The sequence below is a fragment of the uncultured Shewanella sp. genome (assembly GCF_947491715.1).
GTDB lineage: Bacteria > Pseudomonadota > Gammaproteobacteria > Enterobacterales > Shewanellaceae > Shewanella.
This window is the reverse complement of the sequence record NZ_CANLKR010000001.1, coordinates 115,344-576,716: the sequence shown is the minus strand read 5'-3', so window position 1 is coordinate 576,716 and position 461,373 is coordinate 115,344. Positions and strand designations below refer to the sequence as shown.

The following is a 461,373-nucleotide window of genomic DNA, read 5'->3' as shown; positions in this document are numbered from 1 at the left end:
AGTGTCAAAGCATCACACATATATTATAGATCTTTTCATCCTTGTAATCATTGGTTTTATAGCCTCTGTTATTGAGTATTTCATTTATTATGTCTATCAGCTAGAAATTGTGGCTTACATAGCAGCCATTCAAATTTCTCTAATTGTATGGAAATATAAAATAAAATTCCTCCCTATTTCATATATTTTTTATCGAGACGGAAACAATATATTTTTTTATAAAAGGGGTGATTGGGAAAAAAATTTAGAGTTTGAATCTAATGCCAATGAACATCAAGTCATCTCGGTAAAAAAAATAAAAGATGGAATCAAAATTTACTATAAAAATATAGGCACTTCTAATTTACATTATGATATAGAATTACTTCAATCTGCCTATGGAAAGCATTCCTTATTACAGCTTTTTAGTTTTTTACAATACGATAGAAAATATAAAACTGAGTCTTGGATAATAAGCTATACAAATAAATGTCTAAAATTTCACTTCTGCTTTCTGGGGACCCAATATAAAACCCTCATATATAAACCAAGTATCGTTCCTGTATTTATGAGTTCCATATTAGTTACAACTCTAGCAATATACCTTGTAAATCAGTTTTATGAATTAGATTTATGGTATGCATACTGAAACAATCAATGTATACCTTCCCCCTTCATAACCATCATGACGCCCAACGTGTGTAAGCTTTCAAATGAAAGCTGATAACATTTTATATTTGGATTTATTTGGCATTGATTAAGTGTGTTTGGATTGCATTAATTCAGCTATATCAATTGCTGCCGCAGGCTGTTGTGCAAATACCTCTGTAGCACGCTGTAAACCCATCTGACCTGCATGGATAGCGGAGAATGCCTTAAATTGTTGGGAACAATTTTGGCCCTGGGCGCTCTGCGACTTCAAATGGCATCCTTGCCTAAGTGCCAGCCAAATGTCCTTATTTGTCGCTCATAGCAGCCATTTCATGGTTTTCGCCTTGAAGCCGAAGGCATACAGATGCATTCACACTGATTTGAAAAGCATTAAAGCAATGTGTTTCTTCGAGTTGGGTTTTTAGTTTCAATTCGAATAGCACTACTCAATGCTGCGATAATATTGAATATAAAGTAGAAATATTTCACAATTAACATTCTAACTAAATTTTCAGTTAGAATGTTAAGAAAGAGTTGATTGATAATCATTGTAAACAATGGGTTAGCGGTGTAATCTAGCCTAATGTTCTGTTTTAAAAAAGGAATCAGCATTCTGGAAGATTATCCTGCTGCTGTTGGATAAGCTGTTAGAGTTACCACCCAATATGGAAATTACATTTAATGTCTGAGTCATCAGCTAGTAAAAAAAAAGATATAAATGTTTCTTCGTTAGAAGAATTATTTGAAATATCAAAAGTAGACTTTACAAATTTAGCTATTGGTTATCACGATAATATAAATTTTGAATATGCTTTTCCTGTATCTCCAGATACCTATTTAAAATATGCGAAATCTGATCTGAAAAATGGGGATGATAAAAGTCTTATAAATGCATTGTCTAATGCCAAACGAAGCATTGATTGCCTCGTAGAATCGACATTAAAAAGTCTTAATATCGACTCCAGCTCCACTGACCCAAATTTAATAAATTTTTGCAATGAAGTTTTAGATGAAAGCCAACAAAGAATTGTTCCCAAAAGCTTAAAAGTTTTTTGTGCTCTCGGGCTTGCTCCTTCTATATTAGTATCTGAAGTACGTGCTTTAAGAAATAAAGTAGAGCATGAATATGTTGTACCTTCATTGTCAGATGTAACTAAAGCAATTGAGGTTGCAGATCTTCTATTAAACAATGTTAAGGCGAAAGAGTTATATAGTGCGTGCATTGATATCATAGATTTAAAATCTCAACTTAAGTCTGATAGTAAATATGGAGCTTCCATTACAGGCTTATACTTCAATGAGGTATACCCTAAAAAAGAGAAAGGTATTTGTGAATTTGTTATCGAGCTATATTCTGATAACCGTTACTCTTATAATTTTACAGGTGAAGAGTCTGCATATTTTTATTTTCTTCGAGCAATGTTTATAGCAGCTCATGATGAAGATAATCTCAAAGACACCATAAAAATGTCATTAAATAATATAAATATTAAAACACCTAAAGAGCATGTAAAAATAGTACAGGTGCACAGGTAACTCTAACAAGCGGTTAAATTGTGATTCACCAAAGCCGTCACGCCATTTGCTGCGCAAATCGCCCGCCAGCATTGGCTCACACATTAACCGGGCGTTATAAGTAAGCCAAGAATGAATATCGATGAATTAAAAATACAATTAAGGAATCTCGGCATAACCTCTCAAGCGTATTCTTTAAATGGCGGCCTGCCCAGTGAAAAGTATTGCCTGTCGGAAGAGTCGGGTAAATGGTTTGTCTATTATTCGGAGCGCGGGCAAAGAACTGGTGAAAAGAGCTTCACCAATGAATCCAAGGCGTATGAGTATTTTTTAGGGGAGCTTAAACGTGATCCAACTACTCGCATGTAAAACTTATAACAAGGCCAAGCAAAGTCGCTTGCGCAAAAGACGCTCGGCCTTTGTTGGCAGCGTTATGCGGTTTCACAATGGAGTAAACATGATAGATGGATGATTTCTTAAAGGGTGTTTATATTAGTGAGGTAAAAAAACAGTGTGAGTTTGCTCTTGCAGCAATCAAGTACCTGAACCATGCATTACAACAAACTAATAAAGGTGACTTAGAAAAAGAAGAATCTAATTTCTATCATTCTGAAGTATTTAGACAAATTCATAGTTTTTTAACACATGCTAGTAACGTATCTAGAATTATCTGGCCTCCACAGTTCAGACAAAAAAAGAGAGAAACCGATGAAGAATATGAAAGCCGCTTACAACAGAACGACAAAGTTGTAAGGGGAAGAGTTTTGAAGGGAGAGTATGATTTAGATGATTCAAACCCGTTAAAACAAAGGACATTACGTGATCACTTAGAGCATTACGATGAACGTCTAGATCATTGGAGAAATAATAATACAAATAGAGTTATTGTAAGTGATATCATTGGGCCAGCTAATACAATCGTTGGCCCTGCTAAATTAGGATTAATGCGTTGGTTTGATCCAACCCGAAATGTTTTTAAATTTCGAGGAGAGGAGTTTGATCTTCAAACCATTGCAACGGCTATCAATGCAATTCTTTCAACTTCTCGTACACTAGAAAAGCAGTTGAGAGAAAGGCGGTAGTGTTCGTCATTCTGTGTCATTTCCGTACAATAAATAGTTAAAAACAGGAATGACACATGACTCAGTCTTTTGATTTTGAACAAGCCTTAAAATCTTTACAAGAAGGTAAAAATTTAACTGGTAAAGACAGTATTCTCAGTCCGTTAATTAAACTATTAATAATGGCTGACTATTAATAGTTTATATTGAATATAAAGTAGAAATATTTCACAATTAATTGATATAGTTCAATTTTTAGTTAAATGTTAAAAAGTGATATGCGGACCTCGTAAACACTGCTTCATGTTTTTTTGATCTCTTATTGATAAATAGTTTAGCAAAGGGATTGTTTGTTGTTGAAAAGAGTTGATTGATAATCATTTTACAACAATGGGTTAGCGGTGTAATCTAGCCTAGTGATGTGTTTTAAAAAAGGAATCAGCAGTCTGGAAGATTATCCTGCTGCTGAATAAGCTGTTAGCTACCAGTTTTACCCTATTAATATGGATATAAAATTAGATGAGTACCATAATTGAAAGTTTAGGTGATAAGCCACTTATTGTTGTGGCAATGGCTGTCACGATTGTTTTGAAATTGGTTCTTGATTATGTAAAGTCCAAGTCCAATTCAGAAAAAGTTGAAAAGGCGGAAAAAGCTGCGTTTGAACTTTCAACTTACCCCCTCTCATCTGAAATTAGTCAATTAAAAGATAAGCATGACACTCTAAAGGAAGCCACTAAGCAGGTTAAAAAGGTCGTTGAAGATAATCAAAATGCTTTGGTGATGGGGCGCTTATTTAACTTGTATAGCAAGCAAATTGAGAAATATCAGCAAGAGACAAGAACTAGGGCAAGTTGGTCATTTGTTTTTGCAATTGTTTCGATGTTCCTTGGAATGGGATTTATTTTTTGGGGCGGTGCTTTCATTTTAAATGATACAGGTACTGATAATGTAGTAGCTGGCGCAGCTATATCTGCAATTGGAGGTGGGATTAGTGCATACATTACTAAAACATTTTTAGATGTTCACAAGTTATCACTTACCCAATTAAACAAATATTTTAAACAACCAGTTATAAACGACAATATTTTAATGGCTCAACGTTTAGCTGATGAAGTAGACGATATTGAAGTTAGAAAAGAGTCTTATAAAAATATTATTACAAGTATTACAATGCTTATTGATGCTAACAATAGCGAGAAAAAGTAGCTAGCAAGTACTATAAACATAACAAAAAAGTTACTTATATTCTCTCCATTACACATTATAACCAACAATTTTTGTCCGCTAAAGTGGGCGTTAGGCTTTCGGTCGTACCAGTCATAGTAAGGAGTACCTGTGACAAAAATAACATTCGCAATTAAGTATCATCATGGAGTCGCAACAGATGGTAAGCTCGACATGTATGATGCCGCAGTTTCTTTTCAAGGCTTTGCAAAAGCAATTTCAATTACAACTCATGCTTTATTGAATGATGGTGAGATTAGAAAAACTGGAAATAGAATTGATGGTGCGGAACTATTCTTAAATCCATCCAAAAAAGGTAGCTTTGAGCAATTTGTAACATTAGTAGTTACAAACAAAGAAGCTATTGGGGCTAGTGTTGTAGCTGCTGCTTTTTATGATTTAATTAAATGGACTTGGTCAAAAACACTTGAAATCGCATACGAGCCCGAAACCCCGCATGTTAAAAAGCTTCAAGAAAAAATAGAGCCGTTCATCGGTGAAATGGAAGAAGTTTTAGAAATACCCCTTGAGCAAGCTCATAGACCTATTAAAAAAGATGAAAACGTTGTTATATCATTGAATCGGCCTAGGACAGGTAATGTCATCAGCTTAAACTGTGAAACTCTAAAAAGTGTTTCACTACGAACTGAAAATGAAATAACAGAAAATATTACATGCAACGTTACACGTTACAATATACTGTCGGGCTATGGCCGTATGTATATTGATTCATTAGACAAAACTGTTTCATTTAAAATCAACGAAAATGTTAGCTCTGCTCAAAAACAGTTATTAACTTGGTCCATGCACTTTGCGCAGGAAACCGAGGGTAGCGGAAAGTTGTTAATTGATGCAAAAAGAGTTCTAACAGCTAAAGGTGTCGAAAAGCGATACCTTGTCTCCAATATTAAACAGAAAACCTAAAAGACTGTTAAATAAGGGCATAATTATTTTCGCATTTTTCAGGTTAGTGTATCTAACTAAAATATGATAAATATTATTAAATACAGTATATTATTTGTGCTTCTTATTTTGTAAGAGTACAGCTCTAATGTAACAAACGAGCATGTGCACTTGAACTATGCTTTTAAGGAAATGTATGGACTCAGATTCTTTGCAGTTATGGAATGTTATAGGTACTTGGTTAGCAAGTATTGGTACAGTAAGTGCTGTAGTAACATCGTTATGGCTTGCTAATAGACAAGGAAGAATCCATTTAGGTATTGTTGCTGGACATCGTCAATTAGTCACTAAAGGGTCAAAAACTGTATCTGATTTATGCATGATAAAAATTGTTAATAAAGGAACTCGCCCCGCTAAAATAACAGGAATTGGTTGGGAATGTGGTAGGTTTAAGAAAAAGATTCATTTAATACAAATGTTTGGAACTCCTGACTCTGATCATATTCCGAAAACACTGCAAGAAGGTGAAGAAGGAACTTTTTTAATCCCTTTTCATCTTGAGAATACAGATGAAGATTGGATTACTTCTGTGCCTAAAGCGTTAACTCAGCACTCAGAACATGGAATAAAAAGTTTAAAATTGTGTGTTTCTACATCAGTTGGACAATCATTCAAAGTTAAAGCTGAAAAAGGCTTAAAAAATAGGCTTTCCGAGTCTTTACAAGCTTAAAGGCATAATTGAGACACCCATAATTGTTAAGTGTATGCGCACGATTTAAAGGTTAGGTTCCTATGAAATTTGCACAATATGATGAAGTTAAGTTGATAAAAATTATAAATCAAAAGGTTATGACCAAAAAAGGTTGGGGTTATCGTGATCCTGAAGTTGGTGATATAGCAACAATCATAGAAATATACTCAAATCCCGAGGTGGCATATCACTTAGAATGTAATGATGAAAATGGAGCTACTGCATGGGATTTGATGGTGATCCCAGACGACATTGAATTGAAAACTACTTAACAATCACCTATAGCCTCAATCGTTCATTGAAATCTTTTGGCGCTTCCTTACTTCCCACAAGACAGGCGTCCTCTCTTATTTTATTCGATATAATCCACAACCTTCTTCCAGATCTAGGTCTTCGTTTCAAATGATAAGTGCAACTTTTTCGGTTTTCCTGCGGAAGAATTAATCACATCACCCATAATTCTTTGCTGATGAGAATGCACATAACACACTTCACTTATTAGTCAGTGTGCCGATATAAATATGATGACCTGTCACATACAGCTTTAAAGGAATAAAGATGAGCGCTATTACCCCCTTATATGCAAACATTGATCCCCAACAGATCAATCGAATCCAGTCCTCGCCATCTGATGCTGAAGCGAAACAAGCAAGCACTCAATCGACAGGCAATAGCACAGTGGATCAAATTAAAACCGACGCGACAATGAACCCTAGTATTACAGAAGCTGATCTCATTGCTAATGAAAAATTTATGGCGAAATGGTGGGAATTTCAGCAAAAAGAAAAAAGTTCGGCAGCTGATTTACTCAGTGAAACTCAGCAAGTTTTAGATGACATCGCAAAAGAAAACCCCTCTTTATTAGATAAAGCATTTGATTTTACTTATAAAAATAATGAAATAGAAATCGTGGATCATAACCTGAGTAAAGAAGAGTACCATTATTTAAAAGCAAAGCTTAATGCCAATGAAAAGCTCGTTGAAGCCACGGATTTTCTAAACCTAAGTGCAGCTCGTGAAAATACTCTTAAAAAAAATGATGGAAAAGTATACACAAAAGAAGATATTGAAGGACGTATTCATGTCTTGGATATCATCGAAAAGGCACAAAAAAGAACAGCTGATTTTGAAGCCTTTCTAGATCCTAATATTATCGCAAAACCCTATGATAAAAGAGCAATGTTTCACAAAGAAGTCCATTTAAACGCATTAGATATTCTGAAAAATACCTCAGTAAGTTTTAAATTGACTGTTTAGGTATTCAATCAACAGTTCCACTACACACTAAAATTGCCACATAGGTACAACAAACAAAGAACCTAGAAATAAAAAAACGGAGACACCCATAATTCTTTGCAGGTGAAAATGCACATAACACACTTCACTTATTAGTCAGTGTGCCGATAAAAATATAAGGATTTAGCCAAGGGTCAACATTCATAATCAATCCATTGACCACATTCACTCAATAAACACAAAAGGAAAAATAATGATCCCTTTGAAATCGTTTTCTTTCGTATTGTTACTCCTGTTTCCTTTCACTGCGCTGTCGACTGAACCCAGATCACCGCTCATGCCCCCCTTCGAGCAGACCATCGAAAATACAGTCAAGCGATTTATTGCGGCCTTTAATGCCCATGACAGCCATGCGATGGCAAATCTGGTTACTGATGATATTGAATGGCTCAGTATTTCAAATAAAAAAGTAATGATCGAGGCCAGAGGGAAGCAAGCACTCATAGAGAGCATGAATGCATATTTTAAAGCGTGCCCAACATGCCGCTCTGAACTGACTCACACTATTTCAACAAATCAGCGAGTGAGTGCCGTTGAGGTGGCCCATTGGCAAGGCAAAAATGGCCCCAGCTCACAACAGTCTATGTCAGTCTATGCGTTTTCAAATGGTATGATAAGCCGCGTGTATTATTTTCCTGCTGAGTGAGATGATGAAGACTCTTAGCTTATTCAAGACTGGGTTTCTAGTGTACACTTATTCATTTATACAGAATTGTTTCCACTAAATTAGCTTATTTTTAATAGCCTTAACGGCGTGGCTATGAGACAATCTAATGATGAAAATTTATGCTTATATACACAAAGCCCCAATACGCGTTGTTCGTATTGGGCGACGCCGAGCTTGGATGCGTTTGAAGCGTGATATGTTGTTGATTAAAGAAGCCTTGTCTCAAGAAAAACAAGAAACAAAAGACATGCTCATCATTTATAAGCGATATACTCAAAAACAAGCCACTCATGAAGAAGTTGCTAAAGCCAATAAGCAATTTGCCGACTTGCTCAAAAGTTTAGGGTTAGGTGTGTTTGCCGTACTGCCTTTTGCACCGCTTACGATCCCATTAATTGTCAAACTCGGAAAATGGGTAGGTGTTGATGTATTACCCAGCTCTTTTAACAACCTCGCCGACAAAAGACCCAAAAGAAAACAGCGGCTTCGCCCCCATACTCGACTAGAAGATGAATAGGTTAAATAAAACAGTCTTAAATAGCTCACATAAAAAAGTGCGGGGTATTTCCTAGATCTCAGCAATTAGCTTCCACATTGCCATCGTAAACAAAGGGATCAAGGATAAGATCTGACTTTCGCTCAATAAAGGAATATTGACACTTTATTCATTTCCTTTATTGAGCGCCGGTAAAAGTTTGATTAACTCACCTTTTAAAGGATTGTTACTGCCATTAATCTTGCGCTATGGTATAAATCCATGTGCTTTGGCGAATAGCTAAACGTTTCCTCAAATGTCTCTTCTGCTTGCATATGTGTCTTTTTTATCGGTTTTATTTTATCAATGCTTGCCTCAACTCACTCATCGACTCATCTTCAAGCCCAAGTTCCTGCAAACGTCCAACGAGTTGCAAAAGATAATCACTGTTTCTCCCTAAAGGACCTGAAGCCGTTGCCATAAATTGACTCACTTCCGCCAAAGAAAGTCCTGGTAAATAATTTGAATGAGATTGATTCATTGTGAAGGTTAATGCGGAAACTTTCTCGTTTGACGACAACCAAATATCAACCCAAGTGGGCACATATACCCCTGTCAACATCTCTCTATTCCAAAGAATTTCAAGCTCCTTATTCACTTCCTTTGGCGAAATTTGATAACCAAGGCCTTGGCACTTACCGCCTTGTTCAATCCCTAGCATCAATGCAGGCTGCGCACTGGTTCCTCTGGCTATAACATCACGAATACAAAACTGTCGATGGTAGTCTTTTAACGTACAAGGCTCAACATGTTCAAAGTGAAAAGTGGGGTTCCACATCAAAGAACCATAAGCAAAAATCCACAAGGGTTTATCTTTCAAATAAGAGGATAAGGTTTGCTTTAATAATGTTTGTCGTGTCTCTTCATCGAGTAAATTCAATTCTCCCGAATCGACCCTTTCTTGAAGCCACTCAGGCAATGTCTGAGACGCTAGCTTCTTTCGAGTTAATGCCCACTCCTCTTTTTTCGTCATATCACCTCTCCTTGGTCACTGCTTCCATAAAAACACAGCCTAATATTACTGTTTACATCATTATGTTATTGACGCCACTGTTAACTCACACTATCACTGAACAATATTATTGACTCACAGTTGTCGATGTTCCAAGAAACGTCCCTTTACAATAAGGCGTGCTCCAAACGGTATAAGTCACACCAACAGTATCTAATGTTTGTTCATATAAAGTCATTTTCTCCGACCAAAGTTTTCAGCTCGTCCCCTTGCCACTGACAATGGCCTGCACTAAATCGAAGTACAAATTATCTGTTTTCTCCGTTTTATAAGATAAATATCATATATTCACCCCATTAAGCCCCGTCACTCCTTTTGAGCTGGTAATTTGTTTAATCGTTGTGACAATGACGCTGGGAGTGTATGTTTGACAGTAATCACTATCAACGTTGTCGTTAATTGGCTGCGCATCTTAGCTCCATTTTATGAGGGTATCTATTCAGTATATACGCTAGATTTCAAAGCCAGTTAAAATAACCAACCCGTTCTAAAAGAGACGCCAACAATGACCAACAACATTGAAAAAATCGTGACAGGAATAATATGCAGCGCCATATCAAGTAAATTATCTTTTGACAATTTAGGCATAACACGAAAACGTGCATCAATGGCAAAAATAAGGGTCAATGCCAATAAACTTAACTTAATGAGAATGCCTTTTGATAATGGGTTTGTCGTATCAAACCACAACGAAACATTCGGTAATAACTGGTAGGATAATATTAACCCAGTAATGATCTGAATCACTAAGGCTGGCATCCCCACTTTCTCATAAGCAGACTCAAAAGAAAGCAACTTCTGCGGGGAGCGCTCCCGCAGCACACCAGGTAAAACCACAGCAGATAATACAATGTGTCCTCCAGTCCAAATCGTTGCACATAAAAGATGTATCGCTAACAATATTCCATGCATATTTCCCTCACTATTTTTCATACTGAATGATAATAATCAACTCAATCTAATGAAGGTAAGTAATGACACAAAGACACATATAATACTTTGTTATAGCTCACATAATGAATGAATAGAGCATTGATAGAAGAATAAAATGAGAGGTAGGAAAACTAAAAATATAAGATGAAAGCGCTGACAACGATACAGCAATAGCGCCAAAACGGACTCAGAAACATTAATTCAGTTTACTTTCTTCGATGACTCCATTAACAATACACCTAATGGCCCCAACAATAAGCCCTTAAATAAACTCAAAATGGGCCTGCCCTCTTTTCGACCAATCCGAAGACAATAAACCACAGATGGCAACCATACCAGTAGTAGTAATAGTGCAATCCACATCAGCTTCATCAGCCCCATAGAAATCAGTGTTGTGAGTAATATCTCTCCCATACTTTGCTCCTTAACTCTTTGATACTGTGTTTACCCCCCCCCTCTTTTCTCACAGAAATAGTCAGAAGATAAAGGTACAATCTTTAACCATATAACCTAAAGCTAAAAAAGCAATGACCCAAATAGGTAAAACGACTCAGAAAAAACGCTTCATTATTCTTTCTTGAATAATAAAGTGAAATTTATCACGACATATATAGGTTTTTCATTTTAGAATACTATTTCAACAAATCTTGTTAGACAGAGCTTGGAATAATAGTATGGATCCACTATTAGAAAATATTATTAAAACAGTAGGAAGTGACGCAGCAGTATTATCAAGCAATGAAGCATTAGCCCCCTATCTCAGGGGAACAGAGGGTTTAGACCAATTATACAATAAAAAACGCCACTTATTTGCCATCATTAAGCCAAACAACACACAAATCATTAATGTTATCATTGAATTAGCTAATAAATTATCAAAAGAGAATAAGCCCAGTTTTGTCTTATATCCCATAAGCAGTGGCCGTAATTGGGGCTATAACACAAGCCAACCCGCTGCGATTATTTCGCACGCTATCATTCTCGATTTATCATTACTAAATAACATTAGTCTCAATAAATCACTTGGATTGATCACTATTGAGCCGGGTGTCACTCAAGCACAGCTCAGTCAATTTTTAATGAATGATGGCGATGAATTCATGGTACCCGTAACAGGAGCTGGGCCTGATTGTGCCATCATGAGTAATGCACTCGAGCGGGGATATGGGATCACACCTCATCAAGATCACTTTAGCGCAGTCACAGCATTAAAAGGCATTTGGGGGAACGGTATCCCATACCAATCCGCTGTCAGTGAACTCGACCGCTCCGGTGAAGACAAAGTTGATAAAACCTTCAAATGGGGAGTCGGCCCTTATATGGATGGACTGTTTACTCAATCCAATTTTGGCATCGTAACAGAAATGACGTTGCGACTTGCCTATCGCCGAAAAGGGTTTATCTCTTTTTTTATTCAAGCTAAAAATGACGAACAACTTGAAGTGCTCACTCCACTCATTCATCAAACCTTAAGGGATTACGAAGGGATTGTGGGCTCCATTAACCTAATGGATAAACGCCGTGTACTTTCCATGTTTGCCGATAACCCTAATGGCCCAGACGCACATATCACCCTGTCAGATGAAAACATTACGGTAGCCACTGAACATCTCGATACGCCAGCATGGACAATCGTCGGCAGTCTGTATGGTACCGAAGCTATTGTTAAAGTAGCAAAAAAAGAAATTACTCAATTATTTAAACATACCCGTTGTAAGATGCTTTTTTCAGATAGTTTTCTCATCAAATTAGGCAATAATGTCATCAGCAAATTACCCCCTTTTTTGATCAAAACATCCAATCGCTTATCCGCCACCAAAGCGCAAATTGACTCCTTTAACAAAGGCAAAGAGATTATGCTAGGCCGACCTAATCGTGTGGCGCTCAAACTCGCATATTGGCGAAATAAAAATGCAATAGCCACACAGACATCACATGCAGAGCCGCCTTTATCCCCTGCAAAAGATGGCTGTGGCCTATTATGGTATGCCCCCTTAGTCCCTATGAATGCTATTGCGATGCGAAAATATGTCGACTTTATTAGACATATTTGTCCTAAACACAATATCGAACCTTTTATTACGTTTACTAATTTACGTTACGACTGTATCGATAGCACCATACCCATTGTATTTGATTTGACGAACCCTAAAGCAGTGAGTGATGCTCACAGCTGCTTAAATGAATTAGTCAAAGAAGGGCTTAAACTCGGTTTTGTGCCTTACAGACTCAATATTGATCAGCAAAAATGGCTGCTCGATGGTGCCACCCCCTTTTGGCAAGTGGTCAATCAACTTAAATCCGTTTTAGATCCCCATAATATTATCAGCCGTGGACGTTATAACCCACAGGATCTGGCTTTATTTGTGGTCAATAAAGCCAGTTAATCACAGCAATATTTTGCATGGCTAATTAATGACACTATTAGCCATGCTGATGATAATCACTCTTTAATAATGGATAATTTAGGCCATAGGTTCAGCCATTGTCTAGAACTGACTCTTTTATCAAATATCGCTTTTGAACGTTTAGGGTTATGCGTCACCAATAACTGAAAAAGTGAATCAAACCCAAAAGCTGAAAGACATTCATAAATGCCATTATTGACACGGCGAATAGCTAGGGCCGTTTCTTTTTCAGGCCAGAAACTCATGGCATCAACGATATTTAAATAAGGCCTGTCTCCATTACGAACATGCATTCTTGCCTGATTACGCACTTGCCAGTTAACCTCAGGCATTAACGCAAACAACTTCATTTCATAATCTTTCTCATGATCTTCATTTAACACTGTACTATCGAAATAAATCACATCGATATCATTTAGCAGCGTTGGCACCTTTTTGTCATGTAAATTATCCCAAACTAAATTGCGAACAAAGCCTGCAGCAATATAACCAGAAGATAAATTGAGACTGGCCACACAATCAAGTGCCCTAAGCCTCATGGGATCTTGTTTAATCAGGGCAACAATACGTTCCATCATGTCATCGGTTACCTTCAACAGCGGCTAGTCAAATATATCAACGATTTTACGTGAAGCTTGGTAAAGCTCAATAACGGTTCCATCTATTTCAATAGATAAAATGCCATGGTTATTCAGTGGTACCACTATTTTTCCACGTAGATAGAGATCTTGGCTTAATATATCACCCCGTGATAATTTTTTCTGCCAACCCGGCGGTAAAGGCTTACCTTGTTCTACCTTTTTTTGAAGTCCAGGCGGTAACCCTTTTCCATTTCCCTGATTAGCCATGGCAGAACAAGCTATACTGCTTATGACTAACAGCAATGTCACACTCATGTTTTTCATTTTTATTCCTCTTTAAATTAATAATTCATATCAATGGAATCCGATAAAATCACTCACAGCCGCTTACGCCACAGTTTATCTACACCTTCGTTGCTATCGCCTGCACCACAGCCCCTTTTCCGGTATGAAAAACGCCTTCTATCACTTCACGCTCTAATTCACATAGATGTGAAAAAGCCAATCGGGGTAACTCGGCTCGTAACGTCGACACATTCTGCATGACATCACTATCGCTACCACCGCCAGTGCCATAAGCTAACTGCTCAGGCCGATAGGCTTCAAGCATGAACACCCCTCCTTTTTTCAATCCTTTTTCAACCTTTAAGTATAACCTTTGCCTGATCATTGAAGGTAAAGGGCAAAAAATAGACACGACAGCATCCCAACAGTTTTGCCCTATATCAACATGCGCAAGATCACCATGAATGAAATCCACCGTCACCCCCGCTTTATCAGCAAGCCGCCTTGCTTTATCAATGCCCACCATCGATCCATCAACGGCTGTGACTCGGTAACCTTGTTGGGCTAAAAATACCGCATTCCTCCCCTCTCCTTCAGCAAGACTTAGCACCTCCCCCTTAGGGAGCACTAATCTATTTTCTTTCAAAAAAGTATTAGGTTTTGTTCCATAAACATAATCTTCTCTATCATATCGTTCATCCCACATCATTGACTCCTTAAGATCCACAGAGAGTAACACTTACTCCCTTAACCGAACTTGTTTTCATCTCAAATCAATGCTACTACTTAAAGTCGACTTTAAGTCAAGTTCAACAATAGAGGCGAAATACAATGGATATTGGTGAGGTATCAAAACGCACAAAGCTCCCCCCATCGACTTTGCGCTACTATGAAAAAAAGGGATTAATTACCCCCATCGCACGCCATGGTTTAAGAAGAGTCTATAGTGTGAACATAATAGAAAGATTGGCATTGATCACTCTAGGACGCAATGCGGGCCTGTCACTCAATGAAATATCAAACATGCTATTAAATGATCACATTAAAATAGATAGGCAAATATTAGAAACTAAGGCCAATGAACTCGATAATAAGATTAATGAGATGATAGCAATGCGTGATGGGCTACGTCACGCGGCAGCCTGCACTGCTGAAAATCATTTGGCCTGTCCTAAGTTTCTTCGTTTACTCAAGATTGCAAGTAAGCGGTGGTCTAAGCCAGATCACAAATTAACTGGATGAAAAAATGCTTTACGCTAGGCTTTAATTAATACCATTTGAATAGTGAATCGATATGCGCTCCTCTTTCACCGTACTGAACATCTTCATTTTACTGCTAACGTTAAACATCAACTTAGCTCAAGCCAAGCAAACATCCACAGAAAACAAAGCATCCTCAAATGAACCTGAACTTGATATCACACTATTGAATCGAACAGACAAAAGTTGGGATGGAAAACGGCTGCCTAGCTACCCTAGTGGCCAACCACAAATAACCGTTTTAAAAATAGTGATTCCTCCTAAAGGAAAATTCCCAATACACAAACATCCCTTTATCACCGTTGCCACAATCTTAAAAGGAGAAATAACCTTATACCTAGAAGATGGCAGCCAGCAATTGCGGTTAACATCAGGGGATGTTGATACCGAAGTCGTCAATAACTGGCACTACGCTACTAATGAGGGAACCGTTCCAACCGACATTATCGTATTCTATGCAGGGATCAAAGGTATGCCCGTTTTAATTAAAAAATAATATAAAAGAACCTTATTAATCTTTTCAATAACAAGGTTCTTTTGCCACATTCAAATATCATTGAGTCACGATTAAGAGGATGCTTCTTTCACAAAACGGTCTAGCTCGGCAGCAGAACGAATGATGTAAACCGACTTTGTTGTAGGCAAACTTTCTATCTTCGCCATGAAATCTCGATTCCAAAATTGTGGGCAAAGCCTTAATACTTGATAACTTCGCCAAGTGCCTTTTACCACAGAGCAACCTTGTGGCCAGCCCTTAGGACGAATGAACAATCCTTTTAGAAAACGTTTAGTCACCCACCAATAACTCACTAAATAAGGCAACTCAATATAAATCAAGGTATCAGCAGCCTCCAAACGTTGAAAAAATGACTCCATCAAGCCAAAGCCCTCAATAATCCATGACTCTTTTTCAATAATATTGTCATGTATTTCACGGTATAAAGCCTGATCGATCCTCTCACCATTTTTTTTATATTCGATAATATCCAGTGTATGCAATGGAAGTTGGGTTGCAGACGCCAGTCGTCGACTTAACGTCGATTTACCACTGCCAGGCTTACCTAATATCATGACTTTTTTCATACTGCCTCCTTTCGTTTAATCAACGCCATAAGACAGAAAAAGAAAACCCGCCTTATGGGCGGGTTTGACATCTTTTACACACAACAAAGACCCACCATTCCTATGGAATGATGATAATTCGTGCTTGAACGATTAACGAGCATATTAATCGCAAGCTCAAGCTTGTCGTATTGCATATAAAATGTATCTTCATGATTCCATAATGAGTATAAAACCATGGGGTGTCAATATACTAGTCAATCATAAACCCCGTTAAGGCAAGCAATATAATCAAAAAATTAACAGGAATGTCACCCATTTCTTTCCCAACAGTCCCATGCCTGCTACCCTAATGGCCATTCATTGTTTTAATTTAAGAGCGTAAAATGAACACTTCCTCCACCAATACAGCGGGATCAATGACAACGCCTTTAGTCATTGGCCCTAGCAACACAGCTTCTACTCCCTTAATGATCTTCTCTCCCAGCAACTTTGCTATCTGGATCAAAGAGCAGCCTGTACTCACTCAAAACTGGGTTTCACAACATCATATTGACAAACAGGGTCACTGCCTGATCCCTAATAGTGAAGGTCAAATACACTTAGCCGTATTCGTGACTGAGCAAGCTGACAGTTTCTGGGCGTGCGGCGAACTGGTCAACCAATTACCTCATGGACAATATGCCATTCAAGGAAATCAAGACCAAATTGAAAAGGCGGCTTTGAGTTGGGGACTGGGTGGCTATCGTTTTGAGCGTTATAAGAAAAGTAATAAACCCCTGCCACAATTGGTTGTGCCAAGCGAAGAGATAGCCAGCAAAGCCAACCGCTTTATTCGCGCAACGTCTCTCACCCGTGACTTAATTAACACCCCAGCTGGCGACATGATGCCCCAGGATTTGGCACACACCTTGAGCCAAATGGCCGGTGAATTTGGGGGGCAATTGAGCCAAATTATTGGGGATGATCTGCTTGAGCAGAACTACCCAACTATTCATATGGTGGGTCGCGCCAGTGTCCACGCCCCAAGATTGCTTGACTTTACTTGGGGCGATAACAATGCACCACAAGTGACACTCGTGGGTAAAGGCGTGTGTTTTGACTCAGGAGGACTCGATTTAAAACCCGGTGCTGGCATGCGTTTAATGAAAAAAGACATGGGCGGCGCCGCACACGTCATCGGGCTCGCGCAACTCATCATGGCCCATGAACTCCCTATTCGCTTGCGCGTATTAGTGCCTGCAGTTGAAAACGCTGTCTCGGCCAATGCCTTTAGACCTGGTGATGTTATCACCACCCGCCACGGCATTAGCGTCGAGATAGATAACACCGATGCTGAAGGACGATTAGTCCTGTGTGATGCGCTATCGGAAGCGAATCATGATAAACCCGACATGATCATCGATTTTGCCACCTTAACAGGCGCAATGCGCGTCGCCCTAGGCACAGAATTACCCGGCTTTTTTAGTAATGATGATATGCTTGCAAACGGTATTACTCAATCCGGTTTGCAACATGAAGATCCTGTGTGGCGCATGCCACTGCATCAAGCTTATCAAGATTTACTGAAAAGTGAGGTTGCCGATTTATCCAATTGTGCCACCAGCCCTTTTGGAGGAGCTATCACCGCCGCCTTATACTTACAAGCCTTTGTTGATAAAGATATCACTTGGGCCCATTTTGATGTGATGGCATGGAATAACCGTAAATTACCCGGTCGTCCCATTGGTGGTGAAGCCTTTGGTATTCGTGCGGTATTTGACTATTTACAACAAAAATACGCTTAAAAACAGACACAAAAAAGCCCGAATACATTCGGGCTTCTCTTGACGTTGAAAGGAGAATTTACGCCTCCACGCCTTTACTTCTTAAGAACTCATCATAAGTGCCTTTAAAGTCATTCACCCCTGTTGGCGTCACCTCAAGGATACGCGTCGCTAAAGAGGAGACAAATGCTCTATCGTGACTGACAAACAACAATGTTCCTTCATACATTTCAAGAGCATTATTCAATGATTCAATCGATTCCATATCCATGTGGTTTGTTGGCTCATCCAATAATAAGATATTGGGCTTTTCCATGATGAGTTTTCCAAACAACATGCGACCTTTTTCACCACCGGATAATACCTTCACTGACTTTTTAATATCATCCGATCCAAACAACATACGGCCTAAGATCCCACGAACCGATTGATCATCATCATTGGGTTTACGCCATTGACTCATCCATTCAAACAAGGTCATGTCATTTTCAAAGTCACTTTCATGATCTTGCGCATAATAGCCAATCGCTGAATTTTCTGACCAGTGAATAGTCCCACTATCTTGAGGTAAATCATGGACTAGTGTTCGTAACAAGGTGGTTTTTCCCACACCGTTATCACCCAAAATCGCCACACGCTCACCCACTTCGACCATAAGATCTAAGTTTTTGAACAAGGTTTCATCAAATCCCTTAGTTAAGCCTTCTGTAACAAGTGCATTACGGAATAACTTCTTTTCTTGCTCGAAACGAATAAAAGGATTAACACGGCTTGAGGCTTTAACCTCTTCAATCTTAATTTTATCAATTAACTTCGCACGCGAAGTGGCTTGTTTTGCTTTTGATGCATTAGCAGAAAAACGTGCAACGAAACCTTGAAGCTCCGAAATTTGTGCTTTTTTCTTAGCATTATCAGCCATTAAACGTTCACGTGCTTGGCTTGCCGCCATCATGTATTCGTCATAATTACCAGGAAAAACCCGTAACTCACCGTAATCCAGATCGGCCATATGAGTACAGACAGAGTTTAAGAAATAGCGATCGTGAGAAATAATGACCATGGTACTGTTACGTTGATTTAACATTTCTTGCAACCAGCGGATCGTATCAATATCCAAGTTGTTGGTTGGCTCATCGAGCAGTAGTACATCAGGATCAGAGAACAAGGCCTGAGCCAACAATACACGTAATTTAAAACCTGGGGCAATTTCACTCATCAAGCCAAAGTGCTGTTCAACTGGGATACCCACTCCCATTAATAGCTCACCGGCACGAGATTCTGCGGTGTAACCATCCATTTCGGCAAATTCCATTTCTAAATCAGCAACTTTAATACCTTCTTCTTCGGTCATTTCCGGCAAAGAATAAATGCGGTCACGCTCTTGTTTAACAGCCCATAATTCAGGATATCCCATGATCACAGTATCAACGACATTAAATTCTTCATAGCCAAATTGATTTTGACTCAATTTACCCAAACGCTCATTGACATCTAAAGAAACATTGCCTGAAGTCGGATCTAAATCGCCAGCTAAGATCTTCATGAAGGTTGATTTACCACAACCATTAGCACCAATTAAACCGTAACGGTTTCCACCGCCAAACTTGACTGAGATGTTTTCAAACAGCGGCTTAGAGCCAAACTGCATGGTAATATTTGCTGTAGTGATCAAAGTGACATTCCAAAATTATAATAAATTGAATAAAACAAACATTCCCGTTTACGATGAGTTAAAGATGCAAAGCACACCTACAACTACGCTCAAGCTTATGAAAAGTAACGCTTGAACCAAAACAGGATAAAACCTGGTAAACACCAAAAAGGTCTCACCACGCCTGCATTTTTAAGCGCGGTACTATAGCTTAATTAGGCCTAAATAATCAATGAAAAGCGACTGGGTATGATAATGAGGATCACACTCAACAGTCGCTCTGTTAGCGCTTTTACTGTCAATATCAATCTAATTTCTGACGACGTAAGCGATTTGCATTGGTAACAACAGTCAAAGACGATAGTGCCATCGCACCACCGGCTATCACAGGGCTTAATAACATGCCAGTTAAAGGAAACAGCACTCCAGCGGCTAATGGGATCCCTAACACGTTATAAATAAAGGCGCCAAATAAATTTTGTTTAATATTACGCATACCCGCCTTAGCTAACTTAAACGTGTGAGCTAACGTCATTAACTGATGAGAAAGCAAGGTTAAATCAGCACTCTCGATGGCAATTTCAGTCCCACTTCCGATGGCTATTCCCACATCTGCACTGACAAGTGCAGGGGCATCATTAATTCCATCGCCGACCATAGCAACCACTTCTCCTGCGGCCTGCAGCTGTTTCACATGAGCTTGCTTTTCTTCCGGTAACACTTGTGCCACCACTTCATCAATGCCCACTTCTTTAGCGACCGCTTTAGCCGTTTTTTCATTATCACCGCTCAAAAGAACAACACGCATACCATCAGCCTTTAGCGCAGTAACGGCTTCAATGACGCCCCTATGTAATGGATCGCTGATGGCTATCAAGGCCACTAATTGCCCCGATTTCGCCACATAAATAGGCGTTTTCGCGCCACCGGCCCAAACTGCCGCTAATGTTTCTTGTGTGTCTACGCCTTTGATGTGTAATTTATCCATTAAAGCGCGATTCCCTATTGCATATTCTCCCTTTCCTCCACTTTCAGAGGCAAAACGGCCTACAATGCCCATTCCCTGATAATTGGTAAACACATCAGGTTCAATTAAACCCAGTTTTTCCGCTTTGGCTTTCTCAATGATTGCACTCGCAAGAGGGTGTTCAGAGGCTTGTTCAAGACTGGCAATATGAAGCAGTAACGTCGATTTATCTTCTTCTTTCTCCACTAAAACAAAGTCTGTCACCTTGGGTTTACCTTGGGTAATCGTGCCGGTTTTATCTAACACCACACAACTCACCTTACTGGCTGTTTGCATGGCTTCTCCATTTCGAATAAGCACCCCCATTTTAGCCGCCCGACCGACTGACACCATTATAGACATGGGAGTGGCTAACCCTAATGCACACGGACAGGCAATAATCAACACGCTGGTTAATACCACTAACGCATGAGATAACGCAGGTGCTGGCCCTGCAAAATACCAAATACCCGCACTCAATAGAGCTATCACTATCACAACAGGCACAAAGTAAGCGGATATTTGATCGGTTAAACGGCCAATGGGCATTTTTGAGGTTTGCGCTTGTTGTACCAAGGCGATGATTTTTGCTAATCGTGTATCTTCCACTGCGGATGTCACACGATAAATTAAGCTTCCATTACCATTAACTGTTCCCGCACTAAGGTTATCTCCCACTCCTTTGCTTACGGGTACTGGCTCGCCTGTTAACATTGATTCATTCAATAATGATTGACCTTCAATGACTTCCCCATCTAATGTCACCCGACCACCAGGCTTTAATCGAATGCGATCACCCAGCGCTAATTCACCAATGTCCACTTCTTCATCACCCTTATCCGTCAAGCGAATAGCCGTCGAGACTTGCAGCCCTAATAAACTTTGTACCGCTTCACTGGTTTTCCCTCTCGCTCTTAATTCTAAGGCATGGCCTAAATTAATTAAGCCTAAAATCATGACACTGGCTTCAAAATAAACGTGACGTGTATTCATTGGAAACCATTGAGGCATCAACACCACCAGCATAGAATAAATCCAAGCTGCGCCTGTACCTAATGCAATTAAGCTGTCCATATTGGCACTTTTCGCTTTCAGCGCTCGCCACATTCCTTGGTAAAAGTGTGCCCCTGTTGTTATCATCAATATTAAGGTGAATCCACCAACCACTCCCCAAATGAGTTGTTCTTGAGGGTTACTGACCTGCATTTCCCCACCCAATAACCCCCATAGCATTAATGGGATCCCAACCCCCAAACCAATAAACGCTTGCCACAATTGTTTGCGATAATGTTTCTCTTCTATTACTGATTTGTCCTTGGCCGCTTTTGTTGCATCTAATACTGGTTTACTGGTATAACCAACACTGAGTACAATGGATTTGGCTTTTTCAATGTCAATTTCGTCACTGATGATCACTTGCTTGTCGGCTAAGTTGACTCTAACGCTCACACCTGACTGCGCTTGAAAAGCATTTTCTATTTTAGCAACGCAACTGGCACAACTCATATCGGGCACCGATAGTATAGTGGTTGACATATGGCCTCCTTATTGATGAATAACACTCAATTTATGTTTACGATATCATCAGTGTATTGTCTCCCCTAATGGGAGAGTCAAACTTTTTTTGCTATAGTGTAGACTTCACTTAATCAATAAGAAAAGTCATCATGAAAATAGGTCATGTCGCGAAAACCACGGGATTATCGGTAAAAAGTATTCGGTATTATCATGATATTGGCCTTGTGAAAGGACAACGAGGTACCAATGGCTATCGAGAGTATACTTCCTCACATGTCGACGCATTGTCTTTTGTTCATCATTGTCGCTCATTAGGTTTTACCCTCGATGATTGCCGCGCATTACTTGATTTAAAAATGGATCAATCTCGTCAAGCTAGAGATGTTAAAGCACTCGCTAAGCAGCATTTGACCGCCATTAGCAATAAAATCGCACAACTCACAATACTGGAGGAACAGCTCAGTCATCTTGTGCACGATTGCGAAGGAGGAGAACAACCTAACTGTGCTATTCTAACAGGGCTGAGCCAAGAGATACCGACGACTCAACAGCCCCACCAAAAAACGAAAGAGCCAACCTGACTTAAGGTTGGCTTCTCTTTCATGATGGAAACAGTCTTAGAAAATTACATACCAAAGGTATAACTCATACCAATATTAAATAAATTATTTTGATAGGCCGTTTTCAAGTCATATTCATAACCTTCTGTCGTCGTTAAGACAGATGATTTAATCTCAGGTGCTCGTAAGTGACGGTACTCGCCAAATATACGCATACTCTCACTGGCTTGAAAACCAATCCCCACTATCGCCTGATAAGCAACTGACGTATCTGATTTATTACTCATACTGACCATTTCGGAAGTAGCAGCAGAAGTCTTCAAATAAATACTGTCATCGTATTTTGTTTCCATATCGACTAAGCCCACGCCTAAACCTCCATAGGGGATCCAAGCACTCCCCAATGGGAAATCATGTAATACATTGATACCATACCAATTACCTGACATTTTATTACCTTGAGTAATATCATCAACTTTGTCCATTTCATCACTCAGATACGTAAACTGTAGCTCTGTGCGCCAATTGTTATATTTCAGACCCAGACTCGCTCCAACGTTATAGCCCGCATCATATTCGGTTTTAACACCCACAACACCATTGTCAGGGGTTGAAATTTGCTCAAGCAGATAGCTCGCCCCTCCAGATAAACTCATGTAAAATAATGATTGATTTGCTGGTGGCGGTGGTGGAGTGGGTTTATACTTAGGCACACCATCAAAATAATACGTCAAGCCTAAATTAAATAAAGTGGACTCATAGTAACTCTCAACATCATCTGCAGAACTTCGCGTCCAATTTGTCATTTTACTTGAACCAATATGCCTCACTTCCGCTAACAGGCGCATCTCAGGAATAGGTTGATAAGCAATCCCCAGTGTCGCTTGATAAGCAAAAGCAGTATCAGATCCAGGCTCATTGCTGACAACACCGACAGTTCCCGCCTGAGAGTCACTATATACACTCGTATCACCAAAATCATTGTTCATGGTGATCCCCCCGAGACCAAAGCCAGCATAAGGGATCCAATGTTTACTAATAGGAAAGTCACGCAATACATTGAGTCCGTACCATACACCTTCTTGTTGATTGCCTTGATCAATATCAAACACTTTGTCAATGTCATTATATAAATACGTCATCTGTGCTTCAAAGCGCCATGGTCCCACTTGTTTTCCTAAGCTTATTCCAGCATTAAACCCATAATCATAGGTAACAATGCCCACGCCATTATACGCCTCATCAGCAATACTTCGTTGGGATTCTAAATAACTGGTACCTGCTGATGCAGTGACATAAAATCCATTAGGTACGAAATTTGGCGGTGGAGGTGGTGGAGATTTAGGCCCATGATCATGAGCATCTTCAGCATATAACGAATGGCACATTAGAGAACACGGTAAAATCAAAGCAACAGCTATGCGTTTTTTCATTTCATTCATCCCTATATATTTATTATCAACATCCATCGTTTTACCTAGAGCCTTGAACAATAGTGCCTTGAACAAGTCAGTAAAACACAAAATAAATATAGTGCAGGTTTGAGAAATATCTATCCTGAATTTTAATTTAAATTTTCATTGTTCATTCCTTACTAAGTCATTAATCTTAGTTCTTTTTTATATATTTCTTTTATTTCACTATACCCGTGATATTTAAAGATGCTGGACAATTATTAGTGAATGCTTCAATAATAGATTAACGACTCCAAACGGAATAACAATACGTATCCAAGGACGCTTCATGAAACCACTTCTGACATTTGGCATTGCTGCTATCATTTATGCTTTAACCACACCCATAGCATTTGCCACTTGCCTACCTAACAGCCTCTACATTACTCGCCATGCAGAAAAGCAAGATGAAAAAAACAATCACGATCCCAACCTGTCTGAACAAGGACAAGCACGAGCCCAACGAATCGCAGATATATTAGCTGACGTCAATATTAACCACTTATTTTCCACACCATACAATCGAACGAAACAGACACTGGCTCCACTCAGCCAACATAAAAATCTTGTTATTACCGAATACGATCCAAGAGAGCAGGATACATTCATCCATCAAATAAAAAATAACTATTGTAACCAAACCTTGGTTATTGCAGGACATTCCAATACGGTTCCCAGCATATTGCAAGACTTAGGGATCCATTTTAACGTCAGTCTAGGAAAATATCGTTTTAATTATCAACCGAGTATTATTTTATCTGAGCACGAATTCGGGCAACTTTTTCTTATCCACTTTAACCAAGACACTCCCATCCTTGAAATACTCAGTAGTGACAGTTAATCACTTAAAATTAATGCCGTCTGATCACTTAGACGGCTTAAGAAGCTGAATAACCCATTAACGAAAGTTCCTTCCATGAAAATCCATACATTTCGACTACAATTGCAATGAAGACTCACAGCAGAAGGAAACTGTTATGGCATGCGCAGGCATGGTCGTGATCCTCAATGGTGCCCCATACTCTAGAAAACAAGCTGTTATTGAGCAATTTCAACGACACAGCCACCAACCCTTCTTTACCTTAGGTATGAGAGATTTCTATACCATAATGAGAGCCGAGCCCGAACATCAACCCTTAGGACTCGATGATAAACAAGACAATAACGACTTAACCGCATTACACGCCGCCATTACTGGAATGGCAAAAGGCGGCTGCCATGTCATTGTCGATCATTGTATCACTTATGAAAAATACCTCTCACAATTACAATCTTTTCTTAATGATCTTGATATCACTTGGGTAAACGTCACGCGCAATGAACAAGAGCGAGTCAAAGATGAAAAAGAAACAGGCCCAAGGCCAGAAGGAAGCACTCTTAAAATCGCTCAAGAAATGCTCATGGGAATAGAATATCAACTTGAACTTGATACCAGCGAAAACAGTCCTAAGCAGTGTGCCGATCAAATCACCCAATACCTGCTTGACAGACCATTAAGAGAAAACCCCGCCTCAAGATGGGTACCGTTATCTTTCACCCAAAAAGCAAACACACTAGGTCATATTATTTTAATTGCTGGTACCACCAGCGCAGGAAAAAGTACACTGTGTAAGACACTTCAAAAAAAAATGCAGTCTCCTTGTATTCAATTTGGCATTGATAATGTGGTCACTATGCTCGCCCCAAAATATTTAGGTATTCCCATTACTCCCGAAGAAACCAAACATTTCAAACCTAAACCTGAACAATCACTAGGCTTTTATTTAATCATGCCTGGCCCCAATATCAATAACCCCTATCACTATGCCACAGTACAATTAGGAACACTGGCAAGATTAGCACTGAGTGCACACTTTCATGCCATAAAATTTATCTCTCAATGTGGCATTAATGTAATTTCTGATCAAGTTTTTTCCTTTAAAGATGAATACTTAGAGGCCAAAGCTGTACTGGAAGATTTACCAACTTTTTGGGTGGCGGTTAATGCTGATAACAATACCCTACTCGCCCATGAGAGAAAACGAGGGAATCGCTTTCCTGGGCATACTATTGGATTATTTTTGCAAATGCATAAAGATATCGCCAATGATCTGGAACTCGATAGTGGAAAAATGACACCAGAAGAAGAAGCCGAAGCGATTTTAGAGGCTCTAAAACACAAGTATCCAAAAAGTGATTTTTAGATTAAAGGCTCAAATACAGATAAAAAAGATTAATATTATCGTTATACTGACACTCTTTGCCCCAAATACAAGTTAATTAAATAATATATTACTCATATATGGCAATAAGCACAGTCATCTTGCTTTTAACTGTACTTATTGTCACTTGTATTATTTTCACATCATATCAAAACCCTTAGGCTTCTTGTAATGGCTGATGTTCTTTTATCAATCCAAAATCGGCTAAAATGGCATAAGCACAAGGCAATATCAATAAAATAAGCACAGTGGATGCCAGCATACCAAACACAATTGAGACGACTAAAGGCTGAACAATTTGAGCTTGTAAACTGGTCTCAAGCAGTAAAGGCAATAAGCCTGCTGTTGTGGTGAGAGAGGTTAAAAATATCGCCCTAAAACGTTCTTTGCTGGCAGTAATCGCTGCCTCTTCGACCGTTTCGCCTTGGCCCACATGATGACGGATATATTCCACCAACAAAATCGAGTCATTCACGACAATCCCCGCCAAAGAAATAAACCCCATCATACTTGGCATTGATAAATCATACCCCAGCAAAAGATGACCAAAAATGACACCTATCAATGCCATCGGAATAGCACTCATCACTATCACAGGTTCTATATAACTTCTAAATTGAAAGCTTAAAATCGCAAATAATCCAAAAATACCAATCAAAAACTTAATCGCAAAGCTCTTTCCTGTTTTGGCCGTTTCTTTTGCCGCACCTTCAAGACTCACTCTCACATCAGGAAAGGCTTTATTTAATTCGGGGATTAAGTCTTGACTAAACTGGGCTAACACTTGCTTACCATTGGTCACATTATTATCAACATCCCCTAGAATGGTGATTGCTGGTAAGCCATCAATACGTTGTAAACGCACATAAGTGCGATCAAAACTAAGCTTTGCTATCGCCGATAAAGGAATTTGGGTTCCATCTGCCAACATGATGGGGAAGTTAAGTAAAGTAGAAATATTCCCTGCTTGATCTCGATTTAAGCTCACTTCAATTTCGATGTTTTCAGTCCCCACCTGAACTCTATCAGCGATTTGGCCTAATAATGCACTTCTTAATTGATTGGCGATATCCGTTCCATCAATACCATAAGATTGAGCTGCATCACCTAAGACGATATTAATTTCAGGTTTCCCTAATCTAAGGTTATCCAGTACGCCTGTCACTCCTTTAAACTGATTTAAATATTGCTGAATATACATTGAAGCCTGTTTCATTTCAGGCAAGTTCTCACCTCTTAATCGTATTTCAATGTCACGCCCAGCAGGCCCAAAAGCCGGTTGTTTAAAAATCATTGAAATTGGCGCAGCAACTTCACCGACTTCGAAGCGCCATTGGCTAATAAATTGCCCTATCAGGGTATTTCTTTTTTCAGCCGAGTAAATATCAAGTCTTATTGTCGCAACATGTGCCCCTTTTTCTCCATCATCTGCATTTAAGTTATATTGTGCGGTAATATTTTGCACAAGGCTCTCTTGCTCCTTATTTTTAATGGTGAGCGCTTTTCCAACTTTCTGTGCTTTTGCTACAATCATATTGACTAATGTATTCGTTTCAGCAAGTGACGTACCTGCTGGTAGGATAATACGAGCTTCAGCAACATCTCCATCAAGTTCAGGGAAAGCTGAAAATTTCACCACCCCACCCACCACGAGAGCAATGCTCGACAGAAATAATGCCAGCATTGTACCAATAGTGAAATAACGCCACTTAACAAGAAATGTCACTAAGTTAACTAGCCGATTATTTTTAATATACTCAAAACGCTTTAAAAAGGCCGCTTTCCATTTCCACTTTAAACTGGGATCGTTATCTCCCACTTTTTCTAATGAATGATATAAATGATTAGGTAAAATAAGAAACGCTTCAATTAAACTCACCGTTAATATAATAATCAACACTAAAGGGATCACGGCAAGAACCGTTCCCATTTGTCCATCGAGTCCCAATAAACTGCCAAATATGCAAATTGTTGTTAAGTAAGATGAAAAAACCCCCGGTGCCACTTTCTTAACCCCTTCAATGACGGATTTATCAACACTCATGCCTTTATCTCTTTGAGCAGCAATCGACTCTGCAATCACAATAGCATCATCCATCATAATCCCGATAGCCACTAAAAAAGCAACTAAGGACATCATATTAATGGACAAGCCAAAGAGGCTCATCATATAAAGGCCACCGAAAAATGCGACTGGTAAGCCTGCTGCCACCCAAAATGAATAACGTAAAGAGAAAAACAATAACAATGAGAAAAAAACCAGTAAAATACCTTGCCACGCATTGTTCACCATCATCTTTAATCTATCTTTGATCAAAGATGAAGTGTCGTTTGTTAAGGTGAGTGACACGCCATCGGGTAAATTTTTACTTTCTTGGGCAACAAACCCTTTAACCTTATCTAACACTTTCAGTGCATCATCAGATTTATTTTTACTGATTTTTAAAATAGCCGCAGGCTTATCATTGAATTCAATTTTATCTTCTTCTAATTCAAATCCATCCGTAATCGTTGCAATATCCCCAAGATAAATCGTCCCACCATTTGGTGTTGATTGAATGACGATATTCGCTAATTCATCCGCTGTTACTTTACGCTCATCAAATCGAACGAGAATACTTTTATCTTTTAAATCAATAGTTCCAGCTGGAACTTTAATATTTTGCCGACTGACTTTATCGGCCACTTGTTCGGCCGTCAAACCTAAGCGTCTCATATCAATTTCATTTAATTCAATACGCAGCTGCCTGTCTGAAAAACCTTGAATATCAACTAACCCGATCCCCGCATCCACTTTTAATCGACGTTTGATATCCTCGGCATAGTCTTTCAACTCAGGTCGACTCATATTGGCTGAAATAGCCAAATCAATCACAGGATCGGTCCAATTCGATTCTTCAACGACAGGAGGTTCAATCGATGTAGGAAAATCTTTCACTGCATTAATTTGGGTTTGCACATCAATCAACATGCGACCAACATCAATGCCATTATTCAAATCTAAGGTTAAAGTTCCTACACCTTCTTGTGCATCACATTTAACTTCTTCGATATTATCGAGTCCATCCACAGCATCTTCCATTCTAAGGCACAAACTCTCTTCTACCTCTTTTGGAGAAGCACCAGGATAAACAATCGTTACTGTAATATTTGGGGACTCAAAAACGGGAAAGGTTTCTCTTTTAAGTTGTGTAACACTGGCAATACCTAAAAAAATAAAGGTGAACATTAATAAATTAGCAATGGTAGGATGACGAGCAAAGTAAGCAATCATAATAACTTCTCTCCAACCTTATTGGATGTCCGTAATGCCATACCATTCACCGCAGGCGCAATATCATTCATGATGAGTCGGTCACCCTTTTGAATATTGCCCTCTATTGCGACTTTGTCATCATTTCTAAAAAGGACACTAATAGGTATTATTTTCAATGTGCCATTTGCCTTCATCACATAGATTTGATTCCCTTGTATCGCTTTTTCAGGGACAACATACTGAGATTGCGTTTTCCCTTTAATTATGGCTGTGACAAACATACCTTTACCAAGAGGAGGTTTGTCCGCGATATTGATCTGACTCATATCTTGCTCAATATTGAGATACACACCTATCATGCCACTTTGAGCATCGACTTCTTGAGCAACTCGCTCAACGTTTGCGGGCCAGCTCAGCAACTGATTATTAATATTTAAATTCACTGAAGCAGCCAAATCAACGCCTTTAAAAGAAGGTAAATACCCTTTTTTGGGAATAGCAGGTAAGCTACTTAATAACACCCTCAAATCATCAATTGAAAACTCAGCCATCACTTGAATCGTTCCTAACTCATATGCAACAACCATGGTTTCATTTAATTGAACAAACTGATTATTTTCTATATTCACATCGGCCATACGCGCATCAAAAGGCAAGGTTATTTCCGTATGTTGAAGATCCCGCTCGGCACTTGCTAATTTCGATATTTCTACCTCTAATTGCGCTTCTAATATTCGGCGATCATCAGGTAATAACGTTAATTTATTTTTAATGTCCTGCACTAATTTGAGTTGATTAAAATAATTCTGTTGTTGGTTTTCTAATGCCGATTTGGACAATAAATTTTTTCGATTAAGTTTTTTATTCCTTTCAACCTCATTTTTCACTAAAGTTAACTTATTTTGTTCTATCTCTAAGCTCAACTTTAAGTTTTTTTCATCTAAATTAAGCCGAGTTAACTCAACTTCTGACGCTTTTTTATTGGCTTTAGCTTCTACAACTTTTAATTTATATTCAGTGGGATCAATAGCCAATAGCAAGGTATTTGCGGGCAAGAATCGACCTGAAGCTAACGAAGGATTACGATAAACAATACGACCGCTTACTTGAGAGACCCCACTCCAAGTATGCTCTGGTTCAGTACGACCAAAACCTTTAATTTCTGGCGCAATATTGCTTTTTGATAATGCCACTGTATCCACTAATCGGGCTTTATTTGTTTGAGTGAAAGTATCAGGACGACTTTTTAATAACATCGAAATAATAATGGCCACGACACCTAAGCCGATCCCCAGAAGCAATACTCTTTTTTGACTAAACATCATTTATTCCTCATTCATCATGCCATGGCTCATCAGTGCTGTATTATGCTCAGCAAGTTTCATGAGAAATTCAGCGTTAATATCTATACCTAATTTTGATTGCAATAAATTTGGCATAATAAAAGGAAACACTAATAAACTAATAAAACTGATCCTTGCCAATTGCGCGTCAACATCTTCCCCCAGTAATCCATGACTTTTTAATACCTCAAAGAAAATCATTTCTTGAGGTTTAAATAATTCATCAAATACTGTTAATATTTCTTTATTTTTTTCCGTCTCAGATGTACAAGCTAAACGATAGACGAGTCGTGGAAAGTTAGGATACTGCGCCATCGTTTGATAATACAATGTCATCAGTTTTTTTGGCTGATTAATATCCATATTCTCTTCTATTTTGAAAAAAACTTTTGTGACTGGCTCCATCGTCTCTTTCATCATGGCGATGAACAATCCTAACTTCGACCCAAAATAATACCGTATTAAAGCGGGATCTGCGCCGGCTTTACCTGCAATTTTTCGCACAGATACTGAATCAAACTCTTGATTTATAAATAATTCTCTAGCAGATGAAATTAATGCTTCTCGATGAAAACCATTCTCTTTTGGTCGACCCACTTTACCTTTATTCACACACTTCTCCACATATTCCTTATCTGGAGAATATAGTAAAAAATAATTAATCTTCCATCTACACATTAAATTCCACAAAAATAGACCTTATGTGGAATTTAATGCGTCGTTATCGACTAAAAATATAACAATTTTACATGTAAATAGAGAGAAGTAGCGATAAATAATTTAATATAAGCTAAATTAGGGCAACACAAACCCTTATATTTTTACAAGATAAGAATGATTATCTAAAGAAGTAATAAGTCACAAATAAGGTTCATCTCCCCTTTCATGCAAACAAGCATATTTATCAAAATGAATTAATATCAATCAAGGTATATCGGTATCGAGCAAGATATAACCTTATCCTACTCGCAATTTTTTAATACAGAATGGGTCAATATAATCAGATAATAATTTATTCTTGCATCCAATTAAGTGCACAAATCTTATTTCCAGCAGGATCTCGTAAATAAGCAATATACATTTTTCCCACTGAGCCTTCTCTCACCCCCGGTGGCGCTTCACATTTTACGCCTCCATTTTCCAAACCGGCTTGATGCCATGCCTCTACAGATGCCACATTTTTCGCAGAAAACCCAATAGTACTCCCATTGCCATGGCTGGCGACTTCACCATCGATAGGCAAGGTTAAAGCAAATACACCACTACGAGTAAAATAAAAACAACGCCCTTTCTCGTCAAACACACCAGATTCATACCCTAAAGCGGCAAAAGTGGCATCATAGAAAGCCTTAGATTGATGAATATCTTTTACCCCTAACATGACATGGCTGTACATAAAATCTCCCTATTTGTGTTTTATTATGACCCAGCTTAACATGCGACAGTTCTATGACGCGAACGCAATTGAAAAAATTAACCTCTAAAAATAAAACCTTGTTCACCTTTTTCTCACTGATTCACTCCCCACGATCGCCACTACAGAATGTAAATATTGACATTCATTCCGGTTTACAACCAATAAATGACTCTCTTTTTCAAAACCAATTAAATGTACCTTGCCACCCCTTTCATATAAAAAGTGCATCAACTGGCGATGTGTTTGATAGACTACATATACATCATTACCCGATATTAATACTTGCTGAGGATCAGCATTCAATATCGCGACCTCTCCTTCTAAATAACGCCCAGTGTTTTCAGTAATTCTTAATCCATAATGAGTTTGATCATGCACAAATTGACAATCAACAATTTCAGTTGTCAATGGTCTCTCTTCCACCGCGAGTTCTAGCCAAAGAGACTCCGGACCAGAATGATGACAACCAATAATAGCCAGCGTATCAGTGCGCGCAGGTGGAATATTACTCTCATAACCCAAAGCTAATGCTTCAGGGCTTATCTGTAATAATTTAGCCAATTTAACCCCAGTGACAAAATCCACACCTGAGGTATGTCCATTCTCAAACAAAGATAAGCCCCCCGGACTCAATCCAACTTCTTTGGCCACATATTTAGCCTGATAGCCCAATTGAATGCGCTTTTGCTTAACCCTTTTTCCTAATGCTTGCATGACATTTCCCATAATTATGCACAAATGGCACTTAAAAAATTAAAAGTCATATTAAGCCATTTATATCTCAAAGATTACGACTTCAATATTAATAATAAAAATCAGAAACTTAATAAACAAAAAAAGAATTCACCTTCTTTCCTGTTCTCAAAATACGCATCTTTCTTTAATTTAGTATAAAAAACTTTTTGCTTCTTAAAGCTAACTTATGCTAGTTTACAGCCTAAATTTAGAATAACAAATTTATTATACTAAATTTTTTATGGGGAGAAAAACTCACTTTAAGGGACCCACAGGGAGAGTGCTAAAAAGCCCATAAGCGAGTTTAGAATGGAACATCATTGTGTTACTCAATCGATCTTTCATTCTCATACCAATCCTTTTTGGTATCACTAGGTAGCCGGGGCAAATTGCCCCGCACCTATTAACAGAAGCACACCAAGGATGACAAAAATGAAAATATTGAATTCATACAAACTATCGCCACTCGTCGCTTTAATTAATATTAAAACCTTAGGAAAAGCAGAAAATGCAGTCATCGCCTCTATCGGCTGCGTTATTGTTAATGTCGTCGCATCAAGTATTGTTGATGAGTGTTATATTCGTTGCCAAACAGAACTTCAACCCCATCGTACCACAGATGAAAGTAGCCATAACTTCTGGCAACAACAACGTTTTAATAATCCTGCTGCATGGCAAGAAATATTTGCCCCGAACCTTCCTCGCCGTCCTTTGAAAGGGGCTTTAGAAGATCTCTCTCATTATATAAACCAACAATTTCCAGCAAATAGCATAGTGCAACTCATGGGAAATAACGCAGAATTTGACAATGCCATTCTATCCCAAGCTTACCAACAAGCAGGCATAGTGCCCCCTATATTTGAATATGAAAATCAATCCTTAATCACGATGAGTTGGCTTTCAAAAATGTTGTTTGGTTTTGATCCTCAACACAAACTCCCTTTTGTCGGCACAAAGCACCATGCACTTCATGATGCTCAACATCAGGCAAAAGTCTTATTGGCAATAATGGATAAATTATTCATGTGTACGGCTGATCACCTTGAAGCAGAAATAGCTTAAAATGGGTCCTAATTAAAGATGATATTAAACGAAAAGTTATTCACCAACATGATCAATCTCAATCACTTACTTAATCAGTATCAAATTGCTGCTCAAGATCTTCACCTCGAAGCCACGATTGATGATAAGGTGAAAAAGTTAGCATTGTGCAAAAAAATATTAAATGACATCCCATTATCGATACTGACTATTAAAAGTCATCTCTTAACCACGACAAATACATTAGAGCCTTACTTATTAACTCAGCTTAACCTTATAGAAGCGCATATGGATAAAATTAAACGCTTATTAAAAAATGAATAATGATTATTCACTTGATTTTTTTATCACAAACACCTTCTTTATCATATACACCTTCTTTATCATATACACCAAAGTCTCAGCTTAAATGCCGATAACAGGCTACTTTCTCGACCTTTTATCTCTTGGATAATACTTTTCATGCCAAATCACTTTCAGCCGAAAGCGTTTAATAAATAATAATCCTTGAATCACTGGGTTGTACCCATGCTCTTGTCTAGCCACTGACTTTATCAGGCCTAAGTCATTTAACCTGTACCTTATCAGGCTTATATTATTTTAATCTCCTGTAATTTGTATATTCTATGTCACTAAGGGCTATGCTTTTAAAAATCGTACTAGAGTTTCATCTCTTTACTTACATCACGCTAAAATAGGGATCGCCTCGTCACTCAATTTCAAAAAACAGGTAGCCTAATACAGCTGGGTTTATCATGACGTTATAATTATCACTTTAATCTTCATAAACTTATAGGAAACGGAATATTGCAGTTAATTATATGAATTTAACTTTTACCGTAAAATGGATTGTCGACTTACCCTAACATTGTTATTCCCGCATCAACAATATTAAGACCTCCAGTTGCAATAGAAGCTTCATGATTAGCTAAATAAGTCCCTGCTTTTGTGATCTTAGCTTCTGCTGTATCAACTCGTGCCACAACATCATCTATCACAGTGGTTCGGGTTTGCACATCGGTCAGAGTTTCCTCTATCCTGTTCACCGTTGTACCCAATTGGGTTGTCGTATTAGAGATGCTAGTCACGTTTGTGTCAATCCTATTGTTTATCATAGCAAGACTGTCTGCGATAGCTGTAACTTGAGACAATGTCGCTGTTGTCTCATCCGCAACCACCTCTTCTTTTTCGCCAAAAAGCGCCTGACGCTTAAACGATGTCTCTTTATCCTCAAATTGTACGTGAGTTCGCGAAAAAGTATAACTATTGGCAATCAAGTCTACGGAGTTTTTACTTGCAATCGTCGTATCAAATTTAACCCCAATCGTCAGCCCAACAGAGCTGGCTAATTTCATATTCGTGTATGCACCAATGGTGTTTGACCAAGATGAACCCAATACCAATTTAAAACTATTCTCAGCAACCAGTTGATATCCTAACCCAAAATCTTTCAAAAGATCTGTTTTAGTATTCATTTTCCCTTCAGGTTTATTAATATCAATAGGCTTACTCTTAGGTTTATCAACTGTATTTGTATTGCTATCGCTAGTCGTACTCATTATCATTTACCTCTAAAAGTATTATTGACATATTTTTGTCAACAGACTAAAAATATTCATCTGATATTTAACAAACTTTAAATTAACAAAGAGTTCAAAGCCTTTAAAAAAGAAAACACCAAGCATAGGTTTAATTGATTAAGCTTGGTACACTTACAATCTAATTTTGTTGACTTAAAATGACAAGAATATTTAATACATCATGTAAATACTTTCATGGACAAGAAAAAATAATTAAGTACTTTTAATTAAGTAACTTCAATTCATTCATTAGCATATATAATAACACCCACAAAATAATCGATATTGACATTAATGATAGTCAATACTTTGCTCATTGAATTAGTAACAAAGGGTCAATTAAAACTGACATAGATTTACAAACGGATGAATATAACAAAGAGTAGGAAACTACCCCACTCAATAATAATATCAAAAGTGTTAAAATTGAAATATAGATAAACTCATTCCCCCTACCTCTCTCAATACCATCATTGAGAAAAGCAATCAAAGTAAAAAAGGGGTTCCAAACAAAAGCCACTTGTGAAATGACTTCTAGCGGGTATTTGAAATACCAATAGTGAACGTCCTTCGAGCCTTAACCACTCACTATTGGTGCTTATAGTTTCTCAATTGGTGATTTATTTTAAGAGAATGCCGATAACCTGCAGGATATTTAAATATTATCACTACCGCAGAACATTGAGCGGTCTCTCTTATTATCCAATAATATTAATGCCATTATCTTGGATTTTAGTCGTGCCAGACTCTATTGCGATAGCCAAATCCGCAATATACGTCCCAGCAGTCGCCATTTTCGTTTCAGCAGTATCCATTCGTGCCACTACATCATCAATAGCCGTTGTTTTGGTTTGAACATCTGTCAGTGTTTCACCTATATTAGTGACAGTCGTCCCCAATTTTGTAGCCGTATTCTCGATTCTACTCACTCTTCCTGTAATATCATCACCGACAATATTTACCTTTGTTTGTAAAGCTCTTAACTGAGACAGTGTCGCTTTTGTCTCTTCAGCAGTCACTTCTTTCTTGGTAGCAAACACAGTACTGCGTTTAAAAGACACCTCTTTCTTGCTAAAAGATACTCTCGTTTTTTCTAAACTATAATTATTGCACAAAAGTGAAATACTATTTTTTGAAGCAATTGTCGTATCAAACTTCACACCTATCGTCAAAGAAACTGACGTTCCCAGCTTCATATTGGTATATGCCCCTACGGTATTTGACCAAGATGAACCCATTACAAAAGTATATTTACTATTCACCACCAAATTCAGTCCGAAATTTTTAGTCGTAAACTGCTTTTGTTTATTCATATCACCAGGTGCGTTAACATTATTCTTCGCAGCTTTTTTAGCGTCTTTTTTATCTTGTTTCTTCTTATCCGCTGCAGCTTGATCTGCTGCTGCCTGATCCGCTGCAGCCTGATCCGCTGCGGCTTGATCCGCTGCGGCCTGATCTGCCGCCGCTTGCTCTGCATCAGCCAATTTAGCTTCTAAATAAGCCACTCTTTCTTCTAACGTCTGAGTGTTGTCTGTTGAAGTATCTGTTGATGTATCTATTGTTTCAGCCATTGCATTCCCCAAAGTATTGCTCTCACTAACACCTTAAATCAATGACAAGCTATCAAAATGATATGACAACAAGTCAATCAAACCAATTAAATAATGAAACTCTATACGTCACTGCGCTATTCATTTGGAATCCTGAAACGTTTTTTATTTATAAATGAAGCCCAACAACATTAAACAAAGTTCACAATTAATTTAATGTGATTACTCTAAAACGACAACACTTTTTTGTCTTATTCATTTAAAAAAAGAACAACAATAAAAACAATGACAACACAAAAAAGATAAAAACAATTAAAAATCAACAAAATACAAAAGAACAATGGGAAGAAGTGATTATTTATATAATCAATAAGTTAATGGCTGAATTCACAACTTAATCATTAATAAATATTTATTGTTACACTTTACTTTCATTTACATTGTAATTGATTAAATAATGTAATGCCGTTCTCATAATCGACGTATGTCATATCATCAATGGGTCAATTAAGCATACAGGGGGATGAAATTGCGCAACGCAATGGAAAAGAATCAATATGCCTATGGCACTTCAAGATGTCGAATACAACTGAACAGAGGATTGAATGATCTTAAGCGTATTTTCAGTCTCACAATAAACAAAAAATACCTAAGCCGTTCTGCACAGCTTAGGTAACCTCATTATAATTCATTTATACCAGCAAATTGCTTAATTCACTTTATGTAACTTTCTATCTGTTGAACTCCAATTAAGGTGGTATTTCTCACCTGTCGGAGCATCCACTCTTTCAAAGGTATGAGCGCCGAAAAAGTCTCGTTGTGCTTGCAGTAAATTAGCGGGAACGATGGCACTGCGATAACTGTCGTAATAGGCCAGTGCAGAGCTAATACAAGGCGCAGGAATACCATTTAACACAGCTTGAGACACCGCTTGACGCCAATCATTTTGTTTCTCAGATAATGCGCTGCTAAAAGTGTCCGCCATCAATAGGACTTCTAATTCACTTCCGTTAGCATCTTGATAAGCTTGAGTGATCGATTGTAAAAATGTTGCACGAATAATGCACCCAGCACGCCAAATTTTTGCAATTTGTGCAAAATCAAGCTGCCACTCTTGCTCTTTGCCCATCATGGCCATCAACTGAAAGCCTTGTGCATAACTTGAGACCTTAGCGCAATACAAGGCATTTTCTAATTGCTCAATAAACACATCAGGCTTAGTGTGATCAATGAGTCCTTTCTTGTCTGTATTTGGACCCGATAACAAGGTACTTAACGTCACCCTTTGAGATTTTTGGGTACTTAACGCTCTTGCATAAACCGCTTCTGCAATCGTTGGCGCAGGACAACCAATTTGTAAACTGCTCACCGCCGTCCATAATCCCGTGCCTTTTTGACCCGCTTTATCTAAAATAAGCTCAACAAGTGGTCTTGAGGTGACAGGATCGGCTTGTTTTAAAATATCAGCACTGATTTCCATCAAATAACTGTTCAAACTGCCTTGATTCCAACGCTCAAAAATAGCCGAAATCTCGATAGCAGTTAACCCTAAGCCTTGACTCAATAAATGATACGCCTCGCAAATGAGCTGCATATCAGCATATTCAATGCCATTATGCACCATTTTAACGTAATGACCCGACCCGGCAGGACCAATATAACTGGTACACGCTTCGCCTTCAGTGACCGTTTGCCCTGGTTCCGTTCGCTCTATTGGTAACCCTGTTTTTCCGTCGACCTTGGCCGCAATCGCTTCCCAAATGGGCTGAATTCGCAGCCATGCTTTTTCATCGCCACTGGGCATTAAGGAAGGCCCAAAACGTGCCCCCACTTCCCCACCAGACACCGCACAGCTAAAAAACGTAAATTGATGACGGTACTTTTCCTCCCGTGCAACAGTATCAGTCCATAAACTGTTACCTGTATCAATCACGATATCATCTTGCTCAATACCCGCCTCAATCAGCGCCTGACACACGCCATCAACTGGCCCACCCGCAGGAACAGATAACACTACAATCCGAGGCTTTTCAAGTTCTGCTAACATTTCAGACACGTTATCACAGCCTTTAACACCTAAGGGCCTATTTGGTTCCACTTCCTTTTGAGCTTGCTTAATCAATCCAGTTACTTTTAATGCATCAAGATCAAAAGCAGACACTCGATAGTGATTGTCTGCAATGTTCAATGCTAAATTCTTCCCCATTACCCCTAAGCCAATAACGCCAATATCATAAAACTCGGTTTGCATCTTCATGTGTAATTGATCCCAACGATCGTAATAAAAATCTCAACGAATAATCAGTCATTTCTCCAGAGTATATACCTAAGCCAAACATAAAAGCGAACATTTACTGCTGTCTTAATGCCATAAAGAAAACAATACTATTAAAACATAAAGCACATTAATAACAAATAGATAAAGTAAATAGTAATTTAGAAAAACAAAATAACAACAAGTTTCATTTTATTTTATAAACAATCACACTCTTTAAGTTAATCACGCCTTATGGCAAGGGGGCTTTACATTCATCAATGCTGATAAAAGTTGCCCCAAGCTTTACCTTTACGTAAACTTCATATATCTTGGAATTAACGTGATCCCTAGGGCATTAAGTATGGCCAATAATCAACAGTCAACCATGACTTATTCAATCAGTGATTTATCAAAAGAATTTGATATCACCACTCGCAGTATTCGTTTTTATGAAGATCAAGGCTTACTCAAACCGAAAAGGCGCGGACAAACACGGATATACAGCTTAAAAGATAAAGTCAGATTGAAACTCATTTTAAGGGGTAAACGTTTAGGTTTCTCTCTTGCTGAAACGCGTCGATTATTTGAACTTTACGATGCAGACAAAAACAGCAGTACTCAACTGCATACTATGCTGGATCTTGTTGAAGAGAAAAAGCAAGCATTGCAACAACAAATGGATGATATCAAAGTGGTCTTAATGGAATTGAATTCTGCAGAGCAACAATGCCGCGCAGCCCTAGATCAGCAAGATGCAATGAAGCAATGAAGCAAATTCAACGAGTCACAAAACAATTAATAATAATAAATACAGTATCAGGATAATACAGGTATGAGCCAACTTTACTCTACATTAAACTTCGGTCTCGGCGAAGAGGTTGATATGTTACGCGATGCAATTCAAGGCTTCGCGGCAAATGAAATTGCCCCAATAGCAGAAAAAACCGATGTTGATAACGCTTTCCCAAATGCACTTTGGCCGGTTCTCGGTGAAATGGGATTACTTGGGATCACAGTACCCGAATCGTACGGTGGTGCTAATATGGGGTACTTGGCTCATGTGGTTGCTATGGAAGAAGTGTCACGCGCTTCAGCCTCTATTGGACTAAGTTATGGCGCCCATTCAAATTTATGTGTCAATCAAATAAACCGCAATGGCAATAGCGCTCAAAAAGAAAAGTACTTACCTAAGCTCGTTAGCGGCGAACACATTGGCGCCCTCGCAATGAGTGAGCCAAATGCTGGCTCTGACGTAGTGTCAATGAAACTCCATGCCCGTAAAGAAGGTGACCGTTATATTCTTAACGGTAATAAAATGTGGATCACCAACGGGCCCGATGCTGATACTTATGTGATTTATGCTAAGACAGATTTAGATAAAGGCCCTCATGGGATCACCGCATTTATCGTCGAACGAGGCTATAAAGGTTTCACTCAAGCCCAAAAACTCGACAAGCTGGGAATGCGCGGCTCTAATACCTGTGAGCTCGTATTTGTTGATTGCGAAGTCCCGGAAGAAAATATATTAGGCGGTCTAAATAATGGCGTTAAGGTCCTCATGAGCGGCCTTGATTATGAACGTGTGGTCTTATCGGGTGGCCCACTTGGGATCATGACCGCCTGTATGGATATTGTGGTGCCTTATATTCATGAACGTGAGCAATTTGGCAAATCCATCGGGGAATTTCAATTAGTGCAAGGAAAATTAGCGGATATGTATACAGGTATGAACGCCGCTAAATCCTACGTTTATAATGTTGCTCGCGCATGCGATCGCGGCGAAGCCACTCGAAAGGATGCCGCAGGTGCTATTTTATATGCAGCTGAATTTGCTACTAAAATGGCCCTTGATGCGATTCAACTGTTAGGCGGCAATGGCTATGTCAATGAATATGCCACAGGCCGCTTACTCCGTGACGCAAAATTATACGAAATCGGTGCCGGCACCTCTGAAATAAGACGCATGCTTATTGGGCGAGAGCTTTTTAGCGAATCAAAATAGTGTCCTTAGCATAGCGTACTAACACATAGTTTCGTCGCTCTCAAGACATTCAACTGCATCTGTATACCTGTCATTGGATGTCATTTTTATCAAGTTTATTGAGTCTTCACCTCATTGACTCCTAGTACTAAAAGGATGTAAACCGTGACGCAGATCAACAGCCGCATTAACACTCGCAGTGATGAGTTTAAAGCCAAATATGATGATATGCTTGCGCTAGTGCAAGATCTACAACAAAAATTGGCCGACATAGAAAAAGGGGGTGGCTCCGCAGCTCTTGAACGCCATTTATCGAGAGGCAAGCTTTTACCCCGTCAGCGCCTTGAAAAACTGCTTGATCCCAGCTCCCCTTTTTTAGAACTATCACAATTTGCGGCCTTTAATATGTATGGCGAATCTGTTCCCGCTGCTGGGATCATCGCAGGGATCGGACGTGTCAGCGGTATTGAGTGCATGATAATCGTTAACGATGCGACCGTTAAAGGCGGAACCTATTACCCTATTACCGTAAAGAAACACATTCGCGCGCAAGAAATTGCCGAGCGCTGTCAGCTGCCCTGCCTTTATCTCGTCGACTCCGGCGGCGCAAACTTACCTAGGCAAGACGAAGTCTTTCCCGATAGAGATCATTTTGGACGTATTTTTTATAATCAAGCCCAAATGTCAGCCAAAGGGATCCCACAAATTGCCGTGGTCATGGGATTATGTACCGCAGGCGGCGCTTATGTCCCTGCCATGGCGGACGAGTCCATTATAGTGAAAGAGCAAGGCACCATTTTTCTTGCCGGTCCACCCCTTGTCAAAGCCGCTACAGGCGAGGAAGTGTCAGCCGAGGAACTGGGCGGCGCCGAAGTACACACCAAAATATCCGGTGTCGCCGATCATCTTGCACAAAACGATGAGCATGCGTTAAGCCTTGCCCGTCAAAGTGTGACTCGTTTAAACCGTAATAAACCCATCACGAGTCAATTAAAGCCCACTCGCCCACCACGCTATGACGCAAATGAATTATACGGCATTGTTGGCACCGATCTTAAAAAGCCCTTTGATATCAAAGAAGTCATTGCTCGTATTGTGGATGATTCCGATTTTGATGAATTTAAAGCGAACTATGGCAATACCTTAGTGTGTGGTTTTGCTCACCTTCATGGTTATCCCGTCGGTATTGTGGCCAATAATGGCATATTATTCTCCGAATCGGCCCAAAAAGGCGCTCATTTTATTGAGCTGTGCTGCCAGCGAAAGATCCCACTACTTTTTTTGCAAAACATTACTGGGTTTATGGTCGGCAAAAAATACGAACACGAAGGTATTGCTAAGCATGGCGCTAAAATGGTGACGGCGGTTTCTTGCGCCAATGTGCCCAAATTTACCGTCATTGTCGGCGGCAGTTATGGGGCGGGTAATTATGGTATGTGTGGCCGCGCATTTGATCCCACTATGATGTGGATGTGGCCCAATGCTCGCATCTCAGTCATGGGCGGCGAACAAGCCGCTGGCGTATTAGCCACCGTTCGACGCGATGGTTTAGCCCGCAAAGGCGTTGATTGGTCAACCGAAGAAGAACAAACCTTTAGAGCACCCATTATTGAGCAATATGATAAAGAAGGTCACCCCTATCATGCCAGCGCACGACTTTGGGATGACGGTATTATCGATCCGGCGCAAACCCGTGATGTGGTAGGACTTGCATTATCCGCCGCACTCAACGCGCCTATCGAAGATACCCACTTTGGTGTGTTTCGCATGTAAATGTTCCCTAATGGACCGATCAATTAATTGAGAGAACACCATGAGTACAATACTCGAGTTTAACTTTATCCAATGCCGTGTCTATCAAGGGGTGGGAGAGCTCATTCTTGACCGCACGGAAAAACATAATGCCTTTGACGATGTGATGATCGATGAGATGCTGCAAGCCCTGCACTACTTAAGCAGATCCAATGACTGCCAACTGCTGGTCTTAAAGGCCAAAGGCAAAAACTTCAGTGCAGGAGCCGACTTAGGTTGGATGCGTAAACAAGCCAACATGGATTTTGAGCAAAACCTCAATGATGCCAAACAACTGGCTGAACTCATGTCCATTCTCGATGACTTTCCCAAACCCACACTCGCCTTAGTGCAAGGGGCGGCTTTTGGTGGTGCTCTTGGCCTTATTTGTTGCTGTGATATCGCCATTGCCACCTCTGGAGCACGCTTTTGTCTCAGTGAAGTCAAACTGGGACTCATTCCAGCCGTGATCAGCCCTTATGTGGTCCGTGCCATGGGGGCGAGAAACGCAAGACGTTACATGTTAACAGCGGAAGTCTTTAGCAGTAACACCGCACAAAAATTGCACGTGGTTCACGAAATCAATGACAGTTTAGAGTTGGCTGCCGTACCGATTATGACGGCGCTGAAAAACAATAGTCCACAAGCTATGGCATGGGTTAAAAACTTAGTCAAACACCTTGAAGATGGGCAAATTAACCCAGCCACACACGATTATACCAGTGAACGCATCGCCCGTATTCGCGTCTCCAAAGAAGGTCAAGAGGGACTGAATGCGTTTTTCGATAAACGAGCACCAGACTGGAAAGTGGACACAGATCTACAAGGAAACCCCTAATATGATCATCAAATTACTGATTGCTAATCGCGGCGAAATCGCCTGTCGAATTATACGAACCGCCCAAGAAATGGGCATAGCAACTTATGCGGTCTATTCTGATGCCGACAAACACGCCAAACATGTGGCTCTGGCCGATCACGCCTTTTATTTAGGCGCCAGTGCACCGAGTGAGTCCTATTTAAAAGGCGAGATGATCATCGATATCGCCAAACATCATGATATTGATGCTATTCACCCCGGCTACGGCTTCTTATCTGAAAATGCCGACTTTGCGCGTCAGTGCGAGCAAGCCCAGATCCATTTTGTTGGCCCAAGCAGTGATGCCATCGACGCCATGGGCAGTAAGAGTGCGGCCAAAGCCATTATGGAAAAAGCCAATGTGCCCTTAGTCCCCGGTTACCATGGTGATGAGCAAGGAGATGACAAGCTCATCTTTGAAGCCAATGCCATGGGATACCCGCTACTCATTAAAGCCGCTTTTGGTGGCGGCGGCAAAGGCATGCGCATTGTTGAGAATGAAGCCGAGTTGCTTGATGCCATTCATTCCGCAAGACGGGAAGCCAGCACTGCCTTTGGCAATGATAAATTACTACTGGAACGTTATTTACGCCAACCTCGCCACGTTGAAGTACAAGTCTTTGCCGACAGCCAAGGCGACTGTATTTACCTATCAGACAGAGATTGCTCTATTCAACGTCGGCATCAAAAAGTCATTGAAGAAGCCCCCGCCCCCGGATTAAGCAATACGCTTCGCCAGCAAATGGGGGACGCAGCGGTGGCTGCAGCCAAAGCCATCAATTATCGCGGCGCGGGCACTATCGAATTTTTACTCGATACCGATAACCGTTTTTACTTCATGGAAATGAATACGCGTCTGCAAGTGGAGCACCCCGTCACTGAAATGGTCACCGGACTGGATTTAGTGCAATGGCAACTCGATATTGCAGCCGGCCATCCGCTCCCTCTCAAGCAAGACCAAGTCATTATCACAGGTCATGCTTTTGAAGCGCGTATTTACGCCGAAGATCCTGATAATGATTTTTTACCTGCCAGTGGCACACTAAGCTTTTTAAGAGAGCCAACAGCCGGCCCCCATGTCAGAATTGATTCGGGTATTCGTGAAAAAGATGAGATCAGTACTTTTTATGATCCTATGATAGCCAAACTGATTGTTTGTGACAAAGATCGCCTGCATGCACTGCATCGTCTACATCGCTCATTAACCGATTACCATATTGGCGGACTGACCCACAACATTCCCTTTTTAGCCCGTATCGCCAGCCATAATGCCTTTGTTGACGCTAATTTCAGTACCGACTTTATTGAGCGCTATAATAAAGCCCTATTCACTCCCGACCACAGTGACTCGCTACTGCCATTGGCCTTAGCTGGACTGTATCAAGTGTGCTATCGCAAGCAAATAAACGCCAATCCACAATGTGATGCTCATTCTCCTTGGGGACTCAGCTCAGGCTTTAGGCTCAATCGGGCGCAAACCCATCATGTCAACTTGCTCGATGACAACCATCAAGTCCAAGCGTTAACCTTGCTTGAAACCCACTCAAGCAGTGCAACCTCACCTTGTGTGTATCAATGGCAAACAGAGCAGGGAGAATATCGCTTATCGGGTCAGTTAACCGATAAAACCCTCAACGTTGAAATCAGCCTTGATACTCAGCAAGCCACTACTGATAACAATAGTGAACACTCACAGCAGAGCCCACTACAGACGACTCAACAACTGAGCGTATTAGTGAGTCAAATTGACGATGACTTTACCCTGTTTATGGACGGGCAATCTTTTCATTACCGCGCCATTCAAACCCAAGCAATAGAAGAGGAAGAGAATTTATCCGATAAGCTCAATGCGCCCATGAATGGCACAGTGGTCACTCACTTGGTCAGTCAAGGTGACAGCGTCACTGCCGGACAAGGCTTATTAGTCATGGAAGCCATGAAAATGGAATATACCATTGAAGCCCCCTTTGATGGCATCGTCAGTGCGTTTTATTTTGAGCCCGGTGAACTCGTCAGTGATGGCGCCCAGTTGGTTGATGTTGAAGCCAGTGTTGAAGCTTAAAGGAAAAAGACAACCATGACAGTTCAATCCCTGTTCCCCAAAACAGTCAGTATTTTTGAAGTCGGTGCTCGAGATGGCTTGCAAAATGAGCAAGCCGTCAGTACTCAGAATAAAGTCACTTTGATTGAGCAGTTAGCGCAAGCAGGACTAACGCGAATTGAAGCCGCCAGTTTTGTCTCACCCAAATGGGTACCGCAAATGGCCGACTCATTGGATGTGATGGCCAAGATAACCCGTCACCCTGGTGTGGTTTACAGCGGGCTCACCCCAAATTTACAAGGTCTTGAACGAGCATTGCAGGCCAACGTGGATGAAGTCGCCATCTTCGGCTCCGCCTCTGAAAGCTTTAGTCAGCGCAATATTAATTGCTCCATCGCTGAATCCCTCGAGCGCTTTGCCCCCGTTGTTGCGCAAGCCAAACAGCACAATATTCCCATTCGAGGCTATGTATCTTGTGTGCTGGGTTGCCCTTATGAAGGGGACATTGCACTGGAAAATGTCGTCAAGGTTGCAAAAACACTCCATCAAATGGGCTGCTATGAAATCTCCTTGGGAGACACCATAGGCGTCGGTACACCGATGCAAGCCAAAGCCATGGTTGAGGCAGTGAGTCAAGTCGTGCCTATTAATCAATTGGCCTTACATTTTCATGATACTTATGGCCAAGCGCTAGCCAATATTTTAGCCTGTTTAGAAACAGGCGTGAGTGTCATCGATACCTCAGTAGCAGGACTTGGCGGCTGTCCTTACGCCAAAGGGGCTGCGGGCAATTTAGCCACTGAAGATCTGGTGTATATGCTTCACGGGCTGGGGATTGATACTGGCGTTGATCTTAAACTGCTTGCTCAAGCGGGCCAGCAGATAAGCGCCGTCTTAGGCCGTGAGAATGCCTCAAAAGTCGCCAAGGCAATACTCACATAAATTGATGTAAGAAAATACGGTTAACCGTGATCTTAACGTCAAAAAATGCTATTAATCGAAAGTGATAGCCGCAGGATGAATATCTATACTCACTCGTCATGAGAGTGAAAGCGGCATCATCAATAATCCTAAACCTCACCCTCACAACAAAGAGAGAATAAAAAATGGCGGGACTCAATAAAGTTGTAACCAGCTATGAAGACGCAATGGCGGGTTTGAGCGATAACATGACCATCATGGTGGGTGGTTTTGGCCTATGTGGGATCCCCGAAGGTCTCATTAATCAAATGGTGACAATGAACACCAAAGGATTAACAGCCATTTCCAACAATGCAGGTGTCGATGACTTCGGCTTAGGACTGCTGCTAAAACACAGACAAATCGATACCATGATCGCCTCTTATGTGGGTGAAAATGCCACCTTTGAACGACAAATGTTATCGGGAGAGCTGAATGTGATCCTTACCCCTCAAGGCACATTAGCCGAGAAAATTCGGGCCGGTGGCGCAGGCATTCCCGCCTTTTTCACTGCCACAGGGTATGGCACTCCCATTGCCGAGAATAAAGAAACACGAGAAATCAACGGCCACCATTATGTACTTGAACCTTCACTCACCGCAGACTTTGCGTTAATTAGGGCTTGGAAAGCCGATACCATGGGCAATTTAGTCTTTCGCAAAACCGCTGCCAATTTTAACCCAATGATGGCAACGGCGGGCAAAATCACTGTTGTTGAAGCTGAGCATATTGTTGAGCCCGGAGAGCTGGATCCTGATCATATCCACACGCCAGGTATTTATGTGAACCGTGTTATTCAAGGCACATTTGAAAAACGCATCGAACAACGTACCGTACAATCAACAGTAAAAGCTTCTGCTTAAGTTATCTTAATAGGAATCGATTTATTATGGCATTAACCAGAGAACAAATGGCACAACGTGTGTCGCAAGAGCTCAAAGATGGCTTCTATGTTAACTTAGGGATAGGCATTCCCACCTTAGTGGCAAACTATATTCCAGATGGCATTCAAGTGATGCTGCAATCTGAAAATGGCTTGCTTGGCATGGGCGCATTCCCCACTGAAGATACCATCGATGCTGATTTAATTAATGCGGGCAAGCAGACTGTTACCGCTGTTGATGGGGCCTCTTTTTTCTCCTCTGCCGAGAGCTTTGCCATGATCCGAGGGGGTCATGTGGACTTAACGGTACTGGGCGCCTTTGAGGTGGACGTGCAAGGCTCTATTGCCTCTTGGATGATCCCAGGTAAACTCATTAAAGGCATGGGCGGTGCCATGGATCTGGTGGCAGGCGCCGATAATATTATCGTCACCATGATGCACGCCGACAAAAAAGGCAACTCAAAATTATTGCCCAAATGCGAACTGCCCCTAACCGGATTTGGCTGCATTAAACACGTATTAACAGATTTAGCCTTAATGGATATTAAAGACGGTGCTTTTCATCTTGTGGAGCGTGCCCCTGGTGTGTCCGTTGATGAGATTAAGCAAAAAACCGCTGGCGAGTTAGTGGTGCCTGAGTATGTACCGGAAATGAAACTCTAACCGCCTCTTTGCATTAACAGCTTCAACAAGTAAACCACGACGATTGCCCCTATCTTTGCTTCCAGAATAACAGTGGATATGGGCAACAATTTATTCGTATAGTCTGCCATTTTTTTTCACACTCATTGATACATTTCTACCTATTCCTCAATAAAAAAAGCTTAATTTTTGCCATGTCTTGCATCCACCGACGATTCACGACAGGATATTCTCAAAAAGTCATCAGCTCACATTTCCTTATGAAAAAAACATCACGGCTTGTCCCATCATTATTGAGTGCATTGCTCGCAAGCGCTTTCGTTATACCCGTCACCCTAGCCGCCCCAGCTCAATCGAGCAGTACCACTGATAATATTAGCAACAGTATGAACAACAATAGTCACCCCAATACGACATCAGAAAACATGATCAATAAGCCCCCCAAGAATACTGATAACCTGCTGATTTCGGCTGTCGCTTGGAAACAAACGGCGGCAGAATACAAAGCCCTTTATTACCAAGCTTTTAATATGGCTAAAATGCAAGTGGATTTAGCACTTGCCAAACACAAAGCCGGTGACAAACCCTTAGCCGTGATTTCTGACTTAGATGATACTTTGCTCAATGCCAGCAACTATTGGGGCTATATGATTGCGCACAATAACGCCTTTTTTAACGATCCCATTTGGGATGAATGGGTCCCCAAAAATCGTTATACCGCCACACCCGGTGCGCTGGATTTTGTGACATACTGTCAGTCAAAAGGCGTTGATGTCTTTTATGTCAGTAATCGCGACCAAGGAGACAACACCTATGAGTATGCCAAAGGTAATTTAACCCACTTAGGCTTCCCCTTTGTTGATAAAAAACACCTTATCGTGCAGCGTGATGCCTCCAATAAAGAACCTGCGCAACACAAAATCATGCAAGACTATGATGTGGTGGTCTTGCTTGGAGATAATCTGAATGACTTTCAGCGTAAATATTACAGCCAAAGTGTGGATGAACGTACCCGTTTGATGGAAGAAGATAAAGATTTATTTGGCAGTAAATTTATTCTAATGCCCAACCCCACAGACGGGCATTGGATCCGCGCTATTTTTGGCGAGTCTGAGCCTAAAGACACGCCGAAGAACAGGCAGCGCTTTTTTGATGCGGCGACAAAGTCGGCTTGGAATGGGGAGTAGGCGAGTTGTTAGAGTGACAACTCGTTGGCACCTTGTGATTAAGCGAAGCTTAATAAACGTCGTGGATTTCCATCCACACAGGAGCTTTGTAAATTAAGCTTCGCTTAATGGAAGATCGTGAATTCCCATTCCTTCTTGTAATAAAAAGTGGGATTAGGAGGACTGCTCGTCCTAATGAGATTTTTATCTTTCACCTGCGGTGAACTGGGCCAAAAGGGGATCCACAGCAATCCCCTCTTGGATCACCCTGCTGCCCCGACGAAGTAAAGCGCTTCATGATTAAATTGACAATAATCGCTATTGCCTCATATTCGTCATCCCTGTCTCAACTAAGGCTATTGCGGCATCCATGCCTTAATCACGCGATTTTTGATTTAATCATTTTAGCTACTCCGATGGGGAGATAAAAATAACAGCCACTAGCAAAACAGCGCATTTGTTGATATTGATGCAGGTTATTAAATATTCTTCTTTGATGGGTATTTATCGTCTCCAGCGAAGGCTAAGATCGTGGATTTCTATTCCTTCTTGTAATAAAGAGTAGGGGCAAGGAGGACTGCTCGTCCTAATGATATCCCTATCTAACAGCCAGTTCGACGTTGATATAAACGGATTTATGAATGCCGTGGTAGCAGGGATGCTAAGGAACGGCCGATGTCTCTCGCTCAAAGCTATTACCACTATAATCTTCACCTTGAAGTCGAAGGCATCCAGCCGCATCTACACAGGGTGTTAGGAGCCAAAGAAAAAGTAAAGCCCGTGTGTTTCTTCGAAATATTCCCTTTTTAAAAAACGGTGAGATTGTTCTGTTAATTAAAATGATTTTAGTATCAATGGGTGATGTTTAAATAATATTATTATTTATAATATTCATATAATTAGTATTAATTCCTTACTATTATGAATAAACGAACAGATGCACTTTATAAAGGTTAGGTCTCTTTAACAGGGAGTACTTTTTGCTAGATTTGAACAAAGAAATTAAGGAGCTAAAGAAGTCCTTTAATGAAGGAAACGCATTAACCAGAGTTGTAATGGTTACGAGTTTTATTCTTTCGCTTAGCTCTCTTGCAGAACTGTCTAAAAAAATAGTGGCATGGAAAGGGTTTATATTAAGTGGGTTGGGTTTCTATCGTTCGATAATTGTTGAACCTGTAACTTACCTAACATCGAACATTGGCTTAAGTTATACCGAACTAGAGATTCATGTAGCTACTGTCTCTTCCATTTCCATAGTTATTGGAAAGCGCGTTCAAGTATTGGGTCAAAAAGTAGCTTTTCGAAAAATTAGTGAGAAGTATGGAAACGAAGTTAAGCCAAATCTTACATTTTTTTGGACGTTAGGAATCTTAGCACCAATTGGTATGTGGCTATGGTATGGGCTTGGTAAGCCTACAATCTATACGTGGGGGGTTATATTTGTATCAATGTTTCTACCTCTCTTTATGATTGTACCAAAGATAATCATATCTAAACTTGGTGATTATGAGTTTTTTGAGAAAGGAAGTTTCAGCTATTTTAAGAGCGACTACATCTATATAGCTTCCTTGATCTTAATCATTTGCATATTAGCAGCCATTAATTCTGGGCTTAAATAAAATCAAAATATGCCTGATAAAACCATGCAGCACCAGCTAACGCATCGGCTAATTGAAGCGTTAGTATCTGGGAAATAATGAGTAATTAACTCCTCATATCTAAAGTAAACTGAGATAGAGGTAATATGTGTAGAGAAGAGGTTCATCAATAATCATGTAACATAATGACTTTAAAGGTATATAAAATGAATACTAAAAAAAACTTCCCATTTGTAACAGTTAAAAATAATACTTTACACGATATTGTAATTAGTGGTGATCCTAATTGGGATGACCAAAAACTCCTAATAGATGGAGAAGCCAATAACTATTTTAAATTATTAAAGGAAAAGTCAGTAATATTAAGTGTTGAATGGGATTTTAAACCCGATGAATTAATGATGGGAGTTGATTTCGAAAAATCAAATTATGATGGCAATAATATGGGATTTCTATTACTTGAAATTGGACAAAGTTTAAAGACTGGTTTGTTAGGTATCACTAATTCTTATGAAGATGAACCTAAATGGGCAAATATGGTTACTGAAAATCAATCGCCATTATCATTTACATTGATATTTGAAAACAAAAACAACCAAGACATATGAACACTCCACTATCGTCAATTCCGCTTTAACTTGTTTTAAGCGTAGAAATCTAACCAAGGTCATAACAGGCCTTGGTGATAAATAATAACCAAACTACCAAATTGACTTTGATCAATTTGAAGCATTATTTTTAAAACCTCATGAAAAAGCCCTTGAGTGTTACTACCCTCTGCAAGAGGACCCTATATGTCAGGATTGCTGTCTACCTATCGAGAGTTTATGTATGTGGCATGTAGGCCTGTAATATTGAGGGAAATTGAGCTCATTTCGATGAAATTCCCTATGAAACGCATTATAGTGATTCATATAGCAATTTGATCAAGGAAAAGTTGCTATCAACATAAACATAACAAATTGTTTAAAAAGAAAAAAGAGTTGACTTTTACTCCTTCGTCGTTAATGCTAGCCAAACATTTTATCCTCAATATTGCGGCTTTTTGAAGGAAACATTGTGGAAATCTGGACATTACTTTTCTTTATCCCAGCATGCTTTGCACTCAACATGGCACCGGGGCCGAATAACCTTCTGTCGATGAATAATGCCCGTTGCTACGGCTTCAAATCTGCACTCATCGCTGGCTTGGGTCGAATTACAGCATTCTCGGCAATGATTGCCTTAGCCGCTTCAGGTTTAGCTGTTGTACTATATGCATCTGAAACCTTGTTTTTCACCATCAAACTATTGGGCGCTGCCTACTTACTTTGGATTGCTTTCAATCTATGGCGTTCAACAGCAAGTCCAGTGACTGACATCGATACAACTCAGAATCGTTTCGGTCTAGCTAAGCAGGAATTAATGTTAGCAATCGGTAACCCTAAAGCGATTTTAATCTTTACCGCCTTCTTTCCACAATTTGTGGATGTATCTGCGAGTGTAAATGAACAATTTTTTGTATTGGGTTGTGCGTTTTTATTACTAGAGTTGGCAGCAATATCTATTTATGCCGTATTTGGCCTATATTTGAGGCATTGGTTTGCTAATCCTAAGATGGCAAAGCGGTTTAATAAGGCCTGCGCTATCTTTTTAGCCATGTCCGGAGCCAACCTGCTATTTAGCCGTCAACAGTAATAAAAATCCTGACTTATCACCCAAAGAGGTGACTACGTCACTTCTCTCCTGTTGCTGATTTTTTGTTTTGTATTGATTTTGTTAAAATTAAGTTAACCGACTAATTTAAAGTTACTTTTATAATCATACGCGCTCGACCAAAGGCTGCCATCTTAAGATAGCAGCCTCTCGTACATAGGCTTGTCATTTAATGCTCAACTTTAAATCCTCAACCATTAAGTGATAGTTCAATTAAAATAGTTCAATTAAAAAAGTCATCTTGACTGCACGATTATCCATATCTTTGTAGTCCCCCCTGAGCTCGTGGATAAAATCAACTTCCTGAGCACTGACATCACGATAAAAATCAATGTTTATTCTATAACTACCACCTGCTTTACCTCCCGCAGATGAGCCGCCACCACCATAACCTCCACCACCACTACCACTAGTATTTTGAGGGTAGCCTGCACCTCTTCCTTCATCAAAATAATCGTTAAAATAGTCATTTAGACTTTCATCGAAGTCGCCCGAATTACTCCAACCTGTTTTGGCCCACTTTGTATTATTATCCGTCGAACCGGTGAGGTCATATCTGTTACCTCCACCTTTGCCTCCAATTGATATCCGATTCATTCTCTCAGGATTATTCGCCGCATAATAACCTGTTTGTTTTCCCGTTATACAATCAGTAGACTCATCACACTCCTTAATTTCATCCTTATCAATGACTTCATTGCCCTCACTGGACAAATAATATATCTCTTCATTGGAATAAGATCTGTGTACAAACTCATCCTTTTTCAGATTGTAATCTTGTCCATACGCCTTTTCTGCTATTGTTTGAAAAGCAAAGATCACCGATCCATTTGACCCCTTACTACTAGACGAGGATGAACTCTTGTTGTATTGACCGCCGCCACCACCTGCTGCAATTAGGAGTGTATTATTGTGTTTAGGATTTTGATTGTTCCCCATCCATATCATTGTTGAAGAGCCACCTGCGCCACCAGTTCCTTGTTTTTCAGATTGTGTAGATAGACCATTATCACCATTTAAACCATACAGGATATTAATCACCCCTTCTGGATCTATATTACGGAGAGCTTCTCCATAAGTGACTAGCTCACTATAACCTGCATCGCCACCGTCTTGGTGTGTTAAATTGGCTTCCCAATAATTATCCACCCCTCCTTTTCCCCCTTTCCCTCCCGTTGATTGAACAAATATAGGCATTTGATCAAAGGTATAAGTGCTTGATAATTGATAGTGTCCTAATATATTGTCAACAGAATATTCTAGGTCATCTAAACTCAAGGAGCTTAAGGAAATATCGCACTCAACAGCCCTAAAATTGGGCACTGTTGATATATATACTAAGCGACAAAATATGCCGGATAAACCGGGAATTTGAGCGGTAGTCAGTAGTATTTCCTTTCCATCTTTTTCTGCCCATAGTTCATAGTCTGTCCCTGGCATCGAGCTCACAGCCGTTTGTCGGGCCCAACTACTACCCTGTTTTTGCTGACCTAGGACCAGTTCTCCATGTTTAATGGTCTGGTTATCACTATCTTGTGAAGTTAAATCTATTGTGACATAAGCCGTATCCTGTGAGCTACACCCTCTAGCTTTCATGCTAATTGATATTGGTTTATTATGTTCGTTAAAAAAAGCTTTCTCTCCCAAATTATTGAGACTCGCTATTGTTTTATCTTCATAAATTAAGTTTACTTCACTTTCTTTACCACATTTACCTGAAAAATCGGTTACTTCAAAAGTAAAATCTGACCTTTGCATAGGACTAGGATCGAGATTGACATCAAAATCCCAAACTTTAGTGTTACTCGCCCCGTAACTTATCGACGATAAGCTTAATAGGCTCAAGCAAACAAGCATCAACCTAAAATTTTTGATAAACATACATTTCTCCAATACTAGAAACAACCATTACAAAAGGTCATAAATTAACCACTAATTTAATTTGATGGAGGATATAGATATTACTTTTTCAAAACAAACTAAAAATGTAACTATATATTAATAATTTTTAATAATTCTATGTAACTCAATATCATTTATTAGATAAAGTAAAATAACATCACTTTTTTCAATAGTAACCTTTTTACGGCCCCAAATGGATAATTGGCTGGCCGCTACAAGCCTCTATTTGGACAGTTATTTTAATTCCTTACACATTTATTATTTTAGGATGCAAAGTATTAGCGCATTATTTAAAAAACAAATAATTCATTGCGCTGATTTACTTTAAAATCATAGACCTTATTCAAGGTAGGAGGTACATGAACACAGAACTAAAACAGAAAACAAGACTAAGAGTATGAGTAACCTCAGCAGTAATCCGTTGCTTTCAGCACAAGTATGAATAATGAACAGGCTTACTCGAACGCTGCAATAAGCGACTCAAGTGTGATAGGATTATCATATAGTTGATTTTAAAAGCACATACCCGCATATTTGGGTAATACTTTTTCTCGATTTTACTCTATTTTACATAAGTGCAAAACATCAAGGAATAATAATAATGAAAAACCTAGGAATAGGCGCAGTATTAATGCTGAGTGCAGCTTCTGCAAGTGCTGGTGAGCCGCTCGATATCTGTCTGGTCACGGGAACCCCAGCGAATATAAAGTATGAACAAATTCAGAATATTAAAATAGGCAAAGGCACTTATGGTAGTGTCACTGACATATTACCGGCCTTCGCTGATGAAGCTAATGCCTTAGGAGCAAATGCTGTCGTCAATTATATCGGCTCACAACGTTTTGGTTTTTGGCCTTGGCGTTTTGTTCGCCCAGTCGTCAGAGGTGAGGCAGTCAAGCTGGACTTTGATAACGGTAAAACTTGTGAGGATATAGGTGGAGCAACCGTCAAACGGGTGATTGAAACCAATAAAGAGCCGCACCTGATTTAAAGCCTACACATTATACTAAGGTGATGTGCTAGTCACATCACTCTAATGTTTCAAGTAAGGTATCACTATGTTTATTGTTTCACTCACCTATATCAAACCAATTGAAAAAGTCGACCCCTTTATTTCTGAGCATGTTCATTTTTTAAATGAGCAATATCAATTAGGGCACTTTCAACTCTCGGGCCGAAAAGAGCCTCGTACTGGTGGTGTTATCATTGCTACTGTAAAAGACCGAGCGACATTAGATCAAATATTGACACAAGACCCGTTTCATCGTGAGCATCTAGCAAGTTACGAAGTCACTGAAATCGTGCCGACAAAATCCTCCCAAGCCCTAACGTTCTTGATTGAGTCCTAGACCCATAGCGTGTAGCTCATCCACAAGGTAAAGTAAGGAGCGTAGTTGTAGGAGCAGAAGGCAGCGTATAACAAGCGACTCTCTTAAAAAACATCGATAACGTCAATCGTTTATTTTAAGCTTTTGGCGCTTCCAACAAAAGCAGCGTACCTTAAATAAATAATTATTCCGTCCCATGCCAGTGACCTTTTTTCTAACAAGAATAAATCAATCCTATACTGAGTTAAATAAATAGCACTCTGCCTATTCCTCTACACAAAAATAATTAAGAACATTGAAAATGTTATCAAGAGAACCTTTTTGACACTGTCTCTATCTGAGACAAATCTATTCTAATATGCGGCATAACCACAAGATAAGAAACATTAAACTTGCTTGGATGTTCTGATCTGCCCAAAATCCTTAAGAATGCTCTCTACGGCAAAAAGTGCTAATGCTGCAATGGTTAAACTTGGATTAGCTGCACCAACACTTGGGAAAACGCCAGAGCCGAGTAAAAATAAATTTTGATGATCATGGCTTCGGCTATCAGCATTAACGACAGATGTCTGTGCATCAGTTCCCATCTTATAAGTGCCCATGATATGGCCACTTCCTACATAACCTTCATGATGATGGACCTCACTCACACCTAAAGTATCAAAAATATAATCATGAAATTGTTTTACTTTCACGAGTGCTAAACGTTCATAGTCTCCGATCTGATAACTAATTTCAGGTCTTGGTAATCCAAGCTTATCTAAATGGCCTTGACTCAAGGTAACACGATTATTTTTATTCGGAAGTTGCTCCACTAGCCCGGTTAATCTTAACTGATGTTGTATTCGATTTTTAAGATCCAGTTTCAATTCAGTCCCATAGGAATTTCGATTAATCAATTCAATACTATCAGTATTAGGGGCACCAGTGGGCCACCACCACCCATCGTTACCTATTTCAATTCGAAATGCTGCTCGTTTCGTACGAAAATCCCCATGCCGAGTCGTTTCTATTCCTGAAGTGCTTAGCGGCCCTCTGAAAGGATAAAGCGGCTCTTTGGTTAATGCCCAGCTTAAATATGCTGGATGATCCATCAAATTACGCCCGACTAAGTCACTGCTATTGGCGACGCCATTAGGTGTATATTTTGATTTTGACATAAGCAAGATTTTAGGTGTTTCGATTGCATTTGCAGCTAACACATAGCAACGTCCGAACACTTTATGCTCTTTTCCATGCCAATCTAAATAACGCACAGCCTCTACTTTTTGGTTTGCGTCAACATCAAGACGATGGACAACCGCTTTATCGATGACTTTGACCCCAAGTTTTGTCGCCATGTCAACATGCTGAGTCGCATCATATTTTGCTCCTATTGGACAAATAGGTATACAACTCGCATTTCCTTGACACCAAGATGCCCTCGCTTGTGGAGTCGCTCTTACATCAAGCGAAATCCCATCTATTTTTCGACCCAGTAATGATTTGTGTAACACAGTGTCTAAGTAACTTTGCTTGATTTCTGAAGAAAAATAATCTTTTTTTCGAGGCGATCCTAAATCATATTGACTATTACCAGATACTTTAAGTTCATGCTCAGCCAGTGAATAGAAAGATTCAAGTTCTGAATAATCAAGCGGCCAATCTGCTGCTTGCTGATACTTTGAGTACATCTTAAAATCTTCAGGTAAAAGCCTAAGTGCAGTGCCTAGCCAATGCCAAGTCGATCCCCCGACGACTCTCTCATAAGTACTGGTAAAAGTTTCTCTACCTGCCTGAATATAATACCCATTCGGATTATCTGATGTTGGCCTCGGAGACATAGGATTATCAAAATAAGCAGATTCAGGCGTTTTTAATAATGATGAACGATACTTTTCTACATGTTTTTCTCTACTTGTAATATAAGGACCCGACTCAAGTATAATCACACTTAATCCAGCTTGAGCTAATTTGTATGCAGTAAGGGAACCTGCGACACCAGAGCCTACAATAATCACATCAGCATCAACAGTCTCCATATTCACCTCTTCACATTCGACACAAATAAATACATTAAAGGGGTAAATGCCAACCGAAATCAGGTATACTTTTCGCTGTGACTCCTGCCGCTCTCCATTGCAGAGCATTAACATAGGCGTAAGCCTTTAATACGGGATCAGCTTGCTTATTCTGTAAAAGCCCCGTATACCAAAGAGTGAGAATTTCTTGGCAAACCTTTTGATTTTGTTTCATAAATGTCTCAGCATTATTTGGGTTTAATGGATAACGCCCCTCAAGAAGGATATAATCGTCAAATGATTGTAAGCAGCGCTTTATTTTTTCTTCACCGAAACTTCTTGTTAAATCCATTTGATATGCATTCAGCAGCTTTTCATCTAAGGAATCAAATCCGCATAACCACATAGACAGAGACTCAAAAGTTTGCTTGGAAGAAGTCGGCACAGCAATTGACAATGACGTTAAACCCGAATGTAATAAAACTAGACCAGAAAAAGCGAGAGGGAAATAGGTTAATAAAGTTCGACGTTCAATATTGATCTTCTTCATATTTCAGTTTCAAAATGAATATTACACTCAGTAATCTTAGACTAAAAAACAATGATGAGAAGGAAAATCACCAATTGAGCAAAGCTAGAACGGGCAAAGCTTATGTTCGTCATTCTGTGTCTACACAGTACAGGCTATATATTGCTAAAAAATAGACTACCTTTACTGTAATTGTATTGAATTTCGAGCGCAGGCCATGTTGACACAAGCCAAGCCCCATCAACGAAAAATTCTGTTGCTTTGTAGTGTCGGCGGATTACTTGAATTTTATGATTTTATTATATCGGCCTTATTAGCCGGTTACATTGCGACCATCTTTTTTCCAGTCGATGCGAATATCAATGGACTGCTCGCGGCTTTTGCTACTTTTTCAGTGAGTTATTTCGCCAGACCTCTTGGGGGAATTATTTTTGGCCATTTTGGTGATGTCTACGGACGTAAACATGCTTTTACTGTTTCAGTCCTTATCATGGCAATCGGTACTTTTTGCATTGGATTAATTCCTAGTTATAACAGTATCGGTATTTTTGCTCCGCTGTTACTCGTTGCATGCAAAATGTTACAAGGCTTTTCAATTGGCGGTGAAATTCCGGGAGCAATTACCTATATTAGTGAGTTTTTTCCTAACAAAAAGGGAGTGACCAATGGCATTATTTTTTGTTTTCTGATCAGTGGGATCACAACAGGCTACCTTGTTTTAGGAGGGTTGAAGTATTTCTTTCCCCATGAAAGTATCTTAAATTGGGCATGGAGGATCCCTTTTTTCATTGGTGGCATCTTTGGTATTATAGCCTTTTATTTGAGAAAAAAATTAATTGAAATTCCAGAGTTTCATCCTTATTTAAACCCTCAGCAGCCTTTTCCTTTAATCGAAGTAATTAAAAAGTATTGGCAGATCTCCATTTTAGGGGCTTTATTAACAGGCTTTGGCGCACTCATTATCATTAGTTTATTTACTTTCCTGCCCGTTTATTTAACCAAAATTCTGGGATATACCTCTGATAACCTTATATGGATAAGCGCGCTATTTGTGTTCATATCCGCTTTAAGCTGTATCTTTTTTGGTTGGATATCCGATAAAGTGAACAATAGAGTCTCATTGTTAATATTGCTTATTATCGGCACATGTGTATTCGCTTTCCCTATTTTTTATATTTATATTCATCACTTTATTTTTTACCCTATGGTGTTATTCGTCAGTGCACTGCTTGTTGGGTTATGCTGGGGAAATATCCCTGCTATGTTTGCAGAGTTTTTCCCCCATCAGGTTCGCTATTCCGGTATCGGTTTATCTTATAATCTAGGCTTTGGGATCATAGGAGGGCTTGCACCGCTTATTTTACTCAGTAGTATCAAATGGGGTGAGACGTCAATCGCCCCGGCTTATGTGCTAGTGCTTGCGGCAATCATTATTTTGTTGGCACTGTTAATTTTTAAACATGCCATAAAGCCTAAAAAATAGTAATGCCCATAATATTTTTAAGTTTATAACCATTTAAAGAGGAAAATTATGTTACGTATTGTCATCTCAGTTATCAGTGTGCTCTTGCTTGTTTTAGTCATAGGGTATGGATTACAGCATGAAGAAGCATTCCAAAAAGATACGCCCAATACGTTAGCAGGCACTATTTTAACGGGAGAAGTCACCATTAATCATGGACAGACACTATATGGTCACCCGACATTACATAGCTCCCTTTATAATGTATTCAGTAATGCGACAACATTTTGTGCACTGCCTTTTAAAGGTGCTAAAGTAAATGAGGCTGAAAAAGAGAATGTCAGTGGCCATTATACATATCAAAAAACAGCCCCCATGCAAGCAACATTATGGTTTACACTGGATAACCCTAAACAAAATAAAGGATTAAAATTACGAGTCCTGTTAACCTTTACTCATGAAATGGGTGGAACATTTACGTCTCAATATTATGATGAAAATAATCAACCTGAAAAAGCCACCCAAGAAGGACATTTTCAGCTAAATATGAATACTGGCAATAAAACCTGCCCCTTACCCGATTAAAAATACCGCTTTCCCCCTAAGCTTTACCATTACAGCCTGTTACTCAGCACAGGTAGCACGTCTATCTAAAACTAAATAATTAAGATAAAATAAACGCTATCAATTAAGGATCCAATAATAATTAAGGGAACTCACCTCATGTTAAAAAAATTCATGCTTTTACTCTTGCTTCTCACTAGCGTACCTATTTCTGCCACTTCGGCTTGGTACCTAGGCACGATTAATCGAGTTTGGCCAAATGCACAAGATGGCGGCTTTGTCATTACCTTCAGTGGTAACTCTAGCCTTAGTGATTGTAAACATGGTTATGCTTATTTTTTAACAAGCCAACTCCAGCCTGAAATACTGAAGAACTCATTATCCGTTGCGCTATCTGCTTTCCATGCTGGTTCATCGGTTGGTGTCATTATCGATAAAGCCCTTCATGATGGATCATGCCTTGCAACAGGTATTGATCTGCGCAAGTAATTTGTCACGTCATTAGCCACTCAAAAAATAACCCAATTACCCGTAAAGGATGAGTGGAGAACTGATTTAGCTAAGGTATTTATAATACTTAGCTTTTTTATTTAATGAGTTATAGGGAACGACTTACAAGAGATCCGTTGAAGTCAGTTTCAGCCAGTGATAACTTAATATGCCAATCCCTAGAACTCAACAACTACCGCAAACCTGAATATCGATTAATCACGGCCTCTGTCAACAATAGTGGCGTTAACTGTGCCAATATTGATATTAAATGTTCCATTTTCCAATGACGTGCTTCGGCTTTTTTCGACTCCAATATTTCAAAAGTCAAAAAGGGGTACCAATACCTGCAAGTAACATAATAGAAGGATAGATAACTGAATTAGACATGAAATTTTTGACCTCAGCCTTCTATAATCAGCTTCCTTTGAATCAATAAGGCTCTGCGGATCATTCACACAGAGCCTTGAAATAGTTAGCTCAGAAATAGTTAACTCAACTTATTGCCAAATGGCTTAGCTCAAAGTACTTACTCAAAGTACTAGCTCAATTGCTTGACGATGGCTTCACCCACTGCATGTGCACTGCCAGGATTTTGCCCTGTAATAACTCGACCATCTTCAATAACAAATGCAGCCCAAGGCTGAACTTTATTAAAGCGCGCAGCTTTACGAGTTAAAGCTTCTTCCATTAAGAAAGGAATGTCATTAATAGTGCCATAATCAATTTCTTCTTCACGGGTAAAGCCTGTCACCGATTTTGTAGCCAGCAAGAATTCACCGTTACTGAGTTTGATAGGCAGCAGACCCGCTGGACCATGACATACCGCGGCTAAAATGCCTCCGTTTTCATAATGCTGGGCACTTAATTTAGCAAAATCTTCATTGGTAGCCAGATCCGATAACAAGCCAAATCCTCCTGGATAAAACACAGCATCATAATCGCTAATGTTAACTTGAGATACAGGAAGCGTATTATTCACACGATTTTGAAAGTCCTCATCACCTAATATGTGACTATTAACGTCATCTCCTTCTATGTCAGTACCATAAATTGGCGCTTTCCCACCTTGAATAGAAGCAATGTCATAATCAATGCCTGCCGCTTGTAAAACATGAACAACGTGCGTTAATTCTGGTGAAAAGGTTCCGTTTGCTTGATCTGTTTCGCCTAAAGTTCCGTGATTTGTTACAGGAATTAGTACTTTTTTCATGATAGTGCCTCGTGAATTTATGTATTGAGTGGTTCTTTTCAAACCGTGAAGCTACTATAATGTATTGCAGTATAAGTTTTAATATGCTCAATTGGTCAAACAGTATTGCTATTTAGCAACAATAGAGGCTAGATGAACAGCTTTGATGGAATAATTGAATTTGTGACAGTGGCTGAAACCCACGGCTTTTCAACAGCGGCTAAGCAACTCAACTGCAGCACGAGCCATGTCAGTCGACAGATTGCTCGTTTAGAAGAACGTTTAGGCTGCGCGCTATTTGCCCGTTCGACTCGTTTAGTCACTCTGACAGACAATGGCAGTGCCTATTATCAACACGCTAAAAACCTTGTCATCGGACTTCAGCAAGCCAACGAGCAAGTCAACCTCAAACAAGTTGACCTCAGCGGCACGCTAAAAGTCAGCGCAGCGGGTGGCTTTGCCGAACATTATCTTGCTCCCGCCTTAATGGCCTTTGTTTCCAAGTATCCTCAGCTCAACATCGATTTAGATCTCAATAGCCGTGTGGTGAATTTGTTAGAAGATGGTATCGATTTCGCCATTCGCTATGGTGAATTAACCGATTCTAGTTTAGTTGCTCGGAAACTCGTTAGACGCCCCATGATGGCCGTTGCTAGCAAAGATTATGTGACAGAAAATGGCCTCCCCACACACCCTAACCATCTGAAAAACCATAACTGTATTGTTTCCAATAATGACACGTGGGAATTCAATATGGATGGTAATAAAGTCGGAATAAAAATCAAAGGGCAATGGCGCAGCAATAATGCCAATGTCGTATTAGAAGCATGCAAAAAAGGGCTGGGGATCGCTTACATGCCAAAAAGCACCTTTACAACGGCGATAGAAAGTGATGACGTTATTCCTATACTGGAACCCTTTTGGGGACAAGGTACCAGCAGTTGGATTGTTTATCAAAATAAACGCTTTATGCCATTACGTGTTCGACTGGCTATTGATTTTCTAGTGCAATATTTTGCTGATTGGGATGAGTAGATTGACTCTTGATAAACACAATGTCATCGATTCTGTAATGATGATGGACTGACATCAAACTTAATACATGCAGGTCAAGCGCTGGCCTATTCACCCGATGATTGGATTCAGGCTCAAGGCCTCGTTCTCATTACAGCTGTAGATGCCAACACGAGCCATAAAGAAGATATTTTCATTGTGAGTAGAAGCCCAGCAATCATCGAGAAGTGTATTCAATTAAATTAAGGATGAGAGTAAAAAATCAATAAAAGTGCGGATTTTTAAAGGTTGTGTGGTACTTTTATATAATAGGTTTATCGGTAATGGTTGCGGGGCTGAATCGATGAGTACTTCGATTAACTCCCCGGTTTCGATACTATCTGCAAGCAATAATCTTGGTTGTAGTATAATCCCCCCGCCAGCCATTGCAGCGACTTTTAAAGCTGATCCACTGTTTGAGATCAAACGGGTGTGGGACTTATCAAAGGCCAATGTTTCATGACGTAATATCTGATTAATCTGTACATCACCATAATGAAAACCTAAACAGGAATGAGATAGCAAAGCATCGATAGAGTCGGGGATCCCTGCTTGCTTAAGGTAACTAGGCGATGCACAAAATATCATATCATATTCCCCTAACTGTCGAGCGATTAAGGATGAGTCGGCTAAATTGCCAATGCGGATCACCAAATCGAAAGGATCATGTAAGGGATCGATAACGCCATTATCTAAAATAAGTTCAATATTTATTTGAGAATAGGCTTGTAAAAATTTAGCTAAAATTGGCGCGAGGATTTGATGACCATAAGTCACAGGAGAGTTAATTCTGATCAGACCTTTTGGATCATGATTAAATTGCTGCAAACCGTTTTCTGCTTCTGCAATTTCAGCCAATAAACGCCGACATTCAAAATAATACTGCTCACCACCCTCGGTTAGTGATTGTTTACGAGTCGTTCGATTCAATAATCGCACGCCTAATGCTGCCTCTAATGCATTAATATGTTTCCCCACCATAGTCGCGGTAATGGATAAACGCACTGCGGCCTTTGAAAAGCTCCCTGAGTCCACCACAGCCACTAAGGCCTGCATACTTTTTAATTTATCCATGTTCCCCCTCATATCTTGTTCAACACAGAACAACTGCTTTCAATTAACAACCTATAGTTGGTAAAGTTTAAACCAAAACAGAATTTATTAACTTAAATAGGTGTAATAAAGTCATTAACCTTTTTGACTAACCTAAAATTGAGTAAACAATGTTAAAGCAAGGCCTTTTTATTACTGCAGAGTTACGCGTCAAAGCCGACGCTGATTTACCCGTCGCCATCGATGCCATCCATACTTTTTGTGAAGCAATGGAGAGTGAAACGGGCTGCTCTATGGCCATCGCTTTTCAAGATAAACAAGATCCCTATCGATTCATTTTTTGGGAACGATACGATGATGAAGCCGCATTTGAGCAACATTTTAACGCTAAGCATACTCAAACCTTCATCGAACTGGGTTTGACCGATTTAGTTCAAGCCTTTGAACTTAATAAACTTGTAAAAGGAAACTAAATGATGGTTAAACCACTTAAATGGGGCATACTGGGCACCAGCTTTATTTCAGGTGTCATGGCAGACGCCATTATTGAAGACGGTAAAACAGTAATCCACAGTGTCGCAGGTCGCAATAGCGATACCTTACACGCTTTTTCGAAGCAGTATGACATACCTTATACGTATCAAAATTTTGATGCATTAATCAGTGATGAGGCCGTAGATATCATCTACATCGCTTTACCAAATCATCTACACCACGAATATATTATTAAAGCCTCACAGGCCGGAAAAGCCATTCTATGTGAAAAATCCTTATCCATTGATATGGAAAAAACTCAAGAGGCCATCAAGGCAGTCAAACAACATGATGTCTTTTTTGCAGAAGGGCTCATGTACCTCTGTCACCCTTTTGCCGAAAAAATTAGCCAAGTCATTGATGCAGGTTCAATTGGCCAAATCAAATCCATCTCAGGGCAGTATTGCGCGGCCATTGCAGACTTTGTCAATCCCTTAAGCCATGGCGCACTGTATAATTTAGGCTGCTACCCAGCCTCATTAATGCATCTAATTTTGAAAAAGCACTTTGGTGAAAACATTTTCGACAAGGCCGTGGTAAGCGCCCAAGGCCGACGCGGGCAAGATGGCAATATCAATGAAAGCAGTGCGATATTTCGTTTCAATAATGATGTCATATGTCAATTACATACGGCCGAAAATTACGGCCTACATGCTGCATTTACGGTATTAGGCACAAAAGGCAAACTCGACATTATCTCCAACCCTTGGTTACCGGAGGCAGCAGGTAATCAATTACGTGTTAGCCAGTATGAGCAAACAGAGAAAATCATTGATGTCACCGCCGACGGTAATGCTTTTTTATATCAAGTCAGGCAAGTACGAGAAGCCTTAGAAACGGGTAAGACATCTTTGTGTTTTCCAAGTGTCACTATTGACGATTCTATGCAAATCATGCAAATACTCACTGATTGGGAAACAGCAGCGACATAAGGTGATAGTCAGCACCTGAAGATACATGTTTCCATCGCTCTTAAAAAAACGTCACGCTTGTGGCAAGGTTAAAGAGGGAGTAATCATCCCTCTGAACCTTACACCTTCAATGAATTTGGGTATATGAATGGTACCACCACTTAAAACTGTAATAATACTCCAGTAAAACTATTAATATTTTCTGAATAACTTTGATATAAGAAAGAAAGTATTCTGAACAAAAACATTACTACTCCACTCACAAAAATTAATAACAACTAATTTTTATTGACAAGCTATTAAACAAATGAATGCCAAGTCAATTAGTCATAAAATCAAAGAAGTAACTGGTAAGATGAGATAATTACATTTAAATTGAAATACGATATATGACTGAAAAATAATCATATAGATTAACTAAAAATTAAATATAGTTAATCTTACTGGCGGTCATATGCAAGAACATTTCAAATCTTTGATACATTTTTACTTCGATAATAAAAACCTCACCATAAACAATAATATTGTCACTTTAGCCATCAATGATGAGCTTGAAATCAATATAATTTATATCGAAGAAACATTTTCAATACATATTTCCGCTTATATTTCTACAATCAACGACAATGAACGATTAAGTATTTATGAAAGACTGCTTATAGGGAATTACCTATGCAGTGATTCCGCCGACGGAACCCTTGGTATTTGTCCTGATAAAAAACACATTGTTTACAGTTATAAAATAAATGCATCAATTAACGATTTTGAATTTAAAGATTGCATTAACTCTGTCATTGAAAAAAGCCTAAAGTTCAAGAATTCATTCTCAATTTCTCACTAATATTTTAAACCTTTGCAGCATAAAATATAGGAATAAAACCTCATGCCAACATTATCTCAACTACCTAATTCTCCTAAGTTTCAAGATTTAGTACCTGAATCAATAAAAAACTTCTCAATTAATAATACAACCTCAAGAGAATTAAATTTTGTTTCAACTCATAAAGGTAATGATGTCATTTTACAGGATGTTTCCGAGCAAACAATGTCGCATTTAATGAAAGCTAAAGAAGCCATTATATCCATTAAATATCAAGATGGAATCGAGTTTATTGGCAACCAAAGAGCCCATATTAAATTCACTGAGGGTGAATCGAATATCAATGCTCTTGCCGGTAAAAGAATGCATTATTTTCTTGATTCTGCTAAGGGCACAATAAAGCAAAATGAATATGATAAATTTGGTGAAATTGAACAAGCGGTTTATAGAGCTAAACTCTCTAAAGGATCATTTTGTGGAGATGTGGGCCGCTTACTCTTTGCGAAATTAGCCGCTAAAGAGCACAGTTTGCCCGTACATTTGGCTGCTTGGAGTAATGACCACTCAGTTGTCATCATTGGGGAGTTGGATCCCAAAACCAATAAACCTATGGATGATGCAATTGTTATTGATGCATGGTGCCTACACCCAACACCTGTATTGTATAAAGACTCTTGCTTCCAAGATGTGAAAATTACAAAAACAGCTAAACCGACCACAACACAAGAAGGTCAAGAACTCCAGAAAAAAATGCAAACCTGCCTTAAAGAATCAACTGAAGTCTTTAACAATGAAAATAAAAATAGGTTACTACAGAAACAAGATGCATCTAAATTTCTTACCAAACAATCAATTAACACATATAACAACTCAATAAACAATTTCGATATTAGTAATGAAATACTATTAAGAACGGATAAGCTATGGGATCACCCCTCACCATATAAATCTGGATCAGAAAGCATTCACGTCTATAGAAACACGAGTAATAATATCATGCAGACATTTGATGTTCATGATGAGCAATATCTAAATTCAGTTCAAAATGGTCGTGAATCATTAAACAATACTGATTTAAACAACATACAAACAGGCTTTACCCAAGCATTACTGGATCAAGATGTATCCATCAATGATTTAAAAATCCTCCTTAAAGCAGATCCTAAAGCAATCAATGCGACCAATAATAAAGGTCATAGTCCTATTTATTATGCTCTTAATACCTACTTTGGAAATGAAAAAGCTTTAACCAATGAAGAAACATCACTTTTAAAAGAAAAAATAGATTTAATACTAGAACATAATACTGATACTAGTGATCCTAAGTTGCTTTCTTTAGTCATAGATAGTCAAAACAGAAATAACGATACCTACGAAATATTGACTAAACTTGTTGCTAAAAATACCAAAATAAATACTCCCGATAAAGCGGGATTTACACCATTAACAGAATTATTAAGCTATGGGGACAATACGGATGAAAGAGCATTTAACATTATTGCCTCACACCCAAAAATCAATGTAAACAAGCCAGATGGAAATGGTACATATCCACTCTTTAAAGCACTAGACATTATCCTACAAAATAAAGATATAGGCTTTGAAGATGGTAAAGAAGAAATGTTTAATACACTCGTTAAGCATAACAAAATTAATCTCAATATAACGACCCCATCGACTGATAAAACACCGTTAATGGTGCTTTGCGAAGATGAAAATGCAGATGTAGTAGATCATCTTGCTAAAACAATGATCGATAAAATGTCAGCTCAAGACTTGATCAAGCAAGATAAACAAGGTGAAAGTGCATTAATGAAAGCGGTTGACTCTAAAAACTCCAAAATAGCCGAAATGATAATAAATAAATTATCAGGTAAACAATTAATGCAGCTAGACTCAAAAATGGACTCTGTATTAATAAAAGCCATCAATAATCAAGACCACAAAATTGCGGCATTAATCCTTAAAAAGCTACCAAAAGAGAGCTTAACGAAGCCTAATATCCACGGGGAAACAGCTCTCATGAAGGCAATCAGTTCGGGAAATACAGAAATAGCAAAATTGATCTTAGCAAAGTTATCTACTGATGACTTACTACAGCTCGACTCCCAAAGAAAATCTGTATTAATGTTGGCTATTGAAAATAATAATAATGAGATTGCTAAACTGATCCTCGAGCGGGTGCCATCAATAAGCTTAACAAATATAGATATAAAAAATAATACATCTTTATCTTTGGCGATAAAAAATAATAACGAACCGATATTACAATTGTTACTTAAAAAAGAAGGTGAGCATTTACGAATGCCTCTAACAAGCCTAACAAATAACGAGAGTAAGGTGAAATTAGAGACTTTACTCACTTGGGCTGAAAAACAGGTTGAAAGTCAAAGCTTTTCTGGGAAATTGAGTCGTTTTTTTAGCAAAAAAGAACCATCAACTCCCCTTTCAACTATTTCCCTTAATTTATTAGAACAAATTACTAAGATGCCTTATTTAACACAAAGAACGGTATAACCTCTCCCCATTTAATAACAATAGCCTCTAAAAATGAGGCTATTGTTATCTCTAACATTAATGTAATTGCGTCGCTTTAGCGCCTGTTACGATCGCAGGTTGAGTAAAAGGTTTTACTCCTAAAGTGCGATAGAGATCAGCGGTTTTATAAAAGTGATTACCTTTGACCACCAGCGATATTTTTCGAAGATCACTCATATTTTTGGTTGGATCGCCCTCAACTAAAATGACATCGGCATTCTTACCTTCTTTGATTGAACCAGAAAGATGACCCGCTCCGACTAAATTAGCGGAATTGATACTGGCCATGGCTAAAATATCAAAGGCAGGGATACCTGCTTGCTCATAAAGCTCAAGCTCTCTGTGTAAAGTAAAGCCCGTTAAATTATCAGTGCCGGGCACAATAGGCACTTGATTATCATAAAGCACTTTCACCATGTCGATTAATGCATCAGCACTTTTTTTATACTCAGCTAATGCTGTGCCCTTCACATTCATTGCAGCCCCTTTAAGCTGTCTTGATGCTGCTGGAGGGAGATGATCTATAATGGCTAAGTACTCAGGGTTGGTTTGCCTATCTTCTGCGATTAATAAACTTCTAAAAGTCGACACAGTGGGATCCACAGTCACTCGCTTATCAGCCAACAGCTTTATCAAATCTTTCATTTCAGGGCTGTTTAAATCCATAGCGCCGGCTTTTTCACCAATTAATGAAAACCGTAACTGCTGTCGAGTATCAGCATGAGTCCCTGCCAAGAAGTTCAGAAAAATCATATTAATATGCTGAATTTCATCGTAGCCAGCTTTGACTGCCTGCTCGGCTGTCATAAACGCAGGAATATGACCGCTCACCCGCAAGCCTCTGTTATGCGCCCGCTCTGCTAGAGGTTTCACCCAAGTCGGATCAATAGAGCTGTATAACTTAATTTGAATATAACCGTTATCGGCAAACCAATCGACGGTATTCAATGCTTCTTCTAATGTTTCTACCGATAAACCGGCAGAATATTCACTTTTTTGATCCATAAAACCTGCACGATACACGTGTGGCCCAATGATCTGATTAGTGTTAAATAACGCTTCAATCTCCATAATACTGTCATGATTACTGCCCATATCACGCACACTCGTGACGCCAGCCGCGATATCAAGTAATCCATCATCTTTTGATAAATGCCCATGCATGTCCCAAAGGCCGGGCAATAATGTTTTTCCACTACCATCAACAACTTGCATATTATTTTCTTGTGGAATATGTTTGGCGATTTTCTTGATTTTCCCCTCTTCCAGCAACACGTCGGTTTGCTCAATCAGTTTGCCGCTCTCAACGTCAACGATATTACTGCCCTGAATAAGCAATTGGGAATAAGAATGACTTAATTTATCAGCCATATTTTCAAGATAAGATTTTTCTTCATTTTGCTGGATCTCACTCAAGACTTTCAAGTTTTCAAGACTAAATCCTTGCCGGATCACCCGCATAAATCCCCCCATATTTTGAGCAAATAAACGGCCTTTATCGTCATACCAAGCAAAATCTGGTGTAAAGTCCAATCCACTGAGCGCGTATAAATACACCCGTGCTTTGTTACCATCATGCTCAATCTCTTGTTCATTGAGTATGGTTAATGACGCATGACCACTGGGCAATAATGCCAAGGTTTTAGAAGGCGATGATAATAATGCCCTCACAAATGCCGCATCCGTTGCAATTGAGCTATCGGCAGGAATATAAAAACGAGGCTCATTGACTGCTATGCTCCCCACATCTTTCGCGCTCTCCCATTTAGCCCGATGATTTTTAATGCTAAAAGTCTCATTAATCGCAGAGCCAAAAGGGGATTGCCCCTGAGCTTGAAACCTAATTGGCATACCATTTTTATCTAAGGTCACCGATTCATTAATTTTCAAGCGACGGTTATTCCAGCCCACTTCAATAAAGCCACTGTAATCAAATTCACTTTCTTGGGTAAATACAGCCTTTCCCGCTAGCCCTTTTTCGGTATAAAGTAAATTAGTCACGGAGTCTATTTTTCCCGCGAGTACATTAACGCTCCAACTGCTACTCACTAACATGAGTAACAAGCATAACCAGCCTTTATTGATTTTTCTTATCATTCTCTTCTTCCTTGTATGTGTATTGGAGACGTTAAACAATCGCTCTTTAGTCATCTTCGCCTTCGTGCTTTTTTGTACCACCGTATTGTTCAAACCACCATAAAATATAAGCCACTTTTGTCAGTAAACGAGAGGGCCGTGCAGTAATACTATGACTGGCATTGGGAATACGCACCATCATGGTATCGACTTGTTTCAATTTCAATCCCTGATAGAGTTGTTCTGATTCAGTAATAGGCGTTCGGTGATCTTCTTCACCAGTCAATAGCATGGTAGGAGTTTCCATCTTATCCACATAGCTAATGGGAGAACGTTTCATATAGCTTTCAGGATCATTCCAAGGTTTATCTGCAAACCAATATTGAGCAAAAAAAGGATAAAAATCGGCTGTTAACACAAAACTAAACCAATTAATGACAGGTTTTGCCACCACAGCCGCAGAAAAACGCGTCGTATGACCAATAATCCAAGCGGTTAGCACACCTCCGCCAGAGCCGCCAGTGACAAAAAGACGTTTATCATCAATAAAGCCCTTAGCGATTAATGTATCTACCCCTGTCATTAAGTCATCATAATCTTGACTCGGATAGTTATTATGTATCTTTTGAGCAAACTCAGCACCATAACTTGAACTTCCCCTTGGGTTCATATACAAGACCACATAGCCCGCAGCCGCATAAAGTTGTCCCTCCGCCGAAAAATGTGGCCCATAAGCCGCAGTGGGCCCACCATGGATTTCAAGGATCAGTGGGTATTGTTGACGTTTATCAAAATTTGGCGGATAAAGCACCCAGCCTTGAATAGGCAAATCATCATAGCTTGATTTCACTTCAATAGTATCAAGCTTGGCCAAGGTTTTACCTGCCAGTGCATCTTGATTAAGTTGAGTCAGTACATCGTGTTTACCTTGCTTAATCATGCCTATTTCGGCTGGCATTTGAGGGTTTGATTGAGTAAACACTAAAGTGCCATCATGGGCCACATCAAAATCACCGCCAGAATAAGGACGACCTAAAAAATGATTACCAATATGCTGGGTGATAAGCTTTCGATTTGCCGATAAAGGCTGAAAGCTCACACTGGTATTGCCTTTATCATCATATTGAATATACACACCCGTGCCTTTTGCATTCCACTTAATTGCATCGATATTGCGGTCAAGATCTTGCGTCAGCACACGCACCTTGTCCTCTTTTAACGAACGCACATAAAGCTTGGAATTTTGATAATTCATGCCGTTATCATCAAAGCCTAAATACGCTAAATATTGTCCATTAGGCGACACCTTTGGAAGAACATCCGGCCCGTTTCGATCGGTAATGGCCGTTATTTCTCTTGAGCTCAACACTAAGCGATAAACTTCACTGCGAATAGGTGCTAACACTAAATTATCAAAACGTTGAGCCGAAAAATACATCGACTGCCCATCAGGTGCCCAACTCACCTCCCCTGAATGATCATAATCCTCAGAGGTCAATTGTTGCGCATTACCACCATGAGCTTCAATCATAAAAATATGTTTGAAACCAGGCTGAATATAACCCGCGCCATCTTGTCGATATATCAGCTCATCAATCACTACCGCCTCATCAGCCCAAGTGGCGCCTTTTGGCTTACCCGCAATTTTAACTGGCCTATTAACTTGTTTTGCCACAAACATATTAAAAGCAATAAAACGATTATCAGGCGACCAAGTTAAGTGACTCGGCATTTCATTTAAATGGCTTATCATGGCTATCGCCCCTGTTTTCAGCCATTTTATAAAAATTTGGGGTTGACCCGAGCGAGTTGAAATGAAGGCGAGTTTTTCTTGATCCGGCGACAAGACGGGCGAGAAATCAGCATGAATACCTGATGTTACGGGCAACATTTCTTTGGTTTGAGTGTGTATTGACCAAATGTTCTTAACTTGTTTATCTGTATTGATATCCATTCGATTACGCACAAAATAGACTAACAGGCCATCATGACTTATCGCGAGATCACTAGCATATTCTAGATTGAAGACATCCATGGGATTAAAGTCACTGTCATTATTAACGCTTGCCTGTGCCAATAAAGGAGACAACAAGAATGATAATATTAATAGATAGAATAGTGATAATTGAGCCCATATGGGGCTTTTTATAAAATGAGCTTTTAACACGTTTCATCCTTGTATCAGTTAATTTTATTTTTATAATCCACTTGAAGATGCCAGTTTTTTTAATATCGAACAAGCCAATTTCTTTACTTCACTCAACAAAGAAGTGCAGTGAAAATACCTGAAATTGACTTCCTTCGTGGCATTTAATGACAATGCAATCAAAATAAATATTTTGTAAGTAAACATGTCACCTGACCAATAAAGATGACAAAATGAATCAGTAATTACCGACCTTGTTTACGCCTGATATAAATAATTTTTGTGATCTTAGCGATAACCTCTCCAGCTTCATCTTTAATATACACAATAAGCTCTGGAAGATATTTATCGCCTTTTTCTGTTGCCTGATAAATATTCTGCAATAATGCATCATCGATGACAAAATCACATGACACTCGGCCTTTACCCGGTTTAATAAACTCAATATTAGCGGACTGATCCCACACTTTAAAATCGCGACCAAGAACTTGAATAAGCATCAACATAAACCAAGGATCGGTCATCGAAAATAAATTCCCCCCAAAATGGGTTCCCACATAATTTTGGTTATACCAACGAAGTGGCATAGTCACTGTCAATTGCCGAAAATCTTTGCTGAGCTTTTTGATACTGATCCCAGTAAATAAATAGGGAGGGTACAGATTCATCACCCTTTTAAAAATCCAATTTTGAGAAAGTAACGACTTCATATCACTCTTTTCCTTGTTATTTTTATTGTTATTCCGACAAATAAGATTACCACTTTCTCAATTAAGTCATCAATCTGTACCGAATGAACTAGACTTTAGTACTAGTTGCAAATTGGTGAAAGGGATTTTCATGCACACAATAAGGACTGTCACATTTCATTTTATGATGTTACTCATTTTCATTTCCTATTCCACATTCAGTTTCTCAGCAACAAAAGTCGATGACCTAAACTATGATATTTACCAAAATCAAACAGGCGATCTCTTTTTAAGGATCCCACCTCAATTCATCTTAATTGCTGCTGATATCTCAATCCCACTCAATGTCACCCCCAAGAATGGTATTTTCAGACTCGCTTACAATCGTTCGACCGATAAATGGGCTTTGATTATTTTGAATGAAACCGAATTTAGCAGGCAGTCTTTGTCACCCACATCGGAATATAAAATTGAAATATCGGAGCTTGATGGTGATGGCCACTTAGATCTTCTTATTCGCAGTGAAAGTAGCAGCCAAGATAGCTTTATCATTAAAAGATTGACTCAAACAGCAAAGCTAAGTGTTTACAGTCCATCTCGTAATAATATCGATTTTTCCCAATCCATTACACTCACAACAAAAGATCTCAACGGCGATAATATCGACGATCTTATCGCACTCAATAATGGTGTTTCTGTCACCTATTTAGGTTCACACTCGGGTCAATTGATCAACACCTCAGCTTCTCAAACCTATGCCAACACTGGCAACATCATTCAGTTTAATCAAGGTCAATTCCAAGTCACCGACGCAGGTGCGGCCAATTACACTATGCCACTGACATTACCTCCAGCAACAGCAGGCTTAAGCCCTGACTTAGGCTTGATATACAATAGCCAAGGTGGAGAGAGTATTTTAGGCGTCGGCTGGCATTTAGCTGGATTGTCTGCCATTAACCGATGTGCTAAAAGTATCGCAATTGATGGAAAGATATCCGGTGTCAACTTCGATGAAAATGATGCTTATTGCTACAATGGACAACGGCTGCTGTTAAATACACATTCAAGTAATCAATACCATACAGAAATTGATACGTTTAACACCTTCACCGCCCACCCTGATAAACGAAACCCACAGTATTTCACGCTCAAAACCAAAACCAATGAAACACATTACTTTGGTTTAGCTCCCGTCTTAACCAATGCATCTGATGCTTATATTGAACCCAGTAGGTATACAGAAGGTACTCTTGCTCAAGTGTGGTCCTTAAAAGCGATTATTGACAAACATGGCAATTATATTCGCTATGATTACAATAAAAATATCGCCAAAGGCAGTCACTACTTATCCCGAATTATTTATGGGGGAAACCACCTCTTAGGTAAACCCACCTATAACAGTATTCTATTCCATTATAATAATCTCGATAAAAGTCATGTCAGCTTTACAAATGGTAGTCGCTTAACCCATGACAAAAGACTCAGTAGTATTCAAGTCAAACAAGACAATGACACTTATCGCTCGTACAAATTCACTTGGTTACTGGGCAAACTTCCAGAAGAGCGACGTTATGTCACTGCGATTCAAGAATGTTTCGATCAAAGCTTTCAAATATGTTCACCTAAAACAAGCTTTGACTTTGCGCATGCCACTCATAAATCAATAAACCCGCTTTATCAGAAATGTAACGCAGCCACCAACGGAGCCGTCACTTGTGCAACAGTATCTTATTGTGAGCCAGGTGCAGAAGCTAGCGCTGAAACCTGGTGCCACATTAATTATCGAACAGCTAACTTTAGCCCCTTTGAAACAAGTAGCGCCAATATCAACATTCATGACGATAGCCGCTTTAATACGCAAATACTCGATTTTAATGGTGATGGATATGCCGATATGTTATTTCCTAAAAATAATCAGTGGCATTACTACACCAGTAACTGGGAAGTGAATAAAATCCAATCCAACCTTGCTCCCAGTCGCTTATCAACACAATATTTAAACCAATACCCTATTCAACGCACCTTAAATATCAGCACAGTAGGCAGCAAGACTCAAGCGATTAGCAATGCCAGTTTAGGTAAAAAAGAACATGTCAAAGTCATGGATATAGACGGTGATGGCAAACAAGAGCTCTTGATCCCCATTGAAAATGGCCATTGGCATGCCATCAGTTCCGATCCCAGCACAGGAGAGAGGCGGATCTGCGAAACAGAGCCCGGTACAGAACACATTTGTTTCACTACCCGTGTCAATTATGATTTCACTTACCGTTCATTAGGTATTTCCTCCGCAGAATATGCCAACACACTCATTGCCGATGTTAACGGTGATGGCCTGCAAGATATTGTGTTTAAATCAGGCACCAATCTATATTATTACCAAAACTTAGGGGGGCATTTTTCCTCAGCAAAAAGTATTGTCGTCAACTTCCCTTCTAAAAGTGGAGGAGCGGTTCTGTATCAAACCTATAGCCAATTGAGTAAGTTAGGCAAAAATACGGCAATGGTCGACATTAATGCCGATGGATTAACCGATCTCATCATGACCGTTAAAAAAACCATTTCAAATGATCCCTGCGGTCCTTTCGTGACAGGCTACGCATGCCCTATCGCGCCTACAGCGGAATACAATAGCCAAGCCAGTACTGACTATAATACTTATGCTTTTATCGCTTCCTTTGAAAACAACAAAATAACCTACACGGCAACCAATGGCACCCATTTAGAAAAAGGTCTAAATAATCTCAGTGTCGCCGACTTCAATGGTGATGGACTCACTGACGTCACTTATCAATTACGTCAAATTTGGTATTATCGCTTATCAAAAGGTGATGGCAGTTTTACTTTCCGTAAAGCCTTAACTGGTATTAATGCAACCAATAGCAGTATTTATCATCGACATCAATTTATTGATCTCAATAATGATGGAAGAACCGATGTGTTAGCTGCTACTGCTAACAGAAATTATGATATTTACTTAGCCTCACCCAGCCCACATTCTGAATATATACATTTTGTTAAACGTGGCAGACTTACTACGGGGACAGATACTAATCCCGATATTACATCAATCCGTTTTGCTGATGTTGATGGGGACACCAAAGTTGATTTACTTTATTCTTCTGGGAATACAAATTCTTGGAAATTACATAAAGCCACTCGTGCCAATATTAATGAGCATGTCATAACGCAGATCACTAGCAGCACAGGCATAAAAACTGACATTGCCTATGCCACATTAGGCAGCGGGCTGCCTTTACTCAATATCGAGTCAAGCCAGAAACCTGACGTTAAAGCCAACTATGATTATGACGATGAACCCATAGGCCAAGAGGATGGTCGAGACTTTCTAACACCCATTGCAGGTATGTATTTGGTTTCAGAAACAGCTCAACAAACCAATAAAAACAGTGCCACACTCACTCAATATACATACGGTGGACCACTCGCCCATAAAAAAGGCCGTGGCTTTTTAGGTTTCGAAACCATACAAAGCACCCAACCCGAACAAAAACTCACCTCCATAACGCAATACCACCAACTTCACCCGCTAACAGGCCAAATTAAAAACCAACAACAACGCTATCAAAATTTAACCTTAAAACACACTCAGCACCGCTATACTCGAAGCGTCAGTGCTCAGGGGGGTATACAAGTCAATCCACAGCAAACACAAGAAACGCATTATCACATTGATTTATCATCTAACGGCACGACGCCCACGCATCATCAAAAAGTTGCTGAAACCCTTACCCTTAACAGTTTTGATAATTGGAATAACCTTCTCAGTAATCGAATACTTAAAAAAAGTAATACAGGCCAACTTATTCATGAAAGCCTCACAACTCACCATTATTCAAATGCCGCTCATAATGTGATCACTCCTCAAGCATTAATTTTAACTCATAGCCACCCTCAAGTTGCCTCACCCTCCGGTCAGGCTTTAGATGCAAAAAAATTCGCACTCATTAATACAACTAAAGTAAAAAAAATACGTTACCAGAATACCCATGATGGACAAGTCAGTGCTCAAACGAGGGAAACAAACCTCAGTTATTACCCCAATGGTTTACTCAGAGAATCAAGGGTTAATGGATTAACCTCTGCCTTTTTTTACGATAAGTTTGGTAATAAAGTAGCTCAGCAAGACTATGCTAAGGTCGATAATATTCACTACCAAAAGCGAGCCAATTACTGGTTTTATGATTCTAGAGGTCAGTATATTGCCAGTAAAATGAACTCATTGGGTGAAAAGGAACATTTTCTTTACAACGGCACTTCAGGACATATCGCCACACAAGGCCGTATTGTTAGCCAAACGAGCACAGGGCCTAACAAACTGGCTACCACAGCATTTTTCGATATAGTCGGACGCAGTATTGAGCAACGTTTAGCCGATGGAAATTATACTAAAATTAGCCGAAGCTATTGTGCCGGTTGTGATAAAAACTACATAACAGAAACTCAAACCAGCAGTAATCAACCAGCCAAAATCAGTTACCTCGATCCTTTTGGACGTGAAAGAGAACAAAAGGTAAAAAGCTTTAATGGCAGTTGGGTTGTGACGTCCATGTATTATAACCCTCAAGGATTACGTACACATATTTCAACGCCGCAATTTACCAGTGCATCGTCACATTACCAGCAAACATTTTATGACAATCTAGGCAGAGTCTATAAAAAAGCCATTCCGACTGAATCAAGTACCGTCAGTCGATGGACAAAAATTAATGGCCTTACGACCACCCGTATTGATGAAAAAGGGCAAGCATCCTATTACACCTACAGCCCTGACGGCTTGCTAGTGTCTCTTAAAAATGTGGCAGGGCAATATATTCGTTATTATTACGATGCCTTTAATCAACAAAATAAAGTGACTCTCACAGCAAAAAACCATGCCAATATCAATCAGACACAAGTCATATTATCTCATTTTAATGATTACGGGCAGCTACTGACGACTCAAGATCCCGATAAAGGCTCATGGGCGTATACTTACAACGGTTTTAAAGAAGTCATTGCGCAAACAGACGGGGAAAATCAAGTCAGTCTGTTAGGCTATGATGCAATAGGCAGAAAAATACGACAGGAAAATAATGAGAGCTTATCTTGTTGGTACTACAGTGGTAATAGCCATAATAAAAGTGCGGGGAAAATCAGTAGTCTAAAACAATGGAGCAAAGCCGACACTATACCGATCAATTGCGCAAGTACAGAACCAATAAAATACAGCGAACAATACCACTATGATGACTTTGGTCGTACTCAAAAAATAAACTATGTACTCGATGGAACAAACTATAACATAGTCTATCAATACAATAGTAAAGGCCAATTAAGTCGCCAATACTATCCCAGTAATCATGGGCTCTTCTATGTTAATTTTTACTATAATGCCCAACATTATTTATATTTACAAAAAGATAATAAAGGTCGAGCCTTACGTAAAATTATTGCCACCGATCCCTATGGCAATATCACCGAGCAACACTTTGGTAATGGCACCCAAGAAGTCAAAGGTTTTAACCCTAAAACAGGCCGGCTTTATACTGTCAATGTCAAGCATGGTAACCAGAACATTCATCAACTTAGCTATGGAGAATATGATCAAAAAGGCAATTTAGGTAGCCGCTCACATAGCTACTACCATCAAGGACTCCTTAACCTTGCCTTCAATGAATCTTTTACTTATGACAATTTAAATCGATTAACAAATCGTCAGCTCAGTGTCGGGAAAGGTCACTTATCACCTCATGGGTATTCTGAACAATATCAATATGATGGTTTTGGCAACATCAAAACACGCAAAGGGGAACTCAATGGAAATGCACAGTTGACGTTAGCCAATTATGAATACCAACAAAGTACCAGTACTAACCGTCTCGTTAATGCCCTGGTAGAGGGGCAGCACTATTCAGAATTCACCTATGATAATAATGGTAACATCCTCTCTGATGGTACGAGAGAGTTCAGTTATTATAGCGTGAATAAAATCAAAAAGATCCAGCAAGGCGAGAGCAATAGCCTGTATCACTACACACCTGATCAGAATGTGATGAGCCGGATTGATAAACGCTTCAGAGATGGAAACTTAACAATTCGTAATACTCATTATGTTGGGCAAGTTTATCAAAAAGAACAGCTCATCCTTGATGACACCATAGAGCGCACTCGTCATCGGTATTTCATTAATAACATTGTGATTGAACGAGATCAATTCCCCAGTCAAGCAACACAAGAAGAAGTACACTACCAACACGGGGATCATCAAGGTTCAAATTTAAGCATCACAAATCAATCGGGCCAAGTCACTAAGCAATATTTTTATACTGCATTTGGTCATGCAATGGAAATTGAACATAACAGTCTTATTCACGCTACAAAACCAATTGCTCAAGCATACACAGATCATGAAACTCTCCCCACACTGAATATTATTCAAATGGGTGGCCGAATATATGATCCTATTTTAAGTCGATTTTTACAAGCGGATCCCAGTATTCAATCTCCTCAAAACCTACAAAATTACAACCGATTCAGTTATGTTCTCAATAACCCATTACGCTATACCGATCCCAGTGGATATAACTTCTTTGAAAAAGTTTATAAATTTTTAGGTAAAATTGATGGACGGGAACACTCTCAAAAATATGTTTTTCAGAAAAATCCAACCTTAGCGAATTTTACTCAAACGGCGCTGACCTACATTCCCGTCTTTGGCACTCTCGCATCGGCACATTTTGCCTTTGACCGCGCCTATTATGCATCAGGGAGTTTAAGAGCCGCTTTCAAAGCGGGGATCATTACTTATGTGATGGCACAAGTTAATGGTACACCTGAATTTAGCACCGAGGCTATCGCGCTGCTTGCCATCGACAATATTAACCCTGATGTAGGCCGTGTGGTTAGGACTCTGTATTATGGTATGGATCAACCCGATGAGATTATAGGCAACCTGCAACATGCCTTTGCCACAAAATATGCCGCCAAAGGCGTTGAAAAACTCGCCCATAAAGCGGGGCTGTCTTTGACAGAATTTAATGCCCTTTTAACTGTAAACTCATTTATTGGAGTCAAATTAACGGGCACTCGCGCTCGATGCGATCAAGATTCTTGCAATATTTTTGGCTTTACCACTCGAGAAGATGGTATTAAAGGTATTGTTGGCATTATTTGGGATGTGAATGACACACTATTAGGCTATCAAGGACTGATGGATGCCGTGGGCTACAATGTTGTTCGTCAAGGTTACAAAAAACTCGGTGTCTGTCACAGTTTAGGCGCAATAACCTGTAATAATTTAGCCGCCAAAGGCTTTACCTCAACAGGTGAATTGAATGCACTCCCCTTTGGAAATGCTGCTTACGGCGGCGCAGTAACCAAGTTAGGCACCATGGACTTTATAAATGGTTTTATTGGTGGATTTATCCTCAATTGGAATGCAAGAAGCATAAGCTGCACAAAAGCACCGTGCCATGGCTTTGATGATAATTACAAGGAAAAATAGGCTAAAAAGAAGGCGCCTTATCAAAACTCACCCCTTTTTTATCTTTATCGGACAAAAGGGGAGCGTCACTTAGAGGCCAAGTTATATCAAGGCTTGGATCATTCCAATTGAGGCTCACCTCAGAATCACTGTGATAATAGTTCGTGCATTTGTACACGCATTCTGCAATATCACTCATCACATAAAAACCATGGGCAAAACCTTCAGGGACCCAAAGTTGACGTCTATTTTTTGCAGATAACTCTTGCCCCACCCAATGGCCATATGTGGCGGAGTTTTTCCTCATATCCACTGCCACATCGAATACTTTCCCACTTATCACCCTGATCAATTTCCCTTGAGTTTGCTCAGTTTGATAATGTAAACCTCTAAGCACGCCACGCTGAGATCGCGAATGGTTATCCTGAACAAATTCTCTGTTGGCGACTTGGTCATTAAAAATATCTTGTCGCCAAGTTTCCATAAAAAATCCCCTTTCATCACCAAATAGCGCTGGAATAATCACTTTCACATCTTCAATTTGAGTATTAATCACTTTCATTATTGATACTGACTCTCCATAAACTGCTCTATGACCACAGGCAATGCCTTAGACCAATCTACCATCTCGATACCAAGCTCTCGCTCAATTTTGGTACAATTGAGTGTTGAATTTGCAGGACGATTAACATTCGATGGATAATCTTGACTGGAAATAGGCACTAAACGAGGGGGTTTATCGATTGTTTTTTGTTTATGTGCTTGCTTAAAAATATGCTGAGCAAATTGATACCAAGTCACATAAGGGAAGCCTGAAAAGTGATAAACTCCCCAATTGAGTCTTCCCACTTGCTTAAATTGCATCATGATATGAAGGATAGCATTTGCAAGATCCCCCACATAAGTCGGCCCGCCGTACTGATCATCGACAATACTGAGTTCATCACGATCTCGTCCTAATGTTAGCATAGTGCTCACAAAATTATTGTCTTGAACACTGAATAACCAAGCAGTACGAATGATAATATGCCGAGGGCAAGTGTTAACGATTGCCGCTTCACCCGCTAATTTGCTCTTTCCATAAATACTTTGGGGATTAGGCACATCATTTTCTTTATAAGCATGTTTATTACTGCCATCAAATACATAGTCAGTCGACATATGGATAAGCATTGCCCCTATATCCTTTGACGCTTGAGCTAATAAACACGCCCCCTTATTATTCACATTAAAGGCTATTTCTTTTTCCATTTCTGCTTGCTCAACACAGGTGTAAGCCGCGGCATTAACAATAACATCAGGGCGAGATTGATTAATCCTATTATTAATCGCAAATTTATTGGTGATGTCGCATTCAGGTATTTCGATAACATCAAGATCTGGGCTCTGTTTTAATACCCTAAAAAGGTGGCTCCCTAACTGCCCCTTTTTCCCTACCACTAGCACTAGCACAAGAGCGCCTTATCATTTTCTGTCATATACGATGTCATTGTTAGGGCCTGTTAATCTTTGGTGATGATTTCTGCAGCAGTTTGTGGGTTCTTTATACAAGGCAGAGCTTGTGTGGTGTAGTAATTCTACATAAACAAGTGATAACGCCGTAGAAAGGAGCCACAAACGCTGTCCGTAGGATACGGCTAAACGTGTTTTACTCTTTGTTGGGAGCCCCTTTGTTAAAGAAAGAGGGCTTAGATCACTAGGCGTCATCCCTCCCGTCGCGATTGAAACACGTTTATCTCGGACATAATTTAGCCACCAAAGGTCAACAGGCCCTAGTATACACTGACCCGCTTGCGCTTCTATTCGCTCAATAAAGGAAGATGCATCCCTTAATTTTTCATGGGTTCCCATATCAAACCAACTTACATCTGAGCCCAGTAATTCCACAGTTAATTCACCACGTTCAAGATACATCTGATTAATGGAAGTGATTTCAAGCTCGCCTCTTTTTGATGGCACCACCCTTTTAGCAAATTCAGTAACACGATGATCAAAGCAATATAAACCCGTAATAGCGATATTAGATTTTGATTGTAAAGGCTTCTCTTCAATCTCAATCACTTGGTTAGATTGATCCAGTGTTGCTATTCCATAGTGCTGAGATTCCTCCACCTCATAGCCAAACACAGTCGCCCCCGCGCCCCTTGCAGGACTAAAGTATTTTTTGTGTTTTAAATCATTAAAAAGTGACTGGCCGTAGAAGAAATTGTCACCCAATATTAAACAGACATCATCATCACCGATAAAAGATCCTGCGATAATAAAAGACTCTGCGATCCCTTTAGGCTCTTGTTGAATCGCGTACTCAAGTGATATGCCGAAGCGTTCTCCATCACCCAATAATTGCCGAAATGCTGATGCATCTTTTGGTCGAGTGATCAACAAGACTTCTTTTATTCCTACTTGTACTAAAAAAGATAAGGGATACAGTATCATTGGCTTACCATTAACCAATAATAATTGCTTAGACATAAACTGAGTCAGTGGATAAAGCCGCGTGCCTGCCCCCCCTGCTAAAATAATACCTTTCATCATTAATTCACTGTGCTTTTACTGCAGAACTGTTACTGCATTGATGATTTAGTCTCTGCTCATCCTTATTGATGAAACTAGGGGGGAGTATTATTCAGACTATGACACCAAGCTTGATTGTCCACATACCATTTCACTGTCGATAATAATCCAAGATTAAAATCTGTTGTAGGGTGCCAATCAAGCTCATTTTTTATTTTTGTGATATCGACGGCATACCGCACATCATGGCCCGCCCTATCATCGACATGACAAATTAAATCTCGATAAAATACCAACCCATTAGGCTTATTGGGAGCAAGCTGCTCTAATATGTCACAGATCCTATTGATCAATTCGATATTTGATTTTTCCGTTTCACCACCTATGTTATAGGTTTCACCCACTTTTCCTAGCTGCAAAATACGGTATAACGCCTTGACATGATCAGTCACAAACAGCCAATCTCGCCTTTGTAATCCATTGCCATACACAGGCAAAGGCAGGCCAGCGAGGGCATTAGACACCATTAAGGGAATCAACTTTTCAGGAAATTGATAAGGACCATAATTATTCGAACACTGAGAAATCAACACAGGCAAGCCATAAGTACGATGCCAAGCACGAACCAAATGATCGCTAGCCGCTTTTGATGCCGAATAAGGGCTACTGGGAGCATAGTTAGATGCTTCAGTAAAAGGCGCTGACATTGCATCCAAATCACCATACACTTCATCGGTGGACACATGATGAAAACGAAATAGCCTTTTCTTTTCACCGTCCAACTTCTGCCAATAGTGCTTGCTCACTTCCAGTAAGGTAAAAGTACCCATAATATTGGTTTGCATAAACGCCGCGGGCCCATCAATGGAGCGATCAACATGGCTTTCGGCCGCGAGATGCATTACCGCATCGGGCTGATGAGACTCAAAAATTTCCTTCAATGTGGTTCGATTGCAAATATCGGCTTGAATGAAGCAATAGCGATCATTATCTTCTACTTGTTCAAGCGAACATAAATTCCCCGCATAATTCAACTTATCAACATTGATGACACAATTTCTCGTCTCTTCAATTAAATAGCGGATCAGCTCAGAGCCAATAAAACCTGCACCACCTGTTACTAACACTTTCATTTCTCGACCACTATGCACTCAACTCACATTATCAAAACCCAAATAGAGTTAAGCCCCACCTCTTGTCTCTCAAATAGGCGCTAAGTCTAACGTTATCGAAAGATGAAAGCTATTAGAACACCCCCAAATATTCCAATAGTAGCATGTTGACAATCATCCACAGCACAATAAAAAAGCATAAAAAAACGGCTAGCAATCTATCATTGCTAGCCGTTTAGTTTTTAACAAGAAAAATTAAGAAGCTACTAACTCTAATGGTTTATCATCTATCTGAGTTGAACACCAGACTAAGTCACCTATATTATCTGTTGGATTAAATCCTGTTGGCGCACTTAATAGAATATTCCTAATATCTTGATGTCGTAGTTCATGGCATGCCGAATCTAACTCATCCAATATCTTTGATAAATCCATCCAAGATAAATGAGCTTCATGGGCTGTCATTATGCGTTCATGCTCAGTGCCTGTAACATCATCACCGATGAGCAACTCTTCATATAACTTTTCACCTGGCCTTAAGCCACTAAATTCAATGGATATTTCTCCCTCTGGATTAACATCATTTTTCACTTCATAACCACTGAGTCTTATCATTTTTTCGGCTAAATCGACAATTTTAACCGATGCCCCCATGTCAAGAACAAAGACATCTCCTCCTTTCCCCATCGCCCCAGCTTGAATAACTAATTGTGATGCTTCAGGAATCGTCATAAAAAAGCGCGTTATTTCAGGATGGGTCACAGTAATGGGGCCACCTGTTTTTATTTGTTTGCGAAATAAAGGCACAACAGAGCCTGACGAGCCTAACACATTACCAAAGCGAACCATACAAAAACGGGTTGAATGCGTTTCTTTGGCAAGCGCTTGCAAGCAGAGCTCGGCCATACGCTTGGTTGTCCCCATAATATTTGTCGGACGTACGGCTTTATCTGTTGAAATTAAAACAAAAGTTTCCACTTTCGCTTCAATGGCAGCTCTAGCTGTATATAAGGTACCAAATACATTATTACGGATCCCTTCAACCACATTATGCTCAACCAAAGGGACATGTTTATAGGCTGCAGCATGATAGACTGTTTGAACAGAAAAAGTCTCCATCACAGTCTGTATTCTATTTTTTCCTTGCACAGAGCCTAATATAGGGAAAACATCTATCAACAGATTATGATCACTAATATAACTCGTTAATTCTTTTTCTATTGAATACAATCCAAATTCTGATAATTCATATAAAACTAATTTATTAGGTTTGAGTTTAATAATTTGACGACACAATTCTGATCCAATAGAGCCTCCAGCACCTGTGACCATTACCACTTTATTGTGAATATTGGCCGATAATAAATCCGTTCTTGGTGAGACAGGTTCTCTGCCTAATATATCTTCAATTTCAACTTCTTTAACATCACTATATAACATATTACCATCCACTAAATCTGCTGTCGCCGGAATGGTCAATACTTGAACGGCTAAGGATTCAAGAGACATTAAAATCTCTTTTCGCCTTGTATGGGACACTGTCGGTAAAGCGAGTAACACTTTGGTGGCTGATTTTTGACGTATGAGCTTTCGAATAATAGAGGGCGAATGAACATGAATCCCTTGGATGACACTACCATGAGTTGCTTTATCATCATCAACAAAGGCAAACGGATAATATTCCTTGCTTTGCATTAGAGATGTCACTAATTGTCTGCCACTCACACCCGCACCATAAATAATAACAGGCTCACCTTCTCGCTTCATGCCTGAGCCAACAATGGCTCTAATGGTTAACCGAGAACCACCAACAAAACCTAAAGCAAATACAGCATAAATAATAGGTACCGTTCTGGGTAAACCAAACTCAGCATAATAAGCCATAAAGATAAGGCTCGTCGTCGATATAATCACCCCTAATAAAATAGCCGTTAACGCTTGAAGGCCCATGTATCGTAACACTGCACGGTATAAACCTAGTTTCGCAAAAATTAATACGCTTATAGGACAAACAAGCGTAATCAATAACCAATAATCGACATTAGTAAAAACAGAAAAAGATTCCGTTCTTACCAATAAAGCCAACCAAAATGATAAAAATAAACTCAAAGAGTCTATTGCGGTGCTCACACCTCTTTTTTGCATTCGATTTAACGAAAATAAAATTTGCAAAAAATCCATTTATCGCTCCACGCGCATAAACTAAAAAACTAAAAACTAAAAAACAATTCTTAAACTGCATTCTATTGAAAATAGAATTTAAGTTTTGTTTACTCTATCACCACTTCCCTTACCAAATACTGTCAGTAAGATATATTTAAAGTAATCCCTAATATTTAACATTTCAATCATTTTAGCATCAACCTCTGCCAGCAAAGTTGGTGTCGACATATCAATATTATTAACTTGAGCTAAACCAGTTATACCAGGGCGGACCATATAAATACTTTTATCTTCGCGCGCTATTGTTAATTCTTCTTGATTAAATAAACCTGGACGAGGGCCAACCAAGCTCATATCCCCTTTTAGCACATTCCACAATTGTGGTAGCTCATCAAGCTTAGTCTTACGTAAAAAACCACCAAATGGGGTTATTGAAGCAGTACTCGCCAAATGGCTAGCAACCGATTTGGTATCAACACTCATAGTTCTAAATTTGACTAGAATAAAAGGTTTTCTATTTCGTCCCACACGCTCTTGTTTAAAAATTGGCGCCCCAGTATCAAATAAGCCAATAATATATAATATGACCAAAAATGGAAAAAGCAGCATCAATCCTAAAAAAGAAAAAATACAATCAAAAAATCTTATCACAATAACTCACCTTACTTAATCAATATGCTTCATTGCTTGAACAACATCTTCTAACGGAGTCCAACTTAGCAATCTTTTAGCTTTAGAAGAATCAACTTCCAAATCACCGATAACCTTTTGTAATCTATACTGTTGGCCCAAGAAACCAAATGTTACCTGCAAAAACCATCTTGGTATAGGAAGTTGTAAAGTTTTTTTATTCACACCTTTCCCAATTAAAGATGTAAAAACCCTAGTGGAAATAGGATCGCCATCAGAAATAATGAATACCTCTCCTATCGCTTTTTCATGTTCCAAACAAACCAAAATAAAACTAACTAAGTTGGAAACAGATATAAAACTGCGCTTATTATTAATAAGACCAAATGGTAATAATCGTACCTTTTTAACTATATTAACAAGGCTATTAAAATTACCTCTTGCACCTTTACCATAAACTAAGGGAGGTCTAATAATTACAACTTCTAAACCAGTTTTTTTTGCTATTTCAATTAATCCAATTTCTGCTTCATGCTTTGATTTTGAATAATAATTATAAGGTTTAGGTAAATCTTTCTCACTGAATGGTTCACCAAAAGTAGCCTCACCATTCACACCAATTGTACTTATATATACAAAACGTTTAACTCCAGCATTTGCTGCTTCATTAGCAAGGTGTAATGTACCATGCTTATTTACTTCAAAAAATTCTTCTTCTTGAAAGTTTAGATCATGAGCAATCCCTGCTAAATGAATTACTGCGTCAATACCAAAAAAAGCATCACTCCAGTTTGTTTTAGAGCTGATCTCATTAACTAAAAAAATATCATCAAATTGTTTCTTAGTTGTACCTCTAACAACATGTCGAAACTTGAATTTATCTGAAGATAATAGCTTCGAACCTATAAAACCAGTTCCACCAGTAACAAGAACATGTTTCATTTAATACACAGCCCCTTCTTCATAGACATAATTATTAATGCAAAGAAAAATAATATTACATCCTTAATATTACGCCTACATTTAAATGAATAAAAAGAAAGCTTTAATAAACTAAAAAATGTACTCTCTTTAACAAGTCTAACAGGCTTATCTTTATTACCTATAAAATCCGATTGCAAAAGCAACTTTTTAAAAGCATCTTCAGATAAAACAACTTTAGCTCTTTCATAAATAGCCTTTAGTCCTGTATTAGCACCAACTTCATTAGAATCGTGCTGCCGATATAACATACTGGGATTTTTATCTATATACCACTTAAATCGATTCGTTCTAGCAAAACTATAACAGAACCAATCATGAAGCCATAATAAATCAATTTTACTTTTATTAGAATTTAACTTACTTTTTATTTCATTAGCTAAATTATTTGTTAAAACAAATGTACAACCGGGTCCTGATGACTCAAATAAATAATCATATTTTTTCTGTGGATAACTTTTATTTATTAATTTTTTATCACCATTTTCCCAAAAAGCCAGCACATTACTGGAATAACCATCAGCTTTATTTTTATTCATTTCTTTTATAGATAAACATAGCTTATTTCTAAACCATATATCATCTTGATCTGCAAAAGCTAAGTAATCATATTTAGAAAAATCAACATCTAGAATTAATCTGAAAAAATTCTGCCCTGCACTTCCAAAACTCTTAGTGTACGGTAATAAATATATATTCTGATATTCATTAACATAAGACTCTATTAATGTAAGAGAATTATCCGTTGAAGAGTCTAAACTAATAAAAATATCCAACTCTACTTTTTCTTGCTTTAAAATACTCTCTAACTGCTCATCTAGCCAACGCTCCCCATTATAGGCAGCTAATAATACACAAACTTTAGACATTACACTCACCTAATAGAAAGTTATTCAAGGTATAAGCCTACACCATAAGAATCTTTTTTAGACAATACTGGCTCAGTATTGAAAGGCCAAGTAATACCTAAGTCAGGATCATTCCAAGCAATCGATACTTCAGCTTCAGGATTATAATAATCAGTGCATTTATAAACAAATTCAGCCTCATCACTTGTCACATAGAAACCATGGGCGAACCCCTCAGGCACCCATAATTGACGTTTATTATCACATGACAAATATTCACCCACCCATAAACCAAATGTTGGAGAGCCTTTTCGAATATCAACTGCAACATCAAATACTTCTCCCGATACCACTCGTACTAATTTGCCTTGAGTATTTTCAGTTTGATAGTGCAAACCACGCAAAATTCCTTTTTTTGATTTTGAATGGTTATCTTGTACAAATTGAGTAGGCTTACCTGTTACTAACTCTTCAAACTGTTTTTGATTCCAAGTTTCCATGAAAAATCCCCTTTCATCACCAAAAACTGAAGGTTCTATGATTTTTACATCTGGGATGCTTGTCTCTATAACTTTCATTTTATTTATACTCTTTTAATACCATTATAACGCCACTTTCCAATGCCCTTTTCCAATTGCAGGACTTAATGGCAAAGTTATTAAGTAATTTAGTACAGTCTAACCGTGAATTTTGTGGACGTTTTGCTGGAGTAGGATATTCTGTCGTTGCTATTGATGAAAGTACTGGCTTAATATCGATAACTTTTTGTTCTACAGCATCTGTAAATATTTTATCGGCAAACTTGCACCAGCTAACATGAGGTAAGCCAGAGTAATGATAAATACCATACTCAACACAGTCACCTTGAACAATACGTTTCGCTATTTGAATGAGCGTACTAGCTATGTCACCAGCGTAAGTAGGGCCACCAAATTGATCACCCACTATATTTAACGATTCTCTTTCTTGACCTAATCTCAGCATCGTTTTAACAAAGTTATTGCCATATTCACTAAATACCCAAGCTGTACGTAAGATAATATGACGTTGACAAGCATTAGCAACAGCGATTTCACCAGCAAGTTTACTTTTACCATATACACCTTGTGGCATAGGGAGATCACTTTCTGAATAACTACCTTCTTTATTGCCATCAAAAACATAATCGGTTGAAATATGTAGGATTGCCGCACCGATTCTTTCTGCCGCTTCAGCTAAATACTGCGCCCCATCGCTATTTATATTGAATGCTAAATCTATATCAGTTTCTGCTTTATCCACAGCAGTGTAAGCTGCAGCGTTAATGATAATATCAGGTCTAAAATCCATCACTCTATTGTTAACATCATTAACCTTAGTAATATCTAATTCTTGACTATTTAATGCTAATAACGTAACTTTTTTTTGCTTATAAAGCTGATCTACTAAATACGAGCCAACTTGCCCATTACGTCCTGTAACTAGAACTCTCATGGATACATCTTCCATCAAGAAACCTTCTTCACAACAGGGTTGCTTTCATCCAAAACCAAACTTTGTAAATATTGACCGTAATCATTTTTAAGCATTGGTTTCGAAATGCGTAATAAATCATGATCCGTTAGCCAAGTATTTCTATGAGCAATTTCTTCTAAACAAGCCACTTTCAAACCTTGAACATGTTCTATAGTTTGTACAAAAGAAGAGGCTTCATGCAAGCTTTCATGAGTCCCAGTGTCTAACCAAGCAAAACCGCGCCCTAACAGCTCAACTTTCAAAGAGTTATCTTCCAAATACATTTGGTTAATACTGGTAATTTCTAATTCACCTCTCTCGGATGGTTGCACTTTTCTTGCAAAATCAACGACTCTATTATCATAAAAGTAGAGTCCTGTTACTGCATACTCTGATTTTGGGTGAGATGGCTTCTCCTCTATCGATAATGCCTTCATATTTTCATCAAACTCAACCACGCCAAAACGTTGTGGATCTTTAACTTGATACCCAAAAATAGTTGCACCTTGCTTACGTGAGACCGCTTTTTTTAATGTATGGCTAAAAGATTGACCATAAAAAATATTATCACCCAGCACTAAGCAGACATTATCTTCGCCAATAAAGCTTTCAGCAATAATAAAAGCTTGTGCTAAGCCTTCTGGTTTTTCTTGCACGGCATAGTAAAGTGAGATGCCATAGTCACTACCATCGCCTAAAAGTCGTTTAAAGCTATCATTATCTTCAGGCGTAGTAATAATAAGAATTTCTTTAATCCCAGCTAACATTAACGTTGACAGAGGGTAATAAATCATAGGCTTGTCATAGACAGGCAGCAATTGCTTAGAAACACCACGAGTCAATGGATACAGGCGAGTACCAGAGCCACCCGCTAATACAATCCCTTTCATACTGCTTCCTCACTTTCTGATAAATGATAGCTTTGCTGTTTTACCTTGTTTATTCCTAAGCGTTCACCTGAATAAGACCCATCAAGCACTCGACTCCACCAAGCTTCGTTACTTAAATACCATTCGACTGTCTTTCGTAATCCTGATTCAAACGTCTCAGCTGGTTTCCAACCCAGTTTACACTCTATTTTCGACGCATCGATCGCATAACGCACATCATGACCAGGCCTATCTGTAACAAAAGTAATTAAATCTTCATACTCAACCAATCCATTAGTCTTATTTGGTACTAACTCATCTAATAAGTAACAGATACTTTTCACAACATCAATATTCGCTTTCTCATTGTGCCCCCCTATATTATATGTCTCACCCACTTTACCCTCAGTTAATACTTTATAAAGTGCTGCGGCATGATCATCTACATAGAGCCAGTCGCGTACTTGCATACCACTACCATAAACAGGTAAGGACTTACCTGACAATGCATTTAGTATCGTTAAAGGGATCAATTTTTCAGGGAAGTGATATGGACCATAATTATTTGAGCAATTCGTGACTAATGTTGGTAATCCATAAGTACGCTGCCATGCTCGTACTAAATGATCACTTGAAGCTTTTGATGCTGAATATGGACTACTTGGATCATAAGCCATATCTTCGGTAAATAAGTCATTTGTTCCCTCTAAATCACCATAAACTTCATCGGTAGAAATATGGTGAAAGCGGAAAGCTTGCTGCTTATCCGAGGGTAACTGATCCCAATAATTACGCGTCGCTTCTAATAGTGTATAAGTACCGACAATATTAGTCTCAATAAATGCAGCGGGTCCATCTATTGAGCGATCAACATGACTCTCTGCTGCTAAATGCATTACAGCATCAGGCTGATATAGCTGAAATACCCTATCTAATTCAGAACTATTGCATATATCAACTTTTTCAAAAAAATATCGCTCATCATTTTCTATCTCAGCCAGTGACTCCAAATTTCCAGCATACGTTAATTTATCGATATTAATAACACTATCACTTTTCATCTTAATTATATATCTAACAAGTGCAGATCCAATAAACCCTGCCCCTCCAGTTATTAATACATTCATATTTCAACCTACAAATTTATAAAAACATAATCAATTAAAACCATTAATCACTTATAATATAACCACATCAAAATTTCAACTTACGATAAGCAACTATAGTAAGAATAAATGGAGAAATAAGAATAGTTATCATAATTGTAATTTTAAATAACATTAAATCAGAAAAACCACCTGTCACTCCAATATATGAAAATAGTGAGATAGCGACAATGATTTTCGTAAACTCTAAGTTATTAAATGCAAAATGATTCAATAAAAAAACCAACCAAACATAAGTTAAGCAGAAATTCAATCCCGTTATTACTGGGGATAATATCAACAAAGCCCACCCCCCCATTCCAAATGCTTCTGCAATAAAAAAAGTATTTTTTATTCCTATAGAATCTGGATCAACTCTATTTTCTGAAATCATCATTAAGTCTTTATGATACTGGGGGTAATCAAAGAAATAAGAAGCAAACGGAATACCATGAAAAATATAATTTACATCATACAACCAAATATTAAACTGCTCATATACACCTATCATTTGAGCTACAAATGTTCGTTGAACAAAATAATCAAAAAATAAAGAGATGTTTTCAAGGTATCCATATTGAATCATTACTACTTTATACATCACAAACAGTATAAAAAAAACAAATAAAACAAGCTTTATTACTAACGAAAAACTAACTTTCAATCTATTGAATGTAGCAAAAGATATAATATAAATTAAGAAGACTGATAACAATGGTGCTTTACTTCCTCCCCAACTCGCAATAAAAAATATTAGACAAAATGACATTAATCTTTCAAGCTTTCGTCTATTGTATATTGGACTAGCTAATATACATGTCAATATAGGTATAATAAAAATAAAAAGATGTTTTGCAATTTTAGTTTCTGTATTTCCTGATAAAGAGTACCTTAAACTACTTAGACTTTCATCCGAATAAATAGCTAATGAAAAAGAGTGAGAAACGCCTAAGACAAACCACAAATAAAAAATAGTACTTAAGCAAACCAATATACATAATCTATTAAAAATCAATATATCTTTTTCATTCTTTATATTTTCAATTTGTGAAAACATAAAGTATTTAGGTAGAAATCGAGTAAATAATGCTATAGATAAATAGAACAATAAAATAGAGCATATAACAAGCACTGATATCCAAAAAACACTATCCTGTTGAACTTTAAATGCAACCCAAAAGCTAGATATATTATAATAGTTTAATAACAAACTAGAAGGTACGATATACATAACTAATTGATAAAATATGAAGAACCCAGGATACCCTCCTCTATTTGGCATTATCCCCAGAACAGTTCCTTTTAAGAGGTAGTAGTAAGAAGTAATAAGAAAAAGACATAAAATAAAAATAATGATAAACATGTTGAATACTTATTTGTTCATGCTGTAATAAAATTTAAAACAGCATATGAAAAACAATACTAATTCAAAAAATGAAACAGTGAAATGTATATATAAAAATCCACAAGCCAAAATAATAACAACAAAACATAAAACTACACGCTTTATTTTCACAAGATTAACATTTACACATAGACCATACCTAGTAGTTGCTACATAATTTTAAATATATACTCTCTATTTTTTTAGCATTATCAATATAATCAAAATCTCTTTTCAGCATAATCAAATCATCAGTAGATATTCCATTATCTAAAATGTCGATAATACTATTTTGACTCAATTCAAGCATAGAATCTGGATCATAAACAATGCCTAACCTCCCCTTTTCTATTATCTTAGCAGCACCACCACAGTTTCTATTACATAAAACAGGAAGTCTTGCCGCTAGAAATTCAACTGTCTTTGTCCCCAATAACGTATTACCTATAAGGTTTTCAAAGGCATTTTTATTATCTCTGTAAGGTAAACAACCTAAATCAGCTCTACTCAAAACATCACTTAATTCTAATGTAGTTTTAGTTGATGTTATTTCTATTTCTGAGTTAGATAATTCACCAAAATAACTTCTAATCGATTCATGATTAGAGGTTGTTACTATTAATAATTTTAAATTTCCTAACTGTGATTTAAGGTGTCTATATAATTTTAATAAGCTACTTGAAGTATGCCAAGTTGAATTAGATAAAGCTCCTAAATATAATAAAGTAATAGTATTTTTTTTGATTTTGCCAGTCAAAACCTGTTCTTTTTCTTTACTTATCAAATCAAAATTTGTACTCAAATATATATTTTCAACTTTTTTAGCACCAAGTCTCTCATAATGAGAAAACATCGTATCAGATACAGATATACTTACGTCTGAATTTTTAAGTAACATTTTTTCTATTTCTTTTAAATATAAATAATTGTTATTATTTATATCCCAACCTTTTTTAAGAGCTACTTCTTCAGGCCAAAGCCCTCTACCATCAAAAACTATTTTATAATGATATCCAAATTTTGACTTTAAAGTTAATGCTGCAAAACAGGCATGATATGAGCGACAATGTATAACATCAGGATTAATTAACTTCACTTTAGATTTAAGAATCATACTTGATATTGTATGCATGAATCTAAATGTAACTTTTGTAGAATTGATAAAGTTTTGCGTACAAAAGATAGGAACTATAGAAAAATCAATATTATTTTCTAAAAAAATAGCCCTTATATTCTTAACTTCATTAGAATAATATTTATATTTTTCCCTTAAAAGACCACTATGAACTATAGGTAGACCAGCTATGAAATAAAACTTTGAATTTTCAATTTGTCTAGAAGTTTCTACAAACTGCTCTATAACTTGACTTTTATATATACCATAACTTCTCGGAGTTTCACCCCATGTTAAATATAAAACCTTCATAAATTCCTTAACAAGTTTACAATATGATTGCCGGCATTACCAGTTCCATAAAAATCATCATTTTTTGACTTAAATTCTTTAACACACTCTAATTCTTCACTTATCTTAGATGTATCAGCCCCAACTAAAACATTATATCCAGAGTTAATAAGCTCAACCCATTCAGTCTCTTCTCTTAATGTGATACAGAATTTATTATGAAAATACGCTTCTTTTTGAACTCCACCAGAATCAGTCACTACTAATTTGCAGTTTATTTCTAACCAAACCATTTCCAAGTATCCGACTGGTTCAACAACACACACATTTGCAGGAATAGATATATTAAACTTATTTATTCTATGTAAAGTGCGTGGGTGTAAAGGTAATACAACGTACATAGAGGTACTTGCTAAGCCTCTCAGAATTGAATTAAGAGATTCGACATTATCTGTATTATCTGCCCTATGAATTGTACATAGAACAAACTCATTCACTTTTAGTTTATATGTATCGAACCAGTCAGGTTTTAAACAAATATTCTTATAATATAATGCAGCATCATACATTACATCCCCAACGACAAATATTTTCTCTGCTGAAATTCCCTCACTAATCAGATTTTCCTTAGCTACTGAAGTTGGAGCTAATAAAATATCGGCCATATGGTCTGTTAAAATCCGATTAATTTCTTCAGGCATTTCTTTATTAAAAGAACGTAAACCAGCCTCAATATGAATTACAGGAATATTCATTTTTGCTGCAGCTAATGCCCCAGCTAATGTAGAATTTGTATCACCATATACTAACAAATAATCAGGTGCTTCACTAAATAAAATACTTTCAATTTTCTCAAGTTGCTGACCAGTCATAGCTCCATGGCTCGTTCCTCCAACTTCTAGATTATAAGTGGGTTTTGGAATACGCATTTCTTCAAAAAAAACATCACTCATATTTACATCATAATGTTGACCTGTATGTATTATAATCTCGACTATACCTGAATACTTTTCAAACCATCGAGATACAACCGCAGCTTTAACAAATTGTGGCCTAGCACCTATTACTGTTACAATTTTCATATATCATCCGAATACTAAAAGTACTTATCTATTAAACTTATCTATTAAACTTATCTATTAAACTCAAACTTAATCTATTAAGAATTACTTTTTATTATGTAATATGAAGTAAAAATATTACATATATAGATTATACACATTCCAACAGAATATACATAAAAGGTTTCAATATAGTTTTTATTAAAGCTTGAGTATCCAAAAAACACAGAAAACACGAAAAACACTCTAATTAAGTTTATAATCACATCTATACTCTGCATTTTATATACTGTTGCAACTAATGATAAGGGATTAGCCACTAGTTGACTTATTGATAAAAAAATAAGGGCATTAATAATCAAAGTAATATCTTCCCAACTATCACCTAATACATTTGGTAATAAGTATGATGACAATAAAAAAATAGGGATTAATAAAATGGCAATTATGGATAATTTTTTAAGATTATCTATAAACAACTGTAATATCATTTTATTTTCAGTTAACTGAGAAGCTTTAGCAAAAAAAACCTTTCCAATAGCAGAGCCAATTAAAGCTGTTGGAATAGATGCAATTTTCATAGCTAAATATACTAATGCGGCTATCTTATAATCATAATTAATTGGAATTAATACATATGGTAAGTTCATTGAAAGAGAAACCAATAAACTAGATATTAACCCATATGTGAAAAATGACTTTAAGCGTCTATTTTTTGAAGTAAACCTCTTCCAGGTCATCAACTTCATATTTAGAGCTTTATAGTGATATAGTTTTTTATTAACTCTGAATACAATATATACTTTGGAAATAAAATCAGCCAAGATTAGAGATAATTTACTACTACTAGCAAAAAAAATTAAAATCTGACCAACATTTAAAATAACAGCTTGCAAAAATTTAGACTCTGCATCTAAATTAAATCTATCCACACTGATATTATAGAAAGATAAAGAGTTAAGTGTAAATAACAAGAAAGCTAAAGCAACAATAATAATAACATCAAAAAATGAAATTAAATCTAAGAAATAATTAATGAATATAGAAACACCTGCAATCAAAAAACAAAATATAAATGAATACAAAAGTAACGTAAATGTGTAACTATATCTAATTTTTCTTTCAATTAAAGGAATTGCACGTTCCAACCCTATTCCAATAAATGAAGATAATATAATAGCGTATCCTAACAGGGTTGTGTAATAACCATATTCAGTTGGCTCATATAAATATGTAACTAATGGTAGCAACATTAAGAATATAAGTTGTGCTCCTAATGTACCAGTAATTACAGTTCCAACTGAGGACCAATAGCTGTCTTTATTCAATAAAGAAAACACTTAAATCACCAAGTTATTTAGATATCCATGCATTGGTAAACTTAATACCGATTTAGCTAGTTTCTCTGCTATTGGAAAGTCACCTTCCTGATAACCTAATTCTTTAAAAGCTGTTTGCTGATGCATGCAAGTTGCATAGTAGACCATAGTAGGAATACCTTGTGCTTTGTATTTAGCCATCACTTCCTCACGGTTATCCACAACTAATGTATATTGTGCCCATGAACTTAAATAGCCATTTTTAATTTGTGGAGTCTTATATATATCTGATAGTTCTTGTTCATATTGTATCGCAGCATTATTGCGATTAACTAACTCAGTTGGAAATTCTGCTAATTTTTCTAATAAAATAGCAGCTTGTATGGTATCTAAACGACTGTTCATACCAATTCTGACGTTGTCATATTTATTCTTCCCTTTACCATGAACCCTGTAAGATCTAAGTAATTCAGCATATTGATCATTATCGGTAAAAATTGCCCCACCGTCACCATAACAACCTAATGGTTTAGCGGGAAAAAAGCTAGTTGTTGCAATATCCCCAAAACTTCCTGCTTTTTGTTCATTTCCTTGCTCATCATAGATAGCCCCACCAAAACCTTGTGCTGCATCTTCAATAATTTTTAGATTATATTTATCCGCAATACATTGAAGTGCAGGATAATCGGCAGGTAAACCAAATAAATCAACTGCAATGATAGCTTTAGGGTTTAGCTTACCCTCAGAGATTACTTTTATAATTTGCTTTTCTAAATCTTGTGGACAAAGATTAAACGTATCTTTATTGGAATCGACAAAAACAGGCGTTGCTTTTTCAAATGCAACCGTTTCAGCGGTAGCAAAAAAAGTAAAAGTTGGGCAAAAAACCGCATCACCTTCTGTTACCCCCAGGGCCATCAATGCTAATGTCAATGCATCAGTACCATTAGCACAAGTAATTGTATGCTTGACCCCAACATAATCCGATAGTTTTTGCTCTAATTCTTGTACTTCAGGCCCCATGATATATTTACCATGCTCTAATACGGTCTTTATTCTTGAATCTATTTTTGTCTGTAAATGCTTATATTGTGCAGCTAGATCTATGAATTGCATTGTGTTCACTTTTAAATTTTATTGAGGCATTATGGTTAATACATTTTTATTTAACAAATACTTATCACCTGTGTGTTCACATATTATTTCGGCATGACCGATTAACGGTATGTCAAGTTGCTCACCATATTTGCTGATCCAACCAATTTGTTTAGCAGGTACTCCCACCATTAAAGCAAATGCAGGTACATCTTTATTGATTACAGCTCCCGCACCTATCAATGAATATTCACCAATATTAACACCACAGACTATTGTACAATTAGCTCCTAGAGTTGCACCTTGCTTGACTAATGTGTCACGATATTCCATTTTTCGCTCTATGAAAGATCTAGGATTATAGACATTTGTAAACACCATACTAGGACCACAAAAAACATCATCTTCAATATGCACATTGTCATAAATTGAGACATTATTTTGCACTTTCACATTGCATCCAATCGTGACTTTATTACCTATAAATACGTTCTGGCCTAATGAACATCCTTCTCCAATAACAGCACCAGCACACACATGAGTAAAATGCCATACGCGTGAATTCTTACCAATTTGTGCACCATAATCAACAATGGCACTTTCATGAGCAATATGACCAACCATTAAATTTTTCCCTCTACGAAATGATGTACCTCACTCGGACATCCGATATTTACCTTACCATTTCGAATGACATTCACAGTTTCAACACAATGACGCGCATCTTGGATACCATAACCACGACCTGCAAGAATCTCTTGATAGCTAATTGTATGCAGATCAGTAAAGCCACCTGAAAACTCGATCTCTTGACCATCACAAGTAATTGAACGGTATGTTGGCTGTTTTCCTACAACACTAGTAGGTAAATCATTGGCATCAATAGATAAAAACCAACGTACTCTAGCCTTCTCATATTCTAAATAGCCTGATGCTTTATCATTATTCATAAAGTGCAAATCATTACGCTCTAATTTACCAAAAATAAAATGCAGCATATCGAAAAAATGGACCCCTATATTGGTCGCCACACCAAATGATTTTCGTGGATCGCCTTTCCAACTCTCCATATACCATTTACCTCTAGAAGTTATATAAGTCAGCTCCACTTCATGTTTATCATCGCTATCAGCGGCTCGAACTTTTGCCTTTAAATCCAAGATAGCCTGATGATGACGTAACTGTAATATATTAAAAACCTTCTTCCCAGTTTCTTTTTCTACCAATAACAAATCATTTAATTGTTCAATCGTTGGCACTAATGGTTTTTCACAAATAACATCACAACCCAATCGAAGAGCAGAAGTGATGTGAGAATGATGTAGATAATTAGGCGAGCAAATAGAAACATAATCTAACCTAGTCTCATCGCTACGTTTTAATGAATGAGAAAAATCATAAAAACGTTCAAATTCTGTAAAAAATTCACTATAAGGAGAAATACTATCAATAATTCCAACAGAATCGTTAATATCGTAACATACGCTCAGATTATTATTTGTTTCTTTAATCGCCTTCATATGACGCGGCGCTATATAACCTGAAGCTCCAATTAATGCAAAATTTTTCATTGGGTATTACTCCTTATAATCTAATATCAGCTTCATCTGATCTAAGCACATGCTTTATATCATAAAGTATGTGATTCTCTTTTCCTAAAGAACGTAATTTAGCCTCTCCCATTTTTTTTAATTCTTGGTGATCAACCGCTAATACTATCCCATCATATTTTTTTTCTTCTAGGCTCTGTATTAACTCTATTCCATATTCAGACTTAACCTCATCAGGGTTAGCCCAGCTGTCATAGACATCAACAGACATATTAAAATCTTTCAACTCTTTAATAATATCGATAATTTTTGTATTACGGACATCGGGGCAATCCCCTTTAAAAGTGATCCCTAAAATAAGCACTTTGGCCTCATCGATATGAATCTTTTGGCTAGACAGTTTCTTAACTAATTGCGTTGCGACATATTCTCCCATACCATCATTTATACGACGTCCAGCTAATATGACTTCAGGGCGATATCCAACTTCTTGAGCCTTATGAGTTAAGTAATATGGGTCCACACTAATACAGTGCCCACCAACCAGTCCAGGTTTAAAAGGTAAGAAATTCCATTTAGTTCCAGCAGCCTTTAATACTTGTTCTGTATCTATATCAAGTTTATTAAAAATTTTAGCGAACTCATTTATAATCGCAATATTTAAATCACGTTGAGTATTTTCAATAACCTTAGCTGCCTCAGCAACTTTTATTGAAGCTGCTTTATGTGTTCCAGCAGTGATAATTGTACGATATAACTCATCCACAAAATCAGCAACTTCAGACGTTGATCCTGATGTGATTTTCATTATTTTAGTCAAAGTATTAATCTTATCACCGGGATTAATGCGTTCAGGAGAATAACCTGCAAAGAAATCTCCATTAAATTTTAAGCCAGATTCTTTTTCAATTATGGGTAAACAAACTTCCTCAGTCGCACCTGGATATACTGTTGACTCAAAAACAACGATATCACCTTTAGATATTATTACTCCTAATAAACTCGATGCTTTCTTTAACGGAGTAAGATCAGGGACATTATCATCTGTTATTGGGGTAGGAACTGTAACGATGTAAAAATTACAATTAGTGATATCAGCAACACTAGAAGTGAAATTTAACTGATGAGAAAGAGCTAACTCTCTAGCTGAGCACTCTAACGTTGAATCGATGCCATCTCTTAATTCCGCTATTCGTCCTTCATTTATATCAAAACCAACAGTTTGATACTTTTTTCCGAACTCTACAGCAAGAGGCAGGCCAACATAACCTAACCCAATAATCCCTATTTTTATTTTATCCAGAGAGAAACTCATTTATATATCGCCTAAAATAATTTAATTTTTATCTATAATTGAAAGTAACAGAATCTATCGTTTATTAACTTTATTCATAACTATAAGCATAAACTTCATTGGCATTACGTGCTTTTTGTTCTGTCGCATTGAGCACAAAGCCCTTTACATTAATACCAGCTTGTTCGAAGCGACGATAGGCAATTTCAATTTCTTTGACTGAGCTCACCCCGAAACGAGCCACTAATAATGTGGTGCCCGCTAATGCACCCACAATACTTGGGTCGGTTACAGCTAATACTGGCGGTGTATCAATCAACACTATGTCATATTCTTTAGAAGCCCATGTCACAAAGTCTTCAAATCTTGGGTGCATTAACAGCTCAGACGGATTCGGCGGCACAGGTCCACGAGTAACTAAGTCTAAATTCTCAATTCCCGAAGCTTTGACCACTTCCTTTATTTCAGATTTACCTGATAATAAATCCGATAACCCATTCTCCCACTTGAGATTAAACTGGCGTTGTAAATACCCTTTGCGCATATCCGCATCAACGATCAACACTTTTTGGCCCGTTTTTGCCAGTACTGCCGCAAAATTAACCGACACAAAGGATTTACCTAGACCCGGCGCAGGACCTGAAATCATCACCACATTATTTTTCGCTTCCATCATGGCAAAATGCAAGCTAGTTCTAAGCCCTCGTAGCGCCTCAATGGCTAAATCTGCAGGATTAGTTTCTGCCAAAAGCGCTTCATAGTCTTGATTTTTCTTCTTACGCTTCAGATGAATATCAATTCCCGCTTGCCAATTAGATTTTGGCACACTGGCATACACAGGCAAACCAATTTGTTCAATCTGTTCAGGACTTTCTACGCCTCGATGGAGTGCAGATCTTAACAAAACCAAAGCAACCGCAACCAAAGCACCAAAAAGGGTCGCTAAAAAAATTACCAGCGGTTTTTTAGGCTTAATAGCACGTGTATAAGCTTCTGCTTTGTCTATAATACGCACATTACCAACGGTACTCGCTTTAACTATGCTCAATTCTTGCACACGATTTAATAGTTTCAAATATAACTCTTGATTAACTTCGACATCGCGAGTCATACGCAAAATATCGCGCTGAGCCTTAGGTAATTCTTGAATATTCTTATTCAGTCTTGCTCGCTCATTTAATAAGGTTTCTCTTTTACCCATTAAGGATATATAGGCTGGATGCTCTTTAGTAAAAAGTTGTGATATCTCACTCTCTTTAAAAGTCAACTCATTGAGCTGCTCTTCCAACTTTACCATGACATCTAAGCTTGATTTAGCTTCTAGTCCTAAATCAATAGAGTCATTATCTTCGCGGAACTGATTAAGCACCTCTTCAGCTTCAACGAGCTTGGCTTTTACCAAAGGCAAATGTTGCTGTAAAAAAACAAGACTGTTTTCGGCTTCAGCAGAATTACGTTCCACATTTTGCAGAAAATAATCTTGACTGATATCATTAAGTACATTCTCAATTTGATTGCGATTCTCTCCCGTAAACGAAAGACGTAAAACTCCTGTTTTTTTCCCTTTCTCTGCAACCGACAAATTATCTTGTATCCAAGTAATCGCATCAAGACGAGATTGTTTTTTAAGTGTAAAACTAAATCCAGCACTAGCATTGATATTAGACACAAAAAATTTATATTCATTCTTTTGTGCTAATTCACCTACACGCCCAGACAAAATGTGATTACCGTGATTTCCCTGTAATTCATAAGTACCTATTTCTGGGTTTAAAACAACAAGCTTAAAATAAACATAATCAGTATTTAGATACAAAGATGAAGGTATTTTAAAACGCTTAATGCTTACAGATTCTCTATTGCCTAATATTCTAGAAATGCCTTTACCTATAATAGGAAAATAACCCGGCTCAACTATCGTCGTTAAATTAAGCTTATCAACGGTTTTTCCCAATACCATACGAGACTGTATAACTTCAATTTCAGTACTTGCAGAAGATTCAGTTCCAAACATATCTTCCATATTCCCAAAACCTGACATACCAGAACTTTTCTCTTCGATTTGAATGAGCGCATCCGCTTTATAAATCGGGGTTGCCAATAAAGCATAAGCTAGACCACATAACATTGAAAAGAAGGTGATTGCTATAATCATCCAACGATGATCAATCAAGGCGCCTAATAATTTACTTAAATCAATTTCATCATTAGATTCAGGTAATTTTGTCGGCATGTTTTGAGTCGAGGTCATAATAAAATTAAACTCGCAATAAAATAGAGAAAACAGACAATTATTTTCTTTATGTGTTCAAATAATAAACGTTGATTTCAAAAACGTTCTGGAAAGTTAAATAAATTTTTCACTTATTTTATTTTATCAGCCCATAAATTTGCTGATTTTTCAATGAGTGCATAGGCATGTTCAAATGCTTCTTGGCTGAGTTTGTAAGGGTCAGGAATATCTTGCTGCCCTATCCATTGCCCAAAGAGCATTGTTTTCCCTCGCGCCGCAGGTGAAATACTGGACACCGCATCAATATGCCCTTTTTCCATGACTAAAATCAAATCATACTCTTGACATAATTCAGAAGTTAACTGCCTTGCTTTGTGAGGCGTTAAGTCCACCCCATTTTGTTTCGCAATTTTTATTGCCATACTATCCGCTGGTTTTCTCGATAAGCGACTTTTCTCTGTAGCAATCCCCGCAGAGTCCACTTGTTTAAGAGGCAGCAAATTTTTAAGCAAGTATTCTCCTGAGGGCGAGCGACAAATATTACCTACACACACCACTAAGATTTTATTGAACATAACTTATTTACCTAAAGTTTAAAAATTGGGCTACGACTACCATGTACGAATTCGATTATATGAATTGCTTAAATAACTAACACTTAAAATTGTTGGAAGTAAATTATTCATGACTCGATTCCATCGAGAGATAGGTGCTGTAGTTACATAAACAATGTCATAGGGCTGAATATCAAATGATGTACCAGTCACCATTGCCGTTGCATCAGAAATATCCAGTTGATAAATACTCGCAATAGAAGTAACTGCTTTAACTTCTGCATCATCTTGCTTTAAATCTATATCTAATTGCTTATTGGCTCGAATAACAAACACCCCCGTTGCATTAGACTCGTTCTGTTTTAATCCACCAACCGTGCTCAAGGCTTCCGTCAAGCTCATGCCTGCTCTGTTAATAGTAATTGTTTTAGGTGTTTTCACTTCTCCCATCACAAAGACTTTTTGGCCGTCATTTCTAGGGACATGAATAATATCACCAGCACGTAATAAATGATTCTGAGTAAGATCCCCTTTTTGCATAAGTGCATACAAGGACACTTGAGTCTCTTCACCATTACGGGTCAGAGTGACATTGCGCCAATCTGCATTCGTGGCTAAACCGCCCGCTTGATTGATAGCATCCAATAAAGTTAATGGCACATTGGTAATAGGCTGTTTACCTGGTTGTTTAACCTCGCCTGTCACATAAGTTTTTTGTGAGCGAAAGTTAGCCACATTGACATCCACTTGTGGGCTTTCTATGTATTCAGCCAATCGCTTTGACATTTCATCACGAATCTCAACAACGGTTTTACCTTCGACCGTGACAAAACCGATATAAGGATAATAAATCCGTCCATCTGTGTGAACCCAATTGCCAGACTCTGTGGCGCTTCGATAAGAACCCGCTGGAATAGTTAACTCGGGATGATCCCAAACCGTTACATTAAGAATATCTGCAGGCCCAACTCGATACTGATAGTTTGCAATCTCTTCATCCATACTGGTGTTCACTGCCGCTGTCGGGCTTGGAATTCGATGAGCATTCACAAAGCTGGGTGTTAATTCATAAACATCAACCAATGAATCAAAATCAGCCTCTTCCTTATCCGATGACGCTTCTTTAATAATATTTTTACCCGACGTGCTCAAATGTTGCCCTGGGGTCACACAAGCGGTAATAAAGGCTGACATAAAGCCAATGACGACTAACTTAGAAATTTTATTCATGATTAATATTAAAAACTAATTGAAAACTGATTGAAAACTGAGGTTAGCAAGGTAGAGATGCTAATGAACACCTCAATGAAGTGACATAAAATATAATAACGAACATACTCTTGTCTTTATAATGCCTAACGAATAGAAAATAAGTTAACACCAAGCTGACGGTGGATCATTAAAGTTCCTTTTAATTGATAAAAATAAAATCCAGGCACGCTACCGCCCATGAATTGCGGCCTCCATAATGCCATAAATACTTTAAAATTAGTAAGATATGCTAATCTATTGTATTTTCTAACATCACAATGTTCAGATTTTGCATTACAGAATTGATATCTATCAATTCAAAACCACATAGGAGCTGAAAAAACTCCATGCCCTCATTTTGTTAACATCAAACGAGTTTCAATGCAAAAGCTGTTTATGCTATGTTAAACGCCGCACATAATACACCATTACTGACAGTAAAGTTGATAAAAATGCGTAAATTTACGCATTTTTTGATCTCAAACTTTCAACAGACTACTTTTTAACCAGCAAAAAAAACACATGTGTAAAATACAATCATGTGTCATCTGCTTTTTTACTGGATACATCAGAAGTCTATAACTTTTACCCTTATAAACGTGCTCTGAGGGACTATTTCAATACTCTTTCTAAGATAAGTCTTAAAATAAGACTAAATGAAAGATTTTGCGGTTGAGAGCATAAAGGAGGGAAAAGTATAATGAAATGAGACTAACGTAGTAAACTAGCTATTGTTTGGTTAACACCTAACATCTAAAAATAGTCATCGACGAAAAGAGGGAAAACTCACCTTTAAAAGGTGAGATCACATCAAAGTAAATCATCCATAAACCATAAAAAATAGAGATACTGATTATTCCCAAATAAGCGTTCTAAAATGCTTACGGCAAACGGATTCATATCGCTCGTTCCCACCAATTGCGACTTGCTCTCCTTCACTAATGGGCTTCCCTTCCCCATCAAGCCTCAGCACCATATTCGCTTTTCGGCCGCAATGACAAATGGTTTTAAGCTCAATCAACTTGTCGGCCCAAGCCAATAAATATTGACTGCCCATAAATAACTCCCCCTGAAAGTCTGTTCTTAATCCATAACACAAAACAGGAATATTCAAGTCATCGACAACTTTCGTCAGTTGTTTCACTTGAATTTTAGAAAGAAATTGGCACTCATCCACTAGAATACAATGTAACTTTGCTTTTTTTATCTCATCCATCACGACTGAGAGTAAATCATCATCTTGGCTAAAAACATGCGCATCTGACTCAATGCCTATTCGAGAAGCCACTTTCCCTACTCCATATCGATTATCAATCGATGCCGTCATGACTAAGGTGTTCATCCCCCTTTCCTGATAGTTGTAGGAAGACTGTAAAAGTGACGTCGATTTTCCTGCATTCATTGCAGAATAATAAAAATAAAGTTGTGCCAAACTTTTTATCCTTTATTGTTAAAATACTTCGAAATTTATCCCATAAAAATGCCGTGATCAATCATATGATCACGGCATTAAATGGTCTCTTTCGATTTCACTGCTCAGATCGGCAGAGCATCACTCGTATATCAAACCACTAGTATCGGCCTTGATTCGATTTCATTCTTAATAAAATGACACTCATGACAAACAGTAAGCTGCAAGTAATGAAGCCTATTGTCACCGAGCCGGTAAAACCAAGCACTAAATAGCCCACTAAACTGATCCCCGCTACAATAAGCGCATAAGGTAATTGCGTCATGACATGATCAATATGATGACAGCTTGCCCCTGTGGACGATAAAATAGTGGTATCTGAAATGGGTGAGCAATGATCCCCAAATACGGCGCCTGCTAATACCGCCGCAAGCATAGGTAACATCATAGCGCTGTGACTGCCCATGGCCATATCAGCAGCAATGGGTAACATGATCCCAAAAGTGCCCCAACTGGTTCCCGTAGCAAAAGCCGTTAATCCAGCGAGTACAAATAAAACCGCAGGCAGCATTTCAAAAGGAATATTGCCCGTCGCTAAGCTCGCCATGTATTTACCGGTTTCCAATTGGCCAATGACAGCGGCAATAGTCCAAGCAAACATGAGAATATAAAGTGCGGGGAGCATTGAACGCGCGCCCATACTCATGCCTTTTAGGATCATTTTTTTATCGATGCCTTGCACAATACTCATGACCAAGGTCACGATTAACCCAATAATGGCACCAAAAAATAATGATGAGCCCACATCGGTGTTTTCAAAAGCACCAATAATGTTAAAAGCCAGCCCCTTTTCAGCCAGAACATTCGCTCCACTGCTTACCATAAAATAAAATGTAGCTAATACCAAAACTGAAATAGGTAAAAATAACCCTAATATTTTACCCGTACTCGCTTCAGGTAAATCAGAGACAGCTCCTGGGGGTAATCCTTTCGCTTCATCATATAAATTACCTTTTTGTGCATTGAGCTCATGCTCTCGCATTAAACCGACATCTAAGCCCATTAATGCTACACAAATTAATAATAATAAAGCAAAAATGGCATAAAAGTTCATTGGGATCATTTGTACAAAAACGCTTAAATGCCCCGAATCAGCAAAACCATGAGCCGTTAAGATCCCACCAATGAGGGCGATAATATACGCCCCCCAACTAGATACTGGTGAAATGACGCAAATAGGCGCAGCAGTAGAGTCCAGTAAATAAGCCAGTTTACTACGAGAAACATAATATCTGTCTGTTAATGGCCTAGCGACACTGCCCACAACCAAACTATTAAAATAATCATCGATAAAAACAACACAACCAAGAAAAATCGTCAATAACTTTGCATCTCGTTTATTCCGAATATGCTTTCTTGCCCACTCAGCAAACGCTCTAGCCGATCCACTGACAGTGATTAACGCGGTGATCATGCCAAGTAAGACTAAAAAAGCCAGAATATACAAATTCCAACTGTTAAAGGCACCATCATCCCAAACAAGACTTGTCACTTTCGCGGACAAATACTGCCCCGTACCAACCAAAGAAAAGTCAGTTAAAAGAAGACCACCAATAAGGATCCCCAATCCAAGAGAAAGTAATACGCGGCGAGTGATCATCGCCAACACAACTGCTACCACAGGCGGCAGCAAAGAAAGAGCCGAATCGGCATAGCTTATAATTGTCATTTATCTTCTTCGCTAAATACAAATGGAGGACAACTGAACTGGTGGGGTTTAGTACTTATCCTGTTCTGGTAACGCATTATAGCTGTCATCAATCACATCAACATGAATTTACTCATCATCCTTAACAAGCAACACTATAATAAAAACATCAGTATTTCTGGTTTAAATCGACTCTCTCAACATCATCAAACTCACTGATAGAAATCAAATAAACACCTAATACAACAATGTTATTTTCTGCACTACTTAACCAACCTCAACAACCCACTGTAAATTGACACGCGCCACATAAAAGCACAAGCGGCGAAAGGGAGCGAGCCTTTTGCCACTTTTCGTGATCTCAGTCACATATTGCAGCTGTGTAAAAGTACAATGTTCAATAATGATAAGCAAGTATTGATTTTAATTATACCCTAAACGGCATCCGTCATTTCGGGCACAGCTTCAAAGAGATCGGCCACTAAACCATAATCCGCAACTTGAAAAATTGGCGCTTCAGGATCTTTATTTATAGCCACAATCACTTTTGAATCTTTCATACCTGCCAGATGTTGAATCGCACCCGATATGCCAGCAGCAATGTAAAGATCTGGCGCAACAATTTTGCCCGTTTGTCCCACTTGAAGATCGTTCGGTACAAAACCTGCGTCAACCGCTGCACGTGATGCGCCTATTGCCCCACCAAGCTTATCAGCAAGCGCTTCTAAAATTTTAAAGTTCTCACCACTCCCCATTCCTCGTCCACCAGAAATAATAACACTTGCACTGCCCAACTCAGGTCTCTCTGATTCAGTCAATTGTTGCGACACAAAAGTCACCTCTGGCGCAAAAAGGGTATCGATTGTCACTAAAGATGCGCTTCCATTCATATCAACGGCATCAAACGCACTAGAACGAACCGTAATGACTTTTTGGCTATCTAAACTTTGTACTGTTGCCAACGCATTACCTGCATAAATAGGGCGTACAAAGGTATCTGCAGATATCACGTCAACCACTTCTGACACTTGAGATACATCTAATAAAGCGGCAACACGAGGAAGCACGTCTTTACCCACACTGGATGCTGCACCTATGATCACATCGTAATCCTTGGCCATTTCAGTGATTAATAAAGACATATTTTCGGCTAAATGGTTAGCGTATTCCACCGAGTCAAGATAAATCACTTGCCTTGCATTCGACAGTTTTTGCGCTTCACTGGCAACTTGATGACACTCATGCCCGACCACCAATACATCATATTCATCACCTATCGCTTGAGCGCAGGTCACCACTTTTGCGGTATCAAGTTTCAAACTGACATTATCATGCTCTGCTAATATTAATATTGCCATCAGATCACCTTCGCTTCATTTTTCAATTTTGCAATTAATTCATCCACAGATTTCACTATGACACCCGCACTTCTTTTCGCCGGTGGTGTGACACTTAATATTTTTTGATGCTGTTTTAAAGACACTTCTAATGAATCAGGTGATACCACTTCCAGTGGCTTACGCTTGGCTTTCATAATATTAGGTAATTTGGCATAACGCGGTTCATTGAGACGAAGATCGGAAGTGATAACCGCCGGAAGTGGTAGGGTTAATGTTTGTAGTCCCCCATCAACCTCGCGGGTAACAGTCAACTCATTACCCTCTAACAGCACTTCTGACGCAAATGTTGCTTGAGGCATTTTCCCAAGCGCCGCTAACATTTGCCCTGTTTGATTATTATCCCCATCAATCGACTGTTTACCCAGTATAACGAGCTCAGCCTGCTCTTTTTCTTGAACCGCATGTAATATTTTAGCGATAGAAAGCGGCACTAATTCATCATCGGTTTCAACATGAATAGCTCTATCTGCACCTAAAGCTAATGCAGTACGTAACTGCTCCTGAACAGCTTTAGCACCAATACTGACCACGACCACTTCTTGAGCTTTTCCAGACTCCTTTAGTCGAACCGCTTCTTCAACTGCTATTTCACAAAAAGGGTTTATTGCCATTTTTAAATTCGCGGTATCAACTTGTTGAGTGTCAGTATTCACCCTGACCTTCACATTAGCATCGACGACACGTTTTACTGGTACCAATACTTTCATAAAGCTTCCTTGTACGTCTTTATATTTAATTTGAATCACTATATCCACAGAATGGAATATGACACTGGCTTACTGAAATTTCAAAATGGATATCTTAGTGCCTAAGTGACACCCAATCTTCACCATACTTTACTTCCTGTTGACGTTAACGTCAACTCGATTCAAACGTTCGTTTTTATTTGTGTTTAATTTATATCCACACAAAAGCAACAATTTCGTCAAAAATACATTAAAAAAGCATTTTTTTTATTTAAAAACCAAATAATATTCAATTATTGCAATATTTATTTGATCCAAGGCTAAATAGTTTCTATTATTCGTACTTGAATATAAAAACTTTCTACATTGGATTGGATCTAAATAACTATGAGCGAATTTCTAGATATATTAACACATGGACGTCGATTTAAAGCAGCGGTTAAGGAGTTAAGCCTAGAGCAACTTCAAGAGCTTGCCGAAAAACTTGAGAAAATCATTGAAGAAAAGTCTTCTCAAGCAGAGGCTGATAATCAAGCGCTTGCAGAGCGTAATGCTAAAATCGAAGAAATCCGCAAGCAAATGGAAGCTGTTGGATTATCAGTTGATGATATTGGTGGAGCAGCAGTTAAATCTGCGCCAAAAAAACGCGCACCTCGCCCACCTAAATATAAAATCGATGTGGACGGTGAAGAAATAACATGGACAGGACAAGGTCGCATGCCTACTGTTTTTAAAGCAGAGCTAGACAAAGGTCGTAAAATGGAAGACTTTCTTATTTAAGATTAAGTCCAATCATTTAATAAAAAAAGCTCAGTTTACCTGAGCTTTTTTTATCGATAAATTGATACATTTATTAAAATGTTGTCTTATTTTAATTCAAATTTCTTACCTGCATCTTAAATAAATATTGAAATACAAACCCCTGATTTATAATCACTTTACTTTATCGTCAGACAAGCCTAACACATTATTTTATTTCCCTTTTCACATTTCCACTTTATTCTTTTTTCATAAAAGTTTGAACTATTTCCCAATAATCCAGTCTATAACTTTCTGTCTTTTTTATAGTAAATGATATCGACTATCACTCCCAATATAAACCATAGGCTTAATGAGTTTTAGTCAACCAACATTCATTATTGTTAATATTTATTCGTCTATTATTCATTCGTAGGATAACACCAAAAATATTGCTAATGTTAAATATGAATCTATAACTGTGATGACAAAAGCCTTTTTCATTAAAAATGGTTTAATTTGTATAGCATTAAGTGAATAAATCTTCGTCTAAATAAACTTCAACTACTCTAAGAACCTAATATAGAATGCCTGATGATGGTTTCATTCAATAATCAAAATATCTTCACGATAATTCAATCAAAACCTTAATCTAACAATAATGACTCAATCAAAAATAGTAAAAACTGGCCCATAATTTAACTTTCACTAGACTCGGCACTCATCCACAATAAAGTGATACTTTAATTCAACTCAAGTAAAAAAAAGAAATTGTGTCAGTGAATTTTATGATTACTTCAGTAGTATTCAGCTCAAAAAATGAATGACTATACCCTGAATCTAGACCTAACTCACCTCCTCTATTGACATCAATATAAATCTCCAAGTATCAAGTGTTATAACGATGCCAAATAGATTTTTAAACCTTTTTTCACTCAATGACTTTCTGAATGTCAATTTTGACGCTAAGATGTATATATCTACAAAAAACATGTATTATCTGTGACTTACGATTATTTCAAATTATTACAATATCAATAATATCAATACATTCAACACACTATTCATGTATAATAATTAACCTTTATATTTTAAAATCTGACTAAGGCTCATTCAATATGAAACACCTCCTCTCTCTTTTAATGATTTTACTCCTCAATGCTTGTAACAACAATAATTATACCTTTAATAGTAATCTCAATAGGGAAGCAATAGAAGATTACTTCAAACCATCAGAAGTAACTGTTTATGAAGGAGATAAAGAACCTTTAGGTCAATTTGAATTAAAAGGTTTAGTCAAAGGAGAAGCCTGTCAAACTCAACAAAACGGCGTTCCTGTTACCTTAGCTGACGCAAGAACACTTGCAAGACGTGCCGCCGCTGACAAAAATGCTAATGGCTTAATCATTAAAAATTGTGTACTCATTAATGAGCCTACTCCAGGATGCTTTAGCAGTGCAGTCTGTATTGGACAAGCCATTAAAACATCGACTAACACAGACAACTAGAGCCACAAATTAATGCATTTTACTCATCAAATTGAAGCCCTTGCTTATTGTCATACTCCATATAAACAAAAATTTGGGATCCCACGTCAACCGGGGCTCGTTCCCTCTGCTAAAGGCTATATCACACTTCAGCCCGCTTATAATCAACCTGATACTGTCAGAGGATTAGAACAATATTCGCATTTATGGTTACTGTTTTGCTTCCATGAAAACCTTAAACAAGGCTGGAAACCCACTGTTAGACCTCCCCGTTTAGGTGGAAATGATAAGTTAGGTGTGTTTGCCACGCGCTCGACTTTTAGACCCAATGGCATTGGACAATCTGTTGTAAAGCTTCACAATATCCATCATAAAGCCGGTCAATTGAGTCTCGAAATATCTGGAATGGATTTACTGGATGGCACACCCATCATTGATATTAAACCTTATATTCCTTTTTCTGATAGTATCGTCAGTGCCACGGGTGGATTCGCGCAAGAAGCCCCTCAATTAGTCAAAGTCACCTTTTCAACAGAAGCCAAAGCACAATTACATGAATATAGAGGATACCCAAATTTACAAGTATTAATCGAAGAAGTGCTAGCGCAAGATCCTAGGCCTGCCTATAAAAAAGGCAAAATCGATCTAAAACAATACCACATTACATTGTTTGATTTGGATATTAGCTGGCAAACGAAGGACGAGGCTATCTTAGTCAACCAAATCATACCTTCTAACATGCCAAAATCATCGATGTAATAGCCTATCGTTCTCGTATATTCACACTTAACTCTATATATTAAGATACACATGTCATTTGATTATCAAGCACAACATAAACAAAGATTAGCCTACATGCCTTGGCTCTATTACACTCTTAAACCTAAGCACAAACAATGGGCACTCCCTTGGCAAGCACAAATTCAATCACAACTTTGTGCACTTGAAACCATCACACTCGGTGATAATTGCTTCATTGCCCCCCAAGCTCGCTTATTTGCGGAGCCAGGTCGTGATATCACTATGGGCAATCAATGTATGATAGCCGCAGATAGTTTCATTCATGGCCCTATTAGCCTTGGAAATGAAGTGGCCATTAATCATGGTTGCTCTCTTGATGGCGGACGGGCTGGTATCATCATTGGCGATAAAACACGTATTGCCAATAATGTCACTATTTATGCGTTTAATCATGGGATGAATATTCGACAAAGTATCTATCAACAGAAAGTCAGTTCAGAAGGTATCAATATTGGTGAAGATGTGTGGATTGGAGCACAAGCAGGCATCGTTGATGGTGTCAATATAGGCTCACACAGCGTCATAGGAATGGGAGCCATTGTGACCAAAGATGTTGCCCCTTACGCCATTATGGCTGGTAATCCTGCAAGACAAATTGGTGATAGACGAGATAAACCATAACTTTCTCTCTTTACAGCAAGAATATTTAGCATATTCCTGTATTCATAGGTGACATCAGCAGGCTTAATGATAAAATGTCGCTCAATTACATTCTCAACATGGACATCGGTAATGCGAGTTAGCAAGTACCTACTATCAACAAAAAAAGAAACGCCAGCAGATGCTGAAGTCATTAGTCATCAGCTTATGTTACGTGCAGGCATGATCCGTAAAAATGCATCAGGGCTTTACAGCTGGTTACCAACAGGGCTCAAAGTACTGCGTAAAGTAGAAGCCATTGTTCGTCAAGAAATGAGCAAAGCTGGCGCCATCGAAATATCCATGCCCATGGTACAACCTGCCGATCTTTGGAGTGAAACAGGGCGCTGGGAAAAGTTTGGCCCTGAACTATTACGCTTTCAAGATAGACACAACCGTGATTTCGTTTTAGGTCCGACTCACGAAGAAGTCATTACCGATATTGTGCGTAAAGAAGTCAACTCTTATAAACAATTACCGTTAAATTTGTTTCAAATTCAAACTAAGTTTCGTGATGAAGTCCGTCCCCGTTTTGGTGTTATGCGCTCTCGTGAGTTTTTAATGAAAGATGCATATTCTTTTCACCTCAATCAAGAAACAATGGATGAAACTTATCAGTCCATGTTTACTGCTTACAGTAATATTTTATCTCGCATGGAGCTCTCATTCCGCCCAGTCCTTGCCGATACGGGGTCAATTGGTGGCAGTCTATCACACGAATTTCATGTATTAGCGAATAGTGGTGAGGATTTAATTGCTTATTCGACTGGCAGTGATTACGCGGCGAATATTGAAAAAGCCCAAGCCCCAATGCCGACAGATGAAAGGAAAAAGCCAACTCAGGGGTTAGCAGAACTTGATACGCCCAATGCAAAAACCATTGCCGCACTAGTCGCTGAACATAATATCGCCATCGAACAAACAGTCAAAACCATCATAGTCAAAGGCGCCAATGAGGAAGCCCCTCTTGTCGCGTTAGTGATCCGAGGCGATCATGAACTCAATGAAGTTAAAGCTGAAAAAGTCGATGCTGTTCTTGCGCCACTCACCTTTGCTGAAGAAGCTGACATTCGTGCGGCAATTGGTGCAGGCCCAGGTTCATTAGGCCCAGTCAATTTATCAATGCCCATCATTATCGATCACAGTGTGAATGTAATGAGTGATTTCGTCGCTGGCGCAAACCACGACGGTAAGCACTTCACTGGTATCAATTGGGAGCGAGATTTACCACAAGCCGAAACGGCTGATTTACGTAATATCATAGAGGGTGAAGCGAGTCCTTGTGGGCAAGGCAACATCGCCCTACTTCGTGGCATTGAAGTTGGGCATATTTTCCAGTTAGGTACAAATTACTCTGAATCGATGCATGCTAACGTACTTGATGAAAACGGCAAGTCTAAGCCATTGCTAATGGGATGTTACGGAATAGGAGTCAGCCGCATAGTAGCAGCGGCTATCGAACAAAATCATGATGATCGTGGTATTATCTGGCCTAAAGCTATCGCCCCATTCACTGTGGGAATTCTGCCGATGAACATGCATAAATCTCATCGAGTAAAAGATATGGCTGAAAAACTCTATCAAGATCTCAATGAACTTGGCATAGAAGTGCTATTTGATGATCGTAAAGAGCGCCCTGGTGTTATGTTTGCTGATATGGAACTACTGGGCCTTCCTCATGTGATTGTTATTGGCGACCGTAATATTGACAATGGTGTTTTTGAATACAAGAATCGTCGTACCGGTGAAAAACAAGACATTCCCTTTGAAGACATTATAGACTTCATAAAGTCCGCTTAATCATGCATAACAAAAGCCTTTAATACATAATTAAAGGCTTTTTTCATCTCTTTAATCATATATTACATTCCCATACTCACCTATCATTATCCATTTTTCCATTTTTCCATTTTTCCATTTTTCAAAACCTGCAATTTTAAGTGGTTTGGGTATATACTTTTATTGGCTATAAAACTTAACAAATCATCATTATATTTTATTGGAAAGTTTTAAAATCAATTTATTAAAGTTAAATCCATTAACCTTTTTTCAATTAAAGGATTCTACTATGTCAGACAAAACAGCAGTGGTTTTTGGCGGTGGAGGCGCTAGAGCTGCATATCAAGTCGGTGTATTAAAAGCAATCGTACAATTTTATCCTAGAAGTCATGGTATCCCTTTTAAAGTCTTAAGTGGCACCTCAGCAGGAGGGATCAATGCAACTGCATTGGCCACTTATGCTTCTTGTTTTCATTTAGGCGTCAGAAAATTAGAATGGATATGGTCAAATCTTTCTATTGATCAAGTCTATAGTGCCAGTATATCGGGCGTTTTTGGTCATTTAGGTAAAATGGCCTTTAAAGGTATGAAATCAAAAGGCCCCAATTTACATCCAGCAAGTCTATTTAATAATGACCCCCTACGTCACCTACTTGATAAACTAGTGGATTTTGAGCGGATTGATAGAAATATTAACAGAAATAGTTTAAATGCTATCAGCTTAGATACTTCATGCTTCGACACTTCCTTTTGTGAAACATTTTACCAAGCTAAAGCCAGTATTCAAGACTGGCAACGTTCGAGACGTTGCGGTAAAAGAACCAAACTGAGAACCGACCATTTATTAGCAAGTGCAGCTATTCCTCTTATTTTCCCTATGGTTAAAATAGAACAAGCATATTATGGGGATGGATCTTTACACCAATTTGCCCCATTAAGTAGCCCTATTCATTTAGGCGCTAATCGCATTATTGCTATCAATTTAGAAAGCCCCCACAAAAATGAACGGCAATCAAACACGAATTACCCACAAGTCGAAACCATTGCAGGTCATCTGCTCGATACCATTTTTTCCGATACGATTAACAGTGATCTAGAGCGTTTACTTAGGATCAATAAAACCCTAACCAATATCCCAAAAGCTTACCGTAGTTCTATCCCTCTTCAGCATATTGATGCTATGGTCATCAAGCCCAGTGAAGATTTGAGTGAAATAGCCGCTCAGTACTTTCACACTATTCCCATCGCGTTTAAAATACTCATGAAGTTAATGGGAATAACCGGTCAATCTGATTCCAGTATTGTCTCGTACCTATTATTTGATAAAGATTACTGTAAAGCACTTATTCAACTCGGTTACGAAGACACCATGTGTCAGATTGATGAAGTTAAGCATTTCCTTAATATTAGGTAACAATATGAAATTTTCTTATTGATTTAATTCTATTTTTTCTACAGCAATTTTCGCCCAATGATGATATATGGCTTCACCAGGGTGAAAACCATCAACTGCCATTTGGCTTTCATCTAATAGCGTCCCTAAATTGATAATTTGACAATCAGCTTCTTCTGACAGCCAATGTGTCAGTAATTGATTAAATTGCTGACTCCTCCAGCCTAAAAACCAAGCTAACGGCTGAGGTAAAGCCGGAAAATCCCCCATAGGCGGAACAAGAGAAAATAACACTTGCCGACTGGATAGCTCTGTTCGGCAAAAATGAAGTAAGGCTTGTTGCTGCTTAAGCCAAGTAGCAACACTCATAAAACGGGTGACATCATTAACACCTAGCGAAATTAAGACAACATCAACATCTTGTTTTTTAATTGCCTTTATTGCGCCGAGAACGTCTTTCGTGGAATAACCGGACTGAGCAAATAACGTCCAACTCAATCTAACTCGCTCAGTTAACAAAACAACAGTTTGTCCCAATAATGCCTGAGATTGTGTTTCCACTCCTACACCAGCGGCTGCTGAGTCACCAATGATAAGTAGATTCATTGGCTCCCCATTACCGCTGATCCCAGATCGTTTTCCTGCCGCCTCAGGTAATTTAGGGGTGACCTTGCGAACATAACAAGCCTGCACAAATAAGATAGGAGAGATCAAAACAAAAAATATACAAAGCAAAATGTTCAATTGATAACCCCTATTTAGTCAGTAAGAATTGACCGTTTATTGGATAATTCGTTTATCGACATTGGCCATAATATAATTATCCACGACCCGTTCTAAAATCGTTAACGGCATCGCCCCATTTTTTAATATGGCATTGTGAAATTCAATTAAACTAAAATCTTCCCCTAATGCTAATTTAGCCTTTTCTCTTAAGGATAAAATTTTCATCATACCAATTTTATAAGCCGTTGCCTGGCCCGGCATCACAATATAACGTTCAATTTCTGACACAACATCACTTTGAGGCATTCCAGTATGAGTCAACATGTATTGTATCGCCTCCTCCCTTGTCCAACGCTTATGATGGATCCCTGTATCTACCACTAAACGAACAGCCCTAAAAAGCTCAGCTTGTAATCGGCCAATATTATCAAAAGGATCGGCCTGATAACCGAGTTCCCACGCCACTTGCTCTGAGTACAATGCCCATCCTTCGGTATAAGCCACAAAAGGGGCCATTTTTCGAATAAAGGGCATATTTTCAAGTTCCATAGCAACTGAAAGTTGGAAATGATGACCTGGTACACCTTCATGATAAGCCAATGTTCTCATGCCAAATTTAGGTGTTGCTTTAATATCATAAAGATTAGCAAAAAAACGCCCTGGGCGGCTTCCATCAAGAGCAGGTTGCTCATAGTAAGCACCCGGCGCTGTTTTCTCTTTAAACTCTGGAATACGAACCACTTCGAGTGATGCTTCTGGGCGCACCGCAAATGCTAAATCTATCCCTTGGTTAATTTCAGTCAAAATGGTGTTATAATCTCGCAAAATTTGTGCTCGGCCCGCGTCACTGTCTTCATAATAAAACTCAGGTTGGTGAGTCAATGTTTCCATGGCTTGAGTAAACCCTTGAGAAACATCATAGCCTTGAGTCTCCAATATCGATAATATTTCCGATTGAATACGTTTAACATCATCTAAACCCAATTGATGTATATTTTCAGCGGTTAAATCCGTCGTCGTAAAAAATTTTAATGCCTGTTTATAAGCTTTATCACCATTGGGCAGATGCCAGAAACCCGCATCATCTCCCGCTTTATCTTTTAATTCAGAAAAATAATGAATGAACAAGTGATAAGCTGGATACACATTATCTTGGATGAGGACCCTGGCTGCGAGCAGAACGCGCTCTTTATCAGTCTTTGAAACATCGGCGAGTTTATCCATTCTTTCAATCAACCCAGTATAAAGAATATTCTCTTCCACCGGCGTTTCAACGAAAGCGTTCATTTCCGTTAGCACACGCTCAATCACAAACTTAGGTGGAATAATCCCTTTTTGTTCACGAAGTCTAAGACCTTCAAGATTTTGAGCAAATTTCACTTCCACTTTTTCTAAACGTGATAGATAGTAGTCAGCACCGAGTATGTCATTAATTGGGTGGGTTGACGCCATAAAACTAGGATAGCTATTTTGAACGCCGAACAATTGATTTACAGGATAATTATGATATCGATAGTCTTTACTTTCTTGAATAAAATCGAGTAAATAAAGCGATATGTCTTTAGATAATTGCTCATTTTGATCTAAGTAGGCATCATCATAACTCAATAACGTAACCTTTAAGTCATCTAACTGAGCCAATAATGCGTCCATTTCTTCTGGACTGTCATTATTGAGTTCACCATTGTGCGAAGTAAAACCGAATGACTCTAAAAAACCTAAAGATGTCAAAGTTTCGGGACTATCCAACACCACTTTCAATACACTCCTGTCGAGAAACACTCTAAACATAAAAGGTTTCTGGGCAAACCATTCATGTGCAGCAAAAGTCCCTATTAATAAAGTGATGAGCAATAAAATAACGCTTAAGCGTTTCCATGTTTTTTTTATCATTTCTTTCCCTGCGATTCATTATCCATAACTCAGCAAGATTAACACTTTACATACAAAAGTAAAAATGAGTTAGCCTTTTAATAGCCAATTCTCTGCGCGTTCAATACGTCGAGGTTTCCCGAGTAAGATCAGGATATCCCCAGATTTACACTCCCAGTCCTGTGGTGGGGATTCAATTTCTGCCCCCGAACGCCTTATTGCTCTTAACTCTATCCTGAGTTTTTTCCATGGGATCATCGCCAATGTTTTCCCTACAACAAAAGCACCTTGAGGCAAAGCCGTTGCATGCAGCCTTTCTAGGGTAAAATCTGTATCTCCGCCAGAGAAAAAGCCATGTAAGTATCGATAATGATGACGTCGTTCAAATTCCAGTCTTTTTAATATTCGACTCAAGGGAACACCAGACTGATAGAGTACTTGTGACACTAACATTAGGCTCCCCTCTAAAGTTTCAGGAATAACTTGGCTAGCGCCAGCTTTTTCTAATACTTCCATGTCAATATCATCACGGGTGCGAACTAAAATTTTGGCATGACTCGTTAACTGCCTGCATAAACACAACACATCTTCAACGGCCTTATTATCACCCAATGTGATCACAACCATTTTTGCTTCACTAATTTTAGCTTGCTTTAAAATGCTCCGCTGGCAGCCATCACCAAAATAGACAGGCTCACCAGCCGCTCTCGCCTCAGCAACCCGTTTAGGATCTAAATCCAATACTAGATACGGTATCGCTTCGACTTTCATAAAACGCGCTATCGTTTGACCGACTCGACCATAACCTAAGATCAGCACTAATTCACCTTGTGAATGTGGCGCTAACTGGCTTAGCTCAACATTTTCGCCCTTAAATTTCACTCCCTGGAACCTTTTTGCAATATTCATACTATTTTTAACGAGCCATGGTGCAAAAGCCATAGAAAGTACCGCCACCATGACAAAAATAGTACTGGTTTGATTATCAATTAACTGATAACTCACACCTAAAGATAAGATAACAAAACTAAATTCTCCCATTTGTGCCAACGTCAGTGCAGTGGAGAGTGAAATTCTAAATGATTCTTTAGTGGCTTTAAGAAGCAAGAAAATAATAAGACTTTTAACAAGTAACACGGTCACAAGTAATAATAAAATTTCCCACCAAAATTGCCTCACGATATGAAAATCTAACAGCATGCCAATGGAAATGAAAAACAAGCCCATGAGCAGATCCCTAAACGGGCGAATATCAGCTTCTAATTGCCTTTTATATTGACTTTCACCTAATAACATTCCAGCAATAAACGCCCCTAATGCCATCGATAGCCCAACCCATTGCGTGATCACGCCTGTCACTAATGCAACCACTAACGTGGACAAAACAAATAACTCGTTAGAGCGGGCTCTAGCCACTTCATCGAATAGTTTAGGTAATGTCCATTTACCCACTATCATTAACGCTAAAAAGACAGCAAGCCCCTCAAATAGGCTTATTCCTATGTCATACCATACAAAGGTTTGGGATTGTTCAGCAAGAAGAGGTAATAAAATAAGTAAGGGAACAACGGCAATATCTTGAAAAAGCAGCACACTGACTGACAACTCACCATGCCGGCGACGGATCCAACCTTGATCATTAAGCAATTTAAGCACTATTGCCGTCGATGATAGCGCAACAGCAGCTCCTACTACCAATGATGCCACCATACTTAAACCACAAAATAATGCCGCTACCATAGTAAAACACACTGTGACAATCAGTTGGGAAAAGCCTAATCCAAATACCTTTCGTCGCATGGCCCATAATCGAGGCAAAGAAAACTCCAAGCCCAAACTAAACATCAATAACACTATCCCGAGTTCAGCAACGGAATGAATTTCTTGTTGGCTAAACCAATTAAACCCACTCGGGCCACTTATTACACCTGTGAGCAAATAAGCCAGAATAGCGGGCAGCCCAGCTCGCCTGAGCATCGCAATTGCAATAATAGCGATCACTAACATAAAAAGAATTTGAATCAACAAGCCATGGCTCATAGAAGTTTTATGTCCCTAATATAAAGGAAAATGCTTGCGAACTGAGGCTCGTATAAGAAACGCAAACTATACAGCTAATATTATAGGGGTATCTAGATAAGACACAAAACAAATCGAGCCAAACTATCGACTCGCTCGTAATAAAAGCAATGAAATGTAATATGAAATCTGTTATTTAAGGTGAAACAACCTCTAAAGATTCCGTTCCCACAAGTATACGTTGTTGTTTTCCCATTAATTCAAATAAAATATGACAACGTTTATCACCACTTTTTTCGGAAAAAATACCTTCTAAATCAACAAAAGGACCTTGAGTAAAACGGACTTTGTCACCAGGGCTAAACCTATTAGCCAATGTCGCCTCTCCCTCAATGTTATTTTTCACTGCGGCGAGTATACTCGCTTCTCTTTTTCGAATGGCATCAATAATACTGTCATGAATAGGCGTCATAATTTCTTTGCAGCCAACGATCCGCACGACTCCACGAGTCGAATGAATACGACTGACACTGGTTTCTAATGGGTCAAAATAAATAAAGACATAGCTTGGAAATAAATGTGTTTTTTTTATCGTTGATTCCCCTTTAAGCGTCACTTTTTTTGACAAGGTCGGCAGATACGTTTCAATGCCTTGCATCGCTAAATTTTGCTGCGCTCTGACCTCGCCCCGTGGCTTACAATACAAAAGATACCAAGCCTTCATGTTATATTTTTAATTCCTTATTAAATAAATTGAGATACACCCAATCTCATGGGCGCATAATAGCAAATCTCGACAAATAATCATGGTGAGTTTAGCGAAAAACCTACCCTCATACCTTCAACTGATTACTAATCAACCAAGACGCTCAAATCCTCCGTCAAAAAACTCAACCTCTATGTTCAGAACCAAGAAACTAAAATAGTACTAACACGAGCCCTATTTTAGAAACAAGCAGTTCAACAAGGCTTTTCTGCTCAGATAATCAGCAAATACACCCGTATCATTGACTTTAGTCCCATTAAAAGGGTATATATTGTTAGCTTTTTAGCATTTAGCTCTATTTTATGAGTCATTAAGAAAACATTTAATAAACATAAAAACAAATAATCAGTTATGCACTCACAATTTTTTTGAATAAATTTAACAAAAAAGCATATCTGTCATTAATAGCATTCATGCATAAAACAAGTTTCTCTGCTTGTTCAAAAACAAGGCGAGAAATCATCAGCTGAAGGTGGGGATCTACATGAGCGGAGTAAAGTCTCAAGGAACAATATTTGGACATCCAAAAGGATTGTTCTTATTGTTTACAACAGAATTATGGGAACGGTTTAGTTACTATGCCATGCGCGCTATTTTAGTGCTATATCTGGTCGATAAAGTACAAGATGAAGGTGGAGGATTAGGTTGGAGTAGCGCAGATGCATTATCACTGTACGGCACTTTCACCGGTTTAGTGTATTTAACACCTCTAATCGGTGGTTGGTTAGCAGACAATATTTTAGGACAGAGAAAAGCCATTTATATTGGTGGCGCCTTAATGGCCATAGGTCAATTCATCCTTGCCGCTCCTCATCAATGGAGTGCGGGCATTGAAACCACTATTTTCTATGTCGGTCTGTTTACACTCATCATTGGTAATGGTTTATTTAAACCCAATATTTCTACTATGGTGGGGGATCTTTATCAAGAAGGCGATCACCGCAGAGACGGTGCATTTACTATTTTCTACATGGGTATCAATTTAGGTGCAGCCTTGTCAGGTTTCCTTGTGGCTTGGGCTTATACTCATTTTGGCCATACTATCGTCATCGATGATGAGAGTGTGTTCATTAATAACTGGCAAGCAGGCTTCTTTTTTGCGGGTATTGGTATGATAGTATCGTTAATCATCCAATTTTTATTCGCTCAAAAACTATTAGGTGATATCGGTACCGTTCCTGCAGCAAAGCTTGAAAAACAAAAAGCGCTTGATAAAGGCAATGTCCGTAAAGAACCGTTAACGAAGATAGAACGTGATCGTATAAAAGTCATTATGGTCATGGGCTTATTTACGATTGTATTCTGGGCAGGTTTCGAGCAAGCAGGCGGGTTGATGAACTTGTTCACTAATGAATTTACCAATCGTTTTGTGGGCAGTTTTGAAGTCCCTACCACTTGGTTTCAATCATTAAATGCTATTTTTATTGTGGTGTTCGCTCCTGTCATCGCCTCAATTTGGGTTCGTCTAGGTAAAAATGAACCCAACTCCCCCATTAAATTTGCACTTGGACTTGTATTACTTGGAATTGGTTTCCTATTCATGATCGGTGCCGTAATGGAAATGGGTGGAGATGCCAGTGCTAAATCAAGTATGTGGTGGTTAGTTGGTGCTTACTTCTTCCATACCATGGGAGAGTTATGTCTATCACCTATTGGTTTATCAATGGTGACTAAATTAGCACCGCTGCGTATCGCATCATTAATGATGGGTGCTTGGTTCCTCTTTATTGCTGCGGCCAATAAAATTGGCGGGATCATAGGCTCTTTCATTGGTCACGGTGGTCCAAAAGAAGAGCAGTTAGCTAACGCCATGTCTATTTTTGCGGGTATAGGGATTACTGCAGCTCTTTCTGCAATCATCCTTTACTTAATGGCTGATAAACTTGTGGATTGGATGCATGGCGCTGAAGGCCATGCTCATGGTGAGGCAGAGCATTTAGCAGAAGAAATTGCTGTTACCGCTGAACACGAAGCCATCAAGCCATGATAAGTTGATGTGAGATAAACAAGGCGTCTCTATGTGAGGCGCTTTTTTATTGCCCTATGTATAAAGTAAAATACTGTTTACATTGCACAATTGAATGCTCCTAAAAGCTAGTCCCCTCAATTGATATGATAGATTGAATTGTTATTATTGAACCAAAGTAAACTGAATATAACCCCCCGCGGGCAGAGAATCATCTGAGACCAAACCATGAAATGCCCCATCCAATAAGCGTTTTTTATACTCTCCTTGATGAGTGGCAATACATAGCCTTTCATTGTCAAGTAATTGCCTATTATGAATGCTCGGTTGTCCCCAATTCAGCACACCCAATTGAAGTGTATCGGGTAACGCAATGGGTGTTAAATCTTCCTCATTGCGTAAATAGCAACGTAAAGCGTTACCCGATTGAGCAATAGCAACATGTCTATCGGCTAATGTAATGATGATATAGGCCATATCAACATAAATATCTAAGCCCGACTGACTCATACGCTCATTCAGATAAGTTAACATACCTTTAGGCTTAATTAACGTGTCAGATAATTGATTTCGATAGCGTTTAAGCTTGAAATTAACGAAACTCTTTAATAATACGCTAGCGAAGGCCACACGATTATCTTGAGGATGAAATTGTGCCATGTAAATCATGATATGCTTATCATCGACCAAAGCAGTATCAATAAAATGCGGACTAAGTCCTACCCCTGTAAAAAGACTATATTCAATCAAACCTTGGTGATAACGCACTGGAGACGGAGGTAACAGTTGCTGTTGTACTGTTTTAGCGGCTTGCTTATCTTGCTCAAGCAAATGTAGATGTTGTTGTAGCTCTAAATAAGATAATTCTTCAACATTATCTAACTGAAATGATGTTTCAACATCCATATTTAAACATTCATGGATAGCATTCTCGATCAAATAAAGATCTGAAATAGGCTTAACTAAATAATCAGATGCACCGTGCCTTAACGCCTCCAGTACATCAGACATCACAGGACTACCAGACATGACTATTGACGGAATATCGGGATAATCTTTAGCACAACGCTTTAACATCGCCAAACCGCCTAAATTTGGCATACTCAAATCAGCAATAATCATATCAAAGCGATATTGAGCAAGATAAGATAATCCTGCTTCACCGTCTTTAGCTTCAAAAACTTGTGCGCCTCGAGACTCTAGAAATGAAGTCACTAGGCGACGAAAAACGGGATCATCCTCAACAAATAAAATTGATAAATTCTTTAACGTCATTGCGACTCCTCAACACACAACATGAGCTTAATCAAGTTCATGGGTATTTAGTTACTGCGACGCAAATCATCATTTCCTGAATAAAATATCACTCGCTCCTTGCCTGTTTGCAAATGACTCACGAAGACATGAGAGATAGTGAAATCAGCAATCCAACGATTAATCAAGTTCCTGCATGTAATCATCAAGTAACGCATCATCATTGGCCTTTTGCGGCACGTCACCATCATAAACCTTGTAATCGACATATTGAAAATAGGCATCTTTAACAAAGGTATAAGGGTCGAGTGCATTATCAACTAATCTTTCTTGATCGATCACTGCAGTCCGTTTGCTGATCCCTTCGATCCCCCACTTTAAAAACTTTTGCCAGAGAGTAAACTCTGTCATTGGAAAGTATAGACTATCTACCCAATCAAATGCGATTTCTCGAGTAATATAAGGGCCAAGAAAAGGCGCCATAAAATAGGGGCCATCGGGTACACCATAATATCCCATCACTTCACTTAACGTATCTTGCTTTCTTGGCATACCCATTTTATCAGCAACATCAAAAACACCAAAAATACCTAATGTCGAATTCACAGTAAAGCGACCCGCCGCATTGGCTGCCCACATCCATTTTCCTTGCAAAGTATTATTGACCACGCTGCTTGGTTCATCGAGGTTAAGCACAACATTATAGATCCCAGTTCTTACGGGTCTAGGAATATAATCTTGGTAACTATGAACAATGGGGCGATAAATATATTTATCGAGATACAGGTAGTTAAAGTCCCACATTGCCCTGTTAAACCCTTCAATGGGATCACGTGGATCATTATAGGTCACTGTCACGTCTTTACTCTCATCTGCTTTTGACTCTTCGGCCAAAATTGAAGGGGAAAATGCAGTTAGAGAAAATCCCACAGTCAGAGCAATCCATTTAAACGTCATATTCTTCTCTTTTATAAAACAATGTAATGAAAGTTATTTGCCCCGTAATACCGAAAAACGGTACTGTCTTCTTTGATAAATCAAGATATCCTTATCAATCACATCAATAGACTACCACTATCAAAGAATAGCAAATAAAGTAAGCTTTTAATTATTAACTCGAAAGGCCAATCAAAGAAGTCTCACTCTAGGAAACACCTTTTAGGATCATTTTAACCGATATCGTTCAAAAATATCACTGTCAAACACCCATTATAAAGTAATAACAAATATCAAATGGCAAATAGTGCGCATCAATCCTAAAATACCTACCAAGATTAATCATCCAAATTTACATAGCATTAAACACTCACTAGAACCGTTCTGGGTTGATGAGGCCTTCACTCAAACAGCACCAACAAAGTCATTAAGACTTGTAACCTAAACGACATTTACGTTTTCCCATGTAAACGTAACAACAACTCAGCTTCTGCTTTAGGGAGCTCACATTCTTGAATAAGCTCTTCAACATCCGCCCCTAAGCTCACCATCTTCATCGCTCTGGAATAAAGTTTTGCTTGAGGATCTTGTAAATGAGTCTCATCAATTTTGGCATCTTGTTTTTTCAACGTTTTCTCAAACTCAAGTACTCGGCGCCCCACCCCAATTGTACCGCTACGAAGTTCTTGCAATTCACGTTTGAAATGGACATTTTGCTCATTCATCTCATCAAGGCATTCACTGAGATCATCAATATCAACACTCAATTGATTAATACGCTGTTGTAAATATAAGACTAAACCTAAACAGGCAACAATAAACACCAATGTAGCGGCAATCAACACTTCATCTGTCACTCTGTTTTCCTCTAGAATGCAATAACAGGAATCTTAATGAAAAATTGCCATAAATTACACTCTCTCTATTTTATTTAAAGTTTTAAGCCATTAATGTAAAAACAAAAAGTGACTTAATCAATATTTCGTCACTTTCATATCCCACAATTTGACTCGATAATGCCTTATAGCTGAGATAATTCCATCCACTCTTCATCGGTGAGGAGCTTATCTAAATCGATTAAAATTAACAATTCATTCTCCCTATTGCTCACACCTTGAATAAACTTCGCGCTATCATCTGTACCGACATTAGGCGTATTGTCAATTTCCGATCGGCGTAAATAAACCACCTCAGCCACACTATCAACTAAGATACCCATCACTTGCTTTTCGACTTCAATAATTACAATTCGCGTCGAATCATTCACATCCGACTCAGGCAAACCAAAGCGGCATCGAGTGTCTATGACGGTGACCACATTCCCCCTCAAATTAATGATCCCTAAAACATAATGCGGCGAGCCTGGCACAGGTGCGATTTCAGAGTAGCGTAATACTTCTTGTACTTGCATCACATTGATGCCATAAGTTTCGTCATCTAACTTAAAAGTCACCCATTGTAAAACGGCATCTTCTTTTTCTGCTGCCATAGCAACACTGTTTGAACTATTCATATTGACCTCAATTGCTTCCCTGACAGCTTAACCCTTGATTTAACATTCGAATAAACATTTGCACATCTAAAATTATACACATTTGTTGTTTTACAATGCCCGCCAGCCAAGGTCTTTTCCCCGAACGTTTACGCCATTGCACATCAGACTTTGCTAACTGCCCCGTTTTAACCACACGATGAAAAGCCAATCCCCACTGGCTTTTTCCTAACAAGGCTATATATTTGTATTCAATCGGTTGCTTTAATAGCACCCTTTTCTCAGGCATCACCCAGGCGCACGTATCCACAAGATTAACTTGTGATCCTCGATGAGCTTGCGACCCTAAATACCAATGAGGGGAGCCCACAATGCTTTTGATACGATTAATATTAATAATGCCACCTAGCTCCAATAAAGGCACTGCCAAGATTAACCCAGAAAGTTCAAAAAACAAGACTTGAAAGACCTCATCTAGCTGTTCGTGTAAAAAAACAACATTTTGATTTTTCTCATTAGATAATCGATCTTTTTCTTGGCTATCTTGGTTCTTTTCAGTCTGAATGAGTATCTCAGAATGCCTGCTCACATCGGCTTGCCCAACATCAATCTCATCTGAAATATCGACTGATGACATATTTTCTTTAGAAAGGAGCGTCGGTTTTTGTGAAACACCTTCTTTTAGGAGGGACGAAACAGAATCATCTCCCTCGATTTTTGACTTCAGCCCATATGCCCCCACAGGAGACAAAAGCATCGACAACTTTTTTCTATTGACATGATTAGACTCTTCTTCAACAAAAAGAGAATGCCTTTCATTTATGTCCTGTTTCGTTGGCATTTTGCAAAACGGTACCGACTTTACAGCTTGTTTCTCTTCTCGCTTATCTTTTAATAGCGTCGAAAAAAAATCAAATATCGCGTCATCATTCAAGTTTGACATGACGTTTCTCCTGAGACAGTAGAAAACCCAACAGCTTGTCATAAGCTCTGGCACCTCGGCTACGATATGCAAAATGAGAAAGGGGAAAGTGGGCCAAACTGGCTTGTTTAAATTTAACATCAACAGGAATAACATTTGGCCAAATATGCGACGCATATTCTAGCGTTAAATGTTTAAGGACCTTCGCAGAGCCATGGCTTTTTTTATCAAATAAGGTTGGGATCACAGAAAAATGATACTTCATTTGCTTTGACCGACCCATTAACAATAAAGTTTTCACCATACGGTCTAACCCTTTCAATGCTAAATATTCTGTTTGAACAGGAATAAGCACATGCTCACTGGCAGCCAAAGCATTCACCATTAAAACCCCTAAAACAGGTGGGCAATCAATCAATACCACATCATAATCTTGCTCAACCAATAACAATATTTTCTTTAGCACTAGCCCCATGCCCTCATGATGGCCCAATTGCCTATCTAGTGTGGCTAGCGCCATAGTCGCAGGTAGCAACTCAATTTGAGGAACACTGGTCGGAATAATATGAGTACGAATCTGCTCAATCGTCAATGATTGATGCGCAATAAACAATGAATATAGCGATCCTGGCAACTCATCTTGATCCATTCCAAAATAGTAACCTAAAGAAGCATGGGGATCCGTGTCAACAACCAGGACCTTTTTCCCTCTTTTAGCCAGGGCTCCCGCTAAGCTCGCTACCGTTGTTGTTTTTCCTACTCCTCCTTTTTGATTAGCAACCGTCCACACTTTCATCACTTTTTCCCTTTAATACAGACGCCCCATTAACGAGTCGTGATCCTTATACCGCCATGAGGCAAAGCAATGGTTTTAATGCCTTCGGCCGATTCGGCTATCATTTTTTCTTCCACCATCAATCGACGCTTTTTATCTTCACTGGGCAAAAACTCACCTTGTGCCAACCTATCTTGTTTTAGCGCATTATTTTGAATGCTGATTAAGCCATTATCAGATCTAAGCCTAGATTGGCGACTAGCGACCCCCACCTGACTTTGAACCGACTCAATTAAACCTGCGACATATTCAGGATGACTATTCATCCAATTGACAATAATGGGTGCTTGCTCAGTGGACACACTCAATATCACCTGACTGTTTTTCAACCGTTGAACATCTTGCTTTAGTTGAGTATTTTTCTGCCAAGAGTCAAAATATAACCCTCCCAAAGTCACTGACGTCACTGAAAGTAAAAAAGTCAACAAAGCCGTCGATAAACTCATAAGTATGGGGATAACCTTAAAACCAATACCAGCTTCTTTTTCGCCATTAGCTCACACCTGTTTCACATAAAATGGCGGCAGCCATATCTTCTATCGCTAATATTTTTGTCGCGAGCCCAGCTTTGACAACGGCTTGAGGCATACCATAAACCACACAACTGGCTTCATTTTGAGCCCAAATTGTCGCACCAGTGTGTTTTAACATACGTGCACCTTCACGTCCGTCAGCCCCCATCCCAGTTAACACAATGGCTAACGTTTTATCAGCCATCACTTTCGAGGCCGACGCAAAACTAATATCGACACTCGGCTTATAATTTAATTCAGGCTTGCCAATATGTAGCTTGATTCGGCCAAAAGGCCCACCTTTATCAAGCATCATTTGCAGGCCGCCGGGTGCTAAATAAGCACACCCCGGCCTTAATAACTCTTCATTTTCTGCTTGTTTAACCTCAATATGACACAGACTATTAAGACGACTTGCAAACGCAGGCGTAAAAGCAGCAGGCATGTGCTGAACAAGTAAAATAGGATAAGGGTAATCAGCAGGAAAGGGAGTTAACACCTTTTGTAAAGCAACAGGCCCCCCTGTCGATGTGCCAATAATCACCAGTTTATAAGTTTTACCGCTGGCCCTTTTAACACGTCCTGAACTGTCTGACTCTTTTCTTTCACGCTGGGGCTGATGAGGCTTTATTGAAGTCGTTAACGAATCTTCCTCAATAGTGACATTGCTTGAACTCACCTTATTAAGCTGGCTCTTGGCTCTTTCTTTCAATAAGGCACGGCCTGAGTAAGCTTGATTACTACCCAATAATCGTCGTCGACCTAACGCTTTTATTTTCTGCTGTAATACGCTAATTGCACTGGCTTTATTGGTCGCGATATCTTCAAAGCGTTTCGGTAAAAAGTCCAATGCTCCCGCATCAAGTGCATCTAATGTCGCACTCGCCCCCGCATGAGTCAGTGACGAAAACATTAAAATGGGAATAGGTGAAGCAGCCATGATAGCTTTTACGGCACTAATACCATCCATGATTGGCATCTCAATATCCATGGTGATCACTTGAGGCCTTAAACGCGCAGCCATTTCTATCGCTTCTTGTCCATTAACAGCAGTCCCAATCACTTCAAGATCAGGATCTTGATTGATCATTTCACTGACTCGGCGACGAAAGAAGCTCGAATCATCAACTACTAGTACTTTTATGCCCATTAACTTCCCTACGCACTTATTAAAACGAACACATTACCTTGAACAAAAGGCCTGATTCAGTAGCATGCAACACATTTACTGACAACAAGTTTGAAGCAATTCGTTACTTTACATAATGTTTTAAAAGTCCTGGCACATCCAATATCAATGCAATTCCACCATCTGAGGTAATCGTCGCACCAGCCATGCCTGCCGTACCATGTAATAATGCCCCTAAAGGTTTAATGACCACCTCTTCTTGTCCTATTAAGGCATCGACAACAAAACCAATTTGCTGTGTTCCCAATTGCACTACAACCACATGCCCATGGCGCTCTGCATTTTTCTTTGCGGCAAAGCCACCCATTTGTCGGCTTAGCCAATGCTCTAAATAAAACAATGGCACCGCTTTATTTCTCACTATAACGGTAAGCTGCCCATTGACCATATTGGTTTTCGTTAAATCTAAATTGAAAATCTCATTCACACTCGATAATGGCAGCGCAAACACTTGTGTCGCCACCTCAACCATCAAGGTCGGCATAATCGCTAAGGTTAATGGCACCTTTATCTCTAATCGTGTGCCTTGCCCCTTAAATGAATCAATATGTACAGTGCCATTAAGTTGAGCAATGCGAGTTTTCACCACATCCATTCCCACACCGCGGCCAGAAATATCAGATATCTCAGCTTTCGTTGAAAAACCAGGTGCAAAAATGAGATTATACGCTTCTTGATCGGACATTCTCGAAGCAGTATCGATATCTATCACACCTCGATTAACGGCAATTTTTTTCAATTTTTCTGGGTCCATTCCAGCCCCATCATCTTCTATTTTTAATAGAATATGATCGCCTTCCTGACTCGCTGATAAGGTGATTTTACCTGTACGACTTTTTCCATTGGCTTCACGAATATTTGGCATTTCAATACCATGATCCACAGAATTTCGCACTAAATGCACTAAGGGATCGGCAAGCGCTTCAACTAAGTTCTTATCTAAATCCGTTTCTTCCCCTATCATCAATAGTTCGATATCTTTATTGAGGCTACGCGCTAAATCTCTCACGACACGGGGAAAGCGGCCAAAAACTTTCTTTATCGGCTGCATACGAGTCTTCATGACAGCACCTTGCAAATCTGCTGTCACCAAATCTAAATTAGCCAATGCCTTAGACATATCCTCGTCATCACGAGCCACTCCTAAACTCAGCAAACGGTTTCTTACCAATACCAGCTCACCCACCATATTCATGATCTGATCTAAACGAGCCGTATCGACCCGTACTGTGGTTTCTGTTTGGGGCGAATTGGTTTTCGACACAGCTTTAGCCACAGGTTTACGTTGCTCACTCTTGAGTGGTCCTTTGTTATGACCCACAATAGCCGAGGGCTCAATCTTTATTTCATCGGACACACTAAGTGGTATTTCACCTTTAGGGCCTTTACCCGTACCATGTAATTCATCCAGTAAACGTTCAAATTCATCATCAGTGATCTTGTCTGACACTTTGGCAATGCCGCCTAATGCATCATTCACAGAAACCGTTTGACCCTTACCCTGTAATTCATCACCTTTAAGTGAACGTTCAAATTCATCATCAGTGATCTTGTCTGACACTTTGGCATTGTCGCCTAATGCATCATTCACAGAAACCGTCGCTGTCGGCTCAAGTTCGGCCGCCTTAAATTGACCATTACCGTGTAATTCATCAAGTAAAGCTTCGAATTCATCATCAGTAATATCATCACTGGTAAGGCTAGGTTCGAGTATTTCTTGACTGGCTTCTTGTATTAATTCTGCTTCAATCAGTTTTGCAGGCGTAAGCTCTTGAGTAAAAGATTGCACATCAGATGAAGGTCCATTACCATGCAGCGCATCGAGCAATGCTTCAAACTCAGCTTGATCAATATCATCGATGCTCGTGCCTACGTTTTCTGCTCCCCTCTTGTTTTGCTCTTCAAGCGTTAATGACTCTGAATGTGTTACCGCATTCTCTTTTGTGTGAGTTATTTGCGGATTAACACTGTCACTTTCCTCGTCCATAGCTTGTTGAGACTCAGCGCTACTCAACCTTTTAAGTTGTGATAATAAATAAGGGTCGGCAGGCACTTGTTCATACCCAGCCTGGGTTTGAGCAAACATGGCATTAATCGCATCAATGGCCTGCAAAATCGTATCCATTAACTCGGCGGTCACTTGCCGTTGCCCAGTTCGCAATAAATCAAAGGTATTTTCAGCCTCATGGCATACATCAACCATCGGACCCAAACTTAAAAAACCAGCCCCGCCTTTAACCGTGTGAAACCCTCTAAAAATGGCATTGAGTAAATCGGTATCGTCGGGATCATTTTCAAGCGCAACCAACTGCTCTTGTAATAATTCGATAATTTCACCTGCCTCGATTAAAAAATCTTGCAGTATCTCTTCATCAACATCAAAGGACATCCTTTCGACCTCTCCCTTAGAAACCTAAAACAAACATTGCGTTGCTCGACTATTTATCAACACCAACAATCCCCTAATCACCACGTTACCTGTCTCATCTGAACAGCACATCATTAGGCAATCCAAAATAAAGACCCGCAGTTCAGAAACCTAAACTGGATAATAAATCATCCACTTCATCTTGATCTGTGACCACATCTTGGCGGCTTTGCGCATTAATGATCGGCCCTTCTGCTTCCACTTTTTTCTTATCATTATTCAATTGATTATTAATTGGTGTATCACAAAAAACCGTAAGCAATGACACTAAGCTGGATTCCACTTCTTTGACAAGTTCGATCACTCTGCGGATCATTTGCCCGGTTAAATCTTGAAAGTCTTGTGCCAATAATATTTCATTCAATAGTGATTTTAACTGCTGAGAATCCATGTCACTGCCATCAATAAAACCTTGAATTTCATGGCACAAAGTCTTAAAGTCCCGCAACTCAATTTCACGACACATGAGCTTGTCCCATGATGGGCGAATAGAAGCGATATTTCTGCTCAATGTTGCAGCTAATGGTAAACATCCCTCGACCGCATCCATGGTTTTATTTGCCGCTTGCTCAGTCATATCGATGACATAATTTAAGCGCTCTTTAGCATCTGGAATATCGGTATTGGCCAATTCAATTAAGCGATCATCAACTTGAAAATCCACTATGGCGTCATGAAGCTGGCGTGTTAGCCGACCCACTTCATCAAAAAGATCTTTTTGTAACGGACTTGCAATCAATTTTATCAACTCATCAGCACTCGCTTGATCGCCCGCAGAAAGGTACTCTACTAGTTGTTCAGCTTGCGCTAGATTAATGAGTGGTGAAATTTGTGCTTCCATAGGCACCTGCTTTACGCTAATCGTTCAAAGATTTTATCTAGCTTTTCTTTTAGCGTAGCCGCCGTAAAGGGCTTCACCACATAACCGTTCACACCTGCTTGCGCTGCCGCAATAATTTGCTCGCGTTTAGCCTCAGCAGTCACCATAAGAACCGGAAGGTGTTTTAAGCTATCATCAGCGCGAATCGCCTTCAATAAATCAATGCCTTGCATTCCTGGCATATTCCAGTCGGTTACGACAAAATCAAAATCGCCTTTTTGTAACATAGGCAGAGCTGTTGAACCGTCATCGGCTTCTTGAGTATTATTAAAGCCTAAGTCTCTCAACAAGTTCTTAATGATACGTCTCATTGTTGAAAAGTCATCAACAACCAGAATCTTCATATTCTTGTCCAAGGTATCCTCCGCGGATTTATTTTTTACTTATTAAAATTATTATGTATGTGTCCAATGCTTAAGCTTACCTTTTAATCTCAGCATCGCTTGACTGTGTATCTGGCTCACTCTCGACTCACTGACATCGAGAATGGCACCAATTTCTTTCAAATTTAACGCTTCGTCATAATATAATGACAGTACTAAGGCGTCTTTTTCAGGTAATTGTTTAATGCCCTCGACTAAAGCACTATGAAACTGAACATTCGCAAGAGATTCAAAGGTATCATCACTCTGGTTCTGGTTCATTTCAAGTGCATCTACTGTCACACCTAAATCTTCAACCCCAACCACTTTTCCTACTGTGATATCATTTAAAATACGATGATAATCCACTAATGACAGATCAAGACGATCGGCAATTTCTTGGTCTTTTGCATCTCGCCCCAAAACTTGTTCTAATTCATCAATCACTTGAGCAACTCGGCGCTGATTGCGATGCACTGAGCGCGGGACCCAATCCCCTCGGCGAATTTCATCAAGCATTGAGCCTCGAATACGAATACCTGCAAACGTTTCAAATTTAGCCCCTTTGCTTCCATCAAAATTTGCTGAAGCTTCCAGTAATCCCATCATGCCGGCTTGCAATAAATCATCCAACTGCACCGAAGCGGGCAAACGCGCTAATAGGTGATGGGCAATTTTTTTAACCAACGGGGCATACTCTTCTACGATAGTGCTTCTATTATCAAAACGAGTATACGCTGCGGCTTTATTCACCTTCATCATCCTTATAACTAGGGCGCTGAACTAAACGCTCAACAAAAAACTCTAAATGTCCACCAGGTTGCTGAGGAATAGGCCAACTGATCATCTTATTCGCCAAACCATGATAGGCGATTGAAGCGGGTGATTTAGGAAAAGCCTCTACAATCAATTTCTGTTTACGTACCGACTTCCTCAAATTTTCATCAAAAGGAACGGTCGCAACCAGTTCTAATGCCACATCCAAAAAGCGATCGGTAACTTTACTTAACTTAGCGAATAGCTCCATCCCCTCGCGCAAACTGCGAACCATGTTGGCAACGATTTTAAAGCGAAAAACCCCGTGCTCTCTGCTTAAAATCTTAATCAACGCATACGCATCGGTAATGGATGTTGGCTCATCACACACCACTATCACTACATCCTGTGAGGCTCTTGAAAAACTCAGCACCATATCAGATATCCCCGCCGCGGTATCCACGATGAGCATATCAAACTGAGTTCGCATCTCACTAAAAGCCCGAATTAATCCAGCATGCTGTGCTGGACTCAATTCCACCATAGATTGTGTACCAGATGTAGCCGGAATAATGCCAACCCCTTTAGGCCCCCGTAAAATAATGTCATCAAGCTCGGCTTCTCCCGATAAAACATGGGATAAATTCAAATCTGAGCGTAATCCCAACATCACATCAACATTGGCTAACCCCAGATCGGCATCTAATACCAAAACACGTTTGCCTTTTTCCGCTAACGCCACCGCAGTATTGATTGAGACACTGGTTTTACCGACGCCACCTTTCCCCCCTGAAACAGCGATGACTTTCACTTTTTCACTCGTTTGTTGATTCATCATACGTAAACCGCTTGCTTGATCCGGACTCATGGCTTCACTCAACTGCATCGATCAGATCATCTGATCCTTGACTATTTTGTATGGGTTCTACAGTTTCTAATACCGATAAAGCGCTATTAGCTAACGCCAAGGTATCAGCAACCTGCATATCTTCAGGGACTCTTTGACCATCAGTCACATAACTGAGTGGCAGTCCGCTTTGTATTAACACACTTAGTGCGGGTGCTAAAGATGTTGATTCATCGAGTTTAGTCAGTACCACTCCCGATAAGACAATACGCGCAAATTGAGCCACTGCCTCTTCTAATACTTTACGTTGTCCTGTCGCCGCCATGACCAAGTAATTACGAATAGGTAAATGACTATTGGCGGTCAAATTATCCAACTGCTGAAATAAACGCAGATCTCTTTGGCCCATTCCGGCAGTATCAATTAAAATAAGTTTACGGTTTCTAAATTGATATAATACTTGTTCTAATTCATTAATATCATGAACTTGCCTAACTGGACAGCCCATAATTTTTCCGTACGTCGCTAACTGCTCAAAGGCGCCAATACGATAATGATCTGTAGTAATGAGTCCTACATGTTCACTTCCATGGTAAGACGCATAACGCGCAGCAAGCTTTGCAATTGTGGTTGTTTTCCCGACACCTGTTGGACCAACAAAAGCCACTACTCCACCTTGCCTAACTATATCATCACCTTGATTATCAAGTAAATTTGCTAAACTCTGAGGCAGTGTTTTCACCAGCTCCGCAGGAGAATATTGCTCACTTAAACCTGATAACTTCTTTGCCACCAAAGGAGAAAACTCAGCCTGTAACAGTGTACTTTCAAGCATCGCGCCCACAGGATCCACTCTTTGCTTCTGCTCCTTCATTAAACTACTCACCTGATCGGTCAATAAGCTTCTAATAGACACTAATTCGCGCTTTAATTCCGCTAACTCGGCTTCCTGAGCGTCACTTTTTTTATTCAGTGATGTGGATTGAGGTGTGAAAACCGCTTTTTTTTGTTGATGTACATGATGCTGATCTTCAAGACTCTTAGCCCACTTAGGCATCACTGAATTATCGGCCTGCTTCAAAGGATCTTGATATTTATTTTCTTTAACATCACGATTTTGCTGTCTTTCTAATAAAGCCTGTAAAGAATCCACAATAGGCTTTTTCGAGGATATACCGGCTTTTGATGACACTAACCCCTTCTGTGACTCTGTCGATTGGCGCAATGTATTATTAATGGCAGTGCTTTGTTTAATCCGGTTTTGTGCCCCCTCTTTATCGTTTTGAAGGGCATTATCAATTTCTGTTTCAAACAAAGGTGCTTTGTCAACATCAGGCTTTTTACTCAGCGACACTTTCTCCTCGGCAAGTGACGCCAATCCTTGAAAATAACTTTTTGGTCCTTTCGTTCGCGTTTTTATCGGCGTGACAGTATCCGCCTTATTGTCCTGAGAAACAGGGCGGCTCACTTGACTTGTCTTAACGCCATCAAAATCGACTGCTGCAACAATTTCAATGCCACCAGTGACTTTCTTATTAGACATAATGACCGCATCAACGCCTAAGGTTTCTTTCACTTGCGTTAATGCCGAACGCATATCCTTCGCTAAAAACCGTTTAATCTTCAAAGATCATACCTCTACTTGCCTACAGCCGATACGATTCTTATCTGCTTTTCATCAGGCACTTCTTGATACGAGATCACTCGTAAACTCGGAATGGTATATTTGACAAATCGTGATAATGTCGAACGTAACATTCCGGATGTCAGTAAAATTGCAGGTTGACCAACCATTTCTTGTTTCTCTGAGGCATCCACTAATGACTTTTGCATACGCTCAGCCAAACTGGGTTCAATATTCGGCCCCTCACCTCCGCCCGCTTGCATAGACTGATGCAACATTTGTTCCAACTCTGGCGCCAATGTTATGACGGGGATTTCAAGTTCTGGTCCGCTAATCTCTTGAATAATCATTCTCTTTAATGCAATGCGAACCGCAGCCGTCAGCACTTCTGTATCACCACTTTTGGGACCATACTCCAATAAGGTTTGTACTATGGTCTTCATATCACGAATAGAGACACCTTCATTCAATAAATTTTGCATCACTTTAACCACTGAGCCTAACGGCATAACATCGGGTATAAAACCATCAACTAGCTTAGGTGAAGCCTCCTTTAACATGTCCATCAGCTGCTGTACTTCCTCATACCCCAGTAACTTAGAGGCATTATTCGATAGCAATTGACTCAAATGTGTTGCAACCACAGTTGCGGCATCAACTACGGTATACCCTAAAGTTTGGGCATGTTCACGGCTACTGGGAGCTATCCAAACGGCCTCTAAATTAAACGCAGGGTCCCGTGTCACAACACCCTCCAATTGCCCAAAAACTTGACCGGGGTTAATGGCAAGCTCGCAATCATGACGAATTTCAGCTTCCCCAGAGCTCACTCCCATGAGCGATATTCGATAGCTATTAGGGGCTAAATCCAAATTATCGCGAATATGTACAGCAGGCACCAAAAAGCCAAGTTCTTGGGATAATTTCTTCCGCACACCTTTTATTCGATTCAATAATTCGCCACCTTGGCCTTTATCCACTAAAGGAATTAAGCGATAGCCCACTTCCAAACCCACAGTATCAACATGCTGCACATCATCCCAGCTCAACTCTTTAGGTTCATTGTTCATTTTATCTGTCTGATCCGACTCAACCAACGCCAGCGATGTTGCCATTTCCGTTTTTTTCTTTCGCTGTATAAAATAGGCGGCAGCAAAAATACAAAGACTTAAACTGATAAACACCAAATGTGGCATTCCAGGTACAATCCCCATAATAAACATCACCCCCGCAGCAATGAGCAGCGATTTGGGATTATCAAACATTTGGCTTATAACCATTTGCCCCATATCACCGGACTCATTTTGGCGCGTCACCATTAGCGCTGCAGCAATGGACAACAGCAACCCTGGAATTTGTGCTACCAATCCATCCCCTATCGTCAGTAGCGTATAAATTTCAAGGGCAGAAGAGAAAGTCAACCCATGTTGAGCCATTCCAATCACAAAGCCCCCTAGAATATTAATCACCAAAATTAAAATCCCAGCAATGGCATCACCTTTAACAAATTTAGACGCCCCATCCATCGCTCCATAAAAATCCGCTTCTTTTGTTACTTCAGCTCGGCGTAAACGAGCTTGTTCTTGATTTAAGGTGCCTGCATTAAGATCCGCATCTATCGCCATTTGCTTTCCAGGCATAGCATCAAGTGTAAAGCGAGCACTCACCTCTGAAATCCTGCCCGCGCCTTTGGTCACAACCGCAAAATTGATAATAATGAGAATAAGGAAAACGACTAAGCCAACGGCATAATTACCACCGATCACCACTGAACCAAATGCTTCAATGACTTTACCAGCAGCATCACCACCATTATGTCCTTCAAGTAACACCACTCGAGTCGACGCTACATTTAACGCTAAGCGGAGTAAAGTCGCTACTAATAATACGGTAGGGAAAGCCGCAAAATCTAACGGCCTATCCGCATAAATGGCCACCAGCAGTACCATAAGCGCTAGACCAATATTAAAAGAAAATAACATGTCCAATAAAAAAGGCGGCATAGGAAGTACTATCATCGCCAGTGCAGCTAAAACCAATAACGGGGTACCTATTCCCTTAAAGTGTATTGGTTTTAACTGTTTTAATTGCTCCAAACTGGCTTTTACGCCCATGATCACTGTGCCCAAACTTTGACATATTCCGCTAAAATGCAAATTTGAGGCCAAGTTATCACCGCTTTCATGTTGATTTAATAGACTTTGTTAATAAAAAATCATTGACATTAAATGAAATTAACGGTTTAATCCCAAGCATTTGTTAATTAATTTAAATCAACATGTTGTAAAAAGTTCGGTGGTAAATTAACAGAAAAAGTGTCTAGGAAAGAGACTAAAACTTGCTACGCAATGCGTTTTTTTGCTTAGCAAACAGTTTATTTAAATAAGGAAATATATAATGTCAATGGATATGTCAATCGCCACAAATCATGCCTCTCAATTCATTGATAACCAAACAAGCATTGCGACTCATCAGCACCTGCCAATCACTGAACTCATGACGAGCACTATTGCATCAATAAATAGTGCAATGTCTGCCAGAACTAAGCGACAAGTGACGGAAAGAGTAAATTAATGTTATTTCGATAAATTAGGATCAGATATGGAAAATCACCTTATTATCTTAGCAATATTAATCGGCTCATGTTCGATCACCTTGAGTTTATTTTATTATTCTCAGACAAAATCAGCTCTGTGGTTAACTATTTTTGGTTTTTTTGCTTGTGCTACCCTATTTAATATTCTTTCAGTCATTTTCCCCGATACCTATTGGTTAGCTCACTTTACTTTTGTGTTTATTCCGATATTGTGCTTATTTTATTGTCGACACTACCCTAATTGGCTGTATTTTTTGTCAATACCTATGGGGGGGAAAATAATTTATATCATATTGATAAATAAAAATTTATTAACAATACCTCCTAGCTGGATTTTTTACTGTACTGGTATTGGCTTGGAGCTGCTTGTCATATTCCTTATTTTTTATCGCGGCATTCTTGCTCAAACACTTGGACTCAATGTCTATTACCGACGTATACCGCAAGAATACTTATTGATGAGCCTTTATTGTGTTGGTGTTATTATCAATATAATAGCCTTAGTAGAAGATATCATTCGCAATAATCATATTTTAGGCGATTTTTTTGTGCCTTATCAGCCTATGTTTTTCTATAATATTTACCTCGTTATGCGGTTACCTCTCAACTTAGCCGAATTAATATTATATGTTGTCATGGCATACTTTGCTGCCCGTTCGAGCCGACCTAAGCCGATATCATCCGCTGTGATTTAACATTTGATATTCAATAGGGATAAACAAGACTTAAGATCAACTGAAAAAATAATAAAATTAATGCATGAAAACTGTAATTCACTAAAAAATCAATATATGGAATGGCCAATGACTCTTTGCATGGCGGCATCAAGCCCAATAATGGAAGCAAATCAGCCAATTCAATGACAAAGTAACAAATGGATGTCAGTAAACATAAAGGAATATACGCGTGACCGAAATGGATAGCCTCTGTGAATGTTTTAATTTAACCCAACATCAGCTTGGCCTGATCATGAAGATGTGCCCCTTTCAATTAAAGCAATGGCAGACAGGAGGGAAAAGACCTAATATCATAAAAATATTCAGGTTAATGTTTTTTCTACTGCGACATTATCATCGTTACTGCCGAAGAGAGCTTATCGCTACAGAATACCGCTGGGGGAAAAGCCAATCACAGTCGACATCTCTCTCGGCTTTTGAGACATCTTCTCAAACAAGCAAAAAAAACATTACAACAGGTCCAAGAATGGCATCCTCAGACTCAATAGGATCCGCCAGTGACAATATTGATCCCGAGCTTGAAGCCTTTGAAAAACAAATTTTTCAGACCCATTCACATTTAACAACTGATAAGGCGATAAGCAAAGTCGATAAAACCCATTGACACTCTAGTTTGGAAAATGTTCAATCCATTGAACAATAACATTAACGAAACAATGCATCAATCTCATCACGATGCTCTGACATCAGTCTTTTCCACTCCATTTTAAACCAAGGTGTTAATCGCTCAGGAGAGGCTATCATTAACCTATTGACGGCTTCAATACTCATAAATTCTGTGTCCGCAACTTCAGCGGGATCGACACAAATAGCTGGCTCAATTTTGCCAATATACACAGAGCACATTTCATGCTCAGCACCCACATCTAAATAAGAAGCCTGATATTCAAATTGATACAAATAAATCAACTGACTGCTTGCTCCAATCTCTTCTTGTAAACGTCGATTAACAGCCTCTTCAAACGGTTCATCTTGACGTGGATGGCTACAAACACTATTAGACCAAAATAACGGCCATAAAGGCTTTAATGCACTGCGCTGCTGCACTAATAATTGCTGCTCACTATTAAAGACAAACAATGAAAAAGCGCGATGAAGCACCCCTTGACCTTGATGACATCGTAATTTCGTTTCATACCCCGTGACATCATCATTTTTATCGACCGTGACCAACATATCATTTAATGATGGATCTCTATGATGAAGCCCATTATTAACCCACTTATCCAACCTCTCCCCCTTACCTTACTGCTTAGGTATCACTGCTAGGAAATGAATGACTCTGGCTCACTGTATCTTCTAAGAATGAGCCTCTAACAATGAGGCTCAAAGAATAAAAAACCACTCGTGCATACGCTTTCAGTTTACACCTTTAGACAAAAAGAGTAAAAGCGGGTTATAACTGTCTGAATAAACATTCTTAAGACAGTATTCGAACAGCATACTCAGCGTTCAAAATAGAAACCACTTCATTGTCAGTATTGCTAATCTCGATAGTCAACGGAAAATCATAACGACCAGTAGTGGCCATAGCAAGATTCATTTTCTTGCTATCTACTGCTGAAAAAAGTGCTTCAGCATAAAGATCTGTCATCGCAGGCTTCTTAAAATCAATACTAACACTTCTCACCAACGGAGTGTAAGCGCGCTCTTTTCGCGTTTCAAAAATCACTATTCCACCTAAAGATTCCGCAGCAGCAAATTGGAAAGCAGCATGAAAACTTTGAAAATGATTGGCTGTTTTTTCGGTTAACGGTACATGCACACAATAACGGCCATCAAGCTCACAACGGTACCTTAAATCGATATAATCATAAATATTCTGCTCTAACGCTTTCCAGTGAATACCATCCTTTTTCACATTTGTCCTTGTCACTGTACCTTCCTATGTTTTACCACTCAATCCGTTAGCCACTAGTGACTGTGGATCGTTCGTGGTTAAATACTGTCTGAAATAAACAACCCCTAGTGTTACTTATCTTAAAAAAAAAAGCGAATGGCAATACATTCGCTGTTTGAGTTATAGGAATACGCATTACTGATAACATTTAAAACTTACCTTTCTCCTAACACCTCAAAATCATCATGACTTAATCTTGCACAACCATCATCTTGCATGATCCAACGTTCTTTATGGATCACTCCGTGGGCTTTATTCATCTGCCATTTTGAACTCAGTTGCACTGTTTTATCATCAATCACTTCAAGCTTTGGCGCTATATAATCAACATTGTCAAAACCTTGCTCCATCAATCCTTGCCAAAAAGATTCTATTTGCTCTCTACCTGTAAACTCTCCAAAAGGTCTTGCGTGCATCGTTGCAAATATTTCATATTGCTCTGCACACATTGTTGCATTTTGACTATTAAAGCCCTCTTTCCAACGTTGACTGGCTTGCTGTACCGCCTCTAATAATTGCTGTTCATTTTTCATGACTGGCCTCTGTATCATCACAGTATTGTTGAGATCCGCTATCTTAAACTGCTCGCTTTTTTATAAAAACAGAATAAAATATAAATAACTGTTTTATTAAATAGAACAATAAATAAAAGGCCTTCACCGATTATGTTTCAATACCTGCGTCATATGTCTGTTTTTGTTGCCATTGTAGAGAAAGGTTCAATTACTGCCGCTGCAGAGACCTTGGGGCTTTCTAAGTCAGTGCTCAGTCTGCAATTAACAAAATTAGAGCAAGAATTAAATGTCAATTTACTGCGCAGAACCACCAGAAAGCAAATACTGACCCCAGCAGGGAAAACCTTTTATAATGAATGCACGAAAATACTCAAGCAAGTGGATTATGCATGGCAACAGGCTCGAGATAGTCAACACGAGCTCATTGGAGAAATCAAAATAACCGCCCCCCATGCTTTTATGCACACGCTTATTGCGCCAGCTATCGGGGCACTGATCCATCAACACCCAAAACTCAATGTTCATTTGATTGATAATGATGATCGAGTGGATTTAATGGATCATCATATTGATATTGCCATTCGAGTCGGTGAGCTTCCTTCTAATGACTTAAAGCAACGCTTTTTAGGGACATTTTGCGATGTATTGTGTGCAAGTCCGAGTTTTTGCGAACACAATGATATCGATATCAAGCATCACCAAACACTTAATTATATTGGTAATCACTGGCAAGGAAAGCACATAACCCACCAACTTCAATCATCTTCTGCTATTGATGCCATGCACTTTACTGCCAGCAGTCGTGTGTATTCAATGCCATCATTAATTGCATTATGCATATCGGGTGCAGGCATTGCGGCCATTCCAGATTTTATCGCTCAGCCCCTAATTAACAACAATCAACTCATTCCTGTTTTTAGCAGTCAGTCATTAAAAGCCAGCCCTGTTCATGCGCTGCATGGCTATGGTTTGAAACCTCCGCTTATTGTGACAACGTGCTTAGAAACAATTCAAGAAACGTTTAAACAACATTTAATATCGAATAAAAACTTATAGCGCATCTCATTATCTATATCCATAGTTCACAATAAGCAATTTTAGCTTTTCACAACGCGCAATCAAATCAGTATCACTTATTAGTTATTTTACTGACAATAAACAATAAAATAACCGCCCCAACAATTGCCGTCACCACTGATCCAACAAAACCTGTCGAATTTAATCCAATTAAACTGAACAAAAAGCCCCCCAGTATTGCACCAACAACCCCGACACCAATATTCCCTAGCATACCAAAGCCACTGCCTTTCATTATGTTACCCGCAGCCCAACCGGCTATTGCTCCAATGACTAAAAATATAATGACACTCATCCGCTTATCCTTGTTAGTAATTTAACATAATTGGGTTATAACAAATTTAAGTATTTCAAAAATTATAGAAGAAAAGCACGAATTAAGTTTGATACTCACAAGCCAGTATTCAAATATCACGGGTATACATCCATGACTTTCAATATTCAACCTGATGCTTCACTTGAATGAAGTCATTTGGAAACACTCTCGCCGACGCATTGTAAAGTTTAACGGCCTGACTTATTTTCCCAAACAATGGAATACCTTCTCCTAGCAAATGACACCTGAGTAATCACTATTTCATCAATGAACCTCTTCTTACAAAGGCAGTATTCACACCATTATTTTCGATAACGGTGACGAGTTTGCAAAGCATGCAGCAGTCGCAAGAGCACTAGAAGCAAAGGCATATTTTACTCATCCTTATCCATCTTATAAACTTGAGTTAAATGAAAAATTTAATGGATTACTGAGCCTGTATTTCCCAAAATGCAGGGATTTAAGTCGAGTGACGGAGAAAGAAGTTCAAGAGCGGTTGAATTTAAGACCAAAAAAGTGTCTTGTTTATAAGCAGTCTAAAGCAGTATTTGAGAAGCCACCTCAGACGGCATAAACTAATGTTGCATTTGCGAGTTGAATTCTCGCCTAGAAGGTAAAAATAGTGACGAAAAACCACATAGTACTCATCCTTTAATTACCGATAAAATATTAATATTAATTAATCACATATTAATAAGAAATTAATCAAAAAACAAAAAAACAATACAATACAAACTACTTATAAAAATAAAGATAAAAGAAAATACAAATTTCTAATTAACAATCAATTATACATTAATCGAGGTCATACCACTTTATTTAATCATTTTCTTTTTTTGATATATTGTTTCCCACACAAACAAAATAATGATTATTCAATTGAGAATGAGTCAAAAGAGTATGACGAAACTAAATAATTTGAGTCTTATAATAGATGAGCTAGGTAAAACGCTTAATCCTGATGTAATAATACACCATAATGAACAGACTTGGACTATTACATTATCAGAAAATTTCTGTGTCGATGTTTTTTATATCAGTGATAATAATAAAGTTGTTTTTCAATCAGAGATAGAGCACCCCAATATAAATGAAGAAATAATTACTAAGCTATTACTTCAATTCAATTATAATTGGATTGAAACAGGGGGAGTAAGAATGGCCCAAGATACTGACTCTAAATCCATTATACAAATTTATGATTTATTTCTAGAAGACTTGACCTTATCTATTTTTATTGATGCTCTTGAAAGGTTTATAGAAAAAGCTAAAGTTTGGTCTCATTTGTTCGAACTTAAAAATTTTAAAAATAATCTGAGTAAACAATTCAATCCAATTATATAACGTAACATCAACCATAGCAGAGATTTAATAATGCCATTATCAATTAATACAAACTCATTTTCATTTCAAGATCTTGATAATTTAAAAGATCAATTTAGTGGCAGTCAAGAAATAAGAGCGAGAGAACCTAGTTTATTGGATCGAATAAGAGGGCTTTCTTCTGAAAAAGGAAGTACTATTTTATATCAAAAATCTGGCATTAGCGACACACAAGCAAGCACTATAAGTAATAAGTTCCATGAACGCCAACATAAATATGATAAAGCCTGTCAATCGATGAAGAAAAATGTTCTTTCATTGATACCAAAAGAACACAAAGATATCAGGTCTAAAATTGATAATCTTTTCCAAGATATAAATTTAAGAAGTAGTGGAGGCCATTATAATGTAATGAATGGCGATGACATACAATATTTACACAAACTCGCTACAGACTCTAAATCCAGAGTAGAAAATATGCCAGTAAATGAACGACTGCAATTGGATATTCGTAACTTCAACAAATCTAGCTTATCAAGTTTACCTGTCTATTTCGCTAATACAAATTCACAATTTAAATCAGGATTTCTCCCATACCATGGATTTATAGCAACAGGAACACCAGGAAGCACAAGTGCCGAAAAAAGTGGAAGAACTTATAAACTATCAAGAGATATAATGCTTTCATCGGTAAACGTTTCAAACGATCTCATCTCAAAAGCAATGAAGTCAAACTCTTTTAATGACTCAACAAAAACTGCATTAGAACAACTGAAAGGTAAAACATATGCAACTGCTGAACACTTTCTAAAGGATCTATTTAAAGCCATAAATCAACAACCTAATTCAACTACCATTAATATTGATCAAGAATTATCAAACTTATCAAAAGAATTTAAAAATTTATTGTCACTTAATAGTAAAGTAAATAAAGATTCAGGAGCTTATTCAGCAGGTCGATTACAAACAACCTCATCTCATAGAGATTTTGAACTATTCCAACAAGGGAAAACTTCAAATTCAAAAATTAATATAAAAGCCATTACTTTACAAGAAGTCATGCAAGAACAAGCTATGTACCAACGATATTTAGAAGATCAATTAGGGATCGGAAAAGCTGCTACTGCGGACGAAAAACGTCAAACATTAAGTAATATGACAAAAGAAAGAGCAAGTGACCTTGCAAACAAGCTCGTTAAGCATAAGCGTTTTTCTACTGGTGAATTCCAATCAAACTGTAATAAATCAGCTGCATCTCTCGCTCAAACGGCAATAAATAAAGAGCAGGGTAACTCTTATCGAACGCCGCAACACATCGAAACAGCAACGGTACTCTCTATTGGTAGCAAAGATAGAATGCATTTCCATGACCCATTATCTCAATAATCTGAACTCTATTCTATTGAAATATATCTATGGCTCACCTCAATTGGTGAGCATTCAATCAATATTCAACCTGATATGTCACTTGAATAAAGTCATTTGGGAATACCTTCGCCGACGCATTGTGCAGCGTAACAACTTGATCCATTTTTCCAAACAGTGAGATCCCTTCTCCTAGTAAAATAGGCACCTGAGTAATCACCATTTCATCAATGAGCTTCGCCTTCAAAAAAGCCGTAATCGTTGCACCACCATCAATATAGGCATGCTTAACCCCTTGAGAGCCTAATATCTTCACTAAAGAAGCAATAAAAGCAAGAACATTTCACCTTTCTATCCATTTAACTCACCACGCTTAATTTTGGGCTCATCGATTTTAATCATATCTTGTAAGCCTTTTTCCTTCATTGCTTGCTGAATATAAAGCCGAATATCATCCACTTCATCTAATCGCAAACAATGTCTCAAAAGACCTTGCGCCCATTCCAGTTCAATGTGGCGAATAAGCCATTTGATACGGGGCAGTTTTGCCGCGCTCATACTCAATTTTCCGATCCCCATACCGATTAATAAAACAACTGCAACGGGATCGGAAGCCATTTCACCACACAAGCTGATGGGCAATTGATATTGCTTGGCTAAATTCACGGTTCGGTATACTTCGTGAATAACGGCGGGGTGAACATGATCGTATCGATCAGCCACATGGGGGTTATTACGATCTAATGCCAATAAATATTGACTTAAATCATTTGAACCAATAGAAATGAAATCCAAGCGATGAGCCCATAACGGAATTTGAGTCACTGCGGCGGGAACTTCAATCATGATCCCCATTTTAGGCCATTGTAATTCTAGTCCATCATCTTGAAGCTGATGATACGCATCTTTTAACACCGTTGAAAATTGATTAAGTTCATGTGTAGAGGTCACCATAGGCAATAACACATGCAAGGTATTAATCCCACTCGATGCTCGCAACATAGCCCTCACTTGGGTCATTAATAATTGGATATTATCCAATGTAAAGCGTATCCCTCTCCAGCCTAACGCAGGATTCTCTTCATGCCGAATAGGAAAATAAGGCAATTGTTTATCGCCGCCAATATCTAAAGTTCGCATATAAACAGGTTTGCCTTCATAGGCCTCAAACACACGGCGGTACACTCTGACTTGCTCATCTTCACTAGGAAAGCTATCCCCAACCATAAAGGGAATTTCAGTGCGATATAAGCCAACCCCCTGAGCACCGCTTTTCACCCCCGGCGTAATATCAGCCAAGAGTCCCGTATTGGTATAGAGTTTTATGTCATGATGATCTAACGTCGTTGCCGCAAGGTTTTTTAAGTTATGCAGTTTTAACGTCGCTTTGTGTTCTTGTTTTATCAGCCGCTTATAGGCTTTTTTTATCAAGGTACTGGGCTGTACTATCACCTTTGCTTCATTACCGTCCACTATCATCATATCATGACTGTTCACGTTCTTTATTTGCCCTACCCCCATTACTGCGGGGATCCCCATGGCATTGGCCAAAATAGAAGTATGGGACAAACTCGAGCCTTCAAAACAAATAATGCCTGCTAATAACTTTGTGGGCACACTGGCAATATCACTGACACTGACTTGAGCCCCGATTAATATCACAGGATCTTTATAAACCGATGCAGCCGCTCTCCCTCCTCCTTTCCAGACATGGAATAATTTATTGCCTAAATGGATAATATCTTCAGCTCGAGCCGTTAAATAAGGATCGTCCATCTGTTTAAAGCGATTAGCAAAAAAATAAATCCCTTGCTTGATGGCACTCGGAAGCGAAAATCCCTCATGAATATAGGCCTCTACTTTATCACTCAGCCCTTTATCGGTTAATAACATTTGATAAGCATCGAATATCGACCCTATGCTTAACGTCATGTTTTCCCCCAAGCTATTTTGCTCGTTAATTAAGTCCTCTTTGACTAACGACAATAATTGTATCCATTCTTGTATTGTGGCTTGAGGTTTATCGGTACGCACATCTTGTACTTCAGATAGTTGGGTTAATCCACATAATACCGCCTTACCTAATCCAATGCCTTCAACACTTTTAACTCCTTTAAAACGCCTATTTTGTTTAATTGCTGCATCTTGCGTACTGGGAATATTAACAACAATAAAAGCCAATTGAGCTGCCAATGTTAATAAAAAGGCTTCTTCTTGTTCACTTAACACTTGGGCTTCGCGGCTCTGCACCACTAATACGCCAACCACTTCGCCATGATGTACAAGAGGCACACCACAGAAACTTTTAAATAGCTCTTCTTGACTCCCCTGAACATAAAAATAGGCACTGTGACTGGCTCCGTTGGCTAAATTCAATCCATGGCGCTCTTTAGCCACTAAGCCTACAAGCCCCGCTCCTTGAGGTATACAAATGGTTTGATGCACTTGTAACCCATGACTCACCAATAACTCCATTTCCTGCCTTGTATTCACCCGATATAAACTACACACATCACGGCTAACCGCAGCGCTGACACTGTCCACAATAAACCGTATTTGAAGCTGAGGAGTATCGATGAGTGACACAGCCTGCAAAATACGTGTTAAGGCTAACATCGGATCGTTCATTACACTTACATTCCTTTTACCATGAGCACAAGACTAAATCATACATATTCACCATACCGAAAATCACCTCAATAAAGTACTAAAAAAGCGCAATACATCCCTGCGACAAGTATCAACTCATCGAAATAAAGGACATTAACTCAATTCGTTATAAATTTAACGATAGAATGTTATTAAAGAGCTAAATCATTCAAAACCCATCAGCGCTCTTTATTGCGATATTCAAAATATGCTTCAATGGTTATCCTCGCCTACTCTCTACTCTTCAATGCTAGATCCAACGACACTCGAAAGATTTCATGTTAAAGCGCCTTTGCTGATACAAAGATTGCTTATATAATAGTTTTTAACATAATATCAATTAAACAAAATAAAAATACCGCACCTTGACTCATCTCATGATGAGTATGGAAGCGGAACATTGGGTACATTCATGCCGTTAAAAACTGCTCACTCATCAAAAAAGTGCCTGTTGAGCCATTGCTTATTCGCTATTCTGCGAACTGCCGCTATTATCAAACAATGTGCTGTTTTCGCCGCTCTCGCACTGTTTTCTTTCAATGCTAACGCTTCCCCTTATCAGACAATTAGCGATGAATTCAAGCAACAATTTCACCAACACCTAAAGGCCAATAAGGTGCCAGGAGGCGCCTTTGTTATTGTGGAGGATGACCAAATCCTCAAGCTAAGTACTTACGGAAAACGCCATAAAAACAGTAAATTAAATATCAATTCAGATACAGTATTTCGACTCGCTTCCGTCTCTAAAACCTTTGCTGCGACCTTAACCAGCCAACTGGTACAGGAACATAAACTGCATTGGCACCAACCCATTACTCAGTATTTACCCAAATTTAGTCTTGCAAAGCCTGCGCAAAGTCAAAAAATCACTCTCGAACACATCATAGGGCAAAGTACAGGGCTGATGCCCAATAGCTATGACAATATGATTGATGCAAATGTTAAACTTAATAAAATCATACCCAAGTTTTCCAAACTCACTCCCATGTGCTCACCGGGGATATGTTATGGCTATCAAAATGTCGCCTTTTCTTTTATTCAGCCCGCAATAGAACAACAAACAGGTCAAAGCTACGCAGCCTTGCTGGAGCAGCGGATCTTTTCGCCATTAAACATGCATACCGCCTCCGTTGGATTTGACGCCTTTAAGCAACAAACCAATCGCGCCGAACCCCACATCAAAACACGCACAGGCTTTAAACAAGTAGAGGTGAACCCGAACTATTATCAGTTGGCTCCAGCTGCAGGGGTTAATGCCAGTATTAAGGATATGACTAAGTGGCTTATGGCCAATCTCGGTAATCAACCAAATGTGATCAGCCCAGCAGTCCTTGAAGATATCACCACCCCTGGTGTTCGAACCAGAAAAGAGCTTAGGCGTCGAGAATGGAAACATTATTTGAAAGATGCACATTACGGTAAAGGGTGGCGGATCTATGATTTTGAGGGTCATCCCCTTATTTATCATGCTGGCTGGGTCGCAGGCTTTGTAACAGAAATCGCTTACTCCCCCACACTCAAGCTTGGCATGGTCATGCTGATGAATGGTGAATCTCGCGCCATTTCTACCCTTGGAGCCCATTTTTGGCATAGCGTCTTTGAACAAAAAGACCATCTTGCAGTGGAGTCAAGCAACAAAAAACAATAAATAAGCACATCAAATCGGTGCCATCGAAGCCATTTGATTTTTTACTTTAGCTTATGTTAACTCTTTCATTCACTTACCTAAAAAACGCACATTCTCACCAAAGGATTATATACCCTTTCTTTGTGGGGAAACTGGCTATGCCACTTCACCGTCAACATAAATCGATGTAGGAAATGAAAGTATTGTAGCGATTGCCTCATAGTCCTTTGAGAGTATTGCGCCTTTTACTTTCAGGTAAAATGGCTTTAGCTCAGATTCTGAATCAAAGCCAGCAATCGAATGCTTATAAAGGAGCCTCTTCCGCGATAATTCCGGTGGAAAAAATAACAGTATTAAAATTTTACGCATAACCCAACGAGGAAGTTAACGCCCATTTAAGGGGCTAATAATTGTTTGCTAAAATGTGTAGCGAAGCAAAACTGAGCAAACTGTTAGCAGTCCCGCTTTAAATTCTTGTTAGGTGTTTAGTCACTAAAACTAAACAAATTACTATTTTTTATTAGAGGCTTAAGGGTTTCAACTGTACCAATATTTTTATGATAAAGGATATATGTGAAATCCCACGTTTCCGCTAATACTGCATTTAACGAAGGAATAATAATAGTCGTGAAGTTCATCTGCCCTCTATTCATATCTTCTTCGTAAGTGGGAAAATATTTATCTAGGTCTTCAAGTTTATCAATGGTCTCATTTTCTAAATTAACCGCGTATATTTCATATTCTGAGTGTAGCAACCTAACTAATTGATTAAACCTTTCCCATTCAACTTCTGTTACTTCATCTAGCTTGTAACACTCTTCTCGACCTAGCCAGCCACCCCATAAGGAAATGAACTCCTGAGAAAACTCTTCCTTTACTACCCAATCATCAAAATACTCAGAGATCACAGAAACACCTAACAGCTTATTGAATAGCAGCAGGATAACGTTCTTGGCTGCACATTTATTTCACTCAAAGATATCATAGGTAACCCATTGATATGAATTATATTTTCATGTTATCAGAACAGAAAAACAGGAAGGGTTTTGATCGACAAAAGTAAGTCTAATCTCTACCCGTAATAACGCACATTACCACTGACACCTTTAGCTCAAACAACCCACTTACCCAACATTCACTAATGTCGATTAATGCGCCAGTTCCTCAGGGATGGCTTGCTTTAGCGGAATAGGGTTAGGTTTACGGCCTTTGCCTTTTTGGTATTCTCGTAATTGATACACATAAGCTAGCACTTGTGCCACAGCCGTGAAGAGCCCTTCAGGAATATCTTGGTTAATTTTAGTGGTGTGGTACACCGCACGCGCCAGTGGCGGCGCGGACACGACTGTCACTTTATGATGCTTAGCAATTTCACGAATTTTAAAGGCCACCTCATCTACGCCTTTCGCCACCACAAAAGGGGCTTTAGAACGGCTAGCCTCATATTTCACTGCCACGGCATAATGTTCAGGGTTGACAATGATCACATCCGCATTGGGCACTTCTTGCATCATGCGTTGCTGCGCCATATCCCGCTGCATCTGGCGAATACGCCCCTTGACTTCAGGTTTGCCTTCCATGTCTTTGTGCTCATCTTTGACTTCTTGTTTGGTCATCTTGAGCTGTTTATTGTGGTTCCAAATTTGAAAAGGTACGTCAATGATCACAATGAACAAGGTAGAGGCGCACAAAAGAATAAAAATCCAAACCACTAAATCCAATGCATGATAAATATTACCGGGTAAATGTTCTTGTGATAAGGCGAGAATGTCATCCAAATAGAGGGTGAGTAGCCCATAGGCCATTAAAGCCACCACGGAAAATTTGGCCACCCCTTTAGTGAGTTCAACTAGGGCCTTAGTCCCAAACATGCGCTTAAAACCTGCAATGGGACTCATTTTATTCGGCTTAGGCATAAACGCTTTCACCGAAAAAGACAGCCCACCTAACGCGATATTGCCCACAAAAGCAATCATAGCCAAAAAAGCAATGAATCCCAGTAGCGGCAATGCCAGCTCACGACTAATATCACGCCAGATCAATAAGCTGGTATGATCGTCAAAAATTTGCGCGCGAGTTAAACTCATGAGTGAAAAAGTAATGTGTTTCAGCGCAAGGGCTAACTCTTGCCCTGTCATCATCAAACCCAGACCCGCCGAGATCAGTACCGCCGACGTACCTAATTCTTGGGAGCGAGCAACTTGGCCCTCTTTTTTGGCTTTTTCTAACTTATGGGCGGACGCCTGTTCGGTTTTTTCCTGACTGCTGTCATTCTCTGCCACTGCTCACCCCTTGCATAACTCTTTGTAACTTTTTTTGCAATGATTTTATAACGGTATCACTCGTTGTTCGGTTTCTTCCTGACTTGCTTCTTAACCACAACCCTTTTCTGCCACTTATTTTTCTTAGCAAAAGCCCTGAGTTATTCATTGCCACCAAACACCTTATTGCATGCCGCCATTAACATTACAGCTCAGCAGTAAGATATCACACAGAAGAAGCTGGCTTTGGCGCCAAATGTCATCGAAATGGGCCATGATAGGTGACAGTGTCAGCCATAAAATAAATAATCCACTCACCATAGTCACCGGAAAACCAATAGAGAAAATATTCAGTTGAGGGGAAGCCCTTGTCATCACGCCAAACGCCAAATTGATGGTCAATAGCGCAACGATGGCAGACAGTGACATGGTCAAGGCAGCGCCAAACATGTAACTGACAAACTCAGTCAAAGCTTGATATCCGCTTAAATGTAATCCTGACATTGATACCGGAAGTGTATCAAAGCTGGCCACCAGCATGCGAATGAACACCAAATGCCCATCGACACTTAAAAAAATAAGCGTGGTGAGCAGCAAGAAAAAATTACTGACAACCGGCGTTTGTTGACCTGAACTGGGATCCACCATAGACGCAAAGCCTAAACTGGTTTGCATGCCGATAATTTGCCCTGCAAGCACAAAGGTTTGCATCAGTAAAATACTGACAAACCCCATTGCTGCGCCGATGATCACTTGCTGAGCAACCACAAACACCGCACTAAAAGACAATAATTCAATGGGGAGCATTGGGGGTAAAACCGGCGCGATAGTGAATGTGACGGCAAGGGATAACAATAGCCGTATTCGCTTAGGGGTGCTGGTCGAACCGAAGACGGCCATCACCATGAATAGACTGCTGACACGAACAAAAGGCCACACATAGCTCGCAATACCTTGCATGATGGTATCAAGCAGGAAAAACATAATAAAACCTAACCTATGACACTTGGGATCATGTTCACCATTTCATAGAAAAACTCCATCATGGTGCGCACGAGTAAATGCCCTAACAACATCAAAGCAAACAAGGTCGTGAGTAATCTCGGTAAAAAACTCAAGGTTTGCTCATTAATGGACGTTGCCGCTTGAAATACCGCCACCACTAAGCCCACGATGAGTCCCGGCACAATAATCATGGACACCATCACAACGATAACGCTCAAGGCTTCACGAAACACATCCACTAATGACTCTGGACTCATAAGCTATAACCCAAAACTATTGGCCAAGACACCGTGACAACGATAACAACAACGATAACGCTCAAGGCTTCACGAAACACGTCCACTAATGACTCTGGACTCATAAGCTATAACCCAAAACTATTGGCCAAGACACCGTGACAACGATAACAACAACGATAACGCTCAAGGCTTCACGAAACACGTCCACTAATGACTCTGGATTCATAAGCTATAGCCCAAAACTATTGGCTAAAGTGCCCATGACTAAACTCCAGCCATCCACCAGCACAAATAACATAATTTTAAAAGGTAAAGACACTATCATCGGCGATAACATCATCATTCCCATGGCCATTAAAATACTGGCCACCACTAAATCAAGTACCAAAAACGGCACAAATAACATAAAACCAATTTGAAAAGCCGTTTTCAGTTCACTGGTAATAAAGGCAGGAATGATCACACTCAAGGGAGCATCTTCTGGCTCGGTGATCCCTGGGTAGGCTGAGATTTCCAAAAAAGTATCGAGATCTGTCATACGCACTTGTGACAGCATAAAAGCTTTTAACGGCGCTTTTCCACGCTCAAATGCAGTATCGATTGCCATATCTTGCTCGATATAAGGTTTAACGGCATCGTCATAAATTTCATCAAACACTGGCGTCATAATAAAAAAGGTTAAAAATAGACTGATCCCAATCAATACTTGATTCGACGGAGCTTGCTGCAACCCAATGGCCTGACGTAAAATCGATAACACGATAATAATACGCGTAAACGAGGTCAGCATAATAACCATAGCAGGAATAAAACTCAGCGCCGTCATTAAAAGTAAAATTTGCATGGTTACCGAATACTGAGTTGAACCATCAACCCCAGTACTGACCGTTACTGCGGGTAAAATTCCATTATTGGCTAATGCCTGAGAAGGTAAACAAAAACACAGCAAGAGCACCAAAAAAGTAAGGTGTGCATGTTTAAGGTATTCAAAAAACTGTGATCGATTTTTTATTGTTATTATTGGCATCATTAGGTTATATACATCATCAGGTATTGAGTTATCGCTAAAGTATGATCTCATCAAACAGGCTTAGCGATAACCCCTTCAACAGGATCACACTTTCGTGGATTTTGCTTGCCGCAAACGACTGGCAAAAGACTCAGCTTGCTGTTCTATGGGCGTCTCTAATTTATCAATTAAATTCACTTGATGCGGTGTCACACCTAATAAATACTGGCGCCCTTCAACTTCAACAATCATGAGTTTTTCTTTTTGTCCCAACGGTGAAGCAGCAATGGTTTTTATCACACCATTACTGTTAGGCGCTAAATTGAAACGTTTCACTAAATAAGCTAAGAAAAAAATAATCAGTAACACGACCACTAAGCCGCCCAACATACTTGCTAAGCTGGCGATACTGGAAGGATCGTTACCCGCTTTATTCATCACTAAGGTTTTATCAGGACTCGGGCTCACTAACGTCTGTGCCTTTGTCGCACTATTAGCAGCATCCGTTGTGATAGGATCGCTGCCCAAGGTATAGTTCACTTCCGTATTCACTTTTTTTGCGCTATCCGTTGCGACTTCACTTTTTGCTGTTGGAACATTAACAGCCTGATTGTCCACAGCGACAGTGTCTACAGCCGAATTGACATCGCTATTTTCCATCTCATTGTTAATTTGACTCGCAGCACTGTTTGCAACGAACAGGGTACTCATAGGCTCTCCGGGTTATTTTAGCTTTTTAATGCGTTCAGTTTGACTGATCACATCGGTTAATCGAATACCAAACTTATCATTCACCACCACCACCTCGCCATGGGCAATTAAGGTACCATTGACCATCACATCCAGTGGCTCACCTGCAATTCTATCAAGTTCTACGACCGAACCTTGATTTAATTGCAACAAATTTCGAATGCTAATATAACTGCGACCGACTTCCATTGATATTGTCACTGGAATATCCATGATGGCATCTAGCTTGGCCGCTTCGTCATCACTTAAGGTCTTTTTACCTGTCGAAAAATCATCTAATGCCACCTTCTCAGTCTCATTCATTGCTTGCTCAGACATGGCTACATCCCATTCATCCGTCACTGATCCATCTTTCATCTTTTTCTGCCTTATCTTTTCAACTTAGCAATGGCCCATTATCGTTATTTCAGCATTTATGCTAGGGGCTGTTGATCTTTGGTGATGATTTCTGCAGCAGTTTGTGGGGTCTTTATACAAGGCAAAGCTTATGCTGTGTAGTTATTCTACATAAATAAGCGATAACGCTGTAAAAAGGCACCACAAACGCTGTCCATTGGATTCACTAAACGTGTTTTACTCTTTGTTGTAGAGAATTTGCTTAGAAGACTAGGCTGCACTCACTACGCCGCGATTAAAACATGTTTAGTTCGGACATAATTTAACCACGAAAGATCAACAGCCCCTAATACACTCAATAAAGTCAAATCACTCAATGTCACTAAACATCAAAAACATCTCGGGTTCGCCCATGACGCGTCACCAGTTGTAATTCCGATTTAACGGTTTCCGGCCGAGGAATTTTCTCGCAAATTTTTAATGCTAAATTGTCACCTGAACGACCCATTTTACAGCGATAACTCGGTAAATCTTCGACTTTTAATACCACATGCTCAGGTAACTCAACGGGGATAACATCTCCCGTATTGAGTTCAAAGACTTGTTTTAAACTCATCTTATGCTCAACCACAGTGGCATTCATGGCCACATCCACATCCATGATCTCATCCCTTAATGCTTGCGACCAACGCATATCCGTATCTTGCGTGTCACTTTGTACACCCGCATCCAATAGCTCCCTGATGGGTTCAATCATCGAATAAGGCATAGTGATATGAAAATCTCCCCCACCACCATCCACTTCTATATGGAAAGAACTCACCACCACCACTTCTGTCGGACTCACAATATTCGCCATTGCAGGGTTCACTTCAGAGTCTAAATATTCAAACTCAACATCCATCACAGGCGCCCATGCCTCTTTATAATCTTCAAAAATAATTTTAAGCAAAAGCTGCACAATGCGTCGTTCAGTAGGCGTAAATTCACGCCCTTCAATTTTGGCATGGAATCTGCCATCCCCACCAAAGAAGTTGTCCACTAAAATAAACACTAATCTGGCTTCCATGGTGATTAAAGCCGTCCCTTTAAGTGGACTAAAGCGCACCATATTTAAACTCGTTGGCACAAAGAGCGTGTGGACATATTCGCCAAATTTGAGCATTTGAACACCATTGATCGACACTTCTGCCGCGCGGCGCATCATGTTAAACATGCTGATCCGCAAATGGCGAGCAAAACGTTCATTCACAATCTCAAGAGTGGGCATACGACCGCGTACAATACGATCTTGAGAAGAAAAATCATACGCGCGTAAATCTTGGTTAGCGTCAGCAATCACCTCTTCTTCTTCGACCCCGTGTAACAAGGCATCGATTTCATCTTGGCTCAGTAGATCAGTCACAATTATGCCTATAAAATATCAAATATGGTCCTGTTGATTATTGAATAATAAATCCAGTAAACAATAATTTGTCTATAATTTTTTGTCCGGTGACGGGTTGCAAGGTATTTTGCAAATGCCGCAGCGCTAACTGGCGCATTTCGTCCTTACCTGACTGAGTACTCAAGCTTTGCAGATGACTACTACTAAAAGTTGTGAGTAAGGCGTCTTCTATAAGCGGGATGTGCTTTCTCACTAGCAGATCATGCTCTTCACCCCTGACTTGTAATTGCACTTTAATTTCAACTAATGCGGCTCGGTGTTGGCCCGGTAAATTAAACAAAAATGGCCTTGGCATCGCCACATAAAAGGCTTCTTGTTGATGGTTTTCCACAGTACTGTCTTCTTTCAATATATGCTTATCAGCGCGACTACTGATCAACCAAGCCAATAACCCCATCACCAAAAGGAGACTTGTGACTATCGCCACTATCATAAAAAGCTTAGTCGTTAAAACATGCTGATTGTTCTTCATTTCCGACGCTCCTTTCGTCCCCTGTTCATTTTGTCCATTTTGTTTGAGGGTTAAAAACTCTTCTGCCATCTTCCTTTCCTTAACTCACATTTGACGCCGTTTTTATTCGACCAAACTAACATGCTTTCCCGCACGCTTTAGGCGTAATAATCAATCCCGTATTCAAAGGCCTCGCCCCATGGTTCATTATCATTCTCTTTCTCAAAGGAGGCTTCTGGATCACGCTGTGCTAAATCTTGTGCGGAAAATGTGTGTTCATCCCTTTGCTGTTGATCGCTTCCATTCTTTTCATAAGAGTCTTGATAAGAGACTTGACCATCACTGAGCTGCATGCCTTGCTCTGCTAACATATCTTTTAAGCGCGGCAATGCTTGCTCAATAAGATCACGTGTTTGAGCTTGGGTGACTTGAAATTCCACTTGCGTGGTATCACCTTGTACTTGAATTTTCACCATCATTTGTCCAAGCTCAGCAGGATCAAGCCTGATCTCCGCTTGCTGGATACCTTGACTCACCATAGTGATTAATTGTTGTTGCATAACAGGCGAAAAGCGCATAATCATATTGTGCATAGAAGGCAGCAGCTCATTGGAGGCTTTTAGTGATAAAACCTGCGGTGCATCGGTATTCAAATGAGAGCGGGATTGTCTTGGCGCCCCTTCAATCAAGTGCTTATTGCCCTCGCCAATATTCAGGATTGTCTGAGACACACTGAGCTCATCCTTTAACCGACTATTCGCATTCAATAATCCACTGCTATTTTCACCTGAACTGTCGGCTAGATCGGTACTCGCCATCGCCGAGGGTAACGCGAATGACGCCTTATTTTCATCAGCTAAGCTTTGTTTACCTTGCTCACCCACATCAAGCATCTCTGCACTGTGCCATTGCCCTTGTGCATTGACGCGCATTGCCTTCTGTGTTGAATCTACATTAAACTTAAAACCATTCACCTTTTCTTGTTTTGCCGTATTGATATTAAGTGAATTGGTATTAAGTGAATTGGTATCAAGGCCTTCATTTAATTGACTCGCTAAAGCTAACTGAGACAAAATCTGCGTGACTTGCGCTTGGGCTTTTTGGTCTGCTGCAACACTCTCTTCTTCACCTTTGTTTTCTTCAACATTTTCTTTTTCAACCTTTTGACCTTCAATCAGCTTTTCATCGATATCGGCCTGTCCGTTTTTGCCTTCAACGTCACCTTGACTGTTTATTGCTGTGGATTGCGCATTAACGTTCGTTTCGCTCACATGGCGATTAGCAGCTTGAGGGTGGGTAGCACTGCTGGCATCAAGAGCAGTCAATTTGGCTGAAAAAGGTGTATTGGCCATTGCTCCATTGTCTATTGCAGAGGATAAACGGGAAGAAAAATCAGCATTTTTATGCGTATTCGATGCCACTGAGCCTATTGCCCCTCTGGGCTCTAATCCTTTTGTATTCACATTCATCATTTGTGGCATCACTTCCTCAATCAAGGCATTAACGGCCTTTAATATTAATACTCGACATAAAGCCGCTTATTTTGCGATAAACGTCAAATTATCGGCTTACCTGACACTTAGCACTTACAAAAAAGACCCAGAAAATCATAGAAGCAAGTCTAATGCCAAGTCTCCTTAGCTTTGTAAACAAATGCTTCCCCCAGACAAATACTGACCCCCGCTCACTTTTAGTGGCTGCGTCGATAAAATTGCTGCATCGCAAATTCATCCGTCATCTTTTGCTCGTATACGTTGGCTTTTTGTTGCGCTTTTCGTGCTTTATTTGCTAATAAAATACCAACTGCTTGATGCTTTTGCTGGCAAGTCTGCCAATGACTTTGCCTGTGTTGCTTCATCGATGCTGTTTCGTTTACCGCCTTAAGCTGATTGCTAATGGCATCATCTATTTGTTTAACGAACTGGTGAAATTGATGATATTGGCTGGCAGTAATGGTTTCACCTTGCTTACTTTCCATTTGTTTCATGTAATCAAGGCGGTATTCTTGCAATGCATTAAGCTGATCTTGCTGTTTTTGCCACTCATATTGGGCATTTTTAAGTTGTAATCGCGCTTGTTCTTCGGCTTCAAAGGCTAATGTTAAGACTTTTTCTAACGGCTTTGCTTTCATTCATACATCCTTAAACAACTCAATAGGGCCTGTTGATCTTTGGTGGTTAAATTATGCCCGAGATAAACGTGTTTTAATCGCGACGGGAGGGATGACGCCTAGTGATCTAAGCAAATTTCTCCCAACAAAGAGTAAAACACGTTTAGCCGGATCCTACGGACAGCGTTTGTGGCTCCTTTCTACGGCGTTATCGCTTGTTTATGTAGAATAACTACACCACACAAGCTCTGCCTTGTATAAAGAACCCACAAACTACTGCAGAAATCATCACCAAAGTTCAACAGGCTCTAGACTTTACATTGCGCTGCAATTTGCGACAGCATCAAAGCACTGCTTTCGAAATTAATGGGATCATTCATATTTTGTCTTAAAAAGGCATTCATCGCGGGTTGTAAGCGAATGGCATTATCCACTCGAGGATCGCTGCCTTGACTATAGGCCCCAATCGCGATCAAGTCCTTATTTTGCTGATAAGCAGAATACACTTGTTTCACTTTACGCATACTCTCTAAATGCTCATGACTTATCACCATAGGCGCCACTCGGCTAATGGATGCTTCAATATCAATGGCAGGATAATGACCACTATCGGATAAGGCGCGGGACAAGACTATGTGTCCATCTAAGATGGCACGAGAAGCGTCACTAATGGGATCTTGTAAATCATCCCCTTCGGTTAATACCGTATAAAATGCAGTAATGGCACCTTGTTGACCGCCACCATTACCGGCTCGCTCAACTAATTTGGGCAGTTTTGCAAAAACAGAAGGCGGATAACCTTTCGTTGCGGGCGGCTCGCCAATAGCCAAGGCCATTTCACGCTGCGCCTGAGCATAACGGGTCAGGCTATCCATTAATAACAAAACACTAAAACCTTGATCCCTAAAATATTCTGCAATACGGGTAGCGGTTTCGCAGGCACGAAGTCGCATCAAAGGAGACGTATCGGCAGGCGCAGCCACAACAACCGAGCGTGCCCGTCCTTGTTCACCTAAAATCTCTTCAATGAACTCTTTAACTTCACGACCACGCTCTCCGACTAATGCCACCACAATAATGTCGACATTAGCACCTTTGGTCATCATGCCTAAGAGCACACTCTTACCCACCCCAGAGCCTGCAAAAAGCCCCATTCGTTGACCTTTACCCACAGTCAACATGGCATTAATGGCCCGCACACCCACATCTAATGGTTCGCTAATAGCGCGGCGTGACAATGGGTTAATAGTATTCATATGCAAAGGCGCTTTATATTGCGTATTCAACGGCCCTAAATCATCAATTGCCTGACCATTGCCATCGAGTACTCGTCCTAATAATTCAATCCCGACATTTAGACTCTCTTGCTCGCCAATAGGTGTGACGCGCGCGCCAGGTAACACCCCTCGTAATTCTTCCACCGGCATTAAGTACAATACGCCTTCATTAAAGCCGATGACTTCAGCCATCAACTCACCATATAGTGTTTCAATCCCGCATAAGCTACCTATCGGCGCGCGGCAACCGCTTGCCTCTAATGTGAGCCCGACCACGCGAATGAGTTGACCACTGGCTTGTGCAATAAAGTTTGGCACCTTACCTTGATAGATTTTTAATGACTGAAGTAAATGATTGGCACGAGTAGAGAGTTGACTCACAGTTCACTCTCTTCGGTATTTGAAATAACACTGGTGCTAGGATGAGTAATGGCAAAATCGCTGTCATTGATTTCATTGGCCAGTACAGCACTTTGCTGTGCTTGCTGTTCTTTTTTTAATCTCAACGCCTTTTGCGCCTGTTCCCACTCACTAAACACCGCCTTTAAACGGTTTTCAACACTCAAGTCGAGTTCACTGGGTTCACAGCGCATCATGAGTCCGCCTTGAGACACACTGGGATCGTCTTCAATGTGCCAGCCTTGACTGGCTTGCTCATTATTTTGATATAACTGACGAATAACGTCGCCATCGATAGGGTTCACCCGTATGGTGATCTGTTGTTTTTTAATAGGCAGAGCATCGAGACCGTGGCGAAGCACATGGACAATATGCTCTTGCGCCAAGGTGAGCTCATGCATTATCACCCCTTCGGCTAATTGCTTCACTAAGCTGATTAATTGCCCTTCAATCTCAAGATCCAGTAAGGCCAACGGCTGAGTAAATTGTGATAATAAGGCATCAAACTGCGCCATTTTGGCTTGGGCCTGTTTCATACCCTCTTCATAACCTTGCGCTTCGCCTTGAACAAAGCCCTCTTTATGCCCTTGCTCAAGGCCAGTCAATCGCCCTTTTTCTAACCCTTCGCCAAAACCTTGCGCCTTACCATGCTCAAAACCCGCTTGCTGAGCATCTTGTTGAATGGCTTCAATTTCGCTTAAGGTTGGTGGCAGTATGCTTTCTTCTTGCTCATTCGACTCAGTGTCCAGATCTGTTGGCACTCTTGTTGATACTGGGGAAGCTTGACGACCAAAAATATCAGCAACGTCTTCATCATTGCATAAAGTCACATCGGGCAGTTCCCAATGACTAAATTCACTATTAAACACATCATTTGATGACATTGAAACCTCTCTTGACCCCCTACTTTAGACACAAGCAGACTTGACAACCTGATTAACACAAGCGTCTATAAATACTCATCATTACCACCACCTGCCAGCATAAGCTCTCCACTTTCACTTAAACGCCGTGCAATGGATAAAATCTCTTTTTGCGCAACTTCGACTTCGCTTATTCGTATCGGGCCCATGGCGTCTAAGTCATCCCGTAACAACTCTGCCGCACGTTTAGACATATTATTGAGCATTTTATCTCTGAGCTGATCATCCGCTCCTTTCAATGCTTTTAACAATACATCCTGCTGCACTTCTCTGAGTAAAACTTGGATCCCCATGTCATCAACAATATTCAGATTTTCAAAAACAAACATGAGATCTTGGATCTGCTGCGCCATTTCCTCGTCGGCTTCACGCATGGTACTCATCAAATGACTTTCCACACCAGTATCTAAGTAATTCATAATACTGGCCGCCGCTTTTAACCCTCCCATTTTGGCCGCTTGTGCACCACCTTGTCCGGCAAACTGTTTTTCCATAATATCATTCAGCTCTTGCAGCGCGGCGGGCTGCACCTCTTCAAGGTTGGCTATGCGCATCATTAAATCTAAACGGGTATTTTCAGGAAATTGTGCAAAGATCTCTGCGGCTTGATCGGGGTCAAGATAAGACAAGACTATGGTTTGTATTTGCGGATGTTCATTTTGAATAATGGTCGCCACTTGACGCGCATCCATCCATTTGAGTGAATCAAGCCCTTTGGCTCCACTGCCCATAATAATTTGATCAATCAAATTACCCGCTTTATCTTCCCCAAGCGCAGCAGTTAATGCTTTACGCACAAATTCTTCACTGTTAAAGCCAATGGATGAGTATTTTTGAATATCATCAAGAAACAATTTGTGCACGCCAATCACTTTTTCTTGACCAAAATCTTCCATACTCGCCATCGCCATACCGACTTTTTGAACTTGCTTAGGCTCTAAATGCTTTAAAATCGACGCGGCATCGGCTTCACTCAAACTCAGCAATAAAATCGCCGTTTTTTCAATACCGGTCAGCAGACTAATATCATCACTGCTTTTCATCTCTGTCGTCACATCATTACTCATCGTTTAATAGCCAGTTTTTCACGACTTGAGTCGATAATTCAGGTTCATTGGCCACAATGGCGCGAATGGCTTTTATCATGTCATCATCTTTATGCAGATCCGGAATAAGAATGGAACCATCGTCAGCATAACTGTATTGAGCATCGGGCTTCTCTAACATGCCTAAGGTATCTGCTGCATATTGATCTTCTATTTCTGCAAGCTCATCCTCTTTTGGCTTATCCTCAACCAGTAGCGTCTCATTTGGATACACTAGCCGTTTCAGCATAGGTCGAATAACAGCCAAAATAAGGACCAAGACCACTAAGGCACCTAGCAGTAGTTTCATTCCACGCCAAAACCAGGGCTGTTCCCACAAAGGCTGTTCAAGTGGGTCTACCATTAATTGATTTAAAAAAGGCACACTGACCACTTCGATAAGATCGCCGCGCTGAGCATTAAAACCTATAGCCCCCTCTAATAAACGCCGAATACTCGCAAGCTCAGCATCCGTTCTTGGTACGCGGTTGACACTGCCATCTTCAAGGGATTGCCCCGTTTTAAAATCAATGGCGACAGATACACTCACACGGTTTAATATGCCCACTTGTTGCCGAGTGTGGCTAATAGTGCTGTCGAGTTCAAAATTGCGGGTCGCTTCTTTGTGAGTGGTGCCCGTTTGGTTTACTGTATTATCAAATTGATCTGCCTCCTCAGGAATTTGCGAGTCCATGGGAGGTTGATTTGACAATGCACCTGGGATCCCGCCATTTATTCCCCCTAAGGTATTATTTTCAACCGTCATTTCACTGCGTAAAGAAGATTGTTGAGGGTTATAGCGCTTTGCCGTTTGCTCAACCGCAGTGAAGTCCATGGTGACATCCACTTGAGAGGTAAAATTTTCAGGCCCTAAAATAGGCATTAAAATGGATTCAATTTTATGCCGATATTCAGCTTCTTTTTGTTGTACGAGTTCTTGCTCTCGACGGGCTCTGGCTGATGCCCCGTCTTGGCTTCCTGAATTTAATAAACGACCATTTGCATCGGTCACGGTCACTTTTGTGGGAGTGAGATCATGGACGGCAGAAGCGACAATATCAACGACAGCATCGATTTCTTCTTGTCCAAGCTGGCGTTTACGGGTACTTATCACGACCGTTGCACTGGGTTTGGCCCGATTTCTGGCAAAGACATTTTCTTTTGGCAGTGCTAAAATCACTTTGGCTTTATCGACATTTTTAAGCGCCTCAATGGCGCGAGCCAAATTGAGTTCTTGGCTGTATTTCAGCCTTGCTCGCTCCATACGCTGACTGACACCGAATCCACTGTCTTGATTTAAAAAGTCTTCATTTTCACTGGTATTATCGATACCCGCACGACTTAAAAGCAATTTGACATCTTGATATTGCTCCTCTGGCACCTTGACTAAATCACCTTGGATTTTATATTCAATATTTTGTTTATCCAATTCATCAAGAATCGGGATCATTTCTTCTGTGGTCATTTTGCCTAATGGGCGAAATTCACTCTCTTGGGCCCAAAATAAAATGGCAACGGCTAAAGCAAAACAAATCGCCAACGCTAAAATCATCGTCATTTGCTTTAACACATCACTGCCACCCAGACTATTCAAAAAGCCTGCTTTGTCGACTGTCGACTCACGCCCTTGATTGCTGGCGGTTAAAGCGGGATCATTATTTGCCACGATATCGTTACTCACAATCGCTTTTTATCCTCAACATCCATTAAACGGGCATGCTCATAATTTCTTTGTAAGCATCCACTAACTTATTTCTGACTTGTACTGTTGCTTCAAACGCCACACCGGCTTTTTCTCGTGCGATAACGGTATCCGTTAAAGTGACGCTGGGATCGCCCATATCCAACTTCTTGGACATTTGACCCGCATTGGACTGCAAACTATTGACGTTACCTATGGCTTGAGTGAGTAACTGTCCAAAGTCGCTCCCAGCCGTATTTTGCACTGACTGAGTCATATTTGGCAGAACACTGGCTTTTTCTATTTCATTGGCAGTGCTGGCACTGCCCAGTTTCTCATTCAGAGCTTGCATTTCTTGGAATAATGGATTGCTATTCAATTGCATATTCTTTCCTTAATATACCCAAACCACTTGACTCTTTATCAATACAACAGAGCTTTAAACTATTCCTTTCAGCGATAGCAGGCTCTATAGACTATAAGCGACAAAAAATTGACACCTTAGTCGCGGTTTGTGGCTATTTACGGCGATTTAATGAATTAGCAATATCTCGGCCACTTTTAAAAAACTTTAGAAATAAATTCAAAAAAAGGCCGTTTATAAAATCGAATTAAACATGTTAATATTTGAGTATATTCAACATAAGCCTTACTTACCGAGAACGCCATGAGTCCGCTAGACACCATCATTACTACCGCACATGCTATTGTCAGTAGCGGAAAACCACCCAGTTTAGCGTTAATTAAACGTCAACTTGGTACCCAATATCCGATGCCTGTGCTTATTCAAGGCTTACAGCAATATAAAGCCATGACAGAGCAAGAAAAACACGTATTATCTCAAGATATTCTGGCGTTAAAAGAAGATAAAAATAAAAAAGATATAGCCGATGTACAAACAGACATTGATAACCCCACCTCAGTGCAAACACAAGCAATGATGACTCAGTTACAGCAATACATCTCAGTGCTGACACAAAGACTCGATGCGTTAACTCAAGAACACGCGATGCTAAAAAAGAAAGTGGCTCAGCTAGAAAACAACAAATAAATCCAAAAGCACTTAATAATCAATAAACATACTATAAGCATGCAATAGCCCATTGGGCCACCATCAATACTTAACAGGAAACATGACCCATGCAAGTTATGGAACTCAGGTTTGAATGCTTTGCTGACACCACGCTCACTGCGGCAGAAAAAGCCATCAATCACCTACTGGAAGCACTGCGCGCTAATGGGCAAATATTAGGCCGAGAATTTGCGGTAGCCTTTAACGAAGGAGAATTTAAAGTCCGGCTATTAATGCCAGAAAAAAACAGTCTCAGTCATAAATACCATAGCCCTTGGGTCAAACAAGCCTTGTCGGCACTCACAGAGGCAAAACTGCTGGCGCCTAGAGAGAAGTATATTGGCCAAGATATTAATTCTGAAGTCAGTTGCACCGAAGTACCTTCTTGGCAAATCATTTACACCAGCTATGTACACATGTGCTCCCCCCTTCGCAGTGGTGATACATTACAGCCCATTCCGCTTTATCATATTCCAGCCACTTTTAATGGCGATCATAAACGCATTATCCGCTGGCAAACAGAATGGCAGGCTTGCGACGAGCTGCAAATGGCTGCAGGCTGCAAAGCTGAATTTGCCAGCTTAAATGAGCTAACCCACCATCAAAGTGATTTATTCAGGCGAGGTTGGGATATTAGAGGAAGAATTGAATATCTCACTCAAATTCCCACTTATTACTACTTATATCGCGTTGGGGGCGATAGCTTAAAAGCGGAAATGAATCGACCTTGTCCCCGTTGCGGCAATCCAGATTGGCGAGTCGATACGCCCCTGTTAGATCTCTTTCACTTTAAATGCGATAACTGTCGTATTGTCTCTAATATCTCATGGGATCACTTATGAACCTATTTGCCTCCAAAATGGCCACGTAAGTGCTGATACATGATTTTCAGGCGTTGCCAAATCCCAGGATGATCCGCCGCGCCGTCTAAGCCAACGTCTAATTCATCATACATTTTAGCGGTCGTCACTCTAGGCGTTAATTGACTCAAAAAATCATTAACACTACTGGCCAGCTGGATGGATTGCACCTCCCCGGGTTTTTCTATCCATACGCTGCCCGTTTCATTATTGACTGTGATCATAGTGTCATCCTCTTCCATGACGCCAATAAACCAAGTTAACGGTTGTTTTAACTTTTTCTTCATCATTAGATGGCCAATGATATTTTGCTGTAAACATTCAAAGTCATTTTGGTTCCACGGCTGTAAAACTTCTCCTGCTCCCCATTGAGAATTAAACATTAATGGGCCAGAAAAAAAATGACCATACAATCCATTAATATCAGAATGCAAGGTGATATCCAGTGCACTGGCAACATTATCAAAATTATCCACCTCTTCTCTTACTGCACTAACCCATTGAACTGGCTTATTTTTAGCCAGCCCCGTTTCTTGCACGATACAAACGGACTCTTCCCCTTGAGCATAAAAACGGGGAAACTCATCACATTGTTCTTGATAGGTCTCTTGATAGCGTTTTAAAAAATTTGTTAATGCGGGTAAAGAAGACACTGAGGATCATTCCAAAATCAGTTATAATGGTGGCCTATTTTGACACGGAAATTGTATTGATGACACAAGATCATGATCCCTATGGTGATGCTCATGAACTTTCAGAGCTGACACTCGGTAAAGCAAGCGAATACCAATCTAAATACAACCCCAGCCTTTTACAAGGTGTACCTCGAAAATTAAACCGAGATACCATAGCGCTCAGTGCAGATAACTTGCCTTTTCATGGTAGCGATATCTGGACTGGCTATGAATTATCTTGGCTTAATGCCAAAGGCAAGCCTATGGTCGCCATTGCTGAATTTTCAATACCTTTTGATAGTGATAACCTTGTTGAGTCAAAATCCTTTAAACTGTACCTCAACAGTTTTAACCAAACGCATTTTGACAACGTGGCCACCGTTCGCGATACCTTAATTCGGGATCTTAGCGACTGCGCAAAAAGTAATGTTAGTGTGACGATTATTGAACCTAGACTCTTTTCAAATCAACGGATCATCAATCTTCCCGGCACCTGTATTGATCATTTAGATATCGAAGTCGACAACTATGACTTTAATCCAGAGTATCTTCAAAACAGTACCGATGAAAAAACCATAGTCGCTGAAACACTCAATTCAAATTTATTAAAATCTAATTGCTTGATCACCAGCCAACCAGACTGGGGCAGTGTCATGATCCGTTACCAGGGGCCTAAAATCGATAGAGAAAAACTACTACGCTATTTGATTTCATTTCGTGAACACAATGAATTTCATGAACAATGCGTCGAGCGGATTTTTGTCGATTTAAAACGCTTTTGTCAGTGTGCAAAGTTAACCGTTTACGCCCGTTATACTCGTCGTGGTGGTTTAGATATTAACCCCTATCGCAGCGATTTTGAAACCCCCTCTGATAATCATAGAGTGGCTAGGCAGTAGTCCCTAATGCTTGATAAAATGACCTAGAGCCTGTTGAGTTTTCAGCTAGCCAAAATGAATTAATCTCAATAGGCTTACCGTCTATTGAGACTCATTTAAGCAAAATGACGATAGTCCAACGAGTATAGGCTCAAACAGAGCATATCAATCACACGTATTGATGAATAAACAATCACTCACCTTTAGCCTTTCTCTTCCGCTACTCTGCCATATCATTGTCATTTAGCTTGTGCTTAACTGAAAAGATAGCTTATCTCTTATGCGATTAAAATTTTATTTCATACATTTTTCACTTAAACATATAATGAATTTTAATTTACTTTTACTATTATCACCTTCAGCTTCCACTCATGGATCAAAACACGAATAATAATTACCCTCATAAGCATTAACACAAAAAACCAATAAATATCAATTAGATAAATGAAAAATAAAAAATGGTATGATTTCTTATTTCTCTATAATGCAAAGAGAAAAATTGAAATTAATTATTATTATTATTCACAAACAACCTTCTCATGTTTAAAAAAGTATAATTTATGAACAAAAAAATGAATTATTGCGTGAAATATAAATGATATAAATCCAAATTTACTTCTTTTAATTAAAATTTTTTTGAACTTTATTAATTATAAATAGACTGAGTATATACATAAGCATACAAAAACTGACACTCTTTTACGCAAGGTTATCAATGAAAAGTAAAATGTTAAGTCATAAATCATATATCAAAACCTAATAGGTAATATAGATATAATATATAACAAATACAAATACAAACTTTATATTTAACAACGTGCCTTGTTGTCGATATTCATTTATAAACCAATAAAAAGTGGGAGATACTCATATATTAAATACACATATACCCACCTATAAATTGATTATAGTCATTAGACATAACAAGATTAAATAACAAAAAATAAAACTTATTTTAATATAAAAGGAGTTATTCATGCCTAAATCACAATCAATGCAAGTATATTACAATGAGAAAGTTAAGCATTCATTTGTCAAACGAAGAAATAAAAAAGAATCACAACACAAATTTGATATACATACTCATCCAACAATAAAAAGAAGAACAGTAGAGTGTTATATCAACCAACGATTCAACCAAGTATATCAGGCGAATATTCATCACTTTATGCCTATTTTACTAGAAGTCTCATTGAAAGAAAGCCTTCAGGCCACCATTGGGTTGACTCCTGGATATTTCAAACATTTCTATTTAGAACAATATCTTTTGTCTTCAGCTGAATCACTCCTATCAGAATTGACTCAGCAACCTATTGAGCGCCATTCCATAATAGAAATTGGTAATCTAGCAACTTCTCATGATAGCTCAGGGCTCATTCTTTTTAGTCTTATGACAAGTTTACTCAATAAAGCTCAGTATGAATGGATCATTTTTACTGCTACAGATGAAGTAAAGCGACTCCTAGAAAGATTAAATATAACACTTATTCCTATTTCCCTTGCTCAACAAAATGTAGAGCAATCTCACTGGGGGGAATATTATAAAAATAACCCACAAGTTATGGCTGCAGACTTAAAAAAAATATTTTCTGACAATGAAAAGTTATTAAACCAAATAAATAGAAAGTACCTAGATAATATGTCTAATGTGTACCATCAGTTAAAAAATTTCAACTTATACCCAATTAGGTAAATTATTATGTTATCTGTCTCTAATAAATTACGGGAAATAGGGAAAGACTACCCTTTAAATCACCCTGCATTAATTAATGGTGAAAATACTATTTCTTATCATCAATTAGCTCATCGAATTGAAAAAATACAATATTGGTTAACATCGTTAAATGTGAATGTTGTCGGTTTACATCTACAAAATCAAATTGATTGGGTACTCATTGATTTAGCCTGTCAAGAAGCCAATATAATATGTATTCCTTTACCCACATTTTTTACTGAACACCAACTTCAGCAATGTATAGAGCAAACAGGTATCGAGTTGTTATTTAGTGAGAAGGCGACTATCCCATCTCTATTTGTTCATGTCAAACCACTCATGTCACCAATAGGATTAGTCGATAAGCAAAGGGTATTTCAATTCAATACCAATGTGGCAGTCACTTTCCCTAAAGGGACTCAAAAAGTCACGTTTACATCGGGATCCACTGGTACACCTAAAGGAGTGTGTCTCAGCCTAGAGCACCAATGGAAAGTGGCTGGATCAATAGCTGAACATACACAACTTACTCAAATGCGACATTTATGTTTATTGCCACTCAGTACATTATTGGAAAATATTGCAGGCATTTATGCTCCACTACTCACTGGAGGGAGTATCTATTTAAGTGATGATAATACACGGGGAATGACGTTAAGTTCAGGTTTAAACATCAACACTTTTTTATCTCATTTAACCGAAAAATCGCCCAATAGCATTATTGTTCTTCCTCAATTATTATCTGCCCTTATTCAAGCTTGCCAAAAAGGCTGGCAAGCCCCAGATTCACTGATGTTTATTGCTGTTGGAGGTGCAAAAGTCTCTGCTGATCTCATCCATTTAGCGCAAGAATATGGACTGCCCGTTTTTCAAGGTTACGGTTTATCAGAATCAGGTTCCGTTACCGCATTAAACACCTTAGATGCCCATCACCCTCAAAGTGTTGGAAAAGTGATGCCACATAATCATATTAGTATTGAAAATAATGAAATCATCATTAGAGGCTCATGCCATTTAGGGTATTTACACCATCCAAGCACTTGGTATCCCAGAAAAATACTAACAGGTGATACGGGCTACATAGAAAATGGGTACTTATTCATCAATGGCCGCATTAAAAATACCTTAATTACAAGTTTTGGGCGAAATGTCAATCCAGAATGGATTGAATCAGAACTCATGGTAGCCAATATTACTCAGTGCATGGTATTAGGCGACGGGCAAGCCTCTTTATCGGCATTAATCAGTGCCACAGAACAAATATCCCAAACCCAACTGCAACACTGGATTAATCAAGTCAATCAAAAGCTACCTGATTATGCCCAAATTCATCATTGGCTAAGAGTGAATGAAACTGACTGGCTTCCCTTTACTACGCCTAACGGAAGATTACACCGCCCCAGCGTGACTGAACGATTCAAGCATGAAATACAGCATTTATATCGCTAACAACTCTCAGACTTAATTTAAGAAAATTTAAGGATAACCTATGTCATTTTATGAACGATTACAAAAAGAAACCCAACAAAGTCAAAATTATCTCATGTCAGCCCCTATCATTCATCGTGCAATGACTAAGAATTTCACTTTGCAAGATTATGTCGCTTTCTTATTGCAAGCTTATCATCATGTCAAACATACCACCCCTTTACTCATGGCAACAGGCGCTAAAATTAATGGCTCAAGAGAATGGTTACGAGAAGCGGTAGCTGAATATATTGAAGAAGAGTTAGGTCACCAAGAGTGGATTTTAAATGATATTGAAGCTTGCGGATACGATAAAGAAAAAGCCCGTAATAGTCGACCTAACATGTCAACCGAGCTAATGGTTGCTTACACATATGATTCAATCAATCGCATTTCACCTCTCACATTTTTTGGCTTAGTACAGGTATTAGAAGGCACGAGTGTGCAAATTGCCGATCTCACCGCTCAAAAAGTACAGCAGCATTTAGACTTACCTCAGCAAGCATTCAGTTATTTGTATTCACATGGCAAATTAGATCAAGATCATATTCAATTCTTTGAAAAATTGATGGATCAAATTGTGGAAGAACAAGAGCAAGATCACATTATTCATGCCGCCCAACATTTTTATCACTTATATGGAAATATCTTACGTGAGCTTTCACCAGAGCAAGTGAAGCATATTGCTTAAACAACGTGATAAGAGATGACATTATGACATTAAAAGAAAAGCGTATACTTATAACAGGCGCCTCTGGTGGAATAGGCTCCGCCATTGCAACCGCCTTGGATGCCCAAGGCTGTCAATTGATTTTATCTGGCCGTAATCAATCAAAATTACAAAATTTACGTCAAACACTCAAGGGCGAAGATCATCATATTATCTGTGCTGATTTAGCACTGGGAGCAGGCCGAGAAGCATTGCTTATACGTGCTAAACAACTCGACTGCAACATGCTTATAAACAGCTTAGGCGTCAACCAACTCAGCTTATTAACACAATCAACAGATCAAGAAGTTGAAGCAATGCTGCGAGCCAATTTGCAGATCCCTATTCAACTTTGTCTAGGATTAATTCCCTTCTTCAGTCAACAATCATCAGCCGTTATTGTTAACATAGGTTCAATACTCGGCAGTATTGGCTATGCCGGCTCAACACTTTATTGCAGCAGTAAATTTGGTCTACGGGGATTTACTGAGTCATTGCGACGTGAGCTTGCCGACTCGTCGATTCGTGTTCTCTACTTTGCCCCAAGAGCCACCAATACTGAGCTCAATACTGATAAAGCACAAGCCATGAATCAAGCGCTTCACAATAAAATCGATGATCCCAACATCGTCGCGCAACGCTTAATTCGTCAATTAAAAAGCAATCATTGCAACAGTTACTACTTAGGCTGGCCTGAAAAGTTTTTTGTACGTTTAAACAGTTTATTTCCTCAATTAGTTGATAAAGCACTACTCAAGCAATTACCCATTATCCGTCGTTTCACGGCGCCTTCTACTTCTGGAGCACCAAAATGAAAAAATACATCACGACTCGTACAAGCTTAGTTATCATGATCTTCAGTTTATTCTCAACAATGACAATGGCAGCAACCAATCAGCAATCTGTGAGTGAACTGCAAAAACAATGGGCTGTCGATAACTACCAGTTAAAAGACGATGCGCAAGAAAGCGCCTTCATGACACTGATGAAAAAAGCCGATAATGATGTCATGACATTTCCAGATGATGCAGGTGTTCACATTTGGCGAGGGATCATTTATTCCACTTATGCAGGGATCACTGGCGGTATCGGTGCATTGAAATATGCAAAGTCAGCAAAAGCTGATTTTGAAAAAGCCCTTTCACTGGACCCACGAGCACTGAAAGGTTCTGCTTACACTAGCTTAGGTATGCTTTATTTACGTGTGCCTGGCTGGCCTATCGGCTTTGGTGATGATGACAAGGCACAACACTTACTTAAAAAAGGCCTCGAGGCTAATCCAAATGGCATTGATAGTAATTACTTTTATGCACAATATTTGATGGAAGAGGATGAGTATACTCAAGCAAAAAACTATTTAGACAAAGCACTCAATGCCCCTTCACGACCTACTCGACCACTCGCCGATAAAGGAAGAAAGCAAGACATTCAACATGCGTTGACTAAAATACAAAAAGAATTGGAATAACCCGCTTACTATTACAAAACCTCTTTACCCCTTGCTTGTCTATTCAGACGTTCTTCCTAAGAATAGGCAAGCAATTACGGCTATGTTTATTGACTCAACACTGTGATATATCCATCAATTTCACCTTTCATATTAAGCTTTGTATGCAAATTGATATTCATTTTCCCTGTTTTTAACTCTTCAATTGCACTAGGCTCCATATGTTCCCACTTTCCTTTCAAATAACCACTATTACCTGATGGACATGTTTTCGTTAACCCTTCTCGACCTTGATTATCTTTGGTTTTAGGCCAGTCTTTCACCATTCCTGGTTTTTCTGGCTGCCCACAAATCGTTTGAACAATAGGGTTACCTTGCTTGTCTTTAGAATGAAAGTGAGCCATTACTAACCCTTCTCCGGATAATCCAGCATAGCTAATAAAAAAGTGTAAATTTGCTTTTTCAATATCATAACTCAATACCGCCATTCCCATCGCCCCTTTAGGCGTATTTGGCTCAACAGCTTTTCCATCTAACTGCTTTTCTAATCGTGGCGATAAATCCACTTTAAAAGTAAGAAAATTATTCTCTGCTGCTTGCCCTTCAGCACTTCCTCCTTTATGCCCATGAGCGTGCACAGCGCTTAAGTTACTAAACAAAAATATACAACTAGAGAATGCAAGTAAAAATATCTGTTTAAATAATTTCATAAATATCCTTTTATAAGTTCATTCTGTAAGTGATTAATTTAATCATTCGATTACGTATTTTAAAATCGATAGCTCATGTTCATACCAAAACTATTAACTTGGTAATACATAAAATCCTTATAACCACTATCATTTTGTATCTCATAGCTCAATTCATTAGAATTAAGATGCTTATATTCTACACTCAACTTTAGCTTTGGATTGATATCATAGCTAAAGCCGAGAGTAAATTGATATGCCATCACATAATCATCTTTCGAGACATAGTTACTAATATCCATATTCACACCAATTAATCCCATCCCCACACCAATAAAAGGTTTAATTGGTAGTTCCTTTATTTTCCAGTCGTAATAAAGATGACCTAAATATGCTGTTGCACTGCTTTTAGTCGTTACTAGAGATGAAGTGCCAGTTTGTGATGTTTTCATATCATTATTATAATGATCTATACTGAAAGCCATTCGCCATTCATGTACTTGATAGCCTACTGCTCCACCAACATTTAATCCCGGATCGTAAGTGATTTGTAATCCACCTCCTATCCCTCTTACTGTCACATCTCCATTGTAATAAACATCTTGATTAGATTGAAAATTTGCTCCAACAGATAGCTGTGCGTACACTCCTTTCCCAGCCATTCTATTGGGATTAGGTTTGTGATGATCCGCTATCACTACACTGGAAAAAACACAAGCAACAAAATAGCCTAACACTAACGACATTACCTTCATACCATTCATTCTTATACTCCCTTATATGCTTGCTCTGTCAATAGAAGTTAGTCAATAATTTACATTTACTATTATTTAATCTGTTCTCTAATTAAACAACATATAAAGACTATTTTAAATTACACTAAAGGTACTCACCAAATGTACTAGAGTAAAAGTATACATGTGACTAAAATAACCAATAAGCACTATTATAGTTATCTAAATCATAAAAAGGTAATGCTTTATAAATGCTAAAATTGACTTTTAATCAGTAATGACACTCCACTTTTGTATGGATTTCACATAAAAACAATATTATCGATTAATAAATATGTCATACTCTCATGATAAGTTTTATGTCTTACATTGTATTAGGTTAGTTTATTAAAAACCTGATTACAATATCAATTTAATTACAGTCAATCTTATAATAATAACCAAGATTCACTCGACATTATACTGAAGAATAATATCGAAGTATTAGAAAGCCCTCGGACCCCTATCACTTAGCACCAGATAATAAATGGAGACAAATAGAATGCACTTATACAAAATAATACCGTTACTCGCTTTCACTTTTCCTTCCATGTTCAATATAAATGCTGTTCAGGCAACGACTTTTGCAGCCATAGGTGACTACGGCGACAGTGGCTCTGAACGCTCAGATGTGGCCAATTTGATTGACAGCTGGGATCCAGAATTTATTATCACTCTCGGTGACAATGATTACGAATATAATTACAATGTCTCTGTCGTGCCTTACTATGGCCACTATATTAGCAGTAATTGTACTCAAAATCGTTTTTATCCATCCTTTGGTAATCATGATTGGAACGGTACCAATGGTTACGATGATGTTTTTCCTTGTACTGGTAGCCAGTATCAATTCACTAAAGATAACATTGAGTTTTTCACCATCAACAGTGACTCACTGTCTAATAGCCAAATCACTTGGTTGCAAACAGAATTAGGAAATTCCACTGCCACATGGAAAGTCGTGTTCTTTCATCATCCCCCTTATTCTAGTGGTGCCCACGGCAATAACAGCTTTATGCAGCTCAATTATGCTGACTGGGGGGCAGATATAGTCCTAGGCGGACACGATCACTCTTATGAACGTATAGAGCGCGATGGTATACATTATTTCGTCAATGGATTAGGGGGACGAGGTAGGTACGGTTTTGATAATTGTTGCGTCTCTGGCAGCCAAAAACGCTACAACAGTAATTACGGTGCGATGCGTTTTGATGTTAATGGTAATGATATGCGTATCCGCTTTATTAATCGAAGTAGCAGTACTATCGATGATATTACCCTCACTAAAAATCCCGACAATACCGAACCTCAATATTGCAATGTCAGTGGTGGCACCGATTATGAGTACATTAAGAAAATTACCATTGATTCTTTTGAAAATCACTCAAATGGAAGTGGTTTAAATGGCTATAGTGACTTCACTACACAAACCATCACCTTGAATGCCAACAGCAACATGCCAATCACTTTAACTCCTGGATTTGTTCAAGGGGCCTACACTGAACACTGGAAAGTTTGGGTTGATTTCAACCAAGATGGCGACTTCAATGATAACGGTGAAACTCTGCTCAGTGGCTTATCTGGCAGCACGGAATTAACTGACCAAGTCTCGCTTCCGGCAATAATAGGCACCACTCGTATGCGTATTGCCATGAAATACAACAGTGAACCCCTCTCAGCCTGTGGTTATATAGGGGATGGCGAAGTGGAAGATTATACAATAACAATTGAGTAGATTTTTTAACTACCCAAAAAGAGTGTCTTCGGCTAGCAATGTGAGTCAAAGACACTTTATAGCCGCAGGTTTTGGTCAATAAATCCTTTCATATATTCCCGTAAACATTTTGCCTTAACATTGAGTAAACGCCCGCTCGGCCATACAGCATAAAGTTCACGTGCCTGCCCTCGCCAAGGTGATAATATCTGCTGTAACTGACCGTTATTGATTTGGGTCTTGACTTGACTCATAGGTAATAACGCAATACCTAAACCATCACACACAAACTGGGTCATTAGGCTAATATCATTCGTGAGCGTGTCAAATTTAGGATATAGTGTCTCCTCTTTTCCAAAAACGTCATTGCTTAGATACCAAACTAGCGTATTAGAGTGACCGATTAACTGATGTGAGCTCATATCCTCAAGGAATTGTGGCTCTCCATATCGCTGTATGTAGTCCGATGAAGCCACCATAAGCGTAGGGACAGCACCCAAACCCTGTTGATATAAACTTGAATCAGTCTGCGGCCCAATTCGCAAAGCCAGATCGGCTTGTGACAACACCAAATCCTCCAATTGATTATTCAATAACAATTCAAGTTGGATATTTGGATAGTCTTTGATAAAACCTGCCCACATAGGTTGTAGAAAACCAATCGAGATATTCGTCGGTGCCAGTACCTTAAGCTTGCCACTCATATCAGTTTGCTGTGTCGACAAATTATGTTTAGTAACTTCGAATTGCTCAATGAGTCCTGCATAAGCTTGATAATATGTTTCCCCTTCCTGAGTCAACACAAATTGCCTCGCTGAACGATGAATAAGTCGACAAGCCAAGGTTTGTTCAAGCTTTTGCAAACGCCGAGTCAAGGTCGCAGCAGGGATATTCAGTTTTTTCGCCGTGCCAGCAAAACTGCGGCAACGCACAATATGAACAAACATAGCGATATCATCAAGCATGACACTATGATCTCATTTTTGGAATTTAAGATTGATTATATCAGGCTATCTATACTATTTGCATTTATCTATACTTTAAGCCAATAAAAAATACTCATAAACATAACCGCTTAACCCTATTTAATCTCGCTTCTATATTAAGGATGACATATGACTTCACTATCGATAACGGCTGGCTTAAAAGTCACAAAAAATCACGAGCCTAATGTTGTAAAACGCGCTTTACTGTCATTACAAGCACTGACAATTCAGGAAAAAGGCTGTATAAAGTTTGAAATATTACAACATATTGACTTATCTGAGCGTTTCACTTTGTGGGAAACGTGGGAAAACACCAAAGCCTTTGAGCGACATCATCAAATGCAATACACCCAAGAATACTTGGCTAAAGGGATGACAGAAATACTGTATATCGATAAGTTAACCCTCTGCTAATCCAAAAAATACGATCTATCCAAGCTAAAATGAAGGAATTAAACAATGAAGCAACGTATTATTTTTGCAGTTATTATGTCTCTATTACTGTCAATTTTAATGACATTTTGGGTGACTTGGATCAATTTAGGTTGGAGCAATGAATTTCATTTAAAATGGTTTAATGCTTTCACTCTTGCCTGGCCTGTTGCCGCTATAATTGCTTTTTTTGTTGGTCCAGAAATCCATAAACTATCAATTAAATTATCTCAATAACGCCTTTATTTTTCCATATCAGATCTTAATAATATTATTAAGATCTGTATGTTACAATAAAATTCAATGTTCAGAATATATAAAATATCGTAAGATGGGCTTTTTAAGAAAGCGACTCTGGAAAATTAGATGGTCGAAAAAACACAGCAAGATAATCAATTAGCCAAATACATTGCACTGTTTTCCCTTATTTTTGCTGGTGAAATTATTTTTGCTTTACCCTTTCATATCGTTCGTTTCTTTAGGCCCACATTTCTAGAAGTCTTTTCTCTCTCCAATATTGAATTAGGCAATATTTATGCAGTCTATGGTATCATTGCCATGTTGGCCTACTTCCCAGGTGGTGCGATTGCTGATTATTTTTCTGCCAAAAAACTCCTTATAACATCACTTTTAGCCACCAGTTTAGGCGGGCTCTATTTAGCTCAAATTCCCAACAAAAACATGCTTATATTCCTTTACGGCTATTGGGGGCTGACCTCTATTTTCCTCTTTTGGGCCGCGATGCTAAAAGCCACACGAGAATGGGGTGATGAGTCTACCCAAGGCCGCGCTTTTGGTTTACTCGATGGTGGCCGTGGGCTTGTTGCCGCAGTTGTTGCCTCCCTCGCTGTTTTATTACTAAGCCAACTTATCCCTAACGGCTTAGAGCAAGCAAGTTTACAGCAACAAATCAATGCCTTTAAACAAGTCATCTATTTCTATACAGGCATGACTGCTATCAGCGCTTTTTTACTCTGGTGCAGCATTACGAATATCGAAGCATCAACGACAAAAATCGTTCGCCCATCAATTATCAACAACTTAAACATTTTTAAACAACGCAGTGTTTGGTTGCAAGCCGCTATCGTTACGAGTGCTTATTGTGGTTATAAAGGTATTGATTACTACAGTATATATGCTGTTGATATTCTTAATCTAGATCCATTAGATGCCGCAAAATTCACTTCTCTATCAGCTTATTTACGCCCCGTTGCAGCCATAACAGCAGGCTACCTTGCCGACCGTTTTTCCGCCAGTAAAATCATTACTATCAGTTTTGCCATCATGGCTTTCAGTTATTCGATATTAACAATGACATCCGCATTAACGCTGAATATAACACTTATCTACTTAACCCTTATTATGACCTTCATCACTATTTTTGCCGTTCGAGCTATTTATTTCGCCTTACTAGAAGAAAATCAAGTCTCGCGCTATCAAACGGGGATCACCATAGGCTTAATCTCTGTCATCGGTTTTACTCCTGATGTATTTTTTGCCCCGATGGCTGGATATTTACTCGACACTTATCCAGGCATTACTGGCTACCAATATCTATTTTCATTACTCATGCTTTGTGCATTAATAGGTATACTAACCACTCTATTTAAGGCTCGGCAATACTGAAGCCATTAAAAGCCCGATAAAGCTGAAGGTTAAAAACTGAAAAAATGATAGAATGTTAACCCAGCATATTCAGTCCGCTGTCATTTATTGATATTTCTGAAGAATAAAGTGCAGCTTCATGATCAGCCAAATAAGCACCTGCTTGAGTTATTCGCGCTTCAGCGGTATCAATACGCGTCACAATATCATCAATTGCAGTGGTTTTTGTTTCTACTTCTGTCACTGTTGTACCAATTCTAGTCACAGCTGATGCGAGTTCTGTCGCAGCGGTTTTGATTGCCGTTGTCGTGCTAGTCACATCTGTATTAATCACATCCACTTTAGCTTCTAATGCTTCCAATTTTGACAAGGTCGCTTTTGCCTCCTGTGCAACAACCTTTGTGACAGAACCAAAGACTTTTGTTTGCTCAAAAGCCACTTTTGAAGACTTACCTTCTAATAAAGTGCGAGATAGAGAATAACTACTTAGATTTAAATCAACACTAAATTTAGCCGCAGCATTTAATTCAAATTTTAATCCTAAGGAAACCGAAACAGAGGCAGACACTTTAACATCATTAAAATTGCCAAGAGTCATTGAAGTATAACTGCCATAGGTATAAACCAAAGTACATTCAGCAACAATTTTTAAGCCGAAAAAATTATAATTATCTGTTGATGTTCCATCGATCTCTGTCGACATAGCAATACCTCAATCTTATTATATTATGAATAGAAAACATTAAATATAGAGTATTTAACCGCTGCCCCTCCGCTCAAATAAAGAGCCCCCTTTATATTAACCTTCACTAATATCAGTAAATACAATACCAAAATATATAAGACAAAAGTATAAAGCCGTATACTTTTTGACATTAAACTCAAAAAACAAATAAAAATAATATATTTAAATACAATGATATATAGTAATGCCATGGATTTTATTTCAAAACACCAATAAATGATTAATTTTTATTAATCTATAAAATAATGTCTTCTATCTTTCTTATTTATTATTTACGGTTCATTTTTAATACCACTACTATAAATATTGCTATTATCAAATATAATTTACCTATCATTACACTTAAAAATAAAAATAAACAAATTTTAGTTTTATTTATTGTTAAAACTAAAAGATTAAGATTAAAAATTTAAATTATTACTCTTAATCTTTATAAACATCTCCCAATGAAAAATATAGAGTCATTACATCTATTCTGATAGAAAGAAAGCTACCCACCTTTTACTCATCATCATTCAATCAAAAGCCGCTTTAATATCTTCAAATTTCGCGACAATCGCATGCACATTGCTATAACCCATTTTCTGTAGTGATAATGCCGCTAATGTAGCTCTCCCTCCACCAGCACAATGTACCAAAATTAGGGTGCTAGGATCTGTGTATAATATAGGCATTTTCATCTCAATTATTCCTCTAGGAATATTCACAGAATCACTCAATGCCGATTTTAAAGCAGCATCACTTTCTCTCACATCCAGAATAACCTTAGCTTCAGAGCGTTCATGTAATGCCATCGCCGAAGCGATATCGAGGCAACTTATTTGCAATTTCGCTTCATCGATTAATACATCAGCCGTTTTGATCATTTTTCATCCTTTTCATGAATAAAACAAATATCATCTAAAAGTGATTATACTCACTATAGAAAACGAGACAGTTAACACTAACACAAAATAAAAAACCTTAACAAATATCGCTTATCAATAAAAATAATCTAGAATAAATAGACTTAAATAATATATACTTACTAAATTACTCCTTTCTAATCTTTCACTGTAAACTAAGGTATAAATGAATAAAATTATCTTACCCCTACTCTTTTTACCTTACTTATTTTCATGTAGCCGAGGGGCTATTCACCCTCAAGATTTCTCGGGGAAAATCACTGACTCCTTTACAACATCCATTGCTAAAGATGGCTTAAAACTGTTTACTTATCGTGTCTCTCTCCCCCCAGTGAACAATAACAAACGCCAAGTAGTCACTCCCTTAGGTGATTTAAGTCAAAAAAACAGCGGCCGGAACAATCAATTACCTTCCAAAATACAATTAAAACAAAGTGAAACATCTATCGAATTGCTCACAGAACAAACTGAATTAGGCCTTAAGAAAACACTGGAAATGACAAATTTTTGCCACACAGGTTATATAGAGCTCTACCGATTAATTGAAGATGATCGAGGCATTATCAGAGGCGAATGCCTCGAGGGAGCCAATACGTTAGACAAACAGAAATTTGGCTCTTAAGCAGCGCTTTATTTCAAGATGATCCAATCAAGCTGAACTCAATCATAAACAGTGTACGGATCCCAGGATAAATATCTTGGATCAATGATTTTAGTTGATTTAATGTCATATTTTCTTGTTTCGCATGCCTATAAGTTAACGCATCAAAGGCAATATTAGTTGTTCGCTCGACCTTAATGTCGCAAAAATGTTTACCCGTTTCTAACGCCATCACATTCAAAACTTGACCCACTTTAAAATGCGACTCAGATGCATCCCGCAAGGTTATCGTTTTTTTTTGTGCTAATATATCCATTTTAAAACGTTCAAAAAAAGAAATACTTTGCTCTGTTTTTGCCATTAGTCATACCCGTCTAATACATTGACCATTAAGATACAATGAGCCAGCCTAAAAACACAAGTTGATAACGTGAATATGAAGCGGCAAAACCAGTCGGATTACACACTCTTGTGGCGAGGACTGTGTCTTTGAGGTAAAATCAATGTCATTATTTAGCGTCATACTTAAGAATTATGAATAGAAAACAGAAAATCATTAAAAAAACGGCGAAACGCGCTAAAGCAAAGCTCAATAAACACACGCCACCCACCATCAAAAAATATGTCTCTAAAGCTGAGCGTGCCGCCAATCAGGCTTTAAAAGATAAAGAAGCCTCCATGAATATTATTGATGAGATTTCGACCACAGAAAAAGACAAGGCTGAGTAATAAACTCCGTCATCGAGTCCGCATGATCTGAATAAGATATTCAGATCATGCGACACAAATGTCTCTGTTTCAGTATTTGAACGTTATTATTTATTGTGTTTCAACCTTGATTCATCATTCATTCGAATAAGTTCAATGCTCGCATCACAATCTTGTTCTTCCGTAAATTGCGCCATTTGTGCGCAAGTAGAAGATAATGGATTTTGACTTGTCACACTAAAATCTGTTTCTTCAAGTGTTTTGACTGCTTCAACATCATTGAGCCCACTTTCTTCCTGCCATGCTATGCCATGAGCAGCATGCACTTTATCAACCAGTCGATAAGCGATAATAATGCCCAACATACCAAAAACGATGGATCCTAAGGCTTGCCCAATCAGCACGCCTTGTATTCCTCCCCACTGAGCGCCAAAATAAACAAAAGGCATAGTGCCTAACGTGGCTTTACCTAAATTCAACACAGTTGAATATTTCGCCTTACCTAAATTATTAAAAGACGCATTGGCAACAAACAAAGCCCCTGAAAAAACAAAAAATATAGCCATATATTGACAGAAGAAATCGATAATTTTTGCCGCATCACCTTTCATATCAAATAGCAGTATAATTTCTTGCCGTAAGAAAAATAAAATAAGAGACACCACTAATACATACACAAAACAGAACAGTAATGCCTTAGTCAAAGTTTCTTTAACTCTCACAAAAGATAATGCGCCGTAATTTTGCCCGACAATGGGCCCTATCGCGCCCGATAAAGCGAAAATCATACCAAATGACACTGGAATTAAACGACCAATGACAGCCCATCCCGCCACATACCCATCGCCAAAATCGGCAATAGTATGAGTAATAACACCGTTCCCAATAGGCGTCGCCACATTGGTTAACATCGCTGGACCTGCAATGCTAAAAATAGGTTTAAAATCAAGCATAAACCCGTTAAAAGTGAAACGTCCAATGAGCTTATGTTTAACAATAATTCCGTGACCTGCTACTAATAAAACAGCCAAACGAGCTAATACCGAGGCAATGGCCGCCCCTTCGATATTCATGGCTAATGCAAAAATAAAAATAGGGTCTAAAACTGCATTCACACCACCGCCGATTAAGGTCGATATCATAGAGAGTTTTGCATCACCCACAGCACGTAAAGCGGCACCAAAAGACATGGCTAAACAAATAATGGGCAATGATGGCACTAAAATATATAAATAATTGGCCGCTAGCTCAGCAGTTCGCCCTTTAGCGCCTATTAAAGCTAATAGCTCAGGAATAAAGGCCAACATGATAATTGCGACTAACACACTCACAATCACAGTCACAACCGCACTATTGACCAGCAGTCGTTTGGCTTTTTCTACTTCTTTTTCCCCAATGGAGCGTGACACTAATGCCCCAAGAGAAATGGATAAACCAATACCTATCGCTGTGGTAAAAAATGAAATCGTCCCTGCATACCCTACTGCTGCTGCAAGCTCAACTTCTCCTAATAAGCTTAAAAAGAACATATCAAGTAAATCAACAATAAACAAAGCTGAAATACCCACTGCAGCTGTTGAGCTCATCACTAAAATATGTTTTAAAATCGGTCCTTGAACAAACTTAGCCGTCGCCATATTCTTCCTTTTTTCATTATTAAACAACATCTTGTAATTCATTACCGCATTGATTACAAAAATGAGCATCAGTATCATGGCCCGACTTTAAACAGTTACTACAACGCCTTAAATCTCTATTTCGGCGCATTTCTTGAGAAATTTCAGCAGAAATAATACCTGTTGGAATGGCAATAATAGAATAACCAATTAGCATCGTCAGTGCAGCAATTCCCTGTCCCAATTCCGTTACAGGAGTAATATCACCATAACCCACAGTCGTAATGGTCACTATGGTCCAATAAATCGACTTAGGAATAGATGTAAATCCATTATCAGGCCCTTCGACAGCGTACATCACCGAGCCTAATACTGCGACAATGAGGCTCACTGAAAAGAAAAACATGATCACTTTACGAGAAGATTGCGTTAATGCTTGTAAAAGGACGTTTCCTTCACTGAGATAACGTAGCAATTTCAGAACCCGAAACACTCTAAACAAGCGCAACACTCGGATCACCATCGCAAAATTAGCACCTGGAAATAATAAAATTAAATAAGTCGGCAAGATAGATAATAAATCTACAATACCATAAAAGCTCTTTGCATATTGCCATCGATTAGCAGAGCAATACAATCGAGTCATATACTCGATGGTGAACAAGAGTGTAAAAAACCATTCTAATTTTACAATCAAATCACCGTATGCGCTGTGAATTGACACAATCGTATCTAAAAAAACTAAAGCAACGCTCAAGGTAATACAAATAATCAAACAAATATCAAAGTAACGTCCTTGGGGGGTTTCCGTACCAAAAATGATCCTTCTTAAGCTCAATCTCAGATCCATTTCTTTCTCTCGTTCTGCTGACATACCAATATCACCTCCCCTGAATAGAACGCCATACTAACAAAAAACCCAACATCACAATGCATTATATTCCACTTAACCACTCTAACTCGTATTTTAACTGGGTTTGAGTATAATAAGACCACTTTCAGCACTTCCTGGATTGGATTTATGGCGTTACGTTTTTATACTTTTATCATTTTGCTTATCATGTCACTAACCGTTCACGCCCACTCCCCCACTAAAGCCGATTTAGTGGTGGTAACAAAGTCAAAATTAGCACTATCTGTGTTCAAACAAGGAAAATTACTGAAAAAATTTCATATCGCATTAGGCAGTAATCCCATCGGCCCAAAGCGCAAAAGAGGTGATAAACGAACCCCCGAAGGTCGCTATTCCTTAGATTACAAAAAGGCTGACAGTGCTTACTATCGCGCGATACATATCTCTTATCCTAATGAAGAGGATTTACGCTACTCTAAAGCCAAAGGCCTTGATCCTGGAGGACAAATAATGATCCATGGACAAGATCCCAATTCATCCATTCCGGTTTATAAAAGACAAAAATTTAATTGGACCGATGGCTGTATTGCTTTGACCAATAGAGATATTGACGAACTCTGGCAATTACTTGATGAAGGCACGCCTATCGTCATCCACCCATAATACTCATCATTAAAAATAATAGAATATTAATAACATGACTTCTACTCTGTCTTTTTCAAATTTACTTAATTCATGGCCTTCTTTTTGCGAAAACATCCAATCTTTCATGGATGAACTTGGCATAAGCACTTATCCATTTGAGTGCGATCATGTTGCTATTCGCATAAACCAATTCACCGTTGCCCAACAACTTAAAAATCAGATCCATGAATTCGGCGAAATTGTTTCAGAAAATATCATTAATGGACGCCCCATTTTAATCATTAAGCTCAACCAAACACTTCACCTTGGTCACTTCACTATAGATTACTTAGAATTGCCCTTCCCCAGTGATAAACACTACCCAATAGAAGGCTGGGAACATATCGAACTCATCTTTCCTTCAAATGCAATAGATTGCCAGGAACTCACTCATGAACTGCTCCTCGCGATCCCGACTTTAAGACCCATAATTGCTAACCAAACTGCCATTAAAGTGAAAATGAGTTCACCTAAAGGTGAAAAAGAACGAATTGCCAACCCTACAATCGCCTTTAAAAAACATAATATTTGTATAAAAATACATCCTCATCACATTAAAACCATCATTGCATCTGAAACCACGGATGAATAAAAAGCGCGAGGAGATCCCTCCAAAGAAAGCATGATTATTAACACTAATGATAACCATTAACACACATTTTTACGATTGACTTACAAGTCAATATCAATAAAACAAACCCTTTATTTATTTCTGAATTAACAATGACTATCATCGACTCATACAGACCATTACAACTTAGTTTTTTTGTCATCACCCTATTTTGTTCCAATTTTAATGCGTGTGAGTCGTACACTTATTGACTGATATACACAAAAGGCTTATACATTAACGATTATTAAAAAAACAATATATCTTGGAGTTATTCTCATGATAGCGCTATCTAAACATATTGCGTTCGCTTTACTGCTCGCTTTTTCCCTTCCTTCGTCAGCAGAGACTTATACCATAGGCACAGGTGGCCAAAGTGGCACTTATTATCCACTAGGCGGCATGTTAGCCAAGATCTGGTCTGATAATATCCCTAATTTCGATATGCGTGCAGAGGTCACTTCAGCTTCCGTTGAAAATATTGTGAAGGTCGCCTCAGGCCGAGAGCTTGCAGGGATCAGTATGGGTAATGTCATTGAACAAGCCTATGAAGGCACAAAACCTTTTCCAAGAAAAATGGATGTGTCTGTTTTATTTGCACTCTATCCTAATTTAGTCCAATTTATCGTTCCAGCTGACTCTGACATTCACAATATTGAAGATTTAAAAGGTAAACGTGTTTCTTTAGGTGCACCGGGTTCTGGTACACGTATTAGTGCCCTCAATATCCTCAGTATTTTGGGGATCAATAAAAACGACCTAGACAGTCAAGCCCTCAATTACAGTGCCACTACTCGCGCCTTAGCGAATGGCCAAATTGATGCTGGGGTCATTGTTGGCAGTTTGGGCGTAGGTGCCATTACCGAATTATCATTAACCCGTAATATTCGTATTTTATCTTTTTCAAAGCAGCAGCTTAACAAAATATCTAAAACTAATCCCGCTTATTATACTTATACGGGTCCTGCAGGCAGTTATAATAATGTGCCCGCATTTACCGTTCCAGCCGTATGGAATGTATTATTTGTCAATAATAATCTCGATGATGATTTAGCCTATCAAATGACAAAAGTCGCTTTTGAACATATTGATGAATTACGCAAAGCCATTAATGTCACTCAATCAACCACTGTTGAGAATATGGACGAACTTGCTGGAGTACCACTGCATCCAGGGGCACAAAAATATTTCGATGAGCATAAGAGCAAACAATAATAAAGCTCGTCCATTGAGGGGGTTATTCACCTCATAGAGCGCGAATGTGTCATTCTAACAGTCGCTGTTTCCTCATCTAAAACTAACGACGACTGAACATTAATTGTCAACATCATCAGCATTGAAACATACTGCTTTTTTCAGTGAAAAAATGCAGTATCCGCCCCCATTGGAGATAAGTATGTCTGAACCCGTTTTATCTGGTCGATATCTAACCGATAAGTTAGTGCAATTGGCCAGCCTCATTGCCATTTTATTATCGGTATTTCAACTCTGGCAAGGACTCACCGCCGATCTCCCCGCCACCAGCTTTAGGCCTATTCACCTGACTTGGGTTTTAGTCTTAGTTTTTCTCGTTTATCCTTCCATCAAACATGAAACATCGCCGCGTTTATATCCTATTGGAAGGTTAATTGATCTCGGTTTAATCGCAACCGTGATTTACAGTGGTTGGACAATCATTACCTTTGATTATGACGATATGAGCTTTTTATTTGATGGGCTCAATTTACAAGACCGCATTGCAGGAGGATTATTATTGTTATTACTGCTAGAGGCGACACGCCGCACCGTTGGCATCGTCATGGCTGGAATTGCTATTTTCTTTCTGAGTTATGCCATGTTTGGTGATTTACTTCCCTCTGTAGTAGCCAGTAAAAGTTTTTCACTAGAAGAGATCATTCGTTTCCATATATTTTCAACTAATGGTGTCTTTGGTGCCCCCTTAGCCATTGCCGCCGGTGTCGTCTTTATTTTCGTCCTATTTGGTGCCTTTTTACAAGTATGTGGCGCTGGGCAATTCTTCATCGATTGTGCCTTTGCTATCGCAGGAAAATACAGAGGGGGTCCGGCTAAAGCCAGTGTGATTGCCTCTGCAGCATTGGGATCGATTTCAGGTTCTGCCATTGCCAATACTGTCACAACTGGCGCGTTAACGATCCCTATGATGAAAAAGCTGGGCTATAAACCACAAGAAGCGGCTGGCATTGAGGCAGCAGCTTCAACAGGTGGACAGATCATGCCGCCCGTTATGGGAGCTGGCGCCTTTGTCATGGCTCAATTTACAGGTATTGCTTACAGCGACATTTTACTTGTCTCCATTGCACCTGCGATTTTATATTTTGCTTGTACTTTGCTTTACGTTCATCTAATGGCATGTAAATTAAATTTAAAAGGCATGGATCGAATAGAACAATTTCGAACCGTTTTAGCTAAGGGTTGGCACTTTCTTATTCCACTTATTTTAATTACCAGCTTACTCATTCTAAGCTATTCACCTGTCTTAGTGGGTATTTCAGGTTGTGCCGCTGTCATCATTGCAGCAATGTGCCGAAAAACAACCCGTATATCACTAAGCATTTTCTTTTCAGGCATGAAGCAAGGAGCCTTGCAAGCATTACCTATCTCTGTCGCCTGTGGTACTGCCGGAATAGTGGTAGGCGTCGTAGGACAAACGGGGATAGGGTTGCAATTTACACAATTTCTCATGGTTCTGTCTGGTGGTTACTTATGGTCAGTGCTCGCACTCATCGCGCTTGCAGCTGTGATCTTAGGCATGGGACTTCCCGTCACCGCAGCCTATATTGTATTATCTATCATGGCGGTTCCTTCACTGACCGATCTTGGGGTTGGCTTACTCACCGCCCACATGATTGTTTTTTGGCTCTCTCAAACATCCAATGTGACGCCACCTATCGCATTAGCCGCTTTTGCAGGTGCCGCGATAGCTAAAGCCTCACCGATGAAATCGGCGATACAAGCCTTTAAACTCTCTCAAGGTTTTTTCATTATCCCTGCGATGATGGCATTCTCTGGCCTTATTTTCTATGGTGAGGTATCCTTAACCAGCTACTTATACGCCATCTTCATGACCATCATATTGATTGTAGGCATTGCCGCTTGTATTGAAGGTTTCTTCTTCTCTCGATTACTCATTTGGCAACGTGTGCTGCTGCTAATTGCAAGTTTACTTATTTTATTAAGCCAAGATACACAGAGGGTAATGGGGATTATCATCGTTGGAATAGTGCTCATTCATCACTTTTTCAATTACAAAAAATCACAATCAAAATAACGCATCCGCCCCATTTTTAAAGCACGCTCAATAAGTAAATGACAAACTAACAATGGATTAATTAAAATTTAAGATTAAATTAATCCATTGTTCTTAATGGCTAAAATATCATTAGTATAAACACTCATTCATAAAATATTACAAACAAGGCTATCGTAGAAATCCATATTCAGCATATATTCAGCTTTAAAGGCGCAACCTTCAACAAGCCAAAACAGGGTTAACTGGGTTCAATATTATGGTGAAAAGTAAAATTTATTCAGCAAAGAAAATAAGCTATCAGCCCAATTCTTTCACTAAACCTTCGCTTTTTAAATCGAGGAAAAAAGCGAAGCTTTTTTTCCGTAAGCCAGTACTGAAAACGTCTTGGAAAAATGCTATCACACCATTACTCTTGTTTCTGGCCTTATTCATTTCCCTGTACATTGCAGTTCTCATTGGTGCAAGGATCGCTTATTTCACTTCATTTTCTGCTTATAATCAGTCTGCATGGACGGGAGCGATTCCAGAGCATGGATCTAGCTCTCAGTCAATGACCTCCCTTAACACTTGAACATCATAGGGGAATTTGACATCCCCAAAGTGCCTTTATTTTTTCGCATCTCAATCATTACCAACCAGCTAAAGCTCGTGCAGGTTGTGTCTTACTGGCTTTATACGCGGGATACAGTGTTGCAATCAGACTCATGAAAAAAGCCAATAACACTACAGTAATCACATCTGACATCAAGAGTTTTGAGGGGAGAAAGTCAATAAAATAAACATCGGCGGATAAGAGCTGTATGCCAAATAAACCTTCAATAGCCCTTGCTATATTGCTTAAATTGAGTGCAATTAAACACCCTGAAATAGCTCCTAATGCACAGCCTAATACGCCATTAAAGGCCCCTTGTACAACAAATATTCCCATGATACTTCTTCGTTTCATTCCCATGGTTAATAAAATGGCTATTTCAGATTGTTTATCACGCACCGCCATGACTAAGGTCGATACAATATTAAAACAAGCTACGGCAATGACTAATGCAAGAACTAAATACATGATCATTCGGACCATTTGAATGTCTGAATATAAATTACCTTGGGTTCGAGTCCAGTCATTGATATATAAGTATTGCTGCTGATTATACCCCAGTTCTCTGATCAAACGGGGAGCATCAAACACCTTATCCACCTTAATCCGTACTCCCGTGACATCCTTGCCTAAACCTAATAATTGACTCGCATAAGCCATTGGAATATATGCCGTCGTTAAATCTAATTCCCCGCCAATTGAAAAAATACCGGATACCACAAAACGGTGGCTTTTCGCTTGACGGATCTGTCCTTTTGAAGATTTAGCGCCCAGTTCTGGAGTATATAGACTCAAAGATTGGCCCACTTTGAGATCCAGCGCTTTCGCCAAGCCTTTTCCAAGCACGATATTATTGCTGTCAGACTGACTTAAGCTCTGCCAGCTCTTTGCCGACATAAACTGACTAATACTGGAGACCTTAGACTCTAATTTGGGATCAACGCCAATCACTGACACCCCTTGAAAACCTTTAGGCTTTTGTACTAACCCTTGAATTTGTATCAAAGGGGCCGCCGACACTATCCCAGGGATCTTAACGGCTTCTTGCACAATTTTTTGCCAATCACTGATCCCACCATTGACAGCCGTCAGCTCACCGTGGGGGACAACAGCGAGCAATCTTTGCTCTAATTCACGTTCAAACCCGTTCATGGCAGACAACACAATGATCAATACCGCCACTCCTAATGCAATACCTGCTGTCGATGCAAACGAGATAAAACTAATAAAACGATTAGATTGCCTAGCAAGATAAAATCGTAAACCTACCCATAGCGCTAACCCTTTTCTCATGTATGATTACCTGTTTGAGTGTGAGCTGTAACACTAGCATCATCTGATTGACTCAACTGACCATCTTTCATGTGCAATTGCCTATCCATGCGCGCCGCCAGCTGAAGATCATGGGTCACGACAACAAAGGCCGTTCCTAACTGCTGTGCCAGTTCTTTAATCAACACATAGACATCTTCGCCACTTTTAGCGTCTAAATTACCCGTAGGTTCATCGGCTAATACTAGCTTAGGTTGATTAATTAATGCTCGAGCAATGGCAACACGTTGACGCTCTCCCCCTGACATTTCTGCTGGAGTATGATTTAGTCGATGCTCAAGCCCTACTCTGGCAAGTAATGTTTTTGCTTCGACGAGCACTTGTTGGCGATTTCTTCCATCAATAAACCCCGGCATTGCCACATTCTCAAGAGCTGAAAACTCAGGCAACAAGTGATGAAACTGGTAAATAAACCCTAAGTCTTTATTTCTTAATCGAGCTTGGCGCTTATTCGATAATCCATAGATATCTTCTCCTTCTAAAAGCACTTGGCCTTCACTGGGACTATCAAGGGTTCCCATAATATGCAACAGGGTACTTTTACCTGAGCCTGAACTGCCGACAATCGCTAGCTGTTCACCTTTGAATACTTGTAAATTGACTTTGTGCAATACTTGGGTCTCAAGACGGCCTTCGGTATACACTTTACTCACTCGACTCACTTCTAATAATATTTCTGGCTTCATCTTTAGACTCATTTATTGTCCCCCTGAGGTGACAACTTAAATTTTCAATTTCAAAGTAATATTCATTGATTACATCAATACTTTTAACGACTACTCATACCGTAATGCGCTAGCAGGCTCGACACTAGCCGCTTTCATAGCAGGATAAATCGTCGCAATCACACTCACAGCTAACGTCCCTAACACAATACTGAATAATTGATGAGGCTGTAATAACACAGGCAAACTTTGCCCTGCGCCTAAAATAGAAAGCCCTAAGATACGCGTGATCTCATTCAAGTTTGTTGTTAACAATACCCCAATCACTAATCCCCCGATAAGCCCTATCACAGCATTTAAGGTACCTTGAATGATAAATACCCCCATAATATGACTTGTGGGAAGGCCCTGGGTTTTCAATACCGCCACATCCGTGGTCTTATCGACCACCATCATGACCAATGCAGAAACAATATTAAACGCCGCCACCGCAATAATGAGACAAAGCATGAGCGACATCATATTCTTTTCCATTTTCACAGCACTGAATAAGTCACCATAAGTGTGTCGCCAATCCGTAGTGGTCACGTCAATCCCTTGTTCAGCAAATAAGGCTTTCACTTGAGGCGCTAGCTGAGCGGCGCTAAAAGGATCGATTAAATATAATCTGAGTTGTTTCACTTCTCCAGGCGTTTGCCTCATTAAACGCTGAGCATCTTCATAATTGATGTAAGCCACGCTCGCATCCACTTGCGATCCCATTTCAAAGATCCCAGCTAAAGTAAATTTTCGCTGGCTTGGCATCGGGCCTAACGGCGAATAAACCACACCATCACCACTTAATAAACGCACCTTATCCCCCGTTGAAACATCCAACAATCTCGCCAGTTCTCCCCCCAAAATAACGTTATATTGTTTAGATTTAAGGGCGTCAAAATTCCCAGCAAACGTTTGCTTCGTCGCATTGAGTAAAGGATCTTCATATTGAGGATAGATACCATACACTTGCACAGCACGAATATTATTGGCTGATTGCACCATGGCTTGGGTCGAGACACTCGGGGTCGCGCCTATCACACCCGGTAATTGTTTCAGTTTTTCTATTTGCGCTTTCCAATCGGTTAAAGGTGCACTGGCATGAACCGTTAACTGAGGTACAGCACCTAGAATACGCTGTTTTAATTGACCTTCTAAGCCACTCATCACTGAGCTCACGACAATCAAAGCCGCGACGCCTAATAAGATCCCAGAAACCGAAAAAAGGGTAATAAATGAAGCAAAGCTATTGGTTTTTCTCGCTTTCCAGTATCGAAAGCCAATGTATAAAGGTAATTTTAAATTCATGGACAATGTTGTACTTTTATCGTACAGCCTTGCTAAATCATAGGGATAGGAACAATAATAGAGGGAATAGATATAAAAACAAGAGGCAATGCCTTGTTCACAAACTCAACTCCTTATTTTAGTGTGACTCATTCCTTTGAGGTTTTCCTAGAAACTTGGCCCGAAGGTCATCCGCTCCCCACTGAAGCGCAACTGCACAATTTACTCCCAACAGGCATGCAATTGATGAGTGATGTCAAAGCACTTGAAGCCGATTGCTTACTGCAATTGCGTCACTTAGATGATGAAAGTCAAACCATTGTTGACTACTTAAAGTTGCAATCTCGAAAAATTGATTTAGTGCTCCAACACGTCCTTGCACAAACGCCCCACTCAGGGAAAGCCGTTAAAGGTATGCGTTTTGGCGGCAGTGAGATCCAAGTATTGAGCGATGCGCCTCTGCCTCTCAATGGGCAATATAAGGTCACACTTTTTATTAAAGATGAGCTTATTTCAATCATGTGCTTCGCCCAAGTCACACAATCCAACGAAGTTAACGATATTGTTATCATGGAAGACGAAAACAAGATTGACACCAACATCTTCACAACCAATAGCACATCGACTTCAAAGCAAGCAAAGACATACCTCAGTGAATTAACGTTTAACTTAATCCAAGACAGTGATATCGAACAATTAGTCAAAGCGAGTTTAAATGTGCAACAAAAACAGCTTAAACGGCGTAAATTTCAGCCTTAAACTCATAAGGCTTATTCGCTAAAATGGGCCAGTATTGAGAAACACTTTCTGTCATGAAGACAAGCTAAGCTTCAGGTTAGCTATAGTATATTCCCATCATTTGGGTATACTATGGCCACCCAATTTGTTGTCAATTGACTGGTTTATCTCGACTTCATGAATGCATTCTCAATATTAACCCCACCTGGCGTTAAAGCGGCGCCTCAAGTCCAAACCTTGAGAACGCCAATCGGCGCAGCACAAGCCATTACCCTTGCTAATATTGCTGAGCAATACACAGGGCTTACCCTTGTCGTCACTCATGATACGCCCAGCGCCATTACACTTGAAGCTGAGCTTGGCTATTTACTCAAAGAAAAAAAACTGCCGATTTGGTTATTCCCTGATAGAGAAACCTTGCCTTATGATGCCTTTTCGCCTCATCGAGATCTAATCTCTCAACGCTTGGCTACCTTGTCACAATTATTACAAGCTAAGCAAGGACTTGTCATTGTGCCCATGGCCACCTTAATGGTGCGTTTACCGCCGCAAGACTTTTTAAGCGCTAATGTGTTGATGTTACAAAAAGGCGATACTTATCATTTAAGTGAAATGCGACAGCAGTTGGTCAATACTGGTTATCATTTGGTCGAGCAAGTCTATGAGCACGGTGAATTTGCTGTCAGAGGCGCCATCATTGACATCTTCCCTATGGGTTCAAATAAACCCTTTCGCATTGAACTATTTGATGACGAAGTTGAGTCAATTCGACATTTTGATCCTGAAACTCAACGCTCTAATGAAGAAATAAACCGTATTCGCTTGTTACCGGCAAAAGAATTTCCAACCGATAGCAAAGCAATTGAAGGTTTTAGGCAACGTTATCGCCGTCAATTTGAGGTACTGGTCAAAGAGCCAGGCTCCATTTATCAAATGGTGAGCAAAAATACTCTACCTGCAGGCATTGAAAATTACCTGCCGCTCTTTTTTGATAAAACCGCCAGTTTGTTTGATTACTTACCCAAACAAACGCAACTGATTGCGTTAGGGGAGCTCACCCAAGCGGCCAATAATCATTTAAAAGAAGTGCAAACTCGTTATGAAGAGCGCCGCGTCGATCCACTTCGTCCCTTGTTGCCGCCAAAAGACTTATACCTGTTAACAGAACAAGTCTTTGCAGCATTTAAACACATGCCACAATTGCAATTAAAAACAGGTGAAATAAGCAATGCTCACATCAGCGCTAAAACAGCTTCATTACCTGAGCTCACCGCTAACCATAAGCTCAAACAACCCCTTGAAGCGTTAAAAGACTATGCCAGCACCCAAGTCAATTTACTCTTTAGCGCAGAATCTGAAGGACGACGTCAAGCCATTGTTGAGCTACTGAGTCACATTGGGCTGAAACCCACTTTATTTGATCATTTCGATGATTATCTGGCTAATCCCGCTCCCGTGGCATTAATTGTATCGCCGCTTTCTCAAGGTTGCATTATCAGCCCACCTTCGGGTCATGATTTTAGCCTAATTTGTGAAACAGAGCTCTTTGGGCACCGTATTTCACAACACAGGCGCCGTGAAAAACAAAAACAGATAAGCAATGATGCATTAGTTAAAAATTTAGCTGAGCTCAAAGTGGGCCAGCCTATTGTGCACCTTGATCACGGCGTGGCACATTATCAAGGACTAGAAACCTTAGATACGGGGGGACTTGTCGCCGAATATTTAGTGCTTGAATATGCCGGTGGTGACAAACTTTATGTCCCCGTCGCAGCTTTGCACCTCATTAGCCGTTACAGCGTCGGTCCCGATGAAGAAGCGACGCTCAATAAACTGGGCAATGAGAGCTGGACCAAGGCCAAACGTAAAGCCATTGAAAAAATCCGTGATGTTGCCGCTGAATTGCTTGATGTCTATGCCAGACGTCAGGCTCGTCCGGGGGATGCGTGTAAACTGGAAGAGCAAGAGTATGCGCAATTTGCCAGCAGTTTTCCCTTTGAAGAAACCGTAGATCAAGAAACCGCCATCAAAGACGTGCTAAGTGATATGTGCTCCCCCATCGCCATGGATAGACTCGTGTGTGGTGATGTAGGCTTTGGCAAAACAGAAGTGGCCATGCGCGCCGCTTTTGTTGCCATCAATGATGGTAAACAAGTGGCGATTTTAGTCCCCACCACTTTGCTGGCTCAGCAACATTTTGAAAATTTCAGCGACCGATTTGCCGACTGGCCCATTAAAGTCGAAGTGTTATCTCGGTTTAAAACCGCCAAAGAGCAGCAAAGTGTCATGCTCGAACTCGAAGCAGGCAAAGTCGATGTGGTGATAGGCACTCACAAATTACTGCAATCTGATGCTAAATTTGAAAACTTAGGCTTACTCATTATCGATGAAGAGCATAGGTTTGGTGTTCGGCAAAAGGAAAAAATCAAAGCGCTACGCGCCAATGTGGACATACTCACATTAACCGCCACACCCATTCCTCGAACCTTAAATATGGCCATGTCTGGCATGCGTGACTTATCGATTATTGCCACGCCTCCGGCAAAAAGACTCGCGGTAAAAACCTTTATTCGTGAGTACGATAATGCCACAATACGGGAGGCCTTATTAAGAGAGATCCTGCGTGGTGGACAAGTTTATTTTTTGCATAACAGTGTCGATACCATTGAGCAGCGAGCAGCTGAAATTGCGGACTTATTGCCAGAAGCGAGAGTCGTCACCGCCCATGGGCAAATGCGTGAACGAGAGCTGGAAAAAGTCATGTCTGATTTTTATCATCAACGCTTTAATGTCTTAGTCTGTACCACCATTATCGAGACTGGCATTGATGTGCCTTCTGCCAATACCATTGTCATGGAACGAGCCGATAAATTTGGTTTAGCGCAATTACATCAGTTACGAGGACGAGTCGGCCGCTCTCACCATCAAGCTTATGCCTATTTATTGACCCCACACACGAAACGCTTAACAAAAGATGCCCGAAAACGACTCGAAGCCATCAGTGCATTAGAGGACTTAGGCGCAGGGTTCATGCTTGCCACTCAAGATTTGGAAATTCGTGGCGCGGGCGAATTATTAGGGGATGAGCAAAGTGGCCATATTTCTAAAATTGGCTTTAGTTTGTACATGGAAATGCTTGAAGATGCAGTTAAATCCCTCAAGCAAGGTAAAGAGCCCTCCCTTGAACATATGCTCAAGCATCAAAGTGAAATCGAGCTTAGGATCCCCGCTTTATTACCCGATGACTATGTCGCTGATGTGAACATTCGCTTATCTTTATATAAACGCATTGCCAACTGCACTAGCCAAAAAGCCCTCGATGAGCTCAAGGTGGAACTCATTGATCGTTTTGGTTTATTACCTGAACCCACTAAAAACCTCTTGGCATTAAGCTTTTATAAACATCAAGCCACAGAGTTTGGGATCAAAAAAATTGAGATGCACGCCAAAGGGGGCAGTTTAGAGTTTAATGATGATCACAGTATCGATCCGGGCTTCATTATCGGTTTATTACAGCAGCAGCCACACATTTATCGAATGGATGGCCCTGCTAAATTAAAATTCAATCTGCCGTCAGAGTCTTATCAAGACAGATTGGCCTTGCTTAAATTGCTCTTGGAGCAATTATCCCAACATCGTCTTGGAGAATAAACGTGCTACGACTTAGTCTTATTTTACTTAGCTTATTATCTGTGAGTGTTCATGCAGAGGATGAACGTTGGTTTGAAGTGGAAATTTATGTGTATCAGCATAATAGTAACAGTGTTGAACAGTGGCCCACTCAAGTCACTGCGCCTAAAACCAACAATGCGGTTGATTTAATCGCCCCCGTCACCAGTACCGATTTAACCTCAGTACGCAATGGTCTCACCAGCTGTACCTCTCAAGATTGGGCAACCAATAGCAATGAGTGTAATACCCAATTAACCACCAGCGCTAATGCCAGTACACCAGAAAACATCCCCGTTGAAATCGCCGCCGCTCAACCCGCTACGGCCTATACTGGCAATGGCCCCGTATTATTGGCTAGAAGCCAGAGTCAATTTGGTGATATCATCAAAAAAATAGCCAGACAACCCGGTACCACCAGTTTATTGCATATGACATGGCAACAAGCCATGAAGCCAAGAAACCAAGCCAAACCCTTACATCTCTATGCTGGACATGATTTTGAAAATACTTACAATTATGATGGACAAGAGATTAACACCAATCCAAACAATAACGACATACCCAGTTTTGATTTTATGCAAGGCATTTATGATCACTCGAGCAAAGGCCCGGTTTGGCAGCTCGATGGCACCTTAAACATCTACCTCAATCACTATTTATATATTGAAGCGGCATTAAACTTAAGGGAAGAAGGCACTAAGCAAGTCCTGGTAACAAAAGATAACCTCAGTGACACCACTAACGGCTATCAAATCACTAATGGGATCACTGAAACCGAGTCGACCCCCTTTTTATATGCCATTCCACTCAAACAAAATCGCCGAGTTCGCAGTGGCGAAATCCACTATTTTGATCACCCTAAAATGGGCATGATCATTCAAATCCGTAAAATGCCCCAACCCAGTACCTTGTCCATAGGCCAGAGTCATTAAAATCGATAAAATAACATTAGCCAAGTCCAAAACATTATCATCTAGATATTGATATTTTGCCCATTATTTTAATCACCTAAATAATGGGCAAAATCATTCAACTCGAACTCCCCCTATCAATAACAGCATATTATTTATTCCTGTCATACCTGTAATATTAAGGGGTGATCTATTTGAAAAACCACTTTTCACTAATGGTCATGTTTGATGAGAGTCGCAACATTCGAATTTTCAAAGATATAGTCACTTCTTTGCTTAAACTCCTGCAACGTTTTCTCATCAGTAAAAATGTAAAACGCCTTATTGTCTAGCCCATCAAATAATATCTTTGCCGCCTCTATCGGATCTATCCCTTTGTCCGTTGCTGTCCCAATCGCTTGAAAGAAATCTTTAGCGCCAGAAGCGATATACAAGTGTTTTTGATACTTTGCTAAATGCCGATCTGAATTCGCTAAATTTGATTTGACAAAATAAGGAAAAAAAATGGCTAATTGAATAGAAGGATCTGACAATTGACAATCCTGTTTAAGGGCTTCAGTAAAAGCCACAATGGCATGTTTTGCCATTTGATAACTGAATAAATGCTCCTTTGTCACTAAACCTAAATGAGAAGAAACACTGACAAAACAAGGGTTATCATGTGTCGATGCGTGAAGCAAGGGTAAAAAATGGCGGGCAATATTCACTGTCCCCATTAAGTTAACCTCTAATGTCCAATCAACTTGCTCCTTTGGCACTTCCCATACTGCCCCAAAAGGCCCAGAGACTCCGGCACAGTTAATCACCATATCGATAGAAGGCACTTGCTGAGACAGTTTATTTGACAAAGCCTTAACAGCAGAATCATCTCGAATATCAAGGATTATTACACTGACATGTTTTTCGGCGGCATCCACCAATGGATGATGGGTATCAAAATCACAATCCACCAAGACGAGTTGTGCAGCCTTATTCTGTAAACAATACTGTGTAATGCCTAAGCCGACTCCACTAGCCGCACCTGTGATCACAATATGACGATTAGTAATAAACATAAAGATATCACCCACAATGACAATTAAAATAACTGTGGTTTATTCTGTTCACTTTTTCAAATTCATATAACAACCTTAATTTATCAATAATACAATCTCAGCGTTCAATGTCGGAATAAACAAAATGGAACTGAAACTCATGTCGACAATGGACAAGATGCTTAGCCGTTACACGTAGGAATTAAAAATTGACAAAACTAATAAATTCAGTAACCTGAACCTTTAAAAAGGATATTGATATCGAGTAAATATTAAGGGATGCATTTTATGTTAGTTAGCTTGTTGGGTTATTCAGGCCTTATCGCGGCAATATGGATTGTTTTCAGCATCAGTTTAACGGGGTATTTCTATCCCAAATTTAATCATAAAACACAGTTTTGCAGTGAACTTGGCGCAATAAACAGCCCGACCCAACAACTCACCCCCATCATTAATCATTACCCTTTGGGGATCTTATTTCTCTTATTTGGTGGCTATATTATTCAACTCCATCAAACGTCAGTATGGATCACATTAATCGGTAGCACGATTGCTATTCATGGTGTGGCCACATGGGTAGCAGGATATTTTCCTATGGATAAAGACCCTTATACTCGTTCACCCTCATTGAGTGGCAAAGTACACTCTTGGGCAGGTTTCATATTATTTTTATCATTATTATTCCCTCCCATTTTATGCCTGTTTTCAGCTGAGTTTAGCCTCATCTTTAAATTCGGATCCCTAGTATCGATTATCCTTAGTTTGTACTTTACTCGACAATTAACGCAAGCCTATAAAGAGAAAACCACACCGGGCCTGTACCAACGACTTTGTTATGGTACTCAGCTCATTTGGCTCAGTGCCCTATCAATTATATTGCGTTAATCTCCACAATAAAAGGAAAACTCATGCCCGCTTTTAACATCACTCGAATACATACCCCTAAGGGTATTTTCAAACTCACAGGCAAAACAGTCGCCGATACAGGCTCGACTAAACTGCAAGTTGATACCCTAGATATATTAGGCACCGATGGTTGGATCACACTTGATATCTACGCTTGCCACACACAAACCCTTATTCATCTCATTGAAGATGATTGCCTTCAGCATCTACAAGAAAAACAATAGACAAAAATTTACAATTGTATTAATATGCATCCATATTCAGGATGGTGGTATCAACAGATAGCATAATTGAATAAATGGAAACGAAAGGGAATTCGGCACGCGACTTAAACTCGTCATGACATTGACTCTCCAGCTTTTTATTTTTTCACACTCGCTATTTCATATTCCCTTAAATTTGTCGCTTTTTATGGCGCGATAACATCTCTAAAATCTCATGGAACGAGTCGTAATAGGCGTAGCACTCACTTGCTCCATGGCTGGCATTATATTAAATATGGAAATGAGTTATGAGTTTTTTGAACAAAATGAAAGCACAAGTAACAAATTTAGGTGACGGCGTTAGTTCGACCACATCCAAGCTTGCAGGCAATGTATTAACCTCCTCTAAAGAAAACAGTAAATTAGTCGCGATTAAGGGTGAAATAGCTTCTATTGATGGCGATCTGGAATTTGCTTATAAAGCCATAGGTAAGAAATACATTGAGCATGTCGCCAAGACTGGTCACAGTTTTGAATTTGGAGTACAAGATACATTAATTCAAATTGCGCCTAAGTTAGATAAAAAAGCACAACTTGAAAATGAAGCCATTGAAATAGAGAAAGCCCTAAAAGATCAACTACTCATGCAAGAAAAAGCAGCTTTTCAAAGTGAATTTGATGAAGAACAAGCTAAACTGGATAAAGCCTTAAAAATGGATGTCATTTCTAAAGCTGAACATACCGAAAAGCTACTCAAAGCCAAAAAGCGCGTTGATAACTTTATTGACATTCGTAAAATTGAAAAACAATATGAAATGGATCTCATTTCAAAAGATGAAAAAGAAGAACGTATTGCCCTGTTAAGTTAAGCTATCAATAATAACTTACTATTGTTAAAAATAGGAAAAGCGATAGCGCCTTTCCTGTTTTTAAATGAATTTCCTCGAAAATAACTCACTGAACGCCTCAAAAAAAACACACTCAAACTACACATAAAATACTGACTATTAATAAAATTAAAGTATTAATCTATAAAAAATGACATCAAAATCGCCTTTGATAATAAATACCAGGATGACAACGTACCATGTTAAACTCTTCACTGAGTCCTGAAATTGACTCTGATGCCCCTAAAAATAAAATACCTTTAGGATTTAATGCTGCTGCAAATTGCCTTAAGATTTTTTGTTTCGATTCGGGGGAAAAATAAATAAGAACATTACGGCAAAAAATAATATCAAACTTCCCCAATAAGCTGTAATTATCAAGCAGATTATGCGCCCTAAAATTCACCATACGTTTAACGGGATCTTTTATCGCCATTTTTCCTGTGTTTAAACTTGATTGAAAGCGACTTGCTCCAGCCAATGCTAACTCAGCCGTTTCGGTCACAGGCTCAAAAAAGGCTTTTTTTCTCCTTTCTGATAATCCTCTCCCTAACGCTAAACTATCATATACACCTAGCTTAGACTTCTCTAACATACTGGGAGAAAGATCTGTTGCTAAAATATCACAGTTAAACAACAAGCGACTTAAGCTTTTTTGCTGATACTCAAGCACTGACATAGCCAAAGAATAAGGCTCTTGACCAGAAGAGCAGGCCGCAGACCACATTTTTAATGGACGCCCTAAGCGCGTATATTGAGGTAACAAGTGATCTTGCAACAATTCAAATGGGTAGCTGTCTCTAAACCATAATGTCTCATTGGTTGTCATGGCATCAATCACTTCAATACGTAATTGCCTTGCCGCCGGCTTCATTGAATGTCTCACGACATCCGATAAAGAAGGAAGATTGTATTTGCCCATTAATGGCGCTAATCGACTTCGAACCAGATACTGCTTATTTTCCCCTAATACTATACCGCTATGCTGCTCTAAAAAAAGCCTAAACTGATTATACTCAAGGTGTTCAAGTGATTTATTTGACAACTTCGCATCCTACATTGATAGCAAGGGAGAATTAACATTTAAAAGAATAATAACATTCGCGCTGGTTTATACCCCAGCGCCTCAAAAAAAACAAGTCAATACATAATGATATTACTGAATACTAACCTGCAGTTAAATGCTCAAATGTTTATTCACAGCACCTGCTAATTCATCAGGATTGAACTTAGCGATGAAATCATTTGCGCCCACTTTCTCAACCATGGCCTGATTGAACACTCCACTAAGTGAAGTATGCAGTACCACCTTAATGTCCTTCAATTTTGGATCATCTCGAATTTCTGCCGTTAAGGTATAGCCATCCATTTCTGGCATTTCAATATCTGAAATAATGAGTGGGATCTCAGTTGCAACGTTATCCATGTCGGCAGCAATAGTTTTGAGTTTATTTAATGCTTCTTTACCATCTTTGGCGGTATCTATTTGCAAATCCAATGCCGACAGCGCTCTAATAATCTGTTTACGAGCAACAGAAGAGTCATCGATAACCATAATATGATAATGCTTATCTCTATCAATGGTCAGCTGCTCATCCAACTCTTTACTGATATTGGTATTAGCTGGGGAGACTTCATCGAGAATTTTTTCTACGTCTAAAATTTCAACGAGTTCATTTTCAATTTCTGTTACCGCTGTCAAATAAGAATAACGCCCTGTACCTTGAGGCGGAGGCATAATGCTTTCCCAATTCATATTAATAATACGCTCAACAGAGCGCACCAAAAACCCTTGCACACTCCGGTTATACTCAGAAATAATAATGAAGCAACCTGTCGTATCCTCAATCGGTCGACCACCTGTAGCTGCGCTCAAATCAATCACTGAAATCGTTACACCACGAATATGTGCCACGCCACGAATATTATTATTGAGTTTCGGTAAGCTAGTCAATTTAGGGCATTGCAGTACTTCTTTTACTTTAAAGACATTGATACCAAACCTTTGCTGGCCGTTTAACTTAAATAACAGAAGCTCTAACCGATTTTGCCCCACTAATTGGGTACGTTTATTTACAGAGTCGAGAATGCGTGACATGAAGTAAACCTTATTCTTATGGACCTAATGCTTATGGATTTAATACTTATGGATCTAATGCTTATGGAACTGTGCTTATGAATCTGTGCTCAACTTAACTCATAGTGTTTAAGTTAAAGCCTCATCATGCATATACTGCATGGAAAACTAATATGACGCATAAACAGGCATATTAATTGCTTAAACGACTCTTGTTCCAAATCACAACAGTGCCTAAATTTATTTAAGTCAAAATAATGACGCTTTCAACACTGACTTAAAAAAAGAGCTAATATATTGATTATGAAAGTTAAATATTGTATCTCTCTTCTTTTTCTTTTACTACCTAAATTCGCTATTGGAAACAATATTGCTACGACCCCTACTTTATCGGCTCTAACTACTATAGCTATAGCGGCAATTGAAAAAAAAATTGTTGTGCCAAAAGACGCAAAAGTGAAAATCACACCACAAGTGATACACTCAGCACAATATATTCCCGCCTGTTTAGGCCAAATCGAAGCCAGGCTTGCCAGTAACAGAGAAATAAAGCGTAATAATACGGTTAAAATAACCTGCGATAGCCCTGAACTCGATTACCCTTGGCAGCTTTTTTTAAACGTCAAAGTTGATGTGTTATTTCCCGTCATAGTGAGTAAGCGCTTATTAGGTACAGGGCATATTATTGGCAAAACGGATGTCGGTATTGCCTACAAAGAAAAAAGTAGTTTACGAGGGCAGCAACAAGTTGAACTCAGCCATGTGATAGGCGCTCGTCTTAAGCGGCGTTTACCCGCTAACACCCCCCTATTTGATAATCATTTTTGCCTTATATGTGAAGGGGATACAGTCACCATTACCGCCAGTACAGGCAACCTCAAGATTAAAACACAAGGCACAGCCCTTAATGATGGTAACTTAGGCGATGCAATAGAAATCAGCAATCGATACACTCAAAAAAAAATTAACGCCTACGTCTCTGACGTTGCTCAAGTCACCATCAGGCTTTAAAATACTCCTAAAGCAATCGTTGAGCTGGCCGATAACCACAGTATTCGGTAGCACCTTCTGACTTGGAATAAAAAATGGCCATTGATATCAAACACACTCTGAGCAACAACAGTACACTATCGCCATTATCTGGCCATAAAAATACTGAAGCCAAAACAGCGCTGTCTCAGCAGAGTCGCACTGTACCCAGCGACTCCGTTTCTATCACCTCCCAAGCTCAACAAGTTCAGGGCGCGCAATCGAGCCTTGCTCAATTACCTGAGATGGATATGGCAAAGATTGATGCGATAAAACTGGCTATCAGCGAAGGTCACTATAAAATTGATCCTGAAAAATTGGCTAAAAACATTGCCAACCTAGAAAATGAACTCGTTCAGAATAAAATATGAGCTTGAATGAAGAGACATTGAAATGGAAGTACTAGACTCGCTGCTAGATTTACAACAAGATAGATTGCTTCAACTGCAAGCCATCTTAGTCCAAGAAAAAATAGCTATTCTTGATAAAGAAGCGAGTATATTACTGCGCCTTTGTAACGAAAAAGCCACACTATTAGCCCAAATAGAAACGGATGATCACAATATCGCGCATCACCCTAAAAAGCATTTATTACCTGAACAACCCAATTTTTCCCATAAATTAAAACACGCTAAAGCACTCCTAGCACTATGTCAGCAACTGAATACTGAAAATGCCCATTTAGTAGCTTTCAATCAAGCGAGTCTCAATCGTCTATCTCAAGCATTGCAAGTGAGCCGTAATGCCTCGAGTTTAACTTATAATGACAAAGGTAAAACCTCCACTCTCTCTTCATTGGGCAATAATATCAAAGTATAATTGAGCCAAGCCCCTTTAAAAAAGCGCATCATTGTCAGCAATGAGACAACATCAGCCCAGAAATCGTTAATGCGTTATAAGAAACGGTATTAAAAATACTCAATCGCTTTGTTAGATATTCCTTCTTGGTTGAGTACGTTACTTTTTTTTGTCACATCATTCATACTGATGCTATGGGCTTGTTCAACTTCCTGCCATACAGCCTTTGGCATTTCTTGCTGTAAAAAAGTTTGCTTCGGTGGTGTCATAAAACCCGCCAGTTCATCATAACGAAAAAAAGCTTGCGCAGAAGAAGTCAATCGGCCGCTTGCAATATTTAATAATCGCGTGTTCAATATCAACCCTTTAGGCGTCACGCTCATGGTCGAAACTAAAGCATGATCCACCATCAATGACGACGATAATTGCTTCCAATCTCGACTCAACATAAAGTCCCCCGTTGGCGTCACTTTCAGTTTAGGACTCATGTTGGCATCTATCACAGTAAATGCCCTTTGCTGTAATCCAGTCATCAAACTGGATTGTAAAACTAATCCCACAGCATTCGTCTTTGTAAGTTCACTTAACAATACCGGTGTAGCCACCACAATAAGCTGCGTTTCGGCTAAGCCTTGATTAAACGCCACCAGCTCATCTAATAAACTCGCGGTCTTTGCTGTAAAAGCTTGAAAATCTGATGTTTCAAGGGTTCGGCTCTGGGTTTTCGATGTCTGGATCATGTCCGTGGGGATATGATCAACATAAGCCTTATCCTCATGGATACTGCATCCGGCAAACATAAACGCTATGGCGAGAAGAGACAGGGATAACAGTCGCTTCAACAGACTCTGCCCATCTTGACTGCTCGCCTTATAAAGTTTCAGCATGGAAATCAGCCCCAATATTCATAAAATCACTCTCTTAGTCCCACTTTCTCCTCTATATCGGCTAAGGGCACCATAACTTTAGTGGGCTTAGTCTTTGATTTAACCGTTCACAACGGCATACATATTGCTTGCTCAATAGTGAATAATCAGACTCATTATCAAACAAGATATCTGGGCAAATGCATAAACAAAAAAACATTTAAAACAACGAGGCCGACATTGTTCACTCAGTCCATTCCATTCATCACGGCATGTCTTTTAGTCTCGAGCTTATTATGTCATGCGAGCTCAGCTCAATCTGAGCTTCAGCAAGCAGCGCCTGCCTCACCCTGTCTCTCAACAATCAAAGCCAGTATTTTGGTGCCACAAGCACAAATGCAGGACAGAAGTCAGTTACGTTATGGACAAATAGGACATTTTGAACAGCACCTTTCCCAGCGATTAACACAACAGCTCAAGTTTAACCTGCAACACGGGATTGCACTGGCGTTTTCAAACGAGCGCCTCGATTTTTCCCCGTCACTGTCGAGCACTCACAATACTCGGCTCCCTGATTGGCTTAACACAATAACCAATAGCCAATATTTACTGATCCCCAGCATTGACAATATCGCCACTGACAATGCGCGCTATGTTTTTGGTTTATGGGAAACCACACCGAAGCGCCAATTTGTGATGACCCTAAGCCTATATCATGGCGTCAGCGGAGAACGCATTTGGCAAAAGCGCTATGAAACTCAAGCCGAATGGGAGTTTAGTCTGACCACTCGAGTCGACTCAGCAAGTCAAGCCTTCTGGCAAAGTGAATATGGCCAAAAAATTGACACCGTCTTCTCTCGCGTTAGCCAAGACCTTGATGAAACTCTGGTATGCCGCCCGGTTATTGGTCAAATTATTGCCCGTCATGGCAATAGGATCTTGATGAATCTTGGCAGACGTAATGGTGTCAAAGTCGGCGACCACTTTCGAGTGGTGCTGCAAAACCAAGTTCAAGACCGCATTAATATTGAACGCATTACAGCAGTAGACACTCAAGTTCAAATCACTATTGATCAAGTGAGTGAAAATATTGCACAGTCCCATTTATCCTCACAAGACGCATTGAGTAATATTCAAATAAACGATCTTATTCTTAGATAACACTCATAATCCTACACTGAATGTCTAATATTCAAGCAACTAAATTTAAAGCCTTTTCATCGTCATAAAAATCAGTATAATTATTGGCGTCTCCCTATAGCTCAACAGGATAGAGCAGTCGCCTCCTAAGCGATCGATCGGGGTTCGAGTCCCTGTGGGGAGACCAGTTGTTAGCTTGCCGATAAATAAAATTTATCGGCAATCACTTTATTGCTAGCCTTGCTTATTTTATCTATTGATTCTACTTATCCATCACTGGCTCTCTCTATAAAAATTCAAACACCCTATAAATTAGCCATTATTAATCAATCTATTATCCTCTAATCTTCTTCATTTCATAATACTTATCGGTGACGTTATTAACTCCTCAAGGGTTTTGTTAACTTTTCTTCTCTGCCTGCTCACTGACTCTATATTGTGACATCAATTAAGGTTTTAAAAACAGTATAAAATGTAAAGCGAATCTATATAACCTCTATAGTGGAAGTCTATCACCATGAATACAATAGTTTGATTTATCTCATCATTGTGATTATTATTCGCCTAAAATAAGAAAGTAATCCTTTTGAAAACGGAACCACAATGAAATATTTAACCGCGGCAACCTTATTATTACTGCCTATCACCTCCTTTGCTGCCGATTACATCATCGAAGTTTGTGAAATTCAAGCCATGAATGACTCTAATATTGCCTATATCAAGCCTTGTGAAAATTGGGTCTCTAAGAGCAATTGTGATAATGGCTATATTGCTTGGGATATGAGTAAATTTCAGGGCCAAACCATGTATAGCACAGCCCTCGCGGCCTTGATGGCTAACAAAAAAGTAAGGGTTCGTACTAATGGAAGTTGTAGCGGTGTCTACGACAATACCAACATGATCCGAGTACAAAATTAACTATGGCTTCTCAAATGTTGGCAGTTCATTTGTCTATTTAAAACAGATATCTTGCTGTCTTACACCAATATACACTTAATGAAGGCTCTACTTTAATTGCCTTCATCCCCCCCTTTTTTATTCTCATATTTTCCAACTCGCGCTTTTCACATAGTTCTTTATGCTTAGCTTATAGGTATCAACATGACTGCGACACCATAAACACCAAGAAGGAGTATAGCCATACTTCAAAACAGACTAAGCGGCCAAAATGACATCTACAACAAGAAAAACCTAGACTAAAGCATAGTAATACTTATAAAAATTGCCGTTCTGTTGCTTATTCACTAGGCTTATAAACAATCAATATGCTCGACGAGCAATTTTTCAAACATAACTTAGTGTTAGCGAGATGGCCTTCTGAAGATGTTTCCCCTGAGTCATGTTTGCTATCACTCTTTTCAAGCAAGGATCATTAATGACATACAAGGCTCTAACATCTGTAATAATATCCATGCTACTTTTTTTGCCACTCTCTTTGTGTTCATCAGCTCTTTTAGCCAAAGAAGCTCAAGCTTTAACAACACAAGAACAACTGCAACAGCTCAAAGCCGAAATGGCATCGATGCAACAACAATATCAACAACAGATGGCTAAAATAGCCGAACAGCTTAATACACTAGAAAAAAGTGCAGCTCTTGAAATAAAGCAAAAACAACAAGGCACCTCTGTTGTAAAAACAGCAGGAAAACATCAAGAAACTAAAGACTACACAGATCACCCCGTTAAAGCGCACAGTAAAGAAACAGACGAACCAGCGGATGAAAATATGACTCAAGAGGCGAGTCAATCTTCCGCTTATGCCGATAACTTAACCTCAGTAGAGCATTTTATTTATGGCGGATATTTTCGTTCCGGTTATGGTATCAATAAATTAAGTAACTCCATGACGGCTTTTCAAAACCCTGATGCTCCGACAAAATACCGTTTAGGCAATGAAGCTGAAACCTATGGCGAATTAATATTAGGCTATAACAGTACCATTTTAGATACCCCTATTGACCCCTATTGGAAAGCACAAGTCCGTTTAGCCTATCTGTATTCCCCTCCTTCTTCCGCTCCTTACAAAAGCGACGTTAATCATGTTTATATTGCTGAATCTTTTGTCTCAGGGGCCAATTTGTTTACATCAAACCCTGATGCTCAAATGTGGGGAGGACAACGTTTCTATCGGCTCGATGAGTCACTGATCAATGATTTCTACTTTCTCGACATGAGTGGCGTTGGTGCAGGTGCAGAAAATATCGCCTTAGGAGAGACAGTCAAACTCAATGTAGCCTTTATCGGCGGACCCGATATTCCCGCAGACTCGACTTCCGATTACTTAGGCAGTAATAATGGCGTTCTATCTAAAAACAACCTAGATCTTCAAATTCATAATATTCCAACGGGCAATAGCCATAGTATGATTTGGCTCAATGCATCTTACGATCGTGGCGGCTCAGCCGAGGCCTATAATTCCATCAATGGCGATACCTATTCTTACCAAACTAAAGCTGCTTCGGGCTTTGGGGTCGGTTTTTTTAATTTTAATGATCATTTTTTTGGCGGCCAAAATACCTTTGCCGCCATGTATGGTCACGGTACCTCCTCAAACTTTAGAGCCGGTACCGATCAACTGACACTTTCAGGGGAAGATGTCACTCCCAGTATTTATGATTTAAATGACGCTCGAAGCGTTCGCATATTAGATTTTTTCACTATTCCATTAACCCCAAAATGGACATTAATCACTTTGGGTATCTACCAACATGACAGAAATGGGAATATTGATCCCACTTACGGCAGTATTCGTAATTGGTACTCTTTTGGTATGCGCCCGACTTATATGTTTGACGACATCTTTGGCTTACAATTTGAACTCGGCATGGATTATGTCAGCTCAAACCAACTCAGAACAACCACAAGAGATGGCATACTCACTAAATTCACCATTGATCCTTTCATGCAACTTGGCCTTAATACTCAACTTCGAAGCTACATCACCTTTGCTGCTTGGTCAAAAGACTATGAAGCAGATGACATTGGTGGTAATGCCTATGAAGATGATACATTCGGTTTTAATGCCGGAGTGCAAATAACCACGTCTTGGTAAAAGGTTTCGCTAACAAACATATATACCCGTGATACCTGAAGATGCATGTTTTCAGAATCTGTAAAAGTGCCTAATTCAAGGCGTATTATTGCAGGAATGCTTATTGCCTTTTAAGGTAATGCAACGCGGAAGTAGGTGATTTTACAGACTCCCAAAGGGCTGGTTTAAAAGCCTTTTATACTGCGTTACTGAACATCAGCTTAGAATCACTAGGCATGCTGTTCAAAACCTTGTCTAAAAGGCTTTTCATTCCAGCTGAATCCTGCATCTTCAGGTATCATGGGTATAGTGGTCATCTTTAATTTAGCCATGGACAACCCGCTAAAAGAACACGGCATAGGCAGTTACTGGCCAAATATATGGGATATTTTAACCCAACAATACGGTGTTAACATTAATTATTGCCAACATCAGCCGACGTACTCTGACATACCGTAATATCCCCGTTATCCTACAAAATGCAGCTAAAATGACGCACTTTCATCCACTGCTATTCCCATTCAGTCAATTATTTCCATTAACCCAATCATCCCTCAACAGAGTATATAAAGATAAATCATGATAACGCCCTTTCCAATAACTGTGCTGGCGAAGCACCCCTTCTTTGATAAACCCCAGTTTACGCAACACCATTTCTGATCCCGTATTTCCCTGCATCACATAAGCCTCGATTCTGTTCACTGAGTGAATGCACGCGACGGAAAATAAAAACTCAGCCACTTTTTCTAAAGCCTCAGTAGCAATCCCTTTCCCCCATGCTTCTTGACATAATTCATAACCGATAACAGCAACATGTCGCTCACTTTCAAAATGGTTCACACCACATCCCCCTAAATAGTCAAGTGTCATTTTGTCCCTTATTGCCCACCTTAACATCTGCTTATTTTGTTGTTTTCGAATCTCTTCGTTAATAAACTCGCGCACTTTATGAATAGACTCAAATGCGCCTAAATCATAAAATTGTGTGACTTTGGGATTGGAGAAAAGTGCGAATATCTCTTCGCTATCATCAAGCGTGGTCTCATCTAATCTCAGTCGTATCGTTTCTAACATTGGCGTCGCACTGTTGGTAGAGTCTTGATTGTCTCCTTCTAGTACAGCCTGATTTAAGTGCTGGCAGTCATGGTTTATATCCATGTTGTGTTACTTCCTTGTCGTTCGTTTTTAGTACACTTTATACTTCACAGTTTCTATTTCACATTCATCCCATAACGATGCACTCGCCAATCCTTCTCTTGGTAGGTTTCTATAAAGTGCATGCCTAATTTACGTAGAATATTAATAGAGGCTGTATTCTCTGCAACCGCATCGCCCACCACGAAATCTAGCGCCATGTGTTGTTTGGCATAATCAATACAAGCCTGATTAGCCTCCGTCGCTAACCCTTTGCCCCAAAAATCGGGGTGCAAGCGGTATCCAATATCAATTTCATTAATACGCATCTCATTTTTGAATCCACAAAAGCCAATGACTTTCCCCGTTTCTTTGAGTACAACCGCCCAGCGACCAAAACCGATGGATTGATATTCTTTAAGCCAAATATCGGTAATAATCTTTTTGGCATCTTCTACACTTTCACACATGCCCGCATCCCCAGTGTATAAATTCACCACATCGGGTGCATTGAAATCATACACGGCTTGCGCATCTTCTATATTAAACTCTCGAATAATTAATCTTGGGGTTTGAGTAATAATTTTCATTTTGGCATCCTTATTCACTTTTATGCACACATTTATACCCGTGATACTTGAAGATGGATGTTTTCAGAGCCTGTAAAAGTGCCTAATTCAAGGCGTATTATTGCAAGAATGCTTATTGCCTTTTAAGGTGATACAACGCAGAAGTAGGTGATTTTACAGACTCCCAAAGGGCTGGTTTAAAAGCCTTTTATACTACGTTATTAAACATCAGCTTAGAATGACTAAGCACGCTGTTCAAAGCCTTGCCTAAAAGGCTTTTAATTCCAGCTGAATCCTGCATCTTCAAGTATCACGGGTATATACATGCTTTTCTGTATTGGTTTTTATCTTATAGAGTATTTATAAAGCAAAACAGATACAGTGATATACAATAAAACCCAATACAGTTTTTAATACGACTCGATACTGTTCATTTACTGCATTCTCAAGAGGAAACCCATGCAAAATTTTAAATACCGTCTGATTGTGAATGATATTATTGATAAAATTGAACGTGAACAGATAACGGGTAAACTCATGTCGGTACGTGCACTCGCCAAAATACAAGGTGTGGGCGTGTCTACGGTCGTGCAAGCCTATTATGAACTCGAAAAGCAGGGATGGATTAAAGCAAGGGCGAAAGTCGGTTACTTTGTCATAGGTAAAAAGCCTGTAACGCCACCTAATTACGGTAAAAAAATTCACTATATTCAAGCTGGACTCAGTTTAGATAAAGCCGTGCAATTTTCGTTTAATGATCCCAATATTTTACCTTTATCTTGCACCGCACCCAGCAGCGTCATTGACAATGAATTACTGCTCAACCGACTGCATAAAAAAGCCTTAAAACATCGCCCTTATCAATTAATCATGCAAGATCCCATTGAAGGTTTGCTTCCCCTCAGGCAGGCAATCTGTCAGCATTTAGCAAAATCACAACAAGCCTTTAAACCGGAACAAATATTGATTAATAATGGTCGTAAAGATGGTTTAATGACAGCGCTCATCGCGACGCAAGCACTCACGAGTCCCATTGCGATAGAGTCACCGATGTCCTTTTTCTTTCAATCGATATTGAAACAATTTAACGCCAATGTGATTGAAATCCCCATTCAAGCCCACTATCAAGACGAGCTTAATTTGCTCTCTAAAGCGTATCAATTACAGCCCTTTAAAACCTATTTAATCAATCCTAACTTTGCCGATCCCACCGGCCGAGTCTTGCCCAATAACAATAAGCTAGCGTTAATTCAATGGGCTGAAAAACATGAGGTGACCATTATTGAATACGACAGAGGCGAGCTTCATTTTGGCACTAACAGGCCTTGTAGTATCGCCAGCCTTGTCACTCCTGACTCTCATTGCCGTATCATCACACTCAGTGACTTTTATGACACCTTGTCACACACCATAAGCTTAGGTTACTTAATCTGCACCAATACTCTAGATGCCTGTTTATTCGCTAAGCAAATCATCACTGAAGAGCCCAATCTTTGCCTGCAATATATGATGATTGAATTGATGCAATCAAAACAATTTGCTCAATTAATGCGGCAATTACATACCCATTTAAAAACGAATTATACCTCTGCCATACACTTACTCTTACCTGCTTTTAATCAAATAGAAAGCGATGATTTTTATTATAGCCAAGTAGAAGGCGGGCCCTGTATATGGATAAAACTGCCCGATCATTTGAGCAGTGAAGTATTATGGGAAAAAGCCATTTCAGCCCAACTTTCTATCGCACCAGGGGACATGTTTTCTTTCAACCAAGATTATACTCAGTATTTTAGGATCACCTTTGCCCTGCCTTGGAATGAACAAATGGCGGCAGGTATCAAACGTCTTGGCGAGCTGGTTTTAGCCTACGCTCAGCCCATCAAACATGATATTTGATGGGCTTATCTTTAACACGTCAATGCAAGATCACCATTGAATAGGAGCTAAGAGTTCACCCGCTTTGGTTTCATGCTCTAATAGCAGCGTTTTAACAATTTGGTTATGCTCATTCAATAAAATAAAGCGAGGAATACCCGCAGTGGCAAATTGCTTGTACACACTCCTGTCCTTATCCGCCACTAAAGCAAAGGGTAAATGATAGGCTTTGGCAAACTGACTCAAAGACTCAACATTTTCCTCACGGCCAATACCAATAATATCAATCATATTGTCATCAATTAAGGACGATTGAACCAAGGCTTTCATTGCTCGCTGTGAATCAGGACACCAAGTGGCGAACAATATCAATAATTTTTTATTCTGAGACTGTGCTAAGTTGATGTGTTTCCCTTGAATGTCGGTAAATTGCATCACAGGGACAGGCTGCCCTACTTTCACATAAGTTTGATACTTAGGCGTTTCAGTATTGTTTAAAACCACCTTCTGAGTTTCTTGACCCACCTGATGGCTGCAAGCTGTCACTAACAGTGATGCCAGCAAGCTCCCCGCTAATAAAGTGAATTTTATTTTTTCCATGGCAATATCCTTTTCTCATTATTTTTGATCATTTATTCTCATGCCATCCGTTTGCCCCGCTTTAAAAGTACATTGACATGAAAAAGAATACGCTGACATGATGCACTAAAAAGTCAGTCAAACATAGAATGTACCCGTGATACTTGAAGATGCCTGTTTTCAGAGCCTGTAAAAGTGCCTAATTCAAGGCGTATTATTGCAAGAATGCTTATTGCCTTTTAAGGTGATGCAACGCGGAAGTAGGTGATTTTACAGACTCCCAAAGGGCTGGCCTCTTTATATGTAAAAGCAAGGCCTTTTATACTGCGTTGACTTTACATCGGCTTAGAATCACTAGGCATGCTATTCAAGCTGACCATCATGGGTGATGGAAATGTCATTTATGCAGGAGCAATTAATGACCTTGTCTAAAGGGCTTTTAATTCCAGCTGAATCTTGCACATTTAAATATCACGGGTATAAAACCCACTTGCTAAGACTTTTCTAACTTGGTAGTTTAAGGGAGTAAAAAGGAATTTATGTGAATAGCTACATCCGATACTCAATAAATTAAGGTTAGGTGTATTCAAAAAGGAGTTTACTATGACAAAAAGGTTAATGGCCGCTCTACTCGTATTATTCTCACCTTTAGCTTGGTCTCAACAATCTATCGAACTGGAACTTGCCAAGCAATGGCTCTCTATTATTGACACTGGCGCCTATGCTCAAAGTTGGCAACAAGCCGATCCTCTGTTTCAAACTCAACTCTCGCAACAACGTTGGGTAGAAACACTACAAGGTATTCGTGCGCCACTGGGTCAAGTCATTTCACGCTCAGAGTTCAGCTCAGGAAATTATTCATCGCTTCCTGGTGCTCCTGACGGAGAATATGTCGTTTTACAATATCAAACCCAATTTCAAAATAAAATTTCATCCACTGAAATACTCACCTTAAGTAAAAAAAGTGGTCAATGGCTCACGGTGGGCTATTTTATTAAATAACGATCCCATTAAATATCAATAAGTGGATAGAAGATAACCCTCATCAAGGTTATCTTCTCTGTTAACCCTATGACAACATTCATTTCATTTAGCCATGCATCTAAAATATCAACATCGCTTTCCTCGTCAAATAAAGGATAGTTTATGCCAGTGTTAATCAATCACTCCATCTTTATTTTTCTCAGCGCTATCTTATTAATCAGCCTTATTGCGTTAATCATTAAATTATCGTCTTCACCTTCCCTTCAATATAAGCAGCGTCACGCACTTTTCTCTCCTGCAGAAAGTACCTTTTTCAAAATTCTCCTCATCGCTATTCAATCTCCCTCTTTCGATAAGCAATATCAGCTATTTGGCAAAGTCCGTATTGCTGATGTGTTAACCCCACAAGGCAATGTAAATCGACAACAATGGCAAATAGCGTTTAATAAAATCTCAGCAAAACACTTTGACTTTGTATTATGCGATAAACAGACATTAAAAGTGATTGCAGTCATTGAGCTAGATGATAAAAGCCATCAGCAAAAAAAGTACAAGCGCGAGACAAATTGGTCAACAATGCATGTGCCTCTGCAGGTTTGCCTCTTATCCGTTTTAACGTCAGAAGAAATTATCAATTAGATAAAATTATTGCCAATATTAAGTGTGAACTAGCAACCTAGTCAGCTACTGCAATAAAAATCTTCTATAATTTCTCATAGGCATAAATGAGATAGAAAGGCCTTTATGGCATACAAGAAAATCAATATCAATGCTTGGACTCGACGCTCACACTTTGCATTTTTTAAGAGTAGCCAAGGCTCTGTTCGCCTTAGTCTCACTCAACCCTTAGATGTCACACCATTAGTTTCATTCTGCCGACAACATTCACTGTCTTTCTATTACAGCCTCATTTTCCTCGTTACTCAAACAGCAAATGACATTTCAGGCTTTAAACAGCGTATTGAAAATGGCATACCAATAGAACACCCCGCTTTTTACTGTTCTCAATGCCGAAGATGAGCTGTTTAAACTTGTTATGGCTACGATGAATAATAATATTCAAACGTTTGCCCAACAAACTCAACAGCAAGCTCGAGCTCAAGATGACTACCTTCCAATTGAGGAGTTCATCCATCGTCATGATATTTTAAATATCACTTGCTACCCTTGGGGGAATTTTACCCATATTCAAGTCAAACCAGTACAACAAAATAGCGAAGATCCAGGGATCCCTTTCATTGCTTGGGGCCAATATCAACAGCAAGGTAAACAGCTAATCACATCATTGCACACCGAAGTGAGTCATTGTTTTCTTGATGCGATCCACATATACCAATTTAAAAAAAATCTAGAAGAAAAAATACACTCACTGATTTAAAATCCATTTATATTGTTATTATCCAACCACCCTAATGCTGAATAAAGGATGTCAACTATCACTTAAATTGTATTGACGTATATTAATATTCATTATCACGCTTAAGAAAGCCAAATAGTCATGTCAAAGGGCATTATTTACCCCTCATACAGGTTAATTATAATCGCTTCCTGCTAATACTCGATTATCAAATTCACCTTGGCTGTTAATATCAGTAGCATTAAACACCTCACACTCTATGGCATATCCCGGCCAAAGAACAAAAGCATCAATAAAGCCTGCTGAAATACTGTATTGCGCATACTCGTCAAAATCAGGATCATGATAAGATTTAAAATAATGGTTATTAATATAGTCTGCCGTGGTATCTAACTTCCCTAATCCAGTGAAGCCTTGTACATTTTGCGCGTAATTCATCAGTGATACAGGCGTAAATAATATTGGCGGTGTCCATTGAGGCAGTGTTGGATGCCCGCCATTTTCAAAACTAGGTTGGGTAGTAACTAGACAATAAAAATAGCTGGGTTGCTCTATTGTCGTATCTGCACTTAACATTAAACGAAACGAGGTATCCGGCACCGAAGCACTGCTATTTAAACACCCCATAATGGGAAATGCGGCCATTAATAATGTTAAAAATAAAATAGATAAGCTACTTTTCATTATGACTCTCCATATCTCCTCGCCAGTAAAGATAACTCAAGCATAGACGAATATAGCCAACGACAACTTTTAGAAACGTAATAATTAAGATAATTAACTATGTAGCACCAGTTTTACCTAAAGGAGAGACTCACAACTTATAATTGAAAATGTTTTTCATCAATATGAAGTTAATAAAGCAACATAAATTATTAAAAAAACGGCAAAGAACTTGCCGTTTTTAAATTCATCATTACAAAGGTAAAGAACTGCAATCTTCTGCGGTAATACTGTCTTTAATTACCAGAACACTTTGAGTATTTATATTCGCTGTATTTCGATCTTTACAAGCAAAGAATGCAGAAAAATCTGTTTCTGGGCACGTTTCAAGTTTATAAGTCTTTACAAAAGAGCTTTTAAACGTATCAGGTGCATCAGGTGCTGCATTAACGATGTTGTTACAAGCCTGTTGCCAAGACACTGGCACTCCATTTAAAGCAAGGTAATCAGCTCGCTCTTGTGATATTAAGTTCAATTGATCACTTGTTAATGCAAAAGCAGATGACGACACAATGGACGCAGCAGCTAAGATACTTGCAGTTATTAATTTTTTCATCTCTCTACACCTAATTATTAAAAACAGGTAACAATCTACTCCCTATACTTTTGTATAAGCATCAGGTGAACACCTGATGTGTTAGTTTGGATTGAAAATTTACATGACTCACAGTTTTTCCCAAGCTGTGAGAGTAATCCCATAAACGGTTAAAAAACACACATTTTGGTTGTCTAAAAAAAAGTGACCGGATAAACTCAAGGTTATCGCAATACTTCGACCCCCTATTGCATATTAGGCTAGCGAAACTTGGACCAAGACAGAGAAAGACTGCAACACTAAATACATGATTGGTCCTCAAACATGGAGAGTGAATGTAATGAGTCAATTAATTAATCATCTCGTCAATGTACTTAAAACCACTGCAGCTCAGTTAGACGATACAGACTTACATCATATTATGCTTAATCATTATCAAATATTGCGTTTAATTGATGATGAATTACATTGGGCTTCCCCAGAGCTAGCCGAATTATCACAACAGTTGCTTCCTTCAAACATCACCCCACAACATGCATGTGATTTACTGGATAAAATGCATCATGCCATTTTAGACAATCCCTATTTACTGCATTTTTTTGAACAAGCTAAATTACAGAATTTTCCCCAGTTAAAAGAGAAATCGGCTAAAAATGCCCATCATATCCTGCCAGCCATAATTGGTTATGCCTTAGTCCAAGAGCGCCTGACTCAAGCCATGTACCAGCACTGGTCTTTAATTGATACTTTGATGAAAATTTGGGTTCCATTACGCGAACAGCTCGGCATTGAATCTCAACTCTCAACATTTGAAAGCATGAAATTAGCGTCGATAGAAAAACCCATGAAAGATTACATTCACTTTCACCAAACCGAAACCATCGCTCAACACTATGCCTGTTTAGATTTACCCATGAATATCTTTGAAGCCGTTGCAGAAGATCTCAGCGAGCATCGATTCGATAATGCAAAAGCAGGAACAATACTCGCTTTTCATTTACCTGATGTAAAACCAGCATGCTTTAGTGAAGATAAAAAAGGTATTTTACTGACTCCCCCTCACGCAAAATCTTGGGCTGATCTTTACAGTTTATGGAATATGGCCTTTGTCTCTCATTTAGGTCACTTTCCTTTTTTAATGGTCAAGCTACTTATCCCCCAAGTCAATAATTTTAAAGCCACTCCAGAGCTGTACCTCTATAAGCGCACATTAGCCTTATATACTCATCTTCATTTTGCTTTTTTTAGCCAATATGATCGCCTACAAACCAACCAACCGAATATGGACTGGCAAGACCCAGCACTCACCCAATTATTGGGCGAATGTGCACTCAAAAGCGCTTTAGAATATCAGCAACTTGCTAAGACGAAAGAAGATCCCCATCCCACTCATCAATTTATTGTCTAAAAAACTTGCACATAGAGTGGATACCCGTGTAACTTCAAAATACGGGTATATAACCTTTTATGTTAACAACTCAATGCATTAAAAAGGACACTAATGACACTCAGCATGCTAGGTTTAATGTTAGGGTTAATATTACTGATTATATTGACCCTAAAAGGCATGAATATTCTCATTGCTGCCCCCCTATGCGCCTTAATACTGGCCGTTACCAGCCACATTCCTATCATTCCACCGTTAGCAGACAATAACACCAGTTTAACTGTCAGCTATATGACAGGATTTGCTTCTTTTTTACAAAACTGGTTCATTGTTTTTTTATTAGGTTCAATGTTTGGCAAAGTTATGGAGATCAGTGGCGCAGCCGATAGTTTAGCCCATTGGATTATGCACACTTTCGGTTCAAAGCATGCGCCTTTTGCCATCGTGCTCACCTGCGCAATGTTAACCTATGGCGGTGTCAGTGTTTTTGTGGTGGCTTTTTCGGTTTTTCCAATGGCGCTCAGTTTGTTTAAAGATGCCAATTTACCCAGACGATTTATTCCTGCAGCCCTCGCTTTTGGCTCTATTACCTTTACGATGACATCGGCAGGCTCAGTGGAAATTCAAAATTTTCAACCTATGCAATATTTAGGCACCAATCAATTTGCCGGTTGGCCTGTCAGTCTGGTTGTCGCCTTATTTATGGCTTCAACGGGTATGTGGTTATTTCATGTCATGATAAAACGCGCCGTGGCCAAGGGAGAGCACTTCGATGATAGAGAAAACGACCCCACACCTAAAACATCAAATATGCTCCCCCATCCTTTTTTATGCTTTATCCCCTTGATATTAGTGCTTGGTAGCTCATTTTATTGTAGTGTAATCTTACATTTTGGTCGTTCATCATTAATCATTGCCCTATTAACGGGATTGATCAGCGCAGTGATTTTATATTGGAAACGGTTCGTCCAGTTAGGCAGTGCCCTTTCTGTTGCCACTTATAGTGCATTAATTGCCATCGCCAATACCTGTGCCGTCGTTGGATTTGGCAGTGTAGCAAAACTGACTCCCGCTTTTAATGATACGCTGATATACATGACCGCCTTACCGGGAAATGGCCTCATTAGTGCTGCTATCGCCATCAGTGTCATCGTCGCATTAACGGGATCAGCATCGGGTGGACAAGCCATTGCCCTGCCATTAATCGCCCCTCATTATCTTGACGCAGGCGTGGATCCAAATGCATTACATCGTGTTATCGCCATTACATCAGGTGGGCTCGACTCACTGCCGCATAATGGTTATGTGATCACCACCATCAGGGTCATTTGTGGTGAAACCCATAAAACCGCTTACCTCCCTCTTGGTGCATTAACCGTGCTGATCCCATTTATTGGCGCCATACTGGCCATTTTCTTATTTATCTTAGGAATGTGAAACAAACCAACTTTACATGTGTGGGTATATACCCAAACCACTTGAAAGTGCATGTTTTCAGAGCCCGTAAGAAGGCTTAATTCAAGGCGTATTATTGAAAGAATGCTTATTGCCTTTTGAGGTGATGCAACGTAGAAGTTAGTCTTTTTACAGGCTCCCAACGGGCTGGTTTAAAACACTTTTACTCTGCGTTATTGAATATCAACTTAGAATAACTAAGCCCTCAACTCAATGCCTTGCCTAAACGCGTTTTAATTCCAGCTGAATCCTGCATCTTCAAGTGGTTTGGGTATAATAAGCGAAGAGAAAGCTTTATAATGCCAACGTTATCCATACCACTTTTTGCTCTGCTGAGCATCACACAGAGAGGCTAGCTTGTCCCACACTTATATTCCCTTAGCGCAATACACACGAAAATGGATTTTTAATCATAAGGATCTTCCTGTTAGCGACGAAGATAAAAACCTAATCAGGCCGCTCGATCAAAAAAGTGCCATGCTAATCTGGAATAAATGGATCAGCAATAAAAGCAGCCGCAGTGAACAATTTGCTAAAGGCGATTGGGCCGCAAAACAAGATACTTGGAAAGAAACGGATCACTGGCAAAGTGCATGGGACAGTGAAGCACCGCAACTTCCAGACACTCTCGCCCACTTTATCGATTGGCCCAGCAATGCTATAGTTTATTTTTGTTATGATAAATACCAAGTTATTGAAACAACTTGGGAGGTGTTTGTACGAAATTGGAAATGTTTTTTATTTTTTGATGACGGCCCTTTGTTGGTATCTCCAAAAAAGAAACAAGCGGTTTTGTTTCATCAAAATGGTCAATATCAAGTTGGACACAGAGGCTAAGGAACAACCTAATTTTTATGAGGCGTTATATGAAAAAACTGTCCACCCTATTTTTACTAAGTACTTTTTTGATATCCCATGCACAAGCAAAAGACGTTGCCGGAGTCACCCTACCTGATACGCTGACCATAGATAATCAAACTTTGGTTCTCAATGGTGCGGGTGAGCGAAGTAAAATGTTTTTTGATCTTTATGTCGCTAGCCTGTATTTACCGAGTAAATCTCATAACGCTGCAGATGTTATCAATGCACCTCGAGCGGTGTTAAAACTAAACATTATTTCCAGCATGATCACCGCAGAGAAAATGCAAAAAGCCGTAAAAGAAGGCTTTGATACTGCTACAAATGGAAATACTGCCCCCATTAACGCCGAAATAGCACAATTTACTGCCGTTTTTTCAGGTAAAATCGCAGAAGGTGATCAATTCACGTTTGATACGAGTCCAACTTCTGGTGTCATTGCTTCTAAAAATGGTACAAAAAAAGTCACCATTAAAAACGATGATTTTAGAAAGGCCTTACTGAACATTTGGCTCGGTGACGATCCTGTTCAATCCAGTTTAAAAAGTGATTTACTGGATAAATAATGTAGATTCAATTTAATGAAAAGGCATGCATGTCATGCCTTCTTATTTTTTATAAGTACTGAATTAACGGACTGAAATTAAAGGACTGAAATTAAAGGACTGAATTAGCATACAGCTTAATATACTAACAAAGATAATCAGCTTAATCCATTAAAAGCTAAATCGAGCTTCTAATGCTGCCCCACCTTGATTATCAATCGTTTCATCCGTGCCTTCAGGATTGAGCTCAAGCTCACCACTGAAAAAATACCCCGCAAAAGCTGATATAACGATCTTTGGCGTCCATTTCCAACTCACCCGTAAATGGCTGACCCACTCATCGATTTCAGCCGTATTTTCATTATCCCCAATCAAAAAACGATTAGTACGCTTGGAGACTCCTAAACCAAACTCCCAATCAGGCATGGCTAAATAACTTAACTCCGCCCCTCCGGGTCCACTAAAACCAACAGAGAAAGGATTTGATAAATACCAAGCATCATTAATTTGCCAACGAAAAGCCAAATAAGGCACGGTTCTCACTTCATCAATATCATTAAGATAAGCCACACCTAAACCAAATAAGTGTCCAGATGAAAAACGGTGCATGGCCGACACAACCACGCCATAACTTCGCGCATCACTGGCTGAAGCCGTTTCTGCATAAGCATATTGAAGACGCGGGGATAACATAAACACCCAATGTTTGTCAGGGCGATAAACGACAGAGACTCCAGCTCTAAATCGATTAATATGATCCCAAGCATAATCTGTCGCTTGCCCTGAAGGACTCTGCCAATCATAGTCTAAGTAATCATATCCAAAATCCGCCCCTATGATCCATTTTTTCGATAAAGGGAATTTAGCCTTAAAATTAGTGATCCATTGATCCCGCTGTAGCTCATTGCCATTACTGCCCACATCCGCATTACCTACGACAACCCTAGCGGCACTAAAGGTAAAAGGTGAAAAATCCTCAGGGGGATTAGCTTGTACATCGGGCAGAAAAAATAAAGGGACAACTAAGGATAATTTGGGTACAGAAATAGCGTTCATGTTTCTCCCTAAACACATAATATTGATTAATATAAACGACTTTTCTCGACAAATATCTCCACTCTAAGATACCCAAGAGATAACACGTAAAATTTAGCCGAGTTCCTCAAAGATAACAGGATATACCCATTGAATATAGTTAAGTTTATATGCGATATGCTCGAAGAAACATATCCACACTCGATTGCAAGTATTGTGCTCTTTTTGCAATGAGATCATCGACATTAATCCCTAAGTCTAATTTTAAGCGCATTTCACCAAACAACATTAAGCACAAACGCACTGCACAATGCCTAGGTTCATCAAATTGATATACACCAATACTCGACACTTTTTCAAGGTATTCACAGAGTAATACCAGTATGCATTCAGGCCCATTCTCAAAAAAAACCTGTGCGATTTGTGGATGCCCATCTGCATGGATCACGCACGTTTGATAAATAGCCAATGCATCATCACTCACCATCAGTTGACCAAATTGCTCAGCAAAATAACTGAGTGTTTTCTCAGGCTGATTAGGATCAACAAAAATATCACTGTTTAATTGATAACTATCCGCTTTTGTTGTTATTGAAGCCGCAAATAAGGTGTTCTTACAACCAAAATGAGAATAAAGTGTTTGTTTTGACACGCCCGCTTTTTTGGCAATCTCTTCCATACTGGTATGCACAAAGCCTTGCTCACAAAATAACACATTCGCAGCAGATAAAATATTGGCGTGTTTTTGCTCACGTTTAGTTAACTTTTGACCTTGTAATAAAGTCGATGCCATAAGTGAGTCACTCTCAAAAGACAAAAAATAGATAAGCATGATTAAATCATAAACTAGACTATTGAGTCTACAATCAAAAACAAGACTGGACAGTCTAGTCTTTGCTGGTTAAACTAGATTTAAAACAAAAAGGACACATAAAGATAACAATTTAATATTGGAATGAATAAATGGATATTAGCTCACTCACCAAATCTACCGCTCTGCTAATCGGGCTAAGTTGTTTAGGATTATTAAGCGCTTGCCAAAAAACGAATGAACAACCTAAAGTCCAACATCAAACGGTGAGTTCGCAAACATTGGTAGCCTACCCTTCTTATCAACAAACACAAGCATTTTCTGGCATAGTAAAAGCCAGTAACACTACCGCTATTGGCTTTGAATTATCAGGAAAAATTAATCAGTTGGATGTTGATATTGGCGATAATGTTACCAAAGGACAATTACTGGCCAAACTTGATATTCAATTATTGCAAACCGAACAAAATCGACTCAAAGCTAATCTGACACAAAATCAAGCAGACTTAGATTTAGCATTGAGTACGCTAAAACGCAGTTTATCTTTAACTCAAAAAAATTATATTTCCGAACAACAAATTGATGAACTTAAAGGACAAGTCAATCGGCTCAAAGCCACCAAGACCCAACTTAATGCCGCCTACGCTGCCAATCAATTAAAAATACAAAAATCAGATATCATTGCCCCCTTTAAAGGCATTATTAGCCAGAAATACCATCATGTTGGAGAGGTCATCTCTACAGGCACCCCCATTTACACGTTAGTGGAATCAAACACACCGCAGGCTTATATCGGTGTTCCTTCAGAAATAGCGAAAACTCTATCCCTACAAAAGCCAATTGACATTAAAGTGGGTAATCAACACTATCCCGCTGTCATTGAAGGGATCTCTGGGGAACTCAACCCTGTCACTCGTACCGTTGAGATAAGGTTTTCTTTACCGACCTCTAGCCAAGTCATGAATGGTGAAATGGCCTATTTCACGCATATTCAACATATTGAAAAACCCGGCTACTGGGTGCCCATTAGTGCCTTAAGCGATGGGATTCGGGGACTCTGGAATATTTATATTCTCACACCCAATAACAAAAACACCTTTAATGTCGAACGCCGCGACATTGACATTTTATATAGCAATCAAGATCAAGCCTATATTCAAGGCCCTATTAGCGCCAATCAACTTTATATCGATCAAGGCGCACATAAGCTCATTCCAGGACAGAAAGTCTCCATTACTAAACCAGAGGCTAAGCAATAATGATTAAAGTCATCATTGAAAATGGCCGATTTCTCAGCTTAATGATCGCCCTTATCATTGTCGCTGGACTGGGCGCCATCAATAGCCTGCCGAGAATGGAAGATCCGACTATCACCAATCGGTTTTCATCGGTTATCACTTACTACCCGGGCGCATCTTCTGAACGAGTAGAGGCATTGGTCACTCAAGTGTTAGAGGATCAGCTCAGACGGATCAAAGAACTCAAACTTATTTACTCAACATCAAAGCCCGGTATTTCAGTCATTCAACTTGAGCTAAAAGATGATGTATTCAATACTGCCCCTGTTTGGTCCAGAGCCAGAGATTTTATTGCCGATGCTATCCACTTACTCCCCAAAGAAGCGCAAAACACGACCCTTGATGATCAAATGGGTTATGCTAACACTGCTATCTTAGGTTTTTCTTGGCAAGGTAACACACCTATTCGCATTGATGTATTAAATCGCTATGCGAAAGAACTGGAAAGTCAATTAAGAACATTATCAGGCACTGATTTTGTCAAACTGTATGGTGAACCCACTGAAGAAGTCTTAGTGACTCTTCATGCCAGCAAAGTCAAACAACTGCAACTCACCCCAGCTGCCATTGCGTTAATTTTGCATAATGCGGATCCAAAAATATCAGCCGGTGAAATTAATAATTCGCATTTCAAAGCACTGGTAGAAGTGTCAGGCGAACTTGATTCACTCACAAGAATTAGAAAAGTGCCCTTAAAAGTGGACAATAATGGCCACCTAATACGCCTTGAAGATATTGCAGATATTCAACGCCACGTTAAAACACCAGAAGAAAACATAGCCATAATAGAGCAAGAACAGGGTATTATGCTCGCCGCTAGAATGCTTGATGATACCAGTGTCGATACTTGGCTTCATAATGTTCGCCAAGTGGTCAATGAACTTCAACAAAGCATGCCCACCAATGTCAAAATTGAATGGTTATTCGATCAAGAAAGTTACACCACTGAACGTTTAGGCGGACTCATAAAAAGCTTATTGTTAGGCTTTATTATTATCCTTGCCGTCTTAATGCTGACTCTAGGCTTAAGAAATGCGCTGATTGTTGCTTTATCTCTTCCTTTGACAGCGCTATTTACCTTGGCTTGCATGAAATTTATTGGTTTACCTATTCATCAAATGTCAGTCACAGGGCTCGTCGTCGCCCTTGGGATCATGGTGGATAACGCCATTGTGATTGTCGATGCTATCGCACAACGACGCCAAAATGGAATGAGCCGTTATGATGCAGTGAGTGAAACATTACGCCACTTGTGGCGACCTTTAGCCGGCTCCACGATTACGACCATGCTAGCCTTTGCCCCTATTGTTCTGATGCCAGGACCTGCGGGTGAATTTGTCGGTGGCATCGCCATTTCGGTCATGTTTGCCTTACTGGGCTCTTTTATTATTTCTCATACCATTATTGCCGGACTCGCTGGTCGTTTTGGCAGTCAATCTGACGGGCATCAATGGTACCACCATGGTATTGAACTCCCTAAAATCAGTCACGTTTTTACTCAAAGCTTAACCTTTGCTCTAACTTATCCAAAAAGAACAGCGCTGCTCATCGGCTGCTTACCTATCCTAGGTTTTATTGCCATGGGAAAAATGACAGAGCAGTTTTTCCCTCCCTCTGATAGAGATATGTTTCATATTGAAGTGTATTTAGCCTCTCACGCCAGTTTAGCCCATACGCGAGAGTTAGTGGAAAAAATGGATCTCAACCTAAGGGATTATCCAGGGATCAACCGTATTGACTGGATGATTGGCAGTAATACCCCTTCTTTTTATTATAATATGATGCAAAATCAACATGGTACTAATAATTATGCGCAAGCTATGGTTAAAGTGCAAGATTTTAAAACAGCCAATAAGTTAATTCCACAATTACAAAAAGCACTGGATAGCGCCTACCCCCAAGCACAAATTCTGGTCAGAAAACTCGAGCAAGGTCCGCCCTTTAACGCCCCAGTTGAAGTCAGGCTGTTTGGTCCTAATTTAGATCAACTCAAAAGTTTAGGGGAACAAGTCAGACTCATCTTTACTGACACACAAAATGTCACCCACACCCGTGCGACTCTCAGCTCTGGATCACCAAAATTGTGGTTACAAATTGATGAAGATGCGAGTTTAATGGCAGGGCTTCATTTAACCAACATCGCCAACCAAATTCAAATGGCCACCACAGGCCTCAATGGCGGCAGCATTTTAGAGCAAACAGAATCCTTACCCGTTCGTGTTCGATTAGATGAAAATCAACGGCAAGAACAAATGAGAATATCTGAGCTAAACTTGGTTTCCAATACGGCATCAGGGATCCCACTATCAGCTATTTCTGAGAGTGAAATAAGAGTCAGTAGAGGCACTATTCCACGCAGAGACGGACAAAGAGTCAATACCATTGAAGCCTATATTGAAAATGGTATTTTACCTCAAACCGTTTTGAATGCAGCGAAAGCTAGGCTCGATGCCCTCCCATTACCCGCAGGTTATCAAATACAAATAGGCGGAGAAAGTGCCAAACGCGACGAAGCAGTGGGTAATTTATTATCCAATGTATTACTCGTATTCGCCTTATTGTTGACAACAATTGTCTTATCCTTCAATTCATTTCGATTAACTGGGATCATTTTATTAAGTGCGATGCAATCGGCTGGGTTAGGACTCCTTTGCGTATACCTTTTTAATTACCCTTTCGGATTTACCGTGATAATAGGTTTACTTGGCCTCATGGGATTAGCCATTAATGCGGCGATTGTCATTATTGCAGAACTGGAAGCCGATCCGCTTCCACGTCAAGGGGATAATAACACTATTATTGCACTCGTTAGCAGCTGTGGACGCCATATTGGATCCACCACGATTACCACAATTGGGGGCTTTTTACCTTTAATCATCGCAGGCGGTGGATTTTGGCCTCCTTTTGCCATTGCCATCGCAGGCGGGACCTTATTAACCACTTTATTGTCACTGATTTGGGTACCGATTATGTACAAGTTAATCATGAGACCTCGACATCGCTCCCAAGCGCACAATCCCGTTAGCGTTTAACAATTTTCCCCCAAAAAAAAGCCTCGCATGAACGAGGCTTTAGGCTGTTAACTGACTTTATTTATCGATAGGTTCGTCGTGCTCTCTATCCATATTCTCACTGCTTTCTAACCATAACGCATTGATAATACCGAAAGAGCAAGCCAGAAATAATCCTAATATCCAAGTAAAATACCACATAACTTGCTCCCTTAATAAAGTGAGGTTGAGTTGTTTTCAATGTGCTGGCGATTCAAACGGCCAAACATCTTGTAATAGGTCCAAATGGTATAGCACAAAATCAATGGCACAAAAATCGCAGCTGCAACGGTCATTACACCTAATGTTCTTTCACTGGCTGTGGCATCCCACATAGTTAAACTCACATTAGGGTCAAGCGATGACGGCATGACAAAAGGAAACATTGCTGAGCCACACGTTAAAATCACCATCGCCACTGTTAATGAGCTAAATAAAAAGGCAAATCCTGACCGATTAAAGCGGCTTGCAATTAACACTAACAAGGGCAATACCAAGCCCGCAATAGGAAACAGCAAAGTAATAGGGTATTTTTGATAGTTATTCAGCCACGCCCCCGCCTCAATCACAACCGTTTTTAGCTCAGGGTTGGAAGGTCCATTATGATCCATGACAGAGGTTATGACATAGCCATCCACACCATTGCTCAAGAGTAGACCGGATAAGACAAAGAAAACCAGCACAAAAATGGCAGCAACTTGTGATGCACCTGCCGCACGAACGCGCAATTCGCCTTCGGTTTTCATTTGTAGCCAACTCGCTCCTTGCATGATGAACATACTCACGGCCACAATACCGGTTAAGAGCGCAAAAGGATTCAGTAAACCAAAAAAGCCGCCATAATAGGTTGCACGTAAATACTCGTCAAAATTAAAAGGCACACCTTGGAGTAAATTACCAAAGGCAATACCGATAACAAGTGGAGGCACGAAACCACCTAAAAATAATAGATAATCCCATGTTTTACGCCACCTTGGATCTTCTATTTTTGAACGGTAATCAAATCCAACGGGCCGTAAATAGAGCGTAAACAGCACCAACATCATGGCCAAATAAAAGCCAGAAAAAGACACTGCATAAACGGTTGGCCAAGCGGCAAATAACGCCCCGGCGCCAGTAATCAACCACACTTGATTACCATCCCAATGCGGCGCAATGGTATTAATCATAATACGACGTTCGGTATCATCTTTACCAATAATTGGCAGTAATGCGCCCACGCCCATGTCAAATCCATCTGTCACAGCAAAACCAATGAATAGGACACCAATTAATGCCCACCAAATGAATCTTAACGCTTCATAATCAAACATGTTCTGCTCCCCGTTAGTCTGTTAGCTTTTCAAAATGATAACGGCCCGTTTTTAAACTGCTGGGACCACGGCGAATAAACTTCGTCATCAAGAACAGCTCTACTACTAACAGCACTGTATAAAACAAGGTAATATAAATAATACTGGTCCAAACATCGCTAGGCGTTAGGCTCGACGCCGACATGAAGGTGGGCAGTACTTCAGAAATGGTCCAAGGCTGACGCCCATACTCAGAGACAAACCAGCCACATTGAATCGCTATCCACGGCATAGGTAAGCTAAACAATGCCGCTCGCAGCACCCATTTATTCTCTTCAATCTTATGACGTGTGCTTTGCCAAAACGCAGCAGCAAAGACCAATAGCATAATACATCCTAAACCAACCATTACCCTAAACGACCAGAAGATAGGCCACACATGGGGGATCGAATCTTTTGTTGCCGCTTGAATTTGCGCTTCAGTGGCATCCACCACTTTATCGGTATAAGGTTTAAGTAATAACCCATAGCCTAAATCCACTTTCGCTTTTTCAAAGTCCGCTTTTAATTGCGGCGATTCATCACCGGCACGCAACTTCTCTAACATAGCATAGGCTTTCATACCGTTGCGAATACGCGCTTCATGGGCCACTAACAAGTCTTTAAGCCCTGTCACTTGCTGATCCAATGAACGCGTGGCAATAATGCCCATCACATAAGGAATTTTAACCGCATAATCCGTCTTCATGGTTTCTTGGTTAGGTAATCCCACTAAAGTAAAAGAAGCGGGCGCAGGTTCAGTATTCCACTCTGCTTCAATGGACGCTAATTTCACTTTTTGCACTTCACCGACTTCGTAGCCAGAGTCATCCCCTAATACCAATACAGATAAAATTGCCGCCATACCAAAGCTAGCAGCAATGGCAAAAGAACGACGTGCAAAAGGAAGATCACGTTTTTTCAAAATATAAAAAGAGCTGATCGCCAAGACAAACATCGCCCCTGTCACATAACCCGATGCAACAGTATGAACAAATTTCACTTGCGCAACAGGGTTAAACACCACATCGGCAAAACTGGTCATTTCCATCCGCATGGTTTCATAGTTAAAGATTGAACCCACAGGGTTTTGCATCCAACCATTAGCCACTAAAATCCACAAAGCAGACATATTTGATGCTAAGGCCACCAGCCAAGTAATCGCAAGATGCTGTCCTTTGCTGAATCGATCCCAACCAAAGAAAAACATCCCCACTAAAGTCGACTCTAAAAAGAACGCCATCAAGCCTTCAATCGCTAACGGCGCACCAAATATGTCACCCACATAATGAGAATAGTAAGACCAGTTCGTACCAAATTGAAACTCCATGGCCAAACCTGTCGTGACACCAATGGCAAAATTAATCCCAAATAATTTGCCCCAGAACTTCGTCATGTCTTTATAAATTTGCTTGTTGGTCATCACATACAGTGATTCCATAATCGCCAGCAAAAAGGCCATTCCTAGCGTTAATGGAACAAACAGGAAATGGTACATGGCTGTTAACGCAAACTGAAAACGCGAGAGTTCAACCACCTCTTGTACAATCATTTAAGACTCCTTAATTGGTACGACACATTGCGATAATTAACCCTTATTAACTATAGCAAAATGTATTTGTTGAGGATCATTAGTTAACACAATAACGACCAGCTAACTAATCACCGAATTTAAACGTGCAGCATACGCTGTAGAAGCCAATACGCTACCAAATACATAAAAGTAAATTTATTGATACTTTTATTACACTAAAAGTCCTTATTGCACACTGTTAAATCTATTATTTAACAGGTGATAACTATCGGTTACATATAGTCATTTCATTCCAATCTATAGTGTTTTTATACTCCCCAGTTGCAGAGTAATCAATCGAAGTGGCAGGTTTCAATGGGTTTTGCGGGGCAGCACACATTTCACAGGGATAGTATTGACAAAAGTCTTATTTCGTGGAACAGGCTTTACTAATATTCAAGAGACAGTTGGTTCTAAAAAGTAAAATTCCCACAAAAAAGCCGCAATATTATGCGGCTTTACACATGATAAATCAGAAAAGATAACACTTACCCGATGGCTTTTCTCACATTACGAAACATACGCATCCAAGGGCTGTCTTCACCCCATTCATCAGGATGCCAAGAGTTTGCTACCGTTCTAAACACACGCTCAGGATGTGGCATCATAATCGTCACTCGTCCATCAACACTTGTCAGACCCGTTATTCCCTCAGGCGAGCCATTTGGGTTTTGCGGATACTGCGTCGCCAAATTCCCCAAGCCATCGACGTAATTAAGCGCAATAGTACCAGAGGCTTTGGTTGCAGCTAAAGCATCAAGGCTTGCAAATTCGGCGCGCCCTTCACCATGAGACACCGCAATAGGCATCCGTGAGCCTGCCATTCCTTCAAAAAATAGAGACGAGCTAGATTGCACCTCAACCAAACTAAAACGAGCTTCAAATTGCTCAGAACGATTTCGAACAAAGTGCGGCCAATATTCAGTTCCCGGTATAATGGCTTTCAAATTCGACAGCATTTGACAACCATTACACACCCCGAGCGAGACACTTTGATCCCGCTCAAAGAAACGACTAAATTGCTCACGAGCTCTAGCATTAAATAAAATCGACTTAGCCCAACCTTCACCGGCGCCCAATACATCACCGTAAGAGAAGCCACCACAAGCCGCAAGACCTTGGAATTCATCAAGGCTCACCTTACCACTTAAAATATCACTCATGTGTACATCACGGCTGTCAAAACCGGCTCGATTAAAGGCCGCCGCCATCTCAAGGTGTGAATTGACGCCTTGCTCACGTAAAATAGCCATTTTAGGCGCACTGCCTTTTAAAATATAAGGCGCAGCAACATCTTCGTTAATATCAAAGCTCAACTCGGCCGTTAAGCCTGGTTCAGAAGGTTGCTGTTTTAACGTAAACTCTTCCAGTGCACATTGTGAATTATCACGTCTTGCTTGCATTTGATAAGTAGTTTCAGCCCAAACCCCCCGAAGCACGCTTCTTTGTTCTTTATACACTTGTTGCTGCTCGTCGATAACAGTGATGGCATCGGCGGTATTGAGCTTAGCAATACGGTGGCATCTCAACCCAACTTGCTCAAATTGCGACATGATTCGGGTGGATTGTTTTTCGCTGACTTGTAAAACGGCGCCTAATTCTTCATTAAATAAGCGCTCAACATGGGTGCCCTGTAGTGCACTGATGTCAATATCAAGCCCTGTATTACCCGCAAAAGCCATCTCAACTAAGGTCGTAAACAAGCCACCATCACTCCGATCGTGATAAGCCATGACAGATTGCTCAGCAACAAGAGATTGCATCACCTCGAAAAAACCTCTTAACGTGGCTGCATTATTCAAATCAGGTGCAACATCACCCAGCTCACCAAAGACTTGTGCTAAGCAAGAGCCTCCAAGACGCGGTTGCTCAGCCCCTAAATCCACTAGTAATATCGCTGAATCACCTTTATCGGTTCTCAACTCTGGTGTCACAGTATGGCGAATGTCCTGAACACGGCCAAACGCGGTGATCACCAAAGACATGGGGGATGTCACCGCTTTTTGTTCACTGCCATCTTGCCAAGCAGTGCGCATTGACATGGAGTCTTTCCCCACAGGAATTGTCAATGACAATTCAGGACAAAGCTCCTCACCTATGGCTTTTACGGCTTCATACAGACCCGCACCTTCTCCTGGATGATCGGCAGCAGACATCCAGTTGGCCGAGAGCTTAATGTGCTTCAAACTCCCAATATCCGTCCCTGCTATGTTCATTATCGATTCTGCAACCGCCATCCTCGCTGAAGCGCCAAAATCTAACAAAGCCAGAGGAGTGCGTTCACCTAAAGACATTGCCTCACCCACATAGGCATCATAACTGGCTGCGGTAACGGCGCAATCTGCAACGGGCACTTGCCAAGGACCGACCATTTGGTCTCGATTGACCAGTCCCGTCACGCTTCTATCACCAATGGTGATGAGAAACGTTTTCTCAGCCACCGCAGGTAAACGTAAAATACGCAATACCGCTTCTTTTACACTCATGTTTTCTTGAGTCACTGCAGGTGATTGAGCTTGCAATTTTTGTGTCGTTCGACTCATTTTCGGGGCTTTGCCCAATAAGACTTCGAGAGGTAAATCGATGGGGTTATCGTCAAAATGTTTATCCGATAATACCAAGTCTTTCTCTGCCGTTGCTTCACCCACAATAGCAAAAGGGGCTCTTTCACGCTCACAGATCGCGCTAAATCTAGCCATATTTTCTGGCGCAACAGACATCACATACCGCTCTTGAGATTCATTACACCAAATCTCAAGGGGACTCATTCCCGGTTCATCAGAAGGCACATTGCGCAATTCAAATCGCCCGCCTCGGCCGCCATCATTCACCAATTCTGGAAATGCATTCGATAACCCACCCGCTCCAACATCATGAATAAATTGAATGGGGTTTTCATCTCCTAGCTGCCAACATCTGTCAATCACTTCTTGACAGCGACGCTCCATTTCGGGGTTTTCACGTTGAACAGAGGCAAAATCTAATGCTTCACTGGACTGGCCTGATGCCATTGAAGAAGCCGCACCGCCACCTAAACCAATATTCATTGCCGGTCCACCCAACACAACCAACTTCGCGCCGACAGTGATCTCCCCTTTTTGAACATGCTCTTCACGAATATTGCCTAACCCACCCGCTAACATAATGGGCTTATGGTATCCACGCACTTCAAACCCATTATGACTATTCACTGCCTGTTCATAGGTACGGAAATAACCTAACAAGGCAGGGCGACCAAATTCATTGTTAAACGCCGCACCGCCCAAAGGGCCTTCAGTCATAATATCAAGGGCACTCACAATACGATCAGGTTTACCATATTGTGTTTCCCAAGGTTGCTCAAAACCAGGAATATTGAGGTTTGACACACTGAACCCCGTTAACCCCGCTTTAGGTTTAGATCCCCGCCCTGTTGCTCCTTCATCCCGAATCTCTCCGCCAGAGCCAGTAGCAGCACCAGGATAAGGACTGATCGCAGTGGGGTGATTATGGGTTTCTACCTTCATTAAAATATGCATCGGCTCAGTGTGGTAAGCATATTCCCCTTCACGATTTGGAAAGAAACGCCCCGCCGTAGAGCCCGCCATAACAGCTGCATTATCTTTATAAGCTGACAGCACATTATCAGGGGTTTTCTCATAGGTATTTTTAATCATTTTAAACAGCGACTTTGACTGTTTCTCACCATCAATAGTCCAGTCGGCATTAAAAATTTTATGTCGGCAATGTTCAGAGTTCGCTTGAGCAAACATCATCAATTCAACATCATTAGGATTACGATTTAAACGCGTGAAGTTTTCAACTAAATAATCAATCTCATCATCGGCTAACGCTAATCCCAAATCATTGTTAGCATCAATAAGCGCAGCTTTTCCTTGGCCGAGTATATCGACACGCTTAACCGGCTTAGGTGTGGTGTGTGCAAATAATATTTCACCGTCATCCAAGTCGTTGAATACCACCTCTACCATACGATCATAAAGCAAAGGTAACAGCTGCCGCTCTTGCTCTTCATTAAGAGGCACTGCATCAATGTAATAAGCGATGCCACGTTCCAGACGTTTAACTTTATTTAAGCCGCAATTATGGGCGATATCAGTTGCTTTAGATGACCATGGAGACAAAGTGCCAGGGCGTGGAGCAACAAAGTACAACTTTCCTTTAGGTGAGGCCGCCTCAGTAGCTGGACCGTAAGTCAATAAGGTATTCAGTTGCTGCTGCTCGGCAGTCGTTAATTGTGAATCAATATCAGCAAGATGAATATATTCGGAATAAATGGCTTTTATGGGTAAAGCAGCGGCTTCACAAGCTTGCATTAATTTTTGTACTCTAAACGCTGAAAGTGCAGGGGCTCCGCGGATGATCTCCATCACGTCATTTCACCTTATGATTGATTATTGCAGGGTCAAAATCTGGCGCCATTATAGGGAAATGTCCCTGACAAATCACCCGAACTCTAATCGTAAAACAGTGTTTCCAGCTGAGTGCAAAATGAATCAATATCACCATTTAAATTCTCCATGAAAAAGCAAAAAACAATACCAGACCAATGGCTAAGAGGATACTTTTTGTTCAAAAGCGGCTTTTATGGTATTATCGCTGGCTGTTTTTGAAAAAAGTGCCTAAAAAGTAAGTTAAATTTATGAAAAAACTGCTATTCTTATTTTGTCTTCTTACGCTTGCCGGATGCCAAAAAGCATCGGTTCAGCCTTTTAATACGGAGACTGTGATCCCAAGCTCAAAAGAGGCAAACGAAAACAGCAGTGAAACGAGCCCGTCCACAGCAGTGACAAGTTCTGTCGATAACCATAAAAAGTCTCCTCAAATGTTGAGCAAGGATACGCAAGGTCCTGCTCTAAAAGTGGGCACCTTATTTGGCCCCAGTATTTATTTTACAACCGATCAAGGCAGTTCAGGTTTTGACTATGAAATGGCCCAGTCCTTTGCTAATTACTTAAACCAAACCTTAATCATTAAACCTTATGCTAATATTGATGAACTTTACCAAGCCATGGCACAAGGTGATATTGATATTATTGCCGCTGGATTAACAGAAACAGCCGAGCGCCGTAAGCATTATCGCATTGGTCCTGTTTTATACCGCGTCGATCAACTCTTAGTTTATAGGCAAGGCACCGACAAGCCTAAACATATCGCCCAACTCTCCGATGAAATCACGGTAACGGCTAACTCATCCTTTGCCGATATTTTATCAACACTGAATCAAGATAATCCTCAATTAAAGTGGCAACAAGTCAGCGATAAAGATAACGCTGAATTACTGGGCATGATTGACAGTGGTGAAATCCCTTATACCTTAGCGAACTCCACAACATTCAACATTAACCGTCGCTACATGCCTGAATTACGTGCAGGACCAGTACTGAAAAAGCAGCAAGCCATCGTTTGGTTATTACCAAAAGAGAACAGCGATAAATTAATGAGTGAACTCCTCAGTTTTTGGCACCAAGAGCAAAAAGCTGGCGTGCTTGCTCATTTGAATGAAAAATATTTTGCCCATGTCCAACGCTTTGATTACGTCGATACACGCGCCTTCATTCAAGCCATAGATACACGTTTACCTCAATATCAAGACACTTTTCAGAAAAATGCTGGAGATTTAGATTGGCGAAAGCTCGCGGCCACCGCCTATCAAGAGTCACATTGGAAACCTAATGCGCGTTCTCCTACTGGTGTTCGCGGCTTAATGATGCTGACCTTAGCGACAGCCAAACAATTAGGAATAAAAAATCGACTTGATCCGACACAGAGCATTGAAGGCGGTGCGCGATATTTAAAAGAGATCCTTGATAGATTACCAGACTCTATTCCGGATAATCAGCGAATGTGGTTTGCTTTAGCCTCTTATAATATTGGTATAGGTCATCTCGAAGATGCGCGTAAACTCGCTCAAACCATGGGGCTGGATCCCAGCGCTTGGCGTGATGTGAAACAAGCCTTACCGCTGTTACAACAACGACAATATTACAAAAATACACGCTACGGTTATGCCAGCGGTAAACAAGCCGTTCACTATGTGGATAGCATTCGACGTTATTACGACACGCTTGTTTGGGTTGATAATCAAAATATACAACTTGATGATAATACGCCCAATACGCAAACTGCCGATATTACAAGCAATAACGATGCTTCGTCACAGCAAAATTTATGATAAACCTTCTCACTCCCCCATTCATTTTTCGTGCACTCAGTTTGAGTGCTCGCTCTCACGACCAGTCATGCTATATTAAGTAGGCATAATGAAAAAATAACAATGGAATAAAAATACGGGGCCAAATATGAAACGAACCAGATTCAATCACTTTGCAGCAAGACGGCGTAGCTTGAGGAAAACCCGGTTAACTAAAACCCTTAATAGACAAAAGCAATTTTTTGCCATGTCAAAAGTCGACTATCCTCCCTCGCTTTTAACCTTAAAAAGCGCCTAGTTTATTACTCTATTTGAAGTGATTTAACAAATAAGCTAGCTCACATTTTGTTAAGGTTTACCTGACGCTATTTTTCTTTTAACGCAGCCTTAATAGCTTTTTTTTCTTTTCGTCTACGGCGAAAAAATTGACTCAGCTGTTCACTGCACGCATCACCGAGTACTCCCGAAACAACATCAAGTTGATGATTAAAGTGTGGATGCCTGACCAAATCAAGTACGCTCCCCGCAGCCCCCGTTTTTGCGTCACTGGCCCCATACACTAAACGCCTGACGCGAGAGTGAACCATAGCACCTGCACACATAGCACAAGGCTCTAAAGTCACATATAGCGTCGTCTCTAAAAGTCGGTAATTTTCTAATTGCTTACCGGCTCGACGTAAACATTCCATTTCAGCATGCGCGCTAGGATCATGTAAAGTAATGCTCAAATTAAATCCTGTACTGATCACCTGTCCACCTTTGACCAATACCGCCCCGACAGGTACTTCACCTCTTTCTTCGGCTTTAACAGCCATTTCCATAGCCATCTTCATGAAATACTGATCTTCAATTAATTGTGACAAACTGGCTCCATATCGGATTTTAAATGCATTTAATGGGCTTTATCGGATGAATTTTCAGCCGCATACTGATAATCAAACTTAGGCATCCCCCAATGATACCGTATTGCCAATAATCTGAAACCAAAACCTAAGGTTAAAGACACAAATAAGTTAACCCATTCAACCACGCCTAATAACTTCATGGTGATATAAAGTGAAGCAGTTAGAATGGCAACCAAAGCGTATAACTCTTTTTTAAAAATCAGTGGCATTTGATGACACAAAATATCTCGGATCACACCACCAAATACTCCAGTAACTAATCCCATGACCACAGCCACAATGGGACTAAAGCCTAACAGTAATGTTTTTTGAGCGCCAATAATGGAAAAAACCGCTAAGCCTAATGCATCAATCATTAAAAACACTTTTGATAAATAACGCATAATCGGTGCGATCATCACAGTAAATAAAGACGCCAACGCAATAGCGACTAAATAATGAACATTTTCAACCCAAATTAAAGGATAATTTCCCAGTAGCATATCTCGAAGTGTGCCTCCGCCAATGGCTGTTACGCAACCTATAATCACTACACCAAAAAGATCCATTTGTTTCTTTCCAGCGGCTAATGCTCCAGTCATGGCCTCAGCCAAGATCCCAATAAGCCACAACACACCCATCAATTTCACTTCAAGCATGTTCATCACATCTACTTAAGTTAATAATAATGCGCAATTCTGCCTTATTTTTTGATAAAATCCAATTAAACATGACGAAAAAAGCATGAATTAATCTAATGATAAAACCAACAAGATTCAATAAAGAAACATGATGAACATTCTTATCTTATGACTCACTCATTATTACCACTCTAAAATGAACGCTACAACTGGAATAAGTCACTTCCACAAAAAAGCAAGTGTCAAAAATAATGCCTATAATCATTAGATAAACTAATCGAAAAATAGTGAAAAGCATTCTTTAAAAGAAGAACACACATAGGTTGGCTCATGTGCAATACATATGTCATCTCGACCAAATCCATGGCAAACATAAACACTGCTCGCACCAATCGCTTTAGCGTAATCGATATCAATTACCGTATCGCCAAAATGCAACATATCTTGTGGGGCGAGTTTAGGTAAAGTCGGTTGAATAATATTATGATAACTGTCCGCAGAAGGCTTCTTCCTTAATCCTTTTCTCTCTCCAATGATTAAGTCAAATAGAGTGCCTAAACCATTCACATCTAAAAAATCCACAATTGCCTTTTCTTCTTTATTACTCACAATAGCAAGCTTAACTCCTTGAGAGCTAAAATGGGTTAGTAAAGCTGTCGTATCTGGATATAAAATCTGTAAAGCAGTACATTGCGTATTATAAACTTGGCAAAAGTTATCATATAAGTGCAATATTGCCCTATCGGATAACGCAGAGCCTGTCAAAGTATGCAATACCGTAATGAAGCTCTCACCTGAGGTTAACTTATCGGGTAAAGAATCCAAGTTAACATTTGGAATAACGATAGATAAAGCTGCTTTAATCGCTGCAAAGGTATTACACAAAGTGCCATCAAAATCAAAACTAACAAGCTTATATTTCATTATGTTTCTATTACTGTAAAAAAGCCGATAGTAAAAATTATAGGAATAATCTAACAAGCTTGCTTTCATCTCTGACATCACGGTTTTCCAATAAAATAGTGATTTTAATGAATCTCAATAAAGCCTATAATGCCTTAACAAACAAGGATGAGAAATAAAAAGGAACACCAGTGCCACACCTCCATGTTCAGCAATATCAAAAGCTGCCTTTAATCGAAAAAAATCGACAACAAGCGCATATCGAAGACAATTTTGGGCATATCCCTTTTGTGAAACAAAGGCAATGGGCTAAACCTGATATGAGCGTTATGCTAAAACAAAAAGATGAACTATTGGCTTTTTTCCATATTGTGCTGCGTGAAGTTGAATTTGATGGCATCACAATGCCAGTTGCTGGGCTCAGTAATCTTATCACTGCTCAACAGCATCAAGGTAAGGGGTACGCCAGCATACTTCTCACACAAGGTTTTACAACTCTTTTTAACCAACTGAATGTTCAACATAGCTTGCTGCTCTGTAAAGATGAACTTATTCCTTTTTATCAGAAAAATCATTGGTACGCCATTAAAGCTAAGTTGATCTTCAAGCAAAAACAAGGTGTTGAAACTTATCGTTCCAACACCTTACTCTTAAGCACTCACACTAAACTCAATCCCAACCATATCAATTTGAATGGCCTCCCTTGGTAGTGACTCTTTAGGGCTCATTCTTTAATAGCACTTTACAGCTAAATAAGTTTAACTCTGTATTATCGCTTGGCACTGGATACCTTTAAACTGCATCACAACAAATACTTGCAAATGCCTGTTTTAACAGTGCATAAATGTACCTAATCCAAATAATCTAAGCGATAAACTTCATGTTGACGCCAAAGCAAAGGATCTTGCATCTTGCACCTTCCCTCATAATCGGAAAACGTCCAATCACTATAGTTACATCTTTGCGGTGTCATTTTTTCTTTGATTTGTTCAATGACTAAATTATCCAGCAAGCGATCTGGAAATTCAGTGTTCTTAATATGTATCGCTCTTGATAACGCTAAAGGACTGGCCCAAGAAGGTTGCATTGATGTAATAGGATAAGAGTCTAAACCTAGCATATCCGTTTCCATTAATGGGGTGTTATTATAAGGAAATGGACGAATGGGAGTAATGCCAAAATTAACAAATATATCTATCCATTGTTTAGAATTATCCCTGTTGGGCTCCAGTGCTGGAGCGGCTATATCATTAATCATACCTGTGCTGGGTAGCTGAGAGTCTAATGAAGCAAAATCACCCACCAAGATCCTATTAATGTAAGCCTTATCAATATCAAGTGCATTATTATCCACCGACATATTGATATCGGTTGCCTGAAAAACCAATACGCTCTGAGAATTAAACAGTACTTCATAAAATGGCCGCACAGTATTAAGCAATGCCTTTTTTTCTTCCATTGACGGCTGAGGTGTACTGCAATAGGACGCCCATAAACTTTCGATGCTGGCTAATGTATAGCCCCCAGAATAATTGATATAATCCACACTTTGCTTATCCAGAACATTTTCTTTAAAATCAGCCGAAATATCAGTAATATACTCAGTTAGCCTTTGTAAATTGGTCTTCGTTTGTTCATCTTCAATCTGATTTGGATAACAAAATAAATCGGTTTTATGTTTAAAAAAGTGGGGTTGTGGCGCAATCACAAATTCTGCTAATGGGTTATGTTCCAGCAAATAAGTAAAAGGTATGACACCGTGACCGCTAAACTCTTGATAATTTGAATAAGGATAAATTTCATTAAATACCGTATATAAAGGCGTTAGCCAAGCGGCAGGAATAAATCGCGCTTGCTTGTCTTCATCGGAAAAGTTGTCGATTGCTTTTAAAGTATCAACAACAAAAACAGGTAATTCAAAAGCTGGATTATAATCACCCCAATCATTTTGTTGATAATAACCTGTATCTGCTTGTTTAAAAATGGCTTTGACTCTACTGCGATAACGCACAGTGGCAGAAAACTCAAGTCCATAATCCAAAATAAGTATCGTTTGATTTGGATCGGACTTTTCTTGTAAAAATTCACCATCGGAAAACGTTAAGCTCACCTGTTCACAAGCTTCATCATTATTATCAATTTCACAGTTCAATGCATTTAACTGCGTTATTTTTTCAGTAAGCCAGTCATCAACTTGCGGCTTAAAATGCTGCTGTGGAGTCTCGGGAACAGGTTCAACAATCTCCGGAGGTTCTTTAGAGGGCTCTTCAGCAGGCGGGGGACTGTCATCATTGCTACCACTGCCACCACAAGCACTGAGTATTAAGCTTAAAAAAGTCAAAAAGATTATGCGTCTTTGTTTCATATGAATTCAATACCATTTAACCAACCATAATTAACATATCGCTAACAAATCTTTGTGTAAACGAAAAGTTGATTTTTATATCAAGGGCATATTGGAGTGAGTTAAAAATATTGCTTCAAGAGGGCTTAAGATTAATTCACCAGCCCACCTCTATTGCTTTCAACTCATGTTTAGTCGAAAAACACAATTTCGAGGCGGGCGATCAGCGCAATCCTTATTCAGCTATCAGGTTATTTAAACTTACAGGTTAATCAAGCCAAAGCTTAATCAAGAAAACCCAACCGATAAACTTCATGTTGTCGATGTTTCAAAGGATCTTGCATTTTACATTTGTACTTATACTCGTTTCTTTTCCACCCCGAATAACGACATAATTTCGGAGTCATATCTAACTTTATACTATTAATCAAATCATTAGGTATATCACCTCTATAAAAATTAGTATTTCTAAGATGTATAGCCCGTGATAACGCAACAGGTGTTGCCCATGATGGCGTCATAGAAGTGATTGGAAATGAGTCTAATCCCAAAATATCTGTTTGCATAACAGGCGTCGCATTATAAGGAAAAGATCTAGCCGTTTCGACGCCAAAATTAACAAATACGTCTATCCATTTTTTTGAGTTGTCACGGCTACCGACAAGTGCGGGAGGATAGCCTTTCAGGTAACCATCTTCAGGCAAACCAGAATCTTGATCTCCAGTGGTATAATCACCTACCCGCATTCTGTTTTTCAGTAGCATAACTGGTATGACACATTAAGTTTGAATGGAAGTATGCCTAAAGCCCTGTAGAGCTATAGTCATTTATAGGCTATGGAAAAATATTGCGATGTAACCCGATGCAGAAGCGTACTTTGTTATATTGTCACAAAGGCACAGAAGATCTTTAACTGTATGTCACGCCAAATACTTGCAAATCACGCATAGCACTGCCTTAATTAATTTAGACACCATAAAATGAGTTTAACGCATCACATGGTCAATACGCATTGAGTTGGACTCATTGGTAAAGGCAAAAAATACTATGTTAAAAATTGATAATTACCATAATTTATCCATAGAAGAGAAACAGAGACAGCAAGAATATATTAATGAAGTTTTTGGCGAAGTTAATTTCATACAAAAAAGACAATGGGCTCATCCAGACTTCGTCTTTGCTTTCAAGCAAGAAGACGACCTTTTCTCCTTTTTCAACTTGATCATTAGAGAAGCCACTTTTGATAATAAAAAAACTAAAGTTGCTGGTGTCACAAATGCGGTTACTCCAAAACACTACCGTGGTAAAGGCTATGCTTCACAATTATTAACTCAAGCCCAACCTATTATTTTTAAACAGCTAAAAGTAGACCATGCGCTGTTGCTCTGCACCGATGAGTTAACAGACTTTTATCAACACTTAGGTTGGTATAAAGTTGATAGTCAGGTCGAATTCGAGCAAAATCACAGTATTGGGCATTATCAAGCGAATACACTCTTATTGAGTCCACAGGATCCCATTTATCCCAAAAGTATTAATTTAAATGGTCTACCTTGGTAAAATCTTATTTCACTTTGAAAGTAAAAATACGATAAACCATCAGGCGGCTCATCGCATTATTCAAGCTATTTTATGTGTGATCTACTCAAAATAAATAGGATCAGTGAAATAGTTAATCACTTTATCCGATAGCCAGCCTCCATCATCACCGACACTCACAATAGGAATGGCTGCAACCCCTGTCGTGTTGCCACCACCGAACAGAATAGAGAAAACATTGGCATCTGTCACTGCCGATCCTAAATACCCTTCATTCCAAGTATAATCACTTCCAGTGCCATCAGGTGTCACTTGTAGATAGGGAATGATCGCTTGAGTATAGCTACTGTATGTAGCCAGATCGATTTCAGAAATATATGAGTTCACATTATCGAAATCAACGGCACTAGTGCCACCATGATCGGCGCTAAACATGAAGTTCGGGAATGTACCACCATATGCGCCTCTATCATCTCCATCACCATCTTCTTGAATATGGCCTCCAGGCATTTGCCACAACATGACGGGCTTATTATCAAGCTGACGACTAATCTCACCGACATAAGAAAAGAAAGTCGTCCAATCCTGAGCATTAAACAAGTAGCCAATACTATAGGCACTTGAATTGAAATCATCGAATTCATAACGATCAAATGCAATGAAATCAGGCTGGTCATCACCATCAAAAACAGCTAACTCGTCAAGAAAATCCACGACACTGGTGGCTTTACTCGACTCAGTCCCATCACGTAACCATTCTGTTCCCCCTGATGCCCATAAGTTCTCTTGCCAACCAAAAGACACATCGGGGGCAAAAGTTTTCATCACCCAATTGGTCATGACTATCCAACCTTTAAGATCATTAGTGATGATAGGCAGTGTATAGTTTGTCACAGGAGACGGATCAGTCACCACTCCATTGGCATCAACAAGACTGGCCCAGTCTTCTTTCGCGTTCCAATAACCCCAAGAGCATACAGAATAAAGATCGTCATATAGCTCATTGACATTACCAGTGAAAGATCCTTCACAGGTACTTCTATGATCGCTATCAGCTAAACCAGTATAACTGTATGTGGTTTCTTGCTCAGAAAAGTTAATGGCTGATGTCAATATAGAGGTTAAATCCATTGCACCTAATGTGGTATCTAGACTCTCTTTCAAATTATTTTGTTGTATATAACCCAATAAATCTGGATTCAATACCACGCTGCCGACAGAATCACCATTAGAGTCTTGATTCGCTTCCAGCATTTTAGCCATCATAATCAGCTTGATGAACTTGTTTTTGATACCCGTTTCGGAAAAATCATCTGAATAATCGTCGTAGCTCATGTTGGCCATATAAACAACCATCACAGGTAACACGGCATGATCATCTGGGATCGCGCCTGACGCGGCATAACTGGTAGTAAGATTATTGGCTTCCACTATAGTTTTCTTAGTGTAATAAGGATAATCAAGATCAATATCCCCCTCTAATCCAGAGCCTGCATATTTAAAAATGGCATTAACAGGGCGACTTTGAAACGACTTTTCAGACGATACTGTGTCATCGGTATAATCTTCAATCAAGGTATCATCAGTAATTGACCCCATGGCTAAATAGCTTGGCCACCCTTTAACCGTTGCCGTTGCATCGGATGAACTTGGATCATCAGAGCGACTACTCGCCGCACCATTAACCGTAAACGATATTGATGTCTTTGAAAAAATGGCATCACTGTCATCACTGCTAAAGCTAATACTGCCCGTTTGTGACGTATTATCATCAATCGTACTTGCAAGCACAGCAATGGTACAACGGTTAGAACCGCTTCCTATAGTGCAGGTATTCGTATCACTAAAAGTCAGTAAACCTGTTAACTCTGTCGCCATAATGATGGTGTCTGAACTCGAAGAGTAAGCGGAACTAATGGTGATGACAGCTGAATTCCCTGAAGTCAATGAATTCGAACTCAAACTGAGGGTTAATATAACAGTCTGTGGTTCGGTACTGCTATCATCATTAGTCGATGACCCCTCATCAGTTGGTGAAGAATCATTTTCACTTGTAGAGCTTGAATCGCTACCGTCTCCACCGCCACAGGCAACAAGTTGTGATGATACTACCAATAATACTAAATATAACCATACTCTTATTGAAGGTTTATTCATATCTCACCTCTAATTTTTATTTAATCTGCCACAATAACCTTATCGATTAATGTTTATTATCCATTTCAATCGCACAGATGTTCACTGAACATGATTATATCAAGTTAACTTATCGATATAATCAGCCTTAAGTAAAAAACCAGACGAAATAAAAATGTATAAAACGAAGACACAAGAAGCACATCGTCAAAAAATAACTTATACAAATATATTAAATTTAATGGCGTAAAGTATATTAAATTCAACTTAAGCTCAAAGACAAAATGAGCTTAATTTTATTATTTACGTTTTTTTACCATTAACATATAAGCTATTATTAAAATCAATATATTACACAGCAAAGACTTACTACAACTTAATCCATTAAATAATAATCAAAGCACTATTCCCACATCTTCAGCATAATATTCAGCATCCATAAAGGTTTGTCACTGTATCCAAAGCACGAAACAAGTCAGGAAAGTACACATTATTTTAAAGTGTATTGACAATAAATCCATTTAGGTATTAAAGAAGAAACTCTATCATCCACTAATTAATAGCTCACTAATATTTAAGTTAATAGTCATAAATAAATCTCAATAATGGATTAATATTTTGCTATTTCATTAATGACACCTAAAATTGAAATAAGCCAAACAATAAACAATAGTTTTTTGGAGTAATATGAATAACATCATCGCTATTTCATTCGCTTTAATCGCCGCTATAGGAAATACTTTCTTTGTCATTGGACAAAAAAAAGCCTTAGAACTCGCCAATCCTTTTGCTTTCATCAGTATCAGTGCCACTTTTTGTTTACTCCTCACCTTACTTGCTGCTCCTCTCTTCGGCGCCCCAAAATACTATGAGGTATTTAAAATCAATGGATTATGGGCAATTACCAGTGGCTTTGGATTGTTCTTAACTTACCTAGGATTTAACTTATTATATTCTTCTTTTGGCGCTTCTAGTTATATCATCTATGCAGTGCTCTCTATTCTGACAACGACACTTATTGTCAGCGGCTTAGTTTTTAAAGAAACTTTAAATATTTATCATTGGCTCTCATTGCTTTCGGCTATCATCACCATTATTTTATTCAGCTTAGGGAACAGTAAATAGTTTCTCATTTAGTGCATTAACCTCCAAAAAGATGCTTTTCTACAAAGCACCTTTTCGATTTTATTATAATAGCTTAAGTCGCGTCTCTTTCTAATGAAACATTTAACTCTTTATCATTATCTTTCCTTTGTTTATTCCATAAATATGAACGATAAGGCGCTAACTCTTGAAAAACAAAATCATGTTTCCTATAACCTTTCACTTCAGAGAATAATCCCATTTTGATTTTTTTATCATATTTATCTCCGTTAATAAATGTACCGTGTAAAATATCAAAAAATATTACCATCAATCCAAAGTTGGCGTTAGCTTGCTTAGGGTTCTTTGAATGATGAAATCGATGATTGGTCGCTGCACTGAAAATATAATTTAAGAAACCCATTTTAAAATCTGCATTAATATGTTGATAAGGAGCCAACAATATAAAAATACTAAAACGAAATATCAAAAACTCTTTACTTATCCCTAGCAAATACATGGGAGTATAAACAAGTGCAAACGCCACCAAATAACTCAATAAGTTATTACGAAAATTATTTAACCAATACATAGAACTCGGACTATGGTGCGTTGCATGCCCACGCCATAACAAAGGTTGAGTATGAACTAACCTATGAGCCCAATAGCTCAGATACTCCATCAATAGAAAACCAATAGCTATTTCCCAGTATATAGGTAAATTCGAAAGTGAAAAATCATTTTGATAACCCATTGCATCTATAATCCAAAAACAGAATGTCACATGCAATACAGCAATTACAGGAATTAATAAAAAATTGTTCGTCATATAAAACAAAAAGTCTGTTTTCAATTCATTTTTTTCAAATGGTTGCTCCTTATCGAAAGGGATCAAAAACTCAAAAGATAAACAAAAAAATGCAGCAATGAGCCTGAGTATTAAAAAGTAAATAAAAACACTCAAAGCAGGGTCGAGAGTAAATATCGTCCATGAAATAAACGTAAATAATATAAGTGAAATGGGAAAGCCTAAAATAGACACCAACTTATACAATAAAGTTCCTTTATTTAACATCACTATGTCCTTTTAATATTATGATTTCGTACTTACTATTATATTTTTAATGCACTTATATGTTCCCAATACAAAGCTGATCATATTTAGCTCAATAAATACTAACATTGCCTTCCCTTGAGAATAATCAGGATTCATCTGATTAAAAAACTGTGCATATGGACTCAAAGCCAAATTTTCAGAGCGGGATAGTCTACTGGCATGCTTTGGCACTGCTTGAGATAGAGCTAAATAATTATCACGGTCAATCAAAGATATATTCCTCGCCTCAACGATTCTATCGAAGATAGTATGGACATATTTAGGCGTCTTCCTATTCTTCACAGGATACAAACGATAGGCATTCTCAGCAAGTAACTTATAGACAGCAGGGTTAGACACTAATGTCACATAACTAATTGGCGTCATCATATTTCTAATTTTAAATTTTAAATACTGTGAAAATCCAAACAACACTGCTAACTTCCCCCCTTTAAAACCTTGCCTAAAGAAAACACCAGCACAAAAAACAGCATGTTTTTTATTTTTTTCATTTTCTATAAAAATAATCGATGAATTAATAAATCCAACCAACCCATTAATTTTATTATAAAACAAGCATACCTGAGCCCCTTCAGTATTTAAAAAAGATTTTTCAAACTCATCCTTATTCAGTGTTAAAGATGATGTTTTATAAACCTCATATATTTCATCAAGAACTTTTTGTTTTGATTTAAATGAAAGTGAATGATAAAATAAAGTACTCACTTTTGAAACACTTTCTGATTTATTACTCAACCTTAAAAAAGGCACACTTACTTTCAACAGCATGGTGTAAATCCTTATATCTTTTATTATAAAATCACTATTTTATCGAATATTAACAATTCGATTATTTTTATAACACTGACATTTAAACAATGTCAATTAGACATATTGATACCAGGCTGCAGGATTTATTGTTATTATTATGTCGCTCGACCATTTAAGAGAAATAATTAATTCTATTTAAAACTAACTTATAGAGCTTTGCACTGACGTCAAACATTTACAATAGAAATACAATATACATTAGCATTGACAATATTAGCTTTAAATTTATTACTGCTTCAACTAAACGATTTTTTAAGATAATATACCTTTCGTTTAGCTTGACATCGATTTCCAAAACGCTTCATACCTTCATCACGCATCTCTTGTGCATGCTCACTCAAGTAGGCTTGCAAATCTGCTTCTGACGCTAAGTGATAAATAGCAGTATAACTTTTATTATCTTCATCTTCATTTGTAATCTCCTCATAGAAATCAACTTTCAAAAAACCACGAAATGACATCATTTTTTTCATATGAGGTGTTAACCATAACAAATACGCTTTTGCAATATCCTTTTCTATTTTAAGTTCAACTTGATAAATAATCATCCCTTCTCCTTTAATGTTGCTAATAATCCTATAACACATCACCAGCCATACTAAAAAACTTAATAAAAATCAACATGACTCCATCTATTATTTATCAACCACAAACTACATCCTATTCAATATTAAAAATATCATAGTCAATTAAACATAGTCATTATATTTATAATAAGAAAATAAAATGATATGAAAAATTAATACTTATACGTCCCACTTTTAATATTAGCAACTACACTTTAAAAAACGTTGCCTTCAACAGATAATAACCTTAACCGCAGTTTGTTGTTTCCATACATATACTAAAAAGGATTTTCAGTAATAAAAACCATCAAATAAACCTATATTATATTTAATCTTGAAAGAGATAAACATATCACTATTCACTTTCTGATGTTGATTTAAGGATGATATAAAAATGAAAAATATATTCTATATACTCATAATTTTATTGTTTTACTCCCACTCACTCATCGCCTCGACTTACCAAGGTAAACTGGATATTCTAGTTGAAGATGACTTTATTCATCATCAGTCTGTGACAAAATACTTTATTCATATGAATGATGACACATACCCGATCACCTTCCCCTCAAGTATGGACGTATCCTCTCTAAAAAGAGGTGATGATATTCTCATTCACACTGCTGAACATCATTTCATTGATTCATTAATGCCTCTTGAAGTACAGTCGTTTAAACAGCTCACCACACATGAACTCAACAAAACTATAATCAACGAAAAAAATGTTCTCACTCTACTCATTGACTTTTCAGATAAAAAAGCCACTGATACGACCTCAATTTCTGCCGTTGAAAATATGATGTATTCAAGTGAACAATCGATGAACAATGTCTATTTATCAAGCAGCTTTAACCAATTATTTTTTATCAGCGACACTGACAATGATAATCAGGCAGATATTCATACCGTTAACTTAAACTATGCTGTTGGTGATGCATGTGATGCTTATCAATGGCGAGATGATGCCAAAGCCGCTATCACACAAAACGGTGTCAATATTAACGACTATCAATATTTTGTCATAGTCTTGCCCAATAATGTCAATTGTGGATGGGGGGGACTCGGTAACTTAGGCTGTAATGGCAATTGCACATCATGGATAAAATGGAATACAACGATCGTGTACGCACATGAACTCGGCCATAATTTGGGGATGCATCATGCATCAACAGATTTAAATAATGACGGCAATCTAGAGTCCGAATATGGTGATCATTCCGGTGTTATGGGCAATAATAGCCAAGTCAGACAAATCAATGCACCACATAGGTACCAACTTGGTATATATGATCAATTTCCCGACCAACTCCTCACCTCCCCAACCAATGGCAATTACCCATTATCATCAATAGAATTGAATCCAAGTGAGCACAATCTCGATCACCAAATAATAAAACTCCCCCAGTCAACCACTAATAATCATTATTATATCTCCTTAAGAAACAACATTGGCGTATTTGGTATGCATGAGACCTATAGTGATAAAGTCAATATTCATCACTATGCTGAAGGGTATAATCGTACTCATTTTATTACTGCATTAGCACAGGGAGAGTCTTTTACAGATGAAATAAATGACATCAATATTGAAGTCACCTATATTGATAACAATAATGCCACCATCAATATTAATGCCAATTCATCATTAAACCCGCACCAAATTACGGGTCACTTTGAACGGACACCTATTGGTAATAACTGGCATCAAGTCCACGTCACCTTTGATGAAAGTCTTCAAGTTTTAAAATGGAATAATGCTGCTGGATATAGTTGGGATCTCATCATAGATAACGCGCAACTACTGGCCCCTGATAGTCCCTACGGAATGCAGGCACTCACCGTTGAGCTTAGCGATCCTAATAATATTCATTCAGATGTACTCGCATTATGGTTTTTAGGTGAACGCTATGAGTCTGTCGTCACGGCTGAAAATATCATTGGACAATACCAACGACAACCGCTTGAAAACCCTTGGCATGAAGTGACTGTTCTAGCTGATGTGGATCAACAATTATGGTGGCAAAATAACGCGGGTGTACAGTGGGAACTCATCAGAGATGGCGACACTTTTTATACATTAGAAACCTCACTCTATGGTTATCGAGAGGTGACACCTGAGTTTGATGAAGCCAATCAACAAATTTTAGGCCTTTGGTTTAAAAATGAATTTTATCAAACAATATCAGCTAATGATTAGGGGGATTGATTTTTGATCATGATTTGTCCATAGGATCGGTATAAACGTGTTTTACTCTTTGTTGCAGCCCTTCTCATTAAAAAGGGGCTTAGAAGGCAGGGCTGCACTCACTACGCAGTGATTAAAGCACGTTTAATTCGAACATAATTTTACAACGGTTAATATCTCTTACCTGTTACACTCGATTTAACGCATTTTTCCTTGTTATTATCAATCAACACGTGTTCAAAACAAGGTCGATTCTCACCTTGATAATATTGTAAATATTCCTCCCAATCTTTCAATTTCCCCCTATCCCGTGAGTGGCCACGAATTTGTATTCTCTTTTTACGGATTGCTGGATCACAAGTGACATAGTGAACAATCACCTCAGCCTGTAATCGATTAGCTAATGTTTCGGGCCAATCGGGATCTTGCAATTCTCGAGTGAAGGGCCCCACTATCACCACATGATTAAGAAATAAATTATCCACTGCAATATCAAACATTTGTTCATATATAGGCGTTCTAAATTTGTCTTTAAAAAAATGACTGTCTCTGTCATTTGGATCCTTTCCAGATAACGCTAACGCTAAGCGAACTAAACGCTCAGAGACGACATCAATATCAATCAATGTCGCACTCACTTCTCTTGCCAATTGATGCCCATAAGTAGACTTTCCTGCACCGGGTGCGCCACAAACAATAAACGCTTTCATCATCATACCCCAAAAAAATTAACGGTGGATCAATGGTATGAGTGTAGTTAAAATTCGCCCCAACCGTGAATGCCTCCTATTTATCCCTTCAACAACTTTTATCGCAATGAAAGCCCCGCTTCTACTTTGAATAAGGGTGAATGACAGCATTTGAGTTTCTTATGCCTGTCCTAACTTTATTAAGTAGTGTCATTCCTTATACTTCAATAAGTAAAAGGAGGGTACTAATTCACTATGATTTGCATCACATCAACAACACAGTTAACCTATTTTTTAATGCCTCTTCAAAAATAAAGTAACGATGACCCCCCATGCTAACACCACAACCTTTCCACAAAATAAGCTCAATAGTTCACGCTGGGTCAAACGGCATCAAGGTATTTTAAGTCTTCATAAACAAAACAATGCCAGTCCTGATGTGATCTTGATGGGCGATTCTATCATGCAGCAATGGGAGCAAGCAGGAAGCAAAGTATTACAACATTGGTCAAGAAAACTCATCATTCATAATCTTGGTTTTGCCGGGGATAAAATACAACATGCACTTTGGCGAGTCCTAAATGGTCAATTAGACAATATTACGCCAAGATTATTGCTACTCAATATTGGCACCAATAATGTGTTTGATAATACCGCAGAGGAAATCGCAGCAGGAGTGCAATATTTAGTTCATCAAATTCAATGCAAACTGCCAGACACTCAAATAATGGTATATCGCCTTTTCCCCCGAGGAAAAAAGGATTCAATTGAGCGTCAAATCGGTACTGAAGCCAGCAGATTATATTCCAGCTTAACGGCGAACAGCCTCATAGATTACATCGATATTAATCTCGTTTTTTCAGATCATCAAGACGTGATCCCTCTGGATATCATGCATGATCAACTGCACTTAACGCCTAAAGGCTATTCGCTATGGCTTAATCAATTACAACCCTATTTTGAACAATGTATTCAATACCAGTCAAGGTGACATACTAGCATCACAAGCGGACGTATCACCTCTTTTTAAATGGATAGATCTAATCATTAGGGATATTGAAAACAATCCTGTTGCATTTTATTTATCCATTTAGGCTGGTTGATGAAATTCAATCACATTGCCATCAGGATCACGTGCAAAAATAAACTGTGCGCCACTGGGGATCGTAATTGGACCACCTGTTATTGCGATATTAAGATCCGCTAATTGTTTTTGAACAGCGTCAAGATCAGTGATCTCCAATGCAATATGCGTATAACCTGTGTACTTTTGAGGTATGTCCATCAAGATATTGGTTGGCTCATCATTTGAGGCATTTAAAATGAAATTGATATTAATGCCAGATGGATGTTCCATAACGGCAACGGGCTCAGGCCCGACTGGACCTTCAATAAAAATAAAACCTAACTTCTCATAAAAAAGCCTTGAAACATTAAGCGATTTCACTCTCAAGCCCACATGATTTATTCTTGTTATTTCTTGCATAAAAATCCCTTAACTCCATGTAATTAGTTATTGTCCTAAAACATACCCTATTCATTGCTGACAATAACGTCAATATTAGACAGTGGAGTGTACATATAAATCATTAATATAAAATGACACTCATTTACACTTTACGTTTGAATTGACATCACTTACTTTTTAGTCATGATGCCTAAGCCGATATAAATTGATCGCAGGTAATACGATCACAGCCTCCAATGGTGTGAGAAACAAACTGGATAATACCGTCGCATTCAGGCCAAGCGTATGACAATTGATCGCTTCTTTAACCGCTAAATGGTGCAATTTCACATTGGCAGTGAGAGTAAACAGTGTAATAACAGCCAATAATGAAACATAGCTAACGGTCCAAACACTGCTATCTATCCCAAGTAAATAGAGCGAAATACTCAGCATTAATCCAGCCCAAAACATCAGATATAACACTTTAACGCTTTGATATAACTTACCTAGCTCCTGCATAATAAAAACTCCATAACATTACATTTGTAAAATGCTTTTTCACTCTATTTTTTCATTTAAACGCCATCCATATTAAACACACCATTCACTTAAATCCACACAAGAAGTTATTCGCCATTTTTATCCACTCGCCATGGAGGATTAAGCCTATTTTCCCCTGCCCAATATAACTTAATTTTATTACCTGAGGGATCTTTAAGTACCGCTTCTCTCCATAGGTATGTCTCATCTTGAGGATCTTGGATAAATACAATACCTTTTCTTTTCAGCTCCAACACCCAATTATCTAAGTCTTCATGTTCAAAATAAATCACCGCGCCATGATGAGATGTTTTTTCTTCCAGTGATAATGAAAAACTGCTCTGCCCATCAGGACATTCAAAACGCGCATAATGTGGCGTATCGACAATTTGGGTAAAGCCTAATGTCAAATAAAACTCGGTTGCATCGAGCATGTTTGTCACTGGTAAAGTGACTTGATTGAGGTTCATAAAACTCCTTAATATTTAGAATAAAATACGAGATCAAATCCATCAATTGCCGATTTAAATTGATTATTACATAGTGAAACCTAAGATAAAATATAACAATTTTACCATTTTTACTTTGCGTTTTTCTTTTCTGAAGAGTAACGTGTGCGCTCATAAAAAAAGAATTAGCAAAACCTAATATAAAAGCTAATCAAAATAAAGGAGATCAGGTTACCATAATGACAAATCGCGCCCCCCTGACTCTTAAGAGTGGCCTTTGGCTCATTTTTGGCTTATGGCTGATTGTTCTGCAATCTATCACGATCGCACATAGCATGGAGCATGCGCTAGAACATGATAACACTCACTGCCTTTACAGTAATATCTATCACCACCACCATGCTGGCCCAACAACGGTCATCATGCCTGAAATGTGTCAGCAACAAGCTGAAAAAATCACCCTTCCCTTATATCAGCAGCCCGCTTTATTTTGGCTCGAAACCTTAAGTGTGCGTGCCCCTCCCTTTTAAGAAAGTTCAACAAAAACAGTAAATTCATCAACTTCGGTATGCTATCGATGATGATGAGTATTGGACTTTTTTGCTTTCTATTTTTTTGCTTTCTATAAGGACAGGCACGATGAGACATGCTCTATCTTATATGGCGTTAGCGCTTGCTAGTAGCTCAACCCCCGTAATAGCCGCCCAGCTTCAAGGGCAAATAACCGCTCCTGACGGTACACCAATTGTTGGCGCACAAGTCAGTGTCGAAACAGATAAAAAAGCCGTCACTAATTCTAAAAAAGCCACCACTAATGCACAAGGTCAATACACATTAACCCTTTCAGATAACAGTCTTGCTCATTTGCATGTCACTGCAAAAAACTTTACTGATGTCAATGATGATGTATCCCTCACCAAAGGGACTGTGACACAGAATATATCGCTCGATCCCATGATGATGGAAAACATTGTCGTCACTGCATCACCTTTTCTTAGTTCACCCATCCAAAGCACAACTCCCATCAGTGTCATGACTGAAGATCAGCTAAAACTGAATACAGAACCTACCTTAGGGGATACATTGGAAAAACTCCCTGGTGTTCAAGCAACTCATTTTGGTGCAGGAGCGAGTCGCCCCATTATTCGCGGCATGAGCGGCCCAAGAGTATTAGTACTTGAAAATGGCCTGTCGGTAGGCGATGCCTCTACGGTATCAGCAGATCATGCCGTCACTACAGAAGCTGGCACTGCACAGCAAATCGAAATTCTTCGAGGACCGGGATCGCTACTTTATGGCAATGGGGCCATTGGCGGCGTTGTCAATGTGGTCAATAATCGCGTTCATGAAGAGCCCGTCGATGAATTATCCGGTAACCTTGGTACGCAATACGAAACTGGCAATAATGGCCGTACAGTCAATGGTGAACTCAACGGCGGTAACGGAAAATTTAATTGGCATCTTGATGGCTCAAAACGTAATACCAGCGATCTCAATATTGCAGGTGATGCCATCAAAGGCCAATCAGACACACATGGCACATTAGAAAACAGTCAGCTGGCACAGGATGATTATGCCGTTGGAGTGGGATACACGGGAGATGATAGTTTCATCAGTCTCTCTGGGGCACAAACTGATTCAAATTACGGGATCCCCAAACGAGACACCACAGATCCAGATATCACTATTGATTTACACAAAACAGTCTGGCAACTTCACAGTGGCCTGATAAATCCCTTTTCAGGTGTCACTAAACTGAACTTAGACGCGGGCTATACCGATTATCAACATGCAGAGGCAGAGGATGGCATAGCCGATACCTTCTTCTACAACAAAGAAAGCGAAGTACGTTTAAGTGTTAATAATAGCCCTTGGGGAAAATGGCAAGGGAGCATGGGACTCAATACCACGCACCGAGATTTTTCAGTGGTAGGCGATGAAGCACTGACTCCTGACAGTATTACAAACACAATAGCAGCATTCATAGTACAAGAACGACAAATTAATGACTTTCGTCTTGAGCTTGGAGGACGCATCGAGCATTATAATTTAGCACCTGACAGCATGCTCTTAACGACCACCAGCAGCTCTCAAAATTATCAACCCGACGGTGTAAATGATAATAACCTGTCCCTGTCAGCTGGTATCGTTTGGAATTTTGATCCCGATTATAATTTAGGTTTGTCTTTTGAACGAGCCGAACGCTCAGCTACTGCCGAAGAGCTTTACAGTTTTGGCAATCATGATGCAACGCAAAGTTTTGAAGTGGGTTCTCAATTCACTATTGAAAACGGTGAGGTTGTACCAAACAGCAACAGTAACAATAAGGAAATCGCCAATAATATTGATTTAACCTTACGAAAACTAGACGGCTCATGGACAGGCTCTTTAAGCATGGCCTATAACAGGGTCAATAATTTTTACTATGAACAAGACACAGGTCTTGTTGCTTCAGATATCGGAGAAGGAGGCTCTTTACCTGTGTATCAATTCACTCAAGGGGATGCCGAGCTCTACTCTGTAGAGGCACAAGCCAATATTCCACTTAGTGAAATTTGGTCAATCGATTTACTCAGTGACTATACACGAGGTCTGTTAGTCGATGGCGGAAATTTACCCCTGATCTCCCCCTTACGTGTGGGCTCAACCCTCAATTACGATCAATCTGATTGGCATGCAGAAGTCGGTGTCATGGCTTATGCCAAACAAACACAAACAGCAGAAAATGAGACCGATACCGCAGGTTACGCCTTATTGAATACTGCATTGACCTATCACATGATGATGAATGACAATGATGTCATGCTGTATGTGAAAGGGAGCAATTTACTCAATCAAAATGCGAGACCACACACTTCTTTACTCAAAGATTATGCTCCACTCATGGGACGCAGTTTCATGATAGGCATGAACTATAATTTTTAATTAACTATAATTTTTAATTAACTATAATTTTTAATTAACTAAGGTTTTAATTAACTTCGCCTCAACCGATCCTCCATAAACGAAGAGCCACGCCTCAAAGTATTATTTTTGATGACACTTTGAGGCTTAACATTGCCCTCCCCCACGAAACCATACCTTTCAGCTCAATTGTTCAATCAACTGCCTTAGCCAACGATGACTCGCCTTACTGGCATTCAATTTATGCCAGTAAATATTTAATTGATATTGAGGCATATCAACCGGAGGCGGGTAAATATCAATATCCAGCATGTCAGCCACATTGGATACCAACAACCTAGGCAAGGTAAGGAGCAAATCTGAATTAGCAACCGTATAAGGTGCGACAAGGGCACTGGGTAATTGCAAGGTAACATGACGGCTCAGTCCCAAAGCCGCAAGTTGATGATCGACAATCCCTTTTTTCTCACCCCAAGGCGAAATTCGTACATGGGATAAATTTAAAAATGCCTCTAACGTCAAACCATTTTTCAATTTAGGATGGTTTTTTCTCGCAATAGCACAATAACTATCTTTCAACCAAGTCTGATAATCAATCGTCGATGACTTTTCCACTTCATGACTAAAGCCCAGTACAAAATCTAACTCCCCACTAATCAGTTTCTCCGTTGGCATTTTATCTTCCGACGACACAAGCGTAATACGAATATTAGGCGCGACTTTAGTAATATGGCTCACTAACTTGGGTAATAAACTAAATTGAGTATAATCTGTTGCAGCAAATTTAAGTTCAATATCACTGGTAGCAGGATCGAAGGTTAAACGATTATTCAATCCTATATGGATCTGTTCTAACGCTGGAGAAAGATGGCAAGCAAGATCATGAGCGAGTGATGTTGGCTCCATCAGATTATTGACGCGAACAAACAATTCATCATCTAACCGTTTCCTCAGTCGGGATAAACCATGGCTGAATGCTGATTGGCTCAAACAAATGTCTTCCGCTGCCGTTGATACCCTTCTATGACGATACAAAGCTTCAAATAAAATCAGTAAGTTTAAATCGATTTGATATAAATTCATTATGAATAGAACACATATTGACATGAAAATAATGCACTGTAATCATATTATGACAAGCAGTATGATAAGGTCAATCATATATAACGGAGAAGTCTGTGGAACCCTTATTTATTCGCCAAGCTCAAACATCAGATGCGGCACTGATTTTACATTTTGTGCGTGAATTGGCTATTTATGAAAAAGCAGAACATGAAGTGCTTGCCACAGAAGAAACACTTAAGAAAAGCATGTTTTCAAGTAACAGCCATGTGAACGCATTAATTTGTGAGCAAGATGGACAAGCACTTGGCATGGCAATTTATTTTTATAACTACTCAACTTGGTTAGCCAAACCAGGGCTATACCTTGAAGATCTTTATGTCTCACCAGAGCACAGAGGTAAAGGCGCTGGCAAATTATTACTGAAAAAAATGGCTCAAATTGCGCTGCAAAACAATTGCGGTCGATTTGAATGGAGTTGTCTTGATTGGAATAAACCATCGCGAGATTTTTATCATTCAATTGGGGCAAAATCACAAGATGAATGGGTCGGCTACCGTATGTCAGGGCAAACACTCATCGACTTCGCCGAAAAAGATTAACCCTTTCAATTTAACAAAATGCTTAAACGCCCTATGGAACACGGGCGCTTAAGTTCCTATGTCAATGACATTAATGAAGATCACTCACTTTCTTTCCTAGCATGTCTTCAACAAGGTTTTTCAGAGGGCAAGACTTAACGGCTCCTTATTCTACTTTAACACTTCATTCTATCTGAGCATTAATATTTTAAATTTCATCAGGCAATCAGTCTCTTTTGTCCAAAAAGCAATGTGGGTTCAATCCCTTGACGCTTGTACAATTCAATCGCATCTTCATTGAAGGCATACACCTCTAACCAAAGTTCTTCACTGCCTTTTTGCTTAGCTTCATGCTCAAACGCTTCCACTAACATTTTCCCGAGGCCCTTGCGCTGATGAGCAGTATCAACCGCAATTTGCTGTAAACTGGCTATTTGACGCCGTTGTAATACCCAAGATTTTCGCTCCCACACATTGCCCATCACAAAACCAGCTACGTCATTGTCATGCTCAACCACCAGCACAATATAATTTTGACTGTCGATAAACTCATTCAAATTAATGTTTTTTGCAATTTCTTCAGGAGAAAGAAAGTCATCGGGTAAGTGCTTTTTATGAAACGCGTTAATTTGAAATTGAAGGGCTTGTAATCGCTCTACATCGGTAAGTTCAGCTTTTCTTATGCGATACATCAGTTTACTCATCCCTTTTCTTCACGTAATATTCATTCTTGGATCTCAGCAATAATACAAGATACTGAATTTATATCACTATTTTTTCCATGTAACAGGATAAAATAAATGAATAACATTATCTTCCCCCTAAGATAGCTGATTTTTATTCACTCCAAGGCAACGAACAGTAAAAGGTTTGTAAGGCCATTGAGATTGACTGGGCTGAAAGGTAATAAGAGGAATTAAAAGCGGTTCAAACGAAGTTAAAAAAAATAAAACAATAACAGAAAGACTACAGAATACAAATAATGATAGCTTTTTCATAGAAAGTCCTTTTCTAAGTTAATAAAGCAAATACACATTGATCCATCAATGCAAAATTCAAAATATCATTTACTCGTCATAATAACAACCTATAAATGATATATTCGTCGTATCTAAAATAGATGTGTCAAGTCCAAAATAAACCTTACCCACTCACACATTGATAATCAACCGTGCCGCCCATGTGATCGCCTGATTGAAAGATATAATGCACTTCAATTTCTGTCGTTAATGTTTTCGGGATCACTAAATTCCCCCACATTCCTCCCCCGTCATTATTATTTGTCACCATTGCATTAAAAGCTTTAAATTGATGATGATTAAGATAAACACGAGGCGCATAATCCGGATTTTCCTTTAGAGAATGTGAATTAAACAAACCGTAATATGCATATTCATCATCTAATAAATTATCATCTGCTGCATAGTTTGTGATCAGATGCCCCATTCCTTGAATAAGCGATACTAAACCATCATCATCCTGCTTTAATCTGAGCTCTAATCGAGAATCTACCTTGGCACCTAAATCACCATTTTGTCTTAATACCTCATTGGAATGACAAATATACCGACCAAGATAAGTATCCGCTTGGGCCAAAGTAGGTAAAAAAGTCAGCGAAGCCACGAAACCCATTATCCATTTTTTTTTCATTTTTATTCCTACGATTATTAAAATAAAAAAAACCAATCAAACAAAATGTAACACTAGAGATACACTTATTACAATGATAACCATTCTCAATATCAATAAATTTGACAAACATCATATTTACTCACATTTATTTTTAATGTGACACTTTCTTTTTATGGGAAAAAATAGGGCTTAAATAAAAAAGAGGCTTAATAAAAATCCTTCTTCTTAAACTGTCTTCATACTCGTAAGGAAGAGGAAATGAGAAATTAAATCCAACAACATGGTTACTTTATAACAAATCATAATACTTCAACTTTTCAATGCAAAAATAGAAAAAGATTGAAGAAGATATCGATGGTAAGTATTATTTTAAAAATCAATAACATTTAACCATATAGGCAATAAAATTATCGAGTTTTAAAAGAGATAATCGATCCGTCGATGAACGGCAAAAAATGTAAATCCCTCTGTTTCCACATCGTAACGCTGCCCCACTTGCATTTGGCTATAAATAAATTGGGTTGTAATAAAGGTCTCAGCTTTTGTTTTAACATAAAAAGTCGCTATACCTGAGCAACGCCCCTCGGAGCAACCTTCACTCCAGTGGACATTTTTATCCGTAATCTGAATATTAATCACTTGATTACTGAACTCAAACCAAGCGATAGCACTGGCAAAAATCAAAATAAATAAAGGGACTATAAACTTAGCGATCCGTATTAATCGTCTGAAGTTTTCATCATGATCATCTCTCATCTTTCGTCCTTATCTACTCATCACATTGTATTTATAGCAATAAATGACATACTTCATCTCTTCTGAATACTAATGTTAACATTCAAGTGGTAAAATGAACCTCTCTAAGTGTTCTCAACTCATTCAGACTTTTCAGTAATCATTTCTAACATCTTGATGCTGGATTTTGCTTTCTTTCACTTCTACGCTGATTATATAAATTGAATTAGCTTGGTACTATTTATTTCTTCTCAAGTCATAAAACAACGCAATATCATCTCGGGCGCTATTGGCAATACCCTTGAATGGTATGACTTTGCAGTTTATGGCACGATGGCGCCTATCATTGGTAAACTTTTCTTTCCCAGTAGCGATCCTTTCACATCTCTTCTAGCGGCATTTGCTGTACTAGCCGTTGGTTATATTGCCCGTCCCTTAGGTGGAGTATTACTTGGCCATATGGCTGATAAAATGGGGAGAAAGCCTGCACTGATCTGTTCTGTCATCATGATGGGAGCAGGTACCACTGCCATTGCCTTTCTTCCCACCCATGCAGAAATCGGCTCCATGGCCGCTATATTACTTATTATTTTAAGGATCCTTCAAGGTTTATCCGTTGGTGGAGAATACCCAAGCTCCATTGTTTTTCTTGCTGAACATTCGTCTATTGATAAACGCGGATTTAACACCAGTTGGCCAATGTTTGGCAGTGTTATCGGCTTTCTTTTAGGTTCGGCTATCTGTTCTCTCTTTAGTAACTTGTTAAGTGCTGACGCATTCCAAGCATGGGGATGGCGCATTCCTTTTTTAATCGGCGCACTCATTGCCGTCTGTGCTACGTTATTTCGTCGCCATATGACCGAATCAAGCTCTTTTGATCATGCTAAACCCATCGATACTATCCCCTTTATCGTCGCTATTCGTGATCATTGGCAAGAAATATTGCAAATAATCTGTTTATCACTGGTCAATGCAGTAGGCTTTTACCTGCTTTGGGTTTACGCCATCTCTTATTTAACAGAACAAATGCATGTGTCGACATCTAATGCATTAAACATTAACACCTTAAGTCTCATCATTCTTCTTCCTGTGATAACATTTAGCGCTATTTTGTCTGATAAAGTGGGGCGAAAACCCCTATTATACTTTGTAGCATTAGGCGCATTATTCTTTTCATGGCCATTATGGTGGATGATGCATCATCACAATTTTTGGATGATTTTGGCTGGACAAGCAGGTTTCTCACTCCTTTTCGGCGTAGGCTATTCAGGATTGTCGGCTGTTATGGTTGAAATTTTACCGACAAAAGTCCGTTGTAGTGCCTCTGGGATCGGATATAATTTGTGCATGGGGATTTTTGGCGGCACCACCCCATTGGTCGCCACCTATTTACTCGAACGCACTTCGAATGATTTTTCTCCCGCCTATTATCTCATGGCAACCGCAGTGCTTTCCCTCGTTGTCACCTTCTTTATTACCGAAACGGCTGGAAAAGCACTTCCAGATTAAAGTACTCATTCGGATATCAACTCAAGTACTATTATTCAACCACACGCAAAGCTATTTCATCAAATTTTTCACTATTAGGCATATCTAACTCATGAGGCATAGACATGTTACTCCCTGTTTTTGCGTATTGACTAAAGGTTAACTCTAACACTGAAGGTAACGAATCATCGATTCTGATCGCCGCAATATTATTGGCATGAATATGGACTAAGGGGAGCTTGAACCTTTCGATGAAAGAGCGAATACGCTCTAAGTGAACATCACAATAATGAAACTCAATCGCCATTCCAGTGATCCTATCTTGATTCTCAATCAAACTTTCAAGGATCCTGTATTCAGAAGACTCTATATCTATTTTAAGAAAAATATTTTTATAATCTGTATCTTTAAAGACTTCATCCATACTGCAATGAACCCCACCTGCATTCAATCCTACAAACTTTTCAATGTGATGCTTATTTCCAGTAAAGAATTTTTTATAAGAGTTATAGACCTTTATCCAATGTAATAAAGGTTTTGGTCGATGAAACCGTCTAAATGCATTTTTAATATTCTTAAAAAAAACTTTCTTACTAACAGACGCATCATAGGCATAAACAGGCACATCATTATATTGACAAAAGTCACTTTCAAAGCTCCAATCATCATTGATCCCTAAACCTATTAACACATCAGACTTATCAATATCACTTTTCGATACTAAATAGCCGCCATCATAATCTCGGCCCACTCTCACTAAATCTAAAGCGGTAGTAAACTTCATAAAGTTTGGCAATAATCCTACAAGCATTTTGTCTCCTTAGACATTAATGATAAAGATAAACTGTTCTAAAATAAAACACAAAAAAAAAGCCACTTAAATACATTTTAAGCAACTACCCCCAGCCTTAATATTATAGAAAACAAGATATAATTAAAGTTGAGCTTATTATCATAAACCAATAACAAAAACAGTCAAAACAAAAATCACATAAATGCAAGATAATAAATTAAATTTTATTTAAATAAACGTAAAGGCACATCGAAAACACTTTTCGCTGATATTTAAATGTCATTTAAAAACAACAAAGTAAGTTTACTATAAAATTATTCCCTATCTATGAACGATTAAAGAAAGCTCACTAACAAATGTGAACATTAAGTAGCATAAAAAGCATATAAATGACGATTAATTACATCATTAATATACAAACGCATTGAAATAAATTAGCTATTACCTTACTTATTTTCAAACCTTAATATAGCATCAGTATAAAAACATAAATAAAATAAATAACAACTTTTCATTTAAAATGAGTAAAGTGTTACTTTCAGTTTATGGATTATGGAATAGAGAAAGTAACAACTATCAGTTGCCGAATTCTCTAAATAATTGACATCATGCACTAACAATCATAAATCTTATACCATATTCTATTGAAAAATAAATTTTTAATATCTAATCAAGACATATAGTTTCTACTTAAAATAAATCAAAACTCGGTATAGCCGCTTTTTCTGGGAAATGCCTAAGATAGTGCCTAAGATAGACATCCATGATTAATTTCTAAAAATGCCTAAGATAGACTGCCTAAGAAATGCCTAAAAAAGACATCCATGATTAATTTCTAACAATATAGTCCAAAATCCTCATGCTAAAAATCGACTCTTTGAGCTTCCTCACTGATTTAAAGATTACTTTAACATCAAAACTGTCAGTAGCTTTATAAAAACTATTAAGTTATATGAATTTCAATAAAGATAAGCAACTGAGCTATTATCAGAAAATGTTCAGAGCGATATAAAGATAGGGAGGATACATGACTAGAGCTAAGTACTCGTCAAACCCCATTAAGCGCTATCAAGCCAACGATGGCAATTCCCAGCACCTTGTCGTCGTTTTCGTTCTAGATGCGCACAATAAGCATCCAATTCTTGTAAACTGCCAACAGGACCTTTAAATAAACGCGTAAATTCGGTCGTCAATTTAAGCCAATTTTCTTGTGGAATATTCAATCGATTGAGGATTGGCATTGCCACATCACTTATCACACCGCGCTTATCTGCACGATTCTCATTGTAAATAATACGACCCGTTTCATCCACTAACTGCAAATAATCTTTAAGATGAAATAACAAACCTTTCGGTTCTTCTCGTGTTTCATTACCTACAAAATCAAGTAATTCTGTTGGCTGTTCGCCTTTTAATACGGCCTTTATTCGACGCTGAATACTGGTAAAATCTGACTGCTCGACCGTATCGGCCATTTTCGCACGAATAGGATTCAAATCCACATAAGCCATACAAGCAAGCACAGCAGCCTCATCAAGTAATGCTTGAGATTTAAATCTCCCTTCCCAAAAACGACCACTACACTTGTCCTCAAAATTCGCTTTTCTTGCAATAGGCTCATTCAATGCCCTCATAAACCAGCTTATATCACTTAAACGACTACGGTATTTAGCAATAGTTTCTGATAATAGAACCACTTCATACTCTTCAAGTGCTAAGCCTTTAACAAACTTTCGAGTAATATCGGTACCGTTGAATAACTGATGCCAATGCTCGACAACCTCCCGTTCCGACCAAGCATTCGCCTCATAAATATCCACACAAAGAACTAAATGCAGATGGTTAGACATCACAGCATAAGCACAAATATCAATCGCAAAGATGTCACCCAATTTAAGAATACGATCTTCAACCCATGCTCGCCTATGCTCATAGGATTGACCCGTATATGCATCCTCACCGCACAAATAGGCTCGCCTGACACAACGGGAAATACAATGATAATATGGCGTATCTTCAATACTCACAATGGCTTTTCTGGCTGTTGGCATCACGTTAATCCAATCTTTCCAATCAATAATAAAAGCCTAGTTTATGAACATAAACTAGGCAATTAATTTTGGGTGTCCATGTAAAGCCTTTCAAGGTTTATCCGTAGGCGGAGAATACCCAAGCTCCATTGTTTTTCTTGCTGAACATTCATCGATTGATAAACGCGGATTTAACACCAGTTGGCCAATGTTTGGCAGTGTTATCGGCTTTCTTTTAGGATCGGCACTCTGTTCTTTGTTCAGTAACCTGTTAAGTGCCGAAGCATTCCAAGCATGGGGATGGCGCATTCCTTTTTTAATCGGCGCACTCATTGCCGTCTGCGCAACGTTATTCCGTCGCCATATGACTGAATCAAGCTCTTTTGATCATGCCAAACCCATCGATACCATCCCCTTTATCGCCGCCATTCGTGATCATTGGCGAGAAATAATGCAGATAATCTGTTTGTCACTTGTCAATGCAGTAGGATTTTATCTTCTTTGGGTTTACGCCATCTCTTACTTAACAGAACAAATGCATGTGTCAACTTCTAGTGCATTAGATATTAATACCTTAAGCCTCATCATTCTTCTTCCCGTGATTACTTTCAGTGCTATTCTGTCTGATAAAGTAGGGCGAAAACCCCTATTATACTTTGTAGCCTTGGGTGCATTATTCTTTTCATGGCCATTATGGTGGATGATGCATCATCACAATTTTTGGATGATTTTGGCTGGACAAGCAGGTTTTGCCCTCCTTTTCGGCGTAGGCTATTCAGGATTGTCAGCTGTTATGGTTGAAATTTTACCGACAAAAGTGCGTTGTAGTGCCTCTGGGATCGGCTATAACCTGTGTATGGGCATTTTTGGCGGTACCACACCGTTAGTCGCCACCTATTTACTCGAACGCACTTCGAATGATTTTTCACCCGCCTATTATCTTATGGCAACCGCAGTGCTTTCCCTCGTTGTCACCTTCTTTATCGCTGAAACCGCCGGTAAACCGCTACCCGATTAAGCCAGATCCTAAATTTTGACGCTAAACTTTGAACATATTTATAGATAAACGTTAAACATGAATTCAGGCTGATCCTCACTAAGCATAATCAAAAAAGCTCACCGCAAGCTTGCTTCCATTCTCTAATATAGTGCTACCAAAGCGGTATAATACGTTTACCGCTAGACTCTCGACTTTGGATTGCCATAATAACCGACAAAAAAGTTTGTTCTGAATCAATGTTCACTATATAATTGTTTATTATAAGATTCCCTTTATTCTATTAAACCATCCACTAACTTCTTCATGAGCTTCTAATTGAATTAAGTCATCGAGAGTCATTAATGGTGCAGCCTTTTCAGACAATACTCTTTTAATTGTACCTGCCCCCTCACCAACAATTTTTGTGTTACCAGCAGCTTTAATAGATTTTAGAAAAACTGAAAGATCTTTAGGTATATTTTTGGTTTTCCATTCTTCAACCCAACCATCATTAGAGTGCATAAATTCCTCTTCGATTGGGTAAACCTCTTTGATCAATCTTGGATGGATATAATTTTCAACCTCTAACATATTCGTTAATGCAGCCCATGATCCAGCTCTTTGGTTTACTTGATCAACTGCAATTTGATACTTTGTAACATCATTGTCGTAAATGTGCATTTCGGGTTTGTCTAATTTGGCTAGATAATTTTTATTTACCCAGTGCATCAGAGTGCCACCACCTAAAAATATAGTGAGGATCCGATCATCATTCTCTAAATCTAAATCAAATAATTTACCAATATGGCTAAAGAACTCCACATCCGTTGGACCTTCCAAGCACAGTATTGCTTTTACACCTAGATTATCAATTGATAGTGTGACATCTGGTAGCATACCTAATGTTTGTGAAATTTCTTCTAAATTTTCTTCAGTTCCTTTCTGAACAATGGGCAGGCCATCATTTTTGTTAATGAACCTAATTTTGTCAGTATTAACTAGCCCCGCAAGAGAAGGACTATGTGTTGTGATAAGTACTTGAGTATTTTCGTTTTCAGAAAGCTCAACAAGTGCATTAAACAACTCCACCTGCCAAGTTGGATGTTGTGATGTTTCGGGCTCTTCAATTGCGTAAATGACATTTCTATCATCAGCATTTTTTCTTTCTGCTTCTGCTCTAAAATAATTAAGCAATATCAGCCTTCTGACTCCACTGCCTCTCTTATTGATCGGAATCCCATCATCACAGTTAAAGGAAAATGAAAATAACGACTCCCAAGGCTTGTTAGACATTTCAGGGGAGAGTACATCAGCAATTTCTGGGCTCATTTCTTTCAGCTTTTCAAGAGTTTTTAAACCAAGCAATTCTGCTTTAGCTCGTATTTGCTCTTTCACGTCGTCAAGTTCAGCTTGTAGCTGGCTAATTGCTGTTTTAGTAATTGCTTTAAGAGGATCTTGTACTTCTTTATCAGAGTCTTTATTCGCTCTATCTGATTGAAAAATAAAAAATAATGGCAAATCTAATTTTAGTGACTCCCAAATCTTTTTCCCGTCTTCCTTGTCGATAGGAATCTCAATCTCTGAAAATTTATTTATTTCTTCTACTTCATAAATTGCTTGCCTAATTGAGGAACTTTTATTTTTCTTAACTTCATTAATATCTAGCTTGTCATCATAGTTAGTAAGTAACTTTTTCAGATCTGCAATCTTCATAGATATCAATGGGGTTTCAAATACCGTCGGATAGTTAGCTAATAGGTAGGTTTTAAGTGACGCAACTGAAAGCTTATCTTTCGAACAATCCCATATTTTTTTCACTGAGAGATTTCTACTCGAATCGAGAAGGTATTCTTTATTTAGGTCAGTTGGAACAGTATCAATTGTGTATTCTTTATTTTCAGGTTTAAAACTCACCTGAATAGCCATAAATTGCTCGTCATTTGCATGAACATTATGGTCATCAATATCTATTTTTACCGTTTCATTGTTAAAAAATATTTCTAGTGCTTCAAGTATTGTCGATTTCCCAATGTCGTTCTTACCAATGATAACATTGAAATTTTCATCAAACTCAACGCATACATTTCTATAACCACGGAAATTTGTTAACTCTAACTTTGAAATTTTCATTGATGTACTCCGTTACTTGATACTTGCGCTGGCACATAATGCTTTGCTAAGTGGAAATAAAATAGCTGGCTAAAATTAGCGAGGAACGAGAAAAAGCCAACTGTTTTTTGTCCGTTTAAGAAATTTGTTAGGTTTTTGTTACTCCGCACTAAAAATACCTAACTCTTTCATCGTCTAAGTTTGCATTTGGCGGATTCAACACTTTGACGTGGTTTAATTGATACGACTAACCCAGTTAAGACATAATTGATTTAACTGGAGATTGAAATGAAATAAATAATAGAGCAAATACAGCCAATGTCTTTAACATTAATATCCCTTTAAAATGAATGACGAATATAAACAGAAAAGCTTAATCTGCATTTCAATACCTAAATTACCTGTCAGTAAGCTACCTAAAAAAAGTGTGATATAGCATCACCCATTAATACTAAACCATCAACCTAGATCACAATTTTCATTTAAAAGAACCCAATTCGAAGAAACACTCTTTTTTTGCTTGTGATTTTTGCTTTTGTCTTTGTCTTTAAGATCCCCATCGGAGTAACTTTAACTTTTCGATAGAAAATATTGTGATTAAGACAGGATGTCGAAAATAGCCTTAGTTGAGCCAAGGACGGCGAATATGAGGCGGTAAATATTTTTGTTCATCGAAAATTGAAGTGAAATACTCCGTCGGGCGTCATGGAGATTGTAAAGAGGATAAGGACGAACAGTCCTCTTTACCCACTCTTTATTACAGGAAGGAGTGGGAACTCACGACCTTATACTCACCGCAGATGAAAAAGAAAGCTCTTCCATTAAGCGACGCTTAATCCTCCATCCCCCACTCTTTATTACAGGAAGGAGTGGGGATCCACTACCTTAGCCTGCGACAAGCAATAAATACCACCAAAAATTCAACTCACAACACACTCAATTAGAGGAGTCCATCCAGCTTTTGATTTTAAATCAGTGTAAATGCAAAAATAGCCATCGGAGGCAAGGATGCCTTCGTTGAGCCTATAGGGATATATTTACGGCGGGTTATTTTTTGTATTTGCACATAAGTCTGCTGCAGGCAATAACCCCCCATAAAGGTTCGACTTGCAAGCATACGAATCGATTAGAATAATCCAAAAAAATAAACAAAAAAATCCCTATTAGTTTTCACCAATAGGGATTTCATACTCAAGTCAATATGGGGCTAACATAAAGTTAATGCACTATTGAAACGTCATAACCCGCTCAAAGTAAGGGCTCAAGAATAGGTCTCAAGGAATACCTTATTCCCACTCAATTGTGGCTGGCGGCTTACCCGAGATATCATAGACTACGCGAGAAATACCATCGATTTCATTGATGATACGGTTAGACACACGGCCTAAGAAATCATAGGGTAAATGGGCCCAATGCGCCGTCATAAAGTCTATCGTTTCAACGGCGCGCAGCGACACCACCCAATCGTATTTACGGCCATCACCCATGACGCCCACCGAACGTACCGGTAAAAAGACCGTGAACGCTTGGCTGACTTTATTATAAAGATCAGCTTCATGTAACTCTTCAATGAAAATCGCATCGGCGCGGCGCAGTAAGTCGCAATATTCTTTTTTCACTTCACCTAACACGCGCACACCGAGTCCAGGTCCAGGAAAAGGATGACGATATAACATGTCATAAGGCAGGCCTAACTCAAGACCGACTTTACGGACTTCATCTTTAAACAGTTCACGCAAAGGCTCAACTAAACCCAGTTCCATGTCATCGGGAAGCCCGCCCACATTATGGTGCGATTTAATCACATGAGCTTTGCCTGTTGCGCTGCCTGCTGATTCAATCACATCGGGGTAAATGGTCCCTTGTGCAAGCCATTTTGCATTGGCACATTTTTTGGACTCTTCATCGAAAATATCCACGAACACATGACCAATAATTTTACGTTTAGCTTCAGGCTCCGCTTCACCTTTAAGTGCATCGAGGAAACGATTTTCAGCATCCACATGGACAATATTCAAGCCAAAGCGATCGCCGAACATATCCAGCACTTGGTTAGCTTCATTGAGGCGCAATAAGCCATTATCGACAAACACGCAGGTGAGCTTATCGCCGATGGCGCGGTGTAATAACATGGCCACCACGGAGGAATCGACGCCACCAGATAAGCCTAAAATCACTTCATCATCACCAATCTGTGCTTTTAAACGAGCAACCGCATCTTCGATAATGGAGCTGGGTTTCCAATTGGCTTCACACTGACAAATACGCAGTGCAAAGTTTTCTAACATACGCAACCCTTGGCGAGTATGGGTCACCTCTGGATGAAACTGCACGCCGTAGAAGTGCTTCTCTTCATTAGCCATGGCAGCAAATGGACAGGTGTCGGTACTGGCGACGGTGACAAAGCCTTCTGGGATCTTTGACACTTTATCACCGTGGCTCATCCACACATCAAGGAGTGGCTCACCGTCTTCGCTCAAGGCATCTTGAATATCTTTAAAGAAAGTCGACTGCGCTTCAAGTTTTACTTGCGCATAACCAAATTCGCCTTCTCCAATGCCTTCAATTACTTCGCCGCCTAATTGTGCTGACATGGTTTGCATTCCATAGCAAATACCAAGAACGGGCACACCCGCATTAAACACATATTCCGTTGCTCGAGGTGAGTTAGTCTCAGTCACACTTTCAGGGCCGCCGGCTAAAATAATGCCATTAGGCGCAAAGTCTCGGATCTGCGCTTCAGACACATCCCATGCCCACAACTCACAATAAACACCGATTTCACGAATACGACGGGCAATTAATTGGGTGTACTGAGATCCAAAATCTAAAATAAGGATCTTATGCTCATGAATATCACTCATGGAATACTTATCTCTCTGTCTGTATCAATTACATTAACAATCAAAATGGCTATGCTAAATCCCCATCACTACATACTCATAGCAATATCATCATAGCAACATAAGCATAGCCAAATAGCAGCGAGGCGGCCCTTTTACGGGCCGCCTCGACAAAAGCGTGTTACGAAGAACGGTAGTTCGGCGCTTCTTTACTCATTTGCACATCGTGTACATGGGACTCACCCATACCCGCCGAGGTCACCTTCACAAATTCGGCCTTCTCATTGAGTGCTTTAATCGTAGGGCAACCAGTCAGCCCCATACATGAACGTAACCCGCCCATATACTGATGAATAATTTCTTTTAATTTACCTTTATAAGGCACACGACCTTCAATGCCTTCAGGCACTAACTTGTCGGCAGCGTTATCGCTTTGGAAATAACGATCTGATGAGCCTTGCGTCATAGCGCCCAATGAGCCCATACCGCGATAAGATTTATACGCACGGCCCTTATACAGCTCAGTTTCACCCGGCGCTTCATCGGTTCCGGCAAACATAGAGCCTGCCATGATACACGATGCACCAGCGGCTAACGCTTTCGCTAAATCGCCTGAGAAACGAATGCCACCATCGGCAATAACAGGAATATCAAGATGCGCAATAGCGGCAGCAGCGTCCGATACCGCCGTAATTTGCGGAACACCCACACCCGTTACAATACGCGTCGTACAAATCGACCCTGGACCAATTCCCACTTTCACTGCATTGACGCCTGCTTCAACTAAGGCTAATGCCCCTTCTGCCGTGGCCACGTTACCGCCGACAATTTGAAGCTCAGGGTATTTTTCACGAGTATCACGAATACGTTGCAGCACACCTTCAGAGTGTCCATGAGAGGAATCGATTAATAATACATCCACACCAGCAGCAACCAGTGCATCGACGCGCTCTTCGTTCCCCGCACCCGCACCCACAGCGCCGCCCACACGTAAGCGACCCAGTTCATCTTTACAGGCATTGGGTTTTTGTTCGGCTTTTTGGAAATCTTTAACTGTGATCAAGCCCGTTAATTTAAAGTCGCTATCGACCACTAAGACTTTTTCTATGCGATTAGTGTGCATGAGTTTTTGCACATCCGGTAATGGCGTCCCTTCAAGCACTGTCACGAGTCTTGCTTTTGGCGTCATCACTTCATCGACCGTACGGCTCCAGTCAGTAATAAAGCGCACATCACGGCCTGTTATAATCCCCACTAATTCGTTAGCACTGGTAACCACAGGATAACCTGCAAAACCATGCTTAGCGGTTAACACCTTTAAGGTTTCAAGACTGGTATCCGGGGTCACGGTAACAGGTTGCTGTACGATACCCGCTTCGTAAATTTTAACCTTACGAACTTCCTCAGCTTGCTGCTCTATACTCATGTTTTTATGAATAAAACCCATGCCGCCTTCTTGCGCCATGGCAATGGCTAAACGCGCTTCAGTCACCGTATCCATTGCAGCGGAAACGATAGGCATGTTAAGGTCGATTTTATTGGTCAGGCGAGTTTTCAGCGAGGCAGTGTTAGGCAGAACGGTAGAGTGTGCTGGAACCAGCAACACATCATCAAAAGTTAACGCTTCTTTTTTCAATCTTAGCATGCAACATGTCCCCAAAGAGAATCGATTATTAGGTGGGTAAATATTGCGGCGAGATTATACCTTGCATATCTATTCAAGTAAATGGAAAATAGCACTGAAACTCATTAATCCGATTGCTACACTCACTCAGCCTCGAAAATAAGCTGTAATGAAATAGACTTATGCCAAAAAATAAAAACGATGTTTATACTGTCTCACGTCTCAATGGTGAAGTACGTCAGTTACTCGAAGGTCAATTGAGTCGAGTCTGGCTCAATGCAGAAATTTCTAACTTTTCTGCACCCAGTTCTGGTCATTGGTATTTAACCTTAAAAGACACGCGCTCTCAAATTCGCTGCGCCATGTTTAAAGGTCGCAACCAACAAGTGACATTTCGACCCGCAAACGGCCAGCAAGTCTTGGTTCGAGGCAATATCAGTGTCTATGAGCCCAGAGGCGATTATCAATTACTCATTGATAGTATGCAGCCAGCGGGCGATGGATTACTCGCTCAGCAATATGAAGCCTTAAAATTAAAACTCTCCTTCGAAGGTTTATTTGCCACTCATACCAAACGGGATTTACCGCAACATATACAACGTATTGGGGTGATCACTTCACCCACCGGCGCCGCCATTCGTGATATTTTACATGTGCTCGAAAGGCGCGATCCTTCTATTGAAGTCATTATTTATCCCGCACAAGTGCAAGGGGCAGTAGCTGCAAAAGGCTTGTGTCAGGCAATAGTCAATGCCAATGCTCGCAATGAAGTCGATGTATTATTACTGACTCGAGGTGGGGGATCATTAGAAGATCTTTGGTGTTTTAATGATGAAACCTTGGCGCACCATATTTATAACAGCGCCATTCCAATGATCTCGGCCGTGGGTCATGAAATTGATACCACCATCAGTGATTATGTCGCCGATCTCAGGGCGCCAACCCCTTCCGCAGCTGCCGAGTTATTGTCAAAAGATACAGTGAATAAACAACAAAAATTACTCGCTCAGCACTCACGATTAAAGCAAAGCTGGCAGCATTTTTTATTGCAAAAACAAGCTGCGACCTCCAAACTCAATCATCAATTATATCGCCACGATCCCAAACGTCGTTTGCAAACCTTCCAACAAGGCTTTGATGAGGTACAATTAAAACTCACCAATGCACTGGAACGTTATTTAAATAAACTCAACCTGAGACAACAGGCTTTATTACACCGATTAAATAATCAATCTCCCACCCATAAGCTGGAACTCAATACGAATCAATTAGCGCACCTGCATAAACGCTTGTTCGATGCCATGGGCACGTTAATGAATCAAAAAGAGCAGCAATTTAGCCACCTGACCCAACAACTCGACACCGTCAGCCCATTAGCAACACTGAGCCGTGGTTACAGTATTACCTTCGATAACCAAGGACAAGTCCTAAGAAGTACTGATGATATTGAAATAGGGGATACATTGAATACACGATTACGCTTTGGCGAAGTGCAATCGTGCGTTATTAGCAAGAAGAATATATAGCGTCACAAAACAAAAAAGGAACCTTTCGGTTCCTTTTTATGAAGGCAAAAATTAATCTTTATTCTTATCTTTAATATGACTTGTCATACGCTTACGGCGTCTTTCTTGGCTCACTGTCAGCTTTTTCGTATTCATACCTTCAAAGGGATTTCCCCCTTCTTGGAAACGCAATTGAATGGGAGTACCCATCACTTTTAATGAACGACGATAATAGTTCATCATGAAGCGCTTGTATGAATCGGGTAATTTTTTAACTTGATTACCGTGCACCACCACAATCGGTGGGTTATAACCCCCGGCATGGGCGTATTTCAATTTCACTCGGCGACCATTAACCAGTGGTGGCTGATGATCGTCTTGCGCCATTTGCATAATACGCGTCAACATCGCCGTACTCACACGGGTTGTTGCACTGTCATAAGCTTCTTCAATAGACTCATAAATATGCCCAACCCCAGTGCCATGTAACGCCGAAATGAAATGGATCCGTGCAAAATCAATAAAACCTAAACGCCTATCTAGCTCGCTTTTAACTCTATCTTTAATCTCTTGATCGATACCGTCCCATTTGTTAACCGCAATGACTAACGCACGGCCCGCATTTAACGCAAAACCTAACAAACCAAGATCTTGCTCAGCAATGCCTTCACGGGCATCAATCACTAATAACACCACATTACTGTCTTCAACGGCTTTAAGTGTTTTAATGACTGAGAATTTTTCAACCGTTTCATGTACTTTTGCACGGCGACGCACACCCGCGGTATCGATCAGCACATATTCACGCCCTTCTCGTTCCATGGGAATATAAATACTGTCGCGAGTCGTGCCTGGCTCATCATAAACCACCACACGCTCTTCACCTAAAATACGGTTAATCAAGGTTGATTTACCCACATTAGGTTTACCGATAATGGCCAATTTTATCGGCAAATCTTGCAGACGCTTTTGCTCAGCTTCTGCTTCTTCTTCGGTATATTCGCGTTCTTCTTCGTCTTCAAGCGCCTCGCCATCTTTGACGATCCCCATGGCTTCTGCATACGGTGCGAGAGAGTACTCAATCATGTTCGTGACACCACGACCTTGCGCCGCAGCCATTTGGTATACTTCACCTAAACCCAATGACCAAAATTCAGCACAAGCCGAATCCGCATCGATACCATCGACTTTATTCGCCACAACAAAAGTGGTTTTCTCACGACTTCTTAGATGCTGAGAAATCGCTAAATCTGCCGCAGTTAATCCCGCTCGAGCATCAGTCATAAACAAAACCACATCGGCTTCTTCAATAGCCGCTAAAGACTGCTCAGCCATTCGAGTTTCAATCCCTTCTTCCGTGCCATCAATCCCCCCCGTATCGACCACAATAAACTCATAACCCGCCAAATGGGCTCGGCCATATTTACGATCTCGAGTTAAGCCAGGAAAGTCAGCAACAAGTGCGTCTCTGGTGCGCGTCAGTCGATTAAAAAGTGTCGACTTACCGACATTGGGACGCCCAACTAGGGCCACTACAGGGATCATTTATTTGCCTCTATTACTTACTATTTTTTGAAATAAAAAGCCCCCAGTACTATAACTGAGGGCCCTATCTTTTTGATATTACGTGATTTAAGGAAGGGTCACCTTAGACACTACACCATCACGCGCTTGTACATATAAACTATCACCAACAACCACTGGGCGACTGTATAAACCAGAGCTATCAACTTGAATACGGCCGATAATGTCACCCGTGCTGATATCAAGGAAATGTAAATACCCTTCAAAATCGCCGACAACTAAATAGCCATTAAACACGACAGGTGAGGTTAAATCTCGATTTGATAACGCTGTATTTGACCAGAGTTCGAGCCCATTACGTCGATTAACAGCATATACACGACTGTGATCATCTACGACAAATAAATTGGCGCCTAAATACGCTAATTCATGGAAGCTGGAATACTGACGAGACCAAACAATGCGGCCTGAACGCATTTCCATGGAAACAAGATTACCGTTGTAACTGACCGCGTAGATATTATCACCCAACAATAAAGGCTTCATATCCACATCCGCCATACGTGCAAACTCATTACCCCCTTTTGGGGTATAGATTGCTTGCTCCCACGCAGCCTGACCATTGGTTTTCACTACTACCGCAATTTTGCCATCGGCGGTACCGACAAAAAAACCACCCGCTTCATAAGCAGCTGAGCCTGTACCGCGTAATGTCAAACTTGGCAATTGAGTATGGTAAGTCCAAAGACTCGTGCCATCATTGACATCAAAGGCTTCTAATGAACCATTACCGGTATTCACTGTGACAATTTCATCGCCCACTGTTGGCGCAGACAATAGCTCGCCATCGGCCATGACATGCCAAAGTATTTGACCCGTTTCAGCATCTAAGGCCACTAATAAGCCATTTTCAGCGCCAATAAACACTTTATTACGTGCAGCTGTAATACCCGCTGATAACAATATTCCTTTACTGGTCGGCAGCACATCTTCTTTAAATTTATCACTTAAATCAACTGACCAGACTTCTTTTCCTGTCTCTTCATTAAATGCCTTAATGAGACCAGCTCTATCTGCAACAAATAACTTACCGTACCGCACTGCCGGCGCTAAACGTGAATAATAACTGCCCACGCCGTCACCGACACTCTCGCTCCAACTCACGGTTGGAAAAACGCTTGCTTGAATACTGCTCAACTCACTCACAGGCTCTTCTTCTACATCCGTTGAAGAGCAAGCTGACAATAAGCCAACACTCAAACTACACGCAAATAATGCTTTGCACCAAGACTTCATGGGCAGTTCCCTTATGCCTTATTTAAATTGTCTAACTTCATTTGCAAAGCTGGACTTGTCGCCAATCCACCTTCATCTATCGCTGACTGATAAGCTATTTTTGCTTGATCATTTTCACCTTGCTGCACCAAAAAATCCCCTTTTAACTCATCACGCTGAGCAAGAAAAGCGGGATCGTTCACTTGTTCTAAGGTGGCAATGGCAGCAGCAAATTGCCCTTGCTGCGCTTGTACACGTGCAAGCCGTATACTGGCTAGCATCACTAAACTTTGATCGGGGTTGCTGGCGATCACGCTTTTCAATGCCGTCATGGCTTTATCATAATCTTCTTGCTCAACAGCAGCTTTAGCAACCATGAGTTCAATCAGAGCTTGATAGCCTGACTCACTGTAATTTTTAGAAAAGTTTTCAGCACCGGTTATTAATTGCGCTTCGGTTTCGCCTGCGGCTGTCAGTGCTTGAAACGCTTCAGATGCCGTTTCAGTTTGTTTCACTTGATGATCAGAATAATAATTCCAACCAAATAACCCACCTAATCCAACAACAGCACCAATCACAATGGAAGTACCGTAATCTTTCCAGAACTGTTTGATAGCATCAACTTGTTGTTCTTCTGTGCTATAAATTTCCATGTACTCTTCCCCTATTAAATCAGTTCTGCAATATAAGCGGCTAATGCATCCTGAGCCATTACGGCTTGCTCTTTATCATCGCGTAAATGCTTAACCACAACTTGGTTATTCTCTAATTCATTCTCACCGATAATCAGTGCAATACTTGCACCACAGTTATCGGCACGTTTCATTTGTTTCTTTACGTTTCCCCCACCACAATGGGTCATTACTTTACAATGTGGTAAGCTGGTACGCAATTGCTCTGCAAGTTTAACGGCTGCAACACGGCAATTATCCCCCATGGCAGCGACATACACATCAACGGCTGCAGAAATATCTTTCGTCAAGGCTAACGTTTCAAGCAATAATACAATACGTTCAATCCCCATAGCAAAGCCAACAGCGGGCGTATCTTTACCACCAAGCTGACCGACTAAACCATCGTAACGTCCACCAGCAAGTACTGTGCCTTGAGCGCCTAAGCTATCTGTGATCCATTCAAAAACAGTGCGATTATAATAATCTAAGCCACGTACCAAACGAGGATTGATGGTGTATTGGATACCAACAGCGTCTAAGAGTTCACAAAAATGTGAAAAATGTTGGCGGGAATCTTCACCTAAGTAATCAGCCAAAGCAGGCGCATCGACTAATATGGCTTGAATAGCTGCATTTTTTGTATCTAAAACCCGTAATGGATTGGTGTACATGCGACGCTTGCTGTCTTCATCCAGTGCGTCTTTGTGCGTTTCGAGAAACGCAATGAGTGCATCACGATATTGCGCTCGCTCATCGCTATCCCCTAAGGTATTAATCTCTAATCGAACATGTTCACTGACACCTAGCTTTTGCCATAAACGCGCAGATAACATTAGTACTTCAGCATCACTATCAGCACTGGCAATACCATAGACTTCTACACCAAACTGATGAAATTGGCGATAACGTCCTTTTTGAGGACGTTCATGGCGGAACATCGGCCCCATATACCATAGACGTTGCTCTTGGTTGTAAAGCAGTCCATGTTGATTCCCCGCACGTACAGTCGATGCCGTACCTTCGGGGCGCAAGGTTAAACTGTCTCCGTTTCGATCGTCAAAAGTGTACATTTCTTTTTCGACGATATCAGTCACTTCCCCAATAGAACGCTTAAAGAGATCGGTACTCTCTACAATTGGAGTGCGGATTTCACTATAACCATAGGCACTGACAGATCCTCTAATTACACTTTCAACTTTTTGCCATATTGGACTTTGCGCGGGCAGAATATCGTTCATGCCGCGAATTGCTTGGATCGTTTTTGCCACTGTTCTAACTCATTCTGTCGTCTATAAAATGAAAAGCACGCTCCTGTTTAAGTCGCAGTGCCATTGATTCAATATTTCAATTTAATCACAGTAAAACTCATCAACACTGAATCCATCAGGTAAACGAGTTTTCAAAGATTACTTTACTTCCCTCATTGGAATTTTGTTGTTCATTAATGCCGCTTTCGCACGAATTTTAGCTTCCAATGAATCAAGAATATTCAGGTTATCAAAGCGCTCTTTTTGTCTCACACCGTCATTGTAATAACCACTCATACGATGTCCACCTGTCAAGCCTATATCAGACACTAATGCTTCACCAGGGCCGTTGACGACACAACCGATAATCGACACATCCATGGCCGTGGTCACATCTTCCAAACGTTGCTCTAACGCATTGACTGTTGAGATCACATCAAACTCTTGACGTGAACACGACGGACAAGCGATAAAATTAATCCCACGGGAGCGGATCCGCAGTGATTTTAAAATATCAAAACCCACTTTAATCTCTTCGACGGGATCCGCCGCTAAAGACACCCGTAACGTATCGCCAATACCATCGGCTAATAGCATTCCTAGGCCAACAGCAGATTTCACAGAACCGGCCCGAGCACCACCTGCTTCAGTTATTCCCAAATGTAAAGGTTGGTTAATTTGTTTCGCCAGTAAACGATAAGATTCTACCGCCAAGAAAACATCCGATGCTTTCACGCTCACCTTGAATTGATCAAAATTAAGCCTATCTAAAATATCCACATGGCGCATCGCCGACTCAAGTAAAGCCTCTGGCGTCGGCTCCTTATATTTGTCCATTAAATCTTTTTCAAGGGAACCACCATTCACACCAATACGTATAGGGATATTTTTATCTCTAGCGCATTCAACAACGTTACGAATACGCTCTTCGTTGCCAATGTTACCAGGGTTTATTCGAAGACAATCGACACCGTATTCAGCCACTTTTAGCGCAATACGGTAATCAAAATGAATATCGGCAATAAGCGGAATATTGGTTTGCTGCTTAATGTGTTTGAATGCTTCTGCAGCGTCCATGGTTGGAATTGACACCCTAACAAGATCGGCACCAACATTTTCAAGCGCTTTAATTTGAGCAACAGTAGCATCAACGTCCGTTGTACGGGTATTTGTCATGGACTGAACAGCAATGGGTGCCCCATCACCTATGGGTACATCACCGACGTAAATGCGAGTAGAAGGACGTCTGATTATTGGAGATTCATTGTACATGATTAATTTGCTCTATTATTCACCAAGCGGCAGGGTAAATCGTGCGACTTGACCGCTGGGAAAAGATTCTAAGTTGATATTATTACCATTGAATGCAACCGTCACAGATTGAGGCGCGCCAAGTAATACAGAAAAAGGCGCTTTTCCAGATAAATTCAATGTCTCATTGGCTTTTTCTAGCCCTGAAGTCAAAACATTGCCTGTTGCGTCGGTCACTTTAATCCAGCAATCTCCTTTGAGGGTAAATAGCAATGAAGAAGCTGGCGCAGTCACAGCACTGTTAGGTCCTTCATTATTATTGTCGTCAGTATTATCCAGCGAGGTATCTGACGCCTCTGTGTTCACCGAAGCTTTATCTAATACTGGATCACTGATGTTTTTAGGCGAGTTATCTAACGTCATCAGATCGTTATTAACAGCCCCTTCATTGGATTTTTCAGCATTAACAGTATCTTGGTTTAATGCTTTCTGATTTTGGGCCATTTCTTCTGCTGTAGGCTGAGAAATATCAAGCTCTGTTTCCATGGATGATTTTTGTACCCACCACCAAACCAGCAAGGCCAACAATATCACCACAATCAAGTAAGTTAACAGCATTAAACGGCCGTCTCGTGCTTGGCGAGTGGTTTGTCGAGAGAAGCTTTGCATATTAGGCTGCTGTTCATTCGCCAAACAGGTATCTAAACAAGCTTGAATTTGATTAGGATTGGCTTGGACGATTCGAGCAAAATTCTTGACATAACCTCGAACATAAGTGCTTCCGCCCAGCTCAGAAAAATCATCAGCTTCAATATTCCTCACCACCATAGGCCGTAAGTTCAATTGCTCTGCCACATCATCAATTGACAAACCTTTGATTTCACGTGCACATTTCAACTGCTCGCCTAAGGTCAATTCTTGACTTACTGTTTCATCGTTATCGCCATCGTTGGGCAACTCAATATGTTTCTTTGTCATTAGTGCATACTAGCCCGATATTATATGATTATGTCAGATGAAATCGGCGTATTGTCACATACTATAATGTGCTTGTTGCCACCGCTTCACCAAGACCTTTTTCAATTTTTATCCCCAGCGCCAAGCTTTCCGTTGTACGAGGTAGCACCCTGTAATAACGCGATAACTGCTTTTGCGCGGCAACAAAATCACCTAACTCTATTTCAATCTCAATTAGTTCAAGTAACGATGTTTGTCTTCTTGGGTCGTATCTTAACGCTTTATCAAAATAGTTTCGCGCTTTTTCTAAACGCCCCGCCTTGCGGCTACATACCCCTAAATTTTCATAGGTTGATGCAAATTCAGTATAATTAGGCTCAGACACCGCTTTTAAAAATTGCTTTTCAGCTTCATTAAATTGGCTCTGCTGACATAAAAATACACCAAAATTATTAAAGCTATCCCCCGACACATCCTCTGATTTTAGCGCCTGCCTAAACGCCTTCTCTGTGTGGACTATATCGCCAACAGACTGATAGTAATAAGCTAAAGCCAAATTAACGGCTTCTAATTCTGGCGCATACATAAACGCTTTATCTAAATTGTATTTTGCTTGCTCATTATTCCCTTTTCGCAAGTACACCAAACCCAATTGAACTCGCTGTTTGGCTGCGGCCAGCCCATTAAACGCTGTTTCAGATACTGGTTTATCTGTCCCAACATAAGTCCTTTCGGTAACACAGCCCACCGAGGCAAGAACAACAAACAAGAATGCACCAATTTGGCCAATCACAGGTTGCTGTTTTTGCCGCTGCCCTTGTCGCAAGTCTTCCATGGCAATTTTTACTAATCGATTAAAAAATTAATCCATTGTGACTGAAATTTGACTCTCTTGCATGCGTTTTTTCGCTAAACGTTTCGTTCTATCTTTTATGTCACCTGCTAATTGCCCGCAAGCCGCATCAATATCATCCCCTCGAGTTTTACGCACGATGACAGTAATATCGTAACTCATTAATACTTTTGAGAATCGATCGATACGGGAATTAGAAGAGCGACCATAGGGTGAACCGGGATAGGGATTAAAGGGGATCAAATTAATTTTGCAGGGTGTATCTTTCATGACTTGTGCAAGTTCATGGGCCTGATCTGTGCTGTCATTAATATGATCTAGCATCACATACTCAACTGTGACTCGGCCACGATTTGCATTTGACTTTGCTAAATATCGGCGGATCCCAGCTAAAAATTCTTCTAAGGGGTATTTCTTATTGACTGGCACTAAGACATCACGCAACGCATCATTTGGTGCATGAATGCTCACCGCAAGCGCCACATCTATCATGTCACCCAATTTATCTAATGCAGGCACGACGCCAGATGTTGATAAGGTGACTCTGCGTTTGGACAAACTAAAACCAAAGTCATCAAGCATGATGTCCATCGCTGGCACCACATTTTTCAAATTCAGTAAAGGCTCACCCATGCCCATCATCACCACATTAGTAATGGGGCGCTCGCCAGTTTCTTTTTGAAAACCTAAAAACTCAGCCACTCGCCAAATTTGCCCAACAATTTCAGCCACCGTTAAATTACGATTAAAACCTTGCTGAGCGGTTGAGCAAAACGTACATTCCAAGGCACAGCCTACTTGCGAAGACACGCATAAGGTCGCTCTGTCTTCTTCTGGAATATAAACGGTCTCGACTTCTTGTCCCTGGCCAACATTAATGGCAAATTTAATCGTGCCATCTGATGATTTTTGATAGCTTGAAATTGAAGGGGCAACCACTTCACAGCGCTGGGCTAATTTTGCGCGCAACACCTTATTTATATTAGTCATTTCTTCGAAATCACTTACACCAAAGTGATAAAGCCATTTCATTAGCTGATCGGCGCGAAAGGGCTTTTCTCCCATATCGGCAAATAATGCTCGCATTGATTTACGATCAAGATCCAATAAATTGATCTTTTTTTCACTCATTGTAACTAACCTCAAAACCTAAAACCTGCTGCAGGGCGGCAAATTATACAGAAATCAGTCCATTTAAGCTAGTTTTCATCAGTTCATTGAAAACACAAATAGTGTCAAAACACTGATAAATGCTATCCTATCAATCCTTTTATCCAATCAGGCTTAAATAGTCACACTATGTTCACTTTAATCATCATTGTATTAATCGCATTAAGTGTTTCTTTTATTTGTAGTATTTTTGAAGCCGTATTACTTTCCGTGACCAATAGCTATATCACCAGTCTTAGTCAAAGTGATACCGCCAGCGCCGCACGACTCAAAAAGCAAAAAGACAATATTGATTCTCCTTTAGTATCGATTTTAACACTCAATACCATGTCTCACACCGTCGGCGCTGCCGTTGCAGGTGCGCAAGCCAGTAAAATTTTTGGCGATCATATGTTTGGCGTGTTTTCAGCCATACTGACTTTTTTAATCTTGTTTTTCTCAGAAATCATCCCAAAAACCATAGGGGCTAATCACTGGCGCCGCTTAGCCCCCTTTACCTCTTTATGTATTCTTTGGATGGAAAGAAGTACTTTTCCACTTATTTGGTTATCGAACTTGGCCACACGTTGCTTAGGAAAAGGCGATCAAGGCTTATACATACGACAAGAAATCAGCTCAATGGCACAAATAGGCAAAGAGTCAGGAGAACTTGATGAGCAAGAATCTCATATTCTTATTCAAATGCTCAGTGTAAAAGAAATGCCAGTAACTACCATAATGACCCCCAGAACTGTGGTCTTTAAATTATCCATGTCGATGACACTGCAAGATTTTATCTATCAACATCAATACGCCCCTTTTTCGCGTATTCTAATTTATGATAGCAACCCCGACGACATCGTCGGTTTTGTTCATCGACACGATGCCATCAACGCCGCTAAAGTCACCCCGGCAGAATATTTAGCCATTTTAAAACAGCCTTTACTCATAGTACCTGAAACGGCCAAAATTTTGCCTTTATTCCAATTAATGATAAAGCGTAGTACCAAAATTGCCATGGTAGTGGACGAATATGGTTGTGACTTAGGGATCATCACCTTAGAAGACATTATTGAATCCCTATTAGGATTAGAAATCGTCGATAGCAATGATCCAGCAACGGACATGCAGCAGCTCGCAAGGCAACTTTGGCAAAAACGGATCCAAGAAAAAGGCATTCGGATTTCTGATAATAATGATGTCAACAGCGTCTTAGCACAACATAAAAAAGAACATTAACCACATAATAAATTTACCTATTTTCCCACCATGCGATATGAACTCGCATGGTGGGCCCTGTGAGACTGGCTTCTTTATTTCACTTAAGGTTATAATCCTCAGATAAATTAAGAGGTAATAATGACTAAACGCTATTCTTGTAAATTAGCCCACATCAACGACACACATTCCCATTTTGATCCAACTCCCATTCACTTCAATTTATTGCACCAAGGCAAAGCCCTGACCTTACACACCCACACTGGTGGATATTCAAGACTTGGATTTCAAATAGAAAAAGCACGCCATCAAGCCATAGAAAACCAACAAAATTTTCTTTTCTTACATGGCGGAGACAGTTTTCAAGGCACTTTATACTTTAGAGAATTTAAAGGGCGAGCCAATGCCCATTTACTCAACTTACTCCAGCCAGATGCCATGGTCCTAGGTAACCATGAAATCGATGCAGGTAATGGCCCTGTGGCCTCATTTCTTGACAATATCAACTTCCCTTTACTTGCGGGAAATATGGACTTAAGCCAAGAAGCGCCCAACAAACAAGCCAAACTTAAAAACCACCCCAACTTATTAGACTTTGATCCACAAACCCAAACCGCTAAAGTCTTATTAAAGCCTTTTAATGACAAAACATTGGCCATCGTTGGGATTACGTTAGATCAAATGAAGGACATCGCTAGACCCGATCCCGATACACACTTTATTGATGCCATAGAAACAACCCAAAAAACAGTGAATAAACTCAAGCAACAAGGTATTAACCATATTATCGTTTTAAGTCATTTGGGACTGAATCAAGATAAACTCCTCGCAGAGAAAGTACCTGAAATCAGCCTCATTGTTGGGGGTCACTCCCACAGTCTTCAAGGGGATTTCAGTCAACTGGGTCTCCCCTCTTTACCTTACGCGGAAACCGTCAATACTGTCCCTATTCTTCAAGCGGGAAAATATGCAGAAACCCTCGGCATTGTCGATATCGATTTTAATGCAAAAGGACAAGTTACTCGGTTACATGGCCACAATTATTTTATGCTGGATAAGCACTTTATTCTAGAATCCACTGAAGAAATTGCAGAAGAAGATTATCCATGGGCAAAAAACCAGCTTGAAAATCATCCTAATATTTTATGGGATGCACAACAAGACACGATTCAATCAGCCATTGAAACACTCTACCGCCCTGCACTCATTGCGCTTGAAGAGCAAGTGATTAATGTTATTCCTAGGCCATTTATTCATACCCGCCTTCCGAGTAAGCACTTGCCCCATGGCAGTGAAATTTCTCCATGGGTGAGTCGTAGTATTTACCATGAAACGCGTATTTTGGACGAACGAATTGATTTTGCACTGCATAATGCAGGCGGCGTAAGACAATCATTGGCCAAAGGACGGCTCACTCTTGCCGAAGTGGTAGGAAGACTTTTGCCCTTTGATTTACCTTTGGTCAAATACCAAATTCAGGGGAAATACCTGTATCAAGCCATTGAATCTTCTATTAATCATGCAACGAATAACGGTGTTATCGGCACAGGTGCAGGCAGTTTTCCTTATACCTATGGACTACGCTATTTTTATGAAGGTGGTCGCCCACTAGGACAACGCATCACACAACTCGATCTTTTAATGCAAGATAATGTTCACTCAAGTAATCAAGAAGCCATATGGAAAACCATTGAATATGAAGAATACTATGTCGGTGTCTCGTCAGAATACACTGCTTCTGGAAAGGAAGGTTATCAGGCCTTAAAACAAGCTTGCTGGCAAAGTGCCATTGATGAATTATCACTGGCCGAGGCTTTTATTCAATTTATGCAAAAAGAGCAAAATATGGAACAAGCATTGCCTTTGCAAGTCCATTACCAAAGCCACCTTTAGCACATAGCGCTTTTTGATCAATGGTTATTGGGGTAAAAAGGTCGGAAAATAAAGCGGCTGACTCTATCTGTAAATCCGCTTTCATTGTCGAAAGCCCCATTGTACTCACTGATAATAACCCAATGTACTTTCAAAAATAACACATTTTGGAAAAGGCAGGTTATGAAGCCTTCAAGCAAGATAGTTAGCAAAGTGTCACCGATAAATGCTCACTAAACGAAATCTTTATCCAATTTATGCCCTAAGCGCAAGAAAGTGAGTCAACCCATGATAAAGACAGCGCTAATACGCCTTAATGCTTTGTCTTACAAACCTTGTGTAAAATCTTGTTCGTAACGCCACTTTCATCATCACAAATATCAAAACAAATGTAAGCAAATGCAAGTACACGAACAAATACAAGATTTTGATTTTTAACAAAATATAAATCACACACTAAACATTTGATGATTCTTAGAATGTAAATGTAACATTTTCTGATTGAGTCAGCTTATTACAGGGTATTACTCAGATTAAGTTCAGTTTTTATACAGATATATTCCCATAACCTTAGCGCCATTCAATCTCTTTATTAATAAAATTTAACATGACTGACACTTATTGTTTAACCCTTGCCCATATCAATGATACCCACTCACATTTTGATCCAAACGAGGTAAAATTTCATCTCATTAAGGAAAATAAAACCTTAACATTACACAGCCGAAGTGGTGGGTATGCTCGCCTCAATCACCGTATCAAACTTGCTCGACAGCAAGCCAAACTAAAACAAGAAGCATTTTTATTTCTTCATGGAGGTGACAGCTTTGAAGGGACACTGTACTACAGCCAATTTAAAGGCAAAGCCAATTCCCACTTACTGAATTTACTGCAACCCGATGCTATGGTATTGGGCAATCATGAGATGAATGCAGGCAATGCGCCTGTGAAAGCTTTTCTCGATGAAATACACTTTCCTTTACTGGCTGGCAATATGGATCTCAGCTTAGAAGCCATCGATAAAAAAGAGAAAATGGCTCAACATAAGAACTTATTCGATTACGACGCTAACACTCAAACAGCAAAAGTATTGTTAAAACCGTTACAAGATAAAACCTTGGCAATTATCGGAATAACTTTAGAAGAGATGCATAATATCGCCAGACCCGATCCTGATACGCAGTTTAGAAATGCCATTAAAACTACACTTAACACCATTGAAAAATTAAAACAACAAGGCATAGTACACATCATCCTATTAAGTCACCTCGGCATTGATCAAGATCGCAGGCTAGCCGAAAGGCTGTCAGGGATCAGTTTAATTGTCGGCGGACACAGTCACAGCCTGCAAGGTGATTTTTCTACACTCGGACTTAATGCCACACCTTATGGTGAAAAAGTTAATAATACTTACATTTTGCATGCCGGCAAATACGCTGAAACCTTAGGACTTGCCAACATAACGTTTAATCGAACAGGTCAAGTTATTACACTCGAAGGTCATAACCAATTTATGTTAGATAAGCAATTTAGGTTAAGCTCTCCTCAAACAATTGAACCTGAAGATTATGACTGGGCATATCAACAATTACTCCATCACGAAGGTATCACTTGGGATGAAGAAGACGAAACAATAGAAACAATTATCAGTACTCAATATCGCCCGACCATCACACGCTTACAAGAAAAAGTGTTAGGAGTCTTACCTCAAAACCTAATTCACATTCGTGTGCCTAGTGACTCATTACCTCATGGCAGTGAAATTTGCCCTTGGGTGTGCCGCAGTATGTATCATGAAGTAAAAGCTCTGGATCATAAACTCGACTTCGCCTTACATAATGCAGGAGGTGTGCGTGAATCTTTATCTCAAGGAAACCTCACCTTAGCGGAAGTCATTGGGCGTATTCTCCCCTTTGAATTACCACTAGTCACTTATGAAATAGAAGGGCAATATTTATTTCAAACTTTAGAGGCCGCAATTAACCTTGCAACAAACAATAATATTATGGGCTCTGGGGCCGGTGGTTTCCCTTATACTTATGGATTGAGGTATATCTATGATGGACGAGCACAAGAAGGAGAAAGGATCACCAGTATCGAAATATTTAATAAGCAAGAGCAGCAGCAATGGCAACAAATAAATAGAAGTCAAAGCTATATTGGTGTGTCATCTGATTATACTGTATCAGGAAAAGAAGGTTACCATCCGTTACTCAACTCCAAATGGGTCAATGGATTATCTGATTTGACCTTACCAGAAGCCTTCATCCAACATATGAGCAAAAATAGAAATTTACAAAAAACATTAACCCCTAATGTGTATTACACCAGTCATGTATAAATTGAGCGCTAATTCCAGCATTAGCTAAAAGAGCGCGCCTTCTTTTAGTTAATGCATATCAATACAAAAAGTGTTTCTCCATCAAGAAGCCCATAATCACTTGACCCGACTTTTCCTGATAACTGCGATGCACTTGCTTAAAACCTTGCTGTAAAAATAATGGCTTAGATAAAATCGAGGCATCGACGCTTAGCAGAGGAAAATGCTGCAAACAGGCCCACTCCTGTAAGCAAAGCAGTAACCGCTTTGCTATCCCTTGATGTTGATATTGAGGATGGACATATAAGCTGTCGATATATCCTTGATGAGTATAATCCGTTTCAATATTAATAAACCCACAACAAAGGGGAAGCCCCTCATGTAACTGGCTGTTATCAACCATTAACCAAGTTTGACTGTTAGAGAGCCGCTTATGCCAATGATAAGTTGAACGCGGTTCCCTAGACCAAGCTTGCCGTTGCGGTAGCGAATAAGCCTCATCAGTAATAGCATGAATAGCATCATGAAATAACTGACTCACACTCGCCGCATAGGCTTTTTGGTAGGGAATAATGGACAGCATAAAGATGATCCGTTTATTTAATCTGTGAGTGACATAGTCACTTTTTGTCGAATTTTTGACTCACTGGGAAGTGAAAAACCACTCAATCCATAACGCGTTAACTGTCTATGAGCTTGAATGGATAAAATAATATAGGGGATAGCATTCAGCGCATTAATGATCGCTAAAACCGCTAGGAATGTGGTACGTAATGGACTATTAAACATACGTGAAAATTTGATAGTGGTATAAACATAATAAATGATACAAACAAAAATAATCAGTAAACTCCCCATCAATAACACAATGTTATCTTCAACACCTTGAGCAAATTGCCACTCAAAATACGTATACAATCGCGGTAACATTTCCATAAGGGTCATGATAACCAGAGGAATAAGCAATTTTTTTTGATATTGTGATATTTGACAGAGCATTGAAATCGTTTGCTCTTGACTATCCTCTAGTGTATCCATCTCACTCGAGTCGCTGAGGGTAGCTGTTGCTGATGTGGCTTTCATTTTACCTACTGATTAATCAATTTAATGCCTATTTTATCGTTAATTGATGGGGATAAACAGTCTTTACTGATTTACGGTGTAAAGTCTCTTTCTAATAAAGGTTGTAGCATAGACTCTAAACCATTGAGCTTGATTTCATACATTAAGGCTAATTGTTGACCCAACTTACCTTCTGGAAAACCTTTACTATGAAACCAAACTAAATACGGCTCCGGCAAGGTTAGCAATTTTCGACCCGCATACTTCCCAAAAGGCATTTTTTGATGAATAGCCGCTAATAAAGCTTGCTCATCCATTCCAATTTGACTTAACAACATAAATACCACTCACAGCTTTCATTTCAATGCGTTTATTATGGCGTTAGCATCGGCAATTGCCAATCATTATTGAAATCACTGTTTTTTTATCTCATTACCTAACCTTGAATATTACCAAAAGATCCCTTATTTCTTTACATAAGAAAAATAAAAAGGAGCTTGTATGGTTATATTTATTATCATGTTAGTTAGCCTCAGTGCCATTGCTTGGATATTATCCCGTAATTGGCGAGTAGAGAGACAACGCAATAAAATAAGAGCACAAGCGTTTCCTAAAGCATGGCGCCAAATACTCAAACAACGCTTTCCTTACTTTAATGCGATGCCAACCGATCTACAATTACAACTTAAACAACATATTCAAGTCTTTGTCTCAGAAAAAAGCTTTGTAGGTTGCAAAGGACTGATCATTGATGATGAAATTCGAGTCACCATTGCTGCTCAAGCCTGCTTATTATTGCTAAATAGAAAAACGGACTATTATCCAAAACTCAGCGAAATTTTGGTCTACCCGTCCATTTTTGTGGTTGAACATCCTGAGCAAATTGGTCAAATCGTTTCATCTAAACCTAAAATTTTATCTGGTGAATCGTGGCAAAACGGTAAAGTGATCCTGTCTTGGCAAACAACGCAAGATAATGCCGCTCATCCTTTTGAAGGTAACAATGTGGTGATCCATGAGTTTGCCCATCAGCTAGACCAAGAAAATGGTAAAGCCAATGGCGCGCCGATTTTAAATCGCATCGAAGACTACCAATCTTGGTCTAAAGTCTTAGCCGATGAATACGCTGCGCTTGTTAGAGCCGCCCAACATCAAGTTCCGTCTCTCTTTAACTATTATGGCGCCACCAACCCTGCTGAATTCTTTGCTGTGATCAGCGAAGTCTTTTTTGAAAAGCCCCATGAATTTTTTGAGCAGCACCCTGCACTGTATCGTGAACTCAGCCATTTTTACAAACTCAACCCAATCCATTGGCACTGATATCACAAATAACATCACGAATAAACGCCACAAAGAAAAAACCGTACAGCTCGGTTGGAGACTGTACGGTAAACATCACAATCGACTATTCATTAGCCCTTGTTATTGCTATAAAACTGTTGCTCTTCTGTTGAACCAGTCAAGGCGGTCACAGACGAATGCCCGCCTTGAATAATATTGGTCACCCGATCAAAGTAACCCGTTCCCACCTCTTGCTGATGTGCCACAAAACTGTAACCTTTTCTTGCTGCTGAAAATTCAGCTTGCTGCACTTTTTCAACATAGTGTTTCATGCCTTCACCTCTGGCAGTATCATAAGCCAAATCGAACATGTTGTACCACATGCTATGGATCCCAGCGAGAGTGATAAACTGAAATTTGTAGCCCATATCTGACAATTCTTGTTGAAAGTGGGAGATCTGCTCATCCGTTAAGTTTTTCTTCCAATTAAACGAAGGTGAGCAATTATACGCTAATAGCTGATCGGGAAAATGTTCATGGATAGCGTCAGCAAAACGTCTCGCTTCTTCTAAACAAGGCGTCGAGGTTTCACACCATAATAGATCGGCAAATGGCGCATAGGCTAACCCTCGAGAAATGGCTTGTTCAATCCCAGCGCTGACTTTGAAAAAACCTTCCTCTGTTCGCTCCCCAGTAATAAAATCTCTATCATAAGGATCGCAATCCGATGTCAATAAGTCTGCAGCATTAGCATCGGTTCTGGCGATCACTAAGGTTTCAACACCGCATACATCTGCCGCTAACCTAGCCGAAATCAATTTTTGCACCGCTTCTTTCGTCGGCACTAAAACTTTACCTCCCATGTGACCACATTTCTTCACTGAAGCTAATTGATCTTCAAAGTGCACTCCGGCAGCCCCAGCATCAATCATGCTTTTCATTAACTCAAAGGCATTGAGCACGCCACCAAAACCCGCTTCAGCGTCTGCAACGATGGGAAGAAAATAATTCACATACCCTTTTTCATGGGGATCATGTCCACTGGCCCATTGTACTTGGTCTGCCCGCCTAAAAGCATTATTCACATTAGACACAACAGAAGGTACTGAATTAGAAGGGTATAAAGATTGATCTGGATACATGTTACCCGATAAATTTGCATCCGCAGCCACTTGCCACCCTGATAAATAAATGGCTTCTATACCAGCTTTGGCTTGTTGGACAGCTTGTCCACCTGACAGTGTGCCAAGAGAATTCACATAACCTTTTCTTGCTTCACCATGAACAAGTTCCCAAAGCCTAGCTGCACCACGTTTAGCGATGGTATTTTCGGGTACTAAAGAGCCTCTCAATGCCAACACTTCTTCAGCTGTATAAGGACGATGCACATTTTTCCATCGAGGATTTTCGGCCCAATCTTTTTTAATGCTCTTAAGTTGTTCGTGCCGTGAAATACTGCCCATAGTGTTAGCCATAACCCTCTCCTCTGGTTTATCTAAACAGGTTTTACGATCCCCTGGTATTGTGCAAGCCTATTGTGTTAAGCAATCAGTAAATTTGAAGCAGGCTCAGTTAAGAAGTCCACTAATTCATCTGCCAACAAGATATTTTCCAGTAATACCGCCGCTTGTGTATAACGTCCATGGGTAAATTCTTGATCGCCGACTTCCTGTTTTACCTTAGCCAGCTCTTCAATGAGCATATTCTCTACTAAGGATTTAGTCACTCGTAATCCATTTGATAACAACACTTGATGTTTGATCCATTGCCAGATTGATGTCCGCGCAATTTCAGCCGTAGAGGCATCCTCCAGCAATCCATAAATAGGCACACAAGCTTGACCATTAATCCATGCTTGAATATATTGCAATGCAATGCGTAGATTCAATCGAATACCCTCTTCAGTTCGCTCACCTTGACAAGGGATCAATAACTCTTTTGCCGTGATAGGCGCGTCAACGTCACGGGTAACATGAAGTTGATTCTTATGGCTTGCGCCAATAAATTGCTCAAATGCAGCCATTGAAGTATCGATTAATCCAACATGTGCCACCCAAGTCCCATCATGACCATGACTGGCTTCCACTTTTTTATCATTAAACACTTGGGTTAATAGTTGAGTATTGATCAAGGTTTCTTCACTGGGAATACTGGCAGCCAAACCGCCAATCGCCATTGCCCCTCGCTTATGACAGGTTTTAACCAATAACCTTGAATAAGCACTCATCAAAGAGGCATTCATAGTAACGGCTTGTGTATCGGGTAAAATACGATCTTTATGGTTTTTTAACGTCTTAATATAACTGAAAATATAATCCCAACGGCCACAGTTTAATGCGACAATATTAGGCCTTAGTTCATACAGTATTTCTTCCATTTCAAAAACGGCGGGCAAGGTTTCAATTAAGCAGGTACACTTTATTGTACCTGGCCGTAAGCAGTAACGCTCTTCTACAAATGAGAAAATTTTGGCCCATAATCTGGCTTCTAAATGGCTTTCAAGTTTAGGAATATAAAAATAAGGTGCACTTCCTTTTTCTAATAGTTTTATATAGTTATTGTGAAAGTAAACACAAAAATCAAAAAAAGCCGCTGGGATTGGTTCTCCTTTAAACGTCACATGTTTCTCAAACATATGCAACCCTCTGATCCGGCACATCAATACGGTTGTTGCTTGAGCATCATTATTGGCTGAGTCTGTTTTATTTCCAACTCCATTAATTACATTCCGAAGGTTTTGCTGACCGTTTAAGATATGCTCCCAACTCGGTGTCAATGCATCTTCGAAATCGGCGATGAACACCTTCGCATTTGAGTTCATACCTTTTTCTAGTGTATCTGCATCCACAGGACCGGTTAACTCAACTCGCCTATCTTGCAAATCCTCAGGGATAGGCGCTATACGCCAATCAGACTCTCGTACTTGTCTTGTTTCCGTTAAAAATGCGGGTAACGTTCCTTCATCAATAGACTGCTGCTTTTGCATGCGTATGTGCAGTAATTCAGTCATCTCTTCACTGAATTGCTCACACACTTTTTCTATTAAGCTTACCGTTCCAGCCGACAGCACTTTACTTTGTTTAGCTAAAGCCTGCTCATGGACATTCCCTTTAATCACAAGAGATGCAGTTGTTTTTTGTTTTTCTTCTATTGTATTCATTGCCATCTCGACGACTCCCTATAAAAGGAGAAAGTAAGCTTACTCACTTTCAAATGTTTAATTACCACAAAACTTAAAGAGAAATATAAAAGAATGCAACATAGCGAACGGAGATAAAGCATAAAAAAAAACAAAATTTTGGCTCTTAAAATTGGTCAGACCAAAACCAATAAAACGACATAACTAATTAATAAAAATATCTTTATTACCATTAAAATAAATGAGAATCTTATGTTAGCCTTAACTATAAGCAATTTGTCAGACAACTTGACCAAGAGGGATGCATTGAAAGTTATTACGTAATTTTATTACAATGCGTAATAGAATAAATACTCAAATAAATCCCTAAAGAAAACAGCAATATGTTTGTCTATGTTTTGAACTTCCCCAAAAGAAAAGACAATAATAGCTAATGGATCATCAGGTTATAGATTAATAGTCGACCATAAAAATTAAACAGACGTTTTAAACTTACGTTCACGTCAATATGTTCAATCAAAATGAATAAGAAGAGAAATAAATAAATTATGTTTAACGACTAACACTGAAGAATTAATTGGTTCATTGACAAAAAATTCACTTTGGCAAGCATAAAAAACACCGAAAAACTTAATCTTCGATGTTTTCTGATAAACCTAGGATAATCTTGATTAAGCTAAGTTAACCCTGTTTGGATTTAAACCTCAATAAACGAAGCGCATTTAATGTCACTAAAGCTGTCGCCCCACTATCAGCAAGGATTGCTAGCCATAAACCCGTTAACCCTAATAATGTGGTCACTAAAAATACGGCCTTAAGACCAAGGGCCAACGTAATATTTTGTCGAATATTTCGCAGCGTAGCTTGTGACAACTCAATCATTGCAGGCAGTTCAGTTAAACGATTATGGGTTAATGCCGCATCTGCTGTTTCTAATGCAACGTCTGTCCCTCCCCCCATAGCAATGCCAATTGATGCTGTTTTCATGGCCGGAGCGTCATTAATACCATCACCCACCATGGCAACATTGGCTTTAGTATTGGCTTGCTCAACAGCAAACACTTTATCAGCAGGCAACAAACCTGCTTTGAAATCGATATCAATTTCTGCTGCAATGGCTGCGGCTGCACGAGAATTATCACCCGTTAACATCACTGGGTTTATTCCCATACTTTTTAATGCCAGTATTGCTTCTTTAGCATCACTGCGTAAGTTATCACGCCAAGCAATCATGCCAACAGGCACACTGTCTCTTAATACTATCACCAAAGTTTTACCTTGCTCTTCTAATGCAATAGCTTCACTTTGTTGCACTGAACTCAATGTTATCTGTGAAGGCAGCCTATCTGCAGCATGTAACTGAATAAGCTCCCCTTCCACTATCCCTTGAATACCTCGTCCAGGTAACGCTTCACGGGATTTGGCTTCTTTAACATCAATGCCTTTCTCTACAGCAGCATTCACCACAGCCACCGCTAACGGGTGTAACGATCCCATTTCCACCGCAGCAGCTTGTCTCAATAACCTTTGCTCATCTCCCTTCCAACACACAAAATCGGTCATCACAGGTTGACCTTGCGTCAAGGTGCCTGTTTTATCAAAAGCCACGGTATTAATATGACCCAATTGCTCCAATGCTGCGCCGCCTTTAATCAATGCTCCTCTTCTGGCCCCCGCCGCTAACCCAGACGTTATGGCTGCAGGTGTTGAAATCACTAACGCACAAGGACACGCAATAAGTAATAAGGTTAACCCGCGATAGAGCCATTCACTCCACACTTGCGCAAAAAACAGAGGCGGGATCACAATCACTAAAACCGCTAACATGATCATAGCTGGCGTATACCACCGACTAAAAGTGTCTAAGAAGCGCTCAAGTGGTGCTTTACGTGATTGTGCATCTTCGATTAAATGTAAAATGCGATCAATGGCATTCTCTCCTTGGGCTGAGATTATCGCTAATCGCACGACTTTATCGGCCACTAATGAACCCGCCATGATTTTATCACCCGGTACATGCTCTACAGGCACAGATTCCCCTGTCAGCGCACTTTCATCAAAACTGGCGATAATATTTAATAGTTGTGCATCAGCAGGTAACCTTGCACCTGGAGCAACTTCAATTACATCACCTTTGACTAAAGACTCAACAGAAACCTTGACTTTAGTGCCATTTTTCTTAACGACTATAGCTTCTTCAGGCACTAAATCCATCAATGCTTTCACGCCACTACGTGCTCTGTGCGCCGCATACCCTTCTAAACGCTCACCGATTAAAAAGAGTAATAGCACCATGCCCGCTTCCGCCGTCGCTCCTAAATATAGGGCTCCGATTGCTGCAACACTCATTAAGGTTTCAATAGAAAAAGGCGTACCTGAACGTGCTAAAGAGAACGCTTTTTTAACGATAGGTACCAAGCCCAGTATTGTTGTTATTGTAAATGCTATTCCTCCCAACACCACTGCATATTGACTAAGGATAAACGACAACAACATCATAGATGCAATCACAATGACAGATAAATTCTGCCTAACGAAACTCTGTTCGATTTGCTTTGTTGCTCCTTTATTTTTTGCGAGTCTCACACCTGTTTCCATTGCCTTAGCTTCAATTTGACCTATCATATTCGAAGACTCGCAATGAACAATAAGCTTCTCTGTGGCAAACATGACCTTTGCACTGTCAACCCCCTTTAAAGACAACAGTGCCTTTTCTAACTTTTTGGCACAACTTGGACAATCCATTCCAAGGATCATCCAAGTTTGAGTATGTCCAGATTGCACATGAGCCAAAGCGGATCCTAAAGCAATCTCTTGTGCTTGCTCCGTTAATGAGTCATGTGCTTGCTCACTACAACCCCCACCTTCTTTATGCTCATGCTCATGCTCATGCTCATGCTCATGCTCATGCTCATCAAGAGTTTGACTGAACACTTTGTCAGTAACTTTAGCGCTATTCAATACCAAAGGCTCACTGACTTCTTTTACCCTTTTATCTGAACAGCAAACACTTTTACTCTCTACTTTATTGCCTGAAAGGTGAAAATGGGGATCTTTTCTATTACAACTGTGGGCAGCCATAGGCAACACTCCTAAAGGACATCATCTGTTAGGCAATGACGTTTACACTCAGATTAAGCGCACTCAATGGATCCCAATAAGTAATCACGTGCACAATATAACTTAACTATAAACCTTGGAGTAATGTCTAAGGTCAAGCAAAGTTAATCATATTTATTTAAACAGAGTTAAAAATGATTGAGCAGGCACCTGTAGCTGCAACTTAACCTCCACTTGATCAAATAAGTACAACACAAAGAATGACCAATATTTGAACAATATTGACCATACTTTTAGAAAGGGACAAATAGCAATTTATGTGGGCGAACCACTTCATATCCAGCTAAAATACAAGCCTAGGATAATATAGAATGACAAGATATATTATTCATTAACACATTGTTTAGTTTGAAATACATTACATTCATTATCATAAGATAAACCTAAAGATAGTGTCGCAGCTAACACTCGCTCTGGAGTAATATTACGTATCAAATCAGCGTCAACTAATCCCAAACCATTGGCAAACAAACTCACGCCTGAACGCTCTTTTGGTTCCACCATACTCCAAGGGCTGGTTCCTAAGCCCACAATAGCCACATATGGCGTATCAACCGCCGCTGCCATATGCAATGGACCTGAATCTATCGTCAATAAAACATCAATAGATGCTATCCCATCAACTAATTCGATTAAGCTGGTTTTCCCCGAAAAGTCAACAACACCACGATGATGCAGCTCTAACGCATCCACTAACACTGCATTATCTTTTGCTTCGTTTTCATCACCAAAAACCCAAAATTTACAATTTAGCTCGGCCGATATCATTAACAAAGTTTGAATGCCGAGATCGCTTGGATAATGTCGTAGCCCTTTATTCTTTCCGCCAAAATAAACACCTACTTTGAGTTGTCTACTTGGCTTCCCTACACTTTGTGGTTTAGAAAAGAGATATGTGCTGGGCATCTGTTCAAAAGGTCGCCCAAAAGGCTCATTAGCCAAAAAGGCATAACGTTGTAAATAATGCCTATAAGGGTGTAAATAATAGGCATGAGTTAATAAAAATGAACGTCCTTCGTTCCTATAGCCTATTCGATAATGGATACCCGATAACCAACACAATAAAGCATCAGAAAAAGAGTTTCGCATCACAATCGCCAATTCACATCGATATGACTTTATGAGTTTAGCTTGCTTAATTAAACTCAAACGAGATTTTGCTGTATAGCGATGATCAACCAAAACGGTAACATCAAAGCGATCATCTCGTTCAAACAACGGCGCTAAATAGGCCCTAACGAGTAAAATTATTTTTTTGTCGGGAAAAAGCGCTCTTAACATGCCAATAGTAGGAGTCGTGTTGATAGCGTCCCCGATATACTTAGGTAGTACTAATAGTATACTCCCTGTAACCTCATGATAATTAATCTTTTCAAGCTTCATATTGAACTAAAATACCTTTTCAATCGACACAAACGAATCCCTTTCTTCACCCATTCATTTGCTAAACATAAAGAAATACTTTTAATAGAGCTATCCTTGCTCAATCTCAGCGCAGCATTCTACCTCATGATTAAACCTCTTTTAATCAATAAAATAAAAAAAATGATAAAAAAGAATATTTATGACACTTCTAATTGACTGTCAATATTATTGACCTCCTTTATATTTACTGTTTCCGGCATAAACACTGCAAAAACAATCAAACCAGCTAATCCCACAACCCCCAAAAAGATAAATCCGGTATCAAAATTACTCAGCTCAACAACCTGCTCTGCAATTAAATTACTTAAAGAAACTCCGATCCCCAATAGCGTGGCTAATGCCCCTTGTACTATATTAAACCTTCCAGAACCCTTAGTGAGATCAGCGACAATTAATAAAAAAAGTACACCAAAAATACCATTCGCAACACCATCTAGTGCTTGGATCATCACTAAATAAACAGATGTATCCGTTAATGAAAATAATAAGGCTCGAATAGGTAAAATAGCAAAGGCAATCAAAAATAATGGCTTTCGTCCCCAAGTATCCGCTTTTTTACCACAAAAAATAGCCATGAAAATCATCACGAATTGGGCGGTAATAATACACGCAGAGGTGAAAGCAATACCTTGTTCAGCATTGCTGCCCGACGACAACTTTTGACTCACCAAAGGTAACATTGCCGCATTAGCAAAATGAAACAATAAAATACTTGCAGCAAAAATAACTAAACGTCGATCATGTAATAGTACTTTAAATCCAGACGGTTGCTGATTAACTTCTTGAGGATTGACCTTCGCACCGCGCGCTCTTTCATGATTAATTTCCCTAGGATGGATCAATAAGGTACAAAAAACCAAACCCGCTGCCATAATCGCTACCAACCAAAAAACACCCAAAGCAGACACCCACAAAGCCAATACAGCTGAAATAGCAGCAGCAAAGACATTACCAGCATGATTCCAAGCTTGATTAGCACTGGTTTGTTTTGTAAATCGCCGTGGACCCACGATACCTAATGTCATTGCAGCGATAGTCGGGCCCAAAAAAGCCGCCGCAACACCGATAGCCCCTTGACAAAGGTAAATAATCCAAGCCGTATTACTCATCGCAATGGTGACAGTTGACAGCGCAATAACCGCCGCACAAACAATCAATAGTAATCGTTTACGGTGAGTCGCATCCACAAATCCCCCCGCAGGCGTTTGCATAATCACTGTCGCAATAGAGGTCACTGCCAAGGCAACACCAATTTTTCCAGGATCCCATTGCAAAATAGACATAAGATAAATAGCAAGATAAGGACCGAGGCCTCCCCCAACATCACCTGAAAAAAAATTAATCCCCTGAAGTGGTTTATGCATGATTTATGTCAGCCTTATATGAATAAATGAAGAATAAGTAGCAAATTTATTATACAATTTTGAAATTTGAGACATAATGAATAAGTATTAATCATTATCCATGAGTATAGTAATGATATCTTCAAATATGCTATTTATAAGATAAATTAAATGATTACAATCAGGATATTGACAAGCAACCTAAATTCATTGAAAAATCGATATCAAGATGTTTAATTTGGCAGTTTAAAGAAAGACAATCCAAAATATTCAAACGCTGGAAACGTAAAAACAATTACCAAACAAGCTAAATATATTTGAAAAACAAAAAGACGATATTGTTATAAATCATGACAAAATACCTCAGATAGCACTTTTATACAGTACCTAAAACATCCATAACAGATAGACTGGACCACAATACAATTCATAAAAATCGACAATGTAAGGCATTACTTTTATGTCATTAAGCTTAATTACCACAATTATCATTTTTATTTTAATCTCGATTAGGCAATGGCTTCCCAATTGGTTACGTATTTGGCATATCATGTCCATGGGCGCCATCGTTATTTTGATCATGGGTGAAGTGAGTCTAAAGAGTGCCTTTCTCAATATTGATTGGAATGTCATCGCTTACTTATTTGGTGTTTTCTCTATTGCCGCTGCGCTGTATGATAGCGGCATATCCGAGCGCATGTGTGATTATTTAAATAAGCACCACCCGAGCATCTCTATTTCTTTACTTTTTCTCATGGTATTTTCTGGTATTACCGCTGCGATACTCACCAATGATGCCGCCGCCGTTATTGGTACGCCCATTGCACTCACCTTAGCGAGGTTATTAAAAATTCGCCCAACAGTGTTACTCATTGCATTATGCACTGCGGTAACCATTGGCAGTATGTTAACCCCAGTTGGCAATCCTCAAAATATTTTAATTGCTGCCAAAGGCCATATCACTAATCCAATGAGTAGCTTTGCATTATGGTTAGTTGTCCCAACGCTTTTTTCAATGATGTTTGCTTTTTTTTGGTTACTATACGTACAAAAAAAATGGGGAGGAGTTTGTCAAGAACATGTCGACCTTCCTAAGCCAAACCATGGCAGTAGTTGGCCAGCTTACCTCAGTGTCGCTCTTCTCATTACAATGATTTTAGGTGATAGCGTGCTCATTAGCTTAAATCCGAATTACCATATGCCAATAGGCATTATGGCACTCATTGCTTGCTTACCCGTTTATCTCTTTAATCCACATCGTCATACCGTCTTTAAAGAAGTCGATTGGGCTACGCTCGTATTCTTCGTTGCCATGTTTATTGTCACTGGAGCTGTACTGGCTTCTGGAGATTTACAGACTTGGCTGGGGCCAAAGATCACAGAACTTGATCATCCTCCTTTACTGACAATGATCAGTTTTTGGGGAAGTCAGCTATTTTCCAATGTTCCTCTCATCGAAATTTATTTACAGTTGCTAACTCAGCAATCACTGTCCACCATGATGTTATTGTCAGCAACCAGTACTCTAGCAGGTAACTTGTTTATTATCAGTGCAGCAAGCAATGTTATCGTTGTACAACAAACCGAAAAATTTAATGCGAAACCCTTTAGCTTTTGGGAGTTTGCCTTAACATTACTTCCTATTACAGTCGTGTCTCTTATTTTCAGTTATCTATGGATAGTCTTTGTTATGTCTTAAGTTTATCTCATGCTAAAACCGTTCAGAGCCGCTATTTCGATGAAGTAAAGCGGCTCCAATCCCCCTTTTCCAACGGTTAATCAGAATGCTGCTGATTAATTTTTGCTTCCAAATCATGTTTCACTATCGATAAAGCTTGCAGAGCAACATGAGGATCAACCTCATTGCTTTCCAATAAAAAAATCAAATCTACGGCCAGCTTTACTTCTGCCGTAGCAGACTCCAATAGATGTGCATGATTTTTATCACTGTCTTTCGTGTCGTTATCTTGGCTCATTATATGACTCAATTGGAAAATGAATAATAACGATAGGTCGAAAAAACAACCTACCTTTGTGTCAGTATATCAATTAATAATGCTTATCTGCTGACTTAATTGATTTTTTTCCTGAAATCATTGCTGATACGATACCCGGCTGATGTGTTATTTCAGCCCAAATTACACCCACAACATGAAAGAAAATAAGCAGCAACAAAAAATACACACTGTATAAATGTATTTTACCCGCTAATTTTTTATAAGGACTCAATAACGCGGTCTTCGTCTCATCGACTCCGGTTTTATCATAAGGTTTGATCGATGATGACTCAATATTGGCTTGGGCAACAAATTGCTGAGTTATACTCCCAAAAGGAGGATAATAAAGATCTGTCCCTGATCGAATAAGACCTGTGATGGTTATAGAACATAAAGTCAGCAGCATCAATATAATCGCCATTTTTCCGAGAGGATTATGGCCTATATGTTGCGGAGCATCAGGATGATTGATCGTATTAATATACTGCTTAACCTCTCCCTTTTTAAAAGATAATGCACTCCATCTAGCAAACTTATTCCCCATGAAGCCCCAAAGAATTCGCAAACCAAGATTAATAGCAAAACCATAACCAATGACAATATGTAACTCTTTTAATTTAATTTTAGCTTCTAATCCTGTGATCCCTAATTCAGGTTTAAACAACATAACAAAACCAACAAACAATAACAAAAGTACCAGAAATAAATTAACCCAATGAAATATTCGACTGGGTAAATCCCAAACAGGTACGATAGACTGACTTTGTGACTCAATATTCATGTTGTTTTCCTATACGAAATACTGCTTTTTATTTTCGGCAAACATCTTACTTGCTAAATACAACAAAATCGAGAAGTCTAACAAGGTTCACTGACTTGTTAGATGGAGTATGATTTAGGTATAATGGCTGTTATCTTAGGTATTGTAATTGACCCAGATCAAAAATCATTACAACAGTAGTAAAGGCAGCTAACAATGGCACAAGTGGATTTTTCACACATTAATCAGACCACGACTCAATCCTATAATGAGCAAAAAAAGTTGATCAAACGGGTTTTTAAAGGACAAACAGTATCTTGTAAAAAATGTGGACAAGCATTATTACTTAAATTACCCAAAACAGATCCGTCTACAACTTTATCTGGAATTTACTGCAAAAAAGGATGCACCGATCTTGAGCTTGATATGGAACACATCGTTTAAATCCCATGAACCCACCTGATTTAATACAATCTTAAACTCTCCATTCATTAACGTTGAGCCATATCTTTGAAGCTAAATCCACGATTACACCAAATCAATCATATGATCACTCGGCAATATGCTCATATTTGGGATTGTTGTTGCGATCACGGATTACTCGGCGCAGCTTTGCTCGATAAACAAGCCGCCCCCCATATCCACTTTGTTGATACAGTGCCCCATGTAATCGCAAAGTTAGAGGATAGATTAAGACAATTTTACCCGCAGCTAGCCCATAACAACCAAGTTGTAGCCCCCAGCCAATGGCACACTCACTGTTTAAACGCAAAAAACCTTCCATTAGTGCACAGTACACAGCCTCAATTAATTATTATTGCTGGTGTTGGAGGCGATCTTACTCTTGAAATCATTGAACACTTACTTCAGTCACATCCCAACATTCCTGTAGAGTTTCTGATCTGTCCTGTTCATCATCATTTCAAAGTCAGACGGAGGCTAAAACAACTCGAAATAGGATTGGTCGATGAATATTTGATAAAAGATAACCAACGCTTTTATGAGATCATACATGTTTCAACACAAGCAAACACACCACTTGCAACCGTTGGCAACAAAATGTGGGATCTCAACTTAGCCACTCATCAAGATTACCTCAAAAAAACAATTACACACTACCAAAATATGGCTAAAGGCCGTACTCAAACAGACCCTTCACCCATTCGAGCCTATCAAGCACTATTAGCACAAATCAGTTAACACTCTTAACGCATCAATAGCCTTCACTGCCAGTATTTTCGGCCCGCCATTCGTGTGTTAATAACGTTTCACCTTTCAACATCACCTTGGCACAATAATGGCTTTGAGGTTTCACTTGTCCCACTCCTTTTGGTGTCCCTGTCATTACTATGTCGCCTTCTTCTAAAGACATAAAGTTTGAAACATGCGCCAAAATGGCCTGAGGAGAGTGGATCATCAGTGTAATATCACCCTGCTGAATAAGCTCACTATCAATCGAAAGTGAAAAAGATAAAGAGGGATCGACAGAATCTATTGAAACAAAATCACTGAAAACAGCTGATCCATCAAACGCTTTCGCTTTTTCCCAAGGTAACCCTTTTTGCTTTAACTGGCTTTGCAAATCTCTTTTGGTTAAGTCAAGCCCCACTCCGACCGCTGAAAAACGCCCAGCTTGATAAAGAAAGCAGAGCTCCGTTTCATAATGCAAAGGTTCCGTATGAAAGGATTGCAATCGCGTTGATATCGCTGAGTTAGGCTTGATAAAAATAAGCAGGTCATCAGGCACATCATTATCCAACTCTTTTATATGCTCAACATAATTGCGCCCCACACAGACAATTTTAGAAGGGATAATTTTTTTTTCATCGATTTTCACATATTGCACAACAGTGTCCTTATTATGATCAACTAAAATTTATTTATATTAATAATCAAGAGGTAAAATCGCAACACAAGACGATATTTCAATTATAAAACAAGAAAAGTGAAATGAACACGAGAGAAAAATAGACTCAGACGAAATCAAGATAAATCGCTCAAAAAAAACCAACCCAAGACTAAAGTCGACAACAGGATGCATTTTTTATAAGTAAAAATGTTAATCAAACAATAACTTGATTACAAATAAAAAAAATGCAACCCTTAAGAACAACCAAATCAAATATTTTGAAACAATAAATCAACAACAATTAACGAAATAGATGATTTTATCATTTCCATCCTGTTTTTTAGCTGAATATCATTAAAGAGACTTGCTAATAAAGAAGATATCGAAGAGTATTTTTAGCACTAAAAATGGACATTACCTCTATGGAAAGAGATAAACAACATAATTGAAGGCATAAAACTCATGTTCAAATCATTATCATCACGCATTTTTATCGGATTATTTTCCGGCCTGATCATAGGCACTATTATTCAATATGGTTTTCCTGACAATAGTTTTGCAAGTGGCACCCTAATTCATATGGCATCTGGTGCAGGCAGTATGTTTGTTCAATTGATTATGATGCTCGTCGTTCCCCTCGTCTTTTTTAGTATCGTCACTGGCGTCAGTGAACTGCAAGATTTAAAGTCCTTTGGTCGTCTTGGTAGTAAAACCTTTGCTTTATACCTATTCAATACCATGATAGCGATTGTTGTCGCTATCGCTTTTGCGCTTTGGTTAGAACCGGGAGCAGGTATGATGTTGTCGGGAGCTAAAGATGCCCACCTCACCACAACAGAATTACCCGGCTTCATCGATATGATAGTCAATATTATTCCCAATAACCCCGTTAAAGCTTTTTATGACGGAAATATGCTTCAAGTTATCTTTATGGCTTTACTGACAGGGGGTATTGTCAAATCCTTGGGAAATGAAGTCAAACCTGTAGTGATTTTCTTCCAACATGCCAATAAAGTCATGCTCAAAATGATCACTGTAGTGATGAGTATTGCCCCTATCGGTGTGTTTGCTTTAATGGTAAAACTTGGCGCAACCTTTGAACCTGATGCCTTCATCAGTGTCTTTAGCTACATGGCTTTAATTATTGCGCTATTGGCTTTCTGGGCGTTAGTGGTTTATCCCATTGTTGTCGGATTCACAACCAACATTACCGCTTCTCAATTTCGCCGTAGAACCCGCGAGCAATTCTTATTTGCTTTATCAACCGCCAGTTCGAATGCCACTATCCCTGTCACCATGCGCACCTTAACTGACAAGCTAGGCGTTAGATCAAGTATTGCAGGTTTCGGAGTTCCCATGGGAGCCACTATGAACATGAGTGGTGTCGCCATTTATATTACCGTAGCCGCTTTCTTTGTCGGAAATGCTTTTGGTCATCCCATCACAGTCAATCAGCTACCTGTACTCGCCTTTAGCGTATTTTTACTCTCTGTTGGTGCTGGCGGAGTTCCAGGCGGGGGGATCGTGATGATTGGTGTACTTATTCATCAACTTGGGTTACCAATTGAAGCCATAGCTCTGGTTGCTGCATTAGATCGTATTATTGATATGTTCTGTACCAGTACTAACGTTGTCGGTGATTCCGCCGTCGTCAGTATTGTTGATCACTCAGAGAAAACACCTGAGCAGAGACAAGCCAGTCCACAGCTAAACGCCGAAACTTAATATTTTCATATTGAGTAAAAAGCAATCAAGATGATAAAAGCGCCTAGGTTAACACTAGGGCCTGTTGATCTTTGGTGATGATTTCTGCAGCAGTTTGTGGGTTCTTTATACAAGGCAGAGCTTGTATGGTGTAGTTATTCTACATAAATGAGCAATAACGCCGTAGAAAGGAGCCACAAACGCTGTCCTCATTCTTTTATAAAACAGGATCCGGCTAAACGTGTTTTACTCTTTGTTGGGAAGCATTTGCTTAGGTCACTAGGCGTCACCCCTCCCGCCGCGATTAAAACACGTTTATCTCGGACATAATTTAACCACGAAAGCTCAACAGGCCCTAGGCTTTTTTATTTTTTCTGGTTCGCGGTTAATATCTTATCTAACTGATTAGAGAAAGCTTGCCTCTGGGCTTGAGTCATGGCAGCAGGTCCTCCCGTCTGTACACCACTTGAGCGCATAGTATCCATAAAATCACGCATATTTAAAATGGCTTTAATATTATGATGGGTATAAAGCTCCCCTCTAGGATTCAGTGCAATTGCGCCTTTATCGATAACCTCAGAAGCCAGTGGAATATCGGCTGTTATCACCAAATCTTGAGGCGATAATCGCTTAACGATTTCATCATCAGCAACATCAAAGCCCGACGGTACTGTGATCATTTTAATAAAAGTCGAAGGCGGGATCCGGATGGCATGGTTGGCGATAAACGTTGTCACTGTCTGTGTTCTATCTGCCGCCCTGAACACTATCTCTTTAATCACACTAGGACAGGCATCGGCATCGACCCAAATTTTCATCTCTCTCTCCGTCAATATAAAAAACGCCAACTTAAACAACTCGTTTAAATTGGCTATTACCATTGCTTTAATTATGATTTTTTTACAAAACACGTCAAAATAACAATACGCGTTCCATTGACTCGTCCTTCAATATGTTCAGGGTTATTGGTTAGCGAAATATTTCGCACAGCCGTTCCCCTCTTTGCAACAAAACTCGTTCCTTTTACATTCAAGTCTTTAATAATAACAACATTATCACCCGCTTCTAAAATAGCCCCATTACTATCAAGGGTAGAAGTCCCTTCCTCTTCAGCATTGTCCGCTTCAGCATCAACCCAAGCTTGTAACTCATCCTCTAAATAAAGCATATCCGTTAAATCTTGAGCCCAACTTTCAGACTGTAAACGCTTCAGCATTCTCGCAGCCATCACTTGCACTGCTGGCACTGTGCTCCACATGCTGTCATTGAGGCATCGCCAATGATTAACATCCATTTTGTCTGATGTGATAATTTGCTCATGACAGGTGTGACAAACCATCACTTCATTGTCATGATGATCACCTGAGTAAGGCAACTCAAATGCCATTAATTCAGAACTTGCACCACACAGCTCACATTTGTTCTCACAACGTTGACGTAATTCAATTGTCATAATTCTTTTCGATTATCCGTATAAAATTGCGGTACATTGTATCCCATCAATGAAAAACTTAAAATACTCGGTCCATAAAGCAGCTCATGCGCCGTTCTTGAGACATTATCTTTTCTTAATCTGCCCTTTCATTGGCGGAAACTACCACTCTCAGATTATTTATGAGGTATAATCATCATCAATGTTAATCCATGCTCGTCTTTCCCGTCAGCATTTAGATTTAGGTCCTTATTCATGGATACCCCCCTCAATATTCAGGCGGTCACTCCCCTGCAAAAACGTGCACTCAGCTATAGTAATACATTGCAACATCTCTTTAATGAAATTCTCAGCACTCAATCGCCAGCGGATCGTGTCTTAGCTCAATATTTCAGAGAAAATAAGAAACACGGTTCTAAAGATAGAAGAATCATTAGAGAAACCTTGTTTGCATTGTTCCGTTGGTGGGGGTGGATAAAGAAAGTACAGATACAAGAAAGTGATGAACTTAACTGGTATGTTCAACTGAGCCTCGTTGGTTTATTTGAAAAACACAGCTGGCATCATATTATCGAATCATGGGTCCACTTTGCCAAGCTTAGCCCTGTACATTCATCATTATTTTTGCCTTACCTTGATACGGCTCAATCGTTCACTAACGATAAGCCAGAATCTGAGAATATTGACTTACACTCGCATCAAACGAAACAAGCCATACTTGAACAACTTACAGCCTTAAACTATCCATTGCTTGACTTAGTGCCTCATTGGGCGAAAGAGATGGGTATTTTTACCGATGAAAACACAGCTTTACTCATTAATGCATTGAGTTGTCGGCCGCCAATTTGGGGAAGAGCACAAAATATCAATACTCACAAAGCAATTGAAGCATTAAAAGAAGCCGGCATTGAAGCCAAATCTGAACCCACTTTTTCAGACACTATCCATTTAGGCAACAAAAATATTAATCTAAACGGACTCCCTCTTTATAATCAGGGTTATTTGGAAATACAAGATCTCGCCTCACAAGTCATTGGTCACATTTGTGCTCCTAAACCTCATGAAAATTGGTGGGACGCTTGCTCTGGTGCAGGAGGGAAAAGCTTACAACTTCGTTCATTGATGTTACAACAAAATCCTCAAAGCAGCGGTAAAATCATCGCCTCAGACATTCGACATAAGGCCTTAGAAGAGTTAAATAAACGTGCTAAACGCGCTAAATTTAAAGGCATTAAAACTCAAGCTTGGATAAACGATGAATTACCAGTACAAGCCAATAGCTTTGATGGTGTTTTGGTTGATGCTCCCTGCAGCTGTATTGGCACATGGCGACGAAATCCCGATCTTCGTTGGATCAGCAATGAAACAGTCGTTCATGATAAAGTCCCCTTACAAATTGATATTTTAAATCGCAGCGCTAAGGCTGTAAAAGTAGGCGGAAAATTAGTCTATGCAACGTGTTCTCTTTCTTCTTTAGAAAATGAAGAAGTTATAAAAGCATTTTTACAGTTCAACTCAGAGTATAGCCTCGATATGCTCAGCCACCCTTTTACGCAAGAACAGCACGACATGCTCACTATATGGCCATTTGAAGCAGATAGCGATGGTATGTTTGTCACTAGAATGACCAAAAATAAATAATCACCTCAACTAAAAGTCATCTCAAATAGGGAACTGTGCAACAGTCCCCTATTTTCTTCCCTATGCAAAATAAATTGTGCACAATTAAAATTAACGGTAAAGTAAAAGGATAAGGATACAGACTCATTTATTACTAAAGGACAAATTTATGGCAGACTCTATTTATCCATTTTCAGCTGTAGATATAAAAGGCACTCAGATAGATTTTCAACAATATGAAAATAAAGTGGTTTTAATCGTTAATACCGCCAGTCAATGCGGCTTCACTCCTCAATATAAAGCCTTAGAAGCATTATATAAAAAGTATCAATCTCAAGGCCTCATTATTCTAGGCTTCCCTTGTAACCAATTCGGTCAACAAGAAAAAGGCAACAATGATGAGATCAGTACATTTTGCGAATTAAATTTTGGCGTCTCTTTTCCTCTATTTGAAAAAATAGAAGTCAATGGCAAACGAAGCCATCCACTATATCAATTCTTAAAAACGTCGGCGAAAGGCGTTTTAGGCTCAGAGAATATCAAATGGAATTTCACTAAGTTTTTGGTTAACAGGCAAGGCCATGTGGTTACGCGTTACTCTCCGACCACTAAACCCGAAGCTTTAGAGAAGGACATTCTAGCGCTACTGTAGATAGTTAAGTAAATACAATAGGTTATATTTTTATTGATAAATGTTGAACTAATAGTGAAAAAGCAACTCTAATTTATTGAGCATGTTTTTTAATGTTCATCATTCTCCCTTGGGGTATCTAACGAGCCCCATTGATCAATAAATTGATCAGAAGGCAACACTTGATTTTATCAAGAAAGTTGCCTTTTTTGTATCTATCCAAATAGCAAAGCAGATCAACTTCTTCACTCTTATGCAAATCGATTTTAGAATTTTATCTCACTCTTTTCCAAAAAATTGGAACTTATACGCATTTCAACGCTCTGATATTATGAAGCGATTATTTTTGAATGGTTTCATCATTTATCATCTCCCTATTGAAGCATATTTTGTGCTTTTTCGGAAAATGACATGAATAAAATCATCCAATCAATCTGTCAGGCCTAGGCGATTATCGCAAAGGCTCAATAGTATAGAATACGATGCTTTTCTTGGTCAGCTAGCGCGCCATCACATTGCACAGTGTTTTAGCCCATTGGCTCGCTGATATATTGACTGTATTGTTATTCACATTTTTCATTTAACGATTACTGTTGGCAACACTCTTTTGAGGGTTGCCATTTTTTATGGCCTTTTTGACGTCATTGATCATCCCCATCTTCATAGCTTTCTCATTCAACTTTCCAACAAGGCAGCTTAGACTGAGCGTTTCAAAAAAACGCGGGTGATAACAATCCATCACTCACAACTAGCAAAACGAGATAGCGATTATGTCTTTATTCTCTCTTCATCCTCTTTTGACACTCTTTCACGCAATTTTTGACACTCTTTTTTTAAAAGAATGGAACTTATACGCATTTCAACGCTCTGATATTATGAAGCGATTATTTTTGAATGGTTTCATCATTTATCATCTCCCTATTGAAGCATATTTTGTGCTTTTTCGGAAAATGACATGAATAAAATCATCCAATCAATCTGTCAGGCCTAGGCGATTATCGTAAAGGCTCAATAGTATAGAATACGATGCTTTTCTTGGTCAGCTAGCGCGCCATGACATTGCACAGTGTTTTAACCCATTGGCTCGCTGATATATTGACTGTATTGTTATTCACATTTTTCATTTAACGATTACTGTTGGCAACACTCTTTTGAGGGTTGCCATTTTTTATGGCCTTTTTGACGTCATTAATCATCCCCATCTTCATAGCTTTCTCATTCAACTTTCCAACAAGGCTGCTTAGACTGAGCGTTTCAAAAAAACGCGGGTGATAGCAATCCATCACTCATAACTAGCAAAACGAGATAGCGACTATGTCTTTATTCTCTCTTCATCCTCTTTTGACACTCTTTCATGCAATTTTTTCTACTCTTTTTTTAAAAGAATGGAACTTATACACATTTCAACGCTCTGATATTATGAAGCGATTATTTTTGAATGGTTTCATCATTTATCATCTCCCTATTGAAGCATATTTTGTGCTTTTTCGGAAAATGACATGAATAAAATCATCCAATCAATCTGTCAGGCCTAAGCGATTATCGTAAAGGCTCAATAGTATAGAATACGATGCTTTTCTTGGTCAGCTAGCGCTCCATGACATTGCACAGTGTTTTAACCCATTGGCTCGCTGATATATTGACTGTATTGTTATTCACATTTTTCATTTAACGATTACTGTTGGCAACACTCTTTTGAGGGTTGCCATTTTTTATGGCCTTTAATTAATCATCCAACTCTCGGCTGCATTCAAGTAACGACTTGCTATTTTCCAACTTCCAACTTCCAACTTAGGGCGCCTAGATTACCTAGAACAAAGCAATAAAAAAGGCCTCTTTTGAGGCCTCATCATTTTTATTTTTTATATCACACTATAAACGAATACCCGCTTTTTCGAGATCTTTAGCAATCACACCGCGAGGTAAAGCCACATATCCGTCTTTCTCAACAATTTTTTGGCCTTGTTTCGATAATACAAAGCGAATGAACTCTCGATCCATTGGCGCTAAGTCTTTATTAGGCGCCTTGTTTATATAAACATATAAGTAACGAGATAACGGATAGGTTCCTTTTGCCGCATTTTCAGGCGAAGCATCAATATAATTTTTCCCTTTCTTTGATATGGCTACCGCTTTAACACCCGCAGTTTTATAGCCAATACCTGAATAGCCAATAGCATTCAAAGATTGAGAGACAGATTGCACCACTGATGCAGAGCCTGGTTGCTCATTCACATTGGCTTTAAAGTCTCCTTTACACAAGGCTTTTTTCTTGAAATAGCCATAGGTTCCCGATACAGAATTTCGGCCATATAATTGAATATCTTTCGCCGCCCAGCGACCCGTTAATCCCAAATCTCCCCAGCGGGTGGCATCCTCACCACCACACTTATAGGTAGCAGAAAAAACATCATCAATTTGCTCAATACTTAACCCTTTAATTGGATTGTCTTTATGAACAAAAACAGCCAATGCATCAATGGCCACACGGATCCGAGTCGGTTTATATCCGTAATGTTTCTCAAAAGCCTCTATTTCATTAGGCTTCATTTTGCGGCTCATGGGGCCAAATTGAGATGTCCCTTCCGTTAATGCTGGCGGCGCAGTTGAAGAGCCCGCGGCTTGTATTTGTATATTGACATTTGGATACAGTTCACGAAACTCTTCAGCCCATAATGTCATCATATTGGCTAAGGTATCTGAACCAACCGATGATAAATTTCCCGACACACCACTTGTTTTAGTATAGGTCGGTAAACTGGGATCAATCGATGCCATAGTCCCAACAGAAAATACACTTGCAGCAGTCAAACCCACTGCGCTGATCAGCTGTTTCAGTTTCATTTCTTGCTCCAATATTCAGCTTAATTATTTCAACGCAGTCAGTATCGATTGCGACAGTGACAAGTCTATGACAACAAAATGACACAATAATGACAATCCAACAATTTTCTAACCCACTTCAAGTAAATGTGGAGGGATCAAAAAACTAAATGTGCTACCTTTCCCTAATTCACTCACGATATTCAATTCACTTTGGTGATGACTCAATGCATGTTTTGTGATCGCTAAGCCAAGACCAGTACCCCCATTCCCTCTTGACCTTGCACTATCAACACGATAAAAACGTTCCGTGAGCCGACCAATATGTTGTATCGCAATCCCTTCTCCAGTATCTGCGACACTAAAAATTCCCCCAGCTGGTGTATGTTTCCAGCAAATCTCTATAACCCCACCTTCTGGGGTATAACGAATGGCATTGGAAATTAAATTTGAACAAGCGCTTCTTAATTGCACTTCATCACCATGAACATCACACTTTTCCTCACATGAAAACTGCAACTGATATTGTCCTTGAGAAAGCGCTTTAGCTTCTTCCATTAATACGTTAAACAGTGCTGACATATTAATAGTCTGTTCTAAATCAATGTCACTGGCATCTTCTATACGAGAAAGCACCAATAGCTGTTCAACCATTGATTTCATTCTCGTCGTCTGCTGCTGCATTTGATCCATCGCCTTGGTATTAGGTGAATCAGGTTCAGCCATCGCTTGCATCATTTCAAGATACCCTTGCAACACAGTTAATGGTGTTTTCAATTCATGAGAAACATTCGCCACAAAATCTTTTCTCATACTTTCAAGCTGTCTTACATGGGTTATATCTCGTGCAATAAGCAAGTACTGACCCGTGCCATAGGGCATAATCCTAATTTCTAACACTCCATTATCTGATAAGGGAGTGGCTAACTCAAAGGGCTCAGCGTATTCACCTTTTTTTAAATATAAAGAGAAATCTGGGTGGCGAAGGAGGTTATCGATACGTTGGCCATTGTCCTGCGGCCAAACTAAACCGAGCAATAAACGCGCTAATTGATTACACCAGAGAATATTATATTCGGAATCTAACACGACTGCGGCATCGGGCAAAGCTTCAGCGCCCTGTCTAAAACGGCCTAAAAGGAAAGCTAATTGCGATATACGTTTTCTATTTTTTCCCTGTAGCCGATAAATACCATTAAACACCCCTTCCCAACTGCCACTGCCATTAGGAGGCGTTAATCGTCTATCGTGCCATAGCCAATAATTTAACCTAGCTATCTGGTGATAATGCCATATTAATAAAGCAATACAGCCGAGCATAATCGTCTCGCTGACTTTACCAAGCAATAAGCCGAGAGAGAAACAAAAGAATAAGAAAAAAAACAACCGAAAAAAAAGACGCGAACCCGAATAGGAATCAAGCATAATACGACCTAAAAACGACCAACAAAAAACCAATAATTCAAATGGCAATCAACATAATTTTTTTAAGCTTAAGACCCTGATCACGAGCAGCGATTTGAACTCATTCTATTCATTGGCTCGCAATATCATCATGGCCTTGCTCAAGTTCCCATTGAACCCCATAGCGATCTTGAAAATAAAAATAACGGATCCCACTAATAATACGGCAAACATTTTCTTTTGCTTTCAAATCGCCTTCCAGAACATCATCAAAAAAAGTAAAATCGTCTGTCTTAATTGGGCTGATAGTATAAGGTTTATAATGTAAATGATCACTAATCATCCTCACACCATTAATACTTTTTAGATATTGAAACGACTCATCAATATTACTCACTCCTAATGCAATATGCCTCACACCACCAATATCATTCGTCCTGCCAGTGGGTCTTCTATCATTACCATTGGGGTAATGATATTCCATTAATTCAATAAATAACGGAGCTGGAACAGTGGGAACCTTTAAAAATTGTATACTTACATCAACTTTTTCAGCCTCTTCCATAAATCCTGCAGATTTAGCAAAACCGACATTTTTAAAATGAGCAAAGTACTGAACAGGAATAGCCTCTAAGACTTGCTGATAAAACTCGCAAGCTTGAGTAATATCATCAACAACTATATTAATATGAGAAATAGATTGAAACTCTATCATAAAAATATCCCTATTTTATTGATTGTAAGAGCCTTCATTATAACTCATTTTATTATCCACCTTTTCCAGTATATAACTTAAGTCTCATTATCTGGCTGAAAATCGATATCCTGCGCCGCGAACGGTCTGTATCAATCTATCATGCCCACCGAACTGAATCGCTTTACGTAAACGCCTGATATGCACATCTACCGTTCGATCTTCTACATACACGTTTGTTCCCCATACATTATCTAGCAACTGCTCTCGGCTGTATACACGTTCAAGATGCGTCATAAAAAAATGTAACAATTTAAACTCAGTGGGCCCCATTTCAATCACCACCTCACCAACAGTGACTCTATGGCTCACAGGATCAAGCTGCAAACCTTGAACGTCTATTGTATCTTCTAAACAAGTCGGTGCACTTCTTCGCATCACAGCTTTAATACGAGCAATTAACTCTTTTGGCGAGAAAGGCTTAGTAATAAAATCATCTGCACCCACTTCTAAACCTCGGACTTTATCCTCTTCTTCTCCTCGAGCAGTTAACATTATGATTGGGATTTGACGAGTAAATTCGTCTTGGCGTAAACGCTTTGCTAGCTGTATACCACTGCCACCAGGAAACATCCAATCAAGTAAGATCAAATCTGGATAAGGTTCAGACAGCCTAGTCAACGCAGAATCATAGTCTTCTGCAGCAATAGTGTTAAAACCGTGTTGCTCAAGCACAAAAGTTAGCATATCTCGAATGGCTAACTCATCTTCTACAATTAATATCCTTGCCGTCATAATTAATCTTCTATCAGTGAATGTCACACGACTATTATTGGTCAATTTTATTACAAAAATATGAAACAACGGACGATAATTCCCCCCAAAAACAATAATCTCATTTTGTTAACTTTACACAATAACAACAAGGAGGCCTACACCTCCTTTTTTTATCTTACTTTTTAACTTTTATCAACACCTTCATAACTAGAATTTATGCTCAATCCCTACAGCAAAATACTTGTCCGTTTCCTCACTGCTGCCAGTATAAGCAGTATCATAGGTACGATCTATCCAGAAAGCCATCAGCTTAGTCGGTTTAGCTAATTTATAATCAACCCCAGCAGCCCAAGACTGCCCAACGTCTTCCATGTCTTGGTATTGTGCTTTTAAAGTAAAATCATTAACAGGGTACGCTGCACTCAGTAAATAGCCATTTTCTCGGCTACCCGATACTGTGCCTGCCGCATCGTAGGTTTCTTCTTGCTGTTGGTACATTGCGCCCAATTTTAACTTCATGATTTTCATTTGAGCTGTTGCGCGTAAGATCTCATACCCTTTGACGTTATCATCATAAGCCACTGAAGCATAAAACATGGTTTTCTTTAATGTTTTATCCCCATAAAATGCAGCAATACTGTAACCATTTTCACCATATTGATTCGCTTCAGCATCAGCGACATAAGTCGCGCCAATTCTAAACCCATTCATGTCAGGTGTTAAATATGTTGCCGTTTGCGCCATACGGTTTTGACCTTTAAACAGATATTTAATATCACCATCTAAATCATTGAATTGATCTACTTTTCCTTCAGAACGTTTAAAAATGGTATCATTGCGTCCAACCGCTAATGATCCCAAATTCCCTCTTAAACCGACAAATTGATTACGAGCGGTAAAATTATCAGAACTGTCAGAACTTGTATCAACTTTATACTCAATGGTATAAAACGCTTCCAAAGAATCGGTGATTTGATAACCCCCTTTCACCCCTAATCGAGATTCATTACTTTGGATTGTATTTTTAGTATCACCATTCTCATCATTATACTGAGCTGTAATATTTAATTTTCCATATAAGATCACCGCACTGTCTGAAGCTTGCTGGCTTTGCATGGTATTACCACGTTCACTATCAATATTGATATCTGTTTTAACATCTGGTTTATTATTCTGAGCCGTTTCTGCGGCCTGAACAGAGGCCAAAGTGAGTGAAGCCAGCGTAGAAGCTAATAGAGTTTTATGAAAAACGTTCATCAATTCATCCTTTGGCGTTATTTCGCCTTCGTTATTGGTTTTCGAGCGCTATAATGCAACATCTTTATTTCATTTTTATTTCAATAATTATCTTATGATGCATTTTAATTAATTAAAAGCACCCATGTTTCATAAATGTGAATATCATCGAAAAAAAATGGTTTATTGAGATCTCACAAAAAGTCACAGCCAAGAACTGATATTTTAGAGATAGAACAGATAGCCAAGAAATGACAACTGACAAGAGGATTTAGAGTTTACCCACGCCTAACAATGCCTTACACTTCGGGTTTTATTTCTCATTAGGCATGCTATCTATGTGGTTTAAAAACCTTACCCTTTATCGCTTCAACAAACCCTTTGATATTGATACAGAAAAACTTGAACAATCTCTCTCAGATTTCACTTTTTCCCCCTGTTCAAGTCAAGATATCAGTCAATTTGGTTTCTCAAATGCTTTAGGGAAGTTAGGGCAAGCATTGGTCCATACAGCTGAAAATAGACATTTGATTTGTGCGACCAAAGAAGAAAAAATTCTCCCCGCACAAGTTATTAAAGAAGCATTAGAAGAGAAAGTGGCGGTCATTGAAACTGAGGAAAATCGCCAATTAGCCAAAAAAGAAAAAGATGCGCTAAAAGATGACATCATCACCAGCTTGTTACCTCGAGCCTTTTCAAGACGTAGTCAAATACGTGCATTAATTTTACCCGAAATCAATATGATCCTAGTGGATAGCAGTAGCACTGCTAAAGCTGAAGAATTATTAGCATTATTAAGAAAAGCACTGGGAAGCCTACCCATAGTACCTTTGAGCTTTCAAACGCCAATAGAGACCCAACTCACTCAATGGCTTAAAGATGGAACTTCCCCTCAAGGCTTTGAAATGCAAGATGAGGCTGAATTAAAGTCTGATTCAGATGAAGGTGGAATTGTCCGTTTCAAACAACAAGATCTCAGTGAAGATGAAGTACTTGCTCATATTGAAGTCGGTAAGCAAGTGCACAAACTCGCCTTACACTTTGGACAATCTATCGCCTTTTTAATGCAATCAGATACTAGCCTGAAACGACTAAAATTCTCAGAAGAGTTTAGAGCTGAAAATGATGAAATTATTGATGAAGATCCTTTGACACGTCTCGATGCCGATTTCGCCTTAATGAGCACAGAGCTTATTGCCTTAATGAATACGCTAATCGCTGCACTGGGCGGAATTGAAGAGAATTAAATTTATCTCAATCTCATGTGCACTTATTCTCTGTATGGCAGCCTTATGACAGGCTACCATACATTATTATTTACAGCTTAATCCATTCGCCCTTCTCATTAAAAGGCCATGCAACACCTAACCAAGCACTAAAAAAGGCTTTTTGTTCTAGTGTTGGAGAGGCTACACTTTTTAACTGCAATTCACTTTTAGACTGTGCACCTAATGTCACCGATATCGCTTTCAGTTGCTGATCTTGAAACACCGTCATCGTGATAGTCTGGCCAGCTTTAAAGTCTTGTATTCGTTTTTCAACATCATCAGCCGTCACTTTTAACTCATTGATAGCCACTAATTCATCACCTAAGGTCAGACCTGCATCCCATGCAGGAGTATCTTTCATGACTTCAAACATCACTAGACTGCCTTCTTCAAAAGTCACGCCAGTTAACGGAATTTCTTCTACTTCTTCCCCATAAGTCACCGCAATACCAGCCAGTTCTAATAAATCAGTAAATGCCAATTGCACAGGTGACTCCACATATTGTGACCACCAATTCTGATAATCTTGTCCTGATAACGATTTTAAAATGGCTTTAACATCCTCGACATCGTAAGATTTTGGCAGCGAAAAATCTTGATAAAGTTGCTGGTGCACATCCCGATATGACACCTTATGATCCGTGTTTTTTAACAAAGAGAAATCCAAGGCAAGTGAAACCAAATAGCCTTCGGAATAAATGCTCACGCTATTATTAATAGAGTAATCCCCCCCAGTACTCACCCATTGATTCAAACTTGCTTGTGAAACAGATTGAATTTTATTACCCGGTGTACCTTGACTCAAGGTTATTCGTTGGGCTAAATCATCAAAAAACTCTTTTGCAGTGATCACCCCAGCTCTTAACAGCAACTGGCTTTGAAAATAGCTGGTTGAGCCTTCAGATATCCACAACAGTGGAGTCAACTTTTCATCTTGATAATCATATGGCACTAACCCTGCAGGTCGATAAGCCTTCACATTCCAAGTATGAATAAACTCATGAGCAGCTGTTTTGATAAAACGTAAATAATCTTCTCTCTGTCTAAAACTAAAACGCGGTTTTTGAATAATGGTTGAATTGAGATGCTCCGTCGCGCCACTTTCCCCACTTGTCGCGTGGATCATATAAAGATAACGAGAAAAGGGATAATCAGTCCAAATTGCAGGCGCTTGGCGGCTTAACTTGGTTAAATCTGTCACGATTTGTTGCAGATCGTAATTTCCTTCTCCCCATATAACCAGTCCATATTGCTTACCATCCACAGAAAACTCACGATACTGGTTTAATCCAGATTCAATAGGCGAATCCACCAAGACATCATAATTCATCGCGGTGAAATGATGCAGCCCCTCACCTCTTTCCATTCCCGAATAGCTTTTCCAATCTTGTGGAACAGAAAGATGTACGTTAACTTTATCTTTCCTATAAACAGGGCTATACATAAAGGTACCCGATGCATCTAAAAATGCATGGGTTCCATTGATATGGCTTACCCGTTGGCCTAATAAATTAGCATATAATTGATAAGACACTGTCACGCTCGTCGGCTTATCTAACGTTATTTGCCACTCACCATTTCCTGTTCTCCTCCAAGGTAGTGCATCTCCCTCAGGATTAGTCGCAGTGAACAAACGAATATTATTCGCTAAAGGTAATACTTGATATTTACCCGTTCGCCATACAGGCAAATTAACCTTCAATACAGGCGAGTTTGTTTCAGGAAATTGAATATCCACCTGAGCAAGATGATGCTCAGGCTCAACAATATCAATAAAGTAATTAACATCACAATATACAGGTAGACTCAACAATGAAGCAAAAAGGGATACAAACAAAGCTAATTTTTTCACTAAAACACCATTATGTTATTATAATTTATAATTAAAAAATAAAATTATAACATTAGATTCAAGCATACTGGTATAATCAAAACAGAATCCTTGTAAGTGAATAAAGGCCAGCGGTTTTATGCGTTCCTTGTTGTTATTTCTTTCCATTGCGCTATTAATGCTTTCTTTTTCAGTAAAATCAGAAGATGAATTTATCAATGAAGTGAAATTAAGAGAAACTCCTCACCTTGCATTACAAGACATACTCGCACGCTTACCCAATAAGTATACTTTTGACGAGCAAGTCGAATTCTCTCAATTAGTTCGAGCCAGTCGCCTCAGTAGCGCAGAGTTTAAGCACCAACTCATGCAACTTGCCCGTATTTACCTACTCACAGATATTGATATCGATATCAGTGTCAACGAACGTTATCAACTGGCTAAAAACATTATCACTGCACTGGAAAAAACCATTGAAACTCCTTTAGAAAAGGGCATGTTACTGATGCTTAAAGGTCGCTATTTAAAACAAACTGCGCAAGACTATATTGCAGCGATTGACCTCTACAAACAAGCACTGGATCACATTGGATTACAATCCTCCCAACAAGCACTTTTATTAAAATATATTCTCTATGAAGGCTTAGGAATTATGTATCGTATGGTTAAGCAAAGTGCTCTCTCACTTTCATACTTAAACCAATGTAAAGCGATCGCATTTTCAATAAAAAATAAATATTTAATTGTTAAATCAGAAATTTATTTAGGTCGATACCATCAAACAAAAGAAGAACTCAAAGAATCGTTAGAGCATTTTACACAAGCCATTAAACTATCAGAACATATAAAAATGCCAGCCTTACGAGCTGAACTTTACATGCAAGTTGCACACGTTTACAAAAGCCTTAGGCAGTGGGATGACGCGCTAAAATATACTCAAGAAGCCTCTTTTATCTATACTAAAATAAAAAAAGAACATAAAATCATTGCCGCCATCAGGTTCATGGCCATGATTTATGCTGAAAAAGGACAATGGAATTATGCCATTGACTACCATTTAACCGCACTACAATCCGATATTCATTTAGGCAACTATATCGGCCAAGCCATTGATTACCATAATCTTGGCGAAGCATATTTTCGAATTAAAGACTATGAAGCGGCCTACAGTTACCTTAAAAAAGCCGATGTTATTTTTTCTAAAAAGAAAGCCAGTCATTACTTAGTCTACAACGATTTACTGCTAGCTGATATTTCACTCGTATTGAAGCAATTCACAATGGCAAAAACCTATGCTATCAGTGCCTTTGATAATGCAGAACAACTCAATTTACTTAATGAAAAAAAACAAGCATTACAATTACAAATCACCATTTATAAACAATTAAAGCAGTTTGCTAAAGCGCTTTTCGCCCTTGAGAACTGGCTTCAACTCGGATCAGAAGTAGAAAAGAACGCCAAAAATCAACGTCATGCTAATGCTATGTTGGCACAAGAAAAGCTGCAATCAATATTACTTAATGCTAACCACCAGCACAACAGCGATATGTCATTACAAACTCGCTATCAACTCATTTTAATGGCATTGTTAGGGTTGATCACTTTCATATTCATAGCCTATATCGGTTTATGGCGTAATCGCCATCATTTAAGATGCATGCTCACAGAACAATCTACCTTTATTGATACTGATCCTATCGCCAATCTTCCAGGTTATAGTGCATTTATTTCAACCCTTTCAAAGTCTAATTTAAATCAAGCTTGCAGTATTATCTTATGCTCACTAACCGATCAACTTAATGCCGATCTTTCATTAGGCTTTCAAGCCAACCGTGATTTGCATCAAACTCAACACCATGCAATCAGTCATACCTTTAATGCACAAGTTTTTTATATCCGTTCAGGGATCTTCGCTCTCTATATTCCACAACACACTAATACCACTGATTTTATGCAGGAGTTTCGAACGTTTCTCAATCAGCATCACTGGCAAACTCATTTCCATATTGGTTTACTCAACTTACCCTTACATGCCGATCCAGCCATCAAAATAGATCTTGAAACTCACTTTGCCGCCGCTCAGATGATGCTATCTGGTGCCATGAGTTTAGGGGAGCAAGAAGATTTTTACGTCACCATGACAACGTTAGATTTTGCTCCCGCCAGCATTTTTACCCCTCCCATTTACCAGCAGTTGACACGCAATATTGACAGAGGTCTGGTTAAAATTGAAACCAATGGAAACAAAAACCATATTATCTGGCATGAATAATCCTTGTTTCGCATCAATCTAGCTAAGGCATTTATTGAAAATAAAATTGTTAATCAGGATCGAATTATGAAGGATAAAATAACTTACCTGCAAGAAAGCACATCAAATTGTCCAACGATCTCAGTCCATTCAGCTGAAGCAGCCCAAATCACCGTGTTATGTCAATTTATCAATTATTTGAGTAAAGCTTGTAAAGGGCTCAATCTCGAATTAGATAACAAACTTGCTGATTTACGAGCACTATTTGTCTCACCAAACAAATGGCCACAAACCTTGGCTGAGTTGAGTAAAATCGAAGTATTATTAAAACAACACGACAAAGAAGTTAACACCCAATTAACCGAGCATAGAAAGCAGCTTACTCTCTCATTAGAGCCACTGGCAGCCCTCAAGGCGCTCAGTCAAAAACATCACCAGAGACTCATCTCTTTAAAAAAAGAGCTCAAGCAGCCATTCCACACCTACTATGATTACATTGAGCAATTAGAAAAAGTGATCTTCTTCTACTCAAGTATCATTAACGATGAGAAATCATCGGATAACCAAATGCCTACCCGCTTCCAGACACAAGCGATAGAACTGACCCAAATTATCTCCGAAATGAGCTTTCATACTCACCAGACAACAAAAATAACTGAAATCAAAGAAACATTATTTGGAAACTTCACCCTAACGGATCTCTTATCAGCTTATCAAACCATCTTACGTTTATTACAAGAAAATATTGACCGCTCTCAATCCGCCTCTCAAGCTTTTTTATTCACACTTGACGATGCTTTACTGGCCATGGAGCATATCACCGATACCAGCCAAACATATACACAAGAACAATTTACGAGCAGTGAGATGTTTAACACTAGTATGTCTAATAAAATGAGTACTATAGAAAACCACCTCATAGAAATAGATGACATCGATGAACTGAAAGTCAAACTCATTGAACAAGTAGCAAACCTTCATCTTGAACTCAATCAAAGACAAGCACAAGAAAAGCAATCAGTTAAAATCATGGATCGTGCTTTTTCTTCCATGAAAAAACAAATGGATGCTTTGAACAAAGAGACTAATATTTATAAAAAAAGTTTATTTGAGCAACAAAAATTTCATTTAGTCGACCCCCTAACTCAACTGCCAAATAGAGCTGCTCTGGAAGAACGAATGTCACTTGAATTTCGACATTATCAACGACATAAGCAGGCTCTCTGGGTCATTATTGCCGATATAGATCATTTTAAATCAATTAATGACCATTTTGGCCATTCGACAGGCGATAAAACACTACAAGTCATTGCTATGGCCTTCAAAAACTCTCTCAACAAAAATGAGTTTGTCGCACGTTTTGGCGGTGAAGAATTTGTGATGCTTCTGCCTCTACTTTCCGTTGATCACTTAGATGCTTTACTCAATCGTTTACGAAAAAAAATTAAAAATATCCCATTTAAGTTCAAAAACCAGCAGATCACAGTTACAGTATCTATAGGTGCAGCAAAAGTATTAGGCCATGAAACCATACAAGATACATTTGAACGCGCAGATGCTGCACTATACCGAGCCAAAAATGAAAGCAGAGACAAGGTGATTATTGACTTATAAACAGTAACGGTCGTGATCTCAGCACACCAATTATGACTGACTATTGTATGAAAGTAATGATCATATGTCACTGCTAAGGAGTTGCTATGATAGTTAGGATCAGCCCAAAAGGCAGTATGGAGCAACTGTCTCAACTAGAAGTTGCCCGCCTGAAACAAAATGCACAAAGTGAGCTTTATCAGCTATATCGAAACTGCTCTCTTGCCGTCCTTGCATCTGGTATAAAATGTGATAACAGTGAAAACCTCTTTAAACAGTTTGAAAATTTTAAAATTAATGTGCTGCAGAAAGAGCGTGGCATAAAAATAGAACTTATCAACCCACCAACCGCCGCCTTAGTCGATGGAAAAGTCATCGCCAGTATTCAAGAGCATTTGTTTTCGGTGCTCAGAGATATCATCTATCTAAACGACAAATTCGACCAACTAGACCATATTGATTTTACTGACTCTATTCACATTACTGACTTAGTATTTGATATTCTACGTAATGCCCGTGTCATGCCTATGCTTAATCCAAATATTGTTGTTTGCTGGGGCGGACACAGTATCAATAACACTGAGTTTCAATATACTAAAGCAGTCGGTCATGAACTTGGCCTTCGAGAACTCGATATTTGCACAGGCTGTGGCCCTGGAGCGATGGAAGGCCCAATGAAGGGCGCAACTGTTGGCCATGCTAAACAACAGGTCAATCATGCTCGCTACATAGGATTGACTGAACCCAATATTATTGCGGCAGAGCCGCCTAATCATATCGTTAATGAACTGGTGATTTTACCGGATATCGAGAAGCGTTTAGAAGCCTTTGTTCGGCTAGGCCATGGTTTTATTATTTTTCCCGGTGGAGCTGGCACAACAGAAGAATTACTTTACCTATTGGGGATTTTACTCCATAAAGATAATCAAGATCTCCCCTTTCCACTGATTTTAACAGGACCAAAAGAAAGCACAGATTATTTCACACAAGTGGATACTTTTATTGGCGCCACTTTAGGTAAAGAAGCACAAGATAAGTATCAAATCATTATCGATAATCCGGCTGAGGTCGCTAGGATCCAGAAAGAAGGCATGGAAGCTATCAAGAAATTCAGGAAAAAAACAGGAGATTCTTACCAATACCACTGGGCACTTAAAATTAATTCAGAGTTTCAATTTCCATTTAACCCGACACATGAAAACATGGCAAAACTCGATCTTCATTTTCAGTCAGATAAAGCCAAACTTGCAGCCCATTTACGCCAAGCTTTCTCGGGTATCGTTGCGGGAAACGTAAAAATGGAAACAGTGAATAAAATAAAACAGTTGGGCCCTTTTCAATTAACGGGCGATCCAAAGCTAATGGCCTTAATGGACACCTTACTCAAAGCATTTGTCGAGCAGCAGAGAATGAAATTACCAGGTACTCTCTATGTGCCTTGTTACGATATCACCCATAGTCATTAAATCAATCAACCTCAAGTGATATTCATTCTTCATTTGAATAACACTTGAGGCATGAAAGTTCACCGTCAGAAGATGAAAATATTGCAAACGATTGATATAATCAATAAAGTAACACCACGCCATCCCCTCTTTCACTTAAATCGATGACAACACAAATGAATGTATTTTTAATCATTGATGGTATGAATCTGGTTCGCCGTATGCATGCGGCACTACCCAATGAAAACAATATCGATGGCTTGCAAGAGCAAGTTCATCGTTCATGCAAAAAGCTTATTCGATTTCATCAGCCCACTCATGTCACGATTGTTTGGGACGGTAAAGCCATTTCCTGGCGTAAGCGATTGTTTGAAGACTATAAAAAAGGGCGTAAGCCTATGCCTGAAGCTCTTGATAATGGCCTTGCATCACTAAAAAGTTATTTAGAAAATCAACACATTCACTCCATTGATGCCCTAAGTGAAGCTGACGATGTCATTGCAACCCTCGCCACTAAATTAGTCCAAGTAAATGGTAAGGCCATCATTGTTTCAACCGACAAAGGCTTTAATCAACTTATTCATCCTCATATACAGCTTTGGGATCATTTCAACCAAAGCTTTTTAACCACTGAGAGTCGAGAAGAGAAGTTAGGTGTTGAACGGGGCCAATTTTTAGATTATCTCGCCTTAGCCGGAGACAGTGGCAACAAAATCCCTGGCGTCCCAGGCATTGGCCCTAAATCAGCCTCAGAGCTGCTTAAAACTTTTCGCACTTTAGGCAATATTTATCGTTCCTTAGATCAAATTGGCACAAAACAAGCGCAAAAGCTGGCCACAGGAAAAACCTTAGCCAAACTCAGTTATAAATTAATCCAATTACAAACGAATTTACCCTTAAACGTCAACCTAAAACAATTTAGACTTCCATCAGAAACGACTAGATTGGATTAAGCGCCATTATACTTGTGTAAATAAAGAGCGCTTTACTCAACTGGGCTATAACAGTATATTAACTAAAAAATATCACGGAAGGTTAATAGCAATGAAATCTAAATTGCCACTCTTTATTGGTAGTCTCTTTAGTCTCTATTTACTCTTTGTTGCATTCGTTGTCATCGCCTATGAACCCCTTGCCGATGATAAAAACTGGCAAAATAGACAAAAACATAATCTACATCATATTGCTCAGTTGTCTTTAGGCAGTGATATTACTCAAATAACAACAATATTGGGTACTGCGGATTTTTCAGAGGCCAAAATGGCCCAAAATATTGCCATGCAGGTGTTATTTTATCGCACGCAACACAGCTTATCTGATGGATTAACCACTAAAGATGAATGCACCCCTTTACTCTTTAAGGCCGGAAAGCTCATCGCTTGGGGACAATCGGCTTATGAAGTCTTTTTAACGACTAATATGGATACTTAAAGTGAAGAACTGGAGCGGGAATTCAACCGCTCTTAATCATACAGCCCACAAAAGAAATCATATCATTCGACATTATCATTAATTTTTGAGGTCAACACATGGTCTTCCCATTTACCGTCAATTTCTAAATAATCTCGAGCGAGACCTTCTGTTTCAAACCCTAATGCTTTCAATAAGCTTGCACTTTTTTGATTAACGGGCATGTAATTTGCCATAATACGATGTAAACCCAATTCAGAAAAAGCGTACTGAATACCGCCCTTGAGCATCTCTTGCATATACCCCTTTCCTTGCTGGTTTTCAGCCAAAGAATAACCTAAATGGCATGCCTTAAAAGGGCCTTGTATAATATTGGTAAAATTGCACACTCCAATCACTTTTGCATCGGGATGCAAACTCAGCAAACCTTGATTTAAGTGGTTTTTTGAGCACACATCTTGCCGTTTAAATGCCACCCAATGCAGGGCTTGATCTTGAAAATAAGCCCGTAATTGATGTTTTAATCGTGCTTGAATATTATTATCGGTAAAATAATCTCGGTTTCTCACAGGCTCCCAGGGTGAGAGGTGGGTGCGATTGTCTTGATAATAAGTCGCTAATAAATGATATTGCTCCGGCAATAATAGCGTCAGATATAAGCGCTCTGTTTCTATGATGGGTAATGCTTCACTCGCAAAATTGTACGCCTTATTGACTAACCTTCCCTCTGACACCATTAACGTCTCCTTGATTAAACTTGCTCTTTTTTATTTGTTTTTCTCAATGCCTTGCTTGACTCACACTGAGCAAGGCTCAGTCATATTCAAACAAGGCATGCATTGTTACTTAACCCAATCAGATGACTTAGTCCTCTTTTTTGTACTCCTGATACGCTTCTCCTTGGGTTATCCACTCGGGAGCAGGCGCCCCTTTTAAATAATGATCAAAATACGCCATCATACGCAGACTATAATCGACTTTATTGGGGTATTTCTTTAAATGATGTGGCTCATCTTTATATTGCAAAAAGACCACTGGCTTGCCTAAACGACGCATCGCTAAATAAAGCTCAACCCCTTGCTCCCAAGGCACCGCTTCGTCTTTATCGCCAAACATCAACATCAATGGTGTATTAATTTTATCGGCATAAAAAATAGGCGAGTTTTCAATATACTCTAGCGGCGCCTGATATAAGCTCTTCCCTATACGGCTTTGTCCGGTTTCATACTGAAATTGCCTTGCAAGACCACTACCATGACGAATACCACTATAAGCACTGGTCATATTCGACACAGGTGCACCCGACACCACCGCTTTGAATAAAGACGTTTGTGTAATGGCATAAGCACTTTGATAACCCGCCCAAGAATGACCTTGCAGACCGATGGCATCTGGTTTTGCCAGTCCCATATCAATAAGATGCTGCACACCTGAGGTTAACGCGCTCACTGACGAATCACCGGGGCGGCCAATTTCAAATCGAATATCAGGCAGAAAAATGCCATAACCATTATCGGCAAACCAAGCAAAGTTTGGTCTATGATTCACTTTCATATCAGGGAAAGCATGTAATCGATTGCTCATAAAGCGATAAAAATACACAATCACAGGATAGGCTTGACCTTCAACATAATGGGTCGGTTTAATAAACACGCCATCTAAAGGCTTTCCATCGCCATTTGTCCAATGGACTAATTCCGCTTGTCCCCATGCTAAACGCCGTTTTTGGGCATCTAGATCGGTTTGTTTGACAGCATCTTGCGGCGTCAGTAGGTTGGCCGTATAAAGGTCGGGAAATAAATCATAACGCTGTTTTGAATAAACCAAGACGTCAGAGCTTTGACTCTGTGCCAGTGCGGTTAATTTATAATCCCCAGCCATCAAAGTCGTTAACCCAGGCTGTCCCACTTTTGCCGAATAAAATCCATCGCCTTTCGTTTTATCATTATAACCTTGTAATAAGATGGACTCGTCATCTTCAAGGGTGGGCGCTAACCCGTCATCTTGAGTTAAATCCACCAATCGGTATTGAATTTTTTGTTTCCGGCCTAAGCCTTTTGTTAACCTCACTCCTTTTTTAGTCGCAGTATCAAACTGCCAAATATCATATTTATCATAAGCTAAAACACCAGAGTCATTCTTGAGCCAAGGACCAAAACCATAACCGGGCGCATTAGAAGGATAATCATGATCTTCATTGGCAAAAGGCGTATCGATTGCTCGGGTTAAATTAACGCTTTGCTGCTGAGTCAGATCATAGAGAAAAACATTGCCCTGTTGATAATAAAGGGCATAGTGTTCATTGGGTGATAGACTTGGCACCTGTGAGCTAGGTTGTTGATGCAAAAGCACCTGCTTTTCACCAGTATTCATATCCACAATATAAAAGTCACGATAAAAACCCGCCCAAGTGATCATTTTGCGATAAGGGCTATCTGAGCTGGCTAACACATAACGTTTTGCGGCTAATAAATTCGCGGTAAATGGGCTTTTTTCTAAATCCGTTTGTGCAAGATCCGGCACCGTTTTATCAGCCAGTTGCACTAATTGGTCATTATCTAAGTGTAAAACGGCTAAATAGGTTCGCGTTAACTCCTTGGCATACTCTTTTATTTCTTGAGGCTTAATACGTTCATCATCACCTTGCCAGAGAACTAAATCTCTTTGCTGCCTCAGTCGCTTGAGGTTAAACATATCCTCTTGTGTTGTAATCTTGTCGATAGTCGGCTCAGGAATGACTTGCGGCACTCTTCCCAAGAACAAACGTTGACTGTCATCAGAAAACCTCAAGGCACTATAGCGGTTCAATGTCCATGACTTGGTATTGGCCTTTGAGATTAACCTGCGCTTATTATGCTCAATATCCAGCATATTAAGACGATATTCGCGGCCAAAAGGCGGCACATCAGCCTGTCCTTCTGTCCAAGCAAGGTAACGCCCATCATTACTTAGTGCAATATGGCCAATTTGCTGCTCATTGGATACTTTGATGACATTAGAGGACAGTTCAGATAAGCGCACCAAGTCAACTTGATGAAAATCATCATGAATATTATTTTGTGCGACCGTGAATACTTTCCCTAATTGATCAAAAGTAAAAGCGGACACATGCTCAAAAGTGCGTTTGTTATTGGTATTAAGATTGATTAATATCAGCTTACTGCTTTTATCAAATTCATCAATTTTTACCGTTTTGCTGTCATTACCTTGCTCCGTTTCGGCGTCTTTATCCGCTTTTATAGGATTAAACCAAACCGCTAAGGAGTGACCTTCTTTATTGAAGTCTGCTTGTTTGACGTCATCAAATGCTGTTTGTTTACCGGTTTGCGTATCCAGTAATATAATCCCTGACGTAAGCTTTTCTTTTTCGGCCTTGGAAGCCGTTTCTAATGCCAATAGTGTTGGGGAAGTTTTAACGATAACAAAGCGGCCATCATGACTCACTTGCGGTTTCCCCCCGTTTAGACTAAATACCTGTTGAGAGTGAATATTCTTCACTAACACATGGCTATCCCCTCTATCTGGCTTCACTTCTACGGCTAACATCACACCATTATCTGAAATAACGGGCTTATCTAACGCTTCAAACGCCATGATTTCACTCGGTGTTACTCTTTTAGCGGCCCCGTAGCTGCTAAAAGGTAGCGAGATCATGAACATCAATATAAACACACGTAATATTCGTGACTTCAATGTCTTCTCCAATTTATTATTGTTATCTATAATTACACTCGATTAGCCCTAACATAACGCAGATCGATTTTGCAGTAATCCCCATGACAACATGAGGATTTTCTTAGAAAATGTGATTTTACTCACTATTTCCTGTGAAAGTAAGACGAAAGTCGTTAAAATAACGAAGACAATGAAAATTTCAAATCGCCAGTCTATACCACTTGTACTGGCCGATATTAGCAGTAGCGCCCAAAAGGCGGTAGGATAAACATGACAAAAAGAACCATTACGGTGATCCCTGGTGACGGGATTGGACCGAGCATTATCGATTCAGCCATCCAAATTCTTGATAAAGCAGGTTGCAACTTCGAATATGAATTCGCAGATGCAGGTCTAGCTGCGCTAGAGAAGCACGGTGAGCTTGTTCCGCAACACACATTAGACTTAATCGAGAAAAATAGCATCACGCTAAAAGGGCCTTTGACGACACCTGTTGGTGGCGGCTTTACCTCCATTAACGTGAGTTTACGTAAAAAATTCAGCTTATATGCGAACGTGCGTCCCGTTAAATCTTTCAAAGGCACTCAAGCACGTTATGATGATATTGATATCATCACTGTGCGTGAAAACACAGAAGGCATGTACTCAGGCTTAGGCCAAACCCTTTCTGAAGATGGTACAACGGCTGAAGCCACCAGTATTATTACTCGCAAAGGTGCTGAGCAAATCGCGACATTTGCTTATGAACTCGCTCGCAAAGAAAAGCGTAAAAAAGTCACTATCGTCCACAAAGCCAACATTATGAAATCGACTTCAGGCTTATTCCTTAAAGTGGCGAAAGAAGTGGGTGAGCGTTATCCTGACATCATCACTGAAGAGATGATTGTTGATGCGACGTGTATGAAACTGGTCATGAATCCAGAAAACTTCGATGTGATTGTCACCACCAACTTATTTGGTGATATCTTATCGGATCTTTGTGCTGGACTGGTTGGCGGATTGGGCATGGCACCGGGCGCTAACATTGGCCGCGATGCAGCGATATTTGAAGCCGTACACGGCAGCGCTCCTGATATTGCAGGCAAAAACTTAGCTAACCCGACATCGGTTGTATTAGCCTCAATTCAAATGCTTGAATATTTAGGTATGGCCGATAAAGCTGAGCTTATTCGCAATGCTATTTCAGCTGTTATTGCCGAAGGCGATCGTACCACCCGCGATTTAGGGGGTACTCATGGTACAACCGACTTCACTCAAGCAGTTATTGAACGTCTTTAATTTAATACTTTAGCTGAAAATAGCATTGAGCCAATCGCAGCCTTAAGCCATTATTTATCGATTTAAAACAAAAAAGCCTCACTATATTAGTGAGGCTTTTTTATGTGTTCTTGTGTTTACCAAGGTCCATTTGGACGCAAACATAAATGCACAGTCACTTCGTCACGATCATGATATAAATGCTTACAAGCCAAGGTGAAATCAGTCACCTCATTTTCATGTAAAATGTCTGATAGTGTCGATAAAATCACACTGACTTCTTTGTAACGGCTTTTCATGGGTAACTTAAGATTAAAAATGGCTTCTTTAAACCAGCCGTTGATTGCCCACGCTTCTACCAGTTCAGCCACCCTTGATGGCTTCTCTACCATATCACACACTAACCAATGAATATTTTTTCTTGGTGGCTCAAATCGAAAACCATCGGCTTGATAATGCTTCACCTGGCCCGTTTCCATGAGTCCTTCATCCATCGGGCCATTATCGACAGCGGCCACAAACATGCCACGCCTCACTAATTGATAGGTCCAGCCACCGGGGCAAGCCCCTAAATCAACGGCATTCATGCCACTGCTTAAGCGTGTTTCTTGCTCTTCTTTAGGAATGAAATGGTTAAAGGCTTCATCGAGTTTTAGCGTCGAACGACTCGGAGCGTCTGACGCGATTTTCAATCTTGGGATCCCCATAAAATGAGGCGAACTGTTTTGGCTGAGTGAATATCCCACATAGGCCGTACCCGACGCCACAAAACACACATGAATAATCGGCCGCTTTGGATTTTCCTTCGCTAATAAACTGCCGGATTTTTTCAATGCTTGACGTAAAGGCACAGTAAACTTACGACAAAAACCCGAGCGTTCTTTGGCTTCATTGGTATCGGGGGTTTCAACTCTTAACTCACCCGCTTTTGACACATCCGCTAACGCTTCAACAATCGGCGTGGCTCTATCAGACTCAGGGAGATCCTTTAGTAATGCTTTAGCCGCAAACATTTGTCTGGCAAAAATCAATGAATCTAAAGCAATTTTTTGCGCTAAAATATCACCATCACCTTGATTAAAACACTGAAAAATAACGTATGCATCATTGGTATTGGTTTTAACAAATCCGCCAATATTTAACTGAGCAGCGCGATCTTGAATTTCTGCCGCACACTCTTTTTCGTAGCCTGCACGGCAAAATAAAAATAGGTTTATCATTAAGCTTCCTAAATATGATCAATCATGATCGATATGACCATCAATAATTGCCCGCCATTTTACACGGTATCGAGAAGCCTGTGTACTTTAACCGCTTCTATGTTGTGATCTCGCATCAAATATCGGCATTTCGTCAACACAATATGCCAAGAAAAAAACGCCGTTAAACGGCTATGTGACACAGGTTATACCAAATTCAGGTTACTTAAATTCATTGACCCGATTACGCCATACTGCTACGGCAATAAACAACCAACCCAATAAAAATGACAACCCCCCTAAGGGCGTGATGGCGCCTAACCACGCTTTTTGTGTCAATGCATAGACGTAAAGCGACCCCGAAAACAACACTATGCCTAAGATAAACAAGTAACCTGCCCAAGAAAGGATACGTGATGGTAGCCAATGACTTGCAAAAGCAACGGCGATAAGCGCGAAGGTATGGTAAAACTGATACTCGACCCCTAAATTAAAAATACGGATCATATCAACGGATGCCATGTCTTTTAAGCTATGTGCACCAAAGGCCCCCAATGAAACCGCCAAAAAACCACTTAATCCTGCTAATAATAAAAAACCACTGCGCATCTTCTCTCCTCCCCATTAACTTGCTTCAATAAATTGCTGACAATAAGTCACTGCCTGTGCCATATTCTCATCATAGGTCACACCAGAGGCTTTACGTGGCTTAAAACTATGATCGCCATCAATAAGCCACTGCAGCTGCGCGGCCTTCATTTCAGGCCAAGCATCAACAACACCTTTCCCCCCAAATTTATCTCGCTCACCTTGGATCACCAGTAAAGGCGCCTTGCATTCCACGATAGGCGACAGCCTTGGCTCACCCCCTTTTAAGGGAATAAAGGGATAACCTAAACAAATCACCCCATCCACCACCGTATCCGCAGCGACCATAGCCGCCATGCGTCCCCCCATGGATTTTCCCATTAAAATAACCTTCTTAGGAGAGTAAGTGTCTTTCAAAAAGGCAATATGCGCATTAAAATCAAGCATCAACTTCGGCGCTCTGTCAGGTGGTCTACGCTTACCGTCTAATGCATTGGCTCGCATATAAGGAAAATTAAACCGCACGACACGAATATTGTGACTCCCAAGCGCCGTCGCCATTTGCATCATAAAGTCTGAGTCCCTATTCGCCCCCGCACCATGGGCAAATATCACTAATATTTCAGTGCCTTCACCATCAACTAAATATTGACTCGCCTTATCTACCGCTTCTATATCTACTGCATCACTCATTGACTCGCCTTATCTACTACTTCGACAAAATCTACCACATCTACCACATCTACCACTTCACTCATTAACTCTCTTTTCCTTAACTGGGTAAGAGTTCACTGCGGGATCCTTCTTCAAACATACTCAGCATCCATTCTCTAATATAGTGCCGCTCTTTTTCCTTAACCGGGTAAGAGTTCACTGCGGGATTCTTCTTCAAACATACTCAGCATCCATTCTCTAAATGCGACAATTTTACCGACTTCGGCTAAATTCTGTTCACACACTAAATAATACGCATTTTTACTCACTAGCACATCCGGAAAAGGGCAGATTAATCGTCCTGCCTTGATTTCTGGACTGGCTAACACACTGTAACCCAGTGCCACACCTTGACCGTATGCCGCCGCTTGCAGCACTAATGAAGAATGACTAAAAATAGGGCCTTGGTTAACATTAATATCCCCCACACCTGTTTGTTTAAACCAAGCTTGCCAATCTTGGCGGCTTGCATCATGTAATAAAGTATGATTTTTAAGATCGGCAGGTGTATTGAGTGGCTTAGGGCCTTTGAGCAACATGGGGGAGCAAACAGGAATGAGGACTTCATTACGCAGCTTATCAGCATGGACACCTGGCCACTGACCTTGGCCATAATAAATAGCCACATCCACATCATCACTCAACGAACTTTGTTCATTATCCACCGCCTTAATGCGCACATCAATATCGGGATTAAGTTCGCTAAACTTTGACAATCTCGGTACCAACCATTGAATAGCAAAACTAGGGGAAGTACACACAGTTAATGACCCGATAGCACTGCGTGCTAATAGCCTATCTGTGGCGTCAGATAACTGGACAAATAAATCTTTTATATCTAAAAAATAGCTCTGTCCTTCTTCAGTTAACAGTAAAGAGCGATTTTTACGCCGAAAGAGTTTTAACCCTAAAAACTCTTCTAAAGCCTTAATTTGGTGACTCACAGCAGCTTGGGTCACAAACAATTCTTCCGCTGCACGAGTAAAACTCAATTGTCTCGCCGCTGCCTCAAATGCTTTGACGGCATTCAATGGGGGTAATCGTTTTGGCATAGTGATCTAGCTCTCATTTTTGGATTAGTTTTTCTAATCCTGATTGTTACATTTTATCCTTTGTAAAAGCCAGCACTTTTGTGTAAATTTCGCGCTATCGCAATGACTGCAAATGTGACCCTTTAAACCATACTAGCTGGGAGGCCAAGTAAAAATGTTATCTTTTAAAATCCCTATGATCTTTATCATCCTATGCGCTGCTTTTTTTGCCAGTAGCATTCAAGCCAATGACGACTTAATCAATACCAGTGAGTTACATGCTAGCATAAACGCTGAACTTAACTTAAAAATGGAAGAATTAAAGCAGCAACTGAGTCAAGATAGAGATACGATTTTAATTGCTGAAGAGCAAATAAGTGATACCACCACTCAATAAACTTTAATGATTCTCCCATCTATAAAATACCAATCTGAGTAAATAAGTGATTATTCAGCGGGAATAAAAAATACGCTAGGCAAGGCAGCTATTTGAAGCTAATAGTTACTCTATATCGAAAATAGGTAACGTTGCATAGCGTATTTTTAAACCCACACAGGGTGAGCCGCTCAGGCATTTCACTTCTGTGTTGCATTCATTTGAAAGGGATCACCATTACGGCATAAATGCGCCTTGAATTGAAACGCCTGAGCGACTCTGAATTGATCATTTATTTACTCAGATTGGTATATGATGATTAAGCTTATAGTCAATAAGCTTAATCATCTGCATAGTTCTCATTCATTATTCTCCTCAAAAACATGCTCATTCGAACTATTATCGAACCCAGCTCACTCCTTCAACATCAACTATGCTCACCACATGATGCCTTACACCTTAAGTGAAACATGACTTGGAATGTAAGACAGAACAGAGTTATGCGCACCATTATTGAGCCTTTTCGTATAAAAATGACAGAGCCCATCCACATCATTTCAAAAGATGAGCGAATACCATTAGCTTTTCCAAGGCAAGTTTACACACAAAATCATTTCGATTATATTATTGAAGTTATTAAAAAAGTGTGGAAGATACGGCATAGCTATACAGGGCTAAAGATCACCAAACAACCTAAAATGTTACGTCATTTTTCATGTCATTTTGAAAACATCACTTGAGGCAAAAACTCCCCCCAAGTGAAACCCCTTCACCTTACAACAATAATGAGAACAACAATGAAAATCTTTGCGTTTGCTGCCAGTACTAGTCGTCAATCCATCAATAAAAAACTCGTCACTTATGCCTGCAGTTTAATACCAAATGCCAACATTGAAATCGTCGACTTAAATGATTATGAGCTCCCTATTTTTAGTGTCGATAGAGAAGAAGACTTGGGTCACCCTGCACTCGCCCAAGCTTTTTTTAATAAAATTACCACTGCTGATAAACTTATCATTTCCTTTGCTGAACATAATGGATCTTACACTGCTGCCTACAAAAACCTCTTTGATTGGCTTTCTCGAATCAACAATAAAGTGTTTCAAAACAAACCCACTTTATTACTTTCCACCTCACCTGGACCGGGAGGCGCTGCCAGCGTGATGAAGTCAGCCTTACATTCTGCGCCCTTTTTTGCAGCAGATGTTAAAGCGTATTTATCTATTCCCCGTTTTTTTGATAATTTTGATGTTTCAAATAATATCATCAATAACAGAGAAATAAATGCAGAGCTTCAAGTTGCAGTAGAGCAACTCTGTTTTGATATTTTCAATGAAGTCATCAATAATGAAGAGATGAATACGGAGCCACTGTCTCCCGTCGAATAGCGTTAAACTATGCTAGCCAATCACGCCAAACGCTCTAATAAAAGGTGATTGGCGTGACTCGATAACACCTATGAATATTGCAGTATCATATCTTATAAAAAGGATTGATTATGCACAAATCCACTGCCTTATTCTTACGTTTTTTATTAGTCCTTCCCCCCTATATCTTTTCCTATTCCGCACAGGGGAGCATAAAAAATAACTTAGACACTTGCAGCATCGTAGAAAAAGCGGACATTCTTGCGCCTGCCACCTTACAAAACCACACCGTTTATTTATCCTGTCACTTATCTTTATCTGCGACTGATATCCTAACCAAAAAAATCATCATTCAAGGTGAAGCAGCCTCTGGTGTTCAACTCAATTGCAATCATGGTCTCATCGATATGAATTCGGGCATAGCAGCGGGGATCTTTGCTCATTCAGACAATACAATAACCATCCAATCAGTTAAATTATCCGATAGCACATGGTCCGCTCCTGAGAACATTACTGTCGAAAATTGCCATATTAAAGGCAATATTCGTATTATCGGCATGGGAAAAAATGGCGAAGCACAAAATGTCAACGCCTCTTCACAAACCCTCGGGCATACTCAACGAGCCAATGATGCCGCTCCCCACCATATTATGCTAAATAATCTCACTATTGAATCCATTGTTCGTACCCCTTTATATATTGCCCCCGGTGTTCACCATGTCACCTTTCAACATTCTAATATTCAAGGTAGCTCCAGTTCCGTTGCCTTATACCTTGATGCAGAATCCAATTATAATCATATTTTAAATAATCAATTTCATGCCAGTGGCCCACGAGAGGTAATGGCCCTTGATGGCTCAGCCTTTAATACTGTGAGTGGCAATTTGTTTTCTGCTATCAATCATGGTGGAATTTACCTTTATCGTAATTGCGGTCAAGGAGGTACGGTAAGGCATCAAACACCGAGTCACAACATCATAGAGCATAATTACTTTTATTATGATCAATACACAGGCAATAACCCCGCTATTTATATCAGCGCGCGCAATGGCAATAAAAATTACTGCGAAGATGATAGCGATGCAAATTTACCCGGCACAAGCTCAACTGACAATAATGATAACGCCCAAAATAACCTTGTTCGCTATAACCAGTTTTTAAATCGAGATCCAACCGCTTATTTACGCTTTGGATTAAGATTGGAAGATGCTTATCTCAATGTGCCAAGCACCTATGGCAACAAGCGAGTGAGTCAATTTCATTTCGGTGCCACATTAACCCCTTCAATGTTGAGCCCAAGCAACATGACCTACGACTCAAGCTGCCAGCGTTATGTTTATTAAAAGTTAACGGGCATTCTAAAAACAGCATTAAAAAAGGCCATTATATTCAATATAATAGCCTTTGTATTTTATCTATTGCGGTATTGCTTAAGGGCGGTAAACCTTCACATTAGTGTAGCCTTGCTCTTGCAAATACAAGGTCTGCAGTTTACTCATGACCCCACGGTCACAATATAAAAGATACGTTTTTTCTTTATCAAAATCGCCAAATTGCGTGGCGAGCTTGTAAAATGGCACTTTTTTCACTTCGATGCCATCAAGCGTTAACGGCGAGAGCTCTTCTTCTTCCGGCGCACGGACATCAATCACCACTTCACCTTGATTAATGGCATCTACAGTTGCCGTTTCAGTGATCTGTTGATCCATTTCAGTCGCGATGTCCTTAATGCTAATCACCTTAGATTCGGCCAAGACCCTTTCGATGAGATCCTCAGAGAATTTTGCTTCTTCTTTTTCAATCTTAGACAAAACCGCTTTCACCGTAGGCTTTTGAGAGATCACGCCACAATATTCAGGAATAGATTTGGCGAAATCTTCTGTGCCAATCTCACGGCTAATATCTATGATGTCTTGTTTATCCATCGCAATCAAGGGGCGTAAAATCAGTTGCTCTGTGCACCTATCGATAACATTCAAATTGGTCAAGGTTTGGCTAGACACTTGGCCCATGGCTTCCCCTGTCACTAATGCTTGAATACCCATACGCTCAGCCACTTTCGCCGCTGTTCGCATCATCATCCGCTTCAGAATAACGCCCATCTGACCATTATCGACTCGCTCTAATAACTCTTGCACAACAGGGTCGAAAGGCACGGAGATAAACTTCACCTTATGGGATTCACCGTACTTCTTCCATAAATGGTAAGCTACTTGCTTTACGCCGATTTCGTGCTGATCGCCGCCTAAATTAAAGAAACAAAAATGCGTCCGTGAACCACGTTTAATGAATTGATAACTCGAGACTCCTGAGTCAAAACCACCGGATATGAGCGACAACACATCTTCTTGGGTCGCCATGGGAAAGCCGCCCAACCCTTGAATACGCTTATCCACGAGATAAAGCTGGTCTTGATCAATTTCAAGGTTAACCGTAAGATCTGGCCCCTTTAATTTCACACCGACTGCATCCGTAAACTGATTGAGTCCGCCGCCCACATAACGCTCGACTTCAATCGAATTAAAGTCATGCTTACCAGCACGTTTTACTCGAACGCAAAACGTTTTACCCGCCAACTCATCTTTATAAGCCACTAACGTTTGCTGATAAATATCATCGATAGACTCAAAGGTACTGACGTTCACTTGTAAGATATGCGCTATGCCCGGAATGCACGCTAAACGCTCACCAAAGGCCTCTATTAAATCTGCTCTGTCGTCAGGCACCATGATCATGATTTTGTCCCACTGACGCTGTACCTTAGCACTTTCGTCAACATTTTTAAGGACATTTCTTATATTGGTTTCCAGCATTTTGGTAAAGCGCATTCTTACCGGCTTGCTTTTCATCATGATTTCAGGAAACAGTTTTACGATAAATTTCATGGGCGTTCCGAACGAAGAGATTAAGGGTCAATAAACGGAGCGGGATTATAGCATAGCGCGTTTAGCCGATATAGTAACAGAAAAACAAAATCCCCTTTAATCCATACCACAAGACTTATTTTGATGAATATTGCACGAATTCAATAATGCGGTTAAAAAAGGGTTTAGCTTGCGCTGCCAATGTCGGCGGTGACAAAACCAATTTCAAATTACGGCTACCATCACCAGAGTTATAAGCTATTTCATCTGAAAATAATGTGATGGGGACAAGCTTCTCTCGTTGAACCAAAGTTAATATGGCTTTTAATACAGATATTTTATTGACTTCAATCGCAAAATGGCCTATCGGAAACCGATGAGGAATATTCACTTGATCTTCAGGACCAAAGCCTTTTACAAATGGATAGAGCCCTTGCGTAGAATCAACATACAGATTTGCCATACGAATAAGCGTATTTTCATAAGGCTGGGCATATTGACGATTAAGATCGGCCAACTGAAAAAGCTCTAAATTTCCCAAAAGGGCATTTCCTTTCAGTGGACTAAAATAAATGCGACCAATTCCCACAGCCTTAACATTTGAATTATAGCGAGCAATTTCCTTCACTACACTTGTAGAAAGAAACAATAGATTACCTTGCTTTGTAACATTGACCCCTGAAGGTAACTTATGATGCTTCAGCCCTAAACGAGGGCTTAGTTGCATCAATACCTTAAAATAAAAATCAATTGGCCCAAAAAGCTCCCGCCCTACATGGTCAATATGGGCATTGTTTCTCACTTTTTCCAATAATGACATTGGTAGCACTTGCTTAAAAAATTGATATTGGTTCGCAGAATACAACACACTTAAAGCCTGTGCTAAATTATAGCAATCCGCTTTAACGAGCCGTCTTGCCAATACCTGATCTTGCACGCCTCGCGTTTGTAAGTAAGGGATAACCCCTTTTTGATAATCAGGGTCTTGTTCAAAATCATAGTCAGCCAAAGGCCGAAACCTGTCAGCTAACGCCACTCCTAACCAAGCATGAGGAGCTAAAATAGCGCTGCGCTCATCAGAAGATAGCTGTTGTTGACTCTTAGCTTGGCTCTGCGCTGATCCAATAACCAAGGCCAAGTAAATGAAGCCTATTATTCTCAACTTGGACATACTCACTTTGATTGCCATAATAACTGACCTACTTTAAAAAAAACGAGATCCGATTAAAACGCTAAGTCAACACAATTTTAGTGTTAAAACATCAACAAACAACTGAAATACAATAACAAAATAATATCAAATGAGCTAACCCACTGTGTTCAAGGTCATTATTGTGGTCATGCGACTTATTCAACAATTAGCTCCTTCTACACATGAATATTTTCTCTCTTCACTCATAATAAACTACTGGTTAGAGCCATTTTAGACCTAAATCATAGGATTAACGGTAGCTTTCACGGCGTTCGTTAGAAATAACTATTGCCATCCATATTATCTCAAATGACCTTGGATGAATGTATCAATAATTTGATTAAAATATTGAGCATTTTCAATAAAAGGAAAATGCTTACCTCCTTCATCTTCTTCAAAAATAAAGATCTTTGAATTTAAGATTTGTTTACTTGCCCAAATTAATGATGAATAAGGTATGAAACTTCCTATTCCACCTATCAATAGAGTAGGGATCGTTATTTTACGGAACAAAGAGCGCCAGTCTTGTTGAAAAGAGTCATATAAAATAATAGATACATTCGAATGAGAAAGAGCTCCACTGCTCTCAATAACTAAATTTCTTTGTTCAAATGTTGCTTTATTCGATAAGGCAACATTTGAATCGACAAACAATTTAACAAAAGAGTCTTCATGACTAGACTTTATTTGAGAACACAATCTTTTAACACTGTTTATATTAGATGTTGGCCCATAATTTCTAATCTCTTTTTGGGTCCAAAGTGGATTAATTAAAGGGACTGCGGATCTATCTATAAAAATCAATTTATCTAATAGAGAAAAACCAAATTGTTCCAAGTAAGAACAAATCACACTCGCGCCAAAATTATGGCCCAGTAAGCTAACATTAACCAATTTTAAATGTCTGATAAACTCATATAAATCCCTTGCAAAATGAGCAATATTATATCCATAACTCACTTTTTGAGATAAGTGATGACCTCTCATATCTAAGGCTAAAACACGGTATTTTTGACTTAATTGTTCAAGTTGGTATTTGAAAATTTGACTTGAAAAACCCAATGCTGGAAGCATGACAAGAGAAGGACCCTCTCCTCTATCCAAGAAGTGTAATCTCGCTTTATCACTCGTTATAAAATAATGATCTTCATAAGAACCGTACGGCATTTCAATTCCAGCATAAAATTAAAGGCATATCTATACTTATTAATGTAGACATAAATCGAGTGTAATTCACACAATGCCACATAATATATAGAACAACTCATTCTACTGGAAATGATAATAGACTAAAAACCTTATCCCCCTTCACAACTCGGTTTTTAACAAAGTCCACAGTGCTTCAAATTTGTGTAGAAGAGTTAGGACTTGGTGCGTAAAATTTCTGTTTAATTGACTTTGAATTTTTCGACTAAAATATAATTGATGATCCGTCAATAAAAAATTCGGTTTCCTGATGAAAAAAAATAGCCTTATTAAAAAAGATCTAAAAACGCAATCTAGAACGATTAGCAGACGAGATTTTTTATATTCCACTTCCCTTTTGACCATTGGCACCATCAGTGGATGTAACACTGAAAATGACTCAAATTATCTGCAAAATGAACCTGTGACAGTCATTAGTACACTGAAGACTTAACGAGTCAATAAGCATATCCATATCAACAATTCCCCAAGCACAAATAAGAGAATATCATTCACCTTTATTTGAAGGCCAAGTCAAAAAACACACTGCAAGCAATAAATGACATTAAGGATACGATTACCAATAACTCACACAACAGCCCACCCAACAACTCACACACCTTATATTAGCAACGCTTACTCAATCATAGATGTCACAGTCTTCATTTGAAGACTCACTCCACACTGATCTCATCGGATAGTTTCGGCTTACCTTGTTCGATAGCGATTTCCACTCGGCGGTTACGGGCGCGATTAAGCCGAGTATCGTTATTTTCCAGCGGCTGAGTTGAGGCCATGCCTATGACTTTCATACGAGTTTGATCAAAGCCTTTCACTCGAATGAGTTCATGTGCCACGGCTACGGCGCGGCTGCTGGAGAGATCCCAATTGGATTGATACAGTTCATTGGCAATATGGCGATTATCAGTGTGCCCCGATACTGTGATGATCCCCGGCACATCTTTTAATAAATCACCAATACGACGAATAACAGAAGTAAATTGCGGCTGTAAAAAACCCGACCCCGAGGCGAAAGCCCCCTTTTCACGAATACGAATAATGATTTGTTGTCCCAGAGATTCAATTTCAATGGCACCATCGACAATTTCTTCGTGAAGGGCTTGGGCCATTGTCTTCACTTTTTGGTTTATCTCTGCTTGCGCCTGTTCACTGGCAGTTAATTGTCCTTGGCTCGCTTCCACCGCCGATGTGGAAGCTTGTCCCCCACGAAGCTTGCCTTTTTGTGCTTGTATGCCTCCCACAGTGTCATCATCACCGGCTTGAAACGTCAGCATAGGCTCTGTAGGCTCTCTCGTGTGCTGATTAATGATTGACAGCGGCGTATTCTCAGGACGACCGGGACGAAATTCAAGCGCTATCACTGACGTGCCTTTGGGAATATCTTTAACATCGACATGATTTTGCACACCGAATGCATATTTCATCGATCCCGCAATTTGCTTGAATTTCATCACATCCATTTCAGAAAAAGTGAGCAATAACACAAAGAAACACATCAATAAAGACATGAGATCAGCAAAAGTCGCCAGCCACATGGGTGCTCCTGGCGGCGGACAATCACAATTTTCTTTGCGCTTTCTCATGACTTAGTTACCATCCATGGTATTGATGGTACGATGCTTCTCTGATAAGTAGTTTTTCAAGAAACTCTCTATCACTCTCGGGTTCTGCCCATCTTGAATAGCAAGAACGGCATCCATGATCAAATGCCGATTGAGCATTTCCTCTGTCATTCTTAAGGACAATTTATCCGCAATGGGAATAGCTACCATATTAGCTAGCACTGCGCCATATAAGGTGGTTAACAAGGCCACAGCCATAGCAGGACCGATAGATTTTGGGTCATCCATATTGGATAACATGCCTACTAAACCAATTAAGGTGCCTATCATACCCATTGCGGGTGCCACATCCCCAAAGGCTCGAAAAATCCCTATGCCCAATTTATGCCGCTGCTCCGTTAAAGCAATATCTTTTTCAAGGGCATCTCGCACCACTTCACTGTCATGTCCATCGACAAGCATATCAACGGCTTTCTGTAAAAAGCTGTTATTGATTTGCGCTTCTTCTAGAGCGAGAAACCCCCCTTTTCTGGCTGCATCAGCCATGACCACCACTTGTTCAATGAGATCATCAGGCGTATCTAACTTAAACATAAAGGCTTTAAACGCAATTTTTGCCGCGCCAAAAAACTGTTTTAAGTTGTATTTAATCATCACTACAAATAAGGAGCCTAACACCACAATTAAGATGGAAGGCACACTAAAAAAAATCTCTAACCCGCCACTATTTGTCATTGCAATCACGACAAAAACAAACGCGCCAATCAAGCCAATTAATGTTGCTAAATCCACAATGTTCCCTTACTTCACTTCTTTACTGTTAGAACAGCTGATTGATGCCAACTTCAACGGAACTGAAAAATGACCTCATCATACTATCGGGCCGATACACAAAACATTAAGCATTAAATGATCAAATTAATAATAAAATGGCCTATTCGCTCATTAATCCAGCATTCGCACAGCCAGACTCTTCGCATCAAAGACGCCTAATGATTTCTTTCTTAAAAACTCGGCATGAATGTATTTTTTTCAACCTCATTGATACAAATTGGCTTGACTTGTCAAAAAGTCTTCACGAATTCTGCTTAATGAGCAGAAAACAGGCACCAGAATTTGACCCAGCACCTTGCCTGATATACCGTGTGTATCGCTTAAATTGAGGAATTGTCACTGTGGCCAAAAAACCTGAAAATCTCACCTTTGAAGAATCGTTATTCGAACTTGATACAATTGTGACTGACTTAGAACAAGGCGATGTTTCCCTTGATGATGCGTTAAAACAATTTGAACGCGGCATTAAACTGGTTCGAAGCAGTCAGCAAAAATTAGACAGCGCCCAACAAAAAGTCGCTATCTTAATGCAAGAGGATGGTGAGGAAACCTTAACGCCTTATCAGCCAGAGGATGTGTAATTGTTACAAACAACAATCGAACAATATCAACACAGGGTAGATGCCTACTTAACGCAAATAATTACTGCGTTACCCCTCTCAGATGAACGTCTTAAAGCCGCCATGAAACAAGGTGTCCTTCAAGGTGGAAAACGCATTCGTCCTTTTCTGGTCTATGCCATTGGCGACATGCTTAATCTTGACCTTAATAAACTTGATGCGGCCGCTGCGGCCGTTGAGTGCATTCACGCGTATTCCCTGATCCATGATGATCTCCCTGCGATGGATGATGATGCCCTAAGACGTGGACAACCGACATTACATATTGCCTTTGATGAGGCCACTGCGATTTTAGCCGGTGACGCACTACAATCCCTGGCATTTGATATTATCAGCCGTTCTTCAGATCTTGAGCCAAAACAACATTTATCTATGGTGCAAGCCTTAGCAACCGCCTCAGGATATAATGGAATGTGTGGTGGGCAAGCCATCGATCTTAATGCCACTGACAAGCAAATTGATTTAGCCACGCTGACTCAGCTTCATCGTCTGAAAACAGGTGCGTTGATCCGCTGCGCGGTTGAACTGGCGATCATTGCGGCTAACCTCGACACTGATGAACGTCAACACTTATTCGATTTTGCCGATGCCATTGGACTGGCCTTTCAAGTACAAGATGATGTACTGGATATCACAGCCAGTACCGAAGAACTCGGTAAACCTCAAGGTTCCGATACCGATGCCAATAAAAGTACTTACCCCAAATTACTTGGTTTAGCAGGTGCGCAACAAACTGCACACACTTTAATCCAAGATGCACTATCAGCGCTGGCCAAATTACCTTACAATAGCCAGTTAATTGCCGAGTTTGCTCGTTACATTATTGAGCGAAGAGTATAAAAAGAGACAAAGAATCTCGTTATGAGCTGTGATAAATCTCCATTTCCTGTGCTTGAACAGGCTAACACTCCCGAAGAGCTAAGACAGCTACCTCAGTCTGTATTACCTCAAGTTGCTGATGAGCTTAGAGCTTTTTTGCTCAACTCCGTGGCAACCTCAAGTGGGCATTTTGCTTCTGGCTTAGGCACAGTTGAACTCACTGTTGCCTTACATTATGTTTATAATACGCCTTTTGATAGATTGATCTGGGATGTTGGGCATCAAGCTTATCCCCACAAAATCTTAACTGGTCGTCGCGAGAAAATGCATACCATTAGACAAAAAGGCGGTATACATCCTTTTCCTTGGCGGGAGGAAAGCCCTTTTGATACTTTCAGTGTGGGTCACTCTGGCACGTCAGTGAGTGCCGCTTTAGGCATGGCCATTGCTGCTGAAAAAGAACAAGCCAATCGAAAAGTAGTGGCCGTCATTGGTGATGGCGCAATGACTGGTGGCATGGTTTTTGAAGCCTTAAATCATGCCGGCGACATTCACAATGACATGTTAATTGTGCTCAATGACAATGAAATGTCGATTTCTGAAAATGTCGGCGCGCTGAATAACCATCTCGCACAATTAATGTCTGGGCGTTTTTATACCAGCATACGTGAAAGCAGTAAAAAAGTGCTGCAAAACATGCCGACCATTAAAGAAATGGCAAAACGCACAGAAGAGCACCTCAAAGGCATGGTCGTCCCCGGCACCTTGTTTGAAGAGTTTGGTTTTAATTATATTGGCCCCATTGATGGCCATGATGTGGACTCACTTGTGGAAACCTTGCGTAACATGCGCCAGCTAAAAGGGCCACAAATTCTGCATATTATGACCAAGAAAGGCAAAGGCTATGAGCCCGCCGAAAAAGATCCTATCGGCTGGCATGCAGTCCCTAAATTTGATCATACTCAATTTAAAAAACCTGCAACCAAACCTAGCTCACCCACTTTTTCTCAAGTCTTTGGTAAATGGCTGTGCGATGTTGCCCAAACCGATGAGAAATTACTCGCAATAACGCCAGCGATGCGAGAAGGTTCAGGCATGGTCGAATTTTCCCAGCGTTTTCCCAAGCAATATTTTGATGCCGCCATTGCCGAACAACATGCCGTCACTTTGGCAGCTGGTCTGGCTTGTGAGGGCTATCAAGCGGTAGTTGCGATTTACTCCACTTTTTTACAGCGTGGTTATGATCAACTAATTCATGATGTGGCACTGCAAAAGCTGCCAATTTTGTTTGCCATTGACAGAGGTGGTATTGTGGGCGCCGACGGGCCAACCCACCAAGGTGCCTTTGACTTAAGCTTTATGCGCACTGTGCCTAATATGGTGATCATGACACCATCAGATGAAAATGAATGCCGTCAAATGCTCTACACTGGCTACCGCTATCAAGCAGGCCCAACAGCGGTTCGCTATCCGCGAGGCTCAGCAACAGGAGCTCAGCAGATTGAAACATTAACCGCCATACCTATTGGTAAGGGCTCGGTTAAACGCCAAGGAAAAAATGTCGCCATTTTAAATTTTGGCACCTTACTGGCCAATTGTGAACAGGCCGCAGAGACACTTGATGCCACTGTTGCCGATATGCGCTTTGTCAAACCCATAGATATTGATTTAATCACCAACTTAGCTCAAGAACATGATGTACTTGTCACCGTGGAAGAAAATGCCATTATGGGCGGCGCAGGCTCTGCAGTGCTGGAAGTGTTACAGCAGCAAAAATTACTTAAACCCGTCTTACAAATTGGTCTACCCGATGAGTTTATTAAACATGGCGCAGCCGATGAAATTTTAGCGGATCTACAACTCAATAGTGACGGCATTTTAAAACAAATTAAAGCCTACCTTGAAGATTAATTGCCTTAACCCTTAATCTGCACTCAGGTTTTCAAAGCCCTTTTGGTATCTAGCAATACAAAACGGGCTTTTTAAAATCCCATTTTTACTGCGGTTGATTAAGCCTGTTGGCCCACTTCAGTGTTCGAGCACAACAATAGGCTATCGAACCGGATACACATGAGAACTGAAGATCAGTATGAAAAATAGAATGTAGGTAGCAGTTTTAATCAATAGCCCATTAAGCAACAAAAAAGCCAGTTAATCGCAATTAACTGGCTTTTTATTGTATTCTCATCAAGAGCCATAAGGCTCACTGATTACGCTTCGCCTTGCGACACCATCACCATGGCAGGGCGCAATAGACGTTCATTGAGCACATAACCTTTTTGCATCACAGCCATAACCGTATTAGCAGGGAATTCGCTACTTGGTTGCATACCAATAGCTTGATGCAAATCTGGGTTAAACGCATCCCCTTGAGGGCTCACTTGTTTTAAACCAAACTTATCAACCGCTGCCACAAAACCTTTCAGGGTTAGCTCAACACCTTCATAAAGACTCTTGGTAACTTCGGCTTCGGCATCTGTTCCTTCTAATGCGCGCTCTAAATTATCCAGTACAGGCAATAATTCATTGGCAAATTTTTCTAAAGCAAATTTACGCGCCTTTTCAACATCCATAGCCGCACGACGACGAATATTATCCACTTCAGCGGCTGCGCGTACAACAGAATCTTTTTGCTCATTTACTTTTGCTTCAGCCGCTTTTAACGCTTGTTCTAATTCTTCAACGCGAAAATTAGCCTGAGTCAATTCATCCATCAAGCTTGCTTCAGTTTCTGCCGCTTCTTCAGCTTCGTTAATCAGATCCCCTTCCAACACGTCTTCTGACACGATTTCAATCTCTTCTGCTTGAATGTTTTCAGCTTTATTCGATTCTTTACTCATTTCTGCTCCGACTAAAAATGCTTTGTTTCTGCAAGTTATGAGCATATTATGGGGATCTATTCTAAGGTTTCAAGGTCTATACTGCGAACAAAGGATCAAATATGTTATGACAAGTCAGTTTAAAACGATCGGTCTGATCGGTAAACCCAATCATCATGGTACCCACCTCACGCTAAAACGCTTGATTAAGTGGTTATGCGCGCAAGGTTTTACGGTTCTTGTTGAAGATAGAGTCGCTGATGAAATAGACACTCAAGTGAAAGCAGTTGATCTGCTCGAACTGGGTGAGCAATGTGATTTAGCCATTGTTGTAGGTGGCGATGGTAATATGTTGGGTGCGGCGCGAGTCCTGTCTCGATTTGATATCTGTGTCATTGGTGTCAATCGTGGTAATTTAGGGTTTTTAACCGATCTTCCACCAGAAGGTTTTGAAGATATATTACAACCTGTGCTTCAAGGAGAGTTTGAAACCGAGCACCGTTTCCTATTGGAGGCTGAAGTTCATCGCCACGGCGAACTCAAATCTTGTAATACCGCAGTCAATGAAGCGGCTTTACACCCAGGTAAAATAGCCCATATGATCGAATTTGAAGTCTATATCGACGACAAATTTATGTACAGTCAACGCGCCGACGGCATGATCATCGCCACACCAACAGGCTCAACCGCGTATTCTTTATCGGCAGGTGGCGCCATTTTAACACCCAATTTAGAAGCGATGATTTTAGTGCCTATGTTTCCACACACTTTATCCAGCCGCCCTATTGTGGTTGATGCCAAAAGTACCATTACCTTAGTTGTTTCACCCCACAACGGTGATAATTTAGAAGTGAGCTGTGACGGCCATGTGCATTTATCTGTTTTACCGGGGGATAAAATTATCATCAAGCGAAGCGAGGATACTTTAAAACTCATCCACCCCAAAGGACACAGTTATTTTCATGTGCTGAGAAATAAACTGGGATGGGGAAGTAAGTTATTTTAAAATAAGGGCAGTAAAGAGTAACTTTAACAATGCTTTGCTGCCCTTATTATTGGGATTATACTTACTTTCAAAATCGAATAAATAGTCACCTTAATAAAGTATAACAATAAGATAGAGACTTTTTTTAAAACATATGTCGTAAAAGTGCATTTTTATAATCAAGTGAATATGCCAATATAGTCTATCATCTTCAGAAACGGCTTTTACTGTCAGGTCTTTCTCACAGCACGCTCACCTTCTTTAATCTTAAATTTTGTTATTTTTTACTTTTAAAACAATCAGTAAAAAATAAGAAACCACTTTTATCGTCATGAGTTCAAGCAAAAAACCACCAAACAATAAATTAAATAATTATTAACATAAATTTAATTATTAGTTAACAAAAGATAACCAAACATATATTATGGATATATATTATAATAAATTAGAATGAGCTCATTTATAGATAACAACTTGATCTTTATCAAGTTACAACTTTTTTACTATATACAAATTTTATGGACTTCAACATAGATAACAAAGCTCAGCTCAGGATAGTGGATGTCTTTAATCAAAGCGTGGTCGAGTTAGCCAATGACACTTTAACGCCTACTTTCTATTAAAGGATCTACATTTATGTCGCTTATTTATAAGCTCACCCCCCTTGCATTCGCTATTGGATTAAGCATGTCTGCTCAGGCTGCGCAATGGCACTCACTTTCAGACAATAATATCAACAACTCGACTTCCATAGACAGCTCTTCTTTATTACAACAACTCAATTTAAATGATGAATACCAAGTACAAGAAGTCCGTCGCGTAGCCATTGCTGATGGAAAAGAAAAAATTAGGTACAAACAACTTTATCAAGGGATCGAAGTATATGATGCCAATATTGTTGCGCAAGCTAATGAATGGAACATTGAACAAGCACAATTTGCCACTACATTACAAAATATAAACGTTGATCTCACCAGTACCACACCAAAACTCACCTCAGCTCAAGCTTTTGACACTTTACTCCAGCAACATTTATTGTCCGGTAATATTGAGAACAAACAAAGCCAATTGTTTATTTACATGGATACAGACAATAGGGCACGATTAGTCTACCAAGTGTCTTTCTTTGATGCAGGTCACAATCCGAGCCGCCCCTTTGCCATGATTGATGCTCATACTGGTGAAGTGCTTGAGCAATGGGATGGACTTAATCATGCCCTTATCGGAACAGGACCAGGCGGTAACGCCAAAACCGGTGAATATGAATATGGTACTGACTATGACTTTCTAGATGTTACACAGTCAGGTAATACCTGTACCATGAACAACGATAATGTCAAAACCATTAACCTTAACGGTTCAACATCCGGTTCAACCGTACACAGCTTCACCTGCCCACGTAATGCATTTCAAAGTATCAATGGTGCTTTTGCGCCGTTAAATGATGCTCATTTCTTTGGCGGTGTGGTGTTCAATATGTACAATGATTGGTATGGCACCGCACCGTTAAGCTTTCAATTAACCATGCGGGTTCATTACTCTAGCAACTATGAAAATGCCTTCTGGGACGGTTCGGCAATGACTTTTGGTGATGGCGCCAATACCTTTTACCCATTGGTGAGTTTAGATGTGTCTGCTCATGAGGTGAGCCATGGCTTTACAGAACAAAATTCAGGCTTGGTGTACAGAAACCGTTCAGGCGGTATGAATGAAGCTTTCTCTGATATGGCGGGTGAGGCAGCTGAGTTTTTCATGTATGGCAGCAATGATTGGCTAGTGGGTGCACAAATTTTTAAGAGTGATGGCGCATTGCGTTATTTTGCAGATCCCACTTTAGATGGTAGCTCTATTGGTCATGCCGATGACTATTCTTTTGGGATGAATGTTCACTATTCTAGCGGTGTGTTTAATAAAGCGTTCTACTTACTAGCCAACACAACAGGTTGGGATACGAAAAAAGCCTTCGCCATTATGGTCAAAGCCAATCAACTTTATTGGACATCCAACTCAGACTTTGATGAAGGTGGCTGCGGCGCCAAAAAAGCAGCTGACGATTTAGGTTATGACTCTGCAGACGTGATCAACGCCTTTAACCAAGTGGGCGTCAATGCCAGCTGTGGAGATACCCCTCCTCCCAGCGAAGCTGTCGAACTTGTTAACGGCGTAGCGCTTGCTGATTTATCAGGCAATAGCAGTTCACAAACCCATTATTTTATTGATGTACCTGCAAACGCAACGAACTTAAATGTACAAATGAGCAGTGGTAGCGGCGATGCGGATCTGTATTTAAAATCCGGTAGCCAACCGACCACTAGCAGCTATGATTGTCGTCCTTATAAAAATGGCAACGATGAAACCTGCAGTGTACCGGCTCCCGATACCGTTCGTTATTATGTGATGCTCAATGGTTATTCCAGCTATGCTGGCGTCACATTAGTGGCAAGCTTTGACGGCGGGGATGACAATGGTGGCGGAGATAAATTTGAGAATAATACCTCTGTTTCTATTCCCGATAACGACAGCGCAGGTGCCACCAGCAATATCGATGTGACATTGGACACAACCCCTTCAAGTGTCAGTGTTAACGTCAGTATTAGCCATTCCTATATTGGCGATCTTGCTGTGACACTCACCAGTCCCAGTGGTGAGAGCTTCAATCTGCACAGCAATTCAGGGGGAAGCAGTAGTGACATCAATGAAACCTACTCACTGAATTTAAGTGGTGATAATGTCGGTGGCAATTGGCAGCTTAAAGCGGTTGATAGTGCTCGGTGGGACACAGGCACCATTAATAGCTGGAGCCTGACATTTTAAGTATTAGAACTTAACAAAAGAGCAGCGCGTTAGCTGCTCTTTTTACCTGCTTTTATTAGCTTATTTTTAAATATTAAGCCAATAAAATAAATCCGACAAAAGCCAGCGCAGCAGCAATCAAGGTATAAGGAAGCTGAGTTAAGCCGTGACTCAATAGATTACAACCTGCTCCCTGGGCTGCTAAAACAGTTGAGTCCGAATAAAAACATGCTTGGCTGCCAAAAGATGATGCTGACAATAATGCACCAATGACTAAGGGAAGATCCGCATTAACCGACTGTGCCAATGGCATCACAATGGGAATAGACACAGCAAAAATCCCCCAACTCGATCCTGTCGCAAACGCTAATAATGCCATGGCAACAAACACTACCGCTGGTAAAAATTGTGCTGTCATAAGCGGTGATAATGATTCAATAACATATTGTGATAAGAATAAGTTATCGCAAACATCTTTGAAAATAAATGCAGCCACAACCGTACCAATAGCAGGCAACATGCTTTTAAAGCCATCTAACATTTGCTCCATCATTTCTGACAATGGCATAAGCCTTTGTAGCCAATAATACGGGATTGTTATCGCCAAGGTTGCCAGTAACCCTAACCATATATCAATATCAAAATACACAGAAAAACCCACTAACAATACAATAGGCACAAAGAAATTATGTAAAGCGCCATGGGGATCTGCCTGCTCAAACTCTTCCTCTATGGCTTTAAGTGCATATTCATCCGCTGTTGTGACATCATGATGATCTAATTCATTGGCAATAAATTTTCCCGATAAAGCAGCTTCTTGTGCCGTTTTCATTGTCCCAATTGCTGGGATAATGCCCATGATCACTAATAACACCACCATTATTGCAAGCCATGCATAAAGCATATAAGGAATGGCTTGCATGTAAACCTGAAGCCCCTCACCTTGAGCCGCAATACCATTATCGACTAAGAGCCCACCAAAAAAGACAGCCCAAGTCGATAAAGGAACCAAAACGCAAATGGGCGCAGCAGTTGAGTCAACCACATAAGCTAACATCTCTCGAGAAACGTGAAATTTATCCGTCACTCTTTGCATAGTAGATCCAACCGTTAATGCATTCAGATAATCATCAATAAAAATAATCACTCCAAGAAAAAATGTCACCATGAGCGATGATTTTTGACCGCGAGCAAACTTTAATGCATATCGCCCAAAAGCACTAGCTCCCCCTGTACGCACTAATAACGCAATAAGGGCCCCAAAACTGCCACAAACAAGAATAAGCCAACCTATGGTTTCATCGGCCATCACTTTTAATGAGATCTGAGAGAAATTAACAAGCACTTGGCTGGGGTTGATTAACAATAGTCCAATAATTGACCCCATTATTAAGGATAAAATTGGGCGACGTAGCCCAATCGCTAAAGCAATGACCACCACAGGCGGAATAAGGCTAATCACACTTGGCTCTGGCATAACGAACTGCTCTCTGTATTATTTTTCTAAGTCTATAACTCATTTTATGAATAAATTAAGAACAATGGCTTTTTAAGCCATTGTTCTTAATTTAAAACTACCGCACTGGAAAATAAATCGCCATAGATAACATGTCAATAAAAATCAGCTAACTTAGAGACTTTCTGTCGAGACAGTAATAAATGGCTATCCCTATCACTATTCCCCAAAAAGCACTGCCAATATGTAAAATCGTCACTCCAGAGGCCGTAATGACGAACGTGAATAAAGCGCCTATTTCTTTGTGTTCTAATGCCGTTAATAAGCTGCTGGAAAAGGTGCCTAATAAAGCAAGGCCAGCAAGCCCCATCACTAACGCACTAGGAAATAGCTGCAATATTTGTGCAACCGTTGCAGCAAATAATCCCAATAACAGGTAAAAACCACCGGCCCATACCGCAGCCCAATAACGTTTGTTTTTATTGGGATGAACTTCTTCTCCCATGCAAATTGCTGCGGTAATAGCGGCTAGATTAAAGGCAAAACCGCCAAAAGGGGCTAAAAATAAGCCAGTGAGTCCCGTTGTTGTGATCAAAGGAGAAGCGTTCACGGAATAACGATGTGCTTGCAATACAGCCAGTCCGGGTAAATTTTGAGAGCACATGGTGACAATAAATAAGGGCACTCCAACCCCAATTAACCCCGCATAGCTCCATGTCGGTTCAATAAAAACGGGGGTCGCTAAATGCCAATGTAATGTGTTGAAAGACAACTCTCCTGAAAAATCACTCACCACAATCCCCACAATGAGCACTAAAGGAATATTAAATGTTGGCCAGCGATATTTTCCCAACAAATAGAAAAGTAACATGGTTAAAATCAGCACGAGGTGGGCTTGCGCCGCAACAAAAATATTCAATACAAACTGAAGCAATATGCCTGCAAGCATGGCTGAAGCAAGCGATTGAGGAATAAACCGCATTAACTTATCCATTAAGCCAAATACGCCACATAAGGTAATGAGTAATGAACACATCAAAAAACCGGCTATGGCTTCGTTTAAGCTCACACCACTTAAGCTGGTCACCAAAAGTGCAGCCCCTGGAGTTGACCACGCAGTGAGTAAAGGCACCTTATAATATAACGATAAGAATAAGCTTGATAAACCCATGCCAACGCCGAGTGCCCACATCCATGAGGTTATTTCAGAGGCAGATGCGCCTACCGTATGCGCGGCATTAAACACTATCACCGCAGAGCTGGCATAAGCAACAATCACTGTCACAGCGCCAGATAAAGCTAGGGAGAGTTGATCTTTTAACGCCATAATTATTCCTTTTTACTATAAATATCAATTAATTACATTTAAAGACTCAATAATCATTTTACTCAATTATTGTTCATACACTGATAAAAACGATCAAGACTCAGTCTATACTTATCTTGTGCGTTATAACATACAGCTGGACAAGGCTAACATGAATACGTTATAACGCACAACAAGCTTAAAAAAACGATCACTAATGATGAATCCTAATCAACACTTAGCTAAAATGCTTAAATTTTATCGACAACAAAAACACTGGAGTCTAGATAAAACAGCGCAAGAAACCGGCGTCAGTAAGGCAATGCTAGGTCAAATTGAGCGTGGAGAATCCAGTCCGACGGTGGCGAAACTCTGGAAAATTGCCACAGGTATGCAGCTCTCATTATCACAATTACTTGAACCGGAACAGCTTGTTGAGCAAGTAACAAACCAACATGAACATCAAGCAAACACATCAATACACCACACCCCCATAGTTCGCCAAGCCAATCAGTTAAGGCGTCAACAAACTCAAGATGACATGTTAGTCGCTACGTTATTTCCTTTTGATCCTAAGCTAAAATTTGAAGTTTTTGAGCTAACGTTATTAGCAGGATTTGAAAAATGCTCTCAAGCTCACGCACAAGGTGTGATTGAACATGTCTTAGTCATTGGTGGACAAATGGAATTGTTCATAGAAGGAAATTGGCAAGTGCTAATGACAGGAGACAGCATCCGCTTTAATGCAGATCGATCACATGGTTATCGAAATGTGACCCAAGCTCCTGCGGTTTTCCATAACATCATTTACTACCCATAAAAAAAGCCCATTAAATGGGCCTTTTTTATATTAATAAGCGTATGAATGCCTGATACTTTATCTGCATAACACTCGTTTATTGTTTAATTCCTTCAACAACTAAATCCAACTTAACATGACTCGATGCGGGGCCTAAGTCCATTTTAATATTGTAATCTTTAAGCGCAAACTCGGTGGTTCCCTCAAATCCTGCACGATACCCCCCCCAAGGATCTTTTCCTTCACCGATTTCATGAGCCTTAATCGCTAAAGGTTTGGTGACACCATTTAACGTGAAGTCCCCATTAATGATGAAATTTCCCTCTCCTTTATCCACAACTGATGTGGACGTGAAGCTTGCTTTAGGAAATTTATCCACATTTAGAAAATCACCACCACGCAAATGCTTATCACGCTCAGCATGGTTTGAGTCAACACTTGCAGTATTGATAATCACATTCACTTTAGCATCGGCTAGTTTATCTTTGTCGAAACTAAATTCCCCTTCAAACTCATTGAAACGACCCACGACAAAGCTATAGCCTAAATGGCTCACTCTAAATTCAATTGACGCATGCGCGCCCTGAGTATCAATGACATAGTCAGCAGCTTGCGCCATACCACCAAATAATAATGACGTAGATAATGTCATTGATAATAAATGCTTTTTCATATTAAAATCCCTAAATATTTACAGTTGGTTCAAGCTAATTTGTTTTACATTTAACCTTTTTATCACTTGTCTTATTTAGACGTTATTTTTAACATTTTCATGAGAGTGTTATCTTTATCGACAAAGTGGTGTTTTAATGCACCCAGGCAATGAAGGATCACTAGCCCGATTAAGCTATAAGCCAATACTTGGTGAATTAAACCCGCAATATCGGCTTGATCATTAAATAATTGCCCTAGACTGGCTAATTCAAACCAATCAAACACCCAAATACCTCTATCATCTGCTGTTGAAATCAAATAACCACTACCCATGATGGCAAACATAAATAAGTAAATGAATAAATGTACATAATGGCTAATCTTTCTTTCCCATGGCTTATGTTGAGCATCACTCAAGGGCTTAGGGTTTCCCCATCGCCAAGCCAAGCGCAAAATGGTCAGAAACAATAACAAAACACCGAGACTTTTGTGAATATGTGGCGCAGTTTTATACCAAGTACTGTAATAGGTTAAATCCACCATCCAAAATCCTAAACAAAAAAGTCCAATCACGGCAAATGCACTCACCCAATGTACAATGATAGTGACAATACCATATCTACTGCTTGTATTTCGAAACATACCATGCCTTATGTTTTACACTTTTCGATATCATACCGAGAAACTATCAAATTAAAATCAATAAAAATAGAAGATTAAATTCGATTTTTTAGAAAGACAGATTGATTATTTCAAGTTAATAACAAAAACATTCCCCTTCCTAACGAAGTAGTCTTATTGAATAACTCACTTCATTCCATTAAAAAACCATCAATTGGATCATAAAAAACACACTTTGCATATTAACTAATCGAATAGTAACGAGATAACAAAAAGGACTTGCAGCGAAAGGATCGCCACTATATTATACGCGCACTCCAAAACGAGATGCTGAAAAGCAAATCGTGTGTAGTCAAAAAATGCCCGAATAGCTCAGTCGGTAGAGCAGAGGATTGAAAATCCTCGTGTCCCTGGTTCGATTCCGGGTTCGGGCACCACTTTTGATGAAACGAGTGTAAGGTAAGCCGGCATAGCTCAGTTGGTAGAGCAACTGACTTGTAATCAGTAGGTCCCGAGTTCGACTCTTGGTGCCGGCACCAATTCTCAAATTTAGCCCGAATAGCTCAGTCGGTAGAGCAGAGGATTGAAAATCCTCGTGTCCCTGGTTCGATTCCGGGTTCGGGCACCATATTTAAAATAAGTTGAATTATCAGCTCATTAAAATAAGCCGGCATAGCTCAGTTGGTAGAGCAACTGACTTGTAATCAGTAGGTCCCGAGTTCGACTCTTGGTGCCGGCACCACTTCTCAATTAAAGTTAAAAAATTTAGCCCGAATAGCTCAGTCGGTAGAGCAGAGGATTGAAAATCCTCGTGTCCCTGGTTCGATTCCGGGTTCGGGCACCATCTAGATATAAATTGATTTATCAATTTATTAAAAAGCCGGTATAACTCAGTTGGTAGATCAACTGACTTGTAATCAGTAGGTCCCGAGTTCGACTCTTGGTGCCGGTACCATATCTAAAAGAGATAATAAAAAACCACTTATAAAAGTGGTTTTTTATTATCTCTTTCTTAAAGTTATCCTCCACAGTGAGTCATTAACCCACTGTGGAGGATAACTGTATACACATAAACAGTAATACCTTATTCGCGATAGCCAATAATCATGACTACACCGCTTCTTCGTTTTCTTCTCCTGTGCGAATACGGATCACTCGTTCAATATCGGTCACAAAAATTTTACCATCACCAATTTTACCCGTTCTTGCTGTGTCCACAATCACTTCTAAAGCTTGCTCGAGTTGTTCATCTTGGATGACGAGTTCAATTTTAACTTTAGGAAGAAAATCAACCATATACTCTGCACCACGATAAAGCTCAGTGTGACCTTTTTGTCGACCAAAGCCTTTGACTTCAAGCACAGTCATTCCCGTTATTCCAATTTCTGCAAGCGATTCGCGCACATCATCGAGTTTAAACGGTTTAATAATGGCTTCGACTTTTTTCATCAAACACTCCTGTCATCTAGCTAAATAAGGGAATCATCCGCCATTAAGCTTAACACGATGGCAGTTAACACTAAAGCCTCTTATGCCTTAGCCATTGGGTAATTCAGCCTATTACCCCTTAAAAAAAGGAAAGTTAAAACATTTATTATCAATAACTTAATTATTTCAAGTGTTAAATCCAAATCCCTAAACTTGTCACCTCACTAAGTTTATCGACATCTTGTCTATACTTAATACTAACAAGATCATTATCAAAATCTGTACAAAAATGACACTACCCCCTCTTTCCTTCAAGGTTGCATCAGTCTATGAAAATGAAACAGGGTTTCACCCTTATTGAATTAATGACCGTTTTAGCCGTTGCTATCACGCTCATTGTCGTGGCTGTGCCTTCTTTAACGGCGATTTATCATCATTTAAGGGCAGACTCCAATATTCGTCATATTCTACAAAGCTTACAATTGGCTCGCAATCAAGCTATGAATTATGAGCAAACAGTAACCGTATGCCCTTTGACAGATAATATCTGTTCAAATCAATGGCATGAAGGACTTGATGTTTTCTTTGATGATAATGAAGCGAATAAACTCGATGGTGATGATACGCTGGTTTACACGACCGGAAAATTTAATGATGCTGACTTTGTGACTTTTAATCGCATTTCCATCCGTTTTCAAAATAATGGAACGGCATCGGGAACAAATGGCACCCTCAAATATTGCCCAGGCGATCCAAAAAGCAGTTACTCTAAAGCCATTATTATCAGTCAATCAGGCCGCGTGCGGTTTTCTAGCGACACGAATATTCAGTGTGAATAATTATACCAATTCTATTGTATAAGTGATCTTTCAGCGGGAGTTCAACATGCTGTAGGCAAGGCTGATGATTGAAGCTAATAGTGATTCTATATCGAAAGCATCTAACACAGCATAAAGTATGTTGAAACCCGCACAAAGTGAGCTTCTCAGACATTCCACTTCAGCGTTGCATTCATTTTAAAGGGAATAGCCCTTTCTCAATAAATGCGCCTTGAATTGAAAAGCCTGAGAAGCTCTGAATTGATCATCTATATAATAGAATTGGTATTACCAACAAGCTTCAGGCGTACGACTCCCTTCAAAAGTCATCATTATTTCATCACAATCACTATCTCTTAATGCTTGCAGCCCCTGCGCTGTTGCCACTAATGTATAGCCAGCCGTTCCCGTGGAGCTGATACTGTAAAACCCTTTTTCAGTGATATAAGGATTGGCATTGACACCCAATTCCGTTAAATCTGTTGTATAGGCTTTATTGTCAAAATAAAACTGTTCTTGTAGATTACTCAAACGCGTTAATGCCGTAATGGCCTCACTGCGAGCCATTCGCGCCATATAATCTGTATACATAGGATAAGCAATCGACGCTAAGATCCCAATAATCACCACAACTATCATTAATTCAACTAAAGAATATCCATATCGATAATAACGCACTTGCATGTTCACTCCTTAACCCACAAATTCTAATCACTCTTTACTCGTGTCCATGCACATAAATCAGATTGACACCTGGCTGGCCTCCTATGCATTGCTGATCTTCAGGCGGACAGACATCGAGAGGATCATCAACTTTTTCCATTTCTTCTCCCGCGGCGCCAATACCAATCAGATACATATAACTGTCATCACTTCCATTTGCAGGAATAACCAACTGCGGTGTATCGGGCACCCTTTCTCCCATTTCTAAATATTCATGCGTATAAGCCCGAGTACCTCGGTGCAAATTAAAACCATATAAACGCCCCATCCCTGATATTAGGCACAGATCAGAGTCACTTAAATCTCCCGGAACATAAGAGGTAAAAAAAACGGTTCCATCCACAATTGTTGCTGCTGCTAAGCTTTTTTCTCCCTCATCAGCAAAATGATAATACCAGCCTCGTTTTAATCCAAAGGCCACATGCTCTGATTGGTTAGCAGGAGGACTGGAAGTCACATCATAGAGGTTTTCAAGCCTAATAGGCGCAGGAGTATCGTCATAGTCAACAAAAGATCGCGTCACCACATTACGATCTTGCAAAGTAAAAAACTTATCATGTCTTGATAAGTCTGAAGGCTGAGGCCTATGTCCAGAGCCTATCACCACAGCATCATAGGGCACATTTTGATACGTTACTGTCGTGCTTGTCTCCCCGCCTTCTTCAATAGTGACTTCCGATATATTTGTAAAAACAGTTTGCACAGCAACGGGCTCTGAATAAAAACGCCTATCATTCTCTAGCCCCTCTTGGGTTAACTCAGCAAATTTAAAAGCGGTCCAAGGATGTTCACTATCGAATGGATCGCTAGTGGGTAAGTCCATCCTCCAAATATTCCCGCCGGTATCGGATGCATAAATCCTGTCCGTTAACTGATCGCCATTCGCATCTAATACTGCAACGGCATTGGGTATACTGTCGACAAGTGTCGGAATGTTTGTCACTTTACTCCCCGTCATATGGCCAAAAGCATGAATAAGCTCACCAGTTTTGGCATCGATAATAAATACCCCTCTCCCTTGAGAGTCGGGTGTACCTTGCTCGGCTCCATCTTTTGTTGCTGGAGAGTATCCAGCCCCCACAATTAATACGGGTGACATCCCCTCACTTTCAAGCGCCATACTGGCTTTAGGAATAAAAGTAATCACAGGTTGCGACCAAGTCTGCCCAAGCTCATTCATTCCCGCTGTTCCAGAATCTATTTTCCACATCATTTTAGGGCTATCAGGCTGTGTAATATCTAATGCATAATAGGATTTCCCACCTCGGCGCATGCCAAAAAATACCCATGCTTTTTCTACCCCTTCCCCCCCCATTTCCACATAAGCAACAGCAGGACTATCGAGTCCATAAACTGAGTGTACCCCTGTTGGCACATTCACCTTTAAATCCACTAAATTGGGTAATAACTCATAGGGCATAAAAGCCCAAGACTCGAACACGTCATCTCCCGTGTCTGCGAACATATGCAAGGCCCCGTGATTGGTTCCTACAAGAATACGTAAATCAGGCTCAGCATGTGTACCAAAATTGATGGCTAACGGTTTAGAGTGCAATGGATCGCCAAAGATATCTAAGCGATTATCTGAGGTACTGCCATCATTATCATCATCATCGACATCTTGACCTTGTGCCCAATTAAACAATTCATCTAATTGAGATCGCGCCACTCCCATGTAATTGGCTAAGTCATCTTCACTACCCGCACGGCTAGCCGCATTCGCTTTTGAAAATGCCATTAAGGCACCAGTACTGCCAAAATCACCATATAACAGACGACTGCTATTTAACGCTAAATGCTCAGCAACCCCTCCAATACGCACATCATTACCGTCTCCCCCACCACTGGCAGCACTACAAGTGCTGTTGGCTGTCCAATAGGAACATGCTGATGATCTTAAGTTTCCATCAGGCCCTATGGCCAGTGTATCATTCTTGTCAACGATATCCCCTGTGCTGGTCACCTTAAATTTTTTCAGGTTACCCCGCCACCTTGGGCCTTTATTGGGGAGAAACATCGCATAGTAAACAGAGTCAAAAGTTTGAGTACGATCAAAATTATTGCTAGCAATGGAAGGTGAGGTAAAACTGGCATTAACTTCTAGAATTTGTGAAAAAATTTGCTGCAATGCCGCTTGTAATTGAGACGCGTCGTTAGCGGCAAAGTACAATCCGCCGCCATAATCTGCCGCCGCTTGTAATATCGGCTCCGCATCGGTAGCCCCTTCACTAAAGCCTATGGTAAAAGTCGTGACATATTGCTCGCCCGCAAGGTTGGTATTCACATCTTCACGATTTAATATCCCCGCTAAAGCTGGTAAATAACTGCCATCAACAATCTCACCACTACGATAACCAGGTAAACCAGCAATACTTGTATTGGCATGGGTATCACTGGTTGGTTCACCATCTGTGATATACACCACATAGGCACGATTCGCACACTGACTGGCATCGAAGGGAGAAATGTAGCTGCCATCCAACTCTATACTGGTATCTCGGCTAGGTGTTGATCTATTATCTTTATCTCCGTATTCAACTGATTTACCAGCAAAGTAACGATAAACTTCATACAAGGTTTCGCATAACGGCGTACTACCATCATCCTCTAAGCTATTTATCGTATTAATTAATGCTTGCTTACCACTAGCATCTAAGCGCTTGATCCCTGATATGATTCTACCACCATGTTTAGGATTTCTACCTCTATTAGAATTGGCATTAAACACCGCTAAACCAAAATCTACACTTGGGGTCGTCACTATGGTATCTTCAATGACTCGCTTAGCAATATCCATTCTTGTTGACGTCTGAGTGACATTATCACTGTGATACCAAGTCACATAACGTTCAGTATAAAAAGTAACTGACTTTCCTATCCCTAAATTAGTCAATTTCGCCTTATTCAGCGCACTTTCTATATCAGCGTCTGAGGAACTTGAATTGACATAGGTATAAGGGACTGGCGAGGCTTGAGAGCCTAAGCTATCCACAGGTAACCCTTGCGCCATATCACTGGCATTGATAAATTCAAGTGCCTCACTGTTTTCAAAATCTTCAAAGCAATCAGTGGTGTAAATACTACTTGCAAGCTCATCAGGTAACTCTGACCAGCTACCACTGTCCCCCACAAAGGTGTATTCACGTATAAAACCAGTAAAGAAACCAAAACCTTCTAAAAAAGAATAGGAAGCCTTACAACCATTATTGCTATGGAGTATGAAATTTGTGCTATTAAGTGCAGGCACCTCCCCTCCGCCTTTTGCATAATAAAGTTTGGTTGAAGCGGTTAATGACTCTCCTCTATCATAAGGCGTCTCCGTTTCTTCGCTATCCCCCATACTGCCGGAAGTATCAAACACAATTAATACTTGCGGCCGCACACCCGAGCGAGCTGAAGACTCAAACACATAAAGCTGGGTATCATCAGCAAAAGAAAGAGGGGAAATAATGAAAAATAAAATGAAATAGACGCTTTTTGCCGCTATTAATGGGGTTAATCTTTTCATTGACATAGTCATCATTAATCCGCCAATACTTCTTGCTCTAACCCAGACACTCGCGTTAATTGTGCCAAATCTTTACGCCCGAACTGAATTTCACTGGACAATTCAACTTTTCGGCACTCTATTCCTGCTGTTGGACGTGCACTACGTGCACAAACCACATCGCCTTCATATAAAGGTGTTAAGGTACTGGTGACGTTATAAGTGAGATCCGTTAGTATAAGCGGATCGTCTAAATTGGCTAATGTACTGCCTTCATTATTTATCACAACAGTATTCATCGCGCCTTGAAGTGCAATATTGGCTTGCACTCTCTCCGAGCCCGCCTGAGACATGCGTAAAGACTGCGTCGCATTCATGGCAATGGCAACGCCAATAACCGTCATGATCAGTAATACAATCAGTGAGAAAAATAACACCATCCCTTGTTGATTTTTCATGATCCATCCTTTCATTTAACCGTTATTCCCTCTCGCACCACTTTCTTAGTGCGACGCATTAGACAATCGAGGGTTTTCTAATACTAATGTGGTCATCATGACTTTACGGCGATATCCATCATTTATTGGACCTACTGTTTTGTCACCTAACCGATACTCGACAGAATTTGTAAAATGTTTATCTTCAAAAAGCGTGCGGATCAGCACAAATACTCGCAATGCCATGGCCCCTTTATCCCACATCAGTTCAGTGACGTCCTCCGCCGGCATAAAACTATCGACCGTTAAATCACCATCATTATCAAAACCATATAACACTCTGATATTTTCAACACCTTCAACGAGTTGCTCTACGCTACTTGAGGTTTTCATCCCCCCATTGGCTAAAATTCTACGCATGAGCACTGGCATGCCATTATTCTCTTGAATAAAGTAAACATGATGCTGATACTCCCAAAAACGAGCATTATCAAGTGTTGGTACCGCCTGATCGCCAGCAAAAAAAACCACTTCATTGGCTGAAATTGCCGTGTAATAACGATTATCATCAAAGGAAGTGACATTTGGACCAATAAGTCGTTTAAGCTGTAAGACATCAGTATGAGTCAATACCCCTGTCAAACACTCTAACGTCTCAGCACTAACTCCCTGCTCATACCCCCAAAGTAGCCTGAAATGTGCAGGCTCACTATTAGGGAAGCTGGCATTATTCACCCCACTTCCAATACAGTCTTGCTCATTCGAGAGAATGGGAGCATTGTTGCGGGTGTTAATGCCCAATACAAAATCTTCTCCCGTCAACTCGGCCATAAAACCTTGCATTTGTAAGTCTCGTTCAATGAAATCAAGGGCAATACGACCTTGTTCTTGCAATTGATTAAAATGGCTAGTCGTTGTGACATTATTAGAAGAAAGAACAAAAAGAGTGAATACGCCTGCAATCAAAAATAAGCCAATCAACATGGCAACCATGAGTTCAACCAGTGATAATCCTTTTTGCTTAATCATGTCTTAAGCCCAATTACAATATGAGTGTATCGATCACATACACTCGCCGCCGACTGTCGCTTGTGCCACAAGACTGAACAAAATCATCATATTGTGTCGCTCCATCTGATGTACTATTAATCCCTCTCCATGTCATGGCTATGCGTACATTTCCCTCAGCAGCCGTCTGTATGCAGGCGACAGCCAAATCTAACCCCCCCACATTCTTCTCCCCTTCTTGCTCATAACCACCGTGCATCAATAATTGCCATTGATAACGATCCCAAATCAGTGTTTGAGCTGGAGTGCATTGAGCCAAAGCTGAATCTGCTAAATCACAATCCGTATCGGGATAACTCGGTAAACTGTTATAAACGCCGCCATAAGCATTCAATTGAGTAGGATTAAGCTTGATGCGATTAACCATATCATTGGCAAGCAAGGAGGCTTGTGTTTGCTGAAAAGAAGCAAAACTACTGCGTTTCGCCACTAAATGGAGGTTAAAAATACCAATCAAGCCTACAACCAAGATCACCAGAGCAACTAAAACTTCTATGAGTGTCGTTCCTTGTTGTTTTATCTTCATCCTTGCCCCTCTATCTTCCTGTCTTGCTGTCTTGCTGTCTTGCTGTCTTGCTGTCTTGCTGTCTTGCTGTCTTGCTGTCTTGCTGTCTTGCTGTCTTGCTATCTTGCTGCCTTTCTGCCTTGCTGCCTTGCTGCCTTTCTGCCTTACTGCCTTACTGCCTTGCTGCCTTGCTGCCTTGCTGCCTTGCTGCCTTGCTGCCTTTCTGCCTTACTGCCTTGCTGCCTTGCTGCCTTTCTGTCTTGCTGTCTTGCTGTCTTGCTGTCTTGCTATCTTGCTATCTTGCTATCTTGCTATCTTGCTGCCTTGCAATCTTTCAATACAGAGGGAAATACACTCACCAATTCATGGTCAAAAACATTTTTTACAATTAAAAGTAATGAGTTACTTCGCAAGCATCCACATATCTCCCTTAATCGAACAAGGATTAATACTAAAGTATAGTCTATTGGAAGTTGAAGATTAGCTTTAATTACTCAGCAGTAAAATATAAAGTTTAGCGATGAGCTATAGACATAAAAAAGAGGCTTATCGCCTCTTTTTTATCTTGTATTGAATGTTAACTCTTACTTAGCGTAATTCAGCTGGCACTGCAAATACCGTATCTTCTTTACGCCCCTCCACCTCAGTGATCACGCTAGGCGCCATTTCAGCAATGGCTTTAATCACTTGTTGTACAAGCACTTCCGGCGCTGAAGCACCTGCTGTCACGGCAACCTTAGTCACTCCATTAAACCATTGTGATTGAACATGTTCGGCGTTATCCACAAGATAGGAATTTGTCCCTTTTTTCTGTGCCAGCTCTTTCAAACGGTTAGAGTTTGAACTGTTTTTAGAACCTACAACAATGAACAAATCTACGTCTTCAGCCACATTGCGTACAGCATCTTGACGATTTTGTGTTGCATAGCAAATATCATCCTTACGCGGGCCTTCAATTGATGGAAAACGCTTTTGTAAAGCTTTAATGACATCCGCCGTATCATCCATCGACAGGGTTGTTTGCGTCACAAAGCAAAGGTTATCAGGATTATTAACCTGTAAATTAGCCACATCTTCGGGAGACTCAACTAAATGCACTCCCCCTTCAGGGTTGTCATATTGCCCCATGGTTCCTTCTACTTCAGGATGACCTGCATGGCCAATAAGAATACACTCAATGGCCTTACGGCTTGCGCGAGTGACCTGTAAATGCACTTTGGTCACTAAAGGACAAGTAGCATCAAAGACCTTTAAACCTCGATTTTTTGCTTCCCGTCGAACCGCTTGAGACACACCATGAGCACTAAAAATGACAATGCTATCATCAGGCACTTGATGTAACTCTTCCACAAAAACCGCGCCGCGATCTTTCAAGTTCTGCACAACATAACGGTTATGTACAACCTCGTGACGAACATAAATCGGCGGTGAAAACAGCTCTAAAGCACGCTCAACAATACTGATGGCTCGATCAACGCCAGCGCAAAAGCCACGAGGATTGGCAAGAAGAATATTCATTGTTCAAGTACCTGCTCAACTTCCAGTTCAAAGGTGAGAACTTGCCCAGCCAGTGGATGATTTAAATCCACAGTCACAGAATCACCAAGGACTTCTCTGACGATGCCAGGGATCTCACTGCCACCAGGACCGGCAAAACTCACTATTACACCCGGCTCTAACGTCAAATCCGTCGGAAATCGACTCTTATCCATATGATGGATTGCATCGGGGTTAGACACCCCAAACGCATCCTCAGGCTGCAGTGTAAAGCTGTGCTTATCACCTTGTTTCAGTCCTTTAATTTCAGACTCAAAAGCAGGACTTAAACTCTCATCACCTAAGTTAAATCTGACTGGTTTACCCGATGCTCTTGTGCTATCGGCTGTTGAGCCGTCTTCAAGCAAAATATTCATATGACATAAAATAGATGGCATATTTGGCATTTCATTACCTCTTCACATCATCATTGGTTGTTTTACTCTGTTTGCTCACAAACAATGAATCAAGAATAATCAATCCGGCCCCAATACAAATCGCTGAATCTGCTAAATTGAATGCAGGAAAATGGCTGGTCTTCCAGTATACGTCTAAAAAATCAACGACAAAACCATGTTGCAGACGATCGATTAAATTACCTAATGCACCACCAATCACTAAGGTATAGGCTAAATTAAGCCGCCAAGCTTTAAAAGACTGCTGCCTTAACCAAAAACTCAGCAACAAACTAAACCCAATCGCAACGGCAGTGAATAACCAACGCTGCCAGCCTCCAGCATCATTCAAAAAACTAAAAGCCGCCCCATAATTACGGACATAAGTAAAACTAAAAAAAGGCGTTAGCTGTAATGAGTCATACAGGGCGAAATTTGATAGCACCCACTGCTTTGAGAGTTGATCAGCCAATAAGACTAATGCAACAACCCAATACCAACGTAATCCACTTTCTTTCCAAGTCGACGGCATAACGCGTTCCTTTATCTATGCAAATTGACGAATTTCACCGTCACCTTCAATATTTGTGACACAACGTGTACACAAACTGGGGTGTGATCCCACTTGACCTACATCTTCTCTATGATGCCAGCAACGTTCACACTTAGGAGCTTGGGTTTTATTCAAGCCTAATTTCAAGCTACTTAAATCCGTTTCAATGGCATTATCTGGCGCATCTTCTAGTGCACACAAAGTGGCTTCAGACGTCAACAACGCAAAACGCAATTCATCTCCCATCAGATTAAGCGTTGACTTAAGTTCAGGTTCAACATATAAGGTCACTTTTGCCTCTAATGCACCACCGATTTGCTTATCACGACGCGCTTGTTCAATCACCTTATTGACTTCACCACGTACTGCGAGTAATTGTTGCCAGAAATCATCACTTAAATCACTATCAATGGTGATGGACTTGAGGCCTTTGAACCATTCTTGGGTAAAGACGAATTGTTCACGTTCACCCGGTAAAAGTTGCCAAATTTCATCAGCAGTAAAGCTTAAAATAGGCGCAATCCAACGCACTAATGCTTCACTAATCAGATACAACGCAGACTGACAACTGCGGCGAGCATGACTGTCTTGCTTAGCCGTATATTGTCTGTCTTTGATAATATCAAGGTAAAAGCTACCAAGCTCAACAGAGCAGAACTGCATCAGCTTTTGAGTGACAACATGAAAATTATATTGCTCATAAGCTTCTAACAACTCTTCTTGCAACACTGCCGCACGTCGAACCACCCAACGATCCAGTGCGACCATATCTTCGATAGCCACACTATCGGTCACAGGATCAAAGCCATTGATATTAGCCAATAAGAAGCGAGCCGTATTACGAATACGCCGGTAAGCATCAGCGCTGCGCTTTAAGATCTCATCAGACACCGTCATTTCGCCACTGTAATCCGTTGCCGCAACCCATAAGCGTAAAATATCAGCACCCAGCTTATTGGTCACATGCTGAGGTGAGATCACATTACCAATGGATTTAGACATTTTGCGGCCTTTACCATCCACGGTAAAACCATGAGTGAGCACTTGCTTATAAGGGGCTTTTCCATTCATGGCCGTTGAAATCATCAAGGACGACATAAACCAACCACGATGTTGATCTGAGCCTTCTAAATATAAATCAATATCATGACCTTGAAATTCTGGACGAGAGGCCACCACAGATGAAAAGGTTGAGCCGGAGTCATACCATACATCCAAGGTATCGGTGACCTTACGGTATTGCTCTGCTTCATCCCCTAACAATTCTTTCGCGTCTAGATCCCACCAAGCTTGAATACCTTCTTGCTCAATACGATTAGCCACTCGCTCCATTAATGACACACTATCAGGATGCAGTTCTTCCGTTTCACGGTGTACAAATAGGGTGATAGGCGTGCCCCAAGTACGCTGACGAGAAATACACCAGTCAGGTCGGTTTTCAACCATTTTCTCTATACGGCTTTGGCCCCAATCAGGAAGCCATTGTGTTTGTTCTATTTCGCTTAAGGACTGTTTTCTTAACCCATTATTATCCATAGAGATAAACCATTGTGGTGTCGCTCTAAAAATAATCGGCGTTTTATGACGCCAGCAATGAGGATAACTGTGTGAAATATCAACATGGTTTAATAAGGCATGCTTTTCTGCTAGAAGCGCAATCACATTTTTATTCGCTTTAAACACATGCTGACCAGCAAAAATAGGAGTATCTGCTTTATATACACCGTTATCACCCACAGGGTTAGCCACTTCAAGGCCATATTGTTGTCCAACAACAAAATCGTCCTGACCATGACCTGGCGCGGTATGCACCACACCCGTTCCTGATTCAACGGTGACATGGTCGCCTAAAATAACCGGCACATCAAAATCATAAAAGGGATGATTAAATCTTAATAACTCTAAATCACAACCTTTGACTTGCCCTAAAATAGTATGTGAATCGGCGCCATAACGCTCAACACAAGATTCTGCTAAGTCTTGAGCTAATACTAAGGCTTGTTTCTCACCCGCTTTACTCATTTCGACTAACACATAATCAATGTTTGCCGCAACAGACAAAGCGCGGTTAGCGGGTAACGTCCAAGGCGTTGTAGTCCATATAACCATTGAAATACTTGACGCATAATCAGTCAAGTCAAATTTAGCCAATAGCGCTGCTTTATCAACAACTGAAAAAGCGACATCAATAGCCGGTGACATTTTATCTTCGTACTCAACTTCAGCCTCAGCCAATGCTGAACCACAATCAGTACACCAATGAACAGGTTTGACACCTTTGTGTAAGTGACCAGAGTCGATCACTTTTGATAATGAACGAACAATATTCGCCTCAGTGCTATAATCCATCGTTAAATACGGGTTTTGCCAGTCAGCAAACACCCCTAAACGAATGAAATCATCTCGCTGTCCATCCACTTGTTTTGCGGCATACTCACGACACTTTTGACGAAAATCACTGGCACTGATTTTATGCCCAGGTTTACCGACTTTTTGCTCAACCTTCAGCTCAATCGGTAATCCATGACAATCCCAACCTGGAATATAAGGTGCATCAAAGCCTGATAATGTCTTTGATTTAACAATGATATCTTTTAAGATTTTATTAACGGAATGTCCAATATGGATATCACCGTTCGCGTAGGGAGGGCCATCATGTAAAATAAAAGGTTTACAGCCAACACGACTATCACGGATCTGCTGGTACAGTCCATTTTCGGTCCAGGATTTCAACATTTCTGGCTCACGATTAGCCAAATTACCACGCATCGGAAAATCAGTTTCCGGCAAATTCAAAGTAGATTTATAGTCGCTCATTGATCCTACACCGTATTATTTGACTAATATTATTAGCCAGCATCATTGCCAAGCAAAGCTCTTGCTTTGTTAGCATCATTTTTAATTTGTTGTTTCAGCGCATCTAACGATTTAAATGGCTGTTCATCTCTAATTTTTGCCACCAGCTCCACCTTAACGGCTTTGCCATAAAGATCACCTGAGAAATCAAATAAGTGAACTTCTAATTGGCACTTTTGTCCCTTAATTGTTGGCCTAAATCCAACATTGGCAACCCCTTCGTAGACACCACTTCCTTGCCAATAAAACTTAACCGCAAAAACCCCTTTTACAGGGCTAACTTGTCGTTTCAATGCAATATTAGCTGTTGGGAATCCCAGCGTTCGCCCAATTTTATCGCCATGAAAGACTTTTCCACTGAGCACAAAAGGATGGCCTAATAACCGTCTTGCTTGCTCTAAGTTCCCTTTACTGAGTACATTTCTAATTTCTGTTGAACTTACTCGTTTATCAGCGAGCATAAAACTTTGTGTACTAACGACGGCAAAACCATTAGCTTCACCCGCTTGCTTTAACATCGAAAAGTTACCTTTTCTTTGACGGCCAAAGCAAAAATCATCACCCACAACCAGGTATTTGACTCCCAGTTTTCTGACTAACAATTCATCAATAAACTCACGAGCAGATAAAGTGGCAAACTGCGCATTAAAGTTCACACATAACAGCCTGTCTATTCCCAATTCATCGAGCAAAGCCAACTTATCACGTAATGAACTCAATCTAGCAGGGGCATTTTCACCATTAAATAACTCTTGTGGCTGAGGCTCAAACGTCATCAATGTGGCAGGCAAACCAAGGTGCCTTGCTTTTTTAACAAGTTGTGCAATCACTTCAGCATGGCCACGATGAACACCATCAAAATTCCCTATGGTGAGCACACAAGCATGATGCGCTGGTAAAATATTATGGATCCCGCGAATTAATTCCATTCTTATTATGATAAGCCTGTCTAAATGGGCGGATTATATACTATAGCCAAACGACTTGGAAATGTTGAATGCCGCCAACATTCAAACACTTCTCTTAATCACCAATTTTTACAACCAACTGACTCCATTTAAGGAATAAAATCTATTTCAATGTCTTAACATAAAAAAGGTTAATGTTTTATTATTCAATAAATAAGGCATTCCCCCTATTAAAAGAGTCCCCCTTATTTAATCAACTAAAATTAGTCAGCTGTTTTTAATCTCCACGGACGTATACCCAATATCAGCAAACAGACTAAATAACTCATGACACCTGCGGCAATTAACTCAACTAACATCAATCCCCGCTGATGTAACGACCAACTTAACCACACATCTTGACTCGGATCAAACTGATAGAGAACCCCGGCCATTACAGATGCTGCTAACAATATTTTGATAAAAAATATAACAGTTGTACGGCTAATTTTATAGACCTTTTGCCTGTATAAACCACGATATAACAAACTCGCGTTTAATAAAGCCGAAAGTGAAGTCGCAAGCGCAAGTCCCACATAACCGAAGGGATAAGCAAGCAATAAATTCAGTCCAATATTACTTATCATGGCAATAATGCCATAACGAACCGGCGTGCGTGTATCTTGCCTTGAATAATAACCCGGCGCTAAGACTTTAATCAGCATGAAACTGAGTAAACCACTGCCATAAGCCATTAAGCTATAAGACGCCATTTCAACATCTTCAAAGCTAAATGCTCCTCTCATAAATAGTACCATTAACATTGGCTTAGCTAATAAAATTAACCCAAACATTGCTGGAAGCCCTAACAGTAATATGGCTTTAATTCCCCATTCCATGGTATGAGTAAACCCTTTACCTTCATCATTAACGTGTTTTTTTGATAATGCGGGTAAAATCACTGTGGCTATCGCAATACCAAACAAGCCAAGTGGAAACTCAAGTAATCTATCTGAATAATAAAGCCAACTGATGGAACCTGTCATAAGAAAACTAGCGATAAAAGTATCAAACAACAAATTGATTTGTGAGACTGAGACACCAAACAGTGCCGGAAGCATTAACGTTCTAATTTTTACCACACCAGGATGATGCCAGCCCCATGATGGTTTAACCCATACACCTTCTCTCAATAAAAAAGGAATTTGAAACAAAAATTGAACCACACCACCAAAAAATACCCCCCAAGCTAACCCTATTTCAGGCTTCTCTAAATGAGGAGCAAAGTACAGTGCTGCAATAATAATCGCAATATTCAAAAATACTGGTGTAAAGGCCGACACAGCAAATCGGCCTCGCGTATTCAATATCGAGCCTGAAAGTGCGGTAAATGTAATAAACCATAAATAAGGAAAAGTAATTTTCAACATCATTGAGGCAAGTTCAAATTTTGCGCCATCAGGTTCATTATTAAGCCAAGCGTAAAACCAGCCACCGCCAAATAAAGCGGCTAAGATGGGTGAAGCTAAGACTCCGACTAAGGTCACTAAAGTGACTAAGCCTCCTAACGTCCCCGCCACTTTGGCCAGTAACTCTTTGGTTTCTTCAGGCGTATTTTTCTCTTGATATTGAGTTAAAACAGGCACAAAAGCCTGAGCAAAAGCACCTTCAGCAAATAGGCGACGCAAAAAATTGGGAATTTTATTGGCAAAGAAAAAAACATCTGCACTGCTACCGGCTCCCATTAAGTTCGCAATAACAACATCTCTGACTAAACCTAATACCCTAGAGATCAATGTCATAGAACTCACAATCATACCCGATCTAATTAGTTTCCTACTCAAATAATCCCCCTAAAGTTAGCAAAAACACGACAACATCACATAAATAGTCGAGCTTACCTCTGTTGCCTGACAGCAATAGCTGCTAGAATTGCGCACCATATTACACGAGTTAGGCCGAAGATAGCCAAAGTCGATTGGATTATTTTGTGTTTAAGACACAGATTCAATCATTGTCATTGACAAAATGACGAAAACAAGGCATATTCCTCGACCTTAAAAATATCAAACCCAGTTTTAGGAGTTGCACCTTGGCTAATAGCAAGTCTGCAAAGAAGCGCGCGCTTCAGTCTGAAAAGCGTCGTAAGCATAATGCTAGCCGTCGCTCTATGTTACGTTCTTACGTAAAAAAAGTTATCGCTGCAATTAATACCGGCGATCACAAAGCGGCTACAGAAGCATTTATTGCGGCTCAACCTATCGTTGACCGTTTAGCGACAAAAGGCCTTATTCACAAGAATAAAGCTGCACGTCATAAAGCACGTTTGAATGCAAAAATCAAAGCACTTGCTGCTTAATTTTTAGCTTCATATGATGTAAAAAAAACCGGCTTATGCCGGTTTTTTTAATGTCATTTTCAACGTCCATGCTATAGATGTGCCGAAATGGTTAAATCAAAAGAGCCTTTGATATTTAAGCGTCAATATCGCTAGTTGCTATATCAACTTTATCTATCACGCTCAAGATAGCGCTTTCAATTCTAAATCATGCTCAATATGCTTAAGCAGCAGTACATGTCTCTTGTGCATAAATCGTATTCAATACTTGTATGATCTCACTCACCTCTTCACTGTTCAGTGAGTAATAAACCGTTTGTGCTACTTTACGAGTTGTCACTAAGTTATCTTTACGAAGCCATGCTAAATGCTGAGACAGTGCCGATTGGCTTAACCCCAACTTTTTATTCATGTCGCTGACACACATTTCACCTTCATTGAGCAAATAGCACAAAATAAAAAGACGACTTTCATTCGCTAACGCTTTTAACAATACAACAGCATTATCTGCTCTTTGTTGCATTAATTTAATATTCATGACTAGCACATTCTCCTAAAACAAACATTAACCCTTAATATAACCTGAATGTAAAAATATAGTCGCGACACAACGCACACTTTTTGCTAAATTGTTCAAAAAATGGATGTGAACAATAAAAACATAAAGGGCTTTCATGAAAAAACAGCACATAAAAAAATGCATTCCACTAATTTTATTAGTTTTAATAGGTTGCCAGAGCCATTCTCCTCAAAATAAACAACAAGAAAAAGACATAACAAAAATAAAACAAAAGGCATCAGAGTCTACTTTAGCCTATGAATTAGTTGAATCACTCACTGTTGAAGTGGGCCCTAGGCTCGCAGGCAGCGATAAAGATTTGCTCGCCGTAAAGTGGGCGGAAAAAACATTCACGAGATTAGGCTTTGATAAGGTCTATAAGGAAGCGGTGCAAGTTCCCGTTTGGCATAGAGGAACGGCCAGTGCTAACGTCATTGCCCCATTTCAACAGCCTCTTGTGATCACAGCCTTAGGTGGAAGCGTAGGCACACCAGAAATGGGGATACAAGCCAACATTATTCGCTTGGATAACTTAGATGCATTAAAAGCAGCTTCTGCTGCCCAAGTGAAAAATAAAATCGTGTTTATTGATCATAAAACACGCAAAACCAAAACAGGTGCAGGTTATGGAGAAACGGTTGCAGGTCGCTCCCAAGGCGCAATGATTGCAGCAGAAAAAGGCGCTGTCGCCATACTTATCCGCTCGATTGGAACTGATAGCGACCGAATGGCCCACACAGGCATAATGAAGTATCATGACACCATCAAAAAAATACCTGCTGCTGCGATGTCCAATCCAGATGCCGATCTGATTAATGCGATGCTCAAACGGTCATCTGATATTACTCTCAACCTCAAGATGTCATCGTCAAGACAAGGTTTCACGCAATCTTATAATGTCATCGCGGAAGTCACTGGGCACTCGAAACCACAAGAAATCGTGCTCATCAGTGCACATTTAGATTCTTGGGACGAAGGCACTGGGGCACTTGATGATGGAGCAGGTGTAGGCATTGTCACTGCAGCAGCAAAACTCATACAAGATCTCCCTAAAAAACCCGCTAGGACTATAAGAGTTGTATTATTCGCAGCTGAAGAAATAGGGATCATAGGTGCAAAAGCCTACCTTAAGGCCCATGAAAAGGAGCTAGATAACCATTATATTGCCGCAGAATCCGATTTTGGTGCAGGCTTCATCTATCAACTGGATCTCAATGTCAATCAAGATGTTTTCAATGAACTTCATCACACACTATTACCCATCACATCCAATAATATTACTCTGGGAAATAATAATGCCTACGGTGGACCCGATATCTCTATTTTTCCCAATAAAGGGATCCCTGTTGCTTCCTTGAGACAAAATGGTTTAGATTACTTCGACTATCATCACACTCCCAATGATACACTTGACAAAATCAACCCTAAAAAATTACAGCAGAATGTTGCTGCATACGCACTCTTTGCCTATCTGATGGCGCAGTCAAACAGTGAGCTAAGGCCTATAAAAAATAAATAAAATATGATATCTGTGCTCCGTCAATCTGCAATATTCAGCGGAGTGAAAAGGGTGCGAAACCAAAAGGACTTGTCATGCTACGTCGATGGAAAATCAACCAGTCAAAACGCAAAAAAGCAGCATAATGCTGCTTTTTTATTGAAAAGAATCAAAGAGGTTTATTCATTTCAAAATGTATTATTGCTCCTCTCTCAAAAAGACAGGGCTTTCCATGCTCGACTCAGCTTCACTGTAATAATAGCCTGCCTTATCAAACTTGATTAATGCGTCCGACGTTGTTATATCGTTATCTATGATGTAACGCGCCATCAACCCTCTGGCTTTTTTAGCATAAAAGCTGATCACTTTATATTGACCATTTTTGCGATCTTTAAAAATAGGCGTAATGAGTTTTGCTGTTAATTTCTTGGGCTTAACAGCTTTAAAGTACTCATTCGAGGCTAAATTAACAAGGTATTCACTTTTCGCTTGTGCTAATGCTTTATTAATCTCATCTGTTATAATCTCTCCCCAAAACTGATATAAATTACTTCCCCTCGTATTTTCAAGACGTGTGCCCATTTCTAAACGATAAGCTTTCATCAAATCAAGCGGCCTTAAAAGTCCATAGAGTCCCGATAAAATCAGTAACTTATTCTGGGCAGCCTTAAACCCTTCATCACTTAGAGAATCTGCATCCAGTCCGGTATACACATCACCACGGAAAGCAAGAATGGCCTGCTTAGCATTATCAAGATTAAAATCACTGCTCCAGCTATTAAAGCGTGCCACATTTAACCCCGCGATTTTATCACTCACCTTCATTAAACTAGCAATATCAGTGGGACTTAATTCACGACAAATTTGAATTAACTTTTCACTTTCTTTTACAAGTTCAGGATATGAATATTCCTTCGTTATTGTGGGGGTATCAAAATCCAGCGTTTTCGCAGGAGAAATCAAAATCAACATAAAACACCTTAGCCATTATTCACTCATGGACACATCATACTCGCCATAAACAAAAAATCCACGTATTAAATGCGAGGATTTTTAGATTGCTCTAATAGGTTTTAGGGCTGAAGAAAATACATGCAATATGGGTCAACTTTACTTTCAAGTATGTGTCTTTTTGCCTTTTAAAAATGGGTCTTCAACACTTTTTTCATTAGCGGCTTGTTCTGAATCAACAACCCAAGCATTTTCTTTATGACGCATGAGTTCTGGAAAATCTTTATAATTGAAACTCGGTAACTTACCCGACTTTAACTGATGGGAATAATCTTGGATCACACGAACGGTTAATCCCGACAATAAGAGTAATGCTATAATATTCACCGTGGCCATTAACCCCATTGATACATCGGCAAGCGCCCAGACTAGGCCTACTTTTGCAAGGGAGCCAAACATCACCATGCCAAGGACTATTAGTCTAAAAAAAGGTAAAATGCCTTCTTTATGCCCAGTCAAAAACAACACATTGGTTTCTGCATAAGAATAATTAGCAATAATCGAGGTAAAACAAAAAAACAAAATCGTAAAAGCAATAAAAGCGCCGCCTTCTTGTCCGACATGACCCGTTAATGCATCAATGGTCATACGAATGCCATCACCATCACTATCGATATCACCAGTGAGTAAAATAATCGCCGCTGTCGCAGTACAAATAACTATCGTATCGACAAAAACGCCTATCATTTGTACAAACCCTTGTGATGCAGGATGATTGGGATAAGGCGCTGCACTTCCTGCAATATTCGCAGCACTTCCCATCCCCGCCTCGTTAGAAAATAAACCTCTCGCAATACCTGATTGCATGGCTTGTGCCACACTATAAGCAACACCACCAGCCACCACTTCTTGTAAACCAAATGCACTCTTTACCACTAACATTAATGCACCGGGTACCTTTTCAATGTTAGTCACAACCACAATGGCAGCAACAGTAATATAAGCAAGAGCCATAAAAGGAACCAATAACTCGGAGACACGCGCGACTTTACGTAATCCCCCCATGATCACCGATCCTGAAAATATCACTAATATTAATCCAACATCTGCAGGAGAAAAGCCGAACACTTGAGTCATGGCCGCGGTAATGGTATTGGCTTGAACGGCATTAAAAACCAAACCAAAAGCAATAATTAAAAAAATGGAAAATAATATACCCATCCAACGCTGTCCTAAGCCTTTCTCCATATAATAAGCAGGACCGCCTCGAAACTGACCATTTTCATCACGCACTTTATAAATTTGTGCCAATGTTGATTCAATCATAGCAGTGGCCATACCTAGCAGTGCAATCAGCCACATCCAAAAGATAGCACCGGGCCCACCGGCTCCAATGGCAACAGCGACACCAGCCATATTACCGGCACCAACACGAGCAGCCATGCTAGTACAGAAAACTTGGAAAGAAGATAAACCGCCCTCGGTCACCATTTTTCGGCTATTTAACAAGGTTATAATGGCATGTTTAAAATGGGTAATTTGAATAAAACCTAAACGCAGAGTAAAAAACAATCCCGCTCCGACTAACCCATAAACGAGTATTTTCCCCCACAGTAATGCATTCAGAAAATCAACGATCATTTCAAACATATTTCAGTTTACCCTCATAACCAACAAAGCCATTAACGTATCTCGCTATCAGCTGTCATCTAACATGACTCAGCCAGAACAACAAAAACGAAGCTCACTTAATGGCATTTACTCATTACAGCTTAGAATAATTAAGGCTAGAAAGTAACATAAAGAAAACGCTTTATCATCAAACTTCAAACAAGTGAGGTATAATCAATCATTAAGACTATTTTCCCTTTCTATTCGAATAAAATATACAAGCAATTGTTATTCAAGATAATAAAATCAGTTTCTATTATTTTACTCTCAATTAAGAAACCAGTATTTTTCATTTCACCGCAAATAAACTCAAAAAATATCTCCATTAAATTGGCAATAACCTCATTTGCGACAGATACTAATGCTTGTTAGCCCGTTGTTAAAGGAACTCCACTTGTTACGCTAACAGTGTTTTATATTGACGTCAGTGGAGGAGTTTTTATTATAAAACATAAGGATTTTAATGATGAACAACACACTTAAAGCTGTATTGCTTACATCAATACTGCCTTTTGCTGCACATGCAGATGATGGTATGACACCTTGGTATATTGGTGCTGGCATCGGTATCAATGACTATGAACCCCAATGCGATATGAAAACAATGGCCTCTTGTGGGGAAGACGATCCCTATGCATGGGATGTTTTTGCAGGGTTCTTATTCAATGAATATGTCGGAATTGAAGTCGGCTATAGGGATCTGGGTCGCTCAGAATTTACTGATTATTCAGGAAACCTAAACGATGTCGGGGTTCATGGCGTGACTGCAGGTTTTGTCGGTATTTTGCCATTAGGAGAACGGTGGAGCTTTAATGCCGAAGTCGGTGCAATGCATTACCTTTGGTACAACAATCAAAATTACGGTAGCGATTATTATAGCGCTACAGATTTTGCTCCTTATTTCGGTGCAGGTTTCGGTTTTAATGTCACCGAAAACTTCAAGTTCGAAATGAAATACCGTCGTTATCAGGATCTAAACGATACCGAATACAATACTTATGACATGGAAAGTAATTACTGGGGACTGCAACTCAGTTATCGTTTTGGCCATAAAGCCAAAGAAGAAATGGTTGTCGTCATCTTTGATTCCGATGCTGACGGTGTACCCGATGACATAGATCAATGCCCTAATACTCCACCTAATGAGCAAGTGGACGCTTACGGTTGTACCATCTATGAAGACAAAATATTCAAATTTGAGATAGGGGCTGAATTTGATAATAACTCTGCCGTTGTAAAAGAAGCGGCCATGCCGGATATTAAAAAAGTTGCCGACTTTATGATTGAATACCCTGATAGCATGGTTGAGGTCTCAGGCTATGCCTCCAATGTTGGTGCGCCGGACTATAACATGGCACTTTCACAACGTCGCGCAGATGCAGTAGCCAATATACTCACTAAACGCTTTGGTATTGAAAAATCCCGCGTCACCTCTAAAGGTTATGGTATAACCAAACCTCTTATTCCTGGGCGATCTGCTGCAGCGAATAAAGCCAACCGCCGAATAGAAGCGCAAGTGACAGGCGTAGAGCAGGTGCCACTCATGCGTATGGAAGCCATAGAATAAATCACAACTGGTATTAGCTGTACTAAAATAAAGCCCGTGTTCACTTCAAACACGGGCTTTTTTTAATGAACCTTGTATTTGACTCAATTAAATGGCCAAACATGTAAAAAATTGACTATTAACGAAATATAATAGTCAGTTTTCGAATATTTAATGATATTTTACAACTTTTCTGTAATTTTTTTTCATTTAGAGTTGGATTATAGGGTAAAATCGCTTTTAATACGCTATTGCACTCATCATATTTACGCTGCCACCTGAGAAGGATGTAATTTTTATGGCTAATACATTAGAACAATTCAAATCCATTACGACTATCGTTGCTGACACTGGCGATATTGAGGCCATTAAACGTTATCAACCCGAAGATGCCACCACTAATCCGTCGCTTATTTTAAAAGCGGCACAAATTCCTGAATATGCTGGTCTCATAGACAATGCTATTACATGGGCAAAACAACAAAGTGACGATGTAAGCCAGCAAGTAGAAGATGCTGGAGATAAGTTGGCTGTTAATATTGGCCTTGAGATCCTCAAACTGGTTCCCGGTCGTATTTCAACCGAAGTTGATGCCAGATTGTCTTTCGATAAAGATGCTTCTATCGCAAAAGCCCATAAACTGATTAAACTTTATCAAGAAGCAGGCATTGATAAGTCACGCATATTGATTAAATTAGCCTCTACATGGGAAGGGATCTGCGCTGCTAAAGAACTAGAGCAAGCAGGGATTAACTGTAATCTAACCTTACTGTTTAGCTTCGCACAAGCCAAAGCATGTGCAGAAGCCGGTGTCTATCTAATTTCTCCCTTTGTCGGCCGTATTCTTGACTGGTATAAAAAAGAAACTGGTACAGATTATCCTGCCGCCGAAGATCCAGGGGTTGTATCAGTAACAGAAATTTATAATTATTATAAAAAGCATGGCTTCAATACCGTCGTTATGGGCGCAAGCTTTCGTAATACAGGTGAAATTATTGAACTGGCAGGCTGCGATCGTCTTACCATTGGCCCTGGGCTATTGGAAGAGCTTGCCAATACAGACCAAGTCATTGAACGTAAGTTATTACCTGCAACATCAACACAAGCGCCAGAAGCTCCTCTCACTGAAGCTCAATTTCGTTGGGAATTTAATGAAGACCCAATGGCCGTTGAAAAGCTTGCAGAAGGTATTCGCAATTTTGCGATTGATCAGGGCAAACTTGAAACTATGCTTAAAGCCAAATTGGCCTCTTAGGTTGGCGAGCAAATCACCATGACTGAATTAACTCAATTATCATCTTGGAACGCGCTAAAAAGCCACAGTGAAACTGTGCCACATATGCGATCGCTATTTGCCAGCGATCCTAAGCGTTTTGAAAAGTTCTCTTTATCGGCTTGTGGATTATTTCTAGATTATTCTAAGAATAAGATCACGGATAAAACCTTATCGCAGTTATTCTCTCTGGCTAAAGAGTCTGAATTAACAACCAAGATCCACGCTTTGCTCAGTGGGGAAAGAATTAATACCACTGAGCAACGTGCTGTGTTGCACAGTGCTTTACGCGCTCAATCAGACCAAGATATTAACCTAGATGGCGACAATATTTTCCAAGAGATTCAACAAACCTTGACGAAAATGGAAAACTTTGTTGATAACATTACCTCAGGAAGGTGGAAAGGGTATACCGGTAAAAAAATTACTGATGTTGTCAGTATTGGTATTGGCGGTTCTTTTTTAGGGCCTAAAATCGTCTCCCAAGCGCTTCGTCCTTATTGGACAGGAAAAATCAATTGCCATTTTGTCGCTAATGTCGATGCCAGCTCAATTGTCGAAAAACTCACAGGCCTGAATGCAGAAACAACGCTGTTTATCATGTCTTCTAAGTCATTCGGTACTCAAGAGACATTAACCAATACCTTAAGTGCAAAAGACTGGTTTATCCGCAAAGGTGCCAACCAAAGTGATGTAGCTAAGCATTTTGTTGCCGTTAGCTCCAACGTCACAAAAGCCTGTGAATTCGGTATTGCACCTGAAAACATCTTTCCTATGTGGGACTGGGTTGGCGGACGATATTCACTTTGGTCTGCCATTGGTCTGCCTATCGCACTGCTCGTCGGTATGACCCGCTTTCGTGAGTTACTCGCTGGCGCCAATGAAATGGATGAACATTTTGCCAATGCCCCTCTTGAAGAAAACATGCCTGTTATTATGGGGCTACTATCCGTATGGTATGTGAACTTTTTTAATGCACAATCCCATGTCGTGTTAACTTACGATCATTACTTAAGAGGGCTTCCCGCTTATTTCCAACAGCTTGATATGGAAAGTAATGGTAAATCTGTCACTCTCAATGGACAAAATGTTGACTATAATACGGGTCCTATTATTTGGGGCGGTGAAGGCACAAACGGTCAACACGCTTATCATCAGTTATTACATCAAGGAACGGGGCTCATTCCGGCTGATTTCATTATGCCTCTCAATAGCCATAATCCATTAGGTGAACACCATGTCCAATTGGCTTCGAATTGCTTTGGACAGACACAAGCCTTAATGCAAGGAAGAACCTTTGAGGAAGCCTTAGCCGAATTGAAAAACAGCTCCCTTGATGACAATGAAAAGCAACTGATCGCCAAGCATAAAGTCATGCCTGGTAATAAGCCGAGTAATACCTTACTCATGGATAAGTTAACGCCCTCGACTTTGGGAGCATTAATTGCGCTGTATGAACATAAAACCTTTGTTCAGGGGGCTATCTGGCAGATAAACTCATTTGATCAATGGGGGGTTGAACTGGGTAAAGTGCTCGGCAATGATGTGCTTGAACGCTTAACGGCGACTGAAGAAGCCTCAGAGCTCGATAGCTCAAGTAATGGATTAATCAATTTGTTTCGCCAACAGGCTATATAGTTCGCCATTGTTTTTCAAATCGCTTTGATCAAAAGCCAATGATCCCTATCATTGGCTTTTTTGTGCTTTCCTCACAGCATAAACTCCCCTATTTTTTCTCCACTCATTGACACCAAACGGCATTTAAAGTGTAAATAAATAAAAAAAACACCCAAAATTAACACAAATGAAACATTTTTGTTGCACCCTGTTTGAAAAACATGCTATTTATTTGATGACAAAGAAACGACAGGAGGTTGCTATGAATCGTTTAGATTATGGTTGTGCGCTAGATAGTGTAGTAGAAAAACCCAGCCGCTCGAGAAATTCCAGTAAAAAGCGAAAATGGCGTGAAATAGAAGCGCTAAAAGAAAAACATCGCCTACTCAAAGAACTGCAAGATATCGATAATAATTTCAATGACGAAATAGACAACTTATTCATATAGTTTTTATCAGCCAGATTTGAACCTATCCGGCATAAAAAGAGCAGCATAAAATGCTGCTCTTTTTATCAAAGAAGTGTTCCACTCCAAGATGAACCGATCACTTTAAAATATTAAACAAATGTGTTTTTAATACCTTAAAGCTGACAGGTAATTCAGTAGATAAAATCGACTTACTCTCAACGTCAGCCAAAGCCTGAGGTAAAGGTAAATCAATATTCAACTCAGCCTCAACAACCTCATTGAATTTCGCAGGGTGTGCTGTACCTAAGAAAATGCCTTTCTCACCTTCACCCATCACTTGATTTAACGCATCTGCAGCAATCGCACCATGTGGCTCGGATAAATACCCCGCTTCATATAATGCCAATAATGCTGCCGAGGTTTGTGATTCTGACAATGCCACACCTTTAATATCGCTTAAAGACCACCCCATTTTTTCAACAATTGCTTCGACTCTTGGCCAATTACTCGGCTCAGCGACATCCATTGCATTTGACATGGTCGCCACAGTGGTATTAGGCGCCCACTGCCCATCCAATAAGTAACGAGGAACCGTATCATTACTGTTCGTCGCCGCAACGAAATAGCTCACGGGTAATCCCATGGCTTTAGCAAACAAACCCGCGGTTAAGTTACCAAAATTACCACTGGGTACAGCAATAACAGGTAATGTCTCATGCTGCTGTTTAAACTGGGCAACGGCTTCAAAATAATAACAAATCTGCGCAAGTAGGCGGCTGATATTAATTGAATTAGCTGAGTTTAGATGCAATCCATCACGAATTTCGCTGTCTTCAAATGACTGTTTAACTAAATCTTGGCAAGCATCAAAATCAGAATCAACGGCAACAGTATGAATATTTTGACCTAATGTGGTAAACATCTTCTCTTGCAGTACGCTGATTTTTCCTTTTGGATAAAGCACCACCACATTAATGGCATCAAGACCAAAAAAGGCATCGGCTACTGCCGCTCCAGTATCACCTGATGTCGCGGTAAGAATATTAATCGTCTCATCTTTTGCTAACTCATTCAGACATTGGGCCATAAAACGGGCACCAAAATCCTTAAATGCTAAGGTCGGTCCATGAAAAAGCTCTAAACTATATCGATTGTCATCTGCTTTCACTAAAGGCACATCAAAGTTGAATGCCTTTTCAACTAATGCATCAACGGTATCTTGTCCAAGCTCTGAAGCTAGCCAAGCACCTATCACTTTTTGGCTTCTTTCAACAAACGGCAGTGCTAATAACGTGTCCATATCTTCCAAAACGGGGATCGCCGTTGGAAAAAATAGCCCTCTATCTTTACCTAGCCCAAGTTTTACTGCCTCAGTAAAACTTACCACTTGAGAAGGATGCTTCAAATTATATAACTGCATAACAACTTGCCCTTTATTGTTCAATACACGCTTTATTACATATTGCTAAAACCTATTTATACATAAATAGACTCAACACGATTAAATTTTTCTTGCACCTTGAGGATCAATTCGGCAAATATGTGAAAAACCGTTTTCATCATTCAGGTAATGCGTATCCAACCAAGCTTTAGCTTGCTCGGCTTTTTCTAAGCTATTAGTAATAGTAAAAAGCGTCGGACCGCTCCCCGATATTCCCGTCGCTAACATTCCCATTTGCCCTAATGCGGCTTTAGCATCAATATAACCCGGAATTGCAGTAGCTCGATAAGGCTCTGCAAGCACATCTTTTAAGGCCTCAAGAGCGAGTCCCTCATCCTGTTTATAAGAGGCATGCACAAATGTACTTAAATGGCGACCAAACTCAATAGCCGTTGATTTGTCATATTGATGAGGTAAAAGCTGTCTCATTTTAGCCGTCGATAAAGACACACCTGAATATGACATAACCCAATACCATTTATTAAAGCTTGGAATAGCATCGCATACTTGATCCTTTCCATTTAAAATCAGTTGCATCTTCCCTAAATAACAAGGTGCAACATTATCATAATGTACAGAGCCACTGATCTGCCCTTCAAACTTTCCCATAACTAACAACAAATCAGCAGCTGTAAAGGGCACATTAAAATATTCATTTAATGCATAAAGTGCAGCAACAACAGAGCTCGCGCTTGAACCTAACCCACTGCCTACTGGTAAATTTTTCTCTAATGTTAACTTTACCCCCCTCGTAGAGGCACTTTTATCCGTTAACTGATCAATAAAGAATTCAGCACATTGATAAACAATATTCTCTTTAGGATCTATGGGTAATTTATAAGCCCAAGGCCCTTTAACGGCTAATACCACTCCTTTTTCTGCAGGCTCAATAGAAACCGTATCGCCCAATAAAGTCCCATCAACTGGTGCCAATGCAGCACCCAAAGTATCAAAGCCAACACTAATATTGGCTATCGATGCAGGCGCATAGACTTTCACACTCATGCTGTTACCTCTCGGGTCCAATTTAATGTTCTCAAGACATCCGCAAAAGCCCCAGCAGCGGTCACCTCAGTGCCAGCACCATACCCTCTCAATACGAAGGGAATTGGCTGATAATATCGGCTATTAAAGGCAAGTGCATTTTCGCCACCTTTCACACTATAAAGGGGATGTGTGGCATCAACCTCAACGATTTTAACACGGCAACCTTGCTCATCGATTTGTCCCACATAACGTAATAAGCGGCCTTCAGCCTTAGCATTATTCACTTGAGCTGCGACGGCTTCATCCAATGTCGTTAAGTTCGTCATAAACGTTTCAACATCACCGGAAGCATCAAAATGAGGCGGTAAAACTGACTCGACTTCGATGTCACTCAGCTCTAAGTCTAGTCCAACTTCACGCGCTAAAATAAGCACCTTACGTGCCACGTCCATACCACTGAGATCATCTCTGGGATCGGGTTCGGTAAAGCATTTTTCTCTGGCTATACGTGTTGCCTCTGACAAACTCATGCCTTCATCTAACATGCCGAAAATATAAGATAAGCTTCCCGATAAAATACCACTAAAGCTCAATAGCTTATCACCAGCACATAATAATTTTTTCAAGTTATCAATGACAGGTAATCCCGCGCCCACGGTTGTTTCATATAAGAATTGGCGACGTTGCTTTAAGGCTGTTTGACGCAACGCCTGATAATAAGCCATATCACGCGTATTGGCTTTCTTATTCGGCGTCACAACATGCAAACCTGCATTCATCACATCAAGGTATTTATTTGACACGAAATCACTTGAGGTGCAGTCAACTAGCACAGGGTTAAGCAATTGCTGCTCTTTGGCCCAACGTAACATAAAGTCAAGATCACTGTGTTGAGTTGATTCATTCAACAAAGACGACCATGTCGCCAAATCAATTCCTTGCGCATTCAATAACATTTTACTTGAATTCACAATGCCACACACACGGATGCTAATATGTTGCTCTTTGAGCATGTCTGCTTGACTGGCAATTTGATCAAGTAATCCCGCGCCAACATTGCCGCAACCCACAAGAAAAACATCGAGGTAGTGTTGCACATCGAAAAAGCTTTGATGGCAAGCTGAAATCGCATTTTTAATTTTACGCTGCTCGACAACGGCAGAGATGGAACGCTCTGATGAACCTTGTGCAATGGCAATAATATTCACCGTTGCTTGCGCTAATGCTTGAGAAAAGGTGGCCGTGATCCCTTTGTTTGTCCGCATTCCATCACCAATCAAGGACACGATTGCTAAGTTATGGCGTATTTCTAATGGCTCTAATAGCTCACTTTGCAATTCCAGCTCAAACTCTTGCTCTAACGCCTGTTTAGCATTTGCTGCGTCCGATGTATTCACACAAAAACTAATACTGTATTCTGATGAACTTTGCGTAATAAGCGATACTGACACGCCACTTCTCGAAATGGCACCTAACGTCCGGCTCGCCATGCCCACCATGCCTTTCATACCCGGCCCAGAGACATCAAACATGGTCTGCTCATCGAGATTAGAAATGGCTTTCACACTTAATCCCGATTCATCTTGTGCATTAGACACTAAGGTACCGACTGCATCAGGATTAAAGCTATTACGAATATAGCAAGGAATATGGTACTGAGCGATGGGAGCAACCGTTTTAGGGTGTAGTACTTTGGCGCCAAAATAAGACACTTCCATAGCTTCTTGGTAACTCATTTGTGCCAGTAATTTCGCATCTGAAACCACACGAGGATCGGTATTATAAATACCATCAACATCCGTCCAAATTTCACAGCAACTGGCATCGATACAGGCCGCTAATACTGCCGCAGAATAATCAGACCCATTACGTCCTAAAGTGACTACCGAACCATCTTCCCTACCGGCACTAAAGCCGGGCATCACCCACACTCTGTGCTCATCTAGATTAATAGCATTAAACTTAACTTTACTGGCCTCGATATCGACAGCCGATTCCAGTCTTGCGCCCTCAGCGAGTAACAGTGCCTGAGGATTGAGCTGCGCAGCACTGTGACCCATCACATTAATCAATTGCTCCATTAATGCCGCAGACAGTTTTTCTCCACCGATAATAATGTCTGCTTTTACACTATCAGGGCAAACACCAAGCAGCGTAATACCTTGTAATTTATTGCGCCAAAAAGCCAATTGTTTATTCAAACAATTTTGTAAGTGCTGACTTTGATTGCTTGAGAGTAACGCCTGGGCTGCTTGTCCATAAAGCTCAGTAAACACTTGCTCAATTCTGGATAAAACCGATTCAAATTGTCCATCATCAGTGGCAACATCCACCACCTCCAATAAACTATTGGTAATCGTTGCAGGCGCAGATAGGACAACAGCAATCGATTCTTCATTGGCCGACTTTGCCACAATGGCAGCCGCTGATTGAAATCGCTGCCAATTGGCAAGTGAGGTACCACCAAACTTCATGACTTTCATACTTTCTCCTGTGCCCACCCCGATTAAGAAACAAAAAAGCCTGCTTCTTTATGGGAAGCAGGCTTAATGTTTAATCTTATATTAGATACGCTCAGCCTGTCCCCACGATAATAATCGTGGTGGTCGTAATAATAGTCGTTACAACAGCATGGCTAAGCATCATAAATAAAGGTCAATTTGAACATTCGTAAATTTGTGCCTACAGAATTGCTTTTTACACGCCCTCTGTCAAGCCCCTTTTTATGAATAATTTTAATGAACTACCCACTTTTTGTATTTAACAGTTAAATAGCTTGGATATTTACCTTCATCAGGTCAATGACAAAATAGAAACCATGTTTATTAATGGAATCATCTTGTTTAAATAACTGTTATACAAGTGTTATAATTTAAAATCTTGTCCAATAAAGCGTTGCTTTAATCAGTAGTCGTATAGCTTAGTGATACGTTTGGCATGACTTTTCGGCATGTAAGATTGACACAAACAACATGGCGACAACTGCATGACTATGCACTCACTTCAATTTTTGTGGCTTCACTCTCGCCAAGGTTATGCTAGCCCGTTATCGCATCTTATGTAAAATCCAGTTAAAATACCCGCCATTCAATTATTGGAGCTTTACCATGAACATTAGCCAAGCGTGCGCTGTTACTATCCATTACCAACTAAAAGATGATGAAAACCGTATTGTTGAGAGTTCGTTTGACAGTGAACCAATGCTCTATTTACACGGCGCACAAAACATGATCCCTGGCCTTGAAGCTGAACTTGAAGGTAAGACCGTTGGCGACAAAATTGCAGCCAGTATCGAAGCGAAAGACGGTTATGGTGAATACCATGATGGATTACGCCAAGAAGTGCCACTTGACGCATTTGGTGATGTAGAAGATATCGTACCAGGCATGCGTTTTATCGCGGAAACGGAAATGGGACAACGCCCCGTTCAAGTCGTAGACGTGAAGGATGATGTGGCTGTTGTTGACGGTAATCACCCTTTAGCGGGACAAAGACTGCATTTTAATGTTGAAGTTATTGATGTCCGTGAAGCCACTGAAGAAGAACTTGCCCATGGCCACGTGCATGCATCTGGCCAGTGCGACAGTCATTCTGCTTCAGAGTAACACGAACATAAAGATGACTGCTGCGACGGTGACTAATTAAAGACTTGACAGCCTCAATACTTATTAATATTGAGGCTGTCTGATCTACCTAACAAGTGTCATAAAATTAGTGACTTAATTTTATTTTTCTTTTCAGTAGACATATGCTTTAAATAATTTGAGCATCGAGTGATGGTTGCGATACTAATTTGATACTCATGAGCAATCTGCCTTTGACTCATTTCCCCATCTAACAACGTCTGAAATACCTTTAATCTACTGGCTATTGCGCTGCGTTCATCTTCCGTCAATAGCAATTCAAATAAATCAATCAACCCATTATAATCATGATGAGAAATGACTTTTTCTAATACTAAATCCCATTCTGCTCGCATGTTTACCCCTGTGTCCCCCAACCCTAACAATTAAGTCTTATTGTAACAAAATTATTATTCAATACTCTATTATTCTATTCACCTATCCCTTTCAATATTGACGGGTAATTAAAAAGAAGTTTCAATTAAATGGTGTTAAGTGTAACAATATAGGCACAATAGCCTTAACAAAAACAATATAACAACTGTGAGCAAGCATGATGAAAAATAAAATAACATTAAGCCTACTGGCTTTTTTTACCTGCACGACCTTGGCCATTAACGCCGCAGAAACAACCCCTAGTAATAACTTTAAGAAGCCCGAATCTGCCGTCAAATACAGGCAATCAGCTTTTAGCTTAATGGCTTATAACTTCGGCGATATTGGTGCCATGTTAAAAGGGAAGAAACCTTACAACCCAGCCTCTGTTATCATCAGAGCTGAAAATGTTGCTGCGTTATCTAAGCTGCCTCTAGAAGGTTTTATACAAGCAGAAGGCTTAGATCAACGTGACGCCCTCGATAAAATTTGGACCGAAAAAGCCCAATTCAATGAAAAAATGCAAACACTACAAAAAAGTGCCAATCTGCTCGTGGTTGCAGCCAAAAGTGGAGATAAAAAAACCGTACAAAAAGCCTTTATGGAAACAGGAAAAAGCTGTAAATCTTGCCATGATGATTATAAGAAAGATTAATACCGCTTAAATCATTTAGGGTATTTCCACATGATGGTAAAAATGATATGGGCTGCACAATAGCCCTTATCATTATTAATATTTAAAGCATTGATAAAACAGGTCGTCCCCAAAAATAAAATATCGCCGCACCAATGACCAAAAAAAGCCCCAGAGCGACACAAGCATGAGTAAACTTGAGTTGATGGCCTTTATTATTAACCACTCTTTTTTTGCCGGTCACCATGGCAGTAATCAAATTATCACCTTTGAACAAGTGCACTAACACGGCAAGAATGTGCATTCCGGCAAAAGCTAATATGACATTAAACGTATTTTTATGTAACCAAGTGAGCCAAGCTGCAGTATCTGGGCTGACATGATGAAAAAGCGGTCCTTCTGTAAAGATATCATCGGTTGCAAACAAACCGCTCATTAATTGCACACTCAACAATAACAAGAGAAATATCACCATATACCCCCCCATTGGGTTATGGCCTAAAGCAGGTTCTACTCTATTTTTAGCCTCTAAATACTGTAAAACTTTTTTAGGTGACACAAGAAAAAAAGAAAAGCGCGCAGTGTCACTCCCAATCCATCCCCATATCAACCGGCACACAATCAAATCTAATAATACAAACCCCAATACTTGGTGCCATTGCATTTCTCCCATTGACGCTGTCCACCACAACCCTCCAAGTAAGCCCACCATGGACCAATGGAAAAAACGAATCGGCAAATCCCATACTCGAATATTCAATTTAATGTTATCCATAATGCTTTACTCTTAAACAGTGAAATACGCAGCTTGAAAGGAGTACCTAGGTACAAGAAATGAAGTGAACATACAAAAAATTAAACTGAATAGCCACTCTGAATGTGAAGTTATCCCATCAAATATGCACGGGTTTAAATTAAGTTTCAAGATGATCTGCATGATTATTTTTAATTTTTGTCTAAGTGATCAAATAAAACGCGAACAATTAAAAAAGGCGAAAAAAATGTGATTTAAATCACGACTTTTCCTACAGAGATTGGTAATCTGAATTCAAGGAAACAACAGAAGGTTCGACATATGATAAAGATTACAAGTAAGCAATTTGACGTAACTGACTCTATCCGTGAACGTATTGAAAGCAGAATTGCGAAGCTTTCAAGGCATGATGTTCAGTTCCTTAATCCACATGTCATCATTGTACAGGAGAAGCAAACCTTTAAAATTGAAGCTTCTGTTGGCATTCCGAATGCAACACTCTTTGCGCAGGCGAAAAATGAAGACCTTTATGCAGCCATTAACGCTATGGGGCAAAAACTGGAAAAACAACTTAATCGCCAAGTCCATAAACCCGAAAGTCAGCGCCGAGCCACACTTACTTTAGAAGATGATGCTCGAGACAATGATTTTGTCTACGATGATGAGGAGGAATACGCAGCTTGATTACATTTTATTTACGTAAAAGCGCATCTTCCGATGCGCTTTTTACGTTCAATGGATAAAAAAAACGGCTATCTAACTTTTTCATTGACACTCACCTTATAGCCGATTACTTTTAAACAATGAAAATATGTTTCCACGGTCTGTTTACTTTCTTTTTTACACCTCCCCCTTATGGAGGCGGATTTTCTGTGTATAAACGAAAGTGAAAATTCCAAAGCCTCCTAAAACGGAGGCTTTTTTGTTTCTAATTACTGTATAAAATAAAGATGTAGAGGCCTAAATGAGTAAAACAATCCCTTTAAACCATACTCGAGAGCAAATAACTGCACTGGATAATGAATTACTCACTTTATTGGCGAAACGGCGTGAATTAAGTTTAGATGTCGCCCGTAGCAAAGAAGTCGATATTCGCCCCATTCGCGATACTGAACGTGAAAAAGATCTCTTAGCCCGATTAGTTAAGCAAGGCCGTGATAAAGGACTCGATGCCCATTACATCATTTCTCTTTATCAAAGTATCATTGAGGACTCAGTACTTAATCAACAAGCTTTTCTACATGGACGAGCCAACCCTGAAACACAAAAACCGCAATATATTGCTGCTTACTTAGGCGCTAAAGGTTCCTATTCTTATCTCGCAGCAACCCGCTACTGCGCTCGCAGACAAGTGGATATGCAAGAATTAGGTTGCCATAGTTTTGACTCTATCATTCAAGCAGTAGAATCAGGTCAAGCCGATTATGGCTTCCTTCCCATAGAAAATACTTCCTCTGGCTCCATTAATGAGGTTTACGATGTCTTGCAACACACCTGTCTTGCCATTGTCGGTGAAACCACCATTGAAGTTGAGCATTGTCTACTGGCGCAATCAGGAAGCAACATCAATCATATTAAAACCCTTTATGCTCACCCTCAACCTATCAGTCAATGTAGCCGATATTTGGGCATGCATGGTGAGTTTAAATTAGAATATTGCTCAAGTAGCGCAGAAGCCATGGAAAAAGTAAAACAAAGTCCCAGCCCTAATGTCGCCGCCATTGGAAGTGCTGAAGGTGGCGCCTTATATCAACTTGAGGCCATTGAAAAAGGTCTCGCTAACCAAAAAATTAATCAAAGTCGGTTTATTGTTGTTGCGCAAAAGGCCGTTGATGTACCTGAGCAGTTACCCGCTAAATCAACCCTTATCATGGCAACAGGACAGAAACCTGGCGCACTCGTAGATGCCCTATCCGTACTCAAGAAGCATGACTTAAATATGAGCAAACTCGAGTCAAGGCCTATTGCTGGCACCCCTTGGGAAGAGATGTTTTACCTCGATATTGAGGCAAACCTGTCTTCAAGTGCAATGAAAACAGCATTGAAAGAGCTCGAAAAAATAACACGTTTTATCAAAGTGCTCGGCTGCTACCCCAGTGAATCGGTCAACCCTACTCACTTAGCGCATCAGCAGCTAATGTTAGACAGCAGTTCAAAGAAAACAGACAACAATACTGAACAGACTCAACCACAACGGTATAGTAAAACTTATAAAACGAGCCCGACTCAAATAAAATGCGAACAACTGGAATTTAATCCCAAGCAACCTGGCGCTATCATTGAAATACAGCTTCCAATTGAAAAAAATATATTTGAGCAACAAGTTAAAACATTCAAAGAATTAGGCTTTCAAGCGATACAGCTCAGAGGATTACACCTACAGCAAAATGTAGAGTCTACCCTCATACAATTTAAAAAAACATTAGCCCATTTTAATTTAGCTTGTATTATCGTCATCGAACATGGATCGGATCTCACGTTGGCAACGCATCATGCTGATATTTTATTGCTTGACAGCGCTCAGATGTACAACCAAGCATTGTTAACACAACTGGGCACCTTACTCTTACCCATTATTATTGAACGTAATCCTATGGCCAGTGTTGAAGCATTACTATCAGCAAGCAATACTGTGTTAAGCCAAGGAAATCAGCAGGTGATATTATGCGAATCAGGAATTAAAATGAATGGCAGTGAGCATATTTCATTAGATTTAGCTGGATTAGTGTTTTTAAAAGATACCACTCATTTACCCGTCATCTGCAACCCAAGTTATGCGATTGAATTAACACAAGTAAGCACCTACTTACCCGCCATAAAAAGCCTACATGCTGACGGTATGCTACTTCATTTACCTCTCTCCACACAGGCTATAACGGATGATACAGTCAATCAATTAAGTCATATTCTACACTCGCTATACCATTAATAGTGGCACGATAACCCAATTAAAATGCCGCATTGTGCGGCATTTTAATTGGGTTGGAAATGTGTTACTTCACGTAAATTAAGACTATATTGATCTGCCTTCAAGTAAGCTCAGCCACCCTTTAAAAAGACGCGCAGTAAACCACAGGGTTCCCAATAAATAGAGAGCAATACTTGCCCATAAGGTCTCCAAGCTATAGCCTAATAACAACACGGCTAACAAACCAAACATTGAACGGCGTTGCCACCCTAAATGGGATTTTAACACTTCACCTAAATTCGCTTCACGCTGTAACATATTAATCAGCAAGCTCAATAATGAAGGTAATAACAATAGCGGAAAAGCAGCTAAGAGCCCATACAAAAAATGACCTAAACTTGTATCCTCCTGTAAAGTCTCAGAAGGTAAGTTTGACGGTGAAGTGATTAAAGTCATAAATTTACTCCATAAAGGAAAGACTGGTTAGGAGCAAATCCATTCGTATCCTAATGTTAACTTTACTGTCTATCAGGCTTTTCTGCAACTTTGAGAATGTAACAAAAGGATCGAAAACAAATCAACAATACAAAAAAGAGAGGAAACCTCTCTTTTTATGTAAATAATGCAATGTCTAATCACTTTTCATGTCATTAACGGATTGCAACATCGCACGGCTTTCTTTTTGGAATTGTGAAGCAAAATCGCCAAACCAAGTAGACACTCCTTTAAATTGCTCAATAAAGCCTTCTTTATCACCTTGCTGTAATAAGGCTAATGCTTGAGTATAATTTTTCAAATAATCACTGATCACTTGTAGACTGTCAGGCTGAGAAAAAATAATGTCGGCGTATAGCTCAGGACTTTGTGCAAAAAGCCTTCCCACCATCGCTAATTCAAGCCGATAAATAGGAGAACTAAATTGTAATAAGGTTTCAATATCAGCCGATTCTTTACAAAGATTCAACCCATAAACAAAAGAAGAAAAATGACGCATGGCTTGAACTAATTGCATTGATTTATCATGGGCTTTAGGCTCTGCTTCAACAAGCCTCGCGCCCCAAATCGTCATTTGCTCCAGTAACCATTGATACGCTTCAGGTTGCCTTCCGTGACACACGACCACAACTTGTTTTGCTAAACTGCCAACATCTGGACCAAACATGGGATGTAAACCTATCACAGGTCCATCATGAGCATTAAGCATCGCCGCTATCGGCTTAGATTTTATCGACGTTAAATCAGCTAATACACAGTCTTTAGGCAATTGAGTCAGCTTAGTCGCAATTAAATCACAGGTCATTTCAATGGGGACTGTCACAATCACTAAACCTGCTCCCTCAAATAAACTTTCTGCTTTATGCCAATCGTCTTTATCTAAGGATTTCACCTCATAGCCTGATAATGTCAACATTTGTGAAAATAAGCTGCCTAACTTACCTTGGCCTCCCACTACCACAACATGGCCTAAATCCGGCTTGACTTGCTTAAAGCCAACATCCTTCTCATTTTGATAAGACTCTCTCATTAAACGCCGCAATATATCCTCAATTAATTGAGGAGAGACATTCATATTTTCAGCCTCTTTACGCCGCTTTGCCAGCATTGCAGCTTCTCGTTGGGGCGCATAAATAGGCAAGCCAGCACCGTGCTTTACCGCACCGACTTGAGCGACCAAATCCAAACGTTTCCTCAATAAGTGAATTAATTGCTGATCCACACCATCAATTAACCCTCTTAAATTCTCAAGATCGGCTGTTGTTCTTTCATTCATGGGTGTTATTTCCATTCCTTAATCAGGATTTATCAAAACGGTGAGGTAATGTAGATGATAAACTTTCAGCGCCATTTCTCAATAGTGTTTCTGTTGTTTGCCAATTTATACACGCATCGGTTACCGACACACCATATGCAAGTTCACTCATTGGTTTATTGCTGCTTTGATTTCCTTCATTTAAATGACTTTCTAACATCACTCCAATGATGGATTTATTACCATTGCGAATTTGCTCAAAAACATCATTACACACTTGAGGCTGCTTAGAATGATCTTTAGAAGAATTTCCATGACTGCAATCAATCACCAATCTTGCATTTAACTTGGCAGCATGTAATTGCTCTTCACACTCTGCAACACTTTGCGCATCATAATTAGGTTTTTTGCCTCCCCGCAAAATAACATGACCATCTGGATTGCCCTCCGTTTTAAGCAACGCCACTTGACCTTGTTGATTGATCCCCATAAAGCGGTGACCACTCGCAGCCGACTCCAATGCATTAATCGCTACTTGTAATTTACCGTCGGTTCCATTTTTAAACCCAACAGGCATAGACAATCCTGAAGCCATTTCTCTATGGGTTTGCGACTCTGTTGTACGTGCACCAATCGCTGACCATGTGACTAATTCAGACATATACTGAGGACTAATAGGATCTAATGCTTCAGTCGCAACAGGCAGTTCTAGTTCTGCCAACCAAATCATCAACTCTCTTGCTTGACGTAAGCCTTTATCAACATTGAATGATTCATCCATATCGGGGTCGTTGATCATGCCTTTCCAGCCCACAGTAGTACGCGGTTTTTCAAAATAAACACGCATTAAAATGAAAAACTCATCACTCAGCTCGTCATGTAATTGCTTTAACTTTAATGCATACTCTTTAGCTGCATCCAAATCATGAATAGAACAAGGGCCAGTCACTATGAGCACTCTATTGTCACGTTTATGCACAATATCAGAAACGGTCTGACGTGCATTTAACACAAATTGACTCGCATGCTCGGAAAGCGGCAACGCCTGCTTCAGCGCTTTAGGGCTAATAAGCACCTCTTCAGAGGTAATATGAATATTGTTGATAGTGTCTTGCTGCATGTTTCCACCTAAAGCTGAATATACGACCAATAATGTAATGGTGAAATATTACACCATTACATGTTCAGTGTAAACAAGCCAAACTCAAACTTTTAAAATTAGACATTGGCTTATACCAATCTAAGAAAATAAGTGTTCATTCAGCGGGAATAAAAAATACGGTAGGCAAGGCAACGGTTTGAAGCTAATAGTTACTCTATATCGAAAACAGATAACGTAGCATAACGTATTTTTAAAACCGCACTGAGTGAGCCGCTCAGGCATTTCACTTCTATGTTGCATTCATTTAAAAGGGAATCACCATTACTGCATAAATGCGCCTTGAATTGAAACACCTGAGCGACTCTGAATTGATCATTTATTGACTTAAATTGGTATTATCATTAAACGAATGTTTCTCATGTCGTTAAAACACAAAAAACCGCCTCAAGGGCGGTTTTTTGTGCGAACACTGCATCTTTTTGTCTAACAAATAAAAAATTATTTGGTAGAAAGTTTCTCACGGATCCGTGCAGACTTACCTGAACGCTCACGTAGATAGTAAAGCTTAGCACGACGAACACGACCGCGACGCTTCACTTCGATGCCTGCGATGATTGGGCTATGCGTTTGGAATGCACGCTCAACACCTTCGCCATTAGAGATTTTACGTACTGTGAATGCTGAATGCAGACCACGATTACGTTTTGCGATTACAACGCCTTCAAAAGCCTGTAGACGCTCTTTTCCGCCTTCTTTAACACGTACTTTAACAACGACAGTATCACCTGCGCCAAATTCTGGTACGTCAGTTTTCATTTGCTCATCGTTGAGCATTTTAATGATGTTGTTCATGAATAAACTCCATTCTAGTGTAACTGAACCTAACTAACCATGCTTGTTCATGGTGTCGACAAACTCTGTTAATAACTCGGTTTGTTCGTCAGTCAGAGCTAGATTTTCAAATAATTCTGGTCGTCTCAATAAAGTCTTACCCAGACTTTGCTGTAAACGCCAGCGTCTAATATGTTCGTGGTTACCGCTTAATAAAACGGCTGGTACATCATGCCCATCCAAACATTCGGGACGCGTGTAATGTGGACAATCCAGTAAACCATCAGAGAAAGAATCTTGCTCTGCTGAAGCTTGCTTACCCAGCACACCGGGCACCAATCTCGATACTGAATCAATCAGTGTCATCGCAGGTAATTCACCGCCCGAAAGCACGTAATCACCAATCGACCACTCTTCATCCACTTCCGTTTGTATAATGCGCTCATCAATACCTTCATATCGTCCGCACACTAATACCAAACTTGATGACTTAGCTAACGCCTCAACGCCTTGCTGTGTGAGCTTGCGTCCCTGAGGTGATAAATAAATCACTTTTGCATCTTCGCCTGCTGCAGCTTTTGCTGCATGGATAGCATCACGTAAAGGTTGCACCATCATTAACATACCAGGACCACCACCATAAGGTCTGTCATCCACAGTATTATGTTTATCATGGGTGAAATCTCTTGGATTCCACGTTTGCAACGCTAAAAGACCCTTATTAACGGCCCGACCCGTTACTCCAAAATCGGTGATGGCACGAAACATCTCCGGAAACAGGGTGACTACCCCTAACCACATCAGCTGTACCTCGACTTAAAAGTCCGGATCCCAATCCACTAAAATCTGTTTTGCCGAAATATCCACTGATTGAATGAATTGTTCGGTGACAAAGGGGATCATACGTTCCGCTTTGCCAAAGCCATCTTTCGCATTAGCTTTAACAAGGAGTACATCATTCGATCCTGTTTCCACGATCTGTTGTACTTTACCCATGTTATAACCATTAGTGTTAATCACTTCACAACCAATCAGATCGCGCCAGTAGAATTCATCTACAGGCAAATCCAACATGTCTTCAGCAGGCACTGCAATCTCACAATTGGTGAGTATTTGCGCTTGTTCCCGCGTAGTCACACCTTCAAGTTCAGCGATAACCGCTTTTCCCTGAAAACGCCACTGAGTGACTTTCACTTCGCGCCATTCTCCTTGCTCTTTAATCAACCAAGGTGAATAGTCAAAAATACCTTCAACAGAATCGGTATAGGTAGTGATCTTCAACCAACCTTTAATGCCGTGACAGGAACCTAACTTTCCTAACACAACGGGTTCTTGTTTACTGCTCATCATCTATACCTTAACGCCATTAAGCCGCAGCTTTTTGTGCGTCTTTGATCAATTTTGCTACACGGTCTGAAGTGCCAGCACCGTTAGCAACCCAATGCTCAACTCGGTCAAGATCTAAACGTAATGTTTCTTCTTGGCCACGTGCTAATGGGTTAAAAAAGCCAACACGCTCGATGAAACGACCATCACGAGCATTACGGCTATCAGCAACTACGATATTATAAAATGGACGCTTTTTTGCGCCGCCACGAGCTAAACGAATGGTAACCATGCGTTTTATTCCTCTAATGATTTGCTTCTTAAAAGCAAAAATAAAAACTGATCCTCCGTGTTCGCGAAGAGTATCAGATAGAAAGCCGGAAGATTTTACCTTACTTCACGGCGAATGCAACAAAATTAGACGTTTTTACCGTGAATATTACGCCGATATCCAATAACAGGCTCACATCAGTTCTTTTCAAATTGATTCTAAAATACAAAAGCACATCGATTTGATGTGCTTTCTAGCAAATGTCTTCAATCAGACAAAATGACTGTGTTAATTAACGGCTAGCGTCCAGGCATCTTCATTCCAGGTGGAAGCATGCCACTCATACCGCGCATCATTTTTTTCATGCCGCCTTTTGAAGACATTTTCTTCATCATTTTTTGCATTTGCGAAAACTGCTTCAATAAACGATTCACGTCTTGAATTTGCGTACCGGAACCCGCAGCAATTCTCCGCTTACGCGATCCTTTAATGATATCAGGGCGCTGGCGCTCAGCAACAGTCATTGAGTTAATGATTGCTTCCATTTGCCCTGTCATTTTACCATTTTGGACTTGAGCTAAAGCATCTGGTGGTAATTGTCCCACACCAGGCAGCTTTTCTATCATATTCATCATGCCGCCCATATTTTGCATTTGAGAGAGCTGCTCACGAAAATCTTCTAAATCAAAGTTGCCACCTTTCTTCACTTTCGCGGCGAGCTTCATCGCTTTATCTTGGTCAACGCCTCGCTCAACATCTTCTATCAGCGAGAGCACATCACCCATACCTAAAATACGTGATGCGATACGATCGGGATGAAATGCTTCTAATGCATCGGTTTTTTCACCCACACCTAAAAATTTAATAGGTTTCCCTGTAATATGGCGTATTGACAACGCGGCGCCGCCACGTGCATCACCATCAACCTTTGTTAACACTACGCCCGTCAACGGTAATGCTTCATTGAACGCTTTTGCTGTATTGGCCGCATCTTGACCTGTCATGGCATCCACAACAAATAAGGTTTCAACAGGTTTCACCGCAGCATGTAAATCTTTTATTTCATCCATCATGGCATCGTCAACATGTAAACGGCCAGCAGTATCGAGGATCACCACATCGATAAATTTAAGCTTAGCATGTGCAATCGCCGCATTTGCGATATCAAGCGGTTTTTGACTCACATCCGATGGAAAAAAGTCAACTTCAACTTCTGATGCTAAAGTCTCAAGTTGTTTAATCGCTGCAGGGCGATAAACATCGGCACTGACCACCAACACGGATTTTTTCTCACGTTCACGCAAGAACTTTGACAGTTTGGCCACACTGGTGGTTTTACCCGCACCTTGAAGACCTGCCATCATGATCACAGCGGGAGGCTGCATCGATAAGTCTAAGGCTTCATTCGCCTCACCCATCGCATTTTCTAATTCACTTTGAACGATTTTAATGAACGCCTGACCTGGACTTAAACTTTTTGAGACTTCTTGTCCAACAGCACGCTCTTTAACACTATTAACAAACTCTCGTACCACAGGCAGGGCAACATCGGCCTCAAGCAACGCCATGCGGACTTCGCGAAGTGTATCCTTAACATTGTCTTCTGTTAAGCGACCACGGCCACTGATATTCTTCAGAGTGCGTGACAATCTGTCAGTTAAGTTCTCAAACATTATCCAGTTCTTACCGTTTCATTTTACTATAGATAGGTAAGTATTATAGCGATGCCCAGATATTATGCTACTGCTCACTTTGATTATCCTAAAAAGGAGCGCACATCATTTATCAAAAATGCGAACTAACACCAAGGTTCGATTCAATTTTACGCTTATTATTGCCTAACAGTATCCCGCTCATGTTATCCTTAGCCATAAACAAAATGAGAGGTGTCGTAATAGGGTGGCAATCGTTCAAAATCAATTACCGTTCCATGAAATAGAAAGACTAAAAGACATGCGCATTATTGGATGTTATCGTTCGTTAATATCAACAAAGTCATAGGCTAATACTTAATGATTATTTTTTCAGCTTCTGCCATCTTATTTTATTTTCTTGCTTTGCTCCTTATCGCAAGTAAGCTTTTTCATAATGAAGGGCCTAATCGTCAAGTCGTGGCCATTTTTGCCGCCATCGCCGTCGGATTGCACGCAGCGGCATTAGCTGAGGCCATTTTTACAGGTAATGGACAAAATTTCAGTCTGACCAATGTGATTTCTCTGGTCAATTGGATTATCGCCTTTAGTTTCACTTTACTCATATTTAGAGTCAAAGTGATCATGGTATTACCTGTGGTTTATGCCTGCTCTATTTTATCTGTAGCCTTACTCTGGTTATTGCCGCCAAAACTCATCATACATTTTGAGCTTTATCCTGAAGTCCTCGCCCATGTTATTTTATCATTAATGGCTTACAGTGCATTAATGATTGCTGCTTTATACGCTATTCAGTTAGCCCTTATTCAACACAAACTAAAAAGCAAACAACTCATTTTAAGCCCCTCTATTCCGCCTTTAATGACAGTAGAAAAACAGCTTTATCACTTAGTCATTATTGGAGTGATTTTACTCAGCTTAGCATTAGCCACTGGCTTTATTTTCTTAGATGATATGTTTGCCGACGGAAAAGGACACAAAACCGTATTATCTATGCTAGCTTGGCTCGTCTATATTGCCATGTTAGCTCAACAATACTGGGTAGGATGTAAAATACGAACAGCGGTGATTTATACGCTTTCAGGCGCCACTTTATTATCGCTTGCCTATTTTGGTGCTCGTATTGTCAAAGAGCTTATTTTAAAATAAGATTAATTTTCGTCACTCTTAGTCGATAGTATTAGCATTGGTTACAGAGTAAACGCATAACAATCCATTACATTATCAAATTTAGATTGTTCATTACCCCTTAAACGGAGCCCTTTTTGGACGCAATACATACCAGTGCACTTTTTATTATTCTCATAGTGCTCATTATACTGTCAGCCTACTTTTCTGGCACAGAAACAGCAATGATGACGTTAAATCGTTATCGACTTCGTCATTTAGCCTCTAGTGGCCATAAAGGCGCATTACGAGCAATTAAGTTGCTTGAACGTCCAGATAGACTTATTGGGCTCATTCTAATTGGTAACAACTTAGTTAATATTCTTGCTTCAGCCATTGCGACTATTATCGGCATACGCTTATATGGTGATATGGGCGTTGCAATAGCCACAGGCGTCTTAACGCTAGTCGTATTGGTTTTTGCCGAAGTTACACCTAAAACGGTTGCGGCCTTACATCCTGAACGCATCGCTTTTCCTTCGAGCATCATAATAAAACTCCTATTAACCCTACTCTCGCCTCTCGTCAAAGTGGTCAACCTTATAACCTCTGGTTTTTTACGGTTGCTATGCATCCATACCCAACAAAGTAGTGATGCCTTAAGCCAAGAAGAACTTCGCACCGTTGTCCATGAAGCAGGAGCATTGATCCCACAACGACATCAAGAGATGTTATTGTCTATCTTAGATCTTGAAAAAGTCACCGTAGAAGACATCATGATCCCAAGAGCTGAGCTCTACGCCATCAATATCAATTCAGACTTTAAGCTTATCAACAAACAAGTCATTCAAAGTCCACATACACGTATTCTTTTGTATAGAGATAATATTGATGATGCAGTGGGCTTTGTACATATTCGCGATGCTCTGCGATTACAAGCAAAAGAACAATTTAGTAAGTCCTCACTGCTCAGAGCAGTGAAAGAGCTCTATTTTATTCCTGAAACGACGCCCCTTAACGTGCAATTAGCGAATTTTCAACAAAATAAAGAAAGAATTGGTATGGTTGTCGATGAGTATGGTGATATTCAAGGCCTTGTTACCCTTGAAGATATCCTTGAAGAAATTGTCGGAGATTTTACCACCTCAATGATGCCAGCACCCAGTGAAGAAATCAAAAAGCAACAAGATGGCAGTTATCTCATAGAGGCAACAATTAATATTCGAGAGCTCAATAAAGAAATGAATTGGCACTTTCCGACTAACGGCCCCAAAACATTAAGCGGTTTAGTCGTAGAGTACATGGAAGAAATTCCCAGTCCAAATACCAGCATGAGAATTGCAGGATACCCTATTGAAGTGGTTGATATAGGAGATAATCGTGTTAGAACCGTCAGGGTTATTCCACAACATTATAAAAAGACTTAACAATCAAACCTATTGACTCTTCTTAGCCGTTTTTTCAATGTTCGTTATGATATAACTCCCTGTATTTTGACGAACATTGGGTTTCACAGAGCCTTGAATTTGACTATAGATATACTTCCCAGTCCTGTTTGAATCACAAGCAAAAACGAATTTTGACTCTGTTAACTCTTTACCTAGTGTCAATTGGTAACTCAGCACCGCAACAGTTGGGTTTAATCTGTTATATTGATAACTTCCATGGCTCGCTTCTTTATTACTTAAGTTTGTATCATTAATTTTATCCTTAGATAATGTTAGCTCATGTAAATTTCCAGCTTTAGGATTGGAAGGTTGATAAAATAAATCGATAACTAATATTATCCGTTTATTCGTCAATACATCAGGTAAACTGCAGTCTTTTGCTTCTAAACTGGTAGCCACCAAACAAATCAATAGAAATTGTAATCTCATCAGCCCCTCCCATTAAATTACAGCCCACAATTCCTTACCCTAAGCTATATATTCTCTCTATTATTGAAAAAAATAACGCCCAGTATTTTGGCGTATTGAAGGTTGAATACCACTTTCTATGCCACTAAAGATATAATAACCCGTCACATCTGTCTGACAAACAAATGTATTTGTGTAATAACCAGTTTCATTCATATTATTAGTCACTTTTTGCTCTTCAACTTTTAATTCAGCCAAGTCAGGTTCGAAACGGCGATAAGTATATTTTCCAATAAATTTTTCACCTGTTTGTAAATTATTAAGCAGATAACTTTGCTCATCAAAATAAATTTCAACAACTTGATTTGCCAAAGGGTTTGTCGGTGAAGCAATGCCATATATATGTAAAATCATTACCTTGCCAAACAATTCCTTAGGTAATTGACACTCGTCAGCCACACTTATTGTACTCAATATCAATAGTATTGTAGTAACAGTGAATCGTTTCAATACTTGTTTAATCAAATACATTTAGCACTCCATAGTTACTCAGCTTTCAAGGAGGATTGAATAACATATATGCCAATGTCATGAGCAGGAGTCAATGGTGTAGATCCTTGAAGAAGTTTAAACAGTACAAAGCCCATTTTATCTGTTTGGCACACTAATGTTTTTGAATACTGTATTAAGCTGTCCCCCGTTCCCTCCGCAACCGTAAAACGCGCAATTTTTGACTTAATTCGTTGATATTGATACTTTCCAGAAAAGCGTTCACCAGTATCTAAGACTTCAATATCATAGGTAAGGTTATCGAATTTAGATTGAAGTAACATTCCAGCCATCTCATTATGAGGTGTATACCGATCTGAGATATTAAACAGTATAGTCATACCCATAAACGATTCAGGCAGCTTGCAATCATTTGCCTGGGCCTGAAATAAACCCATCAAAAATACAAATAGACAAAACAATAATGCCTTCACTCACTCACCTTTTACATGTTTATTAAAAATAATAAAATCATAATAACTCTATTGTTTTCTTTAAAATATACTTACCTGTTACTGGCTTTTCAAACAAATTGAATCCCTTGACACTTGCCTCTGGGCTATAAATTAACTTGCCCACAATATCCGTCCCACAAACAAGAATATCTCGATATAATAAAGTGTCTAATCGAGAGGTTCGATAAACTTCAATAAAGGCTATATCAGGAGGAAAAGTAGAATAAACATAATACGCCTTAAACAACTGACCTGTCGTTAAGCTTTCATTCTCAATCATGTTATTTGAAAATGATAACTTTCTGAGTGCCATAGTGTTCGGGTCCACCTTGTAATCCATTCCACTGAGCTCAAAAAATAAAGTATAGCCTGATAATTTATCAGGTAAACGACATTGTTTGCTCTCAGCTTTTGCAAAGAAGCTACTCACAGCAATCAATATGGCTAAAATCAGTTTATTCACTCTTTTCACTTTGAGTATCGATAATAAATACACCCGTATTTTGTCTAATGTCAGGTTTATACCACCCTTTGGTTTGACTAAAAATCACAAAACCTGTGGTATTCGTTTCACAGACTAATGTCTCTGAATATATTGACACGACTTCATCACTTCCCTCAAAGACACTAAAGCGAGCTAACATTGGGGTTAATCGACGGTAATCATAAACCCCATTCATTTTTTTCCTCGTATTAAGTATAGTCACCTGATAAGTCTTTTCTTCAAATACATATTCTATCACCATGTCAGCCAACACATTATCTGGTGTATAAACGCCATTCACTTTAAAAAGTAAAGTCTTCCCTTGTAAACTGGTGGGTAACTGGCACTTACTCGCCATACTCTGGGCTGAGAACATAGACAGGATCACCAAAGCTAATAATATCCGCATTTTCATCCTTAATAGACCGACTAGAATTTCATGCACCCTGTCACTCACGCAAAATATAAAATCCTGTATCGTGTTTCACATTAGGCATTCTCTCACCATACTCTAAGCTATAAATAAAATATCCTTGTATATCACTAATACAGACTAATAATATCTGATATTTAGAGATCATATCCCCCATCACCTCAAAGACACTGATAAGACCTAAATCACTATCAATACGCTGGTAAGTGTACTTGCCAGGAAAAATATAATTATCTTGAATAATATAATTAACAAAACTATTTATATCAAAAGAGTACTGCATCAGACCTATCACCTCAGGACTATTAAAAGAGTATTCTTCATCCACCGATAATATCAGATCTTTTCCATTTAACGCATCAGGCACATGACACATCTGCCCACTATCAGCCACAGAGGTAGAACTAAGTAACCCAAAAAGCATAATAAGCCAAATAAACTTAACTAGCATATCGATAATAAACAAAAAAGTTTGCCATAACTCTCCAAACGATAAATCATTTACAACATAAAAACTGCATAAAAGACCAAAACGGTAGTGTTAAAAGTAAAATCACTCAATAATATAACTTCCCGTATTTTGCCTTTTACTTGGCTCAATCATTCCTTGAGATTGGCTAAAAATATACGCGCCACTGTAATCATTTTCACACATGAATATTGTCCGAAAAGTGGATCTATCATCTCCCTCTGTCAACTTTACTTCTAGCAAAGCAACCTCAGGAGCAATAATACGGTACTCGTAATGACCTTGACTGGTGATCCCTTTAATTAATTCTGTTGATACTATTTTCTTTCCCGTTAAATTAAGTTGTATCACGCCGCCAGCATTAGGATTAGTCGGTGTGTATACTTCATTGACCATCAACAAAATCTGTTTTTTGTCTAAGTTATCGGGTAGTTTACACTCATCGGCAACCCCTATACCAGGCAACAAACAAAGACTAATTAACACTATTTTTTTTAACGCCATTAAACGAGCCCACCTCAGTTTATAAAAACTCACCATTTTTCAATATCGACCGGCTAAATCATCATTTTCTAATAATATAAATCCCTGTGTTTTGGCGAACATCAGGTTTAATCGTTCCTTGAGTTTGACTAAAAATAAAATACCCCGTCGTATTCGTTTCACAAACAAAGGTCTCTGTATATAAGGACGGCGCATCGTCAGCTCCCTCCCGAACACTCAGTTGACCTATATTAGTATCTAAACGTTTATAGCGATATGCCCCCTCAACACTCTCGCGGGTATTCATTATTGTGCTTTTAAAATTCAAACGGCTAAATGTCATTTCCTGTAACGTCCCTGCCATTGGGTTTTCTGGCGAATAATTGCCATTTACGCGGATCAAAAGAGTCAAACCAGCCAAGCTTTCTGGTATGGCACAAGAATCAGCAACCGATTGACCTATATGGAAAAATAAAAATAAGCTAAACAATAGCTTCATGTTTTATCCTTATCAATAAAGCATTTCAAGACTCTAAGAAAGTGTAGATGAAATTAAGCCATACGGTGTTTTTTCTCATCAATCAACCAGAACCACAGCCTAGATTTACCCTTCATTCTCTCTACCAGAAACAATAGACAACAGCTGTTAGAAAAAGTATTTGATACCATCAATACTATTTAATAATATAACGCTCTATCATAATGCCTATTTGCGGATCGGTTTCTACTGAAATAGGCGCATAAATATAATAGCCTTCAAGATCATTCTCACACACTAAATAAAGATTATATTGCAGTACCTTAGCGGCAAATGTTTCTCGCATTCTGATTTGAGCCACATTCTGAGCGAGTTTACGGTAACTATATTTGCCAATAAAGCCGTAGCTCACTTTATAACCAGAACCGTAATAACTCTTCTGCTTAAATGTCATTTCAATCATATCATTTCCAGCGGTTCGGCTGTAGCTAAACTTTTCACTGATAGGCATCATAAGGGTTAATCCATTCATGCTGTTAGGTAATTGACAACCTTTTGCCTGTAGTAAAAAACTGCTCAATTGCAACATCATTAACAACAATGGATATAAAATGATTTTATAGGTTAAAGACATTCTCTCCCCCAAGAAGAACCCTCATTTTTAAGTATAGGTGAGAAAAGTGATACTCTCTATTAACCCAACCCCAAATTTAATACATAAAAAATACATATGACAAAAACACATAACGAACAAATAATATGACGCCTCTCTTTTATAAAATCAAAAACATCTCAAAGTTGACACCAAAGAACCAACAAAAATACATATATAAAAACAAATGACAACCGAAAAATAAATTAACCTTTGTAATCAATAAATAAAAAAGTAAATATTCTGTATAGCATTAACGCTTTAATATCACCAAATAGAAAATGTTGAAACTCAGCATATATCAATAATCACCAGCCAAAACTATAGACAAAAGTCTAATACCCAAGCTATCTACAGACTACTATGGTCGGCCAATTAAATTAGCTTTTACTTAACAATAAGGTTCATCATGCGTTTAAAATACCTCCTATTAATTTGTTTATCACTACTTTCTCTGTCATTGCAAGCTGCCACACCACCCGATTTAACCCTAGATGATAGCCTCGTCCCCTTTAACTCTGCAGAAGGGAAAATCCTTTTACAACGTAGCCAACATAAAAACGATATTTTCAACCTTATGCCCTACTTCACCACCCAACAAACATTAACCTACTGTGGACCTACCAGTGCATCTATGATATTAAATGCATCAAACCTTCCGCGTCCTACTTCTCTATTATTAGCCCCCTACCAAATATTTGAACAAGACAATTTTTTCACAGCAGAAGTTCTGGATATTACAACACCCGCAAAAGTCGGTATGGGAGGAATGACAATCGATGAATTATCAGATGCTATCAAGACATTTAAACTGAAAGTTAACCTTCATCGTGGAACGCAAATCAATGAAAACCAATTTCGCCAAGATGCCATAAAAGCAGTCAGCTCTGATACTCAATTTATTATTGTGAATTATCATAGACAAGCGTTAAACCAAATAGGATCTGGTCATTTTTCTCCTTTAGCAGCATATGACAGTAAAAGCGATCGCTTCTTATTGCTGGATGTATCTCGCTTCAAATATCCCGCCATTTGGGTAAAAACCAGTGACTTGTATCAAGCTATTGTGAGTAATGCCGATCTCAATGAAGGGTTAAGCAGGGGATATTTAATCATAACGGAATAAAAGGAATAAATGAGAGCACGGAAGCACTCTCATAGACTCAGTGACTTACAGCTTCTGCGCAGCAATAACAGAAATCTCAACCAATAATGCATCTCTTGCCATTTTCGCTTCCACGCACGCTCTAGCTGGCGCATGCCCTTCTGGTACCCAAGCATCCCAAACTGCATTCATTTCGCTGAAATATTGCATGTCTTTGATGTAAATTGTAGCTGACAAGATATGCGCTTTATCACTCCCCGCTTCTGTTAATAAATCATCCACTTTAGCCAACATGGTTTGTGTTTGCACTGTGATATTTTGAGTCGCATCTTCACAAACCTGGCCACACAAGTAGATAACACCATTATGTTTTACAATACGACTCATTCTTGTTTTTGTGTGTATTCTCTCTATGCTCATCACTCTAACCTTTATATCATTAACACGTTAATTCTCTGCATGTTAACGACATAAAAATGAAAACGCTAACCCCAATAAAAAATGATGAAAAAATACTAAAAGCGCCCTCTTTTACGTTAAAAAAATCATGAAAACATAATGATTTTTCATCTTAACTGCTACATAGTCGTAAAATTAACGATCACTGCTTTGTATCCATTTGTTGTCGTTTTTCCATTGCAATGGGTGTTATTTTTTCTTTTAACGACGATAGCCAACCAAAATGAAAATACATTTCGGCCATTAAAAACAAAGGACCGATTAATAACTGATCTAAATCGTCAATAAAAGCCGGTTTTGCTTTTTCAAAATAATGCCCTATAAATTGAATAACCCAGCCTATGACAAATACCCCAATGGCCAACCACAAAGCCCCACTCCAATCAGCAATGATATTGGCAAGAAATAGTGTAATAAGCATGACAACAATCAAACCCAAGGCCAAACGAATATTTAACATTAGATAATAAATTGATAGACCAATCACAGCCAGTTTATCGATTGCTAACCGATAATCACCAAACAGTATTGCAACGGGTGTTAACGCTAATAAAATAAACACTGATAGGACAATCAGAGGTACACCAATAAAGTGTGTCTTCACATTGTTAGTGTTTAAATGAACACTCTTGTACGTGGATAATCGCTCTACAGCATTTCTCATTAATTGGCATCCTTTCAAAATAATTTTTAACACATATTACTCTAATATACTAAAAATAGATGGAAATACCAGTAAAGACGGTCATTTATTAACTGGCTATCTTCCATAAAAAAAGCCCACCATGATTATCTCATTGTGGGCTTTTCCCATACTGCTTCACTGGAATTAGGATTCTATAATCACGGTTGCAACGGCATAATGTAACTCATCAGCAATGGTCACGTGAGCAGAAGTCCCCTTCAGCCAAGCGAGTCTATCTGCTGCACCTTGACTAAAAGAGATATGCGGTGCGCCATAGTCATCATTTTTAATTTCAATATGTTGAAAAGAAACACCACGTCCGATCCCAGTCCCTAGCGCTTTAGCAGCAGCTTCTTTAGCCGCAAAACGTTTTGCTAAATAACGTGATGGTTGATTAACTGATTGAAACTGCTCAAGTTCACTCGAAGTTAATACTCTTTTTGCAAGCTTTAACGGTGAACTGAGCACCAACTTATGGATCCGTTCGATTTCAACAACATCAGTGCCTAAACCCACAATTGCCATCAACATCCTCTCAACAAAAATGACAACACATTTGGCCATAATGAAGCAGAAACACTACTCACCACGACGGCCTTCTTGCATTAAACGTTTCATATCTTTGACTGCGGTAGCCAAGCCATCAATAGCGGCCCTTGCGATAATCGCATGGCCAATATTCAATTCATACAATTCAGGGATTGCCGCGATAGGCTTAACATTATGATAGTGCAATCCATGCCCAGCATTGACAATCAACCCCTTAGCATGAGCATACTTTGCCATATCAGTAATACGCATAAGTTCATTTTTCTCTTCTGTCTCAGAGTGTGCATCCGCATAACCACCTGTATGGATCTCTATAACGGGTGCCCCAACTTTAACTGCCGCATCAATTTGTGCTTTATCTGCATCAATGAAGAGGGAGACTTGAATGCCTTTTCCACTCAAACGTTGCACTGCACTCGATATTTTACTCATTTGTCCCGCAACGTCCAAACCGCCTTCAGTCGTCAATTCTTCTCTTTTTTCGGGCACTAAACATACGTAGTGAGGCTGAATATCACAAGCAATATCAAGCATTTCATCAGTTACTGCCATTTCAAAATTCATGCGTGTCTTTAATGTCTGTGCTAATACTTGAATGTCTCTATCGATAATATGTCGTCTATCTTCACGAAGATGCACCGTTATTCCATCTGCCCCAGCATGCTCAGCCACTGCGGCAGCATGTACAGGATCAGGATAACTCGTGCCTCGAGCTTGTCGTAAAGTCGCAATGTGGTCAATATTGACGCCCAGTAAAATCTGGCTCATGGAAATGTCCTTTGTTTAATTAGCTAACACATAATAACAAAGCATCACACCTCAATAAATGACAGTGTCACACTCATTATTGTGGCATATTAGGTTGGCGCTGCTTAAACAGTGCTCTTGAATACAATGGCTTACTGCCTAAAATACGCACTAAAAGTTGCCGCATTAACTTTTTTGCCGCCAGTAAATGATGTGCTAATAACTGTCGGTTAGCTAAGGCTGACAACATATCACCTTGAAAAAATTTATCTTGTGTGAAGACTGTTGGGTATACAGGCATAAAACCTTTTTCAGGTAATAAGCGATAGAAGCCGTCACCATTAATGGGGTTTTCTAATGGATCTATCGTTAAAGAAGGCATAATACCTAACTCTTCCAATAAAGATAATTCAAAATAGCGTAAATCCTGCTCTTTTAACCCCAAAGCCAGAGATAATAACGTCTGATGATAGTGATAAAAGATGCTTTCAGCCTGATGCTCAACAGTCAAACACCGCATCAATAACTCATTAAGGTAGAGGCCTGCATATAACCCATTACTCGCAAGCGGCACAGCAGGGCTCGCCGCCTCTAATTGAGTCAAATTCTTAAGTGAGCCTGCGCCAGAAAAAGTAAAGATCAAAGGTTGGAAAGGTTGAAGTATACTACGAGCCGTATTTTTCTTACCACCTAAACGTGCAATGGCATCGACTCGCCCTTGATTATCGACTAGTAAGTTGACAATAACACGATTATCACGATAAGGGCGGGTGTGTAATACATATCCACGCAACATAAAATATGACCGTTCTACAGTATCTAATGTTCACCCGCCATAGGATTTACTCTTCTCCGTAGCCTAAACTTCTTAATGCACGCTCATCATCGGCCCAACCAGATTTGACTTTAACCCAAATCTCTAAAAATACTTTATTGTCAAATAAGGTTTCCATGTCAAGACGTGCTTGAGTCGCAATGGTTCGAATACGTTCACCTTTTTTGCCAATCACCATACGTTTCTGACCACTACGTTCAACTAAAATAAGCGCATTAATTTGATAGACCCCATTCTCCATCATGGTAAATTGCTCAATTTCAACCGTCGCATCATAAGGTAATTCATCTCCGAGAAAACGCATGAGTTTTTCTCGAACAATTTCAGATGCCATAAAACGCTGAGAACGATCTGTCACATAATCTTCAGGAAAATAATGAGGTGACTCAGGTAACGCCGCTAACGATAAATCTAAAATGCGTTGAATATTGGTCCCCTGAGTCGCCGAAATAGGCAAAATATCATCAAAAGGAAATTTTGTTGCCATTTGCTCCAGATAAGGAAATAAGGCTTCTTTATCTTTAATATTATCAACTTTATTAATCGCTAATACGATTTTTCGGCCATCATCATTATGGTGTAATTTCTTTAACACCATGTCATCATCAGCCGTCCAATTCATGCCATCAACCACGAAGACCACTAAAGCCACATCGGCTAAAGAACTGGAAGCGGCACGATTCATTAAACGGTTAATCGCACGGCGCTCTTCTATGTGGAGTCCTGGCGTATCAACAAACACCACTTGCTTAGGACCTTCTGTGTGGATCCCCATAATACGGTGGCGAGTTGTTTGCGGCTTTTTAGAGGTAATACTGACTTTCTGCCCGAGTATTTTATTCAGCAGCGTCGATTTTCCCACATTCGGGCGTCCCACAATCGCCACCATGCCACAATAGGTTACATCATATTTGGCATGTTGACTCGGTTGGTTCATGCGAGCAAGTAGCTCATCTAAACTGGGTTCTACGCTCCCTTGTGCTTCTTCTTTCTTGTCACTCATTTCTTGATTAACTCCAGCACTTGGGCCGCGGCAATTTGTTCTGCTTTACGCCTTGAACTGGCGACGCCGACAATCGGCTCACTCAGGCCTTTCACCATGCATTCAACGGTAAATGTTTGATTATGCGCCTCACCTACCGTTTTCACTACAGTATAGACGGGCAATGGCTTCTTAAAACCTTGTAAGTGTTCTTGCAGTAATGTCTTAGGATCTTTTTGATCCACAGGCTTAATGGTCTTTAATCGACTTTGGTACCAAGTCAAGACTAATTGACGACAAGACTCAATGCCTTTATCAAGATACACGGCTCCAATAATCGCTTCAACGGCATCCGCTAAAATAGACTCACGCCTAAATCCACCACTCTTCAGTTCACCGGGGCCGAGTTTTAAATAGTCTCCCAGTTTAAATTCCAGTGCAATCTCAGCCAACATTTTGCCACAGACTAAGGTCGCTCTCATGCGACTTAAATCACCTTCTTTCGCTTTTGGAAATTGATGATAAAGCGCATCAGAGATCACAATAGACAATACTGAATCGCCTAAAAATTCTAATCGCTCATTATGCTTACTTGCTGCACTGCGATGTGTTAAAGCTTGATCAAGCAAAGTCACATCAGTAAATTCATAACCCAAAGTACGACACAGTCTTGGGATATTTTTAATCGGTTCCATAGTTATTGAATTCCGCCTACACGGTTAAAGCGCACACCTGTTGGGATCCAAGTGGGTAAAAAGTCAGAAGGTTTACGATCAAATTCAAAACTCATCCAAATCGCCACCGCTTTTCCAACCAAATTGGCTTCTGGTACAAAACCCCAGTATCGACTGTCAGTGCTATTATCACGGTTGTCACCCATCATAAAATAATGACCTTGTGGCACAATAAACTCACCAACAGGTAAATTGGGCTGTCTAAAATAATAATTAATCATATCGGGTCTTGCTGGATTAATTAAGATATCATGACTCACATCACCTAACTGCTCTGTATAACGGATTAAAGGTGTACCGTCTTGAAAAAACTCACCACTATTCACTTCAACCCGTTTCACCTGTTCAGCAGCCGGACAATCAATACGTCCTTGCATACAAGCCGGTTTGATATACAACTGTTTGTTTCGATATATAATAGTATCACCAGGTAAGCCTACAACCCGCTTAATATAGTCAATTTTAGGATTTTCAGGATATTTAAAAACCGCTACATCACCACGTTTAGGCTCACCAGTTTCAATCAGCTTCTTACGCCAAACCGGATCTTTTAAGCCATAACTAAACTTCTCAACTAAAATAAAATCCCCAACCAGTAATGTGGGCATCATCGAACCTGATGGGATTTGAAAAGGCTCATAAATAAAAGAACGTAATACCAACACAAACGCAATCACAGGAAAAATAGAGCGCGCCGTTTCGACAATAGAAGGCTCTCGAATGATTTTTGCTGCACTTTCTTCGCTTAACTCCGCTGTCGCAGCTTGTGCCAACGCCAACTTTTGTCGACGTTTTGGGGCAAACAAACGTGCATCGACCAACCATATCAGGCCACTAAACAGCGTCACAAGGACTAAAATGAGAGAAAAATAAGCTGCCATAGTTAACGCACTCCTGCCACTTTTAAGTTAAGTAAATCACTATCAAATCAATAGTAATTCTAAATTATTCAATCACAGATCATCTAGACAACATAGCCAGAAACAATCCATAACCACTCATCCTACTTTATACCATAACACACTGCTTTCAATTATTAATTAGTCATCAATTAAAGAAAACTTATCCTTTAAATAATCACCCAATTATCGAGCCAGAATAATAAAAGCGCCGCAAAACTGCGGCGCAACTGATTTTATCCGTCTCTATTTAGAAAGTTGTCATTAATCATTCAACTTAAGGGCAGCTAAGAAGGCTTCTTGTGGCACTTCAACGTTGCCCACTTGCTTCATTCGCTTTTTCCCTTCTTTTTGTTTTTGCAGCAACTTCTTCTTACGAGACACATCACCACCATAACATTTAGCGGTCACATCTTTACGTAGCGCTTTAATAGAAGAACGTGCGATAATTTGGCTACCAATCGCCGCCTGTACTGCGATATCAAACATTTGACGTGGAATAAGTTCTTTCATCTTATTCACTAAGGCCAATCCACGATAACGCACGTTAGACTTATGAATAATCATGGCTAACGCATCAACACGATCACCGTTAATTAAAATGTCTAATCTCACCATATCTGCTTGTTCAAAACGTTTAAAATTATACTCTAAAGAAGCGTAACCACGACTGGTTGATTTTAGACGATCGAAAAAGTCCATAACAACTTCAGCCATCGGCATATCATAAGTAATTGCGACCTGATTACCGTGATAAACCATATTGGTTTGTACGCCACGTTTTTCAACGCATAAGGTGATCACATTACCTAAATAATCCTTAGGCACTAAGATATTCGTCTCTACAATAGGCTCGCGCATTTCTTCGATATTATTCACCGCGGGTAAATCAGACGGGTTATCGACGTAGAGTATCTCGCCATTGGTTCCCACAATCTCATAAACAACGGTTGGAGCCGTGGTAATTAAATCAAGATTATATTCTCGCTCTAAACGCTCTTGAATGATCTCCATGTGCAATAAGCCGAGGAAACCAATACGAAAGCCAAAGCCTAAAGCCGAAGAGGTTTCTGGCTCAAAGAAAAGTGATGCATCGTTTAAACTCAGCTTGTTCAAAGCTTCGCGGAAGTTTTCATAATCATCAGTAGAAATCGGAAAAACACCCGCATACACCTGAGGCTTGACTTTTTTAAAGCCAGGCAAAGGCAATTCAGCCCCGTGTTTGGCAAGTGTCAATGTATCACCGACGGGCGCACCATGAATTTCTTTAATACCAGCAATTACATAGCCTACCTCACCTGTACCCAGTTGTGGAGTATCGGTTTGCTTCGGCGTAAAAATACCGACGCGATCAGCATTGTGTGTCTGACCCGTTGACATGACTTTAAATTTATCGCCTTTACGCAATATACCATTTTTAATTCGAACTAAGGACACAACGCCTAAATAGCTATCAAACCAAGAATCGATGATCAGGGCTTGAAGCGGCCCATCTGGGTCTCCTTTTGGCGGCGGAATTTTAGACACGATATCTTCTAATACCGCTTTGATACCTAGGCCCGTTTTTGCAGAGCATCTAACCGCATCAGCAGCTTCAATCCCCACAATATCTTCAATTTCATCAGCAACACGCTCAGGGTCGGCTTGAGGTAAATCGATTTTATTTAAAATCGGTACCACATCAAGATCCATTTCTAATGCGGTATAACAGTTAGCAAGCGTTTGCGCTTCAACACCTTGACCTGCATCAACAACCAACAATGCGCCTTCACATGCTGCTAAAGAGCGAGAAACCTCATAAGAGAAGTCCACATGACCTGGCGTATCAATAAAGTTTAATTGGTAAGTTTCACCATCATCAGCTTTATAATCTAAGGTGACACTCTGTGCTTTAATAGTAATGCCACGCTCACGTTCCAGCTCCATTGAGTCTAGAACTTGCGCAGCCATTTCACGATCAGACAAACCTCCACAATCTTGAATTAGGCGGTCTGATAGTGTCGACTTGCCATGGTCGATATGGGCAATAATTGAAAAGTTTCTTATATGCTTCATTATGCTGGGATGACTAAACTCGAAGTTGAAAAGAATTCTAAAAGTGCGGAATTGTACCTTATCAAACAGACAATACCAATCTTGATTATTAACATAACGACAAAAAAAGCGAGCTAAATTAGAGAAGCAAGTTAACAAAAATAATTTATCTGTTAATTTTCAGCACTTTAAATCGAATAAAAATAAAATAATCTCCTTAAAGGCTTTAATTAATTCGCTGTCCAATGTGGGCTAAAATAACAGGTTGAGCCGTTTTTTCCATGTAAGCCGCTTTGACCCGCGCAAGCCTCCAAGTTAAGCTCGCACCCACAACACCTAAAACAAAAGCAAAGAGATCGGAGACGGCAAAAACGCGAGTCGCTAAAAACGCCCCAAGAAAAAAGCCAATCAAAGGTAATAAATAGACTAAAGCAGCCGCTTTTAAAATCACACTTTCAGGTAAACCAATTTTTAACCACTCACCAATAGGGTAAGGTTTGTCACTCATTATCGAGAACTGTTGTGACTTTGAAGAAAAGGCTTGAGACACAGCAGAAGTACCGCAAGAATCATTATTATCACAATGATTACACGCACTTTTTACCTTGACTTCCACTCTTATCCAGCCGGTTTCATCACAAGCAATCACCTTTGCCATTTCTTCCATCATAAAACGATCCTCACTGGGCTCCAATGACAAGGCTTTTAGCTATGCGTGTTAAGGTTTCACTGGGTACTTTACCCACAGCGACCACTTCGTGATCGCCTACGACTTCAGCTGACAACCCCAAACCATTGCGCGTCACTAACCCTTCAGGCAAAGGACTGTCTCCCACTTTAGAGATATAAACTGATATATTGGCTAAACCATCACTGAGTGCAATATATTCAACAGACTCATTATTACCAATTAATCGATGTTGATCATTGGTTTGTACTGTAAAACCTTGAGGCAACCAACTAAAATGCCACTGTGCCTTTTTAGCGCTAGAAGCTTGTACCACCACAGAAGGCCACTCTTGCTTCTTAGCTTCAATTAAAATCGCTGGGGCTTTGTCCAAAACCAATAACTCCACGACTAATAATTGTTCAAGCAGCTGTTTATCTTTAGTTAATAAATCATAACGTAACGGCAGTGCCGTTTCCATATCGAGCCAAATTTGATAACCATATCGAAAATCATCTTTTGGTATTAAACGAACCAATTGGCTCGGTCGCCCAGCAAGGCGGCTTCGCCCCCCTAAGACAAACTGATAACCCGACTCTAACCTGTCAATATTACCTGCAAAACCAGCAGGGAGGATCCCCGGAATACGTTTAGCGTTGACACTGTAGGGCGCTTGTTGATATTCAATAAAGCTCACTGTATCGCCGACTCTCACAGCACTTTGTGGAGGACCATTGAGGTATTCAAGAAAAGCCACTTCCTGACTATCCACTTTACCATGAATATACACCAAAGGACTGATATGCTCCGCTTGAAGTTGGATAACGGAGACTTTGTATTCTTTCTCGTGTAAAGCTTGGCTCATATTCTCTAACCAAGCTTTTGCAGAAATAGCTTCTTGTGCCCATGTAGGGCACGAGAAGGCCAAAAGAGCCAACGCTAAAAAACGCACATTAGCTCTATTAAAAATTAATGACATATATAATTACTGATCCGGTAACGCCTGAATTTGGCTATTGTCATCTATATTCATATCATTATTCAACCTTTGTTGTAATTGATGATCTTGAATATAGGCATTAATACGTAATCTTTGGTCAGCAACCTGTTCATTTGTTGCACTTGAAGCCGAATGAGGCTGTACTGAACCCGTTTGTAAACTCACAGGCGACACACTACCGACTAATGGCCGAGTATTCAGAACAGATAAGGGCGTAGTATCAACACTGCTATCTTTATTGTAGTTATCAACACTAACCACCACAACTAAGGCCACGCTTGCCGCAATAGCATATTGCCCAAATTGCTTAAATAAAGGAATGATTTTAGAGGACTTCTTTGGTATCTGATTAGCCTCCGCAGCATCATTGACAGGCTGTGTATTGTTTATATGAGTGACATTATAGCAAGGTTCTTGCTTAATAGCCTCAGCGATGTTCATCGATAGATCAATATTTAATGCAGTGGGTAATTCATTACGCATTGCATCACCTATAATTTGGTAATCTCGCCACTGTTCGTGTAAGTCGATATTGTTAGCTAAATCAGCCAACGTCTTTTCATCGACTTCACCATCAACGGCTGCAGACACCCATTCCTGACCTAATTTATCCATTTCTCTACCTGTATCAATTTAAATGCTATCGCTCCAGCAAAGGCTGTAGCTTTTTATCGATTGCTTCTCGAGCTCTAAAAATACGCGACCGAACTGTCCCAACAGGGCAATCCATGACATTGGCGATATCTTCATAACTCATTCCATCAAGCTCACGTAACGAAATAGCCATTTTCAATTCTTGTGGTAATGTCTCTAACGTGTCAAATACGACCTTCTGAATTTCATCGGAGAGCACTAACCGTTCTGGAGAAGCAAACTCCTTTAACGCATCACTGCCATCATAATATTCAGCATCTTCAACATCGACATCATTTGCTGGCGCACGTCTTCCATGTGCAACCAAATGGTTTTTTGCAGTATTGACTGCTATTCGGTACAACCAAGTATAAAAAGCACTTTCACCACGAAAGTTGGGTAAAGCTCGATAAGCCTTAATAAAAGCTTCTTGTACGATATCGGGTACATCGGCCTGATTTCGTACATAACGAACAACCAAATTCGCAACCTTGTTTTGATATTTTAGCACCAAAAGGTTAAAGGCATTTTTGTCACCGCGCTGTACACGCTCAACTAATTGTTGATCACTTATTTGTCCACTCATTCGAGCCGACTACTCCTAAATCTGTACTGATCTCTCAGTCGCTCGAATTCATACATCTAGTATGTAGACTCACAAATGAAAAAAAAGTTCTAAAAAAATATTTAAATGATGAATATACTCTACATGCAATCAGCCTGTATCCATAATATCCATCTTAGTTTACTATAACCAAACCCACAGAAGATACTATGATACCCGATGAAACAAGTAGTTGAACACCAATCTGACATTTTGGTTATTGGCAGCGGCGCAGCTGGTCTCACTTTAGCATTACATCTTGCTGAAAAGTCAAAAGTTATTTTACTTTCAAAAGGTCCTCTAAGTGAAGGATCCACTTATTATGCCCAAGGGGGCATCGCTTCTGTATTTGACGAAGACGATACCATTGAATCCCATGTATCTGATACGCTAATCGCAGGGGCTGGTCTTTGCGATCCCAGCGTTGTTAGTTTTACAGCAGAAAATGCACAAGCGGCGATTCGCTGGCTCATTCAATGTGGGGTAGCCTTCGATAAAGAAGAAAACGAAGACGGTCATATTCCTGCTGATGCAGCATACCATTTAACCCGTGAAGGGGGTCACAGTCACAGACGTATTCTACATGCGGCTGATGCTACGGGTAAAGAAGTCCAAGTGACTTTACAAGAATGTGTTAAAAAACATCCTAATATACATGTTTTTGAAAAGTACAACGCCATTGACCTTATCACCACACGCAAACTCAATCGTCCAGGCAACCGTGTACAAGGTGCTTATGTGTGGAACAGACAAAGCGAACAAGTCGAAACCATCAAAGCTCGCTTTGTTGCACTTGCAACGGGTGGTAGCTCAAAAGTGTACCAATATACTTCTAATCCAGATGTCGCTTCAGGTGATGGTATCGCGATGGCTTGGCGAGCAGGCTGCAGAGTAGCTAATATGGAATTTAACCAATTCCACCCAACCTGCCTCTATCATGCCGATGCTCGTAACTTCTTGCTCACTGAAGCATTACGAGGAGAAGGTGCCTTTCTACGTCGACCTGATGGCAGCAGGTTTATGCCCGATTTTGATAAACGCGCAGAATTGGCCCCTCGAGATATTGTAGCGCGTGCTATCGACTTTGAGATGAAAAGACTCGGCTCAGATTGCGTTTATTTAGATATTACCCATAAGCCCGCTGATTTTATCATCAAACACTTTCCAACGATTTACCAACGCTGTCTAGAACTGGGTATCGATATCACAACCGACCCCATTCCTGTTGTGCCTGCAGCGCACTATACTTGTGGTGGTGTCATGGCCGATTTGCACGGACAAACTGACATAAATGGACTTTATGCTATCGGTGAAGTGGCCTACACAGGCTTACATGGGGCAAACCGTCTAGCCAGCAATTCCTTGTTAGAATGTCTGGTCTTTGCTCGAGCAGCCAGTGAAGATATCGACAATCAACTCAACAAAGTGCGTATGCCAAGTGACATCCCCCCTTGGGATGACAGTCAAGTCTCAAATTCTGATGAAGAAGTGGTCATCGCACATAATTGGCATGAGCTAAGACTCTTTATGTGGGATTATGTGGGCATTGTCCGTTCAGACAAACGCTTAGAAAGAGCACTAAGACGCTGCTCGTTATTACAACAAGAGATTGAAGAATATTATCAACATTTCCGTGTATCCAACCACTTGTTAGAACTCAGAAATTTAGTCCAAGTCGCTGAGCTCATCATCCGCTGTGCAATGAATAGAAAAGAAAGCCGTGGCTTACACTATAACATTGACCACCCAGAAAAATTGCCCCATTCAGGCCCAACTGTCCTTCGTCCTGAGTCAACAAAATAGGCACATCTTTATTGTTGACATAATAACCGACACAAATGCCGATAATCTGTGTCGGTTAACATATCACTCCACACGACAAGCATTTTCTTTTTGCTTTCACCCACACACTGATAATAAAAAATCACAACAAAAGCACTAATAAAGGCTCGCCTTACTAGTACAAATTGTTGTCCATCTGCAAAAATTCCAGAACCCGAGGTCGATAAACTAAACCCACAATGCCAACGAATTAAACACCACCACTGCCGAATAAAAAATGCTGTCAACGCAATGAATAGGCCTAATTCCACAAATAAAAAGATTCTACTATCGCTTTGTGGCCAAAACAAAAAAGAGGAAAGAAAAAATAAATAAGATATGACCAGAGTTAACCGCTGGTCAAAAGATGATGCTATTGAAAAGCTATGGCGCTGCTCGCCCACGTACTTTGACTACCATATCAGCTAATTCTGGCACCTGACAAGTTTCATGTCCCATGAACCATGCAAATAATTCAGGATCTTCGCACTCCAATAAACGAACAAAAATGAATTTGTCATCATCACTCAGTTGTTCATAATACTTTTCTACAAATGGTTGAAATAACACATCCAACTCTAACATACCTCTACGGCACGCCCACCTTACTCTTGCAATCTTCATTGGCTCAGACAAGCTCTTGCTCCTCGAATAGGTTATCGTTCACACATGCTCTGCCTACTAGTCTATCAGCCCTTAACGTCTACTGTCGACAATCCTTCAATGACAATCTGAAAAACTGATATCCTTTTATTCAGTCTCTAGGTGTAAAAAAAGCGGTAAAGTCCATTTCGAGTAATCGTTTTACCGCAGGATGTTGGATCATACGTTCAGCAAACATCATATGATAATACTCTTTTACCTCAGCAGTTTCCCCAAGTAGATGCATACCGCGCTTTATCACAGATTGCTTATAAATACTGGGAACAACAAAAATACCTTGGTTTGAAAATCCAAATGCGTTCATCATAGCAGAATCATCAAACTCTCCTAATATACGGATTTTTAGTCCTTTTTCATCAAACCAGTGCACTAACTGCTGCCCTAACGAAGTCCGCCTTCCAGGAATAAGTAATTTCTCTTGCTCAAGACAAAAAGGAAAAGGCTTTGAAAGCGGCTTATGGGCAAAAAAAGCCACTCCACTTTCTCCTAATTTTTTAGATAAAATCTCAGGATATTTGAGTGAGCCGCCAGCACAATCAGATAAAATAATGTCCAATTTATGTTCGCGCAATCTCGCCATTAAATCGTCATGGGTCGCTTCAAAACAAGCCAAGTGCAAACTATCGTCATCAGACATCACGGATAATAAAATATCGCCTACTAACTCCTTGGATAGTACATCAGCAATCCCCACTTCAAAGAGTGTTTTTTTATCCTTCTGATAATTAATAATATCTAGCATTTCATAGCTTAAGCTAAACATTTTATCAGCATAACGATAAACTAACTTGCCCAATTCAGTTGGGGCTAGTTGCCTCCCCTCACGCGTAAATAGCCGACCATTTAACCGCGCTTCGAGCACCTTTATTTGCCCCGTTATTGTTTGTGGCGTTAAGCATAATGTGTCAGCCGCTTTCGCAACAGAACCTTTCTTTTGGATCATCCAAAAATAATACAGATGGTTATAATTCAAATTAATCATCCAGTTTATACCCGTGATACTTGAAGATGCATGTTTTCAGAGCCTGTAAAAGTGCCTAATTCAAGGCGTATTATTGCAAGAATGCTTATTGCCTTTTAAGGTGATACAACTTCGATGTAGGTGATTTTACAGACTCCCAAGGGGCTGGCCTCTTTATATGTAAAAGCAAGGCCTTTTATACTGCGTTATTGAACATCAGCTTAGAATGACTAGGCACGCTCTTCAAGCTGACCATCAAGGATGATGGAAATGTCATTTATGCAGGAGCAATTAATGACCTTGCCTAAAAGGCTTTTAATTCCAGCTGAATCCTGCATCTTCAAGTATCACGGGTATACATCTCTATTTTCACAAAGGTTCTCTCAGTAACAATACACTCAGGTCATTCATTAAGTGTTATTGATTTCGATTACAATCCATTAAGTTAAGCATGACGCCTTTTAATGCTGTCACATCATTAATCTCACTGGTGATAAATGCCTCCCCCAATCCTGAGACTAATGACTCCCTGTCAGGGATCCTTCCCTGACAATACATGCGATTCGCTTCTTTGAAGCGTTGGCCACTTCGATATTTTAATGCCCTTTTTGCATAAGAATCAGGCACAATATCTTTTTGTGAACTGTCCATTCTATGCATAAGTGCACCATCGACCACCCCTTGCAAATAATCTTGACAAGCTGTACTGCTAACATTTTTATTACAAGCGGCAATTTGTGTTGCGCTCACTTGCGCGGCTCCAAATATAGACAACAAGCCGATCAATAGCTTTATTTTCATCTTTATTCTCCCTTTTTATCTAAAGCATTAGATAACCAGAAATAACCGACAACAGCAGAGGCAATTGACCCCATTAATATCCCTAAGCGAGCTAAATCCCCATAAATGGGCTCAGCCCCAATAAATGCCAAAGAACTAATAAACATCGACATGGTAAAGCCAATGCCACACATGACAGCAACTGGAGCAATCTGTTTCCAGCCAACACCATCAGGCAATACTGCAAATTTTAATTTCACCGCAAGATAACTAAATAACATGACGCCAATCGGCTTACCTAAAAATAATCCAAGCGCAATGCCAATCGGTAATGGTGACACTAAATAACTCAAACTCATTCCTGATAAATCAACACCTGCGTTGGCAAAAGCAAACACAGGTAAAATCAAGAAGGTACTCCAAGGATGTAAATCATGCTCTAATTTTTCAGACGGTGAACTTCCATCTTTTGCCCTTAATGGAATACAAAAAGCAATAATCACGCCAGCCAATGTAGCATGGACGCCCGACTTTAAAACCGCAATCCACAAAATCCCCCCTATTACGGCATAGGGCGCTAATGCCGTGACACCTTTAAGATTTAGGCTAACCAGCCCCATAATCGCAAAAGCAGCAATGATCATGCTGAGCATGGATAAATCTGTGCTGTAGAAAATAGCAATAATGACTACGACACCTAAATCATCAATAATCGCCAAGGCCAGTAAAAAGACTTTTAATGACACAGGAACTCGACTACCAAGCAACGCAATAATACCTAATGCAAACGCAATATCCGTTGCCGCAGGAATAGCCCAAGCTGACTGCGCAATAGGATCGGAAAAATTAAACATTAAGTAAATAGCCGCCGGAAAAACCATTCCACCAATGGCAGCAAAAGTGGGTAATGAAGCTTGAGCTGGTGTCGACAATGCTCCTTCTAGCAACTCACGCTTCACCTCCAATCCAATTAACAAAAAGAAGATAGCCATCAAACCATCATTAATCCAATGCAGCAATGATTTGTCCAAATCGAGACTACCAACACGAATTTGCATCTCTGTATGCAAGAAATCTTGGTATAACCATGAGAGAGGAGAATTAGCAAGAAGAAGCGCTAAGATCACTGCCAACATTAATAAAATACCGCCAGCGGATCCCTTATCAAGAAAATTTTTAATCACTCGTTCCATATTCCTTCCTTTTTAAGCCCTTACACGAGATTTTCAGTGTAGCTCAATGAATATAGTATGAATAATCGATTGATTCAATGTTAAAGCTCGATATTTTCGAGTTGTAACATAATTAACAATATCCCTTGCGCCATTTTCAGCCAATACAAAAAACCCTTAACGGCAAGCGTAAGGGTTTCTCCTGTGTAACGTCCGCTTAATGATTAAACAGAAAAAGGATACTGAATGGCATCATGATGCTCATAACCGACAACATCAAAGTCAGCCAATGTCACCCAAGTTTCTAAATCACTCAATGACTTAATTTTTGGGTTAATCACCAGTTGTGGTGAATCAAAGGGCTGACGTTTTACCTGAACATCACGCATTAAGGGTAATTGATCTTCATAAATATGCGCATTGACAATTTTATGGTAAGCCATTCCAGGCTTTTTACCCGTTATTTGAGCAACAAGAGCCAATAAGGTAAAAACTTGAACTTGATTAAAGTTAAGCCCTAACGGCACATCACAAGAGCGTTGAAAACTGGTTAAATGTAGCGTATCGCCTAATAGAGAGAAATTATGAGTATGCATACAAGGCCGTAAACACCCCATATGGAACTCGCCAGGATTATAGAAGCTTAAAATTTCCCCCCTATCGTCCACACCGCGGGATAGATCATCAATAATTTTGGCTAATTGGTCAATATTCCCGCCATCGGGTTGACTCCAACTTCGACCTTGAACGCCATAAACCCGCCCCATATCATCGGGGCCTTTACGGTGAGGGTTTTCAAGCCACTGTTTATTCTCATTGGCATTGGCATCCCAAGTTTTCGCTCCCAAAACACGAAAATCAGCAGCATTATCGTAACCACGGATGTAACCAAGTAATTCGGCTATTGCAGCCTTCCAGAAACTCTTTCTTGTCGTGATCAAAGGAAACTGATTATGTTGCACATCATAAACGAGATCGGCATTGATAACGGTCAAGCAACGCTTTCCCGTCCGTTCATTTTCAATCCAAGTCCCGTCATTAATAATACGCTGACATAAATCTAAATACTGCTGCATTACTTCTTTCCTTTCCCATTATCTGGAGCTTGACGTAACAATAGATATAAACCAAACAATATCATTGGAATGGATAATATTTGTCCCATTGTCATAAAGCCAAAATAAAGTCCTAACTGTGCATCGGGTTGACGGACCGTTTCAACAATCACCCTAAAACAACCGTACCCTAACAAAAACATTCCCGAGACTGCACCCATTTTATTCGTTTTACGACTAAACCAAAACAGTAATAAAAAGAGTGCCACACCTTCAAGCGCAAATTGATAGAGTTGAGATGGGTGACGAGGTAAAGGCCCTGCACCTGGAAATACCATCCCCCAAGGCACATCCGTCACTCGTCCCCAAAGCTCACCATTAATGAAATTACCAATACGCCCAGCACCAAGGCCAATAGGCACGACTGGGGCCACCATATCTGCAACCGCAAAAAAAGTTCTTTTCTGTTTTCGAGCAATATAGAGCATGGCTAAAATAACGCCCATTAATCCGCCATGAAAAGACATCCCACCTTCTGTTATTTTAAATAAATACAGAGGGTTTGCTAAAAATAAATCAAAGTGATAAAAAATCACATAACCAACTCGTCCACCTAATATCACCCCTAAAAAGCTATAAAAAAGCAAATCTGAGACTTCATCTCGACTCCATAAGCCTTTAGAGCGATCAGCTTGACGGTTAAGTAAAAACATTGCGGCTATAAAGCCCAATAAATACATGAACCCATACCATCTTAACGCAGGTTCAAATGTTTGCCCAAAGAGGTGAAATGGGCCAAATGACACGATGATAGGATCAATATTTGGAAAATTTAACGCCATATTGCTTCCAATAATAATTAATGTGATAACAACAGTTATCCAACGAGCACGAGTTTAAGCCCGATAATAACCAATAGCAGTGCAAAAAGTCTTTTTAAAATATCTGTGCGCCATGTACTTGCAGCCTTTGCCCCCAAAGGAGCAATCAACACAGAGGTACTTACTATACCAAGCAATGCTGGGATGTAAATATAACCCAAGGTGAATTGTGGTAATCCATGCACATCCCACCCTGCTAATACATACCCGACACTACCAAAGCTGGCAATGAGCAACCCACTTGCCGCAGAAAACCCGATAGCATAGCGCATTTGAATACCAAAGAAAGTTAAAAATGGCACAAGTAATACACTACCTCCAATTCCCAGTAACGCAGCAATAATCGATATCACAATGGCAGTCATTAATAAAACAAGGAAATGGGGTAACTTTCTCTGCGACTCTGCTTTAAAAGGAAAGGCCATTTTAACCGCCATTAATAATACAAAAACAGCAAAAATCTGTTGTAGGGCACCGGCACTGATTTTTTCAGAAATAAAACCAGCACACAACGAGCCCATCACAAAACCAGGTAACATAGGCTTAAATAAAAACCAAGGAATATTATCCCTTTTCTGATGTGATATTGCTGAAGACAGTCCGGTCAAAATAATAGCTGCAAGTGACGTGGCGATAGCCACATGAGGTAAAAATCCATGTGAAAAACCCACTAATGGTAAAATGCTCAATAGTGCTGGAACGGCTATTAAACCACCTCCAATACCTAATAACCCAGCTAAAAAACCGATTAAAGCACCGAATAACAAACAAATACTCACGACTTGAATGATCGGATCCATCACGTCCTCACGAGTACTATTAAAGAGGGGATAATTAATGTTATAAACTCAACAGCTCGACTAACCCTATGGTTTCTAAATACTCAGCTAACAACACTCTGACTTCTTGACCGCTACCTAAGTCTAGTACTTTATCTAATAAATGATTGAGATCAGAGAAAGATACCCGCCTCAACAAATAATTAATCCGTCCTAAGCCCCCCTGATTCATACTAAGATTGGTATACCCCATCGAAACGAGCAATAACACACCAATAGGCTCTCCAGCGAGCTCCCCACACACGCTCACTGGTAAATTATGGGTTTTACAATCTTCACATACTTTTTTTAACGCACGTAAAATACCTGGATGATAACAATCATACAGTGTACTGACTCTAGGGTTATTTCGATCAACCGCGAGTAAATATTGCGTTAAATCATTTGAGCCTACCGAAATGAAATCCACTCGCCTTACCACATCAGGCAGCTGATAAAGCAATACCGGTACTTCAAGCATAATCCCAATTTTAGGCTTCACAATATCCATACCCATCTCAGTACCAAGCTCAAAATAAGCTTGTTCTAAATAAGCAATAGATTGATCTATTTCATCAATACAGCTCACCATAGGCAATAGAATACTGAGTTGCTCACTGCCCTCTGCGGCTTGCAGCATCGCCCTTAATTGCACTAAAAGTAACTCAGGATGATCTAATGATAACCGGATCCCACGCCAACCCAAAAAAGGATTCTCTTCATTGATGGGGAAATAAGACAGAGGTTTATCCCCGCCCACATCTAAGGTTCTCATCACCACAGGTTTACCAGCCGCAGCGTCAAGTACTTGCTTGTAAACTTTTATTTGCTCTGATTCACTCGGAAACCGATTTTGTAGCATAAACGGAATTTCAGTACGGTATAGCCCTACACCATCAGCCCCTGTGGCTAAATCAGATTCTAAGCTCGCTAACAAACCAGCATTTAACTGCAGCGCAATTCTTACGCCATCTGTAGTAATAGTGGGTAACGATAAGTCTTGTGTATAGCGCTCCTGCAATGCTTTACCCATTGACATCAAACTTCTAAACTCAGTGATGACACTGGGCCGAGGAGAAACAAGAAGTTGTCCACGGCTGGCATTTAAAATGACCAGTTTCTTATCGATATCCGCATTGAGAATATTAGAGACCCCTATGAGTGCGGGAACACCAAGCGCTCGAGATAAAATCGCCGCATGTGAATTAATCCCTCCTAATTCAGTCACAATGCCTGCTAATTTCTGCCGAGGAAACTCAGCGATTAAGGTCGCATTCGCCTCTTTAGCAATCAAAATCACCGGCGTATCAGGTTCTAACTCAATACGTCCTGGCTCAACGAGCTGCCTTAAAACTCTTTGCCCTAAATCTCGAATATCACCAGCACGCTCTTTTAAGTAGAGATCTTTCATCTCTGTAAATTGCTTAATATAACGCAATGAAACTCGACAAACTGCCGACTCAGCACTCCAGCCTTGCCTCACTTCCTTGATATATTCCCCCCCAAGACTTGCGTTATCCAGCAATAGCAATAAAGCTGAAAAAATAGACACAACTTCTTCATCTTTTTCTGAATCAAAACGTTGTGAAAGGGCTGTCAGTAAATTCTTGGTACGAGTCATCGCCAGCTTCAAACGTGACTCTTCAGCAGATAAATCTCGACTCTTTTCATCCGGAAAAGACAACGAAATATGTCCGCCGAGAACAAGGGCATTAGCAATCGCGACACCATTAGCAGCAACCTTGCCAGTGTAATACTGTTGACTGATATTATTACTACTTGTAGCTTTGTGTCTTAAACCTTTTATGGCAACGGCTAATTGAGCAGCTAATGTCATCAAAAAAGCTTCTTCACCTTCACTAAATTGTCTAGGCTCTTTTTGTTGTATGACTATCACTCCGACAACCACTTTTTGATAAATAATCGGAGCTGCCAAAAACGCGCGGTATTCTTCTTCAGCCACTTCAGGTAATAATTTAAAGCGTGGATGAATATGTGCGTCCGCTAAATTAATCGGCTCCTCTCGTTGAGCGACTAATCCCACTAAGCCTTGTGTCAAAGGCATACGCACTTTTCCAACCGCTTGCTTATCTAAACCATCAGTAGCAGAGAATTGCAATACGTCTTGTTCAACCAAATAAATAGAACAAGACTCCGTTGCCATGACGGCTTTAGTTTGCGATACCAAGACATCCAAAGCCGATTGCAGATCATCTGCCGCCGCAACGGCTTGTGTTATATCCCTGAGCGTTTTTAGCACTGAGCTCAAACTCCCTTAAGAAACGAACTACGACGTCGCCCTTTTCTCTTATGACTTGATTCTTTCAGTTGCAATGATAAAGCTGTCGAAGCAAACTCCTTCATTACTTTTCGATAAACATCACGTTTAAAAGAAACGACTTGACGTACAGGGTACCAATAACTGACCCAACGCCAATCATCAAATTCAGGATGACCGCTAGCGTTCAAATTAATGATATTTTCATTACACGTTAACTGTAATAAAAACCATTTTTGTTTCTGGCCAATACAAACTGGCTTACTATCTTGTCTAATCAATCTTTTCGGCAACCGATAACGTAACCAAGAACGTGTAGAAGTTAACAACTTTACATGCTCAGGCTTTAATCCCACTTCCTCATATAACTCTCTATACATAGCTTCATCGATCGATTCTCCTTCATCAACACCGCCTTGTGGAAATTGCCAGGAATGTTGGCCAAACCGACGAGCCCACATAACCTGTCCAAAACGATTACAAATTATAATGCCTACATTTGCCCGAAAGCCGTCACTATCAATCACATGGACTCCGAACTTATTCGCTATTTAATAACTTGATTGTTTCATAAACCAAGCCGTGCAGCAATCCATATGATTAAGGCACATATTGGATAACCTTCATTTATCGATTCACTTATCAACAAAAAAAAGAAAACAATACAAGATATCCACAGATTCTGTGGATATCTCTGTTCGAAACTGTCTGTCAGCCGCTTTAATCAAGCTATAGATATCCCATACTAATTTTAGCACACTCACTTGTGCAGAATTAAGTAGATATAAAACAGATAAATAGCCAAAAACAGTTTCATTCTAAAGCTAAAAAAGATTGACCGACTATTTAATAACCACATATAGATAACCAATCTATTATCGCCAATGCATGCCTCACCTCAGCTAAATTAGGCATTGAAACCAGATAAAAAAATCCGTATTCTAAAGCTTAGTAGCATTGACAAAACATCAATAATTGATTAGATAGTTTGCCCAAATAACTTATCCAAAAATTCTGTGGATAAGTGTGTGTTCAACCCAAGCAAACCTTCTCGTTATTGTCTTTTATATAAAACTCAATAAATATTTTATTCTATCTACTACATATAAAACAATAAGTTGATAATAAACCAACATTGACACTTTTCATATTTAATTCACGTGACTACTTTTCACTCATCAAGGCTTCTCATACAGATTTAAACCAACAAATGAAAACAATTCCACAACCACCACAGAGCCTCAGTGAGCTCATGAAACGCGCAAATGCAATGGCTGGTTTAAGTTTAGGCCTACTGGCTCATTCTCACAATATAACCGTACCAAAAAACCTAAAACGCGATAAAGGCTGGGTCGGACAATTAATAGAACACGAACTCGGCGCAATTGCAGGGTCGAAGCCTGAGCCCGATTTTGCTAACCTAGGTATTGAACTTAAGACCATCCCCATTAACCATCAGGGTAAACCAATAGAAACAACTTATGTTACAGTGGCTCCCTTGCAAAATATTCAAGGACTCACTTGGGAAAACAGTGTTGTCTACCATAAATTACGCCAAGTGCTGTGGATCCCCATTCAAGGCGAACGCCATATACCAATAAACGATAGACAAATTGGTACACCCATTTTATGGCGACCAAGTGACATAGAAATGCAGCAACTAAAGCAAGATTGGGAAGAAATAATGGAATTGATTACTTTGGGTCAAATTGACAGCATTACAGCTAGACACGGCGAGGTATTACAATTAAGGCCTAAAGCGGCCAACAGTAAAATATTAACCCAATGTATTGGAAAAGAAGGAGGGTTAGCATTGACCAATCCAAGAGGTTTTTACTTAAAAATCGCTTTCACACATCAAATCCTCTCTCAACTTATTTAACTCTGTAATACACTTGATTTGATCAAGATCACAAATACTACTGGAAATGATAGGCCAATTATCTATAAACTAGCGCCTCCTGAACTTGTTACACTAGGAAACAATTAATACAGTGAAAGCCGCTATACAAGCAAAGAAATTGATGTTCGCCATTTTTGCTTGGACCATTGCAATGGCATCTTTTGTTTTTTTTCGCTACGCCCAGGCCCCTAATTTACCTCAATGGGCAATTGGATCAGCGGATTTAGCGACGCTCTCTATTTACATGGGGATCATTTTTGGTAGCTTGCATTGGATGTCAAACCTCATTGCTGAGATCAGTGGTATACAGAGGCTTCCTTATTTATGTTCGGTTATTTTTAAAGGGTTGTTTTTATTACTAGGTGCCATCACCTTAGCTTATGTGACACAATACTTAAATATGTGGGCCATCGAAAATCACATGACCACATTAAGACAAATGCTAACGGCACACATCTTATACAGCCCTTCTTTTCAAGCATTGATCGTTTATCTCGTTGTTGTCCGTGTCAGCCTCGCGTTTATTGAGCAAATGGCTTTACTCGTCGGCCCTCGTGTACTCATGAACATCGGGTTAGGTAAATACCATAAGCCGCGTTATGAACAACGTTTATTTTTATATCTAGACATGGTGTCATCAACCACACATGCTGAGTCTTTGGGTGATTACCAATTTAGTCGGCTGATCCAAGATAGCTTTAGTTTACTTGCCGATCCTGTCAATAATAATGAAGCAGAAATCTACCGCTACGTCGGTGATGCAGTTATTATTCATTGGCCATTAAAAGATGGCATCATCAATGATAGATGCTTAAATGTTTATCATGAGTTTGCTCAATCACTCAATTGGCAACGACATTACTTTATTGAGCAATATGGTTTTGTACCGCAATTTAAAGCCGCCGCTCATTGTGGGCAAGTTGTAGCAGCAGTTGTTGGGGTTCATAAACAAGAAATTGGTTTTTTTAGCGATGTATTAAATACCCTTGCCAGACTACAAGATCAATGTAACCCATTAAAACAAAAGATGCTGATCTCTGGAGAGTTGGCATCACGTTTAAATTTATCCCCTTGTTATCAACTCAGTAACCTGGGACCGATAAAGTTAAAAGGTAAACAACACTCAATAGAAGTTTTCAGTGTTCACCCAAAATAACCAAAATAATATTTAGAAAGATAAAAGGTTACTCTCAAGCCCTAAGTTTAACGATCCATTTTTTGTTGAAGTAATTTTTGGATCTCTAAGCCCAAATTTCTAAACGTCAATAACCGACTCGAGGTTTGACGCCAAACGAGCCCTATATCTCGATACGGGCTTTCACCTGATGGGGTCATGCTCATCAAATCTGTATTCTCTAAAATACCCGCATCAATCGCCATTTGAGGCAAGAAAGTCGTCCCCAACTTACAATTCACCATTTGCACTAGCGTATGCAAACTGGTTGCTGAAAATGGATTAACTTTTGTACTTTCTTCTAACTGACAAGCACTAATAGCATGGCCTGTAATACAATGCTCTGCTTCTAACAAGAAAATGCTCTCATCGGGCAGCTCTTGATAATCGATAGGCTCATGGAGCTGACTGGACAAATCTTTGTGAAGCACCATTTTAAAAGGATCGATACCCACTTTCATACTATGGTAGCCACTGGTATCTACAGGTAGTGCGAGTAATAATAAATCTAACTCCCCTTTTCCTAATGCGCTCAGTAATCTATCGGTTGTTTCTTCTCTTAAAAACAAATTCAATTTTGGATAAACTGCTTTGCAATGTTGAACAACTCTACTCAGTAAAAAAGGGGCAATGGTTGGAATACAGCCAATACGCAACTCCCCACTCATAGGTTCACCTTGATTTTTAACTAGCTCTACCAGCTCGTCAACATCAGTCAAAATATCTCCAGCCCGATGAACCACTTCTTCACCTATTGCTGTAAAAATAAATGACTTATGATCCCGTTCAATTAACTGGTGACCCAATTGTTGTTCTAAATTTTGGATCCCACTCGACAATGTCGATTGACTCACATGACACAATTTTGCAGCACGATTAAAATTTTGTTCTTGGTGAAGATTTACCAAGTAGAATAAATTTTTTAAACTAGGGAGGTGCTTCATAAATACGTAGCCAAATAAAAAATTAAATAATTTTTAGAGTCTAGCATACTCCTTTATCAGAGAATATCAGGTTAATCGCCGAGGAAAAGATTGATAAGAAATGATATCAATATGGAGTGATTTACAGGTAATTACAATAATATAGCAAGGTAAATAAAGCATAAAAAAACAGCTCATATAAATGAACTGTTAATATTACTTATTAATTTAGTGCTATATAGAACGCTCGATTCCATAAACCTTTAAAGGCATCCAAACTAAAGATTAAACTAAATTAACCTTAACGATAACGTTAAGCCTTATACCTTAGACTCAAGATATTCTTTTAACTTAACAAGATCGCCTTCACTATGAGTCACAATCGCTTGTAACCAAGCAGCATGCCCCGTTGCCCAAGCAGCTTCTTCGCCGTGTTGCAGCTGTTGCGCGTATTGTTGAATTCGTTTTAAACCAACCGATCCAGCAGCACCTTTGAATTTATGCGCTTCTGAGCACAAAGTCGTTTTATCGTTTGCTTCATCTGCATTGACAAGATTACCAACATACTCTGGCATCAGTTGCTCAAATAAAACAACACTCTTTAATAAAGTTCCTGCCCCGATAGCCTGACAGTATTGTTCAAGTGTATTTAGATCTAAAATTGATTCTAATTCGGCTGTTGCCATATTTAGGCACCTCTCAAATATTGCCAAATGTATAAAAAGACTAACCTAACACATAATACTCACTCTTACTGCTTACGCAACATCTAGAAGCACTTCATTGTTAAAACTAATGATAAATAACCACTGATTAACCAAATATCAATAAATCCATCAAAAAGCCTTTCAAGTAAACATTATTATAACAAAAAAAGACGCGCAAATGCTCTCAACGCTCAAAGCACTTAAACAACTACTTCTTCTCTCTATATTCTCCAAAATAATCAAAAAAGAGATGATTAGACTCTTTTCGATAGGGACTTGGACGACTTTTTGCGAAAAATAGTTAGATGTCCAATCAACTTCTTAATAATGAGATCCATTTAACATATGATAAGTAGAGACCAATCTCACTAAGCTTACTCAATAACAAAGAAAACAAACGAGAGAGAAATCGACGAGAAAAGCTAATTAAAATCAGATTAAAATGCATAAGTAATCAATAAAAAATATGCTTTAGTTAACCTTTTTATGAAAAAACCAGCTTAAAGAATTTTTTATAAAAATGTATCAAATTCGTTCTATATTATATAGCAACAGTGAAAATCCTTTTTATTCATAATATTATACGCACCAATCAGCAGTTTACGTTAAAGTAAGGTAAGGATTTGTGTATTAAAAACACTGACTTTCCCTCAACTCACACTGACAATTTATGATTTGACCTTTATAGATTCTCGCGTTAGGTTGATTGGTTCGGGTGCATATATATGAGAATAAAAACCATGCGCCTGAGCTGTATTTAAAGCGATTGAGGGAGTGTTTAAATGAGCTTATATCATCCAAGTTTTGAACGTGATAATTGTGGATTCGGACTCATCGCCCAAATGGACGGTGAAGCAAGTCATAGAATTATTCGAACCGCTATCCACGGACTAGACAGAATGAAACATCGAGGTGGTATTGCCGCCGACGGTAAAACTGGTGATGGCTGTGGTTTATTAATGCAACTGCCTACCACTTTTTTTAATGCTATTGCTTTAGAAAATGAGTGGCACTTAAGCCGAAAATTTGCGGTTGGTATGCTATTTCTAAATCAAAATGAATCTTTGGCTAACGCAGCCAAAAGCTGTCTAACAAAAGAGTTAGAAAAAGAAACCTTAAGTGTTGCTGGCTGGCGAGTCGTTCCCACCAACCCTGATGCATTAGGTCCTATTGGTAAAGCCAGTCAACCACAAATATACCAAGTCTTAATTAATGCCCCCATAGGGTGGCGAGAAAAAGATCTAGAGCGGCGTCTATATATGGCGCGCAGACGTGTTGAACAGCAATTAACTCATGATGATGAATTCTATATCGCTAGCCTTTCTGGCCAAGTCATCGTTTATAAGGGGTTGCTGATGCCTGCTGCTCTCCCCGAATTTTACTCTGATCTTGCAGATATTCGATTACAAAGTTCAATTTGCTTATTCCACCAGCGATTTTCAACAAATACTTCCCCTAAATGGCCGCTTGCTCAGCCTTTTCGATACTTAGCTCATAATGGCGAAATTAATACCATAACGGGTAATCGCCAATGGGCTCGCGCACGAGCCTACAAATTTAACGCCCCTTTATTAGCCGATCTTCAGCAGGCGGCGCCTTTTGTTAACGAAACCGGTTCTGATTCCTCAGCCTTAGATAACATGCTTGAAATGCTACTTGCCGGTGGCATGGATTTATATCGTGCTATGCGCCTGCTTATCCCCCCTGCATGGCAGAGTAATCCTGAAATGGACGATGAACTTAAAGCATTCTATGACTTTAATTCGATGCACATGGAGCCTTGGGATGGACCTGCTGGCATCGTTATGACAAATGGCCGTTACGCTGCCTGTGCAGTAGACAGAAACGGCTTAAGACCTTCGCGTTATGTTATCACCAAAGATCGCATACTCACACTCGCCTCAGAAGTCGGTATTTGGGATTACTCGGCCGATGAGGTGACAGAAAAAGGACGTGTTGGACCAGGAGAGCTATTAGTATTAGATACGCTTAACGGGAAATTATTTTCTTCTTTTGCCATTGATAATGATCTAAAAAGACGTCATCCCTACAAAGAATGGATGGCTAAAAACAGTACCACGTTATTACCAGCAGAAAGCTTTGAGCTAGCACAGCAAGGTAATAATGAATTTGACACTCAGGCGCTGTTAAAATACCAAAAATTGTTCGGCTATACACGAGAAGAATTGGAACAAGTGATTTGGGTATTAGCCCAAAAAGGTGAAGAAGCCACAGGCTCTATGGGTGATGACACGCCTATGGCTGTGTTATCTAAAAAATCACGCAGTCTTTATGATTACTTTAGGCAGAAGTTTGCTCAAGTGACCAATCCCCCTATCGATCCATTAAGAGAAAAACATGTCATGTCTTTGGCAACCTGTGTCGGGCGTGAACAGAATCTATTTAATGAAACAACTGGGCAAGCCTACCGGGTCATGTTCAATTCCCCCATACTGCTATATACGGATTTAATGCAACTGCTAGCCTTAGATCAAGAGTATTATCAAGCTAATACGATATGTTTAAACTACCTAAAAGAAGAAGGCTTAGAAGCAGCGTTACATCGTATTTGTAAACAAGCCATACAATTAGCACAAACGGGCACGACCCTATTAATTTTATCCGATAGGGCCGTAGAAAAAGAAAAATACATCATTCCAGCGGCTATGGCAGTGGGCGCAGTCCAACAGGTACTAGTCGATAATAATCTTCGCTGTGACACAAATATCATAATAGAAACCGCTTCTGCACGAGATCCACATCACTTTGCCGTTTTACTAGGGTTTGGCGCGACTGCTATCTACCCCTATTTCGCCTATGAATGTATATCAGCCTTAGCCAAACAATTCCAAATAGATGATCATCGCGCTTTATTGCTTAATTTTAGACAAGGTATTGATAAAGGCCTTAGAAAAATCATGTCTAAGATGGGCATAAGCACCATTGGGTCGTATCGTTGTAGTCAACAATTTGAAGCCATCGGACTCAGTGAAGAAGTGATAACACTCTGCTTTGATGGCGTTATTAGTCGTCTACAAGGTGCAAATTTCCAATTAATAGAGCAAGATCAAGCCTTATTACATCAAGCAGCATTTCGACCTCATTTATCACTGCCTCAAGGCGGATTATTAAAATACGTTCAGGATGGCGAATACCATTGCTTTAACCCCGATGTCGTCAATACACTGCAAACATCATTAAAGAATAAAGATTACAGGACTTATCAAAAGTTCACAGAATTGGTTGATAATAGACCTGTTGCGACTTTACGGGATCTAATCGCCATCAATTCACCTATCCCCCCAATTTCAATTCAAAATGTAGAAGCTGCAAGTCAGCTATTCCCTCGTTTTGACAGTGCTGCCATGAGCATTGGTGCATTGAGCCCTGAAGCACATGAAGCGTTAGCTATCGCCATGAACCAACTCGGTGGGCGTTCAAATTCAGGGGAAGGTGGAGAAGATCCAAGACGTTTCAAATCGAATCGCAATTCAGCCATCAAACAAATTGCCTCAGGTCGCTTTGGTGTCACAGCGCATTATCTTGTTAATGCTGATGTGTTACAAATAAAAGTGGCACAAGGCGCAAAACCTGGCGAAGGAGGTCAATTACCGGGACACAAAGTCAGTGCTGAAATTGCGGCTTTGCGTCATGCAAAAGCAGGCGTGACCTTAATTTCTCCTCCTCCACACCATGATATCTATTCCATTGAAGATCTTGCACAACTCATCTTCGATTTAAAACAAGTTAACCCTAAGGCACTGGTCTCGGTTAAATTAGTCTCCGAGCCTGGCGTCGGTACTATTGCAACCGGTGTAGCCAAAGCGTATGCGGATATGATCACTATATCGGGTTATGATGGTGGCACAGGTGCAAGCCCTATTACTTCAGTAAAATACGCTGGCAGCCCTTGGGAGCTGGGTTTGGCCGAAGTTCATCAAGCGCTTGTCAAAAATGGCTTAAGACACAAAATTCGTCTTCAGGTCGATGGCGGACTAAAAACAGCAAAAGATGTCATCAAAGCTGCGTTGTTAGGTGCTGAAAGTTTTGGTTTTGGTACCGTTCCTATGATTGCTTTAGGCTGTAAATATTTACGCATTTGTCATTTGAATAATTGCGCAACGGGTGTGGCTACACAAAACCAAACATTACGTGATAAACACTACCATGGCTTACCAGAAAGAGTGATCACTTATTTTGAATTTATGGCGCAAGAAATTCGTGAATACATGGCAAAACTCGGTGTCGCTCGCTTTGAGGATCTCGTGGGCCACAGCGAATGGTTAATGGCAACAGAAGGGCAAACGCAAAAACAAGCCCAGTTAGATTTAAGTCCCATTCTGTATACACCAAAGGTACCTAAAGGCTCCGCTCGCACTTGGAAAGAAAATAATCAATCAAGCGATCAAGGAAAACTGAACCAAACGCTATTGATGCAATGTAAAGAAGCCATTGATACAGAGCAAACTTACAGCTTCAATCAAGCTATCAATAATACTGACCGCGCTATTGGCGCCAGTCTAGCAGGTTATATCGCTAACAAGTATGGTAGTACAGGACTTCATTCACCAATATCCTTAACCTTCAATGGCAGCGCGGGACAAAGCTTTGGGGTATGGAATATTCACGGGGTTCACCTGACATTGACTGGCGATGCTAACGACTATGTTGCCAAAGGCATGTCCGGCGGTAAAGTGACTATTCATCCCCCCATAGGAAGCTCTTTTAAAACGGAACGTTCTTCTATCATAGGCAATACCTGCTTATATGGCGCAACAGGCGGTAAACTTTTTGCTGCAGGTAAAGCGGGTGAACGGTTTGCCGTCAGAAATTCTGGCGCAATTGCTGTAGTTGAAGGCGTTGGCGACAATGGCTGCGAATACATGACAGGCGGGATCGTGTTAGTCCTTGGCAGAACTGGGGTTAACTTTGGTGCAGGAATGACTGGGGGCTTTGCTTATATTTTTGATCAATATGGTCACTTCAATCGTCGTGTGAACCCTGAAATGGTCAATACGCAAAAACTAACACTTCCTATCCATCAACAACACTTACGTTCATTAATTGAAGAACATGTGACTGAAACGGGTAGTGAACATGCAAAAATGATCTTAAACGACTTTGAGAATTGGTTAGATTGTTTTGTATTAGTCAAACCTAAGAATGTCAAAATAGACGATCTTCTCAAATTAGAACAAACTGAACCTGCACTCGCAGTCAGAGCGGGGTAAATAACCATGAGCAATGATTTTCAATTTATTGATGTGGGTAGACAAGATCCCAAAAAAGTGGATACAAAAACACGTAAAGTAGAATTTATTGAGATTTATCAACCTTTTGAAAAAGAAGCGGTCAATCAACAAGCCGATCGCTGTCTCGATTGCGGTAATCCTTATTGTGAATGGAAGTGTCCATTGCATAATTACATCCCTAATTGGCTTAATTTAGCCAAGCAAGGTCGTATAATGGAAGCAGCAACTTTAGTCCATGAAACCAACACCTTACCTGAAATTTGTGGTCGAGTTTGCCCTCAAGACAGGTTATGTGAAGGCGCATGTACGATAAATGATGATTTTGAAGCAGTCACAATAGGAAGTATCGAGAAATACATCACCGATACGGCCATAGCACAAGGCTGGCGTCCAGATCTTAGCCAAGTCCATCCTCGTTCTGAGCGCGTTGCCATTGTCGGCGCTGGGCCTGCAGGTTTAGGTTGTGCCGATATTCTGAGCCGAAATGGTATCAAAGCGGTGGTTTATGATAAAAACCCTCAAATTGGAGGCTTGCTCACCTATGGGATCCCAGCGTTCAAACTGGAAAAATCTGTCATGGCAACACGAAGAGCCGTAATGGAGGAAATGGGTATTGAGTTCAAACTGGGGTTCACCATTGGAGAGGATGTGAGCTTTGAATCACTACTCACAGACTATGATGCTGTTTTTCTCGGTATGGGCACTTATACAGCCATGAAGGCCGGCATTGAAGGTGAGCCCGCAAAAGGCGTGTATCAGGCTCTCCCTTACCTCATAGGCAATACTCACCACATTATGGGCACAGAGCAAAGTGATACTCCCTACCTCAATTTGAAAAATAAACGTGTCATTGTACTCGGAGGGGGTGACACAGCAATGGATTGTGTCCGCACCGCTATTCGGCAACAAGCTCAATCGGTCAGTTGTTTATATCGCCGTGATGAAGCGAATATGCCAGGTTCTCGTAAAGAAGTGCAAAATGCGAAAGAAGAAGGTGTTGAATTTCTTTTTAACCAGCAACCCATTGCAATTAAAACACATAACGAACAAGTTGTCGGTATTGAATGCATTGCTACTGAAATGGCCAATAGTGATGTCAGCGGCCGTCAAGCAGCTGTTCCCATTGCCAATAGTGAGCATGTTTTAGAAGCTGATGCCATTATCATCGCCTTTGGGTTCCAACCTAGCCCTGCACCTTGGTTTGAGCAATACCAAATCGACATTGACGAGAAAGGGAGAGTGAAAGCCCCTAAAAAGGCTGATAATCCCTTTCAAACCAGTAACCCAAAAGTCTTTGCCGGTGGCGATATGGTCAGAGGCTCAGATCTTGTTGTCACCGCAATCGCAGAAGGTCGAGACGCCGCAATAGGGATCTTAAACTATTTAGATCAATAAACGTTTCAATAAGTGTCTCTCAAACAAGAGGCACTTATTATTTTTTCAAAATCTTGCTTTTCTATTCCCCCCCTATACCTTTGTTCATGCGCCACCCAACTCCCTGTGTTAACTTAACGCCAAATGATCTGCATTATGCTATATTAGCAACGTATTTCTCATTCAAACGAATAAGGTTATTTCATGAAAGTCGGTATTATCGGTGCAATGGAACCGGAAGTGGCTCACCTCATAGAGTCAATGCGTTCAAAAACATCACAAACGATTGCAGGTATCGAATTTGTCTCAGGCCAATTAGCGGATAAAAACATTATTGTTACTCGCTCGGGTATTGGAAAAGTTGCAGCAAGTATGGCGACGACACTTTTAATTGAAAAATATGCCCCAGATGCCATTATTAATACAGGCTCAGCAGGAGGTTTTTCTCCTGAATTGAATATTGGTGATATCGTCATTGCTTCAGAAGTGCGCCATCATGATGTCGATGTCACTGCATTTGGTTATGAAATTGGCCAAATGGCTCAGCAACCCGCCGCTTTTGTTTGTGATAGTCAGCTCGTCAATGCTGCTAAAAAAGCCATTTCACAAATAGGCGAAGTCAACGCCATCGAAGGGCTTATATGCACAGGAGACAGTTTTATTTGTGATCCAATTCGAACAAAACAAATGCTCGCCCATTTTCCATCAATGGCGGCCTGTGAAATGGAAGGCGCTGCAATTGGCCAAGTGTGTCATCAGTTTAATTTACCCTTTGTGGTGATCCGCTCTTTATCTGACAATGCCAATAACGATTCACCTGTTGATTTTGATACTTATCTTGTCAAAGCTGGGCACCATTCAGCCTTGATGGTGATGGCCTTATTGAAGACGTTATCATTCTGATGCACTTTGATATTATTACTCCTGAACTCATTTCTTCTTTGAATATCGATAGAGGTATATATCAAGGAGCAGTAATATTAATCATCTCACTTTTATTGGCTAGGATTGCGCCATTGCCACGGAACATGCAGCCTATTGTTTGGTTTGGGCTGCTGGCTAAAAAGCTCAGTAAATATGTCTATCGCAACCACCATAGCCCTTTAAAACAGGCAATTATGGGGCTCTTATCCAGTTTGACCTTGTTGGTGCCCTTTTTTGGATTAGCCTTTATTTTGACTCATAATATTGGTTTTCCTTGGATTTTTGAATTTATTATTCTCTATATTTGTCTCAATGATGCCAATTTTAAACTCGTTGCAGAAGAAGTCTGTGTCTCTATTGCCCAGCAAGATAAACTGAGAGCTCGCGCTTTGCTACATCCTTGGCTGACACGTAACACCTTCGTATTGTCTTTTGGCAGTCTCAGCAAAGCGACCATTGAAAAATTAATTACCGCCCCCGTTTATGGCGTTGTTGGCACTATTGTTTTTTACTGTTTAGGCGGTGCACCATTGGTATTACTGGCTCGAATGATTAAGCAACTTGAATTATCTTGGCCTTGCTTTAATCCTAAATATCAATATTTTGGGCGCCTTAGTTACTTAGTAAGCAACATCATCTTTTTTATTCCTACGTTACTATGGAGCTTTAGTCTTGCCGTACAAGGAGGGCCTCAAAGTCTATTAACTTTTATCAGACCTCGAGTAAAAGGTGTTCCAAGGGGCTATATTTACGTATGTGAAATTGGTGCAAAAATTCTCCATATAGAACTGAGTGGCCCAATGACATTTGGAAGTAATTGCATTGCCTTACCTAAAATCAAATACGGCCCTATTCCAGATCACCACGATATTAAAAAAGCTATCTTACTCACTTCAACCGCATTTACCTTTTGGATATTAAGCTTATTTATTATTCCTAGCTTTTGGGCATTGCTTCGATATTTACAATAACTATTAAAATGAAAAAGGACTCTTTAGTGTGTTAATTTATTTTGAACATTCATCTGAGACTTGTTATGATCGACCGCATCCATAAACAGTCATCAGTAGTGTGTATATGGCCCTAGGTAACATTCAAATCTCTTTAACGACGCCCGCACTGTTATTTCCTGCAATTTCCTTATTACTCCTTGCCTATACTAATCGATTTTTTGCATTAGCTGCACTCATTCGAGCGCTAAGTAGCGAAGGGACTCCGGTTAATGGTGAGCAATTAAAAAATTTACATCGTCGTATTAGTATCATCAGACAAATGCAAGAAGCTGGCGTACTCAGTTTTGCTTTTTGTGTATTATGTATGATTTTTATCTATGCAGGCTTAAACCATATCGGTTCGATTATTTTTGGTTGCAGTTTATTATTGCTTTTGTATTCATTAATACTCTCAGTCATTGAAATTCGAATTTCAGTTGATGCACTCAATATTCACCTAAACGAACTCGAAAAATAACACAAAACACACAAACTTATTACCTTATACAAAATGATAATAAACTTTAAATTAACACCTTCATTAATTAATATTTTTATACTGCTTATTTTTATTAGTTTATCAGCGAAAGCCGATAATGGCGCAATGCCAGCCGAGCAAGCCATGGCAGTAGACTATATGGATGCGCTCACCCATCAAAAGTTTAAGAAACTGAACCACTATTACAACCGAGATAGTATTTTTTTTGATAAAACAGCCAATCGAAAATATATCGGCAAAAAGGATATTCTTTATTTTTTAAAACGAGTACAGCAAGGTGTACTCGAATATAAATTTACTATTGATCATATGTTTAACTCAGGATCTCTAGTGGTGATGATCGGTAATTATTATTATAAAGGGCCTGGCGATCTTTTTGGCAAACCAGGAAAAATCATCAATTTAGCGATTCCAAGTGTCACCATGTTAACACTCGATATGAAAAAAAGAAGAATAAAAGAACATCAAGATTTATTAGATTACCAAACCATGTCAGATCAGCTCGCCATTCAATAATCCACACATGTATGAAGATAGCCTTGTGTTCGTCATCAAAATTTACATTTTAAATTAAACTCTATTAACCTTAATTGTGCAAATAATGATAAGGTATAGACGATTTTAGGGTTTAGGCTATATTATGAAAAAATCTTTATGTAAGCTCATTCCGACTGCATTTCTGTTACTGTTCAGTCAGATCGCTACAGCATTTGAAGAACCCGTCATAGCTTCTTCTGCACACCAACCTATTGAAGCGTTCAACAAATTACTTGCTGATGCGCAATTACAGCAAAGGCAATGGAGTTTACATCCACAGGATATTTCCACAGCATATACTGAAAATGAGTTTGTTTTACTTAAGATCAAGCAAACTGAAGAAAAAGTGATCAGTTATAATGTTCATCAAGATAAAGATCAAAATCAAACCTTATTGCTCATTTTAACACTCAGTCAAAAAGGCTCTTTTTGGGTATTAGATGAGGCTCAACTCACGTGGCAATGTCAAAACCGAAATGACGTTCATTTCAGCACAAAACCTTGCTCATTGAGCCCTAATTAACGTATTGACTTTAATAGTAAATCTATTAATCCCTAGTTGATTGTCATTTATTTTAAATGGATTTTAGCGAATTTCCTTTTTCCAACCTGAAAAACGCCTGACATTGCAGTAGAGAACTGTAACCGAGGATCCGCGATCTTTTCACTATCCAGTTTAACGGCTCCCTGTTTTATCATACGCATAGCATCTGAGGTAGAGCTCACCAATCCCGCTTCTTTCAGTAAGTTCGCAATCCCTATCCCTTCACCGATTGCTATTTCAACATCAGGAATATCATCAGGGATCGCCCCTTTTTGAAAACGTTGAATAAAAGCTTGATGTGCCGCTTCTGCAGCGTCCTCATCATGAAAACGAGAAATGATTTCTTTTGCCAATGAAATTTTAACGTCTCTAGGATTCTGGCCTTGTTCAACATCTTGTTTTAATTTGTCAATATCCGTAAGAGGACGGAAAGATAACAATTCAAAATAACGCCACATTAATTCATCACTAATAGACATTATTTTGCCAAACATCTCTTCGGCTGGATCATTGACACCAATATAGTTATTGGCAGACTTGGACATTTTCTTAACGCCATCAAGCCCTTCTAATAGTGGCATCATGATAACGGTTTGTGGCTTTTGACCATCTGATTTCTGTAATTCACGTCCCATTAATAAATTGAACTTTTGATCTGTTCCCCCAAGCTCAACATCCGCTTTTAATGCGACAGAATCATAACCTTGTAATAATGGATACATAAATTCATGAATAGCAATGGATTGTCCTGAACCATATCGCTTCTTAAAATCGTCTCGTTCCATCATTCGAGCAACCGTTTGCTGAGAAGCAAGTCTTATCATCCCTGCCGCCCCTAAAGGTTCTAACCAATCAGAATTAAATTCAATGCGTGTTTTATCTGCATCCAGTATTTTATAAACTTGATCGATATAGGTTTGAGCATTGGTTTTAACTTGCTCACGAGTCAATGCAGGACGAGTGCTATTTTTGCCGCTGGGATCGCCCACCATTCCAGTGAAATCACCAATCAAAAATATGACTTCATGTCCTAAGTCTTGAAAAGTTCTTAATTTATTTAAAATAACGGTATGACCAAGATGAATATCTGGCGCAGTAGGATCACAACCGAGTTTAATTCTTAAGGGACGATCTTCTTTCAATTTTTCCAACAGATCAGCTTCAAGCAGTACTTCTTCAGTACCGCGTTTAATCTCTGCTAATGCGTGTGCTATATCAGCCATTTCGGCAATTACTCTAATGATAAAGATATTATTGATATATGTTACTTGTTAGCCAGCATAATTGAAAGAGTGTAAACTAAGGGAAGAAGCTAGTAGGGATAGAATTAGGTTTAATCTCAATGGGAAAGTTCATTACATTATTTAATTTATTGCCAAAATTTCACCGAGTGACTTTAGGTGTCTTAACGTGCAGTCTACTCTTTATCGCCGTTTTTTTATCAAACGATAACAGACAAGATCAAGGCGATACGCCCATCCAAGGTGAATATGCCTTAAATACGCGTTACCTTGTCAATATTCATGATAGAAACAAAAGTATCATTCATGACGATCAACACAACGAAAGCACTTTACTCAATGACTCAAATGAGGCATTGATTCAGTCTCCCCCCGATCCTATATTCACGACGGCAAAACCTGCTATCGCCTCACCTCAGTACCACGCCAAAGCATTCACAGTGAAAAAAGGCGATACACTCGCCGCACTCTTTAAACGTGCAGGCTTAACGCCCAAAGATGTATACGACATCACTTTATTACCCAAAGCCAGAGCCAATTTACTTAAAATTTTACCTGGTGAAAAAATCAGTATTAGTAAAAATGATGAGGGCCAATTTGTTCAATTACAATACCCTTTAGATCCAATCAATACCCTCACCATTAATCGAAATCAAATGGAGTATACGGAGAGCATAACCAGCAAAAAAATTGAATATGGCCAAAGCTTCGCATCTGCAACCATTAAAACCAATTTTTGGAACGCAGGCATTGACGCTTCACTTACCCCAAATCAAATCATGCAGCTAGCCACCCTCTTTGGCTGGGACATTGATTTCGCATTAGATCTACGCGAAGGCGATCATTTTTCAATCCTGTATGAAAAAGAATTTACCGAAGGCCGTTTTTTGAAAAATGGACATATTTTGGCTGCCGAATTTGTCAATCAAGGAGAGCGCTATACCGCTATTCGTTATACCGATGGCCAATACTATTCCGAAGAAGGACGCAGCATGCGAAAAGACTTTTTGCGCTCCCCAGTTGACTTCAAATATGTCAGCTCTCGTTTTAATCCGAAGCGCTTACATCCTGTCACAGGACAAATTAAAGCCCATCGCGGCGTAGATTATGTAGCTGCCGTAGGCACTCCGATTAAAGCTGCTGGTAAGGGCAGAGTCATTAAAGCATCCTATAATAAATACAATGGCAATTATGTATTCATTAAGCATAACGATACTTACACCACTAAATATTTACATTTAAAGAAACGTAAGGTAAAGACAGGTCAAACCGTTAAACAAGGTGATATTATCGGTACACTAGGCGCAACGGGTAGAATAACGGGGCCTCATTTGCATTATGAATTTATTGTCAATGGCGTACACAGAAACCCAAGAACCATTGATTTACCAAAATCAAAACCCATTGCCAAACAAGAAAAAGCACAATTTCTATCTCTAAGCAAACGCGTTATGGCTACACTTGAACAAAATAAACAAATCCAATTAGCCTATAGAGAATAACCATGCTAGCTCGACAACTATCCCTATTACAGAGTAATGCTTTATGAATAAAACCTTTTTTATCGGCCTGATGTCTGGGACCAGTATGGATGCAATCGATGCAGTACTGGTAAAGTTTAATGGTGACATTCCCACCCTCATCGCATCACATCAAGAGCCGATGCCTGAAAAAGTATTCAAAGATTTAAATAAACTTTGTTCACCCGAACATGATGAAATTAATCGACTCGGGCAGATCGATCGTACAATGGGCAAACTGTTTGCCACAGCAGTGAATAAATTACTCACTCTATCTGGCGTCAAAAAAGAACAAGTCATCGCCATCGGCAGTCACGGGCAGACGATTCGGCATATGCCTAACCTGAACATGGGTTTTACTCTTCAAGTCGGTGATCCCAATACCATCGCCGCAGAAACCGGTATCGATGTGATTGCAGACTTTCGAGGAAAAGATATCGCATTAGGTGGTCAAGGCGCACCACTGGTTCCAGCTTTTCACCAATATGTGTTTTCAAAGCCTCAGCAGAAACGCATAATCCTCAATATTGGGGGCATTGCCAATATTACTTTTTTACCCGGAAATGAACATCAAGTATTAGGCTTTGATACAGGACCTGGCAATACCTTGATGGATGCTTGGATCCAACGTGTCAAACAAGAGCCATATGATAAATCAGGGCATTGGGCTGCCTCTGGAACCACCAGTCCTGAAATGCTAAAGCAGTTGCTATCCCATCCCTACTTTTCACTCAGCTCCCCTAAAAGCACAGGCAGAGAATTATTCAGTTATTCATGGCTTGAACAGCAATTAACTAATTTTATTAATTTAGAAGAAGCCGATATTCAATCCACCTTATTGGATCTCACCTGCCTTAGTATCGCCAAAGACATTCTTGCATTATCTGAAAATGGAGAGCTTTTTGTTTGCGGTGGAGGCGCTTATAATACACATTTAATACAACGACTTTCGCAGCAACTACCCCATTATCAAATTCATACCACTGAAAAATTAGGTATTTCTCCTCAATGGGTAGAAAGTATTGCTTTTGCTTGGCTAGCCATGCGCTATGAATACGCATTGCCGGGTAATTTGCCCGCTGTAACAGGCGCAACCCACTCAGCCATTTTAGGCGGCAAATACTGTGCAGACTAACCCACCCTATTTGTGCCACTAAACCTCTTCTTCATCACTAGGCTAAATGTTATGATCGCTTTGGTACACTCCTTTGACCTATTCCACTCGATAATAGCCTTGGCACATTTGCCTGTTTAAGCTTTATCTACAATACGAGAATATACAATGAGCACAAATGAAAAAAGCTTAAAACAAATCACGCAATTAACACCTGAGGCGCGTTATGATTTTTTAGTTAAACAAGTTAAAGATCACCAAAACCTCTGGACATTACAAGATAGCAATGGCTGCGTCATGTTAACCACTGATGAAGAAGATTGTATTCCTATGTGGCCTTCTGAAGAAGCCGCTGCACTTTGGGCTGTGGATGATTGGAAAGACTGCCAACCTTTGGCTATTCCTTTAACAGAATGGTTAGAACGCTGGGTACCTGGTATGCAAGATGATGAACTCCATGTCGCCGTGTTTCCAGTGCAAGATGATTTAGGTGTCGTGATCCCGCCCTTTGAATTAGAATCTAGATTAGAGCCTAAACAACAGCACTGAGCATTAATAATCTAACTCATTCAATACATGGACATTAAAATGTTTAATGTCCATTATACCCACAGTCAAAAGCACCAACAAACAGACTTTATGGCGCTATGCTATGGATAATATCGATGACAGCAGACACCAATAAACCAGAAAAACGTCCACCTTTACCTAAAAGACTCCTTTTACTGCTTATCCTAATTGCATTACCAGCAATGGTAGGGTTTCAGTTTCAACAAGGTATATTAATTGCTATTTTACTGCTACTTATCATTCTTGCTTCATTAGGAAGACAAAAAACAGGCTTAATCATGCTACGTTTATACAGCTGCCTAGTATTACTCTTACTCAGCTGCCTTCCCATATTGCACTTTCAAGGAAGTGGCATTGACAAACTCATACAAGAGGCGCCTTTACTCACAGACCACTCACCACTATTTTATCTCTGGTTATGGGGTGGCTGTAGCATAATCGCCATACTGCAAGTTTACTTAGCGTTTAGCCAAAAGGTTAGTGCTTATTTTATTCAGAAAATAAACTTAAATATTATTAATTAAGTATTTTAGTCTGATTAAACAAAAGCATCGATATTCAGTCATCCTCAAATGGCTGAATATCACTCGTATTTACCTAAATACACACTAAAGTGAGAGGAACACTCCTAGAGTGCTATACTGAAAAGCTGGCGCCGCACCCACAAGTGGTTGTGGCATTGGGGTTTTTCACAAAAAAGCGTGAACCTTCTAAGCCAGAGGTATAATCCACTTCTCCTCCCATCAAATATTGAAGGCTCATAGGATCAACAACGAGCTTAACACCTTGTTTTTCTACGATGAAATCACCTTCATTAATTTTTTCATCAAAAGTGAACCCATATTGAAAGCCAGAGCAACCACCACCGGTCACATATACTCGAAGCTTCAATGCTTCATTTTCTTCTTCATCAAGCAATACTTTTACTTTCGAAGCCGCAGCATCAGTAAAACTAATGGGCAACGTATCTTCTGTTTCTTCTGTCATGACGACCTCATAAAACGGTTTACTGAGTAAGATTATCTAATGCCTGACTACTTTGATCAAGTATTCCATCAGCATCTTTTTCTTCTAGCTGTAACTCTTTCAATGTGTACTCTTTTTCTGTTTCAGATCCTTTAGACCAACGACCTTTAGGCACTTCAACTTTCACTTTTATACTGGACAACAAAAAGTCTTTTGGAAAAATAACCGACGTTTCTAACACTTGAAAATAACGAAATTGAAATTGAAATGGCGTCTTAGATAGCTCACTTAATCGGATTGTCTTACGCTTGCCTTTTGATAAGCCAATAAAAGTGACTTTAGCACTCCCTTTTAATGATTGTTTCCTCGCTTGCAATTGAGTCAACACTAATTTAATGCGATATTGTTCAGGCAATAAGTCTTCTGATAATTCAAAACCATTTATCACAACACCATCAGCATTACTTTCAGGAGACATGATACTACGGTAAAACGCCAGCTCTCTTTCTAATTCTTTTTGCTTAGTATGCTGTGCCTCAAACATAGCTTTCATATCATCATTTGTTTGAATCGCCATACTTAACTCAAGCTTTCTTGCCGCGAGTTGTTGATTTAACACTTGCACTTTTGTCTGTTCACCGCTTACACTTTGTGCAGTATCATCAGCCTTAATATTGACTAAAGGCATGATTGCATTAAGTGTCATGCCACCTAGAATAAAAACAACCACTAACAAAACTAGCAAGTTCACTCTAGATGAATGGAATTGACGCTCCATTGCTTGCAGGCGATCTAGCCAGCGATAATATTTTGACATTTAGCTACAACCTCTCTGTGCCATTTGCACTCATACACTCATTAAAATGAGTCACATAAATCAGGATATATTTGTGCCATTGTCCAACAAAAAGTTAACCATAACATGGGATAAAAATGTTAGAACTAGTTTAAAAGACACACTTTCGCAAGCTAAAGTCAGTGTTCAACTGTGCTTGCTGGCATTAGTATTTGCCCTTATCGCCTCAACAGTTATCGTCATTTTTCGATCGCTACTCGTATGGCTTGATAGTTTTACACAAAACCAGCGATTCGATTTTACTGATCTGATTGACGACTGGCGAGTATTATTACCCATTTTCGGTGCATTGTTAATTTGGATAATAGCAAAAATGGGATCAAAACGTTACAAACGAATGGGGATTGCCTATGTATTGCACAGAGTGAAACTTCACTATGGTAAAATACCTCTTGCTTCTGCTCCTGCACAGTTTTTTCAAGCCTTATTTGCCTTAGCATCTCAATTTTCTGTTGGACGAGAAGGTCCTGCAATTCACTTAGGTGCTGTCAGTGCAAGTGTATTAGCCGAGAAACTTAAACTACCCGATAATAGTGTACGTATTATGTGTGCTAGCGGCATTGCCGCAGGTATTTCAGCTATCTTTAATGCCCCACTTGCAGCCGTTATTTTTGTACTAGAAGTCATATTACGCGAATATAAAATCCATTATTTTTTTCCCATTACCATATCCGCCATCTGCGGCGCATTATCGAGCCGATTAGTTTTCGGTAATATTCATGTTTTCGATCAAATAAGTGTAATGAAAATCCCACTCTCTCAATACCCTGTTCTCGCAATATCAGGGCTGATCTTAGGCTGTGTTGCGGCTTTTTTTAATTTTTCATTGCTCACATTAACAGAAAAATCTCAAAAATGGCCACTCTTGCAACGTCTACTCATCGCAGGCATTCTCACCAGTATCATCGGCTTATTTTTACCGCAAGCGATTGGCAGTAATGAGCACGCCATTAGTGAAGCAATACAGGCTAATCCCAGTATTACGCTATTAATCGCCATATTAATCGGCAAAATTTTTGCTACCGTTGCCGCTGTAGGACTTGGGATCCCAGGCGGATTAATTGGGCCTCTCTATGGTATTGGTGCTTTACTTGGGGCGATTATTGCTGTCTTTTTTCAACAATGGTTCCCGTCTATGACTCCCTTTATTGGCCTTTATGCCATTATAGGTATGACCGCTATGATGGGAGTCTGCTTAAGCGCCCCTTTAGCAGCATTGGTCGCCCTCATTGAACTTAGTGATAATACAGCCATAATCTTACCTTCAATGTTCGTTATCATACCTGCTTTTCTTATTTCACATCAATTATTTAAGACAAAATCTATTTTTTTCAGACAACTTGAAATAATGAAGCTTGGTTTTAAAGTAACCGCCGTCAATTTAGGGTTACAGAAAATTGGTGTCAGAGCCATCATGAACAAGAATTTCATCATAGTCAAAAATGATAATGCGCATTTACTTGAAGCGTTAAATGAACAGCCAGGCCGGCCCATTTTGACTTATAACCAACAAGGGGAGGTTGAAATAGTAGAGCTCGAATTACACTCAAGTCATACAGAAACAACATTAATAAAAAGAAAAGTAAATGGTTTATCTGATACTTGTACATTAAGCGAAGTCTATCAACAGCTCTCTACGCAGAGGAGGGGAAATGTATTTATCATTGATCAAACCAACCAAAATATTGTCGGCATAATATCTTGGGAAGACTTACAATCGGAGATTAAAGCCGAGCAAATTTAAACTGATTAGACCAGTTTCTCACAACAGGTCCCACTATTTTATATTCATATCACGATATTCATGGGACTATAGACACTAACAGAAAAATTATTTTTTAGTATGATAAGTTACAATAGGCTGGATTGAACCTACCGGTCGAATTACTCGGAGTCTAATATGAGCACTACAATCCAACCTTCATCATCTTATATTAATAGTTCAATTCATGACAATTCAAGTGATAATCAAATGGAATCGGTTAAATCAACGTCACAAGACCATGACACATTGCGGGAACTCAGAGAAAGCAGTGAAAAAGGCTTTCCGAGCAGCATGACTAAATTATATCAGCTTTCTTTAGGCTCTGGTGAACAAGCACAGCAAGCAGAACAAATATTAGCCAGTTTAGAGCCAAAGCCTATTAACCTCGATGTGAGCAGTAAAAGCATACTGCAAGCAGTCCAAACCTTAGATAAAACCTGTAATACAACAAGCCAAACAAATGAAACAAAAGCAGCTCGTCTCGCGCTAACACGCACCTTTGGCTCTGATGTGTCAACAGTGCCTCTCACTGACTTAATTTTAACCAACAGTCATAAAGACTTTAGCTCAAGTAGCAATGAACTTGATAGTAATAATACTTTTCAATCGCAAAGTCAGTATTACAGAGATATACTCACAAAAAATAAATAATCCATCAATTCTGCTTTTCACAATGGATAAGAGAAATTCAATATTATTGATTGTCTCTACATTTTAATAGAAGCATATTGATCATACATTATCTTTAACCAATATGATTAATATTCTTCTTGAAATTTAGGTAATTTCAATGACACTTATCTCTCCAAGTAAAACTAGCTGTCTTCATAATATTGAACTCCCCCATGTTCAAGAAAGTATTAATAAGTTAGACTTACTTTTTAGCGAACAATATATATCAAAAGAAACATTTAAGACTTTAAACCTACGTACAACATTAGACGAGCTTAAACACTTTGCAAAACAAGGTGATTTCTCCAGTATCGATTTACTTTTTACATTAACAAGTCGATGCGATGAAATAGGTCTTCTTGCAACTCAAATATTATTAGAAATAAAAGAAGGTGCCCCAAAAGGTTCTCACGAAGAAGAGGTCTTTACCCTTCATTGTGAGAATTTTTATCAGCAATGTCATTTAAATGAAATAAATCATCGCTCACCACAACTGTGCCAGTTATCCATTAATATGTTAAAAATATTAATGGATATCATGCTTACTGGAAACAATACACGTAACCAAGACATTTTTAATTTAATTCAAATACTGCAAAACAAATCACTTACAACTCATAACTATGCACAAGAAACACACTCACTCGTCTCTCATCCTGTTTCTATGATCGAAGAGAAAGGTTTCATTGCTATATTAAGCACTAAAAGTCAATCAGCAGATAATCTGAGCAATACAATTTTACAAGAAAATGGACATCACATTATGGATAATACTATCTC

At 39.6% G+C, this 461,373-nt stretch carries 419 protein-coding genes, 7 tRNA genes, 2 pseudogenes and 1 other annotated feature (2 of these 429 running past the window's edge); of the genes and pseudogenes, 176 read left to right on the top strand and 252 right to left on the bottom strand.

Going from position 1 to position 461,373, the window contains the following annotated elements; genetic code table 11:
• From Q0779_RS02585 to Q0779_RS02535, 11 genes are all read left to right on the top strand, one after another.
• Nucleotides 1-628, top strand: partial view of a hypothetical protein gene (locus Q0779_RS02585; RefSeq protein WP_298769171.1) — the 3' portion only. It extends 26 nt beyond the left edge of the window; only the last 628 of its 654 coding nucleotides appear in the window; its start codon lies off the left edge, out of view; the stop codon is at nt 626-628.
• Between the two features lie 683 nt (nt 629-1,311).
• Nucleotides 1,312-2,166: a hypothetical protein gene (locus Q0779_RS02580; protein WP_298769169.1), complete on the top strand. Its 855-nt coding sequence runs from the start codon at nt 1,312-1,314 to the stop codon at nt 2,164-2,166.
• Nucleotides 2,167-2,277: 111 nt separating this feature from the next.
• Nucleotides 2,278-2,514, top strand: a complete 237-nt coding sequence (locus Q0779_RS02575; RefSeq protein WP_298769167.1) for a hypothetical protein — start codon at nt 2,278-2,280, stop codon at nt 2,512-2,514.
• Nucleotides 2,515-2,609: 95 nt separating this feature from the next.
• Nucleotides 2,610-3,227: a hypothetical protein gene (locus Q0779_RS02570; protein WP_298769165.1), complete on the top strand. Its 618-nt coding sequence runs from the start codon at nt 2,610-2,612 to the stop codon at nt 3,225-3,227.
• Between the two features lie 498 nt (nt 3,228-3,725).
• Nucleotides 3,726-4,415, top strand: coding sequence for a hypothetical protein (locus Q0779_RS02565; RefSeq protein WP_298769163.1), 690 nt, complete (start codon nt 3,726-3,728; stop codon nt 4,413-4,415).
• A gap of 129 nt (nt 4,416-4,544) precedes the next feature.
• Entirely contained in the window at nt 4,545-5,357 is an 813-nt protein-coding gene (locus tag Q0779_RS02560; RefSeq protein ID WP_298769161.1) for a hypothetical protein, read from the top strand.
• 175 nt (nt 5,358-5,532) lie between these two features.
• Nucleotides 5,533-6,066: a hypothetical protein gene (locus Q0779_RS02555; protein WP_298769159.1), complete on the top strand. Its 534-nt coding sequence runs from the start codon at nt 5,533-5,535 to the stop codon at nt 6,064-6,066.
• A gap of 62 nt (nt 6,067-6,128) precedes the next feature.
• Nucleotides 6,129-6,359 carry a hypothetical protein gene (locus Q0779_RS02550; RefSeq protein ID WP_298769157.1) on the top strand — a complete coding sequence of 77 codons (231 nt, stop codon included), beginning with the start codon at nt 6,129-6,131 and terminating at the stop codon, nt 6,357-6,359.
• A 286-nt stretch (nt 6,360-6,645) separates the two neighbouring features.
• Complete coding sequence (locus Q0779_RS02545) at nt 6,646-7,344, top strand: hypothetical protein (protein WP_298769155.1); 699 nt, start codon at nt 6,646-6,648, stop codon at nt 7,342-7,344.
• Between the two features lie 232 nt (nt 7,345-7,576).
• A complete protein-coding gene (locus Q0779_RS02540) occupies nt 7,577-8,029 on the top strand; it encodes a nuclear transport factor 2 family protein (RefSeq protein WP_298769153.1) in 453 nt (150 codons plus the stop codon).
• A gap of 130 nt (nt 8,030-8,159) precedes the next feature.
• Nucleotides 8,160-8,567: an LETM1 domain-containing protein gene (locus tag Q0779_RS02535; RefSeq protein ID WP_298769268.1), complete on the top strand. Its 408-nt coding sequence runs from the start codon at nt 8,160-8,162 to the stop codon at nt 8,565-8,567.
• Between the two features lie 313 nt (nt 8,568-8,880).
• On the opposite strand, the gene Q0779_RS02530 is transcribed toward Q0779_RS02535, so the two are convergent.
• The 3 genes from Q0779_RS02530 to Q0779_RS02520 form a co-directional block, all read right to left on the bottom strand.
• Nucleotides 8,881-9,558: a gamma-glutamylcyclotransferase gene (locus Q0779_RS02530; RefSeq protein WP_298769151.1), complete on the bottom strand. Its 678-nt coding sequence runs from the start codon at nt 9,556-9,558 to the stop codon at nt 8,881-8,883.
• A 507-nt stretch (nt 9,559-10,065) separates the two neighbouring features.
• On the bottom strand, nt 10,066-10,509 hold the full coding sequence (locus Q0779_RS02525; protein ID WP_298769149.1) for a CopD family protein: 444 nt from the start codon (nt 10,507-10,509) through the stop codon (nt 10,066-10,068).
• A gap of 222 nt (nt 10,510-10,731) precedes the next feature.
• Nucleotides 10,732-10,944, bottom strand: a complete 213-nt coding sequence (locus Q0779_RS02520) for a hypothetical protein (protein ID WP_298769147.1) — start codon at nt 10,942-10,944, stop codon at nt 10,732-10,734.
• Between the two features lie 260 nt (nt 10,945-11,204).
• On the opposite strand from Q0779_RS02520, the gene Q0779_RS02515 reads away from it, so the two are divergent.
• Nucleotides 11,205-12,917: an FAD-binding protein gene (locus Q0779_RS02515; RefSeq protein WP_298769145.1), complete on the top strand. Its 1,713-nt coding sequence runs from the start codon at nt 11,205-11,207 to the stop codon at nt 12,915-12,917.
• Nucleotides 12,918-12,973: 56 nt separating this feature from the next.
• Here the strand turns inward: Q0779_RS02515 and Q0779_RS02510 are convergent, their stop codons facing one another.
• The 3 genes from Q0779_RS02510 to Q0779_RS02500 all read right to left on the bottom strand — a co-directional run bounded on the left by Q0779_RS02510 (nt 12,974) and on the right by Q0779_RS02500 (nt 14,510).
• Nucleotides 12,974-13,516, bottom strand: a complete 543-nt coding sequence (locus tag Q0779_RS02510) for a nucleotidyltransferase family protein (protein ID WP_298769143.1) — start codon at nt 13,514-13,516, stop codon at nt 12,974-12,976.
• A gap of 24 nt (nt 13,517-13,540) precedes the next feature.
• A complete protein-coding gene (locus tag Q0779_RS02505; protein WP_298769266.1) occupies nt 13,541-13,786 on the bottom strand; it encodes a hypothetical protein in 246 nt (81 codons plus the stop codon).
• Between the two features lie 136 nt (nt 13,787-13,922).
• Nucleotides 13,923-14,510 (bottom strand): cyclopropane-fatty-acyl-phospholipid synthase family protein, encoded by a 588-nt coding sequence (locus Q0779_RS02500; RefSeq protein ID WP_298769141.1) that lies wholly within the window; start codon nt 14,508-14,510, stop codon nt 13,923-13,925.
• Between the two features lie 125 nt (nt 14,511-14,635).
• On the opposite strand from Q0779_RS02500, the gene Q0779_RS02495 reads away from it, so the two are divergent.
• Both Q0779_RS02495 and Q0779_RS02490 read left to right on the top strand, forming a co-directional pair.
• Nucleotides 14,636-15,046: a helix-turn-helix domain-containing protein gene (locus Q0779_RS02495; RefSeq protein WP_298769139.1), complete on the top strand. Its 411-nt coding sequence runs from the start codon at nt 14,636-14,638 to the stop codon at nt 15,044-15,046.
• Between the two features lie 52 nt (nt 15,047-15,098).
• Entirely contained in the window at nt 15,099-15,560 is a 462-nt protein-coding gene (locus Q0779_RS02490; protein ID WP_298769137.1) for a cupin domain-containing protein, read from the top strand.
• Between the two features lie 71 nt (nt 15,561-15,631).
• On the opposite strand, the gene Q0779_RS02485 is transcribed toward Q0779_RS02490, so the two are convergent.
• Nucleotides 15,632-16,147: an adenylate kinase gene (locus tag Q0779_RS02485; RefSeq protein ID WP_298769135.1), complete on the bottom strand. Its 516-nt coding sequence runs from the start codon at nt 16,145-16,147 to the stop codon at nt 15,632-15,634.
• 398 nt (nt 16,148-16,545) lie between these two features.
• Between Q0779_RS02485 and Q0779_RS02480 the strand changes: the two genes are divergently transcribed.
• Nucleotides 16,546-17,913: a M17 family metallopeptidase gene (locus Q0779_RS02480; RefSeq protein WP_298769263.1), complete on the top strand. Its 1,368-nt coding sequence runs from the start codon at nt 16,546-16,548 to the stop codon at nt 17,911-17,913.
• A 58-nt stretch (nt 17,914-17,971) separates the two neighbouring features.
• Here Q0779_RS02480 and Q0779_RS02475 read toward each other — a convergent pair whose 3' ends face one another.
• Both Q0779_RS02475 and Q0779_RS02470 read right to left on the bottom strand, forming a co-directional pair.
• Nucleotides 17,972-19,564 (bottom strand): ABC-F family ATPase, encoded by a 1,593-nt coding sequence (locus tag Q0779_RS02475; RefSeq protein WP_298769133.1) that lies wholly within the window; start codon nt 19,562-19,564, stop codon nt 17,972-17,974.
• 283 nt (nt 19,565-19,847) lie between these two features.
• Nucleotides 19,848-22,085 (bottom strand): heavy metal translocating P-type ATPase, encoded by a 2,238-nt coding sequence (locus Q0779_RS02470; protein ID WP_298769131.1) that lies wholly within the window; start codon nt 22,083-22,085, stop codon nt 19,848-19,850.
• Between the two features lie 131 nt (nt 22,086-22,216).
• On the opposite strand from Q0779_RS02470, the gene Q0779_RS02465 reads away from it, so the two are divergent.
• On the top strand, nt 22,217-22,648 hold the full coding sequence (locus Q0779_RS02465; protein WP_298769129.1) for a MerR family DNA-binding protein: 432 nt from the start codon (nt 22,217-22,219) through the stop codon (nt 22,646-22,648).
• A gap of 44 nt (nt 22,649-22,692) precedes the next feature.
• On the opposite strand, the gene Q0779_RS02460 is transcribed toward Q0779_RS02465, so the two are convergent.
• The gene (locus Q0779_RS02460; protein ID WP_298769127.1) at nt 22,693-24,060 is read right to left on the bottom strand and encodes an outer membrane beta-barrel protein; all 1,368 of its coding nucleotides are present in this window, start codon (nt 24,058-24,060) and stop codon (nt 22,693-22,695) included.
• A 310-nt stretch (nt 24,061-24,370) separates the two neighbouring features.
• On the opposite strand from Q0779_RS02460, the gene Q0779_RS02455 reads away from it, so the two are divergent.
• Entirely contained in the window at nt 24,371-24,922 is a 552-nt protein-coding gene (locus Q0779_RS02455) for a histidine phosphatase family protein (RefSeq protein ID WP_298769125.1), read from the top strand.
• A 136-nt stretch (nt 24,923-25,058) separates the two neighbouring features.
• A complete protein-coding gene (locus tag Q0779_RS02450) occupies nt 25,059-26,264 on the top strand; it encodes a hypothetical protein (RefSeq protein ID WP_298769123.1) in 1,206 nt (401 codons plus the stop codon).
• Nucleotides 26,265-26,439: 175 nt separating this feature from the next.
• Here Q0779_RS02450 and Q0779_RS02445 read toward each other — a convergent pair whose 3' ends face one another.
• From Q0779_RS02445 to Q0779_RS02425, 5 genes are all read right to left on the bottom strand, one after another.
• A complete protein-coding gene (locus Q0779_RS02445) occupies nt 26,440-29,556 on the bottom strand; it encodes an efflux RND transporter permease subunit (protein ID WP_298769122.1) in 3,117 nt (1,038 codons plus the stop codon).
• Complete coding sequence (locus Q0779_RS02440) at nt 29,553-30,863, bottom strand: HlyD family secretion protein (RefSeq protein WP_298769121.1); 1,311 nt, start codon at nt 30,861-30,863, stop codon at nt 29,553-29,555. The genes Q0779_RS02445 and Q0779_RS02440 overlap by 4 nt, the downstream gene beginning before the upstream one ends.
• Entirely contained in the window at nt 30,864-31,493 is a 630-nt protein-coding gene (locus tag Q0779_RS02435) for a TetR/AcrR family transcriptional regulator (protein WP_298769119.1), read from the bottom strand.
• A 400-nt stretch (nt 31,494-31,893) separates the two neighbouring features.
• Nucleotides 31,894-32,277: a VOC family protein gene (locus Q0779_RS02430; RefSeq protein ID WP_298769117.1), complete on the bottom strand. Its 384-nt coding sequence runs from the start codon at nt 32,275-32,277 to the stop codon at nt 31,894-31,896.
• 102 nt (nt 32,278-32,379) lie between these two features.
• On the bottom strand, nt 32,380-33,012 hold the full coding sequence (locus Q0779_RS02425; protein WP_298769115.1) for a helix-turn-helix domain-containing protein: 633 nt from the start codon (nt 33,010-33,012) through the stop codon (nt 32,380-32,382).
• A 453-nt stretch (nt 33,013-33,465) separates the two neighbouring features.
• On the opposite strand from Q0779_RS02425, the gene Q0779_RS02420 reads away from it, so the two are divergent.
• On the top strand, nt 33,466-34,095 hold the full coding sequence (locus tag Q0779_RS02420; protein ID WP_298769113.1) for a 3'-5' exonuclease: 630 nt from the start codon (nt 33,466-33,468) through the stop codon (nt 34,093-34,095).
• 18 nt (nt 34,096-34,113) lie between these two features.
• A complete protein-coding gene (locus tag Q0779_RS02415) occupies nt 34,114-34,398 on the top strand; it encodes a hypothetical protein (protein ID WP_298769111.1) in 285 nt (94 codons plus the stop codon).
• Between the two features lie 533 nt (nt 34,399-34,931).
• Here Q0779_RS02415 and Q0779_RS02410 read toward each other — a convergent pair.
• From Q0779_RS02410 to gndA, 3 genes are all read right to left on the bottom strand, one after another.
• Nucleotides 34,932-35,633 (bottom strand): hypothetical protein, encoded by a 702-nt coding sequence (locus Q0779_RS02410; RefSeq protein ID WP_298769108.1) that lies wholly within the window; start codon nt 35,631-35,633, stop codon nt 34,932-34,934.
• Between the two features lie 719 nt (nt 35,634-36,352).
• Complete coding sequence (locus Q0779_RS02405; RefSeq protein WP_298769106.1) at nt 36,353-37,225, bottom strand: hypothetical protein; 873 nt, start codon at nt 37,223-37,225, stop codon at nt 36,353-36,355.
• A 688-nt stretch (nt 37,226-37,913) separates the two neighbouring features.
• Nucleotides 37,914-39,461, bottom strand: a complete 1,548-nt coding sequence (gene gndA, locus Q0779_RS02400; protein ID WP_298769104.1) for an NADP-dependent phosphogluconate dehydrogenase — start codon at nt 39,459-39,461, stop codon at nt 37,914-37,916.
• Nucleotides 39,462-39,822: 361 nt separating this feature from the next.
• On the opposite strand from gndA, the gene Q0779_RS02395 reads away from it, so the two are divergent.
• From Q0779_RS02395 to Q0779_RS02340, 12 genes are all read left to right on the top strand, one after another.
• On the top strand, nt 39,823-40,230 hold the full coding sequence (locus Q0779_RS02395) for a MerR family DNA-binding transcriptional regulator (protein WP_298769102.1): 408 nt from the start codon (nt 39,823-39,825) through the stop codon (nt 40,228-40,230).
• 63 nt (nt 40,231-40,293) lie between these two features.
• Nucleotides 40,294-41,463: an isovaleryl-CoA dehydrogenase gene (locus tag Q0779_RS02390; protein WP_298769100.1), complete on the top strand. Its 1,170-nt coding sequence runs from the start codon at nt 40,294-40,296 to the stop codon at nt 41,461-41,463.
• Between the two features lie 144 nt (nt 41,464-41,607).
• Nucleotides 41,608-43,215: a carboxyl transferase domain-containing protein gene (locus Q0779_RS02385; protein WP_298769098.1), complete on the top strand. Its 1,608-nt coding sequence runs from the start codon at nt 41,608-41,610 to the stop codon at nt 43,213-43,215.
• 40 nt (nt 43,216-43,255) lie between these two features.
• Nucleotides 43,256-44,071: an enoyl-CoA hydratase-related protein gene (locus Q0779_RS02380; RefSeq protein ID WP_298769097.1), complete on the top strand. Its 816-nt coding sequence runs from the start codon at nt 43,256-43,258 to the stop codon at nt 44,069-44,071.
• Between the two features lies 1 nt (nt 44,072).
• On the top strand, nt 44,073-46,154 hold the full coding sequence (locus tag Q0779_RS02375) for an acetyl/propionyl/methylcrotonyl-CoA carboxylase subunit alpha (protein ID WP_298769095.1): 2,082 nt from the start codon (nt 44,073-44,075) through the stop codon (nt 46,152-46,154).
• 15 nt (nt 46,155-46,169) lie between these two features.
• Nucleotides 46,170-47,075 carry a hydroxymethylglutaryl-CoA lyase gene (locus tag Q0779_RS02370; RefSeq protein WP_298769093.1) on the top strand — a complete coding sequence of 302 codons (906 nt, stop codon included), beginning with the start codon at nt 46,170-46,172 and terminating at the stop codon, nt 47,073-47,075.
• Between the two features lie 164 nt (nt 47,076-47,239).
• On the top strand, nt 47,240-47,956 hold the full coding sequence (locus Q0779_RS02365) for a CoA transferase subunit A (RefSeq protein WP_298769091.1): 717 nt from the start codon (nt 47,240-47,242) through the stop codon (nt 47,954-47,956).
• A 26-nt stretch (nt 47,957-47,982) separates the two neighbouring features.
• On the top strand, nt 47,983-48,639 hold the full coding sequence (locus tag Q0779_RS02360) for a 3-oxoacid CoA-transferase subunit B (RefSeq protein ID WP_298769088.1): 657 nt from the start codon (nt 47,983-47,985) through the stop codon (nt 48,637-48,639).
• 239 nt (nt 48,640-48,878) lie between these two features.
• Nucleotides 48,879-49,805 carry a 5'-nucleotidase, lipoprotein e(P4) family gene (locus Q0779_RS02355; RefSeq protein ID WP_298769086.1) on the top strand — a complete coding sequence of 309 codons (927 nt, stop codon included), beginning with the start codon at nt 48,879-48,881 and terminating at the stop codon, nt 49,803-49,805.
• Between the two features lie 959 nt (nt 49,806-50,764).
• A complete protein-coding gene (locus Q0779_RS02350; protein WP_298769084.1) occupies nt 50,765-51,403 on the top strand; it encodes a hypothetical protein in 639 nt (212 codons plus the stop codon).
• 185 nt (nt 51,404-51,588) lie between these two features.
• Nucleotides 51,589-51,990: a hypothetical protein gene (locus Q0779_RS02345; RefSeq protein WP_298769082.1), complete on the top strand. Its 402-nt coding sequence runs from the start codon at nt 51,589-51,591 to the stop codon at nt 51,988-51,990.
• 451 nt (nt 51,991-52,441) lie between these two features.
• A complete protein-coding gene (locus Q0779_RS02340) occupies nt 52,442-53,059 on the top strand; it encodes a LysE family translocator (RefSeq protein WP_298769079.1) in 618 nt (205 codons plus the stop codon).
• Between the two features lie 231 nt (nt 53,060-53,290).
• Here the strand turns inward: Q0779_RS02340 and Q0779_RS02335 are convergent, their stop codons facing one another.
• The gene (locus tag Q0779_RS02335) at nt 53,291-54,958 is read right to left on the bottom strand and encodes a hypothetical protein (protein WP_298769076.1); all 1,668 of its coding nucleotides are present in this window, start codon (nt 54,956-54,958) and stop codon (nt 53,291-53,293) included.
• 622 nt (nt 54,959-55,580) lie between these two features.
• On the opposite strand from Q0779_RS02335, the gene Q0779_RS02330 reads away from it, so the two are divergent.
• Together Q0779_RS02330 and Q0779_RS02325 are read left to right on the top strand one after the other, a co-directional pair.
• Complete coding sequence (locus tag Q0779_RS02330; RefSeq protein ID WP_298769073.1) at nt 55,581-55,970, top strand: hypothetical protein; 390 nt, start codon at nt 55,581-55,583, stop codon at nt 55,968-55,970.
• A gap of 67 nt (nt 55,971-56,037) precedes the next feature.
• Nucleotides 56,038-56,328, top strand: coding sequence for a YciI family protein (locus Q0779_RS02325; RefSeq protein ID WP_298769071.1), 291 nt, complete (start codon nt 56,038-56,040; stop codon nt 56,326-56,328).
• A gap of 365 nt (nt 56,329-56,693) precedes the next feature.
• Here Q0779_RS02325 and Q0779_RS02320 read toward each other — a convergent pair whose 3' ends face one another.
• Nucleotides 56,694-58,328 (bottom strand): GMC family oxidoreductase, encoded by a 1,635-nt coding sequence (locus tag Q0779_RS02320; RefSeq protein ID WP_298769069.1) that lies wholly within the window; start codon nt 58,326-58,328, stop codon nt 56,694-56,696.
• 34 nt (nt 58,329-58,362) lie between these two features.
• Nucleotides 58,363-58,857: a sugar dehydrogenase complex small subunit gene (locus Q0779_RS02315; protein ID WP_298769067.1), complete on the bottom strand. Its 495-nt coding sequence runs from the start codon at nt 58,855-58,857 to the stop codon at nt 58,363-58,365.
• 196 nt (nt 58,858-59,053) lie between these two features.
• Here Q0779_RS02315 and Q0779_RS02310 point away from each other — a divergent pair, with 196 nt between their 5' ends.
• The 3 genes from Q0779_RS02310 to Q0779_RS02300 all read left to right on the top strand — a co-directional run bounded on the left by Q0779_RS02310 (nt 59,054) and on the right by Q0779_RS02300 (nt 61,351).
• Nucleotides 59,054-60,319, top strand: a complete 1,266-nt coding sequence (locus Q0779_RS02310; protein WP_298769065.1) for an MFS transporter — start codon at nt 59,054-59,056, stop codon at nt 60,317-60,319.
• A gap of 48 nt (nt 60,320-60,367) precedes the next feature.
• Nucleotides 60,368-60,883, top strand: a complete 516-nt coding sequence (locus tag Q0779_RS02305) for a hypothetical protein (protein ID WP_298769063.1) — start codon at nt 60,368-60,370, stop codon at nt 60,881-60,883.
• A 138-nt stretch (nt 60,884-61,021) separates the two neighbouring features.
• The gene (locus Q0779_RS02300; RefSeq protein ID WP_298769062.1) at nt 61,022-61,351 is read left to right on the top strand and encodes a hypothetical protein; all 330 of its coding nucleotides are present in this window, start codon (nt 61,022-61,024) and stop codon (nt 61,349-61,351) included.
• 193 nt (nt 61,352-61,544) lie between these two features.
• Here the strand turns inward: Q0779_RS02300 and Q0779_RS02295 are convergent, their stop codons facing one another.
• Nucleotides 61,545-61,682: a hypothetical protein gene (locus Q0779_RS02295; protein WP_298769060.1), complete on the bottom strand. Its 138-nt coding sequence runs from the start codon at nt 61,680-61,682 to the stop codon at nt 61,545-61,547.
• 210 nt (nt 61,683-61,892) lie between these two features.
• On the bottom strand, nt 61,893-62,564 hold the full coding sequence (locus Q0779_RS02290; protein WP_298769059.1) for a type 1 glutamine amidotransferase domain-containing protein: 672 nt from the start codon (nt 62,562-62,564) through the stop codon (nt 61,893-61,895).
• 132 nt (nt 62,565-62,696) lie between these two features.
• Between Q0779_RS02290 and Q0779_RS02285 the strand changes: the two genes are divergently transcribed.
• Nucleotides 62,697-63,578 carry a LysR family transcriptional regulator gene (locus Q0779_RS02285; RefSeq protein WP_298769057.1) on the top strand — a complete coding sequence of 294 codons (882 nt, stop codon included), beginning with the start codon at nt 62,697-62,699 and terminating at the stop codon, nt 63,576-63,578.
• Nucleotides 63,579-63,794: 216 nt separating this feature from the next.
• Here Q0779_RS02285 and Q0779_RS02280 read toward each other — a convergent pair whose 3' ends face one another.
• Nucleotides 63,795-64,670, bottom strand: coding sequence for a LysR family transcriptional regulator (locus Q0779_RS02280; protein ID WP_298769055.1), 876 nt, complete (start codon nt 64,668-64,670; stop codon nt 63,795-63,797).
• Between the two features lie 149 nt (nt 64,671-64,819).
• On the opposite strand from Q0779_RS02280, the gene Q0779_RS02275 reads away from it, so the two are divergent.
• The 4 genes from Q0779_RS02275 (at nt 64,820) to Q0779_RS02260 (ending at nt 69,431) form a co-directional block, all read left to right on the top strand.
• Nucleotides 64,820-65,122 carry an antibiotic biosynthesis monooxygenase gene (locus tag Q0779_RS02275; RefSeq protein ID WP_298769053.1) on the top strand — a complete coding sequence of 101 codons (303 nt, stop codon included), beginning with the start codon at nt 64,820-64,822 and terminating at the stop codon, nt 65,120-65,122.
• The gene (locus Q0779_RS02270) at nt 65,123-66,115 is read left to right on the top strand and encodes a Gfo/Idh/MocA family oxidoreductase (RefSeq protein WP_298769051.1); all 993 of its coding nucleotides are present in this window, start codon (nt 65,123-65,125) and stop codon (nt 66,113-66,115) included.
• 433 nt (nt 66,116-66,548) lie between these two features.
• Nucleotides 66,549-66,935: a CesT family type III secretion system chaperone gene (locus Q0779_RS02265; RefSeq protein ID WP_298769049.1), complete on the top strand. Its 387-nt coding sequence runs from the start codon at nt 66,549-66,551 to the stop codon at nt 66,933-66,935.
• Nucleotides 66,936-66,977: 42 nt separating this feature from the next.
• Complete coding sequence (locus Q0779_RS02260) at nt 66,978-69,431, top strand: ankyrin repeat domain-containing protein (RefSeq protein ID WP_298769047.1); 2,454 nt, start codon at nt 66,978-66,980, stop codon at nt 69,429-69,431.
• Between the two features lie 57 nt (nt 69,432-69,488).
• Here Q0779_RS02260 and Q0779_RS02255 read toward each other — a convergent pair whose 3' ends face one another.
• From Q0779_RS02255 to Q0779_RS02245, 3 genes are all read right to left on the bottom strand, one after another.
• Nucleotides 69,489-71,549: an amidohydrolase family protein gene (locus tag Q0779_RS02255; RefSeq protein ID WP_298769045.1), complete on the bottom strand. Its 2,061-nt coding sequence runs from the start codon at nt 71,547-71,549 to the stop codon at nt 69,489-69,491.
• A 46-nt stretch (nt 71,550-71,595) separates the two neighbouring features.
• Nucleotides 71,596-73,620 (bottom strand): S9 family peptidase, encoded by a 2,025-nt coding sequence (locus tag Q0779_RS02250; protein WP_298769261.1) that lies wholly within the window; start codon nt 73,618-73,620, stop codon nt 71,596-71,598.
• Between the two features lie 299 nt (nt 73,621-73,919).
• On the bottom strand, nt 73,920-74,384 hold the full coding sequence (locus Q0779_RS02245) for a DUF4442 domain-containing protein (RefSeq protein WP_298769043.1): 465 nt from the start codon (nt 74,382-74,384) through the stop codon (nt 73,920-73,922).
• 130 nt (nt 74,385-74,514) lie between these two features.
• On the opposite strand from Q0779_RS02245, the gene Q0779_RS02240 reads away from it, so the two are divergent.
• Complete coding sequence (locus Q0779_RS02240; protein WP_298769041.1) at nt 74,515-81,870, top strand: toxin TcdB middle/N-terminal domain-containing protein; 7,356 nt, start codon at nt 74,515-74,517, stop codon at nt 81,868-81,870.
• 1 nt (nt 81,871) lies between these two features.
• Here Q0779_RS02240 and rfbC (Q0779_RS02235) read toward each other — a convergent pair whose 3' ends face one another.
• From rfbC (Q0779_RS02235) to Q0779_RS02105, 27 genes are all read right to left on the bottom strand, one after another.
• The gene (gene rfbC, locus Q0779_RS02235; RefSeq protein WP_298769039.1) at nt 81,872-82,411 is read right to left on the bottom strand and encodes a dTDP-4-dehydrorhamnose 3,5-epimerase; all 540 of its coding nucleotides are present in this window, start codon (nt 82,409-82,411) and stop codon (nt 81,872-81,874) included.
• A complete protein-coding gene (gene rfbD / locus Q0779_RS02230) occupies nt 82,411-83,301 on the bottom strand; it encodes a dTDP-4-dehydrorhamnose reductase (protein ID WP_298769037.1) in 891 nt (296 codons plus the stop codon). The genes rfbC (Q0779_RS02235) and rfbD (Q0779_RS02230) overlap by 1 nt, the downstream gene beginning before the upstream one ends.
• A gap of 12 nt (nt 83,302-83,313) precedes the next feature.
• Complete coding sequence (locus Q0779_RS02225) at nt 83,314-84,381, bottom strand: sugar nucleotidyltransferase (RefSeq protein WP_298769035.1); 1,068 nt, start codon at nt 84,379-84,381, stop codon at nt 83,314-83,316.
• 77 nt (nt 84,382-84,458) lie between these two features.
• Nucleotides 84,459-85,496, bottom strand: a complete 1,038-nt coding sequence (gene rfbB, locus Q0779_RS02220; protein WP_298769033.1) for a dTDP-glucose 4,6-dehydratase — start codon at nt 85,494-85,496, stop codon at nt 84,459-84,461.
• 234 nt (nt 85,497-85,730) lie between these two features.
• Nucleotides 85,731-87,656, bottom strand: a complete 1,926-nt coding sequence (locus tag Q0779_RS02215; RefSeq protein WP_298769032.1) for a nucleoside-diphosphate sugar epimerase/dehydratase — start codon at nt 87,654-87,656, stop codon at nt 85,731-85,733.
• Between the two features lie 78 nt (nt 87,657-87,734).
• The gene (locus tag Q0779_RS02210; protein ID WP_298769030.1) at nt 87,735-88,289 is read right to left on the bottom strand and encodes a sugar transferase; all 555 of its coding nucleotides are present in this window, start codon (nt 88,287-88,289) and stop codon (nt 87,735-87,737) included.
• A 15-nt stretch (nt 88,290-88,304) separates the two neighbouring features.
• The gene (locus Q0779_RS02205) at nt 88,305-89,210 is read right to left on the bottom strand and encodes an NAD-dependent epimerase/dehydratase family protein (RefSeq protein ID WP_298769028.1); all 906 of its coding nucleotides are present in this window, start codon (nt 89,208-89,210) and stop codon (nt 88,305-88,307) included.
• A complete protein-coding gene (locus Q0779_RS02200) occupies nt 89,207-90,118 on the bottom strand; it encodes a glycosyltransferase (RefSeq protein ID WP_298769026.1) in 912 nt (303 codons plus the stop codon). The genes Q0779_RS02205 and Q0779_RS02200 overlap by 4 nt, the downstream gene beginning before the upstream one ends.
• Nucleotides 90,119-90,138: 20 nt before the next feature.
• Nucleotides 90,139-90,675 carry a dTDP-4-dehydrorhamnose 3,5-epimerase gene (gene rfbC, locus Q0779_RS02195; RefSeq protein ID WP_298769024.1) on the bottom strand — a complete coding sequence of 179 codons (537 nt, stop codon included), beginning with the start codon at nt 90,673-90,675 and terminating at the stop codon, nt 90,139-90,141.
• 1 nt (nt 90,676) lies between these two features.
• Complete coding sequence (gene rfbD, locus Q0779_RS02190; RefSeq protein WP_298769259.1) at nt 90,677-91,570, bottom strand: dTDP-4-dehydrorhamnose reductase; 894 nt, start codon at nt 91,568-91,570, stop codon at nt 90,677-90,679.
• 14 nt (nt 91,571-91,584) lie between these two features.
• Entirely contained in the window at nt 91,585-92,481 is an 897-nt protein-coding gene (gene rfbA, locus Q0779_RS02185) for a glucose-1-phosphate thymidylyltransferase RfbA (RefSeq protein WP_298769022.1), read from the bottom strand.
• On the bottom strand, nt 92,478-93,587 hold the full coding sequence (rfbB, locus tag Q0779_RS02180; protein ID WP_298769020.1) for a dTDP-glucose 4,6-dehydratase: 1,110 nt from the start codon (nt 93,585-93,587) through the stop codon (nt 92,478-92,480). Before rfbB (Q0779_RS02180) ends, rfbA begins: the two co-directional genes overlap by 4 nt.
• A gap of 67 nt (nt 93,588-93,654) precedes the next feature.
• Nucleotides 93,655-94,968 carry a hypothetical protein gene (locus Q0779_RS02175; RefSeq protein ID WP_298769017.1) on the bottom strand — a complete coding sequence of 438 codons (1,314 nt, stop codon included), beginning with the start codon at nt 94,966-94,968 and terminating at the stop codon, nt 93,655-93,657.
• A 181-nt stretch (nt 94,969-95,149) separates the two neighbouring features.
• Nucleotides 95,150-96,415, bottom strand: coding sequence for a glycosyltransferase (locus Q0779_RS02170; protein ID WP_298769015.1), 1,266 nt, complete (start codon nt 96,413-96,415; stop codon nt 95,150-95,152).
• Entirely contained in the window at nt 96,412-97,476 is a 1,065-nt protein-coding gene (gene wecB / locus Q0779_RS02165) for a non-hydrolyzing UDP-N-acetylglucosamine 2-epimerase (protein ID WP_298769011.1), read from the bottom strand. The genes Q0779_RS02170 and wecB overlap by 4 nt, the downstream gene beginning before the upstream one ends.
• A gap of 77 nt (nt 97,477-97,553) precedes the next feature.
• Nucleotides 97,554-98,795: a lipopolysaccharide biosynthesis protein gene (locus Q0779_RS02160; RefSeq protein WP_298769009.1), complete on the bottom strand. Its 1,242-nt coding sequence runs from the start codon at nt 98,793-98,795 to the stop codon at nt 97,554-97,556.
• Nucleotides 98,796-99,890: a DegT/DnrJ/EryC1/StrS aminotransferase family protein gene (locus Q0779_RS02155; protein WP_298769007.1), complete on the bottom strand. Its 1,095-nt coding sequence runs from the start codon at nt 99,888-99,890 to the stop codon at nt 98,796-98,798.
• An 18-nt stretch (nt 99,891-99,908) separates the two neighbouring features.
• Nucleotides 99,909-100,493, bottom strand: coding sequence for an acyltransferase (locus Q0779_RS02150; RefSeq protein WP_298769005.1), 585 nt, complete (start codon nt 100,491-100,493; stop codon nt 99,909-99,911).
• Nucleotides 100,493-101,440, bottom strand: coding sequence for a Gfo/Idh/MocA family oxidoreductase (locus Q0779_RS02145; RefSeq protein ID WP_298769004.1), 948 nt, complete (start codon nt 101,438-101,440; stop codon nt 100,493-100,495). The genes Q0779_RS02150 and Q0779_RS02145 overlap by 1 nt, the downstream gene beginning before the upstream one ends.
• Nucleotides 101,441-101,453: 13 nt before the next feature.
• The gene (tviB, locus tag Q0779_RS02140) at nt 101,454-102,734 is read right to left on the bottom strand and encodes a Vi polysaccharide biosynthesis UDP-N-acetylglucosamine C-6 dehydrogenase TviB (RefSeq protein WP_298769003.1); all 1,281 of its coding nucleotides are present in this window, start codon (nt 102,732-102,734) and stop codon (nt 101,454-101,456) included.
• A 70-nt stretch (nt 102,735-102,804) separates the two neighbouring features.
• On the bottom strand, nt 102,805-104,964 hold the full coding sequence (locus Q0779_RS02135; protein WP_298769001.1) for a polysaccharide biosynthesis tyrosine autokinase: 2,160 nt from the start codon (nt 104,962-104,964) through the stop codon (nt 102,805-102,807).
• A 113-nt stretch (nt 104,965-105,077) separates the two neighbouring features.
• Nucleotides 105,078-105,521: a low molecular weight protein-tyrosine-phosphatase gene (locus tag Q0779_RS02130; RefSeq protein WP_298768999.1), complete on the bottom strand. Its 444-nt coding sequence runs from the start codon at nt 105,519-105,521 to the stop codon at nt 105,078-105,080.
• A gap of 36 nt (nt 105,522-105,557) precedes the next feature.
• Nucleotides 105,558-106,730 carry a polysaccharide export protein gene (locus Q0779_RS02125; RefSeq protein WP_298768997.1) on the bottom strand — a complete coding sequence of 391 codons (1,173 nt, stop codon included), beginning with the start codon at nt 106,728-106,730 and terminating at the stop codon, nt 105,558-105,560.
• Between the two features lie 874 nt (nt 106,731-107,604).
• The gene (locus Q0779_RS02120) at nt 107,605-108,183 is read right to left on the bottom strand and encodes a thymidine kinase (RefSeq protein WP_298768995.1); all 579 of its coding nucleotides are present in this window, start codon (nt 108,181-108,183) and stop codon (nt 107,605-107,607) included.
• A 139-nt stretch (nt 108,184-108,322) separates the two neighbouring features.
• The gene (locus Q0779_RS02115; RefSeq protein ID WP_298768992.1) at nt 108,323-109,891 is read right to left on the bottom strand and encodes a Na+/H+ antiporter NhaC family protein; all 1,569 of its coding nucleotides are present in this window, start codon (nt 109,889-109,891) and stop codon (nt 108,323-108,325) included.
• Between the two features lie 413 nt (nt 109,892-110,304).
• A complete protein-coding gene (locus Q0779_RS02110; protein WP_298768990.1) occupies nt 110,305-111,228 on the bottom strand; it encodes an FAD-binding protein in 924 nt (307 codons plus the stop codon).
• Entirely contained in the window at nt 111,228-111,977 is a 750-nt protein-coding gene (locus Q0779_RS02105) for an electron transfer flavoprotein subunit beta/FixA family protein (RefSeq protein ID WP_298768988.1), read from the bottom strand. The genes Q0779_RS02110 and Q0779_RS02105 overlap by 1 nt, the downstream gene beginning before the upstream one ends.
• A gap of 366 nt (nt 111,978-112,343) precedes the next feature.
• Between Q0779_RS02105 and Q0779_RS02100 the strand changes: the two genes are divergently transcribed.
• The 6 genes from Q0779_RS02100 (at nt 112,344) to Q0779_RS02075 (ending at nt 118,814) form a co-directional block, all read left to right on the top strand.
• Nucleotides 112,344-112,736, top strand: coding sequence for an H-NS family nucleoid-associated regulatory protein (locus Q0779_RS02100; protein ID WP_298768986.1), 393 nt, complete (start codon nt 112,344-112,346; stop codon nt 112,734-112,736).
• Between the two features lie 1,076 nt (nt 112,737-113,812).
• Entirely contained in the window at nt 113,813-114,202 is a 390-nt protein-coding gene (rcsF, locus tag Q0779_RS02095) for an Rcs stress response system protein RcsF (RefSeq protein WP_298768984.1), read from the top strand.
• A gap of 12 nt (nt 114,203-114,214) precedes the next feature.
• Nucleotides 114,215-114,940 (top strand): tRNA (N6-threonylcarbamoyladenosine(37)-N6)-methyltransferase TrmO, encoded by a 726-nt coding sequence (gene tsaA / locus Q0779_RS02090; RefSeq protein ID WP_298768982.1) that lies wholly within the window; start codon nt 114,215-114,217, stop codon nt 114,938-114,940.
• A 51-nt stretch (nt 114,941-114,991) separates the two neighbouring features.
• Nucleotides 114,992-115,603, top strand: a complete 612-nt coding sequence (locus tag Q0779_RS02085; RefSeq protein WP_298768980.1) for an acyltransferase — start codon at nt 114,992-114,994, stop codon at nt 115,601-115,603.
• Nucleotides 115,604-115,714: 111 nt separating this feature from the next.
• Nucleotides 115,715-117,421 (top strand): proline--tRNA ligase, encoded by a 1,707-nt coding sequence (locus tag Q0779_RS02080; protein WP_298768978.1) that lies wholly within the window; start codon nt 115,715-115,717, stop codon nt 117,419-117,421.
• Between the two features lie 268 nt (nt 117,422-117,689).
• Nucleotides 117,690-118,814, top strand: coding sequence for a patatin-like phospholipase family protein (locus tag Q0779_RS02075; RefSeq protein WP_298768977.1), 1,125 nt, complete (start codon nt 117,690-117,692; stop codon nt 118,812-118,814).
• Between the two features lie 15 nt (nt 118,815-118,829).
• Here the strand turns inward: Q0779_RS02075 and Q0779_RS02070 are convergent, their stop codons facing one another.
• The 4 genes from Q0779_RS02070 to rfaH all read right to left on the bottom strand — a co-directional run bounded on the left by Q0779_RS02070 (nt 118,830) and on the right by rfaH (nt 124,134).
• Nucleotides 118,830-119,537, bottom strand: coding sequence for an SGNH/GDSL hydrolase family protein (locus Q0779_RS02070; protein WP_298768975.1), 708 nt, complete (start codon nt 119,535-119,537; stop codon nt 118,830-118,832).
• 36 nt (nt 119,538-119,573) lie between these two features.
• Complete coding sequence (locus tag Q0779_RS02065) at nt 119,574-121,412, bottom strand: DUF885 family protein (RefSeq protein ID WP_298768973.1); 1,839 nt, start codon at nt 121,410-121,412, stop codon at nt 119,574-119,576.
• A gap of 69 nt (nt 121,413-121,481) precedes the next feature.
• Complete coding sequence (locus Q0779_RS02060) at nt 121,482-123,431, bottom strand: monovalent cation:proton antiporter-2 (CPA2) family protein (RefSeq protein WP_298768971.1); 1,950 nt, start codon at nt 123,429-123,431, stop codon at nt 121,482-121,484.
• Nucleotides 123,432-123,606: 175 nt separating this feature from the next.
• Nucleotides 123,607-124,134 carry a transcription/translation regulatory transformer protein RfaH gene (gene rfaH / locus Q0779_RS02055; RefSeq protein ID WP_298768969.1) on the bottom strand — a complete coding sequence of 176 codons (528 nt, stop codon included), beginning with the start codon at nt 124,132-124,134 and terminating at the stop codon, nt 123,607-123,609.
• Between the two features lie 526 nt (nt 124,135-124,660).
• On the opposite strand from rfaH, the gene Q0779_RS02050 reads away from it, so the two are divergent.
• Nucleotides 124,661-126,163 (top strand): peptide MFS transporter, encoded by a 1,503-nt coding sequence (locus tag Q0779_RS02050; protein WP_298768967.1) that lies wholly within the window; start codon nt 124,661-124,663, stop codon nt 126,161-126,163.
• 144 nt (nt 126,164-126,307) lie between these two features.
• Here Q0779_RS02050 and Q0779_RS02045 read toward each other — a convergent pair whose 3' ends face one another.
• The 15 genes from Q0779_RS02045 to flhA all read right to left on the bottom strand — a co-directional run bounded on the left by Q0779_RS02045 (nt 126,308) and on the right by flhA (nt 142,293).
• On the bottom strand, nt 126,308-127,417 hold the full coding sequence (locus Q0779_RS02045) for a response regulator (RefSeq protein WP_298768965.1): 1,110 nt from the start codon (nt 127,415-127,417) through the stop codon (nt 126,308-126,310).
• 159 nt (nt 127,418-127,576) lie between these two features.
• The gene (locus tag Q0779_RS02040; protein WP_298768963.1) at nt 127,577-128,353 is read right to left on the bottom strand and encodes a VacJ family lipoprotein; all 777 of its coding nucleotides are present in this window, start codon (nt 128,351-128,353) and stop codon (nt 127,577-127,579) included.
• Between the two features lie 431 nt (nt 128,354-128,784).
• A complete protein-coding gene (locus Q0779_RS02035) occupies nt 128,785-129,189 on the bottom strand; it encodes a DUF2802 domain-containing protein (RefSeq protein WP_298768962.1) in 405 nt (134 codons plus the stop codon).
• A gap of 164 nt (nt 129,190-129,353) precedes the next feature.
• A complete protein-coding gene (locus tag Q0779_RS02030; RefSeq protein WP_298768960.1) occupies nt 129,354-129,845 on the bottom strand; it encodes a chemotaxis protein CheW in 492 nt (163 codons plus the stop codon).
• 7 nt (nt 129,846-129,852) lie between these two features.
• The gene (locus tag Q0779_RS02025) at nt 129,853-130,767 is read right to left on the bottom strand and encodes a chemotaxis protein CheW (protein ID WP_298768958.1); all 915 of its coding nucleotides are present in this window, start codon (nt 130,765-130,767) and stop codon (nt 129,853-129,855) included.
• Nucleotides 130,751-131,542, bottom strand: a complete 792-nt coding sequence (locus Q0779_RS02020; RefSeq protein ID WP_298768956.1) for a ParA family protein — start codon at nt 131,540-131,542, stop codon at nt 130,751-130,753. Before Q0779_RS02020 ends, Q0779_RS02025 begins: the two co-directional genes overlap by 17 nt.
• Before the next feature lie 29 nt (nt 131,543-131,571).
• The gene (locus Q0779_RS02015) at nt 131,572-132,027 is read right to left on the bottom strand and encodes a hypothetical protein (RefSeq protein WP_298768954.1); all 456 of its coding nucleotides are present in this window, start codon (nt 132,025-132,027) and stop codon (nt 131,572-131,574) included.
• Between the two features lie 46 nt (nt 132,028-132,073).
• The gene (locus Q0779_RS02010) at nt 132,074-133,243 is read right to left on the bottom strand and encodes a chemotaxis response regulator protein-glutamate methylesterase (RefSeq protein ID WP_298768951.1); all 1,170 of its coding nucleotides are present in this window, start codon (nt 133,241-133,243) and stop codon (nt 132,074-132,076) included.
• 103 nt (nt 133,244-133,346) lie between these two features.
• Nucleotides 133,347-135,671, bottom strand: coding sequence for a chemotaxis protein CheA (locus Q0779_RS02005; RefSeq protein WP_298768948.1), 2,325 nt, complete (start codon nt 135,669-135,671; stop codon nt 133,347-133,349).
• 142 nt (nt 135,672-135,813) lie between these two features.
• The gene (locus Q0779_RS02000) at nt 135,814-136,551 is read right to left on the bottom strand and encodes a protein phosphatase CheZ (RefSeq protein WP_298768946.1); all 738 of its coding nucleotides are present in this window, start codon (nt 136,549-136,551) and stop codon (nt 135,814-135,816) included.
• 11 nt (nt 136,552-136,562) lie between these two features.
• The gene (gene cheY, locus Q0779_RS01995) at nt 136,563-136,946 is read right to left on the bottom strand and encodes a chemotaxis response regulator CheY (RefSeq protein ID WP_298768944.1); all 384 of its coding nucleotides are present in this window, start codon (nt 136,944-136,946) and stop codon (nt 136,563-136,565) included.
• Nucleotides 136,947-136,985: 39 nt separating this feature from the next.
• On the bottom strand, nt 136,986-137,705 hold the full coding sequence (locus Q0779_RS01990; protein WP_298768942.1) for an RNA polymerase sigma factor FliA: 720 nt from the start codon (nt 137,703-137,705) through the stop codon (nt 136,986-136,988).
• Nucleotides 137,698-138,576, bottom strand: a complete 879-nt coding sequence (locus Q0779_RS01985; protein WP_298769258.1) for a MinD/ParA family protein — start codon at nt 138,574-138,576, stop codon at nt 137,698-137,700. Before Q0779_RS01985 ends, Q0779_RS01990 begins: the two co-directional genes overlap by 8 nt.
• A gap of 4 nt (nt 138,577-138,580) precedes the next feature.
• Nucleotides 138,581-140,182 (bottom strand): flagellar biosynthesis protein FlhF, encoded by a 1,602-nt coding sequence (flhF, locus tag Q0779_RS01980; RefSeq protein WP_298768940.1) that lies wholly within the window; start codon nt 140,180-140,182, stop codon nt 138,581-138,583.
• 11 nt (nt 140,183-140,193) lie between these two features.
• Nucleotides 140,194-142,293, bottom strand: a complete 2,100-nt coding sequence (gene flhA, locus Q0779_RS01975; RefSeq protein WP_298769256.1) for a flagellar biosynthesis protein FlhA — start codon at nt 142,291-142,293, stop codon at nt 140,194-140,196.
• Between the two features lie 283 nt (nt 142,294-142,576).
• Here flhA and Q0779_RS01970 point away from each other — a divergent pair, with 283 nt between their 5' ends.
• From Q0779_RS01970 to Q0779_RS01960, 3 genes are all read left to right on the top strand, one after another.
• A complete protein-coding gene (locus Q0779_RS01970; protein WP_298768939.1) occupies nt 142,577-142,753 on the top strand; it encodes a hypothetical protein in 177 nt (58 codons plus the stop codon).
• Nucleotides 142,754-142,780: 27 nt separating this feature from the next.
• Entirely contained in the window at nt 142,781-143,470 is a 690-nt protein-coding gene (locus Q0779_RS01965) for a hypothetical protein (RefSeq protein ID WP_298768938.1), read from the top strand.
• Nucleotides 143,471-143,681: 211 nt separating this feature from the next.
• Nucleotides 143,682-144,116 carry a hypothetical protein gene (locus tag Q0779_RS01960; protein ID WP_298768937.1) on the top strand — a complete coding sequence of 145 codons (435 nt, stop codon included), beginning with the start codon at nt 143,682-143,684 and terminating at the stop codon, nt 144,114-144,116.
• Between the two features lie 41 nt (nt 144,117-144,157).
• Here the strand turns inward: Q0779_RS01960 and idi are convergent, their stop codons facing one another.
• From idi to Q0779_RS01945, 3 genes are all read right to left on the bottom strand, one after another.
• Nucleotides 144,158-144,742, bottom strand: coding sequence for an isopentenyl-diphosphate Delta-isomerase (gene idi, locus Q0779_RS01955; RefSeq protein ID WP_298768936.1), 585 nt, complete (start codon nt 144,740-144,742; stop codon nt 144,158-144,160).
• Nucleotides 144,743-144,932: 190 nt separating this feature from the next.
• Entirely contained in the window at nt 144,933-145,388 is a 456-nt protein-coding gene (locus Q0779_RS01950) for a DUF4442 domain-containing protein (RefSeq protein WP_298768934.1), read from the bottom strand.
• Between the two features lie 179 nt (nt 145,389-145,567).
• Nucleotides 145,568-145,945: an isochorismatase gene (locus Q0779_RS01945; protein ID WP_298768932.1), complete on the bottom strand. Its 378-nt coding sequence runs from the start codon at nt 145,943-145,945 to the stop codon at nt 145,568-145,570.
• A gap of 132 nt (nt 145,946-146,077) precedes the next feature.
• Here Q0779_RS01945 and Q0779_RS01940 point away from each other — a divergent pair, with 132 nt between their 5' ends.
• Entirely contained in the window at nt 146,078-146,983 is a 906-nt protein-coding gene (locus tag Q0779_RS01940; RefSeq protein WP_298768929.1) for a LysR family transcriptional regulator, read from the top strand.
• Nucleotides 146,984-147,056: 73 nt separating this feature from the next.
• Here Q0779_RS01940 and Q0779_RS01935 read toward each other — a convergent pair whose 3' ends face one another.
• Nucleotides 147,057-147,299: a GlsB/YeaQ/YmgE family stress response membrane protein gene (locus Q0779_RS01935; protein WP_298768927.1), complete on the bottom strand. Its 243-nt coding sequence runs from the start codon at nt 147,297-147,299 to the stop codon at nt 147,057-147,059.
• A gap of 921 nt (nt 147,300-148,220) precedes the next feature.
• On the opposite strand from Q0779_RS01935, the gene Q0779_RS01930 reads away from it, so the two are divergent.
• Both Q0779_RS01930 and Q0779_RS01925 read left to right on the top strand, forming a co-directional pair.
• Entirely contained in the window at nt 148,221-148,664 is a 444-nt protein-coding gene (locus Q0779_RS01930; RefSeq protein ID WP_298768925.1) for a type III secretion system chaperone, read from the top strand.
• 30 nt (nt 148,665-148,694) lie between these two features.
• A complete protein-coding gene (locus Q0779_RS01925) occupies nt 148,695-150,029 on the top strand; it encodes a hypothetical protein (RefSeq protein WP_298768923.1) in 1,335 nt (444 codons plus the stop codon).
• Nucleotides 150,030-150,087: 58 nt separating this feature from the next.
• Here Q0779_RS01925 and Q0779_RS01920 read toward each other — a convergent pair whose 3' ends face one another.
• A complete protein-coding gene (locus Q0779_RS01920; RefSeq protein WP_298768921.1) occupies nt 150,088-150,324 on the bottom strand; it encodes a dihydrofolate reductase family protein in 237 nt (78 codons plus the stop codon).
• Nucleotides 150,325-150,359: 35 nt separating this feature from the next.
• Nucleotides 150,360-152,636: a phosphoenolpyruvate--protein phosphotransferase gene (gene ptsP, locus Q0779_RS01915; RefSeq protein WP_298768919.1), complete on the bottom strand. Its 2,277-nt coding sequence runs from the start codon at nt 152,634-152,636 to the stop codon at nt 150,360-150,362.
• Between the two features lie 433 nt (nt 152,637-153,069).
• Between ptsP (Q0779_RS01915) and Q0779_RS01910 the strand changes: the two genes are divergently transcribed.
• Nucleotides 153,070-154,305 (top strand): serine hydrolase, encoded by a 1,236-nt coding sequence (locus Q0779_RS01910; RefSeq protein WP_298768917.1) that lies wholly within the window; start codon nt 153,070-153,072, stop codon nt 154,303-154,305.
• Nucleotides 154,306-154,769: 464 nt separating this feature from the next.
• On the opposite strand, the gene Q0779_RS01905 is transcribed toward Q0779_RS01910, so the two are convergent.
• The 16 genes from Q0779_RS01905 to fliE all read right to left on the bottom strand — a co-directional run bounded on the left by Q0779_RS01905 (nt 154,770) and on the right by fliE (nt 169,642).
• The gene (locus tag Q0779_RS01905) at nt 154,770-155,192 is read right to left on the bottom strand and encodes a hypothetical protein (RefSeq protein ID WP_298768915.1); all 423 of its coding nucleotides are present in this window, start codon (nt 155,190-155,192) and stop codon (nt 154,770-154,772) included.
• 240 nt (nt 155,193-155,432) lie between these two features.
• Complete coding sequence (gene flhB / locus Q0779_RS01900; protein WP_298768913.1) at nt 155,433-156,566, bottom strand: flagellar biosynthesis protein FlhB; 1,134 nt, start codon at nt 156,564-156,566, stop codon at nt 155,433-155,435.
• Nucleotides 156,567-156,728: 162 nt separating this feature from the next.
• Nucleotides 156,729-157,529 (bottom strand): flagellar biosynthetic protein FliR, encoded by an 801-nt coding sequence (gene fliR, locus Q0779_RS01895; protein WP_298768911.1) that lies wholly within the window; start codon nt 157,527-157,529, stop codon nt 156,729-156,731.
• An 8-nt stretch (nt 157,530-157,537) separates the two neighbouring features.
• Nucleotides 157,538-157,807: a flagellar biosynthesis protein FliQ gene (fliQ, locus tag Q0779_RS01890; protein ID WP_298768909.1), complete on the bottom strand. Its 270-nt coding sequence runs from the start codon at nt 157,805-157,807 to the stop codon at nt 157,538-157,540.
• A 211-nt stretch (nt 157,808-158,018) separates the two neighbouring features.
• Nucleotides 158,019-158,816 (bottom strand): flagellar type III secretion system pore protein FliP, encoded by a 798-nt coding sequence (fliP, locus tag Q0779_RS01885; protein WP_298769254.1) that lies wholly within the window; start codon nt 158,814-158,816, stop codon nt 158,019-158,021.
• An 87-nt stretch (nt 158,817-158,903) separates the two neighbouring features.
• Entirely contained in the window at nt 158,904-159,236 is a 333-nt protein-coding gene (fliO, locus tag Q0779_RS01880; RefSeq protein WP_298769253.1) for a flagellar biosynthetic protein FliO, read from the bottom strand.
• A gap of 285 nt (nt 159,237-159,521) precedes the next feature.
• Nucleotides 159,522-159,905 (bottom strand): flagellar motor switch protein FliN, encoded by a 384-nt coding sequence (gene fliN / locus Q0779_RS01875; RefSeq protein WP_298768907.1) that lies wholly within the window; start codon nt 159,903-159,905, stop codon nt 159,522-159,524.
• Between the two features lie 361 nt (nt 159,906-160,266).
• Nucleotides 160,267-161,289 carry a flagellar motor switch protein FliM gene (gene fliM / locus Q0779_RS01870; RefSeq protein ID WP_298768905.1) on the bottom strand — a complete coding sequence of 341 codons (1,023 nt, stop codon included), beginning with the start codon at nt 161,287-161,289 and terminating at the stop codon, nt 160,267-160,269.
• 37 nt (nt 161,290-161,326) lie between these two features.
• Nucleotides 161,327-161,872, bottom strand: coding sequence for a flagellar basal body-associated protein FliL (gene fliL, locus Q0779_RS01865; RefSeq protein ID WP_298768903.1), 546 nt, complete (start codon nt 161,870-161,872; stop codon nt 161,327-161,329).
• A 68-nt stretch (nt 161,873-161,940) separates the two neighbouring features.
• A complete protein-coding gene (locus Q0779_RS01860; protein WP_298768901.1) occupies nt 161,941-163,263 on the bottom strand; it encodes a flagellar hook-length control protein FliK in 1,323 nt (440 codons plus the stop codon).
• A gap of 209 nt (nt 163,264-163,472) precedes the next feature.
• Nucleotides 163,473-163,913, bottom strand: a complete 441-nt coding sequence (gene fliJ / locus Q0779_RS01855; RefSeq protein ID WP_298768899.1) for a flagellar export protein FliJ — start codon at nt 163,911-163,913, stop codon at nt 163,473-163,475.
• A gap of 287 nt (nt 163,914-164,200) precedes the next feature.
• Nucleotides 164,201-165,502 carry a flagellar protein export ATPase FliI gene (fliI, locus tag Q0779_RS01850; protein WP_298769251.1) on the bottom strand — a complete coding sequence of 434 codons (1,302 nt, stop codon included), beginning with the start codon at nt 165,500-165,502 and terminating at the stop codon, nt 164,201-164,203.
• A gap of 44 nt (nt 165,503-165,546) precedes the next feature.
• Entirely contained in the window at nt 165,547-166,452 is a 906-nt protein-coding gene (locus Q0779_RS01845; RefSeq protein WP_298768897.1) for a flagellar assembly protein FliH, read from the bottom strand.
• Between the two features lie 65 nt (nt 166,453-166,517).
• Entirely contained in the window at nt 166,518-167,558 is a 1,041-nt protein-coding gene (gene fliG, locus Q0779_RS01840) for a flagellar motor switch protein FliG (RefSeq protein WP_298768896.1), read from the bottom strand.
• Entirely contained in the window at nt 167,551-169,242 is a 1,692-nt protein-coding gene (gene fliF, locus Q0779_RS01835; RefSeq protein WP_298769249.1) for a flagellar basal-body MS-ring/collar protein FliF, read from the bottom strand. The genes fliG and fliF overlap by 8 nt, the downstream gene beginning before the upstream one ends.
• A gap of 40 nt (nt 169,243-169,282) precedes the next feature.
• Nucleotides 169,283-169,642, bottom strand: a complete 360-nt coding sequence (fliE, locus tag Q0779_RS01830) for a flagellar hook-basal body complex protein FliE (protein WP_298768895.1) — start codon at nt 169,640-169,642, stop codon at nt 169,283-169,285.
• Nucleotides 169,643-169,924: 282 nt separating this feature from the next.
• Between fliE and Q0779_RS01825 the strand changes: the two genes are divergently transcribed.
• Together Q0779_RS01825 and Q0779_RS01820 are read left to right on the top strand one after the other, a co-directional pair.
• Nucleotides 169,925-170,308, top strand: coding sequence for a hypothetical protein (locus Q0779_RS01825; RefSeq protein ID WP_298768894.1), 384 nt, complete (start codon nt 169,925-169,927; stop codon nt 170,306-170,308).
• Between the two features lie 89 nt (nt 170,309-170,397).
• The gene (locus tag Q0779_RS01820; RefSeq protein WP_298768892.1) at nt 170,398-171,171 is read left to right on the top strand and encodes a Zn-ribbon-containing protein; all 774 of its coding nucleotides are present in this window, start codon (nt 170,398-170,400) and stop codon (nt 171,169-171,171) included.
• A gap of 2 nt (nt 171,172-171,173) precedes the next feature.
• On the opposite strand, the gene syd is transcribed toward Q0779_RS01820, so the two are convergent.
• Complete coding sequence (gene syd, locus Q0779_RS01815) at nt 171,174-171,842, bottom strand: SecY-interacting protein (RefSeq protein ID WP_298768890.1); 669 nt, start codon at nt 171,840-171,842, stop codon at nt 171,174-171,176.
• A 59-nt stretch (nt 171,843-171,901) separates the two neighbouring features.
• On the opposite strand from syd, the gene queF reads away from it, so the two are divergent.
• From queF to Q0779_RS01785, 6 genes are all read left to right on the top strand, one after another.
• The gene (gene queF, locus Q0779_RS01810; RefSeq protein WP_298768888.1) at nt 171,902-172,762 is read left to right on the top strand and encodes an NADPH-dependent 7-cyano-7-deazaguanine reductase QueF; all 861 of its coding nucleotides are present in this window, start codon (nt 171,902-171,904) and stop codon (nt 172,760-172,762) included.
• Between the two features lie 955 nt (nt 172,763-173,717).
• Nucleotides 173,718-174,434: a thermostable hemolysin gene (locus Q0779_RS01805; RefSeq protein ID WP_298768886.1), complete on the top strand. Its 717-nt coding sequence runs from the start codon at nt 173,718-173,720 to the stop codon at nt 174,432-174,434.
• A gap of 6 nt (nt 174,435-174,440) precedes the next feature.
• Complete coding sequence (locus Q0779_RS01800) at nt 174,441-175,904, top strand: AMP-binding protein (protein ID WP_298768884.1); 1,464 nt, start codon at nt 174,441-174,443, stop codon at nt 175,902-175,904.
• Nucleotides 175,905-175,944: 40 nt separating this feature from the next.
• On the top strand, nt 175,945-176,613 hold the full coding sequence (locus Q0779_RS01795) for an iron-containing redox enzyme family protein (RefSeq protein WP_298768882.1): 669 nt from the start codon (nt 175,945-175,947) through the stop codon (nt 176,611-176,613).
• Nucleotides 176,614-176,636: 23 nt separating this feature from the next.
• Nucleotides 176,637-177,446: an SDR family oxidoreductase gene (locus Q0779_RS01790; protein WP_298768880.1), complete on the top strand. Its 810-nt coding sequence runs from the start codon at nt 176,637-176,639 to the stop codon at nt 177,444-177,446.
• Complete coding sequence (locus Q0779_RS01785; protein WP_298768878.1) at nt 177,443-178,099, top strand: hypothetical protein; 657 nt, start codon at nt 177,443-177,445, stop codon at nt 178,097-178,099. The genes Q0779_RS01790 and Q0779_RS01785 overlap by 4 nt, the downstream gene beginning before the upstream one ends.
• 86 nt (nt 178,100-178,185) lie before the next feature.
• Here the strand turns inward: Q0779_RS01785 and Q0779_RS01780 are convergent, their stop codons facing one another.
• Together Q0779_RS01780 and Q0779_RS01775 are read right to left on the bottom strand one after the other, a co-directional pair.
• A complete protein-coding gene (locus Q0779_RS01780) occupies nt 178,186-178,788 on the bottom strand; it encodes a CHRD domain-containing protein (protein ID WP_298768877.1) in 603 nt (200 codons plus the stop codon).
• A gap of 59 nt (nt 178,789-178,847) precedes the next feature.
• Entirely contained in the window at nt 178,848-179,531 is a 684-nt protein-coding gene (locus Q0779_RS01775; protein ID WP_298768875.1) for an outer membrane beta-barrel protein, read from the bottom strand.
• Between the two features lie 511 nt (nt 179,532-180,042).
• Here Q0779_RS01775 and Q0779_RS01770 point away from each other — a divergent pair.
• Nucleotides 180,043-181,275, top strand: a complete 1,233-nt coding sequence (locus tag Q0779_RS01770) for a GEVED domain-containing protein (protein ID WP_298768873.1) — start codon at nt 180,043-180,045, stop codon at nt 181,273-181,275.
• Between the two features lie 56 nt (nt 181,276-181,331).
• Here the strand turns inward: Q0779_RS01770 and Q0779_RS01765 are convergent, their stop codons facing one another.
• Nucleotides 181,332-182,219, bottom strand: a complete 888-nt coding sequence (locus Q0779_RS01765) for a LysR family transcriptional regulator (RefSeq protein ID WP_298768872.1) — start codon at nt 182,217-182,219, stop codon at nt 181,332-181,334.
• Nucleotides 182,220-182,369: 150 nt separating this feature from the next.
• On the opposite strand from Q0779_RS01765, the gene Q0779_RS01760 reads away from it, so the two are divergent.
• The 3 genes from Q0779_RS01760 (at nt 182,370) to Q0779_RS01750 (ending at nt 184,298) form a co-directional block, all read left to right on the top strand.
• Nucleotides 182,370-182,654: an antibiotic biosynthesis monooxygenase gene (locus Q0779_RS01760; RefSeq protein WP_298768868.1), complete on the top strand. Its 285-nt coding sequence runs from the start codon at nt 182,370-182,372 to the stop codon at nt 182,652-182,654.
• A gap of 45 nt (nt 182,655-182,699) precedes the next feature.
• On the top strand, nt 182,700-182,909 hold the full coding sequence (locus Q0779_RS01755) for a DUF2798 domain-containing protein (RefSeq protein ID WP_298768866.1): 210 nt from the start codon (nt 182,700-182,702) through the stop codon (nt 182,907-182,909).
• A gap of 129 nt (nt 182,910-183,038) precedes the next feature.
• On the top strand, nt 183,039-184,298 hold the full coding sequence (locus Q0779_RS01750; RefSeq protein WP_298768864.1) for a nitrate/nitrite transporter: 1,260 nt from the start codon (nt 183,039-183,041) through the stop codon (nt 184,296-184,298).
• Between the two features lie 55 nt (nt 184,299-184,353).
• On the opposite strand, the gene Q0779_RS01745 is transcribed toward Q0779_RS01750, so the two are convergent.
• On the bottom strand, nt 184,354-184,980 hold the full coding sequence (locus tag Q0779_RS01745; RefSeq protein ID WP_298768862.1) for a hypothetical protein: 627 nt from the start codon (nt 184,978-184,980) through the stop codon (nt 184,354-184,356).
• Between the two features lie 557 nt (nt 184,981-185,537).
• Nucleotides 185,538-185,888, bottom strand: coding sequence for a rhodanese-like domain-containing protein (locus tag Q0779_RS01740; protein WP_298768860.1), 351 nt, complete (start codon nt 185,886-185,888; stop codon nt 185,538-185,540).
• A gap of 205 nt (nt 185,889-186,093) precedes the next feature.
• Between Q0779_RS01740 and Q0779_RS01735 the strand changes: the two genes are divergently transcribed.
• On the top strand, nt 186,094-186,549 hold the full coding sequence (locus tag Q0779_RS01735) for a hypothetical protein (RefSeq protein WP_298768858.1): 456 nt from the start codon (nt 186,094-186,096) through the stop codon (nt 186,547-186,549).
• 13 nt (nt 186,550-186,562) lie between these two features.
• On the opposite strand, the gene yqfB is transcribed toward Q0779_RS01735, so the two are convergent.
• On the bottom strand, nt 186,563-186,889 hold the full coding sequence (gene yqfB / locus Q0779_RS01730) for a N(4)-acetylcytidine aminohydrolase (RefSeq protein ID WP_298768856.1): 327 nt from the start codon (nt 186,887-186,889) through the stop codon (nt 186,563-186,565).
• A gap of 173 nt (nt 186,890-187,062) precedes the next feature.
• Here yqfB and Q0779_RS01725 point away from each other — a divergent pair, with 173 nt between their 5' ends.
• Nucleotides 187,063-187,257, top strand: a complete 195-nt coding sequence (locus tag Q0779_RS01725) for a DUF2986 domain-containing protein (RefSeq protein ID WP_298768854.1) — start codon at nt 187,063-187,065, stop codon at nt 187,255-187,257.
• An 86-nt stretch (nt 187,258-187,343) separates the two neighbouring features.
• Here Q0779_RS01725 and Q0779_RS01720 read toward each other — a convergent pair whose 3' ends face one another.
• Both Q0779_RS01720 and Q0779_RS01715 read right to left on the bottom strand, forming a co-directional pair.
• Nucleotides 187,344-188,873 (bottom strand): MATE family efflux transporter, encoded by a 1,530-nt coding sequence (locus tag Q0779_RS01720; RefSeq protein WP_298769247.1) that lies wholly within the window; start codon nt 188,871-188,873, stop codon nt 187,344-187,346.
• 19 nt (nt 188,874-188,892) lie between these two features.
• Nucleotides 188,893-189,726: an ion transporter gene (locus Q0779_RS01715; RefSeq protein ID WP_298768852.1), complete on the bottom strand. Its 834-nt coding sequence runs from the start codon at nt 189,724-189,726 to the stop codon at nt 188,893-188,895.
• 147 nt (nt 189,727-189,873) lie between these two features.
• On the opposite strand from Q0779_RS01715, the gene Q0779_RS01710 reads away from it, so the two are divergent.
• The 5 genes from Q0779_RS01710 (at nt 189,874) to Q0779_RS01690 (ending at nt 194,841) form a co-directional block, all read left to right on the top strand.
• The gene (locus Q0779_RS01710; RefSeq protein ID WP_298768850.1) at nt 189,874-190,368 is read left to right on the top strand and encodes a L,D-transpeptidase family protein; all 495 of its coding nucleotides are present in this window, start codon (nt 189,874-189,876) and stop codon (nt 190,366-190,368) included.
• 34 nt (nt 190,369-190,402) lie between these two features.
• On the top strand, nt 190,403-190,981 hold the full coding sequence (locus Q0779_RS01705) for a VOC family protein (protein WP_298768848.1): 579 nt from the start codon (nt 190,403-190,405) through the stop codon (nt 190,979-190,981).
• Nucleotides 190,982-191,278: 297 nt separating this feature from the next.
• Nucleotides 191,279-192,214: a TAXI family TRAP transporter solute-binding subunit gene (locus tag Q0779_RS01700; protein WP_298768846.1), complete on the top strand. Its 936-nt coding sequence runs from the start codon at nt 191,279-191,281 to the stop codon at nt 192,212-192,214.
• Nucleotides 192,215-192,395: 181 nt separating this feature from the next.
• Nucleotides 192,396-194,288 carry a TRAP transporter fused permease subunit gene (locus Q0779_RS01695; protein ID WP_298768843.1) on the top strand — a complete coding sequence of 631 codons (1,893 nt, stop codon included), beginning with the start codon at nt 192,396-192,398 and terminating at the stop codon, nt 194,286-194,288.
• A 238-nt stretch (nt 194,289-194,526) separates the two neighbouring features.
• Nucleotides 194,527-194,841: a hypothetical protein gene (locus Q0779_RS01690; RefSeq protein WP_298768841.1), complete on the top strand. Its 315-nt coding sequence runs from the start codon at nt 194,527-194,529 to the stop codon at nt 194,839-194,841.
• A 57-nt stretch (nt 194,842-194,898) separates the two neighbouring features.
• Here the strand turns inward: Q0779_RS01690 and lolE are convergent, their stop codons facing one another.
• The 3 genes from lolE to Q0779_RS01675 all read right to left on the bottom strand — a co-directional run bounded on the left by lolE (nt 194,899) and on the right by Q0779_RS01675 (nt 198,203).
• A complete protein-coding gene (lolE, locus tag Q0779_RS01685) occupies nt 194,899-196,155 on the bottom strand; it encodes a lipoprotein-releasing ABC transporter permease subunit LolE (RefSeq protein WP_298768839.1) in 1,257 nt (418 codons plus the stop codon).
• Nucleotides 196,152-196,892: a lipoprotein-releasing ABC transporter ATP-binding protein LolD gene (gene lolD, locus Q0779_RS01680; protein WP_298768837.1), complete on the bottom strand. Its 741-nt coding sequence runs from the start codon at nt 196,890-196,892 to the stop codon at nt 196,152-196,154. Before lolD ends, lolE begins: the two co-directional genes overlap by 4 nt.
• Nucleotides 196,893-196,970: 78 nt before the next feature.
• The gene (locus Q0779_RS01675; RefSeq protein ID WP_298768835.1) at nt 196,971-198,203 is read right to left on the bottom strand and encodes a lipoprotein-releasing ABC transporter permease subunit; all 1,233 of its coding nucleotides are present in this window, start codon (nt 198,201-198,203) and stop codon (nt 196,971-196,973) included.
• A 93-nt stretch (nt 198,204-198,296) separates the two neighbouring features.
• Here Q0779_RS01675 and Q0779_RS01670 point away from each other — a divergent pair, with 93 nt between their 5' ends.
• The 3 genes from Q0779_RS01670 to Q0779_RS01660 all read left to right on the top strand — a co-directional run bounded on the left by Q0779_RS01670 (nt 198,297) and on the right by Q0779_RS01660 (nt 203,524).
• Nucleotides 198,297-198,941: a hypothetical protein gene (locus tag Q0779_RS01670; RefSeq protein WP_298768833.1), complete on the top strand. Its 645-nt coding sequence runs from the start codon at nt 198,297-198,299 to the stop codon at nt 198,939-198,941.
• 156 nt (nt 198,942-199,097) lie between these two features.
• Nucleotides 199,098-202,571 (top strand): transcription-repair coupling factor, encoded by a 3,474-nt coding sequence (mfd, locus tag Q0779_RS01665; RefSeq protein ID WP_298768831.1) that lies wholly within the window; start codon nt 199,098-199,100, stop codon nt 202,569-202,571.
• A 2-nt stretch (nt 202,572-202,573) separates the two neighbouring features.
• Nucleotides 202,574-203,524 carry a peptidoglycan binding protein CsiV gene (locus tag Q0779_RS01660; protein ID WP_298768829.1) on the top strand — a complete coding sequence of 317 codons (951 nt, stop codon included), beginning with the start codon at nt 202,574-202,576 and terminating at the stop codon, nt 203,522-203,524.
• A gap of 191 nt (nt 203,525-203,715) precedes the next feature.
• Here the strand turns inward: Q0779_RS01660 and Q0779_RS01655 are convergent, their stop codons facing one another.
• Nucleotides 203,716-204,558, bottom strand: coding sequence for an SDR family oxidoreductase (locus tag Q0779_RS01655; RefSeq protein ID WP_298768827.1), 843 nt, complete (start codon nt 204,556-204,558; stop codon nt 203,716-203,718).
• Nucleotides 204,559-204,825: 267 nt separating this feature from the next.
• Here Q0779_RS01655 and Q0779_RS01650 point away from each other — a divergent pair, with 267 nt between their 5' ends.
• The 3 genes from Q0779_RS01650 (at nt 204,826) to Q0779_RS01640 (ending at nt 206,515) form a co-directional block, all read left to right on the top strand.
• Nucleotides 204,826-205,422 (top strand): DUF998 domain-containing protein, encoded by a 597-nt coding sequence (locus tag Q0779_RS01650; protein ID WP_298768826.1) that lies wholly within the window; start codon nt 204,826-204,828, stop codon nt 205,420-205,422.
• Nucleotides 205,423-205,445: 23 nt separating this feature from the next.
• Nucleotides 205,446-205,667: a hypothetical protein gene (locus Q0779_RS01645; RefSeq protein ID WP_298768824.1), complete on the top strand. Its 222-nt coding sequence runs from the start codon at nt 205,446-205,448 to the stop codon at nt 205,665-205,667.
• A gap of 287 nt (nt 205,668-205,954) precedes the next feature.
• Complete coding sequence (locus Q0779_RS01640) at nt 205,955-206,515, top strand: hypothetical protein (RefSeq protein ID WP_298768822.1); 561 nt, start codon at nt 205,955-205,957, stop codon at nt 206,513-206,515.
• A 175-nt stretch (nt 206,516-206,690) separates the two neighbouring features.
• Here the strand turns inward: Q0779_RS01640 and Q0779_RS01635 are convergent, their stop codons facing one another.
• Together Q0779_RS01635 and Q0779_RS01630 are read right to left on the bottom strand one after the other, a co-directional pair.
• A complete protein-coding gene (locus Q0779_RS01635) occupies nt 206,691-207,578 on the bottom strand; it encodes a protein-glutamate O-methyltransferase CheR (protein ID WP_298768820.1) in 888 nt (295 codons plus the stop codon).
• Between the two features lie 132 nt (nt 207,579-207,710).
• Nucleotides 207,711-208,631, bottom strand: coding sequence for a chemotaxis protein CheV (locus Q0779_RS01630; RefSeq protein WP_298768818.1), 921 nt, complete (start codon nt 208,629-208,631; stop codon nt 207,711-207,713).
• A 282-nt stretch (nt 208,632-208,913) separates the two neighbouring features.
• Between Q0779_RS01630 and flgA the strand changes: the two genes are divergently transcribed.
• From flgA to flgN, 3 genes are all read left to right on the top strand, one after another.
• Nucleotides 208,914-209,621, top strand: coding sequence for a flagellar basal body P-ring formation chaperone FlgA (gene flgA / locus Q0779_RS01625; protein ID WP_298768817.1), 708 nt, complete (start codon nt 208,914-208,916; stop codon nt 209,619-209,621).
• Between the two features lie 74 nt (nt 209,622-209,695).
• A complete protein-coding gene (gene flgM, locus Q0779_RS01620) occupies nt 209,696-210,010 on the top strand; it encodes a flagellar biosynthesis anti-sigma factor FlgM (RefSeq protein ID WP_298768815.1) in 315 nt (104 codons plus the stop codon).
• Nucleotides 210,011-210,032: 22 nt separating this feature from the next.
• Nucleotides 210,033-210,458: a flagellar export chaperone FlgN gene (gene flgN, locus Q0779_RS01615; RefSeq protein WP_298768814.1), complete on the top strand. Its 426-nt coding sequence runs from the start codon at nt 210,033-210,035 to the stop codon at nt 210,456-210,458.
• A gap of 89 nt (nt 210,459-210,547) precedes the next feature.
• On the opposite strand, the gene Q0779_RS01610 is transcribed toward flgN, so the two are convergent.
• A complete protein-coding gene (locus Q0779_RS01610) occupies nt 210,548-211,324 on the bottom strand; it encodes a FlgO family outer membrane protein (RefSeq protein ID WP_298768812.1) in 777 nt (258 codons plus the stop codon).
• A gap of 219 nt (nt 211,325-211,543) precedes the next feature.
• On the opposite strand from Q0779_RS01610, the gene Q0779_RS01605 reads away from it, so the two are divergent.
• The 4 genes from Q0779_RS01605 to Q0779_RS01590 all read left to right on the top strand — a co-directional run bounded on the left by Q0779_RS01605 (nt 211,544) and on the right by Q0779_RS01590 (nt 215,495).
• Entirely contained in the window at nt 211,544-212,464 is a 921-nt protein-coding gene (locus Q0779_RS01605) for a flagella assembly protein FlgT middle domain-containing protein (protein ID WP_298768810.1), read from the top strand.
• A 90-nt stretch (nt 212,465-212,554) separates the two neighbouring features.
• A tRNA-Arg gene (locus Q0779_RS01600) sits at nt 212,555-212,630 on the top strand.
• Between the two features lie 416 nt (nt 212,631-213,046).
• A complete protein-coding gene (locus Q0779_RS01595; RefSeq protein ID WP_298768808.1) occupies nt 213,047-213,361 on the top strand; it encodes a hypothetical protein in 315 nt (104 codons plus the stop codon).
• Nucleotides 213,362-213,818: 457 nt separating this feature from the next.
• The gene (locus Q0779_RS01590; protein ID WP_298768806.1) at nt 213,819-215,495 is read left to right on the top strand and encodes a carbohydrate porin; all 1,677 of its coding nucleotides are present in this window, start codon (nt 213,819-213,821) and stop codon (nt 215,493-215,495) included.
• A 504-nt stretch (nt 215,496-215,999) separates the two neighbouring features.
• On the opposite strand, the gene Q0779_RS01585 is transcribed toward Q0779_RS01590, so the two are convergent.
• Together Q0779_RS01585 and Q0779_RS01580 are read right to left on the bottom strand one after the other, a co-directional pair.
• Nucleotides 216,000-216,632: a GNAT family protein gene (locus Q0779_RS01585; RefSeq protein WP_298768804.1), complete on the bottom strand. Its 633-nt coding sequence runs from the start codon at nt 216,630-216,632 to the stop codon at nt 216,000-216,002.
• 53 nt (nt 216,633-216,685) lie between these two features.
• Entirely contained in the window at nt 216,686-217,198 is a 513-nt protein-coding gene (locus Q0779_RS01580; protein ID WP_298768803.1) for a GNAT family N-acetyltransferase, read from the bottom strand.
• Between the two features lie 438 nt (nt 217,199-217,636).
• On the opposite strand from Q0779_RS01580, the gene Q0779_RS01575 reads away from it, so the two are divergent.
• Complete coding sequence (locus Q0779_RS01575; RefSeq protein ID WP_298768801.1) at nt 217,637-219,076, top strand: PLP-dependent aminotransferase family protein; 1,440 nt, start codon at nt 217,637-217,639, stop codon at nt 219,074-219,076.
• A 30-nt stretch (nt 219,077-219,106) separates the two neighbouring features.
• On the opposite strand, the gene Q0779_RS01570 is transcribed toward Q0779_RS01575, so the two are convergent.
• Nucleotides 219,107-219,655 carry a TlpA disulfide reductase family protein gene (locus tag Q0779_RS01570; RefSeq protein ID WP_298768799.1) on the bottom strand — a complete coding sequence of 183 codons (549 nt, stop codon included), beginning with the start codon at nt 219,653-219,655 and terminating at the stop codon, nt 219,107-219,109.
• Nucleotides 219,656-220,237: 582 nt separating this feature from the next.
• Between Q0779_RS01570 and Q0779_RS01565 the strand changes: the two genes are divergently transcribed.
• The 4 genes and pseudogenes from Q0779_RS01565 (at nt 220,238) to Q0779_RS01550 (ending at nt 221,996) form a co-directional block, all read left to right on the top strand.
• Nucleotides 220,238-220,636, top strand: a complete 399-nt coding sequence (locus Q0779_RS01565) for a DUF4019 domain-containing protein (RefSeq protein WP_298768797.1) — start codon at nt 220,238-220,240, stop codon at nt 220,634-220,636.
• Nucleotides 220,637-220,780: 144 nt separating this feature from the next.
• Nucleotides 220,781-221,298, top strand: a pseudogene (locus tag Q0779_RS01560) (DUF2726 domain-containing protein).
• Nucleotides 221,299-221,362: 64 nt separating this feature from the next.
• Nucleotides 221,363-221,638 (top strand): CatA-like O-acetyltransferase, encoded by a 276-nt coding sequence (locus Q0779_RS01555; protein WP_298768793.1) that lies wholly within the window; start codon nt 221,363-221,365, stop codon nt 221,636-221,638.
• Between the two features lie 25 nt (nt 221,639-221,663).
• Nucleotides 221,664-221,996: a CatA-like O-acetyltransferase gene (locus tag Q0779_RS01550; RefSeq protein ID WP_298768790.1), complete on the top strand. Its 333-nt coding sequence runs from the start codon at nt 221,664-221,666 to the stop codon at nt 221,994-221,996.
• 153 nt (nt 221,997-222,149) lie between these two features.
• On the opposite strand, the gene Q0779_RS01545 is transcribed toward Q0779_RS01550, so the two are convergent.
• Nucleotides 222,150-222,659 carry a hypothetical protein gene (locus tag Q0779_RS01545; RefSeq protein WP_298768788.1) on the bottom strand — a complete coding sequence of 170 codons (510 nt, stop codon included), beginning with the start codon at nt 222,657-222,659 and terminating at the stop codon, nt 222,150-222,152.
• A 232-nt stretch (nt 222,660-222,891) separates the two neighbouring features.
• Nucleotides 222,892-223,254 carry a hypothetical protein gene (locus Q0779_RS01540; protein ID WP_298768786.1) on the bottom strand — a complete coding sequence of 121 codons (363 nt, stop codon included), beginning with the start codon at nt 223,252-223,254 and terminating at the stop codon, nt 222,892-222,894.
• Between the two features lie 319 nt (nt 223,255-223,573).
• Here Q0779_RS01540 and Q0779_RS01535 point away from each other — a divergent pair, with 319 nt between their 5' ends.
• The 4 genes from Q0779_RS01535 (at nt 223,574) to Q0779_RS01520 (ending at nt 227,499) form a co-directional block, all read left to right on the top strand.
• Nucleotides 223,574-224,641, top strand: coding sequence for a hypothetical protein (locus tag Q0779_RS01535; RefSeq protein ID WP_298768784.1), 1,068 nt, complete (start codon nt 223,574-223,576; stop codon nt 224,639-224,641).
• 93 nt (nt 224,642-224,734) lie between these two features.
• Complete coding sequence (locus tag Q0779_RS01530) at nt 224,735-226,057, top strand: GntP family permease (protein ID WP_298768783.1); 1,323 nt, start codon at nt 224,735-224,737, stop codon at nt 226,055-226,057.
• Nucleotides 226,058-226,432: 375 nt separating this feature from the next.
• Nucleotides 226,433-226,912: a DUF2947 domain-containing protein gene (locus Q0779_RS01525; RefSeq protein WP_298768781.1), complete on the top strand. Its 480-nt coding sequence runs from the start codon at nt 226,433-226,435 to the stop codon at nt 226,910-226,912.
• A gap of 29 nt (nt 226,913-226,941) precedes the next feature.
• Entirely contained in the window at nt 226,942-227,499 is a 558-nt protein-coding gene (locus Q0779_RS01520; RefSeq protein WP_298768779.1) for a chalcone isomerase family protein, read from the top strand.
• A gap of 150 nt (nt 227,500-227,649) precedes the next feature.
• Here the strand turns inward: Q0779_RS01520 and Q0779_RS01515 are convergent, their stop codons facing one another.
• Both Q0779_RS01515 and Q0779_RS01510 read right to left on the bottom strand, forming a co-directional pair.
• On the bottom strand, nt 227,650-228,534 hold the full coding sequence (locus tag Q0779_RS01515) for an autotransporter outer membrane beta-barrel domain-containing protein (RefSeq protein ID WP_298768777.1): 885 nt from the start codon (nt 228,532-228,534) through the stop codon (nt 227,650-227,652).
• 145 nt (nt 228,535-228,679) lie between these two features.
• Complete coding sequence (locus tag Q0779_RS01510) at nt 228,680-229,306, bottom strand: TetR/AcrR family transcriptional regulator (RefSeq protein ID WP_298768775.1); 627 nt, start codon at nt 229,304-229,306, stop codon at nt 228,680-228,682.
• Nucleotides 229,307-229,476: 170 nt separating this feature from the next.
• Between Q0779_RS01510 and Q0779_RS01505 the strand changes: the two genes are divergently transcribed.
• Together Q0779_RS01505 and Q0779_RS01500 are read left to right on the top strand one after the other, a co-directional pair.
• Nucleotides 229,477-230,583 carry an efflux RND transporter periplasmic adaptor subunit gene (locus Q0779_RS01505; protein ID WP_298768773.1) on the top strand — a complete coding sequence of 369 codons (1,107 nt, stop codon included), beginning with the start codon at nt 229,477-229,479 and terminating at the stop codon, nt 230,581-230,583.
• Nucleotides 230,583-233,654 carry an efflux RND transporter permease subunit gene (locus Q0779_RS01500; RefSeq protein ID WP_298768771.1) on the top strand — a complete coding sequence of 1,024 codons (3,072 nt, stop codon included), beginning with the start codon at nt 230,583-230,585 and terminating at the stop codon, nt 233,652-233,654. The genes Q0779_RS01505 and Q0779_RS01500 overlap by 1 nt, the downstream gene beginning before the upstream one ends.
• Before the next feature lie 57 nt (nt 233,655-233,711).
• Here the strand turns inward: Q0779_RS01500 and cydX are convergent, their stop codons facing one another.
• From cydX to purL, 4 genes are all read right to left on the bottom strand, one after another.
• Entirely contained in the window at nt 233,712-233,834 is a 123-nt protein-coding gene (gene cydX, locus Q0779_RS01495; protein WP_298768769.1) for a cytochrome bd-I oxidase subunit CydX, read from the bottom strand.
• An 11-nt stretch (nt 233,835-233,845) separates the two neighbouring features.
• Nucleotides 233,846-234,985 carry a cytochrome d ubiquinol oxidase subunit II gene (cydB, locus tag Q0779_RS01490; protein ID WP_298768767.1) on the bottom strand — a complete coding sequence of 380 codons (1,140 nt, stop codon included), beginning with the start codon at nt 234,983-234,985 and terminating at the stop codon, nt 233,846-233,848.
• A gap of 13 nt (nt 234,986-234,998) precedes the next feature.
• Nucleotides 234,999-236,555, bottom strand: a complete 1,557-nt coding sequence (locus tag Q0779_RS01485) for a cytochrome ubiquinol oxidase subunit I (protein ID WP_298768764.1) — start codon at nt 236,553-236,555, stop codon at nt 234,999-235,001.
• A 509-nt stretch (nt 236,556-237,064) separates the two neighbouring features.
• Complete coding sequence (purL, locus tag Q0779_RS01480; RefSeq protein WP_298769245.1) at nt 237,065-240,946, bottom strand: phosphoribosylformylglycinamidine synthase; 3,882 nt, start codon at nt 240,944-240,946, stop codon at nt 237,065-237,067.
• A gap of 272 nt (nt 240,947-241,218) precedes the next feature.
• Here purL and mltF point away from each other — a divergent pair, with 272 nt between their 5' ends.
• Complete coding sequence (gene mltF, locus Q0779_RS01475) at nt 241,219-242,751, top strand: membrane-bound lytic murein transglycosylase MltF (protein WP_298768762.1); 1,533 nt, start codon at nt 241,219-241,221, stop codon at nt 242,749-242,751.
• A gap of 344 nt (nt 242,752-243,095) precedes the next feature.
• Here mltF and tadA read toward each other — a convergent pair whose 3' ends face one another.
• From tadA to Q0779_RS01460, 3 genes are all read right to left on the bottom strand, one after another.
• Nucleotides 243,096-243,593 (bottom strand): tRNA adenosine(34) deaminase TadA, encoded by a 498-nt coding sequence (gene tadA / locus Q0779_RS01470; RefSeq protein WP_298768760.1) that lies wholly within the window; start codon nt 243,591-243,593, stop codon nt 243,096-243,098.
• A 29-nt stretch (nt 243,594-243,622) separates the two neighbouring features.
• Nucleotides 243,623-244,273 (bottom strand): trimeric intracellular cation channel family protein, encoded by a 651-nt coding sequence (locus Q0779_RS01465; protein WP_298769243.1) that lies wholly within the window; start codon nt 244,271-244,273, stop codon nt 243,623-243,625.
• Between the two features lie 255 nt (nt 244,274-244,528).
• Complete coding sequence (locus tag Q0779_RS01460; protein ID WP_298768758.1) at nt 244,529-245,179, bottom strand: HAD family hydrolase; 651 nt, start codon at nt 245,177-245,179, stop codon at nt 244,529-244,531.
• A 170-nt stretch (nt 245,180-245,349) separates the two neighbouring features.
• Between Q0779_RS01460 and Q0779_RS01455 the strand changes: the two genes are divergently transcribed.
• On the top strand, nt 245,350-245,868 hold the full coding sequence (locus Q0779_RS01455; protein ID WP_298768756.1) for a GNAT family N-acetyltransferase: 519 nt from the start codon (nt 245,350-245,352) through the stop codon (nt 245,866-245,868).
• A 140-nt stretch (nt 245,869-246,008) separates the two neighbouring features.
• On the opposite strand, the gene Q0779_RS01450 is transcribed toward Q0779_RS01455, so the two are convergent.
• Together Q0779_RS01450 and Q0779_RS01445 are read right to left on the bottom strand one after the other, a co-directional pair.
• Nucleotides 246,009-247,523, bottom strand: coding sequence for a hypothetical protein (locus tag Q0779_RS01450; RefSeq protein ID WP_298768754.1), 1,515 nt, complete (start codon nt 247,521-247,523; stop codon nt 246,009-246,011).
• Nucleotides 247,524-247,786: 263 nt separating this feature from the next.
• Nucleotides 247,787-248,248: a hypothetical protein gene (locus Q0779_RS01445; protein WP_298768752.1), complete on the bottom strand. Its 462-nt coding sequence runs from the start codon at nt 248,246-248,248 to the stop codon at nt 247,787-247,789.
• 301 nt (nt 248,249-248,549) lie between these two features.
• Between Q0779_RS01445 and Q0779_RS01440 the strand changes: the two genes are divergently transcribed.
• Complete coding sequence (locus Q0779_RS01440) at nt 248,550-249,062, top strand: GNAT family N-acetyltransferase (protein WP_298768750.1); 513 nt, start codon at nt 248,550-248,552, stop codon at nt 249,060-249,062.
• Between the two features lie 81 nt (nt 249,063-249,143).
• On the opposite strand, the gene Q0779_RS01435 is transcribed toward Q0779_RS01440, so the two are convergent.
• Nucleotides 249,144-251,198: a hypothetical protein gene (locus tag Q0779_RS01435; protein ID WP_298768749.1), complete on the bottom strand. Its 2,055-nt coding sequence runs from the start codon at nt 251,196-251,198 to the stop codon at nt 249,144-249,146.
• Nucleotides 251,199-251,864: 666 nt separating this feature from the next.
• Here Q0779_RS01435 and Q0779_RS01430 point away from each other — a divergent pair.
• Nucleotides 251,865-252,302 carry an EamA family transporter gene (locus Q0779_RS01430; RefSeq protein ID WP_298768747.1) on the top strand — a complete coding sequence of 146 codons (438 nt, stop codon included), beginning with the start codon at nt 251,865-251,867 and terminating at the stop codon, nt 252,300-252,302.
• A 73-nt stretch (nt 252,303-252,375) separates the two neighbouring features.
• Here the strand turns inward: Q0779_RS01430 and Q0779_RS01425 are convergent, their stop codons facing one another.
• The 3 genes from Q0779_RS01425 to Q0779_RS01415 form a co-directional block, all read right to left on the bottom strand.
• The gene (locus Q0779_RS01425) at nt 252,376-253,335 is read right to left on the bottom strand and encodes a sterol desaturase family protein (protein WP_298769241.1); all 960 of its coding nucleotides are present in this window, start codon (nt 253,333-253,335) and stop codon (nt 252,376-252,378) included.
• A gap of 18 nt (nt 253,336-253,353) precedes the next feature.
• Nucleotides 253,354-254,145: a hypothetical protein gene (locus Q0779_RS01420; RefSeq protein ID WP_298768745.1), complete on the bottom strand. Its 792-nt coding sequence runs from the start codon at nt 254,143-254,145 to the stop codon at nt 253,354-253,356.
• Between the two features lie 278 nt (nt 254,146-254,423).
• Nucleotides 254,424-254,735, bottom strand: a complete 312-nt coding sequence (locus Q0779_RS01415) for a DUF4286 family protein (RefSeq protein ID WP_298768743.1) — start codon at nt 254,733-254,735, stop codon at nt 254,424-254,426.
• Nucleotides 254,736-255,147: 412 nt separating this feature from the next.
• Between Q0779_RS01415 and Q0779_RS01410 the strand changes: the two genes are divergently transcribed.
• The gene (locus tag Q0779_RS01410; protein ID WP_298768741.1) at nt 255,148-256,950 is read left to right on the top strand and encodes a reprolysin-like metallopeptidase; all 1,803 of its coding nucleotides are present in this window, start codon (nt 255,148-255,150) and stop codon (nt 256,948-256,950) included.
• Between the two features lie 158 nt (nt 256,951-257,108).
• Here the strand turns inward: Q0779_RS01410 and Q0779_RS01405 are convergent, their stop codons facing one another.
• Entirely contained in the window at nt 257,109-257,648 is a 540-nt protein-coding gene (locus tag Q0779_RS01405) for an ATP-binding protein (RefSeq protein ID WP_298768739.1), read from the bottom strand.
• Nucleotides 257,649-257,949: 301 nt separating this feature from the next.
• On the opposite strand from Q0779_RS01405, the gene Q0779_RS01400 reads away from it, so the two are divergent.
• The gene (locus Q0779_RS01400) at nt 257,950-258,618 is read left to right on the top strand and encodes a GDSL-type esterase/lipase family protein (RefSeq protein WP_298768737.1); all 669 of its coding nucleotides are present in this window, start codon (nt 257,950-257,952) and stop codon (nt 258,616-258,618) included.
• A 99-nt stretch (nt 258,619-258,717) separates the two neighbouring features.
• Here the strand turns inward: Q0779_RS01400 and Q0779_RS01395 are convergent, their stop codons facing one another.
• The 3 genes from Q0779_RS01395 to Q0779_RS01385 form a co-directional block, all read right to left on the bottom strand.
• Nucleotides 258,718-259,113 carry a VOC family protein gene (locus tag Q0779_RS01395; protein ID WP_298768735.1) on the bottom strand — a complete coding sequence of 132 codons (396 nt, stop codon included), beginning with the start codon at nt 259,111-259,113 and terminating at the stop codon, nt 258,718-258,720.
• A gap of 159 nt (nt 259,114-259,272) precedes the next feature.
• A complete protein-coding gene (locus Q0779_RS01390) occupies nt 259,273-259,596 on the bottom strand; it encodes a hypothetical protein (RefSeq protein ID WP_298768732.1) in 324 nt (107 codons plus the stop codon).
• 107 nt (nt 259,597-259,703) lie between these two features.
• Complete coding sequence (locus Q0779_RS01385) at nt 259,704-260,087, bottom strand: VOC family protein (protein ID WP_298768730.1); 384 nt, start codon at nt 260,085-260,087, stop codon at nt 259,704-259,706.
• Between the two features lie 218 nt (nt 260,088-260,305).
• On the opposite strand from Q0779_RS01385, the gene Q0779_RS01380 reads away from it, so the two are divergent.
• On the top strand, nt 260,306-260,596 hold the full coding sequence (locus Q0779_RS01380) for a hypothetical protein (RefSeq protein WP_298768728.1): 291 nt from the start codon (nt 260,306-260,308) through the stop codon (nt 260,594-260,596).
• A 109-nt stretch (nt 260,597-260,705) separates the two neighbouring features.
• The gene (locus Q0779_RS01375; RefSeq protein ID WP_298768726.1) at nt 260,706-262,991 is read left to right on the top strand and encodes a TonB-dependent receptor; all 2,286 of its coding nucleotides are present in this window, start codon (nt 260,706-260,708) and stop codon (nt 262,989-262,991) included.
• Between the two features lie 159 nt (nt 262,992-263,150).
• Here Q0779_RS01375 and Q0779_RS01370 read toward each other — a convergent pair whose 3' ends face one another.
• Nucleotides 263,151-264,053: a LysR family transcriptional regulator gene (locus Q0779_RS01370; RefSeq protein WP_298768724.1), complete on the bottom strand. Its 903-nt coding sequence runs from the start codon at nt 264,051-264,053 to the stop codon at nt 263,151-263,153.
• 95 nt (nt 264,054-264,148) lie between these two features.
• On the opposite strand from Q0779_RS01370, the gene Q0779_RS01365 reads away from it, so the two are divergent.
• On the top strand, nt 264,149-264,634 hold the full coding sequence (locus tag Q0779_RS01365; RefSeq protein WP_298768721.1) for a GNAT family N-acetyltransferase: 486 nt from the start codon (nt 264,149-264,151) through the stop codon (nt 264,632-264,634).
• Between the two features lie 197 nt (nt 264,635-264,831).
• Here Q0779_RS01365 and Q0779_RS01360 read toward each other — a convergent pair whose 3' ends face one another.
• From Q0779_RS01360 to Q0779_RS01350, 3 genes are all read right to left on the bottom strand, one after another.
• Nucleotides 264,832-265,317 carry a GNAT family N-acetyltransferase gene (locus Q0779_RS01360; RefSeq protein WP_298768719.1) on the bottom strand — a complete coding sequence of 162 codons (486 nt, stop codon included), beginning with the start codon at nt 265,315-265,317 and terminating at the stop codon, nt 264,832-264,834.
• A gap of 439 nt (nt 265,318-265,756) precedes the next feature.
• Nucleotides 265,757-266,263, bottom strand: coding sequence for a hypothetical protein (locus Q0779_RS01355; RefSeq protein ID WP_298768717.1), 507 nt, complete (start codon nt 266,261-266,263; stop codon nt 265,757-265,759).
• Nucleotides 266,264-266,662: 399 nt separating this feature from the next.
• A complete protein-coding gene (locus tag Q0779_RS01350; protein ID WP_298768715.1) occupies nt 266,663-267,001 on the bottom strand; it encodes a hypothetical protein in 339 nt (112 codons plus the stop codon).
• Nucleotides 267,002-267,211: 210 nt separating this feature from the next.
• On the opposite strand from Q0779_RS01350, the gene Q0779_RS01345 reads away from it, so the two are divergent.
• A complete protein-coding gene (locus tag Q0779_RS01345) occupies nt 267,212-268,489 on the top strand; it encodes an MFS transporter (RefSeq protein ID WP_298768702.1) in 1,278 nt (425 codons plus the stop codon).
• A gap of 31 nt (nt 268,490-268,520) precedes the next feature.
• Here the strand turns inward: Q0779_RS01345 and Q0779_RS01340 are convergent, their stop codons facing one another.
• Together Q0779_RS01340 and Q0779_RS01335 are read right to left on the bottom strand one after the other, a co-directional pair.
• On the bottom strand, nt 268,521-269,279 hold the full coding sequence (locus Q0779_RS01340; protein WP_298768700.1) for a hypothetical protein: 759 nt from the start codon (nt 269,277-269,279) through the stop codon (nt 268,521-268,523).
• Between the two features lie 1,040 nt (nt 269,280-270,319).
• Nucleotides 270,320-271,312, bottom strand: coding sequence for a transposase (locus Q0779_RS01335; protein WP_298768698.1), 993 nt, complete (start codon nt 271,310-271,312; stop codon nt 270,320-270,322).
• A 61-nt stretch (nt 271,313-271,373) separates the two neighbouring features.
• Here Q0779_RS01335 and Q0779_RS01330 point away from each other — a divergent pair, with 61 nt between their 5' ends.
• Nucleotides 271,374-272,309 carry an MFS transporter gene (locus tag Q0779_RS01330; RefSeq protein WP_298769239.1) on the top strand — a complete coding sequence of 312 codons (936 nt, stop codon included), beginning with the start codon at nt 271,374-271,376 and terminating at the stop codon, nt 272,307-272,309.
• Nucleotides 272,310-272,549: 240 nt separating this feature from the next.
• On the opposite strand, the gene Q0779_RS01325 is transcribed toward Q0779_RS01330, so the two are convergent.
• The 3 genes from Q0779_RS01325 to guaB all read right to left on the bottom strand — a co-directional run bounded on the left by Q0779_RS01325 (nt 272,550) and on the right by guaB (nt 278,867).
• Entirely contained in the window at nt 272,550-274,400 is a 1,851-nt protein-coding gene (locus tag Q0779_RS01325; RefSeq protein WP_298768696.1) for an ATP-binding protein, read from the bottom strand.
• 1,265 nt (nt 274,401-275,665) lie between these two features.
• Nucleotides 275,666-277,243 (bottom strand): glutamine-hydrolyzing GMP synthase, encoded by a 1,578-nt coding sequence (gene guaA, locus Q0779_RS01320; RefSeq protein ID WP_298768694.1) that lies wholly within the window; start codon nt 277,241-277,243, stop codon nt 275,666-275,668.
• 160 nt (nt 277,244-277,403) lie between these two features.
• A complete protein-coding gene (gene guaB, locus Q0779_RS01315) occupies nt 277,404-278,867 on the bottom strand; it encodes an IMP dehydrogenase (RefSeq protein ID WP_298768692.1) in 1,464 nt (487 codons plus the stop codon).
• Between the two features lie 161 nt (nt 278,868-279,028).
• Here guaB and xseA point away from each other — a divergent pair, with 161 nt between their 5' ends.
• Entirely contained in the window at nt 279,029-280,372 is a 1,344-nt protein-coding gene (gene xseA / locus Q0779_RS01310; protein WP_298768690.1) for an exodeoxyribonuclease VII large subunit, read from the top strand.
• Nucleotides 280,373-280,423: 51 nt separating this feature from the next.
• On the opposite strand, the gene der is transcribed toward xseA, so the two are convergent.
• From der to Q0779_RS01270, 8 genes are all read right to left on the bottom strand, one after another.
• Nucleotides 280,424-281,896, bottom strand: coding sequence for a ribosome biogenesis GTPase Der (gene der / locus Q0779_RS01305; RefSeq protein WP_298768688.1), 1,473 nt, complete (start codon nt 281,894-281,896; stop codon nt 280,424-280,426).
• Between the two features lie 87 nt (nt 281,897-281,983).
• Complete coding sequence (bamB, locus tag Q0779_RS01300; protein WP_298768686.1) at nt 281,984-283,171, bottom strand: outer membrane protein assembly factor BamB; 1,188 nt, start codon at nt 283,169-283,171, stop codon at nt 281,984-281,986.
• Between the two features lie 11 nt (nt 283,172-283,182).
• Nucleotides 283,183-283,803 carry a tetratricopeptide repeat protein gene (locus Q0779_RS01295; RefSeq protein ID WP_298768684.1) on the bottom strand — a complete coding sequence of 207 codons (621 nt, stop codon included), beginning with the start codon at nt 283,801-283,803 and terminating at the stop codon, nt 283,183-283,185.
• 14 nt (nt 283,804-283,817) lie between these two features.
• A complete protein-coding gene (gene hisS, locus Q0779_RS01290; protein ID WP_298768681.1) occupies nt 283,818-285,092 on the bottom strand; it encodes a histidine--tRNA ligase in 1,275 nt (424 codons plus the stop codon).
• 138 nt (nt 285,093-285,230) lie between these two features.
• Entirely contained in the window at nt 285,231-286,343 is a 1,113-nt protein-coding gene (ispG, locus tag Q0779_RS01285; RefSeq protein ID WP_298768679.1) for a flavodoxin-dependent (E)-4-hydroxy-3-methylbut-2-enyl-diphosphate synthase, read from the bottom strand.
• 15 nt (nt 286,344-286,358) lie between these two features.
• Nucleotides 286,359-287,300, bottom strand: coding sequence for a RodZ domain-containing protein (locus Q0779_RS01280; protein ID WP_298768677.1), 942 nt, complete (start codon nt 287,298-287,300; stop codon nt 286,359-286,361).
• Nucleotides 287,301-287,361: 61 nt separating this feature from the next.
• Nucleotides 287,362-288,114, bottom strand: coding sequence for a type IV pilus biogenesis/stability protein PilW (gene pilW, locus Q0779_RS01275; protein WP_298768675.1), 753 nt, complete (start codon nt 288,112-288,114; stop codon nt 287,362-287,364).
• Between the two features lie 27 nt (nt 288,115-288,141).
• Complete coding sequence (locus Q0779_RS01270) at nt 288,142-289,263, bottom strand: bifunctional tRNA (adenosine(37)-C2)-methyltransferase TrmG/ribosomal RNA large subunit methyltransferase RlmN (protein WP_298768673.1); 1,122 nt, start codon at nt 289,261-289,263, stop codon at nt 288,142-288,144.
• Between the two features lie 168 nt (nt 289,264-289,431).
• Here Q0779_RS01270 and Q0779_RS01265 point away from each other — a divergent pair, with 168 nt between their 5' ends.
• From Q0779_RS01265 to Q0779_RS01255, 3 genes are all read left to right on the top strand, one after another.
• Nucleotides 289,432-290,520 (top strand): CNNM domain-containing protein, encoded by a 1,089-nt coding sequence (locus Q0779_RS01265; RefSeq protein WP_298768671.1) that lies wholly within the window; start codon nt 289,432-289,434, stop codon nt 290,518-290,520.
• Nucleotides 290,521-290,640: 120 nt separating this feature from the next.
• A complete protein-coding gene (locus Q0779_RS01260) occupies nt 290,641-292,392 on the top strand; it encodes a bifunctional metallophosphatase/5'-nucleotidase (RefSeq protein ID WP_298768669.1) in 1,752 nt (583 codons plus the stop codon).
• Between the two features lie 586 nt (nt 292,393-292,978).
• Nucleotides 292,979-294,712 carry a 5'-nucleotidase C-terminal domain-containing protein gene (locus Q0779_RS01255; protein WP_298768667.1) on the top strand — a complete coding sequence of 578 codons (1,734 nt, stop codon included), beginning with the start codon at nt 292,979-292,981 and terminating at the stop codon, nt 294,710-294,712.
• Between the two features lie 58 nt (nt 294,713-294,770).
• Here Q0779_RS01255 and Q0779_RS01250 read toward each other — a convergent pair whose 3' ends face one another.
• From Q0779_RS01250 to Q0779_RS01240, 3 genes are all read right to left on the bottom strand, one after another.
• Nucleotides 294,771-295,274, bottom strand: a complete 504-nt coding sequence (locus Q0779_RS01250; RefSeq protein ID WP_298768665.1) for a GNAT family N-acetyltransferase — start codon at nt 295,272-295,274, stop codon at nt 294,771-294,773.
• Between the two features lie 17 nt (nt 295,275-295,291).
• The gene (locus tag Q0779_RS01245; protein WP_298768663.1) at nt 295,292-295,774 is read right to left on the bottom strand and encodes a hypothetical protein; all 483 of its coding nucleotides are present in this window, start codon (nt 295,772-295,774) and stop codon (nt 295,292-295,294) included.
• A gap of 71 nt (nt 295,775-295,845) precedes the next feature.
• Nucleotides 295,846-296,070, bottom strand: a complete 225-nt coding sequence (locus tag Q0779_RS01240; protein WP_298769237.1) for a DUF3820 family protein — start codon at nt 296,068-296,070, stop codon at nt 295,846-295,848.
• A gap of 184 nt (nt 296,071-296,254) precedes the next feature.
• Here Q0779_RS01240 and Q0779_RS01235 point away from each other — a divergent pair, with 184 nt between their 5' ends.
• Entirely contained in the window at nt 296,255-297,073 is an 819-nt protein-coding gene (locus Q0779_RS01235) for a zinc-dependent peptidase (RefSeq protein WP_298768661.1), read from the top strand.
• 92 nt (nt 297,074-297,165) lie between these two features.
• Here the strand turns inward: Q0779_RS01235 and aceA are convergent, their stop codons facing one another.
• From aceA to Q0779_RS01210, 5 genes are all read right to left on the bottom strand, one after another.
• Nucleotides 297,166-298,497, bottom strand: a complete 1,332-nt coding sequence (aceA, locus tag Q0779_RS01230; protein WP_298769234.1) for an isocitrate lyase — start codon at nt 298,495-298,497, stop codon at nt 297,166-297,168.
• A gap of 77 nt (nt 298,498-298,574) precedes the next feature.
• Nucleotides 298,575-300,200, bottom strand: a complete 1,626-nt coding sequence (aceB, locus tag Q0779_RS01225; RefSeq protein ID WP_298768659.1) for a malate synthase A — start codon at nt 300,198-300,200, stop codon at nt 298,575-298,577.
• A gap of 654 nt (nt 300,201-300,854) precedes the next feature.
• Nucleotides 300,855-303,254: a zinc/cadmium/mercury/lead-transporting ATPase gene (locus Q0779_RS01220; RefSeq protein WP_298768657.1), complete on the bottom strand. Its 2,400-nt coding sequence runs from the start codon at nt 303,252-303,254 to the stop codon at nt 300,855-300,857.
• Nucleotides 303,255-303,617: 363 nt separating this feature from the next.
• Nucleotides 303,618-304,676 carry a glycosyltransferase family 9 protein gene (locus tag Q0779_RS01215; protein WP_298768655.1) on the bottom strand — a complete coding sequence of 353 codons (1,059 nt, stop codon included), beginning with the start codon at nt 304,674-304,676 and terminating at the stop codon, nt 303,618-303,620.
• A gap of 179 nt (nt 304,677-304,855) precedes the next feature.
• Entirely contained in the window at nt 304,856-306,082 is a 1,227-nt protein-coding gene (locus tag Q0779_RS01210; RefSeq protein ID WP_298768653.1) for an MFS transporter, read from the bottom strand.
• 439 nt (nt 306,083-306,521) lie between these two features.
• Here Q0779_RS01210 and Q0779_RS01205 point away from each other — a divergent pair, with 439 nt between their 5' ends.
• Complete coding sequence (locus tag Q0779_RS01205; RefSeq protein ID WP_298768651.1) at nt 306,522-307,760, top strand: SLC13 family permease; 1,239 nt, start codon at nt 306,522-306,524, stop codon at nt 307,758-307,760.
• Nucleotides 307,761-307,836: 76 nt separating this feature from the next.
• Here Q0779_RS01205 and rsmS read toward each other — a convergent pair whose 3' ends face one another.
• Both rsmS and Q0779_RS01195 read right to left on the bottom strand, forming a co-directional pair.
• The gene (gene rsmS, locus Q0779_RS01200; protein ID WP_298768649.1) at nt 307,837-308,037 is read right to left on the bottom strand and encodes a pleiotropic regulatory protein RsmS; all 201 of its coding nucleotides are present in this window, start codon (nt 308,035-308,037) and stop codon (nt 307,837-307,839) included.
• A gap of 73 nt (nt 308,038-308,110) precedes the next feature.
• Complete coding sequence (locus tag Q0779_RS01195) at nt 308,111-308,839, bottom strand: cytochrome b/b6 domain-containing protein (protein WP_298768647.1); 729 nt, start codon at nt 308,837-308,839, stop codon at nt 308,111-308,113.
• A 195-nt stretch (nt 308,840-309,034) separates the two neighbouring features.
• Between Q0779_RS01195 and Q0779_RS01190 the strand changes: the two genes are divergently transcribed.
• Entirely contained in the window at nt 309,035-309,262 is a 228-nt protein-coding gene (locus Q0779_RS01190; protein ID WP_298768644.1) for a hypothetical protein, read from the top strand.
• Between the two features lie 66 nt (nt 309,263-309,328).
• Entirely contained in the window at nt 309,329-310,018 is a 690-nt protein-coding gene (locus Q0779_RS01185) for a tRNA (adenine(22)-N(1))-methyltransferase TrmK (RefSeq protein ID WP_298768642.1), read from the top strand.
• Between the two features lie 13 nt (nt 310,019-310,031).
• On the opposite strand, the gene Q0779_RS01180 is transcribed toward Q0779_RS01185, so the two are convergent.
• Complete coding sequence (locus tag Q0779_RS01180; RefSeq protein WP_298768640.1) at nt 310,032-310,664, bottom strand: fumarylacetoacetate hydrolase family protein; 633 nt, start codon at nt 310,662-310,664, stop codon at nt 310,032-310,034.
• A gap of 465 nt (nt 310,665-311,129) precedes the next feature.
• On the opposite strand from Q0779_RS01180, the gene Q0779_RS01175 reads away from it, so the two are divergent.
• Entirely contained in the window at nt 311,130-312,392 is a 1,263-nt protein-coding gene (locus Q0779_RS01175; RefSeq protein WP_298768638.1) for a dicarboxylate/amino acid:cation symporter, read from the top strand.
• Nucleotides 312,393-312,736: 344 nt separating this feature from the next.
• Here Q0779_RS01175 and Q0779_RS01170 read toward each other — a convergent pair whose 3' ends face one another.
• Entirely contained in the window at nt 312,737-313,189 is a 453-nt protein-coding gene (locus Q0779_RS01170; protein WP_298768636.1) for a YaiI/YqxD family protein, read from the bottom strand.
• 71 nt (nt 313,190-313,260) lie between these two features.
• Entirely contained in the window at nt 313,261-313,827 is a 567-nt protein-coding gene (locus Q0779_RS01165; protein WP_298769232.1) for an alkylphosphonate utilization protein, read from the bottom strand.
• A gap of 231 nt (nt 313,828-314,058) precedes the next feature.
• Here Q0779_RS01165 and Q0779_RS01160 point away from each other — a divergent pair, with 231 nt between their 5' ends.
• Nucleotides 314,059-315,444, top strand: a complete 1,386-nt coding sequence (locus Q0779_RS01160; RefSeq protein ID WP_298768634.1) for an RsmB/NOP family class I SAM-dependent RNA methyltransferase — start codon at nt 314,059-314,061, stop codon at nt 315,442-315,444.
• Between the two features lie 148 nt (nt 315,445-315,592).
• A complete protein-coding gene (locus Q0779_RS01155) occupies nt 315,593-316,075 on the top strand; it encodes a glutathione peroxidase (RefSeq protein ID WP_298768632.1) in 483 nt (160 codons plus the stop codon).
• A 1,851-nt stretch (nt 316,076-317,926) separates the two neighbouring features.
• Here Q0779_RS01155 and Q0779_RS01150 read toward each other — a convergent pair.
• The 5 genes from Q0779_RS01150 to Q0779_RS01130 all read right to left on the bottom strand — a co-directional run bounded on the left by Q0779_RS01150 (nt 317,927) and on the right by Q0779_RS01130 (nt 323,009).
• Nucleotides 317,927-318,898 (bottom strand): phosphate ABC transporter substrate-binding protein PstS family protein, encoded by a 972-nt coding sequence (locus tag Q0779_RS01150; protein ID WP_298768630.1) that lies wholly within the window; start codon nt 318,896-318,898, stop codon nt 317,927-317,929.
• A gap of 108 nt (nt 318,899-319,006) precedes the next feature.
• Complete coding sequence (gene phoR, locus Q0779_RS01145) at nt 319,007-320,302, bottom strand: phosphate regulon sensor histidine kinase PhoR (RefSeq protein ID WP_298768628.1); 1,296 nt, start codon at nt 320,300-320,302, stop codon at nt 319,007-319,009.
• Between the two features lie 109 nt (nt 320,303-320,411).
• Entirely contained in the window at nt 320,412-320,996 is a 585-nt protein-coding gene (locus Q0779_RS01140; protein ID WP_298768627.1) for a VOC family protein, read from the bottom strand.
• Nucleotides 320,997-321,083: 87 nt separating this feature from the next.
• On the bottom strand, nt 321,084-321,770 hold the full coding sequence (phoB, locus tag Q0779_RS01135; RefSeq protein WP_298768626.1) for a phosphate regulon transcriptional regulator PhoB: 687 nt from the start codon (nt 321,768-321,770) through the stop codon (nt 321,084-321,086).
• Between the two features lie 189 nt (nt 321,771-321,959).
• Complete coding sequence (locus tag Q0779_RS01130) at nt 321,960-323,009, bottom strand: porin (protein ID WP_367180765.1); 1,050 nt, start codon at nt 323,007-323,009, stop codon at nt 321,960-321,962.
• A 317-nt stretch (nt 323,010-323,326) separates the two neighbouring features.
• Between Q0779_RS01130 and rdgC the strand changes: the two genes are divergently transcribed.
• Nucleotides 323,327-324,235 carry a recombination-associated protein RdgC gene (gene rdgC, locus Q0779_RS01125; RefSeq protein WP_298768625.1) on the top strand — a complete coding sequence of 303 codons (909 nt, stop codon included), beginning with the start codon at nt 323,327-323,329 and terminating at the stop codon, nt 324,233-324,235.
• A 70-nt stretch (nt 324,236-324,305) separates the two neighbouring features.
• On the opposite strand, the gene Q0779_RS01120 is transcribed toward rdgC, so the two are convergent.
• A complete protein-coding gene (locus Q0779_RS01120; protein ID WP_298768624.1) occupies nt 324,306-326,108 on the bottom strand; it encodes a M61 family metallopeptidase in 1,803 nt (600 codons plus the stop codon).
• 118 nt (nt 326,109-326,226) lie between these two features.
• Here Q0779_RS01120 and Q0779_RS01115 point away from each other — a divergent pair, with 118 nt between their 5' ends.
• From Q0779_RS01115 to Q0779_RS01095, 5 genes are all read left to right on the top strand, one after another.
• Nucleotides 326,227-328,359: a lipopolysaccharide assembly protein LapB gene (locus tag Q0779_RS01115; protein ID WP_298768622.1), complete on the top strand. Its 2,133-nt coding sequence runs from the start codon at nt 326,227-326,229 to the stop codon at nt 328,357-328,359.
• A 66-nt stretch (nt 328,360-328,425) separates the two neighbouring features.
• The gene (locus Q0779_RS01110; RefSeq protein WP_298768620.1) at nt 328,426-329,952 is read left to right on the top strand and encodes a GGDEF domain-containing protein; all 1,527 of its coding nucleotides are present in this window, start codon (nt 328,426-328,428) and stop codon (nt 329,950-329,952) included.
• Nucleotides 329,953-330,038: 86 nt separating this feature from the next.
• Nucleotides 330,039-331,397: a nucleotide 5'-monophosphate nucleosidase PpnN gene (gene ppnN, locus Q0779_RS01105; RefSeq protein WP_298768618.1), complete on the top strand. Its 1,359-nt coding sequence runs from the start codon at nt 330,039-330,041 to the stop codon at nt 331,395-331,397.
• Nucleotides 331,398-331,552: 155 nt separating this feature from the next.
• A complete protein-coding gene (gene xni, locus Q0779_RS01100) occupies nt 331,553-332,329 on the top strand; it encodes a flap endonuclease Xni (protein WP_298768616.1) in 777 nt (258 codons plus the stop codon).
• Nucleotides 332,330-332,420: 91 nt separating this feature from the next.
• Complete coding sequence (locus Q0779_RS01095; RefSeq protein WP_298768613.1) at nt 332,421-332,807, top strand: DUF3192 domain-containing protein; 387 nt, start codon at nt 332,421-332,423, stop codon at nt 332,805-332,807.
• Nucleotides 332,808-332,869: 62 nt separating this feature from the next.
• Here the strand turns inward: Q0779_RS01095 and Q0779_RS01090 are convergent, their stop codons facing one another.
• Nucleotides 332,870-333,523, bottom strand: coding sequence for a GNAT family N-acetyltransferase (locus Q0779_RS01090; protein WP_298768611.1), 654 nt, complete (start codon nt 333,521-333,523; stop codon nt 332,870-332,872).
• A 127-nt stretch (nt 333,524-333,650) separates the two neighbouring features.
• The gene (locus Q0779_RS01085) at nt 333,651-336,479 is read right to left on the bottom strand and encodes an alpha/beta hydrolase family protein (RefSeq protein WP_367180764.1); all 2,829 of its coding nucleotides are present in this window, start codon (nt 336,477-336,479) and stop codon (nt 333,651-333,653) included.
• Nucleotides 336,480-336,731: 252 nt separating this feature from the next.
• Here Q0779_RS01085 and Q0779_RS01080 point away from each other — a divergent pair, with 252 nt between their 5' ends.
• The gene (locus Q0779_RS01080) at nt 336,732-337,739 is read left to right on the top strand and encodes an isocitrate dehydrogenase (protein ID WP_298768609.1); all 1,008 of its coding nucleotides are present in this window, start codon (nt 336,732-336,734) and stop codon (nt 337,737-337,739) included.
• Nucleotides 337,740-337,855: 116 nt separating this feature from the next.
• Here Q0779_RS01080 and rlmM read toward each other — a convergent pair whose 3' ends face one another.
• From rlmM to Q0779_RS01060, 4 genes are all read right to left on the bottom strand, one after another.
• Nucleotides 337,856-338,938, bottom strand: a complete 1,083-nt coding sequence (rlmM, locus tag Q0779_RS01075; protein ID WP_298768607.1) for a 23S rRNA (cytidine(2498)-2'-O)-methyltransferase RlmM — start codon at nt 338,936-338,938, stop codon at nt 337,856-337,858.
• A 201-nt stretch (nt 338,939-339,139) separates the two neighbouring features.
• The gene (locus tag Q0779_RS01070) at nt 339,140-339,526 is read right to left on the bottom strand and encodes a DUF423 domain-containing protein (RefSeq protein ID WP_298768605.1); all 387 of its coding nucleotides are present in this window, start codon (nt 339,524-339,526) and stop codon (nt 339,140-339,142) included.
• A 15-nt stretch (nt 339,527-339,541) separates the two neighbouring features.
• Nucleotides 339,542-340,198 carry an alpha/beta fold hydrolase gene (locus tag Q0779_RS01065; RefSeq protein WP_298768603.1) on the bottom strand — a complete coding sequence of 219 codons (657 nt, stop codon included), beginning with the start codon at nt 340,196-340,198 and terminating at the stop codon, nt 339,542-339,544.
• A 161-nt stretch (nt 340,199-340,359) separates the two neighbouring features.
• Complete coding sequence (locus Q0779_RS01060) at nt 340,360-341,271, bottom strand: transcriptional regulator GcvA (protein WP_298768601.1); 912 nt, start codon at nt 341,269-341,271, stop codon at nt 340,360-340,362.
• A 154-nt stretch (nt 341,272-341,425) separates the two neighbouring features.
• Here Q0779_RS01060 and Q0779_RS01055 point away from each other — a divergent pair, with 154 nt between their 5' ends.
• The 4 genes from Q0779_RS01055 to Q0779_RS01040 all read left to right on the top strand — a co-directional run bounded on the left by Q0779_RS01055 (nt 341,426) and on the right by Q0779_RS01040 (nt 344,336).
• Nucleotides 341,426-341,647, top strand: a complete 222-nt coding sequence (locus Q0779_RS01055) for a hypothetical protein (protein WP_298768599.1) — start codon at nt 341,426-341,428, stop codon at nt 341,645-341,647.
• A 479-nt stretch (nt 341,648-342,126) separates the two neighbouring features.
• Nucleotides 342,127-342,366 (top strand): hypothetical protein, encoded by a 240-nt coding sequence (locus tag Q0779_RS01050; RefSeq protein WP_298768598.1) that lies wholly within the window; start codon nt 342,127-342,129, stop codon nt 342,364-342,366.
• A gap of 57 nt (nt 342,367-342,423) precedes the next feature.
• Nucleotides 342,424-343,014 (top strand): NADPH-dependent FMN reductase, encoded by a 591-nt coding sequence (locus Q0779_RS01045; RefSeq protein WP_298768596.1) that lies wholly within the window; start codon nt 342,424-342,426, stop codon nt 343,012-343,014.
• Nucleotides 343,015-343,124: 110 nt separating this feature from the next.
• Nucleotides 343,125-344,336: a hypothetical protein gene (locus Q0779_RS01040; protein WP_298768594.1), complete on the top strand. Its 1,212-nt coding sequence runs from the start codon at nt 343,125-343,127 to the stop codon at nt 344,334-344,336.
• 87 nt (nt 344,337-344,423) lie between these two features.
• Here the strand turns inward: Q0779_RS01040 and thiI are convergent, their stop codons facing one another.
• The 5 genes from thiI to pomA form a co-directional block, all read right to left on the bottom strand.
• Nucleotides 344,424-345,878: a tRNA uracil 4-sulfurtransferase ThiI gene (gene thiI, locus Q0779_RS01035; protein ID WP_298768592.1), complete on the bottom strand. Its 1,455-nt coding sequence runs from the start codon at nt 345,876-345,878 to the stop codon at nt 344,424-344,426.
• A 115-nt stretch (nt 345,879-345,993) separates the two neighbouring features.
• A complete protein-coding gene (locus Q0779_RS01030) occupies nt 345,994-347,046 on the bottom strand; it encodes a hypothetical protein (RefSeq protein WP_298768591.1) in 1,053 nt (350 codons plus the stop codon).
• Between the two features lie 303 nt (nt 347,047-347,349).
• Entirely contained in the window at nt 347,350-348,216 is an 867-nt protein-coding gene (locus Q0779_RS01025; protein WP_298768589.1) for an alpha/beta hydrolase, read from the bottom strand.
• Nucleotides 348,217-348,908: 692 nt separating this feature from the next.
• Nucleotides 348,909-349,838: a flagellar motor protein MotB gene (locus tag Q0779_RS01020; RefSeq protein WP_298768587.1), complete on the bottom strand. Its 930-nt coding sequence runs from the start codon at nt 349,836-349,838 to the stop codon at nt 348,909-348,911.
• 3 nt (nt 349,839-349,841) lie between these two features.
• On the bottom strand, nt 349,842-350,609 hold the full coding sequence (gene pomA / locus Q0779_RS01015; RefSeq protein WP_298768585.1) for a flagellar motor protein PomA: 768 nt from the start codon (nt 350,607-350,609) through the stop codon (nt 349,842-349,844).
• Nucleotides 350,610-350,992: 383 nt separating this feature from the next.
• On the opposite strand from pomA, the gene xseB reads away from it, so the two are divergent.
• Genes xseB through dxs form a run of 3 tightly spaced genes read left to right on the top strand, consistent with a single transcriptional unit; the run spans nt 350,993 to nt 354,001 of the window.
• Nucleotides 350,993-351,232, top strand: a complete 240-nt coding sequence (gene xseB / locus Q0779_RS01010; protein ID WP_298768583.1) for an exodeoxyribonuclease VII small subunit — start codon at nt 350,993-350,995, stop codon at nt 351,230-351,232.
• The gene (gene ispA / locus Q0779_RS01005) at nt 351,233-352,111 is read left to right on the top strand and encodes a (2E,6E)-farnesyl diphosphate synthase (protein WP_298768581.1); all 879 of its coding nucleotides are present in this window, start codon (nt 351,233-351,235) and stop codon (nt 352,109-352,111) included.
• A 21-nt stretch (nt 352,112-352,132) separates the two neighbouring features.
• Nucleotides 352,133-354,001 (top strand): 1-deoxy-D-xylulose-5-phosphate synthase, encoded by a 1,869-nt coding sequence (gene dxs / locus Q0779_RS01000; protein WP_298768579.1) that lies wholly within the window; start codon nt 352,133-352,135, stop codon nt 353,999-354,001.
• 299 nt (nt 354,002-354,300) lie between these two features.
• Here the strand turns inward: dxs and grpE are convergent, their stop codons facing one another.
• Nucleotides 354,301-354,930 carry a nucleotide exchange factor GrpE gene (grpE, locus tag Q0779_RS00995; protein ID WP_298768577.1) on the bottom strand — a complete coding sequence of 210 codons (630 nt, stop codon included), beginning with the start codon at nt 354,928-354,930 and terminating at the stop codon, nt 354,301-354,303.
• Between the two features lie 106 nt (nt 354,931-355,036).
• Here grpE and nadK point away from each other — a divergent pair, with 106 nt between their 5' ends.
• Together nadK and Q0779_RS00985 are read left to right on the top strand one after the other, a co-directional pair.
• Nucleotides 355,037-355,915 carry an NAD(+) kinase gene (nadK, locus tag Q0779_RS00990; RefSeq protein ID WP_298768575.1) on the top strand — a complete coding sequence of 293 codons (879 nt, stop codon included), beginning with the start codon at nt 355,037-355,039 and terminating at the stop codon, nt 355,913-355,915.
• A gap of 615 nt (nt 355,916-356,530) precedes the next feature.
• Nucleotides 356,531-358,708 (top strand): M4 family metallopeptidase, encoded by a 2,178-nt coding sequence (locus Q0779_RS00985; RefSeq protein WP_298768573.1) that lies wholly within the window; start codon nt 356,531-356,533, stop codon nt 358,706-358,708.
• A 73-nt stretch (nt 358,709-358,781) separates the two neighbouring features.
• Here the strand turns inward: Q0779_RS00985 and Q0779_RS00980 are convergent, their stop codons facing one another.
• Both Q0779_RS00980 and Q0779_RS00975 read right to left on the bottom strand, forming a co-directional pair.
• On the bottom strand, nt 358,782-360,164 hold the full coding sequence (locus Q0779_RS00980; protein ID WP_298768571.1) for a Na+/H+ antiporter NhaC family protein: 1,383 nt from the start codon (nt 360,162-360,164) through the stop codon (nt 358,782-358,784).
• A gap of 148 nt (nt 360,165-360,312) precedes the next feature.
• A complete protein-coding gene (locus tag Q0779_RS00975) occupies nt 360,313-361,470 on the bottom strand; it encodes a benzoate/H(+) symporter BenE family transporter (RefSeq protein ID WP_298768568.1) in 1,158 nt (385 codons plus the stop codon).
• Nucleotides 361,471-361,666: 196 nt separating this feature from the next.
• Between Q0779_RS00975 and Q0779_RS00970 the strand changes: the two genes are divergently transcribed.
• A complete protein-coding gene (locus Q0779_RS00970; protein ID WP_298768565.1) occupies nt 361,667-362,269 on the top strand; it encodes an XRE family transcriptional regulator in 603 nt (200 codons plus the stop codon).
• A 76-nt stretch (nt 362,270-362,345) separates the two neighbouring features.
• On the opposite strand, the gene Q0779_RS00965 is transcribed toward Q0779_RS00970, so the two are convergent.
• Nucleotides 362,346-362,921 carry a YceI family protein gene (locus tag Q0779_RS00965; RefSeq protein WP_298768563.1) on the bottom strand — a complete coding sequence of 192 codons (576 nt, stop codon included), beginning with the start codon at nt 362,919-362,921 and terminating at the stop codon, nt 362,346-362,348.
• Between the two features lie 71 nt (nt 362,922-362,992).
• Nucleotides 362,993-363,544 (bottom strand): cytochrome b, encoded by a 552-nt coding sequence (locus Q0779_RS00960; protein WP_298768561.1) that lies wholly within the window; start codon nt 363,542-363,544, stop codon nt 362,993-362,995.
• 340 nt (nt 363,545-363,884) lie between these two features.
• On the opposite strand from Q0779_RS00960, the gene Q0779_RS00955 reads away from it, so the two are divergent.
• The 6 genes from Q0779_RS00955 to Q0779_RS00930 all read left to right on the top strand — a co-directional run bounded on the left by Q0779_RS00955 (nt 363,885) and on the right by Q0779_RS00930 (nt 364,478).
• Nucleotides 363,885-363,960, top strand: a tRNA-Phe gene (locus Q0779_RS00955).
• Between the two features lie 26 nt (nt 363,961-363,986).
• Nucleotides 363,987-364,062 (top strand) — tRNA-Thr (locus tag Q0779_RS00950).
• A gap of 13 nt (nt 364,063-364,075) precedes the next feature.
• Nucleotides 364,076-364,151, top strand: a tRNA-Phe gene (locus Q0779_RS00945).
• A 38-nt stretch (nt 364,152-364,189) separates the two neighbouring features.
• A tRNA-Thr gene (locus Q0779_RS00940) sits at nt 364,190-364,265 on the top strand.
• A 26-nt stretch (nt 364,266-364,291) separates the two neighbouring features.
• A tRNA-Phe gene (locus Q0779_RS00935) sits at nt 364,292-364,367 on the top strand.
• A 35-nt stretch (nt 364,368-364,402) separates the two neighbouring features.
• Nucleotides 364,403-364,478 (top strand) — tRNA-Thr (locus Q0779_RS00930).
• A 155-nt stretch (nt 364,479-364,633) separates the two neighbouring features.
• Here Q0779_RS00930 and Q0779_RS00925 read toward each other — a convergent pair.
• Nucleotides 364,634-364,972: a P-II family nitrogen regulator gene (locus tag Q0779_RS00925; protein ID WP_298768559.1), complete on the bottom strand. Its 339-nt coding sequence runs from the start codon at nt 364,970-364,972 to the stop codon at nt 364,634-364,636.
• 308 nt (nt 364,973-365,280) lie between these two features.
• Between Q0779_RS00925 and Q0779_RS00920 the strand changes: the two genes are divergently transcribed.
• On the top strand, nt 365,281-365,790 hold the full coding sequence (locus Q0779_RS00920; protein ID WP_298768557.1) for a GspH/FimT family pseudopilin: 510 nt from the start codon (nt 365,281-365,283) through the stop codon (nt 365,788-365,790).
• 267 nt (nt 365,791-366,057) lie between these two features.
• On the opposite strand, the gene Q0779_RS00915 is transcribed toward Q0779_RS00920, so the two are convergent.
• From Q0779_RS00915 to murJ, 11 genes are all read right to left on the bottom strand, one after another.
• Complete coding sequence (locus Q0779_RS00915) at nt 366,058-366,453, bottom strand: type IV pilin protein (protein WP_298768555.1); 396 nt, start codon at nt 366,451-366,453, stop codon at nt 366,058-366,060.
• Between the two features lie 34 nt (nt 366,454-366,487).
• Nucleotides 366,488-370,000, bottom strand: coding sequence for a PilC/PilY family type IV pilus protein (locus Q0779_RS00910; protein ID WP_298768553.1), 3,513 nt, complete (start codon nt 369,998-370,000; stop codon nt 366,488-366,490).
• A gap of 14 nt (nt 370,001-370,014) precedes the next feature.
• Complete coding sequence (locus Q0779_RS00905; protein WP_298768550.1) at nt 370,015-370,437, bottom strand: pilus assembly protein PilX; 423 nt, start codon at nt 370,435-370,437, stop codon at nt 370,015-370,017.
• A gap of 45 nt (nt 370,438-370,482) precedes the next feature.
• The gene (locus Q0779_RS00900) at nt 370,483-371,445 is read right to left on the bottom strand and encodes a PilW family protein (RefSeq protein ID WP_298768548.1); all 963 of its coding nucleotides are present in this window, start codon (nt 371,443-371,445) and stop codon (nt 370,483-370,485) included.
• Nucleotides 371,446-371,458: 13 nt separating this feature from the next.
• Nucleotides 371,459-372,010, bottom strand: coding sequence for a type IV pilus modification protein PilV (pilV, locus tag Q0779_RS00895; RefSeq protein ID WP_298768546.1), 552 nt, complete (start codon nt 372,008-372,010; stop codon nt 371,459-371,461).
• Nucleotides 372,011-372,577: 567 nt separating this feature from the next.
• A complete protein-coding gene (ispH, locus tag Q0779_RS00890; RefSeq protein ID WP_298768544.1) occupies nt 372,578-373,507 on the bottom strand; it encodes a 4-hydroxy-3-methylbut-2-enyl diphosphate reductase in 930 nt (309 codons plus the stop codon).
• Entirely contained in the window at nt 373,504-373,932 is a 429-nt protein-coding gene (fkpB, locus tag Q0779_RS00885; RefSeq protein WP_298768540.1) for an FKBP-type peptidyl-prolyl cis-trans isomerase, read from the bottom strand. The genes ispH and fkpB overlap by 4 nt, the downstream gene beginning before the upstream one ends.
• 4 nt (nt 373,933-373,936) lie before the next feature.
• Complete coding sequence (gene lspA / locus Q0779_RS00880; protein ID WP_298768538.1) at nt 373,937-374,452, bottom strand: signal peptidase II; 516 nt, start codon at nt 374,450-374,452, stop codon at nt 373,937-373,939.
• 15 nt (nt 374,453-374,467) lie between these two features.
• Nucleotides 374,468-377,290 (bottom strand): isoleucine--tRNA ligase, encoded by a 2,823-nt coding sequence (gene ileS, locus Q0779_RS00875; protein ID WP_298768535.1) that lies wholly within the window; start codon nt 377,288-377,290, stop codon nt 374,468-374,470.
• A gap of 32 nt (nt 377,291-377,322) precedes the next feature.
• Nucleotides 377,323-378,258 carry a bifunctional riboflavin kinase/FAD synthetase gene (gene ribF / locus Q0779_RS00870; RefSeq protein WP_298768533.1) on the bottom strand — a complete coding sequence of 312 codons (936 nt, stop codon included), beginning with the start codon at nt 378,256-378,258 and terminating at the stop codon, nt 377,323-377,325.
• Between the two features lie 242 nt (nt 378,259-378,500).
• Nucleotides 378,501-380,060, bottom strand: coding sequence for a murein biosynthesis integral membrane protein MurJ (gene murJ / locus Q0779_RS00865; RefSeq protein WP_298768530.1), 1,560 nt, complete (start codon nt 380,058-380,060; stop codon nt 378,501-378,503).
• Between the two features lie 248 nt (nt 380,061-380,308).
• On the opposite strand from murJ, the gene rpsT reads away from it, so the two are divergent.
• Nucleotides 380,309-380,575, top strand: coding sequence for a 30S ribosomal protein S20 (gene rpsT, locus Q0779_RS00860; RefSeq protein ID WP_298768527.1), 267 nt, complete (start codon nt 380,309-380,311; stop codon nt 380,573-380,575).
• A 202-nt stretch (nt 380,576-380,777) separates the two neighbouring features.
• Here the strand turns inward: rpsT and Q0779_RS00855 are convergent, their stop codons facing one another.
• Complete coding sequence (locus Q0779_RS00855; protein ID WP_298768524.1) at nt 380,778-381,092, bottom strand: metalloregulator ArsR/SmtB family transcription factor; 315 nt, start codon at nt 381,090-381,092, stop codon at nt 380,778-380,780.
• A 136-nt stretch (nt 381,093-381,228) separates the two neighbouring features.
• On the opposite strand from Q0779_RS00855, the gene Q0779_RS00850 reads away from it, so the two are divergent.
• Nucleotides 381,229-382,632, top strand: coding sequence for a M20/M25/M40 family metallo-hydrolase (locus Q0779_RS00850; protein ID WP_298768522.1), 1,404 nt, complete (start codon nt 381,229-381,231; stop codon nt 382,630-382,632).
• A gap of 177 nt (nt 382,633-382,809) precedes the next feature.
• On the opposite strand, the gene yaaA is transcribed toward Q0779_RS00850, so the two are convergent.
• Both yaaA and Q0779_RS00840 read right to left on the bottom strand, forming a co-directional pair.
• Nucleotides 382,810-383,583, bottom strand: coding sequence for a peroxide stress protein YaaA (gene yaaA / locus Q0779_RS00845; protein WP_298768520.1), 774 nt, complete (start codon nt 383,581-383,583; stop codon nt 382,810-382,812).
• A gap of 144 nt (nt 383,584-383,727) precedes the next feature.
• Nucleotides 383,728-385,212 (bottom strand): sodium:alanine symporter family protein, encoded by a 1,485-nt coding sequence (locus Q0779_RS00840; RefSeq protein ID WP_298768518.1) that lies wholly within the window; start codon nt 385,210-385,212, stop codon nt 383,728-383,730.
• 484 nt (nt 385,213-385,696) lie between these two features.
• Between Q0779_RS00840 and Q0779_RS00835 the strand changes: the two genes are divergently transcribed.
• From Q0779_RS00835 to Q0779_RS00820, 4 genes are all read left to right on the top strand, one after another.
• Nucleotides 385,697-386,800 (top strand): OmpA family protein, encoded by a 1,104-nt coding sequence (locus Q0779_RS00835; protein ID WP_298768516.1) that lies wholly within the window; start codon nt 385,697-385,699, stop codon nt 386,798-386,800.
• Nucleotides 386,801-387,077: 277 nt separating this feature from the next.
• A complete protein-coding gene (tal, locus tag Q0779_RS00830) occupies nt 387,078-388,034 on the top strand; it encodes a transaldolase (protein WP_298768513.1) in 957 nt (318 codons plus the stop codon).
• A gap of 18 nt (nt 388,035-388,052) precedes the next feature.
• Nucleotides 388,053-389,690: a glucose-6-phosphate isomerase gene (pgi, locus tag Q0779_RS00825; RefSeq protein WP_298768511.1), complete on the top strand. Its 1,638-nt coding sequence runs from the start codon at nt 388,053-388,055 to the stop codon at nt 389,688-389,690.
• A 241-nt stretch (nt 389,691-389,931) separates the two neighbouring features.
• Complete coding sequence (locus tag Q0779_RS00820) at nt 389,932-390,117, top strand: DUF3545 family protein (protein WP_298768509.1); 186 nt, start codon at nt 389,932-389,934, stop codon at nt 390,115-390,117.
• 97 nt (nt 390,118-390,214) lie between these two features.
• Here the strand turns inward: Q0779_RS00820 and thrC are convergent, their stop codons facing one another.
• The 3 genes from thrC to thrA all read right to left on the bottom strand — a co-directional run bounded on the left by thrC (nt 390,215) and on the right by thrA (nt 394,989).
• Nucleotides 390,215-391,498: a threonine synthase gene (gene thrC, locus Q0779_RS00815; protein ID WP_298768507.1), complete on the bottom strand. Its 1,284-nt coding sequence runs from the start codon at nt 391,496-391,498 to the stop codon at nt 390,215-390,217.
• 81 nt (nt 391,499-391,579) lie between these two features.
• The gene (thrB, locus tag Q0779_RS00810; RefSeq protein ID WP_298768505.1) at nt 391,580-392,524 is read right to left on the bottom strand and encodes a homoserine kinase; all 945 of its coding nucleotides are present in this window, start codon (nt 392,522-392,524) and stop codon (nt 391,580-391,582) included.
• Nucleotides 392,521-394,989 carry a bifunctional aspartate kinase/homoserine dehydrogenase I gene (thrA, locus tag Q0779_RS00805; RefSeq protein ID WP_298768503.1) on the bottom strand — a complete coding sequence of 823 codons (2,469 nt, stop codon included), beginning with the start codon at nt 394,987-394,989 and terminating at the stop codon, nt 392,521-392,523. Before thrA ends, thrB begins: the two co-directional genes overlap by 4 nt.
• A gap of 624 nt (nt 394,990-395,613) precedes the next feature.
• Here thrA and Q0779_RS00800 point away from each other — a divergent pair.
• Nucleotides 395,614-396,096: pseudogene (locus tag Q0779_RS00800) on the top strand (peptidylprolyl isomerase); the annotation flags it as partial.
• Nucleotides 396,097-396,209: 113 nt separating this feature from the next.
• Here the strand turns inward: Q0779_RS00800 and trpR are convergent.
• Nucleotides 396,210-396,485: a trp operon repressor gene (gene trpR, locus Q0779_RS00795; protein WP_298768501.1), complete on the bottom strand. Its 276-nt coding sequence runs from the start codon at nt 396,483-396,485 to the stop codon at nt 396,210-396,212.
• A 200-nt stretch (nt 396,486-396,685) separates the two neighbouring features.
• Here trpR and Q0779_RS00790 point away from each other — a divergent pair, with 200 nt between their 5' ends.
• Nucleotides 396,686-397,159 (top strand): cytochrome c, encoded by a 474-nt coding sequence (locus tag Q0779_RS00790; RefSeq protein WP_298769227.1) that lies wholly within the window; start codon nt 396,686-396,688, stop codon nt 397,157-397,159.
• An 82-nt stretch (nt 397,160-397,241) separates the two neighbouring features.
• Here Q0779_RS00790 and Q0779_RS00785 read toward each other — a convergent pair whose 3' ends face one another.
• Nucleotides 397,242-397,913 (bottom strand): cytochrome b/b6 domain-containing protein, encoded by a 672-nt coding sequence (locus Q0779_RS00785; RefSeq protein WP_298768499.1) that lies wholly within the window; start codon nt 397,911-397,913, stop codon nt 397,242-397,244.
• A 300-nt stretch (nt 397,914-398,213) separates the two neighbouring features.
• On the opposite strand from Q0779_RS00785, the gene raiA reads away from it, so the two are divergent.
• Nucleotides 398,214-398,576 carry a ribosome-associated translation inhibitor RaiA gene (gene raiA, locus Q0779_RS00780; RefSeq protein WP_298768497.1) on the top strand — a complete coding sequence of 121 codons (363 nt, stop codon included), beginning with the start codon at nt 398,214-398,216 and terminating at the stop codon, nt 398,574-398,576.
• Between the two features lie 121 nt (nt 398,577-398,697).
• Nucleotides 398,698-398,819 (top strand) — a sequence feature (Phe leader region).
• A 37-nt stretch (nt 398,820-398,856) separates the two neighbouring features.
• On the top strand, nt 398,857-400,821 hold the full coding sequence (locus Q0779_RS00775; RefSeq protein WP_298768495.1) for a chorismate mutase: 1,965 nt from the start codon (nt 398,857-398,859) through the stop codon (nt 400,819-400,821).
• An 84-nt stretch (nt 400,822-400,905) separates the two neighbouring features.
• On the opposite strand, the gene Q0779_RS00770 is transcribed toward Q0779_RS00775, so the two are convergent.
• The 8 genes from Q0779_RS00770 to ffh form a co-directional block, all read right to left on the bottom strand.
• The gene (locus Q0779_RS00770; protein ID WP_298768493.1) at nt 400,906-401,256 is read right to left on the bottom strand and encodes a hypothetical protein; all 351 of its coding nucleotides are present in this window, start codon (nt 401,254-401,256) and stop codon (nt 400,906-400,908) included.
• A gap of 175 nt (nt 401,257-401,431) precedes the next feature.
• Entirely contained in the window at nt 401,432-402,571 is a 1,140-nt protein-coding gene (tyrA, locus tag Q0779_RS00765; protein ID WP_298768491.1) for a bifunctional chorismate mutase/prephenate dehydrogenase, read from the bottom strand.
• Between the two features lie 22 nt (nt 402,572-402,593).
• Nucleotides 402,594-403,670 carry a 3-deoxy-7-phosphoheptulonate synthase gene (locus Q0779_RS00760; RefSeq protein WP_298768489.1) on the bottom strand — a complete coding sequence of 359 codons (1,077 nt, stop codon included), beginning with the start codon at nt 403,668-403,670 and terminating at the stop codon, nt 402,594-402,596.
• 480 nt (nt 403,671-404,150) lie between these two features.
• Nucleotides 404,151-404,504 carry a 50S ribosomal protein L19 gene (rplS, locus tag Q0779_RS00755; RefSeq protein WP_298768487.1) on the bottom strand — a complete coding sequence of 118 codons (354 nt, stop codon included), beginning with the start codon at nt 404,502-404,504 and terminating at the stop codon, nt 404,151-404,153.
• Nucleotides 404,505-404,537: 33 nt separating this feature from the next.
• The gene (trmD, locus tag Q0779_RS00750; RefSeq protein WP_298768485.1) at nt 404,538-405,284 is read right to left on the bottom strand and encodes a tRNA (guanosine(37)-N1)-methyltransferase TrmD; all 747 of its coding nucleotides are present in this window, start codon (nt 405,282-405,284) and stop codon (nt 404,538-404,540) included.
• A 15-nt stretch (nt 405,285-405,299) separates the two neighbouring features.
• A complete protein-coding gene (gene rimM, locus Q0779_RS00745) occupies nt 405,300-405,830 on the bottom strand; it encodes a ribosome maturation factor RimM (protein WP_298768483.1) in 531 nt (176 codons plus the stop codon).
• A 19-nt stretch (nt 405,831-405,849) separates the two neighbouring features.
• Entirely contained in the window at nt 405,850-406,101 is a 252-nt protein-coding gene (gene rpsP / locus Q0779_RS00740) for a 30S ribosomal protein S16 (protein WP_248938369.1), read from the bottom strand.
• A 278-nt stretch (nt 406,102-406,379) separates the two neighbouring features.
• Nucleotides 406,380-407,753, bottom strand: coding sequence for a signal recognition particle protein (ffh, locus tag Q0779_RS00735; RefSeq protein ID WP_298768475.1), 1,374 nt, complete (start codon nt 407,751-407,753; stop codon nt 406,380-406,382).
• A gap of 339 nt (nt 407,754-408,092) precedes the next feature.
• Here ffh and Q0779_RS00730 point away from each other — a divergent pair, with 339 nt between their 5' ends.
• Nucleotides 408,093-408,881 (top strand): inner membrane protein YpjD, encoded by a 789-nt coding sequence (locus Q0779_RS00730; protein ID WP_298768473.1) that lies wholly within the window; start codon nt 408,093-408,095, stop codon nt 408,879-408,881.
• A gap of 116 nt (nt 408,882-408,997) precedes the next feature.
• On the top strand, nt 408,998-410,266 hold the full coding sequence (locus tag Q0779_RS00725) for a CNNM domain-containing protein (RefSeq protein WP_298768471.1): 1,269 nt from the start codon (nt 408,998-409,000) through the stop codon (nt 410,264-410,266).
• A gap of 9 nt (nt 410,267-410,275) precedes the next feature.
• Here Q0779_RS00725 and Q0779_RS00720 read toward each other — a convergent pair whose 3' ends face one another.
• The 9 genes from Q0779_RS00720 to Q0779_RS00680 all read right to left on the bottom strand — a co-directional run bounded on the left by Q0779_RS00720 (nt 410,276) and on the right by Q0779_RS00680 (nt 414,680).
• The gene (locus tag Q0779_RS00720) at nt 410,276-410,716 is read right to left on the bottom strand and encodes a hypothetical protein (RefSeq protein ID WP_298768469.1); all 441 of its coding nucleotides are present in this window, start codon (nt 410,714-410,716) and stop codon (nt 410,276-410,278) included.
• Between the two features lie 60 nt (nt 410,717-410,776).
• Nucleotides 410,777-411,226 (bottom strand): hypothetical protein, encoded by a 450-nt coding sequence (locus tag Q0779_RS00715; RefSeq protein ID WP_298768466.1) that lies wholly within the window; start codon nt 411,224-411,226, stop codon nt 410,777-410,779.
• A gap of 14 nt (nt 411,227-411,240) precedes the next feature.
• Entirely contained in the window at nt 411,241-411,678 is a 438-nt protein-coding gene (locus Q0779_RS00710) for a hypothetical protein (RefSeq protein WP_298768463.1), read from the bottom strand.
• Nucleotides 411,679-411,715: 37 nt separating this feature from the next.
• Nucleotides 411,716-412,162, bottom strand: a complete 447-nt coding sequence (locus Q0779_RS00705; protein ID WP_298768461.1) for a hypothetical protein — start codon at nt 412,160-412,162, stop codon at nt 411,716-411,718.
• A complete protein-coding gene (locus Q0779_RS00700) occupies nt 412,155-412,592 on the bottom strand; it encodes a hypothetical protein (protein ID WP_298768459.1) in 438 nt (145 codons plus the stop codon). Before Q0779_RS00700 ends, Q0779_RS00705 begins: the two co-directional genes overlap by 8 nt.
• A gap of 40 nt (nt 412,593-412,632) precedes the next feature.
• Nucleotides 412,633-413,082, bottom strand: coding sequence for a hypothetical protein (locus Q0779_RS00695; protein WP_298768457.1), 450 nt, complete (start codon nt 413,080-413,082; stop codon nt 412,633-412,635).
• Nucleotides 413,083-413,169: 87 nt separating this feature from the next.
• Nucleotides 413,170-413,589 carry a hypothetical protein gene (locus Q0779_RS00690; RefSeq protein ID WP_298768456.1) on the bottom strand — a complete coding sequence of 140 codons (420 nt, stop codon included), beginning with the start codon at nt 413,587-413,589 and terminating at the stop codon, nt 413,170-413,172.
• 61 nt (nt 413,590-413,650) lie between these two features.
• Nucleotides 413,651-414,067 carry a hypothetical protein gene (locus tag Q0779_RS00685; RefSeq protein WP_298768454.1) on the bottom strand — a complete coding sequence of 139 codons (417 nt, stop codon included), beginning with the start codon at nt 414,065-414,067 and terminating at the stop codon, nt 413,651-413,653.
• A 175-nt stretch (nt 414,068-414,242) separates the two neighbouring features.
• The gene (locus Q0779_RS00680) at nt 414,243-414,680 is read right to left on the bottom strand and encodes a hypothetical protein (protein WP_298768452.1); all 438 of its coding nucleotides are present in this window, start codon (nt 414,678-414,680) and stop codon (nt 414,243-414,245) included.
• A gap of 427 nt (nt 414,681-415,107) precedes the next feature.
• Here Q0779_RS00680 and Q0779_RS00675 point away from each other — a divergent pair, with 427 nt between their 5' ends.
• Nucleotides 415,108-415,824: a phytochelatin synthase family protein gene (locus Q0779_RS00675; RefSeq protein WP_298768450.1), complete on the top strand. Its 717-nt coding sequence runs from the start codon at nt 415,108-415,110 to the stop codon at nt 415,822-415,824.
• Between the two features lie 45 nt (nt 415,825-415,869).
• Here the strand turns inward: Q0779_RS00675 and Q0779_RS00670 are convergent, their stop codons facing one another.
• The 13 genes from Q0779_RS00670 to rpoE form a co-directional block, all read right to left on the bottom strand.
• On the bottom strand, nt 415,870-416,223 hold the full coding sequence (locus Q0779_RS00670) for a RidA family protein (RefSeq protein ID WP_298768448.1): 354 nt from the start codon (nt 416,221-416,223) through the stop codon (nt 415,870-415,872).
• A gap of 181 nt (nt 416,224-416,404) precedes the next feature.
• Nucleotides 416,405-416,926, bottom strand: coding sequence for a DUF962 domain-containing protein (locus Q0779_RS00665; protein ID WP_298768446.1), 522 nt, complete (start codon nt 416,924-416,926; stop codon nt 416,405-416,407).
• 165 nt (nt 416,927-417,091) lie between these two features.
• The gene (gene acpS, locus Q0779_RS00660; protein ID WP_298768445.1) at nt 417,092-417,472 is read right to left on the bottom strand and encodes a holo-ACP synthase; all 381 of its coding nucleotides are present in this window, start codon (nt 417,470-417,472) and stop codon (nt 417,092-417,094) included.
• A 54-nt stretch (nt 417,473-417,526) separates the two neighbouring features.
• Entirely contained in the window at nt 417,527-418,264 is a 738-nt protein-coding gene (gene pdxJ / locus Q0779_RS00655; RefSeq protein ID WP_298768443.1) for a pyridoxine 5'-phosphate synthase, read from the bottom strand.
• A 76-nt stretch (nt 418,265-418,340) separates the two neighbouring features.
• Nucleotides 418,341-419,039, bottom strand: coding sequence for a DNA repair protein RecO (recO, locus tag Q0779_RS00650; RefSeq protein WP_298768441.1), 699 nt, complete (start codon nt 419,037-419,039; stop codon nt 418,341-418,343).
• 46 nt (nt 419,040-419,085) lie between these two features.
• A complete protein-coding gene (era, locus tag Q0779_RS00645; protein ID WP_298768439.1) occupies nt 419,086-420,081 on the bottom strand; it encodes a GTPase Era in 996 nt (331 codons plus the stop codon).
• A complete protein-coding gene (rnc, locus tag Q0779_RS00640; protein ID WP_298768437.1) occupies nt 420,078-420,755 on the bottom strand; it encodes a ribonuclease III in 678 nt (225 codons plus the stop codon). Before rnc ends, era begins: the two co-directional genes overlap by 4 nt.
• A 2-nt stretch (nt 420,756-420,757) precedes the next feature.
• On the bottom strand, nt 420,758-421,675 hold the full coding sequence (gene lepB, locus Q0779_RS00635; RefSeq protein ID WP_298768435.1) for a signal peptidase I: 918 nt from the start codon (nt 421,673-421,675) through the stop codon (nt 420,758-420,760).
• A 282-nt stretch (nt 421,676-421,957) separates the two neighbouring features.
• A complete protein-coding gene (lepA, locus tag Q0779_RS00630) occupies nt 421,958-423,748 on the bottom strand; it encodes a translation elongation factor 4 (protein WP_298768433.1) in 1,791 nt (596 codons plus the stop codon).
• Nucleotides 423,749-423,953: 205 nt separating this feature from the next.
• Complete coding sequence (locus Q0779_RS00625; protein WP_298768431.1) at nt 423,954-424,397, bottom strand: SoxR reducing system RseC family protein; 444 nt, start codon at nt 424,395-424,397, stop codon at nt 423,954-423,956.
• A 10-nt stretch (nt 424,398-424,407) separates the two neighbouring features.
• Nucleotides 424,408-425,346, bottom strand: a complete 939-nt coding sequence (locus Q0779_RS00620; protein ID WP_298769225.1) for a MucB/RseB C-terminal domain-containing protein — start codon at nt 425,344-425,346, stop codon at nt 424,408-424,410.
• Nucleotides 425,347-425,379: 33 nt separating this feature from the next.
• Complete coding sequence (locus tag Q0779_RS00615; RefSeq protein WP_298768429.1) at nt 425,380-426,009, bottom strand: RseA family anti-sigma factor; 630 nt, start codon at nt 426,007-426,009, stop codon at nt 425,380-425,382.
• A 25-nt stretch (nt 426,010-426,034) separates the two neighbouring features.
• Entirely contained in the window at nt 426,035-426,613 is a 579-nt protein-coding gene (gene rpoE / locus Q0779_RS00610; RefSeq protein WP_298768427.1) for an RNA polymerase sigma factor RpoE, read from the bottom strand.
• 198 nt (nt 426,614-426,811) lie between these two features.
• Here rpoE and nadB point away from each other — a divergent pair, with 198 nt between their 5' ends.
• Nucleotides 426,812-428,434 (top strand): L-aspartate oxidase, encoded by a 1,623-nt coding sequence (nadB, locus tag Q0779_RS00605; protein WP_298768425.1) that lies wholly within the window; start codon nt 426,812-426,814, stop codon nt 428,432-428,434.
• A gap of 8 nt (nt 428,435-428,442) precedes the next feature.
• Here nadB and Q0779_RS00600 read toward each other — a convergent pair whose 3' ends face one another.
• From Q0779_RS00600 to rppH, 10 genes are all read right to left on the bottom strand, one after another.
• On the bottom strand, nt 428,443-428,856 hold the full coding sequence (locus Q0779_RS00600) for a protein YgfX (protein WP_298768423.1): 414 nt from the start codon (nt 428,854-428,856) through the stop codon (nt 428,443-428,445).
• Nucleotides 428,837-429,076, bottom strand: coding sequence for a succinate dehydrogenase assembly factor 2 (locus Q0779_RS00595; RefSeq protein ID WP_298769223.1), 240 nt, complete (start codon nt 429,074-429,076; stop codon nt 428,837-428,839). Before Q0779_RS00595 ends, Q0779_RS00600 begins: the two co-directional genes overlap by 20 nt.
• Before the next feature lie 130 nt (nt 429,077-429,206).
• Complete coding sequence (gene nhaR / locus Q0779_RS00590) at nt 429,207-430,097, bottom strand: transcriptional activator NhaR (protein WP_298768421.1); 891 nt, start codon at nt 430,095-430,097, stop codon at nt 429,207-429,209.
• A 396-nt stretch (nt 430,098-430,493) separates the two neighbouring features.
• Nucleotides 430,494-430,877, bottom strand: a complete 384-nt coding sequence (locus Q0779_RS00585) for a hypothetical protein (protein ID WP_298768419.1) — start codon at nt 430,875-430,877, stop codon at nt 430,494-430,496.
• Between the two features lie 2 nt (nt 430,878-430,879).
• Complete coding sequence (gene nhaA, locus Q0779_RS00580; RefSeq protein WP_298768417.1) at nt 430,880-432,049, bottom strand: Na+/H+ antiporter NhaA; 1,170 nt, start codon at nt 432,047-432,049, stop codon at nt 430,880-430,882.
• A gap of 203 nt (nt 432,050-432,252) precedes the next feature.
• Nucleotides 432,253-433,104, bottom strand: a complete 852-nt coding sequence (locus Q0779_RS00575) for a thymidylate synthase (RefSeq protein ID WP_298768414.1) — start codon at nt 433,102-433,104, stop codon at nt 432,253-432,255.
• Complete coding sequence (gene lgt, locus Q0779_RS00570) at nt 433,104-433,925, bottom strand: prolipoprotein diacylglyceryl transferase (RefSeq protein WP_298768412.1); 822 nt, start codon at nt 433,923-433,925, stop codon at nt 433,104-433,106. The genes Q0779_RS00575 and lgt overlap by 1 nt, the downstream gene beginning before the upstream one ends.
• Before the next feature lie 35 nt (nt 433,926-433,960).
• Entirely contained in the window at nt 433,961-434,764 is an 804-nt protein-coding gene (locus Q0779_RS00565) for a sulfite exporter TauE/SafE family protein (protein WP_298768410.1), read from the bottom strand.
• Between the two features lie 40 nt (nt 434,765-434,804).
• Nucleotides 434,805-437,042, bottom strand: a complete 2,238-nt coding sequence (ptsP, locus tag Q0779_RS00560; RefSeq protein ID WP_298768408.1) for a phosphoenolpyruvate--protein phosphotransferase — start codon at nt 437,040-437,042, stop codon at nt 434,805-434,807.
• 5 nt (nt 437,043-437,047) lie between these two features.
• The gene (rppH, locus tag Q0779_RS00555; RefSeq protein ID WP_298768406.1) at nt 437,048-437,587 is read right to left on the bottom strand and encodes an RNA pyrophosphohydrolase; all 540 of its coding nucleotides are present in this window, start codon (nt 437,585-437,587) and stop codon (nt 437,048-437,050) included.
• 683 nt (nt 437,588-438,270) lie between these two features.
• Here rppH and mutH point away from each other — a divergent pair.
• Both mutH and Q0779_RS00545 read left to right on the top strand, forming a co-directional pair.
• Nucleotides 438,271-438,942: a DNA mismatch repair endonuclease MutH gene (mutH, locus tag Q0779_RS00550; RefSeq protein WP_298768404.1), complete on the top strand. Its 672-nt coding sequence runs from the start codon at nt 438,271-438,273 to the stop codon at nt 438,940-438,942.
• 112 nt (nt 438,943-439,054) lie between these two features.
• Nucleotides 439,055-440,119 (top strand): adenylate/guanylate cyclase domain-containing protein, encoded by a 1,065-nt coding sequence (locus tag Q0779_RS00545; RefSeq protein ID WP_298768402.1) that lies wholly within the window; start codon nt 439,055-439,057, stop codon nt 440,117-440,119.
• Nucleotides 440,120-440,166: 47 nt separating this feature from the next.
• Here Q0779_RS00545 and oxyR read toward each other — a convergent pair whose 3' ends face one another.
• Together oxyR and Q0779_RS00535 are read right to left on the bottom strand one after the other, a co-directional pair.
• Nucleotides 440,167-441,081: a hydrogen peroxide-inducible genes transcriptional activator OxyR gene (gene oxyR / locus Q0779_RS00540; protein WP_298768400.1), complete on the bottom strand. Its 915-nt coding sequence runs from the start codon at nt 441,079-441,081 to the stop codon at nt 440,167-440,169.
• Nucleotides 441,082-441,380: 299 nt separating this feature from the next.
• Complete coding sequence (locus Q0779_RS00535) at nt 441,381-441,746, bottom strand: Hpt domain-containing protein (protein WP_298768398.1); 366 nt, start codon at nt 441,744-441,746, stop codon at nt 441,381-441,383.
• A gap of 803 nt (nt 441,747-442,549) precedes the next feature.
• Here Q0779_RS00535 and gltB point away from each other — a divergent pair.
• The 7 genes from gltB (at nt 442,550) to Q0779_RS00500 (ending at nt 451,868) form a co-directional block, all read left to right on the top strand.
• Nucleotides 442,550-446,998, top strand: coding sequence for a glutamate synthase large subunit (gene gltB, locus Q0779_RS00530; RefSeq protein WP_298768396.1), 4,449 nt, complete (start codon nt 442,550-442,552; stop codon nt 446,996-446,998).
• A 6-nt stretch (nt 446,999-447,004) separates the two neighbouring features.
• The gene (locus Q0779_RS00525; protein WP_298768393.1) at nt 447,005-448,414 is read left to right on the top strand and encodes an FAD-dependent oxidoreductase; all 1,410 of its coding nucleotides are present in this window, start codon (nt 447,005-447,007) and stop codon (nt 448,412-448,414) included.
• A gap of 183 nt (nt 448,415-448,597) precedes the next feature.
• On the top strand, nt 448,598-449,296 hold the full coding sequence (locus Q0779_RS00520; RefSeq protein WP_298768391.1) for a 5'-methylthioadenosine/adenosylhomocysteine nucleosidase: 699 nt from the start codon (nt 448,598-448,600) through the stop codon (nt 449,294-449,296).
• Complete coding sequence (locus tag Q0779_RS00515; protein WP_298768389.1) at nt 449,296-450,288, top strand: cobalamin biosynthesis protein; 993 nt, start codon at nt 449,296-449,298, stop codon at nt 450,286-450,288. The genes Q0779_RS00520 and Q0779_RS00515 overlap by 1 nt, the downstream gene beginning before the upstream one ends.
• A gap of 121 nt (nt 450,289-450,409) precedes the next feature.
• Nucleotides 450,410-450,787: a DUF2721 domain-containing protein gene (locus Q0779_RS00510; RefSeq protein ID WP_298769220.1), complete on the top strand. Its 378-nt coding sequence runs from the start codon at nt 450,410-450,412 to the stop codon at nt 450,785-450,787.
• Nucleotides 450,788-450,913: 126 nt separating this feature from the next.
• A complete protein-coding gene (locus Q0779_RS00505; RefSeq protein ID WP_298769219.1) occupies nt 450,914-451,324 on the top strand; it encodes an ester cyclase in 411 nt (136 codons plus the stop codon).
• Between the two features lie 124 nt (nt 451,325-451,448).
• The gene (locus Q0779_RS00500) at nt 451,449-451,868 is read left to right on the top strand and encodes a hypothetical protein (RefSeq protein ID WP_298768387.1); all 420 of its coding nucleotides are present in this window, start codon (nt 451,449-451,451) and stop codon (nt 451,866-451,868) included.
• 47 nt (nt 451,869-451,915) lie between these two features.
• Here Q0779_RS00500 and tyrS read toward each other — a convergent pair whose 3' ends face one another.
• Complete coding sequence (gene tyrS, locus Q0779_RS00495) at nt 451,916-453,112, bottom strand: tyrosine--tRNA ligase (RefSeq protein ID WP_298768385.1); 1,197 nt, start codon at nt 453,110-453,112, stop codon at nt 451,916-451,918.
• Nucleotides 453,113-453,231: 119 nt separating this feature from the next.
• On the opposite strand from tyrS, the gene Q0779_RS00490 reads away from it, so the two are divergent.
• From Q0779_RS00490 to Q0779_RS00475, 4 genes are all read left to right on the top strand, one after another.
• On the top strand, nt 453,232-454,632 hold the full coding sequence (locus Q0779_RS00490) for a peptidoglycan DD-metalloendopeptidase family protein (RefSeq protein WP_298768383.1): 1,401 nt from the start codon (nt 453,232-453,234) through the stop codon (nt 454,630-454,632).
• Nucleotides 454,633-454,675: 43 nt separating this feature from the next.
• Nucleotides 454,676-455,785, top strand: a complete 1,110-nt coding sequence (locus Q0779_RS00485; protein ID WP_298768381.1) for an anhydro-N-acetylmuramic acid kinase — start codon at nt 454,676-454,678, stop codon at nt 455,783-455,785.
• A 147-nt stretch (nt 455,786-455,932) separates the two neighbouring features.
• Nucleotides 455,933-456,313 carry a DUF2750 domain-containing protein gene (locus tag Q0779_RS00480; protein WP_298768378.1) on the top strand — a complete coding sequence of 127 codons (381 nt, stop codon included), beginning with the start codon at nt 455,933-455,935 and terminating at the stop codon, nt 456,311-456,313.
• Nucleotides 456,314-456,429: 116 nt separating this feature from the next.
• Complete coding sequence (locus Q0779_RS00475) at nt 456,430-456,858, top strand: hypothetical protein (RefSeq protein ID WP_298768375.1); 429 nt, start codon at nt 456,430-456,432, stop codon at nt 456,856-456,858.
• A 112-nt stretch (nt 456,859-456,970) separates the two neighbouring features.
• Here Q0779_RS00475 and erpA read toward each other — a convergent pair whose 3' ends face one another.
• Both erpA and Q0779_RS00465 read right to left on the bottom strand, forming a co-directional pair.
• Complete coding sequence (erpA, locus tag Q0779_RS00470) at nt 456,971-457,321, bottom strand: iron-sulfur cluster insertion protein ErpA (RefSeq protein WP_298768373.1); 351 nt, start codon at nt 457,319-457,321, stop codon at nt 456,971-456,973.
• Between the two features lie 19 nt (nt 457,322-457,340).
• On the bottom strand, nt 457,341-458,117 hold the full coding sequence (locus Q0779_RS00465) for a DUF6776 family protein (RefSeq protein WP_298768372.1): 777 nt from the start codon (nt 458,115-458,117) through the stop codon (nt 457,341-457,343).
• 73 nt (nt 458,118-458,190) lie between these two features.
• Between Q0779_RS00465 and Q0779_RS00460 the strand changes: the two genes are divergently transcribed.
• The 3 genes from Q0779_RS00460 to Q0779_RS00450 all read left to right on the top strand — a co-directional run.
• The gene (locus tag Q0779_RS00460; RefSeq protein WP_298768370.1) at nt 458,191-459,900 is read left to right on the top strand and encodes a chloride channel protein; all 1,710 of its coding nucleotides are present in this window, start codon (nt 458,191-458,193) and stop codon (nt 459,898-459,900) included.
• 156 nt (nt 459,901-460,056) lie between these two features.
• A complete protein-coding gene (locus Q0779_RS00455) occupies nt 460,057-460,572 on the top strand; it encodes a hypothetical protein (RefSeq protein WP_298768368.1) in 516 nt (171 codons plus the stop codon).
• A 139-nt stretch (nt 460,573-460,711) separates the two neighbouring features.
• On the top strand, nt 460,712-461,373 hold the 5' portion of the coding sequence (locus Q0779_RS00450) for a hypothetical protein (RefSeq protein WP_298768366.1). 532 nt of this gene lie beyond the right edge of the window; the window shows 662 of its 1,194 coding nt (coding positions 1-662); the start codon lies at nt 460,712-460,714; the stop codon falls past the right edge of the window.

What these genes read in the sequence shown, in the direction of transcription:
- Q0779_RS02580 (WP_298769169.1), top strand. Translation starts at nt 1,312, where the DNA reads ATGTCTGAGTCATCAGCTAGTAAAAAAAAAGATATAAATGTTTCTTCG.
- Q0779_RS02575 (WP_298769167.1), top strand. Translation starts at nt 2,278, where the DNA reads ATGAATATCGATGAATTAAAAATACAATTAAGGAATCTCGGCATAACC.
- Q0779_RS02570 (WP_298769165.1), top strand. Translation starts at nt 2,610, where the DNA reads ATGGATGATTTCTTAAAGGGTGTTTATATTAGTGAGGTAAAAAAACAG.
- Q0779_RS02565 (WP_298769163.1), top strand. Translation starts at nt 3,726, where the DNA reads ATGAGTACCATAATTGAAAGTTTAGGTGATAAGCCACTTATTGTTGTG.
- Q0779_RS02555 (WP_298769159.1), top strand. Translation starts at nt 5,533, where the DNA reads ATGGACTCAGATTCTTTGCAGTTATGGAATGTTATAGGTACTTGGTTA.
- Q0779_RS02550 (WP_298769157.1), top strand. Translation starts at nt 6,129, where the DNA reads ATGAAATTTGCACAATATGATGAAGTTAAGTTGATAAAAATTATAAAT.
- Q0779_RS02545 (WP_298769155.1), top strand. Translation starts at nt 6,646, where the DNA reads ATGAGCGCTATTACCCCCTTATATGCAAACATTGATCCCCAACAGATC.
- Q0779_RS02540 (WP_298769153.1), top strand. Translation starts at nt 7,577, where the DNA reads ATGATCCCTTTGAAATCGTTTTCTTTCGTATTGTTACTCCTGTTTCCT.
- Q0779_RS02535 (WP_298769268.1), top strand. Translation starts at nt 8,160, where the DNA reads ATGAAAATTTATGCTTATATACACAAAGCCCCAATACGCGTTGTTCGT.
- Q0779_RS02530 (WP_298769151.1), bottom strand. Translation starts at nt 9,558, where the DNA reads ATGACGAAAAAAGAGGAGTGGGCATTAACTCGAAAGAAGCTAGCGTCT.
- Q0779_RS02525 (WP_298769149.1), bottom strand. Translation starts at nt 10,509, where the DNA reads ATGCATGGAATATTGTTAGCGATACATCTTTTATGTGCAACGATTTGG.
- Q0779_RS02520 (WP_298769147.1), bottom strand. Translation starts at nt 10,944, where the DNA reads ATGGGAGAGATATTACTCACAACACTGATTTCTATGGGGCTGATGAAG.
- Q0779_RS02515 (WP_298769145.1), top strand. Translation starts at nt 11,205, where the DNA reads ATGGATCCACTATTAGAAAATATTATTAAAACAGTAGGAAGTGACGCA.
- Q0779_RS02510 (WP_298769143.1), bottom strand. Translation starts at nt 13,516, where the DNA reads ATGATGGAACGTATTGTTGCCCTGATTAAACAAGATCCCATGAGGCTT.
- Q0779_RS02505 (WP_298769266.1), bottom strand. Translation starts at nt 13,786, where the DNA reads ATGGCTAATCAGGGAAATGGAAAAGGGTTACCGCCTGGACTTCAAAAA.
- Q0779_RS02500 (WP_298769141.1), bottom strand. Translation starts at nt 14,510, where the DNA reads ATGTGGGATGAACGATATGATAGAGAAGATTATGTTTATGGAACAAAA.
- Q0779_RS02495 (WP_298769139.1), top strand. Translation starts at nt 14,636, where the DNA reads ATGGATATTGGTGAGGTATCAAAACGCACAAAGCTCCCCCCATCGACT.
- Q0779_RS02490 (WP_298769137.1), top strand. Translation starts at nt 15,099, where the DNA reads ATGCGCTCCTCTTTCACCGTACTGAACATCTTCATTTTACTGCTAACG.
- Q0779_RS02485 (WP_298769135.1), bottom strand. Translation starts at nt 16,147, where the DNA reads ATGAAAAAAGTCATGATATTAGGTAAGCCTGGCAGTGGTAAATCGACG.
- Q0779_RS02480 (WP_298769263.1), top strand. Translation starts at nt 16,546, where the DNA reads ATGACAACGCCTTTAGTCATTGGCCCTAGCAACACAGCTTCTACTCCC.
- Q0779_RS02470 (WP_298769131.1), bottom strand. Translation starts at nt 22,085, where the DNA reads ATGTCAACCACTATACTATCGGTGCCCGATATGAGTTGTGCCAGTTGC.
- Q0779_RS02465 (WP_298769129.1), top strand. Translation starts at nt 22,217, where the DNA reads ATGAAAATAGGTCATGTCGCGAAAACCACGGGATTATCGGTAAAAAGT.
- Q0779_RS02460 (WP_298769127.1), bottom strand. Translation starts at nt 24,060, where the DNA reads ATGAAAAAACGCATAGCTGTTGCTTTGATTTTACCGTGTTCTCTAATG.
- Q0779_RS02455 (WP_298769125.1), top strand. Translation starts at nt 24,371, where the DNA reads ATGAAACCACTTCTGACATTTGGCATTGCTGCTATCATTTATGCTTTA.
- Q0779_RS02450 (WP_298769123.1), top strand. Translation starts at nt 25,059, where the DNA reads ATGGCATGCGCAGGCATGGTCGTGATCCTCAATGGTGCCCCATACTCT.
- Q0779_RS02445 (WP_298769122.1), bottom strand. Translation starts at nt 29,556, where the DNA reads ATGATTGCTTACTTTGCTCGTCATCCTACCATTGCTAATTTATTAATG.
- Q0779_RS02440 (WP_298769121.1), bottom strand. Translation starts at nt 30,863, where the DNA reads ATGATGTTTAGTCAAAAAAGAGTATTGCTTCTGGGGATCGGCTTAGGT.
- Q0779_RS02430 (WP_298769117.1), bottom strand. Translation starts at nt 32,277, where the DNA reads ATGTACAGCCATGTCATGTTAGGGGTAAAAGATATTCATCAATCTAAG.
- Q0779_RS02425 (WP_298769115.1), bottom strand. Translation starts at nt 33,012, where the DNA reads ATGCAAGCATTAGGAAAAAGGGTTAAGCAAAAGCGCATTCAATTGGGC.
- Q0779_RS02420 (WP_298769113.1), top strand. Translation starts at nt 33,466, where the DNA reads ATGAAAATATTGAATTCATACAAACTATCGCCACTCGTCGCTTTAATT.
- Q0779_RS02415 (WP_298769111.1), top strand. Translation starts at nt 34,114, where the DNA reads ATGATATTAAACGAAAAGTTATTCACCAACATGATCAATCTCAATCAC.
- Q0779_RS02410 (WP_298769108.1), bottom strand. Translation starts at nt 35,633, where the DNA reads ATGAGTACGACTAGCGATAGCAATACAAATACAGTTGATAAACCTAAG.
- Q0779_RS02405 (WP_298769106.1), bottom strand. Translation starts at nt 37,225, where the DNA reads ATGGCTGAAACAATAGATACATCAACAGATACTTCAACAGACAACACT.
- gndA (WP_298769104.1), bottom strand. Translation starts at nt 39,461, where the DNA reads ATGAAGATGCAAACCGAGTTTTATGATATTGGCGTTATTGGCTTAGGG.
- Q0779_RS02395 (WP_298769102.1), top strand. Translation starts at nt 39,823, where the DNA reads ATGGCCAATAATCAACAGTCAACCATGACTTATTCAATCAGTGATTTA.
- Q0779_RS02390 (WP_298769100.1), top strand. Translation starts at nt 40,294, where the DNA reads ATGAGCCAACTTTACTCTACATTAAACTTCGGTCTCGGCGAAGAGGTT.
- Q0779_RS02380 (WP_298769097.1), top strand. Translation starts at nt 43,256, where the DNA reads ATGAGTACAATACTCGAGTTTAACTTTATCCAATGCCGTGTCTATCAA.
- Q0779_RS02375 (WP_298769095.1), top strand. Translation starts at nt 44,073, where the DNA reads ATGATCATCAAATTACTGATTGCTAATCGCGGCGAAATCGCCTGTCGA.
- Q0779_RS02370 (WP_298769093.1), top strand. Translation starts at nt 46,170, where the DNA reads ATGACAGTTCAATCCCTGTTCCCCAAAACAGTCAGTATTTTTGAAGTC.
- Q0779_RS02365 (WP_298769091.1), top strand. Translation starts at nt 47,240, where the DNA reads ATGGCGGGACTCAATAAAGTTGTAACCAGCTATGAAGACGCAATGGCG.
- Q0779_RS02360 (WP_298769088.1), top strand. Translation starts at nt 47,983, where the DNA reads ATGGCATTAACCAGAGAACAAATGGCACAACGTGTGTCGCAAGAGCTC.
- Q0779_RS02355 (WP_298769086.1), top strand. Translation starts at nt 48,879, where the DNA reads ATGAAAAAAACATCACGGCTTGTCCCATCATTATTGAGTGCATTGCTC.
- Q0779_RS02345 (WP_298769082.1), top strand. Translation starts at nt 51,589, where the DNA reads ATGAATACTAAAAAAAACTTCCCATTTGTAACAGTTAAAAATAATACT.
- Q0779_RS02335 (WP_298769076.1), bottom strand. Translation starts at nt 54,958, where the DNA reads ATGTTTATCAAAAATTTTAGGTTGATGCTTGTTTGCTTGAGCCTATTA.
- Q0779_RS02330 (WP_298769073.1), top strand. Translation starts at nt 55,581, where the DNA reads ATGAAAAACCTAGGAATAGGCGCAGTATTAATGCTGAGTGCAGCTTCT.
- Q0779_RS02325 (WP_298769071.1), top strand. Translation starts at nt 56,038, where the DNA reads ATGTTTATTGTTTCACTCACCTATATCAAACCAATTGAAAAAGTCGAC.
- Q0779_RS02320 (WP_298769069.1), bottom strand. Translation starts at nt 58,328, where the DNA reads ATGGAGACTGTTGATGCTGATGTGATTATTGTAGGCTCTGGTGTCGCA.
- Q0779_RS02315 (WP_298769067.1), bottom strand. Translation starts at nt 58,857, where the DNA reads ATGAAGAAGATCAATATTGAACGTCGAACTTTATTAACCTATTTCCCT.
- Q0779_RS02310 (WP_298769065.1), top strand. Translation starts at nt 59,054, where the DNA reads ATGTTGACACAAGCCAAGCCCCATCAACGAAAAATTCTGTTGCTTTGT.
- Q0779_RS02305 (WP_298769063.1), top strand. Translation starts at nt 60,368, where the DNA reads ATGTTACGTATTGTCATCTCAGTTATCAGTGTGCTCTTGCTTGTTTTA.
- Q0779_RS02300 (WP_298769062.1), top strand. Translation starts at nt 61,022, where the DNA reads ATGTTAAAAAAATTCATGCTTTTACTCTTGCTTCTCACTAGCGTACCT.
- Q0779_RS02290 (WP_298769059.1), bottom strand. Translation starts at nt 62,564, where the DNA reads ATGAAAAAAGTACTAATTCCTGTAACAAATCACGGAACTTTAGGCGAA.
- Q0779_RS02285 (WP_298769057.1), top strand. Translation starts at nt 62,697, where the DNA reads ATGAACAGCTTTGATGGAATAATTGAATTTGTGACAGTGGCTGAAACC.
- Q0779_RS02280 (WP_298769055.1), bottom strand. Translation starts at nt 64,670, where the DNA reads ATGGATAAATTAAAAAGTATGCAGGCCTTAGTGGCTGTGGTGGACTCA.
- Q0779_RS02275 (WP_298769053.1), top strand. Translation starts at nt 64,820, where the DNA reads ATGTTAAAGCAAGGCCTTTTTATTACTGCAGAGTTACGCGTCAAAGCC.
- Q0779_RS02270 (WP_298769051.1), top strand. Translation starts at nt 65,123, where the DNA reads ATGATGGTTAAACCACTTAAATGGGGCATACTGGGCACCAGCTTTATT.
- Q0779_RS02265 (WP_298769049.1), top strand. Translation starts at nt 66,549, where the DNA reads ATGCAAGAACATTTCAAATCTTTGATACATTTTTACTTCGATAATAAA.
- Q0779_RS02260 (WP_298769047.1), top strand. Translation starts at nt 66,978, where the DNA reads ATGCCAACATTATCTCAACTACCTAATTCTCCTAAGTTTCAAGATTTA.
- Q0779_RS02255 (WP_298769045.1), bottom strand. Translation starts at nt 71,549, where the DNA reads ATGATAAGAAAAATCAATAAAGGCTGGTTATGCTTGTTACTCATGTTA.
- Q0779_RS02245 (WP_298769043.1), bottom strand. Translation starts at nt 74,384, where the DNA reads ATGAAGTCGTTACTTTCTCAAAATTGGATTTTTAAAAGGGTGATGAAT.
- Q0779_RS02240 (WP_298769041.1), top strand. Translation starts at nt 74,515, where the DNA reads ATGCACACAATAAGGACTGTCACATTTCATTTTATGATGTTACTCATT.
- rfbC (WP_298769039.1), bottom strand. Translation starts at nt 82,411, where the DNA reads ATGAAAGTGATTAATACTCAAATTGAAGATGTGAAAGTGATTATTCCA.
- Q0779_RS02225 (WP_298769035.1), bottom strand. Translation starts at nt 84,381, where the DNA reads ATGAAAGGTATTATTTTAGCAGGGGGGGCAGGCACGCGGCTTTATCCA.
- rfbB (WP_298769033.1), bottom strand. Translation starts at nt 85,496, where the DNA reads ATGAAAGTGTTAGTAACAGGTGGTGCAGGTTTTATTGGCTCTGAGCTG.
- Q0779_RS02215 (WP_298769032.1), bottom strand. Translation starts at nt 87,656, where the DNA reads ATGGATTTTTTGCAAATTTTATTTTCGTTAAATCGAATGCAAAAAAGA.
- Q0779_RS02205 (WP_298769028.1), bottom strand. Translation starts at nt 89,210, where the DNA reads ATGAAACATGTTCTTGTTACTGGTGGAACTGGTTTTATAGGTTCGAAG.
- Q0779_RS02200 (WP_298769026.1), bottom strand. Translation starts at nt 90,118, where the DNA reads ATGTCTAAAGTTTGTGTATTATTAGCTGCCTATAATGGGGAGCGTTGG.
- rfbC (WP_298769024.1), bottom strand. Translation starts at nt 90,675, where the DNA reads ATGAAAGTTATAGAGACAAGCATCCCAGATGTAAAAATCATAGAACCT.
- rfbD (WP_298769259.1), bottom strand. Translation starts at nt 91,570, where the DNA reads ATGAGAGTTCTAGTTACAGGACGTAATGGGCAAGTTGGCTCGTATTTA.
- rfbA (WP_298769022.1), bottom strand. Translation starts at nt 92,481, where the DNA reads ATGAAAGGGATTGTATTAGCGGGTGGCTCTGGTACTCGCCTGTATCCA.
- rfbB (WP_298769020.1), bottom strand. Translation starts at nt 93,587, where the DNA reads ATGAATGTATTAATAACTGGAGGGGCAGGGTTTATTGGATCTGCACTT.
- Q0779_RS02175 (WP_298769017.1), bottom strand. Translation starts at nt 94,968, where the DNA reads ATGTTTATCATTATTTTTATTTTATGTCTTTTTCTTATTACTTCTTAC.
- Q0779_RS02170 (WP_298769015.1), bottom strand. Translation starts at nt 96,415, where the DNA reads ATGAAGGTTTTATATTTAACATGGGGTGAAACTCCGAGAAGTTATGGT.
- wecB (WP_298769011.1), bottom strand. Translation starts at nt 97,476, where the DNA reads ATGAAAATTGTAACAGTAATAGGTGCTAGGCCACAATTTGTTAAAGCT.
- Q0779_RS02155 (WP_298769007.1), bottom strand. Translation starts at nt 99,890, where the DNA reads ATGCAATTCATAGATCTAGCTGCACAATATAAGCATTTACAGACAAAA.
- Q0779_RS02150 (WP_298769005.1), bottom strand. Translation starts at nt 100,493, where the DNA reads ATGGTTGGTCATATTGCTCATGAAAGTGCCATTGTTGATTATGGTGCA.
- Q0779_RS02145 (WP_298769004.1), bottom strand. Translation starts at nt 101,440, where the DNA reads ATGAAAAATTTTGCATTAATTGGAGCTTCAGGTTATATAGCGCCGCGT.
- tviB (WP_298769003.1), bottom strand. Translation starts at nt 102,734, where the DNA reads ATGAGTTTCTCTCTGGATAAAATAAAAATAGGGATTATTGGGTTAGGT.
- Q0779_RS02135 (WP_298769001.1), bottom strand. Translation starts at nt 104,964, where the DNA reads ATGACCTCGACTCAAAACATGCCGACAAAATTACCTGAATCTAATGAT.
- Q0779_RS02130 (WP_298768999.1), bottom strand. Translation starts at nt 105,521, where the DNA reads ATGTTCAATAAAATCTTAGTGGTGTGTGTAGGTAATATTTGTCGCTCG.
- Q0779_RS02125 (WP_298768997.1), bottom strand. Translation starts at nt 106,730, where the DNA reads ATGAATAAAATTTCTAAGTTAGTCGTCATTGGCTTTATGTCAGCCTTT.
- Q0779_RS02115 (WP_298768992.1), bottom strand. Translation starts at nt 109,891, where the DNA reads ATGACAATTATAAGCTATGCCGATTCGGCTCTTTCTTTGCTGCCGCCT.
- Q0779_RS02110 (WP_298768990.1), bottom strand. Translation starts at nt 111,228, where the DNA reads ATGGCAATATTAATATTAGCAGAGCATGATAATGTCAGTTTGAAACTT.
- Q0779_RS02105 (WP_298768988.1), bottom strand. Translation starts at nt 111,977, where the DNA reads ATGAAAGTATTGGTACCAGTAAAACGTGTCGTCGATGCTAATGTGAAG.
- Q0779_RS02100 (WP_298768986.1), top strand. Translation starts at nt 112,344, where the DNA reads ATGAGCGAATTTCTAGATATATTAACACATGGACGTCGATTTAAAGCA.
- rcsF (WP_298768984.1), top strand. Translation starts at nt 113,813, where the DNA reads ATGAAACACCTCCTCTCTCTTTTAATGATTTTACTCCTCAATGCTTGT.
- tsaA (WP_298768982.1), top strand. Translation starts at nt 114,215, where the DNA reads ATGCATTTTACTCATCAAATTGAAGCCCTTGCTTATTGTCATACTCCA.
- Q0779_RS02085 (WP_298768980.1), top strand. Translation starts at nt 114,992, where the DNA reads ATGTCATTTGATTATCAAGCACAACATAAACAAAGATTAGCCTACATG.
- Q0779_RS02080 (WP_298768978.1), top strand. Translation starts at nt 115,715, where the DNA reads ATGCGAGTTAGCAAGTACCTACTATCAACAAAAAAAGAAACGCCAGCA.
- Q0779_RS02075 (WP_298768977.1), top strand. Translation starts at nt 117,690, where the DNA reads ATGTCAGACAAAACAGCAGTGGTTTTTGGCGGTGGAGGCGCTAGAGCT.
- Q0779_RS02065 (WP_298768973.1), bottom strand. Translation starts at nt 121,412, where the DNA reads ATGATAAAAAAAACATGGAAACGCTTAAGCGTTATTTTATTGCTCATC.
- Q0779_RS02060 (WP_298768971.1), bottom strand. Translation starts at nt 123,431, where the DNA reads ATGAGCCATGGCTTGTTGATTCAAATTCTTTTTATGTTAGTGATCGCT.
- rfaH (WP_298768969.1), bottom strand. Translation starts at nt 124,134, where the DNA reads ATGAAGGCTTGGTATCTTTTGTATTGTAAGCCACGGGGCGAGGTCAGA.
- Q0779_RS02050 (WP_298768967.1), top strand. Translation starts at nt 124,661, where the DNA reads ATGAGCGGAGTAAAGTCTCAAGGAACAATATTTGGACATCCAAAAGGA.
- Q0779_RS02045 (WP_298768965.1), bottom strand. Translation starts at nt 127,417, where the DNA reads ATGACGTTAAAGAATTTATCAATTTTATTTGTTGAGGATGATCCCGTT.
- Q0779_RS02040 (WP_298768963.1), bottom strand. Translation starts at nt 128,353, where the DNA reads ATGACGTTTAAATGGATTGCTCTGACTGTGGGATTTTCTCTAACTGCA.
- Q0779_RS02030 (WP_298768960.1), bottom strand. Translation starts at nt 129,845, where the DNA reads ATGAATAGTTCAAACAGTGTTGCTATGGCAGCAGAAAAAGAAGATGCC.
- Q0779_RS02025 (WP_298768958.1), bottom strand. Translation starts at nt 130,767, where the DNA reads ATGTCAAACTTGAATGATGACGCGATATTTGATTTTTTTTCGACGCTA.
- Q0779_RS02020 (WP_298768956.1), bottom strand. Translation starts at nt 131,542, where the DNA reads ATGAAAGTGTGGACGGTTGCTAATCAAAAAGGAGGAGTAGGAAAAACA.
- Q0779_RS02015 (WP_298768954.1), bottom strand. Translation starts at nt 132,027, where the DNA reads ATGAGTTTATCGACGGCTTTGTTGACTTTTTTACTTTCAGTGACGTCA.
- Q0779_RS02010 (WP_298768951.1), bottom strand. Translation starts at nt 133,243, where the DNA reads ATGGGCATAAAAGTACTAGTAGTTGATGATTCGAGCTTCTTTCGTCGC.
- Q0779_RS02005 (WP_298768948.1), bottom strand. Translation starts at nt 135,671, where the DNA reads ATGTCCTTTGATGTTGATGAAGAGATACTGCAAGATTTTTTAATCGAG.
- Q0779_RS02000 (WP_298768946.1), bottom strand. Translation starts at nt 136,551, where the DNA reads ATGGAAGCACAAATTTCACCACTCATTAATCTAGCGCAAGCTGAACAA.
- Q0779_RS01985 (WP_298769258.1), bottom strand. Translation starts at nt 138,576, where the DNA reads ATGAGTCCGGATCAAGCAAGCGGTTTACGTATGATGAATCAACAAACG.
- flhA (WP_298769256.1), bottom strand. Translation starts at nt 142,293, where the DNA reads ATGGGCGTAAAAGCCAGTTTGGAGCAATTAAAACAGTTAAAACCAATA.
- Q0779_RS01970 (WP_298768939.1), top strand. Translation starts at nt 142,577, where the DNA reads ATGTCAATGGATATGTCAATCGCCACAAATCATGCCTCTCAATTCATT.
- Q0779_RS01965 (WP_298768938.1), top strand. Translation starts at nt 142,781, where the DNA reads ATGGAAAATCACCTTATTATCTTAGCAATATTAATCGGCTCATGTTCG.
- Q0779_RS01945 (WP_298768932.1), bottom strand. Translation starts at nt 145,945, where the DNA reads ATGAAAAATGAACAGCAATTATTAGAGGCGGTACAGCAAGCCAGTCAA.
- Q0779_RS01940 (WP_298768929.1), top strand. Translation starts at nt 146,078, where the DNA reads ATGTTTCAATACCTGCGTCATATGTCTGTTTTTGTTGCCATTGTAGAG.
- Q0779_RS01935 (WP_298768927.1), bottom strand. Translation starts at nt 147,299, where the DNA reads ATGAGTGTCATTATATTTTTAGTCATTGGAGCAATAGCCGGTTGGGCT.
- Q0779_RS01930 (WP_298768925.1), top strand. Translation starts at nt 148,221, where the DNA reads ATGACGAAACTAAATAATTTGAGTCTTATAATAGATGAGCTAGGTAAA.
- Q0779_RS01925 (WP_298768923.1), top strand. Translation starts at nt 148,695, where the DNA reads ATGCCATTATCAATTAATACAAACTCATTTTCATTTCAAGATCTTGAT.
- ptsP (WP_298768919.1), bottom strand. Translation starts at nt 152,636, where the DNA reads ATGAACGATCCGATGTTAGCCTTAACACGTATTTTGCAGGCTGTGTCA.
- Q0779_RS01910 (WP_298768917.1), top strand. Translation starts at nt 153,070, where the DNA reads ATGCCGTTAAAAACTGCTCACTCATCAAAAAAGTGCCTGTTGAGCCAT.
- fliR (WP_298768911.1), bottom strand. Translation starts at nt 157,529, where the DNA reads ATGTTTTTCCTGCTTGATACCATCATGCAAGGTATTGCGAGCTATGTG.
- fliQ (WP_298768909.1), bottom strand. Translation starts at nt 157,807, where the DNA reads ATGAGTCCAGAGTCATTAGTGGATGTGTTTCGTGAAGCCTTGAGCGTT.
- fliP (WP_298769254.1), bottom strand. Translation starts at nt 158,816, where the DNA reads ATGCCAATAATAACAATAAAAAATCGATCACAGTTTTTTGAATACCTT.
- fliO (WP_298769253.1), bottom strand. Translation starts at nt 159,236, where the DNA reads ATGAATAAAGCGGGTAACGATCCTTCCAGTATCGCCAGCTTAGCAAGT.
- fliN (WP_298768907.1), bottom strand. Translation starts at nt 159,905, where the DNA reads ATGAAAGATGGATCAGTGACGGATGAATGGGATGTAGCCATGTCTGAG.
- fliL (WP_298768903.1), bottom strand. Translation starts at nt 161,872, where the DNA reads ATGGCAGAAGAGTTTTTAACCCTCAAACAAAATGGACAAAATGAACAG.
- Q0779_RS01860 (WP_298768901.1), bottom strand. Translation starts at nt 163,263, where the DNA reads ATGCCACAAATGATGAATGTGAATACAAAAGGATTAGAGCCCAGAGGG.
- fliJ (WP_298768899.1), bottom strand. Translation starts at nt 163,913, where the DNA reads ATGAAAGCAAAGCCGTTAGAAAAAGTCTTAACATTAGCCTTTGAAGCC.
- Q0779_RS01845 (WP_298768897.1), bottom strand. Translation starts at nt 166,452, where the DNA reads ATGTCATCAAATGATGTGTTTAATAGTGAATTTAGTCATTGGGAACTG.
- fliG (WP_298768896.1), bottom strand. Translation starts at nt 167,558, where the DNA reads ATGAGTAATGATGTGACGACAGAGATGAAAAGCAGTGATGATATTAGT.
- fliE (WP_298768895.1), bottom strand. Translation starts at nt 169,642, where the DNA reads ATGCAATTGAATAGCAATCCATTATTCCAAGAAATGCAAGCTCTGAAT.
- Q0779_RS01825 (WP_298768894.1), top strand. Translation starts at nt 169,925, where the DNA reads ATGAGTCCGCTAGACACCATCATTACTACCGCACATGCTATTGTCAGT.
- Q0779_RS01820 (WP_298768892.1), top strand. Translation starts at nt 170,398, where the DNA reads ATGCAAGTTATGGAACTCAGGTTTGAATGCTTTGCTGACACCACGCTC.
- queF (WP_298768888.1), top strand. Translation starts at nt 171,902, where the DNA reads ATGACACAAGATCATGATCCCTATGGTGATGCTCATGAACTTTCAGAG.
- Q0779_RS01805 (WP_298768886.1), top strand. Translation starts at nt 173,718, where the DNA reads ATGCCTAAATCACAATCAATGCAAGTATATTACAATGAGAAAGTTAAG.
- Q0779_RS01800 (WP_298768884.1), top strand. Translation starts at nt 174,441, where the DNA reads ATGTTATCTGTCTCTAATAAATTACGGGAAATAGGGAAAGACTACCCT.
- Q0779_RS01795 (WP_298768882.1), top strand. Translation starts at nt 175,945, where the DNA reads ATGTCATTTTATGAACGATTACAAAAAGAAACCCAACAAAGTCAAAAT.
- Q0779_RS01790 (WP_298768880.1), top strand. Translation starts at nt 176,637, where the DNA reads ATGACATTAAAAGAAAAGCGTATACTTATAACAGGCGCCTCTGGTGGA.
- Q0779_RS01785 (WP_298768878.1), top strand. Translation starts at nt 177,443, where the DNA reads ATGAAAAAATACATCACGACTCGTACAAGCTTAGTTATCATGATCTTC.
- Q0779_RS01780 (WP_298768877.1), bottom strand. Translation starts at nt 178,788, where the DNA reads ATGAAATTATTTAAACAGATATTTTTACTTGCATTCTCTAGTTGTATA.
- Q0779_RS01775 (WP_298768875.1), bottom strand. Translation starts at nt 179,531, where the DNA reads ATGAATGGTATGAAGGTAATGTCGTTAGTGTTAGGCTATTTTGTTGCT.
- Q0779_RS01770 (WP_298768873.1), top strand. Translation starts at nt 180,043, where the DNA reads ATGCACTTATACAAAATAATACCGTTACTCGCTTTCACTTTTCCTTCC.
- Q0779_RS01765 (WP_298768872.1), bottom strand. Translation starts at nt 182,219, where the DNA reads ATGCTTGATGATATCGCTATGTTTGTTCATATTGTGCGTTGCCGCAGT.
- Q0779_RS01760 (WP_298768868.1), top strand. Translation starts at nt 182,370, where the DNA reads ATGACTTCACTATCGATAACGGCTGGCTTAAAAGTCACAAAAAATCAC.
- Q0779_RS01755 (WP_298768866.1), top strand. Translation starts at nt 182,700, where the DNA reads ATGAAGCAACGTATTATTTTTGCAGTTATTATGTCTCTATTACTGTCA.
- Q0779_RS01750 (WP_298768864.1), top strand. Translation starts at nt 183,039, where the DNA reads ATGGTCGAAAAAACACAGCAAGATAATCAATTAGCCAAATACATTGCA.
- Q0779_RS01745 (WP_298768862.1), bottom strand. Translation starts at nt 184,980, where the DNA reads ATGTCGACAGAGATCGATGGAACATCAACAGATAATTATAATTTTTTC.
- Q0779_RS01740 (WP_298768860.1), bottom strand. Translation starts at nt 185,888, where the DNA reads ATGATCAAAACGGCTGATGTATTAATCGATGAAGCGAAATTGCAAATA.
- Q0779_RS01735 (WP_298768858.1), top strand. Translation starts at nt 186,094, where the DNA reads ATGAATAAAATTATCTTACCCCTACTCTTTTTACCTTACTTATTTTCA.
- yqfB (WP_298768856.1), bottom strand. Translation starts at nt 186,889, where the DNA reads ATGGCAAAAACAGAGCAAAGTATTTCTTTTTTTGAACGTTTTAAAATG.
- Q0779_RS01725 (WP_298768854.1), top strand. Translation starts at nt 187,063, where the DNA reads ATGAATAGAAAACAGAAAATCATTAAAAAAACGGCGAAACGCGCTAAA.
- Q0779_RS01720 (WP_298769247.1), bottom strand. Translation starts at nt 188,873, where the DNA reads ATGGCGACGGCTAAGTTTGTTCAAGGACCGATTTTAAAACATATTTTA.
- Q0779_RS01715 (WP_298768852.1), bottom strand. Translation starts at nt 189,726, where the DNA reads ATGTCAGCAGAACGAGAGAAAGAAATGGATCTGAGATTGAGCTTAAGA.
- Q0779_RS01710 (WP_298768850.1), top strand. Translation starts at nt 189,874, where the DNA reads ATGGCGTTACGTTTTTATACTTTTATCATTTTGCTTATCATGTCACTA.
- Q0779_RS01705 (WP_298768848.1), top strand. Translation starts at nt 190,403, where the DNA reads ATGACTTCTACTCTGTCTTTTTCAAATTTACTTAATTCATGGCCTTCT.
- Q0779_RS01700 (WP_298768846.1), top strand. Translation starts at nt 191,279, where the DNA reads ATGATAGCGCTATCTAAACATATTGCGTTCGCTTTACTGCTCGCTTTT.
- Q0779_RS01695 (WP_298768843.1), top strand. Translation starts at nt 192,396, where the DNA reads ATGTCTGAACCCGTTTTATCTGGTCGATATCTAACCGATAAGTTAGTG.
- Q0779_RS01690 (WP_298768841.1), top strand. Translation starts at nt 194,527, where the DNA reads ATGGTGAAAAGTAAAATTTATTCAGCAAAGAAAATAAGCTATCAGCCC.
- lolE (WP_298768839.1), bottom strand. Translation starts at nt 196,155, where the DNA reads ATGAGAAAAGGGTTAGCGCTATGGGTAGGTTTACGATTTTATCTTGCT.
- lolD (WP_298768837.1), bottom strand. Translation starts at nt 196,892, where the DNA reads ATGAGTCTAAAGATGAAGCCAGAAATATTATTAGAAGTGAGTCGAGTG.
- Q0779_RS01675 (WP_298768835.1), bottom strand. Translation starts at nt 198,203, where the DNA reads ATGAATTTAAAATTACCTTTATACATTGGCTTTCGATACTGGAAAGCG.
- mfd (WP_298768831.1), top strand. Translation starts at nt 199,098, where the DNA reads ATGAATGCATTCTCAATATTAACCCCACCTGGCGTTAAAGCGGCGCCT.
- Q0779_RS01655 (WP_298768827.1), bottom strand. Translation starts at nt 204,558, where the DNA reads ATGTTTATTACTAATCGTCATATTGTGATCACAGGTGCGGCTAGTGGA.
- Q0779_RS01650 (WP_298768826.1), top strand. Translation starts at nt 204,826, where the DNA reads ATGTTAGTTAGCTTGTTGGGTTATTCAGGCCTTATCGCGGCAATATGG.
- Q0779_RS01645 (WP_298768824.1), top strand. Translation starts at nt 205,446, where the DNA reads ATGCCCGCTTTTAACATCACTCGAATACATACCCCTAAGGGTATTTTC.
- Q0779_RS01640 (WP_298768822.1), top strand. Translation starts at nt 205,955, where the DNA reads ATGAGTTTTTTGAACAAAATGAAAGCACAAGTAACAAATTTAGGTGAC.
- Q0779_RS01630 (WP_298768818.1), bottom strand. Translation starts at nt 208,631, where the DNA reads ATGTCACGCATTCTCGACTCTGTAAATAAACGTACCCAATTAGTGGGG.
- flgA (WP_298768817.1), top strand. Translation starts at nt 208,914, where the DNA reads ATGAAAGTTAAATATTGTATCTCTCTTCTTTTTCTTTTACTACCTAAA.
- flgM (WP_298768815.1), top strand. Translation starts at nt 209,696, where the DNA reads ATGGCCATTGATATCAAACACACTCTGAGCAACAACAGTACACTATCG.
- flgN (WP_298768814.1), top strand. Translation starts at nt 210,033, where the DNA reads ATGGAAGTACTAGACTCGCTGCTAGATTTACAACAAGATAGATTGCTT.
- Q0779_RS01610 (WP_298768812.1), bottom strand. Translation starts at nt 211,324, where the DNA reads ATGCTGAAACTTTATAAGGCGAGCAGTCAAGATGGGCAGAGTCTGTTG.
- Q0779_RS01595 (WP_298768808.1), top strand. Translation starts at nt 213,047, where the DNA reads ATGAAATATTTAACCGCGGCAACCTTATTATTACTGCCTATCACCTCC.
- Q0779_RS01590 (WP_298768806.1), top strand. Translation starts at nt 213,819, where the DNA reads ATGACATACAAGGCTCTAACATCTGTAATAATATCCATGCTACTTTTT.
- Q0779_RS01585 (WP_298768804.1), bottom strand. Translation starts at nt 216,632, where the DNA reads ATGGATATAAACCATGACTGCCAGCACTTAAATCAGGCTGTACTAGAA.
- Q0779_RS01580 (WP_298768803.1), bottom strand. Translation starts at nt 217,198, where the DNA reads ATGAAAATTATTACTCAAACCCCAAGATTAATTATTCGAGAGTTTAAT.
- Q0779_RS01575 (WP_298768801.1), top strand. Translation starts at nt 217,637, where the DNA reads ATGCAAAATTTTAAATACCGTCTGATTGTGAATGATATTATTGATAAA.
- Q0779_RS01570 (WP_298768799.1), bottom strand. Translation starts at nt 219,655, where the DNA reads ATGGAAAAAATAAAATTCACTTTATTAGCGGGGAGCTTGCTGGCATCA.
- Q0779_RS01565 (WP_298768797.1), top strand. Translation starts at nt 220,238, where the DNA reads ATGACAAAAAGGTTAATGGCCGCTCTACTCGTATTATTCTCACCTTTA.
- Q0779_RS01555 (WP_298768793.1), top strand. Translation starts at nt 221,363, where the DNA reads ATGGCATACAAGAAAATCAATATCAATGCTTGGACTCGACGCTCACAC.
- Q0779_RS01550 (WP_298768790.1), top strand. Translation starts at nt 221,664, where the DNA reads ATGAATAATAATATTCAAACGTTTGCCCAACAAACTCAACAGCAAGCT.
- Q0779_RS01545 (WP_298768788.1), bottom strand. Translation starts at nt 222,659, where the DNA reads ATGAAAAGTAGCTTATCTATTTTATTTTTAACATTATTAATGGCCGCA.
- Q0779_RS01540 (WP_298768786.1), bottom strand. Translation starts at nt 223,254, where the DNA reads ATGAAAAAATTAATAACTGCAAGTATCTTAGCTGCTGCGTCCATTGTG.
- Q0779_RS01535 (WP_298768784.1), top strand. Translation starts at nt 223,574, where the DNA reads ATGAGTCAATTAATTAATCATCTCGTCAATGTACTTAAAACCACTGCA.
- Q0779_RS01530 (WP_298768783.1), top strand. Translation starts at nt 224,735, where the DNA reads ATGACACTCAGCATGCTAGGTTTAATGTTAGGGTTAATATTACTGATT.
- Q0779_RS01520 (WP_298768779.1), top strand. Translation starts at nt 226,942, where the DNA reads ATGAAAAAACTGTCCACCCTATTTTTACTAAGTACTTTTTTGATATCC.
- Q0779_RS01515 (WP_298768777.1), bottom strand. Translation starts at nt 228,534, where the DNA reads ATGAACGCTATTTCTGTACCCAAATTATCCTTAGTTGTCCCTTTATTT.
- Q0779_RS01510 (WP_298768775.1), bottom strand. Translation starts at nt 229,306, where the DNA reads ATGGCATCGACTTTATTACAAGGTCAAAAGTTAACTAAACGTGAGCAA.
- Q0779_RS01505 (WP_298768773.1), top strand. Translation starts at nt 229,477, where the DNA reads ATGGATATTAGCTCACTCACCAAATCTACCGCTCTGCTAATCGGGCTA.
- Q0779_RS01500 (WP_298768771.1), top strand. Translation starts at nt 230,583, where the DNA reads ATGATTAAAGTCATCATTGAAAATGGCCGATTTCTCAGCTTAATGATC.
- cydX (WP_298768769.1), bottom strand. Translation starts at nt 233,834, where the DNA reads ATGTGGTATTTTACTTGGATATTAGGATTATTTCTGGCTTGCTCTTTC.
- cydB (WP_298768767.1), bottom strand. Translation starts at nt 234,985, where the DNA reads ATGTTTGATTATGAAGCGTTAAGATTCATTTGGTGGGCATTAATTGGT.
- Q0779_RS01485 (WP_298768764.1), bottom strand. Translation starts at nt 236,555, where the DNA reads ATGATTGTACAAGAGGTGGTTGAACTCTCGCGTTTTCAGTTTGCGTTA.
- purL (WP_298769245.1), bottom strand. Translation starts at nt 240,946, where the DNA reads ATGGAGATCATCCGCGGAGCCCCTGCACTTTCAGCGTTTAGAGTACAA.
- mltF (WP_298768762.1), top strand. Translation starts at nt 241,219, where the DNA reads ATGAAAAAACTGCTATTCTTATTTTGTCTTCTTACGCTTGCCGGATGC.
- Q0779_RS01465 (WP_298769243.1), bottom strand. Translation starts at nt 244,273, where the DNA reads ATGCTTGAAGTGAAATTGATGGGTGTGTTGTGGCTTATTGGGATCTTG.
- Q0779_RS01460 (WP_298768758.1), bottom strand. Translation starts at nt 245,179, where the DNA reads ATGAAATATAAGCTTGTTAGTTTTGATTTTGATGGCACTTTGTGTAAT.
- Q0779_RS01450 (WP_298768754.1), bottom strand. Translation starts at nt 247,523, where the DNA reads ATGAAACAAAGACGCATAATCTTTTTGACTTTTTTAAGCTTAATACTC.
- Q0779_RS01445 (WP_298768752.1), bottom strand. Translation starts at nt 248,248, where the DNA reads ATGCGGGTAGGTGATTATACCACTGGAGATCAAGATTCTGGTTTGCCT.
- Q0779_RS01440 (WP_298768750.1), top strand. Translation starts at nt 248,550, where the DNA reads ATGTTAAAAATTGATAATTACCATAATTTATCCATAGAAGAGAAACAG.
- Q0779_RS01435 (WP_298768749.1), bottom strand. Translation starts at nt 251,198, where the DNA reads ATGAATAAACCTTCAATAAGAGTATGGTTATATTTAGTATTATTGGTA.
- Q0779_RS01430 (WP_298768747.1), top strand. Translation starts at nt 251,865, where the DNA reads ATGAATAACATCATCGCTATTTCATTCGCTTTAATCGCCGCTATAGGA.
- Q0779_RS01425 (WP_298769241.1), bottom strand. Translation starts at nt 253,335, where the DNA reads ATGTTAAATAAAGGAACTTTATTGTATAAGTTGGTGTCTATTTTAGGC.
- Q0779_RS01420 (WP_298768745.1), bottom strand. Translation starts at nt 254,145, where the DNA reads ATGCTGTTGAAAGTAAGTGTGCCTTTTTTAAGGTTGAGTAATAAATCA.
- Q0779_RS01415 (WP_298768743.1), bottom strand. Translation starts at nt 254,735, where the DNA reads ATGATTATTTATCAAGTTGAACTTAAAATAGAAAAGGATATTGCAAAA.
- Q0779_RS01410 (WP_298768741.1), top strand. Translation starts at nt 255,148, where the DNA reads ATGAAAAATATATTCTATATACTCATAATTTTATTGTTTTACTCCCAC.
- Q0779_RS01405 (WP_298768739.1), bottom strand. Translation starts at nt 257,648, where the DNA reads ATGAAAGCGTTTATTGTTTGTGGCGCACCCGGTGCAGGAAAGTCTACT.
- Q0779_RS01400 (WP_298768737.1), top strand. Translation starts at nt 257,950, where the DNA reads ATGACCCCCCATGCTAACACCACAACCTTTCCACAAAATAAGCTCAAT.
- Q0779_RS01395 (WP_298768735.1), bottom strand. Translation starts at nt 259,113, where the DNA reads ATGCAAGAAATAACAAGAATAAATCATGTGGGCTTGAGAGTGAAATCG.
- Q0779_RS01390 (WP_298768732.1), bottom strand. Translation starts at nt 259,596, where the DNA reads ATGCAGGAGCTAGGTAAGTTATATCAAAGCGTTAAAGTGTTATATCTG.
- Q0779_RS01385 (WP_298768730.1), bottom strand. Translation starts at nt 260,087, where the DNA reads ATGAACCTCAATCAAGTCACTTTACCAGTGACAAACATGCTCGATGCA.
- Q0779_RS01380 (WP_298768728.1), top strand. Translation starts at nt 260,306, where the DNA reads ATGACAAATCGCGCCCCCCTGACTCTTAAGAGTGGCCTTTGGCTCATT.
- Q0779_RS01375 (WP_298768726.1), top strand. Translation starts at nt 260,706, where the DNA reads ATGAGACATGCTCTATCTTATATGGCGTTAGCGCTTGCTAGTAGCTCA.
- Q0779_RS01370 (WP_298768724.1), bottom strand. Translation starts at nt 264,053, where the DNA reads ATGAATTTATATCAAATCGATTTAAACTTACTGATTTTATTTGAAGCT.
- Q0779_RS01360 (WP_298768719.1), bottom strand. Translation starts at nt 265,317, where the DNA reads ATGAGTAAACTGATGTATCGCATAAGAAAAGCTGAACTTACCGATGTA.
- Q0779_RS01355 (WP_298768717.1), bottom strand. Translation starts at nt 266,263, where the DNA reads ATGAAAAAAAAATGGATAATGGGTTTCGTGGCTTCGCTGACTTTTTTA.
- Q0779_RS01350 (WP_298768715.1), bottom strand. Translation starts at nt 267,001, where the DNA reads ATGAGAGATGATCATGATGAAAACTTCAGACGATTAATACGGATCGCT.
- Q0779_RS01340 (WP_298768700.1), bottom strand. Translation starts at nt 269,279, where the DNA reads ATGCTTGTAGGATTATTGCCAAACTTTATGAAGTTTACTACCGCTTTA.
- Q0779_RS01335 (WP_298768698.1), bottom strand. Translation starts at nt 271,312, where the DNA reads ATGCCAACAGCCAGAAAAGCCATTGTGAGTATTGAAGATACGCCATAT.
- Q0779_RS01325 (WP_298768696.1), bottom strand. Translation starts at nt 274,400, where the DNA reads ATGAAAATTTCAAAGTTAGAGTTAACAAATTTCCGTGGTTATAGAAAT.
- guaA (WP_298768694.1), bottom strand. Translation starts at nt 277,243, where the DNA reads ATGAGTGATATTCATGAGCATAAGATCCTTATTTTAGATTTTGGATCT.
- guaB (WP_298768692.1), bottom strand. Translation starts at nt 278,867, where the DNA reads ATGCTAAGATTGAAAAAAGAAGCGTTAACTTTTGATGATGTGTTGCTG.
- xseA (WP_298768690.1), top strand. Translation starts at nt 279,029, where the DNA reads ATGCCAAAAAATAAAAACGATGTTTATACTGTCTCACGTCTCAATGGT.
- der (WP_298768688.1), bottom strand. Translation starts at nt 281,896, where the DNA reads ATGATCCCTGTAGTGGCCCTAGTTGGGCGTCCCAATGTCGGTAAGTCG.
- bamB (WP_298768686.1), bottom strand. Translation starts at nt 283,171, where the DNA reads ATGAAGTCTTGGTGCAAAGCATTATTTGCGTGTAGTTTGAGTGTTGGC.
- Q0779_RS01295 (WP_298768684.1), bottom strand. Translation starts at nt 283,803, where the DNA reads ATGGAAATTTATAGCACAGAAGAACAACAAGTTGATGCTATCAAACAG.
- ispG (WP_298768679.1), bottom strand. Translation starts at nt 286,343, where the DNA reads ATGTACAATGAATCTCCAATAATCAGACGTCCTTCTACTCGCATTTAC.
- Q0779_RS01280 (WP_298768677.1), bottom strand. Translation starts at nt 287,300, where the DNA reads ATGACAAAGAAACATATTGAGTTGCCCAACGATGGCGATAACGATGAA.
- pilW (WP_298768675.1), bottom strand. Translation starts at nt 288,114, where the DNA reads ATGGAAGACTTGCGACAAGGGCAGCGGCAAAAACAGCAACCTGTGATT.
- Q0779_RS01270 (WP_298768673.1), bottom strand. Translation starts at nt 289,263, where the DNA reads ATGAGTGAAAAAAAGATCAATTTATTGGATCTTGATCGTAAATCAATG.
- Q0779_RS01265 (WP_298768671.1), top strand. Translation starts at nt 289,432, where the DNA reads ATGTTCACTTTAATCATCATTGTATTAATCGCATTAAGTGTTTCTTTT.
- Q0779_RS01260 (WP_298768669.1), top strand. Translation starts at nt 290,641, where the DNA reads ATGACTAAACGCTATTCTTGTAAATTAGCCCACATCAACGACACACAT.
- Q0779_RS01255 (WP_298768667.1), top strand. Translation starts at nt 292,979, where the DNA reads ATGACTGACACTTATTGTTTAACCCTTGCCCATATCAATGATACCCAC.
- Q0779_RS01250 (WP_298768665.1), bottom strand. Translation starts at nt 295,274, where the DNA reads ATGCTGTCCATTATTCCCTACCAAAAAGCCTATGCGGCGAGTGTGAGT.
- Q0779_RS01245 (WP_298768663.1), bottom strand. Translation starts at nt 295,774, where the DNA reads ATGAAAGCCACATCAGCAACAGCTACCCTCAGCGACTCGAGTGAGATG.
- Q0779_RS01240 (WP_298769237.1), bottom strand. Translation starts at nt 296,070, where the DNA reads ATGGATGAGCAAGCTTTATTAGCGGCTATTCATCAAAAAATGCCTTTT.
- Q0779_RS01235 (WP_298768661.1), top strand. Translation starts at nt 296,255, where the DNA reads ATGGTTATATTTATTATCATGTTAGTTAGCCTCAGTGCCATTGCTTGG.
- aceA (WP_298769234.1), bottom strand. Translation starts at nt 298,497, where the DNA reads ATGGGCAGTATTTCACGGCACGAACAACTTAAGAGCATTAAAAAAGAT.
- aceB (WP_298768659.1), bottom strand. Translation starts at nt 300,200, where the DNA reads ATGGCAATGAATACAATAGAAGAAAAACAAAAAACAACTGCATCTCTT.
- Q0779_RS01220 (WP_298768657.1), bottom strand. Translation starts at nt 303,254, where the DNA reads ATGGCTGCCCACAGTTGTAATAGAAAAGATCCCCATTTTCACCTTTCA.
- Q0779_RS01215 (WP_298768655.1), bottom strand. Translation starts at nt 304,676, where the DNA reads ATGAAGCTTGAAAAGATTAATTATCATGAGGTTACAGGGAGTATACTA.
- Q0779_RS01210 (WP_298768653.1), bottom strand. Translation starts at nt 306,082, where the DNA reads ATGCATAAACCACTTCAGGGGATTAATTTTTTTTCAGGTGATGTTGGG.
- Q0779_RS01205 (WP_298768651.1), top strand. Translation starts at nt 306,522, where the DNA reads ATGTCATTAAGCTTAATTACCACAATTATCATTTTTATTTTAATCTCG.
- rsmS (WP_298768649.1), bottom strand. Translation starts at nt 308,037, where the DNA reads ATGAGCCAAGATAACGACACGAAAGACAGTGATAAAAATCATGCACAT.
- Q0779_RS01195 (WP_298768647.1), bottom strand. Translation starts at nt 308,839, where the DNA reads ATGAATATTGAGTCACAAAGTCAGTCTATCGTACCTGTTTGGGATTTA.
- Q0779_RS01190 (WP_298768644.1), top strand. Translation starts at nt 309,035, where the DNA reads ATGGCACAAGTGGATTTTTCACACATTAATCAGACCACGACTCAATCC.
- Q0779_RS01175 (WP_298768638.1), top strand. Translation starts at nt 311,130, where the DNA reads ATGTTCAAATCATTATCATCACGCATTTTTATCGGATTATTTTCCGGC.
- Q0779_RS01170 (WP_298768636.1), bottom strand. Translation starts at nt 313,189, where the DNA reads ATGAAAATTTGGGTCGATGCCGATGCCTGTCCTAGTGTGATTAAAGAG.
- Q0779_RS01160 (WP_298768634.1), top strand. Translation starts at nt 314,059, where the DNA reads ATGGATACCCCCCTCAATATTCAGGCGGTCACTCCCCTGCAAAAACGT.
- Q0779_RS01155 (WP_298768632.1), top strand. Translation starts at nt 315,593, where the DNA reads ATGGCAGACTCTATTTATCCATTTTCAGCTGTAGATATAAAAGGCACT.
- Q0779_RS01150 (WP_298768630.1), bottom strand. Translation starts at nt 318,898, where the DNA reads ATGAAACTGAAACAGCTGATCAGCGCAGTGGGTTTGACTGCTGCAAGT.
- phoR (WP_298768628.1), bottom strand. Translation starts at nt 320,302, where the DNA reads ATGCTTGATTCCTATTCGGGTTCGCGTCTTTTTTTTCGGTTGTTTTTT.
- Q0779_RS01140 (WP_298768627.1), bottom strand. Translation starts at nt 320,996, where the DNA reads ATGATAGAGTTTCAATCTATTTCTCATATTAATATAGTTGTTGATGAT.
- phoB (WP_298768626.1), bottom strand. Translation starts at nt 321,770, where the DNA reads ATGACGGCAAGGATATTAATTGTAGAAGATGAGTTAGCCATTCGAGAT.
- Q0779_RS01130 (WP_367180765.1), bottom strand. Translation starts at nt 323,009, where the DNA reads ATGAACGTTTTTCATAAAACTCTATTAGCTTCTACGCTGGCTTCACTC.
- rdgC (WP_298768625.1), top strand. Translation starts at nt 323,327, where the DNA reads ATGTGGTTTAAAAACCTTACCCTTTATCGCTTCAACAAACCCTTTGAT.
- Q0779_RS01115 (WP_298768622.1), top strand. Translation starts at nt 326,227, where the DNA reads ATGCGTTCCTTGTTGTTATTTCTTTCCATTGCGCTATTAATGCTTTCT.
- Q0779_RS01110 (WP_298768620.1), top strand. Translation starts at nt 328,426, where the DNA reads ATGAAGGATAAAATAACTTACCTGCAAGAAAGCACATCAAATTGTCCA.
- ppnN (WP_298768618.1), top strand. Translation starts at nt 330,039, where the DNA reads ATGATAGTTAGGATCAGCCCAAAAGGCAGTATGGAGCAACTGTCTCAA.
- xni (WP_298768616.1), top strand. Translation starts at nt 331,553, where the DNA reads ATGAATGTATTTTTAATCATTGATGGTATGAATCTGGTTCGCCGTATG.
- Q0779_RS01095 (WP_298768613.1), top strand. Translation starts at nt 332,421, where the DNA reads ATGAAATCTAAATTGCCACTCTTTATTGGTAGTCTCTTTAGTCTCTAT.
- Q0779_RS01090 (WP_298768611.1), bottom strand. Translation starts at nt 333,523, where the DNA reads ATGGTGTCAGAGGGAAGGTTAGTCAATAAGGCGTACAATTTTGCGAGT.
- Q0779_RS01080 (WP_298768609.1), top strand. Translation starts at nt 336,732, where the DNA reads ATGACAAAAAGAACCATTACGGTGATCCCTGGTGACGGGATTGGACCG.
- rlmM (WP_298768607.1), bottom strand. Translation starts at nt 338,938, where the DNA reads ATGATAAACCTATTTTTATTTTGCCGTGCAGGCTACGAAAAAGAGTGT.
- Q0779_RS01070 (WP_298768605.1), bottom strand. Translation starts at nt 339,526, where the DNA reads ATGCGCAGTGGTTTTTTATTATTAGCAGGATTAAGTGGTTTTTTGGCG.
- Q0779_RS01065 (WP_298768603.1), bottom strand. Translation starts at nt 340,198, where the DNA reads ATGAGTGATGCAGTAGATATAGAAGCGGTAGATAAGGCGAGTCAATAT.
- Q0779_RS01060 (WP_298768601.1), bottom strand. Translation starts at nt 341,271, where the DNA reads ATGCCAAAACGATTACCCCCATTGAATGCCGTCAAAGCATTTGAGGCA.
- Q0779_RS01055 (WP_298768599.1), top strand. Translation starts at nt 341,426, where the DNA reads ATGTTATCTTTTAAAATCCCTATGATCTTTATCATCCTATGCGCTGCT.
- Q0779_RS01050 (WP_298768598.1), top strand. Translation starts at nt 342,127, where the DNA reads ATGCGCACCATTATTGAGCCTTTTCGTATAAAAATGACAGAGCCCATC.
- Q0779_RS01045 (WP_298768596.1), top strand. Translation starts at nt 342,424, where the DNA reads ATGAAAATCTTTGCGTTTGCTGCCAGTACTAGTCGTCAATCCATCAAT.
- Q0779_RS01040 (WP_298768594.1), top strand. Translation starts at nt 343,125, where the DNA reads ATGCACAAATCCACTGCCTTATTCTTACGTTTTTTATTAGTCCTTCCC.
- thiI (WP_298768592.1), bottom strand. Translation starts at nt 345,878, where the DNA reads ATGAAATTTATCGTAAAACTGTTTCCTGAAATCATGATGAAAAGCAAG.
- Q0779_RS01030 (WP_298768591.1), bottom strand. Translation starts at nt 347,046, where the DNA reads ATGGCAATCAAAGTGAGTATGTCCAAGTTGAGAATAATAGGCTTCATT.
- Q0779_RS01025 (WP_298768589.1), bottom strand. Translation starts at nt 348,216, where the DNA reads ATGCCGTACGGTTCTTATGAAGATCATTATTTTATAACGAGTGATAAA.
- Q0779_RS01020 (WP_298768587.1), bottom strand. Translation starts at nt 349,838, where the DNA reads ATGAGAAAGCGCAAAGAAAATTGTGATTGTCCGCCGCCAGGAGCACCC.
- dxs (WP_298768579.1), top strand. Translation starts at nt 352,133, where the DNA reads ATGAGCTGTGATAAATCTCCATTTCCTGTGCTTGAACAGGCTAACACT.
- grpE (WP_298768577.1), bottom strand. Translation starts at nt 354,930, where the DNA reads ATGAGTAAAGAATCGAATAAAGCTGAAAACATTCAAGCAGAAGAGATT.
- nadK (WP_298768575.1), top strand. Translation starts at nt 355,037, where the DNA reads ATGACAAGTCAGTTTAAAACGATCGGTCTGATCGGTAAACCCAATCAT.
- Q0779_RS00985 (WP_298768573.1), top strand. Translation starts at nt 356,531, where the DNA reads ATGTCGCTTATTTATAAGCTCACCCCCCTTGCATTCGCTATTGGATTA.
- Q0779_RS00980 (WP_298768571.1), bottom strand. Translation starts at nt 360,164, where the DNA reads ATGCCAGAGCCAAGTGTGATTAGCCTTATTCCGCCTGTGGTGGTCATT.
- Q0779_RS00975 (WP_298768568.1), bottom strand. Translation starts at nt 361,470, where the DNA reads ATGGCGTTAAAAGATCAACTCTCCCTAGCTTTATCTGGCGCTGTGACA.
- Q0779_RS00970 (WP_298768565.1), top strand. Translation starts at nt 361,667, where the DNA reads ATGATGAATCCTAATCAACACTTAGCTAAAATGCTTAAATTTTATCGA.
- Q0779_RS00965 (WP_298768563.1), bottom strand. Translation starts at nt 362,921, where the DNA reads ATGAAAAAGCATTTATTATCAATGACATTATCTACGTCATTATTATTT.
- Q0779_RS00960 (WP_298768561.1), bottom strand. Translation starts at nt 363,544, where the DNA reads ATGTTTCGAAATACAAGCAGTAGATATGGTATTGTCACTATCATTGTA.
- Q0779_RS00925 (WP_298768559.1), bottom strand. Translation starts at nt 364,972, where the DNA reads ATGAAAAAAGTCGAAGCCATTATTAAACCGTTTAAACTCGATGATGTG.
- Q0779_RS00920 (WP_298768557.1), top strand. Translation starts at nt 365,281, where the DNA reads ATGAAAATGAAACAGGGTTTCACCCTTATTGAATTAATGACCGTTTTA.
- Q0779_RS00915 (WP_298768555.1), bottom strand. Translation starts at nt 366,453, where the DNA reads ATGCAAGTGCGTTATTATCGATATGGATATTCTTTAGTTGAATTAATG.
- Q0779_RS00910 (WP_298768553.1), bottom strand. Translation starts at nt 370,000, where the DNA reads ATGAAAAGATTAACCCCATTAATAGCGGCAAAAAGCGTCTATTTCATT.
- Q0779_RS00905 (WP_298768550.1), bottom strand. Translation starts at nt 370,437, where the DNA reads ATGAAAAATCAACAAGGGATGGTGTTATTTTTCTCACTGATTGTATTA.
- Q0779_RS00900 (WP_298768548.1), bottom strand. Translation starts at nt 371,445, where the DNA reads ATGATTAAGCAAAAAGGATTATCACTGGTTGAACTCATGGTTGCCATG.
- pilV (WP_298768546.1), bottom strand. Translation starts at nt 372,010, where the DNA reads ATGAAGATAAAACAACAAGGAACGACACTCATAGAAGTTTTAGTTGCT.
- ispH (WP_298768544.1), bottom strand. Translation starts at nt 373,507, where the DNA reads ATGAATATTCTTCTTGCCAATCCTCGTGGCTTTTGCGCTGGCGTTGAT.
- fkpB (WP_298768540.1), bottom strand. Translation starts at nt 373,932, where the DNA reads ATGCCAAATATGCCATCTATTTTATGTCATATGAATATTTTGCTTGAA.
- lspA (WP_298768538.1), bottom strand. Translation starts at nt 374,452, where the DNA reads ATGCCGTCGACTTGGAAAGAAAGTGGATTACGTTGGTATTGGGTTGTT.
- ileS (WP_298768535.1), bottom strand. Translation starts at nt 377,290, where the DNA reads ATGAGCGACTATAAATCTACTTTGAATTTGCCGGAAACTGATTTTCCG.
- ribF (WP_298768533.1), bottom strand. Translation starts at nt 378,258, where the DNA reads ATGGAATTAATTCGCGGGATCCATAATATTTTACCAGCGCATCATGCT.
- Q0779_RS00855 (WP_298768524.1), bottom strand. Translation starts at nt 381,092, where the DNA reads ATGAATATTAAATTAATGCAACAAAGAGCAGATAATGCTGTTGTATTG.
- Q0779_RS00850 (WP_298768522.1), top strand. Translation starts at nt 381,229, where the DNA reads ATGAAAAAACAGCACATAAAAAAATGCATTCCACTAATTTTATTAGTT.
- yaaA (WP_298768520.1), bottom strand. Translation starts at nt 383,583, where the DNA reads ATGTTGATTTTGATTTCTCCTGCGAAAACGCTGGATTTTGATACCCCC.
- Q0779_RS00840 (WP_298768518.1), bottom strand. Translation starts at nt 385,212, where the DNA reads ATGTTTGAAATGATCGTTGATTTTCTGAATGCATTACTGTGGGGGAAA.
- Q0779_RS00835 (WP_298768516.1), top strand. Translation starts at nt 385,697, where the DNA reads ATGATGAACAACACACTTAAAGCTGTATTGCTTACATCAATACTGCCT.
- tal (WP_298768513.1), top strand. Translation starts at nt 387,078, where the DNA reads ATGGCTAATACATTAGAACAATTCAAATCCATTACGACTATCGTTGCT.
- pgi (WP_298768511.1), top strand. Translation starts at nt 388,053, where the DNA reads ATGACTGAATTAACTCAATTATCATCTTGGAACGCGCTAAAAAGCCAC.
- Q0779_RS00820 (WP_298768509.1), top strand. Translation starts at nt 389,932, where the DNA reads ATGAATCGTTTAGATTATGGTTGTGCGCTAGATAGTGTAGTAGAAAAA.
- thrC (WP_298768507.1), bottom strand. Translation starts at nt 391,498, where the DNA reads ATGCAGTTATATAATTTGAAGCATCCTTCTCAAGTGGTAAGTTTTACT.
- thrB (WP_298768505.1), bottom strand. Translation starts at nt 392,524, where the DNA reads ATGAGTGTGAAAGTCTATGCGCCTGCATCGATAGCCAATATTAGTGTT.
- thrA (WP_298768503.1), bottom strand. Translation starts at nt 394,989, where the DNA reads ATGAAAGTCATGAAGTTTGGTGGTACCTCACTTGCCAATTGGCAGCGA.
- trpR (WP_298768501.1), bottom strand. Translation starts at nt 396,485, where the DNA reads ATGCGAGCAGAATGGGATTTAGTATTAGAAAAAGTCATTTCTCATCAT.
- Q0779_RS00790 (WP_298769227.1), top strand. Translation starts at nt 396,686, where the DNA reads ATGAAAAATAAAATAACATTAAGCCTACTGGCTTTTTTTACCTGCACG.
- Q0779_RS00785 (WP_298768499.1), bottom strand. Translation starts at nt 397,913, where the DNA reads ATGGATAACATTAAATTGAATATTCGAGTATGGGATTTGCCGATTCGT.
- raiA (WP_298768497.1), top strand. Translation starts at nt 398,214, where the DNA reads ATGATAAAGATTACAAGTAAGCAATTTGACGTAACTGACTCTATCCGT.
- Q0779_RS00775 (WP_298768495.1), top strand. Translation starts at nt 398,857, where the DNA reads ATGAGTAAAACAATCCCTTTAAACCATACTCGAGAGCAAATAACTGCA.
- Q0779_RS00770 (WP_298768493.1), bottom strand. Translation starts at nt 401,256, where the DNA reads ATGACTTTAATCACTTCACCGTCAAACTTACCTTCTGAGACTTTACAG.
- tyrA (WP_298768491.1), bottom strand. Translation starts at nt 402,571, where the DNA reads ATGAATGAAAGAACAACAGCCGATCTTGAGAATTTAAGAGGGTTAATT.
- Q0779_RS00760 (WP_298768489.1), bottom strand. Translation starts at nt 403,670, where the DNA reads ATGCAGCAAGACACTATCAACAATATTCATATTACCTCTGAAGAGGTG.
- rplS (WP_298768487.1), bottom strand. Translation starts at nt 404,504, where the DNA reads ATGAACAACATCATTAAAATGCTCAACGATGAGCAAATGAAAACTGAC.
- trmD (WP_298768485.1), bottom strand. Translation starts at nt 405,284, where the DNA reads ATGTGGTTAGGGGTAGTCACCCTGTTTCCGGAGATGTTTCGTGCCATC.
- rimM (WP_298768483.1), bottom strand. Translation starts at nt 405,830, where the DNA reads ATGAGCAGTAAACAAGAACCCGTTGTGTTAGGAAAGTTAGGTTCCTGT.
- rpsP (WP_248938369.1), bottom strand. Translation starts at nt 406,101, where the DNA reads ATGGTTACCATTCGTTTAGCTCGTGGCGGCGCAAAAAAGCGTCCATTT.
- ffh (WP_298768475.1), bottom strand. Translation starts at nt 407,753, where the DNA reads ATGTTTGAGAACTTAACTGACAGATTGTCACGCACTCTGAAGAATATC.
- Q0779_RS00730 (WP_298768473.1), top strand. Translation starts at nt 408,093, where the DNA reads ATGATTATTTTTTCAGCTTCTGCCATCTTATTTTATTTTCTTGCTTTG.
- Q0779_RS00720 (WP_298768469.1), bottom strand. Translation starts at nt 410,716, where the DNA reads ATGAGATTACAATTTCTATTGATTTGTTTGGTGGCTACCAGTTTAGAA.
- Q0779_RS00715 (WP_298768466.1), bottom strand. Translation starts at nt 411,226, where the DNA reads ATGTATTTGATTAAACAAGTATTGAAACGATTCACTGTTACTACAATA.
- Q0779_RS00700 (WP_298768459.1), bottom strand. Translation starts at nt 412,592, where the DNA reads ATGCGGATATTATTAGCTTTGGTGATCCTGTCTATGTTCTCAGCCCAG.
- Q0779_RS00690 (WP_298768456.1), bottom strand. Translation starts at nt 413,589, where the DNA reads ATGGCGTTAAAAAAAATAGTGTTAATTAGTCTTTGTTTGTTGCCTGGT.
- Q0779_RS00685 (WP_298768454.1), bottom strand. Translation starts at nt 414,067, where the DNA reads ATGAAGCTATTGTTTAGCTTATTTTTATTTTTCCATATAGGTCAATCG.
- Q0779_RS00680 (WP_298768452.1), bottom strand. Translation starts at nt 414,680, where the DNA reads ATGTCTTTAACCTATAAAATCATTTTATATCCATTGTTGTTAATGATG.
- Q0779_RS00675 (WP_298768450.1), top strand. Translation starts at nt 415,108, where the DNA reads ATGCGTTTAAAATACCTCCTATTAATTTGTTTATCACTACTTTCTCTG.
- Q0779_RS00670 (WP_298768448.1), bottom strand. Translation starts at nt 416,223, where the DNA reads ATGAGCATAGAGAGAATACACACAAAAACAAGAATGAGTCGTATTGTA.
- Q0779_RS00665 (WP_298768446.1), bottom strand. Translation starts at nt 416,926, where the DNA reads ATGAGAAATGCTGTAGAGCGATTATCCACGTACAAGAGTGTTCATTTA.
- acpS (WP_298768445.1), bottom strand. Translation starts at nt 417,472, where the DNA reads ATGGCAATTGTGGGTTTAGGCACTGATGTTGTTGAAATCGAACGGATC.
- pdxJ (WP_298768443.1), bottom strand. Translation starts at nt 418,264, where the DNA reads ATGAGCCAGATTTTACTGGGCGTCAATATTGACCACATTGCGACTTTA.
- recO (WP_298768441.1), bottom strand. Translation starts at nt 419,039, where the DNA reads ATGTTGCGTGGATATGTATTACACACCCGCCCTTATCGTGATAATCGT.
- era (WP_298768439.1), bottom strand. Translation starts at nt 420,081, where the DNA reads ATGAGTGACAAGAAAGAAGAAGCACAAGGGAGCGTAGAACCCAGTTTA.
- rnc (WP_298768437.1), bottom strand. Translation starts at nt 420,755, where the DNA reads ATGGAACCGATTAAAAATATCCCAAGACTGTGTCGTACTTTGGGTTAT.
- lepB (WP_298768435.1), bottom strand. Translation starts at nt 421,675, where the DNA reads ATGGCAGCTTATTTTTCTCTCATTTTAGTCCTTGTGACGCTGTTTAGT.
- lepA (WP_298768433.1), bottom strand. Translation starts at nt 423,748, where the DNA reads ATGAAGCATATAAGAAACTTTTCAATTATTGCCCATATCGACCATGGC.
- Q0779_RS00625 (WP_298768431.1), bottom strand. Translation starts at nt 424,397, where the DNA reads ATGATGGAAGAAATGGCAAAGGTGATTGCTTGTGATGAAACCGGCTGG.
- Q0779_RS00615 (WP_298768429.1), bottom strand. Translation starts at nt 426,009, where the DNA reads ATGGATAAATTAGGTCAGGAATGGGTGTCTGCAGCCGTTGATGGTGAA.
- rpoE (WP_298768427.1), bottom strand. Translation starts at nt 426,613, where the DNA reads ATGAGTGGACAAATAAGTGATCAACAATTAGTTGAGCGTGTACAGCGC.
- nadB (WP_298768425.1), top strand. Translation starts at nt 426,812, where the DNA reads ATGAAACAAGTAGTTGAACACCAATCTGACATTTTGGTTATTGGCAGC.
- Q0779_RS00595 (WP_298769223.1), bottom strand. Translation starts at nt 429,076, where the DNA reads ATGAAGATTGCAAGAGTAAGGTGGGCGTGCCGTAGAGGTATGTTAGAG.
- nhaR (WP_298768421.1), bottom strand. Translation starts at nt 430,097, where the DNA reads ATGATTAATTTGAATTATAACCATCTGTATTATTTTTGGATGATCCAA.
- Q0779_RS00585 (WP_298768419.1), bottom strand. Translation starts at nt 430,877, where the DNA reads ATGAAAATAAAGCTATTGATCGGCTTGTTGTCTATATTTGGAGCCGCG.
- nhaA (WP_298768417.1), bottom strand. Translation starts at nt 432,049, where the DNA reads ATGGAACGAGTGATTAAAAATTTTCTTGATAAGGGATCCGCTGGCGGT.
- Q0779_RS00575 (WP_298768414.1), bottom strand. Translation starts at nt 433,104, where the DNA reads ATGCAGCAGTATTTAGATTTATGTCAGCGTATTATTAATGACGGGACT.
- lgt (WP_298768412.1), bottom strand. Translation starts at nt 433,925, where the DNA reads ATGGCGTTAAATTTTCCAAATATTGATCCTATCATCGTGTCATTTGGC.
- Q0779_RS00565 (WP_298768410.1), bottom strand. Translation starts at nt 434,764, where the DNA reads ATGGATCCGATCATTCAAGTCGTGAGTATTTGTTTGTTATTCGGTGCT.
- mutH (WP_298768404.1), top strand. Translation starts at nt 438,271, where the DNA reads ATGAAAACAATTCCACAACCACCACAGAGCCTCAGTGAGCTCATGAAA.
- oxyR (WP_298768400.1), bottom strand. Translation starts at nt 441,081, where the DNA reads ATGAAGCACCTCCCTAGTTTAAAAAATTTATTCTACTTGGTAAATCTT.
- Q0779_RS00535 (WP_298768398.1), bottom strand. Translation starts at nt 441,746, where the DNA reads ATGGCAACAGCCGAATTAGAATCAATTTTAGATCTAAATACACTTGAA.
- gltB (WP_298768396.1), top strand. Translation starts at nt 442,550, where the DNA reads ATGAGCTTATATCATCCAAGTTTTGAACGTGATAATTGTGGATTCGGA.
- Q0779_RS00525 (WP_298768393.1), top strand. Translation starts at nt 447,005, where the DNA reads ATGAGCAATGATTTTCAATTTATTGATGTGGGTAGACAAGATCCCAAA.
- Q0779_RS00520 (WP_298768391.1), top strand. Translation starts at nt 448,598, where the DNA reads ATGAAAGTCGGTATTATCGGTGCAATGGAACCGGAAGTGGCTCACCTC.
- Q0779_RS00515 (WP_298768389.1), top strand. Translation starts at nt 449,296, where the DNA reads ATGCACTTTGATATTATTACTCCTGAACTCATTTCTTCTTTGAATATC.
- Q0779_RS00505 (WP_298769219.1), top strand. Translation starts at nt 450,914, where the DNA reads ATGCCAGCCGAGCAAGCCATGGCAGTAGACTATATGGATGCGCTCACC.
- Q0779_RS00500 (WP_298768387.1), top strand. Translation starts at nt 451,449, where the DNA reads ATGAAAAAATCTTTATGTAAGCTCATTCCGACTGCATTTCTGTTACTG.
- tyrS (WP_298768385.1), bottom strand. Translation starts at nt 453,112, where the DNA reads ATGGCTGATATAGCACACGCATTAGCAGAGATTAAACGCGGTACTGAA.
- Q0779_RS00490 (WP_298768383.1), top strand. Translation starts at nt 453,232, where the DNA reads ATGGGAAAGTTCATTACATTATTTAATTTATTGCCAAAATTTCACCGA.
- Q0779_RS00485 (WP_298768381.1), top strand. Translation starts at nt 454,676, where the DNA reads ATGAATAAAACCTTTTTTATCGGCCTGATGTCTGGGACCAGTATGGAT.
- Q0779_RS00480 (WP_298768378.1), top strand. Translation starts at nt 455,933, where the DNA reads ATGAGCACAAATGAAAAAAGCTTAAAACAAATCACGCAATTAACACCT.
- Q0779_RS00475 (WP_298768375.1), top strand. Translation starts at nt 456,430, where the DNA reads ATGACAGCAGACACCAATAAACCAGAAAAACGTCCACCTTTACCTAAA.
- erpA (WP_298768373.1), bottom strand. Translation starts at nt 457,321, where the DNA reads ATGACAGAAGAAACAGAAGATACGTTGCCCATTAGTTTTACTGATGCT.
- Q0779_RS00465 (WP_298768372.1), bottom strand. Translation starts at nt 458,117, where the DNA reads ATGTCAAAATATTATCGCTGGCTAGATCGCCTGCAAGCAATGGAGCGT.
- Q0779_RS00455 (WP_298768368.1), top strand. Translation starts at nt 460,057, where the DNA reads ATGAGCACTACAATCCAACCTTCATCATCTTATATTAATAGTTCAATT.